The following is a 460,107-nucleotide window of genomic DNA, read 5'->3' as shown; positions in this document are numbered from 1 at the left end:
GGGCTTCGCTTAAGAAGCAAGGAGCCCTCTCCCGCCCTCGCTTCGCTCAGGCACCCTCTCCCGCGGCGCGCAGCTTCGCTGCGCTGGGGGGAGGGGAAGTAAGAGCTAACCGCCCTTGCCACTTTCACCGAGTTCACCGGTCAGCACGTCGCCGAATAGCTTCCAGTTCTCGCCATCGAAACGCATCAGCTGCATCTGCTCGATGGGTGAGAAGTCGGTGGGCGAGGTGTTGACCTTGACGCCAGGCAGCAGCGTCGACTGCTGGACATCCTTGAGGTTCGCCGCCTGCTTCATCACATTGGCGCGGGTGAGATCGTCGCCACACTGCTTGAGCAGGATCGCCATGGTCTCGGCGATGTTGTAGCCGGACATCAGCGACGAATCCGACGGGTTGCCGTCCGGCACGTATTTGGCGAGGAATTCGCGATAGGCCTTGATGCCCGGGTCGTCCTTCCACTGCGGGTCGGTGGCGTCCTTGGAGTAATGCGCGGAGAGCAAGCCCTGTGCGTTCTCGAAACCCGCCGGACGCAGCACCTGACCGATCGAGACGCTGACGCCCGGAACGATCATGGTCGGCTTCCAGCCGAGTTCAGCAATCTTCTTGATCGTCTGCGCGGCGAATTTCGGCGTGGCGAAGATGATGACCACATCGGGATTGAGCGACTTCATCTTGACGATGTGGGAATCCACGGTCGGCTCGGTGAGCTCATAGCTCTCCTCGATGACGATGGACGAGGCCTTGTCGCCGAGGCCGTCCCTGACGCCCTTCAGATAGTCCTTGCCGAAGTCGTCATTCTGATAGAGCACGCCGATCTTGGCGCCGGCCTTTTCCTTCAGCAGGTACTTGGCGTAGATGCGGCCTTCGCTCTGGTAGCTGGGCAGCCAGCCCATGGTCCAGGGGAAGTTCTTCGGGTCGGCCCATTTGGTAGCGCCGGTGGCGAGGAACAGCTGCGGCACCCTCTTGGCGTTGAGATATTTCTGGATCGCCGTATTGGACGGCGTGCCGAGCGCCGAGAACATCAAGAGCACTTCGTCGGACTCGACGAGCTTGCGGGTCTGCTCGACAGCCTTCGGCGGCGAATAGGCATCGTCATAGCTGACGTAGTTGATCTTGCGGCCGTTGATGCCGCCCTGATCGTTGATCATCTTGAAATAGCCTGCCTGCGCCTTGCCCACCGCGCCATAGGCCGAAGCGGGGCCGCTGTAGGGCACGATATTGCCGAGCTTGATTTCGGTGTCGCTGGCGCCGGTGTCGTATTTCTTTTGGGCGAGGACGTGGGTCGAGGAAATGGCGAGCAACATGGTCGCGGCCGAGAGCGACAACAGCCGCGCGGACGTGGCAGACATTTGAGTTCCTTCCCTTGCTTGCAAGGCGAGATTTTCTTGTTCTGCAGGCTCTTTTGCGCCTGCGAGATAGTCATACCGCGATTGCACAATGGCTCAAATGGAAAGCGACCAAAAACGCAACAAGGCCCGCGCTGTTTTTGACGCGGGCCTTAGTATTTTCCGCTATGTGGAATGAAGGCGATCAGCCGCCTACATCAGCGCTAATGACCTCGCCGAACAGCTCCCATTTATCGCCTTTGAAACGCATCAGCTGAAGCTGGCTGATCGGCGCAAAGTCGGTCGCAGATGTGTTGATCTTGATGCCGGGCAGCAGCACCTCGGTTCGGAAGTCCTTCAGGCTGGCCGCCTGCTTCATGACGTTTTCGCGGGTCAGGTTGTCACCGCACTTCTTGAGAACCTCAACCAGCGTCTGGGCGACCCCGTAACCGGTGACGATCAATCCATCGAGCTTGTTGCCTTCCGGAAAATCTTTGTCGAGGAAGGCGAGAAATTCCTTCATGCCGGGGTCGTTGTTCCACTGGGTATCCGCGACGTCCTTCAGATACGCAGCGGAAATAATGTCCTGCGAGTTTTCGAAGCCGGCCGGCTTCATCACGCTGCCGATCGAGTTGGACACGTTGTTGAGGAAGTGCATCGGTTTCCAGCCGATCTCGGCGGCCTTCTTGATAGCCTGCGCCGCAAATTTCGGCGTCGTGATGTTGACGAATACGTCGGCGTTTAACGACTTCAGCTTGACGATGTGATTGTCGATGGTCGGCTCGGAGGTCTCGTAGCTCTCCTCCACTACGATCATCGAGGCGGCCTTTGCGCCAAGGCCGTCCTTCAGACCTTTGAGATAGTCCTTGCCATAGTCATCGTTCTGGTAAAGGACGGCAATCTTCGCGCCGGGCTTTTCCTTCAGAAGATATTTCGCATAGATCTGCGTCTCGCTCTGGTAGTTGGGCTGCCAGCCCATGGTCCAGGGGAAGTCCTTCGGGTCGTTCCACTTCGTGGCGCCGGTGGCCACGAACAGTTGCGGTACCTTCTTGCTGTTCATGTATTTCTGGATCGCCGAGTTCGGCGGTGTGCCGAGCGAGTTGAACACCAGCAGAACTTCGTCCGATTCCACCAGCTTGCGCGCCTGCTCGACGGTTTTTGGCGGCGAATAGGCATCGTCATAACTGATGAAGTTGATCTTGCGGCCGTTGATGCCGCCAGCAGCATTGATCTTCTTGAAGTAGGCTTCCTCGGTCTTGCCGATCACGCCATAGGCGGAGGCGGGTCCGCTATAGGGCATGATGTTGCCGATCTTGATTTCGGTATCTGAGGCGCCGGTGTCATATTTTTTCTGGGCGAGCGCCCCGGTGGCGGACGCGGCGAGCAAAGCCCAGCTAACCAAATAGGCGGCTGAAAACGCGGCTAGGCGCAGACGAGTTGCGGGCATTTCTGATCTCCCTGATCAATTGTGATGTGTCACGTTTCTTGACAAGGAGCTCTGTGGCTCCTGAGAGCATTCAACACCCGCCTGCATTTCGCAGCAAGAAAAAGCCCCCGCGACGATGTCGCGGGGGCGGTATAATTCGTGTTCGCTGATGCAGCAGAACTGCTGCCGCAACTGAGCTATTGCGTCGCGACGTCGGCGCTGAAGATCTCGCCGAAGCGCTCCCACTTGTCGCCCTTGAAGCGCTGCATCTGCAATTGCGAGATAGGCGCGAAATCGGTGGGCGAGGTATTGATGGTGATGCCCGGCAGCAGCGTGTCGGGGGTAAAGTTCTTCAGGCTGGCGGCTTGTTTCATGACATTCGCCCGAGTCAGGTCGTCGCCGCACATCTGCAGCACCTTGACCAGCGTCTGCGCAGCACCATAGCCATAGACCGTGCTCGAATCCGCCTTGTTGGCGTCCGGCATGTATTTGTCGAGGAACGCGTTCCACTTCTTCATGCCCGGATCGTCCCTCCACTGGGAGTCGGTGCCGTCCTTGGTGTAGGAGGCCGACAGCACGCCTTGCGCATTGTCGAAGCCGGCGGGCTGCATCACCGCTCCCACGGAGACGCTGACATTGGCGAGGATCTGCAACGGCTTCCAGCCAAGCTCGGCGGTCTTCTTGATAGTCTGTGCCGCGAATTTTGGCGTCGTGAAGATCATTAGCACGTCGGGGTTCGCAGCTTTCAGCTTCACTACATGAGTGTCAATGGTCGGCTCGGCGATCTCGTAGCTGTCCTCGATGGCGATCATCGATGCTGCCTTGTCGCCGAGGCCGTCCTTGAAGCCCTTCAGATAGTCCTTGCCGAAATCGTCGTTCTGGTAAAGCACGCCGATTTTCGCATTCGGCTTCTCCTTCAGAAGATACTTCGCATAGATCTGCGCTTCGCTCTGATAGGAGGGCTGCCAGCCGATCGTCCACGGGAAGTTCTTCGGATCGTTCCACTTGGTGGCGCCGGTGGCAACGAAAAGCTGCGGCACTTTCTTGCCGTTCAGATATTTCTGGATCGCGGTGTTCGAGGGCGTACCCAGTGGATTGAACACCACCAGCACCTCGTCGGATTCGACCAGCCTTCGCACCTGCTCCACGGCTTTCGGCGGCGAATAGGCGTCGTCGTAACTGATGAAATTGATCTTGCGTCCGTTGATGCCGCCCTGTGCGTTGATCATATTGAAATAGGCGGTCTCGGTTTTGCCGATCGTTCCATAGGCAGATGCGGGGCCGCTGTAAGGAATGATGTTGCCGATCTTGATTTCAGTATCGGTGGCGCCGGTGTCGTATTTCTTTTGCGCGAGCGCGCCGGACACACTGGCGGCCAGAAGCGCCATAGCAGCAGGCAGTGCTGCAAGGCGCATGGATCGTGCGAGCATCATGGATCTCCGTGATCATTTCTTCCCAGGTCTTTGGTGGAGTTCTGCGACTCCTGTCCGCATTGAATACCCCTGATGCGCCGGTCACAAGAATAAGCCCCTGCGACCAAATCGCAGGGGCTCCGTTGTTTTAGTGGTGCAGTGCAAAGTGCTGCGGTACTAGTCCGGCGCAGTCGTGTCGGCATTGATCACCTCGCCGAACAGCTCCCACTTGTCGCCCTTGAAGCGCATCATCCGCAACTGCGCGATCGGCGCATAGTCGGTGGCCGAGGTGGAGATGGTGATGCCCGGCAGCAGCGTGTCTGGCGCGAAGTCCTTCAGGCTTGCGGCCTGCTTCATGACATTCTCGCGGGACAGGTTGTCGCCGCACATCTCCAGCACCTTCACCAGCGTCTGCGCGGCGCCATAACCGTAGACGAGGCTGTTGTCGGTGCGGTCGGCGCCCGGCATGTATTTGTCGATGAAAGCCGACCATTTCTTCATGCCCGGGTCGTCCTTCCACTGGGAGTCGGCGCCGTCCTTGCGGTAGTCGGCCGACAGCACGCCCTGCGCATTGTCGAAGCCGGCGGGCTGCATCACTGCTCCGACGGAAACGCTGACATTGGTCACGAGCTGTAGCGGCTTCCAGCCGAGTTCACCGATCTTCTTGATGCCCTGGGCTGCGAATTTCGGCGTCACGAAATGGACGACGACATCGGGATTGAGCGACTTCACTTTCACGATGTGGGAATCGATGGTCGGCTCGGAAATCTCATAGCTCTCTTCCGTGACCAGCATCGTGGCAGCCTTGGCACCCAGCGCTTCCTTGAACGCCTTCTGGTAGTCCTTGCCGAAATCGTCGTTCTGATAGATCACCGCGATCTTGGCGTCCGGCTTCTCCTTCATCAGATATTTTGCGTAGATTTGTGCTTCGACCGCGTAGCTCGGCTGCCAGCCCATCGTCCACGGGAAATGCTTCGGATCGTTCCACTTGCTGGCGCCGGTAGCGACGAAGAGTTGCGGCACCTTCTTGGCATTCATGTATTTCTGGAACGCGGTATTCGACGGCGTGCCGAGCGAATTGAAGATGAACAGTGCCTCGTCGCTTTCGACCAGCTTGCGGGCCTGCTCGACCGCCTTCGGCGGCGAATAGGCGTCATCGTAGGTTATGAAATTGATCTTGCGGCCGTTGATACCGCCCTGGTCGTTGACCATTTTGAAATAGGCGGTTTCAGTCTTGCCGATCAGTCCGTAGGACGAGGCAGGGCCGCTATACGGCATAATGTTGCCGATCGTGATTTCGGTGTCAGTGGCGCCGGTGTCGTATTTCTTCTGGGCCAGCGCGCTGCCGCTGGCTGCGGCGCTGAGGGCCGCGGCAACCGATAAAGCCAGTGCGCGCGATCGGATCGAAGGCATTTCAGAACTCCCTGATTTTTATTCGTCTTGTTTTGCGGGCCTTTGCGGCTCCGGCCGGATTGAACACCGTTCGCGTGTATGCGGCAACAAAAAGCCCCTCGCGATGACACCGCGAAGGGCTGCTTTATTGGGCAATGGATATGCCGTCCCCCGGCATAATTCAGCGGCTGATTTCGCCCGAGATCACAGGGCCAAATAGCTCCCATTTGTCGCCCTTGAAGCGCATCATCTGCAACTGTTCGATCGGGTAGAAATCAGTCGCGGACGTGTTGAGCTTGATGCCCGGCAGCATCGTGTCCGGCGCGAAGTCCTTCAGGCTGGCGGCTTGCTTCATCACATTGGCACGGGTGAGATCGTCGCCTGCCTGCTTCAGTACCTGAACCATGGTCTGAGCTGCGCCGTAGCCATAGACCACGGAGATGTCGTTGCGGCGGGCGTCCGGCGCGTATTTGGCGAGGAAGGCGTAGAAACGCTGCATGCCGGGGTCATTGTCCCACTGCGGATCCGAGCCGTCCTTGGCATAATAGGCCGACAGGATGCCCTGCGAGATCTCCTGTCCCGCCGGTTTCAGCACCGAACTGATCGATGCGCTGGCATAGCCCTGGATGTAGAGCGGCTTCCAGCCGAGTTCGGAGACCTTGCGGATACTCTGGACCGCCGACTTCGGTGTCGTGACGCTGATGAAGGTATCGGCGCCGGAGGCTTTCAGATTGATGATGTGGCTATCGATGGTCGGCTCGGTGACCTCATAGCTCTCGGCGGCGATCAGCATGCCCCCAGCTTTGTCGCCGAGACCATCTTTCAGGCCCTTCAGCACGTCCTTGCCGAGGTCGTCGTTCTGATAGAGCACCGCGATCTTCGCGTCGGGCTTTTCGTTCAGCAGATATTTCGCATAGATGCGGCCCTCGCTCTCATAGGGCGGCTGCCACGCTATGGTCCACGGGAAAGCCTTGTGATTGCCGAAATAGGTTGCGCCGGCGGCAACGAACAGTTGCGGCACTTTCTTGATGTTGAGATATTTTTGGATCGCCGCATTGGACGGTGTGCCTAGTGGGTTAAACACCACGAGCACCTCGTCCGATTCCACCAGCTTGCGGGCCTGCTCGACGGCCTTGGCCGGATTGTAGGCATCGTCATAGCTGATGAAATTGATCTTGCGGCCGTTGATGCCGCCCTGATCGTTGATCATCCGGAAATAAGCGGCCTCGATGATGCCCGCGATGCCATAGGCCGAAGCCGGCCCGCTATAGGGCATGATGTTCCCGATCTTGATCTCGGTGTCGGATGCGCCGGGATCGTATCGCTTCTGCGCGAGGGCATGGCCGGCGCAGGCGATGCTCAGTGCGGCGGCAAGCGAGATTGTTCGTGGTCGAAAGGCAGGCATCCCGGGTTGGTCCTCGTACAGCAGTCCCGAGGCGTTAATGGCATGTGCATCAACAAAAATCCCCGGCGATGTGAGCGCGAGGGGCACTTTCTGTGTGGCGGAAAGATGGTGGCGGTTCCTTCGCCCCGATTGCGGAAGAAGTCGGCGCGCTGCTGATACACTCATACCAACTCGCACAAAAAAAGCGGCCACCGAAGTGACCGCTTGTCTTGCCTCAATTGTCGGATCGAACTAACCGCCCGATCCGCCGATCACTGCGCGAACGGTATCGTCCGGGCCGAAGTCTTCCGCGCCATCCACATAGAGAAGCGCGCTGAGCTTCGAACGCGCGCGGTTGACGCGGCTCTTGATGGTGCCGACGGCGCAGCCGCAGATCGTGGCCGCGTCCTCATAGGAGAAGCCCGATGCGCCGACGAGAATAAGCGCTTCGCGCTGATCCTGCGGAAGCTTCTCAAGCGCCGCGCGAAACTCCTCAAATTCCAGATGGGCGTTTTGTGCCGGCTGGGTCTTCAGAGTCTTGGCATAGCTACCGTCCGCATCCTCAACTTCCCGTCGCCGCTTGCGATAGTCCGACCGGAACAGGTTGCGCAGAATGGTGAACAACCACGCAGGGAGATTCGAGCCGACCTGGAAGGAGTCGATATTGGCGAGAGCGCGCAACAGCGTTTCCTGAACGAGGTCATCGGCCCGGTCGCCGTTGCCGGAGAGCGAGATCGCGAAGGCGCGCAGGCTAGGCACCGACGCCAGAATGTCGTCGCGGAGTGAGTCTGTGAGAGGCATTATTCCCCTCCTTCATTTTTGCCAGGATCGCCAGCGATCTGGGCTTGAGCCTCAGCCCCGTCCAGCTTGCGGATCAGCTCCGCAAATCGGTCCGGCACGCCCTGTCGCACGACATCGTCGTACATGGCGCGCAACTGATGCCCGATCCGTGACTGGATTTCGGCGTTTAATCCGCCCTTTGGCTTCACATCTTTCATGACCCGTTCCACATTCCCCAGAAGACATGTCCCTGGAATTTGAGAAATTTTCTTGATTTTTGAAGCCTTTGCGGCGTCTGTCGGCGATCTAATGCGGAGCGTGGCCGAAAGTTCCGACCCGATGGAACTTTTGTCTGGCTGGGGCGTAAACAAGCACAACGAGGGAGCCGGATTGTATCCGAATACCCCTTCGACTTTGACGTAGAGTCGTCTTTGACCAGACAGGATGGAGTGGGGATGTCCCGATCACAGCTCGTAGCTGAACACTTGCCGCTGTTGCGGCGCTATGCCCGCGCCCTCACAGGTAACCAGGCCTCAGGCGATGCCTATGTAGGCGCCATGCTGGAAGCGTTGCTGCAGGACCAGTCGTTGCTCGACGAGCAACACGGAGCCCGTGCCGGCTTGTTTCGCCTGTTCACCCAGATTTGGAACTCTGTCGCCTTGAACGACAATCCGGACGTCGCGCCGCTGCAGGCCGCCTCCGAGAAGCGCATTTCCAACATCACCCCGCTGCCACGACAGGCCTTCCTGTTGCTGTCGCTCGAAGGCTTCTCGGAAGAGGAAGTCGCCTTCGTACTCGATGCTGATGTGGCGGAAGTGCGTACGCTGGCCGATACGGCCGGCCGAGAAATGGCCGCCGAAATCGCCACCGACGTTCTCATCATCGAGGACGAGACATTCATCGCGATGGATCTCGAAAGCCTCGTGAAGAATCTCGGTCATAACGTCATCGGCGTTGCACGCACCCATGCAGATGCGGTTGCGCTCGCAAAGAACAAGAAGCCCGGCCTGATCCTCGCCGATATCCAGCTCGCCGATGGCAGCTCGGGTCTCGACGCGGTGAACGAGTTGCTGCGCATCTTCGAAGTGCCGGTAGTCTTCATCACCGCCTATCCGGAGCGTTTCCTGACTGGCGAACGTCCGGAGCCGGCCTTCCTGATCTCGAAGCCGTTCCAACCCGCGATGGTCTCGGCCGTCGCCAGCCAGGCGCTGTTCTTCCAGCGCAACTCAAAGAACAAGACAGCCAAGGCATCCTGATTTCAAGGCGCCCTAACTTCGGGCGTCCTGATCTCGCTGGTATTGATTGACATCGAAGCGGCTAGGCCATGTGCCCGGCCGCTTTCGTTTGGCCAGAAGCCATCCAGAGCGCGCCGGATGATACCTGCTCAATAAGTCCTCTTCGCTTGCGCAAACTATCAGCGGGCAGAAGGAGGGGGCTGACAGTATTGTGTTGATGCAGCGATCAATGCCGATATCATCCCTCGATAGGCGGCAAATTGCCACGTCCCGCAGGGCTCATAGGCTTTGACGGGGTGGCGGGGCTGCGTGACCCTTCTGGTCGAACCGGTGCGCATGAACTCAACTGCCGACGCTGAACCTCATATCTATCAATCCACAGTGACACGCCCCGTTGCGGTCGATGTCAGCAAGGTGTCGCTCACTTTCGATACGGCCGACGGCAAGGTCGAAGCGCTATCCAATGTCGATCTGCAAATCAGTGGTGGGGAGTTCGTCTCCTTCATCGGTCCCTCCGGCTGCGGCAAGACCACGCTGCTGCGTGTGATCGCGGATCTGCAGCAGCCAAGCTCTGGGAGCGTCACTGTCAATGGCATGAGCGCGGAGCAGGCGCGGCTGGGGCGCAATTACGGTTATGTATTTCAGGCGCCGGCGCTGTTTCCCTGGCGCAGCATCGAGGCCAATCTCAAGCTGCCGCTGGAGCTGATGGGCTTTTCGCCGACCGAACAAAAGCAGCGCGCCGCGCGCTACCTCGACCTCGTCAATCTCACCGGCTTCGAACGCAAGTTTCCCTGGCAGCTCTCCGGCGGCATGCAGCAGCGGGTTTCCATCGCACGGGCGCTGTCGTTCGATCCCGAATTACTGCTGATGGACGAGCCGTTCGGAGCACTGGATGAGATCGTGCGCGATCATCTCAACGAACAGCTCCTGCAACTCTGGGCCAAGACCCGCAAGACCGTGTTGTTCGTGACGCATTCGATTCCCGAGGCGGTGTTTCTTTCCACCAAGATCGTGGTGATGTCGCCGCGGCCGGGCCGTATCACTGATGTCATCGACTGCAATTTCCGGCGCGACCGCACGCTGGAAATTCGCGAGACGCCGGAATTCATGGCGATCGCGCAGCGCGTGCGCACCGGGTTGCGCGCCGGACATTCCTATGACGAGTAGCACCGTGGAGACGATGCCGGTCGCGCGTGCGGCATGGCGCACGCATCCGCTGGTCAAGCGTAGCGCGCCGGTGGTGACCATTGTCGCGGTGCTGATCGTCGTCTGGTACATCGGCGCCGTGCTGATGAACCTGTCGCTTGTGCGCGGCGGCTTCGAGCGCGAGGAAGCGCCTTACACGACGATGGAATTGCTGGAAGGCACCATGAGTGCCGAGCGGCCATTGCTGCCGGCGCCGCATCAGGTGGTCGGTGCTTTCATCGACGGCGTGTTCGGCTATGCGCCGACGGCGCCGCGTAGCCTCGTCTATCATTCCATGGTGACGCTGTCGGCGACGCTGCTCGGCTTCGCGCTCGGCGCGCTGCTCGGCATCGTGCTGGCGCTCGCCATCGTGCACAGCCGCGTGCTGGAGCGCAGCCTGATGCCGTGGATCATCTGCTCGCAGATGGTGCCCATATTGGCGCTGGCGCCGATCTTCATTGTGGTGCTCGGTGCCGTCGGCCTGCAGGGCCTGCTGCCGAAATCGATCATCTCGGCTTATTTGAGTTTCTTCCCGATCACGATAGGCATGGTGAAGGGCTTTACCTCGCCCGATCCGATGCAGATGGATCTGATGCGTACATGGTCGGCGACATCTAGACAGGTGCTGTCGAAACTGCGCTGGCCATCGGCGGTGCCGTATCTCTTTGCCAGCCTCAAGGTCGCTATCACTATTTCGCTGATCGGCGCCATCGTCGCGGAATTGCCGACCGGTGCCGAGGCCGGCATCGGCGCGCGCTTGCTGGCCGGCTCTTATTATGGCCAGACTATCCAGATCTGGTCGGCGCTGGTTGCCGCCGCCGTGCTGGCCTCGGGCCTGATTGCGATTGTGAGCTATGCCGAATGCAAGGTCGCGCAGCGGATGGGGGCGCGGGCATGAATCGTCGCCAGATCCGCCTCGGCTTCATCATGTCGGCCGTCTGCGTCCTGATCACGCTGATGCTGCCGCTGCCGCTGGCCGGCACGCCCGTCGCAGCACTGATGGCGCGGCCGCTGACCTTCCTGCTCACCGGCGTGATCGTGCTGGTCTTCGCTTTCGCTGCCGGCTTCCGTGGCCTGCCTGCCATTGTGATCGGCCTTGTCGGGGCAGGTATCACGGCGGACATGACGTTGACGCTGTTGCGCGATCCCTTGATTGCTGGCGATGCCGCGTCAGGCTTCTGGATGGTGGTGATCGGCGTCTGGCTGGCGTCATGGATCTGCGTCGTTGCGCTGGCCGGGCTGAGGCCGCGCAGCAGTGTATTCCGCAAGGCTATCGATCTGGCCATCCCGCTGCTGTTCGGTGCGGCCGTGTTCTATCTCTGGGAAGTTGTGGTGCGCGGGGCCGGCGTGCCGCCGGTGCTGCTGCCGTCGCCGAGCGCTGCCGCTGTGAAATTCATGGCGTCGCTGCCGATATTGGGCGCGGATTTCGTGCAGACCTTCATCCGTGGTGTGCTGATCGGCTATGCCATCGGCTGCGGCGCCGGGCTTCTGGTGGCGATCCTCGCGCATCGCTTTGAATTTCTCGGCCGCGGGCTGCTACCCTTGGGTAACTTCTTCTCGGCACTGCCGCTGGTCGGCGTGGCACCCATTATGGTGATGTGGTTCGGCTTCGACTGGCCATCGAAGGCTGCTGTGGTGGCGCTGGTGACATTCTTCCCGATGCTGGTGAATGCGTTGGCCGGTCTGCAAGCTGCCGGCGATATCGAGCGTGACCTGATGCGCTCCTACGGCGCGAGCTATGCCCAGACTCTCATCAAGTTGTATCTTCCCGCTGCTCTACCTTTCATCTTCAATGCACTGAAGATCAATGCCACACTGGCCCTGATCGGTGCCATCGTCGCGGAATTCTTCGGCACGCCGACGCAAGGCATCGGCTTTCGAATTTCCACCGAAGCCGGGCGGATGGCGCTCGATATGGTGTGGGCGGAGATCGCGCTGGCCGCGATCGCGGGAATGGCATTTTATGGACTTGTTGCGCTCGCCGAGCGCGTGACGACGTTTTGGCATCCATCGATGCGGACCTAGTTCGGCAGGTTCGCCAATTCTGGAGTTGAGCATGAAGAAGATCATGGCATTCGGCGCAGCGATGGCTCTCTCGCTCGGCTCCGCGCAAGCGGCGGACAAGGTCACCATCCAGCTCAAATGGGTCGCACAGGCCCAGTTCGCCGGCTACTTCGTCGCCAAGGAGAAGGGCTTCTACAAGGACGCCGGGCTCGACGTGACGATCAAGCCGGGCGGTCCCGATGTCGCCCCACCGCAAGTGATCGCGGGCGGCGGTGCCGATGTGGTGGTGGACTGGATGCCGTCGGCGCTGGCCTCGCGCGAGAAGGGCGTGCCGCTGGTGAATATTTCGCAGACCTTCAAGAAGTCCGGGCTCGAACTCACCTGCCGCGCCGAGACCGGCATCAAGAAGCCGACCGATCTAAAGGGCAAGGTCACCGGCGTCTGGTATGGCGGCAACGAATATCCGTTCCTCTCCTGGATGTCGAAGCTGGGCTACAAGACCGATGGTTCGCCGGCCGGCGTCAAGATCATCAAGCAGGGCTTCAATGTCGATCCGCTGCTGCAGAAGCAGGCCGATTGTGTATCGACGATGGCCTATAATGAATACTGGCAGGTGATCGATGGCGGCTACAAGCCGAGCCAGCTTACCGTGTTCAAATATGAGGACGAGGGCGTCGCGACGCTGGAGGACGGTCTCTGGGTGCTCGACAAGAATCTCAAGGATTCAGCCTTCGTTGCCAAGATGGCGAAGTTCGTGAAGGCGTCGATGAAGGGCTGGGACTATGCCAAGACCAATCCCGACGAAGCCGTGAAGATCATTCTGGCTGGCGACTCCACGGGCGCCAAGACTGCCAAAGACCAGAAGCGCATGATGACCGAGGTCAGCAAGTTGCTCGGCGATGCCAATGGCAAGCTCGACGTCAAGGACTATGATCGCACGGTTGCGACGCTGATGTCTGGCGGTTCGGATCCCGTGATTACCAAGAAGCCGGAAGGTGCCTACAGCTTCGCAGTCTATGACGCGATGAAGTAATCGCGGGTATCAGCGGCGCGCGAATAACGGCTGCGCGCCGATTGACTTGGCGAGGTGATCGCCAAAGGCTTCACTGATCGGCGGCAGCGTGCGGCCGGCCTTCTTGATGATGGTGATGGCCCGCGAGAAATCCGCGACGTCGATCTGCCGCGAGCGCAGGTCCGGCTCGGCGCCGATCTCGCGTGCGGAGCCCGGCAGGATGGTGATGCCCAGGCCGGCGCGGACCATGGCGATGGCCGTCATCATATAGGTCGCTTCGCAGGTCGGCTGCGCGATGTGTCCCGCGGTCAGGAAGGCGCTGTCGACGACCGCGCGGACGCTGGTCGCGGGATCCATCAGCACCAGCGGATATTTCATCAGATCGTCGATGGTGACCTTGCGGATGCCGCCGATCGGGTGCTTCGCCGGAAACACCACATGCATGCGGTCGCGCACTTCGAGCAGCACTTCCACGTCGTGGCCGGTGACGCTGCCACCCATGATGCCGAGATCGACCTCTTCTGAGCGGACGAGGTCAAGGACGCGGTTGGCGATCACGTCCTTCAGGACGAAAGATGTGCCGGGCTGCAACTCGCGAAACGACTTGATGGCCTCGGGCAGGGCACCCGCGGCGACCGAGGGAAGCGCCGCGATCCGGACGACGCCCCGGCGCTTGGCCGCGATATCGCGAGTATCCACGACGACGGCATCGAGATCGCGGATCATGCGCTGAAACACCGGCAGCAGTTCGCGGCCGACTCGCGTCAGTTCGACGGAGCGGGTGTTGCGATCGAACAGTTTCACCTCGAGGGTTTCTTCGAGGCGCCTGATCTGAACCGTCAGCGTCGGCTGCGCCAGATGCAGCAACTCCGCGGCGCGGGTGAAGCTGCCGGTTTGGGCGACGACGACGAAAGACCGGATCTGCCGGAGATTCACATTCATAGAGAATTTCTATCAATGGGATAGAATTAATTCAATTGAATAGAGGGAAGCTTCTGGCTTCAATCCCCGAAAGCGACATGCGCATGATCGCCTGCTCAGGCCCGTGACATGTCCGTCGAAAGAGATCGGGAGATAGACATGCAGCGATCGCGGTTTTCGCGATGTGACTGCAGGCAAGTCTGATCCAGGGAGAACTACTCGTGCGTATCATCAGGATCGGATCCGGTGCCGGCTATTCGGGGGACCGGATCGAACCGGCGATCGAACTCGCCGAAAGCGGCAACCTCGATTATCTCGTCTTCGAGTGCCTTGCCGAACGCACTATTGCGCTTGCCCAGCAGGACCGCCTGAAAGATCCGCAAGGCGGTTTCGACCCGTTGCTTGCCGACCGCATGAAGGCGGTGCTGTCCATCTGCCGAAAGAACGGCGTCAAGATCGTCACCAATATGGGGGCGGCGAATCCCGTCGCGGCGGCGCAGGCAACGCGTGACATCGCCAAGGTGCTTGGTCTGACCGGATTGAAAGTCGCGGCAGTGACTGGCGACGATGTGCTGGACCAGGCGCGAAATTCCGACGTTGCGCTGGACGACGGCGGTTCCGTCAAAGCTCTCGGTAACCGCGTGATCTCAGCTAATGCCTACACAGGCGCAGCCCCCATCGCCGAGGCGCTGGCCGGCGGTGCGGATGTCGTCATCACAGGGCGTACGGCCGATCCGGCGCTGTTTCTCGGGCCGCTGGTGCATGAATTCGGCTGGGCGATGGATGACTGGGATTTGCTCGGCAAGGGCACCATGGTCGGCCATCTCCTGGAATGTGCTGGCCAGATCACCGGCGGCTATTTCGCCGATCCCGGCGTGAAGGATGTGCAGGGCCTCGGGCGGCTTGGCTTTCCCATCGGCGAGGTGCGTGAGGACGGCGATCTCGTCGTCACCAAGGTCGCGGGCTCGGGCGGCCAGATCACGCGCGCGACGGTGACCGAACAACTGCTCTACGAAATTCATGATCCGACCCGCTATTACCAGCCGGATGTGGTTGCCGATTTCTCGCAGGTGCGTGTCGAGGAGGTTGGTCCGGACCGCATCCATGTCACCGGCGGGAGCGGGGCGCCTAAGACGGGCCTTCTGAAAACATCCGTCGGCTATCTCGACAGCTATATCGGCGAGGGCGAGATCTCCTATGCCGGTGCCAATGCTGTCGCGCGCGGGCGTCTGGCGCTTGAAATTGTGTGCGAACGCCTTGCGATCACCGGCGTGAAGATGACGGAGAGCCGGTTCGACCTGATCGGCGTCAATGCGCTGCATGGTGACGCCCTGGCCGAAGGCCGTGATCCCTATGAAGTCCGCATCCGCGTCGCCGGGCGTACCGACTCGCTCGCAGAGGCCGTGAAGATCGGCAACGAGGTCGAAACGCTCTACACCAATGGACCCGCCGGCGGCGGCGGGGCCTGGAAATCGGCACGCGAAATCGTCGGCGTCGCTTCGGCTTTGCTGCCCGAAACTGTCGTGACGTCATCAGTCACATTCATGGAGGCCTGACCATGAAACTCCGTGAGATCGCGCATTCACGCAGCGGCGACAAGGGTGACACGTCCAACATTTCTGTCATCGCTTTCGATATGGGGGACTTCGCGTTTCTGGCCGAGCATGTGACCGCCGATCGCGTCGCGGACCATTTCGGCGACACCATCACCGGCACCGTCACGCGCTATGAATTGCCGGCGCTCGGCGCGCTGAACTTCGTGCTGACGGGCGCGCTCGGTGGCGGTGTTGTGCGATCGCTCGCGCTGGATACGCACGGGAAATCATTCAGCTCTGCGCTGCTTGAATTCGAGCTGCCGGACAAAGGAGAGTCATCCGGCTCACCATGATCTTCGTCACAATAGGACGACGATACTTTCATACCAAAAAAACCAAAAACGGGAGGACTATTGATGAAGCGACGTACATTCCTAGCTGGCCTCGGTGCAACTGGCGTCAGCGCTGCAGTTTTTTCTCCGGCGATCGTTCGTGCCGCTGCGGATACACCACTGAAGTTCGGTGTGCTGTCCGACATGACGGGTCTGTTCGCTGACAATGGCGGGCAGGGCTCGGTAGCGGCAGCGCAGCTCGCGATCGAGGAATGCGGCGGCAAGGTGCTTGGCAAGGCGATAGAGCTGATCCAGGCCGACCATCTCAACAAGCCCGATGTCGGAGGCAATATTGCGCGCCAGTGGTATGATCAGGAAGGCGTCGACGTCATTCTCGACGTGCCGGTGTCGTCTGTTTGCATCGCCGTGCAGACCTTCGCCAAGGACCGCAACAAGATGTTTATCACGTCGGCGGGCGGTTCGGCGGATCTCAGTGGCAAGTTCTGTTCGCCGAACTTCATTCAGTGGACCTACAATACTTACGCGCTGGCCAATGTCGCCGGCAAGGCGATGCTTCAGCGCGGTGGGGACACATGGTTCTTCGTTGTGGCGGACTATGCCTTTGGTCAGGCGCTCGAGCGTGACGTGACGGAAGTTGCCGTGAAGGGCGGCGGCAAGGCGCTTGGCCGTGCGCCGCATCCGATCAACACGGCGGATTTCTCCTCGCAGCTTCTGACGGCCAAGTCGTCGGGCGCCAAGGTCATCGCCATCGCCAATGCCGGCAGTGACACGCAGAACGCCATCAAGCAGGCAGAAGAGTTCGGTTTGATGGGCGGTGATCAGAAGATGATTGCGCTCTTGATCGACGTGAATGACATCCGCAGCGTCGGATTGAAGAGCGCGCAAGGCCTGCTGGTGACGTCCGGCTTCTACTGGAACATGGACGACCGCACGCGTGCATTCTCCAAGCGCTACGCTGCCAAGATGGGCAAGCCGCCGAGCATGATGCAGGCCGGTGTCTATTCCTCGACGCTGAACTACATCAAGTCGGTGGAGGCCGCGAATACCAAGGATCCTGCCGCTGTGGTCAAGGATCTGCAGGGGCGTACCTTTGACGATGCCTTTCTGCGCAACGGCAAGCTGCGTCCGGACAATCTGATGGTCCACGACATGTATCTCGCCGAGGTCAAGAAGCCTTCCGAGGTCACCGATAGCTATGACGTGTTCAGAATCCTCGCCACGGTGAAGGGCCAAGACGCGTTCTCGCCGCTCTCGGCGAGTGCATGCCCAATGGTGATGAGCAAGAAGTAAGCCGAACGGATAACTCTATGAACCGAGCGTCGCGGGCAGGGAAATACCTTTACCCGCGATTCTTTCGAAGGGTGAGAGAGCCTTACCTATTCCTCAAAAGAATGCGGGGTGCAGCTGGCATCACCACAGCTCCACCCCGCGTCGCCGGTCAATTGGGGCAGGGGACGACCGGCTTCCGGGAAGACGCGCGAGGGTGAAAAGCGTTCCCGCGGGCGTCAAATTATTTAACACACGGTTAAGTGATCGCCGTTCTTGAACCTAGAGCCTTGACGCACGTTCCTATCATGAGCGCTACGCAACGACGCGGCGCAGGGCAGGCGAGGCTCACATGTCAAAGGTATCCAGCTTGGTCTTGGGAATGGTCGCCGGAGCGACCATGTTCGGCGCCATCCAGTATGCTTCCGGCAATGATCTGCGGGGCACGCTGACCGATTCAGACAAGGCTGCGTCCAGCGGCGTCAACCGGGCTGCCAAGGGCGACCGGGCATCACTAATTACCACACAGAACGAGCAGAGCCAGACTCTCTCGTTCCGCGTTCAGGGGCTGTCGGATACGTCCGTCCTTCTGCGGATGGGCGTCGCGCCCGTGGTGGCTCCAACCAAGAATGAAGCCGTCAATATCCGGCCCCTCCCCATGAATGCCAAACCGCAACGTGCGGCGGTGGGCTGCGAACCGCCTGTGAGTGTGCTCAGCGAGATGGCAAAGATGCTGCAGCCGGGTCGCTGTGTGACCTGATCTTCACGTTGACAATTTAAATCAATCGTCGGCGACCTCATCGGGGTCGCCGGTTTCGTTCGTATCATCATCTGCCGCAGCACTGCTGCGATTGGCCATATAGCCAAGTGCGACGCCGGTCAGCGCTAGTAGCGGAATAACCTTCTTGAGGCCGAGCGTGCGCGCGATCTGAATGCCGGTCGCCACCAGCATCGGATCGATCAGCGGCGCATTCGCAGCAGCTCTAGCCGCTGCGCGCGCCGCGGCTGCTGCGCGCTCGCGGGCCTGCTTCTGCTTGGTCGCATAGATCTGTGCGAAGATCGCCGCGATGACCAAAAAGATGCCGGCGATGGTGAGGCAGGCCTCAATGACGCCGTAGCGCTGCGTCACCGCGATGAAAGCCGCAACACACAGGAAGCACAGCGCCACAAAGCCGGCAACACCAGCCAGTGCTATGAGCGAAGTCATGCGCACGCTGTTGCTTGTGCTGTTCTTCAGATCGTCGATGATACTCTTCAGCATGAAAGCCCCCGAACCCGAACTCTAAAATACAAAGAAAACTGACGGCACCATTGGGCACCGCCAGTTCATCACATTCCAATCCTGCGCATATGACTCAGCGGCGCCAGGCCATCCCGATCAGCACGCCGAGGCCGAGCGCCAGGCCGACTGCAGCCAATGGGCGCTGGGTAATGCTGTCTTCCAGCGTTTCCTCCAGTGAATAGGCTGCGTCATGCGCAGCATCGTAGGCCGCGCTGCCGCGCTCCCGCATGTCGGACATCATGTCTTCGGCGTCGGCACGGGCTTGCTTGACGCCGCGGCGGGCTTGTTTAGTAGCCTGGCCGGTAAAGGCATTAAGCGCGTCGGTGATCTGTTCGGTCAGGGCTGCAACATCGTTTTTCACGGCGGTGAGATCCTTCTGAAGGCGGCTATAGGTTGCTTTGTCGGTCAGCTTCTTGAGTTCATCCAGGCCATCGATATCCGCCATGCGAAGCTCCCCTGATACTCAAAATCCAATGCAGAAACGCCCGGTTAGACCGTAGGTTCCATCAGTAGAGCTGGATTAGTCCGGCGGCAACTGCGGCGAATTGATCGGCATCAAATGCTCTTTCAGGATCAGCCCGACGATCAGGATCGGCGCCGCCAGGAAGCCGCCCATCGGGCCCCAAAGCCAGGTCCAGAACGCCAGCCCGATGAACACCGCCAGCGCGTTGAGTTGCAATTTGCGTCCAATGATCGTGGGCGTGATGAAGTGGCCTTCCATGAAGGTGAGGCCGACGAACAGCAGCGGCGCGATCATGCCCGCGGCGATCGTTTCCGACGAAATGATGCCGACCGCGACCAGGATGACGAACATGGCGACGGGGCCGATGATCGGGAAGAAGTTGAGCGTGGCTGCCAGCGCGCCGAGGCCGGCCGGGTTGGGCATGCCGGTGGCCGCGCAGATCACGCCGGTGGCAATGCCGACTCCGAAATTGATCATGGTGACCATCAGCAGATATTCGCCAAGGCTGGTCTCTATGGCATTGAGAATGCGCAGCGTCCGCAGCCGCCATTCGTGATCGGCGAAGTTCATCACCAGCGCGCGGCGCAGGTCTTTCCAGCTTGCGATGAACAGCACCAGCGTGGCGAAGAACAGCAGGAATTCGGTGAAGGTTGGCGACAGGAATTCGACGGTTGGCTGCACCCAGTCGATCTTGGGCAATTCGAACTTTGTTGTCGCAAGCGTTTCGGCGCTGCTGAACATGCTCTGTATCTGGTGCCAGAGCGCCAGCGGTCGGTCAAAGACATGCAGCTTGTTCTTGAGCAGCGAACCTAGTTCGGGGAGCCGCGTCGTCCATTCCATCAGAGGGGATGAAATAAGCCCCACGATGAAGGCGAGCCCGGCGCAGACCAAGATAACGATCAGGACTGCCGAGACGGATCGCGGAATGCGGCGCTTTTCGAGAAAGCTCGCTGCGGGCGACAACATGGTGCCAATGATGAAGGCTGTCACGATTGGCAGGAAGAATGCCTTGGCGACATAGAGCACCGTAATCACGGTGATCACCAGCAGCGATACCAGCGTGAAAGCAACCACTTCGGCACGGCGGAACACCGGCGGCTGCTCGATCTTGCTCTCGGGCACCGGCGTGCCTGCAGGCTGCTTTTCGGGGAGAGCGCGTACTTCACTCATGGGCTGTCCCGACATGCCGCCACTTGTTCGCGCAAACCGCGTTCGCGCGTCAGATCGCCGACATGCGATCGGGCTCTACAACACGACCATACCGCAAAAGTTCCGTCGCGATTTCGTGATGGTTCCTTGGTTGACAAATCATTCGGTGAACGCCCGCAGGGAGGGAACTGTGAGGCTCCGGCGCGGTTGGTTGCGGTCATCACGACGATGACGCGTCGCCAAACGGGGCATCACATGTCACAGGCATCATCTGGAAACCGCAAGCTTTCGCTGCGTCTCACAAACGCGCTCGTTGTTGCAGCCGCTCTGATCGTAGCTCCGCCGTTCATCTCCAGTGCATCGGCGCAGGTGCAGGTAATGAACTATGGACCAGCTGCGTTAAGCGCGTTTCCACCGGACGAGGATGTGATGGCTGCGCCGCGGGTGCGGGAGAACATGGATGCCGCTCTCCCCGAGCGCCTGCGCCGCGCCGAAGTCAACTATATGACCCGCGAAGCGCCGGGCACAGTGATCATCGATACTGGCAATACCCAGCTTTATTATGTGCTCGGCAACAACCGCGCGATCCGCTACGGCGTCGGTGTTGGCCGCGAAGGATTCACCTGGTCCGGCACGCAGACTGTCACGCGCAAGGCGGAATGGCCGGATTGGCATCCGCCGCAGGAAATGATCGCGCGCCAGCCCTATCTGCCGCGCTTCATGGCTGGCGGCCCCGGCAACCCGCTCGGTGCCCGCGCGATGTATCTCGGGTCCAGCGCTTATCGCATCCATGGCACCAATGATCCGTCAACCATCGGCAAGTTCGTGTCGTCGGGTTGTATCCGCCTGACCAATGAAGATGTGCAGGACCTTTTCAGTCGCGTCAGCGTTGGGACCAGGGTTGTGGTGCTGCCGAAGTCGGTTGCCCCACACTATGAGGCGCGCACGGCTCCGGCGCCGCGCAGCGTCACATCGATATCGGTTCGCCCTGCCGGCGTGCAGCAGGCTCCGGGCCGTCAGGCGATGAACCTTTCCGCGTCGTCGCTTTACTGAGAGTCGATCATTCTGCTTTGATGCCGTGTTGGAGGCCCCATGACCCGATTTCCAGGACAACGGATGGCCCTCGGCGCGGTGGCGGCGATTGTCATGCTCGGTGCCGCCCCAGCGCAGGCACAGGATTTCCTCTCGGCATTGTTCGGCGGGATAGCGCGTGGTCGTGGCCCGGATATCTCGCTGCCTTTCGTCAATGAAGGTCCGCCGGTGCAGGAGCAGCGCCCTCGCGCAGCAAGCGGCGGGCGTCAGGCTTTTTGCGTGCGCACGTGCGATGGGCGTTACTTCCCGATATCAGCGACCGACAGTCAGAGCCGTGCGGCGTCGTGCAATAATTTCTGTCCGGCGAGCGATACCAAGGTTGTTTACGGCAGCAGTATCGACACGGCTACGACCGAGAGTGGCAAGCCCTATTCCGAGCTGCCGAATGCATTCAAGTACCGCACCGAACTGGTGGCCGGCTGCACCTGCAATGGCCAAGACCAGATCGGTTTGGCACCGGTGAAGCTCGAGAACGATCCGACCTTGCGCAAAGGCGACATCATCGCCGGTGCCGACGGATTGATGGTCACGGGCCGCGGCGCTGACAAACGCGGCGCATCGCTGAACATGTCGCCGGTGTCGCCGTCGCTGCAGGCAAAGTATGAGCGCATGCCGGTGGTGGCGCGGGAATAATCCGCGCCACGTGATCGATTGCGCTTAAGCCGCGCGGATCTTCCCGAGGAAGTCCGTCACCTGAGTGCCGAGCTGGCGTGTCTGCGTCGCCAGCGTCTCTGATGCCACCTTCACATCCTGAGCGGCTGCACCAGCTGCGTCGGCATCGGCACTGACTCCGCTAATATTGTCCGACACGTTGCGGGTGCCATCGGCCGCCTGCTGGGTGCTGCGGGTAATTTCCTGCGTCGCCGCGCCCTGTTCTTCGACCGCAGCCGCAATCGCGGTGGCGACTTCATTCACTTCGCCGATAATGCCGCCGATCGACTTGATGGCTTCGATGGCCTCATTGGCGACTTTCTGGATATCCGCAATCTGTTCGGAAATATCCTCGGTCGCCTTCGCGGTCTGGCTAGCCAGCGACTTCACTTCCGATGCGACGACAGCGAAGCCGCGGCCGGCTTCGCCGGCGCGCGCCGCTTCGATGGTGGCATTGAGTGCCAGCAGGTTGGTCTGCGAGGCGATGTCGTTGATCAGCCCGACCACTTCGCCAATCCGGTTCGCAGTCTGGGCGAGGCCCTGAACGGTATTGTCGGTCTGCTGTGCCTGGCTGACGGCACGGCTGGCGATGCCGGCCGCATGCGATGCCTGGCGGCTGATGTCGTTGATCGAGGCACTCAGCTCCTCGGCCGCGGCGGCGACATTTTGCACATTCACTGAGGCTTCGCCGGAGGCGCGCGCAGCATCCTGCACGCGGGCATTGGTCTGGCTGGACACAGCGGCCATGCCATCGGATGTCGTGCTCATCTGATCGGAGGCGTCGCCCAGCGTGCCGAGCGTGTCGCGCATCTGGATTTCGAACATGCCGATATATTGCTCGATGGCCTGCTGGCGTTGGCTCGCATTGGCATTGCGATGGCGTTCCTGTGTCTCGATCTCGGCCTTTTCCATCGCTTGCTTCTTGAAGGTCTCCAGCGCACCGGCCAGTCCGCCGATTTCATCCTGGCGATCGGTATAGCCGGCATCGACGGTGAGATCGCCGCCCGCCACTTTCAGCATCGCGTCGCGGATGGTGAGCAGCGGCGTGGTGACACGGCGCGTGATGGTGACCATGGCGCCAACGACCAGCATGATGGCGGCCCCCAGTAGCACCAGTTGCAGGATCAGTGAGCGTTGCGCAGCAGACCACTGCACGAGGCTGTGGTTCTTGGCTTCATCAAGCGCGCGTTCGGCGACGACCACGGCTGTGCTCATCTTGTCCACGGTCAGCGGTGTCCAGGCCGTCGCCGGCATTTCGGGTTTCTCGCCGGTTGCGACGGCCTGAATCAGACGGTCGCGCAGTGCCAGATATTGCGGATCGAAATAGGATGTTTTCGCTGCAGCGAGGGCCGAGACGAGACCCTGCGGCAGTTCAGTTCCCGACGATGCGATTTCCAAGGCATTCCATCCGGTCTCGATGCCGCCCGTCAGCTTCACATAGCTCCGCTGCAGCTCCGGCGAGATCTTGTTGACCGCGAGCGCGTTCGACACGATGACCGAGGCGTCGCCCGATGTGTTGCGCATCAGCCAGGCCATCTGCTTGATCGACAGTAACTGATCGATCACCGGATCGTTGTGGGTTACGGCGGCCGTGAGGGCGGAGGAGACTTTTTCGAGCATGGCCAGAACGGAATCGACATTGTCCTGGAATTCCTTGGCAAGGCCAGCGCGGCGCGAGGCCTTTGGCTTGCTCATCTGGTCCCAGGATTCGGTCTGCAACGCGATCAATGCCTGCATCAGCCGGTTAAATTCGGGCACCAGCGTCGCCTTGCCGGGGAAGTCGGCGGTGACCAGCAATTCTCCTGCTGTTTTCATTGCCGGCATTTCGGCGCCGCGGATACGGCGCAGATAGGCCTCAGTATCGGGCTGAATCACGATATCGGCGTTCAACGTGCGGAACGTCGTGGACCGGTCAGTGCGCAGATTGTGCATCGCCTTGAACACATGGCCGGATGCCTCGGCGATCGTCGACATGCGCCCCGCGACGTTGAGGCGCCCATATGATTCCCACGCGCTGAGAACCAGGAATATGACGACACAGACCGCCATGATGGCGATCACGGACTTGAGCAATGCGGAAACGGTCAATCGATGAAGCACAATGAATCCCCCAAAAAATATTTCGGTATTTAAGGCTGCAATTGGTAAATATTCACGCTCATGCCCGTCTTGATAAATACGTTTCTTGTAAAGCTACTTTAGGTGGAAAATTGTCGTGTCCGGCGACGCTTCAACGAAAAAAGCCCCGACGATGCCGGGGCTTTTGATACTTGTCAGCGCTCAATGACGTGACTGATGAGGCCCTGCCTAGGCAGCCCGGATCTTGCCGAGGAAGTCCGTTACCTGAGTGCCGAGCTGGCGCGTCTGCGTGGCCAGCGTTTCCGAGGCTACCTTCACATCCTGCGCGGCGGCGCCAGCTGCATCCGCATCGGCGCTGACGCCGGCGATGTTGTCCGACACATTGCGGGTGCCATCGGCGGCCTGCTGCGTGCTCCGGGTGATCTCCTGTGTCGCGGCTCCCTGTTCCTCGACGGCCGCGGCGATGGCAGTTGCTACTTCATTGACTTCGCCGATGATGCCGCCGATCGACTTGATTGCCTCGATGGCCTCATTGGCGACCTTCTGGATATCTGCGATCTGCTCGGAAATATCGTCGGTTGCCTTGGCGGTCTGGCTGGCCAGTGACTTCACTTCCGACGCGACGACCGCAAAGCCGCGTCCGGCCTCGCCAGCGCGCGCGGCTTCGATAGTGGCGTTGAGCGCTAACAGGTTGGTCTGCGAGGCGATATCGTTGATCAACCCGACCACCTCGCCGATCCGGTTGGCGGTCTTGGCGAGGCCTTGGACGGTGCCGTCGGTTTCCTGCGCCTGATTGACGGCGCGACTGGCGATTCCCGCGGCGTGCGCGGCCTGCCGGCTGATATCGTTGATCGACGAGCTCAGCTGTTCGGCGGCCGAGGCGACATTCTGCACGTTCAGGGAAGCTTCGCCCGAAGCTTTTGCTGCGACCTGCACGCGGGCATTGGTCTGGCTGGATACGACCGCCATGCCATCCGATGTGGTGTTCATCTGATCGGACGCGTTGCCGAGTGCGTTGAGCGCATCGCGCATCTGGACCTCGAAGGTCCCGATGTGCTGTTCGATGGCCTGCTGCCGCTGGGTCGCGTCGGCGTTGCGATCGCGCTCCTGCTGTTCGATCTGTGCTTTCTCCTTGGCCTGTTGCTTGAAGGTCTCCAGAGCGCCGGCGAGCGCGCCGATTTCGTCCTTCCGTTCGGAATAGCCGGCATCGACGACGAGATCGCCTGCGGCGACTTTCAGCATCGCATCGCGGATGGTGTGCAGCGGGGTGATGACGCGGCGGGTGACGGCAACCATGCTGCCGAATGCTATGCCGAGCGCGGCTGCGAGCAGCGCCAGTTGCAGGATCAACGCGTGCTGCGCGGCAGTCCACTGCGTCAAGGTATGGCTTTTTGCTTCATTCAGCGCTCGTTCGGCGACTGTAACCGCACTGGCCATGCGATCAACGGTGATTGGAGTCCATTCGCTCGCGGTGATTTCGGGCTTTTCGCCGCTCACCAGTGCATTCATGACACGGTCACGAAGGGCCATATATTGCGGGTCGAAATAAGCCACCTTTGCAGCAGCCATGGTTGCAGCCAGGTTGGGCGGCAGCTGCATTCCAGACGCGGACAATTCCAGCGCATTCCAGGCAGCGTCGATGCCGCCAACAAACTTGGTGTAAGCGAGCTTATTCTCTGGTGTGGCGCGCCCGACAGCAAGGCCGTTCGCGACGAGGAGAGATCCTTCGCCGGCGGTGTTGCGCAACAGCCAGGCCGCCTGTTTGATCGACAGCAATTGATCGATCATGGGATCGTTGTGGTTCACCGCGGCGGCGAGCTGGGCCGACACTTTTTCCAGCGTTTCAAGCAGCGCTTGCGTGGTCTCCATATACTCCTTGCCGAGGGCTGCACGGCGCGACGCCTTCGGCTTGCTCATCGCGTCCCAGGATTCGGTTTGCAGAGCGGTCAGCTTGTCGACCAGCTGGACCAGCGTCGGGTGCAGCGTCTTTTGATCGGCGAATTCGATGGTGGCAATGAGGTCAGCCGCTGCTCGCATCGCCGGCATCTCGGAATCGCGAATGGAGCGGAGATATTTTTCTCCGTCCGGCTGAATGACTGTCTCGTTGTTCAGGTTCCGGTTCGTCGATGCACGGTCGGTGCGCAGATTATGCATCGCCTTGAAGGCATTCGCGGAGGCGTCCGCAATTACCGAGATGCGGCTGGCTGAACGTAGCCGCCCGTAGGAGTCCCAGGCTGTCGTTGCCAGAACGGCGACCACACAGAGCGCCATGACCACGATGACAGATTGAAGCAACGCGGAAACGGTCAATCGATTGAACATCATGAATCCCCCAAATATTTGATTTAGTAAGGCTTCAAATGGTAAATATTTCCGATTGCACACGTATCGTGGAGTAGGTTTGAATACAGCTACTTTAGGTGGTTGGTGCGTAAGCGTTCTTGCGGCAGGGCGAAGGACGATGCCCGGCGATTGATCGGTTCTGCTTCTCCGCGCGGGTTCGGCACTCCACTGGCGGCGCGGATTCTACGTGACCGTCGGTGACCTGAGGGCCAGCTTGCGTGCCTAGTTTGGTGAGGTTCTTTTGTTCCGATCCGGGAACCCAATGCTCTCGCCCACGTTGGATCACTGTTGAGCAGCTGCGATGGCCGGGGCTGCTATTCGTTTCCATTGAGTCTGGGGGGATACGCACATGCTCGTCGGCGTCTTGATCACTTTTCTCGTCGTCATTCTCATTCTGTACTTGATCAATCTGTTGCCGATCGACGGCCGCGCGAAGCAGATTTGCCGCGTCGTCGTGATCATTCTCGGTGTGATCTCGCTGCTGAAATACATCGCGGTTTTCTAGCGAGATGGACTAACGAAAAAGCCCCGGCGGTTTGCCGGGGCTTTTTGCTATTGATAGTTCCGCTTGCGATCAAGCCAGCGCCTTCGCCTCGCGGCGGCGCGCCGTGAGGATGTATTCAGTATAGCCGTTCGGCTGTGTGCGTCCCTCGAAGATCAGGTCGCAGGCGGCCTTGAAGGCGACGCCGTCGAACGAGGGCGCCATGTTCTGATACAGCGCGTCGCCCTTGTTCTGCTCGTCCACCACCACAGCCATGCGCTTCAGCGATTCCATCACCTGATCCCTGGTAATGACGCCCTGATGCAGCCAGTTGGCAAGGTGCTGGGCGGAGATGCGCAGCGTGGCCCGATCTTCCATCAGGCCGACGCCATGAATGTCCGGCACCTTGGAACAGCCGACGCCCTGGTCGATCCAGCGTACGACATAGCCGAGGATACCCTGGCAGTTGTTGTCGATCTCCTGCTTCACATCATCCGGCGCCCAGTTCGACTGCGACACCGGAATGGTGAGGATGTCGGTGAGCTTGCCGCGCGGCCCGCCCTTGGCGAGATCCTTCTGGCGCGTGGCGACATCGATCTGATGATAGTGCAACGCGTGCAGCGTCGCGGCGGTGGGCGAGGGCACCCATGCGGTGGTGGCGCCGGCCTGCGGATGGCCGAGCTTCTGCGTGAGCATGTCCGCCATCTTGTCGGGCGCGGCCCACATGCCCTTGCCGATCTGGGCATGGCCCGGCAGGCCATCGATCAGGCCGACATCCACGTTCCACTCTTCATAAGCCTTGATCCACGGCGTCGCCTTCATGTCGTTCTTGCGGATCATCGGACCCGCTTCCATCGACGTGTGGATCTCGTCGCCGGTGCGGTCGAGGAAGCCTGTGTTGATGAACATGATGCGCTTGGATGCATTCTGGATACAGGCCTTGAGGTTCACCGTGGTGCGGCGTTCCTCATCCATGATGCCGACCTTCATGGTGTTCTCGGGCAGCGACAGCAGTTTCTCAACGTGCGCAAAGATTTCGCAGGTCAGCGCCACTTCATCCGGGCCGTGCATCTTCGGCTTGACGATATAGATCGAGCCGGTGCGGCTGTTGCGGATCGGACCCTTGCTCTTGAGGTCGTGGATTGCGATCAGGCCGGCAACGGCGGCATCGAGCAGGCCTTCCGGAATTTCCTCGCCGGCGCTGTCGAGCACCGCATCCGTAAACATGTGATGGCCGACATTGCGCATCAGCATCAGGCTGCGGCCATGCAGGGTCAGGTTCTTGCCGTCGATCGTCTTGTAGACACGGTCTTCATTGAGCGAACGCTTCAGCGTCTTGCCGCCCTTTTCGAAATCGGCCGAGAGCGTGCCGTTCATCAGGCCGAGCGTGTTGCGATAGACCAGCACCTTGTCGTCGGCGTCGACGGTGGCGACGCTGTCTTCCATGTCGAGAATGGTCGAGACGGCCGACTCCATGATCATGTCGGCAACACCAGCGGAGTCGTCCTTGCCAATGGTGTTGGTTCGATCGATCTTCACTTCGATATGCAGGCCGTTATTGACCAGCAGGATCGAGGTCGGGGTGGCGAGCTCGCCGAGATAGCCAGCGAGCTGGGATTCGTTCTTCAGTGCGGTCAGGTTGCCGCTCTTGAGCTTGGCCGAGAGCTGGCCCGCAATGATGCTGTAGGCCGTGACATCGGTGTGGCTGCCGGTGGCGAGCGGCGCGGCCTGATCGAGGAAGGCTTTTGCCTTGGCGATGACTTTGTCGCCGCGTGCCTTGTTGTAGCCTTTGCCACCTTCAGACGGATCATGCGGGATTGCATCGGTGCCGTAGAAGGCATCGTAGAGACTGCCCCAGCGCGCATTTGCGGCATTCAGCGCATAGCGCGCATTGGTGAGCGGCACCACGAGCTGCGGGCCGCAGATCTGGCCGATCTCGATATCGACATTGGCAGTCTCGACCTGCTTGGTCGCAGGTTCCGGGAGGAGGTAGCCGATTTCCTTGAGGAACGCCGTATAGGCGTTCATGTCGAAGGCGCCCTTGTTGGCCATATGCCAGGCATCGATCTTGGCCTGCAGCGTATCGCGCACCTTGAGCAGTTCGCGGTTCTTCGGGCCCAGGTCCTTGATGAGAGCGGCGACGCCGGCCCAGAACGCATCCGGCTGGATGCCGGTCCCGGGGGCGGCTTCCTTGGCGATGAAGTCGAACAGGACGGGGGCGATCTGCAATCCGTGGGCGTCGATGCGTTTCATGGTGTCTTTCTCGCGAGAAGCGGCAATTCTGCTCTAATTTCAGGGAGTATAAGCATAAACGGCGCCAAACCGCGGCGCCCATGGGACCTTTTAACGCCAAACGCTACCCGGTGAGAAGTCCCCTAAAGGGATCAGTGGCCGGGCGGCCGGGCCGGGGCCTGCGCGTGATCCGGCGAGATCCGCTCCAGCGCCACCTTGATCACGATGGTGAGCAGTGCCACGGCCGTCAGCACCGTTGCCGCTGCGAAGGCGCCGGCGACATTGTAGTCCTGATACAGAAGTTCGATCTGCAACGGCAAGGTCGTGGTCTGGCCGCGGATGTTGCCGGAGACGACGGAGACGGCGCCAAATTCGCCCATCACGCGGGCATTGCACAGGATCGCGCCATAGAGCACGGCCCAGCGCACATTCGGTAGTGTGACCCGCATGAAGGTCGCAAAGCCGGAAGCGCCGAGTGTGACGGCGGCCTCTTCCTCATCCGTGCCCTGCACCTGCATGAGCGGGATCAACTCACGCGCCACGAAGGGCGCGGTCACGAACATGCTGGCGAGCACGATCGCCGGCAGTGCGAACATCACCTTGATGCCCATGGCCTCGATCAGCGGGCCGAACAGGCCCTGCGAGCCATAGACGAAGATATAGGCGACGCCAGCGACGATCGGCGAGATAGAATAGGGCAGTTCGATCAGCGAAATGAGGAGCGTGCGGCCTGGGAAGACGAATTTGGTCACTGTCCACGCCGCAGCGAGGCCGAACACGATGTTGATCGGCACAGCGATCAGCGCGGTGGTGACTGTCAACAGAATGGCATGCTGCGTGCCGGGCTCGGTGAGGCTGTTGAAGAATGTGCCGATGCCTTGCGAGAGCGCTGAACTGAAGATCAAAGCCAGCGGTGCGATCAGGAACAGCAATGTGAGGATCGCGACGATGCCAAGTACCACGCGGCGCGTCACCGGGCCGGCACCGACGGGCGTCACCATCCATTCGGTATGGGCGCGTTCACTCGTCGGATGCGACATCACACATCTCCCCGGCCGAGATAACGCAGGTTCCAGGCCTGCACCGCGTTGGTGACAATCAGCATGGCGAAAGCCATCGCCAGCATTACCACGGCAATCGCGGCGGCAGCTTGGTAGTTGTATTCCTCAAGCCGAATATAGGTCAGCAGGGCAACGATCTCGGTCTTCATCGGCTGGTTGCCGGCGATGAAAATCACCGCGCCGAATTCGCCGAGGCTGCGTGCGAAGGACAGCGAGCAGCCGGCGAGGAAGGCCGGAAAGATCGCCGGAAAGATTACGCGCCAGAGAATCTGCAGATCATTGGCGCCGAGCGAGCGGCCGGCTTCCTCGACATCGGAGCCGAGATCCTCGATCACCGGCTGCACTGTGCGCACCACAAAGGGAATGCTGGTAAAGGCCATCGCGATGGCGATGCCGAGCGGTGCGTAGGCGACCTGGATGCCAAGTGCATCGAGCGGTGCGCCGAACCAGCCTTTCTTGGAAAACAGCGCCGTCAGCGCGAGGCCGGCCACGGCGGTCGGCAGCGCGAAGGGCACGTCGACCAGCGCGTCGAGAATGCGCTTGCCGGGAAATTGATAGCGCGCCAGCACCCAGGCGAGCAGCAGGCCGTAGATGGCGTTGAATGCGGTGGCCGCCAGCGCCATCGTCACGGTGATGCGGATGGCCGACAGTGTGCGCGGTGACGACAGGATGTCCCACAATTGCGCAAGCCCGACGTCCGAGGCTTTCAGGATCAGCGCGCAGAGCGGCAACAGCACGATCGCTCCGAGATAAAAGAGCGTAATGCCGAGCGAGAGCCCGAAACCTGGAATGACGCTACGTCGCAAGGGAAGGTCCGTGTGTGAAGCCGTTGGGGCTTCTCTTAGACGATTTGCGCGGAAAGGGAATGCGGCGAGGTCGTCTAATGCAGGCGCCCGTCCTCTCCCATGATCATGGCCGGGCAAAGCGCGAAGCGCCGCTTCGCTAGATGTTCCCGGCCATCCACGTCTTTAGTCCATTTGCAGCCAAGACGTGGATGACCGGGTCAAGCCCGGGCATGACGGAATTTGTGGTTCACTTCCCGCCGAACAGCGTGTCCAGCTTCGCGCCGGGATTGAGGTGTTCGGCATTCAGCTTGTCCCAGCCGCCGAATTCGTCCTCGACGCGGTACAGCTTCACTTCCGGGAATTTGTCTTTGTATTTTGCCATCACGCTCTTGTCGGTGACGCGGTTATAGCCCTTCGCTTCGATGTCCTGGCCTTCCGGCGAATACAGGAATTCAAGATAGGCGGTCGCCAGTGCCTTCGTGCCGTGCTTGTCGGCATATTTGTCGACGACGGTCACCGGGAATTCGGCGAGCACGCTGGTCGGTGGTACCACCACTTCATACTTGTCCTTGCCGCCGGCATCTTTGCCCGCAAGGTCGCGGATCGACGAGGTCTCGGCCTCGAAGGTGATCAGCACATCGCCGGTGCCGCGCTCGACGAAGGTCGTGGTGGCGGCGCGGCCGCCGGTGTCGAACACCGGGACATTGGCGAACAGCTTCTTGATGAAGTCGTCAGCCTTGTCGGCACCATACTTGTTCTTCGCGAAGGCATAGGCGGCCAGATAGGTGTAGCGCGCATTGCCTGAGGTCTTCGGATTCGGGAAAATCACCTGCACGCCCGGCTTCACCAGATCGTCCCAATCCTTGATCCCCTTTGGATTTCCGGCGCGCACGAGGAAGGCCGGCAGCGAGTAATAAGGCGAGGAATTATTCGGCAGCCGCTTGGCCCAATCGGCCGGAATGAGCTTGCCGCGATCATACAGTACCTGCACGTCGGTGACCTGGTTGAAGGTCACCACATCGGCCTCGAGGCCTTCGAGGATCGAGCGCGCCTGGCGCGACGAGCCGTTATGCGACTGGTTGATGGTAACGTCCTGGCCGGTTTTGGCCTTCCACTGCTTGGCGAAAGCAACGTTGATCTCGGCATAGAGCTCGCGCGAGATGTCGTAGGAGACATTGAGCAGCGTGTTCGGCGTCTGCGCCTGGGCGGGTGCAGTCGCGAGAATGCCGAATCCGGCGGCGAGAGCGATAATGAAGCGGTTCACGTGTAGTCCCCTGTGAGTGAGAGCGATCGGATGGCCGGGAGCGGCGGCTGCGGCGTTTTGCCCGGCAAACGGTCCGGAATTTGCTGCGCAACGGGGGGCGGGCACGGGTGCGATTTCGCGCAACTCCTGCATCGGCCGACCGTTATTGAGAAGAAGCATCTACGACGCTTGGTGTTTGAGGACAAAAATTCTATAGTTAGAACGCCTCGAAGAAGATAAAATCTTCTCTTTGCGCCTCGTTATCGAGAGATATATAGAATATAATTCCAGTCAACCCCCGAATTTCGGGGCAGCGGAGTATGTATGCGATTTCTGCCTGTCTTCCTCGATTTGCAGACCGGGCCGATCATTCTTGTCGGCCAGGGCGAACTCGTGCGCGCCAAGCTGAGGCTGCTGCTGGCGGCCGGTGCGCGGATTCGCTGGTACGCAACGGACGGCAATCGTGACACGTCCGGGCTCGATACCGATGGCGTGGCGCGCATTGAACATGTCGAGGGCGATCCGGTGACCGCCGATTTTTCGGGGATCACCGCGGTGCTCTGCGCCGGCGCCGGTGAACTCGGCCATGCGGTGGCTGCGCGCGCCAAAGCGAGCGGCGTGCCCGTCAATGTGATGGATGAGCTCGCGCACTCCACTTTCATCTTTCCGGCCATCGTCGATCGCGGCGATGTGGTCGTCGCCGTCGGAACCGGCGGTGCGTCGCCGGTGGTGGCGCGGCGTGTGCGCGAAAAGATCGAGGCGATGCTGCCTGCGCGGATCGGCGATCTCGCCGGCTTCATCGGGCGCTGGCGCAAACCGATCAACGACAAGATCGCGGAGGCTCCGTTACGTCGCAGGTTCTGGGAGCGCATCGTCGATGGTCCGATCGGCGCGCTGGTGCTGGCGGGGCGCGGTACCGAGGCCGAGAAGGCGCTGACGGAAATCGCCGATCTCTCGATCTATGCGGGTGCAGCGCAGGCCGGCGTTGTCGAAGGTCGCGTCACGCTGGTGGGAGCAGGGCCGGGCGATCCGGATCTCCTGACCATCAAGGCGTTGCGCGCGCTGCAGGACGCCGACGTTGTATTTTACGACGAACTGGTGTCCCCCGAAGTGCTCGACCGCATCCGCCGGGATGCATCGCGCATTCCCGTGGGGCGCCGGGTCGGCAAGCCCGGTATCGGTCAGGATGCGATCCACAAATTGCTGATCGAAGCCGCGAAAGCTGGGCAACGCGCCGTGCGCTTGAAGGGCGGTGATCCCTTCATTTTCGGGCGCGGTGGCGAGGAGATCGAAGCGCTGCGCGAAGCGGGTGTTGCTTACTCCGTTATTCCCGGCATCACCGCAGGTCTTGGCGCTGCGGCTATGTTCGAGGCGCCGCTGACCTATCGCCGCGAAGCGCTGCGCATCACCTTCCTGACGGCGCACAAGGAAAAGGACGCCGACAAGGTCGACTGGTCGACGCTCACCGACGAGAAGATGACCGTCGTTGTTTATATGGGTATGACCGCTGCCCCCACGATCCGCGCTGGATTGCTCGCTGCCGGGCGCTCGCCACAAACGCCGGTTGGCGTGTTTGCGCGCGTGACGCGTCCGGACGCGCAAGCGGCGGTGGGTGTGCTCGACGATCTCCCGGCGCTGGTCGACCAGATCGATGGCGGTCCGGCGGTTCTCATCATTGGCGATGTCGTGGCGCATTCCGCGCCGTGGCGGGCCGCTCAGATCAACAAGCTCGTTTCAGATTTATTGGTGGCTGCCGAATGACCTCTCCGCTGCAACAGAAAATCAAGATCACCGGCCCGTCGGTGGTGACTGCCAACCGTACCTGGGACGGCGTGGTGATTTATCGCGATGCCCATAAAGGGTGGACCACCGACCTCGCGCAGGCTGCCATCGTGCGCACTGCCGATGATGCGCGTGCGCTGCTTGCTGAATCCACAGCCGATGACGTTGGCGCCATCGGTCCCTATATCGCGCCGGTCGCCGTGAACGACAACGGCACCGTCGAGCCGGGCAACCTCCGTGAACAGATTCGCCGCAAGGGCGTCACCATTGACCTTCCGGCTTCGGCTTAAGGCACCTGAATTATGTATGCTTATGATGAAATCGATCGCACGCTGATCAACGAGCGTGTCTCGGAATTCCGCGATCAGGTGAAGCGCCGCCTCGCAGGTGAACTCACCGAAGACGAGTTCAAGATGCTGCGGTTGATGAACGGCGTTTATCTTCAGCTTCACGCCTATATGTTCCGCGTCGCCATTCCCTATGGCACGCTGTCATCGCCGCAACTGCGCAAGATGGCGCATGTGGCGCGACGCTATGACCGCGGCTATGGCCACTTCACCACACGGCAGAACATCCAGTTCAATTGGATCAAGCTCGCCGATCTGCCGGATGCGCTGGAAGATCTCGCTTCGGTCGGCATCCATGCGATGCAGACATCGGGCAATTGCACGCGCAATGTCACCACCGATCAATGGGCAGGTGTCGCGCCGGGCGAGGTCGAGGATCCACGCATCTGGGCGGAATTGCTGCGGCAGTATTCGACCATGCATCCGGAATTCTCGTTCCTGCCACGCAAGTTCAAGATTGCGATCACTGCGTCGGCCCATGATCGCGCGGCGATCAAGGTGCATGACATCGGTCTGCGAATTCACAAGAACGAGGCCGGCGAAACTGGCTTCGAAGTGCTGGTCGGCGGTGGCCTCGGTCGCACGCCATTCATCGGCAAGGTGATCAAGCCGTTCGTGCACGGCCGCGACATTCTGAGCTACGTCGAGTCCATCCTGCGCGTCTACAACCAGTATGGCCGCCGCGACAATATCTACAAGGCGCGCATCAAGATTCTGGTTCATGAGCTGGGCATCGAGAAATTCGCCGCCGAAGTTGAGGATGAGTGGCTGGCGACGCGCGAGAGTGCGCTGACGCTGGACAACGAGGTTGTCGAGGATATCCGCTCGCGCTTCAGCTATCCGCACTATCAGAAGCTCTCCGACACGCCGGACGAGTTGGCGGCCGCGTCGGCCGATCCGCATTTTGCGCGCTGGCTCAAGAACTCGGTCGCGCTGCATCAGCGGACCGGCTACGCCATCGTGACATTGTCGTTGAAGCCGGTGGGCGGCCCGCCCGGCGATGCCACGGCCGACCAGATGGATGCGGTTGCCGATCTTGCCGACAAATACTCGTTCGGCGAAATCCGCGTGGGCCATGAGCAAAATCTAGCGCTGCCGAGCGTGGCCAGGCGTGATCTGCCCGCACTGTGGCGGCAGCTCGACAAGCTCGGCCTCGCCACGCCGAACGTCAATCTGGTCACCGACATCATCGCATGCCCTGGCCTGGACTACTGCTCGCTGGCTAATACGCGTTCGATCCCGATCGCGCAGGAACTAACGCGGCGTTTCGCCAATAACGATCTTGCGGAGCTGATCGGTCGGCTGCATATCAACATCTCCGGCTGCATCAATGCCTGCGGCCATCACCATGTCGGCCATATCGGTATTCTCGGCGTCGAGAAGAACGGCGAGGAATTCTTCCAGATCACAATCGGTGGCCGTGCCGACGAGCATGCCGTGGTCGGCACCCTGATCGGACCGGCGGTGCCTTTTGCCGAGGTAGCCGACGTCATCGAGGATATCGTCGAAGCCTATTTGGCACTGCGTGCCCGGCCGGACGAATTGTTTGTCCAGACTGTCGAACGCCTCGGCGTCGAGCCGTTCAAGGAGCGCGTTTATGCCACTCGTTAAGCAAGGCAAGATCGTTGCCGACGGCTATATTCACGTGGCCGACGATGCGGAGATTCCGGTCGACGGAGCGGCGTTGGTTCCGGCTGCGCGTTTTCTCGCCGATCCGGAGGCGCTGCTGAAGCGCAGCAGCCCGACCGGTGTGATCTGGCCGAATAACCGCGATCCGGAAGAGCTGGTGCCTTATCTCGACAGGCTCGCGGTGGTCGCGCTGGTCTTCCCGTCGTTCCGCGACGGCCGAGCCTACAGCCAGGCGCGCCTGCTGCGTGAACGCTACAAATACAAGGGCGAATTAAGGGCAACCGGCCAAGTGTTACGCGATCAGTTCGTCATCATGCTGCGCGCCGGTTTTGATTCATTCGAAGTGAAGAAGGATGCCGATGCGGAAGCGTTCGCGGCTACGGTGAAACGCTACACGGTGTTCTATCAGCCGACCGGCGATGGTCGCATCACGGCGCTGCATCAGCGCATGCAGTTGCGTCACGCGGAGAACGCGCGCTAATTCGCCGCATGTCGACGGCTTTCGCAGCGTTGGTTGATGACAAATGACCAGCGCGCGATACGGTCTCCATACGAAGGCATATTCATAGCACATTGCTGCCGTCATGCCGCCAACATTGGAATCTGGTTTCGTTGACTTAGCGGTGCTTCTTCAAGATTTTGCCCCCACCTCATGACGATCGTGTTGTGAGGTTGGATGGAGATCAAAATGGTCCGTCGTATTCTTCCCGTCATTGCGGGTCTCTTAATTGCAACATCGGCGCACGCGGCAGACATTTCGCTGCTCAACGTGTCGTATGACCCGACGCGCGAGCTGTATGTCGATTTCAACAAATCGTTCGCTGCTGCGTATCAGAAGGAAACCGGCAAGAGCGTCGAGATCAAGCAGTCGCATGGCGGCTCGGGGGCGCAGGCGCGCTCTGTGATCGATGGTCTGCAAGCCGATGTGGTCACCCTCGCGCTCGCCTACGACATCGACGCAATCGCCAATAAGGGCCTGCTGGCGAAGGACTGGCAGAAGCGCCTGGCGCAGAATTCATCACCCTATACGTCGACCATCGTGTTCCTGGTGCGCAAGGGTAACCCCAAGGCCATCAAGGACTGGGACGATCTGATCAAGAGCGGCGTCAGCGTCATCACGCCGAATCCGAAGACTTCTGGCGGTGCGCGCTGGAACTATCTCGGCGCCTGGGGCTATGCTCTGAAGAAATATGGATCGCAGGACAAGGCAAAGGAATTCGTCGGTAACATCTTCAAGAACGTTCCGGTTCTCGATACCGGCGCGCGTGGCTCGACCATCACCTTCGTCCAGCGCGGCGTCGGCGATGTCTTGCTGGCCTGGGAAAACGAGGCGTATCTGGCAATCCAGGAATTCGGCAAGGACAAGTTCGAGATCGTCGCGCCGTCGCTTTCAATTCTCGCCGAGCCGCCGGTCGCCGTCGTTGATACCGTCACTGATAAAAAGGGTACTAAAGCCGCTGCCGAGGCCTATCTGAAATACTGGTACACCAAGGAGGGTCAGGAGATCGCCGCGCGCAATTTCTATCGTCCGCGTGATGCAGATATTGCCAAAAAGTACGAGGCTTCCTTCGCCAAGGTTGATCTGTTTACGATCGACGACGTGTTCGGAGGTTGGACCAAGGCGCAGAGCGAGCACTTTACCGACGGCGGCGTGTTCGACAAGATCTACAAGAACTGATCGTTCGCAGCGAAACATCCAGACCGGTATGCCGGTCTGGGGCTTTTACCAAAGCAAGGGGACATTGTGAGCGCGGCACCTAAACGAAGTTCGTTGCCGGGGTTCGGCCTGAGCATGGGCCTGACCCTGACATGGCTGTCGCTTTTGATTCTGATCCCGTTGGCCGGGTTGTTCGTCAAGACAGCCGATCTCAGTCTCTCGCAGTTCATCGATACCGTCACCAGCAACCGCACCCTACACGCGCTCAGGATTTCGTTCGGATTGGCCTTCGCGGCTGCGCTGGTCAATCTGGTCGCTGGCCTGATTATCGTCTGGGCCCTGGTGCGTTACCGGTTTCCCGGTCGCCGGCTGTTTGATGCCATCGTCGATATCCCGTTCGCCCTGCCCACTGCAGTGGCAGGCATCGCGCTGACGACGTTGTTTGCGCAGAACGGATGGCTCGGCGCGCCGCTGGCGTCGCTCGGCATCAAGGTGGCGTTTACGCCGCTCGGAATTTTCCTGGCGATGGTCTTCATTGGCATTCCGTTCGTGGTGCGGACGGTGCAGCCGGTGCTGATCGACCTCGATGTCGAGATCGAAGAGGCCGCGGCCTGTCTCGGTGCCTCCCGCTGGCAAACCATCACCCGCGTCATCATTCCCAGCCTCACGCCGGCCATTCTCACCGGCTTCGCGCTGGCGTTCGCCCGCGCCGTTGGCGAATATGGCTCCGTGATCTTCATCGCCGGCAACCTTCCAAATGTGTCGGAGATTGCGCCGCTCTTGATCGTCATCCGGCTGTCGGAATTCCGCTACGCCGATGCGACAGCGATCGCGGTGGTCATGCTGGTCTTCTCATTCCTGATCATCTTCGTGCTCAATCGGCTGCAGCGCTGGGCGCAGACACGCGCGCTGGCCGTGAGTTGACCTGACATGACCATTACAATTATCAATTCGCCAGTCACCGTGGAGCGCGCCCAGTCCGTGGCACGACAGGACCTGCATACTGAGCCATGGCTCGTGCGCGGCATCATTATCGGTGTCGCAGTGATGTTCCTGACAGTGTTCGTGGTCCTGCCGCTGATTTTGGTGTTCTCGGAGGCATTGTCCAAGGGCGTTGGGTTCTATCTGTCGGCCTTGGCAGATTCCGAGGCGCTCTCGGCCATCTGGCTGACGCTGATCACTGCAGTGATCTCGGTCAGCCTCAATCTGGTATTCGGCGTTGCCGCCGCTTGGGCGGTGGCCAAATTCGAATTCAGGGGCAAGACCTTGCTGGTCACCCTGATCGATCTGCCGTTCTCGGTCAGCCCCGTTATCTCCGGTCTGGTATTTGTGCTGCTGTTTGGTGCGCAGGGTTTCTTTGGGCCATGGCTGATGTCGCATGGCATCAACATTCTGTTTGCCGTGCCGGCGATCGTGTTGGCGACCACCTTCGTCACCTTCCCGTTCGTCGCCCGGGAGCTGATACCGCTAATGCAGGAACAGGGGTCGCAGGAGGAAGAGGCTGCGATATCGCTCGGAGCGAGCGGTTGGCGTACCTTCATTGTGGTGACGCTCCCCAACATCAAATGGGGCCTGCTCTACGGCGTACTGTTGTGTAACGCACGGGCGATGGGTGAGTTTGGCGCAGTTTCGGTGGTGTCGGGCCACATTCGCGGCGAGACCAACACCATGCCACTGCTGGTGGAAATCCTGTATAATGAATATCAACTGGTGGCGTCGTTCGCGATCGCGTCATTGCTGGCTCTGCTGGCGCTCTTGACGCTGATCGCAAAGACCATCCTCGAAGGCCAGATTGAAGAAGGACAGCTGCCCCGTGACGATTGAAGTTCGGAATATCGTAAAGCAGTACGGTGCCTTCAAGGCGCTGGATAATGTCGACCTCAGGGTTGCTGATGGCGAGCTGCTCGCGCTGCTCGGACCGTCCGGTTCCGGCAAGACGTCGTTACTGCGAATTATCGCAGGGCTCGATTGGCCGGATTCCGGAGAAGTCTCATTCGATGGTGAAAACGCGCTGGCCCGCGGCGCTGGCGAGCGCCACGTCGGTTTCGTGTTTCAGCACTATGCGTTGTTCCGCCATATGAGCGTGTTCGAGAATGTGGCCTTCGGCCTGCGCGTGCAGCCGCGCGCCGTGCGCAAGAGCGAAGCGCAGATCCGCGCGCGGGTGAAGGAGCTTCTCGATCTCGTGCAGCTCGACTGGCTCGCCAATCGCTATCCCAGCCAGCTCTCCGGCGGCCAGCGGCAGCGTATTGCGCTGGCGCGTGCGCTCGCCATCGAGCCGCGCATTCTGCTGCTCGACGAGCCGTTCGGTGCGCTCGATGCCAAGGTCCGCAAGGAGTTGCGGCAGTGGCTGCGCACGTTGCACGAGGAAATCCACGTCACCTCGATCTTCGTCACGCATGACCAGGAGGAGGCGCTCGAAGTCGCCAATCGCGTCGTGGTGATGGACAAGGGCAAGATCGAACAGATCGGCACGCCTGGCGACGTTTACGATAACCCGGCGACGGCTTTCGTGCACTCATTCATAGGTGAATCGATCGTGCTCCCGGTCGATGTAAGCGACGGCCAGGTGAAGCTCGGCCATCGCCCGCTCAACATCGATGCGGGCAGTGCAAGCGGACCGTCGAAATTGTTTGTTCGTCGTCACGACATGCAGATCGGTCCGCTCGGCGAGGGAGCCCTCGAAGGCACCGTGCGCCGCGTCCGCACCTTCGGCCCGATCCAGCGCGCCGACATCGCGTTGTCCGGCGATGATACGCTGGTGGAGATCGATGCCCCGCGCGACCGTCCGCTCACCACGGGCGATGCGATCAGCCTGCAGCCGCGGCGCTACCGGATCTTTGCCGGGCAGGAGTGACTGGCGCTTTCTAAAAATCCCCTGCGTTCACCTTTCAGCCACGGTTGGTGTGCAACAACGGCCCCTTGATTTGGGGGATTGCCGATGAAGCGGGTGGCTCTGGCCAGTCTGGGATTTCTGTTGCTGGCAGGGTGCGCGGGGACCGTCGATACCGTGCCGGACCAGCCCACCATGTATCTCAGCATGGCCAATGGTGGCGCCAAGCTCGATCCTGTGGCTGCGGCCTCGATGATCTCGCTGTACCGGCAGAACAATGGCCTCGGCCCGGTTGTGGTCGATCCCGCATTAATGGCGTTGGCTGAAGACCAGTCCACCGCCATGGCCAAACGAAACAAGCTCGATCACGATGTGAAGGCACCGCTGGCCAAGCGTCTGAATGCCGGCGGTTATCCGGCGAGCTTGGCCGTCGAGAACGTGTCGGCGGGCTACCATACCATGGCGGAAGCCTTCTCGGGCTGGCGGGACTCGCCACCGCATCGGGCTAATATGCTGAAGTCCGGTGTCACAAAACTGGGCATTGCGGCGATCTATGCTCCCAACACCAAATACAAGGTGTTCTGGACCATGATCCTGGCGTCGACGGATTCCAAATAAGCCTTCCCAGATAGCCGAAGCGTGATGGTGCTCTGCACCATCCCTGATTGACGTCCCCGCAAGGGGGCGCCACGGTATGGTTCCCGTCGCCGACAGGATCGAGTGGTCTCATGGATATGTCCGATCAGCCTCAATCCAGAGCTGCCAGCAAACCCGCCGAAGCCAAGCGCGTCCTGGTGCTGCAAGGGGGCGGCGCGCTTGGCTCCTATCAGGCCGGCGCCTATGAGGCGCTGTGTCATCATGATTTCGAGCCGGAATGGGTGGCTGGCATCTCCATCGGTGCCATCAATGCGGCGATCATCGCGGGCAACGAGCGCGACAAGCGGATCGGCAAGCTCAAGGAATTCTGGGAGATGGCGGCATCGCCGGTCCCCTGGAGCCCGATGCTGACGGATGATCGCGCGCGCTCTTATTTCTACGAGGCAGGCGCCGCTGTCATTGCTACATTCGGCGTGCCAGGCTTTTTCGTGCCGCGGATTCCGCCAGCACCACTGTGGCCGCCCGGCAGTCCGCAGTCGCAGAGCTTTTACGACACCGCGCCGCTGAAGGCGACGCTGGAACGGCTGGTCGACTTTGATCGTCTCAACGATTGCAAGACCCGGCTAAGCGTTGGCGCCGTGAGCGTGACCACCGGCAACTTCACTTATTTCGACAACACGCTCTTCAAGAAAGATCGCAAAAGGATCGAGCCCGAGCACATCATGGCCTCCGGTGCGTTGCCGCCGGGGTTTCCCTCGATCGTGATCGATGGCGAGCATTTCTGGGATGGCGGCATCGCCTCGAACACGCCGCTGGATTTCGTGCTGGATGACGTCACCAGCGATCTGCTGATCTTTCAGGTCGATCTGTTCAGCGCGCGCGGGCCATTGCCGCAGTCGATCCTGGAAGCGCAGGAACGCGAAAAGGACATTCGCTATTCCAGCCGCACCCGCATGAATACCGACAAGAACAAGAAGATCCACAACATCCGCAAGGCGCTGCGTGATCTGATTGGTAAATTGCCGGCAGAACTGAAGCAGGATCCTGGAGTGGCGCTGTTGTCGGAAGCCGCGAAGGAAAATACCGTCACGGTGGTGCATCTGATCTATACGAGCAAGAATTACGAGTCGTCGTCGAAGGACTACAATTTCTCGCGCATCGGGATGGTGGAGCACTGGGGTGCCGGTGAGCGCGATGTGTTCCTCTCGATGCGCCACAAGGACTGGTTCGAGCGGCCGCAATCCGATGAATCGATGGTGACGCATGCGCTCACCGCCGACGATTACAATGACCTCCCGCAGCATTTGACGTCCAACAGGAGCAAGTAATGGCTAATCTCACAGGCAAGACCGCCGTCGTCACCGGTTCGACCAGCGGCATCGGCCTCGCTTATGCGCGCGCTTTCGCAAGCGCTGGCGCCAATATCGTCATCAACGGCATGGGCGCGCCTGCTGACATCGAGAAGGAACGCGCGGCGATCGAGAGCGACTTCAAGGTCAAGGCGATCCATTCGCCGGCAGACATGACCAAGCCGGCCGAAATTGCCGAAATGATCGCGCTCGGCGAGAAGACCTATGGATCGGTGGATATTCTCGTCAACAATGCGGGCATCCAGTTTGTGTCTCCGATCGAGGAATTCCCGATCGAGAAGTGGGATGCGATCATCGCCATCAATCTCTCCTCGGCCTTCCACGGCATCCGCGCCGCCGTGCCCGGCATGAAAAAGCGCGGCTGGGGCCGCATCATCAACACCGCCTCAGCGCATTCGCTGGTCGCCTCGCCATTCAAGTCGGCTTATGTCTCTGCCAAGCACGGCATCGCCGGCCTGACCAAGACCGTGGCGCTGGAAGTGGCCACCCACAAGATCACCTGTAATTGCATTTCGCCTGGCTATGTCTGGACGCCGCTGGTGGAGAAACAGATCCCCGACACCATGAAGGCGCGCGGACTGACCAAAGAGCAGGTCATCAACGACGTCCTGCTGGAAGCGCAGCCGACCAAGGAATTCGTAACGTCCGAGCAGGTTGCGGCATTGGCGCTGTTCCTGTGCGGTGACGATGCGGCGCAGATCACCGGCACCAATCTGTCGATCGATGGCGGTTGGACGGCGGAATAAGTTTGCTTCCTGACCTCCTCCTGCTTTGCAGGGGGAGGTTGTTAGGCGCCTTGCTTTCCGAAGGCGAGCACGTGCAGTCCAAGCCGCTGTCGCACGATCCAGAACAGCAGGATCGTCTCGAATGTAAGCGCGATCGACGTTGCCGCGGCGGCGCCATGGCCGCCGAATTTCGGCACCAACACGAGACACAGCACCAGGTTCATCACGAAAGCCGACGCGTAGGCCACGGCGCAAATATGTTGGTGACCGAGCATGTTGAGCAGCCGCTCCACCGGGCCGATGGCAGCGCGGACCACGAGGCCGATGGCAGCGATGAACATGATGTCGTAGCCGCTGGTGAATTGCGGCCCGAAAAGCCATAGCAGCGGCTTGCCCAGAGCGAGCAGGATCAGCGTCGCCGCGAGCGACGGCCAAAATGTCCATTTGATCGCGTGGGTGACGTAAGCGGCGAGGCGGTCCTTGTCGCCGGCCGCGTGATATTCGGTAAAGCGATGCGCCGTTGTCGCCGACATCGCATAGTGGATGAATGACACCAGCGCCAGGGTCTTCACCACGGCGAAATACACACCGACTTCGTCAGATGAGACAAACTGCTGCAGCACCAGCACGTCGGTGTAGGACAGCAGCAGATAGAAGCTCTCGACCAGCAAGATCGGCAGCGACACTGCGAGCCAGCCGCGATAGTCATAGGCCTTTGGGCCGGGCTCGATATGCGCCGCGAGCCGGCGATTGAGTACGATCATCTGGCCGATCATCGCAACCCACACTGCCGCGACGCTGGCCAGCATCGCGATGGTCGCACCAAGCTTAAAGCCCAGTGCGAAGGCGCCGGCGGTGAAGCCGATGATGAGCGCCTGGCGGATGATGAATTGCGGCATCAGGCCGAGGCGCATCCAGTCATGGGAGCGCGCGATACCATCCTGCGTGTTGGCAACGACGAAGGCCGGCAGTGTCAGGCAGCCGAGATAGAGCGGCACCACCGTGTCGGCGTCGATCCACGGCGAGATGAGCTTGACGAGGCCAGCGAGCAGCAGCGAGATTATCACCGAGACGATACCGGTCATCCAGCGGCTGCCAGAGAGGAAGCCGCGGAGCCGCGCGTGGTCGCCGCTGGCGCGATACTCCGGGATGATCTTCTGGGCTGAAGCGGCGATGCCGAAATCCATCATCGAGCCGAGCAGCAGTACCCATGTCCAGACATAGACATAGATGCCGTAATCCGACGTGCCCATCCAGCGCGCCAGCAGGATCTGGGAGAAGTAAGCGAGGCCGGCCGAGATCACGCGGATGAGGAAGATAGTGCCGGCGAGGCGGCGCGTCAGCGAGGCTTCGCCTGAGCCGGTGAACAGCGCGCGCAGCCTGGCCTTGAGGCCGGTGGGCGCGGTTGCGGGTGCGGAGTTTGCGTCCATCACGGCCACGACAAGGTCCTCAGCCGCAGGCGTGCGGCAGCGGTCTGGCGTAGCAAGCAGTCGTTAACATCCGGTTGGACGGAGATATACAGGTTGCGCGCAACAGGTCACGCGCCAGCGGTATCAGGGCAGGTTGACGTTGAATTCATAGGCGCGGTCGCTGCCGACCAGCGTCAGTTTCAGGGCCGCGCCATCGGTCGTGGCGCCGGGCGGCACGCCGTCGAGTTCGAAGCTGAAGCGCTTTACGCCCGGCGGGCTCTTGGCCTCGAGTTTGGGGATTGGCAGCGCCCATTCCGGCGTCGGGCCCTCGACGAACAGGTTGGGTTCGCTGCCTTCGGGCGCCACGACGTCAACGAACACATTCTTGCCCTCGCGCTTGAGGTCGCGCACCGTCAGCGGACTGGTGTCGCCCATGGTTGCCGGCTTAGGCACGGTATCGAGCGCCGCGGTCAGCGCGCCGTCTTCAGTGCTGGCCACGCTGGTAAAAGCGAGTTCGGCATTGGCGTCGACCGGAATGCAGAGCTTGTCGCAGACCGCGTAATTGATCGCCGCACGGAGAATCACCGGCTTGCCGGGGTCTTTGGCGATCACCCGCATCGGTAGCACCACCTGTTTCACATAGCCGAGCGACAGGCCACCAGCTCCATCCTCGAATTTTTTCGGCGCCGGCCACAGGATGGTGACGGTATCCAGGTTCTCCGATTTGGAGAAATCGAAGCGGGGCGGCACCCCGGAATCACCGGGGTTCCGCCAGTAGGTGTGCCAGCCGGGCTGCAGCTGGATCGCTATACCCCCCAGCATCACAGGACCGCTACGCGAGCCTGCCACAAGCCTGATCTGCGAATGACTGTCTATCTGCCAAGGAGAGGTGTCCTCCGCCTGCGCGCTGCAGGTGAGGAGCAGGCCCGCGGCGCAGACAGCGACAATGTGGTGCGGAACAGATGCGGTCATCGGGCGTCCTTACAGGGTGGGCCTGTCATAAAGCCAAACCTGTCTTAAGCTATTGAACTGCTTGTGATCCGGTTTTCGTATGCGTTGCGGAAGGCTGATTGACAGAACCCAGACCCAATATCAGGATAGGCAACGAAATGAGAGCGGTTTGCTGATGGAACCCACTCGCAAGCGCCCCCGGAAAAGCCGCGCGAAATCCGGCGCCGGCGACACTGGCAACTACCTCGACGGGCAGTTGCTGATCGCCATGCCTGTGATGGAAGACGAGCGCTTCGCCCGTTCGGTGATTTACGTCTGCGCGCATTCGTCGGAAGGTGCCATGGGCATCATCGTCAATCGGCCTGCGGGGAGCATCGATTTTCCCGAATTGCTGGTTCAACTGGACATCATTGAAAAGTCCGACAGCATCAAGCTCCCGGAAAGCGCCGAAAGCATGAAAGTGCTGAAGGGCGGCCCGGTCGAGACCGGCCGAGGTTTCGTGCTGCATTCCAGCGATTTCTTCATCAAGGACGCGACATTGCCGATCGACGATGGCGTCTGCCTCACCGCGACCGTGGATATCCTGCGCGCCATCGCCAATGGCGGTGGACCCAAGCACGCGATTCTCGCGCTGGGCTATGCCGGCTGGGCGCCGGGCCAGCTGGAAGACGAAATCCAGGGCAACGGCTGGCTGCATTGCGCAGCTGATGAGGATCTCATCTTCGGCGGTGACGTTGAGGAGAAGTATCTTCGCGCGCTGCAGAAGATCGGGATCGCCCCGGGGATGTTGTCGGCCGAGGCCGGGCACGCGTGAGCGTCCGCTAGACTTCCAGCTATCAGCGACGGCCCTACTCAGCTCGCCGCTTCCAATCGCTCTTCCGTCAGCATGCGCATCGCCGCATCCGCATCCATCGGCTCGCCGAAGGCAAAGCCCTGGGCGTATTCGCAGCCGAGCTGATACATCTCCACCGCATCCGAATCTGTCTCGACGCCTTCAGCGACGACGTCCATGCCGAGATCGTGGGCCATGGCGATGATGGATTTGAGAATCACCGGGCGGGTGCCGCGCGAGGTGGTGCGAACGAAGGACTGGTCGATCTTCAGCGTGTCGAACGGGAAGCGCTGCAGATAGGATAGCGACGAGTGGCCAGTGCCGAAATCGTCGAGCGAAAGGCCCGTACCGAGTTCGCGGATCCGGTGCAGCATCTGCGCTGCATGTTCCGGATTTTCCATCACCAGCGATTCCGTGAGTTCGAGCTTCAGCGTGCCGCGCGCGACGGACGAGCGTGACAGCACCGTGCGGATGTCATGCAGGAGATCGTGGCGCAGCAGCTGCCGTGAGGACACGTTGACGCTGGCGAAGATCGGTTCGCGCGAGCGCATCGCGCGCTGCCAGATCGCGAGCTGGCGTGCAGTCTGATCCATCACGAACATGCCGAGATCGATGATCAGGCCGATCTCCTCGGCGATGGCAATGAATTCCGACGGCGACATCCGGCCGAGCTTCGGATGATCCCAACGGGCCAGCGCTTCGAAGCCGGCGATGGAGCGATCTTCCAGCCGCACGATGGGCTGATACAGGATGGTGATTTCCTGGCGCTCGATGGCGCGGCGCAGTTCGGATTCGAGCGTCAGGCGATCCGTTTTGCGGGCGCGCATTGCCGGTTTGTAGACGTCGATACGGTCGCCACCGATCCGCTTCGAATGATACATCGCGAGCTCGGCGTCCTTGATGAGCTCGTCGGTCAACGGTACCGCGGGATCAGAGAGCGCTAGGCCGATCGAGGCCGTGAGGAAGATCTCGCGATCGTTGAAGGCAATCGGGGCGCGGATGGTCTTGCGGATGGTCTCGGCGAAGGCGGTGATCTTGGCCGCGTCTTGTTCGGACATCAGGATCAGGCCGAACTGATCGCCGGCGAGGCGGGCCAGCGTGTCCTGCGGCTTGAGGATGCGGGTGAGGCGGCGGGCCAGCGTCAGAAGGATCGAGTCGCCGACGGCGATGCCAACGGAATCGTTGACCTGTTTGAAGCGATCGAGATCGATCACCATGATGGTCGGCCGCATGGTCGGCACAGTCTTGGAGAAATTCGCGACGGCGTTGAGGCGGTCAATGAACAGCTTGCGGTTCGGCAGACCGGTGAGATTGTCGTGCACCGAGTCGTGCAGCATGCGTTCTTCGGCATTCTTCATCTCGGTGACGTCGGTGAGGGTGCCGACCACGCGTGACACTTCGCCGTCGGAGCCGACCACCGGACGCGCCTTCAGCGCAAACCACATGAAGTGACCGTCGGGGGTGCGCAGGCGAAAGTCCTGCACGAGGCGGCCGCGACGCTGGTCGAGCACGCTGTCCAGCGCCGCCCGGAAGCGATCCTGATCGAGCGGGTGGAGCACTTCGAGCCAGCTTGCCGCGGGGCCTTCCAGCGTGCCGCGTTTGAGGCCGAGCAGTGCTTCGGTCTCGGGCGAGGTGAACACTTTGTCGGCGGAGACGTCCCAGTCCCAGATCAGGTCGCCGGAGCCGGTCAGCGCCAGCGCGCGGCGCTCGACGTCCGACACGATGCCATTGGTGGCGCCGCCGCCCGCGAAGGCGTGCTGCATAACCGTGAAGCCGATCAGCATCACGATCAGCACGAGCCCGCCGAGCAGCGCCGGGCCGACGATGTCATTGGTGACACTACCGGCAACGGTCATGCCCGCGGCAACAACCCAGACCACAAGCAGGAACCAGGTCGGGATCAGCAACACCGCGCGGTCGAAGCCATGGGTGGAGAGATAGACGATCAGCGCAAAGCCGGCGAAGGCGATGAGCACCAGCGAGATGCGCGCGATACCTGAGGCGACGGCAGGATCGAACAGCGCCAGACCTACGAGAGAGCCAAGGAAAGCCAGCCAGCCTAGCGTGATGTGCGAGTAGCGGACATGCCATCGACTGAGATTGAGATAAGCAAACAGGAACACCAGCAGCGTCGCCGCCAGGATCGCTTCCCCCGAGGCGCGCCAGACGCGCTCGGCGCCTTGGGACATGTCGAGCACCTTGCCCCAGAAGCCGAAGTCGACACCGATATAGACCAGCACAGCCCAGGCCAGCGCCGCGGCGGCCGGGAACATGATGCTGCCCTTCACGACGAACAGGATCGTCAGCACCAGCGCCAAGAGGCCCGAGATGCCGATGACGATGCCTTGGTACAGCGTGAAGGAGTTGACCTTGTCCTTGTAGGCTTCCGGCTCCCACAGATAGAGCTGCGGTAGCTTGTTGGTGCGCAGTTCGGCGACGAAGGTGATGACAGCGCCGGGGTCGAGGGTGACGCGGAAGATATCGGCGGTGGCGCTATCCTGACGTTCCGGGCGATCCCCGGTTGACGGCGTGATCGTCGCAATGCGCGAGAGGCCAAGATCGGGCCACAAGAGGCCGGACGACACGATGCGATAATGTGGCGCGACGATCAGACGATCGAGCTGATCGTCGGTGTTGTTGGCGAGCGCGAACACCACCCAGTTCTGACCGGCTTCGCGGCCACGCACCTCGATGCGGCGAACGATGCCGTCGGTGCCGGGCGCGGTGGAGACCTGGATGCGGTCGGTGTCGCTATGCTGATATTCGAGGATGCCGGTGAGATCGATCGCAGGCGCGTCACCGCGGACGCTAACAGCGTCAACAGCCTGTGCCGGTGCTGTGGCAACAACAGTCATCAGGCCGAGCGCGAGCGGCGCGAGCCACCTGATCAAACGCAATGTCATTCTCCGCGATCAACAAAACATCGACCCTGCGTCACGCAGAAGCAGGGCCATTTCCCGACGCGCGATAAATGACATGAAAGCGAGATAAATCAAAGGGTTTCCGGCTGTTCTCCAGCCCTAAACGACCAACACAATTTTGCCAATATGTGCGCTGGTTTCCATGCGTTTGTGCGCGTCTGCAGCCTTTTCCAGCGGGAAAGTGCTGTCCATCAGGGGCTTAACCTTGCCGGCCTTGAGTAGCGGCAGGACATTGGCCTCGATCGCCCTGACCATGGCGGCCTTGTCGGCATTGGTGCGGGGCCGCAGAGTCGAGCCGGTATAGTGCAGCCGCTTCACCATGATCTTGGCGGCGTTGATGGTGGCTTTCGGGCCATTCAGCACCGCAATCTGCACGATGCGGCCATCGACGGCGGCGGCATCGAAGTTTTTCTCTACATAGTCCGCGCCCACCATGTCGAGGATCAGCTCGATGCCGGTCTTGGAGATTTCCTTGACGCGTTCAACGAAATCTTCGGTCTTGTAGTTGATGGCGTGATCGGCGCCCAGCTTGAGGCAGGCATCGACCTTGTCCTGCGAGCCGACGGTGACGATCACTTTGGAACCCAGCGCCTTGGCGAGCTGGATCGCCATGGTGCCGATGCCGGAAGAGCCGCCATGGATCAGCACGGTCTCGCCGGGCTGCAATCCGCCACGCTCAAACACGTTATGCCAGACGGTCATCAGGGTTTCGGCGGTGGCGCCGGCCTCGGTCATCGAGAAGCCTTCGGGGACCGTCATCGCCTGCGCATCCTGTGCGATGCAATATTGCGCGTAGCCGCCGCCGGCGACCAGCGACATCACCTTGTCACCGAGCTTGTGTTTGGTGGCGCCTTCGCCGAGGGCGACGACTTCACCTGAGATTTCGAGGCCGGGCAGATCGCTGGCGCCGGGCGGCGGCGGATAGGCGCCAGACCGCTGTGCAACATCCGGACGATTGACGCCGGCAGCTGCGACCTTGACCAGGATTTCGCCGGGACCGGGCTTCGGAACGGGGCGCGTCTCGGGAATCAGCACCTCGGGGCCACCCGGTTTGCTGATACCAACGACGGTCATTTGCGTGGGCAGCTTTTCCATGATTTGTCCTTGCGGCGTACGGGATGTCGGTTGGCCATCTGATTAAACAGCCGGATCAATGCTGGCAACATCCGGTGCATATTCGAATTTGAGACGGGGAGGGCCCCAAATGGCGATCGACGACGACGACAAACCGAAGAAGAAGGTCAGCCATGAGGTCGGGCAGGACCTCTCGCTGCTATCGGTCGAGGAACTCGCCGAGCGGATCGCGCTGCTCAATGGCGAGATCGCGCGGCTGCAATCGAGCATGACCTTGAAGCGCGCGACGCGCGATGCGGCGGATCGCTTTTTCAAATCGTGACGGGCTATTGAATGGCGCTCTCCCGGCTCTCTGCCGTCATTGCGAGGTGAAGGAAAGCTGTCCTGCAGTTTTCCTCTTAGCGAAGCAACGCGGCAATCCAGAAGCCATACGCGAAGAAAACTGGATTGCTTCGCTCTGCTCGCAATGACGGACGAGAGGCCTGTGCAATACCGCCGACGCTTCCTCAATCGCGATCCCGACATTGTCTCATTCCGATACAGTTTGCGAGGCGGCGCATGGCAAACGGATCGTGAAGAAAGCCCGCGTATTTACGCGCAATTAAGCTTTCTCGCATATTACTTAAATTGTCCTTGTTTGGACACCGAGTGGCTCCTGTCCACTCTGTTTGACGCCTCCCTGTTATCAACTTTAAAGCCGCCGGAAACGGCGGCTCTTTTTTTGGTACTCATGTCTTCTTTTGGGGCGTCCGCGATCGTTAAATCGCGTTGGAAACCATAAATACTTCTTTAATTTACGCCGCTGGACTCTCACGCACGCACGCGTAATGATTTGTTCATCATAAGCCCGCCGTTCAGAGCTGGCTGCGAAACCATTTGCGTGAGGCGTTAACTATGTCGGATCGTTTGCACAGCGAACCCGCTCTCGTTCAGTTTAGCGAGCGGCTGACCAATTCTGCTGCCTTCGGCGCCTTGTTTCGCGAGGGGATGGATCTGGTCGAAGAGACCGCGGCCTATCTCGACGGCGTCGGCCGTAGCGAGGCCAAGGCACTGGATCGCTCCGTCAGCCTGACTTACGCCACCGAAAGCATGCGCCTCACCACCCGCCTTATGCAGCTTGCCTCATGGTTGCTGCTGCACCGTGCGGTGAAGGAAGGCGAGATGACGTTGACCCAGGCCAATCGTGAAAAGACCAAGGTCAAGCTCAGCGCCGCCGATCCGAGTCCGGAAGAAATGCTGCTCAAGCTGCCCGAGCAGCTGCAGATCCTGATCACGCGTTCGATGGTGCTGCAGACCAAGGTTCGTCGCCTCGACATCTCGATCCATGCCGCGACCACCACGCATGCGCCGATCGGCAATCCGCTGGTGCCGCAGCTCAATCGCCTGAAGGCTGCGTTCGAACGCTGATCGCGCGTCCCTCACATTCCTGAACGCTGTTCCTCGCTCGCCGCTCATGCGCTAAACATGAGCTAGGCGCAGCGGGGGCATTTGCGATGGCAGACGATATCAGAGCATTGACCGGGGTGCGCGGCGTCGCAGCCGCTGTCATCGTCGTGTATCATTTCGGTGACGTGCAGCTCGCAACCGGTGGCACCGGCTCATTCTTCCGCATTCCCTACGGCTATTTGCTCGTCGACCTGTTCTTCATGCTGTCAGGCTATGTGATGGCGCTGACCTATCGCGACGCTTTCCTGCATCTCACTGGCAAGGCGTTCGCAACCTTCATGCTGAAGCGGGTCGCGCGGCTATACCCCGCCTATTTCATCATTGGCCTGTTCTATGTCGCCAAGATCGCGGCTGGTCTGTCCGGCGAGAAGCTGGAGATGTATTCGGCCTGGGACTGGACCGGCAACCTACTGATGATGACCGGCTGGGGGCTCTATATTTTTCCGATCATCGGCGTGGCCTGGGCGGCGAGCGCCGAGATGGGCTCCTATCTGCTGCTGCCGATCCTGATGGCCTTTACCCAGCGTTGGAGCAAATGGATCGCGGGATTTGCGGTGATCGCGGCGCTGCTCGGCATCTATGCGGTGAGCGTCAGTGGCCGCGGGTCGGGCGGACCGCTCGATGTGGTCAACGGCAATTCGCTTTATCCGCTGCTGCGCGCGGTGGCGGGTTTCACGCTGGGCCTTGCGATCTTCCGCTTTGGTGGCCTCGTCGATCGCCTGTCGGCAACCGTGCAGGATGGTCTAGTCGTCGCGCTTCCGCTCGCCATCATCGCCGTCGGTTTGGCCGATGCGAGCGATCGCTTGATGTATCTGCTGTACATCCCGCTGGTCGCGGTGCTCTCGCGTGATGGCCGGATGGCGCAACTGCTGTTCGGCAACGCGCTGGTCTACCGGCTCGGCATCATCTCGTACTCGATCTATCTGATCCATCCGCTGTTCGTCAGTTTCGCTATCAGGACCTGGCGGCATTTAGGCCAGACTGAGGTTGTCTATATCGCTGCATCGCTGGTCTGTTTCGCCATCATCTGGGCGCTGGCGGAAGTGAGCTATCGCTTCGTCGAAATGCCCGGCCGCAACTGGATCACGCAGCGATTCATCCCGCGGAGAAGCGACGCGCCGGTGAAGGCGTAGGCATCGGGGCTATCAAGTCGGTAGTGCGGCGCGATGCCGCAGACGGCGGCGATCCATTCTTTCAGATATTACTGCCACGCTGCCCGGAAATGTGAGCGATGACGCCGCAGGCATAGCGTCATTTATCGCAAAGCCTTGCCTGAATAGGGTTTCTCGCCAGAGAGCTACACTTCTGATGCCGAGCCAATGCGAGTTTGGAGGAGGCGTCGCGCCAGCTATCTTCGCATTGTTGCGGTGACTCCATGTCGCACGGGAGCAATCGCAACGATGTGGCATTGAAGCGCGGCCACACCGAAATTCCGCGCCGATCCAAGTAGGAATCTGATGTCTTTGTCTCCTCGTCTGTTCGGTCTCATTGGTGTGTTGGCTTGTCCGGCGGTTGCGGTTGCGGCTGATCCGGTGGTGATGCTGCCATCGGTGCCCTTCGTGCCCTCGGCCTCCGGTGGCTGGACCGTGACCGTCGGGATCGGCGGCGAGATGCAGCCATCTTACGAAGGCGCCGGGAGTTCTGAACTTGCGCCAAAGCCGATCATCTCGATTCGCCGTGCCGGCACGCCGGCCCGTTTCAAGAGCATGCGCGACAATGCAAGCTTCGCCCTGATCGACGTGGGCGGCTTTCGCGCCGGTCCCGTCGGCAACTATAAAGCAGCGCGCAAGGCCGCCGATCACAGCGAGCTGCGTGGCCTGAGGGACGTTGATTTCGCGGTCGAACTCGGTGGTTTCGCCGAATACTACGCCTTCGACTGGCTGCGCCTACGCTCCGAACTGCGCCGCGGTCTCGGTGGCCACGAAGGTATCGTCGCGGATTTCTCGGCTGACGTGATTGTGCCGATCAACGAGCGGATGACTTTTGCTGCCGGCCCACGCTACCGGGTGACGGATGCGAAATATGCGGAGACTTACTTCAGCGTCAACAATATCGAGGCGCTTGCGTCAGGTTTGCCAGTTTACGACGCCAAGGGCGGTTCGAGTTCGGTCGGTGCCGGTGCGCAGCTGCGCTACAAGCTCGATCCGCAATGGGAAGTACGCGGCTATGTGGAATACGACAAGCTGCTTGGCAGCATCGCTGACAGTCCGTTGGTGAAATTCCGGGGATCCACCAATCAGGTGACCTACGGCGTCGGCGTGGCCTATTCGTTCGACGTCGGCGTGCGCTAGCACGACGTGCGATAGCACGGCGCGCCTGCGTAGCGTGGGCAAACACCGCGCTTGCTGGCTTGCGCTTCTAGCGCTCCCCGATCAGATAGTACGACAACATCGTATCCAGCTCCTGTTCCAGCTCGCCATTGGCGAATGCGTCCGGACGGAATGCGATCGCCGCATCGAGTGCCGAGCCGACCATTCTCGGAATGAAGAAACTTCCGGCTTCGCGATTGAAGCCAGGGCGTAGCTCGTCGGCATGGCTGTCAAACATGCCACGCAAGAGGCCTTGCCGCTGCGGAAAGCGGTCGAATGGCCACTGAACAGGGGGGCGGCCGGAGGCGGTCTCCATCAAGACCTTCAGCAGCGGCAGCACGCGGGCATGCTGGCTGATCGCGGTGTTCAGACCGGAGCGGACGAATCCACGCAGATCCAGCCCTTCGAATCCTGAAATGGTCTGCCAGATATTTTCTGACATTTGGGCTTCCGTCCGGCCATGGAGGGCCCCGAACAGCGCGTCCCGGTTTGGAAAATACTGATAGAGCGATCCAATGCTGACGCCGGCGCGTTCGGCGATCCTGTTGGTGGTGGCGCGTTCGTAGCCTTCGTCCACCAGCACGAGGGCAGCGGCGTCCAGGAGGATGCCCACGGTCGCAACGGAGCGCGCCTGACGCGGCTTCTTGCGGTGGTGCCCGGTATTGGTCGGCATGGTCTCGTTGCGCCCCCGCGCAAGATGATGTGGCGCACCTTATAGGGAGGGCAACGGAGGCGGTTTTAAGGTACCGCCATGGCCAATCGCGGCCAGCAACGAAAAACGCCCCTGCTGGCTGCAGAGGCGTTTTGAAAGGCAATCGGATAAGCCTGAAAGGCCGATCTTCCTTGTGAAGATCAATCTTCCTTCTTGAGGAAGCCCGAGAACTTCTTCTGGAAGCGCGACACGCGGCCACCGCGGTCGAGAAGCTGGGTGGTGCCACCGGTCCAGGCTGGGTGCGACCTCGGATCGATGTCGAGGTTCAGCTTGTCGCCTTCCTTGCCCCAGGTGGAACGGGTCTGATACTCCGTACCATCGGTCATAACGACCGTAATGTTATGATAATCCGGGTGAATTTCGGCTTTCATGACGGTTCCTTCGGCGCGCCGGCGCCTGAATCTCTGTGATTTCGATGGCGGATTTGGCCGCTCTATATCGCAGGAACGTGCGGGAGACAAGGACTCCCGTCGTGGATCATTGCTCATGCAATTGACCTAGGTCATTTGCCTCGGGGCCCGCTCCGGCCTATCTCAGGGCAACGACAAGAACGGTTATAAATCATGAGTGCAGTCGAACGGCTTGAGATCCCCCGCGCGGCCAAGCCGACGCTTCCGCAGCCCGATCCGGTGCTTTCGGAGCCGTCGCTGGCGGATACCGTTGTGGAGCCCCAGGTACCACCCAGCCGAGCCAAATTGCGGCCGCTCCTGGCGTTGGCGCCCTATGTGGCGCGGTATCGCGGCCGGGCCCTGCTGGCGCTGGTGTCGTTGACCGTTGCGGCTGTGACCACGCTCGTCGTGCCTGTGGCGGCACGGCGGATGATTGACTTCGGCTTCAGCCCCGAAGGCATCGCGATGATCAACAACTATTTCAGCGTCATGATCGCTGTGGTGGTCGTGCTCGCGCTGGCCAGCGCGGCTCGTTACTACCTCGTCATGACCATCGGCGAGCGCATCGTCGCCGATCTGCGCCGCGACGTGTTCCAGCATCTCACCGCACTGTCGCCGTCCTTCTTCGATACGTCACGGTCCGGCGAACTGGTGTCGCGGCTCACGGCCGATACCACGCAGATCAAGTCAGCGGTCGGCGCGTCCGTATCCATCGCGTTGCGCAACCTTGTGCTGTTTCTCGGCGCGGCAGCCATGATGGTCGTTTCTAGCCCGAAGCTCTCCGGCTTCGTGCTCGCGGCGATCCCGCTGATCGTGATCCCGCTGGTGGCCTTCGGGCGCTGGGTGCGGCGTCTGTCGCGCAACGCGCAGGATACGCTGGCGGAAGCCTCGGCCTATGCCGGCGAACTCGTCGGTTCGATTCGTACGGTGCAGGCCTATACCAACGAGCAGCTGGCGAATGCGCGCTTCGGCAAGGAGGTCGAGCAGGCCTATGACGCCGCACGTGGCTCTACGCGCGCGCGCGCCGTGCTGACCGCGATCATCATCTTCATCGTCTTCTCCAGCGTTGTGGGCATTCTGTGGGTCGGCTCGCACGATGTTCTGACGGGCTCGTTGACGCCGGGTCGGCTCGGCCAGTTCGTGCTCTATGCGGCCTTTGCCGCGTCCAGCCTCGGCCAGCTCAGCGAAGTCTGGGGCGAGATTTCGGCGGCGTCGGGCGCGGCGGAACGACTGTTCGAAATCCTCAACGTGAAGTCCGCCGTGGTGGCCCCGGCATCGCCGCGGCCATTGCCGCAGCCCGCACGCGGCGACGTCGTGTTCGACAATGTCTCCTTTGCCTATCCGACGCGTCCGGAGATCCTGTCCGCGGCCGGTGTGTCATTGTCGGTGAAAGCCGGCGAGAAGGTCGCCATCGTTGGCCCGTCCGGCGCCGGCAAGAGCACGCTGTTTCATCTGCTGCTGCGCTTCTACGATCCCAAGGGCGGCGCCATCTCGGTCGATGGCGTGCCGATCCGCGACGCCGATCCGCGCGAGCTCCGCAAGCGTATCGCACTGGTGCCGCAAGACTCCGTTGTGTTCGCTACAACCGCCCGCGAGAACATCCGCTTCGGTCGTCCCGATGCGACGGATGCTGAAGTCGAGCATGCCGCATCGCTGGCGCATGCCACGGAATTCATTCGCCGCCTGCCTGATGGATTCGAGGCGCAACTCGGCGAACGGGGCGTCACGCTCTCGGGCGGCCAGCGTCAGCGCATCGCCATCGCACGCGCCATCCTGCGCGATGCACCGCTGCTGCTGCTCGATGAAGCAACGTCTGCGTTGGATGCCGAATCCGAAACGCTGGTGCAGACTGCTCTGGAAGAGTTGATGAAGCACCGCACCACGCTGGTGATCGCCCATCGCCTCGCCACCGTGCTGTCCTGCGATCGCATCCTCGTCATGGATCATGGCCGCATCGTCGAGCAGGGCACGCACGCCTCGCTGGTCGCGGCGAACGGGCTTTATGCACGATTGGCGCGGCTGCAGTTCGGGGTGTGAGTGTCGACGATGGGAGGCTTGCTACGGCTTCCATTCCATCAGGTCGACGGCACGGCCTGATGTGTTCACCTCGTCGCCGGTTTTGACGAAGCCGTTGCGTACATAAAATTTGATAGCACGGGCATTATCGGCATTGACCTTCAGCGTCACGCCGGTGGGTGATAGTCGTTTGGTTTCATCAACCAGCGCGCGGCTGACATCGGATCCCCATTGAGCGGGGCTGACCACCAACTGGTCGAGATAACCCGTGCCGTCGATGGTGACGAAGCCGACCATCGCACCGTTTTGCTCGGCGACCACGATCTGCGCTACGGGTACCAGTTCGGTGCGCCATCGCTCGCGCCACCAGTCGACGCGGGCGTCGAAATTGATCGAGGGATAGGCCTGTCGCCATGTCTCCAGCCACAAGGTGATGGACGCATCTTCATCGCTCTCGCGATAGGGGCGCAACTCGAATGCCTCGGGCATATCCTCAGCGCTCGGTGAGCTTGAGTTCGATGCGGCGGTTGCGCTTGTAGGCTTCCTCGGTCTGCGCCGTATCCAGCGGCTGGTTTTCGGCGAAGCCGGCGGCGACGAGACGCTGTGCGGGCACGCCGAGCGAGATCAGATATTGCACGACCGAGATCGCACGCGCCGACGACAGTTCCCAGTTCGACTTGAACAGGGGGCTGTTGAGGATCGGCCGCGAGTCGGTATGGCCGTCAACGCGCATCACCCAGGCGATTTCGGCCGGGATTTGCTTGTCGAGTTCGATCAGGGCACTGGCGACCTTGTCCAGTTCGGCGCGGCCTTCGGGAAGCAAAGCCGCTTGGCCGACATCGAAGAATACTTCGGACTGGAACACGAAGCGATCGCCGACAACGCGAATGTCGGGGCGGTTGCCGAGAATGGCGCGCAGCCGTCCGAAGAATTCGGAACGATAGCGCGACAGCTCCTGAACGCGCTGCGCGAGTGCGACGTTGAGGCGCTGGCCAAGATCGACGATGCGGCCCTGCGATTCCTTGTCGCGTTTCTCGGACGCCTCCAGCGCTTCTTCGAGTGCCGCGAGCTGGCGGCGCAGCGCGGAGATCTGCTGGTTCAGCACCTCGACCTGCGCCAGCGCGCGGGCCGAAAGCTGCTTCTCGGAATCCAACGCCTTGTTGAGCTCGGTGTTGCGGCCTGCGGCATCGGAGCCGGCGCCTGCGAGGCCGTCATACAGGCCTTTGATCCGGTCGCGCTCCGTTTCCGCGGCGGACAGCCCGGCGCGCATCTGAGATAGCTGCTCGTCGAGATTGAGCTTGCCGAGCTTCTCCAGCGATAGCAGGTCGTTCAGCTGAGCCAGCTTGGCGGTGAGCTGCTCCAGCGCCTTGTCCTTGCCGGTGACTTCCTGCGACAGATAGAATTGCACGACGAGGAAGATCGACAGCAGGAAGACGATCGCGAGTACCAGCGTCGACAGCGCGTCGACGAAGCCCGGCCAGTAATTGAATTCGGAAGAGCCGCGGCGATTGCGTGCCAATGCCATGGATCAGTTCTTCTCAGGTTGGCGAGCGATGTGTTCCAGCAGCTTCTTGATCTCGCGGCTCTGCTCGCCCTGGCCATCGGCCCATTCGCGGATCATCTCCTGCTCGCTGCGCATATGCGCCACAAGGCTCTGGATCGCATCGGCAAGATTGGCCATGGCGGTCGTGGTGCCACGGTTGTTGTTGCCGTCCTCGATGGAGCGACGCAGGCGCTCGATGGTATCCTGCAACTCGGCCGGGGTGCCGGATGAGGTAACGGGGGCAGTCTCGCCGGAATATTCCTTCACGGTGGAGGCGAGCCAGTCTTCCAGATCCGTATAGAACCGGTTCTGGGCCTGGCTGGATTGCAGGTCGAGGAAGCCGAGGATCAGCGAGCCGGCGAGGCCGAACAGCGATGACGAGAACGAGATGCCCATGCCGGCGAGCGGCGCGGCGAGGCCTTCCTTCAGCGTGTCGAACAGCGAGCCGGCATCGCCGCCGACCTTGAGGCCTTCGATCACCTTGCCGACGGAGCCAACGGTCTCGATCAGGCCCCAGAAGGTGCCGAGCAGCCCGAGAAATACGAGGAGGCCGGTCATATAGCGCGAGATGTCGCGGGATTCGTCGAGGCGCGTCGCGATCGAATCGAGCAGATGCCGCATGGTCTGCTGCGAGATGGTCATACGGCCGGTACGCTCGCCGCCGAGGATCGCAGCCATCGGTGCCAGCAGGGTCGGGCGTCGGTCCAGCGCTAGGCCAGGATCGGAAATCCGAAAGCTGTTGACCCACGAGACTTCCGGATAGAGCCGGATGACCTGCCGGAACGACAGGATAATGCCGATCGCCAATACCGCGCCGATCAGCGCGTTGAGCCCGGGATTGGCAAAGAAAGCGAGAACGATCTGCTTGTAGAGCACGGTCATGATCAGACCGCAGAGCACCAGAAACACCAGCATTCGGACCAGAAAGATCCGGGGCGATGAGAGCTTGGTCAGTTCGATTTCCATCGCGGAGCGGGAGGAGGAGCCAGGCGCCATGTGCTGATCATCTGCATGCGAGGAAAGGTTCGACGCGCAATATGGCACAGCCCCGCGACAAAAAAAGATCGGATACCGCCGGAATCAGCGATGTCACCGGGAACTTCCAGTTGAGCCCCGGCGCGATCTGCCGCGTATTTAGAAAAGACCTTTTTGTTGAGCCGTTTGTGGAGACGGAGTAGCGCTGGAGCGGCACGCGCTACGCACGCATGGCGAATGACTGGCTCGACAATTTCGAGCGCTATCGCCATGAGATCGAACGCATCCTAGGTCTGGTCCATGGACGCAACACCGCATAGGGGATGCGGCGTTGGCTCTGGTTCTTTCTGCGACCGCAGGCTTGTTTGTCTAGGCGGATGGAAGCAAATGGGGGCGTGAGCCACTATCGATGGCCGCTGTTAACTAAACATGTGCCGGTTCCATCCGATTCACGTTCGCGTGAGCCTCGAAAGCCTTTGTGAGTTCAATACGATAGGCCGTGTGGCAATGCGCCGCCTCGATATGTATTGCGCCGCAGCACCGCGGTTTTTATTCTAGGCTATCAAAGAAGTTCGATAAATCCGGCTACGCGCATGAAGACCACAGAGGTCCGGCGTATCCGTTGATGCATGTTCGAATTCGCAACTTGGGATATCAAAGTAAATGACGATGTTGAACGCACGCTCTGCAGGCTTCGCGCTTCTGCTGGCGGGACTAGCGCCCGTGCTCGCAGGATGCAACGAACCCAAGGACGCAGTGGCGTCAGCGCCGCCGCAGGTGAGCGAGCCTGAAGTCAGCATCATTTCCGTCACGCAACAGCGACGTGCGCTGGTTCGCGAATTGCCCGGACGTATTGCGCCGACGCGCGTTGCCGATGTACGCTCGCGTGTGTCGGGCATTATCATCGAGCGCGCGTTTCATCAGGGCACCGAGGTGAAAGCGGGTGACACGCTGTATCGCATCGATCCGAAGCCGTTCGAGGTGGAATTGCAGTCCGCAAAGGCGTCGCTTCACAAGGCGGAAGCTGCCTATGATCTCGCGTCGATGCAGGCCAAGCGCGTGTCGGGTCTTGCACTGCAGAAAGCAGTCTCCGAAGCGGAAGCCGAGAAAGCAGTCGGTGCGCAGCGTCAGGCTGAAGCCGAGATTGCATCCAAGAAAGCCGACGTCGCGCGTGCGCGCCTCAATCTGGACTATGCAACCATCCGCGCGCCGATCGACGGCATTGTCGGAGCCGCTCTGGTGACCGAAGGTGCGCTGCTCGCGCAGAACGACAATACGAATCTCGCCACCATTCAGCAGCTCGATCCGATCTATGCCGATTTCACGCAGTCGGTGTCCGAATTGAATAACTTGCGCCGCTCTTTCGAGACCGGCGATCTCGAGCGGATCGCGCCTGGCGCGGCCAAGGTGAGACTGATGCTTGACGACGGCACGCTCTATTCGCTGCCGGGCAAGCTGCTGTTCTCCGAAGCCAAGGTCGACACCTTCACGGGTCAGGTAACGCTGCGCGGCGAATTTCCGAACCCGAAGCGTGAGCTGTTACCGGGCATGTATGTCCGCGTGCAGATTGAGCAGGGTATCGACACCGACGCCATTGCCGTTCCGCAGCAGGCAGTCCAGCGCAATGGTGGCGGCGGTGCCGAAGTGTTCGTCGTCAAGGATGACGGTCATGTTGCGGTCCAGATGGTACGAACGGGTGCCGTGCAGGACGGTCAGTGGTTCGTGACTGAAGGCCTGAAGGGCGGCGAGCGTGTTGTCGTCGAGGGCTTCCAGAAATTTGCTGCAGGCGACAAGGTCAAGGCGACCGCCTGGACTGATGCGAATGCCACTGCGGGCCTTCCGCCTGAGGGGCAGAAAACCACTCAAGCGCGTCCCTGAGTAAATCGACATGGCTAGTTTTTTCATCGACAGGCCGATTTTTGCCTGGGTCGTCGCGCTTTTCATTTGTCTTTTCGGCGCCATCGCGATTCCGCAGCTGCCGATTGCGCAGTATCCGATCATCGCGCCGCCATCGATTTCGATCTCGACCAGCTATCCGGGCGCGTCGCCAGAGAATCTCTACAACAGCGTGACGCGCCTGATTGAAGAGGAGCTCAACGGCGCGGCGGGCATCCTGAACTTCGAATCGACGAGCGATTCGCTGGGTGCCGTCGAAATCATCGCAAACTTCCAGCCCGGCACCGATACCAGCCAGGCGTCGGTCGAAGTGCAGAACCGCCTGAAGCGCGTGGAAGCGCGTCTGCCGCGTGCCGTGATCCAGCAGGGCATCCTGGTTGAGGAAGCCTCTGCCGCGGTGCTGAACATCATCACGCTGCGCTCCACGGATAACAGCCTCGATGAAGTCGGCCTCGGCGACTTCATGATCCGTAACATCCTCGGTGAAATTCGTCGTATTCCGGGCGTCGGCCGTGCCTCGCTGTATTCCACCGAGCGCTCGCTGCGCGTCTGGGTCGATCCCGCCAAACTCGTTGGCTACAATCTGACCTCCGACGACGTGAACAAGGCCATCACGGCGCAGAACGCCCAGGTTGCCTCCGGCAGCGTCGGTGCCGAGCCGTCGACAGCGACCACCAAGACGTCGTCGTTGGTGCTCGTCAAAGGCCAGCTCTCCACGCCGGAAGAATTCGGTGGCATCGTGCTACGCGCGAATTCCGATGGTTCGACCGTGCGGCTCCGCGACGTCGCCCGTATCGAGATCGGCGGCCTCAGCTACCAATTCACCACGCGCCTGAACGGCCAGCCGACGGCCGGCCTGTCGGTGCTGATGTCCCCGAAAGGCAACGCGCTGGCGACAGCCTCCGCGATCGAAGCCAAGATGAAGGAGCTGTCGAACTTCTTCCCAGCGAACATCGCCTATGACATTCCGTACAATGTCACACCGGTGGTCAAAGCATCGATCATGAAGGTGGTGATGACGCTGATCGAGGCGGTTGTCCTCGTCTTCATCGTGATGTTCATCTTCCTGCAGAATTTCCGCTACACGCTGATCCCGACCATCGTCGTGCCCATCGCGCTGCTCGGCACCTGTACGATGCTGTTGTTGGCCGGCTATTCGATCAACATGCTGACCATGTTCGGCATGGTGCTGGCTGTCGGCATCCTCGTCGACGATGCCATCGTCGTGGTCGAGAACGTCGAGCGCATTATGAGCGAGGAGGGGCTTCCGCCGAAGGAAGCCACCAAGAAGGCGATGGGCCAGATCTCCGGCGCCATCATCGGTGTCACGCTGGTGATGATCGGCGTGTTCGTGCCGATGGCGTTCTTCCCCGGCTCAGTGGGCATCATCTACCGCCAGTTCTCGGTCACCATGGTCGCCTCGATCGCGTTCTCCGCGCTGCTGGCGCTGTCGCTGACGCCGGCGCTTTGCGCAACCTTCCTGAAGCCGATCAAGGAAGGACATGGCCATGCCAAGAAGGGCGTGTTCGGCTGGTTCAACCGCAAGCTCGACGCTACCCGCGACGGCTATTCGAGGACGGTGGGCTGGTCGATTCAGCGCACCGGACGCTTGCTGATCGTCTATGTCGCGCTGCTCGTCGGACTGACCTGGGGCTTCATGCGGATGCCCGGCGGCTTTCTGCCGATCGACGATCAGGGCTTCATCACCACTGACGTGCAGACGCCGTCGGACTCCTCGTTCGCTCGCACCGAGGGCGCCATCGAGAAGGTCGAGGCATATCTGAAGAAGCGTTCCGGCATCGAGAGCGTCGTGTTTCTCACCGGCTTCAGCTTCCTCGGCCAAGGCATGAACACCGCGCAGGCCTTCATTACCCTGAAGGACTGGGCTGAACGCCCGCCCGGCGATTCCGCCGCGGCGCTTGTCAACGATATCAATCGGGAATTGTCGTCGATCCGCGACGCCAAGATCTCCGCTTTGCAGCCGCCGCCGATCGATAACCTCGGCAACTCTTCAGGCTTCAGCTTTCGCCTCCAGGACCGCGGCCAGAAGGGGTTCGTCGCGCTTAATGCTGCATCCGACAAGCTGATTGCTGACGCCAATGCCAGCCCGGTGTTGCAGAAGGTGTTCGTCGAAGGTCTGCCACCAGCGCCATTGGTCAATCTGATGATCGACCGCGAAAAGGCAGGCGCCTTCGGCGTCACCTTCGAGGATATCAACAGCACGATCTCGACCAATCTCGGCTCGAACTACATCAACGACTTCCCGAACCGCGGCCGTATGCAGCGCGTCGTGGTGCAGTCCGAGGCCGCCAACCGGATGAACGCCGCCGACATCCTGAACTACAATGTCAAGAACAGTCGCGGACAGCTGGTGCCGTTCTCGTCCTTTGCCACTGTGGAATGGGCGAAGGGTCCGACCCAGATCGCCGGCTTCAATTTCTATCCGGCGGTGCGAATCTCCGGCGAGGCGCGGCCCGGTTTCACCTCGGGTGATGCGATCAAGGAGATGGAGCGTCTGGCTGGCCTGTTGCCGCGCGGTTTCGGCTTCGAATGGACCGGCCAGTCGCTGCAGGAGAAGCTGTCGGGCTCGCAGGCGCCGTTCCTGCTCGCGCTGTCGGCGCTGGTGGTGTTCCTGGTGCTCGCAGCGCTTTATGAGAGCTGGACGATCCCGGTGGCCGTGCTGATGACGGTGCCGCTCGGCATCGTTGGCGCCGTGCTGGCGGCGAATTTGCGAGGCCTGCCGAATGACGTGTATTTCACGGTCGGTCTGATTACGATCATCGGTCTCGCGGCCAAGAATGCGATTCTGATTATCGAATTCGCCAAGGACTTGCGCGCGCAGGGCAAGTCACTGGTGGATGCCACGATGGAAGCCTGCTTCCTGCGCTTCCGTCCGATCGTGATGACCGGTCTCGCCTTTATCTGCGGTGTGTTGCCGATGGTCGTTGCATCGGGCGCCGGCGGTGCTAGCCAGCAGGCGCTAGGTACGTCGGTCACCGGCGGCATGATCGCGGTGGTGATCCTGGCGCTGCTGATGGTGCCGGTGTTCTTCGTGTCGGTGCAGCGGCTGTTCTCGCCGGACAAGGCGCCGAAGACGGAAGAGGCGAAGCAGGACCAGCCGACCGCATCGCCGTCCGTGTCGCACAGCTAAGGCAATCAAACAAAAAGCCCGGATGGCGCAGCGCCATCCGGGCTTTTTCTATTCGAGCGATCAATCTTACTTCGTCAGCGGCCGCAGGATCTTCGTCAGAGCGCCGTGGACGAACTCGTTGCCGGCAACGACGTTGCCGGTCGTCAGCACATCGCCGCCATCGATATCGCCAACAGTACCGCCGGCTTCCTTGATCAGGATCAGGCCGGCAGCGATGTCCCAAGGCTGCAGGTTGCGCTCCCAATAGCCATCGAGGCGACCGGCTGCGACGAAGGCCAGATCGAGCGAGGCCGCGCCGAAGCGGCGGAGGCCGGCGACCTTCGGCTGCAACGCGGCCATTTCGTTGCGTGACAATTCGAAGTCGCCGCGGCCGATATGCGGCAGGCCGCAGGCGATGACGCATTCGTTGAGCTGCTTGCGGCCGGCGACACGCAGGCGGGTGTCGTTGAGGAACGCGCCCGAGCCCTTCTCGGCCATATAGAGTTCGTCATTGGCCGGATTGTAGATCAGGCCGGCAATCACCTGACCTTCGCGCGCCAGACCGATCGACACCGCGAATTGCGGGATGCCGTGCAGGAAGTTGGTGGTGCCATCGAGCGGATCGACAATCCAGGTATGGCTCTTGTCAGTGCCGTCACGGTTGCCACCCTCCTCACCGAGAAAGCCATAGCCCGGGCGGGCCTTGTTGAGGTCCGTATAGAGCATCTCTTCGGCCCGCTTGTCGGCGAGGCTGACGAAATTTGCGGGGCCCTTCATGGAGACCTGCAGGTTCTCGATCTCGCCGAGGTCGCGCTTCAGGCTACGGCCGGCGCGGCGCGCGGCTTTCACCATCACGTTCATAAGGGCTGAATTGATCATGCGTTCGTCTCACGACGACCTGACGGCAGGTCTGATTGGGGGTTGCTGAGGCGATGGGTGCCCTGCGGGCGGCATCTCGTCAAGGCAAGATCGCTACAGGGGTCATTTCTGGGTCGTGCCCAGCCACTTCTTGGCGGCTTCCTGGGCCTTGGTCTTTTCCTCGGGGGTAGCCTGGGCCAGAAGCTCGTCGAGCATCAGGTCCCCCTTTCCGGCGGTTTTGGCGACGATGTGCCATTTCAGACCTTCCAGCCGGTCGTCTGTATTGGTGCGGAGCGCCAGCACCCGGGCGAGGCGGTTCTGGGCGATCGGGCTGTTCTGTTTGGAGGCCTTACGAAGCAGGGCGATGGCCGCAGCCTCGTTCTTGGGGGTTCCCGTGCCGTTATAGAGCGCAATGGCATATTCGACCTCGGCGTCGACATTGTCGGCCAGGGATGCCGCCTGGAGCAGGCGGACCGCCTTGTCGATGCTTTTCTCGACCCCGGTGCCTTCCTTGTAGAATGTCGCCAGCGCGTATTGCGCTTCGGGGTTACCGGCATCGGCGGCGACGCGGAGCAATTCGGCCGAACGCTTGACGTCCTGCGGCAGCGTCTGTCCATCGAGATAGAGCAGCGCCAGATTATAGGCGGCCTTCGGATTGCCGAGTTTGGCGGAGGACGCCAGCAGCTTCACGGCCTCATCGCGTTTGCCGACATTGCCGCGATCCGACAGTCGCAGCATCGCCAGCGCGAACATGGCCTCGCGGTCGCCGCGCTCCGACGCGCGCTGATACCATTCTGCAGCTTTCGCATAGTCGCGTTTGACGCCCAATGCATTGGCATAGAGTTCACCAAGCATGGTCATCGCCTTCGGATCGTTGTTCTCCTGCGCGCGTTTGCTGGCGAGTTCGAAAGCGGTCTTGTACTGACCGCGTTGATAGGAGCCATAGACCAGGTCAGCATTGGGGTCGGTTGGTGCAGCTTCTGCAGGCTGCGCGGGCTTGTCAGCAGGCGGCGTAGGAGCTTTCTTCGCTACTGTCGGCGCTTTCGCCGGTGCCGGCGCCTTTTTTGGCGCTGCCTTGCTTGCAGCCGGCGGCGGCGTTTGCACGCTCGGCGGCGTCAGCGAAATCTGCGCGGACGCGCAGGCCGCCCAAGCAACGCAGCTGGCAATCACAGTGAGGGAACGCAGAATTTTCATTCCGGCGTTATTCCTGTTCAACCTTGGACTGCCCCGAGACGAGCGTCGCGTATCCCTGCTGGATTGCCTTCTCTGCGTCCATCAACGCTGCAGCAGCGCCGCGCGCGTCGTTCCAGATGACGTCGCCGACCAGAACGAAGTCAGCGCCGGCAGCTGCGAATTCCCTGGCCTCATCGAGCGTTGTGGCAAAGCCTACGCAAGGCGGTTCGAACAATTCGGCCCACCACTGAAGGCGCTCGACAATGGCGTCAGCCGATGGGCGCTGGCCGTTCGGGTCGGGTTCGCCGAACAACACGTAATCGGCGCCGGCCTCGCCCGCTGCCATCGCATTGTGGCGCGTCGACAATCCGCCGCAGCCTGCAATGCGATCAGGCTTCAGCGAGGGGAGTGCATCCTGCAGGGGAGCGAGACCGGGCAGATGCGCGCCATCGGCGCCGCCGCGTGCGACGAGCTCGACATTGCCTTCGACCAGCATCGCGGCGCCGTTGGTCTGGATGACAGGCGCCAGCGCCTTGATGCGCGTGATCATGGTGCGCTGGTCGGTCGTCGCCAGTCGCACCAGGACGGCAGCGACATCTGCTTTCTCAAGAAGAGCAGGCAGGTTCGCGGCCAGCACTGATGGATCCTCGACGACGGGAGTCGCGAGATAGAGGCGCGGCATCGGCGGTGGCGGGACGGGTTTGGAAGCCAAGATTATAGCGCCTTCTGTTCTTGATCAGTCGTCCACTCGCCCTTGCTGGCGAGTGAATTCATGTGTGCACGATGGGTGAAGGCCTGCTGACCGGCGGGCACATTGTTGGCTTTGCCGGACCATGCCTTTTGCGGCGCTGCCTGAAGCGCGCGGCCATAGGAGAATGTCAGTGGCCAGGGCAGGCTGCCGATCCTGTTCATGGCGTCGAGATGCGCGGTCGCATCTTCGTCAGATTGGCCGCCGGAGAGGAATGCGATGCCGGGCACCGATGCGGGCACGCAGTTCTTCAGCATGCGCACGGTCTTCTCGGCCACTTCAGCCACACCAGCCTGCGTCTTCGACTTCTTGCCAGAGACCGCCATGTTCGGCTTAAGGATCATGCCTTCCAGCGCGACCCGTTGGACCCGCAATTCCTGGAACGTCTTGTTGAGTACGCGCTGCGTCACCTCGACGCAGCGGTCGATGTCGTGATCGCCGTCCATCAGCACTTCGGGCTCGACGATCGGGACGATCTGTGCGGCCTGGCATAGCGCTGCATAGCGGGCGAGCGCGTGCGCGTTGACGGAGATTGCGGTCATCGAGGGAATCCCGGCACCGATATCGATCACCGCGCGCCACTTTGCGAAGCGCGCGCCGCGCGCGTAATATTTGGCAAGACGCTCGGCGAGCTTGTCGAGGCCCGCTGTGACGAGCTCACCGGGACAGTTCGGCAAGGCCTGCGTGCCCTCATCGACCTTGATGCCGGGAATGGCGCCGGCTTCCTCGATAAGCCGCACCAGCGGCGTGCCATCCTTGGCGTTTTGCCAGATGGTCTCGTCGTAGAGGATCACGCCGGAAATGTAGCTGCTCATCGCCTCGCGCGAGCGAAACAGCATTTCACGATAATCGCGGCGGCTGTCCTCGGTCGACTCGACGCTGATCGCATCGAAGCGCTTCTTGATCGTGCCTGACGATTCATCTGCGGCAAGCAAGCCCTTGCCCGGCGCGGTCATGGCGCGGGCGATTTTGTTGAGTTCGGCGAGATTCATGGCATGTCCTGAGCGGGCTAGTCCTGCAGGTCAATCTAGACCGTTCTCGGGCAAAATCCGAGCATCTGGCCGGCCAATGAGCCCGTCCGCATCCGATTCCGGCAAAAATTCAGCCTGCCATAGGCAGTATGGCAGGCTGAAACACAGTCAATTGGCAGTTTGGGCTCAGGCGATCTTCGCGTTCAGCTCGCCCGATGCGTAACGCTTGGCCATTTCGGCCGTGGTCAGCACCTTTTTGATCTTGCTGGCCTGGCCGGCGGTATTGAATTCCTGCAGGCGCTGCTTGCAGAGCTTCACCATCGCTTCCATCGCCGGCTTCAGATATTTGCGCGGGTCGAATTCGCTGGGGTTCTCGCTCAGCACCTTGCGGATCTGGCCGGTCATGGCCATCCGGTTGTCGGTGTCGATGTTGATCTTGCGGACGCCGTGCTTGATGCCGCGCTGGATTTCCGACACCGGGACGCCCCAGGTCGGCTTCATCCGGCCGCCGAACTTGTTGATGATGTCCTGCAGATCCTGCGGCACTGAGGACGAGCCGTGCATCACCAGATGGGTGTTCGGCAGCTTGCGGTGGATTTCCTCGATCACGTTCATGGCGAGAATGTCGCCGTCTGGCTTGCGGGTGAACTTGTAGGCGCCATGCGAGGTGCCCATGGCGATCGCCAGGGCGTCGACCTGGGTTTCCTTGACGAACTTCACGGCCTCGTCGGGATTGGTCAGCAACTGGTCATGGCTGAGCTGGCCTTCGGCGCCGTGGCCGTCTTCGGCTTCGCCCATGCCGCTCTCCAGCGAGCCGAGCACGCCGAGCTCGCCTTCCACCGAGATGCCGCCGAGATGCGCCATATCAGTGACGGTCTTGGTTACACCGACATTGTAGTCCCAGTCCGCCGCCGTCTTACCGTCTGCTTTCAGCGAACCGTCCATCATCACCGAGGTGAATCCGGCCTGGATTGCGGTCATGCAGGTTGCAGCTTCGTTGCCGTGATCGAGATGCACGCAGACGGGAATGTGGGGATAGATTTCGGTGACCGCGTCCATCATGTGCTTGAGCATGATGTCGTTGGCGTAGGAGCGGGCGCCGCGCGAGGCCTGGATGATGACCGGTGCATCGACACCCGATGCGGCTTCCATGATCGCCAGCGCCTGCTCCATATTGTTGATATTGAAGGCCGGCACTCCGTAATCGTGTTCTGCCGCGTGATCGAGCAGTTGACGCAACGTAATACGGGCCATGCAGGAAGCTCCTTGTAAATTGGGACAGGCGCAAACGCCGCGCCGAGGGATATATGGCTCTTAGCGCGAGGAGACGGCGAATCCAAGACGCCATCAGTCGCGCATACAGCCAACGTTAATCGCCACGATGGCTCAGCGTTCCAGCTAATGGAATTCCCAACGCGTTAGTATTTCCGAATGTCAGTGCTCGCTGGCGTCTAGCAAAGCGATCTGCTGCTCTACGGCTGCAAGCCGCTCTCGAAATCACCGGCTGCTGAACGCATCATGACCAGCATCGCAGCGCCATCACGGCGTTGTTTGCGCACTAACGTCTCGACGCGCTCCAGTCGGCTATCGACTTGCTCGAAACGTTTATCGGCCGCCCCGCGAAACGCAGCAACATCACCCTGAATTTTCTTGAGGATCTCGAACATTGCTGTTTGCACATTCTCGCTCATAGAAAGAACATACCATAAACATTGCGGCGCCCACAACTATTGCGGGCAAAAATGTACCGATGCTACTTCTTCAGCACTTCCACGCCCGGCAGCGGCTTGCCTTCCATCCATTCGAGGAAAGCGCCGCCGGCGGTCGAGATGTAGGAGAAGTCATCGGCGACGCCGGCGTGATTGAGCGCGGCCACCGTGTCGCCGCCGCCGGCTACTGAAATCAGCTTCTTCGCCTTGGTGCGCGCCGCGGCGTGTTTGGCGCCGGCAACCGTGCCGCGGTCGAACGGTGTCATTTCAAATGCGCCGACCGGGCCATTCCAGACCAGCGTGGCGGCATCGTCGATGGCCGAGTTGATGCGTTCGATCGACTGCGGACCGACATCGAGGATCATGCCCTCATCTGGGATCGCATCGAGGCCGTAGGCGTGAGACGGTGTGTTGGCGGCGAAGTGGAATGCGACGATGGCGTCCACCGGCAGGATGATGGCGCAGCCCGACGCTTCAGCTTTGTCGATGATGCGCAGAGCGGTCGTCGCGAGATCTTTCTCGCACAGCGACTTGCCGACCTTGACACCCTGCGCATGCAGGAAGGTGTTGGCCATGCCGCCACCGATCACGAGCGCATCGACCTTGGTGACGAGATTTTCGAGGAGATCGATCTTCGACGAGACCTTGGCGCCGCCGACGATGGCGATCACCGGCTTGGTCGGTGCGTCCAGCGCATTGCCGAGCGCATCCAACTCGGCCTGCATGGTGCGGCCGGCATAGGCGGGCAGCTTGTGGCCGAGACCTTCGGTGGAGGCGTGGGCGCGATGCGCCGCCGAGAATGCGTCATTGACCCAGATGTCGCCGAGCTTGGCGAGTTCGGCGACGAAAGCCGGATCGTTCTTCTCCTCAGCGGAATGGAAGCGCGTGTTCTCAAGGCAGAGAACGTCGCCGTCCTTCATGGCGCCAACGGCCTTGGCTGCGACGTCGCCGACGCAGTCGTCGGCAAAGGCGACCGGCTTCTTGATTACATCGGCAAGTGCTGCAGCAACGGGCTTCAGTGAGTTCTTGTCGTCGCGGCCCTTGGGGCGGCCGAAATGTGCGAGCAGGATGACCTTGCCGCCCTTGTCGGAAATTTCGGTGATGGTCGGCGCGATGCGTTCAAGCCGCGTTGCGTCGGTAACCTTGCCACCATCCATGGGCACGTTGAGATCGACGCGCACGAGAACGCGTTTGCCCTTCACATCGACGCCGTCGAGGGTGCGGAAAGAATTGGTCATGATGTTGCGTCCCAAACGCAGGTCAGCGCAGAGCGGCGCGCCGCGAAGCGGGGACCGCTATAGTCGTTGGCTCCCGGACGCGGCGTCTTATGCTGCGCCCGGGATAACGGTCGTGTCTTAGAGCAGCTTGCCCATCGCGACGGCGGTATCGGCCATGCGGTTGGAGAAGCCCCACTCGTTGTCGTACCAGGAGAGTACCCGCACCAGCGTGCCGTTCTGCACCTTGGTCTGGTCGAAGGCGAAGGTCGACGAATGCGGATCGTGATTGAAGTCGATCGACACGTTCGGGTGCGAAGTGGTGCCGAGCACGCCCTTCAGCTCGCCGGCCGCAGCCTTCTTGATCGCTTCGTTGATCTCTTCCTTGGTGGTGCTCCTCTTGGCGATGATCTTGAGATCGACCACCGAGACGTTCGGGGTCGGCACGCGGATCGAAACGCCGTCGAGCTTGCCGGCCAGTTCGGGCATCACAAGGCCGATGGCCTTCGCGGCGCCGGTCGAGGTCGGAATCATCGACATCGCAGCGGCGCGGCCGCGATAGAGATCGCTATGCAGCGTGTCCAGCGTCGGCTGGTCGCCGGTGTAAGCGTGGATCGTGGTCATGAAGCCGGTTTCGATACCGACGGTCTCGTTCAGCACCTTGGCGACAGGCGCCAGGCAGTTGGTGGTGCACGAACCGTTGGAAACGACCAGATGCTCCTTGGTCAGGGTCTTGTGGTTGACGCCGTAGACGATCGTGGCATCAGCACCATCGGACGGAGCCGAAACCAGCACGCGCTTGGCGCCTGCGGTCAGATGCGACGTCGCCTTCGCCTTGGCGCTGAAGATGCCGGTGCATTCGAGCGCGATATCGATGCCGAGATCCTTCCACGGCAGCGTGTTCGGATCGCGCACCGCAGTGACTTTGATCTTGTTGCCGTTGCCAAGCTGGATGCTGTCGCCGTCGACGGTGACGTCGCCGGGGAAGCGGCCATGCACGCTGTCGAAGCGCAACAGGTGGGCGTTGGTTTCAACCGGCCCCAGATCGTTGATGGCGACGACTTCGATGTCGGTGCGTTTGGACTCGTAGATCGCCCGCAGGACGTTGCGGCCGATGCGGCCAAAACCGTTGATCGAAACCCGGACTGCCATTCAACTTCTCCCTTTTATTAGGCTCAAACCTCGCGTGAGGGCCTTCATATAGTGACGTGTGACGGGCGTTTCATGCCCTGAATGGAACGCTGGTGCAATGTGTCAAATTTACCAGCGTTCCGATAGAGTTAAGCCGCGTTGTGCTTGCTGGTTGCAGCCTCGACCACGGCCTCGGCCGTGATGCCGAACAGCTTGTAAAGCTCCTTGGCTGGCGCGCTCGAGCCGAAGCCCTTCATGCCGATGAAGGTGCCGTCGTGTCCGATCACGGCATCCCAGCCGAACCGGACCGCGGCTTCAACGGCGATCTTGATCGGCGCGTCGCCAATGATCGCCTTCTGGCGCTCTTCAGGCTGCTCCAGCAGCAGTTCGAGCGAGGGGACCGATACGACCCGCGTCGCGATGCCCTTGTCGGCTAGTTGCTTCTGCGCTGCGACGGCGATCTCCACTTCCGAACCCGATGCGAAGATCGACACGGCGGCTTTGCCCTTGGCCGCGATCAACTCATAGCCGCCGGTGGCGCAGAGATTGTCGTCATGATGCGTGGTGCGTACCGGCGTCAGGTTCTGGCGCGACAGGGCCAGCATGGTTGGGCCGTTGGTCTTCTGCATGGCGAGCTGCCAGCATTCGGCAGTCTCGACCGTGTCCGCGGGGCGGAACACGCGCATGTTCGGCATCGCGCGCATCGCGGCCAGATGCTCCACCGGCTGATGGGTCGGGCCGTCTTCGCCGAGGCCGATCGAGTCGTGGGTCATGATGTAGATGACCGGGATCTGCGCCAGCGCCGAGATGCGCATCGCCGGTCGCGCATAGTCGGTGAAGCACATGAAGGTCGCGCCGGCCGGGATGAAGCCGCCATGCAGCGCGATGCCGTTCATGGCTGCGGCCATGCCCATTTCGCGAATGCCGTAGTGAATGTAGCGCCCCTTGAATTCGCCGGGCTTCACTTCGATGGCGCCCTTGGTGCGGGTGTTGTTCGACGGCGTCAGGTCGGCTGAGCCGATCACCATTTCCGGCACGACCTGGACCAGCGCTTCGAGCGCGAGTTCGCTCGCCTTGCGGGTCGCGACGGTCTGCGGCTCGGCGATCAGCTTCTTCTTCAGCGTGAGGATCGCATCCGCCACGGCTGTCGGTCGAACGTGATCGTTGCGGCGGGTGAATTCGCTGCGCTTGTCGTCCGGAAGGGCATCGAAACGCTTCTGCCAGTCCGCGTGCGCCGATGCGCCCTGCTTGCCGACATTGCGCCAGGCCTGCAGGATATCATCGGGTACCTCGAACGGGCCGTAATTCCAGTCCAGTGCCTTCTTGGCGCCTGCAAGTTCTTCCGCGCCGAGCGGTTCGCCGTGGGCCTTCGAGGTACCGGCGCGGGTTGGTGCGCCAAAGCCAATCTTGGTCTTGCAGGCGATCATCGATGGGCGGTCGGACGCCTGCGCTTGCTTGATCGCAGCGGCGATGGCGACCTGGTCGTGGCCATCGACATGCACGGCATTCCAGCCATGGGCTTTGAAGCGTGCGACCTGATCGACGCTGTCGGCAAGCGACAGCGGACCGTCGATGGAAATGCCGTTGTCGTCATAAAGGAAGATCAGCTTCGACAGCTTGAGATGACCGGCCATGGCCAGAGCTTCGTGGCTGACACCTTCCATCAGGTCACCATCGGAGCACAGCACGTAAGTGTAGTGATCGACGATATCGCCGTATTCGGCGGCCAGCATGCGCTCGGCAAGCGCGAAGCCAACGGAGGTGGCGATGCCCTGACCGAGCGGGCCGGTCGTGGTCTCGACGCCTGAGGTGTGGAAATTCTCGGGATGGCCGGGAGTCTTCGAATGCAGCTGACGGAAGTTCTTCAGCTGGTCGAGCGTCATCTCCTTGTTGCCCGTCAGATAGAGCAGGGCATAGAGGAGCATCGAGCCGTGGCCGGCCGAGAGGATGAAGCGATCGCGATCCGGCCACTTCGGATCGGCTGCGTCAAATTTAAGGAACTGTGTGAACAGCACGGTGGCGACGTCGGCGGCGCCCATCGGCAGCCCAGGGTGACCGGATTTGGCCTTTTCCACGCCGTCCATGGCGAGGGCACGAATCGCGTTGGCCATTTTCGAGTGATCAACCTGCGCCATGTCGGTTTCCGTCTAAATTGAAGGGAATGGAATATTCTGCGTCCGCAAGAGGGGCGGTCTGCAGCGAGATGTTGGGATCGCTTAGGAGAAACTGGTGGATAGCATCTGGGTTCCTGGGAGTCCAAGGTCTCCCGGACAGTTCTGGTCTGTGGATATCTACCGGCGGTTTTTGTCGGCTTTGCGGTGCATAGCTTTTAAGCTTTGTTGCGTCCGGCTCGCTTGCAACCTAAGTTTCAGGGCCTAAAGGCTTGCGGAGCCGTGGTTTTTGAGCTCCGGTCGCATCACACCCAAGGTCCCGCGTAACCCAGTATGATCGAACGACCCGCCCATCTCACAGCCTCCGATCCCGCCAATGGCGGTGCGGCCGATATCGACTCTGCCACGCGGCGGTTGATGGCAGCGCTGGATGCTCTGGAAAGTGCGGTCGAGCGCCGCCGTGAGGCGGATCGCGACGAGGACGAGCTGGCCACCCGCATTCAGGCGCTTGGCGCCGACCGGTCCCGGCTGGCGGATGAGCTTGATGGCACGCTGGTGAAATCGCGCCGGCTGGAGCGCGCCAATCGCGAGATCGCCGACAAGCTCGATACCGCCATCGGCACCATTCGCGCGGTGCTGGCGACTGACAACGCGCATGAGTAAAGCGAGATGAGCCACGTCAACGTTACGATCAATGGCCGGCAATATCGCATGGCCTGCGAGGAGGGGCAGGAGACCCGCCTGCTGCGGCTGGCGGAAAGTCTTGAATCCCGCGTCGAAAACCTGCGTGGCAAATTCGGTGAGATCGGCGATGCGCGGTTGACGGTGATGGCGGCGCTGACCATTGCCGACGAACTGGTCGATGCCAATCAGCAGATCCGTGCCCTGCAGGAAGAACTCGCCGCATTGCGCGATGTGCGCGTTGTCGCCGCAGATCGCGCACGGGCGACGCAGACGGCGGTTGCCGCGGCCCTGAATGCTGCGGCAGAGCGGATCGAGAAGACCACCCAGGTGCTCAACCGCACCATCGGCGGCGGCGTTGCTATTGGATAACGCAGGCTTTGATGCCAAGCGGGCACTGGCGCATCCGTCTCATAACCCCTACATTGCTCAGGCGAGGCTGCGTCGCGCGTCAGGAGCCATATATCCCCGGGGCCTTATCGATCCTTCAGGGAACTGTCCCTGACTAGGTCCGTGGACCTGGTCACATGGTGCCCACCTACTTTCGTAGGTGCTCCGGGATCGAGTGCTTCAACGGCCATCGTGGCTTCGCACTTTTACTTTTTTGATGGCTGTGGCCCTTGCATGGCGTTTGCCGTGCAATCTTAGCCTCGCTCGTCAAAGATGATCACGAAGACCGGTCCTGCGCTTCCGCAGGCTCTGCGGACAGCATATCGTGCGGCATGTCCGACACGCCGCCTACTCCGACAAAGATTGAGCTCCGCATCGCCGCGCTGGCACGCCGCACGGCGCTGAGCGAGGCCGAACGGTCGGCAGCAGCGCAGGCGATCGCAGCGCGGGGTCTGCCTTTCCCGGTCAGGGCCGGTAGCATCGTCGCCGGCTATTCTCCCATCCGCAGTGAGATCGATCCGATCCCGCTGATGCAGCATCTCGCCGCCCAGGGTGCGCGACTGGCGCTGCCGGTGATCATCGCCCGTGATGAGCCCCTGATGTTCCGGCTCTGGAGCCCGAGCGATGCGCTGGTGCGCGGCTCGCTTGGCATTCCGGAACCGGCACTGGAAGCGCCGCCACTGATCCCCGATATCCTGCTGGTACCACTCGCGGCATTCGACCGTGCCGGCCACCGCATTGGCTATGGCGCGGGGCATTACGATCGCACCTTCGCGCAACTGCACGCTATCAAGCCATTTATCGCCGTGGGCGTGGCCTTCGACACCCAGGAAATCGAGGCCATTCCCATGCAACCGCACGACGTGGCGCTAGATTATGTGCTAACCGAGACCCGGACGATCGATTTTCGGAGCATCTGACTTGCGTATTCTCTTCATCGGCGACGTGGTCGGCAAAACCGGCCGCGTGGTGATCCTCGAAAAACTGCCGGGCCTGATCCGCGACTGGAAACTCGATCTTGTCATCATCAATGGCGAGAACGCCGCCGGCGGCTTCGGTATCACCGAGACGATCTATAATGATCTTATCGACGCCGGCGCCGATGCGGTGACCCTCGGCAATCACGCCTGGAATCAGAAAGAGGCACTGGTCTTCATCGAACGCGCGCCGCGTCTGATCCGTCCATTGAACTTCCCGCGCCACACCCCGGGCCGTGGTGCTGCGCTGATCGACACCAAGAACGGTGCGCGTGCGCTGGTGATCAATGCCATGGGCCGCGTCTTCATGGAGCCGCTCAACGATCCGTTCAGCGCTGTCGGCAAGGAGATCGATGCCTGTCCGCTGGTGGAAGCCGCGGACGCCATTGTGGTGGATTTCCATGGCGAAGCCTCGAGCGAAAAGCAGGGCATGGGTTACTTCTGCGATGGCCGCGTGAGCCTCGTCGTCGGCACGCATACGCATGTCCCGACCGCTGATCATCAGATCCTCGCAGGCGGCACCGCCTACATGACCGATGCCGGCATGACCGGCGACTATGATTCCGTGATCGGCATGCAGAAGGAAGAGCCTGTCAGGCGCTTCACGACCGGCATTCCCTCCGGCCGTTTCGAGCCCGCCTTCGGCCCGGCGACCTTGTCGGGCGTTGCGGTCGAAACCGATGACAAGACCGGCCTCGCCTCGCGCATCGCGCCGGTGCGGCTCGGTGGCCGGCTGTCGCAGGCCGTGCCCGAGTTCTGGCTGACCTAGTTCGGCCTACTGCTCCGTCTGTTTGCGCAAATCCGCGACATCGCTTGCCGTGATCTGCGATCCCTTGCTGCCGAAGCGCGCGGTCACGTAATTCGCGACAGCCGCGATCTCCGTATCTGAATGGCTCTTGCCGAAAGCTGGCATCGAGAGTGCGCCTTGCGGCGTATGCCGCTTGGTGCCGGAGATCACGATCTGCGCGACGTTCGTCGCGCCGGGATCGTTAACGGCCCACGCGCCAGTCAGCGTGGCCATGGGCGAGAGTGCGCTCTCGCCTGTCCAGCCATGGCAGCTCACGCAGGCGCCCTGGAAGACCGTCTTGCCAAGCGCGTTCGCTGTCATGCCGTCCCTGTGCAAGGGCGGTGCGGGTGGCGCGAGTTTCGCGGGCAGATCAGGCGAGGGCAGCGCCGGCACTGTGCGCAGGAATGCGACCATCGCCTTGATATCCGTCGGCGCCATCTTGCTGAAACTGTGGTCCACCGCTTCGCCCATCGGCCCCGAAGCGGTGCCGTGACCCTTGGCATGCCCGATCGACAGATAGGAAACGACATCGTCGTCGCTCCAGCTGCCAAGGCCTGTCGTCTTGTCCGAGGTGATATTGAAGGCCCGCCATCCGGCGGTCAGGGCGCCAGCGAATTTCTTACGGTTGTCGAGCGCGAAGCCGAGATTGCGCGGCGTGTGGCATTCGCCGCAATGCGCCAGCGCCTCGACGAGATAGGCGCCCCTGTTCCATTCCGGGCTTTGCGACGTATCGGGTTCGAAGCGCGTATCGGGATTGAACAATGCTGACCAGAACGTCATTGCCCAGCGCTGATTGAACGGAAAGGCAAGCGTATTCTCAGGCGGTGCTGCGCGCACCGGTGCGAGGCTGAAGAGATAGGCCTTGACCGCGAGCGTGTCCGCATCGGTCATGTAAGTGTAGGACGTATAGGGCATCGCCGGATAGAGCCGGGCGCCGTCGTGGCGCTTGCCGCTTCGAACGGCGTCGAGAAACTGCTGATCGGTGTAGTTGCCGATGCCTGTCTCCTTGTCCGGCGTGATGTTGGTCGAATACAGCGTGCCGAACGGCAGTTTGAATGCGAAGCCGCCGGCATATTCCTTGCCGCCGGGCGCAGTGTGGCAGACCATGCAATCCGCCGCACGCGCGAGATATTCGCCGCGCTCGATCAGGCTGGCATTGGCCATGTTGGCGGGAACGCCGGTCGGATTGGGGCCCTTGTAGTCCGCCAGCGCCACTTTCGGCCCACCAGAGAACGCCATCGGTCCGGGACCGCGCACATAGAGCGCGGCGCCGGCTGCAGCCACGACACCGATCACAATGACGCTGCCGAGAATGCGACGTGCGGCGGGCGTCATGACTTCTTCCTCTCGGCGATCGCATCACGGTCGATCGGCATCCTGCGCAACGCAACGCCAGTCGCGGCATAGATCGCATTGCGCAGTGCCGGCGGGCCACCGATCACGCCGCACTCGCCTATGCCGCCGGGCGCTTCGCCGCTCTTGATGAGGTGGACATTGATTTTCGGCATCTGGTCGATCCGAAGCATGCGATAGTCGTGGAAATTGGACTGCTGCACACGTCCCTTCTCGATGGTGATGTCGCCATAGAGCGCGGCGGTGAGGCCGAACACGATGCCGCCTTCGATCTGCGCCACGATGGTGTCGGGATTGACAGCGATGCCGGTGTCGACCGCCACGTTGACCTGACGCAGACGGATCTCGCCCTGAGAATCCACCTCCGCTTCGACCACAGTCGCGATCGAAGTATCGAAGGTGGGCTGGATGCTCACGCCGCGTCCGACGCGCGCTGGCAGCGGCTGACCCCAGTTGGCCTTCTCCGCCGCGAGATTGAGGGCCGCCAGCATCCGCGGCGTCTTGCCGAGCAATTCACGCCGGAACGCGACGGGATCCTTGCCAGCCTTGCGAGCGAGCTCATCCATGAAGCTCTCGATCGCGAACACGTTGTTGTTCGGGCCGACGCCGCGCCAGAAGCCCGTCGGCACCGCCGGCGGTTCGACACGGACATATTCACACTGGAAATGCGGGAAGTCGTAGGGCTGGTCCGCAGCACTATCGATGGCGTCGATGTCGATGCCCTTCTGGAACGCAGGCGGCAGCCAGCGCGCGATCACGGCCGAGCCTGCGATCTTGTACTTGAAGCCGACCACTTTGCCGTTGGATAGTGTCGCTGAAATGTTGTCGCGATAGACGGGGCGATAAATGTCGTGCTGGATGTCCTCTTCGCGGGTCCACACCACCTTGACCGGTCCATTGACCTGTTTGGCGATGCGCACCGCCGCCACGACCATGTCGGGCTCAAGCCTGCGGCCGAAGCCGCCGCCAATCATGTGCTGATTTACTGTGACCTTGTCGATCGGCAGGCCCGCGGCCTTGGCGGCTTCGGATTGCACCCGCGACATGATCTGCGTGCCCGTCCAGACCTCGCAGGAATCTCCCTTGAAGTGCACCGTGCAATTCAAGGGCTCCATGGTCGCATGCGCGAGGAACGGCATCTCGTAGGACGCGTCGATCCGTTCGCCGGTGGCGAGACCCTTGGCGATGTCGCCAACGGATTTGGCGATCACGCCGTCCGTTTCGCTGGCCGTGCGCAAATGCGCCCAGATGTCCTTCGAACTGATCTTGGCGTTGGGCCCTTCGTCCCAGGTGATGTCGAGCGCTTCGAGCCCGGACCTGGCGGCCCACATGTGATCGCCGACCACGGCCACGAGGTCGTCGAGCACCACGATCTGCCGCACGCCCGGAATTTTCTTCGCCGCGCGGTCATCGACCTTGGCAACTTTGCCGCCGAACACAGGGCATTGCGCAAGCGTCGCGAATGTCATGCCCGGCACCATCGCGTCGATGCCGTAGATCGTCTTGCCGTTGACCTTGTCCGGCGTGTCGAAGCGCTTCAGCGGCTTGCCGATCACCGAGAAGTCTTTCGGGTCCTTGAGCGCGACCTCTTTCGGCGGCGTGAGTTTGCCGGCGGCGTCGCACAACTCGCCATAGGACAGTTTGCGCCCGCTGGCCGCATGCATCACTTGCCCGTTTGATGCCGTGCAGCTCGCAGGTTCGACCTGCCACTGTTCAGCTGCGGCTTGCACCAGCATCGCACGCGCGGTTGCACCGGCATTGCGCAGTGGTTTCCAGAATGCGCGCACCGAAGTCGATCCGCCGGTCGCCTGGATGATGAAAATTGGATTGCCGTAGAGCTTGTCGCTGGGCGGCGCATGTTCCAGCGTGATCTGCGCATAGTCGGCGTCGAGCTCTTCGGCGAGGATCATGGCGATGGCGGTATAGATGCCTTGCCCCATCTCGACTTGCGGCATCACCAGTGTCGTCTTGCCGGTAGTGTCGATGCGGATGAAGGCGTTGGGGGCGAATTTGCCCTCCGTCGTATCGGGAGGTTGCGTCGGCTCATTGGCCGCGCGGACCGGAAGCTGGAAGGCGAACATAAAGCCGCCGGCAAAGGCGCCAGCGAGCAGATTGCGCCGTGACAGGCCAGAAGGCTTGTTTGCAGGACTGGCCGCAACAAGCATGTTGTCTGCAAGTTTCATGGCCGACTCTTAGGTTTGCCGTTCGGAGGCAGCATGCTTGATGGCTTCACGCACCCGGACATAGGTGCCGCAGCGACAGATATTTCCGGCCATGGCGGCATCGATGTCAGAATCGTCGGGGGTCGGCGTAGAAGCGAGGAGCGCCGCCGCTGACATGATCTGTCCAGATTGGCAGTAGCCGCATTGAATGACTTCGAGATCGAGCCAGGCTTTCTGCACCTTGGCGCCGACCGGTGTGGTGCCGACACCTTCGATTGTGGTGATGGCGCGTCCGCTCGCCGCACTGACCGGCAGCAGACAGGAGCGCACGGCCTTGCCGTCGATATGCACGGTGCATGCTCCGCATAGCGCAACGCCGCAGCCGAATTTCGTGCCGGTCATGCCGAGAATATCGCGCAGCACCCAGAGCAGAGGCATGTCCTCTGGTGCGTCGAAGGTTTTCTGCTCGCCGTTGATATTGAGATTTGCCACAGTGAGACCCCCGTTTGCTCGACTCGATGATGCAATGGCGAATGGTTCGTCATCGACCAACGACGGTACTATAGGCGTACGGTCATCATTTCAAAAGCAGCAATAAGATGCAGCAGGACTATACATTGGTTTGTATGTCGCGCGAGCGCGTCTGTCGGATAAATCGCGGTAAAATCTGCGCGACGTCATCCGACGCCCTCTTCGTGGGCGTCGGATGACTTTTATTCAAAAGAATATTGCGGTTGCGTTAGGCTCGGCCTGCCCGAAAAACGGCACGTGATCTGCCGACTGTGGGGCTAGTACCGCTCCGGCACATACATTTCGGCTGGCACCGGCGTGCGGTGATAGTCCGGATTGCGCATGCGTGCAGGCAGGACCACAGGCGGATGCTCGACCTCCTGATAGGGAAGCTGTTCGAGCAGATGCGCGATGCAGTTCAGGCGGGCCTTCTTCTTGTCGACGGCCTGCACCACATGCCACGGGGCTTCCGGAATATGCGTATGCTCGAGCATCGCTTCCTTTGCCTTGGTGTATTGCTCCCAGCGGGTGCGCGCCTCGACATCCATCGGGCTGAGCTTCCACTGTTTGAGCGGATCGGCGATGCGCATCGAGAAGCGCAGGTGCTGCGCTTCATCGGTGATCGAGAACCAGTATTTGACCAGGATGATGCCCGAGCGCACCAGCATGCGTTCGAATTCCGGCACCGAGCGGAAGAATTCCTCCACGTCATCTTCGGTGCAGAAACCCATCACGCGCTCGACGCCGGCGCGGTTGTACCAGCTACGATCGAACAGCACGATCTCGCCGCCGGCGGGGAGGTGCGAGACGTAACGCTGGAAGTACCATTGGGTGCGTTCGCGCTCATTCGGCGCGGGGAGTGCGGCAACGCGGCAGACGCGTGGATTGAGCCGCTGGGTGATCCGCTTGATGACGCCACCCTTGCCAGCGGAATCGCGACCCTCGAAGATCACCACGACCTTGAGCTTGTTCTGCTGCACCCAGCTCTGCAACTTCACCAATTCGCCCTGCAGGCGGAACAGTTCCTTGAAATAGAGGCGTCGCTCGATGGTCTCCGCCGGGCTGTGGTCGGACATTTCGTTGGTCAGGGCGTCGAGACGATCGTCATCGATCTCGAGCTCGAGTTCTTCGTCGAAGCCGTCCAGCATCTCCGCACGAATGCGGTCGTGGATTGCTTGCGCGTCGTCGAGGGAATGTTCGGTCATGGCAGCTCCGCTTGTATCGAATGGGTTCACGGTTATGGACCGATGCAAATGTCAGCGGTGTGACACGGCCCCCCAGGCCCGGGGCGAATGGACAAATGGCCCCAATGGGTCTCGCCGCCGCTGTCCATGCAAGACGGGGTACCGCAAGCCGAAATTCAACTACGCGTGATTGGCGCTACCTTGAGAGCCAAGCGTGCGCATCTGAGGTCGCGGGGCTCGTTGACCAAGGAAAATGTGATGAATAAATTCATTCTGTTGGGCGCCGCTTTAATGATCGCCGGCACTGCGAGCTGGACCGCGCAGGCCAAGGACGGGCATAGCGCTGCCAGCAAGCATCGACGGATCATGTCCTCTCACGCGCGGTATGAGGGAAGCGCCCCCGTAACGGTCTATCGCGGATTTGGTGCCGGCCCCGGTTCATATGGATACAGCGCGCCATATGGATATGGCGGCGGTTCATACGGCGGAGATGACAATGCGGAAGGCCGAACGAGCGGCGGCTAGGACGCCTTGGCAGTTTCGGCTGCTAGCCCACTCTCAGACGGAATAGGCGGCGCTGCGCCAGGTCTCAGGTGGCAGCGCAGCGCCGTGTGCAAACTCATCATAACTTGTACGCCGTGCGGAAGCCGCCCCAATGGCGTCCCTGTATGCGCACAGGCACGTCGATCTCGCGCATCATCACGGTCTGACCGTTGCCCATGTCGCGGGCATAACTTTGGATCAGGTAGGAACGTGTATTGCGACCGGCGGCCAATCCAGCCGGATCGTTGAAGATGCGGCGATTGCGGCAGTTGGCCGTGTTCCAGGGGACATCACCCGGGCGCTGCGGCTTGGAATAGATGCTGTTATGCACCGGTAGATAGCCGTTGCGGTCGATCATGGCGCAGAACGCCATGCGGCTGTCCTTGGCGAGAAATGCATCCTGGAATTCGGGGAGTGCGCGGTCGGCCCAGCCGAGAATCTTTGTCCGGTACTGTACCGGATTGGAGCCGGGGATCTCGACGTAGTTGTCGTCGAACATGTCGTCGATGCTGATAGCGCCGGATGCAATACCGTCGGCAAAGATCTTGTTGAGCACGGCGCCGGCATCGATGGCGCGGGTGACGAATTCGGTGTTCTCGTCATGGATCGCCCAAAGCCGGTCTTCGATCCGGCTGATGAGAGCCCCGTCGGGCGCGACGAACAGTGCCTGTGCGCCGGCGGGGGAATGTTCGGCAATGCGCAGGCGGCAGGGGCCGACCTCGCTGAGTTCAGCAGCAACGATGTCGTGCAACGGAAGCCGGTTCGCGTCCGGTCCGCCGATGAGAATGCCGTCCATCGAGATTTCATAGACCGGCGCGCTGATCTGGCCGCCGCGCGCCTGAAAAGCGACATTGAGGTGACATGGCAGCTTTTCGCGCCGTCGCTCGTCTTCGCGCTCGCTCTGTTTGAGCAGCACCGCGCAACGCGACTTCAGCCGTGAGGCAAACATCGTCACAGCCTGGCCAGCCTGCGCGACGTGCTCGCCATGGGCAGCCGCTTCCTTCGCAGCGCTATCGATTTCCGCGGCACTGTTCCCAACCGAGACGATGAATTGCGAGGCGGTGGCGGCGTTATGCGACATCTCGCTGGTCGTTGCGTTCTGCTCGGCGACCGCGCCGTTGACATTGGCAAAGACCGGACGGATCGCGTCGATGGCGGTGGAGATGCGATGCACGGCGTCGACCGAACTCGCAGCGTCGCGCTGCAGGGTGTCGATCTTCTTCCTGATCTCTTCGGTGGCGTTCTGTGTTTGCACCGCGAGCGCCTTGACCTCGGTGGCGACGACCGAGAAGCCGCGGCCTGCAGCGCCTGCGCGTGCCGCCTCGATGGTCGCGTTCAGTGCCAGCATCGTTGTCTGGCGGGCGATCTGCGCGATCAGCTCCAACACATTGCTGATTGCAGCGGAGGAGTCGCGCAGCCGGTCCACATTGGCGCTGGCTTCATGGGCGGCGGCGCCGGCCTCGTCCGCGAGCCGGCTGGCATCGCGCACCTGGGCGCCGATACCCTCGGCCGAGTGGGTGAATTTGTCGGCGGCCTGCGCAAAGGTGGTGGCGGTGGATTGCGCGGCGCTGCTGCGGTCGGCCAGCACATCGGTGCGCGCGCGGATGGCGGAGAGGGTGGTGGCGGTCGATTCGGCGCCGCCGGCCACCGAAGTTGCCGCTCGCTCGAGCTGGCGGATAAGCGCGCCCAGCTCGAGTTCCAGCAACTCAAGGATGTCCCGAGCGGTATCTGGTTCAGGATGCTGCGGTGCCACAGAAGGTGCTGTGTTTTCAGCAATCATCACCACTTCAGCCGCTTCCGGCTGCCGCTTGCGGAATAGTCCAAACGCCATCGGTGACCCCAACGAATACAATCTATGCGGGTAACCTTGCACCTCGGCGTGAAGTGATGGTTAAGGTCGGTCGCGGTATTGCGAAGATCTGCTGGATTCGGCTGCAAATTTTTGATTTTGCCGATTTCGCGGCCTATAACCCCGCGCCGCAGCCCTAACTACCCTGACGCTTCAAGAGAGACCGCATGGCCGGACATTCCCAATTCAAGAACATCATGCACCGCAAGGGCCGGCAGGATGCCCAGAAGTCCAAGCTGTTCAGCAAGCTGGCGCGCGAAATCACCGTCGCTGCCAAGATGGGGACGCCCGACCCGTCGATGAATGCCCGGCTGCGCTCCGCCGTGATCGCCGCGCGGCAGGAGAACATGCCGCGTGACAATATCGAGCGTGCCATCAAGAAGGCGATCGGCAGCGATGGCGAGAACTACGATGAAATCCGCTACGAGGGCTACGGCCCCGGCGGCGTCGCCGTCATCGTCGAGGCGCTGACCGACAACCGCAATCGCGCCGCGTCCGACATCCGTTCCTACTTCACCAAATCGGGCGGCAATCTCGGCGAAACCGGCTCAGTTTCCTTCATGTTCGACCATGTCGGCGTGATCGAATATGACGCCGACAAGGCCTCTGCCGACGACATGCTCGAAGCTGCCATCGAGGCCGGCGCGGATGACGTGGTGTCGGGCGAGGGCGGCCACGAGGTCTACGCGTCGCAGGAGACGTTCCGCGAGGTTGCCAAGGGACTGGAAGCCAAGTTCGGCGAAGCTCGCAAGGCGGCAGTGATCTGGAAGCCGCAGAACACGCTCTCGGTCGATGACGAGACGGGCGAAAAGCTGATCAAGCTGATGGACCTGTTGAACGAGCATGACGACGTGCAGAACGTCTATGCCAACTTCGAGGTGTCCGACGCGCTGATGGCCAAGATGGGCGGCTGAGCAGGGGCTCAGCTTCCCTCTCTTTCCTTTGGGACGGCTTCGCGTTTCTATTTCGTTCCCTGCCGTCCGGCGTTATCCCTGTGGGATGACAAACCCTCCGATTCGCCCTCCTGTCCGTATCATCGGCATCGATCCGGGCCTGCGTCGCACCGGTTGGGGCGTGATCGAGATCGACGGCAACCGGCTGACCTATATCGGCTGCGGTTCGGTGGAACCGCCGGACAATCTGCCGCTGGCGAGCCGGCTGCTCGGCATTCATGAAGGTCTCGCCAAGATCCTCGGCGACTTCCAACCGGCCGAAGCTGCGGTCGAACAGACCTTCGTCAACAAGGATGGCGTCGCGACGCTGAAGCTCGGCCAGGCGCGCGGTATCGCCATGATGACGCCGGCGATGTTTGGCATTGCCGTCGCCGAATACGCGCCCAATCAGGTGAAGAAGACCGTGGTCGGCGCCGGCCACGCCGACAAGAACCAGATCCAGATGATGCTGAAGATCCTGCTGCCGAAGGCTGAGCCGAAATCCGCCGATGCGGCCGACGCGCTGGCCATCGCCATCACCCATGCGCATCACCGTCAGAGCACGGCACTGCGCCTCAAGGTCGTCGGCGCGTGATCGGCAAGCTCAAAGGCCTGATCGACAGCTATGGCGAGGACTATGTGATCCTCGATGTACAGGGCGTCGGTTATCAGGTGCATTGTTCCGCTCGCACGCTGCAGGCACTGCCGCAGGCGGGCGAAGCTGCGGTGCTCTCCATCGAAACCTATGTCCGCGAAGACCAGATCAAGCTGTTCGGATTCCGCAGCGATATGGAGCGCGAATGGTTTCGCCTGCTGCAGACCGTGCAGGGCGTCGGCGCCAAGGTCGCGCTTGCCGTGCTCAGCACGCTGCCGCCGGCCGACCTCGCCAATGCCATCGCGCTGCGCGACAAGACGGCCGTGGCGCGCACGCCGGGCGTCGGTCCTAAAGTGGCCGAACGCATCGTCAGCGAATTGAAGGACAAGGCGCCGGCCTTTGCGTCCGTGGATCCGGTGGTCGCGCAACTCGCCGGCGCGATGGACGACAACCGCGCACCAGGCGCCGTCAGGGATGCGATCTCCGCGCTGGTCAATCTCGGCTATGGCCAGCCACAGGCGGCGGCCGCGGTCGCAGCCGCGTCGCGCAGCGCAGGCGAGGGCGCGGAAACGGCGCAACTGATCAAGCTCGGGCTGAAGGAATTGGCGAAGTGAGCCTTGCCAGAATCGCCCGCGTGATCGGCATTATCGCGATCTTCGGTGTTGTCCGTTCGCTATCGGTGGCTGCACTTGTGTCGTTGCTTGTGGTCGGTCTGGGTGCGTCGATCCTGCAATTGATCTTCTCTGTCGCCGATCTCGATGGTTTCAGATCGCTTGTCTCGATTGCACTTTGGCTGCTGGCATTTGCTACTGCATTGGCGGCGCTGCTGCCGTCGCTCGGTGCCGGCGTCGTCTTCGCGCTGTCGGCCGTCTATGCCGGGCAAAACGCGATCTGGATGGCGTGGCTCGCTGCGGCCGTCGGCATTGCCGGCTTCATCGGTTTTGGAATGTTCGTTCAGCCCTCGGAATCGTCGGCAGTGATTTTGCCCGGCGTTCGATCGCTCACGCAAGCGCTGTCGCTGTCCGCATTGCTCGCGGGCATTGCCGTGATTCCAGCCAGCCTGTGCTGGTGGTTCGCGCGGCCGTTGCACCGTGGTAACGTCGCATCATGAATACGCCACCCGATCGCATGGTTACACCTGAGCGCCGCTCCGACGATGTCGGCGACACCACGCTGCGCCCGCAGTCGCTGGCCGATTTCGTCGGCCAGGCACAGGCGCGCGCGAATTTGCAGATCTTCATCGATGCCGCCCGCAAGCGCGGCGAGGCGCTGGATCACACATTGTTTGTGGGGCCGCCCGGCCTCGGCAAGACCACGCTGGCGCAGATCGTGGCGCGCGAGCTCGGCGTCGGATTTCGCGCGACATCCGGTCCCGTCATCGCCAAGGCCGGCGATCTCGCGGCATTGCTGACCAATCTCGAAGAGCGCGATGTGCTGTTCATCGACGAGATCCACCGTCTCAGCCCTGCAGTAGAGGAAGTGCTCTATCCCGCGATGGAGGATTTCCAGCTCGATCTCATCATCGGCGAAGGCCCTGCGGCACGCTCGGTGAAAATCGAATTGTCGAAATTCACGCTGGTCGGCGCGACCACCCGTGCGGGTCTGCTGACCAATCCGCTGCGCGATCGTTTCGGCATTCCGCTGCGGCTGAATTTCTACACGATCGACGAGCTCGAAAAGATCGTCACCCGCGGTGCCCGCGTGCTGGACATCGGCATGACCCCTGAAGGCTCTAACGAGATTGCGCGCCGCGCCCGCGGCACGCCGCGCATCGCCGGGCGTCTGTTGCGCCGTGTGCGTGACTTTGCCTCCGCTGCGGATGCGTCAGCGATCGATCGCAAAATCGCCGACCACGCGCTGTCCGCATTGGAAGTTGACAGTGCGGGTCTCGATGCGATGGATCGCCGCTATCTCACCACCATCGCCATGAACTATGCTGGTGGCCCCGTTGGTGTCGAGACCATGGCGGCCGCGCTGTCCGAGCCGCGTGATGCCATCGAGGACATCATCGAGCCCTATCTGATCCAGTGCGGCTATCTGCAGCGCACCCCGCGCGGCCGGCTGCTCACCTCGCATGCGTTCAAGCATCTCGGACTGAGTGAGCCGAAACGGGATGAGAGCCAGATCGGATTGTTCGGTTCGGGCGACGAGGAGTAGTTCGCAATGACTGACAAGATCATCGGCGTCGTCGCTGCGCTGATCCGCGATGACGCAGGGCGCATGCTGGTGGTGCGAAAGCGTGGCACCGAGGCCTTCATGCAGCCGGGTGGCAAGCGCGATGCAGGCGAGGACGATCTGGCCGCGCTGGAGCGCGAGATCAGCGAGGAGCTCGGCTGCCGGATGGTGCCGGGCTCGGCGCAGGCGCTCGGCCAGTTCAACAGCGTTGCCGCGAATGAACCGGGATGGCAGGTGCAGGCCAGTGTTTATGCGGTGAAGGTGGATGGAGCGATCGCGCCCCAGGCCGAGATCGCCGAAGCGATTTGGATCAATCCAACTGCGCCTGAGGCTATCGTCCTGGCGCCATTGACGCGTGATCACGTGCTGCCACTCGCAGCTCACGGCCTTTCGTTATGACCGGTTCTACGACCTTCCATCTCGACGGCGCCATCGCCGACGGCCTGCATCGCATGCAGGTGCGGCGCCATGGCCTTTGTGGGGTCTTTTAAGAGCCAAGAGATCGAAGGCGTGCTCGGACGCCGGCTTCGCGAGCGCTTTGATCTCGTCCTTAGCACAAGCTCGGGCGCAATCGTCGCCGCGCGGATCAGCCTTGCCCAACATTGGCGGCCGCTAGGCCTGAACCGTCGATGCGGCGATCTCGTCCAGTACTTCGGTCAATCGGTCTACGGCCCAATCCACCTGTGACTTGTCGATAATCAAGGGGGGCGCAAAGCGTATCGTGTTCCGGTGAGTATCTTTGGTCAGCACTCCTGCCTGAAGCAAGCGGTTGATCACCGTACCGGCACTTGCCATGTTGCGGTGTAACTCGACCCCCGCAAACAAGCCGCGACCGCGTACCTCGCGAATGATCGGATTTTTGATCGCAGAGAGCCGATCGAGGAGATGCGCGCCGACAGTCGCGGCACGTTCAATCAATCGCTCGTCGATCAGTGTGTCGAGGGCGGCTAATCCAACCGCTGATGCAATCGGGTTGCCTCCGAACGTGCTGCCGTGGTCACCGGGAGTGAAAACCTGCATGACCTCGCGACGGGCGAGGAAAAGCGAAACCGGCAACATCCCGCCACCGAGCGCCTTGCCGAGCATCAGACCGTCGGGTGTTACTCCTTCATGCTGACACGCGAGCAGACGTCCGGTGCGTCCCAGACCGCTCTGGATCTCGTCGCACAGCAGCAGCACGTTGTTCGCCTTGCAAATGCGCGCGACCTCAGCGAGATATCCAGGGGGCGGCACATTGATCCCGCCTTCGCCTTGAATTGGTTCGACCAAAAAGGCCGCGGTGTCAGGGGTAATGGCCGCGGCGAGCGCCGGCGCATCGCCGAACGGCACGCATGTGAAGCCAGGCGGGAACGGCCCGAAGCCGTCGCGATATTGGGCTTGCGAAGAAAAGCCGACGATCGAGATGGTGCGGCCGTGGAAATTTCCTTCTGCGACAATGATTTCGGCCCGGTCAGTCGGCACTCCCTTGACCCTGTAGGCCCATTTACGTGCCGCCTTGAGCGCCGTCTCGACGGCTTCCGCGCCGCTGTTCATCGGCAACGCGGCGTCCATGCCGGTAAGTGCACAGGCCTTGGCGAGGAAAGGCCCCAGCCGATCGCTGAAATAAGCGCGTGAGATCGTGTCCAGGCGCTGTGCCTGTTCTGTCAGCGCCTTGACGAGGCGCGGATGGCAATGGCCGAAGCTTGCCGCCGAATACGCTCCCATCATGTCGATGTAGCGTCTGCCAGCCTCGTCCCACACGTAGACTCCAGCCCCGCGGACGATCGTGACCGGCAATGGTGCATAGTTTCCTGCACCAAAACGGGCTTCAAGACCGGCGAAATCGGTCATGACAAGCGCTCTCCCGATTGGGCGCGCCTAAGGCGATGCGCGCCTCAGTTCTGATGTAGGAAGGCCGACGCAGAAAAAACAGGTGCGAGGGCTCACGACAGGCACCGCCACCTCTCCCGTTCTGCTATAATCCGTTCATGACGATCGGGATTACCGGGCCCGAACGGAAGACGCCAGGGCGAAACGCCGTGGTCGGGGTGATTGTGACTGCCATCTTCTCCGGAATTTGCCTGATCCTTCTCGCGATTGTCGGCGACTTCCTGGTCGACTGGATGTGGTTCTCCGCGGTCGGCTATTCGCAGGTTTTCTGGACATCGATCGGCGCGAAAGCCGCAGTCTTTTCCGTCGTCTTTGCGGCAACTGCCGTCATTGCGTGGGCGAATGCCCGGCTGGCACTTTTTCTTGTCCGACGGCGGCGAGGCCGGCTTCCCGTCGACTTCGATTGGAAGCTCGCGGCCACCGCGGTGCCGCCCGATCCGTTCGAATTCATGCGCGATCGGTTGCCATGGCGCCTTGCCATCGCTGGCGGCGCCGGATTCCTCGCTCTGCTTGTTGCATGGGAGGAGGTCGGCAACTGGAGCATCATTCTGCAGTTCCTCTATCAGGTGCCATATGGCGCGAATGATCCGCTGTATGACAAGGATATTGGATTCTATCTGTTCTCTCTGCCCGCCTATATCGGCATCAAGAATTGGGCATTGCTAACGCTGTTCATGAGCGCACTTCTCGCCGCAGTGATCTATTGGCTGCATGGTCAGATCGAATACCAGGTCCAGCGGTGGTCGATATCACCGCCAGCGGTTGCTCACGGCTCGGCGCTGCTCGGCTTGCTCTTTGTGGTGAAGGCATGGTCCTACGGACTCGACCGTTATTTGCTCCTCTACGGAGACAATGGCGTAGTGGTTGGCGCGAGCTACACCGATGTCCACGTTCAGCTACCCGTTCTCTGGTTGCTGATCGGGCTGTCGATCGTTGCGGCATGCGCCGCGTGGGCGAACCTGTGGGCGCGTACCTACTGGCTCCCCACTGCCGCGACGTTGCTCGTCTTCGGGGGCGCTTTCCTGCTGTCCGGCGTGATCCCGATGCTGTTTCAGCGGTTGTACGTGAAACCAAACGAACTGGAACTGGAGCGGCCCTACATCGAACGCAGCATCCGCCTGACCAGGGAAGCCTATAATCTCGACAAGATCGCCGCCAAGCCCTTTCCTGCCGAACAGGACCTTACCTTCGCGACACTCGAGGCCAACAAGGCGACCATCGAGAACATCAGATTGTGGGACGGGCAGCCGCTGGCGGATACCTACGCCCAGCTGCAGGAGATACGCACCTATTACAAATTAAGTGACCTGGATGTCGACCGCTACTGGCTTCGCGGCACCTACCAGAGCGTGATGCTCTCGGCACGCGAGCTCAGATCCTCACTGCTGCCGCCGAACGCCCAGACGTGGGTCAACCTCCACCTGCTGTTCACCCATGGCAATGGAGCGGTGATGAGCCCGGTAATGCACAAGAGCGCTGAAGGGCTCCCGCTGCTTTACCTGCGGGATATTCCTCCCGTTGCGGACGGCGGCCCCGAAATCCGCGAACCGCGCATTTATTATGGACAAGAGGAGAGCAACTACGTAGTCGTCAGGACGACCACGCCGGAATTCGACTATCCGAAGGGGAGTGAAAACGCATACACGGTCTACGACGGTGCCGGTGGCGTACCGCTGACGGGTATGGTGCGAAAAATCATCTTCGCTCACCACTTCAACGACATGAACCTGCTGCTCTCCAGCTACATCACCGACCACAGCCGGATCATGATCCGGCGCAATATCGGGGAACGGCTACGCACGATCGCCCCGTTCCTCAGCCTCGACCACGATCCCTATCTGGTCATCAGCGAGGGGCGGATGTTCTGGATCCAGGACGCCTATACAACCAGTAACTATTTCCCCTCTGCGCAGCCTGCGCCCGGCCGCAATCTGAACTACATCCGCAATTCCGTGAAGGCCGTCGTCGACGCCTATAACGGCAGTGTCGACTTTTATCTGATGGACCAGGCGGACCCGATCGCGGCCACCTACCAGCGAATCTTTCCGGGGCTTTTCAAGTCGTTTGCGGCAATGCCGTCCGATCTGCAAAAGCACATTCGCTATCCCGAGGACCTCTTCCTGATTCAGGCGCAGCTTTACCAGACCTATCACATGGCATCTGCCGACGTTTTCTATAACCGGGAGGATCTTTGGCAGTTTCCGCGCCAGCCGGCCAGCGATGGCGTCGCGCCGATGGTCCCTTACTACATTGTGATGCGGCTGCCCGGAGAAACCCAGGCCGAGTTCTTTATCATGATCCCCATGGTGCCAAGCCGACGCGACAATATGATCGCATGGCTGGCAGCGCGCTGCGACGCTCCTGACTATGGAAAATTGATCGTCTACGAATTTCCCAAGGAGAAGCTCGTCTACGGACCGTTCCAGATCGAGGCGCGCATTCATCAGAACACGGAGATCTCCCAGCAAATATCGTTGTGGAACCAGATGGGTTCACGGGTGATCCGCGGAAACCTGCTGGTGATCCCGATCGAGAATTCGATCCTGTACGTGTCGCCGCTGTACCTGCGCGCGGTCCACGGACACTTGCCGGAACTCAAGCGCGTGATCGCCGCCTACGGCGAGCATGTCGTCATGAAAGAGACGCTTGCCGAGGCCTTGTCCGCGCTCTTCATCGAAACTAACGCGTCGCCGACATCGCTGGGTGCTGCGACGGAAATGCCACGTGCGAGCCCTGCGGAAAATAGGGCGCAGGAGGCGCTTGATCGCTATAACGAGGCAATGAAGCTGTTGAGGTCTGGGGATTGGGCAGGCTTCGGCACGCAGATCGACGCGATGCGCGGTCTTTTGGAGAAAATGAGCCGGGAATCGGCCGGACACTGACCAACGCCGGCTGATTGTCATTCGACAAAGAGGTGCGCGTTCCCGCAACCAAGATTCCAGGTGCATCCCAAGCAAGGTTCAAGCCCAAAGCGATTGTCGCTTGCTGAGGAAGGTGCCTCCGTGCAAGACGATTACTCCCCGGAGTGTGATAAGAGGAATCTCCCTGTGACAGCCTCTCTTGATGGCGAAATTCGCGACGGTCGTCATCATATGCGGGTCCGCGTTTATTTCGAAGATACTGACGCCGGCCAGATTGTTTATCACGCAAACTTTCTGCGTTTCATGGAACGCGGCAGAACGAATTACTTGCGTTTGCTCGGAACGAGTCAACAAGAGCTGCTGAAAGAAGCGCGAGAGGATACGCCCGGCTTTGCCTTCGTTGTTCGTTCGATGAAAATTGATTTTCTAAAACCGGCAGTCCTGGACGATCTGCTTGACGTCGTCACGGTTCCACAAGAGGTGAGGGGCGCCTCGATCATGCTGGGTCAGGAAGTGCGCCGCGGCGATGAGTTGCTGCTTGAGGCCAAGGTCAAGGTGGCCTTTGTCTCCGGCGGCCGCGCCAAGCCGATCCCGAAAGCGCTGCGGATTGCCATGAAGGCCGATCAGATTTAGCAATCGCCCCATAGGTGAAACGGCATCGACTCCGCATGCGGCAGGGCTACAATCCCTGCAACATCGCAAAGCCGAGGGTCCCATGTCGCGTCCACCGTTTCCGCCCTTCACCCGAGAGACCGCCGCCCAGAAGGCCCGCATGGCCGAGGACGCCTGGAATTCACGCGATCCGGTGAAAGTGTCGCTCGCCTATACCGAGGACTCGACCTGGCGCAATCGCGGCGAGTTCTTTCAGGGGCGCCCGGCGATCGTCGAATTCCTCACCCGTAAATGGGCGAAGGAGCACGAATATCGGCTGATCAAGGATTTGTGGGCGTTCGACGGCAATCACATTGCCGTGCGCTTTCAATATGAATGGCACGATGACGCCGGCAACTGGCATCGCTCCTATGGCAATGAGCAATGGGAGTTTGACGAGGCCGGCCTGATGCGCCGCCGCGAGGCGAGCATCAACGATGTGGCCATTGCTGAGAAGGATCGCCGTTTCCTGTGGCCGGCGCCGGGGCCGCGTCCGGCCGATGTGCCGGGTCTCGGCACCGACCCGTTCTAACTAAAGCGAACCGCTATCGACCACGAATTCGACGCGCTCGGCGACGAAGCGCGAATGCGTAGCGCTGAGCGGCGTGCCGTCGGCATCCACATCGATGGAATCGACAATCAAGATCGGACGCCCGAGGGCGACACCAAGCCGTGTCGCATCGGTCGCGTCGATGATCCCCGCGGTGACCTTCGTCGAGGCGCGGCGATAGTCCTTGATGCCGTAATGCGCCAGGGCCTTGGTCATCGAGCGCACGCGCTCATAGACCTTGCCGAAATTGGGAAAGCGTTCGGCCGACAGCCAGTTGGTGCCGACGCAGATCGGCGTCTTGTCCGCCAACCGCAAGGCTTCAATGCGGATCAGCGGAGCGCCGGCTTTGAGGCCAAGCTGCCTTGCGAGATCGCGTGTTGCCACATCGTCCCAGGCTCCGATCAATTGCGCTTGCGGCTCGCGCCCGCCGGCACCGGCAATTTCCGAGAAGCGCGTGCGTGATCGCAGGGGATATGCAAGCTTTGGCGATTCCACATAGGTGCCGCTGCCGCGCTCGGCGCGCACCAGGCCGCGTTCGGCCAGGGTCGCGAGGGCGCGGCGCACGGTGTGGCGATTGACGCGGTAGATGTCAGCCAGTTCAGTCTCGCCGGGCAGCTTTTCGCCAGCACCATAGCGGCCATCTGCAATGCCGCGCTCGATGCCGTCGGCCACATGCCGCCAAAGTGCCACGCCTGTTGGCTTGTCCTGAATGGTCACAAAATCGGTCCCGGAATGATGTCGACCACGCATTAGCGAAAAATCGTGCCGCTGTCACGAAACGGTCATTGCCTCCGCCTATAAAGTTGTCTAGTAAATCATACAACTTGTCGAGCGACGGTGACATGACTTCATCCTCCCTGAACCACCAGCAGGCCCGGCGCCGTGAGGCGATGGGGGTGCTTGGGCACTGCGCCACGGCGGATATCGCCGGTTATCTCGATGCAGTGGCTGTTCCCGCCCATGAACATCTGCGTCAGCCGGAGAACGGCCTGGTGATGCTGCGCGGCCGGATCGGCGGCGATGGCGCGCCATTCAATCTCGGCGAAGCGACCGTGTCGCGTGCCGCTGTACGGCTTGCCAGCGGTGAGGTCGGCTTCGGCTACACACTGGGTCGTGACGGCGCGAAGGCGCACCTGATCGCACTCTGCGATGCACTCATCCAGACCAGTGAATTTTCAGATGCTGTCGAGACCAAGGTGCTCACGCCGCTGCGCGCGCGCGTCGTCGCCGATAGCAAGCGCAAGGCTGCGGAGACCGCGGCGACCAAAGTCGATTTCTACACGCTTGTGCGCGGGGAGGGCTGATCATGACGACAGTTGCGGAAATGCCGGCCGGCTTCGCGGATAAGGTGCTTGCAGCGCAATCGACCTTCCGTTCGGTGATGGATGCGATGGCGCGTCCGGGTACCGTGCAGCGCATTCAGGCTGTTTCGGGCGTGCCTGCGCCGATGATGCGCGGCGCGGCGGCCATCGCGCTGACGCTGTTCGATCAGGATACGCCGGTGTGGCTCGATGCCAAGTTGGCGGCGACGATGGATGTTGCCAAGTGGATCAAGTTTCACACCAGCGCGCCGGTCATCGCCGATCCCGCCGTGTGTGCCTTCGCCGTGGTGGCTGATGCTGCCGCGCTGCCGTCCTTCGAGCACTTCGCCTTCGGCACCGGCGAATATCCGGATCGCTCCACCACGATCGTTCTGCAGGTGGCGAGCCTGACTGAAGGCCCGACCTATGAATTGCGCGGTCCGGGTATCGATGGTGCCACCATCCTGCGTGCTGCGATCGGTGTGCCGGATCTGCTGGATCGTCTCGCGCTGAATGCCTCGCTGTTTCCCCGCGGCATCGATCTCGTGCTGGTCTCCGGCGAATCCATCGTCGCGCTGCCGCGTACCACGCGTCTTGTCGCGAAGGAGGGCTGAGCATGTATGTCGCCGTCAAGGGTGGCGAACGCGCCATCGAGAATGCACATCGTCTGCTGGCTCATGAACGCCGCGGCGATCGCGACGTGCCGGAAATATCGCTGGCGCAGATCTCCAATCAGCTCGGCCTCGCCGTCGATCGCGTGATGACCGAAGGCTCGCTCTATGATCGCGAGCTCGCGGCGCTGGCCATCAAGCAGGCACGCGGCGACATGATCGAGGCGATCTTCCTGCTGCGCGCCTTCCGCGCGACGCTGCCGCGGTTCGGTTCGAGTGAGCCCGTCGATACGTCGCAGATGCAGGTGCGCCGCCGCGTCTCCTCGACCTTCAAGGACATGCCGGGCGGCCAGGTGCTCGGCCCGACCTTCGACTATACGCATCGTCTGCTCGATCCGGTATTGACCGGCGAGTCCTCGCCCGAGCAGCCCGTCATGACCGATGCAGAGCCGGGCGTGATGCCGCGCGTAACGGACATTCTCGGCCGCGATGGCCTGATCGAAACGTCGCCTGCGGAAGATCCCGAGAAGCCGGTCGGCGATCTCACTCGCGATGCGCTGAGCTTCCCGGCAGATCGCGATCTGCGGCTGCAGAATCTGGCGCGGGCCGATGAAGGGTTTCTTCTGTCGCTTGGTTACTCGTCGCAGCGCGGCTATGGCCGCAACCATCCTTTCGCCGGTGAAATCCGCCTCGGCGAGGTCGAGGTTGAATTCATGGCCGAGGATGTTGGCTTCGCGGTGCCGCTGGGGTCGATCACGCTGACCGAGTGCCAGATGGTCAATCAGTTCAAGGGCTCGGATACCGAGGCGCCTTGCTTTACCCGCGGTTACGGTCTCGCCTTCGGCCAGTCTGAGCGCAAGGTGATGTCGATGGCGCTGGTCGATCGCACGCTGCGTGCACGCGAACTCGGCGAGGACATCAAGGCGCCGGCACAGGACGAGGAATTCGTCATGTCGCATTCCGACAATGTGCAGGCGACCGGCTTCGTCGAGCATCTGAAGCTGCCGCATTATGTCGACTTCCAGTCTGAGCTTGGCTTGCTCCGCAAGCTGCGCAAGGAATTCGCCGACGCCAACGAGACGCTCGTTGCTCTTCAGGAGGCCGCGGAATGAACGCGCCGACATATAACTTCGCCTATCTGGACGAGCAGACCAAGCGGATGATCCGCCGCGCCATTCTCAAGGCGATCGCGATCCCCGGCTATCAGGTGCCGTTCGCCAGCAGGGAAATGCCGATGCCCTATGGCTGGGGCACCGGCGGCGTGCAGGTCACGGCGGCGATTCTCGGCCCTGTCGACAAACTCAAGGTGATCGACCAGGGCTCTGACGACACCACCAACGCGATCTCGATCCGTAAATTCTTCGAGAAAACTGCCGGCGTTGCCGTGACCACGAGCACGGGCCATGCGACTGTGATCCAGACACGGCATCGCATTCCCGAAGCGACGCTGCAGGCGCATCAGGTGCTGGTCTATCAGGTGCCGATCCCCGAGCCGCTGCGCTTCCTCGAGCCACGCGAGACAGAGACGCGGCGTATGCATGCGCTCGCCGAATACGGCTTGATGCATGTAAAGCTGTATGAAGACATCGCTCGCTTCGGCCATATCGCCACGTCCTATGCCTATCCGGTCAAGGTCAATGCGCGTTACGTGATGGACCCGTCGCCGACGCCGAAATTCGACAATCCGAAGATGGACAATTGCGCGGCGCTGCAGCTGTTCGGTGCCGGCCGCGAGAAGCGGATCTATGCGATCCCGCCTTACACATCGGTGGTGTCGCTGGATTTCGAGGATCATCCATTCGAGCCCTACAAGCATAAGGCCTGCTGCGCGCTGTGCAACGCCGAGGATTCCTATCTCGACGAGATCGTCACCGATAACAAGGGCAGCCGGATGTTCGTCTGCTCCGACACCGACTATTGCGAAACGCGGCAATCACAAGGGCATCGCGGCAGCGAGAACGCTGCGCCTTATGCGGAGAGCGCAAATGCTTGATGCGACAGTGAATTCAACTGCACCGGGGGCGCGCGCGGCTGCGAGTGACGAGCCGTTGCTCGTTGCGGCAAACCTGGGAAAATCTTATGGCCGTCTTGCGGCATGCCGCGACGTGTCCTTCGAACTCTATTCCGGCGAGGTGCTGGCTATCGTCGGCGAGTCCGGGTCCGGCAAATCGACACTGCTGCAGATCCTCTCCGCCCAGTTAGCGCCGACCACCGGCAGCGTCTCCTACCGGATGCGCGACGGCGTGACCCGCGATCTCGCGGCGATGGGCGAAGCCGAGCGCCGCTTTCTGTTCCGCACCGATTGGGGCTTCGTGCATCAGGATCCGGCGATGGGTTTGCGCATGGCCGTCTCGGCCGGCGCCAATGTCGGCGAGCGGTTGATGGCCGTCGGTCAGAACCACTACGGCAAGATTCGTGATACCGCGACCTCGTGGCTCAAGCGCGTCGAGATTTCGCCCGAGCGTATCGACGATGCGCCGCGGACCTATTCCGGCGGCATGCGGCAGCGGTTGCAGATCGCGCGCAATCTCGTCACTGAACCGCGTCTCGTCTTCATGGACGAACCGACCGGCGGTCTCGACGTATCGGTGCAGGCCCGTTTGCTGGACATGATGCGTACGCTGGTCAGCGAGCTTGGCCTTAGCGCGATCGTTGTAACGCATGATCTCGCAGTGGCGCGGTTGCTGTCACATCGCGTCATGGTGATGCAGGGCGGTCGCGTGATCGAGACGGGGCTCACCGATCAGGTGCTTGACGACCCCCGCGAGCCCTATACGCAACTGCTCGTTTCCTCGATCCTGCCGGCGTGAGGTCAACATGATTCCGATGATCGATATCCGCAACGCCGAAAAGACCTTCGTGATGCATCTGCAGGACGGCATTCGCCTGCCGGTGGTGCGCAACGTCTCGTTCCATGTGGCACCCGGCGAATGCGTCGTGTTGTCCGGTCCGTCGGGGGCCGGCAAGTCGTCGATCCTGAAGATGATCTTCGGCAATTATCGCTGCGATGGCGGCACCATCGGCGTGCGCCACAACGGTGACGTCATCGATATCGCCACCGCCGAGCCGCGCGAGATCCTGGGTGTGCGCCGTGACACCATCGGCTATGTCAGCCAGTTCCTGCGCGCGGTGCCGCGTGTCGCCGCCATCGATGTCGTGGCCGAGCCGCTGCTCGCTGCTGGCATAACGCGCGAGGAGGCGCGTGCGCGTGCCGGTGCATTGCTTAAGCGCCTCAACATTCCGGAGCGGCTGTGGAAGCTGCCGCCCTCGACCTTTTCCGGCGGTGAGCAGCAACGCGTGAATATCGCGCGTGGCTTTATCTCCGATCTGCCGATCCTGTTGCTGGACGAACCGACCGCGTCGCTCGATGCCGCCAACCGAGCCGTGGTCGTTGAACTGGTCGCCGAGAAAAAACGTGCCGGCGTCGCCATGGTTGCCATTGTGCATGACGACGAAGTGCGGCACTTGATCGCCGATCGGCTGGTGGACGTCGCATCCTTCGCCGCTGCTGCTGCCTGAGAAAGAGAACCATGACCGCATCATCGACCGAAACCGTCATCGGCAACGCCAGGATCGTTCTTGCCGACCGCGTCATCGACAAGGGCTGGATCGCCTTCGCTGGTGGACGCATCGCCGAATTCGGCGAGGGTGATGCGCCACGCGGTAGCGACGATGCGCGCGGCGATCTGATTATGCCCGGCCTGATCGAATTGCACACCGATCATCTCGAAGCCCATTTCATGCCGCGGCCAAAGGTGTTCTGGGATCCCATCGCTGCCGTCGTCTCCTATGACGGTCAACTTGCCACGTCCGGCATCACCACGGTGCTCGACTCGGTGCGGGTCGGCTGCGAGGACTCAAGCCAGGGCATCGACAGCTACGCCGGCTTGCTGGTGGATTCGATTGCCTCTGCCGGCGAAGCCAGTCTCCTGCGGGTCGATCACTTCCTGCATCTGCGCTGCGAGATTCCGATGCCGACCGTGGTCGAGGAAGCGAAGGCACTCTTGGCGAAGCCGAACGTCCGGCTGATGTCGCTGATGGATCATACGCCCGGGCAGCGCCAGTTCCGCGACGAAGAAAAGCTGCGCACATACTATCGCGGCAAGGGCGGCAAGTCCGATGCCGAGCTCGATGTGATGTTCGCGCAACGCCTGGCTTGCCAGCAGCAATATGCGGCAGGCAATATGCGGGCGATCGTGGCGCTGGCTCACGGGCGCAATATTCCGCTGGCGAGCCATGACGACACGACGGAAGACAACGTGACCGAAGCCGTTGGAGACAAGGTCTCGGTGGCCGAATTCCCGACGACGCTGGAAGCGGCCCAAGGCCTGCACAAGGCTGGCATCGGCATCCTGATGGGGGCGCCGAATGTCGTCCGCAACGGTTCGCATTCCGGCAATATCGCGGCGATCGATCTCGCCCGCGAAGGCATGCTGGATATTCTGTCGTCGGACTATGTGCCGTCGAGCCTTCTGATGGGAGCCCTGCAGCTCTCGAGCAAGGTACCCTCGATAGATCTGGCGAGCGCGATCCGAACCGTGACCAAGCGGCCCGCGGAAGCCGTCGGGCTCATGGACCGCGGCGAGATTGCGGTCGGCAAGCGCGCCGACGTGATCCGCGTCCATGTGGCGCATGAGGTACCGGTGGTGCGCAATGTCTGGCGCGAAGGACATCGGGTGGCATGACCGACACCGCGGCGATATCCGAAGCGCAAGCAGGCCGGATCGGCCCCGGCCGGTTGGTGCTGGTGGTCGGCCCGTCGGGTGCCGGCAAGGATACGCTGATCGGTCTGGCGCAGGCCGCCTGCGCGGATGACGACAATGTGGTGTTCACGCGCCGCGTGGTGACGCGCGAGGCGTCGGAATTCGAGAATAATGCGCAGGTCACGCCGGAGGCGTTCCGTCAGGCACAGGCCAGCGGCGCCTTCGCCGTCCACTGGGAAGCGCATGGTCTTTCTTATGCACTTCCGCGCTCGATCGATGATGCGCTTCGCGCCGGCCGCAATGTCGTTGCCAATATCTCACGGACGGTGATCCCGGCGCTACGTGCCGCTTATGAAGATGTCGTCGTCGTGTCGATCACGGCGCCGCCGGACGTGCTTGCGGCGCGACTTGCGGCGCGGGGACGCTCAAGCGATGGGCCGATCGGCGATCGGCTCAAGCGCAGCGTCGAGACATCAGGTGCGGACGTCACGATCAATAATGTCGGTGCGGCGGAAGAGCACGCCGGCGATCTGATCCGGATCATCAGAGGCCAATAGTCAGGCGAACGGGAGGGCGGTCATGTCAGTCATAGGAACGATCGAACAGCTCGAACAGATCTACGGTCGTTTCGATGACATTGGCGAAGCCTCCACCGCCAAGGTCGCGGACTGTGTGACGGCGCAATATCGCCGGCTGATCGAAGTGTCGCCCTTCGCGGCGCTGGCGACCACCGGCCCCGAGGGGCTGGATTGCTCGCCGCGCGGCGACCTGCCGGGCTTCGTTCGCATCCATGATGAGAAGACCCTGATGATGCCCGACCGCCGCGGTAACAACCGCGTCGACAGCCTGCGCAACATCGTGCGTGATCCGCGGATCGCGCTGCTGTTCCTGATCCCGGGCTCGGGCACGACGCTGCGCATCAATGGAGAGGCGCATCTGTCGGCGGATCCCGCATTGCTTGAATCCTTTGCGGTGACAGAGAAGGCTCCCCGCACGGTTATCGTGATGACGGTCGGAGAGATCTATTTCCAATGCGCCCGCGCCATCGTGCGGTCCGATCTCTGGAACCCTGATAAACGCGTCGATCCGAAGACCCTGCCGACGCCCGGCGAGATCCTGGCGGAGATGAGCGAGCGCCGGGTCGGCGGTCCGGAATACGATCGGCAATGGCCGGAAAGGGCGCGCCAGACCATGTGGTGAGGGGGCGAATCTGGGGGTGATTTTTGCAGTGCGTTTCTGTCGCCTGCCGCGACTCCGTAGGCCCCTTAATCTAAGTATTTTGCGCTTGCGAGGGTCCTGAAACCCTGCCGTACAAGTCGAATCGGGGTTTGATGGTCAAAAAACATCATTTTTCCCGGCAAAATCTGTGAAAATTTCATTGAGCACGGGTTTTTTCCCGTAATTCCTCATAGTGTCTGTCTCACCGAATCACGGCAAACCAAAAGGTGCAAAATGGCAGACCAAATGACGAAGTCGCAGCTCATCGAGAAAATCGCTGAGACCACTGAGCTCTCGAAGAAGGACGTCAAGGGCGTTATCGAGACCATGGCGACCCTCGGCTATAAAGAGCTGAAGAAGAGCGGCGTGTTCCTCGTTCCCGGCTTCGCCAAGTTCGTCGTCATCAAGAAGCCTGCCACCAAGGCACGCAAGGGCACCAACCCCTTCACCGGCGAAGCCATGACCTTCAAGGCCAAGCCGGCCCGCAAGATCGTGCGCGCCCGCCCGGTCAAGGCTGCGAAGGACGCGGTCTAAGCGGACCCTCGGCGCGGTCGCCCATGAGGTGACCGCAGCCGACCAGAATTGAGGACGGCGCGGCATTCCCTGGGGATGCCGCGCCGTTTTCGTTTGGGGGAGTGCCTTACCTCTCCCCGCTTGCGGGGAGAGGTCGACTGCAACGCGCGAAGCGCGTGGAAGTCGGGTGAGGGGGCTCTCCATTCGCTCCGCGCCTGCGGAGGCTCCCCCTCATCCGTCGTCGCTTCGCGACGCCACCTTCTCCCCGCAGGCGGGGAGAAGGCAGTTAGCGCGGCTCTAATCGTTCACGCGCTTCTTGTAGGCGACCGCGTCCATATCCCTGATATCGACGCTGAGGCTTTTGGTGTGCGGCAGCAGCAAAACCATTGCCGCGCGCAACGCCTCGCTCACGGCGACTTTCTGCTCGGGTGTGCGGCCCTCCAGCATCGAGACCGACAGGTGGCAGAAGCCTTCGGCCCGGCCGGCCATCAGGTGATGCGCATACGGGATCGCGCGCACCTTGATGTCGGCAGCCTTCATTACCCCGGTGGCGGCGCCGGCATTGTGCAACGCCTGCATCAGGCTGGCGATGTCGAACGCGTCGCCATGGCCGTCGGTGGAATGTTCGATGACGATATGGGGCATGAGACGACAATTCCTGGTGCGTGTTCAATCTCGGACCTCATGGTGAGGAGGCGCCACTTGGCGCCGTCTCGAACCATGAGTGTAGGGCTCCTCATCCTTCGAGACGCGGCCAAGTGGCCGCTCCTCAGGATGAGGGGACAGCGTTAAAGAAGCAGCGGCTTCACCGAATCCGCGGCATCGCGCAGCAGCGGCAGGAAGCGGTCGATCATTTCCCCGGTGGAGACGCGGTCCACATGGGCGCCCATATTGATGGCGGCGACGATGGCGCCATCGTAGCGCCGCACGGGCACGGAGATTGAGCGGAAGCCCGGTTCGGCCTCGCGGTCGACCAGCGAATAGCCTTTCTCGCGGTCGGTGATGATGGTGGCCTTCAGCAGTTCCTTGTCGATGACCGTGAACGGCGTCATTGCCACGAGGTCCATGGCATCCAGCGTCGCGGTGAGGTCGTCGTTGGAATACTTGCCCAACATGGCGCGGCCCACCGACGAGCAGAAGGCGGGCAGCCGATAGCCGAGATCGATGCCGGCAGAGAACACGCGCGCCGGGCTGGCGCGCGCGACGAAGATCACCTCGTGGCCCTCGAGCACGGCGAGTGAAGAAATCTCCTGCGCGTCGCTGGAAATGCTGTCGAGCACCGGCTGCAGGATGGTGACGACCTGATTGGACGTCATGTATGAGCCGGCCAGCGCCAGGACGCGCGGTGACAGCGCGAACAGCTTGCCGTCGCTGGTCACATAGCCTTTGCGTTCCAGCGTAAACAGGATGCGGCGCGCAGTGGCACGCGGCAGCTCGGCGGCCTTGGCGACATCGCTCAGTGTCATCGGGCGGGATTGTGTGCCGAACAGTTCGAACACGCGCAAGCCGCGATCGAGGCTCTCGATGAAGTCGGTATTGCCGCGTTCGTCGTCGGGGCGCTTGATCTTGGGCATAAGCCGTGGGTCCGCCCTATTTGCCTGCTTCGAATTTTTTCAGATCGAATGACAGGTCGGCGGCCTGTTCTGGTGTCGGCGACAGTGACGCGGTGATCAGGCGACGCGCGATCATCTGGTCGCCGGGCCGGTTGATACTGTCGACGGCCGTGAGCTTGCCGTCGCGATAATAAAACACCGAGAACTTGCCATCATCCATCGACCCGCGGATCACCGCGCTATCGGTCGGCGCGGAGAGGCCGACGATCTGCAGTTTGGCGTCATATTGATCCGACCAGAAACGCGGCACTGCGTCATAGGCTTCGGGTCTGCCGGCGATCATCGCGCCCACAGCCTTGCCCTGATCGGTGGCGTTCTGCACGGCTTCCAGCCTGACGCGGCGGCCGGCGAAGCCGTTGTGGTGATTGCTGACGTCGCCGGCGGCATAGATGTTCGGCGCGCTGGTCAGGCCATGTTCGTCGACATCGATGCCATTGGTGCAGGTGATATCCGCCTGAGCGGCCAGCTCGTCATTGGCGATGCCGCCAATGCCGGCGACGATCAGGTCGGCGCGCACCCGCAGGCCGCTGGAGCAGACGACCTCATGCACGGCGCTGTTGCCTTCGATGGCAATGACGGATTCGTTGAAGCGGATGTCGAGGCCATGGGAGCGATGGCTATCCAGAAGGAATTGCGAGATCAGCGGCGATACCGCGCGCTCCAGCAGGCGCGACTGCGCCTCGATCAGCGTCACCTTCTTGCCGGCCTTGGCGGCAGTCGATGCCACTTCGAGGCCGATGAAGCCGCCGCCGACGATGACAACATCGTTGGCTGCTTCGAGCCGCGGCTTGAGATGCAGCGCGTCATCGAGGGTGCGCAGATAGACGATGCCGTCGCGCTCATGGCCGGGCACGCTGAGCCGTCGCGCCCGTGAGCCGGTGGCGATGACGAGCTGATCGAACGGCAGGCTGTCGCCGCCGTCCAGTGCGATCCGGCCGGCCGCGCGATCGAGCCCGATGGCGCGATGGCCGAGCACCAGTTCGATGCCCTGGGTCTTGAAATAGTCCTCGCCGCGGAGGAAAAGACTGTTGTGCGCGACGTCGCCGGACAGAAATGCCTTGGACAGCGGCGGTCGCTGATAGGGCAGATGGATTTCATCGGCGACGATGCGGATGGGCGCCTGATAGCCCTTCTCGCGCGCGCTGATGCCGGCCTGGACGCCCGCGTAAGAGGCGCCGATGATCACGAGGCCGCTCACGAGCGCGCTCCCTGGGTCCGATCCGTACGCGAATTCAAAGTCTTCGACATCATCAACTCCCGAATTACGTCCGTATATTGAACAAGTGTTCGCTCCGCGCAAGGTGATGCTTTAGGCGCGAATTGCTGCATTTGCTCAGTGACGCGGCAAATCCTGCTGCAAAATTCTGCTTGCCTGGAATTAGTCTAACGATAATATTCGCACATTCGTTCGTCTATTGAACATTGTTGATGGAGCGGCGAGATGCATCTGGGTGCGAAATGTCTGATTGCAGGAGCCATTGCAATTGGCGCCTCCGTCTTGCCGGCGGTGGCGCAGCAATCTGACCCGAGCGCGCCCCAGGTCGTCCTGACGGGCGGCAAGATCCTCACCCTCGACGGCCAATCGACGATCGCGCAAGCGCTGGCCATCCGCGACGGCAAGATCCTCGCGGTCGGCAGTGACGCCGCAATCAAGCCGCTGGCCGGTCCGCAGACCCGGGTCATCGATCTCGCCGGCAAGTCGGTTGTCCCCGGCCTGATCGACACCCACGCGCATTTCAAGGCGGCCGGGCTCGGCGACTATGTGGTCAATCTCGGCGGCGCCAAGGACGTGGCCGGCGCCCTCGATCTCATTCGGGCGTTCGTTGCGAAGAAGCAGCCCGGCGCGTGGATCACGACCGGCGGCTGGCATCCGCCGTCGCAGCTGGCGGAAAAGCGCTACCTGACCCGCCAGGAACTCGACAGCGTGTCCCCCAACAATCCGGTCTATCTGCGGACCGTCGGTCATTTTTCGATGGCCAATTCGCTGGCGTTGCAGAAGGCGGGCATCGGCAAGAGTACGCCGGATCCAGCCGGCGGCGCGTTCGAGCGGGACGCGAGCGGCGACATCAATGGCGTGCTCGTCGAGACGGCGATCCCGCTGGTCGAGAACATCGTGCCGCCCTACACCGAAGACGAGGAGTTGCGGCAATATCGTCTCGCCGAGGCCGCGCTCAACCGCCTCGGTATCACCAGCGTCGTCGAGGGGGCGACAAGCGCGCGCGACACGCAGATTCTGCAGAAGCTCGCTCTGGCCGGCGATGCGACAGTGCGGGTCGGAACGATGTTTCGACCGGAGCCGCCCGCGGACTCCGCCGGTTGGGACGCCATCATGAGCGGCAACGGCGCCACTTCGGGCTTCGGCGACGATTGGCTGAAGCTCGGCGGCATCAAGATTTTCTACGACGGCGGCATGACCCTGAAGACGGCCATGATGCGCGAGGCCTATCCGGACTCCCATGACGATTATCATGGAATCGCGCAGGTCACGCCCGAGCGGCTGAAGCAGCTGGTGTCGATCGCCAACCTTCGCGGCTGGCGGGTCGGCGTTCACGTCGTTGGCGACCTCGGCGTCGATCAAGTGTTGGATGCGTTCGAAGCCGCCGACAAGGAAAAGTCGATCAAGGATCGCCGCTTCGTTTTGATCCATGCCAGCCTGATCCGCCCCGAACAGATGGAGCGGGCACGCCGCGTCGGGGCGCGGATCGATTTCCAGAACGCCTTCATGTGGGACAAGGCGGCGACGGTCGCGCGTTTCCTCGGCAGGCCGACCGCGGATCGTGCGGTCCCGACGCGCACTTTAATCGAGAAAATGGGACTGGAGAATCTCGGCGCCGGCACCGATTTCCCGGTCAATCCGCTGAACCCGTTCCTCACGATGTATATCATGGTGACGCGGAAGGACCCGGCCGGCCAGGTCTACGGCGCATCCGAAGCGATCGGGCGCGAACAGGCGCTTCGCCTCTATACTAGCGCGGCATCGCGCTACATGTTTGAGGAAACGCGGAAGGGGACGCTGGAGGCCGGCAAGCTGGCCGACCTCGTGGTGCTCTCCGCCGACTTCATGACGGTGCCGGACGAGCAGATCAAGGACATCACCGCCGATATGACGATGGTCGGCGGCAAGATTGTATTTCAGCGATAAGCGGCGCATCGCCAGAGTTATAAAGGACATTTTGCCATGATGAGCCAAGAGCAGAACGATCTGATCACTCGCATCGGGCCCAAGGCGCCGGCGGGCAAGCTGATGCGCCAGTACTGGCAGCCGGCGGCGCTGGTCGATGAGCTCGAAGGGGATCGTCCGATCCGTCCGGTCAAATTGCTCGGCGAAGACTTCGTCCTGTTCCGCGACGAGCAGGGCCGCTATGGCCTGCTCGACCGCGACTGCCCGCATCGCGGCGCCGACCTGGCGTTCGGCCGGCTCGAAGGCGGCGGCGTGCGCTGTGCGTTTCATGGCTGGCTGTTCGACGTCGAGGGCAAGTGCCTGGAGACACCGGCCGAGCCGAAGACCTCCAAGCTCTGCGCCGGCATCAAGCAGCGCGCATATCCCGTGGTCGAGAAGGGCGGCATTCTCTGGGCCTATCTGGGCGAGGGCGAGCCGCCGGCATTCCCGGAAATCGACTGTTTCGCGGCACCCGGTCAGTACACTTTCGCTTTCAAGGGCCTGTTCGAATGCAACTGGCTGCAGGCGCTGGAAGTCGGCATCGATCCTGCGCACGCCTCGTTCCTGCACCGCTTCTTCGAGGACGAGGACGTCAAGGCATCTTACGGCAAGCAGTTCCGCGGCGCATCCGCCGGCACCGAACTGCCGATGACCAAGATCCTACGCGAATATGATCGCCCGATCATCAATGTCGAAAGCACCGAATACGGTCTGCGTCTGATTGCGCTGCGCGAGCTCGACGACGAGCGTACCCATGTGCGCGTCACCAACCAGCTATTCCCGCATGGTTTTGTCATCCCCATGAGCACGGAGATGACGATCACCCAGTGGCACGTGCCGGTGGATGACGAGAACTGCTATTGGTATGCGATCTTCACCAGCTACACGACGCCGGTCGACAAGAAGAAGATGACCGACCAGCGGCTCGAACTTTACGAGCTGCCGAACTACACCTCGCGCAAGAACAAGACCAACGACTACGGCTTCAATCCGCACGAGCAGAAGCACGAGACCTATACCGGCATGGGCGCCGACATCAATGTCCACGACCAGTGGGCAGTGGAATCGATGGGCAAGATCCAGGACCGAACCCGCGAGCATCTCGGCTCCAGCGACAAGGCGATCATCGCCTATCGCAAGCTGCTGCGTGCGGAGATCGAGAAGGTTGCCGGCGGCCAGCGGCCGATGATGTCTCTCGATGCGGACACCGCGCGCAGCATTCAGGGCCCGGGCACCATGGACGGCATCGGGCCGACCAAGGGCTGGGAAACCTACTGGATGGAAGTCGACGTCGCCCGTCGTCGCGGTGCGCCATGGATGGCAGCCGCTCCGGCCGACCAGACCGAGCCGGGGTCCAATGTCATCCATCTGCCGGCGGCAGAGTGAAGATCGATCAGAACAGCCGCGGGAGAGTGCGTTGAGTTTCGTTGAACGTCACGGTTTGTGGTCCGCGGAGCAAAAGGAAGCAGCCGTCCGGCTGCGCAGCATGGTCGAAGAGCACAAGCTCGAAGTGATCCGGCTGTCGTTTCCGGATCAGCACGGCATCCTGCGCGGCAAGACGCTGATCGCCAGCGAGGCATTGCGCTGTCTCGAAAGCGGCTGCTCGATCACCACGACCATGTTCGCCAAGGACACGTCGCACAAGACGGTGTTTCCGGTGTTCACCGCCGGCGGCGGCTTCGGCATTCCCGAAATGCAGGGCGCGGCCGACGTGTTGATGATCCCGGATCCGACCACGTTCCGGATCCTGCCATGGGCGCCGGAAACCGGCTGGGTGCTGTGCGACGTGCATTTCGCCGATGGCCGCCCGGTGCCGTTCGCGACGCGCAATCTCTACAAGAAGGTGCTCGGCGATCTCGGCAGCCGTGGTTACGATTTCGTCGCCGGTCTTGAAGTCGAATTTCATATCTTCAACGTCGAGAACAACCGCATGAAGCCGGAGGATGCCGGCCAGCCCGGCAATCCGCCGGAGGTCAGTCTTCTCTCGCACGGCTACAACTATCTCACCGAACAGCGCTACGACCAGATGGAGCCGGTGCTCGAAATCATCCGGCGTGATGTGATCGCGCTTGGTCTCCCATTACGTTCGGTGGAGGTCGAATACGGCCCGAGCCAGTGCGAATTCACCTTTGCGCCGACGGTGGGACTGACGCCGGCCGACAGCATGGTGCTGTTCCGCAGCGCCGTGAAGCAGATTGCGCATCGCCACGGCTATCACGCCACCTTCATGTGCCGGCCGAAGATTCCGAACGTCGTGTCGTCTGGCTGGCATTTGCATCAGTCGATCGTATCGCGTGCAACCGGCGCAAACGCGTTCATGCCGACCGAGGGCACGCGGCCGCTGTCCTCATTCGGGCAGGGCTATCTCGCGGGGCTTCTTACGCATGCGCGCGCGGCGACCGTATTCACGACACCGACCATCAACGGCTACAAGCGCTATCGCTCCTATTCGCTGGCGCCGGATCGTGCAATCTGGGGCCGCGACAATCGCGGCGCGATGCTGCGCGTCCTCGGCGGTGCCGGCGATTCCGCGACGCGTATCGAAAATCGCGTCGGCGAGCCCGCCGCTAATCCCTATCTCTATATGTCGTCACAGATCCTCTCGGGTCTCGACGGCGTCGATCGCAAGCTCGATCCGGGGCCATCAGCCGACACGCCTTACGAGACCAATGCCGATCTGCTGCCAAAGTCGCTGCGCGAGGCGACCTTCGCGCTCAAGGAAGATCCTTTCTTCCGCGAGAAGATGGGCGCGACGATGGTTGACTATTATACGCATATCAAGAATGCCGAGATCGATCGCTTCCAGGCGGAAGTCTCCGACTGGGAGCAGCGCGAATACTTCGAGATGTTCTGACGCGTCATTTCGGCGCGCTGATGCCGGATCAAACGAGCCATCTCGGCACGTTTATTGAATACAGGTTTGCCGAATAGCTTTCTTAACTTTCCAACGGGGACAACCGCAATGAACAGACGCAGCCAATCCATTCTTGCACTGGCCATTCTCGGCATGATGACCGGCACGGCCTCCGCCGACACCATCAAGGTCGGCGTGATCGGCACCATGTCGGGCCCTTACGCGCTGTTTGGCAAGAACTTCAAGATGGGCATCGACGCCTGGGTCGCCGAGCATGGCACCAAAGCAGGCAAGCATGATGTCGAATTCATCTATCGCGATGAAGAGAGCCCGAATCCCGCCAAGTCAAAGGCGCTGGCGCAGGAGCTGCTGGTCAAGGACAAGGTGCAATACCTCGCTGGCGTCTATTTCACGCCGAACGCGATGGCCATCGCGCCGCTGCTGGAAGAATCCAAGACGCCGCTGATCGTGATGAATGCGGCGACCTCGTCGATCGTCGAGAAGAGCCCCTATATCGTCCGTACCTCGTTCACGATGTGGCAGAACACCGTGCCTGCCGCGAAAATTGCGTTGAAGAACGGCGCCAAGAAGGTGGCCATCGCGGTCAGCGATTACGGTCCGGGTGTCGATGCTGAAGCGGCATTCAAGAAGACGTTCGAAGGTGAGGGCGGCGCGGTAGTCGAAGCGGTTCGCATTCCGCTCGCCACCACCGACTTCAGCCCGATCATGCAGCGCATCAAGGATTCCGGCGCGGATACCATCTTCACCTTCCTGCCATCCGGCCCGCCGACGCTGGGGTTCGTCAAGGCCTATATCGACAACGGGTTGAAAGCCGGCGGTGTCAAGCTGATGTCGACCGGTGACGTCGTCACCGAGCCGGATCTGCCGAATATCGGCGATGCCGGCATCGGTATCCTCTCGACCTATCACTATTCGGTGTCGCACGACTCCAAGGAAAATGCAGCCTTCCTTGCCACCATAAAGAAGGGCGGCGGCAACCTCGACGAAGTCACCATGACATCGGTCGCGGCCTATGACGGCGCGCGCTTGATCTACAAGATGATCGAGGCCACCGACGGCAAGCGCGATGCCGCCAAGGCGGTCGATGCCGTCAAGGACATGAAGTGGGTCTCGCCGCGTGGTCCGGTGTCGATCGATCCCACCACGCGTCACATTCGCCAGAACGTCTATCTGCGCAGTGTGGAGAAGGTGGACGGCAAGCTGATCAACAAGGAGAGCCAGACCTTCGCCGATCAGCCGGACTGGGCGCTGAGCACGAAGTAGGCAATGCCGGGGATTCCGCCTCGTTGCGGAATCCCCCTCTTTCTGCGACATCGTCGCGCGAGATGAGATTTCCTTCGACATGACCAGCCGCGCGCGCTCGCTTCGATTGACCAACGCCCGCATCTATCGTTCTGCCTGGGATGAAACCCCAGCGGACAGCATCGTTGTCTGCGATGGCAAGGTGGTCTGGATTGGTGCAGCAGATGTTGCGCCAGCTGCCGACGAGACGATCGATCTCGCGGGCGCCACCGTCATTCCGGGCCTCACCGACGCGCATATTCATCTGTTCGCCATCGCCCATGCGCGACTGCAGGTGCCGGTGACGCCGCGCGATGCGCCCACGATATCCGATGTGCTTGATTTGCTGGGTGCGCGTGCGCGCGCCATTCCAAGTGATAAATGGGTCTACGGCGCGGGCCTCGATGAGAACGGACTGGCCGAGCATCGGCTGCCGACACGGGCCGAGATCGACGTCGTCATTCCCGATCATCCGGTGCTGATCCGCCGCTTCTGCGGTCATGTCGCCGTCGTCAACAGTGCCGCGCTGCGACTGCTGGGCATCGACGATGCCACTGCCGACCCGGAAGGCGGGACGTTCGGGCGCTCCGAGGATGGCCGACTGGACGGCAGCGCCAAAGAAAGCGCAGCCGAACTGATATTCCGTGCTGCGCCGCCGATGGATCGCAATGAGCTCACCGCAGCTCTGCGCGCGACGATTGCCGATAGCGCCAGGTTAGGTCTTGTTGCTGTCGTAGAAGCCGCGGTCGGATTCACCGTCGGCTTCGATGATGAATTCGCTATCTGGAACGAGATCCGCGCAAATGGCGATGTGCTGCCAATGCGGCTCGGCTTCATGAACCAGCTCGACCCGGCTGAAGCGGCGGCGCGTGGGCTGGCGCCGACGCAAGACGCCGACTGGCAGTCGATGACGCTGAAATATTTCGCCGATGGCATCGTCGGCGCACGAACGTCGGCGGTGAGCGAGGATTTCTTCGATACGCCATCTCGCGGCATGTTCATGCGCGATGAAACCGAACTGCAGCGCGTGATCGCGGAGGCCCATGCGGACGGCTGGCAGGTTGCCGTTCATTGTACCGGCGATCGCGGAATCGACTGCATCATCGAAGCCTATGAGAAGGCGCAGGCCGGGCGTCCCCGTGCGGATGCACGGCATCGCATCGAACATTACTTCGTGCCGCCCGCCGGTGGGCTGGCGCGGATGAAGGCATTGGGCGCGCTCGTCGTCACCCAGCCAAGTTTTCTTACCCGGATGCGGCGCTCGATTACCGGCGCCTTTGGCCCGCGCGCCGATCGTTGCTATCCGGGCCGTTCGGTGATCGACGCGGGGGTAACTTACATCGCCAGCTCCGATGCGCCGACCGGGTCGTGGTCTCCGTGGGATGGCATCGCCGATGCGGTGAGCCGCGCCTCGGACAGCGGTGCGCCGATCGGGCAGGGTGAAGCCATCAGCGTCCGCGAAGCCATTCACAGCTATACGGTCGGTGGCGCCATCGCGATGAAGCAGGAAGACTGGCGCGGCACGCTGATGCCGGGCATGGCGGCCGATCTGATCGCCCTTGATCGCGATCCCTTCGCCGCCGACTGCCTCCCTCTGAAAGAGACGAAGGTGTTACTCACCATGGTGCGCGGAGCTGTCGTCCATGACGCGATGCCGCAGTTTCCGGAATGGCGCTCGGGCGCTGCTTCGGCATAGGATCAATCATGCGTACCGTCTTCAGCATCATGACCGACGCCGTCGCCTACGGGATGGTGCTGTTCATCATTTCCATCGGCCTGTCCATCATGATGGGGCTGATGCGCGTCGTGAACCTCGCCCATGGCGCTTTCGCCATGATTGGCGGCTATCTGGCCTCTTATGCGATCCGCGACCTGCATGTGCATTACAGCGTCGCGATCCTGATGGCGGTAGTCGGCACCATCATCGTGTCGATCCCGTTCGAGATTTTGCTGTATCGCCGGATCTACCGGAAGTCCGATCCGCTGATTCAGGTGCTGATGACCATTGGCATCACGTTCTTCATCATCGGCATCGTCAATTTCATCTTCGGCCCGTCGCTGAAATCGATTCCGCTGCCACAGACCCTCAGTGGTCCGCTCGATATCGGTTTCCGCATGCTGCCGACCCATCGCATCTTTGTCATCGCCTGCGGCGTGGTTACGGCGCTGGCGCTGTGGCTTCTGATCGAGAAGACGGAGTTCGGAATCAAGCTACGCGCCTCGGTCGATCATAGTGGTATGGCGGACGCCTTGGGCATCCGCACCGAAATCATCTATGCAGTGACCTTCGCGCTGGCGATCGGGCTCGGCGCATTCGGTGGCGTGGTCGGCGCGGAGATCCTGCCGATCGAACCATTCTATGCACTGCGTTATATGGTGACGTTCCTCGTCGTGGTCTCTGTCGGCGGCGCAGGCTCGATCCTTGGTGCTCTGTCGGCGTCGCTCCTGCTCGGCCTCGCCGACACCACAGGCAAGTATCTCGCGCCGGAGTTCGGCGACTTCTTCTTCTATCTGTCGGTGATCTTCGTCGTGTTCCTGTTTCCGCATGGCCTATTTGGCAGGTCGCACGCATGAGCGAGATCGTCGCGACCCATGTTCCGCACAAACGCAGCATTCCCTTCGGTCAGGAGGCGGCAGGTGCGCTGAGTATCATCGTGCTCGGTGCCATCGGCTACTTTCTGTATCCGGACGATCTGGCGTTCCTGACGCGGCTGATCGGCATCGCATTCCTGGTGCTGTCGCTCGATCTGGTCACCGGTTATTGCGGCGTCGCCACCCTCGGCCATGCCGCGCAATTCGGCGTCGGCACCTATGCCGCCGGCATTGCTTGCGTGCGTGGCATTACCGATCCCGTCGCTTTGCTGGCGATTGGCGTGTTTGCGGGAACGGTCATGGGGCTGATCTCCGGTGCGCTGATCACGCGGTTTCGCGGGCTCCCACAACTGGTGCTGTCGATTGCCGTGGGGCAATTGGTCGCCGCACTTGCCAACAAGCTGTCGTGGCTGACCGGCGGCAGCGACGGCCTGTCAGGCATCACACCGGGCAAGGTGTTCGGCATCTTCAATTTCGACATGTATAGCCGCACGGCATTTTTGTTCTCGCTGGGCGTGCTGGTCATTGTCTTCGTGCTGCTGCAGCGTTTCGTACGCTCGCCGTTCGGTCTGATGTGCCGCGGCATCAAGGATGACGATCTGCGCGCCAAGATGATCGGCGTCTCGATCTATCCGCGCCTTGTCGTGATGTATGGCGTCGCTGGTGCTGTTGCCGGGATCGGTGGAGCGCTGACGGCGATCAGCACCGGCGTCGTCGGTCTCGATAGCGTCAGCTTCGAACGATCCGCTGAAGTTCTGGTGATGCTGGTGCTTGGCGGTGCCGGGCATCTGTGGGGCGCGCTGGCGGGGACGATCATCTTCATGATCTTCGAGCACATCGTGGCCGCCGCCAATCCGTTCCACTGGATGACGCTGGTCGGCCTGCTGCTGATCCTGATTGTGGTCTTCGCGCCGCGCGGGCTGATCGAACCAGTGCTGTCGCTGGCCTCCCGCTTCAAGCGCAAGGGAGAGGCGGCATGACCAATCTCCTCGAAGCCCGCGGCGTGTCGTGCTCGTTCGGCGGTCTGCATGTGACGCGCGACGTCAATTTCAAATTGACTGCCGGTGACCGCGTCGCGCTGATCGGCCCGAACGGCGCTGGCAAGACCACGCTCGTCAATCTGATCACCGGCGACATCGCGCCGAGCGAAGGTCAGTTCTTCATGGCCGGTGACGAGATCACCGGTCTCAGCATTCCGGATCGCGTGCGTCGCGGTCTGGTGCGCACGTTCCAGACCACGCGGCTGTTTGCCAATCTCACCGTCGCCGACAATGTCGCGTTGGCGATCATGCAGCGCAAGCGGATCACGCGCCGGTTTTTCTCGTCATCGACTGAGCTGCCGGAGGTGCGTGGGGAGTGGAGCGAGATTCTTAGCCATCTAGGTCTCGACAGGCTGGCCTATCGCAGGGTGGTCGAGCTCGCTTACGGACAGCAGCGCCTGATCGAGCTTGCCATCGGCCTTGCGCTGCATCCGAAGGTACTCCTGCTCGACGAGCCCGCCGCCGGCGTGCCGCATGACGAGGCGCCCAAAATCCTTGAGGCGATCAATCGGCTGCCACCTGATATCGCCGTGTTAATGATCGAGCACGACATGGATCTGGTGTTCAAGTTCGCCAGGCGCGTGCTGGTGCTGGCGGCCGGGCGGTTGATCTTCGAGGGATCGCCTGATCAGGTCACCGCCGATCACGAAGTGCGCCGCGCGTATTTGGGGAGCTATGCCGATGCCCGCCGCGCCACTTGATATCCAGAACCTGAGTGCCGGCTACGGCCCGACGCGGATCATTGAGGGCATTTCGTTCTCGGTGAAAGCAGGTGATCGTCTCGCCGTGCTCGGCCGCAACGGTATGGGCAAGACCACGCTGCTGGCGACGCTGATGGGCCTGACGACTCGTCACGGCGGCGAGATCAGGATCGGCGACCAGGACGTCACGGCCAAGCGGACCTCGGCGCGCGCGGATCTCGGGATCGGCTATGTGCCGCAGACCCGCGACATTTTCGCCTCGCTGACGGTGGAGGAGAATCTGCGCACCGGGCTGAAGGGGCGGCCGGCGTCGGCGCTCGATGAAGCCTATGCGATGTTTCCGCGGCTACGCGAACGCCGCGGCAATTACGGCAAGCAGCTGTCAGGCGGTGAGCAGCAGATGCTGTCGATGGCCCGGACACTGCTGGGTAAGCCCTCGATCCTGTTGCTGGACGAGCCGCTGGAAGGCCTCGCGCCCGTGATCTGCGACGAGCTGATGGCATTGCTGACGAAGCTGGCCGCCACCAATGAAGTCACCATCATTCTGGTCGAACAGCAAATCGAGCGTGCGCTGGATTTCGCGAGCAGCGTCATGGTGATGGAGCGGGGCCGTACCAGCTGGAGCGGTACGCCGGATGTGCTGACTGCCGACCGCGCGCTGGTCGATCGGCTGGTCGGCGTCGGCATTCACTAAATTTCGGATTGGCGCGCCGCCCGGCGCGTCAGGCCCGAAAGATCGTGATCCCCAATACCAGCAGCACGATGCAGATCACGAGGAAGATATAAAAAAGTACGCGTGCGACATCCGCCGTGGCGGCGGAAATGCCGGTGAAGCCGAACAGGCCGGCGGCGACGGAAATCAGAAAGAAGATCAGCGCCCATTTCAGAAGGCTCATCGGGGAACTCCGGTTACGGCAGTTCCGGAACGCCCCGCTGCGAGATTTGGTTCCGGCTCGCAACCAAAGCTGCCATTCGTACCTAGCTCGCTAATGCGGCACCGGCCCGGGGGGGGGGGTAACAGCCTACTAATTAGGCAGCGCAAAGGCATTGGTTAGCATTTTAAACCTGCCCTTAACCAAAACATCCCTAATGAATGGATAGTAGACCTGCTCCCCGCAGTGGATTTGTGGTTCGGGGGACAAAGGGTTCAGTATGCGTGTCGCGGTCGGTCATGGGTGGTTGCGCTGGGTGAGCACCGTTACGGCGCAGGGATGTGCGGTGCCAGCGCCCCGTAGTAAAGTCTGACGCGCATGTTCACCAAACGCGCCATCGTTACGAATACGGAAGCCGCCGATGGCGCGGCGGGCGAGAGCCCGCTGCTCAGGGTTTGGCGCAATCGTAGCCTGTTCGGCGCTGTGTTTCTCGGCGTGATGATCCTGACGGTCATTGCGCTGGTCGTGCTGCCCGTGCGCTATCTCGCCACAGGTTCGGTGATCGTCGCCGAGCAGGAGCCCAGCAATAGCAATGCATCGGCCGCATGGGCGCAGAAGATCGGCGACCCCGCCGACGTCGAAAGCCAACTGCTGATTGCGCGCTCGCCGCGGGTGATGCGGCTCGCCATGCAGCAGCCGGGCGTCACGGAAGCCGCGATTGAAGAGTGTCAGAGCAGGAGCAGCAGCTCCACCTGCGAAAAGATGAAGACTGATACGGCGGCGCTGATCGACTATGTGTCGGGAAATTTCGCGATCGGTGCTGTCGGACGTTCGCGCGTCATCAATATCTCCTACACTTCGTCGATCCCCGAAGTCGCGCAGAAGATGGCGAATGCGCTGACCAATGCGTTTCTCGACGAGCAGCGGACATCGGGTGCGAGCAGCCGCGAGGTTGCCGCGTCCTATCTCTGGAAGGAAGCCAAGCAGCTGGATGCAGAGTTGCGCGATGCCGATGCCAAGATCCAGGCATTTCGCCGCAACAAGGGCCTGATGCGCGGATCGCTGGCGCCGATCAGCTCGGAGCGGCTGAGCAGTATCAGCCAGCAGCTGTCGACCGCCGAGACCGCGCGTGCCGATGCGCTCGCCCGCCTGCAGGAAATCAAGACCAATCAGGCGCGCGCTGCCGACTCGCCGTCAGTGCTGTCGAACCGTTCGATCGCCGATCTCAAGCAGCAGCTCACGGTTGTCACTGCGCAGCTCGCCAGCCAGGCCAATGTACTGGGGCCGCGGCACCCGTCGCTGCGTGCGCTGGAGCAGGAGCAGTCCGCGATCAAGGAGCGCATGGCCACGGAAGTGGCGAGCATTGCAGCCAGCGCGCAGAAGGCGTTCGACGCCAATGATGCCCTCGTGAACGCACTCAAAAAGCAGATGGATGCCGTGAAGGCTGAAGTCGGCTCGGCGACATCGGACGAAGCCTCGATCGAGAGCATGGTGCGCAGCACCGAGATCAAGCGCCAGCAATATGCCGATCTCTACAAGCGCGCCAGCGAACTCGAAACCGAGCGGCGCGTGCTCATTGGCAATACACGACTGGTCAGCCTTGCCGAACTTCCGACCAAGCCGTTTTTCCCGAAGAAAATTCCGTTCCTGGCCGCTGGCGGCACGCTCGGCCTGCTGCTCGCATTCGTCGCAGCCTTCTTCGGCGATCGCGTCAATCTTGCGGGTCTGTCCCGGCTGCGGACTGCAACTATTCGCCCGACGCGCGCAGCCGCGCCAGCGCCCACGCCGGAGCCTGTCGCCGTTGTTGCGCCAGTCGCTCCGCCGACACCTGTCCAGGCGACTGCCCCAGTGGCGCCGCGTCCCGGACCACCGCCAGCGGCGGCATTGTCATCGGAGCTGGCCGTCGTCACCGGCGCACCCATTCTGGCACGATTGCCGACCGTCAAGCGCGATCCGTCGGAATCGCCGATCGGTGCGATCCTCACGGCGCAGTCCGGCGCCTCGCTGTCGCGTGCGCTGCCGCTCGCGCTGCAGGATAGGCACTATCAGGATGCACTCCGCGATCTGGCGACGGGCCTGCTGACGTCGAACGACGCCAGGACACGCCGCAAGATTCTGGTCGCGTCGCCGACGACGGCCGAGGGCAAAACGTTTCTGACCCTGACCCTGGCGCAATATCTCGCAACGGCTGGCCGCAGCGTGCTGGTGATCGAATGCGATTTCGGCGCGCCGAAGTTCGAAACAGCCTTGGGCTTGCGCAGCAGCATGGGGCTGCAGGGAATTCTGCGCGGCGACATCACGCCGCGCGAAGCGGTGGTCCGCACCGCGACTCCCAATCTCGACGTCATTCCTGCCGGGCCGTTCTCGGCATCCGCCGAATTGCTGATGCGTAAACCGCTCGGCGATCTCCTGCTCTGGAGCCAGATCTACGACGTTGTCCTGATCGACGCGCCGTCGCCGGGCATCCAGACCGATCTGGGCGTGCTGGCCAGGCAGGTCGATGGCGTGCTGCTCTGCATGCGTTCCGGCCGCTCGTCGATCGGGCAGGCAGTGGCGACATCCAGCGCGATCCGTGTCGCGGGCGGCAGCGTCTTCGGCATTGCCGTCACGATGATGCCGGACGCCAATACGCCGAGCGGCACAGACCGGGTTTCGAATAATGCCTATGCCGGAGCGACGTGATGCCCGCTCCCAGCGTTCTGTTCGTCTGCCATACGGGCTCGATCTCCGGCGCTGAACTCGTGCTGATCGATCTCGTTCAGCCATGGGCGGGCGAGGCGGCCTTCCTGTTCGAGGATGGCCCGCTGCATCAGGCGCTTGCAGCTAAGGGCCTGAAGGTGCGTGTGTCGCGCTGGGGCGAGGGGCTCTCGGATGTCAGGCGCGACAGCTCAATCCTGAAAGCCTTTCCGCTGATTGGTCGGCTCGGGGCCATCATTGCCGAATTGACGCGCGAGGCGCGCCGCCATGACGTCATTTATGCGAACTCGCAGAAAGCCTTTGTGTTATCGGCCGTCGCCGCCACGCTGGCGCGGCGTCCGCTGATCTGGCACCTGCACGATATCATCAGCAGTGAGCATTTCGGCGCCACGCAGCGCCGCGTGCAGGTGGCGCTAGCGAATTATTGTACGGCAAAGGTGATCGTTCCTTCGCAAGCTGCTGCAGATGCCTTCATTGCCCAAGGCGGCCGCAAGCAGCTGGTCGCGATCGTGCCCAACGGTCTTGATGTGCCGCCGGACGCTAGCACGCCGCTTGAGATCAGGCGCGAGTTGAAATTGCCCGAAGGACCGCTCGTCGGCGTCTTCAGCCGCCTCGCGGCCTGGAAGGGGCAGCATATCGTGTTGCAGGCTCTCGCAAAGACGCCGGGCGTTAGCTGTATTATTGCAGGAGCTGCGCTGTTTGGCGAAGAGCCTTATGCCGAGAAGCTCAACCGGATGGTGGCGGATCTCGGTCTTGGCGATCGCGTGCATTTCCTCGGCCAGCGCGGCGACGTGCCGAGGCTGATGCGCGCCGTCGATGCGATGATCCATCCGTCGATTGATCCCGAGCCCTTCGGTCGCACGCTCGTCGAAGCCATGCTCGCCGATGTGCCTGTGATTGCGACGGATGCCGGTGCGGCGTCTGATATTCTCGAAGCCGGCAAGGCCGGGACGCTGGTGCCGCCAGGGGACGCCGATGCGCTGGCCGCCGCTATTACCAAGGTCATGTCGCGCCCGCCTGAACTGGCGAGCCAGTTGCACTATGCCGAAGCGCGGGCGCGCTCGCATTACAGCGTCGATCAGATGCTGCAGACGGTTTCAAACTTGATCGGGCGAGCGGCTGCCGGAGCTCCCGTGTGACCGCGTATCGCCGCTCAGTTTGCAATTTGAGTTCCTGGACGGCCCCTGATCGGGCCGTAGCGGCGCGCTTATGAGCGGCGCCCGGCACTCGACGCGGAAGTTTACGGCGATTCTCATCAGCGGTGCGCTGACCAGCAAGCTGCTGGGTTTCGGCCGTGAGATCTTGATGGCGCAGGTGCTTGGCGCTTCGCTGGTCGCCGACGGTTTTCGTGGTGCGATCACGGCGGTAATGCTGCCGCTGGCCTTTCTGCAGAACGAAACCGTCCCCGCCGTAATGATCCCAATGCACCGGGATGCGCTGAAGGACGGCAACGGACCTCAGCGCCTCGGCGCCATGACGGTGGCGATCACCGGCATTGCCATGATCCTGATGATCGGGCTGCAGGCGCTCGGTGAGCGGGCTGTGGATGCGCTGGTCGGCGGCTTTTCGGCGGAGGGGCGTAGCCTCACTCTCGACTTCATTCGCATCATGGCGCTGGGCATGCCGGCCTCGGCGATGATCAACGTGCTGGCTGCAGGCGAAATCGCGCTCGGTCGGACCCGCTTGACGAATATCCGCGCCAGCATCCTGAACGTCGCCGTGCTGATGGGCATTGCCCTCGTTGCTGTGTCCGGCAACTTTCATACACTGGCCTGGTCGTTCTCGGCTGCCTTCAACGCGCTCGGCGCCTGGGGGCTCTACACGATGTGGCGCGAGGGCGTGCTCAGCTTCAAGGGCCTGTCGCTGTCATCGGTGTTGGCGTCGAGCCGCGAATTCTTCCGTCGACTGCGACCGCTGCTCGCGCTACCGGTCGCCGAACAGGCCAATGTCTGGATCGAACGCCTGCTGGCATCGCGGGTCGGGACCGGTGCAGTGGCCTCGCTGGACTATGCACGCACGCTGACCGAAAGCGCGTTGCTGCTGATCAGCCAGCCGGTCGGGCTGGCGGTGTTGTCCAGCCACCCGCCGAAGGACGTCGGCGCGCAGATCGAAGGGATCGCGCGGCCTATTCTCGCACTGGCGGTGCCGGCGTCGGTCTTTCTTGCGATGTTCGCGCCGGAGATCGTGCGGCTGGTTTTTTTGCGTGGCGCCTTCAACGAGCACGCATTGTTCCTGACCAGTCAGGCCTTGCGCGGCATTGCACTTGGCCTGTGGGCCGCGACGCTTGGCTGGATCCTGATCCGCATTCTCAATGGCGCAGGCCGGAATTTTGCGGCCGCTGCCATCATCGTCACTGCCTATCTGGTTAATATCGTAGTTAACCTTCTCACCTCATACCTGCCCACGGCGCATGAATGGGGCACCTTGTTGCTTGGACTGGGTGAAGCCGCCCGTGGTATCGTTCTTCTGGCTGGCGTCATGATCGTCCTGGGGTCCCGGCGCAAGCTGCTCTACCTGATGTTTCTCGCGTGTTTCCCGGCAGCGCTGATGGCACTCTTCAGCTGGCAAATTCATGAGGTTCTGACGGGCCCGTGGCAGCGGCTTTTCGCCGGTGGCTTCGCCTATCTGGTCTGCCTCGCGCTGTCTGTCGCGATGCTGATGCCGGGCGTCTACATTGCGGCATTTGCGCGCGTCCGGGGGCGCTTGTGATTTTGATATGTGTTTTTGTATTAGAGAGTGCCTTGATCGTCTGAGGACTTTTCGATGAAGCACCTGTTATCCAGCGCCGCCCGACGCATGGCGTCTTCCGAAGCGCTGGTTCGCCCGATCAGCATGGCTGCCGATATGTTCATGGGCACGCGTGGCTGCCTGATGACCTTTCATCGCGGCGCCTCCGCTCGGGCCTGGGAAAAACTGCCGAACCGCGATTTCTATCTCGATACGAATTTTCTCGATCAGTTCCTGTCGCATCTGAAGCAACGCGGCTGGGACGTCGTGACGATGGAAGAGGCGATCCAGCGCTCGAAGGCTGGAAAGTCCAACGATCGCTTCGTCAACTTCTCCGTCGACGATTGCTATCGCGATACCTATGAGGAGATCGTGCCGCTGTTTCGCCGGCACAATGTGCCGGTGACGCTGTTTGTCACGACGGGCATTCCTGACGGTGCCCTTCCGCTATGGGCCGCAGGTCTGGAAGATACATTGCTCAACAACGACCGGGTCATTCTCGAGGATGGTGCGATCGACGTGCCGGCGTCTGACGACAAGCGCGCCGCATTCCATCGGATTGCGGATCGTTGGGATGGTCCGCAGGCGTCAGCCTCTTACAAGAAGTTTTGCGAGCTCAATGGTGTCGACATCGACGCGATGCACTGGAAGCACGCGATCACCTGGGAGATGCTCGAGGAGTTGCGCGACGATCCGTTGGTGGAGATCGGTGGCCACACCGTGACGCATGCCCGTATTTCGTCGTTGTCGCCGGATGGGGCACGCTTCGAACTCAAGGGTAGCCGTGACCGGTTGGTCGAGCGCCTTGGCATTCCCGCCAGGCATTTCGCATTTCCTTATGGACGTTCGGGCGATTGCGGTCCGCGCGATTTCGCGATCGCGCGCGATGCGGGTTATGCGAGTGCAGCGACGACCCGCAAGGGCCTCGTGCGCAATGGCCAGGATGCCTACAACCTGCCACGCTGCACGATCAATGGTTCGGATCGCAGTCTCGCGACTATGGAGCTCCATCTGTCTGGCCTGACGGGTGTGGCCGCGAGGATGACGGGGCGTGTCTAGCAGTCGTCGTCTCAAGGTTCTTTCCATCGCCCATTCCGCTGTCAGCCGCGATGCGGGGCGTCTGCGATACTATCCACTCGTCGGGCGCGATGACGTCGATATGCATCTCGTCGTCCCGGCTAGGTGGTATCAGTTCGGCCGTACGATTATTGCAGATCCGTCCGACGATCCCGGCATGACCGTGCATGTGATGCCGATCCGCCTGCCGCGCGCCGGCCCGATGAGCTGGTATCTGCATTTTTATCCTGGCTTGCGGCGTCTCATCTGTGAGGTCGATCCCGATGTAATCCATCTCTGGGAAGAGCCGTGGAGCGTCGTCGCGATGCAGGCGCGCATCCTCAAGGGCCGGGCCGCGATGGTCCTGGAAGTCGATCAGAACATCCTGAAGCGCTTGCCACCGCCATTCGAGTTCATCCGCAAGGACGTGTTGCGGAACACGGATCATATCCTCTCGCGCAGTCCGGAGGCGACAGCAGTCGTCCGCGCGCGCGGTTATACCGGGCCGACGTCGCCGATTGGCTATGGCGTCGATCTTGCGACCTTCAATCAGACCGGCGAGCGCCAGGCGCCGATTGCGCCCGGGCGGGGACTACGCATTGGCTACGTCGGGCGTCTTGTCGAGGCGAAGGGGCTCGACGACGCACTCGACGCCATGAAGCGCGCCACGGCGGATGTGACATTGGCGGTCATGGGCGAAGGCCCGCATGAGCCTGCGCTGAAGCTGCGCGTCAGCGAACTGGGCCTGACCGATCGTGTCACATTCCGGGGCTGGGGCAAACCGGCCGATGTCGCGTCATTCCTGAGCGGTCTCGATGCAATGATCCTGCTGACGCGCACCACCAGCGCCGTGCGTGAGCAGTTCGGCCGGGTGATCGTCGAGGCGCAGGCTTGCGGTGTACCGGTGATAGGTTCGACGGGCGGTGCTATTCCCGATGTTGTCGGCAAGGGCGGCTGGACCATTCCCGAGCGCGATCCGGATGCGCTGGCGACACTGCTGGATCGGCTTGCTGCCGACCCGCAGCAGTTGCTGGACCGCGGCGCGGCCGCGCGCGACAACGTACTGACGCGCTTCACTTACGAGGTGGTGGCGAATGCGCTGGTGTCGGCCTGCCAGCAGGCCGACGATGCAAAGCGGGGGGCTGATCGGCCGCGCCCTTGAAGCAGGCGCTTGCGATCAGGCGCCGACCGCCATGGCGCCCGGCGCAAATTCGTTCTTCGACGCCTGCACCTGCTCCAGCAGCTCGATGTAGCGCGAACCGACATAGTCCCAGCCGTAATTCAGTGCCGTGGCATGCGCGCCTTCGCACAGCCGGGCCAGTGTCGCCGGATCGGAGAAAGCCATCGCGATCTTCTCGGCGATATCTGCGCCGTCCATCTTGATCTGATAGCCGTTTACGCCATCGACGAGATAATCTTCGATGCCGCCAACCGGCGTTGCAAAAACCGGCGTCGAGCAGGCCATGGCTTCCATGCAGACCAGCGAGAAAGTTTCATAGGCAGTCGGCAGTACAAAGGCGTCGGCCGCAGCGTAGAGGGCCGGCATATCGGTACGCGATCCCGCAAAGACCAGCCGATCGGCGGAGGTTGTCGCCAGCTTGCGGTAGGGCGCGGGATTATCCGAGCCCACCACAAGCATCCAGACATCCGGGCCGAGGCGTTCGAGCGCGCCGATGGCATGTGCCAGACCCTTGCGGCGGAATTCATGGCCGGCGAACAGAAGCAGCTTTGCGTCCACCGGGATGCCGAATTCCTGACGGATCCTGAGACCGGCCGCGGTGTCGCGGGCGAAGCGATTGAGGTCGATGCCGTTGGGGATCACGCGGATGCGCGACGCTGGCACCTTGTAGATCTCTTGCAGTTCAGTTGCGACGCGCGGCGAGACCGCGACATACATGCGATAGCGCAGGCCGCCGATCATCCAGCGATCACGCAGGGCCACCCACAGATGCATGGGATTCAGCATCCATGACCAGGAGCCGGCGTTGCGCTTTTCGGCGAGGCTCTGCGCGTTGACCGCGTGCACGACCAGTACGTCGCCCGTCAGGCTGTCGCCGTGGCTGATGATGACGGCCTTGGGGTGATGATAGGCGGCGCGCGTCGCCAGTAATGTGAAGGTGGGAACGACAAAAGCGCGACCAAGATAGCGCAGGATGCCGCGCGTCTTGATGTGCGAAAGCCAGGCGCCGACGCGCTCGATGCGCGTACCTGGCGTTGCCTTGTCGCCGACGGCGCTGGCGAGAACTGTGTTGGCGATTTTGGCGCGGCTGAAGGCGCATGCGAGTTCGCTGGCCACGCTTTCAACGCCGCCGACCGAACTCAACTCCTGGACGATCTGGACGATCTCGATGGTCATGGGCCGACACTATGAAAACGGGTGAACGCCAATACCGTAGGTGCGCTGATAAGTCGCAATTTCATCAATATCCTGCTTTCGCAGGCTTTTATCACCAGCACAACGTCTAAGATTTTGCCTTCGCGATAAGGCATATCAGCGGAAACACTCGGACACAGTCGAGCAAATGCAGCCCTGCCGCGCCAAGTAGTATTCCGCTCCACCTGGAGTCGGTAATTGGCGCCGTCGCATGCGTCTTATGGGTGCAATCCTACGTCGACGACGATCTCGTAGGCACCTTTCACCAGCGCTTCGGGCCTAATGGTGAACGGCGTCTTGAAGTGACATCTGAAACAGAGCGCGGAAATGGATGTTCTGACCCCGATTCAATATCGAGTCATGCTTAACGCGCGCTGTTCCAAATTGATCACGCAGGTTTCAAAGAGATACAGCACTGATCGAGCGTGGGACAGTTACGGCCAGGCCGCATAGGACGGGCCGTGCTGACTTGGATCAAGCCGCGCGCGACGCCGATAGGCGCCTGGCGACGCATTCTGATACTTGCGGAAGAAGCGATTGAAATAGCCGGGATCGCGGAAGCCGAGGCCATAGCCAATCTGCTCGACTGGCAGATCGAGCTGCCGCAACCGCATGCAGGCTTCGTGGATCAGGCGCTGATGCACGATGGCGCGCGGACTGTAACCTTTCTCGCGCTTGCAATGTGCGTGCAGCTTGTCGTCAGTGACGCCGAGTGCGGCCGCATAGCGTGCGATGGGCCAGCCGTCGCGATAATGCAGTTCGACCATCTGCAGGAAATTGCCGACGAGGCGAGGGCCGTCGCCGCGCTGTGCTGCATCGTCGGGGGCTTCCTCCGAAATCACCGAGCGCCAGAGATGCAGGCACAGCAACAACACATGCGACGATGTCATCGTCGCGCTGCCGCGGCCCGGCGTATTCAATTCACGCACCAGCGTGCTGCAGGATTCCGTGATGGCCGCAAAAGTCGTCGCGAGTTGCGCGCCTTCGCGCAGGACCAGCCGGTCGATGGTTCGCCGCAGATGCAGCGCCTCGGCACTGCCGGCGACGGTGCGGGTGAGGACATCGTCCGACACTGAAATCAGATAGCCTTGTGCGCCGGCTTCGACTTCCAACGTGCCTTCGTGATCGCCGGGAAGCCACAACAGGCCGGGAGACTGAATGGCAACCGTGGTGCCGCGCATCGTGGCGGTGCCGCGTCGGGTTTCGATCACCAGCAGATGCGAGCGCCTGGTAACCGACTGCCGGATGATCCAGCTGCGCGGCGCCAGTCCGGGTGCGAATCTTTCCGCATGCAGCGCCGGAAGCGGCTTCTCCGCAAAGCCGGTGGGGCCCGAAACGATGTGCGCGGTCTCAAGCACTGGGACAATCCGTCGCGTGAAATAGCTCGCCTACACGGATCAATACAATCTTTCCCCGGATGCGTCCAATTCCCAGCCCCAAACGCTGGACTAGTCTCCGGCCATCGAACGCCACAAGGCGTCGGTGAAAGGAATTCGGGGAGGATAACATGGTGTCAGCAGTCAAGCGCCTTGCGGCGGGACTACTCGCGGTTGCCGGTGCGGCGGCCGTCGGATGGGACGGTGCAGCGGAGGCCCAGACGTCGGTCAAGATCGGTTATGCCATCTCGCGCACCGGCCCCGCTGCCGGCGGCGCTGCGGTGACGACAATTCCCAACTACGAGCTGTGGGTGAAGGAAGTGAACGCCGCCGGTGGGCTCAAGCTCGGCGACAAGCGCGTCCCAATTGAGGTCGTCCAGTATGACGACCGGTCGAGCGCAGAAGAAGCCGCCAAGGCGCTGGAGCGGCTGATCACCCAGGACAAGGTCGATTTCATCCTGCCGCCCTGGGGCACCGGCCTGAATCTCGCGGTCGGCCCGATCCTGAACAAGGCCGGCTATCCGCACATTGCATCGACGGCCGTGACCGACCGTGCGCCCGAACTGGCGAAGCGCTGGCCCAACAGTTTCTGGCTGCTCGGCACCAGCGCGGACGCCGCGAAGACCCTGGTCGAGCTGCTGGTGAAGCTGCGCACCGAAGGTAAGATTGGCGATACGGTGGCGATGGCCAGCATCGCCGACGGCTTCGGCATCGATCTCTCTGGTGCCGCCAGACCAGCTCTTACAGCTGCCAAGTTCAAGCTCGCCTATGACAAGACCTATCCGGTCGGCACACAGGATCTCAGCCCGATCATCAACGAGGTGAAGGCGCTGAACCCCGACGTGTTCATCGCCTTCAGCTATCCGCCGGACACGATCGCCATCACCGAACAGTCGCGCATCTCCGGCTTCAATCCGAAGATCTTCTACACCGGCGTCGGCACGGCATTCCCGCTGTTCAAGCAAAAATTCGGCGCCAACGCGGAAGGCGTGATGGGTATCGGCGGCTGGAGCGGTGACAGCCCGGCCATCAAGGACTATCTGGCGCGGCACAAGGCGTCGGCAGCGAATGGCGCGGAGCCGGATCGCTGGGCCAGTGCAGTCACCTATGCCGGCCTGCAGATGCTGCAGCAGGCGATCGAGCGGGTTGGCAAGGTCGATCGCGCTGCGGTCATCAAGGACCTGCAGAGCGGCACCTTCGACACCGTGATCGGCAAGGTGAAGCTCGAGAACAACATGCCGACCAAGTACTGGTGGGTCGGGCAGTGGCAGGACGGCGAGTTCTACGGCGTCGGCCCGTCGGGTAACGAAGGCGCGCGGGCGCCGGTCGTGCCGAAGCCGGCATGGAAGGCGCAGTGATCGCGTCCCTCCTGTATCCGGTCTGACAGAATGACAAACGCGGTTCTCACCGGCCTCGTGCTGGGTGGCATGTACGCGCTGATCGCCATGGGGCTCACCCTGCAATATGGCGTGGCGCGGATCATGAACCTGTCCTATGGCGAGTTCCTGATCGGCGCGGCCTTTGCGTCCTACTGGCTGTTCACCGGCTGGGCGCTCAATCCGCTCGCAGGACTGGCGTTTGTCATTCCGGTCAGTTTCGGCATCAGCTATCTCTTGTATCGCGTGTTGCTTACGCCGCTGGTGCGCCGCGCGCGCACCCGCGACGCCCTTGAGGTCGACAGCATTCTCGCCACCTTCGGCATGATGTTCATCGTGCAAGGCATCATGCTGACCATGTTTGGCGGCGCTTACTTCAGTTACTCGTTCCTCGCTGTGCCGGTGACGATCGTCGGCGAGGTGCTGGCACTGAACCGCCTGATCGCATTCGGGCTTGCGGTCGTGGTCGGCCTTGCGCTCTATCTGACGCTGACCCGCACACGGATCGGGACGTCGATCCGCGCCGTGGCCGTCGATCCCATCGCGGCACAGCTTGTTGCCATCGATGTCACCAGGACATCGGCGCTGGCCTTTGCGCTCGGCGGCGCGCTGGTAGCGTCTGCCGGCGTGCTGATCAGCATGTTTCTGACCTTCAGCGCCACCTCTGGCGTGGTGTTCACCATGAAGGCGCTGATCGTGGTCGTGATGGGCGGCGTCGGCAATCTGCTGGGCTGTCTCGTCGCCGGGCTGGCGCTGGGACTGAGCGAAGCGCTGGTGGCGACCTTTATCGATCCCGGACTGACGCTTGCTGTTAACTTCGCGCTGTTCCTCGGCGTGCTGCTGGTGAAGCCGGCCGGCATTTTCGGGAGGGCGCAGCGATGAGCCGTACCCAAATGACCACCGGTGCGATCTGTCTCGCAGCCGTGGTTGCGCTCGCATTCGTCCCGATGATTGTCGATGCCTATCACCTCGCGCTCGCGATCAGTCTCTTGCAATTCACGGTGTTGGCGACGGCATGGGGCATGTTTTCAGGCCCGACGCGCTATGTGTCGCTGGCGACCACAGCCTTCTTTGGTGTCGGCGCATACACCGTCGCCGTTCTGGGCGAACAATTGCCATGGTCGCTGGTGCTGCTGATCGCCGCCGTGATCGGCGCGGTCATGGCCGTCATCGTCGGCCTGTCGACGCTGCGGCTGAGCGGCGTGCATTTCGTCATCTTCACCTTCGGTCTCGCCGAACTCGTGCGCCAGATCGTGGTCTGGTACGAGGTCAACAAGACCCGTGTGCTCGGGCGTTACGTCTTTGTCGATATCACCCAGAACGACATTTACTGGCAGCTGCTGGCGCTTGCCGTCATTGTGTTCGGTACCGGCTGGCTGATCGCCCGCTCGCGCTTCGGCTTCGCGCTGCGGATCATCGGCGAAGACGAGACTGTGGCGCGGCATTGCGGCATCAACGTCACTATCGCCAAGGTGGCGCTGTTCACCATCACCGCCACCTTCATGACGCTGGTCGGCGCGGTCATGGCGCCGCGCTTCACCTATATCGAGCCGTCGATCGCCTTCAACGCGACCATTTCGTTCGAAGTGGTGATCATGGCACTGCTCGGCGGCGCGCATCGCCTATGGGGCCCGGCGCTCGGCGCCATTCCGCTGACGCTGCTGTTCGACTTTCTGTCCGCGCGCTTTCCCAGCACATCGACCCTGATCATGGGCGTGGTGTTCCTGCTGATCGTCTATGCGCTGCCGTCGGGTGTCGTCGGCCTCTGGGAGAAGCTCAAAGCCTGGCGACCCTCAGCCTCGAACGTGCGGGGAGCACAGGCATGACCGCCAGTGCGATGCCGGTGCTCCGCATCGAAGGTCTGACCCGCGCCTTCGGCGGTCTCGTCGCCGTCAACGGAATCGACCTGACGGTGCATGCCGGCGAGATCGTCGGGCTGCTCGGTCCCAACGGCTCCGGCAAGACCACGGCGCTCAACCTGATCTCCGGCGTGCTGTCGCCGAATGCTGGCGTGATTGCCTTCGCCGGCCACGACATCGCGGGCTGGCCGACCCATCGCATCGCGCGTCTCGGTCTGGCACGCACCTTCCAATTGGTCCGCGTGCTCGACGGCATGACCTGCGGGGAGAATGTGGAGGCCGGCCTGGCCTTTCATCATGCGCCGCTTGCGCGCGACGCGATGGCGGCAGCTGCGGCCGGCCTGCTCGCGCGGGTCGGTCTCGCCGGATTTGGCGGACGGCGCGCATCGGAGCTTACTTATATCGACCGCAAGCGGCTCGAACTGGCACGCGCGCTGGCACTGCAGCCGCGCCTGCTGCTACTCGACGAATGGCTCGCCGGTCTGAACCCGTCCGAATTGCTGATCGGGATCGAGCTAATCAGATCGCTCAAACAGGAGGGGCTGTCGATCCTGCTGGTCGAGCATGTGATGGATGCGATCCGTTCGCTCTGCGATCGCTGCGTGGTCATGAGCAGCGGCCGCAAGATTGCAGAAGGGCCTGTAGCTGCTGTGCTGAGCGACCCCGCGGTGATCGAAGCCTATCTGGGAGTGCCGGCGGATGCTTGAGGTCTCCAACATCAGCGTCACCTATGGCCAGCATCACGCGCTGAGCGATGCGGCGCTCCATGTGGAGCGCGGCGAGATCATCGTCATTCTCGGCGCCAATGGCGCCGGCAAGTCGTCGTTGCTCAAGGCCATTGCCGGTTTGCTGCCGTCACCAGCCAAGATCGTCAAACTCGCCGGTCGTGATCTGTCCCGTCTGCCGCCTCATGAGATCGTGGAAGCCGGACTCGCGCTGGTACCGGAAGGGCGCGGCGTGTTCGGAGAGTTGACCGTGGCCGAAAATCTGTTGCTCGGCGCCAATCCAAGGCGTGCGCGGGCGGTCGAGGCAACGCAGCGTGCCAAGGTGATGACGCTGTTTCCTCGGCTCGGCGAACGCCTGGCGCAGACGGTGCGCACCATGAGCGGCGGCGAGCAGCAGATGGTGGCAATCGGCCGCGCACTGATGTCCAATCCCGACATCCTTCTGCTAGACGAACCGTCCCTTGGCCTCTCGCCACTGCTGGTCCGCGAATTGTTCGCCGCCTTGCGCAAAGTGCGTGAGACGGGTGTCGGGCTGTTGCTGGTCGAGCAGAACGCGCGCGAGAGTCTCGCCATCGCGGATCGCGGCTATCTGATCGAGAACGGCAAGATCACCGGCAGCGGCACCGCTGCAGCCCTTCAATCCGACGACGCCGTGCGCCGCGCCTATCTTGGTGGGCTCGCCAGCGGCGCTGCCTGAGCATTTCAAAAACAGTCAACGGAGGACGTCGCCATGAACCAGATCAATCTGCTGCTCGAGAACCAGGATGTGCAGGCCATCGACGGCGCGACATTCGATCGTCTCAATCCGATGACCGGCGATATCGCCTCGCGCGCCGCTGCCGCGCAGGTCGCCGATGCCAAGCGCGCCGCTGATGCCGCAGCCGCCGCCTTCCCAGCGTGGTCCGCAACAGGCCCCGGTGCACGCCGCGCCATACTGCTGAAGGCCGCGGACATTCTTGCCGGCAAGGCCCCTGACTTTATCGCGCTGATGGCGACGGAAACCGGCGCGACTGCCGGCTGGGCCGGCTTCAATGTTCATCTCGCCTCCAACATGCTGCGCGAAGCGGCGTCGATGACGACGCAGATTTCTGGCGAGGTGATCCCTTCCGATAAGCCTGGCTGCATATCGATGGCGATCCGCCAGCCCGCGGGCGTCGTGCTCAGCATCGCGCCGTGGAATGCGCCGGTCATTCTGGGCGTGCGGGCTGTGGCGTTGCCGCTGGCCTGCGGCAACACGGTCATTCTCAAGGCATCGGAAATCTGTCCGGGCACACATCGGTTGATCGGCGAGTGCCTGCGCGAAGCCGGTCTGCCGCCTGGCGTACTTAATGTGATCACTAACGCGCCGGAAGATGCGCCCGCGCTGATCGATGCGCTGATCTCGCATCCCGCCGTGCGCCGGATCAACTTTACCGGTTCGACCCGCGTCGGCCGCATCATCGCAGAGACCGCCGCCAAATATCTCAAGCCAGTGCTGCTTGAACTCGGCGGCAAGGCGCCGCTGGTGGTGCTCGACGATGCTGATCTCGATGCAGCAGTGGCGGCCGCGGCCTTTGGAGCATTCATGAACCAGGGGCAGATCTGCATGTCCACCGAGCGGCTTGTTGTCGATCAGAAGATCGCCGACACCTTCGTGGCTAAGCTCGCGGCCAAGGCGGGTAGCCTAGTCGCCGGCGATCCGCGCAAGGGCGATACACCGCTCGGTTCACTGATCGGCAAGGATGCTGCGGATCGCATGCAGGCGCTGATCAAGGACGCCGTGGGCAAGGGTGCCCGTGTTGTGGCGGGTGGTAGCGTCGATGGCACGCTGATGTCGGCTACAGTGCTCGATCACGTCACCTCGGCGATGCGGATCTACAATGAGGAGTCATTCGGGCCGATCGTGAGTGTCGTGCGCGTCGATGGCGTGGACGAAGCCGTGCGCGTTGCCAACGATACCGAATACGGACTATCGGCGGCGGTGTTCGGCCGCGATATCGCCCGGGCGCTGGAAGTCGCCAAGCGGATCGAGTCCGGCATTTGCCACATTAACGGCGCGACCGTGGATGACGAGGCGCAGATGCCGTTCGGCGGGGTGAAGGCGTCGGGCTACGGTCGGTTCGGCGGCAAGGCCGGCATTGCCGAATTCACCGAACTGCGCTGGATCACCATCGAGACCGGCCCGCAGCACTATCCGATCTGATCGTGTCCGTTACACGCGGCCGTCAGAAGCTGACGGCAGCGTAGGCCTTGCTGATATCTGCGGCCGCGTGCTGCAGATGCTCGCGCAACCTGATCTGGCTGGCTTTCGGCGTGCGGAATGCCGGCGTCACGAAAGAGATTGCGGCGATCACGCCACCGGAATCGCGGACGGGAACGGAGACGGCATAAACATGCGGTGTGATTTCCGCGCGCGACTCCGACCATCCCTGCTCGCGGATCACGGCGAGCTCGCGCACCAGCAGCCTGCGATGTGGTGCGAAGCCGGGATCGCGCCGAACGGCGTCGTCGAGGATTGTCTCGCATTCAGCTTCGGGCATGTGCGCGAGCAGCATTTTCGGTCCGGCGCCACGGTGCAGCGGCAACGCCGTTCCGACCTCGAAGGTCAGGCGAATGCGTGACGATGACTCGGCGCGCTCGATGCACACGGCGCGATCGGCCGAGCGGCGCAGCAAGATGATGGTTTCTCCGACCTCCTGAGAGACGCGCTTCATGAAGGGGCGCGCAATGGAGGCAAGGTCGGTGCCGGCGCGGGCCGCCTGAGCCAGGCCGATGACGCGTGGCGCGAGCACGAACGAGCCGCGGCCATCTTCGTCGATGAGGTCGGCTTCGCGCAAGATGCCAATGTACCGATAGGTCGACGACAGTGGCACCCCGATCTGTTCAGACAGGCTTTCTGCGGAATGCCGCGGACGATCGGTGGAGAAGGCCAGCAACGCGCGAAGTATCTTTCGCGAACTGCCATCTGCAGCAGCAGGACGGTCCGTCTGGTCGACGCGTTTCGACGCAGTTGCGGCTCTCTTGATGGCCAACGGAACCTCCATTCGGTAATGCTTGCCAATGGAAACGGCAGCATGTGGATATCATTTGCGCACCAACAAACATTGCCGTGCGCGTACCTTCTTATAAGATAAGATAGTGTTCTCAGCAATTGAGAAGTAGCAAATCAGCCCATGAAGCTTCCGCCGCTGGACTATATTTGCCCTGCTACGCTGACCGAGGCGATTGCCGCGCTCGCGGTTCATGGCGGCAATGCCAAGGTGATCGCGGGTGGGCAGAGCCTGATGCCGATGCTTGCTTTCCGGCTGGCGGCGCCAAGCGTGCTGGTCGATATCGGACGGCTGCCAGATCTCAAAAGTATCAGTATTTCCGCTGAGGGCATCGACTTTGGCGCCCTCGTGACCTGGCGGGATATCGAGCGTGATGCGCGGCTCGCACAGGCGCATCCGCTACTGGCGGCTGCCATCGCCCATGTCGCGCATTACCAGGTCCGTAACCGCGGCACCGTCGGGGGGAGCATGGCCCATGCCGATCCGGCGGCCGAAATGCCCGGCATTGCGGTGACCTGCGATGCGATGCTGACGATCGTCGGACCGACCGGGACGCGCATCGTGCGCGCAGATGAATTCATCACCGGCGGCCTCAGCACAGTTCTGGGGGCCGACGAAATCTTGACCAGCATACGCCTGCCGCTCTGGAAGAAGGCGCGGCGCTGGGCCTTCGAGGAATTTGCGCGCCGCCGCGGAGATTTTGCGCTGGCGGGTGTTGCCGCATTCTACGACATCGACGCGCAGGGCCTGGCGTATAACGCGCATATCGGGGTGATCGGCGTTGCCGATCGTCCGATGCGGCTGCCCGGTGTCGAGGCGATCATCGATGGCCGCCGGATCGATGCCGACGTGATTTTGCAGGCTGCGGCTGTCGCACGGGATGCGCTCGATCCCGCCGATGATATCCACGCGGAAGCCGCCTATCGCCGCGATCTTCTCGGCGTGTTGCTGGAGCGGGCGCTGGCGCGCGCAGCCAATATCACTCTGCCGGAGGCCGCATGACGTCGGCCCGTCCCGTCCATTTCACCGTCAACGGTGCCGCGGTGACCGTCACGGTCGAACCTCGCACCACGCTGGCGGATGCGCTGCGCAACGAGCTCCGCCTGACCGGCACGCATCTGGGCTGCGAGCACGGTGTCTGCGGTGCCTGCACGGTCATCGTCGATGGTGCCGCCGTCCGCGGCTGCCTGATGCTGGCGGCGCAGGCAGAAGGGCGAGAGATAACCACCGTCGAGGGTCTTGGCAGCGCCGCGCATCTCAGTGCATTGCAGCTTGCGTTCCGCAAACATCACGCTTTGCAGTGCGGCTTCTGCACCGCCGGCATCCTCACGACTGCCCATGCATTGCTGACCGAAGAGCCGCATGCGGACGAGGACCGCATCCGCGAGGTGATTTCCGGAAACCTGTGTCGCTGCACCGGTTATCTGCCGATCATCGCGGCGATCATGGAAGCCCGTATTGCCTATAGCGATGTGCAATGCGAGGCCGCGCAATGACCGAAGCCGCCAAACTCCTGGTCGGCAGCGCGGTCGAGCGTATGGAGGATGCGCGTTTCCTGTCAGGATCCGGCAATTTTGCAGACGATCTTGCCGTCGAGGGGATGCTGCATGCGGCGATCCTGCGCAGCCCGATCGCCCATGCGCGGATCGTGGCGATCGACGCATCGGCCGCGCTGGCCATGGTGGGCATTCACGCCGTGCTCACGGCGCAGGATATCGGCGACACCATCCCCATCATCCCGCTGCGCCTGGCGCCGCTGCCCGAATTCGAGCCATTCCGCCAGCCCGTCATGGCAAGCGACAAGGTGCGCTATGTCGGTGAGCCCATCGCTGTCGTGGTCGCCGACAGCCGCGCTTTGGCCGAGGACGCGCTGGAGAGGATCGGCATCGAATTTGAAGCGCTGTCTGCAGTCACAGAGCGCGGCGCAAGTGAAACTCCGCTCTTCGACTTCGCCGAAGATAACGTCGCGCTGCGCTACGATGCCGGTTTTGGCGATGCCGATGCGGCCTTCGCGTCCGCGGACTATGTCCGCACCGAGCGCTTCAGCGTGCAGCGCCACACGGCGCTGCCCATGGAAACGCGGGGCCTCCTCGCCGAATGGAATTCATCGGCCGGTCGGCTCATCGTCACAGGCGCGACAAAGGTTACGTTCTATAACCGCCGCGCGTTGGCGCAGATGTTGGGCCTTCGCGAGGATGATATCGATCTGATCGAGATCGATGTCGGCGGCGGCTTCGGTGTACGCGGCGAATTCTATCCCGAGGATTTCCTGATCCCCTTCGCTGCCCGCAAACTGGCATCCCCGGTCAAATGGATCGAGGATCGCCGCGAGCATCTGATGGCGATCAATCACTCCCGCGATGTCGTCTGCGAATTGTCGCTCGCCTGCCGCAGTGACGGATTGATGCTGGGTCTGCGCGGCCGGGTGTTCGCCGATATGGGGGCCTATATCCGCACCAATGGCGGCGTGGTGCCGGCCAAGGCGGCGCAGTTTCTGCCCGGCCCTTACCGTATTCCCCATGTCAGTGTGTCGGTCGAAGCCTTCATGACCAGCAAAACGCCGGTCGGGACCTATCGCGGGCCGGGCCGCTTCGAGGCGAATTTCTTTCGCGAGCGGTTGATCGACATGGCCGCGATCGATCTCGGCATCGACGTCGCCGAATTCCGGCGCAAGAACCTGATCACCGAACAGGAATTGCCTTATCCGATCGATGGGCTCGTGCCCTATGAGGGGCCGACATCCTACGACACCGGCGACTATATCAAGGTGTTCGAGCGTGCCTTGAAGGAGATCGGCTGGCACGAGAAACGTCATCTGCAAGGCAAATTGATAGATGGTGTACGTCATGGCGTCGGGCTCGGCTGTTTCGTCGAAAGCGGCGGTGCCGGCCCGAAGGAAAACGCAGCGCTCACCCTTGAGAAGGACGGCTCGCTGACGGTGGCCGTTGGCTCATCGGTGCTAGGGCAGGGATTGGAGACGGTGCTCGGCCAGATCGCGTCGGATACGCTGTCGATCCCGTTCGATCGCATCCGTGTGCTGCATGGCTCGACCACGCTGCTCGATGAGGGCTTTGGCACCTATCATTCGCGCGCGGTGGTGATGGGCGGTTCGGCCGTGCTCGACGCGGCGACCCGGCTGCGCGAGAAGATCCTGCAGCAGGCGTCCAATCACCTGGGCAGGCCGAACAGCGAGTTGAAGATCATTAGTGCGAACGTCATCGCCGATAACGGCGCGTCGGTGTCGTTTGCGGCGCTCGCAGCCGGGCGCCAATTGCGGGCAGACGGCACATTCGCCAACGATGTGCGCACCTATAGCTACGGCACCCATGCGGCGCATGTCACTGTCGATCCACGCACGGGCGCGGTGAAAGTTCTCGATTATATCGCAGTCGAAGATGTCGGTCGCGCTATCAATCCGGCCATCGTGCACGGACAGGCGATCGGCGCGATCGTGCAGGGACTGGGTGGCGTTTTCCTCGATCATCTGATCTATGACGATCAGGGACAGCTCTTGAACGCCTCTCTGGCCGATTATCTGGTGCCGACCGCGAGCGATTTTCCGGCGCTGCGCGCGGTAACGCTGGAGCTGCGGCCGTCGCCGAGCAATCCGCTGGGTGCCAAGGGGGCGGGCGAGGGCGGTATCGTTGCTGTGGCTGCAGCGACGGCCAATGCGGTGGCGGCAGCGCTGGCGCCGCTCAATGTCGAGATTCATCACTTGCCGCTGACGCCGCCGCGTCTGTGGCGCCTCATCAAGAATGCGCATGCGCGCGCAATCACCGCTGCATAGGGACTGATCGTGCCGATCGATATCCATGCCCATTATGTGCCGCCGCAGCTGCTGTCCGCCATCGAGGGCCGCGGCGCCTATTGCGGCGTGAGGCTGCTGCCAGCCGGGAATGGCAAGCCGCCGGCCCTCGGCTTCGATTATGGTTTCAGGGTTCGGCCGTTCTTCCCTCAACTGGTCGAGCCGGTTGAACAACGCCGTGCCAGCCTCGACCGCCAGGGTCTCGACCGGCAACTGGTTGCCACATGGCCGGACATCTATGGCTACGGTCTGGCGAAAGATGCCTGCGCGCATTGGCACCGCATGCTCAACGACACGCTGGGCGAGTGGTGCCATACAAACAATGACCGCTTTTCGTTCGTCGCATCGGTGCCCTTGGTCGACGCTGCAGATGCTGCGGCCGAACTCGATCGCGCCGTGGATCTCGGGGCGGTCGCGGTGATGGTCCCGGCCAATGTTGAGGGCGTCAATATCGGAGAGAAGCCGCTCGATCCGTTCTGGGCTAAGGCGGAAGCATTGGGACTGCCAGTCATCCTGCATCCCGTGCTGGTGGATGCTGCGCCGCGCGCCGCGAAGTTCGCCCTGACTCAGATCGCCCAATACACGTTCGACACCACGCTCGGCATCGGCTCGATCATCTTCTCGGGTGTGCTCGATCGCTTCCCGGCGCTCTCGATCGTCCTCAGCCATGGCGGCGGCACATTTCCTTATCTGCTGGGCCGCTTCGATGTGATGCATGCGCGGATGGATCGCGCGGGACAGGGCGATGTCGCGCAATGCGACCCGTCGGTCTACGCATCGCGCATCGGCTATGACAGCATCGTGCATGCGCCGAAAGCGTTGCGTTTCCTCGCCGATACCGTGGGCATCGAACGTGTGGCGCTCGGTACTGACGAGTCCTTCCCGCCGGCGGATCGCGATCCCCTCGCTAGCGTCAAGGCTGCGGGCTTTTCCGCTGCCGATATAGAACTGATTACTGAAACCAATCCGAGGCGTCTGTTTCCACGTTTGCCCTGAGCTGCGGTGTGTTCTGCCGTATCATCTTCATGCGAGATAAAGAGGACCGATCATGCTGAAACGTCTGCTTGTTGCCGCCGGTGTTGCGATGTCGATGCTGGGTCTTGCGAACGCCCAAGAGATGAAGACGGTCAAGGTCGGGACGACCAATCTGTCATCGGATATAGGTCTGTTCCTCGCCGAGAAGCGCGGCTACTTCAAGGAAGAGGGGGTCAAGGTTGAACTGATCCCGTTCGATTCCGGCGCCAAGATGGTGGCCCCGCTCGGCGCAGGCGATCTCGACGCATCGGCAGGCGCGGCCTCCGCCGGGCTCTATAATGCCGTCAATCGCGGTCTCAAGCTGAAGATGGTGGCGGACAAGGGCACCAATATCGCGGGCTATAGCTACAAGGCGCTGATGGTGCGCAAGGATCTGATCGAGTCAGGTGCATTCAAGTCGCTTGCGGATCTCAAGGGCAAGAAGGTCGCGATCATCGCCAATGGCGCAGCCGATGAGTCGGTCATCAATCAGGCGCTGAAGAAGGCCGGGCTAAAGGACGAGGACATCGAGAAGCTCTTCCTGCCATTCCCGCAGCATCTCACCGCCTTCGCCAACAAGGCGATCGACGCGGCGATCTCGGCGGAGCCGGGCGTGACGGCGATGGTGCGCAACAATGTCGCTGTGCGCTTTGTCGGCCTCGACGATTTCTATCCGGTGCAGCAGACAGCCATGCTGCTGATCAATGGCAAGTTTGCCGAGGACCGCAAAACAGTGACGGCGTTTCTCAAGGCCTATCTGCGCGGGGTGCGCGCTTATGCTGCGACGCTGAAGGACGGCAAGATCGCGGGGCCCGGCGCCGAGGACATGATCAAGGACATTGCCGAGATGACGGGCATCAAGGACACGGCGCTGCTGCATCAGATCGTGCCGGTGTTCATCGATCCCGACGGCCAGATCAACCTTCCCAGCGTCGAAACCGATCTCGCTTATTTCAAGTCGCGCGGGCTGGTCACCAGCGACATCGAGGCAGCCAAGGTCGTCGACATGTCCTATGTCGATGCACTGAAGCCAGTCCTGGGGCCGTTCGCACGGCCCAAGTGAAACGGTGAAGAGAAGTGTGGCGATGACGGTGCAGATGTCGACAGCAGCAATCGGGAATAGCGGGCCGGTGCCCGTGCCGAAGATCAGCCTGCGCGACGTCACCAAGCGGCACGATACGCAACTGGCGCTGGACCGGATCACGCTCGATATCCCGGCCAGCACCTTCTTCGTGGTGGTCGGTCCAAGCGGCTGCGGCAAGACGACGTTGCTGCGCATGCTTGCCGGACTGGATGCGCCATCGGAAGGCCGGATCGATATCGCCAATCCGCAGCCCGGCCATCCGCAGAACGCCATGGTGTTCCAGGGGGACTCGTTGTTTCCCTGGATGACCGTCTGGGACAACGCCGCCTATGGCCTGACGATGCGCAATGTCCCGAAGGCGCGCATCGACGACGTGGTCGGGCACTATCTGAACAAGACCGGCATGTATGGCGCGCGGACGCTCTATCCGCATCAATTGTCGGGCGGCATGCGCCAGCGCGTCTCCATCGCGCGCGCCTTTGCCAACGATCCCGATATCCTGCTGATGGACGAACCGTTCTCGGCGCTCGACGAGCAGAACAAGACGCTGCTGCATGAAGAGCTGCTGCGGATCTGGGAAGAGACCCGCAAGACCGTCGTCTTCATCACCCACAGTGTCGATGAAGCCGTGACGCTCGGCGATCGCATCATGGTCATGACAGCGGGGCCGGGGCGCATCAAGACCATCGTGCCGGTCGACTTGCCGCGGCCGCGCAATGTCGTCGAACTCCGGCACACGCCGGCTTACGGCGAACTGGTCTATGATATCTGGGCGCAGCTCCGCGAAGAGGTTGATCGCGCGCGCAGCCGCGAGCCGGGGAGCAAGGCATGAGTTCGGTTCGCACCCGTTCACTGTGGAGCGACCGCGCCATCAGCATCCTGTCGCCGCTGGTGCTACTGGGCCTATGGGAAATCTGCGCGCGCACCGGCATCGTTGATGTCAGGTTCTTTCCGGCGCCCTCTAACATCATTGGGCATCTGTTTGAACTCGCTTCCTCCGGCGCGCTGTGGCGTCATGTGGGAGCCAGCCTCTATCGCCTCGCTGCCGGTTTTGTCGTTGGCTGCGTGCCAGCGATCGTGATCGGGCTCGCGATCGGCCTGTATCGACCGATACGTGCAGCCTTCGATCCACTGATCTCGGCGACCTATCCAATTCCGAAGAGCTCCCTGCTGCCGCTGATCCTGCTGATCTTCGGTCTCGGTGAAAGCTCGAAGATCGCCATGGTCGCGATCGGCGTGTTCTATCCGGTGGTGATCAATACCGCCGCTGGCGTGCGCCAGATCGCGCCGATCTTCCTCGATGTTGGCCGCAACTTCGGCGCCAGCCGCTTCAACATGTTTCGCACCGTGGCGCTGCCCGGCGCATTGCCGCTGATCATGACCGGCATCAAGCTCGGCGCGGGCATGGGCCTCGTCCTGATCGCCATCGCCGAAATGGTCGGCGCCAAACAGGGGCTGGGTTACATGATCTGGAATGCGTGGGAGTTGTTCGATGTCCAGACCATGTATGTCGGCCTGTTTGTCATTGCGATTATCGGCTTCGTGATGAATGCCGGCTTCGACGCGCTGGAGCGCGCCATCGTGCCGTGGCGGAAGGGCTAGAGCGTCTTCAACTGCTCGCTCACGGCCAGCAACTGCCGCCGAATATTGGATGCCGCAGTCACTTCCCAGAACGCGCCGCGCGTCGCCGGGCCGATGGCATAGAAGCCGGGCTGAACATGACCGGCGCTGTCGCGCAGTTCGCAGGTTGGGGCGACATCGAGGCCGAGGCCGTTGAAGCCGGTCCGCACTTGCCCGGTTTCGAGCAGCGACTTGATGAGCGGATCGCCCAGGCGATCATAACGCTCTTCCGGGCCGGTACAGTTCAGGATCCAGTTGGTGGCGAGGTTGACCGTCTCGCCGTGTCCGCGCTTGCGGATAGTGACGTCATGTCCTGATGGTGTCGCAACTGCACTGGTGATGCGACCCGCGATCACATCGAGCTGCTTGTCTCGCTGCAACTGCTCCAGCAGTTCGGCGACGTCGGGCGCCAGCCGATGCCGATGCACCATCCAGATCGCGCGCAGATGCCGCGCGAAGCGGGCACGTTCGGTCTCGGAGGCATTCCTGTAGAGTTCACCGATGGACAATCGAAACGTATCGACCATCGTCTGCCATGGAATGCCCGCGGCAACCTTGCGGCGGGTGTCCCTGAGCAATGCCGCCAGAAGCCCACGCGCGGTGGGCACCGGGAATGAGTTCATCGGATCGGGATCGGTCTGCGCCGGCACGTCGATCAGCGGCAGCAACCCGCGCCGCGAGACCATCGTGATGGGCGCGCGCATGCCGCGATGAACGAGATCGATCACCATATCGACGGCAGTGGCGCCGGTGCCGATGACCAGCACGCGATCGTCCTTGCCGATCGGATCGAGCGCGCCCGGCGCCCAGACATTGGTGATCGAGCGCGGCGATGCCTCGATGCCGGGAAATGGCGACGGCGGCTGGTTGCCAAGACAGAGGAACACCAGATCGGCGTCGATGGTCGCGCCCGATGCTGTCGCAACGCGATAGCCATCGCCCTGCCGCGTCACACTCAGAGCCACATCCTGCCGCGGCGTCACGCGTCCGCTGCCCGTCAATTCGTTGAACTTCGTCGAGATGTAGTCGCCATAGACCCGGCGGGGCACGAATGAGGTTGAATAGTCCGGCCAGTTTGCCTGGCCCGTCTCCGTCAACCATTCGACGAAGCCGTTATCTTCGGCGCCGAGTCCGCCCATCTTTGAGGCTGGGACGTTGATGCGGTGCCACTTGGCTTTCGCGGAATAGGCGAGTCCGCGCCCGAAGGCGCCATCGCGATCCAGCACGGTGATCGGCCCGATCTGCGGCAGCTTGGACATGATGATGCCGGTGAACGCGCCGGCCACGCCGCCGCCGATGACGGCGACGCGTAGGGAATGGGGAGAGGCTGATGTCATGCTGCCGGACGATGCGAGGAAAGGAGATCGAGGGATATCAGGTCGGCGGCGCGTAGGCGGCCGGATCGACCGATGTTGGACGGCCATCGAGCGCGAGTCGGCCGATCCGTGCTGGTGTTTCGGCGATCACCTTGCCGCGGCGCACGACCGCGAGCCGTGTCGCCTTCAGCCGGATCGCCTCGATGGGATCGCGCGCCTGTAGCAGCACGAGGTCGCCGTTGCAGCCGACATCGAGGCCGTAGCCATCGAGGCCCATGATCTTTGCCGGATTGGTGGTGACGGTGTCGAAGCAGAAACGCATCGCGTCGCGGCTGGTCATCTGCCCGACATGCAGGCCCATATGCGCGACTTCGAGCATGTCCGCCGAGCCCAGCGAATACCACGGGTCCATGCAGCAGTCCTGGCCGAAGGCCACGTTAATGCCGTAGGGCCGCATCTCTGGCACACGGGTCTGGCCGCGGCGCTTGGGGTAGCTGTCGTGGCGACCCTGCAGCACGATGTTGATCAGCGGGTTGGCGATCGCAGCGACGCCGGCCTCCGCGATCAGCGGCAGCAGCTTCGAGACGTAGTAGTTGTCCATCGAATGCATCGAGGTCAGATGCGAGCCGGCCACGCGACCCTGCAATCCCAGCCGCTGGGTCTCGTAAGCCAGCGTTTCGATGTGGCGCGAGAGCGGATCGTCGCTTTCATCGCAATGCATGTCGACGCGCAGTCCGCGCGTGGCGGCGATCTCGCAGAGTGCTTTCACCGACGCGGCGCCATCGGCCATGGTCCGCTCGAAATGCGGAATGCCGCCGACAATGCTGACGCCCTTGTCGAGGGCACGGGCGAGATTTTGAGCAGCCGTCGGCGAGCGGAAATAGCCGTCCTGCGGGAACGCGACCAGTTCGAGGTCGAGATAGGGCGCGACCTGCTTTTGGACGTCGAGCAGCGCATCAACAGCGAGCAGCCGGTCGTCGCAGATATCCACATGGGTACGCACCGCGAGCAGGCCCTGTGCCACCGCGAGATCGCAATAGCGCAACGCACGCTCGACCAGTGCCTCATAGGTGAGGTGTGGCTTCAACTCGCCCCACAGCGCAATGCCCTCGAGCAGGGTGCCGGACACATTCAGGCGCGGCAGGCCCAGCGATAGCGTTGCATCCATATGGAAGTGGATGTCGACGAATGGCGGCGAGACCAGATGACCGGCGGCATCGATCACACGTCCGGCCTCTCCCGCCAGATTGGGCTGCACCGCGACGATACGGCCCGATTCAATGGCGATATCCTGGCCCGTGCGGCCGTCGGGAAGCGTGGCGTTGCGAATGAGGAGGTCGAACGGCATGAAACCCTTGCTGCTGCAGGTGTGGTCGCCGAATTATCGGCGTTGCGCTGCAGCAATGCAAGACGGTCCCACGCGGGCGGCATCCGCCGGTCCGCGCGGACGATTTGACCTGTATCAGTGAAACGATTGTTGTGCGGCGCGGAGCAGATCGATCGGGCTCCATGGCTTGGCCATGAACAGTGTGCCGTCGGGCAGCCGACGCACGCGAGGCGCACCCGAAGTCACGATCACATGCATATCGGGGAATCGTTGCTTGGCCAGATAAGCGAGCTCGATGCCGTCCATCATGCCCGCGAGTTCCACGTCGGTGAAGACCATCGCAACATTGTCGCCGGATTCCTCCAGCACCAGTACGGCCGCCTCCGCGCTTTCGCATTCGATGACGTTCATCTCGCTCTCTTCGAGCAGCAGGCTGACCAGTGTGCGTTGTGCTTCGTCGTTCTCGACCACCAGCGCTGTCGACCTGTGTGCATAACCCATGGGGGAGCCTCCGTGGTTTGGTTGCGACAGGAGGGCAATGCGTGAGTTCGCCAGGGGTTCAGATAAAAGTGAGTTCCCGTGAGCAACAATGTTACTCATGCATATGCATGCCTGCGCAGGCTGATGCGCTCGGCAGAACTGCAGCTAACCCGCTACGGAAGTTGAAGTCGCAATCTGTTGCATCATCTGCGGCAGCAGATAGGGCGCGCCGTCATCGGTACGTGCAACGACGACATCGATATCGAACACGCGGCGAATGACATCGCTGGTGATTGTTTCCGCAGGCGTTCCTTCGGCTGCAACGGCGCCGCTACGCATCACGATGATGCGGTCAGCAAACCGAACGGCGAGATTGAGATCGTGCAGCACTGCGATCACGGCTGTGCCGTTGCGCGCACGCTGCCGCGAAATTTCGACGAGTTCGATCTGATGGCGCAGATCGAGCGATGATGTGGGCTCGTCGAGCAACAGGATGCCAGGACCATGCACAGCTTCACCGCAGGCGAGCTGTACGAGGATGCGCGCGAAATGCGCGCGCTGTTGCTCGCCGCCTGACAGCGTCGGCAATTCGCGATGACGGAAGTCGCCAAGGCCCACTTCATCGATGGCGGCATCGACCAGCGCTTGCGCTGAAGCCAGCGGCAGGTTGCCCCGCCCCATCTGCACGACTTCCTCGACCGTGAATGGGAAGCTCACACTGACATGTTGCGACAGCATCGCGCGCCGCATCGCCAGTTCGGCGGGCGACCAGGCGTGGAGGTCGCGGCCTTTCAGCGTGATGGCGCCGCGCGACGCACGCAGATCGGCCGAGAGCAGGCGCAGCAGTGTCGACTTGCCGGCGCCGTTGGGGCCGACGATGGCGACCATCTCGCCGCTGGTGATGGCGAGATCGACGTGATTGAGCAGCGTGGCCTGGCCAATGGTTAGCGAGATGCCGGATGCTGTGAGGACGGGTGTATTGGCCATTAACGTCACAGCCCCACCAGCCCGCGCTGGCGCAGCAGGATCAGCAGGAAGATCGGCGCGCCCACGGCGGCGGTCAGGATACCGATGGGCATCTCGGCCGGCGCTACGATGGTGCGGGCCAGCGTATCGGCTCCAACCAGCAGGCTGGCGCCGAGACCGACGGATGCCGGCAGCAGCAGCCGATGACCCGGTCCGATCATCAGCCGCAGTAGGTGCGGCACGACGATGCCGACAAAGCCGATCACGCCGCAGACAGACACTGCCGCGCCGGTCATGACCGACACCAGCACGATGCAGATGCGCTTGAGGCGCTCCACATCGACGCCGGAATGAAAGGCCTCGGACTCGCCGAGGATCAGCACATCGAGGCCGCGGCTGGTGAACAGCATGCCGATCAGGCCCAGCGCCAGCATAGGCGCAATCGTTGCCGCCTTGCTCCAGGTGGCGCCGCTGAGCGAGCCGAGCAGCCAGAAGGTGATGTCGCGCAATTGCCGGTCGTCGGCGATGAAGACCAGCAGCCCGATGCCCGCATTGGCAATCGCGGCGATGGCAATGCCGGCGAGCAGGAACAGCGCGATGGAGGTGCGTCCGCTGCGGCTGGAAATTCGGTAGAGAATGATGGTGGTGAGCAGCGAGCCGATGAAGGCGGCTAATGGCAATAGAAAGGGCTGCAGAAAACTCACATAATGCGCAAAGCGGCTGTCGCTGATGACGATGGCGCCCGCTGCAGCAAACGCCCCGCCGCTGGAGACGCCGACCAGCGCCGGATCGGCGAGGGGATTGCGAAACAGGCCCTGCATGATCGCGCCGGCGGCGCCCAGCATGCCGCCGATCATGGCGGCGATGGCAATGCGCGGAATCCGGATCGACCACAGGATCAGTTGATCGCGCGCGGCAAATTGATTGCCGGGGTCGGCGGCCGCGAGGCCAAGTGCTGCGGGCAGGCGGGACAGTGGGATGCCGGCGGCACCCACGGTGGCGGCAAGCAGCACCGTCAGCAGCAGTGCCACGAGCAGGCCGCACAGTACGATAACGGTGGCAGGGCGACGCACCCGACCGGTCGTTCTGACAAACGCAGTCAGCTTGGCGTCGGCAGCGCTCATCTTATTGGCGGCAGTTGACGGCGAGCGAGACGGGCTTGAACGTTGCAGCCTCGGACGACAGCGCCGGGTCGAGCTTGACGGCGAGGTCGCGTGCGGCGGCGGCCGTGCGCGGACCGAAGCCGAGCAGATAGAGGCCATCCATGGCGACCAGGCTCCTGGTCTTCGCGGCCGGCGTCAGTGCGAATGCCGGGCTGGCAAACACGGTGTCGGCCTGCAGCGTATCCTTGCCGCGCTCCATCGAGAGCACGGTATCCGGCTTGGCTGCGGCGATCGCTTCATCGCTCATGATCTTGTAGCCGTCGAAGCTGTCCGCGACATTCACACCGCCGGCCAGTTTGATGATCTCGTTGGCTGCCGTCTTCTGGCCTGCGACCATGGCGCGGCCATCGAGGAAGGACATCACGAACATCACCCGTGGCGGGGTCTTCACCTTGGCGCGCAATTCACGCAGCGCGGCAAGATCGCCGGCCACGGCATTGGCAAGACATTCGCCGCGTGCCTCGACACCCGCGACCTTGGCGATCAGCCGGATCTTCTCCACCATGCCGGCTTCGGTGAACGTATCCGGCACCATGATGAGTGGGATCTTGGCGGCGTCGATGACGTCGATGGTTTCCTTTGGGCCGGAGCCCGCAATCGCCAGTACCAGTTGCGGATTCAGCCCCAGTACGCCTTCCGCAGAGAGTTGCCGCATGTAACCGACATTGGGTTTGTCGGCCATGGCCTTCGGTGGATACAGGCTGGTCGTATCGACGGCGACGATACGGTCGTCAGCGCCGAGGGCATAAAGGATTTCGGTCACCGCGCCGCCGATTGAGACGATGCGGGTCGGGTGGCCGATGGTGACGTCGCGTCCGCGTGCGTCGCGCACAACGGCGTCTTCCGCCGCGGCCGCGGCTGACAGCGCCAGCGTGCCGGCAAGCACTACACATTGCAGCGCATGTGCGATGCGATGACGTCGAACAGGGAGGCCGGCGGTCATTTGGTGAGGATCAGCTTGTTCTGGAACGTCAGGCGCAGGCGATAAGTCTCGTCGCCATGCGTAATCAGCAACTCACGCTGATCCGCGAACAGCTCCTTGCTGTCCATCCGGTCGCCATTTATGACCACATTGCGTCCGGCTGAGGATTTGGCGTGAGCGGCAGCGCTGCCGTCGTGAGAACCCGTATCCATAGCGCCGATCTATCCCATCCGTAAAAGTCTCTGTCATCGTTATAGGTTTTGTCGCACCTCATCGCCAAGCACTGCAGTCTATAATCAGTATAAACAGGGCGGGGATTGCTTGACCCCCCCGTTAATGAACCGTAATCGAAAATGGCAACTTGGTGGCAGGGGTCCCCGAGTCGCATTCGAGAGCCAGCAAGCTCACTGCCTCGTGCAGCGCCAGCCAGCCACGATCCGTTGAAATTTGTGTTTGGGGATTAGGCTATGGCTCTTGGGGGCATGACTACGCGCGCCTTGTTGTTGGGTGTGTCGATCGTATCAATGGGGGCGTTGGTCTCCGAGACCGCCTTGGCACAGGCCGCCGCGCAGGCAGGCGACGTGCAGCCGCAAAAGCCGAAACCCGCCAAGAAAAAGCGTGCTGCTGCCAAGCCGGCGGCCGTGCCGGCGCAGGTAGCTAACGCCAATGCGCAGGCCAGCCGCAGCGGCCAGTCACTCGATGAAATCACGGTGACGGCTTCGAAGACCCAGGAGCGCGCCATCGATGCGCTGGCGCCCGTCAGCGTCGTGACGCAGGAGCAGATCCAGCTGCAGCAGCCGAGCCGGCTGAGCCAGCTTTTCTACAATGTCCCCGGTGTCTGGATGCAGGATCGTGGCGATGATCCGTCCACGGCGATCAATATCCGCGGTTTGCAGGACTTCGGTCGTGTCGCCGTTGTGGTCGATGGTGCGCGCCAGAACTATCAGCGCTCCGGTCACAATGCGAATGGCTCGTTCTTCCTTGAGCCCGAACTGATCGGCGGCATCGATATCACCCGCGGCCCGACTGCCAATATCTACGGCTCCGGTGCCATCGGCGGCGTCGCCTCGTTCCGTACCAAGGACATCAATGACGTCCTGCGGCCTGGCGAGCGCTGGGGCGTGGATATGAGCGGCTCCTACGGCTCCAACAATGCCCGTGGCATGGGTTCGGTATTCGGCGGCGTGCGTGTCGACCCGACGGTCGACGTGTTTGGCGGCGCGGTTTACAGGACACAAGGCAACTACAAGGACGGCGACGGCACCGAGATTGGCAACACCGGAAATGATATTGCCGCCGGCTTGATGAAGCTGACGGTCCGTCCTGCTGATGGTCACGAGATCAAGTTCGGCGGTATCTTCCAGGACTATCAGTACAGCATCGGTCAGATGAACCGTGGCGGGACTACCACGGCGGCGCCGGCTGCGGCCATCGCCGGCTCGTCCGTCTATGGCTCCACGGCGAAGACCTATACCGGTACGGTGACCTGGAAGTACTCCAAGCCGGATGACATGTTGTTCGACTGGAGCGCCACGCTGTACGGCAACCGAACCGACAACGATCAGGTCAAGACCTACAACAACCGTATCACCGCGGGCTCGGGCACGTGTACGCTTGCTAATCCTGGCAACAATATTTCGGGCTGCGTCGGCGATCGCCGTGGTTATCTGCTCGATACGATCGGTGTGGACGTCAACAACACGTCGCGTTTCGATTTCGGCGGATGGCGCAATGCCGTCACCTACGGTTTCGATGTCTTCAACGACAAGGTCTCGACCTTCGATTCCCGAGGCAACTCCAACATCACCACACCGAGCGGCGACCGGACGGTGGGCGGCGGCTTCATTCAGCTGAAGAACAACTACTCGACCTGGCTCGAAGTCATTAGCGCGTTGCGTTACGATCACTACGAACTGAATTCGTCGGGCACAGGGGTTGCCGGAACAACTTCGTCGAGCGGCGATCGCCTTTCGCCGAAGATCACCGTCGGCGTTACGCCCGTTGCTGGTTTCACGCCTTATGTGAGCTACGCCGAGGGCTATCGCGCGCCGTCGATCACAGAGACACTGATCGCGGGTGGTCACGCCACCGGTGGCGGTCCGACGCTGTTCAACTGTCCTGATGGCACCTCAGGTCTGTTCTGCTTCCGGCCGAACCCGAACCTGCGCGCTGAAGTCGGCAAGAACAAGGAAGTCGGCGTCAATCTGAAGTACAACGGCATCTTCACGGCGGGCGATAGCTTCCGTGCCAAGTTCAACTTCTTCCGCAACGATGTCGACGACTATATCGATCTGGTCGCTTCGACCCCGGTCGCTTCGCCGCTGACCTTCATGGGCTTCCCGATTCCGGGCCTGTTCAGCCAGTTCTACCAGTACCAGAATATCGCCTCGGCAAAGATCGAGGGCTTCGAAGCCGAGACATCGTATGATGCAGGCGACTGGTTCCTGGGTGTCGGCGCCACGCTTCAGCGCGGCAAGAACACCCAGACCAATGTTGGTCTGGCGACGATCCAGCCGCGCAAGGTCACGACCACCGGCGGTGTCCGCTTGCTGGATCGCAAGCTGGTCATCTCGGCTCAGTGGGCCTCAGTCGGTGCCAACACTGATATCCCGGTCGGCTATGTACCATCGACCGCCTATGATCTGGTCAATCTGTACGTGGCCTATCAGCCCACGCCAGATATCACCCTCAACTTCGGCGTCGACAACATCTTGAATCAGTACTATCGCCCCTACGCCATTCCAGGCGCGGGTGCCGATGGCACCACTCAGAACGACGTTCTCTGGACTGCCCCTGGTCCGGGCATCGTTTACAAGGGTGGCATCAAGGTGCATTTCGGCGGCGCATAATCGCCATCTGCATCCACCAGCCTCCAAGGAATCGCGCTCATGTCCGGGCGCGATTTCGGTTATGATAGGTTCTCGACGTCACGAAAGGAAAGACATCCATGTTCATCGCCATGAACCGCTTTCAGGTCAAAACCGGATCCGAAGCCGCTTTCGAGAATATCTGGGCGACCCGCGAATCCTATCTCTCAGAATTGCCGGGCTTCATCGAGTTCAGCCTGCTGAAAGGGCCGGCAGCTGAGGATCACACGCTGTATTCGTCGCATACGGTCTGGGCCAGCAAGGCGGACTTCGAGGGCTGGACCAAGTCCGAGCAGTTCCGCAAGGCGCATGCCCGCGCGGACAACAAGTCGGAAGGCGCCAGCCTCTATCTCGGTCACCCCAAGTTCGAGGGTTTCGAGGTGATCCAGTCCGAGCGCCGCAAGAGCGCTGCGGCCTGATCGCAGGCACTGCGTCTCACACCAATGATCGATCACGGAGCCATCTCATGCTGAACACGGATCTCGCCGCGCTGAAGACCTATATGGCGGAGAATCCCGGTGCCGTGATCGAGACCGTTGCGCGTGAGCGGGGCGTCACGCCGCGTGTCGTGCTGGAAGCGCTGCCCGAAGGGATGGTGACCATCGGCGGCGGCGGCGATGCGTTCGTCACGGCGATGACGGATATCGCCGAATGGGGCGAGGTGACGCTGATCGTGCATACCGAGGACGGCATCTTCGAAACCACCGCACCGCTGTCGCCGGGCGCCATCGGCCACGGCTACTACAATCTGACGCAGCCCAAGGGCCTGCATGGCCATCTGCGTCATGAGCGCTGCGGCGGCGTCGCTTTCGTCGAGCGGCCCTTCATGGGCAAGTCGTCGGCTTTCGTTGCATTCCTCAATGTCGATGGCGGCGTGATGTTCAAGGTCTTCGTGGGCCGCGACGAGACCCGCGCGCTGAAGCAGGATCAGCTTGAGCGGTTCCGCGCGCTGGCTGGAAAGCTCGCTGCTTAAAGCGTCTACCCTTCTTCACTGTCCTTCATCTGCGCCACCAGCATCTCGGCGACCAGTCGCGTTGATGGCGATGCCATGCGCGCGGCCGACTGCACCAGCGTCACCTGTGTTGACTCAAGCCTGCGGTCGCGCGGCGGGATCGCGACCAGTGTGCCGGCGTTGATGGCCGCCGTCGCCGAGACCATCGGCAGGAATGTCGCAAGATCGGTGCGGGCAGCCACGGTCTGGGTGAAGGCCAGCGAGTTGGTCTCGCTGCACATTTCCAGCCGCACACTAGCCTGTGCGCAGGACTTGTCGAGTTCCTGACGAATGCCGAAGGATGGGTCCGGAAGGATCACGCGCAACCCTGCAAGATCCTTCATCGCGTATGAGTTCTGGCCGGCGAGCGGATGCGTGGGCGCGACGATCAGGCAGACCGGTTGCCGCATGCGTCCGAGTTCGATCAGATCGCGTCGCGGCGCACGACCGAAGATCAGGCCGAGATCGACCTCGTTCTGGCTGACCATCTCGACCACATCGCGAGCGCCCACGGCGGTGACAGATAGCGCGATCCCCGGATATTGCTGCGACAGGTCGACGAAAGAGTTGGGCAGGAAGCTCGACAGCATGCCTTCGACGGTGGCGATCTTCACCTGGCCGCGGCGCAGCGATGCGAATTCCTCGACCTGGCTGCGCAGTCCGTCGAGCTGGCTGCGGTTCTCGACTGCATAGCGATAGAGCACGTGGCCGGCATCGGTCAGGTTCATGCCGCGCGCGCCGCGCTCGAACAGCTTGACCGCAAGCTCCTCCTCCAGACCCTGCACCTGCCGGCTAATGGCGGAGGGGGCGATGCGGAGCGCTGCGGCGGCCTGTTTGATCGATCCGGACTCGGTAACCACGCGAAAATAGCGAATGGCGGTGGATTCGATCATGGTCAGTCCCTCGCTGCTGGCTGCCCAGCGCGATGGCAGGACCTGACTAGCGTTCTGATTTTCAGACCTCTCACATCGAAATTCAATGCTTTTATTCGAAATCTAAATTTGACAGAGTTTTGATCAGGTCACGGTCCCGTCATCGATGGAGAATTTGGATGTTTCATCCCCGGCTTGCTGTCTCGGCTTTTTCCGCATCCCTCCTGCTGGCTGCGGCTGGTTTGGGAGCGACCTCCTCAATGGCTTCGGCGCAGGATGTCATCCGCTTCGGCGCGCCGCTGCCGATCACCGGGCCGCTGGCGCCGGAAGCCGTGAAGCAGCAGCAGGGCTATGACCTCTGGGCCGAGCAGGCCAACAAGGCCGGCGGCATCGATGTTGGCGGCAAGAAGTACAAGGTCGAGATTGTCTATTCGGACTATCAGTCCAACACGCCGCGCTCGGTGCAGACCACCGAACAGATGATCACCCAGGACAAGGTGAACTTCATGTTCGGCCCGTTCGGCTCGGGCGCCGCCAAGGCCGCCAGCACGATCGCCGAGAAATACAAGGTGCCGATGCTGGCCGCGACGGCGTCGTCGTCCCAGGTCTATGACCAGAACTACAAATACCTGTTCGGCACCTTCACCCCGAACGACACGCTGACGACGCCGCTGACGCAGCTCGTCAAGGCCAAGGCTGCCGACGTCAAGAAGGTCGCGATTCTTGCACGTAACGATCTGTTTCCGCTGGCCATCGCACAGGAAATGGAAAAGTCCGCCAAGGCCAACGGTCTCGAAGTCGTCTATTTCGAGAAATACGCCATCAACACGCTCGACCACTCGGCAACCCTGTCGCAGATCAAGTCACTGAATCCGCAATGGGTGTTCGTCACCGGCTACACCAACGATCTCTTGCTGATCCGCAAGCAGATGGTCGATCAGCAGATGAAGGCCAATGTCGTGACCATGATCGCCGGTCCGGCCTATCAGGAATTCATCGAATCCGCCGGGCAGAGCGCCGAGAACATCTCCAGCGCGTCGTGGTGGCATCCGGCCGAACAGTACAACGGCAAGGACATTTTCGGCACCACCGCCAACTTCGTGAAGCTGTTCAAGGACAAGTACAAGCTTGAGCCCGACTATGCTCATGCTTCGGCTGCCGTCTGCGGTGCGTTGTTCCAGATGGCCATCGAGAAGGCCGGCTCGCTGGATCGCGACAAGGTGCGTGACGAACTCGCCAAGATGGACGTCGTGACCTTCTGGGGCCCGGTGAAATTCGGCGCCAATGGCCAGATCAACTCGCTCGAACCTCCGGTCTTCCAGATCCAGGCCGGCAAGCCCGTGGTGCTGTTCCCCGATGCGATCAAGCAGGGCGACTTCAAGCTCGGCGTGAACTGAGCATGATCCCGAAAAGTGGATACCGGTTTTCGGACAATGTCATGCTCAAGCAAGTCTGCTAAGACCGGCGGGGAATCCACATGCTGGCCATTCAGGTCCTGATCAATGCACTCGTGCTTGGATGTCTCTATGCCTGTATCGCGATCGGTTTCTCGCTGGTCTGGGGCGTGCTCAACGTCATCAACCTGATCCACGGCTCCTTCATTGTGCTCGGCGCCTATCTGGCCTGGGGGGCCTATAATTCGCTCGGCCTGTCGCCGTGGTATGCGCTGCTGATCGCCGCGCCGGCCTTTTTCGTGTTCGGCTATCTGCTGCAACGGCTGCTGCTCAACCGCGTCATCACCGCGCCGGTGCTGGTGACGCTGACGCTGACCTTCGGGCTCGATCTGATCCTGAACAATGCGATGATCTATTACTTCAAGGCCGACTACCGGAAGCTGATCCTCAATCCGCCCACGGGATCGATCTCGATCTTCGACGTCGTCGTCCCCGTCGACCGTCTGATCGCAACCGCCTCAGCGTTGGCGCTGACATTCCTGCTCTATCTGCTGCTGCGGCGTTCGAAAGTCGGTCGCGCCATCGTTGCGGTCCGGCTCGACCGCGACGCTGCCGTGCTGATGGGCGTCGATGTCAAATCGATCTACGCCATCGCCTTCGGCCTCGGTGCCGCGCTGGCCGGTTGCGCCGGTGTGCTGATGGCGCTGATCTTCCCGATCTCGCCGCTGACCTCATCGGCCTATCTGGGCAAGGCCTTCGTGGTCTGTGTCCTCGGCGGTCTTGGCAGCGTGTCAGGTGCACTGGCAGGTGGCATCTTGCTGGCTTTGGTCGAGGGCGTGGGCTCGGTCTATCTCGGGCCGGCCCATGCGGTGACGCTGTCTTTCGTCCTGCTCATCATCTTCCTTGTCGTCAGGCCGCAGGGCCTGCTCGGCCGAAAGGGTTTTGAATGACCCGGACCAATATCGCGCTTCTCATCCTCATTGCCTGCGTTGCCGCGCTGCCGCTGTTCGGCGACGCCTATGCGCTGCGCTTGGGCACCATGGCCTGCATGTATGCGATCTTCGCGCTGTCATGGAATATCGTCGGTGGCTTCGCCGGCTATCCGTCCTTCGCGACGGCGGCCTTCTTCGGGCTCGGTGCCTACACCACCGGCATTCTCATGAACAAGGGCGTGCCGCTCACCGTGTCGCTGCTTGGTTCGCTTGTGCTGTGTCTGGTGCTGGCTGCGGCGCTCGGCGCCGTGCTGCTCAGGCTGCGTGGCCATTACTTCGCCATCGCCAGCCTGTCGCTGGTCGAGGTGTTTCGCGAACTCGTCAACAACGCCACCGACCTCACCGGCGGCGGCATGGGCCTGAATATCCCGCTGGTGTCTGGCTCCAGTGTCCTCTCCGACGCGACGTTCTTCTTTTACGCGATGTGGGGATTGCTGCTGATCACCGCGATCGTCGTCATCGTGGTGTCGATGTCGAAGCTCGGTTTCGGTCTCAACTGCATCCGGCAGAACGAGACGGCCTCGAACATGGTCGGTCTCAACTCGACGCTCTACAAGGCCGTGGCTTTCGGCCTGTCCGCCTGTTTCGTCGGTGCGGCCGGCGGGCTCTATGCGGCCTGGGTGCATTACATCGATCCGTCCGATGTGTTCGACATCCTCTATTCGGTGAAGCCGATCGTGATGGCGCTGATGGGCGGGCTCGGCTCGCCTCTCGGCGTGGTGTGCGGCGCCTTCGTCTATCTCGGCCTCGAGGAAGTGGTCTGGCGCAATTACATCCAGATCCATTCGGGCGTGCTGGGCGTCCTCATCATCCTGCTGTTGTTGTTCCTGCCGCATGGGCTGATATCCCTCCATGCCGGCAAGATCTGGCGCGGATTGACTGGACGAAAGGCAAAGCATGTCTGAGATCCGTCACGAAATCCTGCATCTCAGCAACGTCTCGCGAAACTTCAGCGGGCTGAAGGCGCTGAGCGATGTCTCGCTGTCGGTTAACAAGGGCGAGGTGGTCGGCCTGATCGGCCCTAACGGCGCCGGCAAGACCACGCTGGTCAACACCATTTGCGGTGTAACGCCGGCTAGCTCGGGCGTTGTGACTTTCGATGGCAAGGACATCACGCGGATCAAGACCTATCAGTCCGCGCGGCTCGGCCTGTCGCGCACCTTCCAGATCGTGCAGCCCTTTGCGGAATTTTCGGCGCTCGACAATGTCGCTGCGGCCGCGTTGTTCTCGCAACCGGGCGAGAGCCTGAAGTCGGCGCGCGAGGCCGCTCGCGCGCATCTCGCATTCGTTGGCCTCGACGCGCAGGCCGACCAGTCCGCGGCGACGCTGACACTGGCCATGCGCAAGCGGCTGGAGCTAGCCAAGGCGCTGGCGATGAAGCCGAAGCTGCTGTTCCTCGACGAGGTCAATGCCGGCCTCAACAGCGCCGAGGTCGAACGCGCTACCAAGCTGATCCATCAGCTCGCCGCCGACGGCATCACCATCGTGATGATCGAACATCTGATGAAGGTCGTGCTCAATGTCTGCACCCGCATCGCGGTGCTGCATAACGGACGGCTGATTGCTGACGGTGCACCGCGCGACATCATCAAGGATCCCGCCGTCGTCGATGCCTATCTGGGCCAGCAATATGCACAACGGAACGCCGCCCGTGGCTGATCATCCGATGCTCGAACTCAATCAGGTCTGCGCCGGCTACGGGGAAATCCAGGTGCTGTGGGGCATCGACATGGCGGTGCGCTCCGGCGAGATCACCGCGCTGATCGGTTCCAATGGCGCCGGCAAGACCACGCTGATGCGCGCACTGTCCGGGCTGATCCCGCTGATATCAGGTAAATATATCTCGGAAGGCGTCGATCTGTCGAAGGCGACAGCTGCACAGATGCTGGCTCATGGCATTGTCCATGTGCCGGAAGGACGCCGGCTGTTCGGCGCCATGAGCATCGAGGACAATCTCCTGATGGGCGCCTATTCGCGCAGTGTCAGCCGCTCCGAGCTCAATCGCGATCTGGATCGCGTTTATACGACCTTCCCGAAACTGCGCGAGCGCCGCAATCAGGCAGCAGCTACGCTCTCCGGCGGCGAACAGCAGATGTGCGCCATCGGCCGCGGGTTGATGAGCTCGCCGCGTCTCTTGATGATCGACGAACTCTCGCTCGGCCTGTCGCCGCTGCTGGTGGAGCAACTGGTCGCCGCGCTCCGGCAGCTCAACAGCGAAGGTATGTCGATCTTGCTGGTCGAGCAGGACGTCACCACGGCGCTCGACCTCTGCCATCACGCCTACATCATGGATATGGGCCGCATCGTGCGCACCGGGCAGGGCGCCGAATTGCTGGCCGATCCCATCATTCGCGACGCCTATCTCGGCGTCCTCGAAGACTGACTTTGATTTCATCGCAAGAGGCAAACATGATCGAGACCGTCGAAGCCCCCAATAGCGGCTACCGTTACATGCCGGGCGTGTTCCAGTATTCCTGCGGCGTCGGCGCGCTGCCCGGCTTCGCGCTGGAGCGCGTGCGCTTCTCCAAAGTCGTTCCGCTGAAGGAAGGCTTCGCCAGGGTTGCCGAGATCATCAAGGCGGCCGGCCGGCCGCTGACCGCTTTTGCGGCCTGCGAGCTGCGCTCGCCGGCACCTTTCACCGAGCAGGGCTTCATCGACTTCAACGAGATCTACATCAAGACCCTCGAAGACTGGGGCGTCATGAAGGATCGCGTGAATCCGATCGCGCGCAGCAATGTGTGTCCGAAGATCGATCCGCCGTCGGAGCCCGGCTTCCACGCCTTTTCGTTCACGACCGTTGCGCCGAATGCGCCGGCGTCCTTCGTCATCGCCGGCAGCGGCGAAGCGGCTGAGGGCAAGGGCGACTATCGCGACAACACGGTGCGCCTTGGCGACATCAGCCCGTCGGGCATGCTGGAAAAAGCCAAGTTCGTGCTCGACGAGATGGAGCGCCGCATGAGCGCATTCTCCGGCACCTGGGATCAGACCACCGGCGCGCAGCTCTACACCGTGCGGGACGTCTATGCGCTGCTCGAAAGCGAGCTCGGTCGCCGCGGCGTGTTCCGCAACGGCCTGACCTGGCACTTCAACCGCCCGCCAGTCGTCGATCTCGAATACGAGATGGATTGCCGCCGCGTGCATGTGGAGCGCGTGGTGGAAGTCTGACGAAGGTCTAGGCCTATCCTTCGTCATTGCGAGCGTAACGAAGCAATCCAGTCTTCCTTGGTAGTAGGTAAAGACTGGATTGCCGCGTCGCTTCGCTCCTCGCAATGACGGATCGATAGACAACGGCGCAGCTCGAGACTCTCGCAGGTATCACACCCCGGCGACGATCGTCTTGCGATACAGCGCGCTGTAGCTGGCGGCAGAAATATTCCAGCTGAACGATTTCGACATGGCGCTGCGGCGCATCGAGTTCAGGCGGTCCTTCGATCCGTAGGTCGCAAACGCCCGCAGGATCCCGCCCAAAAATGACTCGGTGGATGGCTGCGTGAACAGGAAGCCGGTCTCGCCATCGACGATGGTTTCGGCGAGACCGCCGGTCTGGTGGCCGATCGGCAGCGAGCCGAAGCGCTGCGCATACATCTGGCTCAGGCCGCAGGGTTCGAAGCGCGACGGCATCAGCGTGAAGTCGCTGCCGGCGAAAATCCGACGCGCCTCGCGGTCGTTGAAGCCGATGGCGACGCCGATCGCATCCGGACGGCGGCGATGCGCGTCCATCAGCGCATTCTCGAGTTCGGTTTCGCCGCGGCCGGTCACGACGATCTGGCCGCCGGCGGATACGATGGCATCGGCGGCCGACAGTACGAGGTCGACACCCTTCTGATGCACGAGGCGGGCGACCAAACCAAAAATGGGCCCGCGGGAGAGTGCGAGCCCAAATTGTTGACGTACCCCATCGGCATTGGCGCGTTTGGCTTCCCAGTCGCCCGCGCCGAACGGTCTCATGAGCTCCGCGCAGACGCGCGGGTCCCAGCTTTCATCGATGCCGTTCAGAATGCCGGTGAGGCGCGACTCGTTGGAGCGCTTGGTCAGCAGGCCTTCCAGCCCGCAACCGAGTTCCGGCGTGGTGATCTCGCGCGCGTAAGTCTCGCTCACCGTGGTGAGGTGCGATGAGTAGATCAGCCCGCCCTTGAGGAAGGAGAGTTTGTCGTAGAATTCCAGCCCGTCGATATGGAACGACTCCGCCGGTGCACCGATCCGGCGCAGCGAAGACTTCGGAAACAGGCCCTGATAAGCGAGATTGTGGATCGTCAGGATGGTCGGGATCTTCACCCCGCTCCAGGCGAGATAGGCCGGCACCAAGGCCGCCTGCCAGTCATTGGCGTGGACCAGATCGGCCGACCAGTTCTTGTCGAGCTTGCCGGAGGCGAGCAGTGCAGCGGCGGAGGCGAAGCGCGCGAAGCGGATGTCGTTGTCCGGCCAGTCGCGGCCGCAGGCGTCGCCATAGGGATTGCCCGGACGATCGTAGAGCTGCGGGCACAGCAAGATATAGATCGGCAGACCGTCCTTGGTCGCTGCGAGGCCGACCGAGCAAGCCGGCATTTCCGCCAGTGCCGGGCATTCGCCGACGATCTCGATGTCGGGGAACTGCGTGACGACGTCGCGGTACCCGGGAAGGATGATGCGAACGTCGGTCCAGATGCGCAGGGCTCTAGGGAGAGCGGCGGACACGGCTGCAAGGCCGCCCACCCGGATGAAGTCGTCAATCTCTGGAGTGACGAACAGTACCCTCAAGAAATGCCCTCGTGCCCGCCGCGGCTACAAGGATACGAAACTGGTCCAGCGTCTTTGGGTACTTACGGAACCGAAGGGCAATGGAACTCAGTTTTGTTACTTGCGCTGCAAAATATCTGTCTCTGCACTGCAGTATATCACATCACTTAATACGGCATTGCAAAAGAGAAATGTGAGTTCGCTAAATTATCTCTGAAATCAGTGACTGGGTGACGACGGGACGATCAGCCGCAGGAAGCTCATGACGCAGCCGAGCGCGGCAAAGCCGGCGCCGAGCGCCAGCGCCCAGGTCGCGCCGCCATGGCCGAACAGGCCGAAGCAGAAGGCGGCGAGTGCCGCGCCCATGCTCTGCCCGGTGAGCCGGGCGGTGGCCACGATACCGCTGGCGCCGCCGCTGCGGCCGGCCGGCGCGCTCGACATGATCGCCTTCATGTTCGGGGCCTGAAAGAAGCCGAAGCCGGCGCCGCAGATCACCATCCGCCAGACGATATTGGCGACGCTCGGATCGGGCGGCAGGGTGGCCAGCAGCACCATGCCGATGCCGAGCAGGGCCATGCCGATACCGCCAAGAAGCCCGGCGGGATAGTGGTCCGACAACCGGCCGGCGATCGGCGCCATGATGCCGACGACCAGCGGCCAGGGCGTCAGGAAGAAGCCGGTCTCGACTGCCGAACGATGCAGAACTTCTTCGAAATAGAACGGCAGCGACACAAAGGCGAGGCCCTGGACGGAGAAGGAGCAAACCGCCGTGGCCGCCGACAGCGCGAACAATGGGCGGCGAAACAGGTCGATCGGCAGCATCGGTGCAGGGTGATCGGCCTGCCGGCGGAGCAGCAGCCACCCGAACAACAGGCCGGCAACCAGTTCTGCGACGACGATGGATGGCGCCGTGTGATGGGCGGCGCTGTCGATGCCGAGGATCAGCAGGCCGAGGCAGAGCGAGGTCAGCAGGGCACCGAGAAAATCGAAACGATGGGTGGCGCGCGTGGTCTTTGGCAGTGTCTTGAGGCTGATGACAATGGCGGCGAGGCCGAAGGGCAGGTTGATCGCGAACAGCCAGGGCCAGGTTGCAACCGACAGGATGCCCGAGGCGATAGTGGGGCCGAGGGTGAAGGCCGTCGCGACGACGAGGGCGTTATGACCGAGCCCGCGGCCGAAATGGCTTGGGGGATAAACCACACGGACCAGCGCGGCATTGACGCTCATGGCGCCGGCGGCGCCGAGGCCCTGCAGCACCCGCGCGAACAGTAAAGTGTCCAGCGACCACGCGAATGCGCAGGCGACCGACGCGATCGTGAACAGGATCAGTCCGCCGAGATAGATGCGCTGATGGCCGACGATCTCGCCCAGCGCGCCGAACGGCAGCAGCGTGGCGACCATGGCGATCTGGTAGACATTGACGACCCAGATCACGTCCGCTGGCGTGGCATGCAGGTCGCTGGCGATGGAGGGCAACGCGATATTGGCAATGGCGGTATCGAGCGAGGCCATGGCCAGGGCGGTAAAGATGGCAAGCCGCGCCCAACGCTGCTGGCTCGGCGTCAGCCCTTCCGTCGGCTGGGGAGCCTGTGCCACGATACCGTCTGCCATAGCTGGGGATTCCTGGGTGCGGCCGAACTGACCGCCGATCCGCGCTATCTAGGATAGTTCGCTTTGCCCCTACAGGCGTGCAACTGCATGAGGCATATGCACATCTTTATTCCCAGCGGAAAATCCGCTTTCGGCTGATCACATCGCTGTCAGGCGATTACATCGCTGGCGATCACATCGCCGTCAGACCGGCTTGGTCTTGAACCAGGTGCCGGACGCCACCGCCGTGACGATGATGGTGCCGTAGACCACCAAGGCGAATGTCAGGCAGGCAAACAGCCAGGTCAGCGATCCCGTCAGCCGCAGCGCCAGCCAGCCGCCGCCGATCGAGATCAGGAGGCGCAGCACGCCGGCCAGCAGCGGATAGAGCATCTTGCCGGCGCCCTGCGAGGCAAAATACAGCGACAGGCCGAGGCCAAAGAAGCCATAGGCCGGGCCGACGATGCGCAGATAGGCGCTGCCGGTCTCGATCATCTGCGGATCCGACCCGAACAGGCCGAGCCACGCGGCCGGCCAGATCGCCGCCGCCAGGCCGACGGTTTCGGTGATCACGAACACCATGCCGCCGCCGATCAGCGCCGCCCGCAGCGCGCGCTGCTCCTGTCCCGCACCGATATTGGTGCCCACCAGCGCCACCAGCGGTCCGCCAAACCCAAACGCCAATGGCACCATCAGATATTCCAGCCGGACGCCGGTGCCGAAGCCCGCCACGGCGTCGCCGCCGGCGAAGCCGCCGACCAGCGCGGTGGTCAGCAGCACCGTGAAACTCGTCTGCAGCGAAATCACCGCAGCGATGGCGCCGACGCGCAAGATGTCGGCTGAGAGATCCCAGCGCAGCCGCGCCAGTTTGAAATGGACGATGCAGCGGCCGGAGAGAATGTAGCCGGCGAGTACCGCGCCGACGGTGAAGGTGGACAGCACCACAGCCCAGCCGCCGCCGGCAATGCCCAGCGCCGGAATCGGTCCCCAGCCGAAGATCAGCAGCGGCGACAGCGGGATCAGCAGCACGACGCCGATGCAGATCGACAGCGACGGCACCAGCATGTTGCCGGTGCCACGGATGATGCTGGCGAAGCCGTTCATCAACCAGACCAGCACGCTGCCGCCGAACACCACGTTGGAATATTGCATGGCCGCGTCCAGCGCGCCGCCGCTGACGCCCATCGCCGTGTAAATCGCACGGCCCCAGATCAGGAAGATCGCCGAGCCGATCAGGCCGAGCAGGATATTGATAAGGGTCGCGTGCATCACCAGTGCTTCGGCATCGTCGGTGCGCCGCGCGCCGAGCGCACGCGCAATCGCCGAGGAAATACCGCCGCCCATGGCGCCGGCCGACAGCATCTGCATCATCATAAAGCCGGGAAACACCACCGCCATGCCGGTCAGCGCGTCGGAGCCGAGATGCGATACCCACCAGGTCTCGATCAGGCCGGTGGAGGCCTGCGCCAGCATCACCAGCAGATTGGGCCAGGCGAGCTTGACCAGCGTGGAAGCGATCGGCGCCTGCAGCAGCATCCGCGTCCGCGGGTTCATCTCGTGGACGGGCGCGGCCGTAGCGGCGACGATGGCCTGCGGCGTTTCCAGTTTCATGGTGATCCGTCCTTCTGCGGGCGCGGTTTGCTGAGCCGCCGTTGCACGCGTGCGCTGGCGGCAGGGCCGGGCGCATTGGCGTGGGTGGCTTCGGTGATTGGTTTGCCGGTACGGCGGTCGACCAGGATGGGATCGGCGGTCTCGCCGGTCTCCTTGTCGATCAGAACAACGCTTTCACCCTCAGGCGCGAAGTGCCGGTTGCCCCAGCTTTGCAGCGACCACAGCACGGAGCGGAAATCCCGGCCGCGCGGGGTCACGATATATTCGTAGCGCGGTGGCTTTTCGCAATATAGCCGCTTCTCCAGCAGCCCGGCCTCGACCAGGACTGCCAGCCGACGGGTCAGCATGTTCGGCGCGATGTTGAGGTTCTTCTGGAACTGGTCGAACCGCGTCATGCCGTAAATGGCGTCGCGCATGATCAGAATGCTCCACCACTCGCCGACGCGCTCAAGGCTGCGGGCAACCGGGCATTCCAGTTTTTCGAAACTCTTGCGCTCCATGGTGGGAAGATAGGGGAGTAACTATCATCATGCAAGTGACTTGGTGGTGACCCTCCACTGTCATTCCGGGGCGCAGGTCAGCGGCGAAGCCGCTGGCAGGCGAACCCGGAATCCCGAAGTGTTCAGCCATGTCGAGATTCCGGGTTCGCGTGCGCAAGATGCACACGCGCCCCGGAATGACGGCGTTAGTGCTAAGCCCTTACCCCACCATCCGCTCGCGCCCGACCCAGAAGCTCGCGCGCAGCGCCTTCTTGTCGATCTTGCCGACGCCGGTCATCGGCAGCTCCGTCACGAACTTGATGTGCTTCGGCGCATGGGCCGAACCCTTGCGGGTCTTCACCAGATTGATCAGCTCATCCGCATTCGGCTTCGCGCCGCCGCGCGCGACCACGATGGCGGTGACAGCCTCGCCCCATTTGTCGTCGGGCACGCCGACCACGGCGCACATGGCGACATCTGCATGGGTGGTCAACACATCCTCGATCTCGCGCGGAAAGATGTTGAAGCCGCCGGAGACGATCATGTCCTTCTTGCGGTCGAGGATGAACATGTAGCCGCGCTCGTCGGCGCGGGCGATGTCGCCGGTGTGCAGCCAGCCGTTCTTCAGCGTCTCCGCGGTCTGCTCCGGCCGCTTCCAGTATTCCTTCATCACATGCGGCGCGCGCACGCAGATCTCGCCGGCTTCGCCGGGCGAGACCTCCTGATCGTCATCGTCGAGAATGCGCACATCGCAGACTGCGATGGGGAAGCCGCAAGACAGGAATAGTTCGGGCTTCTTCGGATCATGATCCGTCTTGCGCAGCACCGACACTGGATAGCATTCGGTCTGCCCGTAGAGCTGCGAGAACACCGGGCCGATCCGCTCGATGCCTTCCACCAGTCGGCTCGGTGACATCGGCGATGCGCCGTAAAGCACGAGATCGAGCGACGATAGATCGATCTTTGACAACGTCGGATGGTCGAGCAACACATAAATCATGGTCGGCACGAACAGCGTGAAATTGATCCGCTCGCGCTCGATGGTCTTGAGCACCGCCTCGGGATCAAAACCTTTCAGCATGTGCACTGTGCCGCCGCGCATCAGCGTCGGCAGCACCTTGGTGCCGGCGACATGGCTGATCGGCGCAACCGTGAGATAGCTCGGCGTGTCCGGGATCTCGAAGTCGGACAGAATGGCGCTGGCAAAGCCCGACACTTCGCGATGCCGGCGCAGCGCGCCCTTGGATTTTCCGGTGGTGCCGCCGGTGTAGTTCAGCACGGCGATATCATCGACCTGTGCAAAGTCCCGCGCAGTGGCGCTGCCGCCCGAGCCGACGACTTTCAGCAGATCGATGCCGTAGTCTGCACGGCCCAGCGTGAATACGTGTTGCAGGCCCTGTGCGCGCGAGGCGAGCTCGCCGCCGCGTTGCAGGAAATTGTCGGCGTCAATGATCAGGATCGTTGCTTCGGCGTCCTCGATCTGGTCGATCTGGTCCTGCAGGGAGCCGAGCGGATGCAGCCAGGAGATTGCGAAACGCGTCAGTTGCGCGGCGACGCCGGCGCACCAGGTGTCGGCGCGGTTGGCCGTGAGCAGCGCCACTTTCGTGCCGGGCGATGCGCCGAGGTTCATGAACACATTCTGCAGCCGCCCGATCAGGTCCGTGGTGCCGCGATAGGTGATCGAGCCGCCGGGCCAGCTGAAAGCGATGCGATCCGGATAGCGCGCCAGCGCCCGCAAGGTCTGCGCCCCGACCGTCGGAAACGTGTTCAGCACGTCCGTCATGGAAACCTCCCCAAATGTCCTCGGCTTCTGTGGGCCGATGGTTGTGGCAAGGCTAACAATGAATGCCGGGCATGCAAACATAAACCCGTATGGGCATTGCAGCATTCGCGATGAACTTGTGGCGGCTTTCGTCGTTTGCCTGTGCTAGAAGCGGTCGAGCCATTTGAGCCGCGTCACAGGAGAATTTCATGCGCAAGTTTTTAACCGTGCTGGCCGCACTGGCGACCCTCAGCCTGACCAATTGCGGTTACAACGCGATCCAGACCAATGACGAGCAGGTCAAGTCGGCCTGGTCGGAGGTGGTCAACCAGTATCAGCGTCGCGCGGACCTCGTGCCGAATCTCGTGAATTCCGTGAAGGGCTTCGCGCAGCAGGAGAAGGACGTTCTTCTGGGCGTCACAAATGCACGCGCCAAGGTCGGCTCGGTGCAGGCGACGCCTGATGTGGTCAACGATCCTGCCGCGCTGCAGAAATTCCAGGCCGCGCAAGGCGAACTCTCCAGCGCGCTGTCGCGCTTGCTCGTGGTTACCGAGAACTATCCGCAGCTCAAGTCGGACGCGCTGTTCAAGGATCTGATGTCGCAGCTCGAAGGCACCGAGAACCGCATCACTGTGGCGCGCAACCGCTACATCAAGTCGGTGCAGGATTATAATGTCGGCGTGCGCACCTTCCCGAACAATCTGACGGCCATGATGTTCGGCTACAAGGAGAAGGCGAATTTCTCCGTCGCCAATGAGAGCGAAATCTCGGCCGCGCCGAAGGTCGACTTCAACCCGACGCCGGCGCCCGCGAAATAGGCCGGTGCCGATCAGGCCGATCCGATGAAGGCGATCAAAGCCTGTCTCCTGGCATTGCTGCTGTGCTGGAGCGCCGTCGCTCTGGCCGATGTGGCTGTGCCGGCGCTGACGGGGCGCGTGGTCGATCAGACCGCGACGCTGAGCCAGGGCGAACAGGCATCGCTCGACAGCACGCTGCGTGATTTCGAGTCGCGCAAGGGCAGCCAGATCGTGGTGCTGATCGTGCCCACCACGGCGCCGGAAGCCATCGCGCAATACTCCATCCGTGTTGCCGAAGCCTGGAAGATTGGCCGCAAGAAAGTCGATGACGGCGCGATCCTGCTGGTCGCCAAGGACGATCGCAAGCTCCGCATCGAAGTTGGCTACGGCCTCGAAGGCGCGCTGACCGACGTGACCACGAAACGGATCATGGACGAGATCATCACGCCGCGCTTCAAGACCGGCGATTTCGCGGGTGGCATCACAGCCGGCGTCAACCAGATCATCAAGGTGGTCGACGGCGAGCCGCTGCCGGCGCCGGACGAATGGAAGGGCAATTCGAATGCCCTCGATCAGATCGTGGAATATGCGCCGTTCCTGCTGTTCGGCGTTCTGATCTTCGGCAGCATCCTGCGCAACATTTTCGGCCGGCTGTTCGGCTCGCTGGCGACCGGCGGGCTCGTCACCACGGTGGTCTGGTTGGTCGCCGGCAGCCTGCTGTTCGGCGGCATTCTCGGCGCGGTCGCGTTTTTCTTTACGCTGATCAGCGAGGCCCTCATGTCGGGCGGCGGAGGCGGTGGACGCCGCGGTGGTGGTTATATCGGAGGCGGCGGTGGTTCCTGGTCATCAGGGAGTTCATCGAGCAGCGGCGGCTTCAGCGGAGGCGGCGGCAGTTTCGGTGGCGGCGGCGCTTCGGGGAGTTGGTGATGAGCCTGAAACGCATCGGCAACCATCTGCTCGGCAATCGCTCGCGGGTCCGCAAGGCGTTCCCGCCGCAATCGCTGGCGGCGATCGAACAGGCCATCAAGGCCTCCGAAGCCAGCCATGCCGGACAGATCCGCTTCGTGGTCGAGGGCGCGCTCGACGGCGCGCCGCTGTTCCGCAATCAATCCGCGCGCGAACGCGCCATCGATGTGTTCGCGCAACTGCGCGTCTGGGACACCGCGCATAACAACGGCGTGCTGATCTATCTGCTGCTCGCCGATCGCGATGTCGAGATCGTGGTCGACCGCGGCATCGATGCCCGTGTCGGCAAGGCTGGCTGGGAAACGATCTGCCAGATGATGGAAGCGGAATTCCGCGCCGGACATTTCGAGCGCGGCGTGATCAAGGGGATCGATGCGGTGACGCAACATCTTCAGGCGCATTTCCCGCGCGATGCAGCGTCGGCGAACGAACTGCCCGACGCGCCGGTGGTGTTGTAGTCGCTACGCCTTCGCCGACTCCCGCGTGATCACGCGCTCGAACCACGCGGCGATATTCGCGTTCCCGCGATCCCAGGGCTGCTTCACCTTGTCGGCGAAATCGAGCCAGCAGAACAGCACGATATCTGCCATCGTGAACCGCTCACCGCAGATGAAGGTCTTGCCGCCCATCTGGCCGTCGAGCCAGTGCAGCCGGTCGATGGCGATTGTCTTCAGGCCGGGCGCGCCTTCGGGCACGCAGACGATGCGCGTCTCGAAGCGCTTCAATCCCTCGGCGAAGCGATAGCCATTGGCGATGTGCTGGCAGATGTTGAGATCGACGCGCTGCCGCCACATCCGTGCCTCGGCGCGCTGCTCGGGCGTGGTGCCGATCAGCGGCGGCATCGGATGTGTTTCCTCGACATATTCACAGATCGCGACGGTTTCGGACACATAGGCGCCGTCGTCGAGTTCGAGCGTCGGCATCTGCCCATGCGGATTGCGCGCCAGATGCGCGGGTTCGCGGTTCTCGCCAGCAGCAAGATCGACGGTCTGGACGGGGAGGCTGATGCCCTTCTCGGCCAAGAACATGCGCACCACGCGCGGATTCGGTCCGATGGAATCGTAGAGCTTCATGGCATTTCCCCGATTGTTCTGTTTGCTGGTGTTGTGCGGGCGGGGCGCGTGCGCGTCAAGCAACGGTTCCCATCGCCGGACAAGAGGTGAAATTTTCGTAAGCACTGCACCCGGTAAGGATTTGGCAAGCAATGAAAGTTACCAAAGTGTTCATCTATTCCGGAGAATTTGATCGTGAGCGAGCACAAGGCCGATTCCACCCCAGACGTCAGCGGCGATCACGTCGACACCGGCGCGGCGGCGGCGGCCGGTTCCCACGATGCTGACATTCACGTGGATTCGCCGAAGCTCGCACCGGAGCAGGGCGAGGAGCGGCCCGCCCAGATGCCAAAGAGGGAGGCGCCGAAGCTCGGAGCGCCCGGCCGGATCACCATCATGGCTCCCTCCCGCGACAGCGGCCCGCATGAGGGCGCGTCCCGTGAGCATGCGGCGCGCGAGCGCTCCTGGGAAGACTTCGTCAATTCCGAGCCGAAGATTGAGTCGGCAGAGAAGGCTGGCCGCAGCCGGATGATGGCGATTGCCGCGATGATCGCGCTGGGTATCACCGTCGGCGCAGTCGGCGGTTCGGTGGCCATGTCGGGCCTCGGCAAGCTGTTTGCCGCCGACGACACCAAGTCGACCAACCAGGCACTGGAAGAACACATTGCCCGTCTCGACGGCGAACTCTCGGCGCTCAAGGCCGAGGTCGACCGCAACGCCAAGCAGTCCATTGCGGCGCGCGCGAAGTCTGCCGAGCGTCTCGACAAGCTTGAGAAGGGCCAGGCCGAACCGGCCGCGAAACTCGCGAAGCTGAGCGAGACCGTCGAAAAGCTGCGCACCACGCCGCCGCCGGCTGCTGCGCCCGCGCCGGCCCCTGCACCGGTTGCCTCGGCACCGGCCAAGGAAGTGACAGGTTCGATCAACGCCCCGGTGCCGACCCCGACACCGAAGCCCGAAGTTGCGCGCCTGCCCATGGTCGAAGGCTGGCGTATCATCGACATCGCCGGCGGCGGCGCCACCATCGAGGGCCGTGCCGGAATCTTCGAAGTCTATGCCGGCGATCCAGTTCCGGGACTCGGCCGCATCGACGCGATCCGCAAACAGGACGGCCGCTGGACGGTGGTCACCTCCAAGGGCCTGATCGTCGCCCGCTGATCCACCCTTCTAGCGACGAATGCGTTCAGGCCGCTGCTGGTGCAGCGGCCTTTCTTTTGGGCTAGCCTCCCGACGTGACGTCTGGGATAGCGCCGTGCGACTTCGCTTGAGCTTCATTGCCGTGCTGCTCTGCCTCGTGGCTCCCGTCGCGCGGGCGGATGAGGGCAATGGTCTCGCCGTCACCGATCCCGGTGTGTTGCGGGCACTGGAAACGCACAACACCCGCGGTCTCGGCCTCGCGCAGCTGCTCGATCCCGCGCGGACAACGCCGATCCCCAACGACGCGCTGTTTGCTCTGCCTGCGACGACACAAATCCGCGCCGCGCTGGACAATGCCTTCGCGCGCTATCTCGCCGATCACCGCACACACCAGCCGGGCGTGAGCATCGGCGTCGGCCCTGGACACGATGTGCAACTGTTCGACCAGGCAATGCTGACATCGCCGGACGCGCGGTTCGTTCTCGCCGGGATCGTCGATCGTATGGACCGGGCCTATGTCGCGCCGGAGACCTGCGGCGAGATCAGGCTGATCTATCGCCTCACGCGCACGGCCGCTGGCACAACGCCGCCGCGTCTGCCGATGACGCTCAATCTTGTGCTTCGTGCGAAGGACCTGAACGATGCGTCGGTGACATGCGCGGATCTCGCCGGGCGCTGGCTCGACTCTGCGTCATTCACCGAGACTGGCGCAACACGCGCAGATCGCCTGCTGAAACCGGATGGTCCGCTTGCGACAATCACAGCCGCGCATATCGATCGCGTCGAGACCAATCTGCAGATTGCGCATCGACCGAAGTCCGAGACGCAGGAATTCCGCACCGACTATTTGCAGAGGGTGTTTCGCTTCGATGCCACCGTGAAGCAGTTTCGCGAGGCACCCATGGAGAACCAGATCGACCGTGACCGGTTGCTGGCTGATGCGGCGCTCGGTCGCGCGTTTCGCGACTGGCTGCTTGCGCCCGCCAATCTCCTTGCTTTCGATCGCGGTACAGTTTTGATCCCCGAGAAATTCCTTGCGACCACGTCGCTGTCGTCGACACCAGCCGGCTTTGCACCGTCGGCGCTACAGCCGGAGTTCGGGCTGATAGACAGCAAGGGGAAGGGCGTGTTCAGCGAGCGCGACGTCGTCGCCGCGCTGGAGCGGGCAGTGGCGCAGGGCGGCGCCTTGGAGAATATCCGTTCGCCGGCTGGCTTCGCGCGGCGGCTGAACGACATCACCTGCGGTGGTTGCCACCAGATCCGCGGCATCGGCGGCTTCCATTTTCCGGGCGCCGACACGCTGGCAGATCAAGCCACGCAAGGAGCGGTTCCTGCATCGCCGCATTTCATTGGTGACCAGCCCCGCCGTCGCGATATCGTCATGGCGATGCGCGATGGAAAGGCGCCGGATTTTTCGCGCGGCTTTTCGGATCGTCCACAGACGCGCGGTAGCCACGAACTGGTGGGATCGCCTGTACTCGATGGCTGGGGCGCGACATGTTATCGACCGAAGCAGAACGGCGTCGCGGACAAGAGCTTCGCGTCCTGGACCTGTGCCGAAGGTCTCGCCTGTCAGCAGGTTGGCGCGGATGCGTCGTCTGCAATCGGCATGTGTTTCGTGAAATGAAATGAGGACGCGATGAACGAGACCGACAAAGAGATCAAGGAACGGGATATCGCGATCGCCGAGAACGAAAGCAAGCAACAGACAACGAGCAGCATCCGCGTCAGCGTCTGGGCGATCGGTGTGGCGGTTCTGCTCGGGCTCGGCTTCTTCGGATGGCTGCTGGCGCGGTAGTGTTTCCCTCGCCCCGCTGTGCGAAGCATAGCTTCGCTAGGCGGGGGGGGGGAGGGTGGATCGAACGCACGAAGGGCGTTCGAGACGGGTGAGGGGGAGCCAGCGTGTGAAATATTGGCTCCCCCTCACCCGAATTGCTCCGCTCCGCTCGCAATTCGACCTCTCCCCGCAAGCGGGGAGAGGTAAGATCAATCAGCCCGGCATCAGCACAGTGTTAACGACGTGGATCACGCCGTTCGACTGGTTGACGTTCGGGATCGTCACCGTGGAGGTGCCACCCTTGGCATCGACGATCGTGACCTTGCCGCCCGAACGCTTGACGGTGAGCTGTTGGCCTTCGACGGTGGTCAGCTTCTTGCCATCGGTGAGGTCGGCCGCCGAGAGCCGTCCGGGTACCACATGATAGGTGAGGATCTTGGTGAGGGTCATCTTGTTCTCGGGCTGCACCAGCGTATTGACCGTGCCCTTCGGCAGTTTGCCGAATGCGGCATTGGTCGGCGCGAAGACGGTAAACGGGCCGGGGCTGGCCAACGTATCGACGAGGCCGGCAGCTTTCACGGCGGCGACCAGCGTGGTGTGATCCTTCGAATTCACCGCGTTCTCGACGATGTTCTTCGACGGATACATCGCGGCGCCGCCAACCATGACGGTGTTCTCGCCCTTCATCATCTTGGCAGCAGCAGGCTCAAGGAAGCTCGCCGAAATCATCAGCGTGCTGAAGGCGGCAAATGACAGCAGTGCAATGCGCTTCTTGGACATGGTCGTCTCCCGGTTGATAGTGGCGTCGCCGGCGGGGAATCCGCAGACGTCGTGATCTCGTGGCCGCACGACATGGCGAGTGCCTGTTGCGCTAACGAGATCAGTTACGCGTGCTGGGAGAGGCGGTTTCAGATCGGCCTGTGACCACTTCGTGATCACAGGCCGCATCGCAATTTGAAACTCTTTCGCGCGGGCTGCGTAACCCGCGGCTTGCGTGACTATGCTACCGTGCCGGAAGCGCGCAACCGCGCGATATCGGCATCATCGAAGCCGGCAGCGCGCAGGATCTCGTCGCTGTGCTGGCCGATGGACGGCGGCAGATGCGGCTTGCGCTTGGTCTCGCCGCCGACCCAGATCGGGCTGTTGATGGTGAGGATGTCGGTTCCTTCGAACGGGATCAGCACGTCATTGTCCTTCATCTGCTGATCGTTCGGAATATCGTCGAGAATGCCGACAAAGCCGAACACGAGGCCATTGCCGTCGAGCCGCTCGCGCCAGTCGGCGAGTTCGCGGGTCGCGAACACCTCGTCGAGGATCTTGATCAGCTCGACCGAGCGCGCATGGCGATCAGGTTTGGTTGCGAAGCGCGGATCGTCGCGCAGGTCCTCGCGGCCGAGGCATTTGGTGAAAGCCGGCCACTGCCGCTCCTCGGCGAGCAGCGACAGCATGATCCAGCGGCCGTCGCGGCACCTGTAGTGATTGGTGACGGCGTTGAGCGCTTCCTCGCGCGAGCGGCGTTTCTCGAATTTGGCGCCGACCAGCTTGGCCTGCGCCAGCACGCTCGATGACCACACACCATTGGCCATCAGGTTCGATTTCACCTGGCAGCCCTTGCCGGTCTTCTCGCGCTTGTACATCGCGGTGACGATGGCGCCATACAGCGCCATAGCGCAGGGATGGTCGCCCATGCCGGCGATCGAACGCGCGGGTGTCGTGTCCTCGTCCGCCCGCACCAGATCCATCATGCCGGAGCGCGCCCACCACGCCGTCGAGTCGAAACCTGGCTTGTCGGCTTCCGCGCCCTTGTCGCCATAGCCGGTGAAGCAGGCATAGATCAGCCGCTCGTTCAGCGGCGCGATATCCTCATAGGCAATCTTCAGGCGCTTGCGCACCGGCGGCGGGAAATTGGTGATAAAGACGTCGGCTTCGGCGATGAGCTTGTAGAGCACCGCCTGGCCTTCCGGCTTGGCCAGATCGAGCGCGAGGCTCTTCTTGTTCCGGCTCTCCATCATCCACGCATAGTTGTGTTCGCTCTTGGGATAACCGGGCAGGTTGGGCAGGTTGCGATAGGGATCGCCGGCACCCGGCGGTTCGATCTTGATGACGTCGGCGCCGAAGTCGGACAGCACTGTGGCTGCGGCGGGCGCGGCGATGAAACTCGCGCAGTCCAGCACCTTCAGCCCCTTGAACAGACCGTCTTCCATGCGTCACTCCCGTCGCTTTTGTTCTGCGTGTTGTTCTTGCCGTCTGCCGGAATTTAATTCCATCCGGAATCCGGTGGCGCATTTGACCCATCTTCGATGGGTGATGCAACGGGCTCAGCTAACCCTCCCCTGGAGGGGGAGGGTCGCTGCGTGCATAGCGCGCAGCGGAGTGGGGTGAAGCAGCAAGCTCCGTCGTTGTGGCTTCACCCCACCCCGTCTCGCAACACGCGTTGCGTGCTGCTCACCGACCCTCCCTCTCCAGGGGAGGGTAAGAAGGATCAGTGTTGATCTGTCATCAATGCTGCATTGCCACCCGCCGCGGCCGTGTTGATCGTGACCGTCTGTTCAGTGGCGAAGCGGGCGAGGTAATGCGGGCCGCCGGCTTTCGGCCCGGTGCCGGACAGGCCGAAGCCGCCGAAGGGCTGCACGCCGACCACGGCGCCGATCATGTTGCGGTTCACATAGACATTGCCGACCGGCAGGCGGGCTATCACGCGCTCAACCATATCGTCGATCCGCGAATGCACGCCGAGCGTGAGCCCGAAGCCGGTGTCGGCAATGTCCTGCAACACCTTGTTGAAGTCGGCAGCGCGGTAGCGCACCACATGCAGGATCGGACCGAACACTTCCTCGGTGAGCTCACGTGCGTTCGCGAGTTCGAAGATATGCGGCGCGACGAAATTGCCTACAGGTGCCATGCCCGCAAAGTGTACGCGTGCCTCGATGGTCATGCGCGCGATATGCGCATCCAGCTTCTGCTTCGCTTCGGCATCGATCACCGGGCCGATATGGGTGGCGGTATCACGGGGATCGCCCAGCTTGAGTTCCCGGGCTGCGCCCACGATCATCTCGATCATGCGGTCGGCGACATCGTCCTGCACCAATAGCAGCCGCAACGCGGAGCAACGCTGCCCGGCCGACCGGAACGCCGACATCACCACATCGTCGGCGACCTGTTCCGGCAGCGCGGTGGCATCGACGATCATCGCATTGATGCCGCCGGTCTCGGCGATCAGTGGCACGATCGGGCCATCCTTGGCGGCGAGGGTGCGGTTGATGGATCGGGCCACCTCGGTCGAGCCGGTGAACACCACACCGGCGATGGCGGGATGCGCGACGAGCGCCGCCCCGGTGTGGCCGTCGCCCTGGATCAGATGCAATGCTGACGCGGGCACACCCGCTTCATGAAGCAGGCGTACGGCCCGTGCCGCGATGCGTGGCGTTTGTTCGGCCGGCTTGGCGACAACCGTGTTGCCCGCCATCAGTGCGGCGCTGACCTGGCCGAGAAAGATCGCCAGCGGAAAATTCCACGGCGAGATGGCGACGAAGACGCCACGGCCGCGCAGGCTCAACACGTTGCTCTCGCCGGTGGGCCCGGGCATTGTCTGGCCAGTGCCGAATTGCTTGCGGCCCTGCGCGGCGTAATAGCGGCAGAAGTCGATGGCTTCGCGGACCTCCGACAGCGCATCGTCGAGCGTCTTGCCGCCTTCCTGTTGCAGCAATGCGATGAAGGACGCGCGGCGCTGTTCCAACAGATCGGCGGCGTTGTCGAGGATCGCCGCGCGTTCATGTGCTGGGGTGTGGCTCCATAATGCAAAGCCAGTGCGTGCTGCCGTCACTGCAGCACCTGCCTGCTCGGCATTGGCATCGACCACCTTGTCCATGTCAGGCTTGCTGGTCGCAATCTCGGCCAGCAATTTGTTCAACGCAGCGTGTTCGCCAAATTCGATGCCGCGTGAATTGGTGCGCTCCGGTCGATAGAGATCGGCTGGCAGCGGAATCTTCGCGTGTCGCGCGCGATCGGGAGCGCCGATGATCGCGGCCGGTCGCTGCAGCAAGCTTGCGATCGGCACAGCGTCATGCGCGGCGATCGCCACGAAAGATGAGTTCGCGCCGTTCTCCAGCAGGCGCCGTACCAGATAGGCCAGCAGATCGCGATGACTGCCGACCGGCGCATAGGTACGCCAGCGGATCGCGGGATTATCTTGGCCGAGTTGATCGTAAAGCGCGTCGCCCATGCCGTGCAGGCGCTGGAATTCGTAGCCGCCGCTGGTGCCGGCCAGTTCGAGGATGGTCGCAACCGTGAGCGCGTTATGCGTGGCGAATTGCGGAAAGATGCGTGGCCGTAAAGCCAGCAGCTTCTGTGCGCAGGTGATATAGTTGAGATCGGTCATCGCCTTGCGCGTGAACACCGGATAGCCAGCGAGGCCGCGTTCCTGCGCGCGCTTGATCTCGGTGTCCCAATAAGCGCCCTTGACGAGCCGCACCATCATCTTGCGATCGTGACGGCGCGCCAGCGCGTCGATGTGATCGATCACATCCGCGCAGCGCTTCTGATAGGCCTGGATCGCGAGCCCGAAACCGTCCCAACCCGCCAGCGAGGGATCGGCAAAGGCCGCATCGATGACATCGAGCGACAATTCGAGTCGGTCGGCTTCTTCGGCATCGACGGTGAAATTGAGGTCATAGCTCTTCGCTTGCTGCGCCAGCGCGATCAGGCGCGGTACGAGTTCATGCATCACGCGCTGATGGCTCACCGCCTCATAGCGCGGATGCAGCGCCGAGAGTTTGACCGAGATACCCGGCCGGTCGGGCAGCGGGTTGTTGCCCGCGGCGTGGCCGATGGCCGAGATGGCCGAGGCATAGGAGTCGAAATAGCGCTGCGCGTCGTCCTTGGTGCGCGCGCCTTCGCCAAGCATGTCGAAGGAATAGCGCGCCGGGCGCTCGGACGGCGCACGCGCGCGGGCCAGTGCCGCATCGATGGTTTCCCCGAGCACAAAGTGGCTGCCCATCAGCCGCATCGCCTGCCGCGTCGCGGTGCGCACCGCGGGCAGGCCGATCCGCTTCGCCAGCCGGCCGAGCGTGCCCGTCGGCGTCTCGCCCGGCTGGATCGCCCGCTGGGAGATGCCGAGGGCCCACGCCGATGCGTTGACGAGGAAGGCGCTCGACCTGGTCTCGTGATGGATGAAATCGCCCTGGCCGAGCTTGTCCTCGATGAAGGCGTCGGCGGTCCGCGCGTCCGGCACCCGCAAGAGCGCCTCGGCCAGCACCATCAGCGCAAGGCCCTCTTTGGTGGAGAGCGCATATTCCCGCAGCATGTCCTCGACACCGCCAAAGCGGTCGTCCTTGGTGCGGATCGCGTCGATCAGGTGCGTCGCCGTTGCGTCGATCCGCGCGTCCTGGGCGGGCGTCATGGCTGCGTCGGCCAGAAGCCCGGCGGCGATGGCCCCATCATCCGGTGCATAGGGAGCGGTGAAGGGAGGCATGGAATCGGGCGTCATGGGCGTTTCCTCGGATATCCCGCAAGGCTAATCGCGGTCTTACCGTAGTTCGATAGGAGATATCGCGATTTTACCTTAGATAATCCGGAAATAGCCGTGCTATACACCTGATATGAGTGACATCGACAAGATCGACCGGAAAATCCTCGCCGTCCTGCAGGCTGACGGCCGAATCGCCAATGTTGAGCTGGCCGAGAAGGTCGGCCTGTCCCCGACCTCGATCGGCGAGCGGCTGAAGCGGTTGCAACGCGACGGCTATATCGAAGGCTATGGCGCGCGGCTCAATCCGCAGATGCTCGGTCTTGGCCTCCTGGTCTTCGTCGAGGTGCTGCTCGACAAGACCACGCCGGATGTATTCGAACGCTTCGCCCGCGCCGTGCGGCTCGCGCCGGAAGTGCTGGAGTGCCACATGGTGGCGGGCGGTTTCGATTATCTGGTGAAGGCGCGCGTGGCCGACATGAGCGCTTATCGTCGTTTTCTCGGCGAAAGCCTGCTGGCGCTGCCCGGCGTGCGCGAGAGCCGCACTTACGCGGTCATGGAAGAAGTGAAGCGCGACGCACCGCTGCCGGTGGGATAGCGAGCCGGGATAACGCCGCCGTTGCCTTGGCAGTCCGAGAACGCTGCGTTAGGTTTCCGCGCGTTTCTCTCGGAGCAAATCATGCGGGCAGGCTACTTCAATCTTCGTGTCGCCGATTTTCGTATTCTGATGGCGGCAGGTGTCATCGCGCTGACCGGCCTGTTCTCGATGTCGCATGCGCGCGCGATCGAAATGTCCCGCGAGGTCAGCGATCTCTACACGTCGGTGTCGATCTACCCGCCATCCGCCGGTTCCATGACCATCTGCTATGGCTTCGTCTGCCGGCGTCGCCACGCCTTCGATTTCACGCCTGCCGACAGGGCTGCGCTCACCAAGCTTCTCGCCGCGGGCAAGGGGTCGGCCGTGGCGGAACGCGCCGCGGTGCAGAAGGCGGTGGTGTGGTGGGACCGCCGCGTCGGCCCGATGCTCGGCACCGACAAGCGGATCGCCAATGCGGATTTCCGTTATTTCGACGACAAGCACAATTTCGATTGCTGGGACACGACGCGCAACGTCACCAGCCTGCTGTTGATCATCCAGGACTGGGGTTTGCTCAAGCATCACACGGTGGGCAATCCGCGCTATCGCGGCAATGCGCTGGTGCTGCAGACGCCGCACAATACCGCCGTGCTGCTGGACCGCGCGACGGGCACCGAATGGGTGGTCGACATGTGGACGCGCGGCTATGCGCAGCTCCCGGACGTCAAGCCGGCCGATCAGTGGGTCAAGGAAAACTGAAGCAGGGAATGGAGGGCCGTCGCGTCGCTGAGGCGTGCGTCACGTCAACTGGCGGCTCTAAGGAGCGGACCTCGAAAGATCTCAGCTCGGACTTTTGGAGTTAGGCTAGAGCGCACACCGCGGATCGAATTAGCGCAATCCTGCGTGAAACTGATTGCGTTGCAGGAGAGGTGCCCCTTTGGAGGAAACCGCTCGTGCCGAATGCGCTCTACATTGTTGAGGCGTGATCTGGAAAACTTCGGGGAAGCAGCCGGATCACACTGGTATCAAACCAGATGTATCAGACCTTGAGGTTCTCAGCCGAGGTCTTGCCGCGGTTGGCAACTTCCTCGAATTCAACGGTCTGTCCTTCGTTCAGTGTCGAAAGGCCAGCCTTCTCAACTGCCGAAATATGAACGAACACGTCCTTGCCGCCATTCGCCGGCTGGATGAATCCATAACCCTTCGTCGGGTTGAACCACTTCACAGTGCCTTTAGTCATCACGTCGTCTCCGCGGGATCAAAATCGATAACGAACTGCCGGTCCCCGCAAACCGGCATATCCGACATGCGCACGTTACCCGCGGATTGCCAAGCTTGATAGCTCAAACGGCGTGCAGAAATCGTCCAAACCGACCGTTATCTGTCCAATTTGCCGGGATTCGTCGCTATTCAGGATGTTTCCGACGCGGCGGAAGGTCGCAAAAGTAGAGTGTCGGGTTCGGTCGCAATACGACCATGCGTTGTCGCCTGCAGGCTGGTGATATCGCTGCAATGCAAAACCCCGGCCGAGGTGGCCGGGGTTCGCAGCCCTCATGCGAGGATTAGTAGCAGACGTTAACCGTGCGCCAGCGCAGGCCGTAGGGCGTCATCACGCGGCGGCTCACATAGCATCCACCACCGCCACCGACATAGCCAATGCCGAAATTGGGGCCGTAGAAGCCGCCGCCATGGAAGTGGTGGTGATGGCCATGCCAGCCCCAGCCATGGGCCGATGCGGTGGACGGCGTCAGCGCCATCGCGCCGAGGGAAGCTGCAGCAACGAATGCGAGTGCGAGTTTGCGAAACATGGTCATTCTCCTTCAGTGATGCGCGAAGCGCTGGTTGCGGGATCTGTCTGTTCGATCCATCGCAAATTCGTCGCATCGATTTCGGAGCGGGTTCGAAGAAATTCTGTAGGAATTTTCTGAATGCTTGTTCAGGCAGGCAAAGCGCGCGCCCTGCAGGAACAGCGTTAAAGCGCGGAAACCATGTCGCTGGTAACGAGAGACGAAAGCACCTTCGCATCTGCGATCGTGCGTACATTCATCGGCGCGGCACGGCCGCGGATCGCAACGTCCTGTTGTGGCAGCGCGTCACCCGCGAGGCCTGCAGTGGTGCTTACTTCTTCGGAGATGATGACTTCGCAAGCGAGGCTCTTGGTCATGTCCTGCAGGCGTGCAGCGACATTGACCGCATCGCCGAGTGCGGTGAACACCATGTGGTCGCGATAGCCGATATCGCCGACGATGACTTCGCCGCCGTGAATGCCGATGCCGAAACGCAGCGGCTGCGGCAGGTCATGGGCGAGGGCGCGATTGAGTTCCTCGATATTCTCGGCAATGAGCTGTGCAGCCTGCAGGGCCTGACGACATGCGGTCTGCGGATCGCAGGCGAGGCCGAACAGCGCCAGCTCGCCGTCGCCGATGAACTGGTTGGGCTTGCCGCCGCTTGCGATCACAGCTCGCGAGACGGCGTCGAGAAAGCGGTTGACGATGAACACCGTGTCGTAAGGCAGCCGCTTCTCGGCGAGCATGGTGGAGCCGCGCATGTCGACGAACATGCAGACGAGATAACGCTCCTGGCCGATCCGCGCCGGCTGCGACGCATGCGCATTCGCGCTGGTCACCTGCGGTGCGAACAGTTGAACGAAGGCCACATCAGTTGTCGGCCGCAACTGGCAGGCCAGCCGGACCGCGGGATCTGCAGCGCCGCCGATCCTGCTCAGCACGAAGGCTTCGCGCGCGGAAGGTGCCGGCAATGTCTCGACACCGCTGGTGACGCGAATGCGGCAGGTCGAACAGCGCGCGCGTCCGCCGCAGACGCTGGCATGCGGCACGCGATGACGCAGGCTCGCTTCCAGCACGCTGAGGCCGAGAGGGACGCGCAGCTTGCGACCGTCGCTATAGGACAGATTGATCATCCCGGCGCGGCGTTCGACGACCATGCGGATGGCGCGGGCTGCGAGCACGATACCGAGCAGCGCGAGATAGCCGATCAGGAGATCGCCGGTGATGTCGCCCAGTGTCTGCTGCTGTGGAGCGGTGCCCATCCGGTCCGGGCCGAAATTCTCGGCCTGCCATTGCGGCGATGCCAGCTTGGCCTCGACCTCACGCTTGCCCTGGAAGATACCAAGCAGCGCCAGTGTCGGGATCAGCACGGCAGCCGACAGAAGATAGGGCGCGAGGCTCTTGAAATGGGCTTTCAGCCGCAGCCAGAAATACAGCCCGATACACCCGTGTAGCCAGGAGACGACCACCACGAGATACATCGACCACGTCTTCGCGGGCGAGGTGATCCAGCCATAGAACACCTGAGGATAGCTGCGATTGATGTCGTACAGGTTTTCTCCCAGGCGGACGGCGACCACATGGCCGACGATGAGTGCGGGAATGCTGAGCCCGAGTACCAGTTGCAGCGGCTCGACGGCTCGCCAGCGGAACTGCCGGCGTTCGAACAGCGCCCAGATCCCGAGCACGCCATGGATCGTCACCGCCGAATAGAAGGTCACGGCGACTGGAAAGAACTGCCAGAAGCCGGCATGGATGACGACGCCGGTCTGCAACGCGTCGAGCGAGATATTGCCAAGCGCGTGATTCAGAAAATGGCTGAGCAGATAGGTGAACAGCACGAGTCCGCAGACCAGCCTGACCTGGCGCAGCCCGATGCCGCGCCACCATGTGGTGGCGGGGGTGGCCCCGGGAGGCTTGCCGGCTGTCTTGAACGTTGCGTCCATGGCGAAACCCTACGGCGAGACGCGCTCCGATGCCATCCGGAGCGGCCTCCGGACAGACCTTATCCAGCAGTAAAGTCAACAAGTTGACAGCATGGCGAAGTCCGCCGAAAAGCTCGGCGATGACGTCTTTCCCCGACCCTTACCTCGATCGGAATGTCTCCCGCCGCGCCTTTTGGGTGATCGGAGCATTGCTGGTCGCGCTGACAGCGATGCGGCTGGTCTATGCCGGGCTGTTCGATCTGCGCACCGACGAGGCCTATTACTGGACCTGGTCGAAGGAAAACGTGCTGTCGTTCCTCGATCATCCGCCGATGATCTCATGGTTCATCCGTGCAGGCACGCTGATCTTTGGCGACACGAATTTCGGCGCGCGTTTCGCCGGCATCGTGGCGATGGCGGTGACGCAATTGCTGCTCGCCGACATCGTTCGCCGCGTCACGCAGGATCTGCGCGCGGTGCTGCTGGCGGTGCTGATGTCGGAAGCGGCGCTGTATTACGGATTGTTGATGGCCAAGGTCGCGCCGGATGTCGCGTTGATCCCGTTCGCCATGGCGATGCTGTGGTCGCTGGTGCGGCTTGCCGAAAGCCATGACGGGCGCTGGTGGCTCGCGGCCGGCGTCTTCGGCGGTCTCGCGCTGCTGTCGAAGCTGACCGTGGTGATGTTCGTACCGGGCATTCTCGCTTTCATGCTGGTGCCGGAATGGCGCGGGCGCTGGCTGCGCAGCCCGTATCCATGGCTGGCCGTGCTGATCGCACTGGCGATCTCGTCACCGGTCCTGATCTGGAATGCCGGCCACGACTGGGCGTCGTTCAGGTTCCAGTTCATCCGCGCCACCACGAACAACGAGGTGTCGCTGCGCACGCTCGGCGATTTTCTCGGCCTGCAGTTCGGTCAGGTCGGCTTCATCCTGATGCCGGTCATTCTCTCCGCGGTTGTCGTCACGGCATGGCGTGGCTATCGCCGCCGCGAACCGGTCGCGATCCTGCTCGCCACCTGTGTATTGGTGCCGTTCTTTTTCTTTGCATGGAAGTCGCTGACCCTGCGTGTCGGCGATACCTGGCCGATGTTCCTGTGGCCTGCCGGGATCGCCGCGGCGGCGATCAACCTGACGAAACTGCCGGCCGACGGCTGGTCGCCGCGCATGGTGCGTGCCTCCTATGGCTGGAGCATCGCCGCCATCGCCACCGGCATTCCGCTGGTGGTGCTGGTCTTCCTCTACAGCGTGGCCGCGCCGTGGAACCTGATCGGCAAGAACGATCCGCTCGGCGGCGAGGGCGGCTATCAGGTGCTGGCCGACCGCGCACTGGCTGAGATGAAGACCACCGGCGCCACCTGGATCGCGACGACCGACTACCGCACCTATGCGATGCTGCGCTGGCATCTGAAAGACAAGGTGCCGGTGGTGCAGGTCAACGAGCGCGCCAGATTTATCGGTTTTCGCGATCCCGGCATGGACAGAATTAAGGGGCTCACTGGACTCTACATCGCGCAGACCGCGGACAACCAGCGCCCGCTGCTGGCGACGACGAGTGCAGTGCTCACGCCTGTTGCTGAAGTCGATACCATGTGGCGCGGCACGGCGATGAAGCACTATGCGATCGACAAGCTCACCGGCTGGACGCCTGACCTGACGCCTAAGCCTGATACGCCGTTCTATCGCTGGCCGGCGCTGGCCGAAATGTCTGTGCCGTCACGCATTCAGCTTGCAGCGCGCTGAGGACTCTCTCCCGGTTGACGAGGCGGAAGTAGGCCGCGATTGGTGCATGCGACGTCCAGGTCGATGCCAAATATATCTTTCAATTCAACCTTGCCGGCATCCGTTACTTTAAAGGCGCGTGTCGCGCCCGTTCGCGCAACCCATCCGAGTTCCAGAAACCGCCGTTGCAGCTCGGCGCCGACCAATCCACCCACATGATAGCGCCGCTCGCTCCAGTCCAGGCAGGCCCGGCAGAAGATGCGCTTGCTGCGGCGGTCGGTTTCAAGCCTGGCTCCGAAGTCGCAGAGGAAGCGGTGGCCTGCGTCGGTAAGCACTCCGCCGTCTACGCTCAGATGCATGTAGTCTCGTGCGATCAGCGCGTCCGCGACCTCAACGCCCAACCGTCCGGCCATATGATCGTAGCAACTGCGCGCAAGGCACAACGCTTCATCGCGCGCAGAACGCGGTCGATGCCTCGGTGGCATTTCCAGGGCTGCGACGGCGATCATGCTTTCCAGCATCTGGGCCACGAGCGGTGACGTGATCCGATAGTAACGAAACCGCCCGCTCGGTGTTACCGATATCAATCGCGCGTTGAGCAGCCGAACCAAATGTTCGCTCGCGGTGGGGCGGGATATCCGCGCCTGAAACGCCAGCTCGGTTGCTGTGAGCGCCTGACCTCCCATGAGTGCCGCAAGCATGGTCGCGCGCGCAGTGTCACCAACCAGCGCTGCGACTTCGACCATGTTTGCGGAGGCGACCATATCCCAGCGTAGCGGCTCGCCGGATAATTCGCCACTCCCGTCGGTTCGGCCGGCGCCGAACCAATTGGCCCGGCGCCAGCCGTCCCCCGTGCGATGATGCGATCAATAATGGCAGCCGGGAGGGGAAACATGCAGGCACAATTCATTCGCGTCGAACCGTTCTCATCCTATTTCGAGGCACGGAAGGTTCCAGTCGCGCCGGCCGTGCGCTATGGCGATCTCGTCTATGTCTCGCAATTGCCGCCCTATGATCCCGAGACCGGGGAGATCAGGCGCTTCCCGCTGGAGCGGCAGATCGAGATTGTCCTCGATCAGATGGCGCTGTGCCTTACGGCTGCGGGTTCATCGATCGGCAGGGTGATCAAGTGCAATGTCTATTGCACGGGGGCCGATCAGTTCGAAACCATCAATCGGGTTTATGCGCGTTACTTCTCTGCGGATCCGCCGGCGCGCGGCTTTTTCATCGTTGCGGGATGGCATGGCCCGTTCGACGTCGAGGTCGACTGCGTGGCAGCGGTTTAGCAAGATCGTAGGATGGGTAGAGCGTCTTCGCGAAACCCATCACCCCAAACAAGACCGTGATGGGTTTCGCTGCGCTCTACCCATCCTACGATCACTGCGCCAAAATGAACTAATCCTCGCCGTCCCGCTTGCGCAGCAGATCCTTCGCGAGATCGCCAAGCTGCGGGCGTGGGAGCGCCGTGAATGGCAATGGACGTGTCACGTCGATCGCAGCAAGCCCGAGCCTTGCGGTGAGCAGGCCATTGAGCACGCCTTCGCCGAGCCGCTGCGAGAGCTTTGCCGCGATGCCGTGGCCGAGCACCTGCTGGATCATGCTGTCGCTGGCGGCCATACCGCCGGTGATGGCGAGATGGCTGATGGCATGGCGCATCAGCGTGATCATCCCGAGAGTCCCCGGGCGGCCGCCATAGAGTTTTGCGAGCTGCCGGACCAGCCGGATCGCCGCGGCGGCGACGAACAGCACATCGACCACCGCGCGCGGGCTGACGGCGGTCACCACCGAGACGCGCTGCGCGGCGACCGAGACGAGGCGGCGGGCTTCGATGTCGAGCGGGCTCATCAATTCACGTTCGGCCACGCGAATGAGATCGGCACCGTCGATGATATCGTCGGCATGGCCCTGCAGGGCCGTGCGCGCGCGGGCGAGGCGCGGATTGGTATGTGCGAGCTTCAGCAGGTCGGCCAGCACAGCGCGGCTCTCGGCATGGTCGTCGCTGGCGATCACGGCCAGCGCGCGGGCATGCAGCTTCTCGATGGTGGCGAGCCGCATCAGGCTCAGCGCCTCGCGTGTGATGATGGCGATCAGCGCGACGCTGACCAGTGCGGCGAAGCCGAGGCCGAGAAAGCCGAGGCCGTCATTGATCGCAAACAGGTCGCGGACCAGTTGCGTGACGCCGAGACCCGTGCCGAGCAGCACGAGGCCGCCGAGCCCGGTCCAGAACAGCGTGCCCCAGCGGAAGCCTGATAGTACGGGTCGTAGCGGCTCGTCGATGACGACGGGCATCGCCATCGGATCGGCTTCGGGGGTGATGCGGATGGTGCCGCGGGCGAGGCGGCCGGCATCCTCGTCGGCGTCCATGACGGTGACGTGGGGATCGTCGAGCCGGAAGGTGGCCGGGCGGCGCGTACGGTCGGTCATTGCAGCCTGTCTCCGATCAGGAACTGGAGCGCGCGGTCGAGGCGGATGTGAGGCAGCGCCGGCTCCTCGCCGTTCTCGCGCGTGAGCAGCGGCGGGCGGAAGCGCAGGAAGCGATAGTCGGCCTTGTCGGCGGCATCTGTCGAGAGGCCCTTGAAAGAACCGCCGGCGAACAAGCCATCGAGGTCGGTCGGCAGATCGCCGGGGAAGGTCGCGACTTCGGTCTCGCCGTCGAAGGTCTCGCCATTGGCGACCTCGCCGGCGATCGGCGTTCCCAATATCGATGGCAGCTTGTCGCGGCCTCGTTGTACCAGCGCTTCCTTGGTGGCGCGCACCGCAGCGATGGCGACGACATCGACCGATGCACCGGCAAGCTCCGAGCGCGATACCGCCTTGGTCACGGTGCGCCGGAGCACATCCTCCAGCCGGTCGTGGCTGAGGTGATGCAGATGATCGGCCTTGGTCGCCGCAAACAATATACGATCGACGCGCGGCCGAAACAGCGTGCTGAGGATCGTGCTACGGCCGATACGGAAACAATCGAGAATGCCGGCGAGGGCGGCTTCGAGATCGTGCAGTGCTTCGGGTCCCGCGTTGAAGGCGGAGAGCGCATCGACGAGTACGATTTGCCGATCCAGCCTGGAGAAGTGATCGCGGAAGAAAGGGCGGACGACGACGTCCTTGTAGGCCTCATAGCGTCGCTTCATCATCGCCCACAGCGAACCATCCGGTGCACTGCCATCGCTGGCGACGTCGAGCGGCGCAAAGGTGAGCGCCGGCGAGCCCGCGAGATTGCCGGGCATCAGGAACCGGCCCGGTGGCAACAAGCTCATGGCAAAGCGTTCGTCGCGGCAGGCGCGCAGATAATCGGTGAAGAGTTTCGATGCGATCAGCGTCGCCTGCTCGTTTTCCGGTGCATTGGGATCGAGCGTGGCGAGATGCGTGTGAAACGCCGCAGCCAGCGCCCTGCGCGGTCCTTGCCGCGACAGCGCGAGGCTCTCCGCGGACCATTCCTCATAGCTCTTGCCCAGCAGCGGCAGGTCGAGGAGCCATTCGCCGGGATAATCGACGATGTCGAGCGTGAGCTTGCGGTCAGCGCCGCTCGTGCGCTGATAGTCGATGACCAGCCGCAGCTCGCTGATATCGGTGGTGGAGTTCGGCCAGCGGCGGTCGTCGATCAGCGTGCGCAGATGCTCTTCATAGGCGAACCGGGGAACGGCATCGTCGGGCTGCGGCGCGAGACGCGCCTTGGCGATGCGTCCGGTGGCGAGCGACTCGAAGACGGGAAAGCGTCCGCCGCGCGTCAGGCCATGCACCAGCGCGGTAATGAAGACCGTCTTGCCGGCGCGCGACAGGCCTGTGACCCCAAGCCGCACCGTGGGATTGAACAGGCCATCGCCATAATCGAGCAATGCGCGCGCGGACAGCCGTGCTTCTTCGACGAGTTCGGACAGGCTGGGCATCGTGCGGGAAAGCTCATCATGGTGAATGGTGCGCGGGTGTTGGTCTGCCTCTAAAAATGGCGATTGTCTGACTGAAATCAAGTTCGTCACGAAAGCGTCGTTACTTCGTCGTTTGGCTTTCGTTGACGATCTCCAGCCTATGATCTATCGCTGATTTCAGGGGAAGTCACAGGCGGGCTTACGGGGCAAGCTCACCGCATCGCACCGGCCGGGTTGACGCCACCATGACCGTTTTCCGATTCAAAGAACTGACCAGTAATTCCGCTCACATGGTGGCCGGCGCGATCCGCTGGAATTACGACCGTGCCGAACTGATCGCCGACGGCATCGTTCACGGTCTCGGCGTGTTCTCCGGCCTGATCGCCGCCACTGTCCTCATCGTGCTCGCTGCCGTTTTCGCCACCGCCTATGAAGTGGTGACCGTCTCGGTCTATTCCGTGGGCCTGCTGGCCATGTTGGTGCTGTCGGCCATCTATAATATGTGGCCGGTGTCGCCGCGAAAATGGTTCCTGCGCCGCTTCGATCATTCCGCGATCTATCTTCTGATTGCCGCCACCTACACGCCGTTCTTCGCGCAGATCGCCAACACGCGGCTCGCGATCTCGCTGCTCGCCGGCGTGTGGAGCGTCGCCATCGCCGGCATCGTCATCAAGCTGGTTTATCCCGGCCGTTTCGATCGCCTCGCGGTCGTGCTCTATCTCGCCATGGGCTGGAGCGGCCTGATGGCCTATGACGCAGTATTCACACCGCTGCCGCCGCTCACCATGTGGTTCGTCGCTGCCGGCGGCACGCTGTATACGCTGGGCGTCGTATTCCACGCCTGGCAGCGGCTGCGTTTCCAGAACGCGATCTGGCACGCATTTGTCCTGCTCGGCGCCGCATGCCACTATACGGCCGTGCTCGACATGGTGCTGAGCACCTAGAGCATGATCCCGAAAAGTGGGTACCGGTTTTCGGATCAGATCATGCTCTAATAAGAAACAAAAACAAACAAAAAGGGAGTGCGGCATGCGGGTAGACGGCAAGGTCGTCGTCGTGACCGGTGGCGCCAATGGCATTGGCCAGGCGCTATGCGAGACATTTCATCAAGCGGGTGCAGCGAAAGTCGTCGTCGTGGATCTCGACGGTGAGCGCGCGACAGCCGTTGCAGAGTCCATCGGCGGCGCCGCATTCCGATGCGATGTCGGCAAGGAAAAAGACATTCAGCATGTGATCGAACTGACTGAACGGCATTACGGGCCGATCGCTTTGTTCTGTTCCAATGCCGGCATCGGCGGCGGTTTCGATCCCATGAGTCCGAATGCCGGTGGCACGTCGGATGAACCATGGGCGAAGAGCTGGGCGATTCATGTGATGGCGCATGTCTATGCTGCCAGGCATCTGATCCCGCTCTACAAGGCGCGCGGCGGCGGCTACTTCCTCAATACGATCTCGGCCGCGGGGCTCCTCTCGCAAGTCGGCAGCCCGGCCTATTCGACCACCAAACATGCCGCGGTTGGCTTCGCCGAAAATCTCGCGATCTCGCACCGGGCAGATAACATCAAGGTCTCGATCCTGTGTCCGCAGGGTGTCGACACCAACATGCTGAAGAACATCCCGAAGGGCCCGCAATCCAATGACGGCAACCTGTCGCCGGAGCAGGTCGCGCAGGATGCGCTCGCCGGCATCGAGGCGGAGACGTTCCTGATCCTGCCGCACAAGCAGGTCATCGACTACATGCGCAAGAAGACTGAGAACTACGACCGCTGGATCGGCGGCATGGCCAAGATCCAGGCGAAGATGCGGGAGACGTTTGGGAAGTAGGGGAAGCGTAGTTGGAGTAGCCCCAGCGAGCACCGGCTCTTATCCCTCCCCCTTGCGGGGAGGGTGGCCGCGCGAAGCGCGGTCGGGTGGGGGTCCACAAACTCCGACCGAGCCTGGGGCACCCCCACCCCGGCCTATCGGCCGACCCTCCCCGCAAGGGGGAGGGAGACCACGGGCGTCTGCGCATTACAGGTTCAGTTACTGAAGAAACTACTCCGCAGCTTCCAGCTTCGGCGGGCGCGGCCAGATCACCGGGACCGGCGGATCATAGGCCTGAATCGGCGGCAGGTTGCCGGTGAACTTCTCGACATTCACCACCGTGAGCTGACCCGTGCAGCCCTGCGCGAGGCGCGAGGTGCCGGTGTCCCTTGTGAGCACATTCGGATTGCCGTGCACGCAGAGCGGCTTTTCCTCGTTCGGATCCTCGGGATCGTAATAGGCGCCGGTCGGAAGCTGCACAACGCCGGCCATGACGTCTTCGGTGACCACCACCGAGGCGAGACACGAGCCGCGCTGATTGAACAGCTTGATGATGTCGCCGTCCTTGATGCCACGCGCATCGGCGTCGACCGGATGCATGCGCGCGACCTCGCGGCCGCGGCGCTTCTCGGCTGAACTATGCCCACCGAAATCGAGCTGGCTGTGCAGCCGCGACGCCGGCTGATTGGCGACAAGCTGCAGCGGATTGGTCGCATCGACCACGTCCTCCGGCGTGAGCCAGACGGGATGGCCGGGGCAGTCATCGTAACCGAAGCTCGCGATGGTGTCGGAAGTGATCTCGATCTTGCCGCTGGTGGTCGGCAGCGGCGTACCCTCGGGATCCTCGCGGAAGGCGCGCAGCGTGCCGCCGTCCAGCGGCAGTTGCGGCAGCATCACTTCGCCGGCCGCCCAGAAGGCATCGAAGTCCGGTGCGTCGAGGCCCTTAGCTTTGAGGCCGTCGTAAGTCGGCTGATACAGATGCTTCAGCCATTCACGCGGCGTGCGGCCTTCGGTGAAGGCGTCGGCAGCGCCGAGGCGTTCGGACAAGCCGGTGAAGATCGCATAGTCGTCGCGCGCGTCGCCAAACGGCTCGGCCATCTGATGCATCGCCACCATCATCGGATCGGTCTGCGAGCTGCCGATGTCCTCGCGCTCCAGGCTCATGGTGCAGGGGAGCACGAAGTCCGCATGGCGCGCCGATGCGGTCCAGGCAAGGTCATGCACCACCAGCGTGTCGACACGCGCGAAGGCCTTGCGCAGGCGGTTGAGATCCTGATGGTGATGGAACGGATTGCCGCCGGCCCAATAGACCAGCTTGATATCCGGATAGGTCATGTGCGCGCCGTTATATTCGAACGGTGCGCCGGGATTGAGCAGCATGTCGCTGACGCGTGCCACCGGAATGAATTCGCTGACGCCGTTCTTGCCCTGCGGCAGGCCGGCGATCGGCACGGCATTCTGGCGGCGTCCGTAATTGGCGATGGCGCCGAGCGCATAGCCGAAGCCGCCGCCGGGCAGGCCCGATTGTCCGAACATCGCTGACAGCACCGAGGCCATCCACACCGGTTGTTCGCCATGCTTCGCGCGCTGCAGCGAATGCGCGACCACGAACAGCGCGCGCTTGCCGGGCAGGCGCCGCGCCAGCGTGAGGATGGCGTCGGCGGTGAGACCAGTGATCGTAGCGGCCCATGCCGCATCCTTCGGTTGGCCGTCGCTGCGGCCCATCAGATAGTCTTCGAAAGTATCCCAGCCGTGCGTATGGCTGGTGAGGAACGCGCGATCATGCGTGCCGTCCATCACGGCGGTGTGCGCGATGCCGAGCATCAGTGCCACATCGGTGCCGGGACGCGCGGCGACCCAGTCCTGGTTCACTTCATCCGGCAGATCGCTCTTCAGCGGCGAGATCAGCACGAGTTCGCCGCCGCGCTTGCTCAGCGCGATCATGTCGCGATGTTCGGTGTGCTTGCTAATGCCGCCGCCGGCGACGCGCGAGTTCTTGGTGTTCATGCCGCCGAAGGCGAGAATGATATCCGTGTGCTCGACGATCTCATCCCAACCGATATTGCGGCGGGTCATGTCTTCGTAGTTGCCGAGGATGTGCGGAATGAGAACCGTCGATGCGCCGGCCGAGTAGCTGTTGACCGAGCGCACATAGCCGCCGAGCGCGACATTCAGAAAACGATGGATCTGACTCTGCGCATGATGGAAGCGCCCGGCGCTCGACCAGCCATAGGAGCCGCCATAGATCGCCTTGGCACTGTGGGTGTCCTTGACGCGCTTCAGCTCACCGGCGAGCAGGTCGAGCACCTCGTCCCATTCCATCTCGACGAATGCGTCGCGGCCGCGACGGTCATCCGGGCCGGGGCCATTTTCGAGCCAGCCACGACGCACCATCGGCTTGGCAATGCGCGCCTTGTGGCGGAGCGCCTCGGGGAAATTCTGGATGATCGGATTCGGATCGGGATCGATCGGATGCGGCGTGATGACCAGCTTGCCGTCGACCCACTGTCCGGAAAAGGCACCCCAGTGGGAGCTGTGCGATCTCTTGGCGTTGTCGTTCGGCTGCTTGGTCATGCCGGCCCTTCCGTTATGATCCCGTCATATCAATGCTTCTGTCCATAAAGCACGGGAACGGCCGAGTCGACGATGACTTCGACAAGGCTGACGCCCGGATGTTGCAGACTGGCAGTAAATGCACCCGTAAGTTCCGATGATTTGCTGATGCGCACCGCATGCGCGCCCATGCCTTCCGCCAATTTGACGAAATCCAGACCGGGCAGATCCAGCCCGGGAACATTGCGCACCTGCATCACCTGGCTGAAGGAACGCATCGCGCCGTAGCCGGAATTGTTGATAACCACTATGGTTAAAGGCAATTTGCGCTGCGCGGCGGTCCACAGCGCCTGGATCGAATACATCGCCGAGCCATCGCCGATCAGGCACACCGTGCGACGATCCGGATAGCCTAGTGCCATGCCGACAGAGGCGGGGAGGGAGTGGCCGAGGCCGCCCGACGACATGGTGTAGAAACTATTGGCGCCGCGCATCGGAAGATACTTCTGCATCGCCGGGCGATGCGAGGGTGCCTCTTCCACCAGCATCGCATCTGCAGGCATGGCCCGCGACAGCGTGTGCAGCAGAAAATCTATCGGGATCGGGTCAGCACCCGCGGGCGGCGGCGGCAGGATGCGGCCCTTGGCGATGTTTCGTTGTGTATCTGGTAGCAGATCGAGCAGCAGCTTGAGGGCCGGCTTCATGGTCGCGATGATGCTGGTGCCGATCGGTGCCACGGCCGCCGAGTCCGCATCATCCGTGATCTGGAAGATCGTGGTGTCGCCATCGAAGATTGCGGCATGACCTTCGACGTGGAAGGTGAATACCGGCGCGCCGATCACGACGACCAGATCGTGTTCGCGTAGCGCGTCGGAGAGCTGTGCCGGCGAGGCATGCAGGAAGCCGCAAAATTGCGGATGGCGTTCCGGGAAACTGCAGCGCGCCGAAAACGGACTGACCCAGACGGCGGCCTTCGTTTTCTCAGCAACGCTGACCATGAGGTCGACGGCGTTTGCGCGATCGATACCGGGGCCGACGATGAGCGCCGGGTTCTTGCTTGTGCCGAGTGCGGCGACGAGTTCCTGCATCGCCTTGGGATCTGGCCCGAGCTCGCGGCTCACATAACGTGCTTCAAGAGGTTGGGCCTGATGCGTCCAATCGTCGATCGGCACCGACACGAAAGTCGGTCCGCAAGGCGGCTGCATCGCCACATAATAGGCGCGCGCGATCGCGGCGGGCACGTCCTCGGCACGTGCGGGCTCGACGCTGTATTTCACATAGGGCCGCGGAAATTCCGAGGCGCGCTCGGCATAGAGAAACGCCTGCAGCGGCAAAATACTGCGCGCCTGCTGGCCCGCGGTGATGACCATCGGTGTCTGATTGCGATGCGCGGTGTAGATATTGCCCAGCGCATGGCCGACACCGGCGGCGGAATGCAGATTGACGAAAGCGGCATTGCGCGTCGCCTGCGCATAGCCATCGGCCATGCCGATCACGGAAGCTTCCTGCAGGCCGAGCACATAATCGATATCGTCCGGCCAGTCTGACAGAAACGGCAGTTCGGTGGAGCCGGGATTGCCGAAGACTTTGGTGATGCCGAAGCCGCGCAGCAGATTGAGCGTGGCGTCCTTGACGGTCACGGGACTACGGGCGGCGGTTTTGTTGCTGTCGCGGGCCAAGGTCGTTTCCTCACGGGATCGGGCAGTTGTCTGCCGTGTGGTGTTGACTCATCAACAGCAGGAGGGGGCGGGGAGTCAATCGGGGAGGAGGGTGAAACCGCGCCGACCGAGCGGCGCGCGCTGTCGCTCCCTCTCCCCGCTCTTGCGTGGGGAGAGGGGTGGGGTGAGGGGCGGGGCACATAGCCCGCGAAAGGCGGGGGAGATTGCGGATCGAAAAGTCGAGATCCGATAGGTGAGGCCACTGGGTCTCTATAGCGTGCGGCCCCTCACCCGCCGCGAAGTCGCGGCGACCTCTCCCCGCAATGCGGGGAGAGGTTAGGTCGGAGTGTCGCTGCGATTACCAGCTCGCCGTCGCCTTCATGGTCGGCGCGCCCTGATGGTTCGCCGTCCAGACCTCGAGACCGTCCGCCGTCTCGTTCGCATTCACCGAAAAATCCGCGCCGTCAAACAGCGGTGACACGCCGCGATAGCTGAATTTCGCCGGCGCCTTGCCGCCCTTGAGCTTGGCGGCGAATTCCACCAGCAGCGCCGCCTGCAGCGGCCCATGAAACACGAGGCCGGGATAGAACTCGACCTTGGTGACATAGTCGCGGTCGTAATGGATGCGGTGACCGTTGAATGTCAGCGCCGAATAGCGAAACAGCAGCACAGGATCGGCGTAATGCGTCTCCTGATGCTTGGCCGCGGGCACGTCCTTCGGGGCAGGCGCCGGCGGCGCCATGCTGGTCGGCATGTCCCTGTAGACGATGTCCTGCCGCTCGCGGATGGCGAGGCCGCGCTTGGTGGTGATCAGGTGCTCGACATTGACGAAGCACAGCGCGCCGGTGGAGCCGGTCTTGAGATTGACGTCGAGGATTTTTGACGTGCGCGTGACCTCGTCGCCCACAAGCAATGGCTCGATGAACTGCACTTCGCCGCCCGCCCACATGCGGCGTGGCAGCGGCACCGGCGGCAGGAAGCTGCCGCGCGCGGGGTGACCATCGGGGCCGAGCTTGTCCATTGCCGCCACCGGCTGCGCCAGGCACCACTGTGTGGTGAACGGCGCGGCGTCGCCGGGCTTCGGCGTGCCGATGTCGAGAAACAATGTCGCGCGCAGGCCCTTCACGAGCTGCGCAGTCACGACGTCGGAGGCATCGTCGGTGCGACCGATCCACTGTTTGAGATGATCGATGTCGAGCTTGTCGGTCATGATGACCTCCGTCTGATCTTGAAGATTATTTCTGCACTTCGCCGATGCTGGGCACGGCGCCATAGCTGCGCGGTGCATCGACCCAGATCGCGGCCGGCGCCGGATAGGACACTTCGCCATTCGGTGTGTTCACCGTGATGCGGCGCAGATGCGGATGATTGATGAGATCCGCCATGGTGTTCACTTCCGCAAACGCGATGTCGGCATCCGTTAGCCGCTTCAGCAGTTCGTCGCGGCTGAGCGATCCGAAGATGTCGCTGACGGTCTGGTCGGTAAAGGCGCGGTTGCGTACGCGCTCGACGCCGTTGACCAGGCGTGAATCGCTCGCCAGCGCGGCATCGCCGAGCACCTTGGCGCAGAGGATCTTCCATTCGCGCTCGCTCTGGATCGAGATCAGGATGTCCTTGCCGTCCTTGGAGCGAAACACGCCATAGGGCGCGATCGAGGGATGCGCGAGGCCCATGCGCTTCGGCTCGTTGCCAGCCTCGGCATTGAGCAGCGGCACGGTGAGCCAGTCGGCCATTACGTCGAACATGGAGATGCGGATATCGGCGCCTTCGCCCGACACCAAGCGACCGATCAGCGCTTCCAGGATCGCCGCATGAGCGGCCGCGCCGGTGGCGACGTCGACGATGGACACGCCGACGCGCGACGGCCCTTCGGGACCGCCGGTGATCGACGCCAATCCGCTCTCCGCCTGGATCAGCAGGTCATAGGCCTTGCGATGGGCATAGGGGCCGGTGTCGCCATAGCCGGTGATGGTGCAGCAGATCAGCCGCGGATAATCCTTGCGCAGCCGTTCGCGGGTGAAGCCGAGCTTGTCCATCGAGCCGGGCTTGAGATTCTGGATCAGCACGTCGGCGGTGGCGATCAGCTCTTCCATGGCCTTGCGGCCGTCCGCCGTGGCGAGATCAACGACGACGGAATCCTTACCGCGGTTGAGCCAGACGAAGTAGCTGCTCTGGCCCTTCGCCGCGGCGTCATAGCCACGGGCAAAGTCGCCTTCGGGGCGCTCGATCTTGATGACATGCGCGCCGGCGTCCGCGAGCCGCGAACTGCAGAATGGTGCGGCCACCGCCTGTTCAACGGCGATGACGGTCAGTCCCTTGAGCGGCAGCATATGTCTATCTCAATACGAGCGCGGCATGCCGAGCACGTGCTCGGCCACGAAGGACAGGATCAAGTTGGTCGAGATCGGCGCCACCTGATACAGACGGGTCTCGCGGAATTTGCGCTCGACGTCGTATTCCTCGGCAAATCCAAAACCGCCATGAGTCTGGATACAGGCATTGGCCGCTTCGAAGGACGCATCGGCGGCGAGCATCTTGGCCATGTTAGCCTCGGCGCCGCATTCCATGCCGGCTTCGTATTTGCGCAGCGCTTCCTTCACCATCAGCTCGGCCGCGCGCATATTCGCATAGGCCTTGGCGATGGGGAACTGAATGCCCTGGTTCTGGCCGATCGGGCGGCCGAACACCTGACGCTCCTTGGCATAGGCCGACGCCTTGGCGATGAACCACTTGGCATCGCCAACGCATTCGCTGGCGATCAGGATACGCTCGGCATTCATGCCGGAGAGGATGTAGCGGAAGCCCTTGCCCTCTTCGCCGATCAGGTTTTCCGCCGGCACCTTCATGTCGGTGAAGAACACTTCGGTGGTGGCGTGGTTCATCATGGTGCGGATCGGGCGGATCTCGAGGCCGTTCTTTTTGGCCTCTTTCATGTCCACCAGAAACACCGACAGGCCGTCGGTGCGCTTCGCCGCCTGTTCCTTCGGCGTGGTGCGCGCGAGCAGCACCATCAGGTCGGAATATTCGGCGCGGCTGGTCCAGATCTTCTGGCCGTTGACGATGTAGTCGCCGTTGTCGTCCTTCTTCGCCACCGTCTTCAGCGAGGATGTGTCCGTGCCCGAGGTCGGCTCGGTGACGCCGAAGGCCTGCAGGCGAACTTCGCCACTGGCGATCTTCGGCAGCCACTTGGCCTTCTGCTCGTCATTGCCATGACGCAGCACCGTGCCCATCGTATACATCTGCGCGTGGCAGCCGCCGCCATTGCAACCGGCGCGCTGGATCTCTTCCAGGATCGCCGCTGCTGCGGAGAGCTTGAGGCCGGAGCCGCCATATTCCTCGGGGATCAGAACCGACAGGTAGCCGGCTTCCGTCAGTGCATCGACGAAAGCCTTCGGATAGGCCATTTCGCGGTCGAGCTTGCGCCAGTATTCACCGGGGAACTGTGCACACAGTTTGGCAACGGCATCGCGGATATCGTGGAATTCGTCCTGTTCCGCGGGATGGTGTTTCGTCAAGGAATTGAGCTTCTCTTCTTGAGGGGAAAATTATGAATCCTGACCGGCATTACGAAATCCTCCGGTCTTACGTAATTTTAACCGGGAGGGTCTCGTAGCCTTTAACGAAGCTCGAATACACGCGCTTGGGTTCCCCCACAACTTCGATGTTCTCGAACCGTTTCAGTATCTCCTCCCAAACGATCCTCAATTGCAACTCCGCCAGGCGCATGCCCACGCAGCGGTGTATGCCAAAACCGAATGACAGGTGAATCTTCGGCCTAGCGCGGTCGATGATGAACTCGTTCGGCCGCTCGATCACCTCCTCGTCGCGGTTGCCCGAGACGTACCACATCACCACCCGGTCGCCCTTCTTGATGGTCTTGCCGCCGAGTTCAGTATCCTGCATGGCGGTACGGCGCATATGCGCGAGCGGCGTCTGCCAGCGGATCACTTCCGGGACCATGGTCTCGATAAGCGACGGATTGTCGCGCAACTTCTGATACTGGTCGGGGTTCTCGTTCAGCGCCAGCACCGAGCCCGTCATGGTGTTGCGGGTGGTATCGTTGCCGCCGACGATGAGCAGGATGATATTGCCCATCAACGTGTCGGCATCCATGAAGCGCGTGGCGTCGCTATGCGCCATCATGGAAATCAGGTCATTCCGCGGGTCGGAATTCACGCGCTCGTTCCAGAGCTTCTGGAAATAGGCGGCGCATTCGTCCATCTCGCGGCGGCGCTCTTCCTCGGACGAGACGATTCCGCTCTTGGGTAGCGCGGTGGACACGTCCGACCAGCGCGTCAGCTTGCGACGCTCTTCCCACGGGAAGTCGAACAGGGTCGCCAGCATCTGCGTGGTGAGTTCGACCGAGACGCGTTCGACCCAGTCGAAGGTCTCGCCGCGCGGCAATCCGTCGAGCACCTTGCACACGCGCCCACGGATCAGCACCGCCATCTCGTCGAGATGTGTTGGCGTGAACATCGGCGTCACGGTCTTGCGCTGCGCGCTGTGTTTCGGCTCATCCATGGCGATGAAGCTCGGCCAGTCATAGCCTTCCGGCACGTCGCGGATCGCGATGCCGCCATGCTTCACGTCGGACGAGAAGATGCCGTGATTTGTGTCGACATGCATGATGTCGTGATACTTGGTCACCGACCAATAGGGCTCGATCGGTGCATTGGTGCAGTAATGCACCGGCTCTTCCTTGCGCAGCCGTTCGAAGAACGGCCACAGCGTATCGGTCGCGAACAATTTCGGCGCGCCGGGATGGAAGTCCTTCAGCGGTGTCGAATAGGCGATCTCGCGCGCGACGCGCTGGATCTCGGCTTTGTCAGGATTGATCCTGGCTTGGATATTCATGGCGTCTGCTCTCCAAAAAATCGATCCTGAGCTGTTGCGGTCGCTGGTTCAGCCAGCGATCCGCACAGGCAGTGTCTCGTAGCCCTTCACGAAGCTCGAAAAGACGCGGCGCGGCTCGCCGACGACTTCGATCCTGTCGAAGCGCTTGATGATCTCTTCCCACACAATCTTCAATTGAAGTTCGGCAAGTCTGAGGCCGACGCAGCGGTGGATGCCGAAGCCGAATGACAGATGGCGGTTTGGGCGCACACGGTCGATGATGAATTCGTTGGGGTTTTCGATGACCTCGTCATCGCGATTACCCGAGACGTACCACATTACGACCTTGTCACCCTTCCTGATCTGCTTGCCGCCGAGCTCGGTGTCCTGCACCGCCGTGCGCCGCATATGTGCCAGCGGCGTCTGCCAGCGGATGATCTCCGGCACCATGCTCTCGATCAGCGCCGGGTTGGCGCGCAGCTTGTCATATTCGCCGGGGAATTGATTGAGTGCGTAGACGCCGCCGGACATCGAATTGCGCGTGGTGTCGTTGCCGCCGACGATCAGCAGAATGATGTTGCCGAGAAAACTCTCCGGATCGAGATGCCGCGTGGCCTCGCTATGCGCCATCATCGATATCAGGTCGCTCTTCGGCGGCGCATTGAGTCGCTCCTGAAACAACCGCCCGAAATACTCGCCGCATTCGCGCAGTTCTCTCTGCCGCTCCAGCTCGGCCTCGGGCGTGGGTGGCAACATTGTGGCGACATCCGACCAGTGGGTGAGCTTGCGGCGCTCCTCCCAGGGAAAGTCGAACAGGGTTGCCAGCATCTGTGTGGTCAATTCGATCGACACGCGATCGACCCAGTCGAAGGTCTCGTTGCGGGGCAGGGAGTCCAGCACCTCGGCAGTGCGGCTGCGGATCAGGCTGGAGAGCTCGTCCATGTGGTGAGGCGCAAACATCGGCGCCACGGTCTTGCGCTGGGCGCTGTGATGCGGCGGATCTGTCGCAATGAACATCGGCCGGCGAAACTGCACACCGGCATCGCGGATGGTGATGCCGCCGAATGCCGCGGCGGAGGAGTAGGTGGCGTGATTAGTCTCGACCTGCATGATGTCGTTGTATTTGGTCACCGACCAATACGGTCCGAACATGCTGTCCTTGCAGTAGTGGACGGGATCCTCGCGGCGCAGCCGTTCGAAATAGGGCCAGAATGTATCGGTGCGGAACAGTTCGGGGTTGCCGGGATCGAACTCATCGAGCGGCATCCCGTAAGCTTGGGCGTGAGCGGCGGCTTGGGCGGATTCGTTGCTGTCGGAATCCTGGACGCGATCGAGCATCGGTTCTCTCCCCTGGCATGCCTTCCGTGGTTGGTCCCGGAGGGCTTATTTGGATGAATTACAACCCGTTGCGGGGCCAAGAGCAAGGACCACTTTATGCCTCTTCTCAGCCCGTTCGGCCCGTGACATGGTGATTTCAATCAACAAAATCGGTGCGCTTGCGCGCCGTTCTGACCGGAGGCGACCCTGTGATTGCGAACGCTCAACGGATGTTCAATTTTGATCTCGGCGAGACTGCGGACGCGATTCGCGAGACCGTGCGTGACTTCTCCCAGAACGAGATCGCGCCGCGCGCCGAAGCCATCGACAAGACCAACCAGTTTCCGCTCGATCTCTGGCCCAAGATTGGCGCGCTCGGCCTGCACGGTATCACGGTGGAGGAAGAGTTCGGCGGCGCCGGGCTCGGCTATCTCGAACACGTCATCGCGGTAGAAGAGATTTCGCGCGCCTCGGCGTCGGTGGGCCTGTCCTATGGCGCGCATTCGAACCTCTGCGTCAATCAGTTGCGTCGCAATGGCAACGAAGCGCAGAAGCGCAAATATCTGCCGAAGCTGATCTCGGGCGAACATGTGGGATCCCTCGCGATGTCCGAGCCGGGTTCGGGCTCGGACGTGGTGTCGATGAAGACCCGCGCCGACAAGAAGGGCGACCGCTACGTTCTCAACGGCAACAAGATGTGGATCACCAATGGCCCGGTGGCGCAGACGCTGGTGGTCTATGCCAAGACCGATCCGGCTGCCGGCCCGCGCGGTATCACCGCCTTCATCATCGAAAAGGGGATGAAGGGTTTTTCGACGGCGCAGAAGCTCGACAAGCTGGGCATGCGCGGCTCGGATACCTGCGAACTCGTCTTCGAGGATTGCGAGGTGCCCGAGGAGAACGTGCTCGCCGAGGTCGGTCGCGGCGTCAATGTCCTGATGTCCGGCCTCGATTATGAGCGCGCGGTGCTCGCGGCAGGCCCGCTCGGCATCATGCAGGCCTGTCTCGACGTCGCGCAGCCTTATGTGCATGAGCGCAAGCAGTTCGGCGAGCCGATCGGTAACTTCCAGCTCGTGCAGGGCAAGATCGCCGACATGTATGTCGCGCTGAGTTCGGCGCGCGCATATGTCTATGCGGTGGCGAAAGCCTGTGATCGCGGCGAGACCACCCGCGAGGATGCTGCCGGCGCCATCCTCTACGCGTCGGAACGCGCCACGCAATGCGCGCTGGACGCGATCCAGCTGCTCGGCGGCAATGGCTATATCAACGACTATCCCACCGGCCGCCTGCTGCGCGACGCCAAACTCTACGAGATCGGCGCCGGCACCAGCGAGATCAGGCGGATGCTGATCGGGCGGGAGTTGTTCGCGAAGAACGGGTGAGGGGGCGGGCGATTTAATCGATGCGCTGCGTCTTACATTCGTCATTCCGGGGCAGGACGGACTGCGGAGCGGGCCGGACTGAGCCGAGTTTCCACTGTCATTCCGGCGCGCGCGTCGCCGGCGAAGCCGGCAGAGCGCGAATCCGGAATCCCGATGTGTTTTGCGCTGAACATGTCGAGATTCCGGGTTCACGTGCGCGAAGACGCGCCCGCGCCCCGGAATGACAGTGTGGGGCGGGAAGACAGGCCCAAACATTTATTCCTATATCCCGTTGACAATGTTTCCGTCAGGTTTATATTCCCATCCATCCTGCCCCACCGAGAGGGGCGATCGCGATCGTCACGTTCGCGGGGTGGGATGCGGTGGACGCCGGAGATGCGGCGTCACGCGGTTTGGGGGTGACGTCTGTCTTCGGGCAGGACGGATCTGCGCCAGCACTGCCACTGGCAAGGAGACGGCCGACCCTGGGATGGAAAGACTCCCTGGACAGTGTGACGGACGACCAAGTCAAAACGCGTTCGGCTTACTCGCTTGAGGCTCCCTTCCCATCGCCTTGGGACTTTAATTCGCGATCGGAGCGTTCGTCGAGGCAAAGTGCAAGCAACCGAAAAAACACCGCATGCGGAACGCCGGGCAATCGCTCGGCGCCTCCGAAAGTCCTGATGCACTCTAGATTGCGGAAGACCGCATCGCATCAGGCCCAAGGGTGCAACGGGCACCCGGCGTTCCGCACGCCCTCTCACAGGGGGCGGGAATGCAAGCAACGACGGCGCCCCCGCGCCGCAAACAACAGGGGTGATGACGCATGTCTGAAGGGTCGTGGCTGTTTGACAAATTGAATCAAGAGCAACGCAGAAGCGCGGCTGTGTGTCCGCCACTTCAGAGACATTCAAAAGGCATCGCCACTTGATCCACCTCAATCCTGTCACGGCAAAATGCGCAGATGATTGGCTCATCGCGTCGATCGACGCACCGTCGCAAGCAGGAGCAGGATCATGCCGAAAATGAAGGCTGCGATATTTGTCGAACCGGGGCGTATCGTTCTGGATGACAAGCCGATCCCCGACGTCGGCCCGCTCGATGCGCTGATGCGCATCACGACCACCACGATCTGCGGCACCGATGTGCATATCCTCAAGGGTGAATATCCGGTCGCGAAAGGGCTGACCATCGGACACGAGCCGGTTGGTATCATTGAGAAGCTCGGCAGCGCCGTCACCGGCTATCGCGAGGGCCAGCGCGTCATTGCCGGCGCCATCACGCCGAGCGGTCACAGTTATGCATGTCTCTGCGGCTGCTCATCGCAGGATGGCGCTGGAACCAAGCACGGCTTCAAGGCGGCCGGTGGCTGGCGGTTCGGCAATACGATCGATGGTGCGCAGGCCGAGTATGTGTTGGTACCCGATGCCATGGTCAATCTCAGTCCGGTGCCCGACGCGTTGACGGATGAGCAGGTGCTGATGTGTCCGGACATCATGTCGACGGGATTTGCCGGTGCCGAGCGCGGCGGCATCAGGATCGGGGACACGGTGGTGGTGTTCGCTCTAGGGCCGATCGGACTCTGCGCCCTCGCCGGCGCCAAGCTGATGGGCGCGACCACGATCATCGGTGTCGATACGGTACCCGCGCGCATCGAGGTCGCCAAACGGCTCGGCGCCGATATCGTCGTCGACTTCAAGAAGGGTGATCCGGTCAAGCAGATCATGGACCTCACCGACGGCCGCGGCGTCGATGTGGCTATCGAAGCGCTCGGTACGCAAGGCACCTTCGAATCAGCGTTGCGCGCGCTGCGGCCGGGCGGCACGCTGAGCAGCCTTGGCGTCTATTCGACGGATCTGCAGATTCCCCTGAGCGCCTTTTCGGCGGGCCTCGGCGATAACACGATTGTCACCAGCCTGTGCCCCGGTGGGAAGGAGCGGATGCGACGGCTGATGAACGTCGTTGCCTCCGGCCGCGTCGACCTGACGTCGCTGGTCACGCATCATTACCGGCTGGACGATATCGAAAAAGCCTACGATCTGTTCTCGCACCAGCGCGATGGCGTGCTGAAGGTCGCCATTACGCCGTGAGGTGAGGAGGGTAGTGAGGCTTAACCGCAATGGCGCGCTGGCGTCCGCGATATCCCTCCCCCTTGCGGGGAGGGTCGGCCGATAGGCCGGGGTGGGGGTGCCACAAGTGACGCTCTCACGTGGGCGCCCCCACCCGACCGGCCAAGTGGCCGGCCACCCTCCCCACGCAAGAGCGGGGGAGGGAAAAGACAACTTCTCACATGGCCAGGAACGAGCGATTCCAGGTCGGGCTGATCAGCACCTCATTGATACAGACATGCGGTGGCATGCTGGCGATGAAGGCGATGGTCTTGCCGAGATCGTCCGGCTGCAGCATCCGCGCCATCACCTCGTCACTCGGCGGCACCGGACGGTTCTTCATGATGTCAGTGGCGACCTCGCCGGGTGAGAGACAGCAGGCGCGCAAGCCGTTGACGCATTCGTCCATGTTGAAGGAATGGGTCAGCGCCAGCACGGCGTGCTTGGTGGCCGTATAGGCCGGCCCCGTCATTTTCGACACGATGCGCCCGGCCCACGAGGCAACATTGATGATGCAGCCGTCCTTCTGTGCGCGCATCGCGGGCAGCACCGCGCGCATGCAATACATCACGCCATTCAGATTGATGTCGACGATCTGGTCCCAGCCGTCCTGGGTGACGTCTTCCCAGCTCCGCTTCGGCAGGTTGACGCCGGCGCTGTTGACCAGAAGGTCGATACGCCCATGTTTGGCGAGGATGGCCTGCGCCACCTTGTTGACGTCGTCGGCATTGCTGACATCCAGCGCCATTGCCTCCACGGGCTTGCCACCGGCGCCGAGTTCATCGGCGACGCCCTTCAGCACATCGGCGCGGCGCCCGGAAATGACCACCGTCCAGCCGTCCGCCAGCAGCGCCTGCGCGCCCGCCTTGCCGATTCCGGTGCCGCCGCCGGTCACCCATGCGATCCTGGTCTTGCTGCTCACGATTTTCTCCCTGATCGTTTCTTGCTTCGCGATGTCCATCGTTTTCTTGCTTCACGATGGCCAAAGTGTTCAACAATAATCGCGCCGGCGCCAGTGCCGCCAACTCATGAGCCTCATGCCGATGCCGACCGACACCAAATCGCCCATCGATCAGAACCGCCTCTGGGACGACCATATGGCCCTGGCCGCCATCACCGATCCCGACAAGCCATGGACGCGGCGATCGTTCTCGCAGCGTTTTCTCGACGGCCGTGCGTGGCTGCATGAGCAATATATCGCAGCCGGCATGACGGTGCGTATGGATGCCGCCGCCAACGTGATCGCACGGCTGGAAGGCGGCGTTCCGGGCCTGCCGCCGATCATGCTCGGCTCGCATTCCGATACGGTGCCGTCCGGCGGGCGCTTCGACGGCATTTCCGGCATCCTCACGGCGCTGGAGGTCGTGCGTGCGCTGCAGGCGTCCGGCTACAAATCGCGACATCCGATCGAGATCGTGGATTTCCTTGCCGAGGAGCCTAGCGAATACGGCCTGTCATGCGTCGGCAGCCGCGCCATGGTCGGCGAGCTCGATGCCAGGATGCTGACTTACACCAATGCAGCGGGTGAGACGCTGGCCGATGCCATCAAGCGCGTCGGCGGTGATCCCGCCGCCATCGCCGCGATGCAGAAGCCGGAATTCGTTGGCTATCTCGAACTGCACATCGAGCAAGGCGTGGTGCTGGAAAGCAAGAAGCTCGATCTCGGTCTCGTCACCGGGATCGCCGGCATCACCCGCGTCGAGATCGTGCTGAAGGGCGCCGCCGATCACGCCGGCTCGACGCTGATGGAATATCGTAAAGACGCGAGCCTTCCCGCCGCCGAACTCGTGCTGCTGGTCGCTCAGCAGGCCAATGCATTTGCCGCGCGCAAGCAAGGCCACTTCGTCGCTACCACAGGGATCCTCGAGATCAGCCCGAATGCCGCCAATGTCGTGCCCGGCGGCGCACGCATGATCCTCGATATCCGCGCCGAGAAGGCCGCGCTGGTCGATGAATTCGTGGCACTGCTCGATCGTGAGAGCCTCGCCATCGCAGGCCGAGCCAAGGTCGAACGCGCGCGCTTCGCGTTGATCTCGCAGAATCCGCCCGCGCCTTGCGACGATCATCTGCTTGATGTTCTCGGGCGCAGCGCCGCCAAGCTCGGTTATTCCACGACGCGGCTGGCGTCGGGAGCCGGTCACGACGCGGCTTTCATGTCGCATATCGGCCGCAGCGCGATGCTGTTCATTCCGTCAAAGGACGGCAAGAGCCATTGCCCGGAGGAATGGTCGGAGCCCGAGCAACTAGCCGTCGGGGCGGCAACACTGTTCGAGGCGGTGCGGCTACTCGACGGACAGAACGACTAGCTGGCGGTGCGTTCGGCCAGCGCGCCGTGTTGAACAGAGGTCAGATAATCGCCGACCTGCTCGATGCCCATGGGCTTGGCGAAGAAGTAGCCCTGCATGAAACGGCAGTGCTCCTTGCGCAGGAAGTCGACCTGTTCGCTGTTCTCGACGCCTTCGACGATGCAGTCGTGACCGAGGCCGTTGCACAGTCCAAGCATGGTGCGCAGGATCAGGCGCGCGGCAGAATCCGTCTCGATCTTGCTGATGAAGCTGCGATCGATCTTGACCTTGTCCAGCGGCAATTCGCGAATGCAGCTCAGGCTCGAATAGCCGGTGCCGAAATCGTCCAGCGAGATGCGGGCGCCGAGAGCCTTCAGGGCATTCAGCGCTTCGGTCGCCTGTGCGAGATTGCCCATCACGGCCGTCTCGGTAATCTCGAAGTCGATGCGGCTGGCCTTCAGCTTGCTTTGCTGGACGACAGCAATGATCTTGAGGATCGACAGGGGGGAGGCGACGTCGACCGCAGAGAGGTTGAACGAAATCCGGACATGCTCCGGCCATGTCGCTGCACCTTCAAGGGCCTTGCGCAGCAGCAACGGTGTCAACTGGCCGATCATGCCTGAGCGCTCGGCGGCGACAATGAAGCTCATCGGTGGAACATTGCCGAGCTCCGGGCTCTTCCAGCGCGCCAGGGCTTCGAAGCTCGCAGGCTGTTGTGTTTCTGCGTCGATGATCGGCTGGTAGGCGATCCACAATTCCCGTTCGAGGTCGGCACTGGCCAGGGCCCGACTCACAGAGGAGGCTTCGCGGATATCGGCTTCGTGTTCTGCAGAAAACCGAACGGCCTTGCCACGCTTGTGCTGCTTGGCAAAGAACAGCGCGTAATCGGCGCGCTCGAACAAATCCTGCGCGGTCCTGGCTGTGTCCGGAAATTCCGCATATCCGATCGAGCAGCTGATGCTAACTGTAATGTCATCAATCTCGAACGGGATGTCGAACAGGTTCTCGATGCTCTCTTCCGCCTCAACAATTGCATCCGGGTCGAGCAATTGGTCGCTGAACATGACGAATTCGTCGCCGCCCAGTCTGCCCAGAAACACGTGAGGAGCGAGGTGTGCGCGCAGTCTGTCTGCGACTTCGACCAGCAAGCGATCACCCGTGTGGTGCCCATGGATGTCGTTGATCGGCTTGAAGCCATCAAGATCCAGGATGCCGAGCAGCAGGCCGCCGCTACTGTGCTCAGTGTTGACAATGCCGCGCTCAAGCTCGGCAAAGAAGTTCCGGCGATTGGGGAGACCGGTGAGGCTGTCGATATTCGAATTCCGGAAATTCTTGTCGCTCAGCACCTGCAGCTCAGCCTGCTTGATACGCAGCGCCTTCTCCGAGTTCACCCGCTTCTCGAAATCGGAGTAATTGCCGAGCAGCATAAAGAGAACGGCCCCGATGACCACGACGAAGTTGAAGGCGATGGAGACGAAGACGACATTGTCGCTGGAGCCGAAAAAGAACGCGAAAGGCACGACAACCAGCGCCATCACGATCAGCGCTGCCGCGCGCAGATGCATGAGGCAGAAACCGCAGCCGATCGATGTGACGGCCATAAAGAACGCAACGTGGCTTTTGCTATAGGCGTCGCCATAGGGAAACAGGCTGAGGCTCCAGGCAGTGAACGCGACACCGAGAATGCCGGCAAAGATGATCGAGCCGGTGAGCTTCTCGACGGCTTGGTTGAGCGACAGTGTGGTGTTCCGCGCTCTCAACCAGCTCAGTATCCGGATCACACAGATTGCATCGAATGCAGCAGGGAGATAGACGGTAAGCAGATGTGGCGCAGTACCATAAAAGGTGATTGCAAGTGCCGTCGTGTTGACGACCACCAGCGCATACATCATCGGCACCTGACGGGTGAAGGCAGCGAGTTTCGCTTCCACCAGTTCGGGGTTTTCGCGCGGCACGCGGAAGATCGTTCCGATTTGCGATGCCGCCATTTCGAAGTAGTTCAGCATCGTACCGTCCTGGACTCTGCACTGGTAAGTTAGATACCTATCGCAACTTCTTTAAGATTGGCCTGCCTCGGTTGTCTAAAGTTCGAGCGAGTAACCGGTTGTTCTAACTGGTGTATTTTCTTCTGTTTGCGATGGTGCAGGTGCGAAAAGGTCGGGGGTGGTATTAAGAAACCGACCTTGCATCAGCGACATCGCAGCGGCATGAGGTTGAAGAAGGTCCATTCGCCGTGGGTGAGAGGAAGGATTTGACGACAGCGAGCAGGGTGTTCGAATGATCTATGTGAGCTCGCTCGGAGGCCTTGCTGCTGTGGCAGACTCGCTGCCGGCCTTCGATCTGCTGACCCTTCTGTCGCCCACAACGAGTGAGCGCGACTGGAGCGGGTTGGCGCGTGAGCGTCATGTGGAACTGACTTTTCACGATATCGTCGAGGTGACGCCGGACCTGATCGCGCCAGATGCCGACGTCATGGGTGCCATTCTTCAATTCGGCCGCGGCAGCATCGCTGATCGCCCGATGCTCATTCACTGCTGGGCAGGTATCAGCCGTTCCAGCGCTGCGGCTTACGCCATCGCCTGCGATCGCAATCCCGGCTACGAGGGGGCGATTGCAGATGAACTCCGCAAACGCTCTCCTTACGTGACACCAAACAAATTGATGGTGCAGTTGGCCGACGAACAGCTTGGCCGCGACGGCCGCATGGTCGAAGCCATCGCACGCATCGGCCGCGGTGCGGACGCTTTTGAAGGTGAGCCTTATCGATTGCCGTTGAACTGGCCTATTTGATCAGGGCCGCGACACCAAGCAGAAAGCCGATCTCGAATAGTTGCTCCACAGCACCGAGCACGTCGCCGGTGTAACCACCGATCAGACGACGCGACCAGAGTGCGAGCAGTGCGGCGAGCGCTGCGCCGAGCAGAAGACCCGCAAAAAGCGATACGACCGAGATGAGCATCAGCGGGATCGCCGCAAGCACGACCACAACAAGTGCAAACAACGATTCCTCAAATCGCACGGGCGCCTCGGCGTAAGTGACCTTCATCGCGCTGGTATCGCCGCTATAGGGCAGGCGGTTCATCACGAAGGCCGGCATGGCGCGTGCTGCGGCGTGGACGGCGATCAGCGCTGCCGCACCTGCCCACAGTGGTAATATGGCGAGGGCCGCGATACGCAGCGCCGTGCCCAGGCAAAGTGCGAGCGCCCCGTAGGTGCCGATGCGGCTGTCCTTCATGATCGCAAGGCGCTTCTCGACGGTCCAGCCCCCGCCGAAGCTGTCAGCTGTGTCGGCCAGGCCGTCTTCATGCAGCGCGCTGGTCAGAGCGATGCTTGTCGTGATCGCCAGCAGGGCGGAAATCAGCGGTGACCAGAATTCGCCGGCAACGAGAAACACGATTGCGGATGCAGCGCCGATGCCGGCGCCGACCACCGGAAAATACTTCATTGCACGCGCAAGCCAGTCAGGCCCTTGCGCGTCGATAGTTGCCGGTACCGGCAGCACCGTCAGGAAACGGATCGCATTCAAAAGATGCGGATCCGGCCTCATCTAGATCTTTCCGGCCAGCACGTCGTCGAGGCTGGCGACGTCGGTCAGCATGCGCGCCGCAGCACGGACCAACGGCACCGCAAGCAGCGCGCCGGTGCCTTCACCGAGCCGCAAGCCGAGATCGAGTAGCGGCTTGGCATCGAGCGCGTTCAGCACGATGTCATGGCCGCGTTCGGCCGAGCGGTGTGCGAAGACGCAGTAGTCGCGTGCAGCCGGGCACAGGCGAACGGCGAGCAGTGCCGCGGCGCTGGAGATGAAGCCGTCGATGATCACCGGCCGCCGTTGCGAAGCTGCGCCGAGGATCGCTCCGGCCATGCCCGCGATTTCCAGTCCGCCGAATTCGGCAAGCACATCCAGCGGCGCAGTTGCGTCGCTGCGCGCTGCCGCCTTCGTGATCGCCGCGCGCTTGCGCGCCATGCCGGCATCATCCTGCCCGGCGCCAACGCCGATACAATCATCCAGGGGTGCCGGTGCGAGTCGATGAACCACCAGTGCCGAGGAGGCCGTGTTGCCAATTCCCATCTCGCCGAGCGCGATGATGTCTGCGCCGGCCTTGATCTCACCGACAGCGATTCTGAAGCCGCGCGTCAGCGCATCGGCCGCGTGCTCTGCCGTCATCGCTGGCTCGCGCGCGGCATTCGCCGTACCCATGCGAACCTTGGCGTCGATCAGCTTCGGGTGCACCGGCAGCTCGGCGGCGACGCCGATGTCGATCACGCGCACATCGATGTCATTGGCCGCGGCGAAAGCATTGGCCGTGGCGCGGCCGGCCAGATAGGTCGTCACCATCGCGACCGTGACCGCCGACGGATATTGCGACACGCCTTCGGCTACGAGTCCGTGATCCCCCGCGAAGACCAGGAGCACGGCATTGTCGCCGCGGGGCTCGCCCGGATGCCGGATCATGCCGAGCTGCAGCGCCAGGTCCTCGATTCTCCCCAGCGACCCCGGCGGCTTGGCCTTGCCGTCGATGACGGCACGGATGCCTGCCGCGATCTGCGGGTCAACAGGCGCAATGGCGGGCGGTTGCCACAAGGGCTGGGAATGGGCGGACATAGGGTTCCTTTTCGCGGCCTAACTGACGCAAGACGACCTGCAAGGTCAACAGGTCCGGGCGACAGTCCGTCGGCGCGGTTGACCCCGGCGCACCCGGCAGCTAGCGTCTTTTGCGATGGTCCTTCCGCGTGGAAGGTGAATAGGGAAGCCGGTTTGAGGCCGGCGCTGCCCCCGCAACTGTAAGCGACGAGCCCGCGCCGGTGCCACTGGGAATTCTTCAGAATTCTTGGGAAGGCGGCAACAGGCTGTGACTCGCAAGCCAGGAGACCTGCCATCACGAACTGTGCTTTGGAGGCGTCGTCGGGGCGGGGTGCACCGGACGGGAGCGAACCGACGGCCATGCTGTCGGCGCGATCCAACAAAGCTCGTAGGCCCGCGAGGGCATGAACTGAGCACGTAATGGATCACGACAGCGCCGATATCTCTGGCGAACAAATTTCGGTCGAACCGCCGCGCCCCGTGCCGGCTGGTCCCGTTGTCGTGAGTGTGTGCATCAGCTGCAAGGCCGCCGAAACCGGCACGATCGTCGGGCCGGACATGTTCGATGCGGTGAAGGCCGCGCTCGGCGATGGCGATGCCGCCGTGATGGTGCGTCCTGTGCAGTGTCTCAGCGTCTGCAAGCGGCCAGCAACCGTCGCGGTGACGAGCCCTGATGGCTACACGTTCCTGTTCGGCGACCTGCAGACAGATAGCGGCAGCGCGGCGCTGGTGTCTTTCGTGGAGTCCTATCAGAAGGCCGACTACGGCCTGGTGCCATGGCGCGAGCGCGCCGAGGTGCTGCGCAAGGGCATGGTCGCGCGCGTGCCGCCGATGCGTTGGTCGCCTGAAGATGGGCGTGCGCCGAAATGACCGCGACCTCTACCACGTTGGTGCTGGGTGGTGCGCGCTCGGGCAAGTCGTCCTTCGCCGAAAAGCTGGTCGATGGCATCGGCCTGACGAAAATCTATCTGGCCACTGCGACGGCCGGTGACGACGAGATGCATGCCCGCATCGCGCAGCATCGCAAGCAGCGCGGCGAAGGCTGGATCACCGTGGAAGAGCCGCTGGCGCTGGTCGATGCGCTGACGCGTGAGGCCACGGTCGGGCGCGTTGTGCTGGTGGATTGCCTGACACTGTGGCTGTCGAACCTGATGTTTGCCGAGCGCGATCCGGAAATCGAAGCCAAGCGCCTGGTGCGCTTCCTCGATGTCTCGCGCTATCCAATCGTGTTCGTGTCCAACGAGGTCGGCCTCGGTCTCGTGCCGGAGACGCCACTTGGACGCGCTTTTCGCGATGCGCAGGGGCGGCTCAACCAGATCATCGCGGCCGCCGTGCCGAATGTTGCTTTCATCGCAGCCGGACTTCCGCTCTGGCTCAAGCGTTCCCAGGAGAATTGAATGTCCCGCGTTCCCGTCACCGTCCTCACCGGATTTCTCGGCGCCGGCAAGACCACGCTGCTGCGCTCGCTGCTGACCCAGGCCGATGGCCGCCGCATCGCCGTGATCGTCAACGAATTCGGCGATGCCGGTTTCGATGGCGGTCTGGTCGAGGAATGCGCGGCAAGGGCCTGTGCGCCCGGCGATATCGTCGAGCTTACCAATGGCTGCATCTGCTGCACCGTCGCCGACGACTTCGTGCCGACCATGGATAAGCTGCTGTCGCGCGAGCGTCCACTCGATGCCATCGTCATCGAGACCTCCGGCCTCGCGCTGCCGCAGCCGCTGTTGAAGGCCTTTGCCTGGCCAGCGGTGAAGACTCGCGCCACTGTCGATGGCGTCGTCACTGTCGTCGACGCACTGGCGCTCTCTGAAGGCCGTGTCACGCTGGACGAAGACGCTGTTGCCGAACAGCGCGCCAAGGACGAAGGCGTCGAACACGACGACCCCATCGAGGAAGTGTTCGAGGACCAGCTCGCTTGCGCTGATCTGGTGGTTTTGTCGAAAAGCGATCTCGTCGCTCCAGAAAAGCTCGCCGAGATCGAAGCCAAGCTGAAAGCCGTGTTGCGCCCCGGTGTCAGCATCGTGCGCTCCAAGGGCGATCTCGCGCCATCGGTGCTGATCGGCCTCAATGCCGCAGCCGAAGATGACATGGCCGCTCGTGTCGGCCATCACGGCGAGGAAGAAGAACACGACCATGACGACTTCGACAGCATCGTCGTCAAACCCACCGCTGCTGCGAGCATCGACGCGATGCGTGCGCGCATCAGCGACGCGCTTGGCCTCGACGGCGTCCTCCGTGTGAAGGGCCATGCCCGCATCGCCGATAAATCTGCTCCGATCGTCGTGCAGGCCGTGGGTGCCCGCGTTGAACTCGCCTTCGCCCGGCCGGACGTGATGCAGGCCGAGCATCTGGTGGTCATCGGCCTCAAGGGATTCGACGGCGACGCCGTGCGAAAGGCACTCGCCGGGTAACGCAGGTTCACCCGCATGCATCTGAAGCTCGATATCTCCGGCAGCATTGACGATGGCGACGTCGCCCGCGATCTCGGGCAGGACACCGCCGATATCGTCGTGCTGTCGGCGGCTGACAGCGATCTGGCGGCGTTCAATGCTGCGCATGCGACACTGCCGGGCGATTTCCCCAGCGTGCGGTTCACCAACATGCTGGCGCTCGGCCATCCCGCGTCGGTCGATCTCTATGTCGAGCGAACGCTGGCCAGGGCGAAGATCGTGGTGCTGCGCATGCTCGGCGGTATCAGCTATTGGCCCCATGGCGTCGAGAGCCTGCGCAGCGACGCATTGAGCCGCGGCGCCAAGTTTGCTTGCCTGCCCGGCGAGATGGACTGGAATGCCGAACTGGCCGCCCGCGGCACGGTCAGCAGCGACGAAACCCATGCGTTGTGGCGCTATTGCAGCGAGGGCGGCGTCGACAACGCGCAGCTGGCACTGCGCTATGCCGCGCATCTGATCGGTCACGGAGAGGAGCCGCCTGTTGCGCGGCCGATGCCTTCGGCCGGCTTCTGGCCGGGTGAACCCGCGGGGGATAACCGGCCGAATGCGATTGTGATTTTCTACCGCGCGCTGGTGGCCGGCGGCGATACTGCGGCAATCGATGCATTGCGTCGGTCGCTCGACGCGCGCGGCCTCAACGCGGCCTGTCTCTACGTCACGAGCCTGAAGGATGAGCGCTCCGCGGCTTTCCTGCGCGCCGCGCTTGCGGCCTATCCGCCCGATATCATCATTAACGCGACGGCCTTCGCCACTGCGACCGCGCATGACGATGCCGGCGTGTTGTCGGCGTCAGGCTGTCCGATTCTGCAGGTCGCGCAGGCCGGCATCTCGCGCGCCAGCTGGGAAGCCTCTACTCGCGGCCTGACGCCGCGCGATCTGGCGATGCATGTGGTGTTGCCGGAAGTCGATGGCCGCATCTTCGCCAATGCCATCGCCTTCAAGGAACGTGGCGCCAGCGACGGCGGCTTTGCGCCGACAACATTGCAGCCGGTGCAGGATCGGATTGATGCGACCGCTGATCTGGCGCGCGCCTGGGTGCGCTTGCGCCGCGCTGGGGCGTGCGAACGACGCGTCGCGCTGATTCTGGCCAATTATCCCAATCGCGATGGACGCCTTGCCAATGGCGTCGGCCTCGATACGCCGCAGAGCCTGATCGATGTGATCGCCGCGATGCGCGAAGCCGGCTACGGCACTGGTGACGCGCCTGACACGACGGCCGCCATGATGCAGCTATTGCAACAGGGTCCAACGAATGCGCTTGCCGATCGCGCGGAGCGAAGCGGTGGCGTGACGTGGCCGCTGGCTGAGTATCACGCGGCCTTTGCGACGCTGCCGACCAATGTGCGGCTGGCTATTGAGTCACGCTGGGGCAAAGCTGAGAACGATCCGCATGTGGTCGACGGTGCATTCCGTCTCGGCCTGCATCGTTTCGGCAATATCACTGTCGGTGTGCAGCCGGCACGCGGTTACAATATCGATCCCAAGAGCACCTATCACGATCCCGATCTGGTACCGCCGCATCACTATCTCGCCTTTTATCTCTGGCTGCGCCGCGGCTTTGATACCCATGCGGTGGTGCATCTCGGCAAGCACGGCAATCTCGAATGGCTGCCGGGGAAAAGCGCCGGTCTGTCAGCCGATTGTCTGCCCGATGCCGTACTCGGTCCGCTGCCGCATCTTTATCCGTTCATCGTCAATGATCCCGGCGAGGGTATTCAGGCCAAGCGCCGCACCTCCGCCGTGATCATCGATCACCTGACACCACCGATGACGCGGGCCGAATTGCACGACGATCTGGCGCGGCTGGAGAATCTGGTCGACGAATATGCCATGGCGACCGATCTCGATCCCAAGCGCGCTGCCGTGATCGCCGAAGACATCCTGTCGCTCGCCCGCGCGCAGCAGATTGATGCCGACGTCAATGTCACCCGCGACACGCCGACGGGCGAGGCGCTGCGCGCGCTCGATGCGCATCTCTGCGATCTCAAGGAAATGCAGATCCGCGACGGACTGCACATCTTTGGCCGCGTACCCGAGGACGCCCAGCGCAATGATCTCCTGGTGTCCATCGCGCGCCTGCCACGCTCCGATATCAAGCCGCAGGATGCGTCACTGCATCGCGCATTGGCTGCCGATCTCGGGCTTGGTGCGTTCGACCCTCTGACCCGTGATATGGCCGATGACTATCTCGGCCCGCGCCCCGGTGTTCTTGCCGATGTCAGCCATGCGGTGTGGCGCACCGCAGGTGACACCGTCGAACGAATCGAAAGGCTGGCGCTGCAACTTGTCTCCGGCCAGCTGCCCTGCGATCCCACCTGGACGCGCGCCACCGATGTACTTCACTGGATCAATGTGAAACTGCGACCCGCCATCGATGCTTGCGGTGGCGCGGAGACGGCCGCATTCCTCGGAGGACTCGACGGGCAGTTCGTGCGGCCCGGTCCATCTGGCGCGCCAACGCGTGGACGCCCCGATGTGCTGCCGACCGGGCGCAATTTTTTCGCCGTCGACGTTCGCGCCGTGCCAACGCCATCCGCCTGGCGCATCGGGCAACTGGCGGCCGAACGGCTGGTCGAGAGCTATTGGCAGGAGGCCGGCGAATGGCCGCGCGCGATTGCGCTGTCGGCCTGGGGCACGGCCAATATGCGCACCGGCGGTGACGATGTCGCGCAGGCATTGGCGCTGATTGGCGCGCGCCCGCTGTGGGAGGAAACCTCCGGCCGTGTCACCGGCTTTGCCATTACGCCGCTGTCTGAGCTGAAGCGCCCACGCGTGGATGTGACCTTCCGTGTCTCCGGCCTGTTCCGCGATGCGTTCCCGACCCAGATGGACATCATCGGCTCCGCCGTGAGTGCCGTGGCCGAACTTGACGAACCCGACGACGCCAATCCTATTGCCGCCAATGTCCGCGCGCGTGCCCGCACGCTCGAAGCCGGTGGCATGACCTGCGAGATCGCACGGCGACAGGCGACGCGCCGTGTGTTCGGCTCCAAGCCCGGCGCTTATGGTGCGGGCCTGCAGGCGCTGATGGATGAGGGTGGCTGGAGTAATCGTGCCGACATTTCCGAGGTCTATCTCGATTGGGGCGGCTATGCCTATGGCGGTGGAACCGATGGCGAGGACGCGCGAGGCGAATTCGCCGAACGGCTGAGGGGCGTCGATCTCGTCGCGCAGGCGCAGGACAATCGCGAGCACGACATTCTGGATTCCGACGACTATTACCAGTTCATCGGCGGCCTCGCGGCGACGGTGCAGACGCTGCGTGGCTCGGCGCCGCGCATCGCCCATATCGATACGTCGCGCCCCGAAGCGCCGATTGCCCGGCCGCTGGCGCATGAGATTTCGCGCGTGGTGCGCGGCCGCGGCGCCAATCCGAAATGGATCGCCGGCGTGATGCGCCATGGCTACAAAGGTGCGTTCGAGATCGCGGCCACGGTTGATTATCTGTTCGGTTTCGCGGCCTCCACCAATGCGGTCGCCAATCACCATTTCGATCAGTTGTTCGCCTCCTATTTGGAAAATGACGAAGTTCGCGGCTTTATGGCATCTGCCAATCCCGCGGCACTGCGTGAGACGGCGGCGCGCTTTGCCGAAGCCATTCGCCGGGATCTGTGGACACCGCGTTCCAATCGCGCTGCCGATCTGATTGCCGAACTTCTGCCGCAGGTACACAAAGAGATCGCAAAGGAAATCGCATGACCGGGACCGCCCACGACGAAGCCGCCGAGAACGCGCGCCACAAGGAGAAGGCCGCCAAGCACAAGGCGGCCAAGGACAAGATCATGGCGACCAAGGTCGGCGAGAAGGGCCTGTTGATCGTTCATACCGGCACCGGCAAGGGCAAGACTTCTGCAGCGCTCGGCATGGTGTTCCGCCATATCGGTCACGGCTATCCGGTCGGCATCGTGCAATTCACCAAGTCGCCGGAATGGGACACCGGCGAAGCGCGGTTGCTGAAGACCTTCCCGGATCTCGTCACGCTGCACATTATGGGAGAGGGCTTCACCTGGATCACGCAGGACCGCGAACGCGACATTGCTGCCGCGACCGCGGGCTGGGAGCGCGCCAAGGAGATGATCCGCGATGACCGCCATCGTCTGGTGCTGCTCGACGAACTGAACATCGTGCTGCGCTACGACTATCTCGACCTCAATGAAGTCCTGACCTTCCTGCGCGACGAGAAGCCGGCCGACAAGCACGTTGTCATCACCGGCCGGAACGCCAAGCCCGAACTGATCGAGATGGCCGATCTGGTCACCGAGATGACGCTGATCAAGCATCCGTTCCGCGCTGGTATTAAAGGCCAGAAGGGCATCGAATTCTGATGAACCTGAATACGCCTGCGCTGATGATCCAGGCGACCGGCTCCAATGCCGGGAAGTCGACGATCGTCGCTGGGCTGGCGCGGGCACTGGTGCGGCGTGGCTTGAAGGTGGCACCGTTCAAGCCACAGAACATGTCGAACAATGCTGCTGTCGCGGTCGATGGCGGCGAGATCGGTCGTGCGCAGGCGGTGCAGGCGCGGGCCGCCAGGTTGCCGCCAAGTGTCCATATGAATCCGGTGCTGCTGAAGCCGGAGACGGATACCGGCGCCCAGGTGATTGTGCAGGGCAAGCGCTGGGGCGCGTTGCGGGCGAAGAACTATCTGGAGAAGAAAGCTGCACTCCTCCCGGCGGTGCTTGAAAGTTTTTCGCTGCTGGCCGATCAGGCGGACATCGTTCTGGTTGAAGGCGCCGGCAGCCCGGCCGAGATCAATCTGCGCGCCGGCGACATCGCCAATATGGGCTTTGCTGCCGCGGCCAACATTCCGGTGGTGCTCGCCGGTGATATCGATCGCGGCGGCGTCATTGCGAGCCTGGCCGGCACGCATCTGGTGCTTGAGGCGGAGGAGCGTGCGCGCATCCACGGCTTCATCGTCAACAAGTTTCGTGGCGATCCCAGCCTGTTCGACAATGGCCTCACCGCGATCACGCGGCTGACCGGCTGGCCATCCATCGGCGTGTTGCCATGGCTGCCGCAGGCGGCGTTCCTGCCCGCCGAGGATGCCGTCGATCTCGATCGCACCCATGCCTCGTCATCGACCCGTATCATCGCGGTGCCGGTGCTGGCGCGGATCGCCAATTTCGACGATCTCGATCCGCTTGGCATGGAGCCCGGCGCGAAGCTTGTCTTCATCAGGCCGGGCGAAGCCATTCCGGGCAATGCCGACGTGATCATCATTCCCGGCAGTAAATCTACCATCGGCGATCTCGCCTTCCTGCGTGCGCAGGGCTGGGACATCGACATCAAGGCACATGTGCGCCGCGGTGGTCATGTGCTCGGCCTGTGCGGAGGCTACCAGATGCTCGGCCGTACGATCGCCGATCCCGATGGCGTCGATGGTTCACCAGGCACTGTGGAAGGGCTCGGCCTGCTCGATATCGCGACGCTGATGAGCGCGGATAAATCCACGACGCTGGTCACCGGTACGCATTGTGCGACTGGCGCCGCGATTGAAGGCTACGAAATCCATCTCGGTCGCAGCGAGGGTGACGACTGCGCGCGGCCGCTCGTGATGATCGATGGACGACCTGATGGTGCTGCGTCAGTCGATGGACGGGTGCAGGGAACTTATGTCCATGGCCTGTTCACCGGGGATGCGTTCCGCAAGGCATGGCTGGCCAATCTCGGCATAGCTTCGTCGCTGGCCTATGATGCGCAGATTGAAGCCGCGCTCGATGCGCTGGCCGATCATTGCGAAAAGCATCTCGATATCGATCGGCTGATCGAGATTGCCCGCAGCCGTCAGAGCAGCAGCGCCAGCGCCGCATAGATTGTGGCTTGCAAGACGCAAGCCGCGACGAACACGCGAAGTGCCCGCCCGATGTCGTCAGGTTCTGCGGTTCGGCCTTCGGCATTGAGATAGGGATCGTTGACGGCGCCCTCGGCATAGACACGCGGTCCAGCGATCGCGATTCCGAGCGCGCCAGCCATGGCGCTTTCCGGCCAGCCGGCATTGGGCGAACGATGCTTGGAAGCGTCGCGCATCATGATCTTCAATGACGAGATGATTGATCCCCGTGCAACCGGCGCAGCGAGCGCGACCAATATTCCCGACAGGCGCGCCGGGATCAGATTGACGAGATCGTCGAGCCGCGCTGCGGCCCAGCCGAAATTTTGATATCGTGCGCTGCGATGACCGATCATGGAGTCCGCCGTGTTGATGGCCTTGTAGGCGATCAAACCGGGCAATCCCAGCAGCGCCAGCCAGAACACCGGCGCGACAATGCCATCGGAGAAATTTTCGGCGGTGGATTCGATCGCCGCGCGCGCGACGCCGCCTTCATCAAGCCGCTCGGGATCGCGGCCGACGATCATGGCGACGGCCTGGCGTGCTGCGGGCAATCCGCCCTCGGTGAAAGCGCGGTGCACGCGGGCCACATGCTGATACAGGCTGCGTTGCGCAATCAGTGTCGAGGCAATCAGGGCTTCGATTGCAAAGCCGATCCAGTTGTCGTTGAGGAGATCGGCAAGCAGTCCGCCGACAAGTATTGCGACACTGACCAGCGCGATGATGGTGACGATACCGGCCAGCTTGCGTTGCCGACGCGACCAGCTCTCAGGGTTGAGCCGGCGTTCCAGCCAGCCGATGCCGCTGCCGATCCAGACCACGGGATGCGGTGCGCGGCGCCACAGCCAGTCGGGATCGCCGATCACGGCATCGAGCAGCAGCGCGGCGACCACCAGCAGGAGCGCGTCGCCATGCACCAGCATCAGGGCGCCACGCGGCTGATTTCGGCGGCCAATCGGTCGAGTGCTTCCACCATGGTCGGACCGCCGCAGGCGGTGAGGCGTTCGGGCAGAACCAGTCGCTTCGATGCGGGATAGAATTTCTCCAGTGCGGGATGCAGCAGGAAGGCGCGGCCTTCGTCTTCGGCGAAATCGGTATTGTCGGTGACCAGCAGCAGATCTGGCCTCAGCGTGACGATCGCCTCCAAGGAGGCGAAGCCGCCAGCCTTGAGGCCGAGCTCGCCGCCGGCATTGCGCAGCCCGACCGCTGATAGCAACGACGTGGTCAGATTTTCGCCGCCGGACACCCAGCCGCGCCGCGACACCGCCAGCACGCGCAACGGCTTGCGCTGTACGGCGGCATGGGCCTGCGCGATTGCAGTATCCAGTTTCGCTATTTCGGCTTCAGCACGCTCCGGATGCTTGACCAGCGCGCCCATCTGGCGGAGCTGTTTCTTGACGTCGTCGAGCGAGCGGGCGGGATCGAATTCGGTGACCTTCAGTCCCTTGTCCTTCAGGAGTTCACGGGTCGCGCGCTTGGTGAAGCGGCCTGCGACGACGACATCCGGCTTCAGCGCCAGCACGTCCTCGGCCTCGCCGGACAGCAGGCGGAACGCCTTAGCCTTGTCCTTGTCCCACGAACGGAACGGATCGCGCGCATAGGGGCTGAGGCCCAAAATCTGCTCGGGATCGGCGAGGGTGACGAGCAGTTGATCGGTGCAGAGATTGATCGAGGCGATGCGCGGCAGATCGGCCGCACTGGCCTGCAGCGGCGCCCATGCGAGCAGCGCGAGTGTCGCAGCCGCGAGCGGCCAAAGCCTCTCGCGCTTCGCCCGATATGATGGCATGACACAGGCATGAAGCATGGTGGCGATCTCACGCAGGCGATGGCGGAATTCGGCGGCGCGCCGGACCAATGGCTCGATCTCTCGACCGGGATCAATCCATGGTCGTGGCCGATTCCTGCCAACCTGCCGAGCCATCTTTGGGAGCGCCTGCCAACCCGCGCCGACGAACAGTCGCTGCTGTCCGCTGCGCGCAGCGCTTACCACGTGCCGAGTGGCGTGGACGTCGTTGCCGCTGCCGGTACGCAAGCGCTGATCCAGTGGCTGCCGCATCTCGCCGTGCCGGGAGCTGTTTCCATCGTAGGGCCGACCTACAATGAACATGTCGCGGCCTGGCGTGCCGGCGGACATGAGGTTGGCGTGATCGGCAGCCTCAGCGCGCTGCCGGATCATGCCAGGCATGTCGTGATCGTCAATCCCAACAATCCCGACGGGCGTGTCGTCAAGCGCGATGAGCTCGCCGATGTTGCGGCGATCTTGCAACGGCGCGGCGGCTGGCTGGTGATCGATGAAGCCTTCGCCGATGTCGATCCCGCGATCAGTGCCGTCGGCCTGTGCGCGACACTGCCGATTGTTATTCTGCGCTCCTTCGGAAAATTCTACGGTCTCGCGGGCGTACGTCTCGGCTTCGCGCTCGCGGCGCCGCTGATCGCGCAGCGTATCGCGACCGCTATTGGTCCATGGGCTTGTTCCGGTCCCGCACAGGTTATCGGTGCGGCCGCCTTGCGCGACGAGCGCTGGGCCACGCAGACTCGCGTCGCGCTGGTCGCCCAAGGCATCAAGCTCGACAACGTGTTGGCCGATGCCGGTTTCGAGACTGTCGGCGGCACGCCGCTGTACAGGTTGGCGCGACATGCCGACGCTTTGAAATGGCATGCCGCATTGGCCCGGCAGCAGATCTGGTGTCGCCACTTCGACTGGAGCCATGAGCTGCTGCGGTTCGGCCTGCCGCCCGATGCGGCTGCTCTGAGCCGGCTTGCTGCTGCGCTGGCGAAATAGCCGCCACATCGCTCAGACTCCCGCCCAAGGCAGGATAATCGTTTCGTTCCGGTGTTCGGCGCGATAGGCGCTGATGCGGAACACATTGGCGACGATGTCATCGGACAGCGCCTGTCGCGGCGCGCCCTGCGCAGCGAGGCGCCCATCGGACATCACCAGCACCGTATCGGCGAAGCGCGCGGCGAGGCCGAGATCGTGGGTCACCACGATCACCAGTACGCCGCTGTTAGCGACATCGCGCAGATTTGTCATGACGTCGATCTGGTAGCGCGGATCGAGCGATGCGGTCGGCTCATCCGCCAGTACGATCGGGGCCTCGACAGCAAGGACGCGGGCGAGCGCGACGCGGCTGCGCTCGCCGCCGGAGAGTTCGGTCACACGCCGATCGGCAAAGGCGACGACGTCGGTGGCCTGCATGGCGCGTTCGACCGCAGCCTTGTCCGACGATGTCAGCCGCGCCGGATCGGTCGCGCCATGCGGATAGCGGCCAAGGGCGACGACGTCCTTCACGTCGAGCGGCCAATGCACGACATGGCCTTGCGGCAGATAGCCGAAGCGCTTGGCGCGCTCGCGGAGCGACAAGGACGCCAGTGTGTCGCCGGCGACATGGATCGCGCCGGTGGACGATTGCAAGCCTGCCAGCGCGCGCAGCAGCGTCGTCTTGCCGGCGCCGTTCGGGCCAACCAGGGCGACGAGGTGCTGTCGGTGCAGCGAGAGCGAGACATCGTGCAGCACCTCGCGCGCTGAGAGCGTGACGCTCAGATTGCTCGCGGTCAGCAGCGCCTGATCGGTCATGCGACGCCTCCGCCCAGAGCGCGCCGCTCGCGCATGATGAGATAGAGGAAGAATGGCACGCCGATGATCGAGGTCAGGACGCCGACTTTGATGTCTGTGGTCGACGGGATGATGCGCACGGCGATATCCGCGGCCAGCAACAGCGCCGAGCCGGTCAATGCGCTCGGGATCAGCAGGCGCGCGGGATCATGGCCGATGATCGGGCGCATCAGATGCGGCGCGATGAGGCCGATGAAGCCGATCGTGCCGGTGACGGCTACAGCGCCGCCAACGCCGAGCGCGACGCCGAGGATCACCAGCAGGCGCAGGCGGCTCACATGGACACCGAGGCTCTGTGCGGTCTCTTCGCCGAGGCTCAATGCACGAAAGGCCGAGCGCTGGCTCATCAAAATGATTGCACCGGCGATGATGAACGGCAATGCCAGCGTGACGTGACGGAAGCTGCGGTCTTCCAGCGAGCCGAGCAGCCAGAACGCGATCTCAAGTGCGGCGAAAGGATTTGGCGAGAGGTTCATCACCAGCGCCGTCGCAGCACCTGCGAGACTTGAGATCGCAAGCCCCGCGAGGATCAGCAGCAGCAGACCCGCATTGCGGCCGGCGATGCCGAGCAGCACGAAGACTGACAGGAACGCCATCGTGATGCCGGCAACCGGCAGCGCCCATGAGCGGACATCGGCCCAGCCGAGCGAAATCATCAGCACCGCGCCGAAGGCCGCCGATTGTGGCGCGCCGAACAGCGACGGCGAGGCAAGGGGATTGCGCAGCAGGCCCTGCAGCGCGGCACCGGACAGACCGAGGATCGCGCCGATGGCAAGTGCGAGAATCGCGCGCGGCAGGCGGATTTCGCGCACGATGATCTGATGCACATCGCTGCTGCCGCCGAACAGTGCATCGAGCACCGTCAGCGGCGAGAGTTTGACGGGTCCCGTGCCGAGCGAGCCCAGCGCCAGCAGCGTCACAAGACCGACGAGCGCGATGGTCGCGATCGTCCGGCGGCGTACTGCTGGCGCTGCGGTCACCATGTGGCGTTGAAGCCTGCGTAAGCCGCAGGCCCCGTGGTGCCGAAGTTCAGCACTTCCTGATAATGCTCATTCAGGATGTTCTCGCCGCGGGCGAAGACCTTCCAGTTCGCATCGATTTTGTACTCGGTATAGAGATCGACGCGGGTATAGGCATCCACCTGACCGACTTGATTGGCGCTGCTGAAGCGCTTCGACACGGTCGTGACGCGCGGCTCGATCATCCACTTGTCGGTCGGCGTAATCGTGAGCGCGAAGCGGGCGAAGTTCTTCGGGCGCCGTGCCAGCACTGTATCATTGCCGAGATCTTGCGCGTGCAGGTAGGTGTAGGCTGCGTTGAACTTCATCAGGCCCGGAATAACGTCCACATTGGCGCCAACTTCGAGACCATTCGTTTCGGCGCGTGCGACGTTGATGTAGCAGCCTGTGGTTTGGGCAACGGGACACGAACCGGGGCTTCCCGTCGGCGTCACGAAGTTGATCAGATTGCTGTAGTCGTTCGAGAAGCCCGTCAGCGAGACCACCACGCGGCCGTTGAAAAGGCTCTGATCGACGCCGGCGTCGTAGCCGAAGCTTTGCTCCGGGCTGAGCGTCGGCGTGCCGTTTGCCGTTGAATACAGCTGGAACAGTGTCGGTGCCTTGGCGCCGGTACCTGCGCTGGCGTGGAACTTGGTGCTGGTTTCTGTAATCGTATAGGCGGCCGTGGCACGCCATGTCTCGAAGCGCCCGACATCCACGACGTCGTCCACGCGGCCGCCCAATGTGATGTTGAGACGTTCGCCTACGGGGACCGACCACAGCGCGAAGACCGAATTGGTATCTTGGCGTTTCGCCAGCGCGGGTGTGATAGCGGCCGGTATCGGCAGGATGGCGGTCGTGTAGGTCTTTGCTGTCTCGCTCTGCGTCTTGGCGCCGTAGATCAGCGAGCCAAATGCGCCGAGCTTCAGGTTTGCCTGATATTCTGCGCCGAGGCTGTCACCATTGTAGTCGAGAATATTGGTCGTGGTGTTCTGCGGCAGCATGTTGGTGCGATAGGTTACGTCGTAGTTCGAACGCTCGGTATGCGTGTTCGACACGGTGACATTATGCGTGAGAATGCCGCCGAATGAATCCAGTGAGACGCGGCCGTAAACGGTTTGAAGCAGGCGCGTGACATTTGAAGGCGTGTCGGGAAGCTGCACCGCTTTCGACGTCGGACTGAAAGTGCCGTCATAGGCGGCTCGCGTGAAGGATGACACGAAGCCGGATTCCAGCCGGATGCCTTCGCCGGCATCGTAGCCGATCCTGGCCGATCCGCCGACGCGATCAAAGCCGTCGCGTTCGAGATTGGGGTACAGCGCTTCAAACTGAGGGATGCGATAGCCGAAGCGCGAGAAACCGTTCGAATGCTGACCGCCACCTGTGAAAGCGTAGGACCACGGACCGTTGGAGCCGGTCAGCGATCCCTGCGTCATGACAGTGCCATAGCTGCCGGCTTCGGTGCGCACGTTGACTTGCGCAGGGCCCGAGCCCTTCTTGGTAATGATATTGATCACGCCGCCCATGGCGTCTGATCCATAGAGTGCGCTCTGCGGGCCCTTCAGGACTTCGATGCGCTCCATCGCCGAAGGCGTGAACATGGCGAATTCGAAATCGCCGGACGCCGCCGTGGGATCGTTGACGCGGATGCCGTCGATCATCACCAGCGTCTGGCCAGTGTTGCCGCCGCGCAGGCGGACATTGGTGGTGCCGCCAGGGCCGCCGGTTTCGGTGATGTCGAGACCGGGCACGGTGCGCAGCGCATCGACCAGAGAGCCGGGATTGCTGGTCGCAATGGTTTCGCCTGAGACGACGCTGATCGAGCTGCCAGTGCGATTGAGTTGTTCGGGTGCTCTGTCCGCCGTCACCACGATTTCGGAGAGCTGCTCGGCACTGGACTGCGCATGCGCAGCACTGTGAGAGCAGGACAGAACAACAACGGCCGCAGTGCCTGCGGCCAAATTCCGGATAGTCATTTAACCCCTTCCGTCGACCCACCGTCGAACGAGTGTGAAACTCGTTACCGGCCGGTCTCCTGGCTCGCGGTGGTCTCCCGGTCCGCCTTCCCGAATCTGCGATGCAAATTCAGTGGCTTTGTGGACCTGGAATAGCCGCTTACAGTTGCGGGGGCAGCCGCGGCATAGGGGATATTTCCCCGCACCGCATTCCCGTTTCACCTCCTCGCGGAGGCACCGATAACGACAGACAGGAAGCACAGCGCGCAGCGCGGTGCAACAGCCATCACCGCGTTGTGGACTCTATTGCTCGTGCTGTAGCGCGGCGAGCACGTCGTCGGGACGTTCGACCATCATCATGTGGCCCGTACCCGGCAGAATCACCGTGCGGGCGTTTTTCAATGCGGCGGCCAGGGTCTTGCCGGCCTTGGCAGGAGTCATCATGTCCCGTTCGCCGAGGATGAGCGTGACCGGGATTTCAAGCTGGCCCGCAGCGGTCAGCGCATTCTGGTATGTATTGCAGGCGTTGAGATCGGCGAACAGCACGCCCGGCCTTGTGGCCTCGAGCACGCGCTGCGCACCGCTATGCATCCACAACCCCGGCGCGAGGCTGCCGCCGAGTTCGGCGCGAAAGCCGAGCCCCCAGATCGACACCATATCGATAGCGGAATGCTGATTGGCTTCGGCATCCTTCAACAGATCCGGGCCGACGGTCATCGTCCCTGCCGTGCCCATCAGGTCGAGGCGTGTGACTTTACCGGGATGCCGCGCTGCGGTCTCCAGCGCAATCAGCGAGCCCATGGAATGGCCGATCAGCCGTGCAGTCTTTGCGCCCGCAGCCTCGATCAATGCTGCTGTCCAGTCTGCGAGATCGGCGATGGTCGTGAGCGCTTCACCCTTTGAGCGACCATGGCCGGGCAGATCCGGCGCCAGCACGGCGAAGCCATGATGCGCGAACCAGCGCGTATGCAGCGCCCAGGTCGAGTGATCGAAGCCGGCGCCGTGGATCATCGCGACGACCGGGAGCGATGGATCGAAGGTGCGGCCGCCATTCGCGATATAGGTCTCGTGACCGTTGACGGTGAGTTGCATCGCTCAGCCCTTTTGCGAGATGCGCAGCGCCTGCGCGAGGTCATCGATGATGTCATCGGCGGCTTCGATGCCGATGGAGAGACGGATCAGCTCCTCGCCGATGCCGGCGGCCTTGAGCTGCTCCGCATCCATCTGCTGATGCGTGGTGCTGCCGGGATGAATGACCAGTGTCTTGGCGTCGCCGACATTGGCGAGATGGCTGGTCAGCTTCAGCGCTTCGATGAATTTGCGGCCGGCATTGCGGCCGCCCTTGATACCAAACGAGACGATGGAGCCGGCGCCGCGCGGCAGCAGGCGTTTCGCGAGTTCGTAATCCGGATGGTTCTCTAGCGACGGATGCAGCACCCAGTCGACCGCCTTGTTGGCCGTGAGCGCCGCCAGCACCGCATGCGTATTGGCCATATGGCGCTCCATGCGAATGCCCAGCGTCTCGACACCCTGTAGCAGCTGGAATGCATTGGTCGGCGAGAGACACGCGCCGAAATCGCGCAGGCCTTCGGTGCGGGCGCGCATGATGAAGGCGGCATTGCCGAACTGCTCGTCGAAGACGATGCCGTGATAGCCGGCATAGGGTTCGGTCAGCTGCGGGAATTTGCCGGATGCGTGCCAGTCGAAGCGGCCGCCATCGACGATGACGCCGCCGATAGCGATGCCGTGGCCGCCGATCCATTTGGTGGCGGAGTTCATCACGATATCGGCGCCGAGTTCGATCGGCCGCGACAGGAATGGCGTCGCGAAAGTATTGTCGATCAGCAGCGGAATCTTCGCGGCATGGGCGATGTCGGCGACGGCGGGTATGTCGAGCACTTCGAGGCCGGGATTGCCGATGGTCTCGCCGATGACCAGTTTCGTGTTCGGCTTGATCGCCGCCTTGAAGGCGTCGAGATCGCGCGGCTTGACGAAACTCGTGGTGATGCCGAAGCGCGGCAGCGTATGCGCCAGCAAGTTGATGGTGCCGCCATAGAGCGAGGACGACGCCACGATGTGATCGCCGGCATTGAGCAATGTGGCGATGGCGAGGTGCAGTGCCGCCATCCCTGATGCCGTGCACACCGCACCGACGCCGTTTTCGAGTGCGGCGAGGCGCTCTTCCAGCACCGCCGTCGTCGGATTGGAAATGCGCGTATAGATGTGGCCGGCGCGTTCGAGATTGAACAGCGCAGCAGCGTGATCCGAATCCTGAAACACATAGGACGTGGTTTGATAAATCGGCACGGCCCGCGCGCCGGTGATCGCGTCCGGATGCTGGCCGGCATGCAGACTCAGCGTTTCGAAAGCAGGCGGTTTGGGTGCTGGCATGGTGATTTCATCCCTGGACGCAATTTGCGCCATCTATGGCACGAATCGGATGCGAGTGTGAGTCGGCGATATTTCAACTGATGGAACGAAATGCGGGGTGGCGACTTGTACGAGGTCGATCACGCGGGAGAGTTATCATGAAGAAATTGCTGCTGTGCACTGCGGTTGCCGGTCTCGCGTTTTCATCGGTTGCGGCCGAGGCGAAAGGCTGTATCAAAGGCGCGATCATTGGCGGAATCGCCGGCCACTATGCAGGACATGGCAAGGTCGGCGTCGTTGCGGGGTGCGTGATCGGACGCCACGAGGCCAACAAGGCCGATGTGGAACGGGCGCAGAAGGCGCAGCACCCACAGCCGCCGAACGAGAATGGTCGCATCTAGATCGGCGTTGTTCTCAACGCTGGACGATGTTGCTAAAATTTGATGGACTAGACCGGTTCAGTAGAGCCTCACCCTCATCAGGTTGGGGTTCTTTTCGTCTCTGTACGATACCGGACGAGATTGGGCGTAGATGTGGTGCTGCATCGGGATGTGTTTTGGCTCGGCAAACAATGGGCCGTGACCGGTTACGGAATTCAGGCTGTCAGCCAGAAGTACAATATGAAGTTCGATATCGAGGTGTCGCAGATCTGGAACGAGGATCTGGATGCGTTGATGCGCGATGAGCCATGGTTCGATGCGCAGGATTTTGCACAGGCCGTCGATCGCGCGAGGCAGCGTGCGATGGAATCACCGCTGACGTTCAAGCCACCGCTGAGTGATGAACGATAGCGGCAGCGCATCATTGCAGGATTCAAATTTCAAACAGCCACTGTCCTCAAAACATGCACCCGCATTCTCGCGGCGCTTGCGCGTCCGAGCTATGAGCATTCCTACCTCGCCCCCTTCAAGAGGGCGTGCGGAACGCCGGGTGCCCGATGCACCCTTGGGCCTGATGCGAATGCGGTCTTCCGCAAGGGGTAATGCATCAGGACTTTCGGAAGCACGAGCGATTGCCCAGCGTTCCGCCTGCGGTGTTTTTTCGGTTGCTTGCACTTTGCCTCGACGAACGCTCCGATCGCGAATTAAAGTCCCAAGGCGATGGGAAGGGAGCCTCAAGCGAATAGGCCGGGCACGTTTTGACTTGGTCGTCCGTCACACTGTCCAGAGCGTCTTTCCATCCGAAGGCCGGCCGTCTCCTTGCCAGTGGCAGTGCTGGCGCAGATCCGTCCTGCCCGAAGACAGACGTCACCCCCAAACCGCGTGACGCCGCATCTCCGGCGTCCACCGCATCCAGCCCCGCGAACGTGACGATCGCGCTCGCCCCTCTCATCAGGGCCGGACATTGGGGAATATAATCCATATCGGGATATTGTCAATACAAGATAGGAAAATATGTTTGGCGCTGTCTTGCCGCTCCAAACTGTCATTCCCCGGCAAACCAATTGGTTTGCCTGAGGGCGGCTGCGCGCCGTCGCGCAGACGAACCTCAGCCACTCCAATTCGAGTGGCGGGGAATCTCGACCTGTTCAGCGCAAAACTCTCTGAGATTCCGGGTTCGCGTCCGGCAAGTGCCGGCCGCGCCCCGGAATGACGAGAGTGGGTCGGGAGGCCAAGTTCGCACTCTCGGCTGCGCCGAAACCTCGCCCTCCGACACGCCAATTGGCGTGCCCCGGAATGACGGTGTTGGACCGCCAAAAACTGCGGCTTGCTTCTTTCGCCCTCTGCTGCAATCTGGATGGATCACTGTCAGTCACTCCAATTACGAGATTCCACGGATGAGCCAGCTCAAAGTCCATGTCGGCGACTTCACCTTCGACGCGAAATTCGAGGAGAAGGACGCCCCCAAGACCGTCGCCGCCTTCAAGAAGGCGATGCCGTTCGTCAGCCAGGCGATCCATGTGCGCTGGAGCGGCGAGGGCGTCTGGATGCCGCTTGGCGATCTCGATTTCGGCGTGCCCTATGAGAACCACACGTCGTTCCCGGCGCCGGGCCACATCATCCTGTATCCGGGCGGCATCAGCGAGACCGAGATCCTGCTGGCCTATAGCGGCGTACATTTTGCCAGCAAGATGGGCCAACTGGCCGGCAATCATTTCATTACGCTGACCTCGAATCTCGAAAATCTGAAAGAGATGGGTAAGACCGTGCTCTGGAAGGGTGCGCAACCCGTCCGTTTCGAGATGGTCTGATGGCCGGGAGCGACTATCCCCGCGATCTGCGCGGCTACGGCCGCAATCCGCCCGATCCGAAATGGCCGGATGGCGCGCGCGTGGCGGTGCAGTTCGTGGTCAATTTCGAAGAGGGCGGCGAGAACAACATCCTGCATGGCGATCGCGCCTCGGAGGCGTTTCTCTCGGACGTACTGGGTGCGCAGCCCTGGCCGGGCCAGCGCCATGCCAATATCGAATCCATGTTCGAATATGGCTCGCGTGCCGGCTTCTGGCGGCTGTGGCGAATGTTCACCGAGCGCAACATGCCGACAACGGTGTTCGGCGTCGCCACCGCCCTACAGCGCAATCCCGAAATCGTCGCCGCCATGCAGGAGGCGAAATGGGATATCGCCAGCCACAGTCTGAAGTGGATCGAGCACAAGGATATGTCGGAGCCCGAGGAGCGCTTCGAGATTGCCGAGGCGATCCGCGTGCATACCGAGGCGACCGGCGCACGCCCGACCGGCTGGTACACCGGCCGCAGTTCGATCAACACCATTCGCCTGCTGATGGAAGCCGGCGGCTTCAAGTATCTGTGCGATAGCTATGCCGACGATCTGCCGTACTGGATCAAGGGACCCAGCGAACCGCAGCTCATCATCCCCTATACGCTCGATGCCAATGACATGCGTTTCGTCAATCCGCAGGGTTTTGGTGGCGGCGACGAGTTCTTCACCTACCTGAAGGATTCGTTCGATGTACTGTATGCGGAAGGCGCGACGTCGCCGAAGATGATGACCGTGGGCCTGCATTGCCGCGTCGTCGGGCGGCCCGGACGTGCGGCGTCGCTGATGCGGTTCCTCGATTACATCGCGAGCCACGAGCGCGTCTGGGTGCCGACGCGTCTTGATATCGCCGAGCACTGGCACGCCAATCTGAAACATCTCGCCGCCGACGCCCGTGCCATCGGATAGACCAGGATTGGGATAAGCCCTGTCATGACAGAGAAGACGCTCGACGAACTCAACGCCTGCAGCAAAGCGGATTTCGTCGCGGCGCTGGCGAATATCTTCGAATATTCGCCGTGGATCGCGGAGAAGGCGGCGGAGAGCAGGCCCTTCGCGGGCGTGAAGCAGTTGTTCGCCGCGATGCGTAAGGTGGTGGAGGAGGCGGCTGCAGGTCAGCGGCTGGCGCTGATCAAGGCGCATCCGGATCTCGCCGATAAAACGCAACGCGGCGATCTCCTGACGGCGGAATCCAATGCCGAGCAGAACAGCGTCGGGCTCGACCGGCTGTCGGAGGCCGAATATGCGGCTTTCGATCGCGTCAACAATGCCTATCGAGCGAAGTTCGGCTTCCCCTACATCGTCTGTGTCCGTCGTCACACCAAGGATTCCATCCTCGCGGATTTCGAGAAGCGGTTGCCCAACGACCCGGCCGCCGAGGTCACCGCATCGGTCGCCGAAATCTGCAAGATCGCAGCATTGCGCACCGATCTGCTGGTCGACGGGCCGGATCGCCTACAGGTGCATGGCCGGCTCTCGACCCATGTGCTGGATACCCATAGCGGCAGACCTGCGGCGGGGATTTCGGTCGAGCTTGTCGAATTGTCGAAGCTTGGCGTCAGCCGCGTGATTGCGCGCACGCTGACCAATCACGACGGCCGCACCGATGTGCCGCTGATCGGCGGCCGCCCGGTGCCGATCGGACGCTATGAACTGACTTTCAAGGTTGGGAGCTATTTTGCGGAGCGTAATGTGCCGATGTCCGATCCGCCGTTCCTCGACGAGATCCCGTTGCGCTTTTCGGTCTATGAGCCCGAAGGTCATCTCCACGTGCCGCTGCTGGTGACGCCGTGGAGCTATGGGACGTATCGCGGGAGCTGAGGGGGACTCCTCACTCTCCGTCGTCATTGCGAGGAGCGAAGCGACGAAGCAATCCAGAAGGCCACAGAGTAAGACTGGATTGCTTCGCTTCGCTCGCAATGACGGTGGAGAGGTAAGTGCGTTATCCATCCTACATTCGACCCAAATCGGTCGTCTCATAACAAAACAAAAATCAGGGAGAACGTCATGCGTGGCATTAATCGCCTGCTGCTGGTCGCGGCATTCACATCCATCGCCACGGCCAGCGCCTTCGCCTCCGAAGTCCATGTGATGATCTCCGGCGGCTTCACGGCAGCCTATAAGGAACTGGTGCCGCAATTCGAGAAGGCAACAGGCAATACGGTCGTCACAGCCTATGGGCCGTCGATGGGCGAGACGCCGCAGGCGATCCCGATGCGGTTGGCGCGCGGCGAGCCGGCCGATGTGCTGATCATGGTGGGCTATGCGCTGGGCGATCTCGTCAGCAAGGGCAAGGTGGTCGCCGACAGCCGCGTCGATCTCGCGGATTCGCCGATCGGCGTTGCCGTGAAGGAGGGCGCGCCGAAGCCGGACCTGTCCTCGGCGGATACGCTGAAGGTGGCGCTGCTCAAGACCAGAACCGTGGCCTATTCGGACAGCGCCAGCGGCGTGTATGTCAGCAAGGAGATGTTCGAGAAGCTCGGCATTGCCGACGCCATGAAGGACAAGGCGCGCAAGATTCCGGCGACGCCGGTCGGCGAGATCGTCGCGAGGGGCGAGGCCGAGATCGGCTTTCAGCAGATCAGCGAATTGAAGCCGGTCAAGGGCATCGAGATCGTCGGCCAGCTGCCGGCGGAGCTGCAGAAGATCACCGTGTTCTCTGCGGGGCTCGCGAGCAACGCGCCGCAGCCCGATGCCGGCAAGGCGCTGATCGCGTTTCTGTCCTCGAAGCAGGCAGCGCCGGTGATCGTGGCCAGCGGGCTTGAGCCGAAGGTGAAGTGAGGCGGCTGTTTGCCTTCTCCCCGCTTGCGGGGAGAAGGTGGCGTCGCGAAGCGACGACGGATGAGGGGGACTCTCCACGAGCCGTGGCGTTCGCGGAGAGTCCCCCTCACCCGACGCCCACATGCTTCGCATGCGGACGTCGACCTCTCCCCGCAAGCGGGGAGAGGTTAAGAGGCAAACTAATGCGTCGCAGCCGCAGCCACGCCCGCCGCTTCGGCCTTCGCGGTCTCGGCGCTGCTGACCCCGTTGAAGAACGCGTTCAGGATCACGGCCACCAGCGCGCAGAGCAGGATGCCCGACTCCAGCAGCGGATGCAGGTTGTGCGGCAGCGCCTTGAAGAAATTCGGCGACACCAGCGGGATCATGCCGAAACCGACGGAGATGGCGACCACGAACAGGTTGCGCTGGTTGGTCTTGAAGTCCACCGCGGTGAGGATGCGTGCGCCGGTGGCCGCGACCATGCCGAACATCACGAGGCCGGCGCCGCCGAGCACGACCTGCGGCACGGACTCTACCAGCGCGGCCATCTTCGGCAGCAGACCGAGCACCAGCATGATGCCGCCGCCGGCAATGGTGACCCAGCGCGAGCGCACGCCGGTGACGCCGACAAGGCCGACATTCTGCGAGAACGAGGTGTAGGGGAAGGTGTTGAAGATGCCGCCGAGGAACGTGCCGACGCCATCGGCGCGCAGGCCTTTGGTCAGCGCATCGCGGTCGACCTTGCGGTCGGTCATCTCGCCGAGCGCCAGGAACATGCCGAGGGACTCGATCATCACCACGATCATCACGATGCACATGGTGACGACCGGCACGAGATGGAATTGCGGCATGCCGAAATGGAACGGCAGCACGATATCGACCCAGCCGGCAGTGCCGACCTTGTCGAAATGCATCACGCCGAGCACGCTGGCAAGGATCGCGCCCGCGATGATGCCGAGCAGCACCGAGACGTTGGACAGAAAGCCGGTGCCCCATTTGATCAAAGCAAGGATCACGACCAGCACGAACAGCGCGATGCCGAGCCCCTGCAACTGGCCGTAAGCCGGATTGGGGAACGTGTGCGGAACGCCATCGATCATCTTTGTGAACATGGGTAGTCCGCCACCAGCCCAGTTGATACCAACGCGCATCAGGGAGATGCCGATCACCATGATGATGGTGCCGGTGACCACGGGGGGAAACAGCGGCAGCAGCCGGCTGATGAAAGGCGCGACAATGATGCCGAAGATTCCGGCAGCGATGACCGAACCATAGATGCCGAGCAGGCCGATATCCGGAGCGGCGGCCATCGACAGCATCGGGCCGACCGAGGCGAAGGTGACGCCCATCATGACCGGCAGGCGGATGCCGACGCCGGGAAAGCCAATACACTGGACCAGGGTCGCCAGGCCGCAGGCGAACAGGTCTGCGGAGATCAGGAAGGCCACGTCCTGAGGTGGCAGTTTCAGGGCGCGGCCGATAATGAGCGGCACGGCCACCGCGCCGGCATACATGACCAGCACGTGCTGCAGGCCCAGCGCGAGCAGGCGCGGCGTCGGTAGCATCTCGTCGACGGGATGGACGCTCACTGTCATTGATCTAGCCCCTTGCTTAGGTGATGAAATATCGTGGCATTATGATCGTCAGATACAAACCTCGTGCCAGATGCCGCTGAAGGCCGTTTCGCCCCGGTGGTGCGGTGACCGGTGGCACGAAGGTTGCTCGAAAGTGAGCATTGCTCAATATATTGCCCGGCGACCGAAGTTCCGCGGTTGCCACTACAGACTGGAGGTCGTGCGTGCCGCTCATCAAGAACAGATATGGAAAAGGCCGTGTCCGCATCATGCGGATCCATCGCGACGGCGACAAGCAGGATGTCAGCCAGCTCAGCATCAAGGCGATGCTGGAAGGCGATTTTGGCCGGGCCTATACCGACGCCGACAACTCCACCTCGACATCCACCGACACCATCAAGAACATCGTCAACGTGGTGGCGCGCGAGAATACCGCGCTGTCGACGGAGGAGTTCTGCCAGGTGCTGGCGAAGCGCTATCTCGACCTGTATCCGCAGGCGAGTTCCGTCAGCATCACTGCGCATGAGACCAAGTGGGCGCGCCTCGCTGTCGACGGCGAACTACACCCGCACGCATTCCTGCTCGATAGCAACGGCAAGCCGACCGTCGAGATCCATGCCACGCGCGACGGCACGGTCATGAGCTCGGGCCTCGACGGTTTCACCTTCATGAAGTCGACGCAATCCGGCTGGGAGAATTACTACACCGACAAATATTCGACGATCCAGCCGACCAACGACCGCATCTGCGCGACATCGATGCTGGCGTCATGGACATGGTCCGGCAAGCCGGCGAGCTATCCCGCGACCAACAAGACAATTCTGGACACGCTGCTGAAGGAATTCGCGACCACCTATAGTCCGAGCGTGCAGAACAGCCTGTATCGCATGGGCGAGAAGGTGCTGGCCGCCGTGCCGGAAATTTCCGAGATCAGCATGGCCTGTCCGAACATCCACTACATCCTGATGAATCTCTCGGCGTTCGGTCTCGACAACAACAACGACGTGTTCCTGCCAACGGACGAGCCGCACGGGCAGATCGAATGCACGGTGGGGCGGGGGTAGTTCGCGGCGAAGACAAGAGCGCCGAGCGTTCTTAACCTCTCCCCGCCCCCACGCGAAGCGAAGCTTCGCTAGGCGGGGAGAGGTCGGATCGCCCTTGCGATCCGGGTGAGGGGCAAGGCGCGATGCTGCGGCAAACTCACGCTAGCGGATCGGTATAACATTCAATTCGGCTATTGGAGGTCGATGCAGCCGATCGATCTCAGAGGTTGTCGGCAGGTTTAGCCGTATGCCCGGCCCCTCACCCGCCGCGAAGACGCGGCGACCTCTCCCCGCGCAGATGTTCAGTCCGGACAGATCGCTGACAGGTGTTCGGAGACATAGTTGACACATTCAGATTGGCTGGAGTCCTCCTTTTCAGGAGGTTTCCATGCCATGGCGCGAGGTGTCGGCAATGGATCAGCGGCGGGAGTTTGCCCTTTTGGCAATGCAGGAGGGCGTCAATCGGCGAGAACTGTGTCGGCGGTTCGGGATCAGCCCGCAGACCGGCTACAAATGGCTGGCGCGGGTCGAGGCCGGCGATGCGGAACTGGCCGATCGGTCGCGGCGACCGCTTGTCAGCCCACGACGCAGCAATACGGCAATCGAGACGCTGGTGCTTGCGGTGCGCGATGCCCATCCGGCCTGGGGCGCGCGCAAGATTGCGTACTGCCTGCAGCGTGACGGGATGACACCGCCGGCGATCTCCACCGTGCATGAGATCCTGCACCGCAACGGCCGCATTATCCTGCCGCCGGGCGGCGCAACACAGCCGCTGCAGCGCTTCGAGAAGGAGGCGCCCAACCAGCTATGGCAGATGGATTTCAAAGGGCGCATGCCGCTGGCCAACAACGCAGCATGCCATCCGCTCACCGTAATCGACGACCACTCGCGCTATGCACTTTGCATCCAGGCCTGCGCAAACGAACAGAGTGCAACCGTGCAGCAGCGGCTGATACAGACTTTCCGGCGCTATGGTCTGCCGGACGCGTTCTTCGTCGACAACGGCTCGCCTTGGGGCGACAGCGGCGGCTCGCGCTGGACTGCCCTGCGGGTCTGGTTGCTCAAGCTTGGCGTCGACACGATCTATGCAAGGCCGTTCCACCCGCAAAGCCGCGGCAAGAACGAACGCTTCCACCGTTCCCTCAAGGCCGAAGTATTCGCGGCACGCCGGTTCCGCGACTTTGCCGAACTACAGCGCGCTTTCGATACATGGCGCACCGTCTACAATCTGCAACGCCCCCACGAAGCACTCGGCATGGACGTTCCCGCTACCCGTTACAAACCCAGCACGCGGCCGATGCCCGACAAAATCGTCGAGGTCGAATATGCCAGCAATGACATCGTGCGCCGCGTCTCAGTCAATCCGCGCATCGACTTCAAGGGCCGGCGATGGCGCGTACCAAAAGCCTTTCGCGGCGAACGGCTGGCAATCCGCCCCTTGGACAGCGATGGCCACTACGGGATTTTCTTCGGCAGCCGGAAAGTCGCAGAAATCGACTTGACTGGCACAAAAAGTGTCAGTGATGTCTCCGAACAGGTGTCAACCATGTCTCCCGACTGAACAAATGCGCGGGGAGAGGTTAAGATCGGCGTTTTGCTCTCATGCCTTCCCAAACTTCTTCTGCAGCTCCGGAAAAATCCGGTCCGGCTTGAACGGCACCTGTGTAAACCGGATGCCCGTTGCATCAAACAGTGCGTTGCCCATCGCCGCGGCGACGGGATTGTAGGGGCTTTCGCTCATCGATTTCGCACCCAATGGCCCGATCGCATCATAGGTGTCGGCGAAATACACGTCGGTGCGCGGCAGATCGGCGAAGGATGGCAGATGATAGTCGCGGAATTTCGGATTGACGACGCGGCCGCGGTCGTCGATCACCATCTCCTCATAGAGCGTGGCCCCCAGCGACTGCGCAACGCCGCCTTCGATCTGGCCGCGGAGCTGCATCGGATTGGCGACGGCGCCAGCGTCCGCAGCCTGCACGCTCTTGAGAACCTTGATCGCGCCGGTCCCCGTGTTCACCGCCACGCGAAATCCCTGGACGTTGAAGGCGACCGAACGGGGGGTGCCGCCCGAAGTCCCAGTGGCGCTTCGTGCGTTGCTGTCCGCCTTCATCGCCTCCATCAGTTTTTGCGCGGCGTCATGGGTGGCTTTGCCAGCGACGAATGTGCCGGCGCTGCCATAGGCGCCGGTGTCGTGGCCGCCGTTCCGCGTATCGGACTGGCGCAAATGAATCTGCTCGACGCTGCAGCCGAGCGTCGTGGCCGCGATCTGCCGATGCACCGTCGCGGTGCCATTGCCGAATTCGGCGGTGCCGACCGTGAGATCGTAGTCGCCATCGTCACGTTTGGCGATGACGACTTCGGCGATGTGGCCTTGCGGCGGTACGGTGTCGATCATGGTGAGCGCGATGCCGTCGCCGATCAGCCAGTCGTCATCGAGGTCGTGTTTCGTCTCCGCCTGCATCGCCTGCTCGACGAGGTCGAGGCACTGGTCGAGGCCGTAGCTGCCGATTGTCACATCGTCATAATGCGTGCCAGCGGGCGACAGCATGGGATCGCCGGGTTTGATGACGTTGTTCCGGCGGAAATCATACGGGCTGATGCCGAGCTGCGCGGCGAGATCGTCGACGGCGGCTTCCACCGCGAACAGGGTTTGCGGCAGGCCGTAGCCGCGAAACGCGCCCGCAGGCACCGTGTTGGTATAGGCGACGACGGCATCGACCTTCTTGTTGGCGCAGTTATAGACGCCGAGCGATTCACCGCAGGCGTGAAACAGCACCGGGCCCGCATGATTGCCATAGGCGCCGGTGTTGGAGAGCACGTCGAGCTGCAGCGCGGTGAGCTTGCCGTGTTTGTCTGCGCCGGCCTTGACCGTGACGCGCATCGGATGCCGCGTCGATGTGGCGATGAATTGCTCCTCGCGGGTCAGTTCCCATTTCACCGGGCGGCCGGTCTTGAGTGCGGCCAGCGCGAGAATGTCCTCGACGAACATTTCCTGCTTGCCGCCGAACCCGCCGCCGACGCGTTCGCAGAACACGCGGACCTTGTCGGAGGGAAGGTCATAGAGTTGAGCGAGCGCACGCCGCGTCAGGAACGGCGTCTGCGTGCTTGAGCGGATATTGAGGACGCCGTCTGCATCGAGCCAGGCCATGCCGCCATGGGTCTCGAGATGGCCGTGCTGCACGCGTTGCGTGGTGAAGGTGCCCTCATAGGTGACGGCCGACGACGCCAGCGCTGCCGCGACATCGCCGAATTCGCCGTGTGTTTCGGCGATGACGTTGCGTGCCGCATCGCTGACGCGATGGATCGGCGTCTTGTCGGGATGAATGACCGGCGCGCCCGGCGCGATGGCGGCAGCGGGATCGAACACCGCGGGCAGGATGTCATAGACAATGTCGATGCGGCGGCAGGCTTCCTCCGCGATCGCTTCGCTGTCTGCGACCACGGCCGCGACTTTCTGGCCAATGAAACGCACGGTGTCGTCGAGGATCCGTGTATCCTCGGGATCCATTGCATCGATCTCGTGACGCGCGGTCGAGAACAATGTGGCCGGCGCATCGGCATGTGTCAGTACCGCATGCACACCCGGCATCGCCTGCGCCGCTGATGCATCGATCGACACGATGCGGGCATGGGGATGCGGCGAGCGCAGCATCTTGATATGCAGCAAGTCGTCCATGGTGACGTCAAATGTGTAGCGCGCCTTGCCCGTCACCACCTGGGGACCAGCGGGCGCGGGCAGGCTGCGGCCGAAGGCGGTGCCGGGCTCGGCGTCTTCCACATTGGACTTGCCGTCGAGTGCGTCCTCGATCGTGCGATAGCCTGTGCAGCGACACAGATTTCCCTTCAACGACGCTCCGAGATCGGCGCGCTGTGCCTGATTGAGCGACGCGCAGGTCACGATCATACCGGATGTGCAGAAGCCGCACTGGAATCCCTGTGCGTCCAGGAACGCCTGCTGCATTGGATGGATGCCGTCTTCGGACGCGAGACCTTCGATGGTGGTGACCGCATGACCTTCGGCGCGAAAGGCCGGGATGATGCAGCTATGCACCGGCTCGCCATCGAGCAGCACGGTGCAGGCACCGCAGTCGCCGGCATCGCAGCCTTTCTTGACGCCGAAATGGCCGAGCTCGCGCAGGAAGGTGCGCAGGCATTGGCCGGCTTGCGGCTTCTGCGAAAAGCTGTGGCCGTTGATCTCGAAACTCATGGCCTGAAGCCCTGCAGCTCGGCGCGGATCTCTTCTGCGAGCCGCAGCGTCATCTGCTTGCGCCAGGCCGGTTTGCCGTGAACGTCATCGTGATAGAGGTTGTCCGGAATCCGGTCGAGGATTGCTTCTTCGAGCGTATCGGCATCGGGAAGTGTTGGGAGCGCGATACGGACAGGCCGCTTTGTCGATGCCGTGATCGTCAGCCGCAAACCATCCTCGTCAAGGCTTCCTATCAGCAGCGCAGCAGATCGCCCGACCGGCGTCAGCGAGATCTGGCGGAATGCCGAGCGGCGTTTGAAGGAGCCAAGTGGAATGGCAATGCTGCGCAGGAGATCGCCTGAGTGCAGCACATTACTTTGATCGCCGGTGACGAAGTCCACGACGTCGATCGTGTCTACGCTGCCATCCGCCTTCCAGATCGTGCAGACCCCATCGAGCGCGGCGGTGAGCGCGATCATCGGGCCCGCCGGCAGCGACATGCAGAGATTGCCGCCGACCGTTGCGGTCTTCCAGATCTTGAAGGAGGCGAGGAAGGCGCGGCAACATTGATTGATAAGCGGCGACGCGATCCAGTCAGGAGGGCAGGGCAGCGCGTCGAGCTGTGCGACTGTGCAGGTCGCGGCGATCTGCAATTCACTATCGGTGACGGTAAGGGCCGGCCATTTGAGATCGGTGAGGTCGATCAGCCGCGTCAGGTGGCTCTGTGGTTCGGAGAAAAGCCAGGTGCCCCCGGCGAGCCATGCATCCCCGGCACTCCATGTCGGTAGCTGTTCCCGCGTCGTGGGGCGGGCAACGGACGTGACCGTATTCAAATCCATAGGGCGGTTATGCTTTCACTCGGCAATGACCCCTTGAAGTATCATTGCGAACCTTGCAAGACCGACGCCAAGTCGCCGACAATTGCAGAACAAATCGAAGTATTCGTGGCTGGTCCCTGAATTGCAAGGTCGGGTCCAGGACCGAAGGAGATGAGCCATGACAGAAACGCAGGCCACCTGGATCAAGGACCCCCTCGGCATTTTCGCCGAGGGTGCCGAGCGCGGCATTGTCGTCAAGAACGGTCGGATTGTCGAACTGGTGCCGGCCGGCGGCCAGCCGGCCACGGCGGATATCGCGACCTATGATGCCAGCGCCCATGTGGTGCTGCCGGGGCTGATCAATACGCATCACCATTTCTATCAGACGCTCACGCGCGCCTTGCCGGCCGCGCTGGATCGCGAGCTGTTTCCCTGGCTGCAGGCGCTCTATCCGGTCTGGGCGCGGCTGACGCCCGAGAATCTCCATCTCGGCGTCAGCGTGGCGATGTCGGAATTGCTGCTGTCGGGCTGCACCACGACCACCGATCACCACTATGTGTTTCCGGCCGGCCTCGAAGCGTCCGTTGATATCGAAGTGGCGGTGGCGCAGCGGCTCGGCATGCGCGTGCTGCTGACGCGGGGATCGATGAACCGCTCGCAGCGCGACGGCGGTCTGCCGCCGGACACGGTGGTGCAGGACGAGGACACGATCCTTGCCGATAGCGAACGTGTCGTGGCGAAATTCCATCAGCGCGGCGAAGACGCCATGGTGCAGATCGCATTGGCGCCGTGTTCGCCGTTTTCGGTAACGACGTCGCTGATGGCAAGCACCGCGGCACTGGCCGACAAGCTCGACGTCCGGCTGCATACGCATCTCGGCGAGACCGAGGACGAGAACCGCTATTGCGAGGAGATCTATGGCTGCCGTCCGCTGGATTATCTGGAGCAGACCGGCTGGCTGAACAAGCGCACCTGGCTGGCCCATGGCATTCACTTCAACGCGGGCGAAATGCTGCGGCTCGGCAGGGCCGGGACCACCATCAGTCATTGCTCTTGCAGCAATCAGCTGCTTGCCTCCGGCTGCTGTCCGGTCTGCGAGATGGAAGACGCGGGCGTCGGTATCGGCCTCGGCGTCGATGGTTCGGCGTCGAATGACGGATCGAATCTGATGCAGGAAGTGCGCGCGGCGTTTCTGCTGCAGCGGGCGCGTTACGGCGTCGGCCGCGTCAGCCACAAGGACGCGCTGCGCTGGGCGACGAAAGGTTCAGCGGCCTGTGTAGGCCGGCCTGAGCTCGGCGAGATCGCGGTCGGCAAGATGGCGGATCTCGCGTTGTTCAAACTCGACGAGCTGCGCTTCTCCGGCCAAGGCGATCCCCTGGCGGCGCTGGTGCTGTGCGGTGCGCATCGTGCGGACCGCGCGATGGTGGGCGGCGCGTGGCGCGTGATCGACGGCGCAATTCCGGGGCTCGATGTCGCCGATCTGATCCGCCGGCACAGCGCGGCGGCGAAGACGATGCAGGCGGGATAGGGGCTTGCTTACTTCCCCTCTCCCGCCTTCGCTTCGCTCAGGCACCCTCTCCCACCTAGCGAAGCTTCGCTTCGCCGGGGGAGAGGGGACTATAGCGCGTGCCTCACTTCCCCGGAATCTTGTCGTCGATACCCTTCACATAGAAGTTCATGCCGAGCACCTGGCCGGGGTCCAGCGCGTCGCCGCCCTTGCATTCCACTTCCTTGCCGTCCTGTCCCATGATCGGGCATTTGAACGGCTTCAGCGTGCCGGCGATGATGGCGGCTTCGGTGTCCATCGCCATCTTCTTCACGTCGTCCGGCATGTTGGTATAGGGCGCCATCACGACCATCTTCTCTTTCAGGCCGGCCCAGGTGTCTTCCGACTTCCAGGTGCCATCGAGGGCCGCCTTGACGCGTTCCACGTAGTACGGACCCCAGTTGTTGGTGACCGCGGTGAGCTGCGTCTTCGGGCCGAACTTGATCATGTCGGAGTCCTGGCCGAAGGCGAGGGCGCCGCGCTCGGAGGCGACCTGCATCGCGGCCGGCGAATCCGTGTGCTGCATGATCACGTCGGCGCCCTGATCGAGCAGCGCCTTGGCGGCGTCGGCTTCCTTGCCGGGATCGAACCAGGTGTTGACCCAGATGATCTTGATCTTGATATCCGGATTGATCTTCTGCGCGGCCAGCATGGTCGCATTGATGCCCGAGATCACTTCCGGAATCGGGAACGAGCCGATGTAACCCAGCACGCCCTTCTTCGACATCTTGGCGGCGATCAGGCCCTGGATGTAGCGGCCTTCGAAGAACCGGCCGGAATAGCTCGACATGTTCTTGTCGCGCTTGAAGCCGGTGGCGTGTTCGAACATTACCTTGGGATTGCGCTTGGCGACTTTCAGCGTCGGATCCATATAGCCGAACGACGTGGTGAAGATCAGCTGATTGCCGGCCCGCGCGAGCTGTTCGATGGAGCGCTCGGAGTCCGGGCCTTCGCTGACGTTTTCGAGATAGGTGGTCTCGATCTTGTCGCCAAATTCCTTGACGATCATCTGGCGGCCGACTTCGTGCTGATAGGTCCAGCCGAAATCTCCGACCGGGCCGATATAGACGAAGCCGACTTTCAGCTTGTCGGCGGCGACGGCTGCACCCAATCCGAGGCCGGTGGCCAGCAGTAGGGCGGCGGCTGCAAGTGCTTTCCTGTTCATACGCGTCTCCTGTTTGCGAGATAGTCTTGCGAGAATGTCTTTAGCGGTCGGGCACGAATACGGTGCCCAATGCGGCCGGTGCCGTGGAGCCGCCGCTGCGGGTACGTGAGATCAGCACCAGCACGACGACGGTTGCGAGATAGGGCAGTGCGGACATCAGCTGCGAGGGCACGCCGACGCCCCAGCCTTGCGCATGCAGTTGCAAGATCGAGACCGCGCCGAACAGATAAGCGCCGATCACGAGGCGCCCCGGCAGCCAAGAGGCGAATACCACCAGCGCCAGCGCGATCCAGCCACGGCCGGCAGTCATGCCGGGGACGAAGAAGGGCGTATAGGCCAGCGGCAGATAGGCGCCGGCGAGGCCTGCGCAGCCGCCGCCGAACATCACGGCGAACATGCGGATCTTGAGCACAGGATAACCGAGCGCATGGGCGGAGACGTGATTGTCGCCGATGGCGCGGAGGACCAGCCCCGCCCGGGTGCGATAGAGGAACCAGGACATGCCGATGATCAGCGCGAGCGAGACATAGACGAAGGCGTCTTCGCCGAACAGGATCTTGCCGACAAAGGGGAGCGTGGTCAGGCCGGGAATGTACAGCCGTGGCGCAGTGGCGATACGCTCACCGACGAAGCCGGCGCCGATCAGGCCGGAGACGCCGATGCCCAGGATTGTGAGCGCGAGACCCGTGGCGACCTGATTGACGGCGAGGCCGAGCGTCATCAGTGCAAACACCAGCGATAGCGCGACGCCCGCGAGAATTCCGCACAGCGCGCCGATGAACGTCGAGCCGGTGGCCCAGGCGCCAGCAAAGCCGCAGGCCGCGCCGACGATCATCATGCCTTCGACGCCGAGATTGAGCACGCCGGCGCGCTCCACCAGTAGCTCGCCGGAGGCGGCGAGCAGTAGCGGTGTCGACGCCGCGAGTACGGCAAGGATGATGGCTTCAAGCAGCTCCATCGGCGACCTTTCGCTGCGGCATGATGAGCTTGATCCGGTACAGGATCAGGCTGTCGCAGGCGAGCACATAGAACAGCAGGATGCCCTGAAACACCTTGCTGATATCGAGTGGGATCTTCATGGCGATCTGCGCTTGCTCCCCGCCGATAAATGTCAGCGCCAGGAAAAGCCCTGCAATTAGTATTCCAACCGGGTTGAGCCGTCCGAGAAATGCAACGATGATCGCGGTAAAGCCATAGCCGGGCGAGATGCCGGGCTGCAGATGACCGACGGGGCCGGCGACCTCGATGATCCCCGCGAGGCCGGCCAGCGCGCCGGATATCGCGAAAGTCAGCAGCACCAGCTGGTTCGACGAGAAGCCGCCGAAGCGCGCCGCGCGGGGCGCTGCGCCAACCACACGAATTTCAAAACCCTTGATGGTGCGGCCGAGCAGGACGGCAGCGGCAACAACGATCACCAACGCGATGACCGCGCCGAGATGCAGCCGTCCACCCTCGAACAGCAGCGGCACGGTGGCGACCGGATCGAATTCGGCCGTGGTCGGGAAGTTGAACCCTTTGGGATCGCGCCACGGGCCGCGGACGAGATAATCGAGCAGCAGGTCGGCCACATAGACCAGCATCAGACTGACCAGAATTTCGCTGGCGCCGAAGCGCACCTTGCAGAAGGCCGGGATCAACGCATAGAGCGCGCCCGCGATGGCACCGAGCAGCATCATCGCCGGCAACACCCAGACGCCGGCATCGGTGCCGTTGGTCTTCACCGCAAGCCAACTGCCCGCCACGGCACCGACGAGGAACTGTCCCTCCGCGCCGATGTTCCAGACATTGGCGAGGTAACAAAGCGACAGACCGATGGCGATCATCACTAGGGGCGCCGCCTTCACCGCAAGCTCCTGCAGCGAATAGGCGTCGGTCAGCGGCGTGATGAAATAGACGTTGAGCGCGGCGATCGGATTCTTGCCGATGATCATGAACAGGATGCTCATGGTCACGATGGTCAGCCCGATGGCGATAACAGGCGATACCAGCGCGATGATGGTCGATCGCTCCGCGCGCTTCTCAAGCACCAACTGCATCGGGCACGTCCTTTGGCGTGAGTGCACTGCCGCCCATCAACAAGCCCAGCGTTTCCCTGTCGGCATCCGCCGTCATTAACGGCTCGGACAGATGGCCGTGGAACATCACAGCGATGCGGTCGGCGATATCAGCGAGTTCGTCAAGGTCCTGACTGGTGACGAGGATGGCCGCGCCCGCAGCGGCGAGATCGAGCAGCGCCTGACGGATGACGGCGGCAGCGCCGGCATCGACGCCCCAGGTCGGCTGGCTGACCACGAGCACGATGGGATTGCGCAGGATCTCGCGGCCGACGATGAATTTCTGCAGGTTGCCGCCGGAAAGGCTGGCAGCTTCCGGATCGCGCTTGGCCTTGCGGACGTCGAAACTTTCGGTGGCGCGATCGACGGTCGCGAGCGTCGCCGCCGTATTGATGAAACCGTTGTGCACCATGCCTGAAGCAGCATGGCCGGTGAGCAGCGCGTTTTCCGACAATCTCATGCGCGGCGCGGTGCCATGGCCGAGCCGTTCTTCGGGAACGAAGGCCGCGCCAAGCTTGCGGCGTGCGGTGATCGACAGATGTCCGGCGGCGTGACCGTCTATGACGATGGTGCCGGGATCTTTGGCGAGACGCTCGCCGGAGAGCGCCGCGAAGAACTCGTCCTGGCCGTTGCCGGCGACGCCGGCGATCCCCAGAATCTCGCCGCCCTTCAGTTCCAGCGAGATGTTCTTCAGATGCACGCCATGTGGTTCGTCGGGCGCGAGGCTGAGATCGTTGACCACGAGCCGCGGCACAGTGGTTTGCCTGTTGGCGGCGGCTTTCACCTGCTTGATCTCGGTGCCGACCATCATGCGCGCCAGTGATGCCGCAGTTTCTTCGCGCGGCAGGCAGGTCGAGATCTTCTTGCCGCCGCGCAGGATCGTGGCGGTGTCGCAGAGCCGCTTCACCTCGTCGAGCTTGTGGCTGATGTAAAGGATCGCGCGGCCTTCCGACTTCAGGCGCTCCAGCACGACGAAGAGCTGATCGGCCTCCTGCGGCGTCAGCACGGCGGTGGGCTCGTCGAGGATCAGGAATTTCGGATTCTGCATCAGCACGCGCACGATCTCGATGCGCTGACGTTCGCCGACCGAGAGTTGCCAGACCTCGCGCTTCGGATCGAGCGGCAGGCCATATTGCTGCGACACCTGTTCGAGCCGCGCCGACATCGCTTTGAAGGATTCCTTGCCGTCGAGGCCAAGGGCAACGTTCTCGGCGACAGTGAGATTGTCGAACAGCGAGAAATGCTGGAACACCATGCCGATGCCGCGCGCGCGCGCATCATGCGGGCCGGCGAGGACCATCTTCTCGCCCTGCCAGAGCATCTCGCCTTCGCTCGGCTGGATCAGGCCGTAGATGGTTTTGACGAGCGTGGATTTGCCGGCGCCGTTCTCGCCGAGCAGCGCGTGAATCTCCTGCGGACGGATCGCGATGTCGATGGCGTCATTGGCGAGGAAACTGCCATAGCGCTTGGTCAGACCGATGGTCTGCAGAAGCACCGTCCCCGAACGCGCGTGTCCCGATCCCGAATCCAACATTCGCTACTCACGCGTGAAAAGGAGGTTTGCGGCAAGTGTGTGCCGGATTGGAATGCAGCGTAAATCTCGAATAAGCGCCAGCGTCTGCCTTATTTTTGGACTGGATCGCTTTCTTGGGCGATTCCTGTCGACGCAATGGCGTGAGGCTCGGTCTTTTCATTGATTGAATGACGTTTATTCGATTTTCGCATTGTATACTTGGTCTGAAGTGTTGCAGTTCTGGTACATGTGCAACGAATTCGAGATCCGGATTTTCTCGTGTGTTGAGAAGTTGGGCAGTGATTTTCTTGCGGTGCAAACACGGAATCACAGTGTGAATTCACCATCTGAGCTTCGTTCGGAAACCTGCGACAGAACGTCGCAAAATACCAATCTTTACAGTCTCTAAGCGCGTGTCTTACACGCGCTCGCATGGTGTCATTTCACCATCCCGAAAACACGATGCTTCAAGCATAAAATACTGATTTCACTGGGCATCCCTGATGAAATCCGTGGCAACTATTGGAAAAAGTTGAGGCTTCTCACCCGGACTGATTGCAACAACTCTCTCGCGAGAGGCACGCAATCATTGTCAACAGGTGGGGGTAATTCCAATGGCCAATCGTTTCCGCGCAATCGCAGCCGCGACGTTGCTGTCGCTAACAGCCATGGTGCCGACAGGCTCGGCAAGCGCCGCCGACATGGCGGCCATGCCGGTCAAGGCAAAGCCGATCCCAGATCTTCCGTTCTTCCTGTTGATCGATAACCGCTTCACCTATGCCTATCAGTGGGGGGCGGTCGATCCCGGCGTGACCAACAAGACCACCAAGCAGGTCTTCGCCTTCACCCACTTCGATGTCTGGACCTACGGCACCAACTTCTTCAACATCGGCCTCGAGAAGGCGGGCAAGAGCAGCCCGGCTAATCCGTGCGCCGATCCGCTGCGTCCGATCACGGGCTGCGAAGGCGCAACAGAAATCTACGGCCTGATCCGTAGCACGATCGGCTTCAACGAGGTCTTCAACACCAAGGCCTTCTCGATGGGGCCGCTGCGCAACGTGTCGTTCGTCATCGGTGCGGATGGCAGCACTGAAAATCGGTTCTTCTCCGCATCCAAGCGCGACGTCGTGACCGGTCTGCAATTCGCTTTCGACCTGCCTTACAAGGGCTTCTTCAACGTCAATCCGTTGTTCTACTACGAATTCGCCAATCGCAGCACGTTCACGCAGTGCGGCTATGCCGGCGCTCCCGGCCAGATTCCCGGCGTCTCCTGTAACATCGACGGCAACCGCCAGTTCAACCCGACCTGGGCCGTCGAACTCAACTACTACATGGATCTCGGCTTCCTGCCCCCGAGCATGGACTATTTCGCGATCAGCGGCCGGGCCGGCTTCTACGGGCCGAAAGGTTCGGAGAACGGCCAGATCATCGGCACGGCAACCAAGATGGAGATCAACGCCGAACCGATCCGTCTGACCTTCGACGCCAGCAAGGCGATCTGGGGACCGAAATACACTCACAATGTCGACGTGTGGGTGGCCTATCGGCTCTGGCGGAACAAGTTCGGCTTGGATGAGAATGCCAGCCTGCCGTGCACCACGTTTGCGCCCGGATCGTGCCGCGAGGACTCGCTCTATTCCGGCGTCACCGTCAAGTTCTGATCTGAGCTCACTTCCGGGGCTAATTCTCCAAGGCCAATCTCCAGGCTGATGGCGTCGCGATGTCCTCGCGGCGCCTTCAGTTTTTTGCAAGCTCCTGCGCGCGTGCCGCTAGCGCAGCTGCGCCCAGAAATTCTCGTGCTGCGCGGCTGCCTCGTCTTCGAGCAGCGGTCCGACGACCTCGATGCTCTTATGCCCGGCAGCAAAGACATTGCGGCAAGGCAGATCAAGCGTGGGATTCTCCGGATGGTCGCCGGTGATCGCCTTGAGCCTTGCTTCGCCAAGCCCATAAACCAGTCGGCCAATGCCGACCCAATAGATCGCGCCGGCGCACATGGCGCAGGGTTCTGCCGAGGAATACAGCGTGAAGGTCTTCAGCTCGGTCTCGTCATAGGCAATCGAGGCTTCGCTGCACAGCAGCCGCTCTGCATGGGCGGTGCCGTCATGAGAGGGCATGAAGGCGTTACCGGCTTCCATCAGGACCTTGCCGTGTGCATCGACCAGGATCGCGCCGAACGGATGGTTGCCGCGCTCCATGGCTTTGCGTGCAGCGTCGAAAGAAAGCCTGAGAAGGGCCTCATCCCTACTCGACGAGTCTTGCTTTGGCATCAGGGGGCTCCTGTCGTCCGGGCGTCAAAATCTGCTAGCTTCCCGCGAGGCCAAACGCGGATTCGCTTTGGCCCGCTGGCCGCACTAATATTTACGACCTGGATCATTCAAGTCCCAGCCGGGCCTACGGCCTGAACAAAGAAGCATGATTGCGATGGAAGAGAAAGTCGTCGGAGCTTCCGGCCAATCGCTCGGCGGCGAGATCGTCGAACGCATCAACGCGCTGGCTGCTATTTCGGAAGCGCCGGACAACATCACGCGAATATTCCTTACACCGGAACATCGTGCTGCCGCCGAACTGATCATCGGCTGGATGCAGGCAGCCGGCATGCGGGCGCGTATCGATGCGATCGGCAATGTCTGCGGACGCTATGAAGGCGACCGGCCCGGTCTGCCGTGCCTAATGCTGGGCTCCCATTACGACACCGTGCGCGATGCAGGCCGCTGGGACGGACCGCTCGGGATCATCACGGCGATTTCCTGCGTCGGCGACCTCAACCGCCGTGGCGCGCGCCTGCCATTCGCCGTCGAGATCGCCGCCTTTGCCGACGAGGAGGGTGTGCGCTTTGCGTCGACGCTGCTCGGCAGCCGTGCGGTGGCCGGGACTTTTGTCGAGAGTGTGCTCGGCGGCCGCGACAAAGCGGGTATCTCGATGCGCGAGGCGATGATCACCTTCGGCCTCGATCCCGATCACGTCGGCGCCGCAGCGCGCGCGCCCGGCGAATTGCTCGCCTATCTCGAACTGCATATCGAGCAGGGGCCCGTGCTCGAAGCACAGAAGCTTCCGGTGGGTGTCGTGACTGCCATTTCGGGTGCGACGCGTCTCGCTGTCGAATTGCACGGCATTGCCGGTCATGCCGGCACGGTGCCGATGGCGATGCGACGCGATGCATTGGTGGGCGCTGCCGAATGTATCGTTGCGATCGAGGAGTTCTGCCAGTCGGACCGCGGCGGCCTTGTCGGCACCGTGGGTTATATCAATGCGATGCCGGGGGCGACCAATGTCATTCCCGGGCTGGTATCGTTCACCATGGATATCCGATCGCCGAAGGATTCCTATCGCAAGCTCGCCATCACCGACATGGTGCGCGAGATCGAGTCGATCGCCAAAGCGCGCAAGCTCGATCTGCAGATCAATATCACCCATGAGAATCGCACGGTGCCGTGTGCGCCCTGGCTGCAGAAGCAGTTCGCCGATGCAATTACTGCCGAGGGTTATCGCGCGTTCGAGTTGCCGAGCGGGGCCGGCCATGACGGCATGGCGATGACCGATATTGCCGATGTGGCGATGCTGTTCGTGCGCTGCCGCGGCGGGATCAGCCACAATCCTGCCGAGCATGTGGATGATGCGGATGTCGAGGTCGGTGCGCGCGTGTTGTTGCGCGTGATAGAGAATTTCAAGCCGAAGGCCTGATGCGATGGCAGATTTCCACGGCGTGTTTCCCTATCTCGTCTCGCCGGCTGACGACGAGGGGCGTATCCGCACCGATGTGCTGGGCCGCCTGTGCGGGGATCTCATCGGCGCGGGCGTGCATGGTCTGACGCCGCTCGGCTCGACCGGCGAATTCGCCTATCTCAATCGCGAACAGCGCAGGACGGTGGTGCAGGCCACGATCGATGCGGCAGGCGGGCGCGTGCCGGTGGTGGCGGGCGTGGCCTCGACCTCGACGGTGGATGCGGTGGCGCAGGCTAAGTCGTATCAGAAGCTCGGTGCTAACGGCATCCTGGCCATTCTCGAAGCGTATTTCCCGCTCAAGGATGCGCAGATCGAATCCTATTTCCGCGCCATCGCGGATGCCGTCGATATTCCCGTGGTGATCTATACCAATCCGCAATTCCAGCGTTCGGATCTGACGCTCGACGTTGTGGCGCGGCTCGCCGAACATCCGCGCATCCAGTATATCAAGGATGCCTCCACCAATACCGGGCGGTTGCTGTCGATCATCAATCGCTGCGGCGACAGACTGAAAGTGTTTGCCGCCTCGGCGCATATTCCGTCAGCTGTCATGCTGATCGGTGGCGTCGGCTGGATGGCAGGCCCTGCCTGCGTCGTGCCGAAGCAGAGCGTCGAACTCTACAATCTCTGCAAGGCGCATCGCTGGGACGAGGCCATGGTCCTGCAACGGCGGATGTGGCGGCTCAACGAGGCCTTTGCGCGCTATAATCTGGCGGCCTGCATCAAGACGGGCCTCGCGATCCAGGGCTACGAGGTCGGCGACCCCGTGGCGCCGCAGCCGGCTTTGACCGCCGACGAGCGCAAGGTGATCGAAGCCGTTTTGCGGGATGTCGGCTGATCGATATCGTTGCCGCCAGACGCGCAAACGAGCAGCGCTCATGCACATTCTGTCGCTCAGCCTTGTGCGGCTGGCCTGTTGGCTCACGCGGTCTTTCTGGGCTAGAAACCATACAGCCCGCCCGTAAGGCTCGCCATTGAAGGACGTCTGATGAACATTCTGCCCGGCAATCTGCGCTTCGGCGCCGGTCTTTCTCCCAAGCGCCTTGAAGATCAAAGACTTCTCACCGGGCAGGGCAAATTCATCGACGACAAGCCGGAAGACGGCGCGCTGTGGCTGCATCTGCTGCGCTCGCCGCATGCCCATGCGAAGATCACCGCCATCGACGTCACCGCCGCGAAGGCGATGCCCGGTGTCGAGGCGATCTATACCGGCGCGGATCTCGTGGCCGACGATGTCGGCACGCTGCCGACGCTGCCGATCTTCAAGCGTCCCGACGGCTCGGCGGCGACCTTTCCGCCGCGCCGGCTGCTCGCGCATGAAGTCGTGCGGTTCGCTGGCGAAGCGGTGGCGGCGATCGTCGCCACGTCGCGCGCCGCTGCCCAGCTCGCGGCCGAGGCGATCGACATCAGCTATGACGTCCTGCCTGCGGTGGTCGATCCCGTCGAGGCGATGAAGCCCGGTGCGGCGGTGGTCTGGCCGGATGCACCGGACAATATCGTTGCGGCCACCAGCTATGGCGATCCTGCCAAGGTGGAGGCTGCTTTTGCCGCTGCCAAGCATACGGTGTCGCTGGATATCGTGAGTCAGCGTCTCGTGCCATCGGCCATGGAGCCGCGCAGCACCATCGCTGAAGTCGACAAGAAGTCCGGCAAGCTGACCCTGTACGTGCAGTCGCAGACCCCGGCATCGACCCGCGATATCCTTGCCGACGCGGTGCTCAAGCGTCCGAAGGAATCGATCCGCGTGGTGGTGGGCGATATCGGCGGCGGTTTCGGCCAGAAGACGAGCCTGTATCCGGAAGACGGCGTCGTCGCCTATGTAGCCGTGAAGCTGAACAAGACGATCCGCTGGCGCGGCGATCGCACCGACGAATTCGTCGGCGGGACTCATGGTCGCGATCTGACGTCGACGGCAGAACTCGCGCTCGATGCCAAGGGTCGGATCTTGGCCTATCGCGTCCGTTCGATCGGCGGCACCGGTGCCTATATGTCGGCCACCGCTGTCATCATTCCGTTGGTGTTGGGACCGTTCGTGCAGACCGGCGTCTACGATCTGCAGAACGTGCATTACGATATCAAGGCGGTCATCACGAACACCGCGCCGGTGGGCGCCTATCGCGGTGCCGGGCGTCCGGAAGCCGTGTTCATCATCGAGCGTCTGATGGATGCCGCCGCACGGCAGATGGGAATGGATCCGCGCGCCATCCGCAAGGTGAATTACATCAAGCCGACGCAGTTTCCTTACAAGAACGCCGTCGGTCAGACCTATGATAGCGGCGCCTTCGCGCACATGCTCGACCGCGCCACCGAATTGTCGGATTGGGACGGCTTCGCCGCGCGCAAGAAGGCGGCGAAGAAGAAGGGTCTGCTCTACGGCCGCGGGCTCACCAGCTATATCGAATGGACCGGCGGTCCGGGCACCACGGAGAAGGTTCGCCTGCGCGCCACGGCCAATGGCCGCGTCATCCTGCATTCCGGCACCATGGCGATGGGGCAGGGCCTGCAGACCGCCTATTCGCAGCTCGTCTCTGAAGCGCTCGGCATCGGCATCGACAAGATCGATGTGATCCAGGGCGATACCGATGTGATCGTCGGCATGGGCAGTGTCGGTTCACGCTCGTTGTTCGTTGGCGGCACTGCCGCGGTGGTGTCGGCCGCCGACATGATCGCCAAGGCGCGCGAGAAGGCGGCCAACATGCTCGAAGCCTCCGTGGAGGACATCGAGTATTCCGCGGGCTTCCTCACCGTCGTCGGCACCGACAAGCGCGTCGGCCTGTTCGAAATCGCGAAGGCCGAAGACGGCGAACAGCTCAGCGTCGAGTCCACCGGCGTGGCGGACGGCCCGACCTGGCCGAACGGAACGCATATCTGCGAGGTCGAGATCGATCCGGAGACCGGCATCACCAATGTCGTTCGCTACACCACGGTCGACGATGTCGGCGTGGCGGTGAATCCGATGCTGGTGACCGGCCAGATCCACGGCGGCGTGGCGCAGGGCATCGGCCAGGCGCTGTTCGAGAACGTTCATTACGACGAGGATGGCCAGCTCATCACCGCCAGCTATCAGGATTACTGCATTCCGCGCGCGGGTGACCTGCCACCTCTGTCAGTGACATTGGATGGTTCGGCACCCTGCGTCACCAACCCGATCGGCTCGAAGGGCTGCGGAGAATCCGGCGCGATCGGTGGTCCGCCCTGCATCGTCAATGGCGTGCTGGATGCTCTGCAACCACTGGGCATCACGCAGCTCAATACGCCGCTGTCGCCCATCAAGGTATGGGAAGCGATCAGGAGCGCAAGCGCAGCGCATGGCTGAGACCCAGCAGGATGGGTAGAGCGTCGTCGCGAAACCCATCATGATCGGGTTCTATGCGATGGGTTTCGCTTCGCTCGACCCATCCTGCGGATAACAAGAAACTTCAACCGGGAGAGAAAACACAATGAAGAGCTTCAAGGTTCTCGAATTCAACGAGCCGCTCGGCGAGGTCGACGAGCAGACACCGCAGCCGACCGGCACGCAGGTGCTGATCCGCGTGAAGGCTGCCGGCGTCTGCCATAGCGACCTGCACATCTGGGAAGGCGGTTATGAACTCGGCCACGGCCGCAAGAAGCTATCGCTGAAGGATCGCGGCATCACGCTGCCGCGCACCATGGGCCACGAGACCGTCGGCGAAGTCATTGCCTTTGGTCCGGATGCGCAGCAGGAAGCCGGCGGCGTCAAGATTGGCGATATCGCATTGGCCTATCCATGGATCGGCTGCGGCAAATGTGCGGTCTGTCTTGCCGGTGATGAGAATCTCTGCCTCGCGCCGCGCTGCCTCGGCGTACATTGCGACGGTGGTTACTCCGATCACCTTCTAGTGCCGCATCCGCGCTACCTGATCGACCTCAAGGGCATGGATCCGGTCATCGCCGCGCCTTACGCCTGCTCGGGCGTCACCACCTATAGCGCGCTGAAGAAGATCGAGAGCGATCTCGGCAATCCGATCGTGATCTTCGGCGCTGGTGGCCTCGGCCTGATGGCGCTTGAACTGTTGAAGGCGATGGGCGGCAAGGGCGCCATCGTTGTCGATATCGATGCGCGAAAGCGCGAGGCGGCGATCAAGGCCGGCGCTCTGGCGGCCGTGGACGGCAATGCGCCCGACGCGCTTGAGCAGCTTGCCAAGGCCGCCGGTCAGCCGATTCTGTCGGTGATCGATCTGGTCGGCACTCCGTCAACGACGCAGCTCGGCTTCGACGTGCTCTCCAAGGGCGGCAAGCTGATCATGGTCGGCCTGTTCGGTGGCGGCGCCACCTGGGCGCTGCCGCTGATCGCCATGAAGGCGTTGACCATCCAGGGCAGCTATGTCGGCAATCTCCGCGAGACCAAGGAGCTGCTGGAGCTGGTGCGCACCAAGAAGGTGCAGCCGATCCCGACGAGCCCGATGCCGCTCGCAAAAGCCAATGCTGCTCTGAACGACCTGAAAGACGGCAAGCTGGTCGGCCGCGCGATCCTCACGCCGGCGTAAGCTTGAAGCATTCGTTCTGATATCGAGAAGCGGCCTTCGGGCCGCTTCTTTTTTGCCTCGAAGGCAATTAGCCGGCCGTTACATCCACGAGCTCTTCACCATCCAACACACGCTTCGCCTTGGCATGGTCGAGATCGCCTTCCCATGCGCCGACCACGACGGTGGCAACGCAGTTGCCGATCAGGTTTCCGAGCGCGCGGGCCATGCCGATGAACCAGTCTACCGACAGCACCAGCACGAGACCGATGGCGGGAATGCTCGGCACGGCATTCAGCGTCGCGGCAAGGATCACGATTGCTGAGCCCGGTACGCCGTGGGCGCCCTTCGACGTCACCAGCGAGACGCCCAGCACCAGCATGAGGTCGCCGAAGGACAGCGGTGTATTCGTGGCCTGCGCGATGAACACGACGGCCAGCGTCAGATAGATCGAGAATGCATCGAGGTTGAACGAGTATCCGGTCGGGATCACGAGGCCGACCACGTTGTCCTTGACGCCGAGCCGTTCGAGTTTGCGCATGACCTGGGGCAGCACGGCATCCGATGACGCGGTGGCGAGCACGATGGTGAGTTCCTCGCGCAGGTAGTTCAGGAATTTGATGATGTTCAGCCCGGCCAGTGCCATCACGCCGCCAAGCACGCCGAAGACGAAGATCGCGACCGAGACATAGAACAGCACCACCAGCGAGACGAGTTGCTTCAGCGATCCGACACCGTAGCGTCCGACCGTATAGGCGACAGCGCCGAGCACGCCGATCGGGGCGAGGCGAACGATCAATCCCATGGCGCGGAACAGAACGGTCGATACGGCTTCGATGAAGCTCGAAATCCGCTCGCCCTTCTCGCCGCCGACCAGCGCCAGGCTGGTGCCGAAGAGGATGGCGAAGAACAGCACTTGCAGCACGTCGTTGCGCGCCAGAGCGTCGAACGAGGTGGTTGGAATGATGTTGAGCAGGAAACTGCCGATGCCGCCGCCCTGCAGCTTGTGAGCGTTGTCTGCGACCGTCGTGAGTGCCTTGCCGTCGAGCGAGGCCGGATTGATGTTCATGCCATGGCCCGGGCCGAACAAATAGGCCAGCACCAGGCCGACAACGAGCGCCAGCGTGGTCATGGCCTCGAAATAGATCAGCGCCTTGACGCCAACCCTGCCGACCTTCTTGAGGTCGCCGGCACCCGCGATCCCATGGACCACCACACAGAACACGATGGGGGCCACAATCATGGAGATGAGTTTGAGGAACGCGTCGCTGAAGACCTTCAGGCCGACGGCGAAATCCGGCACGGCGATGCCAAGGACGATGCCGAGCAGCAGGGCGACAAGCACCTGCACGAAGAGCGACTGATAGAGAGGCTTGCGGATGGGTTCGACGGCGGTAATCGTAGCTGTAGACATGGTTCGCTCCCCCTGAGGTTCACGAATATTCCAGCAACAACTGTGCCACCGCTAGGTGCAGACCTGCAAAAATCTCGCCGCGGTTACGGCGAGTTCTTTTCGTGTCGAGGGGGGATTGAAATCGAGCCGATCGGCGGCCGGGTCGCTCCGGCGGCCATGCGACGATTACTTCTCTTCGTCGGCAATCGCTTCCATCAGGACGACCATCTGGCGCTGGACCGTCTGGCTCTTGATGCGGCTGTAAGCACGAAGCAAGCGGAGGCTGAAAGCGCTATCGAGGAACAGCAAGCTTTCCACTTCGCGGCTCTTGCCATCGCCATCGTAGAAGAAGGTGACCGGCACATCGAGCGCCGTCGCAATCTGCTGAAGACGCGCAGCGCCAACGCGATTGACACCCTTTTCGTACTTCTGAACCTGCTGGAAGCTGACGCCCAGCTTTTCGCCTAAATCCGCCTGCGAAATTTTCTGCTCAACACGACGCAGACGGATCCTCTTGCCCATCTCAATGTCGGGTTTGCCGGCGCTACGTTGCTTCATTCGTCACCATTCAGTTTGTTTGAATAAGGGAGTTTGGTTATATTTTCTTGGTTAGAGCTTCTTAGCCCGAGAGCCCTTAAAGCTAACTTTCAAAGGCATCTCTGTTATACACATCGTCATGACGATTGGGATGGCTGAAATCGTCGCGATACTCGAATTGATCGACACGTAATCGCGAGGGTCATCCAATCGTACAAAAAACCTTGCGGTATTCTGTTGCTACTTCGCATTGCTTGCAAAACTTCCAACGAATACCGGAACTCAATTTCTATCGATACGGGCCTTGCAGCGGAAGCGAAAGTACAAGTCGGTCATCATGCTATACACATGTGACTTGCCTGACGCACGCAGGATAACTGAGAGTCGGTCGCATTCGTAAGCTGCAAATCTCTGGCATGCAGCATTCCATGCGATTTCCAGCTGTAATTTCGCACTTTACGATCTCCTGTGTAGCACCGACGTAATATCACAATTCCGTGGGTGGTTGTTGCTACGTCCCACGCGCACCGGAAGTTTCATTCCAAATTCTCACTGAGAGAGAATTTCATTTGATTCGTGCTGAACGCGTTACACGCGACCAGTGCCCGGTGGCGCGCACCGACTGAGCAATATTGATCATACCGTTCGTTACTAAACATTGCTGTCGGTAATCGCGGAGTAGATCATGGTACGCAGCTCGCGCCGGATCGGATAGGCGCTCGATGGCAACAGCTGCGTCATAAAGATTGCGATCAGCTGTTCGGCCGGATCTATCCAGAATGCCGTGCTCGCCGCGCCGCCCCATGCATACTCACCGGCGCTGCCGGGGATCATGGTCTTGGCCGGATTCATCGTCACCGAAAATCCGAGTCCGAAGCCAATGCCGGCATAGCTCGCTTCGCTAAACATCGACTTCGACATTTCGGTGAGATCGCGGCCGCCGGGCAGGTGGTTGCTGGTCATCAATGCGATGGTCTTTGGGGACAGCAAGCGCACGTCGCCAAGCGCGCCGCCATTGAGCAGTGCGCGGCAGAAGGTGAGATAGTCAGCGGTCGTCGAACACAGGCCGCCTCCGCCGGAGATCATCGACGGCGGGGACAAGAATGAACTCGTCGCGGGATCGTCCTGCAAAGTGAGGCCGCCCTTGCCATCGGCTGCGTAGCAGGCGGCGAAGCGATGCCCCTTGTCGGAAGGCACAAAGAAGCTGGTATCAGTCATGCAGAGCGGATTGAAGATGCGCTCCTGCAGAAATTGTTCGAACGGTTTCCCGCTGATCTTCTCTATGAGATAGCCGACCACATCGGTCGAGACCGAATAATTCCACGCGTCGCCTGGCGAGAACTCCAGAGGGATTTTGGCGAGATCTGAAATCATTGACGCCAGCGTACCGGATTTCTCGACCTCGCCGATCTTGAGCGCACGATAGGCGGCATCGACATTGGTACGTTGCTGGAATCCGTATGTGAGTCCGGATGTGTGCCGTAGCAGGTCGATGATCTGCATCGGACGGGCCGGTGGCTTCGTCAGGAATGGCGCCGTCACGCCAGCCTGAAATACGCCGAGATTTGCCCATTCGGGAATATATTTATGAACGGGTTCATCGAGCGCGACACGTCCTTCCTCCACAAGCATCATGAAGGCGACTGTCGTGATCGGCTTGGTCATCGAATAGATGCGGAAGATCGTATCGTCCTTGACGGGGGCTTTGCGCTCCACATCGGCAAAGCCCTGCGCCGTGCTGTGCACGATTTCGCCGCGGCGATAGACCAGCAGCCGTGTGCCGGGCAAGCGGCCGGCATCGACATAGCGCTGTTTGAGATGCGCTTCGACGCGGGCCAGCGCCATGGTCGACATGCCGACCTGTTCGGGTGACGCAGACGAAGGGCTCAGGCTTTGGGACGACGGCATTGCAACATCACTCCGATGTGTGGACGCGGCTCGTTTCTATGGATGAAAATCAGCGGTTGTCCATATGGGTTTGTAGCGCGGCGAGCTTACGTGAAGCTCTGTTTGGTGTATCGTTAAAGATGCAATCGCGTCGTGTTGCTCAGGATGGAATTATGACCCAATTCAATGACACTGAACTCACTGCGGCCGTCATCCAGAGTTTCGACAAGACGTCCGATCCGCGCACGAAATTCCTGCTGCAAGAACTCGTGACGTCATTGCACGACTATGTTCGCAGGACCGATCTCACCTTCGGTGAATGGGAAGTGGCGATCGACTTCCTGACCCGCACGGGCCAGAAATGCACGCCGATCCGGCAGGAGTTCATCTTGCTCTCTGACGTGCTGGGCGTCTCGATGCTGGTCGATGCCGTCAACCACAGGGAGCGTGAGGGGGCCACACAGACGACGGTGCTCGGACCGTTCTATGTCGGCGAGCATCCCGTCATGGCGCATGGCGCTGATATCTCTCCGGGCCTCACGGGTGAGCGCATGTTCGTGCAGAGCCGCGTCACCGATCTCGACGGCAAGCCGCTGACGGGCGTGCCGGTTGATATCTGGCATGCCGATGATGACGGTTTCTACGACTCGCAGAAAGCCAGCTATGCCACGCAGGGCCCGTCGTCGCGCGCGCGCTTCATCACCGACAGCGATGGCCGGCTGTTTTTCCGAACCATTCTGCCCTGCAGCTATCCGATCCCGACCGACGGTCCGGCCGGAGATCTTGTGCTAAAAACTGGACGCCATCCGATGCGTCCGGCGCATGTGCATTTCCTGGTCGCCGCGCCCGGTTATGAGCCGCTGATTACCCACGTCTTCATCGAGGGTGACGAATATCTCGACTCCGATGTCGTGTTCGGCGTGAAGGACGATCTGATCGCCACCGTCGAGAACCGTAGCGATGCCTTTATGCCTGATGGTCAGCCTGCCACGGGGCCGTGGCATCTGATGACCTATAATTTCCGGATGAAGCCGGGCGAGGGCACGGTGCCGCAGCCGATGATGCCGGAAAAGGCCGAGGCGTAAGCGATCCCAGCAGTCTTGCGATCTGCGGTCAGGTCGCGCTCCAGTCGCGTTGCGAGAGTTCCTGCAGCGACTCAAGGAAGAACTGATCGAACAGAAACGGTGCGTCGCCGTGTGCGGCCGATGGCGCGATGAGGGTGACCATGCCTAACAGCGCGCGGCCGAGTTCGCCGATGCGCTCGGCAAAGGCCTCGAGCCCGCTGCGATCAGAACTCTCGACGACTGCGTGGAGTGCGCCTTTGGTTTGTGCGATCAGTAGATCGACATCGTCGACGGCGCGATCGAGAGCATCGATATCGACATCCACAGTGTCAGTGTTATCTTTGGTGGGTATCAGCGCGTCTTCAAGGACGTTCTTTCGGAACATATGAAGTTGCCGCGAGACATCCTCGTAATGACCGAATGCTGCCGCCGCGTTCGCTTCGAGATCGCTTTTGCCCTGAGACAGGATCGCGGCCGCAGACACGACGGTCGCTGCCTTCAGGGTGCTGATTACCTTTCGAAGCGACGAGAGGGCAGGTTCGGTGATCACCGGAATGGTCGGCATGAAGCGATCCGTTCGCTAGAAATTGGACCCGGTTGATAGCACCGATCCACGGGTCGGCATGCCGATGAAGTCGGCAAAATAGTACCTCACAATTCGCTGCCTATTCCGCGTGCGTCGCACAATAAATGAGCGTCCCGCAAATTTTCGATGCGCGTGGTTCTCTGCGCTGGTCTTGTTGCCTTTAGGTAAGTGACTGCAATTTATCGAAATTTCCATCAGGCAGCGGTTGGCACGAACTTTGAATAGTTCTTAGCGACGCCATTGTAGCCGTCACAATCAATCACCAGCCAGCATTGCCATCATGGGGCTTCCCCCAGACGCGCCGCTATGTCCGTACGCCTTCGACCCAAGGTGCGCTGTGACGAGGGGCCAATGACGGTGCAGGCGATCCGAGGCGCGAAAGGACGACAGCAGCACATGACGAAGTCAGAGACCAACAAGCCGGGCCGCAAGATCAGCCGCCGTCAGCTTCTGAAAGCCGGCGCGGGAACCGCTGCCTTGCTCGCGGCCGCCCGACTGAACTTCCCCGGCGGCGCTTTCGCGCAGGATGCCGGGCCCGAAGTGAAAGGCGCCAAGCTCGGCTTCATCGCACTAAGCGATGCCGGTCCGCTGTTCGTTGCCAAGGACAAGGGCCTGTTCGCCAAATACGGCATGCCCGATGTGGAAGTGTCGAAGCAGGCCTCCTGGGGCACGCTGCGCGACAACATGGTGCTCGGCTCCGAAGGCAACGGCATCGATGGCGCGCATATCCTGACGCCGATGCCCTATCTGATCTCATCCGGCAAGGTGACGCAGAACAACCAGCCGACACCGATGTACATCCTCGCGCGTCTCAATCTCGATGCGCAGTGCATCTCGGTCGGCAATGAATATGCCGATCTGAAGGTTGGCCTCGATGTCGCGCCGCTGAAAGCGGCGTTCGAGAAGAAGAAGGCTGCAGGCAAGTCGGTGAAGGTCGCGATGACCTTCCCGGGCGGCACCCATGACCTCTGGATCCGCTACTGGCTCGCCGCCGGCGGCATCGATCCCGACAAGGATGTCGAGACCATTACTGTGCCGCCGCCGCAGATGGTGGCGAATATGAAGGTCGGTACCATGGACGCGTTCTGCGTCGGTGAGCCGTGGCCCGGCCAGCTCGTGCACCAGAAGATCGGCTACACCGCGGTGAACACCGGCGAGATCTGGAACAAGCATCCGGAGAAGTCGCTCGGCATGCGCGCGGCCTGGGTCGACAAGAACCCGAAGGCGGCGAAGGCCATCACCATGGCCATCATGGAAGCTCAGCAGTGGGCCGACAAGATGGAGAACAAGGAAGAGCTCGCCACCATCATGGGCAAGCGGCAGTGGATCAACTGCCCGGTCGAGGACATCCTCGATCGCGCCCGTGGCAAGTTCGACTACGGCACCGGCAAGGTGGTCGAGAATTCGCCGCATATCATGAAGTACTGGAAGGACTTCGCGTCCTATCCGTTCCAGAGCCACGACCTCTGGTTCATGACCGAGGACATCCGCTGGGGCAAATACGAGCCCGGCTTCGACTCGAAGGCGCTGATCGCCAAGGTCAACCGCGAGGATATCTGGCGTGACGCAGCGAAGACCATGGGCGTCGCTGCCGCCGAAATCCCGACTTCGACCTCGCGCGGCAAGGAGACCTTCTTCGACGGCAAGGTCTTCGATCCCGAAAATCCGGCAGCCTACCTCAAGTCGCTCGCCATCAAGCGCGTCGAAGCCTGAGACACACGTTTGGGACCGATGCGGACTAGCTGAAATGACGGAGACGGTGCGATGAACATGCAAGCTATCAAGACGGAGCCGGCAACGGCACTGGCGAAGCCGCCGGTGGCGAGCGTCGCACTGTCTCCCAAGCAGCCCGTAAGTTTCGACAGATACGCCAAGATGGCGAAGGAAACAGCGGCGCGGGTCATCCCGCCGCTGATCGTCGTTCTCCTGCTTGGCGTGATGTGGGAGCTCTTGTGCCGGCGCACCGGCTCAACGCTCCCGCCGCCCTCCAAGGTCTACAAGGACACCAAGGAACTGATCTTCGATCCGTTCTTCGACAATGGCGGTCTGGACAAGGGGCTGTTCTGGCATATCTCGGCGAGTCTCCTGCGCGTGGCTTACGGCTACTCGCTCGCTGCCGTGGTCGGCATCGGCCTCGGCACACTGGTTGGCCAGTCGGTCTGGGCGATGCGTGGCCTCGATCCGATCTTCCAGGTGTTGCGTACCATTCCGCCGCTGGCCTGGCTGCCGCTGGCGCTCGCGGCCTTCCGGGACGGTCAGCCGTCGGCGATCTTCGTGATCTTCATCACCTCGATCTGGCCGATCATTATCAACACGGCTGTCGGTATCCGGAATATTCCGCAGGACTATCGCAACGTCGCCGCCGTGGTGCAGCTCAATCCGGTGGAATTTTTCTGGAAGGTCATGCTGCCGGCGGCTGCGCCCTATATTTTCACCGGTCTGCGCATCGGTATCGGCCTGTCATGGCTCGCCATCATCGCGGCTGAAATGCTGATTGGCGGCGTCGGCATCGGCTTCTTCATCTGGGATGCCTGGAATTCCTCGCATATGAGCGAGATCATCCTGGCGCTGTTCTATGTCGGCATCGTCGGCTTCGTGCTCGATCGCCTGATCGCCGCCCTCGGCAAGCTCGTCACCCACGGCACTTCAGTCAGCTAACATTTGGGTCAGCTAAGGGGAGATATCATGAAGGCATATCTGAAGCTCGACCACGTCGACAAGGTGTTCACCCGCGGCAAGGTCTCGTCCGAAGTATTGAAGGACATCAACCTTAGCCTCGGCAAGGGTGAGTATATCTCGATCATCGGCCATTCCGGTTGCGGCAAGTCGACGATGCTCAACATCATCGCCGGCCTGACACGTGCAACGATGGGCGGCGTGATCCTTGAGGATCGCGAAGTCAATTCGCCCGGCCCCGATCGCGCCGTGGTGTTCCAGAACCACAGCCTGCTGCCGTGGCTGACGGTTTATCAGAACGTCCGTCTTGGCGTGGACAAGGTGTTTGCCAAGACCAAGTCCCGCGCTGAGCGCGACGAATGGACAATGCACAATCTCAATCTCGTGCAGATGACGCATGCCAAGGACAAGCGCCCCTCGGAAATCTCCGGCGGCATGAAGCAGCGCGTCGGCATTGCCCGTGCGCTCGCAATGGAGCCCAAGGTGCTGCTGCTCGACGAGCCGTTCGGTGCATTGGACGCGCTGACCCGCGCTCATTTGCAGGACTCGGTAATGGCGCTGCATCAGAAGCTCGGCAACACCATCGTCATGATCACGCATGACGTGGACGAAGCCGTGCTGCTGTCGGACCGCATCGTGATGATGACCAACGGACCATCGGCGACTATCGGCGAAGTGCTCGATGTGCCGCTCGCGCGACCGCGTCAGCGTCTCGAACTGGCGAGTAACCCGGTCTATCTCGACTGCCGCAAGCGCGTGCTCGAATTCCTGTATGAGCGCCACAAGTTCGTCGAAGCCGCGTAAGCATCTTGTTACCTCTTGACTTCCGAGGATAAACCGAATGAATGCGGCTCAGACTTTCCGGATAGCTGCAAATCATGAGTCGTTCGATAGGCCTGACGCGCGAAGAAATCATGCGCGTGCAATCGTCATTCGATCAGATGTGGCCGAACTCCTCGGTCATGGTGGATCTGTTTTATGCGCGGCTGTTCGAGACATTGCCGGAAACGCGCCCGCTGTTTCGCGGCGACATGGCGCAGCTCAAGCACAAGTTCATCGCAACGCTTGCAGTGATCGTCGGCAGTCTCGACAATATCACGGGTCTGTTGTCGGTGATCGGCAAGCTCGCGAAAGACCATGTGCATTATGGCGTGGAGGCCGCGCACTACGAGTCTGTCGGCGAGGCACTGTTCTGGAGTCTGGGGCAGGGGCTTGGCGAGCGCTGGACGCCCGAGGTCGAAGCCTCGTGGCACAAGGTCTACAATTTCCTGGCGGCGCGCATGATTTCTGCGGCCTATCACTAGAACCACATCGCATTTTATCGGGCGCTGAACATTTGCTCACGCGGCGCGACACACAAGCTCACCTTCCACTGCAAGGAGAGTTAGCATGAATGCGTCCGACGTCGCTCTGGTTCAGGATAGTTTCAAGAAAGTCGCGCCGATTTCCGATGTGGCTGCGGAATTGTTCTACGGTCGTCTCTTCGAGGTCGCCCCGCAAGTGAAGCCGATGTTTCGCGGTGACATGAAGGAGCAGGGTCGCAAATTGATGGCGACGCTTGGTGTCGTCGTCACGGGCCTGACGCGGCTCGAAACTGTACTGCCTGCAGCGAGCGCGCTCGCCAAGCAGCACGTGGCCTATGGCGTGAAGGCCGAACATTATCCGATCGTCGGCGGTGCGCTGCTGTGGACCCTGGAGAAGGGCCTCGGCGACGCCTGGACGCCCGAACTCGCGGCAGCGTGGACCGCGGCTTATGGCACGCTGTCCGGCTACATGATTTCTGAAGCCTACGGCACAGCACAGGCGGCCGAGTAAGGATATGACGTGAGCGAGCCGCTGGTCATCATTGGTAACGGAATGGCAGCGGCTCGGCTCGTGGACGAGCTGGCGAAATGTGCGCTCGGTCGATACGCCATAGCCGTCATCGGAGACGAACCGCGGCTCGCCTACAATCGCGTCTTGCTGTCGTCGGTATTGGCCGGTGAGGCGACATCGCAAGAGATTGAGCTGAAGCCCGCTGCCTGGTGGCGCGACCGCGGCGTCACGCTGAAATACGGCGCAACGGCGACTGCCATCGATATGGCCGCGCGCGAGGTTACAACATCGACCGGCAAGCGTGTGCCGTTCTCAAAGCTGGTCATCGCCACCGGTTCATCTGCACTGCGGCTGCCGGTGCCCGGTGGTGATCTCAAGGGCGTGCATGTGTTCCGCGACAGCCGCGACGTGGACCTGCTGCTCGAACTCGCCGCGCAGAAGAAGCGTGTCGTCGTGGTCGGTGGCGGCCTGCTTGGTCTCGAAGCTGCCTATGGTCTCGCCAAGGCGGGCGCTGACGTCACACTGATCCATCTGATGGACCGGCTGATGGAACGTCAGCTGGATGCACCTGCAGCGAACCTCCTGAAGACGCTGGTCGAGCGCAAGGGCGTCAGGATTTTGCTCAATGCCAATACGGCGCGTATTCATGGCAGCGATTGTGTCGAGAGCGTCGAACTGGCCGATGGCCGCACGCTTGATGCTGATGCGGTGATCTTTGCGGCCGGCATTCGGCCCAATACATCGCTTGCCAGGGAAGCGGAAATCCCGGTCAACCGCGGCATTGTCGTCAACGACCAGATGGCAACCGGCACCGACAACGTCTTCGCACTCGGTGAATGCGCCGAGCATCGCGGCACCTGCTATGGCCTCGTCGAACCCGCTTACGAACAGGCCAGGGTTTTGGCGCGCCATCTCGCGGGCAAGGCCGCTGCTTATACGGGCAGTGTGCTCTCTACCAATCTCAAGGTCTCCGGCGTCAGCGTGTTCTCCGCTGGAGATTTCATGGCGGGCGAAGGCAGCGAGACACTGCTGCTCAACGATGTCCGCCGTGGCACCTATAAGAAGCTGGTGATCGCAGATGGCGCGCTCACGGGCGCCGTGCTGGTCGGCGATACGCAGGATGCGTTGTGGTATCTCGAACTGATCCGCAGTGGCGCTGATATTTCCGATATCCGCGCCGAGATGATGTTCGGCCGCGCACTCGCCGTCCGCGCGGAGGCGGCGTGATGAACGCGGTCGATCCGCATTTGCACGCCACGCGCACCACATGCCCTTACTGCGGTGTCGGTTGCGGTGTGCTGGCGACGCCGGACGGCAATGGCGGCGCAGCGATTGCAGGCGATCCCGCGCATCCCGCCAATCTCGGTCGGCTCTGCTCGAAGGGATCGGCGCTCGGCGAAACGCTGAGCCTCGACGAGCGTCTGCTGCATCCGATGATGCGGGGCGACGACGGCGAGATGGTGCAGGTCGCCTGGAGCGATGCGCTGGATCATGTCGCCGAAGGATTTCAGAAGGTCGCCGCTGAACATGGCCCCGGTGCCGTAGCCTTTTATCTCTCCGGCCAGCTGCTGACCGAGGATTACTACGTCGCCAACAAGCTGATGAAGGGCTTTCTCGGCAGCGCCAATGTCGATACCAATTCGCGGCTCTGCATGGCGTCATCAGTCGCTGGCCACAAGCGCGCGTTTGGCGCCGATACGGTGCCGGGGTGCTACGAGGATCTCGACCAGGCCGATCTGCTGGTGCTGGTCGGCTCCAATGCCGCCTGGTGCCATCCGGTGCTGTATCAGCGCATGCTGGCCAACAAGCAGACGCGGGGCGCGCGGATCGTCGTGATCGATCCACGCCGCACCGACACGGTTGGCGATGACGATCTGTTTCTCGGGCTGAAGCCGGGCACTGACACCGCGCTGTTCAGCGGGTTGTTCGCCTATCTTGCCGACAACGGGGCGCTCGATCGCAGCTATATCGATGAGCATACGTCGGGCTTTGACGACGCGCTGGCGCGGGCCAGAGCCATCGCCGGCAGCGTGGCGGCGACAGCAAAGGCGACCGGACTCGACGAGATCGATGTCGCGACCTTCTTCCAGATGTTCAAGGCGACGCCGCGTGTGGTCACGCTGTATTCGCAGGGCGTGAACCAGTCGGCGCAGGGAACTGACAAGGTCAATGCGATCCTCAACTGCCATCTGGCCACCGGCCGCATCGGTAAGCCCGGCGCGTCGCCGTTCTCGCTCACCGGTCAGCCGAATGCCATGGGCGGCCGCGAGGTCGGCGGCCTCGCCAATCAGCTTGCAGCCCATATGGGCTTCACGCCTGTCGATATCGACCGTGTGCGCCGGTTCTGGAAGGCACCGCATATCGCCACCCATGAAGGCCTCAAGGCCGTGCAGATGTTCGAAGCCATCGGCCGCGGCGAGATCAAGGCGTTGTGGGTGATGGGCACCAATCCCGCGGTGTCGCTCCCCGATGCCGATGCCGTGCGGGCGGCGCTGAGCAAGCTCGATCTGTTCGTGGTGTCGGAGAATGTGCGGTCCAACGACACCGTGAATGCCGGTGCGCATGTGCTGCTGCCAGCACTGGCCTGGGGCGAGAAGTCCGGCACGGTGACCAATTCCGAACGCCGCGTGTCGCGGCAGCGCTCGTTCCTGCGGGCGCCTGGCGAGACTCGACCGGACTGGTGGGCGCTGAGCGAAGTCGCCAAGCGCCTGGGTTATGGCGCGTCATTTGCCTACACGTCGGCCGCCGAGATTTTTCGCGAGCACGCGGCCCTTTCGGCCTTCGAGAACAACGGCCATCGCGATTTCGATATCGGCGGATTGATGAAGGTCTCGGACGAGGTCTTCGACACCATGGCCCCGGTGCAATGGCCGGTGCGTCAGGGCACGACGAAGCCGCAGGCGCGGTTCTTCGCCGATGGCCAATTCTACGCCAACGACCGGCGCGCGCGTTTCATCGCGCCGGAGGCGCCGGAGCTGCGCACGCAGGTGTCGATCGAGCGCCCGCTACGTTTGAACACTGGCCGCGTTCGCGATCAGTGGCACACGATGACGCGCACGGGTCTCAGCCCGCGGCTCGGCCAGCATATTCCGGAGCCCTTCGTCGAGATTCATCCGGATGATGCCGCGCAGTTCGCCATCGTCGATGGCGGCCATGCTCGGCTGACCACCGACCATGGCGAATGCGTGCTGAAAGTCATTGTCAGCGAACGCCAGCAGCGCGGCATGCTGTTCGCGCCAATCCACTGGAACGACGAGACCGCGGGTTTCGCGCGTGTCGGCGGACTTGTGGCGCCGATCACCGACCCATTCTCCGGTCAGCCCGAGAACAAGGCCACGCCGGTGGCGATCGCACCTGCGGTGTTTGCGCAGCGTGGCTTCGTGCTGTCGCGTAGTCCGCTGGAGATGCCGTTCGGCGTGCAATGGGCGCGCGTCGCGGTCACGGGCGGCGTCGGTTATCTGCTCTCGGACAATACCGATGTCGAGACCTGGCAGAACTGGCTGAAGCCGTTGCTGGTCGATGATGTCGCTGAATACGAAGACGCGGGCCAAGGTGTGTATCGCGCGGTGTCGTTCAAGGATGACGGGATCGAGACCTGTCTGTTCATCGGCCCGACGGAGGGGGCGCTCTCCTGGGATGCCGTGAAGGAATTGTTCGCCGCCGAGACCGTCAGCGACGACCAGCGCCGTACGCTGCTCTCTGGAAAGTCCGCCGATGGTGCTGCGAGTGCAGGGCCCATCGTCTGTGCCTGTTTCGGCGTCGGCCGCAACACCATCTGCGACGCAATTGTAGCAGGGGCTGGAACCGCGGCGGAAATCGGCACCAGGCTCAAGGCCGGCACCAATTGCGGCTCGTGCATTCCGGAGCTCAAGCGCCTGATTGCCGCGAGCGAAACGGCGCCGGATCAGCAACGCAAGGTGGCGGCTGCGAATTGAGCGTGGGCCTTTCAGCCGTCATTGCGAGGAGCGAAGCGACGCGGCAATCCAGAGGGCCGCAAGCGAAGACTGGATTGCTTCGTCGCAAGGGCTCCTCGGAATGACGTGGAGGGGCCCTTGCGTCACTTCACCGCGCCCGCGGTCAGTCCCGCGACAATCTGCCTTTGTGCAAACATCGTCAGCAGCAGCACCGGCAGTGTCACGATCAGGGCCGCCGCCGCTAGTGGCCCCCAGCTCAACTGATCGAACGAGATCATGTTGTAGACCGCGACCGGCAGTGTCCGCGTTTCCCGTCCCGCCAGCACGATGCCGAACACGAAATTGTTCCAGGAGAAGATCACCGAGAGGATGAAGGCAACGGCGATGCCTGAGCGCGCGATCGGCAGCGCGACGTGGCGGAACACCTGCCAGCGGGTGGCGCCGTCGATGATGGCGGATTCCTCGAGCTCCATCGGTGTCGTCTCGAAATAGCCGATCATGATCCAGATCACGATCGGTACCGTCACCACGAGATGGATGATGATCTGCGGCCACAGCGTGCCGAGCAGGCCAAGCCACTGGAACAGCAGGAATAGCGGGATCAGATAGGACAGGCCGGGCGTGATGCGCGCGATCAGGATCACGATGGCGGATTTGCGCGCGCGCATGCGCGCGATGCCGTAACCGGCAGGCACGCCGATGATGAGAGCAAACAAGGTCGCCGAGCCGGTGACGATCAGCGTGTTGAAGAAGTAGGTCATGAACCGCTTGGATTCGATGACGGCGGCGTAATTGCCCCAATTGATGCGGTCGGGGATGAAGACCGGCGGATAGGAGGCGTTGTCGATCTCGAATTTCAGCGACAGCGACAGCATCCAGAGGAAGAACAGCACCGCCGGCGAGACGATGACGATGAAGGCGAAGGTCAGGCCGAGTTTGTTGAGAAAGTCGCGCATGGTCAGGCACTGCCTCCGGCTTCGTTCCAGTGGGTGCGCTGACGCAGATGCAAGAGCGCGCCCGCGAGGGCGACGATAAGCGCGAAGAATACGACCACGATCGCGGAGGCGTAGCCGACGTCGTAATAGACGAAGGCGACGCTGTAGAGATACAGGTTGATGGTTTCCGAGGCGCTGCCGGGACCGCCTTGCGTGATGGCGAAGATGATGTCGAAGCTCTTCACGGCGTCGATCATGCGGATCATCGCTGCAATGAAGAGGAAGGGCATGATCATCGGCAACGAGATGTAGCGGAAGGTCTGCCACGGGGTCGCGCCGTCGATCTGCGCGCTTTCATAGGGCTCGGTCGGAATGGCGCTGAGGCCGCCGAGCACGATCAGCATGACCAGCGGCGTCCATTGCCACGTTTCCACCAGCACCAGCGACGGGATTGCGGTGGCGGGATGGAACACCCAGAGCGATGGCGGCAGGCCGAACAGCGATAGCAGATAGTTCAGCACGCCGAGCTGCGGGTGGAACATCATCGTCCACACCAGGGCGATAGCGACCGGCGTCGCCATCATCGGCAGGATGAAGAGCCCGCGGAAGAAGCCGCGCAGCGGAAACTTGTTGTTGAATATCACCGCCGCCAATGTGCCGAGGATCAGCGGCAGCGCGACTGATAGCGCCGTATAGACCAGGGTGTGCCCCACGGATTCCACAAAACGCGCATCGCTCGGCAATCTGAGATAATTGGCGAAGCCGACGAAGGTCGGCGCCTGGCCGACCTTCCATTCGTGCAGGCTCATCCAGATCGTATAGACCCACGGGAAGATGATGACCGCCATGACGACGATCATCGCTGGGATCACGAACGGCCAATAGGAAATTGGCCGCCACTCGTTCTTTTGCGCAGTCGCTGTTTCGGCCGTGACCGCCGCGGTCGTTTTGGCGACTGCCTTTCCCGCTGTCAGTTCGCTCACGATTTTTCGCTGCGCTCCAGAATCGGCCGGAACTGTTCGTGGGCCTTCTTCAGCTCGGTAGCCGGATCTGCGCCTGCCAGCGTAGCGGTGACGGCGGCACCGACAAGGTCGCGGAATTCAGCGACAGGAACGATGACCGGCAGGCCGAGCTTGCTGATCTTGGCCGAGGCGATCACCGAATCCAGCCATTCCTGGTTCTTCACGCCCTTGCGCACCGTCTCGTCATTGAGGATCGAGTTGCGGAACGGCACGCCGCCGCCGCTCTGCAACAGCCGGGCGCCCATGGTCTTCGACACCGCCCACTGGCAATAGAGATAGGCGGCTTCCTTCTTGGTCGAGGTCTTGGCGATGCCGATGCCGTCGCCATAGGCGGCGGAGAATTGCCCCTTCGGTCCGGCGGGCACGACGGTGTAACCGATCTTGCCGACCACGCGCGACGCATTGGGATCCTCGATGGGTGGTGCCCAGCCGACGCCGTCGATCCACATGGCCGCGCGGCCCTGCGTCAGCGACGCCATCGACTCCATCCAGTTGAAACCGGCGACGCCGGGAGGTGCCGTCTTGGTGAGGAGGCGCTGATACATCTTGGTCGCTTCGATCGCCTCGGGCCCATCGGTCAGGATATTGCCCTTGGCATCGAGGAATTCGCCGCCATAGTTGAGGAAGAAATTGGTCCACAGCGTCATGTTGGCGTTGCGGAGGCCGCGGCCGGTGAAACCGTAGATGCCGTTGGCGGGATCGTTGAGCTTCTCGGCGGCGGCTGCCATCTCATCCATGGTCTTTGGAACTGCGACGCCCTTCTTGGCGAACATTTCCTTGTTGTAGTACAGGATGAAATAGTCCACCGACCACGGCAGTGAATGCATCTGGCCCTTGTCGTTCTGCGCGAATTGCAGACCGCCGGCGGAGAAGTCTTCAACTTTCAGATCCGGTGCGGTCAGGTTCGGATCTTTCATGAAGCCGGTGAGATCGGCGAGCCAGCCTGCCTTTTCGAACTGGCGCTTCTGGACGTGGTAGCTGACATGCACGACGTCGAAGCTGGGCTTGCCGGAGGTGAGCTCGATCACAGCCTTCTGGCGCTGCTGCTGCTCCGGGATCACTTCGGATTCGACCTTGATGCCGGTCAATTCCGTGAATTCGGAGGCGTATTTCTGCAGCAGCTCGCCGCGCGGGCCCTTGATCAGATTGGCTTCAATCGTGGTGCCTGCGTACTTCTTCCAGGCGGGATCGGCGAAAGCTGGAATGCCGGTAAGGCCAAGCGCACTGGTGGCGAGCGCCCCCTGCACAAAGGCACGACGTGTCGGGCCGTAAAGAGCCATGTGTCATCCTCCCTCGAGCCGCCTTGACCGGCGGTGATTTTATGGTCGCTCCCCGTGGACCGGAGATGCGCCTAAGGGATCGTAACACGATGGACTGGGGCGACAAGGCCACGCGTCGGGTTGTCAGACAACTTTGCACCCGTTGTCCTCCCCGGCTTGACCTGCGTTCCCGGTCGGCACCGACGCGCTGGCTCAAGGCAGGGTGGTGACGAGGCCGGACGTGATACCTCAGTCGTTAGACGAATGCCTGCGGTCCAACGCCAAAACGCTCGGATAGGAGCCTGATCTGACGCACATTCAGGTCACGTTTCCCATTGAGGATTTCTGACACAACGCCCTGGCTTCCAACTTCGGGCAAGTCGCCCTGGCTGAGGCCGTGCTGATCCATCAGAAAACGCAACATGTCGGCTGGCGATATTGTTTTGGGCGAAGAATGCGCGTCTTCATAATCGGCAATCAGTTCGCCGAGGAGGCTAACGAGTGCCGACAGCGGATTGCTCTCATCGGCACCGCCTGCATCGAGGAGTGCATTCATCGCAGCCGTCGCTGTCTTGTAGGCACGCTTTGATCTGATGGTTTGAAGCGGAATGCGCGCTGAAATGGCGCTCAGATGCTCGGCGAGATCATCGACCTCCGCACGGGTCAGCGTCATGGTTTCCATGCGTCGTACTCCTTATGTGTGAACACGTGCCTGACATACAGGCGTGGTTTATCGAAATGGATGGCGGCAACGATACGGAATTTATTGCCCCCGATATCGAAAACGTAATACGGGCCGACACGATCGATGGCGTTGAAAGTCGCCTTCATCTCAGCGAAATTCTTGAATAAGCGCGATTCCACGATCTTGCGCCACGCCTGCAGCGGTATCGATGCCGCGGAATGCGTGGCGGAGAAGCTCACCAATGCGCTGTTTGAGATAACCCGCATGCAGCTCCAAAATATCTCAAATTGAGATATTTTGCAAGGCCGTCTGCTGCGCTGCTCAGTCCTTGACGTCGCGGCCGAGCCGACGCGAGATCGCATTGGTGCAATCGAGCAGGGCGCTGGCGATTGGGCTGTTCCAGTTGACGTCGAAGGTGCCCACCGCGCCCATGGCGGTCACGGCGAGGACCACCGCGCCGCTATGATCGAACACCGGCGCGGAGAAGGCATTGACGCCGCGCAGGGGTTCGCCAACGGCGCGGGCCAGCCCGCGCGTGCGAATGTCGGCGAGGATCTTGTCGATGGCCGGGCCTTTTATCTTCCGGTTCGGATCGTAGCCGATCGAGAGCCGATCGAGATTCTCGGTGAGCGCGGCATTGATGGTCGCAGGTGGCATGAATGCCGCGAAGACGCGTCCCGTCGCAGTTTCGAGCAATGATACCGTGGAGCCCACACGCATAGCGATGTGCACGGGATGACTGGGCTCCTCCATACGCACCACGGTCGGTCCATGGGTACCCCAGATCGCCAGCGAGACGGCGTGGTCGATGGTGCCGGCCAATGCCGTGATGGCCGGTGTCGCGACGCGGACGGCCGACAGGCGACGCAGCGTCACGATGCCGAGTTCAAGGGCGAGTGCACCAAATTCATAGCGACCGGTGGACGGGTCCTGCTCGATCAGGCCGATGCGGGAGAAACTGGCAAGATAGGGATGGGCCTTGGCTGGCGACATTCCGGCCTCGCGGGCCAGATCCCGCAGCATCATCGGTTCCCCATTGCGCACCAGCGCTTGCAGCAATTCACCCCCGACCTCGATCGACTGAATACCGCGACTCTCTTTAGCCATGCTTGCCCCAAACCAGTGCCGCGGACACTACACGGCCAGGAAGCCTCCATCCACTGGCAAGGTCACGCCCGTGACATAGGACGCCATGGGGGAGGCAAGGAAGACCACGGGGCCGATCAGCTCATCAGGCTGGCCAACGCGCCCCATTGGCGTGCGGCCGAGGAAGCCCGCTAGCCGCGCCGGATCGCTGCGCGTCGCTTCGGTCATGGCCGTCTCGATCACGCCCGGCGCAATGGCGTTGACGCGCACGCCGTCCTTGGCGACTTCGCGCGCCAGCGCCTGCGTCAGAAGCTTCACGCCGCCCTTGGACGGCGAATAGCCGAGCGTATCGGCGACCCCGACGAAAGAGGCGATGGAAGCAAGATTGATCACGCTGCCACGCCGGGCGCGCAAGGCCGGCAGGAAGGCATGGGTGACGTTAAACACGCCGTTGAGATTGACGTCGAGCACGCGCCGCCAGTTCTCCACGGCGCGTTCGGAATCGATGCCTTCGCGAATGATGATGCCGGCATTATTGATCAGGATCGAAATGTCGCCGGCACTCGCTTTGACCGTCTGTGCGAGCTGTCGGCAGGCATCCACATCCGTAACGTCGAGATGGTGATGCCACGATCGCCGCCCTGTGGCCGCGATATCGTTCGCGGTGCGCGCAACACCGTCGCGGTCGATGTCGGTGACAACGACGTCGGCGCCATGTGCAGCCAGACCCAGCGCAATCGCACGACCGTTGCCAGCGGCAGCGCCGGTGACAAGCGCCAACTGGCCTTTCAGCAGATCGGGTGCGAAGCTGGCCATCACGCCGCCTTTACCGGTGTGCCGGCGAGGTGGCGGCCGGCGATATAGCCGAAGGTGAGCGCGGGGCCGAGCGTGATGCCGGCGCCGGGATAGTTGCCGCCCATGATGCTCGCCATATCGTTGCCGGCGGCGTAGAGGCCGTTGATGACCTGGCCGCCGGCATCGAGCGCGCGTGCCTGCGCATCGGTCCTGATGCCGGCGTAAGTGCCGAGATCACCGATCACCATCTTGATGGCATAGAATGGCCCTTGTTCGATGGGTGCAACGCAGGGGTTCGGCCCATGGTTGGCATCGCCCTGATAGCGATTATAGGCGCGGGAGCCCTTGCCATAGGCGGGATCGCGGCCTTCGGCGGCGGTGTTGTTGAATTGCGCGACAGTGGTGACGAAGCCGCCAGCGTCGATGCCAGCCTTGGCTGCGAGCTCTTCGAGTGTATCTCCTTTGATGAGATAGCCGGAATTCAGATATTGGCCGATCGGCATCGGGAAGGGCGGCACGGCGCCGAGTCCGTATTGGCGCAAGGCGCGGTGGTCGCAGACGAGCCAGGCCGCGATTTCCTCGCCGGGCTTCGCTGCCTTCATCATCTGCTGAACGAAGGCGTGGTAGGAATTGCCTTCATTGGCGAAGCGGGCACCGTCGCGCATCACGGCAATCACACCCGGTTTGGCGCGGTCAATGAAATGAGGCATCACGCCCTTGCTGCCATCCTTGCGATGAGTGACCGAGACCGGCACCCAGGCAGCGGCATTCGGCAATGAATCTTCGACACGGCCGCCCACGGATTCGGCCAGACGAAGACCGTCGCCGGTATTGCCGGTTGGACCGGGCGAATAGTGCTCTCGGCCGGTCGGTGCATGCGGAAACATTGCCTTGCGCCGTTCGATGTCATGCGGGAAGCCGCCGCATGCGAGCACCACGCCGCGGCGTGCGAAGATGCGGACGCGCTTGCCGTTGCGTTCGATGATGGCGCCGCGGACCGCGCCGTTCTCGATGATCAGTTCACGCACCGGGGACGATAGCCAGAGCGGGATCTTGAGGTCGAAGGCCGACTTGGCGAGCCGGCCGGCGAGTGCGTTGCCGTTGGTCAGTGTCATGCCGCGGCCATAGCGCAGCACATTCATGAAGTGCTTCGACAGCCGCTTGGCCACATAGACCGCCGAGGTCAGCGACTTGGTCGCGCGCATGAAATGGATGATGTCCTTGCCGGAGCCAAGCATGATGCCAAACACCGTCAGTTCGGGCAGGGGCGCGCCGATATCTTTGATATGTTCGCCGAGCTCACGCCCGTCGAACGGCCGCGCCACCATGGAACGGCCGCCCTGCTTGCCGCCGGGCGCCTCCGCATCGTAGTCGGGAAAAGTCAGCGGCATATCGAAGCGCACCGCCGTCTTGCTTGTGAAGAAATCAACCGCTTCGGGCCCTGCGGCGAGAAACGCATCGACGCGTGCGGCGTCGTAACTGTTGCCGGCCTCGTGGCGCAGATAGGTGCGCGCCTCGTCAGGGCCTTCATTGATGCCCCAGGCGCGCGCCAGCGAGGTGCCGGGAATCCACAGCCAGCCGCCGGAGCGTGCGGTCGTGCCACCGAACCGCGGCTCCTTTTCGACGATCAGGACATCGAGCCCGCTATGTTTGGCGGTGATCGCCGCCGACATGCCGGAGCAGCCGGAGCCGGCGACCAGCACGTCGCATTCGTAGAGCTCGATATTCGCTTTGGGATCAACAGCCATGATGATTTACTTCTTCAGCAATGGGCATTTCGATTCAGAGACGGGCCGGAACGCGTCATCGCCCTTCACCGTCTTGACGATGTCGAGATAGTCCCAGGGCTCCTTGGATTCTGACGGCTTCTTGACTCGGGCCAGATACATGTCGCGGATGACGCGGCCGTCCTCGCGCAGCTTGCCGCCATGCACGAAAGTGTCCTCGATGGGCAGTTCGCGCATCTTGGCCATCACCTTGGCCGGATCGTCGGTGCCGGCAGCCTTGATGGCCTGGAGATAGTGTAGCACCGAGCCATAGACGCCGGTCTGGATCATGGTCGGCATCACCTTGGTGCGGTCGAAAAATTTCTTCGACCAGGCGCGCGTCTTGTCGTCCATGTTCCAGTAGGACGCGGTTGTCAGGTATGTGCCCTGAGCCGCTTCCAGCCCGATGGCATGCACGTCCGTGTCGAACATCAACAGGCCGACCAGTTTCTGGCCACCCTTGACGAGGCCGAATTCACCGGATTGCTTGATCGAATTGTCAGTGTCCTGGCCGGCATTGGCGAAGGCGACGACTTCAGCCTTCGAGTTCTGCGCCTGCAGCGCGAAGGACGAGAAATCGGCGGTATTGGTCGGATGGCGAACGCCGCCCAGCACGGTGCCGCCACTGGCCTTGATGAAGCGCGTCGCGTCCTGTTCAAGCTGATTGCCGAAGGCGTAGTCGGCCGTGATGAAGAACCATGACTTTCCACCGCCGGCGACCACCGCAGAGGCCGTCACCTTCGCAAGCGCGTAGGTGTCGTAGGTGAAGTGGACCGTGTTGGGGCTGCACAGCTCATCCGTGAGCGTGCTTGCGCCGGGGCCGGACAGGAGTGCGATTTTGTTGCGGTCCTTCGCCAGATTATGAACCGCGATGGCGATGGCAGAATTCGGAATATCGACAACGGCGTCGACCTTGCCGGCATCAAACCAGTTGCGAGCAATCTGAATGCCGACGTCCGACTTCATCTGGTGATCGGCGCTGATGATCTCGATCGGTTTGCCGAGCACTGTCGGGCCGAATTCCTCGAGCGCCATCTTCGCGGCTTCGACCGAGCCGGGGCCGCTGTTGTCGCGCCCCCAGCTTGAGAGATCGGTCAGAACGCCGATGCGAACGACGTCGTCGGAGACCTGAGCGGAAGCGGTGGATGTCCAAAGCGTGAGCGCGGCTGCGCACACCAGGAACTGGCGTGTCATCTGTTTCTCTCCCCAATGCGGCCTCGTGTCGGGCCAGTCATTCTCTGTTTTTCGACAAATTAGATATTGGCGAAAAGGTTTGTCAATAGCGAATTCGCGCGTGGAAAGGTGTGAGCACGCGCCGCGATGCCGTGCGTGCGGTGCGGTATCAGACTGATTGGAGCAGCGGTCGAACTACGCGACGGTCACGTCGTGGCTATTGCCGCCTGTGGCTCGCATTCACCGCAATTGCCGCAGCCGCAGTACGGTTCTCGACGCCAAGTTTGGCGTAGATCTGCTCAAGATGCTTGTCGACGGTGCGCGGTGAGAGGCCGAGGATCTGCGCGATATCGCGGTTGCTCTTGCCCTTGCTGAGCCAGGATAGCACTTCGCCCTCGCGGCCCGTGAGGCCAAGCTCCTTGCTGAATTCGGCGGGAGCGGTTGGTGCGTTCTCCTTGGCGAGACGCAGCAAGAATTCGTCGGAGCCGACTTTCCCCATATATTGCAGACGCAGCAGCTCGTTGCTCGGAAAGCCCGATGACGGTGCCGGCTTGGCGCCCGACCGCTGCATCTGTTCGAGCCACTGCATCATGACTGGTGGCAGCAGCAATTCATCATTGGGGGCGGCGCTCAGGTGATCGCTGAGCAATTTCTGCGCCTGCGGCGTGGCCCAGAGGATATTGCCCTTGTTGCTCACGGCAAGGAGGAAGCGTCCGGAGACATCGAGCGCGGTGCGCGCACTCTGCGTCAGCCGCGCATTGGCGAGATGCACGCGGATCCGCGCCAGCATTTCCTCGATGATGATCGGCTTGGTGACGTAATCGACGCCGCCGGCCTCGAGGCCGCGCACGATGTGTTCGGTCTCGGACAGCCCGGTCATGAAAATCACGGGCACGTCGCCGAGGCCCGCGTCGCGCTTCAGCCGGCGACAGGTTTCGAAGCCGTCGATTCCCGGCATGACGGCATCCAGCAGGATGATGTCCGGCGTGATCTGTTCGACGATCCGCATGGCCGCAGCGCCGTCCATGGCCACCATCACGGTCATGCCGGCGCCATCGAGCGCGTCGGTCAATAGCCGCAATGTTTCCGGTGAGTCGTCGACCACCAGCGCGACGTCGCGTTTTTTCGATTCAGTGGTCATAGGTGTACAGCGTCTTCAAGGTGGCCATGTATTGATCGAGGTCGAAGCGGTCGATCAGCGAACGCATTTGGGCGACGAAGTCGGCATGTTCGGGGTGCTCATTGCCGATCTCGTCGAGCTTCAACTGGATGGCGCGAATGTGCCCCATCTGCCCGAGGCTAATGAGTTCCTCTACATGATGCACGGGCGGCCGTGTGCCGCTATTGGGCGTCCATTGCGGTAGCGGTGCCACTTCGTCGCGTTCGTATTGCCATTCGATCTTCAGGAGTTGTCCGATCTGTTCGAGCAGGCGCGGCAGTTCGATGGGCTTCATCAGATAGCCGTCATGGAATGGCTGGGCGAGCGGCGCGCCATGGGCTTCCAGCGCGCTGGCCGAGACCATCAGGATACGCGCTTGATGGTGGCCCGACGACCGTAGCTTCTCCGCCACCGTCCAACCGTCCATACCGGCCATGGAAATATCCAGCAGGAACAGGTCCGGGCGGCAATGCTGGGCGAGGCTGAGACAGGCCTGGCCATCCGGCGCGCTGAGCAAGATGAAGCCCAGTGGTGTCAGCACCTGACGCAAGAGGTCGCGCTGGGTGGGATCGTCGTCGGTCACGAGAATGGTCTTTCTGATACCGTGATAGCCGTAGATCGGCGCGTCCACCGGCGCGATGCGCGTGGGGTTCGTTACTTCGGAGAGCAGCATCTTGACGCGGAAGGTGCTGCCGGTGCCAACCTCGCTGCTAACGCGGATGTCGCCGCCCATCACGCCGGCGAGCAGTTTGGAAATCGTGAGACCCAAACCTGTGCCCGTATGGGGCTGCGCAGCGCCAAGCGCGCCGCGTTCGAAGGGCGCGAAGATGCGTTCGAGATCGTCGGGACGAATGCCGGGTCCGGTATCGATGATCTCGAATTCGGCGACCGGGCTGCGATAATGGATCACGAACTGGACGCTGCCGGCCTGCGTGAACTTGATGGCGTTGGAGAGCAGGTTGATCAGGATCTGCCGCAACCGCTTCTCATCGGCATAAACCACGGTCGGCAGGATGTTCGGCCGCCGGAACACGAAGTCGATGCCCTTGGCGGCGGCCTGCAGGCGGAACATGCCGACGAGCTGATCGAGGAAGTCGGTGAGGCGGACTTCGTCACGCGAAAGATAAAGGCGCCCCGCCTCGATCTTGGAAATATCCAGAATGCCGTCGATCAATCCGGAGAGATGATCGGCACTGCGCTTGACGACGCGCACCTGATCGCGCGGGCGGGTCTGCAGGCTCTCATCCTGCTCCAGCAATTGTGCGTAGCCGCTGATCGCATTGAGCGGCGAGCGAAGCTCATGGCTGAGGCCGACGACGTAACGACTCTTGGCGAGGTTGGCGGATTCTGCGACCTCCTTGGCGCGCTGCAGCTCGGCATCGGTGCGCTTGTGGGCGTCGATTTCCTGCATCAACAGGGTGGTCTGCCGCTTGGTCTCGGCTTCGGCGGCGCGACGGCTTTGCTTGGCCAGCACGAATAGCCATGCCACCACGCCGATGATGATCGCCAGCGCGAAGAACACTTTCCACAGCACTTCCGAGACCTGCGCACTGTCTCCCGGCGATGCGGCGGAGGTCTGCAGATAGATCAGTCCCAGCGTCAGGCCGACAAGGCCGGCAGCGATCATGAACACGCCAAGGTAATGGCCGAGCTGCGAATTGAGCCGGGCCAGGATCGGCTCCGGCAGCAATTTGCCGAACGTCGCCGACATCTGTGCGTCGATCCGCGCATGAGGCTTGCAGAGATCGTGGCAACGCGCATCGAGCGAGCAGCACAGTGAGCAGATCGGGCCGGCATAGGCCGGGCAGTGGGCCATGTCCTCGGGCTCGAACGAATGTTCGCAGATACAGCACTGGATCGCTGCCATGTTCTGCCAGGCGCGCTTCGGCTTGCGGGCGATGTAATATTTTCCGCCAGTCGCGAAGGCGATGATGGGGGCGGTCACAAGCGCGGTAAGCAAGGCTACGAACGGCGACAGTGCCTTGGCTGTGGGGCCGAACAGGCCGTAGAAGGCGCTGACCGACATCACGGTGGCGGCCAGCATGGCGCCGACGCCGACCGGGTTGATGTCGTAGAGATGTGCGCGCTTGAATTCCATCTGCTGCGGACGCAGCCCGAGCGGCTTGTTGATGACGAGATCGGCGACCAGCGCGCCGACCCATGCAATCGCAACGTTCGAGTACAGCGCCAGCGTCTGCTCCAGCGCCTTGTAGACGCCGATTTCCATCAGCAGCAGCGCGACCAGCACATTGAACACCAGCCAGACGACGCGGCCGGGATGGCTGTGGGTGAGGCGAGAGAAGAAGTTCGACCAGGCGATCGAGCCGGCATAGGCGTTGGTGACGTTGATCTTGAGCTGCGACAGGATCACGAAGGTGCCGGTCAGTGCCAGCGCCAGATCAGGCTGCGACAGCACATAGCGAAACGCTTCGAGATACATATGCGCGGGCTCGGCGGCGTGCTCGGCCGAAACGCCGTGGGTCAGTGCGAAATAGGCGAGGAACGAACCGGCCAGCAGCTTGATTGCGCCGACAATGATCCAGCCTGGGCCCGCGCACAGTAGCGCCACCCACCAGCTCGCACGCGAGCTGCGGCGGTCGCGCGGCAGGAAGCGCAGGAAGTCGACCTGTTCGCCGATCTGCGCGACCAGCGAGAATACGACCGAAGCGGCCGTGCCAAACAGCAGGAGATCGAGATGACCGGCGGCGCTGCCGTGGTCGCCCGGAAATTTGGTCCAGGCCACGAAGGAGTCGCGGCTGGCATAGGCGATGGCCGCGAAAGGCAGCAGGTTGAGCACCAGCCAGATCGGCTGGGTCCAGAGCTGAAAACGGCTGATTAGCGTGATGCCATGGGTCACCAAGGGGATGATGACCACGGCCGATATCAGGTAGCCAATGGGGCGCGGAATATCGAAACACATCTCCAGTGCCGAGGCGAGAATGACCGCCTCGATGGCGAAGAAGATGAAGGTGAAAGACGCATAAATCAGCGAGGTAACAGTCGAGCCGATATAGCCGAAACCGGCACCGCGGGTGAGGAGATCGATATCAATGCCGCATTTTGCGGCATAATACGCGATCGGCAATCCGCAGCAGAAGATGATGACGCTGACCACCAGGATCGCTGCCGTGGCGTTGGTCATGCCGTAATTGATGGTGATGGTGCCGCCGATGGCCTCGAGGGCGAGAAACGAAATGGCGCCTAATGCCGTGTTGGCGACCCGCGCGGCGGACCAGCGCCTGGCGCTCTTCGCCGTAAAGCGGAGTGCGTAATCCTCCAGGGTCTGGTTGGCGACCCATTGATTGTACTGGCGTCTCACGCGGTCGATACGCTGCCGCCCTGCCACTACTTCGCTCCTGACCCTGTCAAACTACGCATGTTTGCGTGATGCAAAAACCTACGTCGGCATTTTGCGGTGCAGTATACGCGATCTCGCGTATCCGTGCACCGCACAAGTTCAGCAATGCTTGCCTCACCAATAGGCGTACTCGAACCAGTGGGGTTGAAATGTCAGACGAGAAGAAACCGGGCTTGCACTCGCCATTGCGGCGTAAACTGCTGATGGGCATGGCGGCTTTGCCGGCAATGTCGCTGCTTCCGCGCACATCTTTTGCGCAGGCGCCGGCCACCTCGGCCATCAACACCACGGGCCTTGCGGTTACCGATACGGAAGTCACAGTCGGCATCCTGCATTCGGTCACCGGCACCATGGCGATCTCGGAAACCGGCTCGGTGCAGGCTGAAAAGCTTGCCATCGACCAGATCAACGCCATGGGCGGCGTGCTCGGCCGCAAGATCAAGTTCATCCAGGAAGACGGCGCCTCGGACTGGCCGACCTTCGCCGAAAAGGCCAAGAAACTGCTCGTCAACGACAAGGTCGCCGCCATCATGGGCTGCTGGACCTCGGCCTCCCGCAAGGCGGTGCTGCCGGTCATGGAACAATATAACGGCATGCTCTACTACCCGACCTTCTATGAAGGTCTCGAGCAGTCGAAGAACGTGATCTATACCGGTCAGGAAGCTACCCAGCAGATCCTCGCCGGCCTCGACTGGGTCTCCAAGACCAAGAACGGCAAGAGCTTCTATCTGATCGGCTCGGACTATATCTGGCCGCGCACGTCGATGAAGATCGCCCGCAAGCACATCGAGGGCAAGCTTGGCGGCAAGGTGTCGGGCGAAGAATACTTCCCGCTCGGCCACACCCAGTTCAACTCGGTGATCAACAAGATCAAGCTGACCAAGCCGGACGTGATCTATGCCGCGGTGGTCGGCGGCTCCAACGTCGCCTTCTACAAGCAGCTCAAGGCGGCCGGTATCGACCTGTCGAAGCAGACCCTGCTGACCATCTCGGTCACCGAGGACGAGATCGACGGTATCGGCGGCGAGAACATCGCGGGCGCCTATGCCTGTATGAAGTACTTCCAGTCGCTCGATAATCCGAACAACAAGGAATTCGTCGCCGCCTTCAAGAAGATGTGGGGCGAAAAGACCGTGATCGGCGACGTGACGCAGGCGGCCTATCTCGGGCCGTGGCTGTGGAAAATGACGGTCGAGAAAGCCGGCTCCTTCGATATCGACAAGATCGCACCCGCGTCTGCCGGCATTGAATTCACCAAAGCACCGGAAGGCTACGTCAAGATCCATCCGAACCATCATCTGTGGTCCAAGGCTCGCGTCGGCCAGGCGCAGCTCGATGGCCAGTTCAAGGTGGTCTACGAGACGCCCGAACTGATCGAGCCGGATCCGTTCCCGAAGGGCTACCAATAAGTCTTGCTCGTCAAGTGCGGAGCGTAGCTCCGCGCTCCTTCTCCCTGGCGCGGACGACCTATCCGCGCACGACAACCCCGCGTCGCGTCTCATCGCGCGGCGCGGGACCCTTTCCCTGACGGAGGACGGATCGATGTTCGGCGACTATTCGATTGGCGACCTTGGCGCCATCTTTGCAATGCAGGGCTTTGCCGGCCTGATCCTGTTCTCGGTCTATGTGCTGATGGCACTCGGCCTCGCAATCATCTTCGGGCAGATGGGCGTCATCAACATGGCGCATGGCGAATTCATGATCCTCGGCGCGTACGTTACCTGGCTGACGTCGAGCTTCTTCCAGTCGCACCTGCCGTCACTGTTTTCCGGTTACTTCTTCGTCGCCATGATCCTCGCTTTCATCGCCTCCGGTGCGCTGGGGATGTTGGTCGAATGGGGGCTGATACGGCATCTCTACAAGCGCCCACTCGATACGCTGCTGGCGACCTGGGGCCTCAGCCTGATCTTGCAGCAGGCCTATCGCTCGGTGTTCGGTGCGCGCGAAGTCGGTGTCGAACTGCCGCAATGGATGATGGGCTCCAAGCAGGTCACCGATACGATCGAAGTGCCGATCAACGGCATCTTCGTGATGGTGTTGACGCTGGGGATCACCATGGTGGTCGCCTACATCATGTACAAGTCGCGTTGGGGTCGTCAGGTTCGCGCCGTGGTGCAGAACCGCGTGATGGCGGGCGCCGTCGGCATCAATACCGAGAAGGTTGACCGCTACACCTTCGGCCTCGGCTGCGGCATCGCCGGGATCGCTGGCTCCGCCTTCACCATGATCGGTTCGACCGGCCCGACCTCCGGCCAGCTCTACATCGTCGACACGTTCCTCGTCGTGGTGTTCGGCGGTGCGGCCAGTCTGTTCGGCACCATCGCCTCGGCCTTCACCATCTCTCAGGCGCAGTCGACCATGGAGTTCTTCATGTCCGGTTCTATGGCCAAGGTGCTGACGCTGCTCACCATCGTCGCGATCCTGATGATCCGGCCGCAGGGCCTGTTCGCCCTCAAGGTCCGCAAGTAAGCGCGTGCAGTACAGACAGAGCAGGGCAATCATCACATGATCAATTCACGCTTCTTCAACCGCTCGGAGCTTCTTGGTTTCCTGTCGCTGCTGCTGCTGCTCGCAGTCATTCTGCCGCTGTTTCTGGATGTGTTTCGTCTCAACCTTGTCGCCAAATATCTGACCTATGCCTTCGTCGCCTTGGGCCTTGTGATGTGCTGGGGCTATGGCGGCATCCTCAGCCTCGGGCAGGGCGTGTTCTTCGGCCTTGGCGGCTACTGCATGGCGATGTTCCTGAAGCTGGAAGCCTCCAGCGTCGCCAACACTAAGATCCAGTCGACCCCCGGCATTCCGGATTTCATGGATTGGAACCAGATCACGGCGCTGCCGATGTTCTGGAAGCCGTTTCACTCGCTGACGCTGACCATCATCGCCATCCTCGTGGTGCCGACGCTGCTGGCCTTCATCATCGGCGCGGCGATGTTCAAGCGCCGTGTCGGCGGCGTCTATTTCGCCATTATCACCCAGGCCATCGCGGCGATTGCGACGATCCTGATCATCGGCCAGCAGGGCTATACTGGCGGTATCAACGGCATGACCGACCTGCGGACGCTGAACGGCTGGGACATCCGCACCGACCACGCCAAGGTCATTCTCTACTTCTTCGAAGTCTTCGTGCTGTTCGCCTGTATTATCGCCGCACAGTTCGTCCGGCTGACCAAGCTCGGCCGCATCCTAGTGGCGATGCGCGAACAGGAGGACCGCGTCCGCTTCTCCGGTTACAGCGTCGCCAACTTCAAGATATTCGCCTTCTGTGCCGCGGCAATGTTCGCCGCGATCGGTGGCGCCATGTTCACGCTGCAGATCGGCTTCATGTCGCCGTCCTTCGTCGGCATCGTGCCGTCGATCGAAATGGTGATCTACACGGCCGTGGGTGGCCGCATGTCCATCTTCGGCGCGGTCTACGGCACGCTGCTGGTAAACTACGCCAAGACGATGCTGTCGGAATCCTTCCCCGAGCTCTGGCTGTTCGGCCTCGGCGGCTTGTTCATCGCCGTGGTGCTGTTCTTCCCCAATGGCCTGTCCGGCATCTGGCGCGATCACGTGGCGCGCCACATCGATCGCCTGATCGCCATGCGCTCGTCTAAATCCAAGAAGGCTTGGGCCATCAAATCCGCCGCCGACGGCGCGCCGGCCGAGTAAGGGGACATCATGCTCATCGGACATCAGCCCAAGGAATTTTTGCTCGCGGTCGAAGGGCTCACCGTTTCCTTCGACGGCTTCAAGGCGGTCAACGATCTCTCCTTCTACGTCGAGGAGAACGAGATCCGCGTCATTATCGGCCCCAACGGCGCCGGCAAGACCACCGTCCTCGATCTGATCTGCGGCAAGACCAAAGCCACCTCGGGGTCGGTGCAGTTTCGCGGAACGGAACTGACCAAGCTGAAGGAAAACCAGATCGTGCAGGCCGGCGTCGGCCGCAAATTCCAGACGCCGTCTGTTTATGACGATCTCACTGTTTTCGAGAATCTGGAGATCTCCTATCCGCGCGGTCGTTCCGTGTTCGGCTCGCTGATGTTCAAGCGCGACGCCGCAGTGCGCGAGCGCGTCGAGGAAGTTGCCGAGATGATCTTCCTCAAGGATCGTCTCAACATGTATGCCGATGTGCTCTCGCATGGCCAGAAGCAGTGGCTCGAGATCGGCATGCTGCTGATCCAGGATCCAGACCTGCTGATGCTCGACGAGCCCGTCGCCGGCATGAGCGTGAGCGAGCGCGTCAAGACGGCGGAGCTGCTCAATACGATCATCAAGAACCGCTCGGTGCTGGTGATCGAGCACGACATGAAATTCGTCGAGGACATCGCCCACAAGGTGACCGTGCTGCATCAGGGACAGATCCTGTCCGAAGGCACCATGGAGAAGGTCCAGAACGATCCCAAGGTCATCGAAGTCTATCTGGGTCATTGAGGAGATCATCATGCTCGCGATCAACGATCTCCACGTCGCTTACGGCCAGAGCGAAGTTCTGCATGGCCTCAATGTGTCGGTGCAGCCCAACGAAATCGTGGCCATCATGGGCCGCAACGGCATGGGCAAGACCACGCTGATGAAATCCCTGATGGGTATCGTGCCGACCAAGTCAGGCTCGGTGACCATGGAAGGCAAGGAGCTCGGTGCGCTGAAGAGCTATGAGCGCGTCGCGCGCGGCCTCGCTTACGTGCCGCAGGGCCGGATGATCTTCTCGCATATGACGGTGAAGGAGAATATCGAGACCGGCCTTGTCGCCTCCGGCGAGAAGGAAGTGCCTGGCGATCTCTATGAGCTGTTCCCGGTGCTGCTCGAAATGAAAGGCCGCCGCGGCGGCAACCTCTCCGGCGGCCAGCAGCAGCAGCTCGCCATCGCCCGCGCACTCGCCACCAAGCCGAAGGTGCTGCTGCTCGATGAGCCGACCGAAGGTATCCAGCCATCGATCATCAAGGACATGGCCCGCACGCTGAAGCACATCCGCGACACCAAGGGCCTGTCGATCATCGTCTCCGAACAGGTGCTGAGCTTCGCGCTCGATGTCGCCGACCGTGTCCTCGTCATCGAGAATGGTGAGATCGTTCGCGACGAAGCGCGCGAAGGCATCGATGCCGCGCAGATCGCCAAGTACCTGTCCGTCTAATTCACCACGCGTCCAACCACCAAGACCAGTAACCGAAGGGGAGCATTGAATGCCAGATACACTGATCAAGGTCGACCTTACGCAATCGGCCTACGACAACGACATGATTCACAACCGCTGGCATTCGGACATTCCCATGGTCGCATGGGTCAATCCCGGCGATGACTTTATCGTCGAGACCTATGACTGGACCGGCGGCTTCATCAAGAACAACGACAGCGCCGACGACGTGCGCGACATCGACCTGTCGATCGTGCACTTCCTGTCCGGCCCGATCGGCGTCAAGGGCGCGGAGCCCGGCGATCTTCTGGTTGTCGATCTGCTCGATGTCGGCCCGATGAAAGATTCGCTGTGGGGCTTCAACGGCTTCTTCTCCAAGCAGAATGGCGGCGGCTTTCTCACTGATCACTTCCCGGAAGCGCAGAAGTCGATCTGGGACTTCAAGGGCATGTACACCTCGTCGCGTCACATCCCGGGCGTGAATTTCGCCGGCCTGATCCATCCCGGCCTGATCGGCTGTCTGCCCGATCCGAAACTGCTTGCCACCTGGAACGAGCGCGAGACCGCACTGATCGCGACGAACCCGACCCGCGTGCCCGGCCTTGCCAATCCGCCGTTCGGCCCGACTGCCCATATGGGTCGGCTGAAGGGTGAGGCGAAGGAGAAGGCTGCGGCCGAAGGCGCGCGCACCGTGCCGCCGCGCGAACATGGCGGCAATTGCGACATCAAGGATCTGTCGCGCGGCTCGAAGGTCTATTTCCCGGTCTATGTCCCCGGTGGCGGTCTCTCCATGGGCGACCTGCACTTCTCGCAGGGCGACGGCGAAATCACCTTCTGCGGCGCCATCGAGATGGCCGGCTGGCTGCACATCAAGGTCGATGTCATCAAGGACGGCGTGTCGAAATACGGCATCAAGAACCCGGTGTTCAAGCCGTCGCCGATGACGCCGAACTACAACGACTTCCTGATCTTCGAAGGCATCTCTGTCGACGAGCAGGGCAAGCAGCATTATCTCGACGTGCATATCGCCTATCGTCAGGCCTGTCTGAACGCTATCGAATATCTGAAGAAGTTCGGCTATTCCGGCGCGCAGGCCTATTCGATCCTCGGCACCGCGCCGGTGCAGGGCCACATCTCCGGCGTCGTCGACGTGCCCAACGCCTGCGCCACGCTGTGGCTGCCGACGCAGATTTTCGACTTCGATATCAATCCGTCGTCGGCGGGCCCGATCAAGCACATCAAGGGCGACATCCAGATGCCGCTCTCGCCGGACAAGTAACGCGGTCAACTTGGCTGCGGGGCTCTAGTCACGACCCCGCGGCCCTTTTTCTTTCGTCATTGCGAGCGGAGCGAAGCAATCCAGTTCTTCCTTCGTTTGTGGTTTTCTGGATTGCCGCGTCGCTTCGCTCCTCGCAATGACGTGGAGAGGCCAGCGGTTCAACGACGGATATCCGCCATGCCGGTCTATGAATATCTGTGCGACGATTGCGGTCCCTTCACCGACATGCGGCCGATGGCCGAATGCGATGATCCGCAGGATTGCCCGCATTGCGCGACGCAGGCGCCACGCGTAATCCTGACCGCACCGGCGTTCTTCTGCATGCCCTCCGACAAGCGCAAGGCCCACGCCACCAACGAGCGCAGCCGCAATGCGCCGAAGACATCGGCGGAGTACAAGGCGTCGCATGGGGCCGGTTGCGGCTGCTGTTCCGGCAAGAAGCCGTCGCGGCTGGTGAAGCAGACCCGCTCGGGCGCCAAGAGCTTCCCGACAGCGCGGCCGTGGATGATCAGCCACTGACTCCTCTGAATTGATGCGCTAAAGTCCACTCCCGTGTGCCTCATTGCCGCGGGAGGCGGAGGCGCACCATGCGACACAATCCATTCGGCCAAACCAAGCGCGACGTCTCAGTCATCGGGCAGGGCACCTGGTATATCGACCACAGTGACCGCGCTGCGGCGGTCAGGGCGCTGCAGGCCGGCCTCGATGCCGGCATGAGCCATATCGACACGGCCGAAATGTATGGCGATGCCGAGCTCGTGATTGCAGAGGCCATCGCCCGCCGTCGCGACGAGGTGTTCCTGGTCTCCAAGGTGCTGCCGAGCAACGCGTCGCGGAAGGGCACCATTGCCGCCTGCGAGCGCTCGCTGAAGCGGCTGGGGACCGATCGGCTCGATTGCTACCTGCTGCACTGGCGCGGTCAGGTTCCGCTTGCCGAGACTGTCGCCGCCTTCGGAGAGTTGAAGGCGGCCGGCAAGATTGCCTCCTGGGGCGTCAGCAACTTCGATGTCGACGATCTCAACGAGCTGTCGAAACTCGCAGGCAAGGGCGCCATCGCCTGCAATCAGGTGCTCTATCATTTACAGGAGCGCGCCATCGAACACCGCGTGATCCCGTGGTGCGAGAGCCATGGCGTCGCCGTCGTGGCCTATTCGCCGTTCGGGCATAATGATTTCCCGTCGACGCGCTCGCCGGGCGGCAAAATCCTGCAGCAGATCGCCGATGCCCATCTGGCCACGCCGCGGCAGGTGGCGCTCGCTTTCCTGATCCGTCAGCCAACGGTCTTCGCAATTCCGAAAGCGTCTTCGGCCGCCCATGCGGCGGACAACGCGGCGGCGAGTGCATTGACGCTCAGGGCGGCCGAACTGGCTGATATTGGAAAGGCGTTCCCGCTCGGCCGGGAGCCTTCCAGTCTGCCGATGCTGTAGGGGATACGGTAAAATCGGTGCTGCGCTGCACGCTGGCCGCTGATGCATCGGCCGGCATAGGCTTTTTTGCCTGCTGCATATCCGTGTCCTGATATCGGCAGTTGTCCCGGCCTCGTGATCGTCGTTTTGTGAGCCCTATTCGATTCGGCTCGCATGCACCGACGAGCCCGCGCATATTGGTCCCCGCTCGTGACAAGCCATGTTCCGCCGCCGAAGACTGCTGCCCCTGTATCGGCGCATCGCCATACCGACCGGCCGCTGCGCGGCATTCTGATGATCATTTGTTCGACGGCGTTTCTGGCGTCATCGGACGCGATGGCGAAATATCTGTCGCGCACGGGCATGCCATCGGTGGAGATCGCCTGGATCCGCTTTCTGGTGTTCGTCGTGATCCTGCTGCCGATCGTGTTGGCGCCGGCCTCGGGCAATCCGATGCGCTCGACGCGGCCGCTGCTGCAGGTATTTCGCGGGCTGGGCCTGTTGTGTTCGTCGATCTTCTTCATCATGGCGCTCGGTTATCTGCCGATCGCGGAAGCGACTGCGACTGGCTTCATCTCGCCGCTATTCGTCACCGGGCTATCGGTTCTCTTCCTTGGTGAAAAGGTCGGTCTGCGCCGCTGGACCGCCACCATCGCAGGGCTTCTGGGCGTATTGATCATCGTGCGGCCGGGCACCGCGGCGTTTCAGCCCGGTACGATCTTTCCGATCATTTCGGCGTTGGGCTGGGCGACCGCATTGGTGTTGACGCGCAAAATAAGCGGTGCAGATCGCGCCATCACCACGATGGCGTTCTCGGCGATCACCGGCTTTCTCGTGCTCAGTGTCATCGTGCCGTTCTACTGGATCGTACCGAGCTGGACGCAGATCGCGCTCGGTGTTGGTATTGGCGTCGCCGCTACTGTCGGCCACTGGATTGTCGTATTGGCCTTCCGCTATGCGGATGCATCGGTACTGGCGCCGTTCTCCTATGTGCAGCTGGTGTGGGTGACGCTGATCGGCTTCTTCCTGTTTGGCGAAGTGCCCGATGCTGTCACTTTCGCCGGTGCTGCAATCATCATCGCCAGCGGTGTCTACACCGCACATCGCGAACGCGTGCGCCGCGCGCAGGTCACCGCACCGGCGGAACCTTATCCGAGCGCCTAATGATGAGCTGTTGATCGAGACAGGTCGTCCCCATAGCTCGATTTCCCCTGAGCCATGGCGCTTGCGGTGGGTACATCCGAATGTGTTGCATATTTTTCCGCAAACATGGACGATGATACCCGGCATATTTCGGGCTTTATCGCGGCTTAAGAATAACAGCTCTTCTGTGCAATTTTTCCGTGAGTTTTAAACATTCCGAACGTTGCACGCGCTATGCTTCGGTATCTCGTCATATGTTGGTATCTTTATGCTACGAGTCTGGAATTGCATCGAGTTGCAGCATGACTGGCGGCAGATCCTGCTGGCGGCAGCGGTGTGTTTTCTCTCCAGCCTTGCTGCCGTCAACCTGTTCACGCGTGCGCGCACCGCATTGCCCGACACGCGCCTTGCGTGGTTGATTACCGCAGGCGCGGTCACCGGCTTCGGCACGTGGGCGACGCATTTCATCGCGATGCTCGCATACACGCCTGGTTTCGAACTCCACTACGACCTCCTCATCACCGCCTGTTCGCTCGTCGCCTCTGCAGTGATGACCACGGCCGGATTCGCCATCGCGCTGTTTAATCGAACCAAACGGAACGCGCTGGCCGGCGGCGCGGTGATCGGCCTCGGCATCGCCTGCATGCACTATATGGGCATGGCGTCGCTGCGCATCCCCGCCATCATCCAGTGGATGCCGGACCTCGTGACGGTGTCGGTCGTCGGCGGCATGGTGATTGCCGCCTTGGCGATTCTCGTCGCCCAGACCGCCGACCGGTCCGGCAAGCTGCTCGTTGCGGCACTGCTTCTGACGCTCGCGATCTGTGTACATCACTTCGTCGCCATGGGCGCGATCGATCTGACCTACAATGCCGCAGCCGCTGAGAACCAAAGTCTGCTGTCCCCGATCGAACTGTCGCTGGCCATTGCGGCCTTTACCGCCGCCGTGGTGATCGCGGGCCTCGTCGTTGCCGTAACAGATCAGCGCACCCGCCGCAGCATGAGCAAGCGCAATCTCCAGCTCGATGCGGCGCTCAACAATATGGAGCAGGGCCTATGTATGTATAGCGCCGATGGCCTGCTCGAATTGTGGAACGAAAGCTACATGCGCATGTACAATATCCCGCCGGCGAAAATGTTCGCCGGCGCGACCGAGGATCAGGTGCTGGCAATTCGCGCGGCGGCTGGCACGCTGTTCGTCGATATGGATAGTTATGAGATGAAGATGCGGACGGCGCTCGCGGATCGCGTGCCGAGCAGCCAGACCGCCGAGCTGCCGGATGGACGCGCCATCAATGTGCGCTACCGGCCGATGAAGAATGGCGGCTGGGTCGCGACCCACGCCGACATCACCGACCGCAAACTCAGCGAAGCGCGGATCGTGCATCTCGCGCGGCACGATCCGATCACCGATCTGCCCAATCGTGTTGCCTTCAACGAACATCTGGCCCGCGTCTTCAAAGAGGCCTCGGCGGGACACGGCTCGTTTGCGATCGCGCGGATCGATATCGACCGCTTCAGAGAGACAAATGATGTATACGGCCAGGCCACCGGAGACGCCGTACTGGCCGAACTGGCGAAGCGGCTGGCGCAAGCCTGCAACGGCGCATTTCTGGCACGGCCGAGTGGCGATATCTTCTCGATCGTGTCTCATCTCGGCGCGGAGCCGCAAACAGCGGAAGATCTCTGTGCGCGGTTGTCGAGCATTCTCGATAATACGTTTCAGATCGACGGCCAGCACGTCAATGTTCGCTGTAGCATCGGCATCTCCGTCTATCCGCAGGACGGCCAGGATATCGAAGCTCTCATTGCGCATGCGGATCTGGCGCTCGACCGCGCCAAGGCCGAGGAACGCGGCACCATCCGCTTCTTCGAGGCTGCGATGGATCAGCACATCCGCGAGAAGCGACTGCTGCAGCGTGATCTCGTGGTGGCGGTCGAGAACAAGCAATTCCAACTCTATTTTCAGCCGCAGGCGACCACCGAGGGCGCTGTCGTCGCCTTCGAGGTTCTGCTGCGCTGGCGGCATCCCGAGCGCGGCATCATCTCGCCGACGGTGTTCATTCCGCTGGCGGAGGAGAGCGGTCTGATAGGCGCCATCGACGAGTGGGTGGCGCGCGAGGCCTGTCGCGAGGCGGCAACCTGGGTCAATCCGCTGTCGATCGCCATTAACCTGTCGCCGGTCAATTTTCAGCGCGGCGATGTGCCCGGGATGCTCGCCGCCGTTCTGGCGGAAACCGGTCTCTGCCCAAAGCGTGTCGAGATCGAGATCACCGAAGGCGTGCTGATTGACGATTTTGCTGGTGCCATCGCGATCCTGCACGCCGTCAAGGAACTGGGCGTTCGCGTCGCTATGGACGATTTCGGCACGGGTTATTCGAGCCTGAGCTATTTGCAGGCTTTCCCCTTCGACAAGATCAAGATCGACCAGACCTTCGTGGCCAATCTCGAGGACAATCCGCAGTCCGCGGCTATTGTTCACGCCATCATCGGGCTCGGCCGCTCGTTGAAGCTCCCGGTGATCGCCGAGGGCGTCGAGACCGTCGCCCAAATGTCGTTTCTTGCGAGCGAAGGCTGTGCGGAGATCCAAGGCTTCCTGATCGGCCGCCCGCAGCCGATTGCGCATTATCAAAGCGTCGTCAGCGCCCCGGGTGGTACCGCCGCCGCGGTGAAGCGAGCCAGCTAGCTCTGGGCCCTCACACCGGCAGTGCGATCGAATACTTCACCTGGCTGAGGGCGAAGCTGGATTCGATCGAGGCGATGCCGTCGAGCCGCGTCAGCTTGTTCTTCAGGAATGCCTCATAGGATGACAGATCCGCCGCGACGACGCGCAAGAGATAGTCGCGGTTGCCGGTCATCAGATAGCATTCCAGCACCTCCTCCCATTTCGAGATCGCTTTCGCGAAACGGTTGAGGTCTTCCTCTTTCTGCCTGACAAGCTTGATGGAGATGAAGACGCTGACTGGCAGCCCGATCGATTTCTGATCGACCAGCGCCATGTAGCGGGTGATGACGCCGCGTTCTTCCAGCAATTTCACCCTGCGATGGCACGGCGAGATCGATAGCCCGACCTTCTCGGCGAGCTCCTGCATGGTGATGCGACTGTCGATCTGCAGTGCGGCGAGAATCTTGCGGTCGATTGCGTCGAGGGCTGACATTGGGAAAATTCCATGAAATGGGAGCTGGAACCATTCATTTATACCAATATGACCGTGGTTGTCGCGATGAATTGAGAAAATCACTTTCGAGCGCCTGCTAGAATGGCGACCTCATCACGAACCAGCGCAGCTGGCCGACGCGGGAGCCCACCATGCCGATCGATCATCATCGCCTGCAGACCCTGACCGCATTGGCGCGCAAGGTGCTCTGGCTCTCGTCATGGACCATCCATAACGCCAACCACATCCGCCCCAATACCGACGGCCTCAAGGTTGGCGGCCATCAGGCGTCATCCGCCTCGCTGGCGACGATCATGTCGGCGCTGTATTTCGCCGTGCTGAAGCCGGAAGACCGCGTCGCGGTGAAGCCGCATGCGAGTCCGGTGTTCCACGCCATCCAGTATCTGTTAGGCAACCAGACGCGCGAGAAGCTCGAGAACTTCCGCGGCTTCAAGGGGGCGCAAAGCTATCCGTCGCGCACCAAGGATATCGACGATGTCGATTTCTCCACCGGCTCGGTCGGCCTCGGCGTCGCGCAGACGCTGTTCTCGTCGCTGGTGCAGGACTACGTCTCGGCTCACGGCTGGATGAAGGACCGCCGCGAAGGCCGCATGATCGCGCTGGTCGGCGATGCCGAGATGGACGAGGGCAATATCTTCGAAGCTTTGCTTGAAGGCTGGAAGCACGGGCTGCGCAACACCTGGTGGATCGTCGACTACAACCGCCAGAGCCTCGACGCCGTTGTGCGCGAGGGTCTGTGGGAGAAGTTCGAATCCATGTTCCGCAACTTTGGCTGGGACGTGGTGATCGTGAAGTATGGCCGGCTAATGCAGACGGCTTTCGCCGAGCCCGGCGGAGCTGCATTGAAGACCTGGATCGACAACTGTCCGAACCAGATCTATTCGGCTTTGTGTTTCCAGGGCGGCGCAGCGTTCCGCAAGCGGCTCAACGACGAGATCGGCGATCAGGGTCCGGTGTCGCGCTTGATCGAAGCGCGCAGCGACGAGGAACTGCTGGCGCTGATGTCCAATCTCGGCGGCCACGATATGGCCAGCATGGTCGAGGCTTTCGAGGCGATCGATCACGATCGTCCGGTCTGCTTCATCGCCTACACCATCAAGGGCGTCGGCCTCCCGTTCCAGGGTCACAAGGACAACCACGCCGGCCTGATGACGCTGACGCAGATGGAGACCTGGCGCGCGGCGCAGAACATCCGGCCCGGCCATGAATGGGACAGATATGAGGGCCTGACGCAGGACGCTTTGATGCTCGATGCGTTCCTCAAGGACGTGCCCTTCGTGCAGCAGGGCACGCGGCGCCTCAGCGCCGACGTGATCGATGTTCCCGCGCATCTGTCGTTCAAGCCGTCGCCGGAAATGTCGACGCAGCAGGGTTTCGGCCTCGTCCTGCATGAGCTGGCACGCGGCGATACCGAACTGGCGTCGCGCATCGTGACCGCGTCGCCCGATGTCACCGTGTCGACGAACCTCGGAGCATGGGTCAATCGGCGTGGGCTGTTCGCACGCGCCGAGAAGGCCGATCACTTCCGCAGCGAGAAGATCCCCTCCACCTTCAACTGGGACTTTTCGCCGAAGGGCCAGCATCTCGAACTCGGCATCGCCGAGGCGAACCTGTTCATCCTGATGTCAGCCTTGGGCCTGTCGAGCAGCATCAACGGCGTCCGCCTGCTGCCGGTCGCGACGCTGTACGATCCCTTCATCGAGCGTGGTCTCGATCAGCTCAACTATGCCTGCTATCAGGATGCCCGCTTCATGGTGGCGGCGACGCCGTCGGGCATCACGCTGGCGCCGGAAGGCGGTGCTCATCAGTCGATCGCGACGCCGCTGATCGGCATGGCGCAGGACGGTCTTGCATCGTTCGAGCCGGCTTTCGTCGATGAGCTCGCCGTCATCATGGGTTGGGGCTTCCAGCACATGCAGCGCGACGCGGGCACTGATGACAGCGGCCAGCGTGCCGGCGGCTCGGTCTATCTGCGGCTCTCCACGCGCACCATCGAGCAGCCGCAGCGCATGATGACGCCGGAGCTGCAGCAGGGCATCACTGATGGCGCCTATTGGCTGCGCAAGCCCGGCGCCAATTGCGATCTGGTAATCGCCTATACCGGCACGCTGGCGCCGGAGGCGATCGAGGCAACGGGATTGCTCGGCGACAGCCATCGCGACATCGGCCTGCTGGCGATCACGTCAGCCGACCGTCTCCATGCCGGCTGGACATCGGCGCGAAAGATCCGCCGCGACAGGCGCAACCCGCAGCATCTCAGCCATATCGAGAAGCTGCTGCAGCCGCTGCCGCGCGACTGCGGCATCGTCACCGTGCTCGATGGCCATCCGGCTACTTTGGGCTGGATCGGCAGCGTGTGCGGTCATCGCATGGAAGCGCTGGGCGTCGAACAATTCGGCCAGACCGGCACCATCGGCGATCTCTATCGCCACCACGGCATCGACGCGAATGCGATCGTCGACGCGGCGGAGGAGCTGAGCGGCGTGCCCGTGCTGCATCGGAAGATGGCGGTGTAGGTCTCTTAACCTCTCCCCGCTTGCGGGGAGAGGTCGCCGCGTCTTCGCGGCGGGTGAGGGGCATGGCACGCACTCACCACATACGCATTATTTTCGGATCGGATTCGGTGCGACTTGTGAGGTGGCAAATGGACGTGACCGTGTGCCTCGCCCCTCACCCCAACCCTCTCCCCGCGCAGAGCGGGGAGAGGGAGCGCGTCTACGGCGCTCCGCCTCAAAACGCCTTGAACGTGATGATCGTATGCGTGTCCTGGATGCCCGGGATGGTCTGCACCTTCTCGTTCACGAAATGGCCGATGTCGGTGGCGTTATCGACATAGAACTTCACCAGCAGGTCGTAATGCCCAGCGGTGGAATAGATCTCCGAGGCGATTTCGGCTTCGGCCAGGGCGTTGGCGACGGCGTAGGACTGGCCAAGCTTGCACTTGAACTGGACAAAGAAGGGGACCATCGGGATTCTCCGGAAACGGGCGATTTTAGAGATCATCAAGCCCAAAACAGGGGGCGGCGCAAGCCGCCAGCATGTCGCCGGGTTGCTGGTTCATGGCTGGCGGGGTAGGACTGGTATGGCTGCTTATCCCTTGATCTCGTGCGAGTTTTTCCGATGCCCACACCCGTTGCGCTGACCATTGCCGGTTCGGATTCCTCGGGCGGCGCCGGCATCCAGGCCGACCTCAAGACCTTCGCGGCGCTGGGCGTCTACGGCGCCTCGGTGATCGCCGCGCTGACCGCGCAGAACACCAAGGGCGTCACCGGCATCCATCAGGTGCCTGCAGAGTTCGTGAGCGAGCAGATCAATGCCGTGTTCGTCGATCTCGCGGTCGGCGCGGTGAAGATCGGCATGGTCGCTCAGCGTGATGTGATCGAGGCCATCGCTGCGGGCCTCGCGACATGGCAGCCGAAACATGTGGTGCTCGATCCCGTGATGGTGGCGACCTCAGGCGATCGCCTGCTGGCGCCGGAGGCCATCGAAGCGCTGCGTAGCACGTTGATCCCGTTGGCCCAGATTATCACGCCGAACCTGCCAGAGGCCGCCGCGCTGCTCGACGAGCCGATGGCAGAGGGCGATGCGGCTATCGAGGCGCAGGGCAAGCGTCTGCTCAAGCTCGGCTGCAAGGCTGTGCTGATCAAGGGCGGCCATGGGACCGGCCCGGAGAGCACCGACTATTTTATCACCGCAGACCGCGCCATCGCATTGCCTGCGCCGCGCGTGGCGACGAAGAACACGCACGGTACAGGCTGCACGCTATCGTCAGCGATCGCCGCAGGGCTTGCCAAAGGCGAGACGCTGGAAGCCGCGGTGCGTTCAGCGAAAGCCTATGTCACAGCGGCGATCGGCGCCGCTGATCGGTTTACGGTCGGGCACGGCCACGGCCCGGTGCACCACTTCCACGCGTTCTATTAGGCGTATCAAGATCGGCTCAAACCAACCTCGGCGCGTTCCAATCGCCTGAGCGTCGGTGCGCGCACGAGCCCGTTGCATCTTATGGCCTATGACGAAGGAATGTCGTGTGCCGCTTACGAGCCGTCGCGGCAGACGCTCACCATGTAGATTGTGAGCTCATTCGTGCCGATGAGGCTGTAGGGATCCTCGACCCCCTGTTCGCGTAGCCATGTCATCTGAAGGTCATAGGCTTGGCGTTCGTGGGCCGCCACACACGGAGCTTCGACGTTGTTGGCCCGTTGCACGTGATGCACGAGTTCGTGCAGCAGCGCGCTCTTCTGCCGCAAATTGACCGGTTGCCATTCGTGGGGCAGGTAGATCGCGCCCTGTTCGCGGCTGTAGAGCGCTTGAAATTCGAGCCCGCTATTTTCCGGCGTACCACTTAGCACAGCCATTTCTGCTGACGTCGCGAAATGGATTGGCGGGTGAGCCGGAGGGGCGAAGCCCGTTTGGGCGATGATCCATGCGATATAGGTGGCGATCAGAGCGTTCACGTAGCGACCTCATGCGGATATGGCCTGCGGGGAATTGGACGCTTCAGTTGCGTATTCGTGGCGAGGATCAGAAAAGGCCCGAGCTCAAATCCAGGCCGTAAGTGAGCGAGAGTACGAACACCAGAATTCCGGCTCCGCAGAAAAACAGAAAATGCTTGAGCACATCGGCTCCGGTGATCGAACGAAGAGCGCGGGACATCGCGCTCGCGATTGCAGTCATGTCAGCCTCATGATTGTTGCCGCCCATTGATGGTTGATGCCGTGCCAGCCGCAGTCAGTCGCCCCAGGCCGCTATATTCACGGGGCGACTGTGCTCGGGCGCCGCCCGTGCCAGCAGGACGCCGCCAATCACATGCACAATGCCGAAGCCGATAAGGATCAGGATGATCAGGTGTGTTTCGCTCAGTCGCCTCACGTTTCTTTTCCCTTCACTGTTCTGAATCTGACGACCGCGCATTTTCGCGTCTGGCGATGGAATGGGCTTGCCAGGATTGGCTTCGATGCGGTCGGAGATAAGATGCTGGTAGCGATGAATGACGTTGATTGCCTGCCGGCGACGGGATTCATGAAGTGCGCTGACAATCATCGAAGCCCCCACAGGTGCTGGAGATGGCGCCGGAAAGTCGGTCTTCATCACTCTTTTCCTGATACTTCACGGGATGATACAGGTGAGCTTGCTGACCGCTCGGCCCGCCTGACACCCTTGAAATTGCATTGAACCTTCGTTGCGCTTGCTGGCATTGGCAGCGATGCTACCGCGGCGTTGGCTTTGTTCGCCTACGGTAGCGGCAAGCTCGACATGTGGTATGTGACGAAATCATCGGAAGCGAGGTCAGGCTGATCGGCTTGGGGCCTTTGGCCCGTTGCAGCCAATGCAGTCAACAAAATCGATCCGTAGAACGCGATCACTCCAGTTCTCCATCTCGCGACGACTCGTCGTTCGTCTTCGGTTGAGAGAAAGGCATACGATCGCGCTCGTAGTTGCGCGGTATTGGTCAATGCGACCTCCTGCTTGATGGCTACTTCGAAATCGAACTGAGATCAGTCGCCTCCGAAAAGGAGGGGTGAGACGGGAGGCGTGGCGTGCGAAGCCGCCTTGGCTTTCGGAGCAGCCAGGGAAGTCAGCGCCACATCAACTCCGGCGAGGATCACGGTCAGGGTAGCGACGACTGCAATGATGTGACGCGTGCGCATGACGGCTTCCGGGTGAAGTTGCTCTGCGCCGAATGCCATTCGCATCTCGTCGCATTTTGACTTGAACCCGCTGCCGTCTCACCGGCGTTAGTCAGCCGTCATCGCTGCGTTAATACTGCTCGCAAAGTTGCCAATCTGAGTTAAATGTATATTCAGAGGACGCATTTGTTCAAAACTTGGAAGTAGCCGACAGTGTGCCCAAAATTTAATCTTTCGCTTTTGGGACGCGTCGTGCTCACCGGGCCGAACGGCGCGGTCGGCTTGCCAAACAAGAAGCTCTCGGGATTGCTTGCTTATCTGGCTTGCACGGCACCGGAGCCTCAGCCGCGCGAAAAACTGTCGACCCTGTTCTGGGGGTCTTATTTCGACGCGCAAGCAAGGCAGAACCTCCGTCAGTCACTGTTCAAGCTACGTCAAATTCTGGGGCGAGATGCTCTCAAGAGCGATGGCGAGTTCGTATCGCTGAATACGACGGTGATCCTGTGTGATGTCAGCCGGTTCGAGGCCTTGGTGCGGGAGGGCGGCCGCGATGCGCTGGGTGAGGCAGCGGATCTCTATCGAGGGCGCTTCGTCGATGACATCGGTGTTACCGAAGAAGGCTGGAGCGATTGGTTGGCTGGTGAACGCCAGCGATTTCAGGAGCTGGCTTTGACTGCGATGGTCGGGCTCGGCGAAAAAGAACTGGTCGCCGGTCGTGCCGATTACGCATTGAAGGCCGGGCACCGTGCCAGCGCATTGAACAACATGCGTGAGGATGCGCACCGGCTGATCATGCAAGCTCTGTCTGCAACCGGGCGTAAAGCTGAAGCGCTCAAATACTATCAAGAGGTCGTTGGGCTTCTGAAGCGAGAGCTCAATACAGAGCCGGACGAAGCAACCAGAGCGCTCGTTGCTGAACTACGCAGAGCCCAGACACTGATCGAATCGGTGGCTGTCAGCGAGATCGAGATATCGACTCCACTTGCGCCTGCTCTGATGATGGTCATGGATCAACCATCCATCGTGGTTCTGCCGTTTCGGAACATGAGCGACGACCCGGAGCAGGAATACTTCGCTGATGGCGTCACCGAGGACATCATCACCGCTTTGTCGCGCTTTCGCGAATTCGTGGTCATCGCACGCGGATCGAGCTTCGCCTTCAAGGATAGAAGGCTGACCAGCCGGCAAATCGCGCAACAACTCGGTGTTCAATACGTCCTGAGCGGCAACATCCGCAAAGCGGGCAACCGCATTCGTGTATCGGCCGAACTGACCCATGCCCGCGATGAGGTTCAGGTCTGGTCGGATCGCTACGATCGCGCCATCGTCGATGTTTTCGATCTGCAGGATGACATCAGCGCGAGCGTCGCTGCAGTGATTGATCCGGCCGTGCGGAGCGCCGAGGTCGAGCGCGCAAGGCGCAAGCCGCTCTCTGATCTTTCGGCTTACGACATCTACCTGCGAGCGCTTCCCCATCTATGGAACGGAACCCGTGACGGGATCACGAGGGCGATCGTATTGTTGCGACAGTCTCTCAACCGCGATCAGCTGCGCCCAGCCACGCTGGCGTCCCTTGCTTGGGCACTTGTCATGGCGTCGCCTCTGGGGGCGGCGGCGTTGCCGGAAACGTTGGTCGAAGCCCTCGTCTTGGCGCGCCGCGCCGTCGAGCAAGATGGCGCAGATGCTTTCGCCCATGCGGTCTATGGCTTCACATTGTTTGGTCCGGTCGGCAACAACGATCAGGGGCGCATCCACTGCAAGGAAGCTGTGCGCCTCAATCCAAGCTCCGCCTTCGCCTGGGGCATTCTTGGAATGATCGACAGCATGGGGGGCGACTATGAGCATGCTGTCACATGCCTTCACCGGTCGATCGCCCTCAGCCCCTACGACAATATGCTCCATTTTTGGATGACGGGCCTGGCTGCATCATGCTTTGCGCTCGGGCGCCCTGAGGATGGTGTCTTGTGGGCGCGCAACTCGATCCAGCAAAATCCGGCCAACGGTACGGGCCATCGCATGCTGGTAGCCAATCTTGTAGCCGCCAGGCGATTGGAAGAGGCCCGCGACGTGACGCGCCAGCGCGATGCCGTGCAAAAGACAACTATAACAGAGCTTCGTGCCATGCGCTTTTTCAAGCAGGACGACGATCTTGAACGTTACCTATCGGCTCAGCGCGAAGCCGGCGTTACGGCTTGAACTTCACGCGCCGACTGCAGATATCAACGTCCGGACGGTCATGAAGATCAGGATGAGCGAGCCCACAGTCCAGAAGGTCGCGCGTATCTCATGAATCTGTCCGGTGAGATAGGCGATGAAGTGAAGCAGACGTGAGGCGACGTAACCGTATAGCAGCCATTGGGCGAGCAGCAGGGACGGTTGCGTGAGAATGTAGAGCAAACCCGCGACCAGGAAGTAGGGCAGGCTCTCGAGGTCGTTCATTTGGATACGGCGAATCCGCTCGACGCGCTCGTTGGGCAAGAGTTGCGCCGGGTCGGGCGCGGGGTTCATCGGCGTCTTCTTGATATCCTCGGGCGAACGGTAGCCGCCTTTGACGTCGACCATACGGACTACAGTCAGCCACGACATCGCCACAGCCTTGAGGATCGTCAGACTCGCAGCAATGACGTAGGTAGCGAATAGCGGATCGTTCAGAGTGAGTTTGTCCAATGTGCCGTCCCCCATAGGCCATAGATCGTATCTATGGCCCAGCGCGTTTCCCAGCGAAATACAATGTCTGTGTCTGTTTACGCGGGATTTGGCCCCCCGTACGAGTGCTGATCGGGGGCTGTCGCCTCTTGGTCATCAGTTTTGCGGGAGGAGACGACTGAAGGAAGGTAGTTTGAGGCAAAGCTTGACGATGAGAGGGAGCGCGAGGACAGGGATGACGCACGCAGCGACATAACCCTCCGCGAGAGATGGCAGACCAAAGCTGGCCGCTGCCCACACGAGAGTGACATTACGGTTTCCGCTCACGAGGCCTATCGTTCCAGCGGTCTGTAACCCCATTCTCGCGAATGTCAAAGTTGCGAGCACGCACAGTCCAAAGTTGGAGACGACCGCCGCGGCGAGCATGACATCGAAACGTAGCGGATTGCTGATCCAGTGGGTCCGTATGCCCTGTGAGGTTGCCAGTCCGACGATGATGAGTCCGATAACGGCGACCCCGGTGGCAGCGTGTTGGTCGGGCAGAACGGGCATCAGATTCCGGCGAAACCGTATTGCCAGAAAGGCAACCAAGCCTGCAGCGCCGATGATGCTGAACAATCGGATAGCCAGCGCGCCCATGTCGAATTCAATTCCAAGTCCGAGCACTGTGGCAAAACACGGAATTGAAATCGGCGTGAGGAGGGTGAGTGCGATGGATACGAGTAAAGCGAGACGTGTTCGCAGACCAAGCATCCCAGCGATCGCGGCCGCGCTTCCGACCGGCGGCGCCAGGAGAGAAAGCAGAACACCGGCCCGCATCGCAGGATCAAGCGGAAAGAAGGACAGTAGAGCGGCAGCGGCAAGAGGAAGCGCCAGGCCGACCCAGGCAACCGCCAGGGCCATCAGAGGCAGACGAATCCTGGCTTCGGATGGCGCGAGACCGGCTGTGAGAAACGAGCCTAGTGTCAGGAGCAATGCCGAGAACGGCAAAAGATCGTAGCCGAAATGAGCGAGAGGTTGGATCAACAGCCCTGCACAAAGCGAGATCACCAAAAGCGCTGGTCCTTGTCCGCCAAGTGCGGACAATAGCCTGCCAACCATCTGCATGCGCACCCCTTGCCTGGTTACGTATTTGCCCTGGCGGGCCTCTCAAGTGCTCCGCGGAATGCGAAGCAATCGCGATCGCAATTATTGGAATTGCATCGGTCCGAAATCGGTAGCTATCTGGTAAAGACCCTTGCGATCCGAATGTGCGGCCGCAGGACTCGCGTGACACCCATTGAAGCCTGTCGACGTCATCGCCGGCGTTAGTTGGGCGCTACAGAAGCGTTGTTGAGAGATCGGCGCAGTATGAGCGTTACATCGTCCGATCAAACGTTGTTGGAAAAGACGAATGTTATGCTCTTGGCCGAGCGCAGGTCCGCCGCAGCAACGTATGATTTTGGACTAGCGGCGCTTCAGTAGCCAAGGCTCCCAGAAAAACCGTGACGCTTCGGCATGCGCTTCGTACAGGCCGATGCCGATATCGTGGAGAAAATCGGGCCTGTCTCTGATATCCGCGCGCAACTCTGCCCTGAAACGGGCTCGCTGCCGCCACGTGGCAGGCAGGCTGAAGATCGCACCGAGACGCAGATGATCGTCGCCTGATACAAACTGTGCGTAAGCGCGCATGGTGGTGCTCCGATTTTTGCGACCGGATATCCCGGCATATCGCTGCGTGACAACGATTGAAGCCTGTCGACGTCGTCGCCGACGTCAGTCAGGCGTCAGAGCAGCGTTATTTTCGCTTAAGGCGCCGCGAAAAGGCGGCCAGGCGTGTCGAACGCGGTCAGGAAGGGCTTCGTCTTGAACATTCTGCGCGTCAGCACCGGATTCGCGATCCACGCGCTGCAGCCGCTCTGTGGGTATATATCAGTTACGGCGGTACTTCTCCTGCGACACTCTGTCGTCGATCTGTCATCCCGGCTTGATATCAGCCGAACAGCAAGTTGGTTGTCCGATTCTTTCGGACACGCTGGACGGAACCTCTGATGACGACGCTGGATCTCGAAAAATCCATTGTTGAAACGGCCTATGCGCGCTGGGCTCCGATCTATGATGCGGTGTGCGGTCCGGTGATGCTGAAGGGGCGCCGTGCGGCTGCGGAAGCAGCGCGCGCTGTGGGCGGCAAGGTGCTTGAAGTCGGCGTCGGCACCGGCCTGTCATTCGATGACTATGATGCGACAACCGAGATCACCGGTATCGATCTGAGCGCGCCCATGCTCGCCAAGGCGCGCGCCAAGATGGCAACCGGCCGCTATCCATGGGTCAAGGACATCAGGGAGATGGACGCCCATGCCATGACATTTTCTGACGCGACCTTCGACTGTGTCGTCGCACAGTTCGTGATTACGCTGGTCGAGAATCCCGAGCAGGTATTGTCCGAGTGCCACCGCGTGGTGAAGCCGGGCGGCCGCATCATTCTCGTCAATCATCTGTATTCGGAGACTGGTCTGGCAGCCGCCGTCGAGCGCTGGGCCGCCGTGAAGACCCGTTCCCTCGGTCTGCGCCCGGAATTCCCGTTCGCGCGGCTGCAGGCGTGGTCGCAGGCGAATGCTGAATCGATCCTCGTCGAACGCCGCAAGGTGGCGCCGTTCGGCATCTACACATTGGTTACTTTTGAGCGAACCGCGGCGGCGCTGGCGGCGTAAATCGTCATCGCCGTGTCATGCAAATCAGTTAGCTGCTCGACATGGAAAGAGACGTGATGAGTGAAGGCAACGAAAAGCGCTTTCGCACCTTGTTTATCTCCGACGTCCACCTTGGCGCCCGCGGATCGCAGGCTGACCGGCTGCTGGACTTCCTCCGTACCCATGATGCCGATACCATCTATCTCGTCGGCGACATCGTCGATGGCTGGGCGCTGAAATCCGGCTGGCACTGGCCGCAGTCCCATAACGACTTCGTCCAGAAGATGCTGCGCAAGGTGCGCAAGGGCGCCAAGGTCGTTTATATTCCCGGCAATCACGACGAGTTTCTGCGCAGTTATTACGGCACGCATTTCGGCGGTATCGAGGTCGTCGAGACTGCGACGCATGAAGGCGCTGACGGCAAAAAATATCTCGTCATCCATGGCGACATTTTCGACCTTGTGGTGCAGAACGCGCGCTGGCTCGCCCATCTCGGCGACAAGGCCTATGACTTCGCGATCCAGATGAATCGTCTGGTCAATGCGCTGCGCAAATTGTTCGGCTTCCCTTACTGGTCGCTGTCGAAATGGGCCAAGATGAAGGTGAAGAACGCCGTCAACTATATCGGCGCGTTCGAAGAGACGCTGGCCGGTGAAGCGCGACGCCACGGCGCTGACGGTGTGATCTGCGGTCATATCCACTACGCGACGATCCGTGACGAGCACGGCATCCGCTACATGAATTGCGGCGACTGGGTCGAAAGCTGTACGGCGCTGGTCGAACACGAGGATGGCCGCTTCGAGATCATTACCTGGACCGATCCGGTCCGCCGCGGCATGCCGGTGCAGGCGCTCGCACCGGCCAAGGCGGCGTGAAGGATGGCGGCCTGATGCGCATTCTCGTCGCTACCGACGCCTGGCATCCCCAAGTCAACGGTGTCGTGCGCACGCTGACAATGATGGCGGAGGCGGCCAAGGGCTTTGGTGTCGATGTGAGTTTTCTCACGCCGGAATCGTTTCGTACGGTCGGGCTGCCGAGCTACGCTGATTTGCGCGTTGCGATCCCGAGCCGCCGCAAGATTGCGCAACTGATCGACGAGGCGAAGCCCGACAACATCCACATCGCGACCGAAGGCCCGATCGGATTTTCGGTGCGTGCCTATTGCCGCCGCCGGAGCATTCCCTTCACCACCAGTTTCCACACGCGCTTTCCCGAATACATCTCGGCACGTTTTCCGATTCCGGAATCCTGGGTCTGGGCCGGCCTGCGCCGTTTTCATGGCGCGAGCTCCGCGGTGATGGCGGCTACGCCGGCGCTGGCGACCGAGTTACGTGACCGCGGCTTCCGCAATGTCGTGCTGTGGCCGCGCGGCGTCGACGCCAATCTGTTTCATCCGCGCCAGGTCGATCTCGGCAAGCCGAAGCCCATTTTCCTCTCGGTCGGCCGCGTCGCCGTCGAGAAAAATCTCGAAGCCTTCCTCGATCTCGATCTGCCGGGTACCAAGGTTGTGGTCGGCGATGGTCCGGCGCGTACCGCGCTCGAAGCGAAATATCCCGAGGCGCTGTTCACGGGCGCGTTGCAGGGTGAGGCTCTGGCCGTTGCCTATGCCTCAGCCGATGTCTTCGTGTTTCCGAGTAAGACTGACACCTATGGCCTCGTCCTGCTCGAGGCGTTGGCGAGCGGCGTGCCGGTGGCTGCCTTCCCGGTAACGGGTCCGAAGGACGTGATCGGCGCGTCGCCGGTCGGCGTCTTGTCGGATGACTTGCGGCAGGCCTGTCTCAAGGCGCTCGAAATCTCGCCGCGAGATTGTCTCAGCTTTGCCGCAGGCCACACCTGGGAGGCGTCGGCACGCGCTTTCGTCAACAATATCAGCCATGTGCGGGCCGAAATCGCCGCCCGTGCACCGTCCGCAGCGAAGCATCCGCGTTTCGCTGCCTGACATGCTCTTTGCATAGCTTGCCCGCCGGTTGTGCCGCGCGATAAAATGCGCGCATGACAAACACCCCATTGCCGATCACATGCGCCGATATTGATGCCGCCGCGCGCGTCATCGCCCCTTATGCAACGCGTACGCCGTTGCTCCGGTCGCCTGCGCTCGATGCGCTGACCGGCGCGAAAGTGTTCCTGAAGCCGGAAGTGCTGCAGCGAACCGGCTCGTTCAAGTTTCGCGGCGCCTTCAACAAGATTTCCTCGATCCCCGAGGGTGAGCGCGGCAGGGGCGTCGTCGCATTCTCCTCCGGCAATCATGCGCAGGGCGTAGCCGCCGCAGCGCAGATCCTCGGCATGAAGGCGACCATCGTGATGCCGTCTGATGCGCCGGTGTCGAAAGTCGAGCGCACCAGGGGTTATGGCGCCGAAGTCGTGCTCTATGATCGCGACAAGGAAGACCGCGAAGCCATCGCCCGCGACATCGCCGGCAAGAGCGGCGCGACGGTCGTGCCGCCCTATGACGATCCGTTCGTGATGGCCGGGCAGGGCACTGTCGGCCGCGAGATCGCCGAAGACATGGCCGCCTTGGGCATCGTGCCGGACATCGTGTCTGCGCAGGCATCCGGTGGCGGCCTGATCGGCGGCATCGCGACCGCCGTGAAGGCGCGATTCCCCGAGACCTCGATCATCGTCGCAGAGCCCGCGGGCTTTGACGATCACGGCCTCTCATTGCGCGCCGGCAAACGTGTCGCCCATAGCAATGCGGGCCGCACGATCTGCGACGCGCTGATGGCCCTGACGCCCGGCGAAATCACCTTTGCGGTCAACCAGCATCTGCTGTCGGAGGCCGTCACCGCCACTGACGAGGAAGTCGGCAAGGCGATGGCTTTTGCGTTCCGCGAATTGAAGCTGGTGGTCGAGCCCGGCGGGGCCGTGGCGCTGGCTGCGCTGATGCACGGGCGTTTCGACGCGCGCGGCAAGACGGTGGTGATCGTTTTGTCCGGCGGCAATGTCGATGCGGATCTCTACGCCAGGATCATCAACGCCTGATCTGGCGAGAGGCGCTTACGAGAAGAACGCGATCTTCTCAGCCTGCGTCATCTTGCGGATCGGCGCCAGCGGGTCCGATGCCGGCGCGTTCGGATCCGCGATCACGCCGCCAGCGATCAGCGCTGCGCCAAGGGACGGCGCGGCAGCTTCCACCTTAGGCACCAGATCCGGCTGCGGCGGCTCGGGTGCCAGCGCAACCTCTGCAATCTGCGCCAGCGTCATCAGATCGGGATTGAGGGCTTCGGGCTCTGCTGGCTGAACAGCGACAGCTTCAACCTGCATCACCTCAGGCTCAACGTATTGAGGCTCGGCAAGCTGAGGCTCAATAACCTCCGGCTCGCTCAGATCGAGCGCGCCCATCTCTGCGGCGACCATATCGAGGACGGCGAGGTCATGTTCGTCCTCAGCAATCCCTGCCGTTTCAGGCGCCTCCGGGACATCGTCCGCAGCGATAGCCGCGGAGGCCTCGGCCATCGTGGCGGCAAGCTCCGCGGTGGCTTCTGCGACAGGCGCGGCCGTTTCAGCGACGGTCTCTACGACCACCGTCTCTGCAACGGGCGGCTGTACGGAGGCGCGCGGCGGTTCGACGCTTGAGATCGTGACCGTCTCAGCCAGCACTTCGCTCGCCTGCGACTTGAACAACGGCGTCACGGATGCTTCGCGCGCTTCGGCGGCAACGGGCTCGACCTTTTCGGCAGCCGGAGTCGGTTCGGCCTGCGCAACCGTCGCCGCGCTGCCATCGACCATCTGCTCGACCCGCTGCATCAGCAAGTCGTAGCTCGCCAGCACATCCTCACGGCCGTTGCCATTGAGAGCCTGCTGCCCGGCCTCGATAGCCTTGACCTGCGTGTCGAGCAGATCGCAGATCCGCGTGTCGGCGCCGCATTCACGCAGCGTCCAGGCGATCTCGCGAATGATGCGGGTGCCGTTACGGGCGCCGGTCAAAACCTCGTCGGCGTCGACGCGCGGCATCGCCTCTATGGCGCTGGCCTTGGCCTGACGGACGGCAGAACGGATCGCGCCGAGCGCGGCGATCAGGCTGAGCGCCGGCGCCTGCTTTTGGGCGGCGAGATTGGCTTCCAGCCGCGTGACGGCTTCGAGCACCAGGCTGGTATCGGCCGTGCGGTTGCGCTTGGCATATTCGGCGAGAAACCAGCGGCCGCGCGCGGTCTCCATGAAGGCTTCGCGGATCGCGTCATAGTCTGCCTCGCCCGGCAGGGTGGGGCGGGCAGAGATCGGCGACAGGGCAAATGCTTCTTCGGCCATCATGATAACTCGTGGCGCGCACAGGGATGCGCGGTATGTAACCATCTCCACGATCCCGTGGCGAATCGCAGTTCACCTCATGATAGCCGAATCTGCCACCCATAGCGCCCCGCAAATCCGCCGCAAATTCGCGCAGCGGCTGGCGATGTTCTACGGCACGGTGTTCGGCTCCAGCGGCTTCTATCTGCCGTTCTTCCCGGTCTGGCTGAAGGCGATCGGTATCGATCCGACCTGGATCGGCGCCATCCTTGCTGTGCCGTCCATGACGCGCTTCACTACGCTGCCGTTCATCACCGCTTTCGCAGAGCGCCGTCATGCCCTGCGCGAGACGATGATTGTCTGTGCCTTTCTCACCATGATCGGCTTTGCGACAGTAGGCACGCTACGCGAACCGCTCGCTGTGCTCCTGGTGTTCGCGCTGACGGCAGTGGTCTGGACGCCGCTCACGGCGCTGACCGATGGTTATGCGCTAAAAGGTGTGGTGCGCTTCGGCTTCAGTTACGGTCCGCTACGGCTGTGGGGCTCGGCCGCCTTCGTGGTTGGTGCGCTTGCCTGCGGTCTGGTGGTCAACTGGCTCGACGGTGAGCATCTGATCTGGGTGATTGTTGCAGCGATGGTGCTGTCGGCTGTCGTCAGCCTTGGTCTGCAGCCATTGGGCGCGCCGACAGGCGACGGCACGGTGCTCTCGAAGGCAAGCGCATTGCTGCGCGATCCCGGCTTCCTCGCGATCGCGATCTCCGCAGCACTGATCCAGGGCAGCCATGCCGGCTACTACACCTTTGCGTCGATCACCTGGCAGGCGGCTGGGCTCGACGGCCTCACCATCGCTGGTCTATGGACGCTCGGCGTGCTCGCCGAAATCATCCTGTTCGCGGTGTCGCCACGCCTGACATTGGCACCTGCGACCATGGTCATCCTCGGTGGCCTCGGTGCATTGTTGCGCTGGACGCTGACCGCGCAAACGCTTCCGCTCCCGATTCTCGTGGTTGTGCAATTGCTGCACGGCGCGACCTACGGTCTGACGCAACTCGGCACAATGGGCCTGTTGCTGCATCACGTGCCGCCGCACGTCATGGCGCGGGCGCAGGGTTATGTCACCGCCTGCACAGGCCTTGTGATGAGCAGCATGGCGGTTCTGTCAGGCGCGATCTATGCACGTTACGGCGAGGGCGTTTACTACGTGATGGCCGTGCTTGGCCTTGCCGGCGCGACCGTCATATGGTTCGGCCGGCATCGCGCCGGGCAGCCGCCGGACGTTGCGGGCGATCAGCCCCAGAGCGCCGCGTCGGGCGGATAGACCGTGCTTTCGTCATAGCGCAGACCGCCGTCGCGATCTCCGGCGAGCAATAGCGGGCCATCAAGATCGACGAAGCGTGCATATTGCGCAATCAGCATCGCGGGCGCCATCGCCAGCGACGTCGCCACCATGCAGCCGACCATGATGTCGAGATTCATGGCGCGCGCGGCATCGGCCATCGCCAGCGCTTCGGTCAGGCCACCGGCCTTGTCGAGCTTAATATTGATCGCATCATAGCGCCCGCGCAGCGCCTCGAGCGAAGCGAGGCCATGCACGCTCTCGTCGGCGCAGACCATGATCGGCCGATGCACATGCATCAGCGCATCATCCTTGCCTGCCGGCAGCGGCTGCTCAATTAGCGTGACGCCGGCGTTATGGCAGGCATCGAGATTGGCTTTCAGGTTGTCCGGCGTCCACGCCTCATTGGCATCGACGATCAACTCGGATTCCGGTGCGGCCTGGCGCACGGCCTTGATGCGGCTGATGTCGTCGTCACTGCCGAGCTTGATCTTCAGCAGCGGCCGGTAGGCGGCCTTTGCGGTGGCGGAGGCCATCGCCTCGGGTGTACCAAGCGAGATCGTATAGGCGGTGGTGCAGGCGCGCGGTGCCGGCCGCTGCAGCATGTCCCAGACGCGCTGGCCCTGGCTCTTGGCTTCGAGGTCTAGCAGAGCGCAATCCACCGCGTTGCGGGCGGCACCGGCGGGCATGGCCGATTGCAAGGCGTCACGGCCGAGGCCTGCGGCAAATCGGTCCTGCATCGCCAGAATGGCGGCCAGCGTAGCCTCCGGGGTCTCGCCATAGCGCGCATAGGGCACGCATTCGCCGCGGCCAGTTACGCCGCCGCGGCTGATCTCGGCGACCACGACGACGGCCTCGGTCTTGGCGCCGCGGCTGATGGTGAAGGCGCCAGCGATCGGCCATTGCTCGATCCGGGCGGTCATTAGGGCGGGGGCAGCGTCGGATGCGGACAATGCGGCGTCTTTCGGGCTGTGCCGGCAACGGCGGGTAATGACGTGTCTATAAGTTTACGTGATCGCCGTGAACTTGTTTGCGACGCAATGCCGGTGTCTGACAGGGCGGATTAAGGCTATATTAACCATAGCAACGTGTTGGCTTCACTTGGCTTCTCAGAAACGTATTTGGGCGTGTTAATACTTTGTTCATGCACAGACTGAACGCCCGCGGGAGCCTGTTTTGAGCGGCCCGACCTTGGAACAGATCGCGAAAGGCGACGGCTTGGCGCTGTGCGCGGCTGGGTCGTGGACGGCGCGTTTTGCCCCCGCGCTTGAAAAACTCGTCGGCGAGGCCGAAAAGCTGACCGGTAGCCGCCCCAACATCTTCATCGACGTGTCGCAGGTCTCCAAGCTGGATACATTCGGCGCGTGGCTGATCGAGAGGTTGCGTCGGGCGCTGACCAATGGCGGCCACGAGGCGCAGATCGCGGGCCTTTCGGCGAATTACGCGACCCTGGTCGACGAAGTCCGCCGCGTGAAGCCTGCGGTCCCGTTACCGGCAAGCGGTAGCACTCTGACTGCCGTGCTCGATGGCATCGGCCGCAATATCTATGGCATCGGGGAAACCCTCGTCGCGCTGGTCGATATGATTGGCGCCGTGATCGCGGCCTGGTTCCGCGTCTGGCGGCATCCGTCGAAATTCCGGCTCACCTCGGTGGTGCATCACCTGGAGCAGGTGTGCTGGAACGCAGTACCGATCGTGGTCCTGATTACCTTCCTGATCGGCTGCATCGTTGCCCAGCAGGGCCTGTTCCATTTCCGCCGCTTTGGCGCCGACGTCTTCGTGGTCGACATGCTCGGCGTGCTGGTGCTGCGCGAGCTCGGCGTGCTCTTGGTGGCGATCATGGTCGCCGGGCGCTCCGGCAGCGCCTATACCGCCGAGCTTGGTTCCATGAAGATGCGCGAGGAGATCGATGCGCTTCGCACCATGGGCTTCGATGCCATCGAAGTTCTGATCTTGCCGCGCATGGTGGCGCTGGTGCTGGCGCTGCCTATTCTCGCATTTCTCGGTGCGATGGCTGCGCTCTATGGCGGCGGTCTGGTCGCCTGGCTCTATGGGGGCGTCGATCCATCGTCATTCCTGTCGCGGCTGCGCGAGGCGATTTCGATCAACCACTTCATCGTCGGCATGGTGAAAGCGCCTGTGATGGCCATGGTGATCGGCATCGTGGCCTGCGTCGAAGGCCTTGCCGTGCAGGGCAGCGCGGAGTCGCTGGGGCAGCACACAACATCGTCCGTGGTGAAGGGGATCTTCTTTGTGATCGTGATGGATGGCGTGTTCGCGATCTTCTTCGCAACGATCGGGATCTGACGGCCATGACCTCGACGACTGCGACGCCCATTACTGAGACGCCGACGGCTGCCGCCTCCACCTCTGCCGATGCGATCATCAGCGTGCGCGATCTTACCGTGGCATTCGGCAGCCGTCGGGTGCTCGACGGCCTCAACCTGAACGTGGCGCGCGGCGAAATCCTCGGTTTCGTCGGCGCGTCCGGCGCCGGCAAGTCCGTGCTGATGCGCACGATCATTGGCCTCGTGCCGAAAGTTTCCGGCACGATCGAAGTGTTCGGCACCGATCTCGACAAAGGTGACAAGGAACGTCGCGATGTCGAGCGGCGCTGGGGTATCCTGTTTCAGCACGGGGCGCTGTTCTCGTCGCTCAACGTGCGGCAGAACATCCAGTTTCCGGTGCGCGAATATCTCAAGGTCTCGGAACGTCTGCTCGACGAGATCACCATGGCCAAGCTTACCATGGTCGGTCTCAAGCCGGAGGTCGCCGATCGCTATCCGTCGGAACTCTCGGGCGGCATGATCAAGCGCGTGGCGCTGGCGCGGGCGCTCGCGCTCGATCCGGAGATCGTGTTCCTGGACGAGCCAACATCGGGTCTCGATCCGATCGGCGCTGGCGATTTCGACGAATTGGTGCGCACACTGCAGCGAACTTTGGGGCTGACCGTTTTCATGGTAACTCATGATCTCGACAGCCTGCATACAGCCTGCGACCGGATCGCCGTTCTCGGTAATGGCAAGATCATCGCGCAGGGAACGATGGCCGACATGCTGGCCTCGCAGCATCCCTGGCTTCGGGAATATTTCCACGGCAAGCGCGCACGCGCTGTTATCGGCTAGTTGTACTGGAGTTGGTTTGATGGAAACGCGGGCGAACTTCGTCCTGATCGGAATTTTCACGCTGGCGGTGATCGCCGCAGCGTTCGGCTTCGTGTTGTGGTTCCAGAATCTGCATTCGACCACGCAGCGCACGCCGCTGCGCATCATTTTCGAAGGCGCGGCGTCGGGCCTGCGCAACGGCGGCAATGTCAACTTCAATGGTATCAGGGTCGGCGAGGTCGTCTCTGTGAAGCTCGACAATCCCAAGCGCGTCGTTGCGCTGGCGATGGTCGAGAACATCGCGCCCATTCGCAAGGACACGCAGGTCGGTCTGGAATTTCAGGGGCTCACGGGTGTAGCGGCGGTCGCGCTGAAGGGCGGCGATGAAGCTGCGCCCGCGGTCCCGCTGGACACCGACGGCGTGCCGGTCCTGACGGCCGATCCGGAGCTGTTGCGGGATATCTCTGAATCGATCCGGGCAACGCTGAACAACGTCAATCGTCTGGTCGCCGACAATCAGGATACTCTCAAGGGCGCCATGAAGAATGTCGAAACCTTCACGGCGACGCTGGCGAAAAATTCGGAAGTAATCGACGGCATCATGCTGAAGATCGACAGCGTGATGGGCAAAGCCGATGGTGTCATGGGCAAGGCCGACAGCGTTGTTGCGCGAACCGACAATATCCTGCTCGGCCTTGATGCGCTCGCGGGGGGCAAGGACGGCGGTGAGCTGACTGCGGCCGTGAAGTCGTTCCATGAGCTGACCGAGAACCTCGACAAGCGTTCCGGCGCATTGATGCTCGATGGTCGCCGTACCCTCGCTGATATCAGCCGCGCGGTGAACAATCTTGACCGCAACCCAACGCGCCTGTTGTTTGGCGCCAGCAGCGGCACACCCGCGGCTGCGCCTGCACCGGCGGCGCCTCCGGCATCTGTCGCTCCGCCGCGTCGTCGCCAGCAGGCTCAATAGACACCAGTCCCGATATACATGGAGAGCGCTGATGGAGACCCAAGATAGCTTCACCATCAGCAATGGCCGCGTCACGGCGACGATCAAGGCCGCTGGTGCCGAACTCTGCTCATTGAAGGATGCGCATGGGCATGAAGTGCTCTGGCAGGCCGGTGAGGAATGGCCTCGCCACGCGCCGCTGCTGTTTCCGATCGTCGGCAAGCTAAAGGACGATGTGCTGCGCCATCGTGGCCAGGTCTATGCAATGACCCAACACGGTTTTGCGCGCGACCAGCGCTTCAGCTGGACCGGGCAGGGACCTGCGTCCTGCGCGCTGTCGCTGGCAGACAATGACGCCAGCCGGGCGAAATATCCGTTCGCGTTCCGGCTTGACGTCACCTATGTGATCGAGGGCGATGAACTGGTGATCGGTTATGCCGTCACCAATACTGGCGACGAGATGCTGCCGGCCTCGATCGGTGCGCATCCGGCATTTCACTGGCCGCTGACGGATGGCGCCGACAAGCGCGCGCATACGATCATCTTCTCCGATGCTGAACCGGCGCCGATCAGACGGCTCGAGGGTGGACTGTTGCTGAGGGAGCCGGAACCGTCGCCGGTACAGGGCGGCGCACTGGCGTTGTCGGAATCGCTGTTCGTTAAGGATGCGATGATCTTCGATCATCTCGCCAGCAGGTCGCTGAGTTATAGCGCGCCTGGCGGACCGACGATCACCTTCGCCTGGGAAGGCTTTCGCGAACTTGGCATCTGGTCGAAACCATCCGGGGCTGCATTCCTCTGCATCGAACCGTGGTACGGCTATGCCAGCCCGGTGGATTTTGACGGCGAGTTCGCCGACAAGCCGGGCGTAATGCATATCGCGGTGGGCGAGACGCGCAGCTTCACCCAACGCATCGGGTTCGCATGAGGTAACTGTCGCGGCCCGTGATCCAGCAGACCGCTGCATCGAGGAGGTCCGTCATGTCGAGAACTGCGTCCTGTTCGTGCGGTCAGCTGTCCATCGTGCTCGAAGGCGAGCCGAGGGGCGTCGGTATATGCCACTGTTTCGCCTGCCAGCGCCGGACCGGCAGCGTCTTTGCAGCGCTCGCGGGGTTCGGGCCAAGTTACAATGTGAGCGGCATCGCGACTGAATATGTCCGCACAGGAGATCAGGGAGCGCGCTTCCGATTCCGGTTCTGCCCGGTCTGCGGCACCAATCTCTTCCACACCGAAGAAGGATATGAAGCGCGTTCCGTAGCTGTGGCGGTCGGCTGCTTTGCTGATCCGGATTTTCCGCCTCCGGAGATCTCCGTCTATCATTGCCGGCGGCATGCCTGGGTGTCCTTGCCGTTCGGCGTCAACATTCACGACAAGGATCCCGCGTGATGACGGCACCGGCCTGGCCCCGCGTATAGCGCTCCGGCACAACAGCAGGCTCAACAAAAAAGCGGAGGCATCGCTGCCTCCGCTTTTCGCATTCGTATTTAATCTTGCTTAGCCCAGCCGACCCGCTGCATGCGCGAGCAGGGTGTAGACCAGACCCGTTTCCGAGGTCAGATGGCTGCGCAGCGCTGCCGGGCCGCGTTCATCGCGGGCGACTTCGTCGAGGAGGCGTTCGAACTCGGTGATGTAGCGATCCACCGTACCCTTGAAGTTGCGGTCCGACCGATACTTGCGGGCGACCTCATCGAAAGCCTTCTGGCCGGCCGGCGTATAGAGCCGCTTGCTGAAGGCCTTGCTCTCGCCGCGCTGATAGCGATCCCACATTTCGGCAGCCAGTGTCCGATCCATCAGGCGGCCGATATCGAGCGACAGTGACTCCAGCGGATTGGCCGAGGCTGCAGGCTGCTGCGGAGTCGGCGCGCGGCGCGGCGGCGTGCGATCTTCCTCGACGTGATCGGCGCGGCCGAGCAGATCCGACAGCCAGCCGTCACGACCCTGGTCGGAGTTGGCCGGAGCGACCGACGGCGCTTCGGTGCGACGCGGCGCAGGGCCACCGATATCGGGCATCGGCAAGTTCGTTGCGCTACGGGCAGGCGGCTCCTCGCGGCGTGGGGCCGGACGCGGAGCCTCGTGGCGCGCTTCGCTACGGCTGCTGGCGATCGCCATCGCCGGCTCCTCGTCACGCTGCACGCTGGTGGTGCGGCTGGTCGAGACCACGTCGAGGCCGCGGCCGTGGCGGGCAACGATGCGGTTCAGCTCGGCGAGCGCCTCGATCTGGTCGACGATCACCTTGCGCATCTGCGCAGTACTCTCGGCGGCTTCCTGCGGCATGTCGAGAACGCCACGGCGCAGTTCGGTGCGGGTGCTCTCGAGCTCATTGTGCATTTCGGCAGCCATCTGCTTCATGCTGGCGACCATCGACGAGAACTTGTCGGCCGACTGCTTGAACATGGCATCGGCTTCCTGCGTGCCCTGCTGGTAGATCTCGCTCATGGCTTGCGTTGTCGCGCGGCGTTCTTCTTCCGCGGCGGTGCGGACGGCTTCGAACTGCCGGCTGATCGCAGCCGAGCCCTGACCGGCGGTCTCTGCGACGACGCGGGCGATGTCGCGGGCACGCTCTTCAGCGGCTGCCAGCGATTCATCGAGCAGGCCGGTGAAGCGGGTGAGGCGCTGATCGAGATCGGTGGTGCGCAGATCGATGGTGGTGACCAGCGATTCCAGCGCCGCCTTGCGTTCGCCGACCGACGACATCGTGGTGCGGTTGCTCTGTTCGACCAGAGCCGCGGCATCCACGAGGGCATGGCCATGGGTTTCGAACTGGCCCGAGAGTGAGCCGAGATCTTCCAGGGCCTTGGAGGTCTTGGAGGTGAACACGGTGAGCTGTTCTTCCAGCGTCTGGGTAGCCAGGCCGTTGCGCGACGTCACGTCGTTCATGGTGGACACGAAGTCCGCCACGCGGGTGACCAGAGCGCGCTCCAGCGAGTTGAGATTGTCGTGGGCGCCGGTGAGGACTTCCTGCAGCAGGATGTTGCCTTCACGCAGGCGTTCGAACAGCGCCACGGTATCGGTGCGCAGGATCTTGCTGGTTTCCTGCATCTCCGTGACCGCAGTGATCGAGACCTGACGCGACTGCTCGATGGCGGTGCGCGAGCTCTGCTCGAGATCCTTCAGCGACTTGTTGACCGCACCGGTGGCGAGTTCGCCAGCCGTGGTGATGGCGCGAGCCACGTCCGTGCTGTTGGTGACCATGGTCTGCGAGAAGGTCTGGCCGCGGCTCTCGATCGCCTTGAGCGCGTCGGCGGTGACGCGATCGATATCGACCGTGAGCTGATTGGCCTTGGCGCCCAGGGCATCGACCAGCGAACCGCGCTTGGCATCGACCATCTGCGACAGACGGTCGGTCTGCTGCTGCACATAGGTGACGATTTCGTCGGTCTTGCCGGTCATCGTGGTGCCGAAGCTGCCCGAAGCGGCGAACACCGACCGCTCGATCTCCGACGAGGTGATCTTGATCTTGGTGGTGATCTCGTTCGAGGCGGCGACCAGCGAGTTGTGCGCATTCTGCGCACTGGTCTGGATGTTGTCGGTGGTGTTGGCAGTGACGTTCGAGAGCGAACGCTCGATGTCGGCGGAGATCACCTTGATCTGGTTCGCGGCATCCGCCGAGGAGGTTGCCAGCGAGGTCTGCACTTCGCGAGCACTCGAGAGAATCGCAGCCGCCGTGTCGGCGCCGACCGCGGTGAGTGTGCGCTGCACGTCGATGGAGAGCGACTTCACGTGGCTTGATGCCTCGGAAGACGCTGTGACCAGCGTGCTCTGGGCTTCGCGGGCGCCGGCGACGATCGACTCAGCAGTTGCGGTGCCGGCGGTGGTCAGGCTGCGCTCCATGTCGGCCGCGAGGTTGCGGACATGGTTCGATGCTTCGGTCGAGGCGTCGATCAGCGAGGACTGGACGTTGCGCGTGCTGGCCAGGATCGAGTCCGCGCTGGCGGTGCCGGCGGCGATCAGTGTGCGCTCCACATCGGCCGCAAGGGTGCGGACCTGCTGCGAGGCGTCGGTCGATGCGGCGACCAGCGTGCTCTGCGCGGCGCGGGCGCCGGACAGGACCGAGTCGGCCGTCGCCGTGCCGGCGGCAGTGAGCGTGCGTTCGATATCGGCCGAGAGCGACTGGATCTGGCTGGCGACTTCCGAAGAGGTGGCGACCAGGGTCGACTGGGCGTCGCGGGCACCTGAGAGCATCGAGGCCGCCGTGGCGGAGCCGGCGGCGGTGAGGGTGCGTTCGACATCGGCCGACAGTGACTTCACCTGCAGCGAGGCTTCCGAAGACGCATTGACCAGCGTGGCCTGCGCATCGCGGGCACTGTTGACGATGGCCGTGGCGGCAGTGGTGCCGACAGCGGTCAGCGAGCTCTCGATATCGGACGCCGTCAGCTTCAGCTGCGCGCCGACATCGGTCGAGACCGACACGAGGGATTCCTGTGCGGCGCGGGCGCCGGCCTGAATGGTCTCGCTGGTATTGACCATGAGATGCGTGAGCGAACGCTCGGCGTCCTCGACATTGGTCTTGATGCCGATCGAGAGTTCTTCGGCGCGGGCCATGAGCGAGTCGCTGGCCGTGCGGCCGGAGGTTTCGATACGACCGGCAACGGCTTCGATGCGCGAGCCGAGCAGTTCCTCGAACTGTTCGACGCGGGATTCGATCCCGCCGGCAACAATGCCGATACGACCTTCCATGCCTTCGTGGATCGTCTGGAAGCGCGCAGTGATAGTATCCGCGAACAGCGTGCTGCGGCTGTCGATGGCATCGGTGACGTTGTTGATGCGGCTGTCGATGGCCGTGATCGCCTGCGTCGTGCCTTCGGTGAGCGAGCTCGTGAAGTAGGAAAGGCGGTCGTCGATCGAGTGGATCGCCTGCACGGCGCCTTCCGTGAGCGCGGTGGTCAGGTGGGTCAGGCGGTCGTCGACCGAGCTGACTGCGAGGTTCGCGCCTTCGGTCAGGGCGGTGGTCAGATGCGTCAGGCGCGAATCGACCGACTGGACGGCTTGGTTGGCACCTTCCGAGAGCGTCGATGCGAGGTTTTCAAGACGCGTATCGATGGTCGCGGTGACCGACTGCGCCCGAGCGTCAAACGTTTCTTCAAGGCTCTTGAGACGTCCATCGACGGTCTCGTCGAACGACTTGATCCTGCTGTCGAGCGACGCATCGAGATTGACGACGCGGCCTTCGAATTTGGTCTCGAATTCTGCGAGGCGGGTGTCGAGCGACGACGTGATGCCGCCGACATTGGACGCGACGCGGGTGTCGAAATTATCGACATAGGTCTTCAGCGTTTCCGAGATGTCCTGCGTGCGCTGACCCAGGCGATCGACGACTTCGCCGCCGAAGGTCTTCACGGTGCGGTCGAATTCCGAGATGTGCTTGGTGATCAGTGCGCCCAGCGTGCCGCTGTCGCGCGAGAAGCGCTCGGCCAGCTCGCTGCCCTGTTCCTTCACCAGTTCGTCGAAGGCGTTCATCTGCAGGCTGAGGGTGTCGTGCGCGGTTTCGGTCTGGCTCGCGACCTTGGCGACCAGTGCGTTGACGGTGGCGTCGAGGGACTCGCCCGCCTTGTCGCCTGACGTGAGGATCTGGTTGGCCAAGCGGTTGCCGGCATCGTCGATCTTGCTGACGAGGTCGCCGCTACGCAGCTCAAGCTCGAGCAGCAGACTATCGCTGGAATTCTTCAGCGAGTCGTGGACCTGCTCGGTGCGGTCCGACACGCGGTCGACAATCGTGGACGAACGCTGTTCGAATTCGCTGGTGATGCGGTCGATACGCTCGTTGAGCATTTCGTGGACGCGGTCGGCGAGATCGACGAATTCGTCGTGCACGTGGCCGGTCTTGAAGTTGAGGCTCGTCGTCAGACGCTCGCTGGCGTCGAGCACCGCGCGGGTGGTCTCGGCACTGGCCTCTTCGAGGCGGTCGAGCAGGTCGCCGCCACGCTCGCCGAGCGCGAGGATCATGTTGTCGCCCGCATTGCCGAGCGCACGAGTGATGTGTTCACCGCGCTCTTCGAGGGCGCCGGTGATGCTCTTGGCGACTTCGTCGACGCGCGATGCGATGGCGTCCGAAATCAGCGCGATGTCGTGGCGGAGATCGATCTGCACGCCTGAAATGGCGGAGCGAACCTGCTCGGCCTGACCGACCAGGTTGTCGCGCTGATGCGCGATGTCCTGCAGCAGTGCGCGGATGCGGACTTCGTTGTCAGAGTAAGCGCGCTCGAGCGCGGAAACTTCGTTGGCGACGAGGGTTTCGAGTTCGCCGGCACGCGCAATCGCGCGCTCGACGCCGTCGCCCATCGCGGCGACTTCGCGGCGGATCGCCTGGCCGACCGTGACCATCGAGTCGCTGGCGGTGCTTTCGGGCTCGGAGAAGCGGATCGCAACCTGTGCCATCGACTGGGCGATCAGGCGCATTTCCTGGCCGCGCCAGGCAAGACTGGCGAGGAAGTAAAACAGCAAAATCGGGGCGAACAGCAGCGCAGCAAGGCCAGCCAGCGCCAGCGTGCCGCCGGAGCCCTGACCGATCAGGGCCTGCAGCGACGGCAGGAACGCAACAGTCAACAGGCCTGCGCCGACGATCCACAAGCCGGCGAACAGGGTGGCGAGCGTATAGACGTTGCGGGCGGGGCGGTTCTTCTGCAGCGCCTGCAGGATCTGGCCGATGGTTTCGCGGTCATCGTTCGCGGGACGGCGCGCAAAGCGCTGATCGTCCTGCGGCTCGAAGCTCGGGCGATCATTGGCGATGCGTGCGTCGAAGGCGTTGTCGTCGAGGTCGACGGGGGAAGATGGATTGGTGGGAGCGTTGTCGGCACGGATCGCGGGTTGATCGCGATCGACATGCGCGGGGTCACTGATGTTGAGTGCTTCCTGGATGGCAGAGAGCGCGACTTCGGTCGGATCCTTGGCCTTTTTGGTGTTGTTTGCCATGCTCGTTCCACGCCCCCTGATTACGCAACTGACAGAAGTCCCCACGATTCGTTCCCGCCTGCAGCATGGCGACTGGCCATGTGCACCCCGCGGGACGAATTTCGGACTGCCGGTCGCTCGGCTTGTCCGCTACTTCCGCAAACATCCTATTGGCTTGGTCGCGCGAATGAAATGGTTCTGGTTAAGACATTCTTAATGATAGTTAACGGCTTCCCCCGGTAACTTCTTGTAGCGCCTCAAATAAACGGAATGGCCCCTCAATCGTGGCGAGTTTGCGTCAAAACTGCGTCAACCCGGCGGATTGTACCTAGAACGTTCCGTTAACCAATTCCGTGTTTGGCTGCAAAAAATCGCAGCCGGATCGTTCGGTTGGCGGGAATTTGGGCCATCATCAATGCCGCTTCACCTCGAACGGGTTCAATGGATGCCGTCACCGCCGCTGGTTCCCGATGACGGACCGATCGATTTCCCCCACCTTCAACGTATGACGATGGGCGATAGCAGCCTGGAACGTGAAGTTCTGGCGATGTTCGCGGCCCAGTCGAGCGAGTTGATCGAGAAGATCGTCAAAATGCCGGCGGATGCGGCTGAACTCACGCACAAGCTGAAGGGCTCCGCGCAGGCGGTCGGCGCGTTCCGCATCACGGAAGCCGCCGAATGGCTGGAAACGACGCTGCGCGACAGCAGCGATACCGCGGAGGCCCTGATGACGCTCACCGACGCCGTTCTCGAGGCGCGGGCGGAGATCGACGTCCTTCTGAAACGGTCCTGATCCCCAAGGGATCAGCTTTGATCCCAAAGGGACCGTTTTTAATCCCCCAAAGGGGTCATGCTTGGCCCTGCTTTTCTAGATGACGGTTTTGCTGCGGAGCGCTGGCGCGATCCGGATCGACCCGTTATAGGACAGCCGGTATCTTCCTTTCGGCAGCGCGAGCATCATGGCCAAGATAAACTTTGTCGATCACTCCGGTGAGACCCGCAGCATTGACGCCGAGATCGGCTCCACGGTGATGGAGGCGGCCATTCGCAATGCCATCCCGGGTATCGAAGCCGAATGTGGCGGCGCCTGCGCCTGCGCCACCTGCCACGTCTATGTCGACGAAGCCTGGCAGGAGCGCGTCGGTGCGCCGACGCCGATGGAAGAGGACATGCTGGACTTCGGTTACGACATCAAGCCGAACTCCCGGCTGTCGTGCCAGATCAAGATCACCGATGCACTCGATGGGCTTGTCGTGATCACGCCGGAACGCCAGGCCTGAGCTTCCCAAGACTTGTTATTTACTGCGCGTTCAAGCCGTGCAGCATCCATGGCTGAAACCGTTCGATGACCTCGGGCGGGATCGGCGTCGGCTGGCGGTTGGTGAGGCCGACCATCACGGTCGTTGCAATCGCCGAGGCCATGCACTTGCCTTCCGAAAACACCACCTGCGAATAGGTCACCGAGGTCCGGCCGATCTTGGTGACGCCGAGCCCGAGTTCGATCTTGCCGGGCCAGTGCAATTCGGCGCGAAAGTGAATATCGAGCCGCGCTAGCACCCAGCTTTGCCCCGGCGCGATCAGCCCGCATGCCGGGTCCCGCATCAGCAACACGCGGCTGGTTTCGAAATAGCTCGAATACACCGCGTTGTTGACGTGGTTGTTCGGATCGAGATCCGCAAAGCGCACATTGTCCGACAGGCGATAGGGATAGTCGTCGAGGACGGGCGCCGGGGCGCGGGCAGGAACGTTCACGAAATTGATCTCCAGCAATGCTTGGCAGCTTTGCGCCTGTTACAGCGCAGTTGCACAGCCCAGGCAAGGGCGGGACACATGCTGATTTCAGGCCGAGCCGCTGTGGCTTTCCCCGTGTGGCGCCGCTAGGCTGGACGCAATTGCCGGATGGCGCCGGGCTCTGCGATCTCGCAGGGCTGGTTCAACCGAGAAAAAACACTATGGGCGAAACGATCAAGACGGACGTGCTGATCATCGGCGCCGGCCCCTGCGGACTGTTCGCCGTTTTTGAACTTGGTCTGCTCGATATGAAGGTCCACCTCGTCGATATCTTGGACAAGATCGGTGGCCAATGCGCCGAGCTCTATCCAGAAAAACCGATCTACGACATTCCTGCGATTCCGCTGGTCACCGGTCAGGGGCTGACCGAAGCACTGCTGGAGCAGATCAAGCCGTTCCATCCGACCTTTCATCTGAATGAAATGATCGAGACCATCGAGAAGATCGGCGATCCCTTGTTTCGTGTCACGACGGATGCCGGCCAGGTGTTCGAAACCAAGGTGGTGGTGATCTCCGCCGGTGGGGGCTCGTTCCAGCCCAAGCGTCCGCCGGTGCCGGGCATCGAGGCCTATGAAGGCACGTCGGTGTTCTACGCGGTGCGCAAGATGGAGCAATTCCGCGACAAGGATCTGCTGATTGTCGGCGGCGGCGATAGTGCACTGGACTGGACGCTCAACCTGCATTCGGTCGCGCGGCGCGTCACGCTCTTGCATCGGCGCGATGATTTTCGTGCTGCGCCTCACAGTGTCGAGCAGATGCGCAAGCTCGTGGCAGCCGGTCAGATGGACCTGCAGATCGGTCAGGTCACAGCGCTCGAAGGCGAGGGAGGCCATCTCACTGGGGCTGTCATCAAGGGCAATGACAACGAAAGTGTCCGGATCGACTGCAATACGATCCTGCCGTTCTTCGGCCTGACCATGAAGCTCGGTCCGGTCGCCAATTGGGGCGTCACGCTGGAGAACAACCTGATCCCGGTGGAGACGGCGTCGTTCGAGACCAATGTGCCCGGCATCTTCGCCATTGGAGATATCAATACGTATCCCGGCAAGCTGAAGCTCATCCTGTCCGGCTTCCACGAGGGCGCGCTGATGGCGCAGAAGGCGTATCACTACGTCTATCCGGACAAGCGGCTGGTGTTTCAATACACGACGTCCTCCTCCAGCCTGCAGAAGAAGCTCGGCGTTAACTAACTTCGGGTAGTTTTTGGAATCATCTTGTATGACGAAGATGCAAAGGCGGTTCGGATCGCCGGTAACCGCGTCGGGTTCGGTGGGGCAGCTTGTGGCAAAGCTGTGGCCGCTGACACAATCGGACATCCGGCGCGCGATCGGCAATCTTGCAAAAGCCATCAACCGCAGTCACTCTCTCGTCGCGGAAGATTGATAGTCTATGCAATCGGATCGAGTGCGGATACTCGGCGGATGCCTGGACGACGAATTGCACTGGGGAAGGCGATGGCACAACTTCGATCCCGACGTCTGGCGCTCACAGTCGCTTCAGGTCTGGCCGCATGCGCGATGTTTGCCGGCCCTCTACACGCCGCTGAGCCGACTGCTGCCGGGCTTTGGCAGAAGGTTGAGAATAACAAGCCTGTCGTCTGGGTTCTGGTGGTTGACCATGGCGGCGGCGTATTCGAAGGCGCGATCGCCAAGACGTTTCCGAGCCCCGATGACAAGCCGGGCGACGACTTCTGCGGCAAGTGCGTCGATGACCGGAAGGGCCAGCCAGTGCTGGGCATCTCCTTCATCCGCAACATGCAGCAGCAGGGACTGAAATACGAGAACGGCAACATTCTCGATCCGCGCGACGGCAAGGTCTACAAGGCCAAGATGAGCGTCAGTGCCGATGGTCGGGCGCTCACCGTGCGTGGCTATTGGGGCATTGCGCTGCTCGGCAAGGACGAGACTTGGTACCGTCTGCCCGATACCGAAATGGCTTCGCTCGATCCAACCGTGATCGCGAAATATGTGCCGACCCTCGCGGCAGCAGCCGTGAAGCCGCCAACCGTCGGTAATGCCGCCGCGAAGGCCCCCGTCGCGCCGATGAAGAAGGCCAGCAACGTGACCCCGGGTAGCAACGTCGCGCGCTGATCGCCGCCAACTTGCTTGTGGCTCCCCCACAAGCGAAGACTGTCCAACACCCCGCATTCTGGAAGCCGACGCCATGGCGCGTCGGCCATTTCGCTGCCAATTCAATCGTGGCGCGCCAGCTTCCAACGTTGCTTATCGGCTCTCTCCGGACGTCGTTCATTTGAATACCGGATCATAGAAATATGATTCCACGTCTGTTCTTCGCGGCCCGTCGATCGATATCGTGCATCGATTCAATGACAATGGCTGCTGAAGGAGCCCATCACGATGATCGTTGCGCATTACGAGCATCGCTTGCCCGCCGACTATGATCTCGGCTTGATCCGCTCACGCGCACAGGAGCGTGGGCCGCTCTGGGATGCAAAGCCGGAGCTTTATTTCAAGGGATTTCTCTTGCGAGAGAGCGGGCGCTTCGGTGCAACGACGTCTAGCTATTCCTCGCTTTATCTGTGGGGGCACGACGAGGCGTTTCGCGATTTTCTCGTGAGCGGCGGTTACAAGCTCGTCGTCGATATGTTCGGTCGGGCGCGGATCGAAACACGCGTTGCCCTCGATGCCCGCAAGGGGCGTAGCCGGAAAGCTCGCTTCGCCTATCGGCAAGATATCGCCATACCGCCCGACGCCGATCTTGAAACAACGATAAGAGGGGAGATCGAGCGCAACGCGGATCTCTCGGTTCGCGCCGGAATTGTTGCAGCCGTGATCGGATTGGATGCCGAGAAGTGGGTCTTCACCCGCGTCCTGCTCTCGGAGAATGAATGCACCGATACTGGCGCTTGCTACCAGATCCTGCATCTGGCGCAGCCGCTGCTGGATCGCCTTCCATACGCTACCTAGCTCGTATGCGCGCGGTGTTCGCGGAACGCAGCCGCGAGGGTTCGCAGCGCTTGGCGAGACTGCATATCCGACAGTGTCGAGAGAAGTACGATTTCCGACGACGCCAGCGGTGGCAGGCCAAACTTCTGGCTGACTTCGATGGTGCCGGCCGGTGCAAGCCGGCAGGAGAAAACCGCCGTGGCGAGGCCGGCCGAGACAGCGTCCGACACGACTGAAGAGCCGCCACCGAGAAACACCTCCGTCCATGCGATGCCGGCCGCGTCCAGCGCATGAATGGCAACGTCGTGCACGCCACATACTGGCGTTAGCGCCGCCAGTCGCAATGCCTCGCCCGGCCGGTGCACAAAGCCTGGTGCTGCGAACCAGCCGAAATGCTCGGGTGCAAGCACTTCGCCGTCGCGTCGGTCATCCTCACGCCGGACGATGGCCGCATCGATTTCGCCGCGGTCGAATGCGTCCAGCAAATTGCGTGAATTATCGAGGCGAACCTCGATCGTGAGCGTGGGGTCATGGGCATTCAGGCGAGCCAGCAGCGTCGGAACCTCCGGCCCGGCCACATGGGCCGCAATGCCGAGTGCGAAACGGCGACGGGTCGCAGACAACGCTGCGACAGCGCGATCATGCGCGGCCAGGAAGTCGCGGGCTGAATCGACGAATAGCGCGCCTTGCGCCGAGAGGCGCACCATTCGCGGGGTTCGTTCGATCAATTTATGGCCGAGGCGGTCTTCCAGCCGCTTCAGCTTCACGCTGATCGCGCCTTGCGTCGTGCCGAGCGCTTCCGCCGCGCGGGTGAAGCTCTGAAGATTGGCGATGGTCACGAATGCCTGCACGGCATCCACGTCCAGGGCGCTCATTTGAATTATCCAGATTTGTTGTCTCTGAAATAATCAATCATCCAATTCTGAAATGGTCAACCTCTGCCTATGTTGCGTTCATCACAACGCGGACCGGGTGGACCTCGTCCTCTGTCGTCGGGCTTCACTGTGGCGCGTTATTATCCCGAAAGGCTCCCATGCTCTCCGAATCGACACGACAAAGCACATTGGCTTTGGCGGCTGCCTGTCTCACCTCCCTGATGTTCGGTCTGGAGATTTCCAGCATTCCCGCGGTCCTGCCAACACTGGAGCGGGTGCTTCATGCCGATTTCAAACAGCTCCAATGGGTCATGAATGCATATACGATCGCGGTGACGACGGTGCTGATGGCAACCGGCACGCTCGCGGATCGCTATGGGCGCAAGTGCGTCTATCTGATTGCGATCGTCGCGTTTGCCGCTGCATCGCTGCTTTGCGGCCTGACCGAAAATATATTGGTGCTGATCGTTGCCAGATTTCTCCAGGGCATGAGCGGCGGGGCGATGCTGATCTGCCAGGTCGCGGTGCTATCCCATCAATTTCCGGAAGGGCGGCAACGCGCCGTTGCATTCGGCTGGTGGGGGATCATCTTTGGCATCGGTCTGGGCTTCGGCCCGATCATCGGTGGTGCGATCGTGGCTTTGTCGAGCTGGGAATGGGCCTTCCTCATCCATGTCCCGCTTGCCGTGATCGCCCTGATCCTCGCCGGGAGCGGAGTTCGCGAGTCGCGCGATCCGGAGGCCAGCAGCCTTGATCTTGCAGGGATCATCACGCTCTCGCTTGCAGTCTTCTGCCTCGCATTCTTCATTACGCAAGGCCCGGATATCGGCTTCGACAGCAGGACGGCGTTTGCGGTCGTCGGCGTGTTCGCTGCAAGCCTGATCGGCTTTGTCTTCGCCGAGCGTTTCAGCCCGAGGCCGATGTTCGACTTCACCGTCTTTCGGATCCGTAATTTTTCCGGCGCGCTGGTCGGCTCGATGGCCATGAACTTCAGCTTCTGGCCGTTCATGATCTATCTGCCGATCTATTTCCAGGCAGGGTTAGGTTATAGCAGCGTCGGCGCCGGACTGTCGCTTCTGGCCTATACGTTGCCGACGCTGGTCGTGCCGCCGGTGGCCGAACGGCTCGTGCTACGTTTCCATCCGGGTCTGGTCATCCCGCTCGGCCTGTTCACGATCGGAGCGGGGTTCTTCGCCATGAAGATCGGCAGCTCGGTCGCGCATGCGAGCTGGCTGACGATGCTGCCGGGATGCGTCCTTGCCGGCATCGGATTGGGGCTGACCAATACGCCCGTGACCAACACGACGACCGGATCAGTGCCGCAGGAACGCGCGGGCATGGCGTCAGGCATCGATATGAGCGCCCGCATGATTGCGCTTGCCATCAACATCGCGCTCATGGGCCTCATTCTCGTCGAGGGAGTTCGTGCGTCTTTGAAGGCCGCGCTACCAAGCGGTACCAGTGTCGAGCTCTTACGCTCGCTGGCAGAGAGCGTCGCCGCCGGCACGGCGCTCGCGTCCGAATACAATCCCGGCGGAGCCGTCATTCAAGACGCCCTGACCCAAGGGTTCGGCTGGGTCATGCTCTATGGCGGAATGAGCGTGTGGATTCTCGCGGGCATCAGCTTTGTTGTCTTCGGCCATGGACTGCCGAGACGCGCGCCACATGGTCAAAGCTGTGTCGAAGGCGACGGTCGGGCGTAGTCCGGACCGCTTCGCTTCTGCCGGGACCGCGATGGATAGCTGAGCTGATCGTCCTATCGGGCGGCTGGCTGCAGCACCATCGGTGCCAGCGGCTCCTGCGTGACATCAGCTTCCGCGCCCAGCCGCAATACGCTCGCCGCTGCCGGCACGACGGCATCGGCCATTGCTGCATGACCTTCGCCGGTGGGATGGATCGCGCCGCCATAAACGGCCGAGAGAATGCCCCAGGTCGCATCGTGGATATCGGCCGGCTGGATCGCCGCCGAATAGCCCTGCGGATAGGTCATCGCCGCGAAGTAGCTGTCATTGGCGTCGCGGATCCAGCGGCCACGCGGCAAATAGGGGCGGAATTCGCTGGCGCCGCGACCGCACACCATCGGCTGCGCCGCCGCTTCGACGAGACTGCTCTCGAAGCTGTCGCCCTTGGGCGAGAAGCAGGCGCGATCGAATTCGGGATCGGATGCGGAGCGTGCGCAGAAGCCGTGATTGGCGAAACTCGCCTGATGTTGATCGACGAAGGTCATGCGGTCGGCTTCGGGATTGCGGCACAGTACGCCGCCCTGGCACAGCGCGATGGACTTCAGTTGCGGCAGGAATTCGGACTCGACGAAATTCGCGACATTGGCCAGCCGCTGCGGATCGGCTGAGAATGACGGATGCACGTCGAAGCCGGCCGGGCCGCCGGGGCAGGGTGCGCCATTGGCGAAAGTCGGGTTGGCGTAAGCGGCAAACACCACGCGCGACATGTCTCCGCCGAGCAGCGGCTTCAGGGCTTCCCGCACCTTGCCGAAGCTGGAGGGCAGTTCGCGGACCAGCGCGCTGCGGGAGTCCTCGACCGAGCCAAGAATGCCGCCGCGCTTGAACAGCGCACGTTCGGTGGCGTTCTCGACGATGACGTCGGCAACGAGCCCGGAGAAGTTGATGTCGTTGGCGCCGATCGACAGCAGCACGAGATCGAGCCGGCGTGCCGGCTGACGGCGCTTGGCGGCAGTGATGGCTTCGCGCAGTTCGGCGATCTGCGCGTTGACGCTGCCCGCACAGGTGCTCGCATTCTTCGTGGTGAGGCACTCACGCGCGCGCTGTCCACCCAGCAATCCGTCGGCGATGGTCGCGCCCGAACAGGCCAGCGGCAGATAGGTGACGGCGACGTGCGGATACTGCACGGCAAGCGCCAGCGCGGCGCGGGTCTGGTAGCTATAGAGCGAACGGTGGCACGCGGCGTTGAACCACTGCGCGCCCGCGCGCTGCCAGGCCTGCAGCGACTCATAGGAGTCGCAGGAACGGCCACCTTTGAAGCCGGCACGGCTCGGCCGATAGAACTGCCCGCTGGGGCCGCCGAGATAAGAGCGGAAGCAGAAACCGTCATCGGACAGCGCAACCGGACGATCCGGATTGCCTTCACCCGACGCAATGGAATCGCCGAGGCCCGCAATCAGGATGTCGCGCACGGCGATGTCGGCGCTGACCCGCACAGGAGCCTCGGCGCCGCTGGTAACCTCCACAGTCGCGACCGTGCGGCGACCATAGATGGCGCGGAAATTGATCGACTCGGCGCAGTCGAGGGTGGATTGACGCGGGCCTTCGCCGTCCTCGAAGGTCCAGGCGCAGATCGCACCGACCGGCACTTCGCCGGTAAGGCGGACGGTGATCGGATGTTCGGTCGGCGTCAGGTAGCTTTCCTTGACGGTGTCGCGGGTGCAGGGCTCGCTGACCTTTCCGGCCAGATCGATGCACAGCCGGTTGACGGTGTTGCGCGCCCAACCGCGGCCATCGCTCTGCACGCCCAAAGCCTGTTCGGCGGCCAGCACGCTGCGGTTGCGCATGGCGTCGACATGGAGCTGGAAGTCACGTTCTTCGCGGAACAGCCGGAAGCGGTTGCGCACTTCCCAGGAAATCTGGATCGAACTGTTGGCCACGCCCTGCGCGGCGGCCAGTTCAACCGGCAGCGCGCCCAGCATGCCGAGCAGCACGGCGAGGTTGATCAATGAACGTCTGAAATAGATGGGGGCCATGGCGGTGTTGAACGTCACGTATGGGGCGGAAGTAAGAAATCGATTGGCCGGACGCGTGATGTGGCACGCCCGGGACTGATTCAACCCTGTGACTGACGCTTCAATGGCTGCTCATGCACCACGACCGGGGCGGGCTCGATCTCGCGACGTTCATTGCGGTCATCCAGGCGGCGCCTGTGCCATGGCTGGATGACACTGAGCCAGATTTCGCGGGTGCCCATGATGCAGATCGAGATGGCGAACGGGATCATGAAATACAGGATCCGGAACATGACCACGGTGGCGACCAGCTCCTCCTGGCGGAACTGCGGCAGCGCCACCAGCAAAGCGGCGTCGAATACGCCAAGGCTGCCCGGGGCATGGCTGGCGAAGCCCAGCAGGGTGGCGAGGATGAACACCACAGCCAGCGAGACGAAATCGATATAGGGCTGATCGGGCATCAGCAGATACATGGCCAGCGCGCAGAAGCCGAGATCGACAACGCCGATGGCGATCTGCAGCAGCGTCAACTGGGCGGAAGGCAGGACGACCTTCCAGCCGTTCTGACCGAGCTCGCGGCGTTGCTTGCCGACCGACAGCCAGACCAGATAGCCGATGATGCCGGCCAGACAGCCGAACCCGATCAGCCGATTGATGGCATTGGGCAGGAGATCGATGGCCGAAGCGGCCTGCGGATGCCAGACCATGCCGATGCCTAGCACGAACAGATTGCCGAGCCAGAAGGTCAGTCCGGAGATGAAGCAGATCTTGGCGACGTCAATGGCATTCAATCCGTAGTCCGAATAGATGCGGAAGCGGATGGCGCCGCCAGTGAACACGGTGGCCCCGATATTGTGGCCGATGGTGTAGCTGGTGAAGCCCGAGAGTGCCGCGATCCGATACGGCACATGCTTCTTGCCGATCGTTCTGAGCGCGAAGTAATCGTAGAAGGTGAGAGTGCAGAAGGCGCCGATCACGCACAGCGTCGCCATGGCGATTTGCATCGTCGATTTTGCGGCCATCGCCGCCAGGATCTTGGCGGTATCGAGGCCCTTCAGCGTATGCACCAGATGGGAGATGGCGAGGGCGATGACGATCAGGCTTGCGACAACACCCAGCCGTTTCCAGCCGACGTGTTGCTTGAAGCCGCGCCCGAGCGCGGTCAGCAATCGTTGCATTCGTCCTCCCGGCGGAGCGCGAACAGGTGGAAAGCCGATCGGGGTAACAGGCGGCAAGCGGCGACCAATTCACTCATACGCGAAGTTCACTCATCAAGCCCAAACCCTTACGGCAAAAACGTTTCGTTGTGCAGTCCTTGACAGCGCCAGCGTTAATACCGCGCCGCAAGGTCGCCACATACCCGCGCCGGCTGCAAAGCCCTGACCCTGCACGACAATCGCACAGACAATTCCGAGCCATTCGTCCCGCATTTCATATAGGCGGGCAAGTCGAATGTTCCATGCGGCAAATCAAGACGGTCCCGGAACACGTCCCAATATCGATGGTTACCGGCCTATCGCAACCGAGCGGGACAATGCGCCGCAGCGGCCACCCCGTTCCAGAACACCGGGATTGAAACGATGGGACTGTTCACCAAGGACATCAAGACGATGGATGACCTGTTTGTGCACCAGCTGCAGGACATTTATTACGCGGAGAAGCAGCTTCTGAAGGCGCTGCCGAAAATGGCTGACAAGGCTGCAGAACCACTGTTGAAGCAGGCTTTCAAGACGCATTTGCAAGAAACCGAAGTGCATGTGCAGCGGCTTGAGCAGGTCTTCGCCATGCACGGCGCCGAGGTGAAGGCGGTTACCTGCCCGGCAATCGACGGTATCATCAAGGAAGCCGACGAGACCGCCGGGGAAGTCGAGGACAAGAAGGTACTCGACGCCGCGCTGATCAATGCGGCTCAGGCCGCCGAGCACTACGAGATCGCGCGTTACGGCAGCCTGATCGCGTGGGCGCGCCAGCTTGGCCGCAACGATTGCGCGGCCGTGCTGCAGAAGACGCTCGATGAGGAAAAGACCACCGACAAGAAGCTGACGTCATTGGCCGAAGGCAAGGTCAATATGCGCGCCGCAAGCTGATCGCGGTACCAGCGATCACACGGCACAGAACAATCGCGCGGGCGAAAGCCTGCGCGATTTTTTTTGGGCTTCGCCTATGCCTTTCGCAGCGCAAAATGGGCGCCGCAGAACGCCATGACGCCGCCGAGGCCGAGGGCGGCAAGACTGGCCAGAACACCCGATGCCGTCGGTATAGCGTTGGGCGCCGAGGCCGCCTGACCGGCGCCGGCCAGAAATAGCACGCCGATGGTGATCAAAAATTGCCGCATGCGCTGCGGGATGCGACCGGATGCTGCGCTGTGCAGCAGGTTAGCGGTCACATAGCCGCCGACAAAGGCCATCGCCGCTATCAGCCACCAGGCGAAGGCCGATCCGATCGGCATGAAATTGTCGGGATCGTTGCGCCAGAGGCCACCGAGGTCGAGGCCGAATCGCTGGCCGAGCATGTGTACGGCCAGCGCCAGCAGCAATCCTGAAATCATCGCGCCGGCCAGAATCAGGCGGCGCGGAAAAGTGGTCGTCTCGGCCATGGCAAGCTTGTAAGGGACATGCAGGCGATCGCGCAAGCAAGCGAGATCGAACAGTGCAGGGGACTTCTGTTTGCTCAAGACCCTCTTCAGGCGCAGGGACGCATCGTCTGCCGCAGAAGCGGCAGGGTCGGGGCACACCTATGCTTACAAGGCCTCCCTGATTGGCGCCGCGCATCGTTATGAATTGACCGATGAAGGTTTGTTATGGCGCACAGGTCGTCGCTCTGGTGTCTGGGCCTATGCGGATGTCGCGGCGATCCGGTTGTCCTATCGGCCGATGGGGATGCAGCACCGCCGCTTTCGCGCCGATATCGATCATGCCGACGGTCGTCACATCACGATCTTCTCGACGTCGAAACAAACCGTCGCGCTGATGGAGCCGCAGTCGGGCTACAGCGCGTTTATCCTGGAGCTACATCGACGCCTCGCTGCGGCAGGTAGTCTAGCCAGGCTGAGCTCCGGCCTGCGACCAGGCATCTACACAATGATTGTCGCGGCACTGGCTTTTGTCGGTCTCGCAATGACAGCGCTGCTCCTGCGTGCGCTGCTCACCGGCGAGTTTGCCGGCGTGGTCTTCATCATTGGCTTCTCAGTATTCTTCGGCTGGCAGATCAGCGGCTTCATCCGCCGCAACAAACCGCGCAACTACACATTCAGCAGTGTACCCGCCGAGCTGTTGTCGTAGAAATGGTTCCTCTGCAAGAAGCGCGCATCGCGCGCGCTTTTCCGCGGGAGTATGCATCGAAATTCTTGTTGCATTTAATCTGGCTGTAGCGCATTTATGATTATACTTTAGGTTGTATTTTCTTGTTGATCGTTGTTTTGAACTGGCCGGGGGGGCAAAATGATAGTTCAAAAAATGGGACTTTTCGTGTGCTTTATATCAATCGGAGCCATGCTGGGGTGCACAGATTTCCGCGGAAGAATTGCTCCTCATTTCTCTATGGAGCAAGTCGTCGACAATGTGGAATGCGAGTTGCAGGAAGCCTTATCTAAGTACAAGGCAGATTATCCTTGGCTCCATCATTGGGCTGCAAGCTTCACCATTACGTTGAAGAGAGAAGATCGAGGCAGTTTCGGTCCGAAGGTTGATTATCTCAACCCTGATGTCTTCGGAATTGGTGCTTCCGGCGAATTTGTCATTGATGGAATCAAAACACTCACAACAAAGCGAACGCTGCTGTTAAGAGATCTGCCGCGGTACGTTTGCAAGAAGGAAGCGTTCGGCTCGATTATGACAGGCCGACTCGGACTAATTGAATCGCTTGGTGATTCGTTGCGGGAACGAGGATCGGACGATGTTATCGGGGTGGAGCCGGATGACCTCGGATATAGAATTGATTTTTCCATAAAGGCTGGAGGCGGCATTTCCCCATCGTGGATACTGACGCGCATTCCAGGTGCAGGCTTCAATATGGGGGCTTCAAGCGAGACGACCCATATACTCGATATTGCTTTTTCCGATGCAACTCCCAAGAGGCCTATGCTAGTCGAGGTGACAAATTTTCCTCGCGGTGGAGTAAGTGCACCCGCTTCGGACTATGTGCCGAAAGTACGTCAAGGACGTTCCGGTTCACCACCAGCAATCACTTACCGCGGCGGTGTTTCGCTCGACACCCGACAGAGACTAGACTCGACGTTGCAGCGTCTTCAATTGGAAACGCTATTGCCAAGACGGTGACATGTCGAGCAACTGAGTTTGCTTTTGACGGCACGACCAAAAGTGGTGAAAGAGAGGGTTGTCCTAAGGCCGTACCACCAGTACCGAACATTTCGCATAGCGCACCACATGGCCGGCATTGGAGCCGAGGAAGTAAGTGCGCATCGCCGGGCGGTGCGAGGTCATCACAATGAGATCGGCCTTGATCGCCGAGGCTTCTTCGAGAATCTCGTGATAGATGCCGCCCTGTCGCACCACGCTGGAGACGCGGCTACTGTCGATGCCGCAATCGCGTGCCACCGCCGCAAGAGCGGTCTGCGACGATTCCAGTTGCTGAGTATCGAAATCCGCCGGGACATATTCGGCCAGCATCACCGGCGTCATCGGCATTATGTTGAGCAGCCGGACGGTGGCACCGAAGGTTTGCGACAGCGTCGCGGCCTGGGCAATCGCGGGTTTGGCCACATCGGTTTCGGCCAGATCGATCGGGACCAGAATGGATTTGTACATGTGCACCTCCATCGTCGTCCGGAGAAGGATAGCACAAACCGGTTCCGATGGGCGCAGCTTATTCGCCCGCGGCGCCCTTCAGCAGTTTCGGACTGACGAATTGCACGAGTTTTCCATCGCGGAAGGCAACGTCGTTCCAGTCCTCGATGGGAAAGTCGATCACCACGATGCTGCCGGTTGGCAGATTGTCGGCGACGGCTTTCCTGCCTGCGGCATCGCCGCCGCCAATCAGGCTGAGCGCCATTTCATGCAGGCCGGGATTGTGGCCGACCAGCATCAGCTGCTCTGGATCTTCCACGGCTGCGCCGCGGATCACCGCCAGCAATTCGGAGAGGCCGGCGCCATAGAGTTCATCCAGGCTGGCGACTGTCGGTTTCGCCGCTGGCATTGCCGCGGCCACGAGGCTCCAGGTCTGCTGCGCGCGTACCGCCGTGGAGACGCAGACCAGATCGGGCAGGGGCGGATTTCTGCTGAGCCAGGCGCCCATGAGAGCCGCATCCAGCCGGCCGCGGTCATCCAGCCTGCGATCGAAATCCTTGCCGCTCGGCGCGTCCGTTTCAGTCTTGGCGTGACGCAGCAGCAGTAAACGGCGCATGGCGCGATCTCGATTCGGCAAGAGGTAGTAGCGAGGCGGGCGGCGCGGTCGCGCCAGACGTCAGGTCTGCGGATTAATGGACATGAACCGTGAGGACAAGGTGACAAGCGCCCCACCTGTCCGTAAGAAAACGTTATGACCGCCCCTTCCGCAAGCGTGACATTTGGACCTGAGGTCGCCGACGCCGACCGCGCGCGGCTGACCTTCAGCCTCGATGTCGATGTCTGCGTGGTCGGGGCCGGGCTCGCCGGGCTCAGCATTGCGCTGGAAGCGGCGCGTCTGGGTGCGAGCGTCGCGGTGCTCGAAGGGCGCCATGTCGGCTGGAACGCGTCCGGCAACCAGCTGGGAACCGTGATGCCGGGCTTTGGCCTGCCGCTCGCCGATCTGATTGCGCGTGTTGGCCTGGAGGACGCTCGTGAGTTGTGGGCGCTGTCGAAGCAGGGCGCAGAGTATGTCCGGACCCAGGCATCAGACGACCTGATCCCCGGTCTCGGCCTGTCCGAGGGGGCGCTGGAAGTCTCCAATGTCGATGTCGGCGATCGCCTGATCGCCCGCCTGCAGATGCTCGGCGAAGATTTCGATACTGAAGTGGACGGCTGGCAGATCGACCGCGTCCGCGATGTGCTGAAAACCAAACGCTACTTTCACGGCGTGCACTATCCGAAGGCGTTCCAGATCGATGGCCGCAAATATCTGCTGGGTCTCGCAGCGCTGGCAAAACAGGCTGGTGTGCGGATCTTCGAGGACACGCCGGTGGTCAGCATCGATGCCGGCGGCATCCGCAAACGCATCGTGACGCCGTCGGCGCGGATGCGGGCCACGCACATCGTGCTGGCCGGCAACATCCATCTCGGTGCGCCTGCGCAAAAGCTGTCGGACACGCTGTTGCCGGTGTGGCGCTATGCCGGCATCACCGAACCGCTCGGTGAGCGTCTCGCCGAGGCGGTGACATTTCAGGGCTCGGTGAGTGATAGCGACGGCGTCGACCATTTTCGTATTGTCGATGGTGATCGGCTGATGTGGTCGAGCCCGGAAACAACATGGGCCGGGCAGCCGGAGCGCTATGCCGGCGCCATCGCGCGTCGCATCCGCACCGTGTTTCCGGCGCTGGGCAAGGTTGCCATGGCCGAGACCTTCGGCGGCGCGCTCGGCCAGACCGTGCACGGCATGCCGCAGATCGGGCAACTCCGTCAGGGATTGTGGGTCGCCAGCGGCTTCAGCCATCGGGGCCTGAACACGACGGCCATGGCCGGACAACTGATCGCCCGTGGCATGTATGCCTATGACGACCGCTTCAAGCTGTTCGCGCCGTTCGAACTGGTCTGGGCTGGTGGCACGACCGGGCGGGCCGTCGGCTACGCGGTCGGGCTATGGGAGCGGCAGGGCTCGGCGCTGGCCGGCACGCTGGCGCGGTATCGCGAACGGGCCCGGGCGCGGGAGCGGATCCGTGAGGCCCGGCTGGCCGAGGCCAATCTGCGCGCGGGAACGCGGGGCCCGCGGCCGGGCTAGGCCGATCCACCCGGTTGGGGCGCGCAACAAAACGTGAGTAATATTTCGGAACCGGCGTGTAACTTCCGGCTCGTCCGCCCGTATTTCAAGCGAACGAGATGATTGTCTCGATTGTCAGGGAGACCAACCATGATCGACCGCCGCTTTCTGTTGACGACCGCTGCTGGCCTGGGAGGATTGCTGTCGCTGAAATGGCTGACGGCTTCGCCGGCGCGGGCTGCCTCGGACGAGAAGTTCGAAGTCATGAAGACCGATGAGGAATGGCGCAAGCAACTGACGCCGCAGCAATACGAGATCCTGCGCAAGGAAGGCACCGAGCGGCCGTATTCGAGCCCGCTGAACAAGGAAAAGCGCAAGGGCACCTTCGCCTGCGCCGGCTGCGACAATCCGCTGTTCTCGTCGGAGACCAAGTTCGAGAGCGGCACCGGCTGGCCGAGCTTCTGGCAGCCACTGCAGAATGCCGTGGGCGAGCGCAAGGATTCGACGCTCGGCATGGTTCGCACCGAGATCCATTGCCGTCGCTGCGGTGGCCATCTCGGTCACGTCTTCGATGACGGCCCGAAGCCGACCGGCCTGCGCTACTGCATGGACGGCTTCGCGATGATCTTCAAACCGGCCGCGCCGTCGGCGACCTGAGCAGCTACGCAGAACCCGGCGAAATCAGGCGCCGATCCGGCAATTATTTCCCCGCTAGGCAATTGTGCCCCGGTCCATGGACCGGGGTTCTTTGTTTAGTGCGTTGAATTCGTTGAATTTATCCCCTTGGCACGGGGCTTGCGACATCTCCTCCGACAGCGGCTGTGAATTTGGCACCGTCCGGCGGGCCGCCCGGATCGAAGTTGGAGACGATGTAATGGGTATCTTCGGCGCTCTCACCACGTCCGTTGCGGGCCTGCGGGCGAACTCCTATGCGCTGGAAAACATTTCCGGCAACATCGCGAACTCGCAAACCACCGCCTTCAAGCGGATCGACACCAGCTTCCTCGACCTCATTCCCGATGCCGGCACATCCGCCCAGGTGGCCGGCAGCGTGACGGCGCAATCGCGCAGCACCAACACCATCGCGGGTTCGGTGCAGTCGTCTTCGGTGGCGACTTACATGGCCATCAACGGCGACGGTTTCTTTGCGGTACAGAAGCCGGGCAACGTCTCCGACAGCACGCCGGTGTTTGACGGCGTCAACAAATACACCCGTCGCGGCGACTTCTCGCTCGACAAGAACGGCTATCTCGTCAACGGCGCCGGCTACTATCTTCAGGGCGTCAAGATTGATCCCACGACCGGCAACCCGGCCGGCAGCTCGCCGGAAGTGCTGCGCTTCCAGAATGACTTCCTGCCGTCGCAGGCCACCACCAAGATTGACTACCGCGCCAACCTCGCCAGCTATCCGCTGACCACCAAGCATCAGACATCGGTGCCCGGTTCCGAATTGCTGCGATCGGCCGACTTCGTGTCAAACCCGCGCGTGTTGGGCACTGCGGCAACGCCCTTCGGGAATACTGCTGTTCCCGGAAACGCGCGCAATAATTTCGCGACGACGCCGGCGCCGATCTCGGCGAATACCAAACTTGCGCCCGTATCCGGCAGCGATACGCTGCCGGTCGGCTTCGCAAACGGCGATACGCTCGTGCTGAAGACCACCAGTGCCGGTGTCACCACGACCAAGACGCTTTCGTTCTACACGGGCGCCGTTGCTCCCGCGGCCGTGCCGGGCACGACCTTCATCCCTATCGATACGGCCGATGTCGGCGACGTGCTCACCGCCATCGATGCCGCGACCGGCAACACCTCGCCGCTATCGAGCGTGTCCGCCACCGGCGTGATCACGTTGAACTCCGGTACGGCAAACGATTTTACGCTGGCCGCAGGTTCGACGACCACGGCGGTTGCCGCATTCCAGGCCCTGGGCTTCACCGGCACTGTCACCGGCCTTCGTTCGGGCGGCGGCACGGCAGGCACCGGCATCGTGATCGGCAGTGACGCTCAGACCTTTCTCGATGAATCGATCAGCGGTGGCGCCAAAACCGTCTATGACGGCAACGGTGCACCGGTCAGCCTGCAATTCAGGTGGGCGAAGGTCGAGTCCGCCACGCAGGGCGGAACGGATACCTGGAACCTGTTCTACCAGACCGACCCCGCGGCCACGGGCGCGACCGCTGCCTGGCAGAATGTCGGCACCGACTTCAAGTTCGGACCGAACGGCCAGATGCAGCCGGTCGTCGGTCAGATCACGCTGACCGGCCTGACCGTCTCGGGCAAGGCACTCGGCAACGTGACCATGGCGTTCGGCACCGGTGGCCTGACCCAGTTCGCCGACACCAACGGCAACGTTCAGGTCAATCAGCTCGAACAGGACGGCTATGCTGCGGGTCAGCTGCAGAGCGTATCGGTCAGCAACGAAGGACGCGTGGTCGGCAGCTACTCCAACGGCCGCAACATCGATCTTGCTGAAGTCAGTATCGCCACCTTCAACGGCGCCAACTTCCTCAAGCGCATCGACGGCGGTGCGTTCGAGACCACCAACGAATCCGGCGAGGCGCTGTACGGCAAGGGTGGCAGCATTTCCGGCTCGTCGCTGGAGTCGTCGAACACCGACATCGCCGACGAATTCACCAAGCTCATCGTCACCCAGCAGGCCTATTCGGCAAATACCAAGGTGATCACGACCGCCAACACTATGGTTCAGGATCTGCTGAACGTGATGCGTTAATCGCAAGGCCGCATCCGCGGCCTTCTTCCCGCGTGAACCTTGAGAGCGACAGTTAGTTATGAGTCTGAACGACGCACTCTCCATCGCCATGTCCGGCCTGCGCGCCAATCAGGCCGCGATGTCGCTGGTTTCCTCGAATGTGGCCAATGCGGAAACGCCTGGCTACATTCGCAAGTCGACGGATCAGGTCGCAGTCAATTCCGGTAACGGCAGTAGCGTCCGCACCGTTGGCGTCAATCGCGAACTCGATCAGTATATCCAGGCGCAGCTCCGCACCGAAACGTCGGGCGCGGGCTATGCCTCGCTCCGTTCGAGCTTCCTGCAGCAGATGCAGAGTCTCTATGGCGATCCTGGTTCAGTCGGCTCGCTCGAATATTCCTTCAATGCCCTGACGACAGCAGTGCAGGCGCTGTCCACGAGCGCGGACAGTCAGTCGGCACGGATCGGCGTGCTCAACGCCGCGCAAACACTCGCGCAACAATTGAATTCGATGACGCAGGGCATTCAGAGCCTGCGCAGCGCGGCGGAAAGTGGCATCAAGGATTCGGTGACGACCGCCAACACTCTGATGAAGCAGATTGCCAAGATCAACAATCAGTTGACGGCCAATCCGCAAGGCGGAACATCGACGGATTCCAACACCGCCGCGCTGCTCGATCAGCGCGATCAATATGTCACGCAGCTATCGCAGCTGATGGATATCCGCGTCACCACCAATGGCGCCAATCAGGTCACCATCTTCACCGGTTCCGGTGTGCAGCTGGTGGGTAATGAAGCGGCGACACTTGCGTTTAATGCCCAAGGCACAGTATCGGCCGACACGACGTGGAGCGCGGATCCCAGCAAGAGCAACCTCGGCTCGGTGGTGATCGAATTTCCGAACGGCGGATCGATCGACCTGACTGCTGCCGGCGCTATCAAGTCGGGCACGATCGCCGCATATACTGAACTTCGCGACAAGACGCTTGTCGAGGCGCAGAATCAGCTCGATCAGTTCGCAGCATCGATCTCGAGCGCGCTCTCGGACAAGACGACGGCGGGAAGCGTGTTCCCGGCACTGACGGTGCCGCCGACGACGCTGCCGCCGGGAACGCCGACCGGCTTCACGCTCGACGTATCGCAAATGAAGCCGGGCAATGTCATTCACTTCACGTATACGGATACGGCGACCAACACGCAGCGCGAAATTTCGTTCATGCGGGTCGATGACCCCAGCGTGCTGCCGCTGCCGAACACGGCAACAACCAATCCGAATGATACCGTCATCGGCCTCGATTTTTCTTCGGGCTTCGGCTCGGTTCTGAATCAGTTGAACGCGGCGCTTGGCGGCCAGGCTACGTTCTCCGGCACGGCTGGCGCGCTCACCGTCGTCAACAATCCCGCGTTCGCCAACATCAACGCGGCGTCGGTGACGGTTACGCAAGGTCCCACTGATCTAAGCAACGGCAGCCCGGAGCTGGCGTTGTTCACTGACAACGGCGCCGCCTATAGCGGTGGCATCAGCAAGAACGGTTCGCAGATGACCGGTCTCGCCGGCCGGCTGACGATCAACAATGCGATCGTCGCCGACCCCTCCAAGCTGGTGGTTTATAGCGGGTCGACGGCAGCGGGCGACACGACGCGGTCGGCCCTCCTGCTCAACCAGTTGAACAATGCCAGTTTCACTTATTCGCCGGCGACGGGAACGGGCAGTGATACGGCACCGTTCAAGGGGACGCTGTCGAGCTATATGCGCCAGTTCGTCGGGCAACAGGGCGCTGCGGCGGATTCCGCCAAGCAACTCGCGGATGGCCAGAACGTCGTTCTCAACACACTCGACAAGAAGATGGCAGACGCGTCCGGCGTGAATATGGATGACGAGATGGCGCATTTGCTGTCGTTGCAGAACGCCTATTCGGCCAATGCGCGCGTGATGTCGACGGTCAACGAATTGTACAAAACCCTGATGCAGGCATTCTGAGGTAATCATGACGATCAGCGGTGTCGGCTCACGCACATCCTATATCGGATCCGGAATTACCAATCTGCGCGATCAGCTCGACGCGTTGACGCAGCAGCTGTCAAGCGGCAAGATCTCCAATACCTATGCAGGGCAGGGCAGCGGTCGCAGTCTCGCGATCGCGCTGCGCGCGCAGATCAGCAATGTTGCGGCCTATGCCGATACTGCCGTCAATCTGAACACGCGCATCGGCGTGGCAAATCTGTCGTTGCAGCGGCTGGTGGCGATCGGATCCGATGTGAAAGGCGCCGCGGTCAGCGCTGGCGGCAATTTCGACAATACCGGTCAGACGCCAGGGCAGAAGACGGCTTCGCTCGGCTTCTTCGATTCCGTCGATATGCTGAATGCGCGGTCGGGCGACCGCTACCTGTTCTCCGGCCGCGCCACCGATACGGCGCCGGTCGCGCCGGCCGACCAGATCATGAATGGCAATGGTGCGCTCGTCGCCGGCCTCAAGCAGGTGATCGCCGAGCGCAAGACGGCCGATCTCGGTGTCAACGCAAACGGACGCGTCGGCAGCGCGATCGGAACCCCGGTGACCTCGGTGGTGATCTCCGAGGAGGACGCGACGCCGGCCCCGCCGCTGGAAGCTCAGCCCTTCGGTATGAAGGTCACTGGCGTGTCTACCACGATCGCCGGTGCCACCGTCACCCAGCCGGTCGATCTGCCAGCGACCATCCCGCCTGCGCTGCCGGCGACGCCCGTGGCGAAATCGATGTCGGTCGATCTCGGGGCGACCAACCCGAATGTCGGCGATCAGGTGAAGTTCACTTTCACGATGCCTGACGGGACCACGGAAGACATCGTCCTGACGGCGTCGGACCAGACGCCGTTGCCGGCGGGCAGTTTTGCGATTGGCGCCGACAGCACCGCGACGGCGGCAAATCTCAACACCGCGCTGGGCAGCGCGATGAAGGATCTCGCCAACGGGCCGATGGTGGCGGCATCCGCGATCGAGGCCGGCGACAACTTCTTCGACCAGCCGCCGCTGCGCGTCGGCTCGACGCCGCTCGGCTCAGCGACCACGCTCGTTGCCGGCACGGCCGACAATACCGTGATCTGGTATCAGGGCGAGCAGAACACGGCCGCCAACGGCTCGGCCCGCGGATCGGCAGTCTCCCAGGTCGATACATCGATCAAGGTGCAATATGGCGCGCGCGCCGACGAGCAGGCCTTGCGCGCGCAACTGCAGACAGTCGCCGTGTTCGCGGCCGTGGCCGTCGATCCGGCACAACTCAGCAATGCGACCTATGCAAAGAGCGCCAATGCGCAGATCGCGGCGCTGAACCAGCGCGTGGCGCAGAACCTGGCGAATGTCCCCGGCCAGCAGACGATTCAGGACATCCAGGCCGACTTCGCCGGCGCGCAGGCATCGATCAAGTCGACCACGGATCGTCAGGTCCAGACCAAGGCGATGGCCCAGACGATGCTCGACTCCATCGAGGGCATCAATGACGACGAGGTCGCGACCAAAATTCTGGCGCTGCAGACCGCTTTGCAGGCCTCGTATCAGACAACGTCAAATCTTTATCAGATGAGCTTGGTTAAGTTTCTTTAACGGGTAGCTTCCTGTTTACAACTTCACCGGGTTTTGGCCACCTCGCCAAAGTCCGGGAAGCCAACCTCCCAGCTACACAAAAAGCACTGATAACAAATGACAAAGCCCGACTTTCACGAGTTGGGCTTTGTCATTTTCAGGACGGGTGCAGGTAATTAAATACACGCATAAGGAGCGTCGAATCCGCGCAGTTCCCTTTACGCAATTTTAGAACCTCGGCGTCATCTTCCCGATACCGACCAAGAAGGTCGTTCGTTGTGTCTACCAGGAAGGTAACCAAACATGTCCGGCATTACACTCTCGGCTTCCGTTCGTCAGAACCTGCTCTCGCTGCAGTCCACTGCGGACCTCCTCTCCACCACCCAGAACCGCCTCGCGACCGGCAACAAGGTCAACTCGGCGCTCGACAATCCCACCAACTTCTTCACCGCGCAGGGCCTGAACAACCGCGCTGGCGACATCAACAACCTGCTCGATGGTATCGGCAACGGCGTGCAGATCCTGCAGGCTGCCAATACCGGCATCACCTCGCTGCAGAAGCTCGTTGACTCCGCCAAGTCGATTGCCAACCAGGCGCTGCAGGCCACTTCGGGCTATTCGACCAAGTCGCAGTTCTCCTCGACGATCGCTGGCGCCACGGCTACCAACCTGCTCGGCACGCCGGACACTGAAGCAACGCTGACCGGTACGGCTGTCACGGGTCTCGTCGCTGGCGGTGCCTTGAACGCAGCAGCTGGCGGCAGCTTCGTTGCCGGCGATACACTCAGCGTCAATGGCAAGACGATCACCTTTGCAACGGGCGCTGGCGGCGGTACCGCTGCTTCGGTCACCGATGCAAACACCGGCAATGTCACCATCAACCTGCTTTCCGGCGCGGGTGCCGGCACTGCGACTACGGAAGCAACGCTGCAGGCGGCCGTCGAAGGTATCCTCGGCACGGGTTCGTCGTTCGCGATTGCCTCCAACCAGGTCACGCTCACCGCAGCGACCGGCGACATGTCGAGCATCGTGCTCGGCGGTTCTGCAGTGTCGAAGCTTGGTCTGACCGCTAGCACCACCGAAGCCACCAGCACGATGGCTGGCCAGACGCTGACCATCGGTGCGATCGACGGCAGCCCGGCACAGACGATCAGCTTCGGCAAGTCGGCTGGTCAGGTCAACACGCTCGACGACCTGAACAAGAAGCTAGCCACCAGCAACCTGCAGGCCTCGATCGACAAGGACGGTAAGCTGACCGTTCAGACCACCAACGACGAAGCATCTTTCGACCTGACGAAGGGTTCGATCTTCGGTGGCACGGCGACCGGCGCAGGCAAGCTGCTCGGCGTGCTGAACACCTCTGGTCCGGTGGCTGACGTCAACGCCCAGAACACCCGTGCAGGCCTGGTTGCCCAGTACAACACGGTGATCGACCAGATCAAGACAACTGCGGCTGACGCATCCTTCAACGGCGTCAACCTGCTCAACGGCGACACGCTGGCCCTGACCTTCAACGAAACGGGCAAGTCGAAGCTGAGCATCACGGGCGTCACCTTCGATCCGGCTGGCCTCGGCCTCGAGTCGCTGACCAAGGGCGACGACTTCCTTGACAATGCTGCCACCAACAAGCTGCTGACCGGTTTGAACAACGCCAGCTCGACGCTGCGTTCGCAGGCTTCGGCCTTCGGTTCGAACCTGTCGGTCGTGCAGATGCGTCAGGACTTCTCGAAGCAGATGATCAACGTGCTGCAGACCGGTGCGTCGAGCCTCACGCTCGCCGACACCAACGAGGAAGCCGCCAACAGCCAGGCGCTGTCGACCCGTCAGTCGATCGCCGTCTCCGCGCTGTCGCTGGCCAACCAGTCGCAGCAGGGCGTTCTCCAGCTGCTCCGCTAAACTCAGCGGACTAGTTGAAACAGAAGGCGGCGGGGCAGAAAGCCCCGCCGTTTTTCGTTGTCCGATCGTCGCAAAGGCCCGGAAAGCTCAAGCTTTCCGGGCCTTTGCCGTTTTGGGACAGTTTTACGAAAGCCTTAATCCGCTGTTAACCATATCTTAAATGGTCGTCGGTCATATTCGGCCTGAGTAGGAAGAAGGTAGGCCGAGAATCGGCCGCGTTAATCCGGGCATTGCCGCAAGGCGGACCGAGATTCCTCTTCCAGAAGGGCGTCAAATTCAACCGACAGCATCGCGGCGAGACGGGTCTCGTCAGATGCACCATGCGCTTGCGCGACCTGAAGGTCGACTGCGCGGGGAACAGGAAGGTTTCCATATGTCAGGCATCGTTCTATCGGCTTCGGTTCGCCAGAACCTGCTGTCGTTGCAGTCGACCGCGGACCTCTTGTCCACGACGCAGAACCGTCTTGCGACGGGCAAGAAGGTCAACACTGCCCTCGACAACCCCACGAATTTCTTCACGGCAGCAGGGCTCGACAGCCGCGCCGGTGACATCAACAGCCTGCTCGACGGCATCGGCAACGGCGTGCAGGTGCTGCAGGCGGCCAATACCGGCATCACCTCCTTGCAGAAGCTCGTCGATACCGCGAAGTCGATCGCCAACCAGGCGCTGCAGATTCCGGTCGGCTATAACGCCAAGTCGTCGTTCACGACGCCGATCAATCCGGGTGCGACCGCCGACAACCTGTTGGGCACATCCACGAAGACCGACAACACCTATGTCGGCACTGTCGCGAATAACAAGAATGCGGCTGCCATCACCGGCGCCACGCTGCTGTCGGGTGCTGCCGCCACCGACTCGATTGCTACCAGCTTCGCGGCGAACGACACGATCACCGTCAATGGTCAGAGCCTGACTTTCAGGGCGTCGGGCGCGTCGGGCGCCAACGAAATCAACATCACGGACACCGTCGCTACGCTGCTGGGCAAGATCGATGCGCTGTCGGGTGGTGCCGGCTCTGCAGTCAACGTGGCAGCGCCCATCGGGGCGATCACGCTGCACACGGGTGCGGCTTCCGATCTGTCGATCACGAGCTCGAACACCGCCGCGCTCGCCGGGCTCGGCCTGGGTACGTCGGTGACCCAGGCGCGGACCTCAGGTCCGACCGCCCTGGGCGGCCCGCCGGCGCTGACGCTGACGATCGCCGCAACCAACCCGTCGAGCACCGCGACGAACATCACCTTCGGTACCGCGAGCGGCCAGGTCTCTACCCTGGCGCAGCTCAACGCCGCGCTGGCGCCGAACAACCTGCAAGCCGTCATCGATCCCGCCGGCTTCATGACCATCCAGACGTCCAACGATGCGGCCTCGTCGACCATCGGCGCTATTGGCGGCACAGCCGCGGCCGTGGGCAAGCTGTTCAATGGCCTGGTGCCGAGCACTCCGGTTCAGGACTTCGCGTCGCAGACCTCGCGCGCCAATCTCGTTGCGCAGTACAACAACATCATCGATCAGATCACGACCACGTCGCAGGATGCCTCGTTCAACGGCATCAACCTGCTCGGTGGCGATCAGCTTAAGCTGGTGTTCAACGAGACCGGCAAGTCGACGCTCAATATCGCCGGCACGACCCTGACGCCGGCAGGTTTGGGTCTCAGCAAGCTCGCCAAGGGCGCGGACTTCCTCGACAATACCTCGGCGAACAACACGCTGGCAGCGCTCAACATCTCCAGCTCGGTTCTCCGCGCGCAGGCCTCGGCGCTCGGCTCCAACCTTTCGATCGTGCAGATCCGTCAGGAATTCGCCAAGAACCTGATCAACGTGCTGCAGACCGGTTCGTCCAACCTGACGCTGGCCGACACCAACGAGGAAGCTGCGAACAGCCAGGCACTGTCGACCCGGCAGTCGATCGCGGTGTCCGCGCTGGCGCTGGCCAACCAGTCGCAGCAGAGCGTACTCAAGCTGCTCCAGTAAGTCTGGCGGTCGCACCAAGATTATCGAACGGCGGGAGAAATCCCGCCGTTTTTCGTTGGTCGGGGTAGTCAGCGGCGCGCCGCCCGGCATCCTGGCTTTCCCCAGACTGAAGACGCCGGTCGCTGAACGCTGGTATTATTCGAATCGCAGGCGTATTTTCAGGGTTCCTGGATAGTCATGCCCGCCCGAAACGTGGCACCAGATACCATTGGCTTTGCATGTGGCCTCACGGCCGCTGCGGGGAAGGAGAGCTGAATGCCTTTGCGAGTCGAACTGAAGCCGGGTGAGCGAATCATCATCGGTCAGAGCGTGATCACCAATTCCGATACGCGCACGGCGTTCCTGATTGATGGCGATGCACCGATCATGCGTGAAAAGGACATCCTCACGGCGGAGACTGCAACGACGCCGGTCAAACGCGTCTATCTCTGCGTACAGATGATGTATCTGGAAAACGATATCCCAGCCTATCAGGAGCTATATCTCGGTTTCATCAAGGAATTGATTGAAGCGGTTCCGAGTTTTCGTGAAACGATCGAGGACGTCAGTAAGCTTATTTTAAGCGGCGCGCTTTACAAAGCACTCAAGGAATTGCGTCCGCTAATCAAGCGGGAAGAAGAGTTTTTGAGGTAGCGAATGTCGATCGGTGCTCAAGCTTACGCGCGTACTGCGCAGACCACGGCGACACCGAGAGACATCGAAGCCCAGGCCCTTCTGAAAGCAGCGCGCAAGCTGCAGGACGTCGTGGAAAATTGGGACCATACCGATGCTGGTCTCGACGACGCTCTTCTGTTCAATCGCAAGCTCTGGTCCATCTTCGTCGGCGATGCCATCAATGATCAGAATCCGGAATCGATCGAGATCCGGCAGAATATCGCCAATATCGGCATTTTTGTTCTGACGCAGTGCACCGCGCTTCAGCAGGTCCGCCAGGTGGAACATCTGCAAGCGCTCATCGACATCAACCGCAATATTGCGGCGGGACTGTCCGGTCGCCCGTGAGCCTGTCGACACTGTAACTTTAGCTTAATGGTTGGCGCGGCCTAATGGTCCCTGACAGGCGCGGCGATTCGAAGCCGCGTGCGACGAGGCACGATGGCAGACGCACTCAGCATTCTTGCAACGGCTTACAAGACCACCACGCCGGTCACGGCAGGCAAGTATGTGGCGGTGGATGCCGACGCCTACAAAGGCAGTTGGCAGGGCACCTACGCTAATGGAAAGAAGTTCGAGGTCGCGATTTCGCAGGTCGAAGGCTTCCGCGCGCAGGTGAAGTATCAGAGCGAGGGGACCGTGAAGTATCAGCAGGTCCTGATCAAGGATAACTCGTTTCGCGTGGGCGACACCAAGTTCCAAATGACGGCCAACAATAAGGCGACGATCAAGAACGTCGTGACCGATGCCGCCACCGGCAGCACCTATCTCGATACAGCCTTTGCAACGCGCAACGTCTGATCAGCGCATTAGATCCTGCGATCCGTCTCCATACGTCGATTCTGCAGCTTTGCGTCCTGGTTGAGCGTGTCCATGGCGCGCAGATAGGCGCGGGAGCGCAGTCGCGATTCCTCGGGATACTGATCGATCACCTGGTTGGACTTCTTGTCCACAGATACGAAGACGATCTCGCCTGCGCCCTTGTCGATGATGACTTCCTTGGAGATGCGTTCGCTGTCCATCTGCTGGTAGTTCGCCGCAGAAATGTTCGGCTGCAGTACGCGGGGCGCTGCTGACACGGTCTTGTCCGGGGGGAGTTGCGTAGGCACGGCTTCGCGCACCGCTTCTGGTGCGGGTCGTATCACTGGCGTGGCAACCGGTGCCCCCACCGGTTTGATATTGAAGTCGGCACCCATGGCAGCCCTCCTGGCTCCATTCGATAAATCCCGACCCGTTCCCAAACGACATTATGCACCGAACGGCTGAATCCGGTGCTTACTTGCGCGCTGCAATTTAAGTCAAAAGATAGCAATGCCGCGGCGCATCACACGCGCCCGCGGCCGTATGATCGGTTATACGATCAAAGTGACCGACTGACGACAATGGGCGTCATGTTGACCCGGCCCGGCTGAGCCTGCCGACCGGCCGCCGTATAGGTCTGCGGGATATTACGCTTCTGAACCTCTGCATTAACGCCGCGGACGATGCCTTCCGAAACCGCATGCGCGGTGGCGAGCACGGTCAGATTGACCTGCAGCATCGCACGGAACACGTCATGGTGCTTGCGCAAGGCCGAGAGCAGGTCGGGCGTCGTCTGCGCGAGATATGTCTGGCTGATCTTGAGCAGCGAGATCATCGCAATGTAGCGACGCGAAATATCCGCCTTCGGAGCTTCGAGCTTGATGGCCTCGCGGATATGGCCGTTGCGGACCAGCGCGGTCTCCTGTTCGATGACGGCGAGCAACTCGTTCATCACCTTCATGAGTTCGTCGGCGAGCTGACGGGCTTCCATCAGTGTCGCGACCGAACGCGGTGCGGCGATCGGGGCGGCTTGCTGGCGTTGCGCATTGTTCATGGCGGTGTCCTCTGCGATCAGCTGGCGCGATTGGCTTGCTGGATGATGAGTGAACGAAAGACTTCGTTGGAGATGCCGACGCCGCCGGCCTTGGCGAAGGACTTCGAATATTCGTCGGTCAGCATCGAGCGCCATGCACCGGTACCGGTGGTGTCGCCGAACGGGCCTTCGCCCTTGATGCCTGATGTCATCTGAGAAAACATCGTGTTGATGAACATCGCCTCGAAATCTTCGGACTGCTTGCGCGTCTTGGCCTGAGCTTGCGGCGATACTTTCTGCAGCGCATCGATCAGGTTCTGATCGGGGCGGCCGTTGATGGTCGGGTGCTTGGCCTGATAGGCGGCGACGGCGGTGTTGACGTTCATCACATCACCTCGATGTCGGCCTGGATGGCGCCTGCGGCCTTGATGGCCTGCAGGATGCCGATCAGGTCGCGCGGGCCGATGCCGAGGCCATTGAGACCGTCGACGAGCTGCTGCAACGAAACGCCGTCCTTCACCAGAGCGAATTTCTTGCCGTCCTCGGTGACGCCGACACGCGTGCTTGGCGTGACGACAGTGCGGCCGTTGGAGAATGCATTGGGCTGGCTGACATTGGCGCTCTCCGAAATCGTCACGGTGAGATTGCCTTGCGCCACGGCGACAGTGGCGACGCGGACGTCGCGGCCCATCACGATGATCCCGGAGCGTTCGTCGATGATGATCTTGGCGGCCAGATCCGGTTCGACCTGCAACTGCTCGATCTCCGTGAGCAGGGCAACAACGTTGCCCTTGAACTCCGGCGGGATCGACAACTGCACGGTGGAGGGATCGATCGGCTCGGCGGTCTTGGATCCCAGGAAATCGTTGACGGCGGCGGCAATGCGCTTGGCTGTGGTGAAGTCGGGGTTGCGCAAAGCGAGGCGTACATTGGGCAGGCGGTTCAGCGCGAATTCGATCTCGCGCTCGATGATGGCGCCATTGGCGATGCGGCCGACGGTGGGTACGCCGCGGGTGATGCTGGCGGCAGCGCCTTCGGCGGCAAAGCCGTTGATGGCGAGGGAACCCTGGGCGACGGCGTAGACATTGCCGTCAGCGCCGAGCAGGGGGGTGACCAGCAGGGTACCGCCGGTCAGATTCTTGGCATCGCCGAGCGCCGAGACGGTAACGTCCATGCGGGTGCCCTGGGTGCCGAAGGCGGGCAGGTTGCCGGTGACCATGACGGCGGCGACATTGCCGGTACGCAGCGTCTGGCCGCGGATGTTCACGCCCATGCGCTCCAGCATCGCCTGCAGCGACTGGCGGGTGAACGGGATGTTGTTGAGGGTGTCGCCGGTGCCGTTGAGGCCGACCACGAGGCCGTAGCCGATCAGCTGGTTCTGCCGGACGCCTTCGATATTGGCGAGATCCTTGATCCGCGACGTCGCATGTGCCGACACCGCCTGCACGAGCAGCACGAGCAGCACCGCACAGGCCGTCTGACAGAATCGGATCGAAGGTAGGCTCGGCATCCTCTGCTCCCCGCTGAGGTCTTCACTGGACCGCTCGCCACTCCCATGACGACGATCCAGCCTTCACTATGCGAGTGCCGTGCCAGCGTTCTAAATCGGTATAAGACGTTGATTTATAATGTGAATGATAAAGGCTCTGGGGCTGGACAAGCGGCTTGCGCTCCGGCGAAAGTGCCGCCTGCGGCAGATTTTGCCGGGCCGTTTACGATTGATTAACCATAAAAGACGACCTTTCCGGATGGAGGTCCGTTTACGCTCGCGATGGTACTGAGCGAACGGCAAGCCGCCGTGGGCCGGGATCGGCCATTACCCTTGCTGGACACGCCGATGCGCATTTACGGACCGAACGGCACTACATTCGGAGCCCCGTCGTCAGGAGCGAAGAAAACCAGTTCGACCGGGTTTTCGTTGCCTGATGCGACACCGACCTCCGAGACCAAACCGACCGTAGCGCCTCGGGCGGCCAACAGCATCGATGCGCTTCTGGCCATGCAGAGCGTCGAAGATCCCATGGAGCGTCGCAAGCGCTCGGTGAAGCGCGGCCGTGGCGCGCTCGATGTCCTCGATGAACTCAAGATCGGCCTGCTCACGGGCTCGATCAATCCGGCCATGGTGGCGCGGTTGCGCAGTGCGGCAGCCAACCTCAAGGAATCATCCGGCGAACCCGGTCTGGACGCCGTGCTCTCCGAGATCGAGCTCCGGGTCGAAGTTGAGCTGGCCAAGGCCGGCCAGGTCTAAGTCGGCGAAGCCGGCCCCAAGCGCGGCTGAAACCCGCATAAGCCGTGTTTATGGCTGCTCGAATGGCTCTTGGACCAATGGACCGCGCCGGGGCTGCGGTGCGCTGCAGCAGCACGGTTCCGGCCCTGAAACCCGGCGGTGGATGGCCGTTCTGGAGGTATCCTGACGTTATTGTCTGTCACATGACCTAGCTATATAAGCTGCGGCGCGGCCGGTCATTTCCGGCGCCTTGCACGCATAGATGGATTGGCCTTGGACAAGTTGAAAAGCTATCGCCCCTCCGAAAAAGAGCCTTTCATGAACGACCGGCAGCGCGACTATTTCCGCGCAAAATTGCTGGCCTGGAAGGAAGAAATCCTCCGTGAATCGAAACTCACCCTGCAGGCTTTGCAGGAGGAGAACGTCAATCACCCCGACCTCGCCGACCGGGCATCGTCGGAAACCGACCGCGCGATCGAACTGCGCGCGCGCGACCGGCAGCGCAAGCTGATCTCCAAGATCGACGCCGCGCTGCTGCGCATCGAGGATAATACCTACGGCTATTGCGAGGAGACCGGCGAGCCGATTTCGCTCAAGCGGCTAGAAGCCCGCCCGATCGCAACACTCTCCGTGGAAGCTCAGGAGCGCCACGAGAAGCGCGAAAAGGTTTATCGCGACGAATAGTCTTTCCGATACCAAACGGCCGCCCCATCGGGCGGCCGTTTTTCGTTTCGGAGTTCCGGAAGGCAATCACGCATGCTGTGCGATGCAGTGATCTGCGATGACTGCACTGCAGCACGGCGACATTCTTAAACACGGGAATATGAACGTCATCATTCGCCGATAGGACGTAGGCTGGATCCACAAAAAAACGGGAGGATGAACAATGGCTGCGCCTGCCTCTTATGATCCCGATACGATCGCGCTGATGCGGAATGTTCTTCAAAAGGTAGTCGCAAGGGTGCCGGAGCAGCACCGCACCTCCTGCAATCAGGCCGCGATCGCCTCGCGCATCCTTGCGACTGCTGCGCAGGGCCGGCGTTCTGAAGATGTCCTGACTACGGAGGCTCTGGCCGAGGTGAAGGAGATCTTCACCGGGCCTGCGGGGATGCGTCGGCTTCATGAAGACCTGACCAGGGTCTTCGGCTGAATTCCAGGATCCAGGAGTTGCAGTGGCGCGAGCGTCGGTTCGCGCCACTGCTGCGCACCGTTGCCAAGCAGGATGGTGGTCGCTACCCGTTAGTCATATTTCGGCATGAGCCGTGTGACGAGCGAAGGGACCGCCGATGGAAAAGTATCTCGCGATCGCCGAAATCCTGGCTTACGTCCGCCATAACCGCACGCCGCTCGCCGTGTTGCCGCCAGACGTGGTCCCGCATGACGAAGCTGATGGCTATCGCGTGCAGGACGCGCTTCACAATTTGCTGTCGCCCGATTTCGGCTTGCAGGTCGGTTACAAGATCGGCTGCACAAGCGCGGTGATGCAGCAATATCTCGGTATTTCGCACCCTTGCGCCGGCGGACTCTATATGAGTGGTGTTCATGCCGCCGGAACGTCGCTGCGCTACAACGATTATGTACATGTCGGCGTGGAGTGTGAAATTGCGGTCCAGCTCGCGAGCGATCTGATGCCGTCGGGCGAGCCGTTCACGGCTGATGATGTAGCAACAGCGATCGATGCCTACCATCCAGCCATCGAGATCGTCGATGATCGTTATGCGGACTGGCGCAGTATGGATGCGCCGACACTGATCGCAGATGATTTCTTTGCGGCGGGATGTGTTCTGGGTGCGCCTGTTGCTCGTGGCAAGGCGCCTGATCTTCTGTCGGTGATTGGACGTGCCGTCGTTAACGGCATGGAAGTGGGGCGCGGCAACGGCGCCGATGTTCTTGGTCATCCACATCATGCACTGGCCTGGCTCGCCAACCATCTCGCGGCCCGAGACAAGATATTGCGCGCCGGAGAATTCGTCCTCACTGGCAGCCTCGTGCAGACGGCGTGGCTCAATGCCGGAGATCACGTCCGAATGGAATTGCTCGGACTGGGCAGCGTCGAGGTGGATTTCAAGAGCTGACGTTCAGCGCTTCGCCTGGCCGCATTTGGAGTCTGCCAGAACGACGACGGCCTTCCGCCAGGGGAGCTGACGGAAGGCCGCGCGTGAACATCTCATCGCGTGGGAGCACGATGAGATGTGGGAGTTCGTAACGTTAGAAGGGCAGCAGCACGTCCATCACTTGCTGGCCGTAGCGCGGCTGCTGGACATCCGAAATCTGACCGCGACCGCCATAAGCGATGCGGGCCTGCGCGATCTTGGCGCTGTCGATGGTGTTGTCGCTCTGAATGTCTTCCGGACGCACGATGCCGGCGACGATCAGTTCGCGGATCTCGTAGTTGACGCGGATTTCCTGCTTGCCCTCGACTACGAGGTTGCCGTTCGGCAGCAATTGCGTGACCACAGCGGCGACGCTGGTTTGCAACGCTTCCTGCCGCGCCACCGATCCTTTGCCGTCGCTCGACGACGATCCATCAGCCGTCAGCAGACGGCCGGGCAGGACCGAGGCGGCCGAACCTGTCAGCAGCTTGCTGCCCGCAAAGTCGGTGATGCCCGAGTTTTCGGTATTGGTGCGGCTGCGCTGGGTCTCGTTGGCGATATTGGCCTTGTCGGTGAAGTTCACGGTGACCGTCAGGATGTCGCCGATCTGGCGCGCGCGCTGATCCTTGAAGAACGCGCGCGATCCGCTGCGCCACAGGGAGTTGGCGTTGTAGGATGCGACCTCCGGCTTCGGCATCGGCATCTGCACCGGCTTGTAGCCAGGCTGTGTCGTCGGGTTTTCGATCGCCGTGAGCGCCGGTTTCTCGCCGATGGACGCGAGACGGTCGATCGATGAACAGCCGCTGGCAGCAAGGCCGACCGTCAGAAGCGCAGCGCCGGTGGCGAAGGGACGATGGAACTGGAACATCAACTTTACTCAGCTTTTCGAGAAACAGGCACGTGGTCGTTGGCAGCAAGTGCGACGGGAGAGGCGGCAGCGGGAGAGGCGGCCAGGGGAGGTCTGGCCTGGGAGATTTTTTCGGACGGGAGAGACTCGCGGGTTGGGGCAGGCGTTGGCGCGGGAGCTTCGACTTGCGCGGGGAGACGCGGCGACGGAGCGGAAACGGCGACCTGGCCGCGACCGACCACGACGCCGGAGACTGTGCGCTTGGACTGCAGATTGATGACGTTGACCACGTCGCCTTCAGTGCCACCTTCGATGGCCTTGCCGCGGAGCGTGAGATAAAGCCCTGCGGTTTCGTAGATCAGCGTCACTGCCTGATCGCGAGTGACCAGGTCTGGCTTGGCGAGGTCGGCATTGCGGATTGCCTGACCGGCGCGCAATTGGCGGCGGCTCTGCATCCCCACGGCGCGGTCGCGCGTTACGCCATCGTTGCCGACTTCGGCTTTCGGGCGACGCTCGACGACGACGTCAGAGGACTTCAGCACCTCGTTGCGTTCGACGCCGCGGACCAGCACCGCCGCTTCCACGGTCTCAACGGCACTGCCGGTGAAGCGCAGCTTGGTGGCAGACACGTTGGCGTCGTTGCCGATCGCAAAGGTGACGTCGAAACGGCCGCTACGTGCGTCGAAGCGGACCGCGACAGGCTGCAACGCGCCGGTATTGCTGGCGTCAAGCTGCAGGCCCTGGACTTCGCGATCGAAGGTCAGGCTCAGATTGGCGGCGGCACCAAGGCCGTGGCGGTTCTCCAGCGACTGCGCGACCTGGTTCTCTATATCCTTGCTCTCGATGCTGCGCGACAGCCGTGTCACGGTAATGGACTTGAGCTCACGCGTATCGACGCCAATCACCTGGTGCTGCCGCAACGCCGCGATGACCTGCGCGGTCGATAGCGTGCCGACGGTGCCGAGATCGGGCGCCCGATAGATTGCGATCTGCGCGGTGGGGCCGGCATTGTCGATGACATCGCCAATCCGCACCACGTCGCTGGACACGGTGACGTTGGCGCGCAGCGTTGGCGATGCGATGACCTCGTCCCGCTGCGCCTGGCCGAGCGCAGCGGTGGCCGCTGCAGCGAGCAGGGCGGTGGCGAGGAGAAGCGAACGCATGGCTGATGTCATGATCATTCTCCTCAGCGGAACATGCCGGCGGTGGATTGCAGCATCTGGTCGGCAGCGCTGATGACCTTGGCGTTCATCTCATAGGCGCGCTGCGCGGCGATCAGGTCCGAGATTTCGGTGACCACTTCGACATTGGCCATTTCGAGGTTGCGCTGCTGCATGTCGCCGAAGCCGTCGGCATTGGCGACACCGTCCTGCGGTGGGCCGGAGGCAGGTGTTTCGGTGAACAGGTTGTCACCGATCGAATTGAGACCGGCCTTGTTGATGAAGCGGGTGAGGCTGATCTGGCCGAGGACGGTCGGGGTCGTCGAGCCCGGTACGATGACCGAGACCTGGCCCTGGGCATTGATCGAGAGTTGCGACGATGCCTGGGGAATCGAGATCGTTGGCTGCAGCAGGTTGCCCTGCGGGTTGACGATGCGGCCCTGCTGGTCAGTGGAAAACGTACCATCGCGGGTATAGGCGAAGGTGCCATCGGTGAGCTGGATCTTGAAGAAGCCTTCGCCGCGGACGGCGATATCGAGATCGCCGCCGGTTGCCGACAGCGTGCCCTGGGTCATCATGCGCGGAGTGCCGACGGTCTTCACACCGCCGCCGATGTCGACGCCGACAGGAATGACCGTGCCCTGATCCGATGCTTGCGCACCGACGCGGCGGACGTGATCGTAGATGAGGTCCTGGAATGCGGCACGCTGCTTCTTGAAGCCGGTCGTGCGCATATTGGCGATATTGTTCGAGATGACCTGGACGTTGAGTTCCTGGGCCGCCATCCCGGTCGCGGCAGTGTAAAGAGCGCGCATGGGTCAGATTCCTTAAGCCGGAACGTCGGCAAGTTTTTCGATGGCGGAGCGCCGCGCGTCGCCTTGCGACTGCAGCATGTTGGACAGCTCGGTATAGGCGCGGGTGACGTCGATCATCCGGGTCATTTCGACGACCGAGCTGACGTTCGACTTTTCGATGAAGCCCTGGTTGAGCTTCGACGTGGTGGACGGCTGCGGATTGGCGCCGGGACCGGCCGAGAACAGGTTGGAGCCTTCCTTCACCAGCCGCTGGGGCTGCGCGAAGTTGACCATGCGAATCTTGCCGCGCACGGAGTCGATGCGGTTGATGCCTTCGAGCACCGTGACCGTGCCGTCCTGCGAGATGTTGATGTCGTGGTCGGTCTGCTGGAACACGATCGGGCCGTTGGCGCCGAGCACCGGTGCGCCCGACGCTGTCACGAGCTGGCCCTGCGAATTGATCTGCATGCCGCCGTCGCGGGTATAGCGCTCACCGTTCGGGGTCTGCACCGCGAGGAAGGCGTTGCCGTCGATGGCGACATCCAGCGGATTCTTGGTTTGCTCGGTCGCGCCGCCGGTGAAATCATGCATCGTGGCGCGGTCCTGCACGAAGGACACGCGGCGGTCGCGGCCGACGAAGTTGTCTTCGCGGGCGGCCGGGCTCAGATATTCCTCGAAAATCGTCCGCTCGGCCTTGAAGCCGCTCGTGTTGATATTCGCAATGTTGTTCGCCACGACGTCCATCTGACGCCGAAGCGTCATCTGCCGCGACAGTCCGACGAGAAGCATATTCTCCATCGGTGGTTCTCCCCTAAGTTCGCGCGGGTCGCTCTCCCAAGCTCGCCGCGGATCCCGTAAACCGCACAGCTCTCCCAAGCCGCGGTTCGCAGACTACTTAGCGAAAGCCGTGCCAAGTCAAAAAGCTGATATTTTTCAATTTGTTGGTGGTTTTCAGGGCGCGAAAGCAGGCGGCAGAAAGGTCTTGTTGACCATATTTGCCGGCAGAATTTTCCTAGTTGAGCGTCAAAAGAAAGATTCCGTTAACCATTGCGACCTAGCGTCACGATCACACAGGGCCTTGGGCGCTGGCAGCATTTTGTATCGCGTCTTTATTGCCTGCTTTGCAGCATCGAGCTCATCCCAACCCCGGACGGGCAGGCGATGGCGGATACGGAAACTTCAGAAAGCACCCCGACCGGGGACGAGGCGGCAGCTCCCAAGAGCAAATTCAAGCTGATCGCAATCGTCGTGGGCGTGCTGGTGCTTGCAGCGGGCGGTGGCGGCTGGTTCTTCCTGAAGGGACATCCCAAGGAAGAGAAGAAAGAGGCCGCGCCGGCTGCGAAGCCGCTCGCCTTCATCGATGTGCCGGAAATCCTGGTGAACCTTGCCGGCCAGCCCGGCGAGCGCGTGCAATATCTCAAGGCCAAGATTGTGCTCGAGGTGAAGGAAGCGCCGTTGGTGGCGCAGATCACGCCGTCGATGCCGCGCATCACCGACATGTTCCAGGTTTACCTGCGCGAACTGCGCACCACCGATCTGAACGGCTCCGTTGGCATGTTCCGGCTGAAGGAAGAGCTGACGCGGCGCGTCAATGCCGCGATCTCTCCTCATCACGTGAACGCTGTGCTGTTCAAGGAAATCCTCATTCAGTGAGGAATTGGATTTAGGCTGATGTCTACCGAACAGGTCGATCAGGACGCAATTGCCGCCGAATGGGAAGCTTCTCTGGATTCAGAGGATCCCGTTGAGGCGGCGAAAGCTGCTGCCGAAAACGAACTCACCGGCACCATGGCGGAGCAATGGGCCGCCATGGTCGAGGATGGCGGTCGCGATATCGGCGGCGGCAAGAACGGCGGCGAGCGCGTTCTCTCGCAGGAGGAGATCGACAACCTCCTCGGCTTCAGTGTCAACGAGGTCCATCTCGACGAAAATTCCGGCATTCGCGCCATCATCGATTCCTCGATGGTGTCGTATGAGCGTCTGCCGATGCTCGAAATCGTGTTCGACCGTCTGGTGCGGTTGATGACCACGAGCCTGCGCAATTTCACCTCCGACAACGTCGAAGTCTCGCTCGATCGCATCACTTCGGTGCGTTTCGGCGACTATATGAATTCGATTCCGCTGCCTGCCGTACTGTGCGTGTTCAAGGCAGAGGAATGGGAGAATTTTGGCCTCGCCACCGTCGATTCCAGCCTGATCTATTCGATGATCGACGTGCTGCTCGGTGGACGTCGTGGTCAGGCCTCGCTGCGCATCGAGGGCCGTCCCTATACCACCATCGAAACCAATCTGGTGAAGCGCCTGATCGAAGTCGTGTTGGCCGATGCCGAGCAGGCGTTCCGGCCACTGTCGCCGGTGGCCTTCACCATCGACCGGCTTGAAACCAATCCGCGCTTCGCCGCCATCAGCCGTCCAGCCAATGCCGCCATCCTGGTGCGCCTGCACATCGACATGGAAGACCGCGGCGGCAATATCGAATTGCTGCTGCCCTATGCGACGATCGAGCCGATCCGCGCCGTGCTCATGCAGATGTTCATGGGCGAAAAATTCGGCCGTGATCCGATCTGGGAAAGCCATCTCGCCACTGAAATTGCTCAGGCCGAGATCGCCGTCGACGCCGTGCTGTATGAGGCGGAGATCCCGTTGAAGCAGCTGATGCTTCTCAAAGTGGGCGATACGCTGCCGCTGGAAATGCGGGCGGATGCCCTTGTTGCCGTGCGTTGCGGAGCCGTGACCTTGACTGAAGGTCGCATGGGCCGTGTCGGCGACCGCGTTGCCATTCGAGTCACGAAACAATTACGCAAGCCTAACACAACCTTCGCCATGTTTGAGAAGGCTGATGAGCAAACTAAATTGATGGAGGCACAATGAGTCATTCATTAGGAATTGTGATCGAGAGCCTGGTTGCGGTGCTTCTGATCCTGACCATCGCCTATTGCATGTTGCTCAATAAGCGCCTGAAGCGCCTCAAGGCGGACGAGCAATCGTTGAAGGCCACGATCGGCGAGCTCATCACCGTGACCGAGATCGCCGAGCGTGCGATCGGCGGACTCAAGCTTACCGTGCGCGACGTCAACGAGAATCTCGGCAGCCAGATTTCGGCGGCAACGGCGCTGGCCGATCAACTGAAAGCCCAGCTCGCCGAGAGCGATGCCGTCGTGCGCCGGCTGTCGAAGATCGCGGTGGCGGCACGACCGCTCACCGAAACCGACCCTGATGCGCCGCGGGTATCCGCAGCGCGGGCCAATGCCGCGGCAGCGCAGGCGTTTGCCGAACGGAGGAGGCCTGACGGCATCGCTGCATGAAAGCTTTTCGGGACGTTCGTATTCTTCCTGTCGTCTTGGTGGCGGTTTTCGGGCTGGCGATTCTCAAGATCGCCGGCCTGGTGATCGATGGCGGCTACGTGTTCAACTACGATCCGCAGCCGCAGCCTACGAAAGGATCGTGGGCGCAGGAGATGTTCAACTTCCCGGGCGGCAAGCCAGTGGACGGCGATATTACCGGCTCGGTGTCAGCCAAGAAGGAAGAGCCGAAGCCCGCGGTAGCGGCGCCTGCAGCGATCGAACCGACCAGCAACCCGCCTGTCGAACTGTCTCCTCAAATCTCGCCGGCCGAACGGGCGATCCTCGAACGGCTGCAAGCGCGCCGTCAGGAGCTGGAAGCGCGTGCACGCGAGATCGACATTCGCGAGAGCCTGCTGAAAGCCGCCGAGAAGCGCATCGAAACCCGCGTCGATGAATTGAAGGGCGTCGAAGCCGGTATCAAGACGGCGAACGACCAGAAGAGCGAAGTCGATGCCGCCCGCTTCAAGGGTATCGTCACCATGTATGAAAGCATGAAGCCGAAGGACGCCGCGAAGATCTTCGACCGGCTGGAAATGCCGGTGCTGTTCGAGATCGCCTCGCAGATCGCGCCTCGGAAGATGTCCGACATTCTCGGTCTGATGCAGCCGGAGGCCGCTGAACGCCTCACCGTGGAACTGGCGCGTCGCGCCTCGGGCGGCGAACGATCAGCCGCGGCGGTGGAACTGCCCAAGATCGAAGGCAGGCCGATCCAGCAGGGCCGGAATTAAAGAAATTAATTAACAAATCCTTAGAGCGCGGAATCTAGATTCGACACAGGGCGGGCGAGTGGTCGTCCTTCGAGCATCGGGCTGAGAGACACTTCTGAATGGCACGGACGGCTGCCGTTGCATGTTGGACGCAAGCTCGCGCATGGACGCGGGCCGTTCGACGTTGTGCGGTCCTCGCGGGCATTGTCTGTCTTGCCCTGTCGTTCCAGGATGCCGCATCTGCGCAAGCGGTGAGGGGCATCGCCAGCATGGGCACGTCGGGCGGCTATGGCCGCATCGTGCTGAAGCTTGCCGAGGACGTGGAGTCCGAGGTGACGCAAGCCGGCACCATTCTCGTCATTCGCTTCAAGCGGCCGGTCGATATTCCTGTCGAGATTCTCGGCGACGCCGCCCCCGACTATATCGGCTCCGCGCGCCGTGATCCCGATGGCACGGCGATCCGTCTCGCTTTGTCACGCAGGGTGACCGTCAATTCGATGACGGCGGGCGAGCGCATCTTCATCGATCTATTGCCCGACACCTGGAAGGGCATGCCGCCCGGTTTGCCGCAGGATGTGGTCAAGGAATTGTCGGAGCGTGCACGCGCGGCAGAGCGCGCCTTGCGCCAGCAACGCGCTGCCGCGGAAAGCCAGAAGAAGCCGCCGATCCGCGTGCGCGCATCCGTGCAGCCGACCTTCGTGCGCTTCGTGTTCGAGACCGGTGGCGTCGGTGTGTCGTCGGTGCTGAACGAGAAGACGCTGACGCTGACCTTCAACGCCGGTCTGGTGTTCGATCTCGCCGATGCCAAACTGTCTGCACCCGCCAATGTCGCATCGATCGGTCAGGCGATGGACGGCAACCGGACCGCCGTCGAGATCGGCTTGATCGGCGACGTCGATGTGAAGTCGTTCCGCGAGGACAAGAGTTACGTCGTCGACATCGGCTTCCAGCAGAATGAAAAGCCGTCGCCGCTGGCCAAGCTGCCGGTGGCCGCTCCTGCGGACGAGAAACCGCCAGTCGCGGTGAAGCCTCCTGAGGTCGAAAAGCCCGCCAGCGTCCCGGCACAGCGCTCCGGCGAGATCGTACCGCCGACCTCCGAAGTGATCGCGAAAGAGATCGTTCCGGAGAAGAAAGTCGAGGTTGCGACGGCTGCCCCGGCAGCGCCCGTCGCGGCAGCGAAGCCGGAAGAGCCGAAGCCAGAGGCGGCTAAGGTCGCTGAGTCACCCAAGCCTGCGCCGGCAGCTGAGCCTGTTGTCGTCGTTCCTGCGAAAGAAACACCGCCGCCTGCGCCTGTCATTGCGGCGGCCCCTGCTGCTGCACCCGTTGCTGCTGCGTCGACCGAACCGGCGGGCATGCCGGTTGAGGTCAAGCGCAGCAGCGACGGCGTGCGCATAGCCTTTGCCTTTCCATCGCAAACGCCGGTCGCTTTGTTTCGCCGCGGCGATATCCTGTGGCTGGTGGCAGATTCGACGCGGCCCATCGACACCGCGCCGATCCGCCGCGATAGCGGATCGATTATTGCCGATGTGAGCACGATCCCGCTGGAGAAGGGGCAGGCGATCCGCATCCGCCTTAACCGCCCGCAATTGGCTTCTCTCACGACCGACGATCCCGCCGGCGCAGGACAGGCCTGGTCGCTGATGCTCGCCGACACCCGGCAGACACCGTCGCAGCCGCTGTCGGCCGTGCGCAATATTGCCGATCCCTCGCGCGCCAGCGTGCAGGTGCCATTGGCCAAGCCCGGTCTCAAGCATCGCCTGGTCGATCCGGATGCCGGCGATACGCTCAATATCATCACCGCGCTGCCACCATCGCGCGGCTTCATCCGTCGCCAGGACTTCGTTGAATTCTCGTTGCTGGAATCGATTCACGGCGTGGTGGTTCAGGTGAACTCCGACGACGTGTCCGTTGAAGCCAGTATCGACAAGGTGATGCTCACCAAGCCCGGCGGCCTGACGCTGTCTGCCGCCGATGCGGCGCCGCAGCGCGCCTCGACGGTCGCCCGGCCGATCTTCGATGTCGGCCAGTGGCGCAAGGATCAGGAAGGCCCGTTCAACGCGCGCTTCGACGAGTTGATCGACGCGATGTCATCGGCTGAAGCTAGTTCGCTGCCGCAGGCGCGGATGGATCTGGCCAAATTCTACATGGCGCGCGGCATGTATCACGAGGCCAAGGGCGTCGCCGATCTCGCGATCGCGGACACCAAGGTCGGCGAGGAAAGCCCTGTCGCGCTGATCGTTCATGCGGTGGCCAGCGCAATGATGGGGCGTCCCGAACAGACCCTGAAGGATATCGCCAATCCGGTGCTCGGGCCGGGTTACGATGGTGAATTGTGGAAGGCGCTCGCCTACGCCAAGCAGGAAAAATGGGTCGAGGCGCGCGAGCGTTTCAAGAATGCCGAGTTCACGCTCGCCGCGCTGCCGGCCGATCTGCAGCGTGCGGCCCTGATGCTCGCGCTGCGGGCCTCGCTCGAGGTCAAGGACTATGCCGGCGCGTCGTCGCGCGGCAGTGAGCTCGAAACGGTCGGCATCTCGCCGGAGATCAAGCCCGCGGCCATGCTGCTCAGCGGCTGGCTCGATGAGGCGCTCGGCCGCGAGAAGGATGCGCTGTCGAAGTATCAGGACGTCACCGGGTCGGTGGATCGTCAATCCGCAGCGGAAGCCAAGTTGCGCGAAATCAATTTGCGCCAGAAGCGCAACGAGATCAGCAGCGAGGACGCGCTGCATGATCTCGAAGTGCTGGCGGTGACATGGCGCGGCGATGGCACGGAAGTGCAGGTGCTGCAGATCCTGTCGCGCATGTATGCCGAACTCGGGCGCTACAATGACTCGCTGCTGGCCGCCCGCACGGCCACCGAGCGCCAGGCCAACAGCGAAGCCGCGCGCCAGGTGCAGGACGAAGCCCAGGCGTTGTTCTCGCAGATCTATCTATCGCCAAAGGGCGACAGCCTGCCGCCGGTCGATGCGCTGGCGATGTTTTACGAGTTTCGCGAGCTGACGCCGATCGGCCGCCGCGGCGACGAAATGATCCGCCGTCTTGCAGATCGTCTCGTGGCCGTCGATCTGCTCGATCAGGCCGCGGAGCTTCTGCAGTATCAGGTCGATCACCGTCTCGAGGGCGCTGCACGCTCGCAGGTCGCTGCGCGTCTGGCGATGGTCTATCTGATGAGCCGCAAGCCCGACCGCGCCATCGCCGCGCTGCGCACTACGCGGATCGCCGATCTCAATGGCGAGCTGCGTCAACAGCGGCTGCTGCTCGAGGCGCGGGCGCAGAGTGACATCGGCCGCCGTGAGCTGGCTCTCGACATCATCTCTCATGTCACCGGGCGCGAAGCGATCCGGCTCCGCTCGGATATCTACTGGTCGTCGCGGCGCTGGCGCGAGGCCTCCGAGCAGATCGAACTCTATTATGGCGACCGCTGGCGGGATTTCTCGCCGCTGACGCCAAGCGAAAAGAGCGACATCATCCGTGCTGTCGTGGGTTATGCGCTGGCGGAAGACGCCCTCGGTCTCGCGCGCTTCCGCGAAAAGTATGCGCCGCTGATGAATGTCGGTGCCGACAAGATCGCCTTCGACACCGCGAGCAAGCCGACCTCGACCAACTCTTCGGAATTCGCCGCCATTGCCAAGATGGCCGCGTCCGTCGATACGCTCGACGGCTTCCTGCGCGAGATGAAGACGCGTTTCCCCGAAAGCAGCGCCAAGGTGATCCTGCCCGGCGCCAGTGCCGATCCGATGCCGACCGGCTCGCTGAATCCGCAGCCGGTGGTCAATGTCCGCAAGATCGAGATGACGCGGTAGGGGCGAGCTTCGCTACTGCCCGTAACTCTGCACCAGACTGCCGGCCACCAGCGACCAGCCATCCACCAGCACGAAGAAGATCAGCTTGAACGGCAGTGACACCACCGCCGGTGGCAGCATCATCATGCCCATCGCCATCAAGACCGAGGCGACCACGAGATCGATGATCAGGAAGGGCAGGAACAGCAGGAAGCCGATCTCGAAAGCGCGCTTCAGCTCGGAGATCATGAAGGCCGGCACAAGGATGCGGAGCGACAGGTCGTCAGGCGTCGCTGGAATTGGCTCGCCCGACAAGTCCATGAACAGCTTGAGATCCTTCTCGCGCACGTTCTTCTGCATGAAGCCGCGCAGCGGAATGGATGCGCGCACCAGGGCTTGTTCGACGGTGATGTCGTTGGAGATCAGCGGCTTGATACCGTCGTCATAGGAACGTTGTAGCACCGGTCCCATCACGAAAGCCGTAAGGAACATCGCCAGCGCGATGATCACCGAGTTCGGCGGAGCCGTCGCTGTACCCAATGCGGTGCGCAGCAGCGACAGCACGACCACGATGCGTGTGAATGACGTCATCATGATCAGGATCGACGGTGCGATCGACAGCACCGTCAACAACGCAATCATCTGCACCGCACGTTCGGTGACGCCGCCGCCACCGCCGCCGAGATTGATGCTGATGTCCTGCGCCATCGCGGGACCTGCGAAGGTCCCGGCGGCGATCAGAACAGAAAGGAAAAATACTCTACGCGGGAGGTTCGCCGAACTCACGAACTGGACTTTGGCCGTCCCAGCAGGGAGGCCATCTCGTCTTCGAGATTTTCAAAACCCGATTTGACCGGCGGGACGACGGGCGGCGCCTCCGCACGGGCAGGGCTGGCGATCGAGACTTCCGGCGACCGCGAAGCCGGACGGATCGATGGTGCCTCAGGCGCCACCGACGGAGCGCCGACCCTGGGCTCAGGCGCATCCTGGCGGATTTCGCCGGCAGGACGGCGCAAGGCTGCTTCGAGGCGCTGCGCCATATCGGCGAGGTTCTGATCGGCAGACGACACGGGGGCTGCCGGAGCGGGCGCAGGGGCTGGCGTCGGTGCGGGTGGCGCGACGATCGGGGCGGGCGCCGGGGCAGCAACAACCGGAGCAGGCGGGGTCGGCGCTGCTGCGACGGGACGGTCCGGCGTGCGGGGCTGCGGCGTGGTGCGGATCGGCGGATCGGCACGCATCGGGCGCGGCATCATCGGCTCGCTACGTGGCATCTCGGCACGTGGCATTTCACTTCGCGGAATCGGCCGCTGCGGAAAAAGGTCATTGCGTGGCGCCGGTTCAGGGCGCGGCGCAGGTTCCGGCGCGAGGCTGGCGACCGGATCGGGCCGACGCTCCGGCAAAGGCGCGGCCGGGCGGCGTGGCTCTTCGATAAAGGAGGGGCGCGCGGGACGCGGCGCTGGCTCCGGCACATGCGGTTCGGAATCGAAGCCGGAGTCGTCGCTCTCTGCCCAGCTCGGGGCTTCAGGCAGCGACGGGCCACGGCTTGCCGCATCGGCGGCGAGGCCGCCGCGCTGGGGGGCCTGCTCACGGCCGGGTATGGCGCGGACGATATTGGGCTCGACGACGATGTCCGACGGCCCACCGATCATCAGCAAATGTTCGACATTGTCGCGGCGGACCAGCACCAGGCGGCGGCGGCCGTCCACGGCGGCGGCGTCGATCACCGCGAGCCGCGGCAAGCGCCCGCGGCTGGTGTTGTTGCCCAGCCGGTTGCCAGCGAATCGGCGCACCAGCCAGGCGGTAAGCCCGATCAGCGCCAGCACGACAACGAAGGCCAAGATAAATTGCACCGATGATTGCATCATAAAGTCCCCAGCCAGACAGGGTGGCTGCAACGTCCACGTCCAGAGCTGGAGGTGTCATACCCCCGCACGCCCCGCACGCAGCGTGAATCACGCCCCATCTGTTAACGCCCCACGGCAGAACCTGCCGTTGGTTAATAATAAACTATGAATCGCTGCAGCCAAAACGACTTCTGCCGCCCCGTCGTATGGCCGATGGGGATGGTTAATCGGCCAATTCAGGCAAAAAAGCGTTGGCAGTTGCGAAAAACGTCAATTTTGCAGCATTCATTTACGGTTCGGTAACAAGTACCGCCGGAAATTAACTTCGTATTAACCATGCAGGCGGCAAATTCTGCCTAGCTCAGGACGTTCCGTCCGGGCGGGCGGAGAAGGCCGATGGCGATCAGCGACATGCCGATGTTGTCGGCGCTGCGCACCAAGATGCAGTGGCATCAGGAGCGCCAGCGTGTGCTGGCCGAAAATATCTCCAATTCGGACACTCCGAACTTCCGCCCCCGCGATCTCGTGGAACCGAAATTCGACAAGGCCGGGAACACGTCCGTCACCGCCGGCGGCATGGGCTCGCTGCCGATGATGCGCGCCGCCGGCACCAACATCCTGCCGACCGGAGGCTCGGCCTCTTTCAACCAGAACAGCCGGGTCGGCTACGAGACCCGCCCCGCCGGCAATGCCGTCAATCTGGAAGACGAGATGCTCAAGGTCTCGGCCAACCAGATGGACTATGCCGCCGCAACCTCGCTCTACACCCGCAGCCTCGGTCTGTTGAAGACCGCTATCGGCAAGCGCTGACGCCGCCGCGCGCATAAAGGGAGCTCATCATGGCAGACGATATCAGCGATTTCTCGCGTTCCATGGGCATCGCGACCTCCGGTCTGCGCGCCCAGGCGGGCCGCATGCGGGTGATTTCGGAAAACATCGCGAATGCGCAGTCCACAGCGCAGACTTCGGGCGGTGACCCCTATCGCCGCAAGGTGCCGACCTTCAAATCCGAGCTGGACCGCTCGCTGGATGCCCGCATCGTCGGTCTCGGCCGCATCAGGCCCGACCAGTCTGCGTTTCCCACGCGCTATGAGCCCGGCAATCCCGCGGCGGATGCCGCCGGTAACGTCAAGTACCCCAACGTGAACTCGCTGGTGGAAATGACGGACATGAAGGAAGCGCAGCGCTCCTACGAAGCCAATCTCAATATCATCAGCGCCACGCGCCGGATGATCCAACGCACGCTCGACATCCTCAAGGCCTGAACAGGACAGCTGAACTATGGCAACTCCCTCTGTCGCCGCCAATGCTTACTCGGCCCTCTCGCGCATCATGGACGCCGGCGGCGGCGTCGGTGGCGGTCTCAACAAGGCGGCGGACGCCGGTGGTGGTCAGTCGTTCGGTGCGGTCCTCAAGGACGCGCTGGGCAGCGTGCTCGATTCCGGTCGCAAGTCGGATGCGCAGACCATCGCAATGGCAAACGGCAAGGCCAATGTGATGGACGTGGTCACGGCAGTTGCGGAAACCGACGTCGCCGTTTCGACGCTGGTCTCGGTGCGCGATCGCGTCATCCAGTCCTACGAAGACATCATGAAGATGCCGATCTGATCCTCCTCATCACGAACACCGCGTAACACAAGGATTACTGCAATGACCGGCCCCGAAACTCTCGACGTTGCCCGCGATGCGATCTGGACCATTGTGATCGTGTCCGGTCCGCTGATGGTCGTGGGCCTCCTGGTCGGCGTCGTGGTGTCGCTGGTGCAGGCGCTGACCCAGATCCAGGAACAGTCGCTGGTCTTCGTGCCGAAGATTCTCGCGGTCTTTGCCACCATGATGCTGACGCTCCCGTTCATGGGGGACGCATTGTCGAGCTACATGTTGCGGATATCGTCGCGAATCATCGGGGGGTGATGCACAATCCCGTATGCGCATCGATGTCTCGCTTCTGCCCGCTCTCGCCGCTGCCTTCATGCTGGCCTTCGCCCGCATCGGTACGATGGTGATGTTGATGCCGGGCTTTGGCGAAACCAACATTCCCGCACGGGCCAAGCTGTCGATCGCATTGGGACTGACCCTTCTCATGCTGCCGGCACATCGCGGCGCCTATAACGTCGATATGGGATCGATCGTGCCGATGCTGGTGATGCTGGTGCATGAGATCATCATCGGTGTCGTGCTGGGCGCCACCGCGCGCGTTACGCTGTCGGCGCTGCAGGTCGCCGGATCAATCATCGCGCAGCAACTCGGTCTCGGCTTCGTCACCTCGGTGGATCCGACCCAGGGTCAGCAGGGCGTGCTGATCGGCAATTTTCTCACGATGCTCGGCATCACGATGCTGTTCGCCACCGATACGCATCACCTTGTGATCGCCGCCATTAATGACAGCTACAAGATTTTCGCGCCCGGCGAGATCATGTCGACGGGCGATGTAGCGAAGCTCGCGACCAATGCCTTCGCGGCGGCGTTCAAGATCGGGACGCAGCTTTCTGCGCCTTTCCTGGTGTTCGGCCTCGTCTTCAACATGGGGCTTGGCGTGCTGGCACGGCTGATGCCGCAGATGCAGGTCTATTTCGTCGGTGTACCGCTTTCGATCATGATCGGCTTCCTGATCTTCGCCGTCGTGCTCGCGACCATGATGGGGACCTACCTCGAATACGTCACCGGCGTCATGCAACAAATGATGCCGCGGATATAGGGGCGCGCGGATGGCCGACGACGATTCCGAGAAGACACATGACCCCACGCAAAAAAAGCTCGACGATGCTCACGAACGCGGTGACGTAGCCAAAAGCCAGGAGGTCAATACCTGGTTCCTGCTGGCGGGCGCGACGCTGGTCTTGTCGACCTTCAACGGCTCGGTCGGCGGCGGGCTGCAAACGCCGCTTAAAAACCTTCTGCAAAATTCCTGGATGATACGGACCGACGGGCCTGGACTACTGCTGCTGGCCAAGAGCCTCTGCGTGTCCATCTTGTCCACCATGGGCATGCCGATCCTGTTTCTCGTGATCGCCGCGCTCGCGGGCAATCTGATCCAGCACCGGCTGGTGTTCTCCACCGAAGGTCTGGTGCCCAAGTTCAGCAAGCTGTCGCCGATGGAAGGTGCCAAGCGCGTCTTCGGCAAGCAGGCGCTGGCCAATTTCCTGAAGGGGCTGTTCAAGCTCGTCCTGCTCGGCGCCGTGATGTGCGCGGTGCTGTGGCCCGAGCGGTTTCGTCTGGATGCGCTGATCCATATCGATCCGTCGGCGATCCTCGGCATCACCACATCACTGACACTGCAGCTGATGGGTTCGGTGGTTGCGATGCTTGCCTTCGTCGCCATTGCCGACTTCTTCTTCCAGTACCGCACCTGGTACGAGAAGTTGAAGATGTCGTTGCAGGAAGTGAAGGAAGAATACAAGCAGTCCGAGGGCGACCCCCACATCAAGGGCAAGATCAAGCAGCTGCGTCAGCAGAACATGAAGAAGCGCATGATGGCAGCGGTGCCGAAGGCGTCGGTGATCATTACCAACCCGACGCACTACGCCGTGGCGCTGTCTTATGAGCGCGGCATGACCGCGCCGATCTGCGTTGCCAAAGGCGTCGACAACATCGCGCTGAAGATTAGGGAAGTTGCCGGCAAGCACGATATTCCGATCGTCGAGAACGTGCCGCTGGCGCGCGCGCTTTACGCCACCGTCGAGATCGACGAGGAAATTCCGGGCGAACACTACCATGCGGTGGCCGAAGTCATTGGCTACGTCATGGGCCTGAAGCGCGGCCTGTCCGGGCGCCCGTCATGATTCGGGGAAGGGCCGGGCAAGGGGCCGGGAACGTGTTGCGAATCGGCGGATTGGAAGCGAATAGGCCGACGCGGCGCTTGCGTAAGGCCAGCCGATTGATGCACTCAGGAGGCGCGCAAACCCGCGCTGCCGCAACTGCCAACAGGCGACGAACCGTCCGATGACTGCCGAGACCGACCACGATCGCCAATCGATGACGGCGCAGAATCCGGTTCTGCACGAGCCGGCCCGGCGCAGCGGCAGCATCGTGCTGGTGCTGCTGATTGCCGCCGCGATCATCGCCTGCGCCGTGGCATTCATGACTCTCGGCCGCGCCCAGGCGCAGCCTTATATTCTGGGCCTGCTGGCGCTGCTGGCGATGGTCGGCCTGTTCGTGTTGTTCGCCTTTGCCGCCGGTATTGTCCGCTTTGCTGATCGCACATCCGACGATCCGATCATGCGCACCGTGGCCGATCACGCCTTTGACGGTATCGCGGTCACCGATGCGCGGGGCCATGTGGTCTATGCCAATGCTGCCTATCTCACATTGACCGGCGCGGCCTCCGCGCAGGATGCGCGGCCGGTCGAGCGCGTTTTCATCGGCAATCCCGACGTCTCCGAAGCCGTCTTCCGCCTGCTCAAGGCTGCCCGCGAGGGCAAGCGCCAGCAGGAGGAAGTCCGTGTCGCAGCGCCCGACGGCAGCCATGGCCGCTGGCTGCGGATGCGCGTGCGTCCACTGGGTGAAGGCAAGCGCGAAGCCAAATCCACGGTGTGGTCGGTGGCCGATATCTCCCGCGATCGCCAGCGTCAGGAAGACGTGTTCCAGGAATTGCAGCACGCCATCGAATATCTCGATCACGCGCCGTGCGGCTTCTTCTCGGTCAATCCAAAGGGCGAGCTGGTCTATGTCAACGCCACACTGGCGAACTGGCTCGATCACGATCTTGCCGAGATCGGCTCCGGCGGTCTGAAGCTCACGGACATCGTCTCTGGCGACGGCGCCTCGTTGCTGACGTCGATCGTGCCGATGCCCGGCGAGGTCAAAACCGAAGTCTTCGACATCGACCTGCGCATGCGCAACGGCAAGACCATGCCGGTGCGGCTCTATCATAAGCTCGCTTTCGGCGCCGATGGGGTGCCGGGTGCATCGCGCACCCTCGTGATCTCGCGCGCGCGCGACGAGCGCTCGGATCCGCAACGCGCCGCCGAAGTGCGCTTCATGCGCTTCTTCGACCATACGCCGATGGCGATTGCGACGGTGGACCGCGACGGCACCGTGGTGCGCGGCAATGCCCGCTTCGCCAAGCTGGCGCAAAGCCTGAACACGTCCGGCGCCGTCAACAAGTCGATCCTGGCCGCCGTCAGCGACCGCGACCGCAACCAGCTCGTCGCGGCCATCGGCCACGCCGCGCAGGGGCAGGGCGATATCCCGCCGGTGGAAGCGCTGCTGGAAGGTGCCAAGGAGCGCTGGGGACAGTTCTTCGTCACCGCTGTGGAGGAGAACGAGCGCGAGACCGAAGCGGCCATCGTCTACATGCTGGAGACCACCGAGCGCCGCACGCTCGAGAACCAGGTCAACCAGGCGCAGAAGATGGACACCATCGGCCAGCTGGCCGGCGGCATCGCGCACGATTTCAACAACGTGCTTTCCGCCATCATGATGGCCAACGACTTCCTGCTGAACGCGCACAAGCCGACCGATCCGTCGTTCCAGGACATCATGCAGATCAAGCAGAACGCGACGCGCGCGGCGACGCTGGTGCGCCAGCTGCTCGCATTCTCGCGCCGCCAGACGCTGCGCCCGACGGTGCTCAATCTTGGCGATGCGCTGTCCGATATCGATCTGCTGCTGAAGCGCCTGATCGGCGAGAAGGTCAAACTCGAAGTCGTGCACGGCCGCGATCTGTGGCCGGTGAAGGTCGACATCTCGCAATTTGAGCAGGTGATCGTGAATCTCGCGGTCAATGCGCGCGATGCGATGCCGGATGGCGGCGCGCTGACTGTGCGCACCGTCAATGTCTCGGCCGAGGAAGCTGGGCGTTTGTCCTACAAGGGCATGCCGCCGTCGGATTATGTGCGCATCGATGTCAGCGATACCGGCACTGGTATTCCCGCCGATATCGTGGAGAAGATCTTCGAGCCGTTCTTCTCCACCAAGGATGTCGGCAAGGGCACCGGCCTCGGCCTCTCCACGGTCTACGGCATCGTCAAGCAGACCGGCGGTTTCGTTTATGTCGACTCCGAGCCGGGCAAAGGCACCACGTTCCGCATCTTCCTGCCGCGCCATCATCAGGAAAAGGAAGTCGCTCCCGATCCGGCGATTGCGGCCGCCGTCGCCGCCAAGGAAGCCGCTGCCGACGCCAAGCCACGTGCGGATCTGACCGGGCAGGGCACCATCCTGCTGGTCGAGGACGAAGAGGGCCTGCGCGCGCTGAATGCCCGCGGTCTGCGCTCGCGCGGTTACACGGTGGTCGAAGCCGGCAACGGCGTCGAAGCGATGGAGCTGTTCGACGAGCAGAACGGCGCCATCGATCTCGTGGTCTCCGACGTGGTGATGCCGGAGATGGATGGACCGACGCTGCTGAAGGAGATGCGCGCCCGCAATGCGGATATTCGCATCATCTTCGTGTCAGGTTACGCCGAGGAAGCCTTCGAAAAGAGCCTGCCGGAAAACCAGCAATTCGCCTTCCTGGCCAAGCCGTTCGCCCTGAGCGCGCTGATCGCCAAAGTCAAGGAAACCATGGCGCCGAATTAACGGAGCGCCGCTGGCAATACCATCCTGCCTTCTAATGCGCATTCACCCCGCAATGCAGCATAAGTGTTTGAAAGCAAGATGACTCTTGCGCCAAAGGTTCAATGACGAGCCGCGACCGAGGGCCGCAGCGTTTACCCTCGAACGGTGCTTCCCTTTTAGGCTGGGGTAGCCATGTTAAGGGTGTTTTCCCCCTGCCGGGGATTGAGGGAATGACCATGACTTTCACGTTCAGCATGCGCGGCGTCGTCAAGACGATGGCCGTCGTCCTTTCGCTGGCGATGCCGCTCACAATTGCAATCTCCTCTGCCGACGCCCGCGTTGGCGGTGGCAGCAGCTCGGGCTCGCGCGGCAACCGCACGTTCTCGGCCCCGCCGAGCACGTCGACGGCGCCCAACGCGGCTCAGCCGTTCAACCGCACCATGCAACAGCCAGGTTCGCCCGGCATGAACAGCGCGACCACTGGCGCAGCCAGCAAGGGCGGTTTCTTCAACCGTCCGGGCATGGGCATGCTCGGCGGCCTCGCTGCCGGCTTCCTCGGTGCAGGCCTGCTCGGCATGCTGTTCGGCGGCGGTCTGTTCAGCGGCCTCGGCGGCATCTCCTCGATCATCGGCCTGCTGCTGCAGGTCGGCCTGATCATCATCGTCGTCCGCCTCGCGATGTCCTGGTGGCAGCGTCGCAACCAGACGGCGTCGGCCTATGCCGGTCCGGCCAACTCGGCCTATACCGGCCCGGCCAATGGTCCCGACCAGAACCAGGCACACATGAACCAGGCGCAGCAGGGTTATGGCGCACAGCCGACCCAGCGCAGTGGTCTCGGTGGCTTCGGTTTCGGCGGCTCGAACAATGACAAGCCGATCGAGATCGCACCGCAGGATTATGAAGCTTTCGAGAAGCTGCTCAGCGATGTGCAGGCTGCCTGGTCGAACGAAGATGTCGAGAAGCTCGGCAAGCTGTCGACGCCGGAAATGGTGTCGTACTTCGCCAAGGACCTCGCCGAGAACAAGGCTCGCAACGACATCAACAAGGTGTCGGATGTGAAGTTGCTGCAGGGCGACCTCGCGGAAGCCTGGCGCGAAGGCGACACCGACTATGCGAGCGTCGCGATGCGCTTCTCGCTGGTCGACAAGACGCTGGAGCGTGGCACCAATCGCTTGGTGGCTGGTAGCGAAACGCCGATCGAAGCGACCGAGATCTGGACGTTCGTGCGCCCGCGCGGCGCCCAGTGGGAACTGTCGGCGATCCAGCAGGCGTAAGCCTTGCGTCATCGAAATCGGACAAGCGCCGCGGATCATTCCGCGGCGCTTTTTGTTGGCCTCATGCGTGTGCATTACCAGGCGATGATCTCAATAAGAGAGCGGGAATAATCCGCCGGATGACGTGTTGGTCAGTTGCGTCCCATCGCGACTGGCGTTGCGTGGCTACAAAAACAAATTGGAGGAATCGATGCCCACTCTTCTCTCGACCATGACCCGTCTCGGCCTATGCGCCGGTGCTGTCGCCGTCTCGCTTGCAGCAACGTCGCCATCGTTCGCGCAGGGCGCGGACACCAGCTTCTTCGTCACCAGCAATGGCATCGGCAATGGCGGCAATCTCGGTGGCCTCGCCGGTGCTGACAATCATTGCCAGACGCTGGCGCAGGCTGCAGGCGCGGGCGCCAAGACCTGGCGCGCTTATCTCTCGACGCAGGCCGCCGACGGCAAGCCCGCAATCAATGCCAAGGACCGGATCGGCAACGGCCCATGGAAGAATGCCAAGGGCGTCGTCGTCGCCAAGGATGTCGCTGATCTGCATGGCGCCAGCAACAACCTCTCCAAGCAGACCTCACTCAGCGAAAAGGGCGAGGTGATCAATGGCCGCGGCGATACGCCGAATCGCCATGACGTGCTGACCGGCTCACAAGTCGATGGCACCGCCTTCGCCGCCGGCGAGGATCGCACCTGCAAGAACTGGACGAGCAGCACCCAGGGGGCCGCCATGGTCGGTCATATCGATCGTACGGGGCTGAACGAAGAACCGCCGTCCAAGTCATGGAACACCTCGCATCCGTCGCGCGGCCCCGATGGCGGCTGCTCGCAGAACGACCTGAAGAGCACCGGCGGCGACGGTCTGCTGTACTGCTTCGCCTCGAATTGAGTTCTGTTGCGGCAGACGAGCTGTAATACACTCCGCCATGGCCGGGCCTGTCCCGGCCATGGCGCGTTTTGCGGCGATAGCTGGACGACGGCGCGGAGTTCTCGCCGGACCGGCGCGGCGAACGAATTCCGCGGTGAGCAGTTACCCTGGCACCCCTGACGCGACATTTGGCGAGGTTCCGCATGCGATATGAGCTGTATTACTGGCCGACGATCCAGGGCCGCGGCGAATTCGTGCGCCTGGCGCTCGAAGATGCCGGCGGGGACTACCGAGATATGGCGCGCGGCAAGGGCGGCATGGCCGCAATGACGAGGATGCTCGACAGCAAGAAAGGCATTCCGCCATTCGCGCCGCCGTTCCTCAAGGCGGGCACTATGGTGATCGGCCAGACTGCCAACATCTTGTTCTACCTCGGCCCACGTCACGGTCTGGCGCCGAAGTTGGAAGCGGCGCGCCTGCAACTGCATGAACTGCAGCTTACGATTACCGATTTCATCGCCGAAGTGCACGACACCCATCACCCGATCGGCGTGTCGCTCTATTACGAGGACCAGAAAGGCCCGGCCAAAAAGCGCAGCGCTGAATTCCTGAAAGAGCGCGTGCCGAAATATCTCGGCTATTTCGAGCGGATATTAAAAGCCAGCGAAGGCGCCTATGTCACCGGCCGCAAGGCGACCTATGTCGATCTGTCCCTGTTCCAGATTGTTGAAGGATTGCGCTACGCATTTCCGAAACGCATGAAAAAATTCGAGCGGGAGATTCCAGGCCTGATCGATTTGCATAACCGCGTGGCGGTTCGACCGAACATCAAGGCCTATCTCGACAGCGACCGCCGCATTGCCTTCAACAAGGACGGCATCTTCCGGCACTACAAGGCGCTGGACAAATAGCGCCGTGCGGCTCGCGCGACGGGGTTACCAGAGTCCCGGACACAGACGATAGCGGACTCGCGTCGCATAGTCGGTGTAACCGGGGAGACCGTCCCGTAAGGTACGCTCTTCGGCCGTCGTGCGCCATGCGAACAGCACGGCCATGATCAGCGTCAGTGCGGCACTCCACCACGAGCCAAGCCAGAGGGATGTGCCGAGGAAAAACAGGATGGCGCCGCTATACATGGGATGACGCACGAGATGATACGGACCGGTATCGATGACGTGCTGGCCGCGGTCGCGTTGAAGCTTGATGACCGGTGCGGCGAAACTGTTTTCGCGCAGGACCCAGAATGAGATTGCCATTCCCGTGATTGCGAGTGCCGTACCCGCGACCTGGACGCCAACGGTCATTTGCGAAAGACCGAAGCGCTGATCCAGCCCCGCAACGATCAGCCAGACCAGTGCCACGGTAAAGAACGCCACCATGAAGACGCGGTCCGCTGTGGGCTGCCCCTGCTGTACGACGGGGCGCATGCGTTCTTCAAACAGCGCGGGATCGATCTGGATCAGCCACAGGCCGCCGCCAAGGCCGAGCAGGATCATGAAGAGCAGAAATGACCACGCCGCCGGCCATTGCCAGGTCCCGGCGGCGGTGAACAAAACGGCGCCGATCACGCCGAACCAGACCAGCGTACGTATCACGAGGCGAGCGATCATGTCGGGCCTCCTTCGGCCCGCATCCGATACCAGATTCGCGGCAGTGATGGGGCAGGCCTCGCGTCAACGCGACCGGCGGCTGGTCTCTGTCCGACGGTGCCGAGTTAAGCGAGCTGATCGATCCGGGTGCCCTGGCCGGGCGGCAGCGCTGCGCGCGGCGGGGGCGGCGCGGTGCGGCTGTCGTTGTCGTCGTTCTTCTTCGGCTCTGGCGGCTTCGCTTCGACTGGTGTCACCTGCGTGACCGGCGGTGCGCTGCTGACGCTTGAAACGCTCATTTCAAATTCCCTGTTTCCAACACTTGCAGTCGAACCATGGCGCATGCGCCAACAAGGACTTGGTAAATCAGGCGCTGCAATTTGCGGCAATCGGTGTGGATCGGAAACGGTGGTAAACGTGCCGTCCAGGACTTCACTACAATTGAAACGAAATACTCACTCGTCCTTGCCGCGGGAGATCGTGATGTTCGCCGATGTTTTGTTGCGGGTGCAGCGCAGGTCGAGCCGGCGATAGCGCAGCTTGACGTCGTCGCCGCGGAAAATCCCCATGCGGCCGAGACATCGCGTGGTGCCCTTCACCGTATCCGGTTTGGGGATCGTGAAGATGACGGCTGCCGCACTGGCGACGAGGTCCGTGAACGCCGGCGCTGGCTTGCGGGTCGCGGAGGCCGCATAGAGCTCGTTGCTGAAATTGCGACTAGCGCAGCCAAGCCGCAATTGCTTTGCCGCCGGATGCGACAGGTAGATCACATTGGCTGCGGTGCGCCCGACGCTGAGCCCGTCGATCTGGCTCTTGAGCTGCCGCGCGAGATCATCGCAGCGGTCGGCGCGGGCAGGCGAAGCGGCAAGGGTTATGGTGGCGAGCAGTACCACAGCCGAAAAAATGCCGCGCAGGCGGTGGATGGACATTCCAGATTCTCCTCAATCCCCGGTCGCACTGAAACGCGGGACGCCACTTTATGCAAGGCGCGGCGGGCGCAGCCGGTTACTGCTGGAACAGGGGGATTATCCCCGCGATTGCGGGCCTGTCCCCCTGTTTTGAACCCTTCAAAACTGTCCGGAAACCGCCTACAAGGGCCTCAAATCCCCTCCCTTTTTGAGGCCCCGCCATGAACGCTCCCGCCGCTTTCCCTGATCCGAAGCCCGTGCCGCCCTACAAGCACACCCCGCTGTTTCCGCTGGGCGCGGACACCACCCCCTACAAGAAGGTCACCACCGAGGGCGTGCGGGTCGAGAAAGTGCTGGGCAGGGACATGCTGGTGGTATCGCGGGATGCGCTGAAGGCGCTCTCGGAGGCCGCGTTCGGCGACATCAACCACTATCTGCGCCCCGGCCATCTGCAGCAGCTGCGCAACATCCTGGACGACAGCGAAGCCAGCCCGAATGACAAATTCGTGGCCTTCGACTTCCTCAAGAATGCGAACATCGCCGCCGGCGGCGTGCTGCCGATGTGCCAGGACACCGGCACCGCAATCATCATGGGCAAGAAGGGCTGCAACGTCATCACCGATGGCGACGATGAGGCGGCACTCAGCGAAGGCGCCCGCGATGCCTATCTGCGCCGCAACTTGCGCTACTCGCAGGTCGCCCCGCTGACCATGTATGAAGAGAAGAACACCGCCAACAACATGCCGGCACAGTGCGAGATCTATGCCGAGGGCGACGACGCCTACAAGTTCATGTTCATGGCCAAGGGCGGCGGCTCCGCCAACAAGAGTTTTCTGTTCCAGGCCACACCGTCGGTGCTGACCAAGGATCGTCTGCTCGCTTTCCTCAAAGAGAAGATCATGACGCTGGGCACCGCCGCGTGCCCGCCATATCACCTCGCCATCGTCATCGGCGGCACCTCCGCTGAGCTCTGCATGAAGACCGTGAAGCTCGCTTCCGCGCGTTACCTCGACGCGCTGCCGACCCAAGGCTCGCCGGACGGCAACGCCTTCCGCGATCTGGAGATGGAGCAGGAAATCCTCAAGATGACGCAGTCGTCCGGCGTCGGCGCGCAGTTCGGCGGCAAGTATTTCTGCCACGACGTTCGCGTCATCCGCCTGCCGCGCCACGGCGCGTCGCTGCCCATCGGGCTCGGCGTGTCGTGCTCGGCGGATCGCCAGGTGCTCGGCAAGATCACCAAAGACGGCGTCTATCTCGAAGAGCTCGAACATAACCCGGCGCAGTATCTGCCGCAGGTGGAGCAGGCGCTCGGCGGCGAGGTTGTGAAGATCGATCTCAATCAGCCGATGAAGGACATTCTGGCGACGCTGTCGAACTACCCAACCAAGACGCGCCTGTCGCTGACCGGCACCATGATCGTCGCGCGCGACTCGGCGCATGCCAAGCTGCGCGATCGCCTGGAGAAGGGCGAGCCGCTGCCGGATTACTTCAAGAACCACCCGGTCTATTACGCCGGCCCCGCCAAGACGCCCGAAGGCTATGCCTCCGGCGCCTTCGGCCCGACCACGGCCGGCCGCATGGATTCCTTCGTCGATCAGTTCCAGGCCGCCGGCGGCTCCATGGTGATGGTTGCCAAGGGCAACCGCGCCGTCGCCGTGCGCGAAGCCTGCAAGAAGCATGGCGGCTTCTATCTCGGCTCGATCGGCGGCTCGGCGGCCAACCTCGCCGAACACTGCATCAAGAAGGTCGAGGTGGTCGAATATCCCGAACTTGGCATGGAAGCGATCTGGCGCATCGACGTCGTGGATTTCCCGGCCTTCATCATTATCGATGACAAGGGCAACGACTTCTTCAAGGAATTGAACCTCGGTTGATGCTGCGACCTCTTGGCGTCATTGCGAGCGCAGCGAAGCAATCCAGAAAGCTACAAGCGAAGACTGGATTGCTTCGTCGCAAGATGCTCCTCGCAATGACGGCTGAGAGGATGTCGTGACCTTCATTGGCCTCGATGGTTTCAATCAGGGCTGGGTCGCCGTCACACTCGACGGCGACCGGCGCTCCATCTATTTTATCAGCGATATCTCCTGGCTTGCGACGCAGCGCTTTGCCCGTGCGGCGATCGATATTCCCATCGGCCTTGGCGATGACGGCGTGCGGAGCTGCGATCAGCTCGCCCGCAAGAAGCTCAGCCCCCACGGTTCGCGCGTATTCTCCGGCGGACGTCGCTGGCTGTGGCAGGACTTCACCGATCCCGACCTCGCCAACGCGCAGGCCGAGAGGCGCGGGCAGAAGAAAGTCTCGCGCCAGCTCTGGCATCTCGGACCGAAGATCATGGAGGTCGACGGCTTCGTGCGGGAACAGCGCGATCTCGATATCCGCGAAGCCCATCCCGAACTTGTCTTTCTCCGCCTGAACGACAATCAACCGCTGCCGTCCAAACACACTGAGGAGGGGCTGGCGCTCCGCCGTCATCTGTTGCTGGCGAATGGCTTCAGCGACCTTGACGACTGGCTCACTGCCAGGCGCACGCGCACCGGCGCAAAGCGGGATGATGTGCTCGATGCGTGCGCGGTGGCGCTGGCCGCGCGCGATTGCGTGGGCTGTCTGCCGGAAGGCAATGCACCGCGCGATGCGCTGGGCGTGCCACAGCAAATCTGGTTCTAGCTCAACTGCAATTCGTCACCTGGCTCGAGCATAGCCGTCGCCACCAGCCGCGGACGCCGTCGTGGCTTTCCACCAGCGCCCAGAAGCCGCTGCAGGCGAGAACGCGCTTGGGGCCGCCATCGGCACTGATCTCGCTGCCACCTTCGCCTTTGGCCGCTGTCCATTGCGCGTCCACATGCGGCGCCTGGAACAGTCCGCCCATCCGCGTGTCGCCATTCGCATATTGCGCGCCGACCTTGCTGGCCGCGACCCAGCCGCGGCCGCCATAGGGCTTTGGATGATTGCGCGGATAGCTGCTCTCGTCCTCATATCCCTTGCCGGGCGGCGTTGCGCCTTCGATCAGGAACCAGCCATCCTTGAAGCCGATGATCGAAAATTCCGTCAGCCACCCACCATCGGGGACATTCTCGCCTTTGCTCTTGAATTTGTAGGGCGGCGGCAGCGTGCCAAGCACCTTGGCCTTCGTCGATGGCCCGGCGCGCACGTTCAATCCGTTGGGATCGCGGTCGGTCGACCAGCCATGGACATCGCAGGGAACGGCGCCATCCGGCAGCGTGCCGCGCGTCTTCAGCAATTCAGTGTGGAGTTCGCGATATTCGCCATCGTCACGTGCGGCGCTCAGTACACGCGGGATGTTGCTGTTCAGCGTGACGTCACGCGGGCGCAGCTCGGCTGACAGGGCGGTCAGCTTGCCGTCGCTGCGCGCGAGTTTTGCGATCAGCATCTCACCGGCATCGAATGCGCTTGCCGCTGTCTTGGGATCGTTAGCACCGGCTGGATAGGTCGCGACATATCCGACCGGCGCTTGCGGATCGGACATGTCGACATGAAACGCCTGACCGGCCACGCGGTCCGGCGGCACGAAGGCACGGGCGCTCGCAAACCACTCCGGTGTCTCCTGCGATAGCAGCTCCGGCGGCGGCGTCACGGGTTGCGCAAAGGCGGTGCCGGAGGTGATGAGGCCGGCGATCAGGATGGCGATTCGGGTCATGGTTTTGTGTCGCGGCGCCAGCGATTTGGTTCGACAAAACGCGACTCAGGCTTGCAGCGACCCCGCTGAATTTCGGTCTGCGCGCGGGACTCGATTCTCCGGTGACTCGCAAGGATGCGGAGGAAAAAGAAAAGCGGTGACGACTCAGGCGGCGCTGTTCCAATAGCGATCAGACTGCAGACGAATTTGAGGCCGCGCCATGTTGGATGCTCTGAAGCTGAATGCGACGGTGGTGACGTTGTTGGCCGCGGCCAGCGCGGTCAACGGAATCATGTTTTATCAGTATCTGTGACGAATTGTTCACATCGGCATGCGGCCTCTCCGCATCCGGTTTTTTGTGTTTGAACCTTTTCGCCGGCCACGCGCCTCATCCCAGGGGTGGCAAACCGGAGTGTAACAGGTGAACAATTTTCATCTGGTCGTCGTCACTGCAGTTATGCTCGCAAGTTCGGCCGCGGCCCGCGCCCAATCCATCATTCACTCCGAACTGACCCGGACCACTTTGGTGGCATCCATCGATGTGGCCGGTCGCACGACACTGACGGCGTCCGTGACCAGTGAACGCGGTGGGGGCGTCCCGGGCGGCATCGTCCGCTTTGTCGATGAGACGACGCTCATGGTGCTTGGCTGGGTCGATGTGGCTCATCCGTCGCTGGTGGTCCAGCGACTGCCGCCGGGTCCGCATCGCTTCCGTGCGGATTATATGGGGACGTCCAACTATCTGCCTGTCGTGGTGCAGCCGAGCCAATCCGCGGTGGTGGAGGAAACCATACGCGTCACGCCGGCGGTGGCGCTGTCGTCGTCCGAGAATCCTTGTCCGTCTGGAGCGGTGGTCACGTTGACGGCCGCGATTGCCGGCGGTGTTGGCATTCCGAAAGGTGCCGTCACCTTTCGCGATGGCGAGCAGGTTCTTGCGACCCATGTCGGCCTCGATCGCGCCGGCACGGCGTCGTTCACCACCTCGGCGCTGGCGGATGGCACGCGCTGGATCACGGCTGAATATGAGGGCGACACGGTTCATGCGCCCGCGGCATCGCCGCCGCTGACGGTGGATGTCGGAGTAGCCCGTTTGCGAAGCTCGCTGTTGCGTACGAGCGACTAGGCGCCCATCTGCGGCGCCGTCGCTGCAGCTGCGCGAAGCTTGCGGCCGACGATCACCCGGAACACGACATACTGGATCGCGAAGGCCAGCACCTTGGCGCCAATGGCCACGACCGACACATAGAACGCCCACAGTTTCATATCGCCGGTCATGGCCACAGCGACGACACCGGCGCCAAGCGCGAACATCAGCGCAGCCCAGGCATAGCCCGCAACGGTCACATATTCAGGGATCGTCTCGCTGACGATGGGTGGCAGGTAGCGCAGCATCCAGCCCTTGCGCAGCATGATCGCGCCGATGGCGAAATGTCCAATGCTGGGCTTGGCCAGCACGAAGCGCGGATCCTTGGTCAGCAGCGTCGCGCCGCCGAGGACGACAACCAGCGCGAGACTGGCATAGGTCATTACGTCGAGCCTCGAGCCCTTGACGCGGGCATAGACGAACTGTGCGACGGCACCCGCAATCGCCACGCAGGTTGCCAGCAGGACGTCACCGGTGACGAGGTAGAGCACCAGGAAGACGATGGTGGAGAAGAAATCCTGGCCAAGTTTGGCGAATACGTCCTTCATCGCAGTGCTCCCAATGCAGTCGAGATGGTCAGGCGTCGATTTGCAGGCGAAGTGGATCAGGGCTTCAGCGGTTCAGCCGGTTTCACTGCACCATATTTCGCGCGACGATACTGTGGGTACCATTTGGTGAAGGCAACGGCAGAGTTGCGAGCGGCAAAAGCCACCGCAAAGCCGATCCATAGCGGCAGCGAGGGCATGTAAATGATCAACATATCCGCCACCAGCATCAGCACAAATGCGCCGGCCCAGGCCCAGGTGAGGATGTAGTTCGCCTTCATGAAGCCGGGCAGCTTCGAGGTTTCGGCGTCGACCATCTCGCGAGCATATTGCAGCGTGAAGGGCAGCCGGATCGCCAGCGACAGCAGCACGATTGAGAGCAGGCCGACATCGACGGCGAGGCGGACGGCCACCGCGCTCCAATTGCCGTCGACCAGCGTGATGTAGCAGCCGAGCGCGCTGAAAATCAGCACCGAGCCTGCTGCAAGCATCTTCAGCGAGCCGCCGCGGATCACGTCCCAGACCACGATGCCGAGCGACAGCGCGGCTGCGGCGAAGAGGCTGATCGCGACCGATGACACCATCATCAGGATGGCGAAAGCACCGAACGGGGCGATGATGAGAAAGGAAGCCATGGCGTTTCCAGTTCGGGCTATCTTGACGTTGTGAAGATGAGTTGCAGGCTCGCCTACGAGGTCGTCGTGTAGCTGCTCATTATCCTGCGATCATATGTCTTGTTGTGAGAGCGGGCAGACATTGCCGACCGGCGTGAAAACGTCATGAGAGGCCGAGGCGGCCGCGCCGGATGGTTCGATACCGACGAGCGTGGTCCCGGTCACAACCAGCACGAGGGCCAGGCTGCCCCAGCTTGCTGTCCGGGTCATCATGTCCGGCCTGCGATATGCGGTTCGTGCGAGAACGAACTGCGTAGCAGCGCTTGCGATGGCGACGGCAGTCGCGATCAGCACGTCTCCTGCGACCGCAAAGGTCGTGAAAAAGGCGATGGTGGAAAGGAAGCCGATGGCCAGCTTGGCGAGGACGTTGATCATGGCGTGGTTCCGCGCGCTTGTTGTCGAATGAGTACTTTGTCGTTGTGCTTCAGGAGGCGATGGCAGCCGCGCCGATCATGAGAAAGGACGCCACGCTGTTTTCCTGTCGCTCCATCTTTACGTTGTCAAGATTTCTTCTAGGCCTTGCCCGCGGGCTCGTCAACAAAAATCTTTACACTGTCAAAATTATGTGAGGCGAGATCTTTAACTGTCATTGGATCAATGGTTTAGAAGGAATTAACCCAGTTGCCGTGAAAGCCTGCTGGTACCCGGTGACCGAGCTGGACGAGAGCGATCGGCCCCGCGGCGACATCGGTGGCATTGAACACTGCCAGATCGCTGCGGTTCTGCCGGGCGCGCCACACCACCGCAAGCAGCCAACCATCGCCTTCGGCTGCATCCTTGCCGCGCGCGACGAAGACCGGCTCCGAAATGCTGTCGCCGAGCGGCAGCATGTATTGCGCCAGCCGCGCGCCTCCGCGTCCAACATGCACGAGGCCTGAAAATGCGCTGCTGGCTCCCGGCGCCGGATTATCGCAGGCGTACCAGCCTTGCGTACTCACAAGGCCCGAACGCCGTTCGTCGATGCGCGGGAATTCGCCGGTGACGTCGTCGAGATAGGTGCGGGTGAAGCGATCAGTATTGGCTGCCAGATCGAAGGTCCAGCGACACAGCCGGGCATTGGATTTCGCAGGATCTGTCGGCCAGCCGTCGGGATGCGTGAACAGCGGCGCTTCCTCGGACTGCATGACGTCGGCGATGATGCGGTCGCCTTCCTCCCACGCATTCATCACATGGAAGACGTAGCAGGCTTCGGCGCGAAACCACTTGATATCATCCGCACTGCCGCCGCGCTTCATCACGCCGACATAAGAGCCCTTGTCCGGCTCCCACGCATAGGGCGGACGACCAGACCGGGCGCGATCCATGCTGCCGGTGATGGGCAGGATCGGAAACAGCAGGTGGTTCTCGGTGACGATGAAGTCATGCACCATGCTGGCATAGGGCGCATCGAAACGTTCGAAGCGCGTGACGATGCCCGATGAATCGATTGCGCCGAACGAGATCGTCGGACTAAAGATTCCCCGGGCATTGTAGCCGAAGAAGGTCATCTCTCCGGTAACGGGATCGATCTTCGGATGCGCGGTGAACGGCCCGCCAATGCGCCCGCTATAGTTCTGATAGCCGAGCGTCTTCAGCGTGCCCGGTTCGATCTCGGTTGGCGCATGGCCTTCCTCCAGCGCGAGCAGGCGGCCGGCATGAAAGACGATGTTGGTATTGGCCGCGCCTGAGTCATTGCCAAGTGAAGCGGGGGCATCCGGCATTTTCTGGCCGAAGCCGCGATAGAGCGCGCGGCCGGCATCGTGCTCAGCGAGAAATTTCGGCGTGTGGATCCAGCGATTGCGATAGCTCGCGCGGCCGTTCTCGATGTGAAAGGCATGCAGCATGCCGTCACCGACAAACCAGTGCGAGCCCTTGGTTTCGAATTGAGGATTGGGGCCATTACGGTAGAGCGTGCCATTGAGCTCACGTGGCAGTTCGCCGACGACTGTCAGGAATGGCGCGTCGCACTCCATCGGGATCGGCGCAAGATTGTCATGAGCAGCCTCGATCGGGTCCAGCAGCGCCATCGTCGTCTCCCATGCTGTTATCTTTACGTTGTCTAGATTGCTAGATGTGAGCGGTCAGCCCGTCAAGCAAAATCTTTACAGTGTAAAAATGACGACCTATAACATGACCATGACGAAGCAGACCAAGATCGCGAAACCGCGCGCCGTTCCGCAAGACCGCCGCAAGAAGGTCGCAGGAATTTCGCAAGCCAAGGGCGCGCCCAAAAAAACCGCCGGCGCCGAATCTCCCTATCATCACGGGGACTTGCACGGCGCGCTGCTGAAAGCCGCGGAGATCGTGCTGGAGCGCGATGGACTATCTGGCCTGACGCTGCGCGCCGTCGCCCGCGAAGCCGGCGTATCGCATGCGGCTCCGACGCATCACTTCGGCGATCTCACTGGCCTCGTCAGCGAACTCGCTGCTATCGGCTTTCGCAACTTCAACGCCGCAATGACTGCGGCCGGTGCGAGCGGCACGACGCCGCTCGAAAGCGCGCTCGCCCGTGCCAAGGCTTATCTCGCTTATGCACGTGCGCAGCCCGGCATGTATCAACTGATGTTCCGCACCGAGCGGCTCGACATGACCCGGCCGAATCTGCGCGAGGCAGCCAATGCATCCTTCGCCGGTCTTGCCAGCGTGGTCGGCGCACATCATCCGGGCAACGTCGCCACCGATGCGCTGACCATCGAGCAAGCCGCGCAGATCGCACGGACATGGTCGCTGGTGCATGGTTTCACCATGCTGACCCTCGATGGCCGGCTCACTGATATCCTGCGCCGCTTGCCTGATGGCACCGACGCAGAGAAGCTGTTCGTCGAGATGCTGAAGATCACCGTCGCCAGGGCGATGGAGACGCCGAAGTAGCGAAACTCTTCGCCCACGGCCAGCCGATGCGGTAGCGCTATCGCAAAATCAACAAGACCGCCTAGCGCGATGTCATCGCCAGTGCCGTGGCGCGGCCGTCGGTGCCGATCACGCTGACCTTGTCCGTCTTGCAATCGAAGCCGCGGGCGAGTTCGTCAGCGGCTTTGCGGGCCAGCTCGTTGGCCTCCGGATTGGCCGTCACGTCGATATAGGCGACATGGCACACGGCGCCCGGCGGCAACCGCGTGACCACCAGCATCTGTTTGGATTTTGGCCGGCCATTTTTCTCGGGATCGTCGTTGTCGGCGATGTGCCAGCGCTGGATCATCGCGAATGGTTTGCCGCCAATGACGCGCCATTCGATCGTGTTGGTGGTGGAGTTGAACGGACCGAAGCCTTGCGATGCCGCCGGCTCCTTGTCAGCGGCGCTGGCGCTGCGTCCGACCGTGATGGTCTCGCGCAGGTCGTCCTCGTTCTTCACCACGACGAGACCAGCTGGGCCGCGGCAAGTCCGTTCCGCGGCGTAGTCATCGCCATCGATTTTGAGGTTGGACGCTTTGCGGCAGTCGTTGTCGGTCGTCGACGTGTAGACGCTGCCGATAGTGTTGGCCGCGGCGAGCGAGGGCGCGCCGAGCAGGATCGTCAGTGTGGCGACAGCGAGGGCGGGCAGGCGGGGCATTTCAGGGCATCCAGCACGGGAAAGGTGCTGCTTTGACGTTCACAAGCTGGGGAAGGTTCAACCGAAGCAGCTGACAGGGCTGGTTGAATCGCGCTAGACAGCTTGGTCAGCCTTCATTTTGTCTCCAGCAGCGTCAGTTCCTCATCCCATGCCCGCCTCGACTTCCGCTAAGCCATATCGCATCGGCCGTTCCAAAACCGGTCTCGGTCTTTTCGCCACCCAGCCGATCAAGAAGGGCGTCAAGATCGTCCAATACTTCGGGCCCCTGCTGGATTCGAAGAACGAGAAGCACGACGCGATCGAGAACAAGTATCTGTTCCAGATCAGCAAGCGCTGGACCGTCGATGGTTCGATCCGCAAGAACATCGCGCGCTATATCAACCACGCCTGCAAGCCGAACGCTGAGTCCGACGTCAATGCGGCGAAGAAGAAGATCATCATCCGCTCGATCAAGAAGATCGAGCCGGGCGAAGAGATCAACTACGATTACGGCACGGAGTATTTCAAGGAATACCTGAAGCCGATCGGCTGCAAGTGCGATTCCTGCGAGAAGAAGCGCAAGAAGAAGCGCGCCGAGGCACGTGCCGAGAAGCTCAAGGCCAAGGAGAAGGCCGAGCGCAAGGCGCTGAAGAAGGAAGAAAAGGCGAAGGCCAAGAGGGCCAAAGATAAGGCCAAGAAGGCCAAGTCTTCGGGCAAAGCGGCTTCGGGCAAAGCCGAAACGACCAAGGCCGCCGCGGAGAAGACCTCCGCAGCGACCAAGGCCAAGTCTGTTAAGGCCAAGTCGGCTAAATCCAGGTCGGCCAAGGCTAGCAAGGCAAAGGCCGGCAAGGTCAGGAGCAAGGCGGCTTAAGCTGCCTGTACCGCTGCGCTCCGGCGCAGCCCGATATATTGCAGCTCCGCAAACACACCGACTGCGATCGCCTGCGCGGCCACGAAGATCTGGCCGAGCAGGTTCGGCGTCACCGCGCCCGAAAACAGCAGGCCGATGCTGCCCAGAGTCCACAGCGCATTGCCGATGATGATCACCAGCACCAGCAGCTTCGGCATGGTCGCGCGGGTGCCGAGCCAGCCGACCAGCGCCGCATAGGCGATCAGAAACAGGCCGGATTCCAGCAGCAGTGCTTCAGGCAGATGCAGTAGGGGCGCCAGCAGGCCCGTGGCAAAGGTCAGCAGCAGCGCCGTGGCGCCGCTAACGATGGCGTCGATCTGGATGGCGCGGCGGAGCAGGAGAGAGGGATTGATCATGGTCGTTGTCCTTCGGTTGGTCGTTGTGGATGTCCCGACCATGACGGCGCGGCGGAGCCAAATCGATTACCTGTGAGGTCATGGAAGCTGCGAAATTCGCGTGTTAGCTTTTTGCCATGAACACACAGCTTGCAGCGTCCTCCGCAACATCCCGGCCCGCCGGGATCGGCCATCATTTGCGCGAATGGCGGCAGCGCCGCCGCCTGAGCCAGCTGGATCTGGCCGGCGATGCCGAGATTTCCACGCGTCATCTGAGTTTCCTGGAGACCGGCCGCGCCTCGCCCTCGCGCGAGATGGTGTTGCGGCTGGCCGAGCGGCTCGACGTGCCGCTGCGCGAGCGCAATGTCTTGCTGGTGGCTGCTGGCTTCGCACCGGCCTTTCCGCAGCGGGCGCTGGACGATCCCGCGCTGAATTCAGCGCGACAGGCCATTGACCTCGTGCTGAAGGCCCATGAGCCCAATCCGGCGCTGGCGGTCGATCGGCACTGGAATCTGGTCGCGGCCAACCGAATGGTGATGCCGCTGCTGGAAGGCATCGCGCCGCGCTTGCTCGGGCAGCCCTTCAACGTGCTGCGGCTGAGCTTTCATCCGGAGGCGTTGGCCTCGCGCACTGTCAATCTCGGCGAATGGTGCGCGCATCTGCTGGAACGTCTGCATCGACAATGCGAGGCGACCGCCGATCCGGAACTGATCAAATTGTATCAGGAATTAAAGACCTATCCGGTGCCGGCGCGGTCGGCGCCGATCGTGGCTGACAGCGTCGTGGTGCCATTCCGCATGAAGCTCGGCGACGATGTGCTGAGCTTCATGTCGACGACCATGACCTTCGGTACGCCGCTGGATATCACCCTGTCGGAAATCGCCATCGAGACGTTCTTTCCGGCGGATGACGTCACGGCGAACAGGCTCCGGGAGATCGCTTCAAACGGGAACTAACGGCCTTGTCCGCGATGTCCACGACGCCTATTTGTGGGCGGAACAAATACAGGGAGCCCGCCCATGAGCACCATCAAGCCGCTTCAGATCGATATCGTCTCCGACGTCGTGTGCCCGTGGTGCTATATCGGCAAGCGCCGCATCGAGAATGCGCTGGCGTTGGTCCCCGACGTGCCGGTGCATGTCAATTGGCGGCCGTTCTTCCTTAATCCGTGGATCCCGCGCGAGGGCATCGATCGCTCGACCTATCTGGAGACCAAATTCGGTTCGGTCGAAGCCTACAAAGGCATTGCCGGCCGTGTCGTCGATGCGGCCGAGCAGGAGGGCCTGACCTACCGGCCGGACAGCGTGAAGCGCCAGCCGAACACCATCGATTGCCACCGGCTGATCCATTGGGCCGAAGCCTCCGGCAAGTCGGCCGAGGTCAAGCAGCGTCTGATGGAATTGTATTTCCGCGACGGCGGCGACCTCACCCAAAGCGAGACGCTGGTCCAGGCGGCGGCCGATGTCGGACTCGATGCGGACGATATCCGCAAGCGCCTTGCCACCGACGAGGATGTCGAACTGATTTCCGGCAACGCCAAGGAAGCCGCGGACAAAGGCATCTCCGGCGTGCCGACTTTCGTGTTCGCCGGAAAATATGCGGTGTCCGGTGCGCAGGATGCCGAAAAACTTGCGCGTGCGATCCGTCAGGTCTCGGCGGAAGTGAACGCCGAGGCGGCGGAGTAGGGCGCGCCTTACGCGCCCTTCAAATAATAATTCGCCTTCTTGCCGAGCGCGATGCGGCGCAGCAGTTTGCGCATGGCCAGTGAGCTACGCAGCGGTTTGATCGCCGTGGTCACCGTCCGGTAGAAGGCGAGCTTCAACGTGTCCAGCATCGGCTGCTGTCCCGGCGGCTTCTGCGGGAAGCCAAGGCCGCGCAGCATCGAGTTGAAGAAGTGCAGGTCGTTGACGCGGCGCACTTCCTTGGTCTTCCAGGTGATCGCCATCGAGATCGAGAACGAGCCGGCGGTGCGCACCCAGTGTGGCCACTGATAGGGCACGTAGCAGCCATCGCCATCGAACATGTGAAACTCGACGGCGCGCGGTGCGAAACTGTCGTCGAATTTGAGATTGCGATGCTTGGTCATCGAGCGTTCGATCTCGTCGTCGGAAACGATGGCGCGGTCGCTGTTGTCATAGATCGTGAAAAACTTTTCGCCATGGATCTGGACGAAGAAATTATCCTCGCTGTCGAGATGGAACGGCGTGGTCGAATTCGGCGACGACACGAACAGGAAGCCTTCGAGCTGTTCGAAACCGGCATCGAGCAGGCTGTTGAAGCCGCGGGCGCGCGCCACCGACAGCAACGTGTCTTCGAGCAGTTGGCGATACTCCGGCGAGTTCTCGATCCGCTTCAGCACCATCCAGGCACCGGCAGTTTCGATACGATTGACCACCTCAACGGGATCGAGATCCACCGACGGGATCGCGTCGGGATCCTGGCTGATCGCGACCTTTCCCGAATTGTATTCGATGAGATCGCGCGGCAGTTCGGATGCGAGCTGTGCGATACGCTGCAGCGTCAGCAGCGGATGTCCGGCGAGCTTGTGCTTGATGGCGAACGGCTTCAGCGGAAAATCGTTCTTGAGCGATTGATTGGCGGCCGAGATCACCGGCGCGACGTCAGTAGCTGCGTTCATGGTTGAACCCCTGATATCTAGCGGAGGCGGTTGCGGAGGGAGCGGGCCACGCGTCGCAGTGGCTCGCGGATGGAGCGACGCAAGGTCAATGCGCCGTGGATCAGCGATACCAGCGGATCGTGCTTGCGCAGCGGAATCAGCACGTCGCCGATGGCAAGGCGGCCGCGCCAGATCGGGTCGATCATCGGGTGACCGGCATTGGCCGTGGAGTCGGCACTTGCAATCACGGGATCGGCGCAGAGATGCCGCGTCACGTCGAGCGTGAGCTGCACACCAGGGGACAGTTTGGCGAAGCGCTCGTCGACGCCGAGCTTGAAGTAGAAGGCACGATCGAGATGCCTGAGCAGCACGCCGGAAGCGACCGGTGTGTCGCCGGCGCGCAGCGTGACGATCTCGCATTGGCCGTGTTCGGCGAGCGCCTTGGTGGCGCTGCGGATGAAGGCATTGTCGCCGGCATCCTGCATCAGGGCGGTGCCGCGCTTGCCTTTCCAGCCGCTCGCTTCCAGCGTCAGGAATGTGTCGATGGTCGCAGCGATCTCCGCCGGCGTGCGCGCAATGTGGAACGTCACCGCGCCATGCTCGGCGAGACGATTGCGCTGGCGGCGCAGTTCTTTCAGCTTCTTCGCGCCGAGCGCATCGCGCAGTAGGTCATCGGCATCGCGCGTGGCATCGAGGCAGGCGCGGGCGTGCGATTGCAGGATACGCGGCGCCAGGTCCTGCATGGCGAGCGACTTGCGGATCGTCTGCATTGCGGCGCCGTCGAGCGAGACGTTCTCGAGGATCAGCGCATGCGCGCCAGCCTTGCGGGCCTGTTCCAGCAGGCGCGTGACGGCGTCCGGCGCCATGTCGCGATCGAGTAGCGGCGTCGAGAGGGTGCCATAGGGATCGGCACTCACCAGTGCCGGGAGCGGAATGCGATAGGCGCGCCGCGCGGTGATCACCGGCAGCAGCCCGATCAAGCGGGGCGTTCCGGTGTCGCTCGCCCAGGCGCTGAGCGCGGCGACATCGGTGCGGCCGCGCGCGGATGCATTGACGGCCAGTTCCCAGTCAGCGAGGTAATAGCCGTTCGGCTCGACGGCCTGCTGCGCGAGCGCGCGCCATGGCTCGGGCGCGATTGCTGCGAGCGGCGCAAGCGCATCGGGCGCAGACGCTGGGCGGTTCGCCGCGGTCATCCCGGCGCCCGTTGCTCTGCTGCCATGCATGCCGGCTGGGTTTGCAATGTCGACCACGTCCCCGATCCCCGTCGCAAGGAAGGCGGCGCAGGCCGCTTCTCCATTGCTGTCTGCGGAGACTAGGCGAAACATTCCAAGATCCAGTTTTTCCGGACACGAAATTTGACGGGAATGTGCAACCGATCGTTCACCAAACGGTCGCTGAAAAGCCTGTGTTTTCAGCGGATATGGGTCGGCCGGGGTGGCGGGTGCCGGAGTATTCGCTCGTTTCCAAGGACGGGCGGACCTGCGGTCGATGGTCGCGGCCTCGCCATGTTGGGGCTGGAAAATGGCCTGCACGTCAGGCTATCAAGGCGCCGGAGGGACGCATGATGAGAGCATTGGTATTGGCGATCGCGGCAGTGGCGCTTCTGGCTGCGCCGGCGACAGCGCAGATGGGCGGCAAGCGCGGCGGCGCCGATCATGCGCCTGGGCCCGAAAAGCCGAAGATCGACGAGAAGGCGTACAAGGCCGCCTTGGAGCGCGTTCCGACTCCCAAGGAAAAATACGATCCATGGGGCGGCGTCGCTCCTGCTCCCGCGCCTACAACGGCAGCGAAGAAAAAGTAATCTTCGACTGCATATGTCGCACGCGGTTCCCGTGAACCGCGCTTGCGTTGACAGCGACCAAATTGGGCAGCGGCAGGCCGTCGCATTGTTGGCGTGCGGCCATCCTGATTTCAGTTGAATCAGGCGGGGAATTATCCGTCGCGCGAGCTGGCCCAGGCCGGGGAGACTGTTCGATGGTTCGTCCTGTCATTCGCAGCGCGATCGTTGCAGCCACGGTAATGCTCGGCTCGCAAGCCGCATGGGCGGAGAGTCGTCTGGCGCTGGTGATCGGGCAGTCCTCCTATCGGTCCATCGCGCCGCTCCCCAATCCGGTCAATGACGCCAAGGCCATGGCGCAGATGCTCGGCGATGCCGGCTTCGAGGTGCAGTCGGCCACGGACCTGTCGCAGACCGATCTGCGCGCCAGGATCGCCGGCTTCGCCGCCAATGTGTCCGCCAAGGGGCCTGACACGGTGGCGCTGGTGTTCTATGCCGGCCACGGTTTGCAGATCGACGGCGAGAACTATCTGGTGCCGGTCGATATCGATCCGAAGCGCGAAGCCGATATTCCACTGCAGGCGGTGCGCCTCAATGACATCCTGAACACGCTGACATCCGTGCCGAGCAAGAGCCGCATCATCCTGCTCGATGCCTGCCGCAACAATCCGTTTCCGGCTATCAGCAAGACCACCGGCCGCGGGCTCGCCCAGGTCGACGTGAAATTCGGCACGCCCGGCACGTTGCTGTCCTTCTCGACGTCGCCCGGCGCCGAAGCCGAAGACGGCAAGGACGGCAACAGCCCCTATACGACGGCGCTGCTGAAGGCGGGGCGCGAGCCGGGCCTGCCGATCGAGGATGCGTTCAAGCGCGTGCGACTGTCGGTCAATCAGGCCACCGAAGGTCGTCAGACGCCGTGGGAGAGCTCATCGCTGGTCAATGACTTTCGCTTCTTTGGCACTGATGCCGGCGCCAAGCCCGCCGTGACCAAGAAGACCGTCGATCAATGGCGCAAGGAGCTGCAGGGCAAGCCGGTGCAGGACGCCAACAATCTGATCGTCTCGGATGGGTCGGTGGAAGCCTATGAGGCCTTTGTCGGCCTCTATGCCGAGCCGCCGCTCGGCCCGCAGGCGAAAGAATGGCTCAACCGTCACTACAAGATGGTGGCGTGGAACAACGCCGTCATCACCAACACCGCGCCGTCCTATCGCGACTTCCTGGCGAAATATCCCGACAGCGATCTGACATCGACCGCGCAGAAGCTTGAGGAGCGCACGCGCAACAGGCCGGTGCCGGATGCGGCAGCGAACGCGCCGACCAATGTCGCATTGGCCGGACCGGGCCCGACATGCCCGTGCGGCACGCCGCCCGCAGCAGCGCCTGCATCGAAGAAAGCGGAGAAAACCACCGAGCCCACGAAGAAGCGCGCCGACAAGCCATCGCCACCGCCGCGGCGCAGCCGTGAGATCGTCGAGGAAGAGGTCATCATCCGCCGTGCGCCGCCGGTCTATTACGAGCCGGTACCGCGCGTCTATTACGGCGGTGGAGGCTATGGCGGTTACGGCGGCGGCAACTATGGCGGCCGCGGGCGCTACTGACGGGCGCCTACTCGAACGCCACGCCAAGCTGGTGGTCGTTATTCCAGACCGGACGGCAGCGGCGGATGAAGTGATCCGCCTCGATCACCAGCATGAAATTCGAGGGCAAGCCGAGCGGGCTCGCGATATCGACACGCGCGCCAGAGGCCGAGAGGTTGCGGACGGTGCAATCGATACCGCCGCCGCCAAAGGCCAGCGTGCCGCGCTTCAGAACCCGGTGTCGTGGAGCCGTTCGTTTCTCGATCATGGTTGTCGTCCGCATCGTCTGCATGCGCCACGTCTAGCACCGCGATCTTGCCGGCCGATAAAGCCGATCGCAGAAATCCGGACCCGCCTGTTCATCCTTCGTGAAGTTCTGGAGGATCAGAATATTTCATAAAAATATCAAATCAAGGAAGTGGGCTCCATGATACCGTCGGGCTGAGAACGCTCGGGCCAGCCATCGGCCGGCGTCATTTTTTGGGGGAAGGGGATCATGATGAAATTCGCCTGCGCGTTTCTGACTGCCGCTGCCATGTCTGCCGCGCCGGCCCAGGCTGTCGTGCTCGATCTGTCCACCATGTCCTGCAAGCAATTCGTCGAATCCGGTCCCGACGAGATCAAGATGGTGCTGACCTGGATGGACGGCTGGTACAAGGGCGACTCGGACGATGCGATCATCGACACCGAGGTGTTCGTCGAGAACGCCAAGAAGTTCGGCACCTATTGCGCGGCGCACCCGACCATCAGCATCGTGACGGCCGCGGAGAAAGTGCTAGGCGACTAGGCTCCAATCCCGAGCCAGCGCCCGGGTTTCTCGGTTTCCGAAGGTTTCAACCTGCGTGAGGCACGACGGGGTGCCCTGCGCCAGGTGCTTGGCGTGCCCGAATGGCCAGTGGTATAACCCCTCCGAAATTCACGGAGCTTTGGTGCCATGAAACGATCCAGCAAACTATTCAGCGTCGTCGCAGCGCTCGCGCTTCTGACCGGACCGGCCGCCGCGCAGATGATGAACCTGATGCCGGAGGTGAAGTCCAAGTCGGCGGAGGAGAAGGAGCAGGACGCGATCACCGAGAAGGCGTATCGCGAGTCGCTGCGCAAGATTCCCGACACCAAGGCCGCGGCCGATCCATGGGGCAATGTGCGCAGCGATGCGCCGAAGGCGGCTGCACCCGCTAAACAGCCACGCACCAAGACCGGCAGCGCTGCGAATTGATCAGGCGATGACGTGGCATCGGCGGCTCGTGCCGCCGGGCGCGCAAATTGACTGAAGCCTGCGCGCGGCCACTGACATATGCGCCTGTGTCAGTTGCTCCAGGACAGCGGCACTTCGAACAATCCGCCGCTGTCTTCATTCTCGACGACGATCGCGCCCCTCACGACGCCGAGGCTGCGCACCATCTCCGATGCGAGCTGACGTGCGTGCAGCATCGCTTCCTGATCGTCCTTGAAGCTCGTCCCTTCTTCGTCGAGGAACGTGTTTTCGGCGATAATATGAAAGAAATATCGAGGCACGGGAAACGACCACAGCTGGCGCGCGTGTAAATGGCTTGCAGCACCTGAGGTTGCTGTAAGACAATGATACCGCTAAACTAACTTGTTCCGTGCGTCGATAGAAATGTGCAAAATTTGCGGCAAATAAACGGTTTTTTTTGGCAGGCAGTTCTCGTGCAGGGATCTGCTTTCGGAACCGTGGTGCATCTCTGGGTTGCCATTGAACGCGGCCGTGGTATCGGGCGCCATAGATCGTTGCGGTATGATTAGGTGAGATGCAGGCGCCATCCGGCCGCGGTTTCAGATATGGGGCCATCATGTCGTCGGCCGATATCGTCTTTGCATGTGCTCTGGTCGTGATGATCGGGTGCAACCTCTATGGCGAGCCGCGGATCGCAGGTGAGCGCGTTGCCATGCAGTGGGGCTTCGACGGCAAGCCGACATGGGATGCGCCGAAGCGGATTGCACTGTGGGGCATGGTCGTTTTTATGCTGACGGTGCGCCTGATCATCTGGACGGCGACAACCTTCGCACCGGAGAAGGTTCATGGCGCCAATCTCGGACTCATGCTGGCGTCGGTGATCATCGCAGCGTCGCACATTTTCATTGTGCTGAAAGCAATGAGGCGGACCTGAGTTGCGGCACGACGTCTCGCTGCGGCGGCTGGCCTTGTCGTTCGAGACGGGCTAGGGAGCGTCGGGGCGGAGAACGAAGCCGCCGTCATAGGCGAGGGGCATGTGTCACGCGATCGGTTCTGGTTCTTTCACCCGTTTCGGGTGCGCTATTCCGAGGTCGACGGCCAGGGCGTCGTGTTCAACGCGCACTATCTCACTTACTTCGACACGACCATCACCGAATATTTTCGTGCGCTCGGCTATGACCAGTTTGCCGATGCCAAGGCGAGCGGCGTCGACTTTCACGTCGTCAAATCGGTGATCGAATACAAGGCGCCGATCCTGTTCGATCAGGAGCTCGATGTTGCCGCGCGCGTGGCGCGAATCGGCAATTCCAGTCTGGTGTTCGAACTCGGCATCTTCGCGCGCGCAGCCGACGATCTGTTTGCCACCGGCGAGATCGTCTGGGTCAATACCGATCAGAAGACCCATCGCCCGGTGCCGATCGCGCAACCGATCCGCGACCTGATCGCCACGCGCGAAACGCATCTCGCGGGATAAGGCACAGGTCACATGGGCCCGGTGCGCGGACGCCGGGCGACTCTAGGCTGGCTCGTCCAGATCGTAGAAATGGGCGAGGCCCCGGCAGATCTCCATCAACCGGTCGCGAAAAGGGGTCTGGGCCGGATCCGAGTAGCTGACGATGACGCGCCAGCTGTCATCCAGCGAATAGATGATCACGCTCATGTTCTTGGGCCATGGCCCGGCGATTGCGGCGGCTTCTCGAATGATCTTCTGAAGTTCGGCGGCGGTTTTCTTTGGCTTGGGCATCCACGCTCCCTGGCTAGAAGCGTTCTAAAGTGGTCGCAGGGAACTGTCCAGAGTGTGCCGGGCTCGCAGTTTGTGTGACCCGACTTGCCTGTCTTGGGTGACCCCGGCGGCCGGACCGTTCAAACCGCCGCACTGACCAAAAGAGGCCGCGCCCCGAGGCGGCCTTACCTTGGCAACGTTCCCAGGTCGCCCGATGAAGGCCTGCCCAGGGCAACGAATGCTGCGACCGCCAGAAGGCAGATGGGCGCAATCAGACCGAGCAGGTATCCGGCAAGACCGTGCCGAATGTAGATGCCCCAATAGTTGACGAGGCCGGGGTAACTGGGGTCGGTGTTCGTATAGAAGACGACAAATTTTGCGGCGTTGGATATGTGCCCGTGTGACCACACGAGAAATGTAAATGCCAGCACGGTTGCGATCACGCAGAGTGCTGTTGCCACGACCATGCGCTGATTTCTGTTCATCGGATATCTCTCGCTGACTTCACCCCTGTTGTGCAGGAAAGCTGCAAGAAGGTTCAATGAAGGGTGATCCGCCTCATGCACCGCTACGGGGTGCTTCGCTGCGCTTCAAGAACCAGCCTGGGATCTGCAGCGTGATCCATGATCCGAGCACCGTGAGGATCGCCATGCCTGCGAGCGAGATATAGAGCAGAGGATGTTGTGAGGACGCGAGCGACCCGTTGAGGTGCAGGTGCGGGCGGATCATGTCCATGACCATACCGACCAGGCTCGCCGCCACGAAGCCGCCGATGACCGAAGCGACAATGCTCGCGATCCATCCAAGCGTGCCGCGCTTCTTTGTCCAGGCGTCGTGAATTCCCACCGCCAGCATGGCGAGAAACATGATCAGCATGATGGTCAGCGGGCCGCCCACGCTCGACCTGGGCATCGCGCCGCTGAGTTCGACGAGCAACAGGGCAGCGGCGGAGAGCAGTGCGATCGTCTTCACGGCGTGTGACCTTCCCATGTCGGATTGAACGCATGAGCGATGCGGACATCCTGTTGTGCGGGAAACGTGCAGGAAGGTTCAAAAGTGGCTCGATTAGTCCAAATCGGGTGGCTGTCGTTTTTGAACTAGGGCACTGAAGTCGGAAACAGGCCAGTACCAATTCTCGGCAGTGTCTCGGTTTGAAAATAATCCGGCTTGACGCCGGGTCGTGCCCGCCCTGTCGCCGCGGCAATCGGGTCAAAAAGTTTCTGTTTTGGGCGCGGACGGGCAATACCATCCGCTCATTTTGGTGCGGGTGGAGCGCGAGGTAGCTTATTGTTGCTCAGAGCATCAGTATGAGGAAGCCATAATGCACCCCGATGCGTGCATTCAGGTTGGCTTTCCACTGCGAGATGTCAAAACGAAAGAGGCCGCCCACTGAGGCGACCTTCGCGAAGAGAGGATGCCGATCGTGCGACTACCTCAAGACCGTTTCTACGATTGGCTGCGTCTGAAATACCCGTGGATGTTCGGATGGAAGACCATCCTCGCTAGTTTGGTGTTTAGCGTCTTGGTTATTGTGTTCGGCTTGTGGATCAATCCGCCCTCTAAAGTGCGGCAAGAGTTTTATCGAGCGCACCCTGAACTTGCGCCGCAATCAAAGTAGGCCACTGCCGTTTTCAAACTAGGCCACTGAGGCCGGAAACAGGCCAGTACCCAAATTCGGTAGTGACTTGGACCGCGCTGGATGCTGACACCAAGCTGATCTGCACATGGGCGGTTGGCGGACGCGACGCAGAGAGCGCCCGCAACATCATGGAAGACCTGCAGAGCCGGGTTAAGACCCGCATGCAGATCACCACGGACGGCCTGCGGCTGTATCTGGACGCAGTGCAGGAAGCATTCGGTGACGACGGCGCGGACTTCGCCCAGCTCATCAAGATTTTCGGTGCGCCGGAAGGTAAGGGCAGCGAGCGCCGCTATAGTCCGGCTGAATGCGTTGGCACCAAGAAGATTGCCGTCGATGGCAACCCGGACGTGAAGCACGTTTCCACCAGCTACGTGGAACGCCAGAACCTCAACATGCGTATGGGAATGCGCCGCTTCACCCGCCTGACCAATGCGTTCTCAAAGAAGCTGGAAAACCACTGCCACGCGCTGGCGCTTTACTTCATGTTCTACAACTTCGCTCGCATCCATAAGACGCTGAAAGTTTCCCCGGCCATGGCCGCTGGCGTCACCGACAAGCTGTGGAACATGGAAGACATAGTTGCGCTGATCGACGCCCGTGATGAACGCAAGGCGAAGAGGGCTTAGTCCCGCCGTAATTATATGGAACTTTGCAGTTCTGGTGAGGTGAAGGGATGTTGGATCAGGCCAACTACCGTAAACTCATCTGCTCCTGATGGTTGCTGCAGCGTCCATCGAAGGCGATAGGTCGGAGAGTTTTGGGAGGCTCCTCGCAGCGGAATTCGCCAGCCGCTTCATAATAGAATTCCACTCCGATGGAGGCGCGCATGAATGCGCTCGATCCTTCGGTGATCCGCGATATAGCGGTGCTAATAGCTGCCATTGCTGCTCTTGTTAGGGCGATTTGGCCGAAAGGCATGGTCCGAAAGGACTAGTCATCAGGGGCTCCGGCTAATCGCCGGGGCCTTTGTTGATTCAAGGCCTAAGCAAAAAGTTCAGTATTCAAACTGAGACACTACCCCAAATTCCGGTACTGGCCGAATTAGGCCACTCTAAAATTGAAATCAGGCCACTTGGCAGCGACTACCGCACCAGCCGTCGACCGCCCGGATAGCACTTGTAGTCCGGCCCATGCTCTTGTTTGCATGAGGTGTGCATATCGGCCACGAAGAAGGCTGCCATCAGAACCACGAGAATTAAACACGCTATGGCTATTCGGGGATTCGTCATCGCCACTCGCAGACTTAAAGTACGCCACTCAATACGGGGCGCTTATCACTTTAATAATCACCCCGTATTCGATTTCTATTCGAGTAGAAACAATCAAAGAAAAACCCGCCGGTTAGGGCGGGGTCATCTCAACGGCGTTACCTTTTGGCGGTGGTGACTTACCGACCTCTGAGCCTTTTCTGAAGCTCGGGAGAAATTGAATGACCGGCAATGGTTCAGAACCCAAATTCGCGGACCAGTCGAGCTGCGCATACAAGGCGCGAAAGTATGCATAAGTAGCAACGCGTCCCACATTCTCCAGAAAAATCGTTACGCCGTCGGCAGTGCAATCCTTCACCCCGTCATAGCTGATAATGTAGGACGCACTACATTTTACGACAGTTTTATTCTTCAGCTTGAACCCAACGTCCCATGTGACGCTTGCCATACAAGTGCCATCGTCCAAGCCTGTCGACATGATCTTTGTCTTCGGTGCCAAGTGCCGCTTCAGGGTGGTTTTGTCTGCGCTCAGCGCCTCCGGAAGAATTTTGAAGTCAACTTTCTCAAGAATGAGGGCGATCAGGTGAGCACTTGCGACAAGCTTATTATATTCGTCGCGCCTTGCCTCGAAGATTTCTTGATGATTAAGGCCAGCCGCAGCAGTCCCCTGAGCGGCTTGCTCAGGGGGGCTTGCATTAGCGCCTTGGTGATTCTCAGGCATATTTAGGCAGCTTTCACGCTAGACTCGTCCTTGATGACCCAGACGTTCCTGTGAAAATTATCATTCAGGGAGCGCTTAACTACTGCCACCATTTTGGTATCGTGGCGCTCGTCCGGCTGCCCCAGTTCTTCAAAGCACTGCCACTGCGTATTTCTCTCGTGCCGGGCGCCAATGACTGCCCGCGGGCGCGCAACGGACACTTCGATTTTTTCGCCCAGCGCATGCACGACTCTAGCCAAAGTTTTGGCGGTCGGGTTGGCGTAAGGGCTCATGATTTGCGAAAGGCGGGCGACCGACAGTCCAGTTTTCTCGGCGAGCTGAGCGCGGGTCACTCCCTTCGCGGTCATCAATTCCTGAATCAGAAACTGGTAATCAATCAGAAGATTTTCTTCCGCCTCGACCACGTTCGCATTGAAAACTTTGCTCATTGTCAACTCCATCGCTTATTTCGAACCATATTCAGCTAGGGCTCCGATTATTTTCGCGGAGGCCTTTAGCATCTCTTGGTCGGCCCGGTTCTGCTTTTTCACTGGGTCTATTTTCACGCCTACGAAACATCTCCTTCCGGCAACCGTCAGGATCGCCCCATATAGTCTCCACTGGAAAGCTTTAAACGTCCAAATCGTTGCCTTACCACCCTTCCCATCTTTAAATTTTCCTTCATTCTTAAATTGTTGGTCGTTCACACGGCGCCCGGGTTCGGTACTTTCACAAAATTCCGTGAAATATCGGCTCAATTGGGCGCGGCGCTTTGACGGTAAATCATCATCCCCTTCAATGGCTTGTCGGAAATCTGTAGCTTCCTTACCTGTCATGCGAATGTCAGCACTGGAACCCGTCCAGACGATTTCGAGATCCTTAGCTGTTGGCGAAGCACCTGACATCAATATTCCAGCGAATTTCTATATATAACTTAAATTCCGGCAACCAATTAGCCACCGATTGGTTCGTGGTCAATCATTTGAGAACAACGTGGTGCTTATGCGCAACACATTTCCGCCCCAATTACTCGAATCGGAGGTTCAATCTATCAGGCACATACCTATAAGATGCAACCAACCCACAATTGGCTCTGCACCCCGGCGCGGAATGGCTGGGATGCTCGACCATAGCCAGCGGCCAAAGTTGTTACGATCAGTCCAAGCCGCCCCGAATTACCGTAAGCTTCCGGCGCCGATCCGGCGGCGTCTCGGTCGGCAGTGCAGGCGCCACGTTCAAGGCAGCATCCACCAACTGCGCAATGCTCCAAGCCCGATCCGCAACGCCTATGGCCTTCGCTGGCGTCGTGCGCAGCGCCTCATGAGTGCGGCAGAGGTTGTAGTGCGCGACATACAGCGCGACCGCCGCAATGTGGTTGTCCAGCTTCTTTGAGAAGCCATTGGTCAGGCGGGTGAAGCGGCGCGACCCCATGCGGAGCGAGAGGTTCTGACGCTCAACGTAGCTGGTCGACACGTACTGCTCGGGGTCGCCCGACATTACCTCACGGCTTACAGCTACTACGGCAGCGGGCGAGTACCGGGTGACGGCGTCCTTGGCTAGATGCGTTACGCTATAGGTCTTTACGATCACGCCATGCGATGCGCCATCGCCGAACGCATCGCGGATCGCCGCACGATAGGGGTGAAAGCCATCGGTGCTGATCTCGGGCTGGCCAATCACACGGCCGCGCAGATCGTGCAGGAAGTCCATGGTGCTGTCAGTGTTACGCTTGCCGACGCCCCAGCTAACGATGGCCTTCTGGTTGCCGGCCATGCCGATGAAAACGTACTGGTCGCCCTTGGCGTGGATTTCGTTCTTTTTGACGTTCTTCTGTTTCTTGCCAACGAAGGACCATGCTTCGTCCAATTCCAGGCGCTCGGTGCGGATGCCGACCATCAGGCGGTCGTGCAGTTCCATGCAGCCAAGGCCGACGCGCAGCGCCAAGTTGCCAACGGTGCCACGATTGACGCCGGTCAGACGGGAGGCGGTACGGATGCCGACGCCTTCGCAAAGGGCGGCAATGACTTCAATCTGCTTTTCGCGGGAGAGAACGTTCATGAGGGCGCAATCCTTCATTATGTGAAGGGATTGCCCGTCAGCGACTCTAGAAAATACGCTCGCCAAAGCGTATATTCAGGTTGGTTATCGCTTCGGGGCGCAATCCCGGGGTTGGTAACTCGGGATCGGCAGCGCGCCAACGCGGTCGGTCCCACTCGATTGATGGTTCAGGGAGCCGGACTCGGACCGACATCTCCACACTTGTAGGGGCGGGTGTCCTACCATTAGACGATCCCTGAGAACTTGAAGCCGATTGCAAGGCCGCCTTTCCCTGATTGAACCCCGGGAGGGCGGCCTTTCCTTTTTCCGTGCCCTCCGACGCTCGGCCAGCGCGGCGGGGGCTCAAACTGTTGTCATGACGTCACCTCAGCGTTAATCCATTTCTGGCAGACAAATTGGATAGCGTCAAGGTCCGTCTGCCAATTTTGGATAAAGAGTTGACGTTGTGGATAGGAACCCTTATGGTGTGTTTCAGCGGAGTTCTCGCGACCGGATAGGGAGAAGCCACATGTCAGGAGACAACGTAACCAGTGTAGTGGATGCGGCGCAGGACGACGCCGACGCGCGCCAGCGTTCCACCATCGGTTTTCCGTACAACAATCTAGGTGACGCTCTTGAGGTTGCGCAGGCTATCCATTCGCATGCGGGGACGAGCGACTGCGACGACTCGCAATTGTCCGCGTGGATGAACGTGAGCCCCAAGAGCAGCGGCTTTCGCATGCAGCTCTCAGCCGCGCGCATGTTTGGAGTGATCGAAACGACGTCCGGACATCACAAGCTTTCGCCCCTCGGGCGCATGATGGTCGATCCCCAGCGCGAGCGAGAGGCGCGGGCGCGAGCCTTTCAGAATGTCCCGCTCTACAAGGCCATCTTCGAAAACTATAAGAATGGCGTTCTCCCGCCTGCTGCAGCGCTTGAGCGCGACATGATCGGGTTGGGTGTCGCCGAAAAACAAACGGGTCGCGCCCGACAAGTTTTTGAACGGTCGGCCGAACAGGCTGGGTACTTCGAGCATGGCAAAACGCGTTTGGTGATGCCTGCTTTTGCCTCCAAAGCTGATGACCCGCCGCCGCCACCACCACCCTCTGATGAGGGCGACAAGGGAGGCAAAGGTAATGGCGATGGCGATCCGCCTGATCTGCACCCATTCATTCAGGGGCTTCTAAAAGAACTCCCCGCATCAGGAACTGCTTGGCCAGAACCGCAGCGCAAGTTATGGCTCGATACTGCCGCCAGCATCTTCAAGATGATCTATAAGGACGCCACGCCTCAAATTCCGCCGCCTCCCGGCTATGCGTCGGGCCAAAATATGCCGTGGACTGGAAACGAAGGTACAAAATGAAAGAGGCCGCCCACTGAGGCGGCCTTTTCTTATGCTCTACGCACTGTCCAACGCTCTTGGGGCTCATCGGCCCATGTGGTGCCCAAGGCCAGCAGCGTGATCCAGGTTTCAGCAAGCTTGCCGTCCTCAATCCGGTAGCTCTGCATGCCGGCGCGGCTACGTTGTTCACCAGTGGCAGGGTCAGGCCATACAAATGCGAATCGAAACCATGCGCGGTCATCCGTAAAGGAGTGATCGTAGACCACTACGCGGGTCCCGGGCCGATCTTTGTGCACCGTCTTCAATTCGGCTGCATAGGCGTCCCGAGTAACGGTCCGGTCGCCTTTCTCGTCATGCCGGATGTAGTGCGATCCCACGCAGCTTGGAATTATGTCGTATTGGGCTTCATGCCAAACCTTCTCCCAACGGTCGAATAGATCGCGCACAATATCGGACATCGAACACTCCAAGAATCAAATCAGGCCACTGTTGATTTCAAACTAGGCCACTGAGGTCGGAAACAGGCCAGTACCCAAATTCCCAAAAGAACATATTGCGAACATAGAACAGATAGGGTACATTGTTTTCAACCCGAACAGCGCCGCCATCCTTTGGCGCTTGCCGTTTGTCCTGTCGCGAATCCCTTCATAAGGAGCTAGATCAATGGCTACCACTCCGACTGCCCTGCGTATCGTTGAAGGATCCTCCATGGACAAGACCAAGGCCCTGTCGGCCGCGCTCTCCCAGATCGAGCGCCAGTTCGGCAAGGGCTCGGTGATGAAGCTCGGCAAGAACGACCGGTCGATGGATATCGAGGTGATTTCGTCGGGCTCGCTCGGCCTCGATATCGCGCTCGGCGTCGGCGGCCTGCCGAAGGGCCGCGTGATCGAGATTTACGGACCGGAATCCTCGGGCAAGACGACTTTGGCGCTGCATTGCGCCGCGGAAGCCCAGAAGAAGGGCGGCATCTGCGCCTTCATCGACGCCGAACACGCGCTCGACCCGGTCTATGCCCGCAAGCTGGGCGTCAATGTCGATGAGCTCCTGATCTCGCAGCCGGATCACGGCGAACAGGCGCTGGAAATCGCCGACACGCTGGTGCGCTCCGGCGCGGTGGACGTCCTGATCATCGACTCCGTGGCTGCGCTGGTGCCGCGCGCCGAACTCGAAGGCGAAATGGGCGACGCGCTGCCCGGCCTGCAGGCTCGTCTGATGAGCCAGGCGCTGCGCAAGCTGACCGCCTCGATCAACAAATCCAATACGATGGTGATCTTCATCAACCAGATCCGCATGAAGATCGGTGTGATGTATGGCTCGCCGGAAACCACCACCGGCGGTAATGCGCTGAAATTCTACGCCTCGGTCCGTCTCGACATCCGCCGCATCGGCGCGATCAAGGAGCGCGACGAGGTCGTTGGTAACTCGACCCGCGTCAAGGTCGTGAAGAACAAGCTGGCACCGCCCTTCAAGCAGGTCGAATTCGACATCATGTATGGCGAAGGCGTCTCCAAGATGGGCGAGATCCTCGATCTCGGCGTAAAAGCGGGAATCGTCGAGAAGTCCGGCGCCTGGTTCTCCTATGACAGCCAGCGCCTCGGCCAGGGGCGCGAGAATTCCAAGGCCTTCCTGAAAGCCAATCCGGACATGACCGCCAAGATCGAAGCCTCGATCCGGCAGAATTCCGGCCTGATCGCCGAGCAGATTCTCGCCGGTCCCATCGAGCGCGACGAAGATGGCGGTGACGGCGAGGAGCCGGCAGAAGATTGATCGGATCGGGTCCGGAGACGCACTGACGTTCATGCGCAGTGATCTTGCCGGACCGATCTTGCAGCCGACAGTGTCGGCTGAATGATTTCGCGGTGGGTGCTGTGGGGGTCTGTTGCCGATACCCTGCGGTGCCTGCCGCGTTGTCGTTTCAGGACACCCTGATCTGAGTGCACGCTGATCGCAATTATCGCCGCGCGGCGGGGACAGCCTCGCTTGGCGGCGCGATCAGTTTGTTGACCGCATGACAGGCGACGCCGTCGACCAGATCCGGCACCACCTTGCGACAGAGATCGAACACTTCCGGGCAGCGCGGATGAAACGTGCAGCCGGAGGGCGGATCGATCGGATTGGGAATCTCGCCGGAGACTGCGATGCGTGCGCGGCCTGACATGGCCAGATCCGGCACGGCGCCCAGCAGCATGCGCGTATAGGGCATGCGCGGCGCGCGGAAGAGTTCGCGCCCTTCCGCAATCTCCACGATGCGGCCGAGATACATCACGCCGATCCGGTCAGCCATGTGCCTGACCACAGCAAGGTTGTGGCTGATGAACAGATAGGTCAGGCCGAATTTGTCCTGCAGCTCGCGCATCAGGTTGAGAATCTGCGCCTGCACCGAGACATCCAGCGCCGAGGTCGGCTCGTCGCAGACGATGAACTCGGCCTCCGAGGCGAGTGCGCGGGCAATCGCGATACGCTGGCGCTGGCCGCCGGAGAACTGATGCGGATATTTCTGCCCGTCGTCGGGATGCAGGCCCACCAGCGTCAGCAATTCGCCAACGCGGGCGCGAATGTCGCGCTCGCCCTGAATGAGATCGAAGGCGCGGATCGGCTCGGCGATGATCGCATCGACCCGCAGCCGCGGATTGAGGCTCGCATAGGGATCCTGGAAGATCATCTGGATCCGCTTGCGCAGCAGTCTTCGCGCGCCCGCCTGGCCGGGATCGCTCATCGAGACGCCGTCGATGATGACGTCTCCGGATGTTGGCGGCAGCAGCCCGACCACCATCCGCGCCACCGTGCTCTTGCCCGAGCCGGATTCGCCGACCAGCGCAAAGGTTTCGCCGCGCCTGATCTCGAACGACACGCCGTCGACCGCTTTCAAAAACTCCATCGGGCTGCGCTCGATGACGCGGTTGAGCCAGGGCTTCGAGACATCGAAGGCGCGTTTGAGATTGCGGGCCTGCACCAGCACCGTCATGCCGCGCTCTCCGCATGGGCATGATCATAGAGATGACAGGCGACCTGCTGGGCGCCGACAGCGATCGGCTCCGGCCGCTCGATACGACAGCGGTCGAACGCAAAACTGCAGCGCGGATTAAACGCACAGCCCTGCGGAATGGCCGACAGCCGCGGCATCGAGCCTGGAATCTGCACCAGCCGCTGCGAGGCATCGCCGGTCAGTGTCGGGATCGCGCCCATCAATCCCTTGGCATAGGGATGCAGCGGGTTTTGCACCACGTCGCGCACAGGTCCGATCTCGGCGATGCGTCCGGAATACATCACGGCCACCCGGTCGGAGGTCTCGGCGATCACACCCATGTCGTGGGTGACCAGCATCACCGCCGTGCCATGGTCGCGGCCGAGCCGCTTGATCAGCGCGATGATCTGCGCCTGCACGGAGACATCGAGCGCGGTGGTCGGCTCGTCGGCGATGATCAGTTCGGGTTCGGCCGCGATCGCCAGCGCAATCACCACGCGCTGCCGCATACCGCCGGAGAATTCATGCGGATAGGCATCGACGCGCTTGTCAGGGGCGGGAATGCCTACCTCGGCGAGCAGATCCACTGCGCGCTTGCGCGCCTGCGTCTCGTTCATGTTCAGATGGGTGCGGATTGTCTCCACCAGCTGGTCGCCGATCCGATACAGCGGATTGAGACTGGTCAGCGGATCCTGAAAGATCATGGCGATGCGCTTGCCGCGAATCCGGCGCATCGCCTCCGCCGGCAGGTTGTCGATGCGCAGGCCGGACAGCAGGATCTCGCCGCCGGCGATGCGCCCGGGCGGATCGATCAGGCCGATGGCCGCAAGTCCCGTCACCGATTTGCCGGCGCCGGATTCGCCGACCACGCCCAGCACCTCGCCTTTGGCGATATCGAAGGACACGCCGTCGATCGCGCGCAGCGCGCCGCGCCTACTGGCGAATTCGACGCGCAGGTTGCGCACGGAGAGGACGGGCACGCTCATGTCGGGCACTGTGTGAGGTGAGGCATCATTGCAGCTTCGGGTTCAGCGCATCGCGCAGCCAGTCGCCGAGCAGGTTGATCGACAGGATCAGCGAGGCCAGCGCGAGGCCGGGAAAGGCGATGACCCACCATTCGCCGGAGAACAGATAGTTGTTGCCGATGCGGATCAGCGTGCCCAGCGACGGCATCGTGTCGGGCATGCCGGAGCCGAGAAACGACAGCGTCGCCTCGGTAATGATGGCGAGCGCGAGATTGATGGTGGCGATCACCAGGATCGGCCCCATCGTGTTGGGCAGCACATGGCGGACCATGATCACCCGCGCGGGCAGGCCGATCAGCTGCGCTGCGGCGACATAGTCCTTGTTCTTCTCCACCATCACCGAGCCGCGCACGGTGCGGGCATATTGCACCCAGAAACTGAGCCCGATGGCCACCACCAGCACGATCAGCGTGGTCGAGGCATCGAGATGATTGCCGAGCGCCGACTTCACCACGCCGTCGATCAAGAGCGCGATCAGGATGGCTGGAAAGGTGAGCTGCACATCGGCGATGCGCATGATCAGGCTGTCCACGGCGCCGCCGACATAGCCAGCGATCAGGCCGAGCCCGATGCCGAGCACCGCCGCAAAACTGACGCCGAGCACGCCGACCACCAGCGAGATCCGCATGCCGTAGAGGATTGCCGAATAGATATCGCGACCCTGTTCGTCGGTGCCGAGCAGGAACGGCCTCTGGCCCTCCGCCGTCCAGAGCGGCGCGATGCGGGAGTTGATCAGTTCGAGCTGCGCCGGATCGAACGGATTCTGCACCACCAGAACAGGCGCAAACAGCGCCATCATCAGCAGCACGAACACGACCGCAGCCGCGACCATTGTGAGCCTGGAGCGGCGGAACGAATAGAAGATGTCGCTGTCGATGGCGCGGGCGAGGAGGGATGGTGTGCGGGGGATGGGCAAGTCGGTCATGTCACACCCTCATGCCGGCCGGTTGATCGTCGCGCGCAGGCGCGGATCGACGATGGTGTAGAGGATGTCCACAATCAGGTTGATGGTGACGAAGATCAGCGACACCACGAGGAGATAGGCGGCCATGATCGGGATATCGACATTCTGCACGGCCTGTACGAACAGAAGCCCCATGCCCGGCCACTGGAACACCGTCTCGGTGATGATCGCAAAGGCGATGACCGAGCCGAATTGCAACCCGGCCACGGTGATGACCGGCACCAGCGTATTCTTCAGCGCATGGCCGAAATGGATCGCGCGCGTCGTCAGCCCGCGGGCCCGCGCGAAGCGGATATAGTCGGTGCGCAGCACCTCCAGCATCTCGGCCCGGACAAGGCGCATGATCAGCGTCATCTGGAACAGGCCGAGCGTCACCGACGGCATGATCAGCGCCTTCAGGCCGGAGAGTGTCAGCAGGCCGGTGGTCCACCAGCCGAATTTCACGACATCGCCGCGCCCGAAGGAGGGCAGCCAGCCGAGTGTCACCGCGAACAGATAGATCAGGAGAATGCCGATCAGGAAGGTCGGCAGCGAGATGCCGATCAGCGACACCGCCTGCAGCACCTTGGCGAAGAACGAATCCTTCCGCAGCGCCGAATAGATGCCCATCAGGATGCCGAACACCATGGCGATCACGGTGGCGCAGGTGGCGAGCTCCAGCGTCGCCGGCATGCGCTCCTTCAGTAGCGCCGAGACCGGCTGACGAAACTGGTAGGAGACGCCGAACTTGAACTGCACGGCATTGATGAAGTAGCGCGCGAATTGCACCGGGACGGGGTCGTCGAGGCCAAGCGACGCGCGCACCTCGGCGCGCTGCGCTGGCGTGGTGTCGATGGCCACCATCTGGTTCACCGGATCGCCGGCAAAGCGGAACATGGTGAAGGCGATGATGCCGACGGCGATCATCACACCAATGGACTGCAATGCGCGGCGCAGGATGAAAGCGAGCATGGGCTATTTCGCTTTCTGTTATTGAAACATCTGGGACCTCATGGTGAGGAGGCGCTTCTTCAGCGCCGTCTCGAACCATGAGATAATGCAGGCCACCATCCTTCGAGACGCGGCGAAGGCGCCGCTCCTCAGGATGAGGACTGAGATCGGGGCGACCTGGCCTTCCACGCGGATGCCAAACCTAGTCCTGCTTCACCGCCCAGTATGGCAGCACCTGATTGTCCGGGCGCTGCACGATCTTCACCTTCTTGGAGACGCCCCAGGCCAGTGCCTGCTGATGCAGCGGGATATAGGCCCAGTCCTTGGCGGCGATCTCATAGGCCTGTTTGATGAGCTGGTCGCGCTTGGCGGTGTCGGTCTCCTGCAGCACCTGATCCGTGAGGGCGTCGAACTGCTTGTTGCAATAGCCGCCGAGATTGGTGGCGCCGCGCGGGCTCGCGGGATCGTCGCGGCAGCCCATGATGTCATGCATCACATTGTGCGAATCCTGCGTGCCCGGTGTCCAGCCGAGCAGATAGAATGAGGTGTTGAAGCCGCCGGTCTTGAACACTTTGGCGAAATACAGCGCCTTGGGCTGCGCGTTCAGGATCACCTTCACCCCGATGCGTGCGAGCATGCCGACCACGGCCTGGCAGATCGCGGCGTCGTTGACATAGCGATCATTCGGGCAATCCATGCCGACTTCGAATCCGTCGGGATAACCGGCATCGGCCAGCAACTTCTTGGCGCCGTCGGCGTCGTATTTCGGCCGCGTGAAGTCGCCGGAGAGCTTGAACAGCGGCGGCGCGATCATCAAGGCGGATGGTGTCGACAGTCCGCGCATGACGCGGCTCTTGATCAGCTCGATGTCGATGGCCTTGTAGAAGGCCTCGCGGACGCGAATGTCCTTGAACGGGTTCTTGCCCTTGATGTTCGAGAACAGCAGCTCGTCGCGGATCTGGTCCATGCCGAGGAAGATGGTGCGCAGCTCCGGCCCGGCCATCACGGCGGCGTTGGCTGAGCCATTGACGCGGGCGATGTCCTGCACCGGCACCGGCTCGATGATGTCGACTTCGCCGGACAGCAGCGCCGCGACGCGGGTGGCGTCGGAGGCGATCGGCGTAAAGATGATCTCCTTGAGATTATGCTCGGGCTTGCCCCACCAGTTCGGGTTGACCTTGAAGACGGTCTTCACGCCCGGCTGATGGCTCTCGATGGTGAAAGGGCCCGTGCCGTTCGCATTCAACGACGCGAAGCTTGGCGACGTCGCCGCGGCAGGCGTCGGCGCGTTGGCATTGTTCGCCTCCGCCCATTTCTTGTCCATGATGTACCAGACGTCCCATTGCGACGTCAGGATAGGATTGGGCTTGGTCAGCACGAAATCGACGGTGTAGTCGTCGATCTTGAGCACCTTGGCGTCGGCCGGAATGACCGTCGTGAAGTCGGAGCCCTTGGCGCGCACGCGGTCGGCGGAGAACACGACATCATCGGCCGTGAAGGGATCGCCATTGTGGAATTTGACACCCTTGCGCAGATGGAAGCGCCAGCGCGTCGGCTCCGGTGTTTCCCAGCTCTCGGCAAGCGCCGGGATGATCTGCAGATCCTTGCCGCGCCCGACAAGGCCTTCATAGACCTGGCCGTGATGGGCGATCGTCGTGGTCTCGCGCAGCGTATAGGGATCGAGCGATTTCAGGTCGCCCTGATTGGCATAGCGCAGCGTTTGTGCGGAGGCGGACAGTACGGAGGCAGAAACTGTGGCAAAGGCGATCAGCGATGCAGCGGCGGCAATGAACGTCTGACGGATCGACATACTGAGCTTCTCCATTGCATTGCCGCGATTGCATCACCGCGCGGCCGCCCGACAGTTGAGCGAGTGTCACATTGTTGGCGGAGATTGCACGCCGCGCAAGCAGCATTTGTCAGCTATGCGCTGCACAATGAGGCGGCTGGCGCAATCCTTGCTAGGATCGGGCATAAGCAATTCCACGCATTGCGTGCGTGCATCATTCGGTCACGACACAGCGCTAATAGGACCGCCAGAACGGCAAGATTTCGGAGCAGGAATGGCGGAACTCAAGGCTGATGTGCTTGTGCTTGGCGCAGGTATGGTCGGTGTGTCGGCGGCGCTGCATCTGCAGGCGCGCGGCCGCAATGTGGTGCTGGTCGACCGGCATGAGAAGGCCGGCGAGGAAACCAGCTATGGCAATGCCGGGCTGATCCAGTGCTGTTCGGTTTTCCCTTATATGCTGCCGCGCGATCTCACCAAGCTCTTTAAATATGCGCTGAACCGCGCGCCCGAGGTGCACTATCATCTCAACGCGCTGCCCGGCATGCTGCCATGGATCGTCAGATATTTCCTGAACTCGTCGCCTGAGGGAGCGCTCCGCAGTGCGATGGCGGCGCTGCCGCTGATCCAGCGTAGCCTGACCGAGCACGAGGCCCTGATCGCGGAGGCCGGCGTGCCGGAGCTTCTGCGCCGGATGGGATGGATCAACGCGTTTCGCTCCGAGGCTACGCTGGCGAAAGGCATCGCAGATCTCGAACGCCATCGCGCCTATGGCGTGCCGGGCGACGTTCTGGACGCCGCCGCCATTGCGGAGCAGGAGCCGAACCTGTCCACCGATTTTGCCGGTGCCATACATTGGACGTCGCCGGGCTTCGTGCCCGATCCGGGCGGCCTCGCAAAAGCCTATGCCGCGCTGTTCATCCGCAAGGGAGGTCGCTTCATCGCCGCCGACGCCCGGACGCTGGAGCAGAGCGACGGCAAATGGCGCGTGGCCGGGCCGAACGGCGCTCTGGTCGCGCGCGATGTCGTGGTCGCGCTCGGGCCATGGTCGGATCAGGTGTTTCGGCCGCTCGGCTACAACATCCCGCTCAAGAGCAAGCGCGGCTATCACATCCATCTGGCGCCATCCGGCAATGCGGTGCTGCGCCATCCGGTTCTCGATGCCGATCGCGGCTATCTGCTGGCGCCGATGAATCGCGGCATCCGGCTGACCACCGGCGCCGAATTCGCGCTCCGCGATGCGCCGCCGACGCCGGCGCAGATCGAACGGGCGCTGCCGATCGCACGGCAGACCTTCCCGCTCGGCAATCCCGTCGAGGCGAAGCCCTGGATGGGCGCGCGGCCATGCCTGCCGGACATGCTGCCGGTGATCGGCAAGGCGCCACGCCACAAGGGCCTGTGGTTCGATTTCGGCCACCAGCATCATGGCTTCACGCTCGGGCCGGTGACCGGCCGTCTGATTGCGGACATGGTGACGGGCGTCACGCCCTTCACCGATCCCAAGGCCTTCGCGGCCGAACGCTTCGGCTGACATCTCGCAACTGCAATGTAAATGTCACATCGCTTGCATCGGGCAGGCGTCAGCGGCGATACTGCCGCTGCACCGCCATGTTCGCGTGAGCGGCCGGTTTGCCTCAGGAGCTGATAATGAAAGTGATCGTCACCGTGGACTGCACGCCGCTCGAGGCGCGCGAATTCCTGGGGCTGCCTGATGTGCAGCCGATGCAGTCGGCGATGATGGATCAGATGCAGAAGAAGATGATGGACAACATCGACAAGTTCTCGCCGGAGTCGATCATGCAGAGCTGGTTCTCGTTCGATCCGAAGATGGGCGAGCGCTTCCAGGAGATGTTCGCCAACATGGCCGGCCTCGGTGTGAAGCCGAAGGACAAGAAGTAGACGCGGGCTCAGCCCGCGCGGCGCGCGTTGACCTGCAGCGGCTGCTGCAGCTTCGCGCCATGCGCATGCCGCGAGATGGCGTCGATCACCAGGGACCACATCGAGATCGGCAGAGCGTGGCCCATCCGGTCGACCATCATCAGCTTTGCGCCGGGAATCGACGCCGCCGTGTCGCGGCCGGCGGCCGGATGCACCAGGGGATCGATCTTGCCGTGGATCACCAGCGTCGGCGCGGTGACCGTTGCGAGCCTCTCTTTACGGCTGCCCGACGCGAGGATGGCGCGGAGTTGCCGGCCGACGCCGGCCGGGCTCAGGCCGCGGGCATAGGTCCGCTCGGCGCGGTCGAGATCCCTGGCTTCGTCGTCGGGGAAGCTGCCAACGCGCAGGAACAGCCAGGTCTGCTTGAAGCGTTCGAGGAACGCATCATAGCCGGTCGGCTGTGGCTTCAGCAGCAACAGTGACACCGCGCGGCTCGGCTGCGGCAGGCGCGGATTGCCGGTGGTCGACATGATCGAGGTCAGCGAGCGCAGGCGCTCCGGATAAGTGATCGCCATCTCCTGCGCGATCATGCCGCCCATCGATGCGCCGACCACATGCGCGGAGCGGATGCGCAGCACGTCGAGCAGGGCCACGACGTCGGTCGCCATGTCGCTCAGCTTGTAGGGGGCGGAGACGGGCGTACCGAGAAAACGCAGCTTGGCCAGTTCGTACAGAGTGAACGGCTTGCCGCCGGCCATCTTGGAGGACAGGCCGATGTCGCGGTTGTCGAAGCGGATCACCCGAAAGCCATTGCTGGCCAATTCGCGGCAGAAGTCGTCGTCCCAGTGAATCATCTGGGCGCCGAGGCCCATGATCATCACCATCGGTTCCGCGTCCGAATAGCCGAAGATGTCGTAACAGATATCGATCCCGTTCGCGCGCGCCAGCTGTGGCGGCTCGTACGGGACATCAGTCGGTTCGGGGGATCGGGCGGAACGTGGGCTCATGTCAAACATATGACACGGAAAGTCCCTGCGAAAAAGTGACAACCGCGTCATGCGCCAAACAAATCGTCGCAGCGATTAATGAGAGATTGCGCGTATGGCAATTATGACAGCGCGCGCGGGCTTTTGTGACACCGATTGTGACAATGGAACTGGTATCAGCCTCTCGCTAACTCCCGGCCCAGACGTCGAGCACGTAGCGATTGCGTGTGCCGAGATCGTCGATCCAGGTCAGCGCCGCAGCGTCATCGCCGCCGCTGCGTTCGCGCTGGATTGCCATCAGCGCCGCTTTCACGTCCGGCTCCATCTTGCCGCCGTCGCCGCAGACATAAGTAATGGCGCCTTGCTTAATCAGATCCCAGACGCGGTTCTTCTGCTGGGTGATGAGGTGCTGCACATAGGTCTTCGGTACATCACCGCGCGAGAAGGCGGTGTGTAGTTCACAGATACCATCGGCGGCGAAACCCTTCAGCTCCTCGGCATAGAGAAAGTCCTGATCGGGATGGCGGCAGCCGAAGAACAGCAGCGCGGGACCGAGCACGGCGCCTTGCGCCTTGCGTGCGGCGCGTTCCTGCAGGAAGCCGCGGAACGGCGCGAGACCTGTTCCCGGTCCGATCATGATCAGCGGCACAAGGGGATCGGCGGGCAGGCGGAAACCGGCCTTGGTCTCGCGCACGATGGCATGCACGGTATCGCCGGCGCGGCGGCCGCTGAGATAGTTGGAGCAGACGCCCTTATAGATGCCGCGGCCGGAATGCGCGGGGCCTTGAACGACGGCTGTGGTGACGCTGCAGCGTGACGTCTCGCCTTGCGGTGACGACGAGATCGAGTAATAGCGTGGCGCCAACAGTGACAGCATTTCCAGATAGGTGTGGAACGGCAATTCGCAGGCCGGATGTTCTTCGAGGAGGTCGAACACCGATTTGCGTTTGGCGAGGATGTCACTGCGATAGCGCTCGCTTGCCGCGGGATCGTCGCCGACATAACCGAGCAGTTTCGGCTTGGTCATCGGGCATCGGGTGTTCTCTGCCATGATCTGGATCTGCTTGCGGGTGGCGACCTGTTGCAGCTCGACGAACTCCGTCAGCAGTCGGCCAACCGAGACCACGTCGCCGACCGGCAGTTGCGCGCGGCGGCCTTCCGCGACCTGCAGCCGGATCTGGTCATCCGGCAGGAAGCCGAAGCGGCGCGCGACGGCGTCGACCAACGCGGGATCGTTGCGCGGCACCACGCTGAGATGATCGCCGACCCGGTAGCAGGTCCCCGCGGGTAATTCGATCTCGATATGACGTGTCGAGCGATCCGACGCGCCGTTCTGCAATTCCCTGTTGCCCAGCACCTTCATCGGGACCACGCCGCCGAGGGCGACGACGGTGTTCACCGCGCTCGGCGCGACAGGTTCGATCTGATAGAGCGGCGCATCGTCGGCGCTGCGCTCGAAGCCGGTGTCGAGGCCGAATTCCTTCACCGCGAGCGGACGCAGTTTCGCGAACCAGTCCTCGAACTGGCCGTCGAGATCGTCGCGCGCATCGCCTTCACCGCGCACATAGGCGTTGGTCGCGCCATGTTCGCGCAGCTTGTCGTCGATATATCTAGGGATTGATTGATAGGTCGCGAGCCAGTCACTGTTGCCGCAGCCGAACACGGCATAGCGCACCTTGGCAAAGGCGCCCTTGGGCAGGTCGGTGCCGAGCCAGTTGACGAATTGCGTCGCATTGTCCGGTGCCGCGCCGTTGTAGGACGCGCAGAAGATCAGCACGCCGCCATCGGTCGGCAGCTTGCCGACGAAATCGTCGAGCGGCGCCAGCTTGGTGGTGAAGCCGTTGACTTCGGCGAGATCGGCGACGCGTGTCGCCAGTTCCTCGGCGGTGCCGAGATTGGAGCCATAGAGCACCAGCAGCGGTGTGTTGTGGCTGGGCCGCGCACGGCCCGTGGCCACGGGCGCGAGCGGTGCAGCAGCCGAGGTGGCCGCGCTTGTGCGGCCCGCATAGGCGCCGCGCTCGTGATCGTGGCGCGGGCGCACTTTGATCTTGAAACCGTCGGGCTTGATGGTCAGCGTTTCCTTCAGCACCATCTGGTAGCGTTTGTGGTCGGTCATCTTGAAGCGCTGCAGGATCATGCCGAGCGCTAGCGCCGCTTCATGCATGGCGAAGCCGCGGCCGATACAGGCGCGCTGGCCATTGCCGAACGGCTTCCAGGCGTTGATCGGCCGTGCGGCCTCGGCTTCCTTCGAGAAATTTTCGGGATCGAAGGCGTCGGGATTGGGTCCCCAGACCGAGGGATCGCGATGCAGCGCCAGCACCAGGATGGTAACGAAAGTGCCCTTGCGCAGCTTGTACTTGCCGCCGCCGATGGTTTCGTCCTGCACCGGCGCGATGCCATAGGCCGGCGCCGGCGGCCACAGCCGCAGCGACTCCTTCAGGATCTGCGTGACGTAATGCAGCTGCGTGACCTGCTGATAGGTCGGCTTGGCATTCACATCGGGGCCGAAGACACGGTCGACTTCCTCATAGGCCTTCTTCAGCACCTCCGGATGTTTCAGCATCGCGTAGATCGCGCATGACAGCAGACCCGACGTGGTCTCGTGGCCGGCGATCAGGAAGGTGTTGATCTGGTAGCGAATGTTGACATCGTCGAGCTGTTCGCCAGTCGCGCGGTCGACGCCGGTCATCATGGCGCCGAGCATGTCCTGCTTGGCCTCGGTCGCCTCGGCATTCTTGCGGCGCTCGGCGATGATCTCGTCGACCATGGAGTTCATGAAAGCGACGTCGCCGGCGAGATCGCGGCGGCGCTTCTGCATCCACAGACTTTCCAGCGGCAGGCCGCGGGTCATCATGATGGTCTCGAGCGAGCGCACCAGCGATTCCACGAACGGGTGATAGTCGCTGCGGTAGAACGAGTTGAAGCGATAGTCGAAACCGCACAGGCCGATGGTATCCAGCGTCAGCGCCGTCATGTCATGGACGACGTCGATTTCCTCGTCGGTGTTGAGACGTTCCCATTTCTTCACCAGCTGCTCGGCGATATCCACCATGCTCGGGTGATAGGATTGCATCGCGCGGTTGCCGAACGGCTGCAGCAGGATGTTGTGGGCCTTGGTCCAGTTCGGCTCCTTGGTATCCGCCGTAAACAGTCCGTCGCCGCCGACCGCGCGGACCCGGCGCAGCGCGCCGCGCACCGCCTTGTCGAAGCGCTTCTCGTCGCTGAGCTCGTCCACGAGATCGTGGCCGCCGACGATCACGATGGGCGATCCCATCATGTCCAGCCAGAAGATCGGCCCGAGCTCCTTGGCTAGCCGCGCCAGATCCTGCACCGGCGCATTGGCGTCCAGCGACAGCATGTTGCCCACCACCGGCTTCTTGGGCGGATGCGGGATCGGGGCGAGTTTGTTGGTGGAGGACATTCTCAAGCGTTTCCTGTTGCGTAGGATGGGTAGAGCGTCTTCGCGAAACCCATCAAAATCCTGCACCCGGCCGTGATGGGTTTCGCAAGAGCTCTACCCATCCTACGGATCATCCAAACCGTCTTCGCCGCCAGTCGATCAGCACCTGGCTGACCTCGTCGGGCTTTTCCTGCTGGGTCCAGTGACCGCTGTCTTTCACCAGATATTTCTCCAGATCTGGAATGATGTTTTCCATGCCATCCGCGGAGGAGGGCGGCAGCACCGCGTCGTTCTCCGCCATGATCATCAGCGAGGGCACGCGCACGGTGTGATCGAGCCCTTCGGCGCGCGCCCAGTTGGCGCTCATATTGCGATACCAGTTGATGCCGCCGGTGAAGCCGGATTCCTTGAAGGCATCGACGAAGATCTTCTTTTCCTCGTCGGAGAGAATCTTCTGGCGCGGGTCCTTCCCGGGATCGTAAGCAGCGACCATCTGCGGAAATGCCAGATTGGTCTTCGACGACGCGCCGATGCCGCCGACCGGCGCTTCGCCAACGTTGGCGTGCTTGCGTGGCATCGGCTTGCGCATGAAGAAGTCGAACGCCTTGTCGACATTCTCGCCGAAGACGCGATCCGGCTCGCGCGCGGGATCCTGGAACTGGACGATATACATCGTCTCGCCGAAGCGCTTCTTGTAGATCTGCAGGGGATCGACCGGTGCGCGATCGGTGTGCGGCGTATTCACGCCGACCACGCCGGCGACGCGATCGCGATGCCGCAGCGGCATCTGCCAGACGATGAAGCCGCCCCAGTCGTGGCCGACGAAGATCGCCTTGTCGATCTTGAGATGATCGAGCAATGCGACGAGATCGCCGGTGAGATGTTCGATACTGTAGTCCTCGACCGCATCAGGCCGCGACGTCGCGCCGTAGCCGCGCTGATCCGGTGCGATGACGCGGATGCCGGCGGCGGCCAGTGCCTTGATCTGGTGCCGCCAGGAGAATGCCATTTCCGGCCAGCCATGGCACAGCACCACAGGCGGTGTGTCGCTCATGGGGCCGGCGTCGTAATATCCCATGCGAATGCCGTTCAGCTTGGCGAACTGCAACGGGGGCATTTCAATCATGGTTATTCCCTAGCTGGCGGTCTTGAGAACGTCGGGCGGCGCAAACGCCGCCTGCAGCAGCGCGAATTCGTCCGGCATCATGTCGGCGAGCACCTGCACATGCGGGATGATGTTGGCGCCGGCGATGAAGCCGAAATCGAGCTGGTCGCGATAACTCTGCACGGTGATATTCAGCGCCAGCCCATGGGTGGCGATGGATACCGGGAAGATGTGCAACAGCTCGGCGCCGGCCGCGTAGAGCGTTTGCCGCGGCCCGGGCACATTGGAGACCGTGATGTTGGCCGCCGGCGGCAACACGTCGGAGAGGTTGGTCCGGCTGTAAAGCAGCGCCAGGATCTGCACCATGATCGGTGCGCCCAGCATGGAGATGTTGGAGACCTGCGGCATCAATGCGCGCAGCGGATGCGACATCTCCTTGGACTTCGTCGATTGCGCGATGATCGCTTCCAGCCGCTCCTTCGGATCCTCGATATTGCTGGCGATCGAGCAGATCATGCCAAACACCTGATTGTTGGAATCGGTGTTGCCTTCCTCACGCAGCGAGATCGGCACTGCGGCAGTCAGCGACTTGGCGGGTAGGGCGCCTTTTTCCTTGAGGTAGCGCCGGACCACGCCTGATGAGAGCGCCAGCACAACGTCGTTGAGCTTGCCGCCAGCCTGCTTCGCCACGGCCTTGGCCGCCGATAGCGGCACCGACACGCCGGCAAAGCTGCGCTCCGAGGAGATGGTTTTGTTGAGCAGCGTCGGCGGCGACAGCATGCTGTTGAGACTGTCGCGCGATTTCGGATCGGCGATTTTGGCCATCACGTCGGACGCGCTCTTCACCATGGTCGGGATCGAGCCGGCGAATTTCACCGCACTCTCGATCTGGAACATGGCGTTGTCGAACAGGATCGAGCCGATATCGCTCTTTCCGGAGCGGGGCAGTTCGATGCCTTTTCCGGAATTCTCCAGCGGCTGACGCCAGAGCTGCTGGTAGGAGTCAATGAAGCTCGCTGCGATATCGCGCGGCTCCTGACGCTGCTTGGCGCGCACTTCCGGCTTTTCGATTTCGCGCGGGATCGGTGTCACGTCATAGATCATGCTGGTGAGGGCCGCGCCGGCGCCGCCGTCGATGCAGGCATGGTGCATCTTCGAATACAGGCCGATCTCGTTGTCCTTCATGCCCTCGAAAACATAGAACTCCCACAGCGGCCGGGCGCGGTTCAGCAGCTTGGCATGCATCCAGCCGACGATGCGCTCCAGCGTGGGACGGTCATGGGGCGCGGGCAGGCTGCCGCGAAAAATATGACGGTCGATGTCGAACTGGTCGTCCTCGACCCAGGAGGGGTGATCGATATCCAGCGGGGCCTTTTCCAGCCGGGCCTTGAGGATCGGCGCTACATGGAGGCGCGAGGCGATCATCGCCTTGAAGTCCTCGAAGAAGTCGCCCTTGTAATCCTCGGGCAGGCGAAAGATCGCCATGCTGCCGACATGCATCGGCATCTCCGGCGTTTCCAGATACAGAAACGACGCGTCCATTGAGGACAGCTTCCTGCTGGCTTCCGCCATGATACGTCCCTCCCTCGCATGGTCACCGACGCCTTTGCGGCGCTCTACCGATGAGTGTGCCTGCGCGCGGGGCGAATATGCAATGGCAAAGGCGAGGCCGGAGACCGGCCAGGCCCACGACTTAAGGCTGGGGTCGTCGAGGCGTTGGGAGGTCGGTTTGCCGACTTAAAGGGCAGGTGCCATTTGCCTTGCCCAGTTGGATATCCGAAGAATCCGCGGCTCGAAATGCTAAATTATAAAGCTAAATCAACACGTCGGTTACTCTCCTGTTTCAGATCTCTGGCGGTAGCCCGTTAATGCATCAGGCGCCGCCTGATTACCGGGCATATCACGGGTTTGTGATGTTGCGATGCACCATCGATGTTGCAGTGCATTATTTACTATGTCATAGAAGTTGCACCCCGGGCCCACAACGGCGGGACGGGGTGAGCCGAGCCTGAGTGCAAGCATGAGCTTTGCAGAGGCGGCCCAACCCGAGGATGGAGACGAACATGACGATCGAAACCGAAACCAATTCCGTGCTGAACAACGTCAAGCAGGCTTTCGCGCCCGTCACCGAGGCGTTCACCAAGCTGCAGAACATGGAAGTGCCCGAAGCGACCCGTGACTTCGTCAAGCGCGCTGCCGGCACTGCCAAGGACAAGGCCGCCGACTTCCAGGCCAATTCCGAGAAGGTGACCTCGGCCATCGAAACCGCTGTGTCGAACTCGGTCTCTGAGGCGACCAAGATCAGCCGCAACGTTCAGGACGCGTTCTATGCCGACGTCCAGTCGTTCTTCGCTGGTATCGACAAGCTCGCTTCGGCGAAATCGCTGACCGAAGCCTTCCAGGTGCAGACCGATCTCGTGCGTGCCCATGGCGAAGTTTTGAGCTCGCGCGCCAAGGCGTCGACCGAATATCTCGGCAAGCTCGTGTCGGAAGGCGCCAAGAGCGCGCAGGACAACTTCTCGAAGGCGACGTCGTTCGCCAAGACCGCCTGATCCACACGCGATCAAGCGACATGAATTCGAAAGGCCCGCGCAAGCGGGCCTTTTTTGTTCTGGCAGAGCAGGCCGCACGTCCCGGCGTCGGAAGCACGCTCACTTGATTGTCACGGTGATCTTGTTCGAGACGATGGGCGGGTTGAAGGGATAGTGAGCGCCGTCTCCCAGCACGAGCTGGAGCGTATGTTTGCCGGGGGGCAATTCGATGCGTGCTTCGGTCTGGCCGGCTCCGAAATGGAGATGCGACTTGTCCTGCGGGATCGGCTCCTTCGGATCGAGCGGGTCATTCACATCGATCAGCAAATGATGATGGCCGCTGTTCTGGAAATTATCGCCTGCATGAGTGACGCCCATGTTGCGCAAACCGAAACGACACCAGAACCCACCCTTGATCACCGCTTTGTCCTGTGGCCACACGAAATAGAGGACCGCATCCTTCGGTGCGGACTTTCCTTGCGCATGGACTGCAAGGGGCGCCGTTGACAGCATGGCGGACAACACGATGAGCCCGGTGATCCTCATGACGCAGCCTTTCCTTCGGGGGCGGTCTCAGGACGAAATGGCAATCCGGAAGCCGTGGGTCGGATATCGCACATTGGTGTCGTAGCCATCGCGGCTTGCGGGTCGGACGTAACGCGCATCGTTTTTCCAGGAGCCCGATCGAATGACGTGTGAGACGCAGTCGTTCTCGACCCATGGCGCGCCATTCTGCGGGGCACCCTGATAGTTCTTATGCCAGCAATCCTCTGTCCATTGATTGACGCCGCCACCCATATCGTAGAGCCCGAATGGATTTGGCTTCAGGCTGCCGAGCTTGAGCGGCTGTTCGGCGGCGGCGTCCGTGCAGTTCTTGCAATTGGCCATGCCGGGCTGGAGCTGATCGCCCCACCAGTATTTCATTTGCGTGCCGCCACGCGCGGCATACTCCCATTCAGCCTCGCTCGGGAGCCGGAAGGCTTTTTGCGTTTCCTTCGCGAGCCATGCGACAAACTGCTTGGCATCGGTCCAGCTCACATCCGTGACCGGAATGTCGTCCCGCCCTGTCACTAGAAACGCGCATGCATTCGCAGCAGCGCACGCGTTCCATTCCCGAACCGAGACCGGATACTTGCTGATCGCGAAAGGCTTGATCGTGACCTGGTGGACCGGCTTTTCCGATATGTCGTCATTGCTGCCCATGGCGAAGGTCCCGCCAGGGAGCGGGACCATGACGGGCTCTATGACCGGCTTTGGTGGTGCTGGCGGCGGGGGCGGGGCAGGCGTTACCGCCGGCGCAGGTTCAGGCCGGGCTTGTTTGGCGACGGGCGCGGGCGCTGATCGGGTGCTTGCATTTCCTGTCTCTTGCGGAGGCGCCGCGGGAGCTGACGCCTGATTGCCGATTTCACCGCGCGGGTAAGCCCTCATGTACCAGACGCCGGCGCCTGCGAGAGCCAGCAGGATGGCGCAAAACGAAATGATCAGAACATGTTCACGCCGCTTCCGCGCCTTGTTGAATGCCGCGGGATCAGGAAGCACCCGGTAAACGCGCACAGGATCGGTAATGTTCTTGATCTTGCGGTCTCCAAGCGACTCGTAGCCGCAGACGAGCTTGTGCTTGATCTGCTCGTAGATGCCACCCGAGATGTACACTTGGCCGGGGTCGGCGATCCCCTCGAGGCGCGCGGCGATATTGACGCCATCGCCGAAGACATCATTGGGCTCGATGATCACGTCTCCCAGATTGACGCCAATGCGATATTCGATCCAGGAACTCTTTGGCAGCGCAGCGTTGCGCCCGATCATGCTTTGCTGGATGACGATGCCGCACCGAACGGCTTCGACCGGACTATCGAATATCGCAATGAACCCATCGCCAGTCCTTTTGACGAGCTTGCCGTCGTGCTCGGTAATGCTCGGCTCGATGAGGTCACGCTCGATGCGCTTGACGCGCGCATGCGTTTCTTCCTCGTCGAGTTCCATGAGGCGGCTATATCCGCAGATGTCCCCCACAACGATCGCCGCAAGGCGACGCGGCGTTCCGACGCGCGGGGTGGCGGGGTCCTTACCCCTGCCTGAACTGATGTCACGAATCTCGCCGCGCATGACTTCGCGCCTCTACAACGGACACACGAGGTTCACTAGCCGTTCGGCCGACCGTCATGACGCTACGCTCAACGTCTCCGTCAGACAATTAGCTGAAAGCGCTATCGGATGATCCCGGAGGTGCCGCGCGGTAGCGAGATGACGAAGTTCCTCACATTCGCTGTATCGATATACCCGGCGCCGATAGAATAAGGCGGCAGCTATACAAGTTCTCAGTTCACCTGCCGCTCTTTCCCGACCCAATAAGGATCGCGCAACTGTCGTCGCAGGATCTTGCCCGACGCATTCCGCGGCAGCGCTGCAATGAAGTCGATGGTCTTCGGCGCCTTGAATCCCGCGATGCGCTCGCGCGTGAACTTCATCAGGTCGGTTGCGCCGAGCTCCTTGCCGGGCTTCAGCACCACCACGGCCTTCACCGCTTCGCCCCATGTATCGTCGGGAATACCGATGACGGCGACCTCCGCCACATCCGGATGATCGCAGATCGCGCTCTCCACTTCGGCGGGATAGATGTTCTCGCCGCCGGAGATGATCATGTCCTTGATGCGGTCGTGGATGTAGAGGAAGCCGTCTTTGTCGAGATAGCCGGCGTCGCCGGTGCGCAGCCAGTTGTCGCGGCCGAGCGTGCGCGCGGTGGCGTCCGGCAGATTCCAGTAGCCCACCATATTGGACGCCGAGCGCGTCGCGATCTCGCCGACCTCGCCCACATCAAGCGGCTTGCCGTTCACATCGAGAATGGCGATCTCGATCCCCGGTAGCGCCTTGCCGGCGGAACGCATGCAGTCGCGGCCCTCGACGTGATCTTCCGGGGCCAGCACCACGATGGTACCGGTGGTCTCGGTCATCCCGTACATCTGCACGAAGCCGCAGCCGAATACGCTGATGCATTCCTTGAGCAGGGCGGCGGGGATCGGCGATGCGCCATACATGATGTAGCGCAACTTGCTGAAATCCATCTCCCGCGCACGCGGCTGCCGCACGATGAACTGCATCGCTGCCGGCACCAGGAACAGTTTGCTGATGCCGTAGTCCCGGAAGAAATCGAGCACCTTGTTGGGATCGAACTCCCTGGCGATCACGCTCTTGGCGCCGTGATAGAGGCCGAACACCGCCCAGCCGACGCCGCCGATATGAAATACCGGCATCGCCACCAGCGAGACGTCGTCGGCGGTCCAGACGTTCCAGTCGGGGTTCTCGTCGGTGCCGCCGATGCGCAGCAGTGAGAGGAAATTCTGATGCGACAGCATCGCGCCTTTTGGTTTTCCTGTGGTGCCCGACGTGTAGAGCTGGATCGCGACATCGTCCTTGGCCATTGTGAGGTTAGGATCGCGCTCGCTCTGCGCGTCGCGCCAGGCCGTAAAGTCCTGCCACTCGGTTGCGCCGCCTTCCATGGTCATGACGATACGCACGCCCGGCATTTGTGGCTTGAGGCTGCGCACGAGATCGACGAATTCGGGACCGACGAACAGGACGCTTGCCTTGGCGTCGTCGACAATGAAGGCGATCTCCGGTCCGGCGAGCCGCCAGTTCACCGGCGCCGTCACCACCTTGGCCTTCACGGTGCCGGCAAGAAGCTCGATGAAGAGGTCGCTGTTCTTGCCGAGATAGGCGATGCTCTCGTTCGGCTTGACGCCGAGCGCGATCAGCCCGTTGGCGACGCGGTTGGCATTGCGGTCGAGTGATCTGTAGCTGGTCTCGCGGCCCTCGAACACCAGCGCAATTGAATCGCCGCGCGTTTGTGCTTGCACGCGAATGACATCGGCCAGCGTGGCCGCTTCCGCAACGGACATGTGTCTCCCTCCCTCCGATTATTTTTAGTTGCGGAGAGTGTGAGGGTGTCCGGGAGGGCTGACAAGATGAGAAAGGTGCTGCGGTGCGGTGAGATATGCGCGGACTTCACTCACCCGGCGTCGCGCGTCCTGCGCTGTTTTGCAAAATAGCGCGCGGGCGGCTCGCCAAACGCCCGTCGAAACATCGCGATGAAGTTGCTGGACGTGGCATAGCCGAGCGCTTCGGCGACATCCGCGACGGGTTCATTGGTGGCCAGCCGTTCCAACGCCAGCGTGAGACGCGCCTGCTGCCGCCACTGCGTGAAGCCCATGCCGGTCTCCGTCATGAAGATGCGACGTGCCGTTCGTTCCGACAGGCCAGCCCATTCGCCAAGCTCATGCAGCGTGCGCGCGTCATGCGGCCGCCGGATCAGCGCATTGGCGATACGCAAAGCGCGGATATCCGTCGGCATCGGCAGATGCAGCGGCTCCTGCGGCGCACCGCGGATTTCGTCGAGCAGCACGGCCACGACGCGCGTCTGCGCCGGCGTGAGCCGATCCGCATTCGTCCAACCCGCAGCGCGCCTGACGAGCGCGCGCAGCAGATCGCTGACACCCATGACGCAGGGCTGCGACGGCAATGTCCGGCTCGCGGCCGGCGTCAGGAGCACGCCCCATCCGCTCAGTACACCGCTCAGGGTCACCTTGTGATGGAGCCCGGGCGGCAGCCAGCCGATGCGCTGCGGCGGCAGTAGCCACGAGCCCTGTTTCGTGTGCAGGCGGATCAATCCGCTTTCGATACAGAACAACTGGCCGCGGCGGTGATGATGCCAGTCGAGTTCGCGGGTGCCGAGCCGAAATGCATCACCGGGCTCATCGCTGCCCCAGATAGCGATTGCGGATGGTCCGTCGAGGCGCTCGGTGAGCGAGGTCATGACACCATGCCTTTTCAGAACCGCTCCAGCATGGCCGGTTCTCATTATTTTGCGTCCGAATGTCGTTAACGGGTTTGAGCGACCGGGTCTATCTCCGCATGCAGATCAACGAACAGTCAGGAGACGACGATGAGCCTCGATAACGGTGCCTTTCTCATTCACGATGTTGCGGCGTTCCCGATCGTGTGGGTCCGGCATGATGAGCTTCAGCCGGGAAGTGCGGCGCAGTGGGAGGTCGAGATGGACGATCTCATCGGCCGCAAGCAGCCTTTCGTCATGATCATGGTCAGTCATCATCACGATGAGGCGCATGAAGATCGCAAGGCGAGGGGGCTTTGGCTCAAGCGCAACAAAGCGACGCTCGCGCTGCTTTGCCGTGCCATTATTGCCGTCGAGCCGAATGCCGTCACACGCGTTCTCGTGGAGGCCCAGTCGGCACTTGCGACGAAGGCGTTCGGCATCAGTTCCGCGGTGGTCGCATCCGAAGACGAGGCCATGAGGGTTGCGCGCGAGCGGTTGCAGGTTGCGCGTTGATCAAAAAACAAAGCGAGGCCTCCCGCATGGGAGAGCCTCGCTGCCGGTCGAATTACTTTGCGGCCCTTACCCCCGCTGCGCCTTGTCCTTTTCGTTCTGCGCTTTGATGCTGTCGCGTGCCTGGATCCATTCGGCATCGGACCAGTCGCGCAGCTGATAGAAGTTGCCGCCCATGGCGAGAGCCTGCGCGCCGTCCATGGCGATGGTCTCGCCTGATATCCAGTCGCAGCCGCCGGAGATCAGGAACACCGCGAGGTTCTGCAGCTCTTCCATCTTGCCGACGCGGCCCATCGGGTTTTGCGCGCGGGTGCGCGCGCCGGCCTCGTCGCCGGGCTTGATGCGCTTGCTCATGCCTTCGGTGGGGATTTCGCCGGGCGCGATGGTGTTGAGGCGGATGCCGTAGCGGCCCCATTCGGTGGCCAGCGACATGGTCATGGCATGGATCGCCGATTTGCTCATGGCGGAGGGCACCACGTAGGGGCTGCCGTTGCGTACCCAGGTCACGGTGATCGAGACCACGTTGCCCGGCACCTTGTCGGCGATCCAGCGCCGGCCGACTGCATGGGTCATGTAGAACGTGCCGTGCATCACGGTATTGGCGACCGCGTCGAAGCCGCGCGCCGACAGGTCCTGCGTCCGCGAGATGAAATTTCCGGCGGCGTTGTTGATCAGGTCGGTGAGGGGACCATCGGCCCAGATGCCTTCGATCATCGCATCGACCGCCGCGGCGTCGCGGATGTCGACGCCGTGGCTGGAGACCTTGCCGCCAAATTCCGCCATCAGCTCGGTTGCGGTCTCGTCGCATACAGCCTTGCGGCGACCGCAGATATGCACTTCGGCGCCGAGTTCGAGGAATTTCGCCGCCATCGATTTGCCGAGACCGGTGCCACCGCCGGTGACGAGGATTTTTCGGCCTGCGAGGAGCTGCTGATTGAACATGGGAGGGTCCTGCTTTAAGAGGATGCGGACGGGTTAATTAGTTGATTGACTAAACCCGATACCGCTTGCGTGTAAAGCGGGAAGAAAAACAAGTCTAGGAAGGAAACCACCCATGGAAGACCGCATCTCTGTGTCCATGACGGATGGCGTTGCCGATGTTCGGCTGGTCCGCGCGGACAAGATGAATGCGCTGGATGCGGCGATGTTTGCGGCATTGGTCGATACCGCCGAGCGCCTGAGCCACGAGAAGGGCCTGCGCGCGGTGGTGCTGTCCGGCGAGGGCCGGGCGTTCTGCGCCGGCCTCGACATGGGACGATTCGCCGCGATGAATGAGGGCGGCGGCGACGGTATTGGCGGCGCGCAGAAGCGCGACCTGTCACTGCGCACACACGGTCTTTGCAATCATTCCCAGCAGGCCGTGTGGGGCTGGCGTCAATTGCCGGTGCCGGTGATCGCGGCGGTTCATGGCGTCGCCTTTGGCGGCGGATTCCAGGTCGCACTCGGCGCCGATATGCGGTTTCTCGCGCCGGACACGCGAATGTCAGTCATGGAAATCAAATGGGGTCTCGTGCCCGACATGGCGGGCACGCCGATCCTCGCCAGCCTCGTGCGCGACGACATCCTGCGCGACCTCACTTACACCGGCCGCATCTTCTCGGCACAGGAAGCCCTGAGTTACGGCCTCGCCACGCGCATCTGCGACGATCCGCGTGCCGCGGCACTTGAGACGGCGCGCGAGATCGCCGGCAAGAGTCCGGATGCGATCCGCGCCGCCAAGCGCATGCTTAACAATCTCGCGGTCGATCCCGGCCCGGCGCTGCTCGCCGAATCCGTTGAGCAGATGAAGCTGATGGGTGGACCGAACCAAACCGAAGCCGTGCGTGCGAATATCGAGAAGCGTGCGCCGAAATTTGTGGATTAGCCCGCGACGTTCTCAGCCGTCATTGCGAGCCCTGAGAAAGTTGGACTTCCAACTTTCTTTGGGCGAAGCAATCCAGAAAGTCACAAACGAAGACTGGATTGCTTCGTCGCAAGGGCTCCTCGCAATGACGGCGAAGAGTTCATCAAAAATCAAAAACAAAAATCCGGAAACGTATCCATGTCGACAAACTCCCTCTTCCAAGGCGTCATCTCAGGTGATCGCCGCCGCGGCTTTGCCGAACTGACCGAACGTGCGAGCCGCATTGCCGGCGGGTTGTCGCGGCTTGGCGTCAAGCAGGGTGACAGCGTCAGCATCCTGATGCGCAACGACATCGCGTTTCTTGAAGCGGCCTACGCGGTGGCGCAGCTCGGCGCGTACGGCGTACCGGTGAACTGGCACTTCAAGCCGGAAGAGATCACTTATGTGATCAAGGATTCCGGCAGCAATATCCTGATCGCTCATGCCGATATGCTGCATCAGCTGCGCGAGGCAATTCCGCAGGGCATCGTGTCGCTGAGCGTGCCGACGCCGCCGGAGATCATTGCCAATTACAAGGTCGATCCCGCACGACTCGGCACCCCGGACGGCGCCATCGATCTGGAATCCTGGCTCAAGGAGCAGGCGCCCTATGACGGCCCCGCGCTGCCGCAGCCGCACAACATGATCTACACATCGGGCACCACGGGTCATCCCAAGGGCGTGCGCCGTTTCGCGCCGACACCGGAGCAGGCGGCTTCCGCCGACCAGATGCGTGCACGCGTCTATGGCCTCAAGCCTGGCGCGCGCGCATTGCTGCCCGGACCGCTCTATCACTCGGCCCCCAATGCCTTCGCGCTGCGCGCCGGGCGCCTCGGTGGCGCGCTGGTGATGATGCCGCGCTTCGATCCCGAAGAATTCCTGCGCGTGGTGCAGGACGAGAAGATCGACACCATCTTCATGGTGCCGACCATGTTCATCCGGCTGATGAAGCTGCCGGAAGACGTCCGCAAGAAATACGACATGTCGTCGCTGCGCCACATCATCCATGCCGCCGCGCCGTGCCCGGCCGACGTCAAGACCGCGATGATCGACTGGTGGGGCCCGGTGATCTACGAATTCTACGGCTCCACCGAATCCGGCGCGGTGACCTTCGCGAATTCCGAAGACGCGTTGAAGAAGCCGGGTACTGTCGGCAAGATCGCGCCCGGCGCGGAATTGCGCTTCCTCGGCGACGACGGCCAGATCCTGCCGCAAGGCGAGATCGGCGAAATCTATTCGCGCATATCAGGCAATCCGGATTTCACCTATCACAACAAACCGGAAAAGCGCGCCGAGATCGACCGCGACGGCTTCATCACCTCCGGCGATGTCGGCTATCTCGATGCCGACGGCTATGTCTTCATCTGCGATCGCAAGCGCGACATGGTGATCTCCGGCGGCGTCAATATCTATCCCGCGGAAATCGAATCCGCGCTGCATGCGCTGCCCGGCGTCCATGACTGTGCCGTGTTCGGCATTCCCGACGAGGAGTTCGGCGAGTCGCTGATGGCGGTGATCGAGCCGCAGCCCGGCGTGGTGCTCGACCTGGCGACTGTGCGCGCGGACCTCAAGAAAGCGCTGGCCGACTACAAGGTGCCGAAGCAGATGGAGATCCAGTCGAACTTGCCGCGAGAAGACTCCGGCAAGATCTTCAAGCGGAGGCTGCGGGATCCCTATTGGGCCAAGGCTGGGCGGACGATCTAGGAGGGTGATGATGCGCGTGGCAATGATTGGAAACAAACTTGCCGCGCAGATCGCGGCGATCGCTCTCCTGGTGGCAGCGTTTGTCGGTCCTGCAGTCGCCGTCGATCTCGAGCCGAAGCAGATCCTCGCACCATCAGGCAAGCTGCGTGTCGGGCTCTATCCGGGAACACCGACGTCTATTCTCGTATCGCAAACCGAAGGCCCGCGTGGTGTCGGTTACGATCTCGGCAAGGAGCTCGCGCGGCAATTGGGCGTGCCCTATGAGCCGGTGGTGTTCTCCAGGAATGCCGAGGTTCTCGAAGCGGTGAAGACAGGCGCCGTCGATGCCGCCTTCACCAATGCGTCGGCCGCGCGTGCGAACGACATGGATTTCGGCCCGTCTTATCTGGAAAGTGATCTTGGCTATCTCGTCGCGAAAGAGTCCAGGGTTGCGGGGGCTGATGATGTCGATGTCAAAGGCGTTCATGTCGGCATCACCGCGGGCAGTTCATCCGATGCGGTTCTGTCGCGCGATTTGAAGAATGCCGAGGTCGTTCGCGTGCCGGCCATCAGGCTTGCGCCCGGCCTGCTGATGGCCGGCAGCATCGATGTGTTCGCCACCAACAAGGCGACGCTGTTTGAACTCGCCGAACAGGCGCCGGGGGCGAAGGTGCTGGAGGGACGCTGGGGCGTCGAGCGGCATGCCATCGCGATCCCCAAGGGGCGCGATGAGGGGATGGCATTTGTCCGCAAATTCACCGAGGATGTGAAGGCGCAGGGACTGGTCGATGCGGCCATCGCACGATCCGGACTGCGCGCTGCGACCACAGCCAAGTAGCACTATCAAGTAGCAACGACACGAGATTGTTGCGCGATATTACAAGAGGGACGACAACCCATGCCCGTGTCTTTGCCTGCGCCCATGAAACTGGCCATCGCCGCGGCGGCTGCGCTGCTGTCTTTCACCAGCCCGTCGCTGCACGCCCAGACGTTTCCCAGCAAGCAGGTGACAATCCTGGTGCCCTATGCAGCAGGCGGCGCGGTCGACGTGCTGGCGCGGACCTTTGCGCAGTCGCTGTCGAAGACCTGGGGGCAGCAGCCGGTGGTGGACAACCGTCCGGGCGCCGGTGGCATCATCGCCTCGCAGGCCCTCGCGAAGTCGCCGCCCGATGGCTATACGCTGATCCTCGTCGCATCGGGCCATCCGCTCAATCAGTTCTTCTATCCGAAGCTGCCCTACGACACGTTCAAGGATTTCACCGCGATCAGCGAAGTCGCCTATTCGCCGCTGGCCATCGTGGTGTCGAAGGACAATCCAGCCAAGAATTTGCAGGAGTTGCTGGCGCAGGCGAAAGCCAAGCCGGACTCGCTGTCCTACGGCATGTCCGGCAATGGCACCTCGGCGCATCTCGCCGGTGAATTGCTGAACCATATGGCCGGCACCAAGATCGTCTCGATCCCCTATAAGGGCGGTGCGCCAGCGCTCACCGCGGTGATTGCCGGCGACATTCCCATGAGCATCAATCCGCTGCCCGAGATCGTCGGCCAGCTCGAAGGCGGCGCGGTGCGTGCCATGGCCGTGACGACGGCGACGCGCTCGGCGGCGCTGCCCAATGTGCCGACGGTCGCCGAATCCGGCGTCGCCGGTTATGATACGGCGGTGTGGTGGGGATTCCTCGGACCTGCCGGCATGCCGGCCGATGTCGTGGCGAAGATCCATGCGGATCTGGTGACGGCGTTGAAGGATCCGGTGGTGCTAGCGGCGTTGAAGAAGATCGATGCCACGCCGGTCGGTTCCTCGCCCGCCGACTTCGACAAGTTCATGCATGCCGAAGCGGACAAATGGGGGCCGGTGCTGAAGGCGGCAAACATCAAGGTCCAGTAAGCAATATGACTGAACGTTCGAACCAGTGGCACGTCGGCCTGATCGGCTATGGCGAAGTCGGGCGCATTCTCGCCGAAGACCTGCGCAAGCAGGAGATGTCAGTCAGCGCCTATGATCTCAAACTCGACGGCGCAGATGCCGGGCCGTTGAGGGACCATGCGGAGACCCATGGCGTCACGCTCGCATCCTCGCATGCCGATCTCGCCTCGCGCGCGGACTTCATCGTCTGCGCTGTCACCGCGAGCCAGACGGTGCCGGCGGCGCAGGCCTGCGTGCGCGGTCTGAAGCCGCAGGCGTGGTTTCTCGATTTCAACTCGGCATCGCCCGGCGCCAAGCAGCGTGCGGCTGCACTGATCGACGGCGCAGGTGGCCGCTATGTCGAGGGCGCGGTCATGACCTCCATCCCGCCATACCGCATCAGGGTGCCGCTGCTGCTCGGCGGCACCGGCGCGCGCGATCTCGCGCCGCTGCTCAACGCCATCGGCTTCGATGCGCAAGTCGCCAGCGACAAGCTTGGCGTCGCCTCGGCCACCAAAATGTGCCGCAGCATCATGATCAAGGGCCTCGAGGCCATGGTGATCGAGAGCTTTACGACCGCGCGCGCCTATGGCGTCGAGGACGCGGTGATCGCCTCGCTGGTCGAGACGTTTCCGAGCATCGACTGGGAGAAGCAGGGCGCCTATTTCTTTCAGCGCGTCATCGAACATGGCCGCCGCCGCAGCGAGGAAGTCCGTGAGGTCGCCGAGACCGTGCGTGAGATCGGCCTCACGCCATGGTCGGCGGAGGGGACGGCCGAGCGGCAGGGCTGGGTCGCGGATCTCGCCGATGACGGGCTGTTCGGCACCAAGGGCGAGGCGGGTTTCGCGCGCAGCGCGGACTGGCGCACCGAGGCGGATCGGATCTTAGGTAAGGTAAAGCCACGAAGCTGAGTTCCGGGACACTGCTGGGCGCTGCAACTTCGTCTTGCGTCGCAGCATGACTTGCGACCAAATGGGGCGCCGGCAACTTCCTGGAGCGTCCTTGTGTCCCTGACCCTGTCCACCGAAGAACCCGCATCCCAGCGCGGTGACGATCCTGCTCACCAGGAGGCCGATGCCCGGCTGCGCGAGGACATCCGGCTGCTCGGCCGTATCCTCGGCGACACCGTGCGGGATCAGGAAGGCGAGGCGGTATTCGCCCTGGTCGAGAATATCCGGCAGACCTCGGTCCGTTTTCACCGCGACGAGGACAAGCTGGCGCGGCGTGAACTCGAAGCCATTCTCGACGGCATGTCGATCGCCGAGACCGTGCGCATCGTTCGCGCCTACAGCTATTTCTCCCATCTCGCCAATATCGCCGAGGACCAGAACAACATCCGCCGGATGCGGGCGCAGCGCGCGAATGCGGCCAATGCATCGGGTACGCTGGCCCATGCGGTGAAGCGCGCGCGCGAGGCCGGCATCGATGCGGCGCTGCTCAGCAAGTTCTTCGGACAGGCGCTGATCAGTCCGGTGCTGACCGCGCATCCCACCGAAGTGCGCCGCAAGAGCACCATCGACCGCGAAATGGAAATCGCGGCATTGCTGGACCGGCGCGAGCGCATGCAGCTCACCGCCGATGAGATCGAGGCGTCCGAGGAACAGCTGCGCCGCGCCGTCGTGACGCTGTGGCAGACCAATCTGTTGCGCCGGAGCAAGCTGACGGTGCTCGATGAGGTCGCCAACGGATTGTCGTTCTACGATTATACGTTTTTGCGTGAAGTGCCGCGGCTGCATTGTGTGCTGGAAGACAGCCTGCGCGCGCAGGGCGGCGCTGCCGAACTCGGCTCGTTCCTGCGCATGGGCAGCTGGATCGGGGGCGACCGCGATGGCAATCCGTTCGTCACGGCAGATGTGATGCGCGGCACCATGATGCTGCAGAGCAGGCGCGCCTTCAGCTTCTATCTCGACGAACTTCACGCGCTGGGCGCGGAGCTGTCGATGGCGGCGCATCTCGCCGATGTCTCCGATGAGCTGCGCGCATTGGCCGAACGCTCCCCTGATCCATCGCCGCACCGCGCCGGCGAGCCCTATCGTCTGGCGATCTCCGGCGTCTATGCCCGCATGGCGGCAACGGCCCATGCGCTCGAATTGCCGAACCGCCGCGCGGCCGTGGGCGATGCCCCGGCTTACGCATCGGCGCAGGAGTTCAAGGCCGATCTCGACGTGCTCGATCGTTCGCTGATCGCTGATAATTCCGCTGTCATCGCCCGCGGCCGGTTGCGCCAATTGCGCCGCGCGGTGGATTGCTTCGGTTTCTATCTTGCCAGTCTCGACATCCGGCAGAATTCCGCTGTGCATGAGCGCACCGTCGCCGAACTGATCGATGCCGCGATGCCCGGCACGTCCTATCTCGCGCTCGGCGAGGAAGCGCGCATTGCGCTGCTGACGAACGAATTGAAGAACGCGCGGCCGCTCGGCTCGCTGTTCGTCAAATACAGCGAGGAAACGCTGGGCGAACTGGCGCTATTCCGCATGGCGGCGCAGGTTCATGCGAAATTCGGCGCGGCGGCAATCCCCCAATGCATCATCTCCATGTGCAAGGGCGTCTCCGACATGCTCGAAGTCGCAGTGCTGCTGAAGGAGGTCGGGCTCGTCGATTGCTCCGGCCGCAGCGGCATCAACATCGTGCCGTTGTTCGAAACCATCGAGGATCTGCAGGCCTCTGCAGCCATCATGGACCGCATGTTCTCGCTGCACGACTATCGCAAGCTGGTCGACAGCCGCGGCGCGGTGCAGGAAGTCATGCTCGGCTATTCCGACAGCAACAAGGATGGCGGCTTCGTCACCTCCGGCTGGGAACTGTACAAGGCCGAGATCGAGCTCATCGAAGTGTTCGAGCGGCATCACATCCGGCTGCGGCTGTTCCACGGCCGCGGCGGCTCTGTGGGCCGCGGCGGCGGCCCGAGCCACGATGCGATCCTGGCGCAGCCCGGCGGCGCGGTGGATGGGCAGATCCGCATCACTGAACAGGGGGAAATCATCTCCAGCAAATATTCCAACGCCGAGGTCGGCCGCAACAATCTGGAAATCCTCGCCGCTGCAACGCTGGAAGCAAGCCTGCTGGCGCCAAAGCACAGCGCGCCGCGCCGCGAATATCTCGAAGCCATGGAGGAGATTTCCGAACTGGCCTTCAAGGCCTATCGCGGGCTGGTCTATGAGACCGAAGGCTTTGTCGATTACTTCTGGGAATCCACCGTCATCAACGAGATCTCGACGCTGAACATCGGCAGCCGTCCGGCCTCGCGCAAGAAGACCCGCGCCATCGAGGATCTCCGCGCCATCCCCTGGGTGTTCTCCTGGGCGCAATGCCGGTTGATGCTGCCGGGCTGGTACGGTTTCGGCAGCGCCATCGATGCCTGGCTCGCCAATCATCCCGACAAGGGCATGGCGTTCCTGCAGGAGATGCACCGCGAATGGCCGTTCTTCCGCACGCTGTTGTCCAACATGGACATGGTGCTGGCCAAGAGCTCCATCGCCATCGCCTCGCGCTATGCTGAGCTTGTCGCCGACCAAAAGCTGCGCGAGACCATCTTTGGCCGCATCCGCGGCGAATGGCATCTGTGCATCGAGACGCTGCTGGATATTATGGAGCAGGAGCGCTTGCTGCAAAACAACCCGCTGCTCGATCGCTCGATCCGCAACCGTTTCCCGTATCTCGATCCGCTCAACCATGTGCAGGTCGAGCTGCTGAAAGAGCACCGTGCGAATAATCCGGACGAGCAGGTGCTGCGCGGGATTCAGCTGACGATCAATGGCATCTCGGCGGGGCTGCGGAATAGCGGGTAGTCGTCGAGACGCTACGTCCTATCCCTACGTCATGGCCGGGCTTGACCCGGCCATCCATCTTCTCCGTTGCTTGCCAGCAAAGCTGGATGCCCGGGTCAAGCCCGGGCATGACGTGGAGAGAGTCGCGCGAAGCCGCTGGCTGCGACGTGGGTCCCTCAACAGAAATGCGCGCCCTGCGTTTCCACATAGACCGCATAGAGTGACTGGCTCGCCGTCATGAACAGCCGGTTGCGCTTCTTGCCGCCGAAACACACGTTCGCGCAGGTCTCCGGCAGCTTGATTTGGCCGATGCGCTGGCCGTCCGGCGCGAAGATCTGCACGCCGTCATAGCCCTCGCCAACCCAGCCGGCGCCGACCCAGATATTGCCCTCGGTATCGACGCGCAGCCCGTCAGGGAAGCCGGACTTGCCATCCAGCGTCATGTCGATCAGCGGCTTGCCATTCGAGAGCTTGCCGCCGTCCACGTCGTATTGCCACACCGCATTCTTGGCATTGGGATAATGCGTGATGCCGGTGTCGCAGACATAGAGCTTCTTGTAGTCCGGACTGAACGCGAGGCCGTTCGGCTTGAACGGATCGTCGGCGACCTTGTTCACCTGGCCGCTCGTGGGATCGATGCGGTACACCGCTTCCTTCTGGTGCGGCTGCGTGACGCCCGCCGCTGCGCGTTGCCCCTCATAGAGATTGATGGCGCCGTAGCCGGGATCGGTGAACCAGATCGCCTTGTCGACGGGATTGACCACCATGTCGTTCGGCCCGTTCAGCGGCTTGCCGTTGGCCTGTTCGGCGAGCGTCGTGACGCTGCCATTGTGCTCGAAGCGGACGAGGCGCGTGCGCTGCGCGGAAAGCTGGCGGCCCTCGGTGTCGAACGAATTGCCGTTACTCTCCTCGGATGGATAGCGGAAGCGCTCGGAGATGTGGCCGTCATCGTCGAGATAACGCAACTGGCGATTGGCAGGGATATCGCTCCAGATCAGATACTGACCCTGTGCATTCCACGCCGGTCCCTCCGCCCACAGGCAGCCCGTATAGAGCCGCTTGATGACGGTGTTGCCGACTCTCGCCTTGAAGCGATTGGCGTCGATGACGACGATATCGGGATCGGGATAGCGCTGCGGTTCCGCGCCGCGGTTGAAATTTCGCGCCAGCGCATCGGGTGCGATCAGCGTCGTCGCTGCCAATGCAGCGGCGCTGCCTAGGATATTTCTGCGACTGAGTGAGTTGGATATTGCGGCGGGGTGAGCAGAGTCTTGCGTGAGCTGAGTTGGCATCGTCGTCCTCCCGGCTTTTCTGGTTTTCTCCAGCCGTTGCCGGGAGTTTAAATACCGTTGCGACGGGGATGCTACACAATTCGATGCTGCCGCGCGGTCATGGCGGTGCACAAGCGCGCATCGCAGCGCAGTGAACGTTTTGATAGTTCCGCGCGACCAAGACCAAAGCCCTCATTTGATGCGCGGTTCCATGTCATCGTTTCGCTGTCACATATGTGTTGCAGTCGCTTCTGCAGCATTGCTGTTCGCCACATCATTGTCAGCGCACGCGGATAATGGATGTCGCCCGCCGATGGATCAGCGGATGATCGCAGGCTGTAGCGATATCATCGATCGTCCCGGCGCAACGGATGCCGAGCGCTCCGAAGCGCTTCGCCTTCGCGCCATCGGGAACTTCGAACTCGGCCATATGGAGGCGGCGCGCGCGGATTTTACTGCGTTCATCGCACTCAATCCTGATTTTGCGAAAGGCTATGGCGCGCGCGCTATGGTCCACAACCGCCTCGACGAATTCGATCTGGCTATCGCGGATGCTAACAAGGCGATCGCCCTCGATTCCACTTACGCCTCGGGCTTCGGCTCGCGGGCGAGCGCCTATGAATCCAAGGGCGATTTCGTGCGGGCGCGCGCCGATTATGACAAGGCGATTCGCCTGCAGCCGGGCAATTCGTCCTACCATCGTGGACGCGGAATGTTGCGCAAGAGATTGGCCGACATCGATGGCGCGATCGCAGATTTCTCGGAAGCCATCCGCGTCGATCCGAAAGACTATGCGGCGTTCGCATTGCGCGGTAACAGCCGTGCCGCCAAGAAAGACTTTAGCAAGGCGCTGGCCGATTACGACGCTGCGCTGCAGATCAAGCCCGGCGACACCTATGCCCACCGTGGTCGCGCTGACGTCAGGATTCGACGGGGCGACAATGACGGCGCGATCGCGGATTTCGACGTCGTTCTGGCCGGCGATCCGAACGACGTCGGCGCCCATGTTGACCGCGGCATCGCCTTTGCGCGCAAGGGCGATTTTGCCGGCGCGATCCCGGACCTGGACGCGGCGCTAAAGCTGAGGCCGGACGATCCCGACACCCGTAACCGGCGATCGCATATGAACTTCATCGAGGGACATTTCGCCGAGGCTGCCGCCGACTTCGGCGATGTGGTCGAGAAGACGCCGCAATACGAACTGGGCAAGCTGCTGCGCTACATCGCGCGGGCGCGTAGCGGCGATTACGATATTGGCGAGCTGAAGCGCAACACCGACACGCTCGATCGGAAGGGCTGGCCGTGGCCGATGGTGGCGCTCTATCTCGGCCAGATGACCCGCGACGAGATGCTCGCCAAAATGAAGAACATGCCGCTCGACGACGACTTCGGCCCTTGCGGCGTGTCGTTCTATCTCGGTCAGTATCTGATGGTGAAGCGCAAGCCGCAGGAGGCGCTGCCCTATCTGAAACAGGCCGCCGAGGTGTGCCGGGGCGACGGCGAATTCGAGCGCGACGCCGCCCGCAACGAACTCAAGCGGCAGCAGGCGTCGAACTGACAAACAAAAGGGGCAGCGCCAGCGCTGCCCCTTTGAGATCGTCATGCGAGCGCGCTCAAACCTCGTGCTTGTCTGACACGAAGATCGCGATGAGTGTGATCACCGCGGCGGCAAGCACGTAATAGCCGATGTAAGCGAGCCCGTAATTCGCCTGCAGCCAGGTGGCGATATAAGGCGCCAGCGAGGCACCGAAGATGCTCGCCAGATTGAACGTCATCGACGCGCCGGTATAGCGCACGGTGGTCGGGAACGGTGCCGCGAGTGCGGCGCCGATCAGGCCGTAATTGATGCCGAAGATCGCCAGACCGATCAGCGCGAAGGCATAGATGCCCGCCACGCCGCCTGACAGCAGCGGCGCCAGGAAGAACGAGAACACGATCACCATCAGGCAATTGGCGATCAGCAGCGTGCGGCGACCGATCTTGTCGGCGAGCAGGCCGGCCAGGATGTTGGTGGTGCCGAAGGCGACGGCGCCGGCGATCTGCACCTTGAGCGCATCGAGCAGCGACATCTTCGCGATCCCGACGTTGTAGGACAGCAGATAGGCCGTGCAGACATAGAAGAACACGAAGGTCATCAGACCGACCAGCGTGCCGAGCACGAGGCTGCGCTTGTGCTTGCGCAGCAGCTCCATGCTGGGGACGGCAACGCGCTCGGCCTTCTCGATGGCCTTCTGGAATTCCGGCGTCTCGGTGATCGACAGGCGCACCCACAATCCGATGGCGATCAGCACGATGGAGGCGAGGAACGGCACGCGCCACGCCCAGCTCAGGAACGTTTCCGGCGAGACGAAATGCAGCAGGATGAAGAACGTGCCCGACGACAGGAACAGCCCGAGCGGCGCACCGAGTTGCGGGAACATGGCGTACCAGTTGCGCTTGCCCTCCGGCGCGTTCTCGGTGGCGAGCAGCACCGCGCCGCCCCATTCACCGCCGAGACCAAAGCCCTGGCCGAAACGGCACAGCACCAGCAGAAGCGGTGCTGCGAGGCCGATCTGCGCGTGAGTCGGCAGCAGGCCGATCAGCACGGTCGAAATGCCCATGGTCAGCAAGGCTGCGACCAGCGTGGTCTTGCGGCCGACGCGATCGCCGAAATGGCCGAACACGACGGCGCCGAACGGACGCGCAAAGAACGCGATCGAGAACACCGCGAAGGACGCGAGCAGCGCGGCGGTGTCGTTGCCGGCCGGGAAGAACAGTTTTGGAAACACCAGCACCGCGGCGGTGGCATAGACGTAGAAGTCGAAGAATTCGATCGTGGTGCCGATCAGGCTCGCCAGCAGAACGCGGGCGGGGGAATTCAGCGGCTTGGAATGCGGCATGGCCGCGGAGGGCATCGCGCCCGCGTGATCTGTCATGATGTTCGTCCAGCAAATGCGGTTTCGTCCGCACATGCGTGACGTCAAACCCGTTGATTGCTGGTGACATAGCCGGTCTTGGCCGGCGTTTGAATTCTTTATGACGAAATTAGCGCGATCTCGGGTCAGATAAGACCGCTATGCATAGCTATTTGAGTAATATTGTTTCGTTTTAAATTCTGGGTTGTAGAAATCGGCTCGCGGGACTGATGCTCCCGCGAGCCGATTAGACGCTTAGACCGGATCCCAGCTGAAAATGTCAGCCGAACGGTCGAGCTTGTAGAACGACGACTTCAGCGCCGGCATGCCGTGCTCGGCAAGGGTCTGCGGGGTCCAGCCTTCGGCGCGGTGGATGGAGCGTAGCGGGCGCGACTGGCCCATCAGGAAGATCTCGTTCATGCGGGCGGCAAAGATCTGTCCGGAGATTTCCTTGGCGTCGTCGGAGAGCAGATGCGCCACCAGCGGTGCAATCTTTTCCGGACCCATGCGCTGCATGCGCTCGACGCGGGCCTTCTCGGCTTCGGTCTCGGTGGGGATGCTGCCGATCATGCGGCTCCAGGCGAAGGGCGAGACGCAGTTCGAATTGACGCCGAAGCGTCCCATGTCGAGCGCGATGGACTTCGACAGGCCGACGATGCCCAGCTTGGCGGCCGAGTAGTTGGCCTGGCCGAAATTGCCGATCAGGCCGGAGGTCGAGGTGAAGTGCACGAACGAGCCGGAGTTCTGCTCGCGGAAGTAACGTGCGGCGGCGTGCGAGGTGTAGAACGAGCCCATCAGATGGACCTTGATCACCATCTCGAAGGCATCGATGGACATCTTGTGGAAGATCGCGTCGCGCAGAATGCCGGCATTGTTCACCACGCCGTCGATCTTGCCGTAGGTGTCCACGGCCTGCTTGATGATCTTGCTGGCCGGGATCGCTTCGGCGACCGACTCGAAGTTGGCAACGGCGGTGCCACCGGCTGCTTTGATTTCCTCGACGACCTGTTCGGCCGGTGCCGCGCCGTCGCCGCCCGAACCGTCGGTGCCGACGCCGGGATCGTTGACGACGACCTTGGCGCCTTCAGCGGCGCAGAGCAGCGCGATGCCCCGGCCAATGCCGCGACCCGCGCCGGTGACGACGATGACCTTGCCGTCGAGTGATTTGGTAGATGCCATGTGGGTTTTCCTTTGGTGGTGTGATTGATGTTTTCTAACCTCTCCCCGCTTGCGGGGAGAGGTCGTCCCGGCGAAGCCGGGGCGGGTGAGGGGGACTATCCGCTTGCTCCGTGCTTGCGGATAGTCCCCCTCATCCGTCTCGAACGCGCTTCGCGCATTCGAGCCACCTTCTCCCCGCAAGTGGGGAGAAGGCACCGCGTTTACTTCTCGTTCGTAAAAATCACCGTGCCCGACGCGGCGAACATGCCGCCGACGCCGTGACAGACTGAAATCTTCGCGCCCGGCACCTGCGCCGGTGCGATGCCGCGCATTTGTCGCACGCTCTCCTGCAGCGCATACATGCCGTACATGCCGGAATGCATATAGCTGAGGCCGCCGCCATTGGTGTTCATCGGCAGCTTGCCGCCGGGGCGGGTGTTGCCGTCGGCGATGAACTTGCCGGTTTCCTCATGCGGCATGAAGCCGAGATCGCCGAGACCATACAGCGGCAGATGCGCGAAGGCATCGTAGATCATCAGATGATCGACGTCCTTGTGCGCGATCCCCGCCTCACGGAACGCGGTTGGTCCGGCCACGGTAAAGGCGCGCGATGAATCGAACGTCTTCATCTGGCTGACCATGGGCGTTTCCACGCTCTCGCCGGTGCCGAGAATATAGACCGGCTTGTTCGGGAAATCCTTGGCGCGATCGGCCGAGGTCAGGATCAGCGCACCGCCGCCATCGGTGACGAGGCAGCATTGCAGGATGCGGAACGGATAGGCGATCATCTTCGAGTTCAGCACGTCCTCGACCGTGATCGGCGCCTTCATCATCGCACGCGGATTCTTCGCGGCCCATTCGCGCTGGAACACCGCGACCGAGGCAATCTGCTCGTGGGTGATGCCGTGCGTCTTCATGTAGCGCAGCACGGGGATCGGGAACATGCTTGGCGGACCGTAGACGCCATAAGGCGCCTCGAACTGGCCCTGCAGGCTGTCGGCCGGAATCGAGCGCGGCAATTTGCCGATCATCGACTTGCCGGACTCGGCATGTGTGATCAGCACGGTCTTGCACAGGCCGGCTTCGATCGCGGCGGCCGCATGGCGAACATGCAGCATGAAGGAGCAACCGCCCACGGATGTACCGTCGACCCAGGTCGGCGTGATGCCGAGATAATGCGCGATCTGCTGCGGTGTCTCGACGGCTGTGGCGATGCCGTCGATGTCGGACAGTTTCAGCCCGGCATCCTTGATGGCGTTGAGCGCCGCATCCGCGTGAAGCTGGAGCTGCGACATGTTCGGGATGACGCCGAGCTCGGTGGTCTCGGCTGCGCCGACAACGGCGACTGCGTTTCTGCGCATGATCTCAGCCCTTCGCCGGACGGAATACGGGGAGGGTGATGGCGTCGTCGAGCTTCTCGAAGGCGACCTCGAGCTTCATGTCGAGTTCGAGCGCTTCGGGCGTCTGCGGGCAATCGATGATGTTGCTCATCAGCCGCGGACCTTCCTCAAGCTCGACCACGGCAATCGCGTAAGGCGGCGTGAAGCCCGGCGCAGCGGGGCGATGATTGATGACGTAGCTGTAGAGGAAACCCTTGCCCGAGGCCTTGAACACCGACACCTTGCGCGAGGCGCAGCCGGGGCAGAACGGTCGCGGCGGAAAATACACATTGCTGCAATCGTCGCAGCGCTGCAGGCGGAGTTCGCCGGCTTTGGCGCCGTCCCAATAATGCTGGGTTTCCGGTGTCGGTTTCGGCCGCGCGCGGGCTGGTTCAGCCATGTGTCGTGTTCTCTCCCTTGGACGGGGATTTGGCCCCGTTCGTTGTCCTCTGGATGGACATTCCACATTCCACCGGGGGCGGTCCAGCGCGCGTGCTGCATGGCCGTATCTGCTCACTGCGGGACGACGTGGAATTCCGGTTGAAATACGTGCGAGGCTTGTCCCGCTGCAACCAGGCAGGGTAGGTTGGTACGGATGGTTCAGGGAGTATGACGTGAAGCTGCGCGAGATCGCCCATTCCCGCACAGGTGACAAAGGCAACATTTCCAACATCTCGGTAATTGCCTTTGACGCAAAGCTATATCCGTTGATAGTATCCCAGGTGACCGCCGCGCGCGTGAAGGCCCTGTTTGCGGGCATCGTCGCGGGCGAGGTGGTCCGCTACGAGCTGCCCAATCTCGCAGCGTTGAACTTCGTGATGGATCAGGCGCTTGGCGGCGGGGTGACGCGATCGCTCGCGCTCGATGCGCATGGCAAATCGCTCAGCTCCGCGCTGCTCGATCTGGAAATCGAGGACACTTTCGGCGATACCGACCGGGCGCCGTGACCACCTGCGGGTCCGGCAAGACACACAGGATGCCGCGACCATGAGCAACGACTTCCACCAGACCGCACCGACCCTCGCCAGCCTGGCCGACGACCTCGCCGCCGGCCGCACCACCTCGCGCAAACTGGTCGAAGCCTGTCTGGCCAAAATCGCCGATCCGAACGGCGAGGGTGAGCGCACCTTCATCCATGTCGACAAGGATGCGGCTCTGGCCGCCGCCGATGCCATGGACGCGCTGCGCAAGGCCAATGCCGCGCCGTCGCGCTTCGCCGGCATTCCGGTCTCCATCAAGGACCTGTTCGACATCAAGGGTCAGGCGACCCGCGCCGGTTCGCGCGCGCTGGACGATTCCGCGCCGGCCGATGCCGACGCGCCCACCGTCGCGCGTCTGCGCCGCGCCGGCTTCGTGGTGATCGGCCGCACCAACATGGTCGAATTCGCCTATTCGGGCATCGGCACCAATCCGCATTACGGCACGCCCAAAGGCGCGTGGAAGCGCGAGGTCGGCCATGTGCCGGGTGGCTCGTCCTCCGGCGCCGCCGTTTCCGTGCTCGATGCCATGGCGCATGCGGCGTTGGGTACCGACACCGGCGGTTCCTGCCGTATTCCGGCAGCCTTCAACGGCATCGTTGGCTACAAGCCGACGCAGCGCCGCGTGCCGCTCGATGGCGCCGTGCCGCTGTCCTTTACGCTCGACAGCATCGGCCCGCTCGCACGCTCGGTCGCCTGCTGCGCGGTGATGGATGCTGTGCTGGCCGGCGAACCGGAATTTGAGCTCACGCCGCGCCCGATCAAGGGCATGCGCCTTGCTGTACCGACCACCATGGCGATGGACGATCTCGATCCTGTTGTCGCAGCAGCGTTCGAGCGTGCGCTGAAGAAGCTCGCCGAGAAGGGCGCGATCATCGAGCGCATCGAAGTGCCTGAGTTCAACGACATCGCGCCGATGAGCACCAAGGGCGGCTTTACGGCGGCTGAGAGCTACGCCTGGCATCGCTATCTCCTGGCCAGCAAGGGTGACGTCTATGATCCCAGAGTCGCGCTGCGCATCCAGCGCGGCGAGACCCAGAACGCCGCCGACTATCTCGATCTCCTGCCGATGCGCCGTTCTTTGATCGCGCGCACCGAAAAGCGCATCGCTCCTTACGATGCGCTGGTGCTGCCGACCTGCGCGATCACGCCGCCGTCGATTGCCGACATGGCCGACGACAAGGTGTTCTCGAAGCAGAACCTGATGGCGCTGCGCAACTGCACGCTGATCAACATGATCGACGGCTGCGCCATCTCGCTGCCGATCTCGGCCCCGGACGAAGCGCCTGTCGGCCTGATGCTGGCAGCCGCCGGCGGCTCCGACCGTCGCATCTTCGAACTCGCCGCGGGGATGGAGACGCTCGTTCGTGGCTGATGTTTTCTAACCTCTCCCCGCAGGCGGGGAGAGGGAGCGCGACGCCGGAGCTCACTTTCAATTGCAAGCAAGGAAGAACCATATGACCACCGAGATCGCGTTCACGCTGGACGCAAAAGGCACCAAGTCGCCGCTGACGCTCAAGATCACCCAGGGCGTCATCGCCGGCTGGACCGGCCGCGATCCCGTCGCGCGCGATCATCACATCAAGGAACTCGAAGCGCTCGGTATCGCGCCTCCGGCCTCGACGCCGATCTATTACCGCTGCTCGGCGCGCCGCTTCACCACCGACGGCATGATCGAATGCACCGACGAGAATTCGTCGGGCGAAGTCGAATTCTGCCTGATCGCGTCAGGCGGCAAGACCTATGTCGGCGTCGGCTCCGACCATACCGACCGCAAGGTCGAGACCTACAACATCACCGTGTCGAAGCAGATGTGCGACAAGCCGATCGCACCTGTCGTGTGGGAGCTCTCCGAACTGCTTCCGCACTGGGACCAGATCATTCTGCGCTCCTGGGCCACCATCAAGGGCGAGAAGGTGCTGTATCAGGAGGGCCTGCTGAGCGGCATGCTGCCGGTGGCCGAACTGATCAAGAAAGGTTTCGACAGCGACAAGCTGCCAGACGGCACCGCCATGTTCGGCGGCACCTTCGCCGCCAAGGGCGGCATCCGTCCGGCCGATCGTTTCGACTACGAGATTGAGGACCCCGTGCTGAAGCGCAAGATCAGCCATGGGTATGATGTGAAGACATTGCCGGTGGTGGGCTGAGGTTCTTAACCTCTCCCCGCATTGCGGGGAGAGGTCGATCCGGCGAAGCGCAGCGCAGCCGGAGCGGGTGAGGGGCGGTCACCGTTGTCACCACGCGCGCGCGCTCTCGGGTCTCCCGTCCTTCGATCCGATGGTTCTGCGCCTGTCTTTTCTCTCCTGCCTCGCCCCTCACCCGGCCGGCTTCGCCGTCCGACCTCTCCCCGCAAAGATGTTCAGTCCGGACAGATCGCTGACAGGTGTTCGGAGACATAGTTGACACATTCAGATTGGCTGGAGTCCTCCTTTTCAGGAGGTTTCCATGCCATGGCGCGAGGTGTCGGCAATGGATCAGCGGCGGGAGTTTGCCCTTTTGGCAATGCAGGAGGGCGTCAATCGGCGAGAACTGTGTCGGCGGTTCGGGATCAGCCCGCAGACCGGCTACAAATGGCTGGCGCGGGTCGAGGCCGGCGATGCGGAACTGGCCGATCGGTCGCGGCGACCGCTTGTCAGCCCACGACGCAGCAATACGGCAATCGAGACGCTGGTGCTTGCGGTGCGCGATGCCCATCCGGCCTGGGGCGCGCGCAAGATTGCGTACTGCCTGCAGCGTGACGGGATGACACCGCCGGCGATCTCCACCGTGCATGAGATCCTGCACCGCAACGGCCGCATTATCCTGCCGCCGGGCGGCGCAACACAGCCGCTGCAGCGCTTCGAGAAGGAGGCGCCCAACCAGCTATGGCAGATGGATTTCAAAGGGCGCATGCCGCTGGCCAACAACGCAGCATGCCATCCGCTCACCGTAATCGACGACCACTCGCGCTATGCACTTTGCATCCAGGCCTGCGCAAACGAACAGAGTGCAACCGTGCAGCAGCGGCTGATACAGACTTTCCGGCGCTATGGTCTGCCGGACGCGTTCTTCGTCGACAACGGCTCGCCTTGGGGCGACAGCGGCGGCTCGCGCTGGACTGCCCTGCGGGTCTGGTTGCTCAAGCTTGGCGTCGACACGATCTATGCAAGGCCGTTCCACCCGCAAAGCCGCGGCAAGAACGAACGCTTCCACCGTTCCCTCAAGGCCGAAGTATTCGCGGCACGCCGGTTCCGCGACTTTGCCGAACTACAGCGCGCTTTCGATACATGGCGCACCGTCTACAATCTGCAACGCCCCCACGAAGCACTCGGCATGGACGTTCCCGCTACCCGTTACAAACCCAGCACGCGGCCGATGCCCGACAAAATCGTCGAGGTCGAATATGCCAGCAATGACATCGTGCGCCGCGTCTCAGTCAATCCGCGCATCGACTTCAAGGGCCGGCGATGGCGCGTACCAAAAGCCTTTCGCGGCGAACGGCTGGCAATCCGCCCCTTGGACAGCGATGGCCACTACGGGATTTTCTTCGGCAGCCGGAAAGTCGCAGAAATCGACTTGACTGGCACAAAAAGTGTCAGTGATGTCTCCGAACAGGTGTCAACCATGTCTCCCGACTGAACAAAAGAGCGGGGAGAGGTTAGGGGCCGGAAATCGGGTGGCTTCACCCGCCCATCTCCCCAAAATGGCCAACAGGCCATGACACCCTGATCGCGGCCGGATGACGGAGGCGATGACATGGTTTCACTGGCGAAGAAGCGCCCAGAAAACAGTGACGCCGCGCCGCAGGCGCGCATCGACGCCATCGACTGGCAGCGCATCTCTGCCGATCTCGACGCGCAGGGCTGCGCCGTGTTCGAGAAACTGCTCACCGCCGATGAGTGCCGTCACCTCGCTTCGCTCTATTCCGACGACGCCCGTTTCCGCAGCCGCATCGTCATGGGCCGTCACGGCTTCGGCCGTGGCGAATACAAGTATTTCAATTATCCGCTGCCAGATCCGATCGCCGGTCTGCGCCCCGCGCTCTACGGACCATTGAGCGCGATTGCCAATCGCTGGAACGAGGCGATGGGGATCGACGTGCGCTTTCCCACCGATCACGCTGCGTTCCTCAAGCGCTGCCATGAGGCGGGCCAGACACGGCCGACGCCACTGTTGCTGCAGTATGAGGCCGGCGACTACAATTGCCTGCATCAGGATCTCTATGGCGAGCACGTGTTTCCGCTGCAGGTCGCGATCCTGCTGTCGGAACCATCGGAGGATTTCACCGGCGGAGAATTCGTGTTGACGGAGCAGCGGCCGCGCATGCAGTCGCGCGCCGAAGTGGTAGACTTGCGGCAGGGCGATGCGGTGGTGTTCGCCGTGCATCATCGCCCGGTTGCCGGCACGCGCGGCAGCTATCGCGTCAATCTGCGCCATGGCGTCAGCCGGGTGAAGTCCGGCCGGCGCCATACGCTCGGGGTGATCTTTCACGATGCGAAGTGACGGGACGACTGAACAACCGCGATGACCGATCTGTTCGCTGATATTAGGGATGACCAGCCCGCGTGTGAAGAGCTCGCCGAGGGCGCGGTGCTGCTGCGCAATTTTTTCGCCACCGAACAGCCGGATGTGATCGCGGCGCTGCGCCTTATGGTGAAGGCGGCGCCGTTCCGCCATCTGGTCACGCCGGGCGGTCACACTATGTCGGTCGCCATGACCAATTGCGGCCGTGTCGGATGGGTGTCTGACGCACGCGGTTATCGCTACGACACCGTCGATCCCGATAGCGGCAAGCCATGGCCCGAAATGCCGGCGCCGTTTCACGATCTCGCCGCACGCGCGGCGGTTCGTGCCGGCTTCGAGGCCTTCGTGCCCGATGCCTGCCTGATCAACCGCTACAAGCCCGGTGCCAAACTTTCGCTGCACCAGGACAAGGACGAGCTCGATCTCGACGCCCCCATCGTTTCGGTCTCGCTCGGCCTGCCGGCGACCTTCCTGTTCGGCGGTCTCACACGGAGCGCGCCGCAGAAGCGCTATCGTCTGACCCATGGCGACGTCGTGGTCTGGGGCGGCCCGGCGCGGCTGGCCTATCACGGCGTCGCGCCGCTGCCGGACGGCGAGCATCCGGTGATGGGCGGCCAGCGGATCAATCTGACCTTCCGCAAGACGCAGTGACGCGCTGATTTTCCCCTCTCCCCCACGCACAGCGAAGCTGTGCAGGGTGGGAGAGGGTGGCTTCGCGCAGCGAAGACGGGAGAGGGGTAGCAGCGGAGCTCCAGCATTACCCCTCATCCGGCACGGCCTTCGGCCGCGCCACTTTCTCCCGCAAGGGGAGAAGGGAAGGAAGAGAAGCGTTGAACGCTTTCCTTGGCTGCCGCGACCATTCTATGGTCGGGCGGCGCGAGGGGACCATGAGCGAGCAGGAACGAACCGGCACACAGGCCGCCACCAGCAATGCTGCGGGCGTCTATCTCGCCGTGCTGCAACTGGTCTTCACGCTCGGCTGGGTCACCTATGTGATCTATCTGCCGAAGCTCGCCGCCGATGTAGGCATTGCGCCGACCGTCGTGATCTTCATCTTGATGCTCGATCAGGCGATCTTCACCGTCACCGATACGGCGATGGGCCTGGTCGCTGACAGGATCGCGCGCGTGGTCGGGCGGCTCGGTCTCATTGTGGGCATCCTGACCGCAGTGTCCTGCGCAGCCTTCGTCGCGCTGCCTTTCGTTGCCGGGCAAGGGCCGAAGGCGCAAGTCGCGCTGATCGCATTGATCGTGATCTGGTCGGCGACATCCTCCGCCTTGCGCGCGCCGCCGCTGACATTGCTCGGCAAATATGCGGCACGCCCGTCGCGGCCGTTTCTCGCGGCATTGGCCATGCTCGGCTATGGCGTCGCGGGTGCGCTCGCGCCCTATCTCGGCGCGACATTGCGCGGCGTCGATCCGCGGCTGCCTTTCGTTGTTGCCGGCGTGGTTTTGCTGATCGTGACGCTGGCGCTGTCGCGCGTCGAGCGTGGCCTCGTGCAGGTCAGCGCCCGTGAGGCAAAGGCTTCGCCGGCGCAAGGCAAGGCGCTCGGCCGCATGCCCATGCTGTTCATCGCTGCCATGGTCATTCTCGCGCTTGGTTTCCAATTGCATTTCAGCATCAACAGCGCGCCGATGTTCCTGCGCTTCGCCAAGCCGGCCGATCTGGAATGGCTGATGCCGATATTCTGGATCGGCTTCAACATTGCGATGTTTCCGGCCAGCGCGGTGGTCAAGCGTCAGGGCGGAATCCTCGTCATCGGGGTAGCCGGATTGCTCGGCGCGCTTGCGGTGATCGGTGCCGAGTTCGCGCTTAATCTGAACATGCTGATCGCGGAGCAATTCATCGCCGGCGCGGCATGGGGCTGCATGATGATGAGCGCGGTGTCGGCGGCGATGGCGATCGGCGAGACCGGCGCGGAAGGCAAGGTCATCGGTCTCGTCTTCTCGGCGCTCGCGCTCGCAACCTTCGCACGCATGGCCGCGGTCGCCGGCGGATTGCAGAAGCTGCCGGACTACGCGCCGTTCCTGCACTGGGCGCCCGTCGCATGCTGGGCGGTCGCCGGTGCTGGACTACTGGCGCTCGCTGCGGTTCGGTGGCAGCGCGTGCCACACACTCGTCATTCCGGGGCGGGACCGACGCCGTAGGCGACGGGACCGAACCCGGAATCCCATTATGTTCATCACCTTCCGCGGCCCGGAATTGAGGAGCGATGAACACATCGGGATTCCCCGCCACTCCAGTTGGAGTGGCTGAGGTTCGCGCAAGTGCGCGCCCCGGAATGACAGTGTGAGGAGACGATTTAATCGATCGATTAAATTTCGCTGGCCAAGGCATTCAGCCGCCATTACGCTTTCCTCAATAAAAACCAGAACGAGGAAACGACAATGACCCGAATGGGCATATTGGCTGCCATTGCTGTTGCTTGCCTGAACGGTTCGGCGCTTGCCGAACCCATCACCAAACCTCTCACCATCGCCGTGCTGAACGATAAGAGTTCGGTATTCTCCGATGCCGGCGGCACCGGCAGCGTGGTTGCGGCGCAGCTTGCGATCGACGATGTCGGCGGCAAGGTGCGTGGCCTGCCGGTGAAACTGCTCGGCCCCGATCATCAGAACAAGACCGATATCGGCGTATCGCTGGCGCGCGATCTCTACGATCAGCAGGGCGTCGATGCGATCTTCGATATCGGCAATTCCGCGATCTCGCTGGCGGTGCAGAACATGGCGCGCGAGCGCGGCAAGGTGCTGGTGCATGTTGGTTCGGCCACGGCCGACGTGTTCGGCAAGCAATGCGCGCCGACCGCCGCGATGTGGCTCTACGACACCTATTCGCTGGCGCAGGGCATCGCCAAGGCCGTGGTCAAGCAGGGCGGCGATACCTGGTATTTCATCACGGCGGATTATGCATTCGGCATCGCCATGCAGGCGGAAGTCTCGAAAGTGGTGGAAGCTGCCGGCGGCAAGGTCCTCGGTGCGGTGAAGCATCCGGTCGGCACGATGGATTTCTCGTCGTTCCTGCTGCAGGCGCAATCCTCTGGCGCCAAGGTGATCGCGCTCGCCAATGCGTCCGGCGACACCGTCACCAATATCAAGCAGGCGCGCGAATTCCAGATCGGCGAGGGCAAGCAGAAGCTCGCCGTGCTGATCTTCTATCTCACCTCGGTGAAGGCGCTAGGCTCGGAGGCCACGCAAGGCGTGCAGTATCTCGAAGGCTATTACTGGGACAATGACGACAAGAGCCGCGAATTCGGCAAGCGCTTCATGGCCAAGCACGGCAAGATGCCGACCCATGCGCAGGCTGGCGTCTATAGCGCGGTGAAGCATTATCTGCGCGCTGCGGAAGCCGCCAACGAGAATGACGGTCTGAAGGTGATGCGTCAGATGAAGGCGATGCCGGTGGATGATTTCTTCGCGCCCGGCGCCCGCGTACGCGAGGACGGCCGGCTGATGAACGACATGCTGCTGGCGGAAGTGAAGAAGCCGTCGGAGGTCAAAGGCGAGTGGGACCTGCTCACCATCAAGGGCAAGGTGAAGGCCGAAGACATCATGCGGCCGATCGCGGATGGCGGCTGCATGCTGCTGGATCCGCCGGTGAAGCAGTAACGCGCTAACCTCTCCCCGCATTTGCGGGGAGAGGTCGACGCGCCTTTCGATGCGCAGCATCGAGGGGCGCGGCGGGTGAGGGGCATCCACTGCAGTCGCTGCGAACTATTCCTCTCGGATCGCACATCTTCGACCCGACAGGTTGAGCATGTGTCCTCTTTCTTGCCTCGCCCCTCACCCGACCGTCTTCGCTACGCTACGCCGGTCGACCTCTCCCCGCGCAGAGCGGGGAGAGGTTAAGAAGGCTTCTTCGGATGAATGAACGCCCACGGACTGACTTCCGAATCGCGCGGGACGTCGATCGCGATCAGATACGGCCCGCCATCGGCCAGTGCCTTTTCCAGCGCCGGCTTGAACTCCGCCGGTGACGTCACCCTGATAGCACCGATGCCGAAGGATTCCGCGAGCTTGACGAAATCCGGATTGACCAGATCGGCGGCGACGACGCGGCCGTCGAACACCTGCAACTGGTCGCGCCGCACATTGCCATAGGCATTGTTGTTGAACACCAGCGTCACCACGCCGATCTTGAATTGCACAGCCGTCGCCAGTTCCTGCACCGCGAACATGAAGCCGCCGTCGCCGGTGATCGCCACCACCGGCCGGTCGGGATGCGCGACCTTGGCGCCGAGCGCTGTGGGAAAACCCGAGCCGAGCGTGCCCTGATAGCCCGAGGTGATGAAGGTGCGCGGCTGGTAGACCGGAAAGCCGAACCATGAGGTGAAGCCGACCTGCGACAGCTCGTCGGTGACGATGGCGTTGTCCGGCAGCACATCGCGCAGGATGTCGAGATAGGCCATCTGCGGCTGGATCGCCTTGATATCTTTCTGCGCTTTCGCCGAGGCTGCGCGGATGATCTCGCGGCGGCCTGAGGTCTTCGTGTATCCGGCCTTGCTTACGGCGGCGACCAGCGCGCGCGTTCCTTCTGTCGCATCGGCAACGATCGGCGCATCGACCGTGAGCCGTCTGAATTCGACGGGATCGATATCGATACGAATAGACTTCAGCCCCTCCGGCCGGAACGGCCAGCGGAACGTGGTCGGCAATTCCATCCGCGAGCCGATGCCGATCATCAGATCGGTCTGCGGCCACAGATTATAGGCGGCGGCCATGGTGAGGCCGAGCTCATGGGCATTGCTGACAATGCCGCGGCCGGAGCGGAACGCGACCACGGGCGCGTCGATCATCTCGGCGAGTGCGAGGATGTCGTCGCCTGCGTCCATCGCGCCCGCGCCGACGAAGATCATCGGCGATTTGCTCCCCTTGATCAGAGCGGCTGCGGCCTTGATGCGATCAGGATCGGGCTGCGGCGCGGCGAACGGTTCAAACGTCGTCGCTGCAGCGGTTTCCGCGCGCTGCGTGAACACATCCCATGGCATTTCCAGCGCCACGGGACCGCGGCGGCCGGACATCATCTCCTGAAATCCGCGCGCCACTTTTGTCGGCGCGTCCGCAGGATAGTCGATGCGCTCTGCCCACTTGACGAAGCTTCTGAGCGTCGCGAGCTGGTCGGGCATCTCATGCAGATGACCGCGGCCCTTGCCGAGATAATCCGTTGGCACCTGACCGGTGAGGCACATCACCGGCTCATTGCAGCCGAAGGCGGTCAGCATCGCCGCGCTGGCATTGAGAATGCCCGGGCCGGGCACCACGCTGAACACGCCGGGCTTGCCGGAGGCGCGGGCATAGCCGAACGCCATGTAGCCGCAGGCCTGTTCGTGGCGTGCGCCGATGACGTTCAGCTTCGCCTGATGAAAGGCGTCGAACAGGCCATAGACCTGCGCGCCCGGCAGGCCGAAGATCGTGTCGATGCCGTGCGCCTTGAGCCCGCTGACGATGGCTTCGCCACCGGTGAGAACAGTCATGCGTATTCCAATCCGTTAGTGTTCGTCGACGACGCCATTGCGCAGCGTCCCGATGCCATCCGCTTTGATCTCGATCACATCGCCAGGGACAAGATAGCGTGGCGGATCGAAGCGCGCACCGGCGCCGGTCGGCGTGCCGGTGACGATCACGTCGCCGGGCACGAGTGTCGTGAAGGTCGAGATATAGCTTAGGAGATAGCGGAAGCCGAACATCAGCCGCGAGGTGCGATCATCCTGCCGCAGCTCGCCGTTGACATGCGTGGTGAGGCGGATGTCAGCGATCTGGCTTTCGTCGGTATAGGGCACGATCCATGGCCCGAGACTGCCGGTGGAGTCGAAATTCTTGCCTTGGGTGACGTTGAACTTGGCGTGCCGCACCCAGTCGCGGATGGTGCCTTCGTTGCAGAGCGTCAGCGCAGCGATGTGGTCCAGCGCATCGCCCTCGGCGATGTGGCGCCCGGCCTTGCCGATCACCAGCACCACTTCGCCTTCATAGTCTAGCTGCCTGGATACGCGCGGCCGCACCAGTGGCGCCTCATGCCCGACGAAGGAGCTTGGCGTGCGCATGAACATCGAGGGATATTTCGGCGCGTCCTGACCGTCCTTGTATTCGGCGTTGCGGTCCGGATAGTTGACGCCGATGCAGATGATCTTTTCCGGGGCGGGGATCGGCGGCTGCCAGGTGATGCTCTCCAATGCAAAATCGGCAGGCTGGTTGGCAGCGGCATCTGCGAGCCGGTGCAAGGCCCCATGGGTGATGGCCTCGCGCAGCGTCGGATAATCCCCGCCGTAGCGCGCGGACAGATCGACGATCCCATCGTCGGCGACGGCGCCGTATTTCAGGGCTCCGTTGACGGTGAAGGTGGCGAGGCGGGAGTGGGTCATCGCGCGTGTTCCTCACACTCTATTGTCATCAATCCGCAATCGTCACATCCGCCACGAAAGCCGGCTCACGCACGGCCTGCCCATTGAACGGCGAGCCTTGTTCAAACCACGAGCGCGGGGCAGGCGCGCCCCAAAGAGTCTGCCGGCGTGGGTCCTTCAGCGACCAGCGCAGCGGCTCGTGGTCGGTGTCCATGGTCTGGTAGTCTGACGTGTAGAGCTCGAGGCGATGGCCGTCGGGATCGCGCACATAGAGGAAGAACGCATTGGAGATGCCGTGGCGGCCGGGGCCACGTTCGAGGTTCTTCAGATAGCCCGATGACGCCATCACGTCGCAGAGATGCAGGATGTTCATCGCGGTCGGCACCCAATAGGCGAAGTGGTGCAGCCGCGGCCCCTTGCCATTGGTGATGGCGAAGTCGTGCACATTGCCCTTGCGATGCATCCAGGCAGCGGCGATGCGGCCGCCTTCGCCGTCCTCCTCGCCATATTCGGTCAGCCGGAAGCCGAGCCGCGCATAGAAGTCGACGGTGTCCTGCACCTCGGCGGCGAAGACGTTGAAATGATCGAGCCGCTGCGGATGGCAACCCTTGTAAAGATCGAAGCGGCGGAGCAGATGCGGGCGCTTCTCCATGGTCGCATAGAGTTCGATCTGGAAGCCGAACGGATCGGTGACATGCATCGTGCGGCCCTGAAACGGGCGCTCGACGAAGGAATAGGTGACGCCGTTGGCGGCGAACCAGGCGGCGGCCTTGTCGAGATCGTTCTCGCTGGCGACGCGGAAGCCGAGCCGGTGACAGGCGGCCGTAGCCGCCTTGCGCAGCACCAGCGAGTGATGCTGGTGCTCCTCGACGGCGCGCAGATACACCGTCTCGCTGTCGGCGTCCTCGACATGCAGACCGACCGCGTTCTCATAGAATGCGCGGCTGGCCTTGAGATCAGTGACATCCAGCACGACGTGGCTGGAGCGCAGGATGTTGAAGGGCGGATCGAACACGTGGGTCGGCACGGGCATGGGCGTTTCCTGCGTTTTTATCTCGTCATTCCGGGGCGCGTGCGCACTAGCGCACGTGAACCCGGAATCCCGATATGTTCATCACTTCTCGATGCCGGGCGGTTCAGAGGGGGATGAACCGCACGAGATTCCGGGTTCACGTGCGTAAGGGCGCACGTGCCCCGGAATGACAGTCTAGATACCGAGGCGCTGTATCTTATGCGTCCCGCGCGCGAGCGAGACGTGTTTGGTTTCCATGTAGAACTCGAACGAATAGTCGCCGCCGTCGCGGCCGATGCCGGAGGCTTTCATGCCGCCGAATGGCGTCGGCAGGTGGCGGACATTTTCTGAATTGAGCCAGATCATGCCGGCCTCCAGCGCGTCGGCCACGCGCAGCGCGCGGCCCACGTCATTGGTCCAGACATAGCCGGTGAGGCCGTATTGCACGGCGTTGGCGATCTCAATGGCTTCAGCTTCGTTGCTGAACGGGATCACCGTGAGGAACGGGCCGAACACTTCCTCCTGTGCCACGCGCATGTCCTTGTGCGCGCCAGTCACCAGCGTCGGCTGCACGTAATGACCGCCGCCGGGGCCGTCATGCGGCTTGCCGCCGACGGCGATGGTCGCGCCGTCCTGCCGTGCGATGTCGAAATAGCTGCACACCTTGGCGTGATGCCGCTCATGGATCAGCGGACCGACTTCGGTCCGGGGATCGAGCGGATGCCCGACCTTTAGCGCCTGCACGCGGGCCGTGAGCTTCTCGATGAATGTATCGGCAATGCTCGCCTGCACCAGCAACCGGCTGGACGATGTACACCGCTCGCCATTCAGCGAATAGATCATGAACACCACGGCATCAAGCGCGCGGTCGAGGTCCGCATCGTCGAACACGATCACGGGATTCTTGCCGCCGAGTTCGAAATGCACGCGCTTCAGCGTCGGCGCGCCCTGCGCCATGATCGCGGAGCCGGTGGCGCTCTCGCCGACGAATGCGATGGCCTTGATGGCCGGGTGTTCGGTCAGCGCCTTGCCGGACTCTTCGCCGAAGCCGTGCACGGTGTTCAGCACGCCGTCGGGAAGTCCGGCCTGCTTGGCGAGCTTTGCGAGGAGATCCGCCGTGACCGGCGACCATTCGGCCGGCTTGTGCACCACCGTGCAACCGGCGGCCAGCGCCGGCGCGATCTTCCAGGTCGATAGCATGAACGGCGTGTTCCACGGCGTGATGACACCGACCGGGCCGATCGGCACGCGAGTCGAGACATTCCAGTGCTCATCCGCCGGCATGTTCTGGCCGTCGCGCGCCTCCAGGCATTTGTCGGCATAGAAGCGGAAATTCTCGGCGCCGCGGATCGCGGCCTTGGCCATGAAGCGATGCGCCTGGCCGGTGTCGATACATTCCAGCACAGCGATGTCGTCGGCATTGTCCTCGATGGCATCGGCGACGCGGTGCAGCAGCTTCTTGCGCGTGGTCGGCGCCATGTCGCGCCATTCTCTGAAGGCGCGATGGGCGGCCTTGGCGGCACTGTCGATATCCGCTGCCGTGCCGCGCGCGACCTGTGCCAGCACGGTGCCATCGATCGGCGATGTCGTCTCGAACACCTCCCCCGACGATGACGGCACGATCCGGCCATCGATAATATTGCCGATGCCGTCGGCCTTGAGTGTCTTCAGCAGCGGCGCGGCGCGCTCGGTGTTGGCCTGAAGGACAGCGGCGGGATCGGTAGGAGTCTTAGCCATTGTTGGCCTCGGCTTTCAGCAGGTCGTGAATGGGATTGCGCTTCCAGCTGGTCGCGCTGTCGTTGATCTGCATGTCGAAGGACAGCGCAAATCGGCCGCCGGCGAAAACATTGTCGAGATGGGTCGAGACCACATCGAAGATATGCGCACCTGCCGTCTGGCGAGCCTCGAGCGAGCGGCCTTCGCCGATCCGCAGCAGGATATCGAGAAAGCTGAGGCCGGCGCGGCCGTCGGCGATGGCATAATGCTCGCAGCGGATCGCGCGGACGCGGATGCCGCCGAGCGGGAAGATGCCGGTCTGCACCGCAGCATTGCGGATGACCTCGCAGAGCGCGCTGATATCGATCGCGCCGTCGAGATTGGCCGAATATTCGATGGTGAAATGCGGCATTGTGCGTGATCCCTGTTCAGCCGAAGTAGCAGCTCACGGTGCCCCATGGGCCATAGTCCGCCTGGATCGTGTCGCCTTTGCGGGTCTCGATGGGGCGAATGAACGAGCCGGCGAGAACGACCTGACCGGGTTCCAGCGCTAGCCCATGCGGCGCGATCTTGTTGGCCAGCCAGGCGACGCTGGTGGCGGGATGATTCAGCACACCAGCGGCCAGGCCGGTTTCTTCGAGCTGGCCGTTGCGATGGCACATGGCGCCGACCCAGCGCAGATCGGTCTCCAGCGGACGCATCGGTCGGCCGCCCAGCACGATCCCGGCATTCGCCGCATTGTCGGCGATGGTGTCGAAAATCTTTCGCGTGGCTTTCGTCGCCGCATCGACGCGCTCGACGCGGGTATCGAGAATTTCCAGCGCTGGGACCACGAAGTCGGTGGCATTGAGCACGTCGAACATCGTGCAATCCGGGCCTGTGAGCCGCGTCTTCATCACGAAAGCCAGCTCGGCCTCGACCCGGGTTGCGATGAAGCGATCGGTGGGAACGATGCCGCCATCGGCGAAGAACATGTCATCGAGCAGCACACCGGAATCCGGTTCGTCGATATTCAGCGCGCTCTGCATCGCCTTGGAGGTGAGGCCGATCTTGTGGCCGCGCACGACGCGGCCTTCACCGGTCTTGATTGCAATCCAGGCTTTCTGGATCGCATAGGAATCGTCGATGGTGATGCCGGGATGATCCAGCGACAGTTGCCGGATCTGCGTCCGCGTCTTCTCGGCGTGATGCAGGCGCTCTGCCGCGCTTGATATGTCTGAAGAGGTGAGTGCCATCGGGTCGTCATCCCGCGCAGAAAAGCCGCGCGACAAAGTGATTAACATGTTAAGTTGTTGCGATCAAACCCCGGCCGTGACAATTCGATTGTGCGTTGCACACTGCGGTGCGCCAGAATCATCCTATAGAGGCGATCATGACAACAGCATCAAAGCCACGGACCGCCGCCAAGGTCGCTGCGAAAATCCCGATGCGCGACTTCTCACAGTCGCTGCCGATGTCGCTGCTGCGAACGCGGGAATCGGTGATGCGACATTTTCGCCCATCGCTGCGGGCGCATGATCTCACCGAACAGCAATGGCGCATCCTGCGCGCGCTGGCGGCGTCGGGCGAGATCGAGGTGACGGAACTCGCGCGCGTCGCCTTCCTGCTGGGGCCGAGCCTGTCGCGCATCCTGCGCGATCTCGAAGGGCGCAAGCTGATCGAGCGGCGCTTGCTGAAGGCCGATTTGCGCCGCAGCATTGTCTCGATCACGTCAAAGGGATTGAAATTGATCGAAGCTGTCGCGCCCACATCGGAGGCAATCTATGCCGAGATGACGAAGCGCTTCGGTGCGCGCAAATTGTCGGATCTGCAGGCCTTGTTGCATGAGCTGGAAGCCGCGCTGCTGGCCATGCCTGCAGCCGACGGCGCGGATGGCGATGACACGGGTGAATAACTGATCTGCATATTTTTGCGGCAAGGCCGTCGCACGTCACGCGAGCGTTAATTCGTCGTACGAATTTCGCTGGGCTGTAGACAGGAGAAGAATTTTTCGCTCAACTCCCGCCATCAAAAGAAGGCTGGCGCTCAAGTCCGGCCTCTTAGGGAGAGAACGATGACGCTCACGAGACGTGGATTCACGGCAGGATTGGCCGCTGGTCTGACCGCCCCCTACATCATTGGCAGCGCGCGCGCCCAGGGCGGCGGAACGATCAAGATCGGCATGTGCGCGCCGATTACGGGACCGGCGGCGGAAGCGGGCAAATATGCGACCGGCGGCGCCAAACTCGCAGTCGAGGCCATCAACAAGGCGGGCGGCATCCTCGGCAAACAGATCGAACTGATCATCGAGGACGACCAGACCACCAATCCCGGCATCGTGCTGGCCTTCTCCAAGCTTGCTGCCAATCCCGACATCGTCGGTTTCCTCGGTTCGATCCGCTCGACTCAGGTGCATGCGATGGCGCCTGACGTGCTCAAGCTCGGCAAGCCTGTAATGTTCGGCGGTACCGATCCGAACCTCACCAAGCTCGGCAATCCCTGGCTGTTCCGTTTTCGTCCGAATGACAGCTATTCCGGCCGCGTCATCGCCGAATATGGCGTCAAGAATCTCGACAAGAAGAAGTGGGCTGTGCTGCATTCGACCGATGCCTTCGGCACCGCGGGAGGCAAAGCGCTGACCGAAGCGCTCGGGCCGCTGGGTGCAACCGTCGCGCTCGATCAGGGCTATGCCAATCAGAGCCAGGATTTCACGCCGGTCGTGCTCGCGATCAAGCAGTCCGGCGCCGACATTCTCGGCTCATACTTCACCTTCGAAAACGATCTCGGCATTTTTGCCCGTCAGCTGCGTCAGCTCGGCGTCAACATTCCGTGGGTCGGCTCACCCTCGATCGTCAACGTCACCGCATTGAAGCTCGCCGGTCCCGCGCTGTACGGCACCTATGGCGTCGCCGATTACGCGGAAGATTCCTCCGAGGCGTCGAAGGCCTTCGGCAAGGCTTACCGCGATGCCTACAAGGTCGCGCCGGATAACCAGAGCTCGTGGCCGTATGATGCGATCAACGTTCTGGCCATGGCCATCAAGAATGCCGGTTCGACCGATCCGCAGAAGATCCGCGAGGCCATCGTCGCCATCAAGAAATATCCGGGCGCCGAAGGCGAATACAACTTCGACAAGAACGGCGACGGTCTGCACGGCTACAACATCGTGAAGAACGAGAAGGGCAACATCGTTTTCGACAAGCACATCGAATTCGATAACTGACGGTGAGGGCCGTCGACCGATGGCCTAAATCGTCATCCCGGGGCACGCGCGTCTTCCGCGCGTGAACCCGCCACACCGTTGTCATTCCGGGGCGCGAGCGCCGTCAGGCGGTCGCGCCCCGGAATCCCGAAATGTTCAGCGCCTGTTGCCGCGCTCACCATGTCGAGATTCCGGGTCTGCGCCGAAGCGGGCGCATCCCGGAATGACGAGTTCTTGGCAAAATCACCTCCCACCGAGCGCGCCTGATGGATCTGGTACTGCAGTTACTGTTTACGGGAGTCGGCATCGGAGCCGTCTATGCGCTGGTCGCGCTGGGCTTCGTGCTGATCTTCCGCGCCACCAACGTCGTCAATTTCGCGCAGGGCGAGTTCTCGATGGTCGCCGCCTATCTCATGGTGGTCTGCGCCGTCGATCTGGAACTGCCTTACTGGCTGTCCTTCATCATTGCGCTCGCCGGCATGGCGATCA

The 460,107-nt window shown here is 62.1% G+C and carries 424 protein-coding genes, 1 other RNA gene, 1 pseudogene and 2 riboswitches (1 of these 428 cut by a window edge); of the genes and pseudogenes, 238 read left to right on the top strand and 188 right to left on the bottom strand.

What is annotated here, in order from left to right:
* Window positions 1–105: 105 nt before the first annotated feature.
* The 7 genes from AB7783_RS15865 to AB7783_RS15835 all read right to left on the bottom strand — a co-directional run bounded on the left by AB7783_RS15865 (window position 106) and on the right by AB7783_RS15835 (window position 7,935).
* Window positions 106–1,347, bottom strand: coding sequence for an ABC transporter substrate-binding protein (locus AB7783_RS15865; RefSeq protein ID WP_441278171.1), 1,242 nt, complete (start codon window positions 1,345–1,347; stop codon window positions 106–108).
* 181 nt (window positions 1,348–1,528) lie between these two features.
* A complete protein-coding gene (locus AB7783_RS15860; RefSeq protein WP_441278170.1) occupies window positions 1,529–2,770 on the bottom strand; it encodes an ABC transporter substrate-binding protein in 1,242 nt (413 codons plus the stop codon).
* Window positions 2,771–2,946: 176 nt separating this feature from the next.
* A complete protein-coding gene (locus AB7783_RS15855; RefSeq protein WP_441278169.1) occupies window positions 2,947–4,182 on the bottom strand; it encodes an ABC transporter substrate-binding protein in 1,236 nt (411 codons plus the stop codon).
* Window positions 4,183–4,338: 156 nt separating this feature from the next.
* Window positions 4,339–5,574 (bottom strand): ABC transporter substrate-binding protein, encoded by a 1,236-nt coding sequence (locus AB7783_RS15850; RefSeq protein WP_441278168.1) that lies wholly within the window; start codon window positions 5,572–5,574, stop codon window positions 4,339–4,341.
* A gap of 160 nt (window positions 5,575–5,734) precedes the next feature.
* A complete protein-coding gene (locus tag AB7783_RS15845; RefSeq protein WP_441278167.1) occupies window positions 5,735–6,958 on the bottom strand; it encodes an ABC transporter substrate-binding protein in 1,224 nt (407 codons plus the stop codon).
* Window positions 6,959–7,189: 231 nt separating this feature from the next.
* Entirely contained in the window at window positions 7,190–7,738 is a 549-nt protein-coding gene (locus AB7783_RS15840) for a sigma-70 family RNA polymerase sigma factor (RefSeq protein ID WP_068735058.1), read from the bottom strand.
* On the bottom strand, window positions 7,738–7,935 hold the full coding sequence (locus AB7783_RS15835; protein WP_068735402.1) for a NepR family anti-sigma factor: 198 nt from the start codon (window positions 7,933–7,935) through the stop codon (window positions 7,738–7,740). Before AB7783_RS15835 ends, AB7783_RS15840 begins: the two co-directional genes overlap by 1 nt.
* 237 nt (window positions 7,936–8,172) lie before the next feature.
* Between AB7783_RS15835 and AB7783_RS15830 the strand changes: the two genes are divergently transcribed.
* From AB7783_RS15830 to AB7783_RS15810, 5 genes are all read left to right on the top strand, one after another.
* Complete coding sequence (locus tag AB7783_RS15830) at window positions 8,173–8,973, top strand: response regulator (protein ID WP_068735059.1); 801 nt, start codon at window positions 8,173–8,175, stop codon at window positions 8,971–8,973.
* 315 nt (window positions 8,974–9,288) lie between these two features.
* Window positions 9,289–10,119, top strand: coding sequence for an ABC transporter ATP-binding protein (locus AB7783_RS15825; RefSeq protein ID WP_441279706.1), 831 nt, complete (start codon window positions 9,289–9,291; stop codon window positions 10,117–10,119).
* A gap of 13 nt (window positions 10,120–10,132) precedes the next feature.
* Window positions 10,133–11,035 carry an ABC transporter permease gene (locus AB7783_RS15820; RefSeq protein ID WP_441279705.1) on the top strand — a complete coding sequence of 301 codons (903 nt, stop codon included), beginning with the start codon at window positions 10,133–10,135 and terminating at the stop codon, window positions 11,033–11,035.
* On the top strand, window positions 11,032–12,162 hold the full coding sequence (locus AB7783_RS15815) for an ABC transporter permease (RefSeq protein WP_441278166.1): 1,131 nt from the start codon (window positions 11,032–11,034) through the stop codon (window positions 12,160–12,162). Before AB7783_RS15820 ends, AB7783_RS15815 begins: the two co-directional genes overlap by 4 nt.
* Before the next feature lie 31 nt (window positions 12,163–12,193).
* Window positions 12,194–13,174: an ABC transporter substrate-binding protein gene (locus tag AB7783_RS15810; protein WP_441278165.1), complete on the top strand. Its 981-nt coding sequence runs from the start codon at window positions 12,194–12,196 to the stop codon at window positions 13,172–13,174.
* 9 nt (window positions 13,175–13,183) lie between these two features.
* Here AB7783_RS15810 and AB7783_RS15805 read toward each other — a convergent pair whose 3' ends face one another.
* Window positions 13,184–14,095, bottom strand: a complete 912-nt coding sequence (locus AB7783_RS15805; RefSeq protein ID WP_441278164.1) for a LysR family transcriptional regulator — start codon at window positions 14,093–14,095, stop codon at window positions 13,184–13,186.
* A gap of 200 nt (window positions 14,096–14,295) precedes the next feature.
* Between AB7783_RS15805 and AB7783_RS15800 the strand changes: the two genes are divergently transcribed.
* From AB7783_RS15800 to AB7783_RS15785, 4 genes are all read left to right on the top strand, one after another.
* Window positions 14,296–15,630: an acyclic terpene utilization AtuA family protein gene (locus AB7783_RS15800; RefSeq protein WP_441278163.1), complete on the top strand. Its 1,335-nt coding sequence runs from the start codon at window positions 14,296–14,298 to the stop codon at window positions 15,628–15,630.
* A gap of 2 nt (window positions 15,631–15,632) precedes the next feature.
* Window positions 15,633–15,962: an AtuA-related protein gene (locus tag AB7783_RS15795; protein ID WP_441278162.1), complete on the top strand. Its 330-nt coding sequence runs from the start codon at window positions 15,633–15,635 to the stop codon at window positions 15,960–15,962.
* A 63-nt stretch (window positions 15,963–16,025) separates the two neighbouring features.
* The gene (locus AB7783_RS15790; protein WP_441278161.1) at window positions 16,026–17,252 is read left to right on the top strand and encodes an ABC transporter substrate-binding protein; all 1,227 of its coding nucleotides are present in this window, start codon (window positions 16,026–16,028) and stop codon (window positions 17,250–17,252) included.
* A gap of 376 nt (window positions 17,253–17,628) precedes the next feature.
* Entirely contained in the window at window positions 17,629–17,988 is a 360-nt protein-coding gene (locus tag AB7783_RS15785) for a hypothetical protein (protein WP_244527934.1), read from the top strand.
* A gap of 21 nt (window positions 17,989–18,009) precedes the next feature.
* Here AB7783_RS15785 and AB7783_RS15780 read toward each other — a convergent pair whose 3' ends face one another.
* The 3 genes from AB7783_RS15780 to AB7783_RS15770 all read right to left on the bottom strand — a co-directional run bounded on the left by AB7783_RS15780 (window position 18,010) and on the right by AB7783_RS15770 (window position 20,143).
* Window positions 18,010–18,489 (bottom strand): phage holin family protein, encoded by a 480-nt coding sequence (locus AB7783_RS15780; protein ID WP_441278160.1) that lies wholly within the window; start codon window positions 18,487–18,489, stop codon window positions 18,010–18,012.
* 94 nt (window positions 18,490–18,583) lie between these two features.
* Window positions 18,584–18,955, bottom strand: coding sequence for a DUF883 family protein (locus AB7783_RS15775; protein WP_175368300.1), 372 nt, complete (start codon window positions 18,953–18,955; stop codon window positions 18,584–18,586).
* Between the two features lie 75 nt (window positions 18,956–19,030).
* Window positions 19,031–20,143: an AI-2E family transporter gene (locus tag AB7783_RS15770; protein WP_441230405.1), complete on the bottom strand. Its 1,113-nt coding sequence runs from the start codon at window positions 20,141–20,143 to the stop codon at window positions 19,031–19,033.
* Window positions 20,144–20,377: 234 nt separating this feature from the next.
* Between AB7783_RS15770 and AB7783_RS15765 the strand changes: the two genes are divergently transcribed.
* Window positions 20,378–21,175, top strand: coding sequence for a L,D-transpeptidase family protein (locus AB7783_RS15765; RefSeq protein WP_441230404.1), 798 nt, complete (start codon window positions 20,378–20,380; stop codon window positions 21,173–21,175).
* Between the two features lie 39 nt (window positions 21,176–21,214).
* Window positions 21,215–21,847 (top strand): DUF2865 domain-containing protein, encoded by a 633-nt coding sequence (locus AB7783_RS15760; RefSeq protein WP_441278159.1) that lies wholly within the window; start codon window positions 21,215–21,217, stop codon window positions 21,845–21,847.
* A 24-nt stretch (window positions 21,848–21,871) separates the two neighbouring features.
* Here AB7783_RS15760 and AB7783_RS15755 read toward each other — a convergent pair whose 3' ends face one another.
* Window positions 21,872–23,965 (bottom strand): methyl-accepting chemotaxis protein, encoded by a 2,094-nt coding sequence (locus AB7783_RS15755; protein ID WP_441278158.1) that lies wholly within the window; start codon window positions 23,963–23,965, stop codon window positions 21,872–21,874.
* Window positions 23,966–24,172: 207 nt separating this feature from the next.
* Complete coding sequence (locus AB7783_RS15750) at window positions 24,173–26,266, bottom strand: methyl-accepting chemotaxis protein (protein ID WP_441278157.1); 2,094 nt, start codon at window positions 26,264–26,266, stop codon at window positions 24,173–24,175.
* Window positions 26,267–26,636: 370 nt separating this feature from the next.
* Between AB7783_RS15750 and AB7783_RS15745 the strand changes: the two genes are divergently transcribed.
* Window positions 26,637–26,792: a Thivi_2564 family membrane protein gene (locus AB7783_RS15745; protein ID WP_086937086.1), complete on the top strand. Its 156-nt coding sequence runs from the start codon at window positions 26,637–26,639 to the stop codon at window positions 26,790–26,792.
* A gap of 69 nt (window positions 26,793–26,861) precedes the next feature.
* Here the strand turns inward: AB7783_RS15745 and AB7783_RS15740 are convergent, their stop codons facing one another.
* From AB7783_RS15740 to cysP, 4 genes are all read right to left on the bottom strand, one after another.
* Window positions 26,862–29,021 carry a malate synthase G gene (locus AB7783_RS15740; RefSeq protein ID WP_441278156.1) on the bottom strand — a complete coding sequence of 720 codons (2,160 nt, stop codon included), beginning with the start codon at window positions 29,019–29,021 and terminating at the stop codon, window positions 26,862–26,864.
* A 131-nt stretch (window positions 29,022–29,152) separates the two neighbouring features.
* Complete coding sequence (cysW, locus tag AB7783_RS15735; protein ID WP_093756819.1) at window positions 29,153–30,040, bottom strand: sulfate ABC transporter permease subunit CysW; 888 nt, start codon at window positions 30,038–30,040, stop codon at window positions 29,153–29,155.
* Window positions 30,040–30,867 carry a sulfate ABC transporter permease subunit CysT gene (gene cysT, locus AB7783_RS15730; protein WP_441278155.1) on the bottom strand — a complete coding sequence of 276 codons (828 nt, stop codon included), beginning with the start codon at window positions 30,865–30,867 and terminating at the stop codon, window positions 30,040–30,042. The genes cysW (AB7783_RS15735) and cysT (AB7783_RS15730) overlap by 1 nt, the downstream gene beginning before the upstream one ends.
* Before the next feature lie 226 nt (window positions 30,868–31,093).
* Window positions 31,094–32,110, bottom strand: coding sequence for a thiosulfate ABC transporter substrate-binding protein CysP (gene cysP / locus AB7783_RS15725; protein ID WP_441278154.1), 1,017 nt, complete (start codon window positions 32,108–32,110; stop codon window positions 31,094–31,096).
* 303 nt (window positions 32,111–32,413) lie between these two features.
* On the opposite strand from cysP, the gene cysG reads away from it, so the two are divergent.
* The 11 genes from cysG (at window position 32,414) to AB7783_RS15670 (ending at window position 43,047) form a co-directional block, all read left to right on the top strand.
* Complete coding sequence (cysG, locus tag AB7783_RS15720; RefSeq protein WP_120291741.1) at window positions 32,414–33,850, top strand: siroheme synthase CysG; 1,437 nt, start codon at window positions 32,414–32,416, stop codon at window positions 33,848–33,850.
* Entirely contained in the window at window positions 33,847–34,161 is a 315-nt protein-coding gene (locus tag AB7783_RS15715; RefSeq protein WP_068735099.1) for a DUF2849 domain-containing protein, read from the top strand. The genes cysG and AB7783_RS15715 overlap by 4 nt, the downstream gene beginning before the upstream one ends.
* Window positions 34,162–34,173: 12 nt before the next feature.
* Window positions 34,174–35,829 carry a nitrite/sulfite reductase gene (locus AB7783_RS15710; protein ID WP_441278153.1) on the top strand — a complete coding sequence of 552 codons (1,656 nt, stop codon included), beginning with the start codon at window positions 34,174–34,176 and terminating at the stop codon, window positions 35,827–35,829.
* Entirely contained in the window at window positions 35,816–36,328 is a 513-nt protein-coding gene (locus AB7783_RS15705) for a DUF934 domain-containing protein (RefSeq protein WP_120291737.1), read from the top strand. Before AB7783_RS15710 ends, AB7783_RS15705 begins: the two co-directional genes overlap by 14 nt.
* 207 nt (window positions 36,329–36,535) lie before the next feature.
* Complete coding sequence (locus AB7783_RS15700) at window positions 36,536–37,525, top strand: sulfate ABC transporter substrate-binding protein (protein WP_089265721.1); 990 nt, start codon at window positions 36,536–36,538, stop codon at window positions 37,523–37,525.
* 66 nt (window positions 37,526–37,591) lie between these two features.
* Window positions 37,592–38,428 carry a sulfate ABC transporter permease subunit CysT gene (cysT, locus tag AB7783_RS15695; protein ID WP_089265418.1) on the top strand — a complete coding sequence of 279 codons (837 nt, stop codon included), beginning with the start codon at window positions 37,592–37,594 and terminating at the stop codon, window positions 38,426–38,428.
* 6 nt (window positions 38,429–38,434) lie between these two features.
* Entirely contained in the window at window positions 38,435–39,328 is an 894-nt protein-coding gene (cysW, locus tag AB7783_RS15690; protein ID WP_089265417.1) for a sulfate ABC transporter permease subunit CysW, read from the top strand.
* Entirely contained in the window at window positions 39,318–40,358 is a 1,041-nt protein-coding gene (locus AB7783_RS15685; protein ID WP_089265416.1) for a sulfate/molybdate ABC transporter ATP-binding protein, read from the top strand. Before cysW (AB7783_RS15690) ends, AB7783_RS15685 begins: the two co-directional genes overlap by 11 nt.
* 84 nt (window positions 40,359–40,442) lie before the next feature.
* Complete coding sequence (locus AB7783_RS15680; RefSeq protein WP_093756814.1) at window positions 40,443–40,952, top strand: CAP domain-containing protein; 510 nt, start codon at window positions 40,443–40,445, stop codon at window positions 40,950–40,952.
* Window positions 40,953–41,062: 110 nt separating this feature from the next.
* Window positions 41,063–42,259: a DUF3734 domain-containing protein gene (locus tag AB7783_RS15675; protein WP_441278152.1), complete on the top strand. Its 1,197-nt coding sequence runs from the start codon at window positions 41,063–41,065 to the stop codon at window positions 42,257–42,259.
* Window positions 42,259–43,047: a 3-hydroxybutyrate dehydrogenase gene (locus AB7783_RS15670; RefSeq protein ID WP_089265413.1), complete on the top strand. Its 789-nt coding sequence runs from the start codon at window positions 42,259–42,261 to the stop codon at window positions 43,045–43,047. The genes AB7783_RS15675 and AB7783_RS15670 overlap by 1 nt, the downstream gene beginning before the upstream one ends.
* A gap of 41 nt (window positions 43,048–43,088) precedes the next feature.
* Here the strand turns inward: AB7783_RS15670 and AB7783_RS15665 are convergent, their stop codons facing one another.
* The gene (locus tag AB7783_RS15665) at window positions 43,089–44,465 is read right to left on the bottom strand and encodes a flippase (protein WP_441278151.1); all 1,377 of its coding nucleotides are present in this window, start codon (window positions 44,463–44,465) and stop codon (window positions 43,089–43,091) included.
* A gap of 114 nt (window positions 44,466–44,579) precedes the next feature.
* Window positions 44,580–45,407 carry a protein-disulfide reductase DsbD domain-containing protein gene (locus tag AB7783_RS15660; RefSeq protein WP_089265411.1) on the bottom strand — a complete coding sequence of 276 codons (828 nt, stop codon included), beginning with the start codon at window positions 45,405–45,407 and terminating at the stop codon, window positions 44,580–44,582.
* Between the two features lie 154 nt (window positions 45,408–45,561).
* On the opposite strand from AB7783_RS15660, the gene AB7783_RS15655 reads away from it, so the two are divergent.
* Complete coding sequence (locus AB7783_RS15655) at window positions 45,562–46,200, top strand: YqgE/AlgH family protein (RefSeq protein WP_089265410.1); 639 nt, start codon at window positions 45,562–45,564, stop codon at window positions 46,198–46,200.
* A 38-nt stretch (window positions 46,201–46,238) separates the two neighbouring features.
* Here the strand turns inward: AB7783_RS15655 and AB7783_RS15650 are convergent, their stop codons facing one another.
* Entirely contained in the window at window positions 46,239–49,115 is a 2,877-nt protein-coding gene (locus AB7783_RS15650) for an EAL domain-containing protein (protein WP_176454615.1), read from the bottom strand.
* 123 nt (window positions 49,116–49,238) lie between these two features.
* Window positions 49,239–50,234 (bottom strand): NAD(P)H-quinone oxidoreductase, encoded by a 996-nt coding sequence (locus AB7783_RS15645; protein ID WP_441278150.1) that lies wholly within the window; start codon window positions 50,232–50,234, stop codon window positions 49,239–49,241.
* 109 nt (window positions 50,235–50,343) lie between these two features.
* Here AB7783_RS15645 and AB7783_RS15640 point away from each other — a divergent pair, with 109 nt between their 5' ends.
* From AB7783_RS15640 to AB7783_RS15625, 4 genes are all read left to right on the top strand, one after another.
* Entirely contained in the window at window positions 50,344–50,535 is a 192-nt protein-coding gene (locus tag AB7783_RS15640; RefSeq protein ID WP_089265408.1) for a DUF1192 domain-containing protein, read from the top strand.
* Window positions 50,536–51,107: 572 nt separating this feature from the next.
* Complete coding sequence (gene rcdA / locus AB7783_RS15635; protein WP_089265407.1) at window positions 51,108–51,620, top strand: protease adaptor protein RcdA; 513 nt, start codon at window positions 51,108–51,110, stop codon at window positions 51,618–51,620.
* A gap of 86 nt (window positions 51,621–51,706) precedes the next feature.
* Entirely contained in the window at window positions 51,707–52,792 is a 1,086-nt protein-coding gene (locus AB7783_RS15630) for an acyltransferase family protein (RefSeq protein WP_439078010.1), read from the top strand.
* A gap of 324 nt (window positions 52,793–53,116) precedes the next feature.
* Window positions 53,117–53,950: a MipA/OmpV family protein gene (locus tag AB7783_RS15625; protein ID WP_089265405.1), complete on the top strand. Its 834-nt coding sequence runs from the start codon at window positions 53,117–53,119 to the stop codon at window positions 53,948–53,950.
* A 67-nt stretch (window positions 53,951–54,017) separates the two neighbouring features.
* On the opposite strand, the gene AB7783_RS15620 is transcribed toward AB7783_RS15625, so the two are convergent.
* Both AB7783_RS15620 and rpmE read right to left on the bottom strand, forming a co-directional pair.
* The gene (locus AB7783_RS15620; protein ID WP_089265404.1) at window positions 54,018–54,641 is read right to left on the bottom strand and encodes a TetR/AcrR family transcriptional regulator; all 624 of its coding nucleotides are present in this window, start codon (window positions 54,639–54,641) and stop codon (window positions 54,018–54,020) included.
* Window positions 54,642–54,820: 179 nt separating this feature from the next.
* Complete coding sequence (gene rpmE, locus AB7783_RS15615; protein ID WP_089265403.1) at window positions 54,821–55,051, bottom strand: 50S ribosomal protein L31; 231 nt, start codon at window positions 55,049–55,051, stop codon at window positions 54,821–54,823.
* A 192-nt stretch (window positions 55,052–55,243) separates the two neighbouring features.
* Between rpmE and AB7783_RS15610 the strand changes: the two genes are divergently transcribed.
* Window positions 55,244–57,106 carry an ABC transporter ATP-binding protein/permease gene (locus AB7783_RS15610; protein WP_441278149.1) on the top strand — a complete coding sequence of 621 codons (1,863 nt, stop codon included), beginning with the start codon at window positions 55,244–55,246 and terminating at the stop codon, window positions 57,104–57,106.
* A gap of 21 nt (window positions 57,107–57,127) precedes the next feature.
* Here AB7783_RS15610 and AB7783_RS15605 read toward each other — a convergent pair whose 3' ends face one another.
* Genes AB7783_RS15605 through AB7783_RS15595 form a run of 3 tightly spaced genes read right to left on the bottom strand, consistent with a single transcriptional unit; the run spans window position 57,128 to window position 59,624 of the window.
* Window positions 57,128–57,574, bottom strand: a complete 447-nt coding sequence (locus tag AB7783_RS15605; RefSeq protein ID WP_441278148.1) for a GNAT family N-acetyltransferase — start codon at window positions 57,572–57,574, stop codon at window positions 57,128–57,130.
* A 4-nt stretch (window positions 57,575–57,578) separates the two neighbouring features.
* Window positions 57,579–58,610 carry a peptidoglycan -binding protein gene (locus tag AB7783_RS15600; RefSeq protein WP_441278147.1) on the bottom strand — a complete coding sequence of 344 codons (1,032 nt, stop codon included), beginning with the start codon at window positions 58,608–58,610 and terminating at the stop codon, window positions 57,579–57,581.
* Between the two features lie 3 nt (window positions 58,611–58,613).
* Entirely contained in the window at window positions 58,614–59,624 is a 1,011-nt protein-coding gene (locus AB7783_RS15595; protein WP_441278146.1) for a flagellar motor protein MotA, read from the bottom strand.
* Window positions 59,625–60,266: 642 nt separating this feature from the next.
* Between AB7783_RS15595 and AB7783_RS15590 the strand changes: the two genes are divergently transcribed.
* Window positions 60,267–61,481 carry an efflux RND transporter periplasmic adaptor subunit gene (locus tag AB7783_RS15590; protein ID WP_089265398.1) on the top strand — a complete coding sequence of 405 codons (1,215 nt, stop codon included), beginning with the start codon at window positions 60,267–60,269 and terminating at the stop codon, window positions 61,479–61,481.
* Between the two features lie 10 nt (window positions 61,482–61,491).
* Entirely contained in the window at window positions 61,492–64,650 is a 3,159-nt protein-coding gene (locus AB7783_RS15585) for a multidrug efflux RND transporter permease subunit (RefSeq protein ID WP_441278145.1), read from the top strand.
* Window positions 64,651–64,716: 66 nt separating this feature from the next.
* Here AB7783_RS15585 and AB7783_RS15580 read toward each other — a convergent pair whose 3' ends face one another.
* The 9 genes from AB7783_RS15580 to tkt all read right to left on the bottom strand — a co-directional run bounded on the left by AB7783_RS15580 (window position 64,717) and on the right by tkt (window position 74,568).
* Entirely contained in the window at window positions 64,717–65,508 is a 792-nt protein-coding gene (locus tag AB7783_RS15580) for an inositol monophosphatase family protein (protein ID WP_441278144.1), read from the bottom strand.
* Between the two features lie 102 nt (window positions 65,509–65,610).
* A complete protein-coding gene (locus AB7783_RS15575) occupies window positions 65,611–66,681 on the bottom strand; it encodes a tetratricopeptide repeat protein (RefSeq protein ID WP_441278143.1) in 1,071 nt (356 codons plus the stop codon).
* Window positions 66,682–66,688: 7 nt separating this feature from the next.
* Window positions 66,689–67,372 (bottom strand): thiamine phosphate synthase, encoded by a 684-nt coding sequence (locus tag AB7783_RS15570; RefSeq protein WP_441278142.1) that lies wholly within the window; start codon window positions 67,370–67,372, stop codon window positions 66,689–66,691.
* Between the two features lie 2 nt (window positions 67,373–67,374).
* The gene (locus AB7783_RS15565; protein ID WP_089265393.1) at window positions 67,375–68,400 is read right to left on the bottom strand and encodes a class I fructose-bisphosphate aldolase; all 1,026 of its coding nucleotides are present in this window, start codon (window positions 68,398–68,400) and stop codon (window positions 67,375–67,377) included.
* A gap of 165 nt (window positions 68,401–68,565) precedes the next feature.
* Window positions 68,566–69,633, bottom strand: coding sequence for a class II fructose-bisphosphate aldolase (gene fba / locus AB7783_RS15560; protein ID WP_441278141.1), 1,068 nt, complete (start codon window positions 69,631–69,633; stop codon window positions 68,566–68,568).
* 218 nt (window positions 69,634–69,851) lie between these two features.
* Window positions 69,852–70,070 carry a hypothetical protein gene (locus tag AB7783_RS15555; RefSeq protein ID WP_441278140.1) on the bottom strand — a complete coding sequence of 73 codons (219 nt, stop codon included), beginning with the start codon at window positions 70,068–70,070 and terminating at the stop codon, window positions 69,852–69,854.
* A gap of 62 nt (window positions 70,071–70,132) precedes the next feature.
* Complete coding sequence (locus AB7783_RS15550; protein WP_441278139.1) at window positions 70,133–71,326, bottom strand: phosphoglycerate kinase; 1,194 nt, start codon at window positions 71,324–71,326, stop codon at window positions 70,133–70,135.
* A 117-nt stretch (window positions 71,327–71,443) separates the two neighbouring features.
* Window positions 71,444–72,454 (bottom strand): type I glyceraldehyde-3-phosphate dehydrogenase, encoded by a 1,011-nt coding sequence (gene gap / locus AB7783_RS15545; RefSeq protein WP_092144873.1) that lies wholly within the window; start codon window positions 72,452–72,454, stop codon window positions 71,444–71,446.
* 128 nt (window positions 72,455–72,582) lie between these two features.
* The gene (gene tkt, locus AB7783_RS15540) at window positions 72,583–74,568 is read right to left on the bottom strand and encodes a transketolase (protein WP_441278138.1); all 1,986 of its coding nucleotides are present in this window, start codon (window positions 74,566–74,568) and stop codon (window positions 72,583–72,585) included.
* Between the two features lie 309 nt (window positions 74,569–74,877).
* Between tkt and AB7783_RS15535 the strand changes: the two genes are divergently transcribed.
* From AB7783_RS15535 to AB7783_RS15515, 5 genes are all read left to right on the top strand, one after another.
* Window positions 74,878–75,207: a DUF4164 domain-containing protein gene (locus tag AB7783_RS15535; RefSeq protein ID WP_441278137.1), complete on the top strand. Its 330-nt coding sequence runs from the start codon at window positions 74,878–74,880 to the stop codon at window positions 75,205–75,207.
* 6 nt (window positions 75,208–75,213) lie between these two features.
* Window positions 75,214–75,597 carry a cell division protein ZapA gene (locus AB7783_RS15530; RefSeq protein WP_068735170.1) on the top strand — a complete coding sequence of 128 codons (384 nt, stop codon included), beginning with the start codon at window positions 75,214–75,216 and terminating at the stop codon, window positions 75,595–75,597.
* A gap of 61 nt (window positions 75,598–75,658) precedes the next feature.
* Window positions 75,659–75,818, top strand: a non-coding RNA gene (gene ssrS, locus AB7783_RS15525) — 6S RNA.
* Between the two features lie 129 nt (window positions 75,819–75,947).
* Window positions 75,948–76,535, top strand: a complete 588-nt coding sequence (locus AB7783_RS15520; RefSeq protein WP_320445187.1) for a 5-formyltetrahydrofolate cyclo-ligase — start codon at window positions 75,948–75,950, stop codon at window positions 76,533–76,535.
* A gap of 1 nt (window position 76,536) precedes the next feature.
* Window positions 76,537–77,361: a TIGR00282 family metallophosphoesterase gene (locus tag AB7783_RS15515; RefSeq protein ID WP_441278136.1), complete on the top strand. Its 825-nt coding sequence runs from the start codon at window positions 76,537–76,539 to the stop codon at window positions 77,359–77,361.
* A gap of 6 nt (window positions 77,362–77,367) precedes the next feature.
* On the opposite strand, the gene AB7783_RS15510 is transcribed toward AB7783_RS15515, so the two are convergent.
* The 5 genes from AB7783_RS15510 to AB7783_RS15490 all read right to left on the bottom strand — a co-directional run bounded on the left by AB7783_RS15510 (window position 77,368) and on the right by AB7783_RS15490 (window position 84,911).
* The gene (locus AB7783_RS15510; RefSeq protein ID WP_441278135.1) at window positions 77,368–78,714 is read right to left on the bottom strand and encodes a c-type cytochrome; all 1,347 of its coding nucleotides are present in this window, start codon (window positions 78,712–78,714) and stop codon (window positions 77,368–77,370) included.
* A complete protein-coding gene (locus tag AB7783_RS15505) occupies window positions 78,711–80,915 on the bottom strand; it encodes a molybdopterin cofactor-binding domain-containing protein (RefSeq protein WP_441278134.1) in 2,205 nt (734 codons plus the stop codon). Before AB7783_RS15505 ends, AB7783_RS15510 begins: the two co-directional genes overlap by 4 nt.
* Window positions 80,916–80,924: 9 nt before the next feature.
* Window positions 80,925–81,386 carry a (2Fe-2S)-binding protein gene (locus AB7783_RS15500; RefSeq protein WP_441278133.1) on the bottom strand — a complete coding sequence of 154 codons (462 nt, stop codon included), beginning with the start codon at window positions 81,384–81,386 and terminating at the stop codon, window positions 80,925–80,927.
* A 296-nt stretch (window positions 81,387–81,682) separates the two neighbouring features.
* On the bottom strand, window positions 81,683–82,609 hold the full coding sequence (gene ppk2, locus AB7783_RS15495; RefSeq protein WP_441278132.1) for a polyphosphate kinase 2: 927 nt from the start codon (window positions 82,607–82,609) through the stop codon (window positions 81,683–81,685).
* A 601-nt stretch (window positions 82,610–83,210) separates the two neighbouring features.
* Window positions 83,211–84,911 carry a methyl-accepting chemotaxis protein gene (locus tag AB7783_RS15490; RefSeq protein WP_441279704.1) on the bottom strand — a complete coding sequence of 567 codons (1,701 nt, stop codon included), beginning with the start codon at window positions 84,909–84,911 and terminating at the stop codon, window positions 83,211–83,213.
* A gap of 236 nt (window positions 84,912–85,147) precedes the next feature.
* On the opposite strand from AB7783_RS15490, the gene AB7783_RS15485 reads away from it, so the two are divergent.
* The 6 genes from AB7783_RS15485 (at window position 85,148) to AB7783_RS15460 (ending at window position 89,081) form a co-directional block, all read left to right on the top strand.
* On the top strand, window positions 85,148–85,894 hold the full coding sequence (locus tag AB7783_RS15485) for a YebC/PmpR family DNA-binding transcriptional regulator (RefSeq protein ID WP_089265380.1): 747 nt from the start codon (window positions 85,148–85,150) through the stop codon (window positions 85,892–85,894).
* An 85-nt stretch (window positions 85,895–85,979) separates the two neighbouring features.
* Window positions 85,980–86,507 (top strand): crossover junction endodeoxyribonuclease RuvC, encoded by a 528-nt coding sequence (gene ruvC, locus AB7783_RS15480; protein WP_093756789.1) that lies wholly within the window; start codon window positions 85,980–85,982, stop codon window positions 86,505–86,507.
* Entirely contained in the window at window positions 86,504–87,121 is a 618-nt protein-coding gene (gene ruvA / locus AB7783_RS15475; protein ID WP_439072655.1) for a Holliday junction branch migration protein RuvA, read from the top strand. The genes ruvC and ruvA overlap by 4 nt, the downstream gene beginning before the upstream one ends.
* On the top strand, window positions 87,118–87,618 hold the full coding sequence (locus AB7783_RS15470) for a hypothetical protein (protein ID WP_441278131.1): 501 nt from the start codon (window positions 87,118–87,120) through the stop codon (window positions 87,616–87,618). The genes ruvA and AB7783_RS15470 overlap by 4 nt, the downstream gene beginning before the upstream one ends.
* Window positions 87,615–88,664, top strand: coding sequence for a Holliday junction branch migration DNA helicase RuvB (ruvB, locus tag AB7783_RS15465; RefSeq protein WP_093756787.1), 1,050 nt, complete (start codon window positions 87,615–87,617; stop codon window positions 88,662–88,664). Before AB7783_RS15470 ends, ruvB begins: the two co-directional genes overlap by 4 nt.
* Window positions 88,665–88,670: 6 nt before the next feature.
* On the top strand, window positions 88,671–89,081 hold the full coding sequence (locus AB7783_RS15460) for an NUDIX hydrolase (protein WP_441278130.1): 411 nt from the start codon (window positions 88,671–88,673) through the stop codon (window positions 89,079–89,081).
* A 213-nt stretch (window positions 89,082–89,294) separates the two neighbouring features.
* Here the strand turns inward: AB7783_RS15460 and rocD are convergent, their stop codons facing one another.
* Window positions 89,295–90,512 carry an ornithine--oxo-acid transaminase gene (gene rocD / locus AB7783_RS15455; protein WP_441278129.1) on the bottom strand — a complete coding sequence of 406 codons (1,218 nt, stop codon included), beginning with the start codon at window positions 90,510–90,512 and terminating at the stop codon, window positions 89,295–89,297.
* A 137-nt stretch (window positions 90,513–90,649) separates the two neighbouring features.
* On the opposite strand from rocD, the gene AB7783_RS15450 reads away from it, so the two are divergent.
* From AB7783_RS15450 to AB7783_RS15440, 3 genes are all read left to right on the top strand, one after another.
* The gene (locus tag AB7783_RS15450; protein ID WP_441278128.1) at window positions 90,650–93,433 is read left to right on the top strand and encodes a UPF0182 family membrane protein; all 2,784 of its coding nucleotides are present in this window, start codon (window positions 90,650–90,652) and stop codon (window positions 93,431–93,433) included.
* Window positions 93,434–93,598: 165 nt separating this feature from the next.
* The gene (ybgC, locus tag AB7783_RS15445; protein WP_231079739.1) at window positions 93,599–94,045 is read left to right on the top strand and encodes a tol-pal system-associated acyl-CoA thioesterase; all 447 of its coding nucleotides are present in this window, start codon (window positions 93,599–93,601) and stop codon (window positions 94,043–94,045) included.
* 82 nt (window positions 94,046–94,127) lie between these two features.
* Window positions 94,128–94,595: a nuclear transport factor 2 family protein gene (locus tag AB7783_RS15440; RefSeq protein WP_315843247.1), complete on the top strand. Its 468-nt coding sequence runs from the start codon at window positions 94,128–94,130 to the stop codon at window positions 94,593–94,595.
* Here the strand turns inward: AB7783_RS15440 and phnF are convergent, their stop codons facing one another.
* The gene (gene phnF / locus AB7783_RS15435) at window positions 94,596–95,330 is read right to left on the bottom strand and encodes a phosphonate metabolism transcriptional regulator PhnF (RefSeq protein ID WP_441278127.1); all 735 of its coding nucleotides are present in this window, start codon (window positions 95,328–95,330) and stop codon (window positions 94,596–94,598) included.
* Between the two features lie 125 nt (window positions 95,331–95,455).
* Between phnF and phnG the strand changes: the two genes are divergently transcribed.
* The 10 genes from phnG to AB7783_RS15385 all read left to right on the top strand — a co-directional run bounded on the left by phnG (window position 95,456) and on the right by AB7783_RS15385 (window position 102,980).
* Entirely contained in the window at window positions 95,456–95,917 is a 462-nt protein-coding gene (phnG, locus tag AB7783_RS15430) for a phosphonate C-P lyase system protein PhnG (protein WP_439077982.1), read from the top strand.
* 2 nt (window positions 95,918–95,919) lie between these two features.
* Window positions 95,920–96,528 (top strand): phosphonate C-P lyase system protein PhnH, encoded by a 609-nt coding sequence (phnH, locus tag AB7783_RS15425; RefSeq protein WP_441230373.1) that lies wholly within the window; start codon window positions 95,920–95,922, stop codon window positions 96,526–96,528.
* Window positions 96,529–96,530: 2 nt separating this feature from the next.
* On the top strand, window positions 96,531–97,637 hold the full coding sequence (locus AB7783_RS15420; protein ID WP_441278126.1) for a carbon-phosphorus lyase complex subunit PhnI: 1,107 nt from the start codon (window positions 96,531–96,533) through the stop codon (window positions 97,635–97,637).
* The gene (locus AB7783_RS15415) at window positions 97,634–98,518 is read left to right on the top strand and encodes an alpha-D-ribose 1-methylphosphonate 5-phosphate C-P-lyase PhnJ (RefSeq protein ID WP_441278125.1); all 885 of its coding nucleotides are present in this window, start codon (window positions 97,634–97,636) and stop codon (window positions 98,516–98,518) included. Before AB7783_RS15420 ends, AB7783_RS15415 begins: the two co-directional genes overlap by 4 nt.
* Window positions 98,511–99,335: a phosphonate C-P lyase system protein PhnK gene (gene phnK / locus AB7783_RS15410; protein WP_441278124.1), complete on the top strand. Its 825-nt coding sequence runs from the start codon at window positions 98,511–98,513 to the stop codon at window positions 99,333–99,335. The genes AB7783_RS15415 and phnK overlap by 8 nt, the downstream gene beginning before the upstream one ends.
* 7 nt (window positions 99,336–99,342) lie before the next feature.
* Window positions 99,343–100,044, top strand: coding sequence for a phosphonate C-P lyase system protein PhnL (gene phnL, locus AB7783_RS15405; RefSeq protein ID WP_441278123.1), 702 nt, complete (start codon window positions 99,343–99,345; stop codon window positions 100,042–100,044).
* A gap of 11 nt (window positions 100,045–100,055) precedes the next feature.
* Entirely contained in the window at window positions 100,056–101,210 is a 1,155-nt protein-coding gene (locus tag AB7783_RS15400; RefSeq protein WP_093756775.1) for an alpha-D-ribose 1-methylphosphonate 5-triphosphate diphosphatase, read from the top strand.
* Window positions 101,207–101,785 carry a phosphonate metabolism protein/1,5-bisphosphokinase (PRPP-forming) PhnN gene (gene phnN, locus AB7783_RS15395; protein ID WP_441278122.1) on the top strand — a complete coding sequence of 193 codons (579 nt, stop codon included), beginning with the start codon at window positions 101,207–101,209 and terminating at the stop codon, window positions 101,783–101,785. Before AB7783_RS15400 ends, phnN begins: the two co-directional genes overlap by 4 nt.
* A gap of 22 nt (window positions 101,786–101,807) precedes the next feature.
* Entirely contained in the window at window positions 101,808–102,428 is a 621-nt protein-coding gene (locus AB7783_RS15390) for a pyridoxamine 5'-phosphate oxidase family protein (protein ID WP_068735219.1), read from the top strand.
* 252 nt (window positions 102,429–102,680) lie between these two features.
* A complete protein-coding gene (locus AB7783_RS15385) occupies window positions 102,681–102,980 on the top strand; it encodes an HU family DNA-binding protein (protein ID WP_068735221.1) in 300 nt (99 codons plus the stop codon).
* 276 nt (window positions 102,981–103,256) lie between these two features.
* Here AB7783_RS15385 and AB7783_RS15380 read toward each other — a convergent pair whose 3' ends face one another.
* From AB7783_RS15380 to AB7783_RS15370, 3 genes are all read right to left on the bottom strand, one after another.
* Window positions 103,257–103,604 (bottom strand): 5-carboxymethyl-2-hydroxymuconate Delta-isomerase, encoded by a 348-nt coding sequence (locus AB7783_RS15380; protein ID WP_231079748.1) that lies wholly within the window; start codon window positions 103,602–103,604, stop codon window positions 103,257–103,259.
* Window positions 103,605–103,747: 143 nt separating this feature from the next.
* Window positions 103,748–104,533 carry an IclR family transcriptional regulator domain-containing protein gene (locus AB7783_RS15375; RefSeq protein ID WP_439062816.1) on the bottom strand — a complete coding sequence of 262 codons (786 nt, stop codon included), beginning with the start codon at window positions 104,531–104,533 and terminating at the stop codon, window positions 103,748–103,750.
* 16 nt (window positions 104,534–104,549) lie between these two features.
* On the bottom strand, window positions 104,550–105,770 hold the full coding sequence (locus AB7783_RS15370) for an NAD(P)/FAD-dependent oxidoreductase (RefSeq protein ID WP_093756771.1): 1,221 nt from the start codon (window positions 105,768–105,770) through the stop codon (window positions 104,550–104,552).
* 243 nt (window positions 105,771–106,013) lie between these two features.
* On the opposite strand from AB7783_RS15370, the gene AB7783_RS15365 reads away from it, so the two are divergent.
* From AB7783_RS15365 to AB7783_RS15325, 9 genes are all read left to right on the top strand, one after another.
* Window positions 106,014–107,714 carry an amidohydrolase gene (locus tag AB7783_RS15365; RefSeq protein ID WP_441278121.1) on the top strand — a complete coding sequence of 567 codons (1,701 nt, stop codon included), beginning with the start codon at window positions 106,014–106,016 and terminating at the stop codon, window positions 107,712–107,714.
* Between the two features lie 36 nt (window positions 107,715–107,750).
* Window positions 107,751–109,118, top strand: a complete 1,368-nt coding sequence (locus AB7783_RS15360; protein WP_068735228.1) for an aromatic ring-hydroxylating dioxygenase subunit alpha — start codon at window positions 107,751–107,753, stop codon at window positions 109,116–109,118.
* A gap of 31 nt (window positions 109,119–109,149) precedes the next feature.
* The gene (locus AB7783_RS15355) at window positions 109,150–110,586 is read left to right on the top strand and encodes a glutamine synthetase family protein (protein ID WP_441278120.1); all 1,437 of its coding nucleotides are present in this window, start codon (window positions 109,150–109,152) and stop codon (window positions 110,584–110,586) included.
* A gap of 108 nt (window positions 110,587–110,694) precedes the next feature.
* Entirely contained in the window at window positions 110,695–111,870 is a 1,176-nt protein-coding gene (locus tag AB7783_RS15350; RefSeq protein WP_441278119.1) for an ABC transporter substrate-binding protein, read from the top strand.
* A 79-nt stretch (window positions 111,871–111,949) separates the two neighbouring features.
* Window positions 111,950–113,584 carry an amidohydrolase gene (locus tag AB7783_RS15345; protein ID WP_441278118.1) on the top strand — a complete coding sequence of 545 codons (1,635 nt, stop codon included), beginning with the start codon at window positions 111,950–111,952 and terminating at the stop codon, window positions 113,582–113,584.
* 8 nt (window positions 113,585–113,592) lie between these two features.
* Window positions 113,593–114,462, top strand: a complete 870-nt coding sequence (locus AB7783_RS15340; RefSeq protein WP_184519134.1) for a branched-chain amino acid ABC transporter permease — start codon at window positions 113,593–113,595, stop codon at window positions 114,460–114,462.
* Window positions 114,459–115,460, top strand: coding sequence for a branched-chain amino acid ABC transporter permease (locus AB7783_RS15335; RefSeq protein ID WP_441278117.1), 1,002 nt, complete (start codon window positions 114,459–114,461; stop codon window positions 115,458–115,460). Before AB7783_RS15340 ends, AB7783_RS15335 begins: the two co-directional genes overlap by 4 nt.
* Complete coding sequence (locus tag AB7783_RS15330) at window positions 115,457–116,221, top strand: ABC transporter ATP-binding protein (protein WP_441278116.1); 765 nt, start codon at window positions 115,457–115,459, stop codon at window positions 116,219–116,221. The genes AB7783_RS15335 and AB7783_RS15330 overlap by 4 nt, the downstream gene beginning before the upstream one ends.
* On the top strand, window positions 116,202–116,915 hold the full coding sequence (locus AB7783_RS15325) for an ABC transporter ATP-binding protein (RefSeq protein WP_441278115.1): 714 nt from the start codon (window positions 116,202–116,204) through the stop codon (window positions 116,913–116,915). Before AB7783_RS15330 ends, AB7783_RS15325 begins: the two co-directional genes overlap by 20 nt.
* Before the next feature lie 28 nt (window positions 116,916–116,943).
* Here AB7783_RS15325 and AB7783_RS15320 read toward each other — a convergent pair whose 3' ends face one another.
* Window positions 116,944–117,117 (bottom strand): DUF1328 domain-containing protein, encoded by a 174-nt coding sequence (locus AB7783_RS15320; protein WP_089265352.1) that lies wholly within the window; start codon window positions 117,115–117,117, stop codon window positions 116,944–116,946.
* A 354-nt stretch (window positions 117,118–117,471) separates the two neighbouring features.
* On the opposite strand from AB7783_RS15320, the gene AB7783_RS15315 reads away from it, so the two are divergent.
* From AB7783_RS15315 to AB7783_RS15295, 5 genes are all read left to right on the top strand, one after another.
* Window positions 117,472–119,775, top strand: coding sequence for a GumC family protein (locus AB7783_RS15315; protein ID WP_441278114.1), 2,304 nt, complete (start codon window positions 117,472–117,474; stop codon window positions 119,773–119,775).
* Window positions 119,775–120,929 carry a glycosyltransferase family 4 protein gene (locus AB7783_RS15310; RefSeq protein ID WP_439059483.1) on the top strand — a complete coding sequence of 385 codons (1,155 nt, stop codon included), beginning with the start codon at window positions 119,775–119,777 and terminating at the stop codon, window positions 120,927–120,929. The genes AB7783_RS15315 and AB7783_RS15310 overlap by 1 nt, the downstream gene beginning before the upstream one ends.
* A 70-nt stretch (window positions 120,930–120,999) precedes the next feature.
* On the top strand, window positions 121,000–122,499 hold the full coding sequence (locus AB7783_RS15305; protein ID WP_441278113.1) for a lipid II flippase MurJ: 1,500 nt from the start codon (window positions 121,000–121,002) through the stop codon (window positions 122,497–122,499).
* Window positions 122,500–122,553: 54 nt separating this feature from the next.
* Window positions 122,554–123,576: a polysaccharide deacetylase family protein gene (locus AB7783_RS15300; protein ID WP_441278112.1), complete on the top strand. Its 1,023-nt coding sequence runs from the start codon at window positions 122,554–122,556 to the stop codon at window positions 123,574–123,576.
* Window positions 123,569–124,735 carry a glycosyltransferase family 4 protein gene (locus tag AB7783_RS15295; protein WP_441278111.1) on the top strand — a complete coding sequence of 389 codons (1,167 nt, stop codon included), beginning with the start codon at window positions 123,569–123,571 and terminating at the stop codon, window positions 124,733–124,735. Before AB7783_RS15300 ends, AB7783_RS15295 begins: the two co-directional genes overlap by 8 nt.
* Before the next feature lie 15 nt (window positions 124,736–124,750).
* Here the strand turns inward: AB7783_RS15295 and AB7783_RS15290 are convergent, their stop codons facing one another.
* Both AB7783_RS15290 and AB7783_RS15285 read right to left on the bottom strand, forming a co-directional pair.
* Window positions 124,751–125,929 (bottom strand): glycosyltransferase family 4 protein, encoded by a 1,179-nt coding sequence (locus tag AB7783_RS15290; protein ID WP_441278110.1) that lies wholly within the window; start codon window positions 125,927–125,929, stop codon window positions 124,751–124,753.
* A gap of 452 nt (window positions 125,930–126,381) precedes the next feature.
* Window positions 126,382–127,305, bottom strand: coding sequence for a helix-turn-helix transcriptional regulator (locus AB7783_RS15285; RefSeq protein ID WP_441278109.1), 924 nt, complete (start codon window positions 127,303–127,305; stop codon window positions 126,382–126,384).
* A 149-nt stretch (window positions 127,306–127,454) separates the two neighbouring features.
* On the opposite strand from AB7783_RS15285, the gene AB7783_RS15280 reads away from it, so the two are divergent.
* From AB7783_RS15280 to AB7783_RS15255, 6 genes are read left to right on the top strand one after another with little or no spacing between them, the layout of a single operon-like run.
* Entirely contained in the window at window positions 127,455–128,681 is a 1,227-nt protein-coding gene (locus AB7783_RS15280) for an amino acid ABC transporter substrate-binding protein (protein ID WP_441278108.1), read from the top strand.
* A gap of 30 nt (window positions 128,682–128,711) precedes the next feature.
* Complete coding sequence (locus tag AB7783_RS15275; protein ID WP_068735257.1) at window positions 128,712–129,581, top strand: branched-chain amino acid ABC transporter permease; 870 nt, start codon at window positions 128,712–128,714, stop codon at window positions 129,579–129,581.
* A complete protein-coding gene (locus AB7783_RS15270) occupies window positions 129,578–130,525 on the top strand; it encodes a branched-chain amino acid ABC transporter permease (RefSeq protein ID WP_441278107.1) in 948 nt (315 codons plus the stop codon). Before AB7783_RS15275 ends, AB7783_RS15270 begins: the two co-directional genes overlap by 4 nt.
* Window positions 130,522–131,265, top strand: coding sequence for an ABC transporter ATP-binding protein (locus tag AB7783_RS15265; RefSeq protein WP_441278106.1), 744 nt, complete (start codon window positions 130,522–130,524; stop codon window positions 131,263–131,265). The genes AB7783_RS15270 and AB7783_RS15265 overlap by 4 nt, the downstream gene beginning before the upstream one ends.
* Window positions 131,258–131,980, top strand: coding sequence for an ABC transporter ATP-binding protein (locus tag AB7783_RS15260; RefSeq protein WP_320445145.1), 723 nt, complete (start codon window positions 131,258–131,260; stop codon window positions 131,978–131,980). The genes AB7783_RS15265 and AB7783_RS15260 overlap by 8 nt, the downstream gene beginning before the upstream one ends.
* Before the next feature lie 33 nt (window positions 131,981–132,013).
* Window positions 132,014–133,465, top strand: a complete 1,452-nt coding sequence (locus AB7783_RS15255; protein WP_441278105.1) for an aldehyde dehydrogenase — start codon at window positions 132,014–132,016, stop codon at window positions 133,463–133,465.
* 22 nt (window positions 133,466–133,487) lie between these two features.
* Here the strand turns inward: AB7783_RS15255 and AB7783_RS15250 are convergent, their stop codons facing one another.
* Window positions 133,488–134,294: an IclR family transcriptional regulator gene (locus AB7783_RS15250; RefSeq protein WP_170849559.1), complete on the bottom strand. Its 807-nt coding sequence runs from the start codon at window positions 134,292–134,294 to the stop codon at window positions 133,488–133,490.
* Between the two features lie 141 nt (window positions 134,295–134,435).
* Between AB7783_RS15250 and AB7783_RS15245 the strand changes: the two genes are divergently transcribed.
* From AB7783_RS15245 to AB7783_RS15215, 7 genes are read left to right on the top strand one after another with little or no spacing between them, the layout of a single operon-like run.
* Window positions 134,436–135,314 carry an FAD binding domain-containing protein gene (locus AB7783_RS15245; RefSeq protein ID WP_441278104.1) on the top strand — a complete coding sequence of 293 codons (879 nt, stop codon included), beginning with the start codon at window positions 134,436–134,438 and terminating at the stop codon, window positions 135,312–135,314.
* Window positions 135,311–135,808, top strand: coding sequence for a (2Fe-2S)-binding protein (locus AB7783_RS15240; protein ID WP_441278103.1), 498 nt, complete (start codon window positions 135,311–135,313; stop codon window positions 135,806–135,808). Before AB7783_RS15245 ends, AB7783_RS15240 begins: the two co-directional genes overlap by 4 nt.
* Window positions 135,805–138,099, top strand: coding sequence for a xanthine dehydrogenase family protein molybdopterin-binding subunit (locus tag AB7783_RS15235; protein WP_441278102.1), 2,295 nt, complete (start codon window positions 135,805–135,807; stop codon window positions 138,097–138,099). The genes AB7783_RS15240 and AB7783_RS15235 overlap by 4 nt, the downstream gene beginning before the upstream one ends.
* Window positions 138,100–138,108: 9 nt before the next feature.
* Window positions 138,109–139,113 (top strand): amidohydrolase family protein, encoded by a 1,005-nt coding sequence (locus AB7783_RS15230; RefSeq protein ID WP_441278101.1) that lies wholly within the window; start codon window positions 138,109–138,111, stop codon window positions 139,111–139,113.
* Between the two features lie 52 nt (window positions 139,114–139,165).
* Window positions 139,166–140,194 carry an ABC transporter substrate-binding protein gene (locus tag AB7783_RS15225; RefSeq protein ID WP_441278100.1) on the top strand — a complete coding sequence of 343 codons (1,029 nt, stop codon included), beginning with the start codon at window positions 139,166–139,168 and terminating at the stop codon, window positions 140,192–140,194.
* Window positions 140,195–140,228: 34 nt separating this feature from the next.
* Window positions 140,229–141,047 carry an ABC transporter ATP-binding protein gene (locus tag AB7783_RS15220; protein WP_441278099.1) on the top strand — a complete coding sequence of 273 codons (819 nt, stop codon included), beginning with the start codon at window positions 140,229–140,231 and terminating at the stop codon, window positions 141,045–141,047.
* A complete protein-coding gene (locus AB7783_RS15215) occupies window positions 141,044–141,817 on the top strand; it encodes an ABC transporter permease (RefSeq protein ID WP_175368370.1) in 774 nt (257 codons plus the stop codon). The genes AB7783_RS15220 and AB7783_RS15215 overlap by 4 nt, the downstream gene beginning before the upstream one ends.
* Here the strand turns inward: AB7783_RS15215 and AB7783_RS15210 are convergent.
* The 7 genes from AB7783_RS15210 to hemP form a co-directional block, all read right to left on the bottom strand.
* Window positions 141,814–143,172, bottom strand: a complete 1,359-nt coding sequence (locus AB7783_RS15210; RefSeq protein WP_441278098.1) for an FAD/NAD(P)-binding protein — start codon at window positions 143,170–143,172, stop codon at window positions 141,814–141,816. The genes AB7783_RS15215 and AB7783_RS15210 overlap by 4 nt on opposite strands.
* A 37-nt stretch (window positions 143,173–143,209) precedes the next feature.
* A complete protein-coding gene (locus tag AB7783_RS15205) occupies window positions 143,210–144,499 on the bottom strand; it encodes an amidohydrolase family protein (protein ID WP_441278097.1) in 1,290 nt (429 codons plus the stop codon).
* A 114-nt stretch (window positions 144,500–144,613) separates the two neighbouring features.
* Entirely contained in the window at window positions 144,614–144,979 is a 366-nt protein-coding gene (locus AB7783_RS15200; RefSeq protein WP_068735283.1) for a response regulator, read from the bottom strand.
* Window positions 144,980–145,123: 144 nt separating this feature from the next.
* Window positions 145,124–145,945, bottom strand: a complete 822-nt coding sequence (locus AB7783_RS15195; protein ID WP_441278096.1) for a heme ABC transporter ATP-binding protein — start codon at window positions 145,943–145,945, stop codon at window positions 145,124–145,126.
* Window positions 145,946–145,950: 5 nt separating this feature from the next.
* Window positions 145,951–147,048, bottom strand: a complete 1,098-nt coding sequence (locus tag AB7783_RS15190) for a FecCD family ABC transporter permease (RefSeq protein WP_441278095.1) — start codon at window positions 147,046–147,048, stop codon at window positions 145,951–145,953.
* A gap of 1 nt (window position 147,049) precedes the next feature.
* Window positions 147,050–148,030 (bottom strand): heme/hemin ABC transporter substrate-binding protein, encoded by a 981-nt coding sequence (locus tag AB7783_RS15185; protein WP_441278094.1) that lies wholly within the window; start codon window positions 148,028–148,030, stop codon window positions 147,050–147,052.
* Window positions 148,027–148,221 carry a hemin uptake protein HemP gene (hemP, locus tag AB7783_RS15180; RefSeq protein WP_068735289.1) on the bottom strand — a complete coding sequence of 65 codons (195 nt, stop codon included), beginning with the start codon at window positions 148,219–148,221 and terminating at the stop codon, window positions 148,027–148,029. Before hemP ends, AB7783_RS15185 begins: the two co-directional genes overlap by 4 nt.
* A gap of 270 nt (window positions 148,222–148,491) precedes the next feature.
* Here hemP and AB7783_RS15175 point away from each other — a divergent pair, with 270 nt between their 5' ends.
* From AB7783_RS15175 to hutX, 3 genes are all read left to right on the top strand, one after another.
* On the top strand, window positions 148,492–150,858 hold the full coding sequence (locus AB7783_RS15175; protein ID WP_441278093.1) for a TonB-dependent hemoglobin/transferrin/lactoferrin family receptor: 2,367 nt from the start codon (window positions 148,492–148,494) through the stop codon (window positions 150,856–150,858).
* 98 nt (window positions 150,859–150,956) lie between these two features.
* Window positions 150,957–151,295: an antibiotic biosynthesis monooxygenase family protein gene (locus AB7783_RS15170; protein ID WP_089265326.1), complete on the top strand. Its 339-nt coding sequence runs from the start codon at window positions 150,957–150,959 to the stop codon at window positions 151,293–151,295.
* A 47-nt stretch (window positions 151,296–151,342) separates the two neighbouring features.
* Window positions 151,343–151,849 carry a heme utilization cystosolic carrier protein HutX gene (gene hutX / locus AB7783_RS15165; protein WP_441278092.1) on the top strand — a complete coding sequence of 169 codons (507 nt, stop codon included), beginning with the start codon at window positions 151,343–151,345 and terminating at the stop codon, window positions 151,847–151,849.
* A 5-nt stretch (window positions 151,850–151,854) separates the two neighbouring features.
* On the opposite strand, the gene AB7783_RS15160 is transcribed toward hutX, so the two are convergent.
* Entirely contained in the window at window positions 151,855–152,760 is a 906-nt protein-coding gene (locus tag AB7783_RS15160) for a LysR family transcriptional regulator (RefSeq protein WP_175368379.1), read from the bottom strand.
* Between the two features lie 239 nt (window positions 152,761–152,999).
* Here AB7783_RS15160 and AB7783_RS15155 point away from each other — a divergent pair, with 239 nt between their 5' ends.
* The 6 genes from AB7783_RS15155 (at window position 153,000) to cnbZ (ending at window position 158,290) form a co-directional block, all read left to right on the top strand.
* Window positions 153,000–154,136 carry an amino acid ABC transporter substrate-binding protein gene (locus AB7783_RS15155; RefSeq protein WP_246297833.1) on the top strand — a complete coding sequence of 379 codons (1,137 nt, stop codon included), beginning with the start codon at window positions 153,000–153,002 and terminating at the stop codon, window positions 154,134–154,136.
* 80 nt (window positions 154,137–154,216) lie between these two features.
* Complete coding sequence (locus tag AB7783_RS15150; protein ID WP_068735300.1) at window positions 154,217–155,083, top strand: branched-chain amino acid ABC transporter permease; 867 nt, start codon at window positions 154,217–154,219, stop codon at window positions 155,081–155,083.
* Entirely contained in the window at window positions 155,080–156,030 is a 951-nt protein-coding gene (locus AB7783_RS15145) for a branched-chain amino acid ABC transporter permease (RefSeq protein ID WP_441278091.1), read from the top strand. The genes AB7783_RS15150 and AB7783_RS15145 overlap by 4 nt, the downstream gene beginning before the upstream one ends.
* Window positions 156,023–156,784 (top strand): ABC transporter ATP-binding protein, encoded by a 762-nt coding sequence (locus AB7783_RS15140; protein WP_089265320.1) that lies wholly within the window; start codon window positions 156,023–156,025, stop codon window positions 156,782–156,784. The genes AB7783_RS15145 and AB7783_RS15140 overlap by 8 nt, the downstream gene beginning before the upstream one ends.
* Before the next feature lie 7 nt (window positions 156,785–156,791).
* Window positions 156,792–157,508 carry an ABC transporter ATP-binding protein gene (locus AB7783_RS15135; RefSeq protein WP_441279703.1) on the top strand — a complete coding sequence of 239 codons (717 nt, stop codon included), beginning with the start codon at window positions 156,792–156,794 and terminating at the stop codon, window positions 157,506–157,508.
* Window positions 157,509–157,534: 26 nt separating this feature from the next.
* Entirely contained in the window at window positions 157,535–158,290 is a 756-nt protein-coding gene (gene cnbZ / locus AB7783_RS15130) for a 2-amino-5-chloromuconate deaminase CnbZ (protein ID WP_441278090.1), read from the top strand.
* Window positions 158,291–158,440: 150 nt separating this feature from the next.
* Here cnbZ and glgA read toward each other — a convergent pair whose 3' ends face one another.
* From glgA to AB7783_RS15105, 5 genes are all read right to left on the bottom strand, one after another.
* Entirely contained in the window at window positions 158,441–159,862 is a 1,422-nt protein-coding gene (glgA, locus tag AB7783_RS15125; protein ID WP_089265318.1) for a glycogen synthase GlgA, read from the bottom strand.
* Window positions 159,863–160,060: 198 nt separating this feature from the next.
* Window positions 160,061–161,452, bottom strand: coding sequence for an MFS transporter (locus tag AB7783_RS15120; RefSeq protein WP_441278089.1), 1,392 nt, complete (start codon window positions 161,450–161,452; stop codon window positions 160,061–160,063).
* Window positions 161,453–161,635: 183 nt separating this feature from the next.
* Window positions 161,636–163,042: an MATE family efflux transporter gene (locus tag AB7783_RS15115; RefSeq protein WP_231079783.1), complete on the bottom strand. Its 1,407-nt coding sequence runs from the start codon at window positions 163,040–163,042 to the stop codon at window positions 161,636–161,638.
* A complete protein-coding gene (locus tag AB7783_RS15110; protein WP_175368385.1) occupies window positions 163,039–163,542 on the bottom strand; it encodes a helix-turn-helix transcriptional regulator in 504 nt (167 codons plus the stop codon). The genes AB7783_RS15115 and AB7783_RS15110 overlap by 4 nt, the downstream gene beginning before the upstream one ends.
* A gap of 199 nt (window positions 163,543–163,741) precedes the next feature.
* Window positions 163,742–165,304: an AMP-binding protein gene (locus tag AB7783_RS15105; protein ID WP_441278088.1), complete on the bottom strand. Its 1,563-nt coding sequence runs from the start codon at window positions 165,302–165,304 to the stop codon at window positions 163,742–163,744.
* Between the two features lie 188 nt (window positions 165,305–165,492).
* Between AB7783_RS15105 and AB7783_RS15100 the strand changes: the two genes are divergently transcribed.
* Genes AB7783_RS15100 through AB7783_RS15090 form a run of 3 tightly spaced genes read left to right on the top strand, consistent with a single transcriptional unit; the run spans window position 165,493 to window position 167,504 of the window.
* On the top strand, window positions 165,493–166,101 hold the full coding sequence (locus AB7783_RS15100) for a LemA family protein (protein ID WP_441278087.1): 609 nt from the start codon (window positions 165,493–165,495) through the stop codon (window positions 166,099–166,101).
* Window positions 166,102–166,125: 24 nt separating this feature from the next.
* Window positions 166,126–167,007, top strand: a complete 882-nt coding sequence (locus AB7783_RS15095; protein ID WP_441278086.1) for a TPM domain-containing protein — start codon at window positions 166,126–166,128, stop codon at window positions 167,005–167,007.
* Window positions 167,007–167,504, top strand: a complete 498-nt coding sequence (locus tag AB7783_RS15090; protein ID WP_441278085.1) for a TPM domain-containing protein — start codon at window positions 167,007–167,009, stop codon at window positions 167,502–167,504. The genes AB7783_RS15095 and AB7783_RS15090 overlap by 1 nt, the downstream gene beginning before the upstream one ends.
* A gap of 3 nt (window positions 167,505–167,507) precedes the next feature.
* Here AB7783_RS15090 and AB7783_RS15085 read toward each other — a convergent pair whose 3' ends face one another.
* Entirely contained in the window at window positions 167,508–168,119 is a 612-nt protein-coding gene (locus tag AB7783_RS15085; protein ID WP_441278084.1) for a glutathione S-transferase family protein, read from the bottom strand.
* A gap of 174 nt (window positions 168,120–168,293) precedes the next feature.
* Here AB7783_RS15085 and AB7783_RS15080 point away from each other — a divergent pair, with 174 nt between their 5' ends.
* The 3 genes from AB7783_RS15080 to AB7783_RS15070 all read left to right on the top strand — a co-directional run bounded on the left by AB7783_RS15080 (window position 168,294) and on the right by AB7783_RS15070 (window position 171,030).
* A complete protein-coding gene (locus AB7783_RS15080) occupies window positions 168,294–169,253 on the top strand; it encodes a hypothetical protein (RefSeq protein WP_441278083.1) in 960 nt (319 codons plus the stop codon).
* Window positions 169,254–169,347: 94 nt separating this feature from the next.
* Complete coding sequence (locus AB7783_RS15075) at window positions 169,348–170,859, top strand: hypothetical protein (protein WP_441278082.1); 1,512 nt, start codon at window positions 169,348–169,350, stop codon at window positions 170,857–170,859.
* Window positions 170,860–170,871: 12 nt separating this feature from the next.
* The gene (locus AB7783_RS15070; RefSeq protein ID WP_176454609.1) at window positions 170,872–171,030 is read left to right on the top strand and encodes a hypothetical protein; all 159 of its coding nucleotides are present in this window, start codon (window positions 170,872–170,874) and stop codon (window positions 171,028–171,030) included.
* A gap of 192 nt (window positions 171,031–171,222) precedes the next feature.
* Here the strand turns inward: AB7783_RS15070 and AB7783_RS15065 are convergent, their stop codons facing one another.
* The 3 genes from AB7783_RS15065 to putA form a co-directional block, all read right to left on the bottom strand.
* Complete coding sequence (locus AB7783_RS15065; protein ID WP_441278081.1) at window positions 171,223–171,789, bottom strand: fasciclin domain-containing protein; 567 nt, start codon at window positions 171,787–171,789, stop codon at window positions 171,223–171,225.
* 218 nt (window positions 171,790–172,007) lie between these two features.
* Window positions 172,008–173,213 (bottom strand): CaiB/BaiF CoA transferase family protein, encoded by a 1,206-nt coding sequence (locus AB7783_RS15060; RefSeq protein WP_441278080.1) that lies wholly within the window; start codon window positions 173,211–173,213, stop codon window positions 172,008–172,010.
* A 278-nt stretch (window positions 173,214–173,491) separates the two neighbouring features.
* Window positions 173,492–176,494: a bifunctional proline dehydrogenase/L-glutamate gamma-semialdehyde dehydrogenase PutA gene (gene putA, locus AB7783_RS15055; RefSeq protein WP_441278079.1), complete on the bottom strand. Its 3,003-nt coding sequence runs from the start codon at window positions 176,492–176,494 to the stop codon at window positions 173,492–173,494.
* Window positions 176,495–176,606: 112 nt separating this feature from the next.
* Here putA and AB7783_RS15050 point away from each other — a divergent pair, with 112 nt between their 5' ends.
* Window positions 176,607–177,071, top strand: a complete 465-nt coding sequence (locus AB7783_RS15050; RefSeq protein WP_068734214.1) for an Lrp/AsnC ligand binding domain-containing protein — start codon at window positions 176,607–176,609, stop codon at window positions 177,069–177,071.
* Between the two features lie 168 nt (window positions 177,072–177,239).
* Complete coding sequence (locus tag AB7783_RS15045; RefSeq protein ID WP_441279702.1) at window positions 177,240–177,809, top strand: hypothetical protein; 570 nt, start codon at window positions 177,240–177,242, stop codon at window positions 177,807–177,809.
* Between the two features lie 280 nt (window positions 177,810–178,089).
* Here the strand turns inward: AB7783_RS15045 and AB7783_RS15040 are convergent, their stop codons facing one another.
* From AB7783_RS15040 to AB7783_RS15030, 3 genes are all read right to left on the bottom strand, one after another.
* Window positions 178,090–178,290 (bottom strand): cold-shock protein, encoded by a 201-nt coding sequence (locus tag AB7783_RS15040; protein ID WP_068734210.1) that lies wholly within the window; start codon window positions 178,288–178,290, stop codon window positions 178,090–178,092.
* Window positions 178,291–178,612: 322 nt separating this feature from the next.
* Window positions 178,613–178,858 carry a hypothetical protein gene (locus AB7783_RS15035; RefSeq protein ID WP_441278078.1) on the bottom strand — a complete coding sequence of 82 codons (246 nt, stop codon included), beginning with the start codon at window positions 178,856–178,858 and terminating at the stop codon, window positions 178,613–178,615.
* 164 nt (window positions 178,859–179,022) lie between these two features.
* Complete coding sequence (locus tag AB7783_RS15030; protein ID WP_441278077.1) at window positions 179,023–180,783, bottom strand: adenylate/guanylate cyclase domain-containing protein; 1,761 nt, start codon at window positions 180,781–180,783, stop codon at window positions 179,023–179,025.
* Between the two features lie 119 nt (window positions 180,784–180,902).
* Between AB7783_RS15030 and AB7783_RS15025 the strand changes: the two genes are divergently transcribed.
* Entirely contained in the window at window positions 180,903–182,501 is a 1,599-nt protein-coding gene (locus AB7783_RS15025) for a glycosyltransferase family 39 protein (protein ID WP_441278076.1), read from the top strand.
* Here the strand turns inward: AB7783_RS15025 and AB7783_RS15020 are convergent.
* Window positions 182,483–183,226, bottom strand: a complete 744-nt coding sequence (locus AB7783_RS15020; protein WP_441278075.1) for an ArsR/SmtB family transcription factor — start codon at window positions 183,224–183,226, stop codon at window positions 182,483–182,485. The genes AB7783_RS15025 and AB7783_RS15020 overlap by 19 nt on opposite strands.
* A gap of 147 nt (window positions 183,227–183,373) precedes the next feature.
* On the opposite strand from AB7783_RS15020, the gene AB7783_RS15015 reads away from it, so the two are divergent.
* A complete protein-coding gene (locus AB7783_RS15015; protein ID WP_441278074.1) occupies window positions 183,374–183,766 on the top strand; it encodes a RidA family protein in 393 nt (130 codons plus the stop codon).
* 109 nt (window positions 183,767–183,875) lie between these two features.
* On the opposite strand, the gene AB7783_RS15010 is transcribed toward AB7783_RS15015, so the two are convergent.
* Together AB7783_RS15010 and AB7783_RS15005 are read right to left on the bottom strand one after the other, a co-directional pair.
* A complete protein-coding gene (locus tag AB7783_RS15010; protein ID WP_441278073.1) occupies window positions 183,876–184,904 on the bottom strand; it encodes a YcjF family protein in 1,029 nt (342 codons plus the stop codon).
* Window positions 184,901–186,364 carry a YcjX family protein gene (locus AB7783_RS15005; protein ID WP_441278072.1) on the bottom strand — a complete coding sequence of 488 codons (1,464 nt, stop codon included), beginning with the start codon at window positions 186,362–186,364 and terminating at the stop codon, window positions 184,901–184,903. Before AB7783_RS15005 ends, AB7783_RS15010 begins: the two co-directional genes overlap by 4 nt.
* A gap of 224 nt (window positions 186,365–186,588) precedes the next feature.
* On the opposite strand from AB7783_RS15005, the gene trhA reads away from it, so the two are divergent.
* Both trhA and AB7783_RS14995 read left to right on the top strand, forming a co-directional pair.
* The gene (gene trhA / locus AB7783_RS15000; RefSeq protein ID WP_441278071.1) at window positions 186,589–187,287 is read left to right on the top strand and encodes a PAQR family membrane homeostasis protein TrhA; all 699 of its coding nucleotides are present in this window, start codon (window positions 186,589–186,591) and stop codon (window positions 187,285–187,287) included.
* Window positions 187,288–187,372: 85 nt separating this feature from the next.
* Complete coding sequence (locus tag AB7783_RS14995) at window positions 187,373–188,167, top strand: SDR family oxidoreductase (protein ID WP_441278070.1); 795 nt, start codon at window positions 187,373–187,375, stop codon at window positions 188,165–188,167.
* Window positions 188,168–188,377: 210 nt separating this feature from the next.
* Here the strand turns inward: AB7783_RS14995 and AB7783_RS14990 are convergent, their stop codons facing one another.
* From AB7783_RS14990 to AB7783_RS14960, 7 genes are all read right to left on the bottom strand, one after another.
* A complete protein-coding gene (locus AB7783_RS14990) occupies window positions 188,378–190,720 on the bottom strand; it encodes a molybdopterin guanine dinucleotide-containing S/N-oxide reductase (protein WP_441278069.1) in 2,343 nt (780 codons plus the stop codon).
* Window positions 190,721–190,749: 29 nt separating this feature from the next.
* Entirely contained in the window at window positions 190,750–192,378 is a 1,629-nt protein-coding gene (mdlC, locus tag AB7783_RS14985) for a benzoylformate decarboxylase (protein ID WP_441278068.1), read from the bottom strand.
* 337 nt (window positions 192,379–192,715) lie between these two features.
* Complete coding sequence (locus tag AB7783_RS14980) at window positions 192,716–193,567, bottom strand: FAS1-like dehydratase domain-containing protein (RefSeq protein ID WP_441278067.1); 852 nt, start codon at window positions 193,565–193,567, stop codon at window positions 192,716–192,718.
* Between the two features lie 25 nt (window positions 193,568–193,592).
* Window positions 193,593–194,687 (bottom strand): CaiB/BaiF CoA transferase family protein, encoded by a 1,095-nt coding sequence (locus AB7783_RS14975; RefSeq protein WP_441278066.1) that lies wholly within the window; start codon window positions 194,685–194,687, stop codon window positions 193,593–193,595.
* A 9-nt stretch (window positions 194,688–194,696) separates the two neighbouring features.
* Complete coding sequence (locus AB7783_RS14970; protein WP_089265293.1) at window positions 194,697–195,872, bottom strand: acyl-CoA dehydrogenase family protein; 1,176 nt, start codon at window positions 195,870–195,872, stop codon at window positions 194,697–194,699.
* Between the two features lie 67 nt (window positions 195,873–195,939).
* Window positions 195,940–197,211: a cytochrome P450 gene (locus tag AB7783_RS14965; RefSeq protein WP_441278065.1), complete on the bottom strand. Its 1,272-nt coding sequence runs from the start codon at window positions 197,209–197,211 to the stop codon at window positions 195,940–195,942.
* A gap of 48 nt (window positions 197,212–197,259) precedes the next feature.
* Window positions 197,260–198,456: a cytochrome P450 gene (locus AB7783_RS14960; protein WP_309948669.1), complete on the bottom strand. Its 1,197-nt coding sequence runs from the start codon at window positions 198,454–198,456 to the stop codon at window positions 197,260–197,262.
* A 260-nt stretch (window positions 198,457–198,716) separates the two neighbouring features.
* Between AB7783_RS14960 and AB7783_RS14955 the strand changes: the two genes are divergently transcribed.
* Both AB7783_RS14955 and AB7783_RS14950 read left to right on the top strand, forming a co-directional pair.
* Window positions 198,717–199,889, top strand: coding sequence for an isovaleryl-CoA dehydrogenase (locus AB7783_RS14955; protein WP_089265707.1), 1,173 nt, complete (start codon window positions 198,717–198,719; stop codon window positions 199,887–199,889).
* A gap of 995 nt (window positions 199,890–200,884) precedes the next feature.
* Window positions 200,885–201,958: an NAD(P)-dependent alcohol dehydrogenase gene (locus tag AB7783_RS14950; RefSeq protein WP_089265289.1), complete on the top strand. Its 1,074-nt coding sequence runs from the start codon at window positions 200,885–200,887 to the stop codon at window positions 201,956–201,958.
* A gap of 196 nt (window positions 201,959–202,154) precedes the next feature.
* Here the strand turns inward: AB7783_RS14950 and AB7783_RS14945 are convergent, their stop codons facing one another.
* Complete coding sequence (locus AB7783_RS14945) at window positions 202,155–202,898, bottom strand: SDR family oxidoreductase (protein ID WP_414716982.1); 744 nt, start codon at window positions 202,896–202,898, stop codon at window positions 202,155–202,157.
* A 115-nt stretch (window positions 202,899–203,013) separates the two neighbouring features.
* Between AB7783_RS14945 and AB7783_RS14940 the strand changes: the two genes are divergently transcribed.
* Entirely contained in the window at window positions 203,014–204,282 is a 1,269-nt protein-coding gene (locus tag AB7783_RS14940) for a Zn-dependent hydrolase (protein WP_441278064.1), read from the top strand.
* Here the strand turns inward: AB7783_RS14940 and AB7783_RS14935 are convergent.
* Window positions 204,279–206,267, bottom strand: coding sequence for a putative bifunctional diguanylate cyclase/phosphodiesterase (locus AB7783_RS14935; protein WP_441278063.1), 1,989 nt, complete (start codon window positions 206,265–206,267; stop codon window positions 204,279–204,281). The two genes, AB7783_RS14940 and AB7783_RS14935, sit on opposite strands and share 4 nt — an antisense overlap.
* Window positions 206,268–206,538: 271 nt before the next feature.
* On the opposite strand from AB7783_RS14935, the gene AB7783_RS14930 reads away from it, so the two are divergent.
* Window positions 206,539–207,051 carry a tyrosine phosphatase family protein gene (locus AB7783_RS14930; RefSeq protein WP_441278062.1) on the top strand — a complete coding sequence of 171 codons (513 nt, stop codon included), beginning with the start codon at window positions 206,539–206,541 and terminating at the stop codon, window positions 207,049–207,051.
* Here AB7783_RS14930 and cobS read toward each other — a convergent pair.
* Together cobS and cobT are read right to left on the bottom strand one after the other, a co-directional pair.
* Window positions 207,044–207,808, bottom strand: a complete 765-nt coding sequence (cobS, locus tag AB7783_RS14925) for an adenosylcobinamide-GDP ribazoletransferase (protein WP_439062759.1) — start codon at window positions 207,806–207,808, stop codon at window positions 207,044–207,046. The genes AB7783_RS14930 and cobS overlap by 8 nt on opposite strands.
* On the bottom strand, window positions 207,809–208,864 hold the full coding sequence (cobT, locus tag AB7783_RS14920; RefSeq protein ID WP_441278061.1) for a nicotinate-nucleotide--dimethylbenzimidazole phosphoribosyltransferase: 1,056 nt from the start codon (window positions 208,862–208,864) through the stop codon (window positions 207,809–207,811).
* 99 nt (window positions 208,865–208,963) lie between these two features.
* A riboswitch (cobalamin riboswitch) is annotated at window positions 208,964–209,154 on the top strand.
* A gap of 109 nt (window positions 209,155–209,263) precedes the next feature.
* Between cobT and AB7783_RS14915 the strand changes: the two genes are divergently transcribed.
* The 6 genes from AB7783_RS14915 to AB7783_RS14890 are packed head-to-tail and all read left to right on the top strand — an operon-like array spanning window position 209,264 to window position 217,105.
* Complete coding sequence (locus AB7783_RS14915) at window positions 209,264–209,713, top strand: DUF1636 family protein (protein ID WP_089265284.1); 450 nt, start codon at window positions 209,264–209,266, stop codon at window positions 209,711–209,713.
* Window positions 209,710–210,240 carry a bifunctional adenosylcobinamide kinase/adenosylcobinamide-phosphate guanylyltransferase gene (gene cobU, locus AB7783_RS14910; protein ID WP_439072557.1) on the top strand — a complete coding sequence of 177 codons (531 nt, stop codon included), beginning with the start codon at window positions 209,710–209,712 and terminating at the stop codon, window positions 210,238–210,240. The genes AB7783_RS14915 and cobU overlap by 4 nt, the downstream gene beginning before the upstream one ends.
* On the top strand, window positions 210,241–211,254 hold the full coding sequence (gene cobW, locus AB7783_RS14905; protein WP_441278060.1) for a cobalamin biosynthesis protein CobW: 1,014 nt from the start codon (window positions 210,241–210,243) through the stop codon (window positions 211,252–211,254).
* A gap of 15 nt (window positions 211,255–211,269) precedes the next feature.
* Window positions 211,270–214,992: a cobaltochelatase subunit CobN gene (gene cobN / locus AB7783_RS14900; RefSeq protein WP_441278059.1), complete on the top strand. Its 3,723-nt coding sequence runs from the start codon at window positions 211,270–211,272 to the stop codon at window positions 214,990–214,992.
* Window positions 214,989–215,618, top strand: coding sequence for a cob(I)yrinic acid a,c-diamide adenosyltransferase (gene cobO, locus AB7783_RS14895; protein WP_320445086.1), 630 nt, complete (start codon window positions 214,989–214,991; stop codon window positions 215,616–215,618). Before cobN ends, cobO begins: the two co-directional genes overlap by 4 nt.
* Window positions 215,618–217,105, top strand: coding sequence for a cobyric acid synthase (locus tag AB7783_RS14890; protein ID WP_441278058.1), 1,488 nt, complete (start codon window positions 215,618–215,620; stop codon window positions 217,103–217,105). The genes cobO and AB7783_RS14890 overlap by 1 nt, the downstream gene beginning before the upstream one ends.
* Here the strand turns inward: AB7783_RS14890 and cbiB are convergent.
* Entirely contained in the window at window positions 217,078–218,046 is a 969-nt protein-coding gene (gene cbiB / locus AB7783_RS14885; protein WP_441278057.1) for an adenosylcobinamide-phosphate synthase CbiB, read from the bottom strand. The genes AB7783_RS14890 and cbiB overlap by 28 nt on opposite strands.
* The gene (locus AB7783_RS14880) at window positions 218,046–218,909 is read right to left on the bottom strand and encodes an ABC transporter substrate-binding protein (protein WP_441278056.1); all 864 of its coding nucleotides are present in this window, start codon (window positions 218,907–218,909) and stop codon (window positions 218,046–218,048) included. The genes cbiB and AB7783_RS14880 overlap by 1 nt, the downstream gene beginning before the upstream one ends.
* 9 nt (window positions 218,910–218,918) lie before the next feature.
* Between AB7783_RS14880 and cobD the strand changes: the two genes are divergently transcribed.
* Window positions 218,919–219,905, top strand: coding sequence for a threonine-phosphate decarboxylase CobD (gene cobD, locus AB7783_RS14875; protein WP_441278055.1), 987 nt, complete (start codon window positions 218,919–218,921; stop codon window positions 219,903–219,905).
* A gap of 12 nt (window positions 219,906–219,917) precedes the next feature.
* Here the strand turns inward: cobD and AB7783_RS14870 are convergent, their stop codons facing one another.
* From AB7783_RS14870 to AB7783_RS14850, 5 genes are all read right to left on the bottom strand, one after another.
* Window positions 219,918–220,700, bottom strand: coding sequence for an ABC transporter ATP-binding protein (locus AB7783_RS14870; RefSeq protein WP_441278054.1), 783 nt, complete (start codon window positions 220,698–220,700; stop codon window positions 219,918–219,920).
* Window positions 220,697–221,722 carry a FecCD family ABC transporter permease gene (locus AB7783_RS14865; RefSeq protein ID WP_441278053.1) on the bottom strand — a complete coding sequence of 342 codons (1,026 nt, stop codon included), beginning with the start codon at window positions 221,720–221,722 and terminating at the stop codon, window positions 220,697–220,699. The genes AB7783_RS14870 and AB7783_RS14865 overlap by 4 nt, the downstream gene beginning before the upstream one ends.
* Entirely contained in the window at window positions 221,716–223,713 is a 1,998-nt protein-coding gene (locus AB7783_RS14860; protein WP_309948298.1) for a TonB-dependent receptor plug domain-containing protein, read from the bottom strand. Before AB7783_RS14860 ends, AB7783_RS14865 begins: the two co-directional genes overlap by 7 nt.
* A gap of 32 nt (window positions 223,714–223,745) precedes the next feature.
* A riboswitch (cobalamin riboswitch) is annotated at window positions 223,746–223,949 on the bottom strand.
* Window positions 223,950–223,995: 46 nt separating this feature from the next.
* Window positions 223,996–224,784 (bottom strand): alpha/beta fold hydrolase, encoded by a 789-nt coding sequence (locus tag AB7783_RS14855; RefSeq protein ID WP_441278052.1) that lies wholly within the window; start codon window positions 224,782–224,784, stop codon window positions 223,996–223,998.
* Between the two features lie 3 nt (window positions 224,785–224,787).
* Window positions 224,788–226,083 carry an O-acetylhomoserine aminocarboxypropyltransferase gene (locus AB7783_RS14850; RefSeq protein ID WP_441278051.1) on the bottom strand — a complete coding sequence of 432 codons (1,296 nt, stop codon included), beginning with the start codon at window positions 226,081–226,083 and terminating at the stop codon, window positions 224,788–224,790.
* A gap of 137 nt (window positions 226,084–226,220) precedes the next feature.
* On the opposite strand from AB7783_RS14850, the gene AB7783_RS14845 reads away from it, so the two are divergent.
* From AB7783_RS14845 to AB7783_RS14820, 6 genes are all read left to right on the top strand, one after another.
* Window positions 226,221–226,463 carry a hypothetical protein gene (locus tag AB7783_RS14845; RefSeq protein WP_441278050.1) on the top strand — a complete coding sequence of 81 codons (243 nt, stop codon included), beginning with the start codon at window positions 226,221–226,223 and terminating at the stop codon, window positions 226,461–226,463.
* A gap of 135 nt (window positions 226,464–226,598) precedes the next feature.
* Entirely contained in the window at window positions 226,599–226,853 is a 255-nt protein-coding gene (locus tag AB7783_RS14840; RefSeq protein WP_309948294.1) for a hypothetical protein, read from the top strand.
* A gap of 986 nt (window positions 226,854–227,839) precedes the next feature.
* The gene (locus AB7783_RS14835; RefSeq protein WP_068735441.1) at window positions 227,840–228,253 is read left to right on the top strand and encodes a DUF3830 family protein; all 414 of its coding nucleotides are present in this window, start codon (window positions 227,840–227,842) and stop codon (window positions 228,251–228,253) included.
* Entirely contained in the window at window positions 228,253–229,188 is a 936-nt protein-coding gene (gene puuE / locus AB7783_RS14830; protein WP_093756689.1) for an allantoinase PuuE, read from the top strand. The genes AB7783_RS14835 and puuE overlap by 1 nt, the downstream gene beginning before the upstream one ends.
* Before the next feature lie 24 nt (window positions 229,189–229,212).
* Window positions 229,213–230,100 (top strand): 2-oxo-4-hydroxy-4-carboxy-5-ureidoimidazoline decarboxylase, encoded by an 888-nt coding sequence (gene uraD, locus AB7783_RS14825; protein WP_441278049.1) that lies wholly within the window; start codon window positions 229,213–229,215, stop codon window positions 230,098–230,100.
* Between the two features lie 186 nt (window positions 230,101–230,286).
* The gene (locus AB7783_RS14820; protein ID WP_441278048.1) at window positions 230,287–231,060 is read left to right on the top strand and encodes a substrate-binding domain-containing protein; all 774 of its coding nucleotides are present in this window, start codon (window positions 230,287–230,289) and stop codon (window positions 231,058–231,060) included.
* Between the two features lie 179 nt (window positions 231,061–231,239).
* Here the strand turns inward: AB7783_RS14820 and AB7783_RS14815 are convergent, their stop codons facing one another.
* Complete coding sequence (locus tag AB7783_RS14815; RefSeq protein WP_441278047.1) at window positions 231,240–232,634, bottom strand: nucleobase:cation symporter-2 family protein; 1,395 nt, start codon at window positions 232,632–232,634, stop codon at window positions 231,240–231,242.
* A 203-nt stretch (window positions 232,635–232,837) separates the two neighbouring features.
* Between AB7783_RS14815 and pucL the strand changes: the two genes are divergently transcribed.
* Together pucL and AB7783_RS14805 are read left to right on the top strand one after the other, a co-directional pair.
* The gene (gene pucL / locus AB7783_RS14810; protein ID WP_441278046.1) at window positions 232,838–233,677 is read left to right on the top strand and encodes a factor-independent urate hydroxylase; all 840 of its coding nucleotides are present in this window, start codon (window positions 232,838–232,840) and stop codon (window positions 233,675–233,677) included.
* Window positions 233,678–234,044: 367 nt separating this feature from the next.
* On the top strand, window positions 234,045–235,217 hold the full coding sequence (locus AB7783_RS14805) for an IS481 family transposase (protein WP_441276790.1): 1,173 nt from the start codon (window positions 234,045–234,047) through the stop codon (window positions 235,215–235,217).
* Between the two features lie 39 nt (window positions 235,218–235,256).
* Here AB7783_RS14805 and AB7783_RS14800 read toward each other — a convergent pair whose 3' ends face one another.
* Entirely contained in the window at window positions 235,257–237,866 is a 2,610-nt protein-coding gene (locus AB7783_RS14800; protein ID WP_441278045.1) for a molybdopterin-dependent oxidoreductase, read from the bottom strand.
* On the bottom strand, window positions 237,863–238,684 hold the full coding sequence (locus tag AB7783_RS14795; RefSeq protein ID WP_441278044.1) for an FAD binding domain-containing protein: 822 nt from the start codon (window positions 238,682–238,684) through the stop codon (window positions 237,863–237,865). Before AB7783_RS14795 ends, AB7783_RS14800 begins: the two co-directional genes overlap by 4 nt.
* Before the next feature lie 157 nt (window positions 238,685–238,841).
* Between AB7783_RS14795 and AB7783_RS14790 the strand changes: the two genes are divergently transcribed.
* Window positions 238,842–240,191, top strand: a complete 1,350-nt coding sequence (locus AB7783_RS14790; RefSeq protein WP_441278043.1) for an 8-oxoguanine deaminase — start codon at window positions 238,842–238,844, stop codon at window positions 240,189–240,191.
* A 103-nt stretch (window positions 240,192–240,294) separates the two neighbouring features.
* Here the strand turns inward: AB7783_RS14790 and AB7783_RS14785 are convergent, their stop codons facing one another.
* The 4 genes from AB7783_RS14785 to AB7783_RS14770 are packed head-to-tail and all read right to left on the bottom strand — an operon-like array spanning window position 240,295 to window position 244,962.
* Window positions 240,295–241,374 carry a BMP family ABC transporter substrate-binding protein gene (locus AB7783_RS14785; protein WP_120291483.1) on the bottom strand — a complete coding sequence of 360 codons (1,080 nt, stop codon included), beginning with the start codon at window positions 241,372–241,374 and terminating at the stop codon, window positions 240,295–240,297.
* 40 nt (window positions 241,375–241,414) lie between these two features.
* Complete coding sequence (locus AB7783_RS14780; protein WP_175366616.1) at window positions 241,415–242,332, bottom strand: ABC transporter permease; 918 nt, start codon at window positions 242,330–242,332, stop codon at window positions 241,415–241,417.
* The gene (locus AB7783_RS14775; protein ID WP_441278042.1) at window positions 242,319–243,410 is read right to left on the bottom strand and encodes an ABC transporter permease; all 1,092 of its coding nucleotides are present in this window, start codon (window positions 243,408–243,410) and stop codon (window positions 242,319–242,321) included. Before AB7783_RS14775 ends, AB7783_RS14780 begins: the two co-directional genes overlap by 14 nt.
* On the bottom strand, window positions 243,394–244,962 hold the full coding sequence (locus AB7783_RS14770; protein ID WP_441278041.1) for an ABC transporter ATP-binding protein: 1,569 nt from the start codon (window positions 244,960–244,962) through the stop codon (window positions 243,394–243,396). Before AB7783_RS14770 ends, AB7783_RS14775 begins: the two co-directional genes overlap by 17 nt.
* A gap of 593 nt (window positions 244,963–245,555) precedes the next feature.
* On the opposite strand from AB7783_RS14770, the gene AB7783_RS14765 reads away from it, so the two are divergent.
* On the top strand, window positions 245,556–246,602 hold the full coding sequence (locus AB7783_RS14765) for a hypothetical protein (RefSeq protein ID WP_175366613.1): 1,047 nt from the start codon (window positions 245,556–245,558) through the stop codon (window positions 246,600–246,602).
* Window positions 246,603–246,710: 108 nt separating this feature from the next.
* Here the strand turns inward: AB7783_RS14765 and AB7783_RS14760 are convergent, their stop codons facing one another.
* Window positions 246,711–247,208, bottom strand: a complete 498-nt coding sequence (locus tag AB7783_RS14760; RefSeq protein WP_441278040.1) for a nucleoside deaminase — start codon at window positions 247,206–247,208, stop codon at window positions 246,711–246,713.
* Between the two features lie 154 nt (window positions 247,209–247,362).
* Between AB7783_RS14760 and AB7783_RS14755 the strand changes: the two genes are divergently transcribed.
* The 4 genes from AB7783_RS14755 to AB7783_RS14740 all read left to right on the top strand — a co-directional run bounded on the left by AB7783_RS14755 (window position 247,363) and on the right by AB7783_RS14740 (window position 253,172).
* A complete protein-coding gene (locus tag AB7783_RS14755) occupies window positions 247,363–248,622 on the top strand; it encodes an allantoate amidohydrolase (RefSeq protein ID WP_441278039.1) in 1,260 nt (419 codons plus the stop codon).
* Window positions 248,623–248,626: 4 nt separating this feature from the next.
* Window positions 248,627–249,502 carry a dihydrodipicolinate synthase family protein gene (locus AB7783_RS14750; protein WP_093756675.1) on the top strand — a complete coding sequence of 292 codons (876 nt, stop codon included), beginning with the start codon at window positions 248,627–248,629 and terminating at the stop codon, window positions 249,500–249,502.
* 150 nt (window positions 249,503–249,652) lie between these two features.
* A complete protein-coding gene (locus AB7783_RS14745) occupies window positions 249,653–251,980 on the top strand; it encodes a xanthine dehydrogenase family protein molybdopterin-binding subunit (RefSeq protein ID WP_441278038.1) in 2,328 nt (775 codons plus the stop codon).
* 124 nt (window positions 251,981–252,104) lie between these two features.
* Window positions 252,105–253,172 carry an alcohol dehydrogenase gene (locus AB7783_RS14740; RefSeq protein WP_093756673.1) on the top strand — a complete coding sequence of 356 codons (1,068 nt, stop codon included), beginning with the start codon at window positions 252,105–252,107 and terminating at the stop codon, window positions 253,170–253,172.
* 67 nt (window positions 253,173–253,239) lie between these two features.
* Here AB7783_RS14740 and AB7783_RS14735 read toward each other — a convergent pair whose 3' ends face one another.
* The 3 genes from AB7783_RS14735 to AB7783_RS14725 all read right to left on the bottom strand — a co-directional run bounded on the left by AB7783_RS14735 (window position 253,240) and on the right by AB7783_RS14725 (window position 256,986).
* Window positions 253,240–254,562: a dicarboxylate/amino acid:cation symporter gene (locus tag AB7783_RS14735; RefSeq protein ID WP_089265252.1), complete on the bottom strand. Its 1,323-nt coding sequence runs from the start codon at window positions 254,560–254,562 to the stop codon at window positions 253,240–253,242.
* A 165-nt stretch (window positions 254,563–254,727) separates the two neighbouring features.
* Window positions 254,728–255,099: a helix-turn-helix domain-containing protein gene (locus tag AB7783_RS14730; protein WP_089265251.1), complete on the bottom strand. Its 372-nt coding sequence runs from the start codon at window positions 255,097–255,099 to the stop codon at window positions 254,728–254,730.
* A 630-nt stretch (window positions 255,100–255,729) separates the two neighbouring features.
* Window positions 255,730–256,986: a serine hydrolase domain-containing protein gene (locus AB7783_RS14725; RefSeq protein WP_441278037.1), complete on the bottom strand. Its 1,257-nt coding sequence runs from the start codon at window positions 256,984–256,986 to the stop codon at window positions 255,730–255,732.
* 152 nt (window positions 256,987–257,138) lie between these two features.
* Between AB7783_RS14725 and AB7783_RS14720 the strand changes: the two genes are divergently transcribed.
* Entirely contained in the window at window positions 257,139–258,050 is a 912-nt protein-coding gene (locus AB7783_RS14720) for an intradiol ring-cleavage dioxygenase (protein ID WP_441278036.1), read from the top strand.
* A 28-nt stretch (window positions 258,051–258,078) separates the two neighbouring features.
* Here AB7783_RS14720 and AB7783_RS14715 read toward each other — a convergent pair whose 3' ends face one another.
* Window positions 258,079–258,594, bottom strand: a complete 516-nt coding sequence (locus AB7783_RS14715; protein WP_441278035.1) for a hypothetical protein — start codon at window positions 258,592–258,594, stop codon at window positions 258,079–258,081.
* 417 nt (window positions 258,595–259,011) lie between these two features.
* On the opposite strand from AB7783_RS14715, the gene AB7783_RS14710 reads away from it, so the two are divergent.
* The 7 genes from AB7783_RS14710 (at window position 259,012) to AB7783_RS14680 (ending at window position 267,041) form a co-directional block, all read left to right on the top strand.
* Window positions 259,012–260,328, top strand: coding sequence for a CmpA/NrtA family ABC transporter substrate-binding protein (locus tag AB7783_RS14710; RefSeq protein ID WP_089265247.1), 1,317 nt, complete (start codon window positions 259,012–259,014; stop codon window positions 260,326–260,328).
* A gap of 51 nt (window positions 260,329–260,379) precedes the next feature.
* A complete protein-coding gene (gene ntrB / locus AB7783_RS14705) occupies window positions 260,380–261,273 on the top strand; it encodes a nitrate ABC transporter permease (protein ID WP_089265246.1) in 894 nt (297 codons plus the stop codon).
* Between the two features lie 27 nt (window positions 261,274–261,300).
* Complete coding sequence (locus tag AB7783_RS14700) at window positions 261,301–262,095, top strand: ABC transporter ATP-binding protein (protein ID WP_089265245.1); 795 nt, start codon at window positions 261,301–261,303, stop codon at window positions 262,093–262,095.
* Between the two features lie 74 nt (window positions 262,096–262,169).
* Entirely contained in the window at window positions 262,170–262,595 is a 426-nt protein-coding gene (locus AB7783_RS14695) for a globin family protein (RefSeq protein ID WP_089265244.1), read from the top strand.
* 85 nt (window positions 262,596–262,680) lie between these two features.
* A complete protein-coding gene (locus AB7783_RS14690) occupies window positions 262,681–263,106 on the top strand; it encodes a globin family protein (protein WP_120291455.1) in 426 nt (141 codons plus the stop codon).
* A gap of 9 nt (window positions 263,107–263,115) precedes the next feature.
* Window positions 263,116–264,333, top strand: coding sequence for an NAD(P)/FAD-dependent oxidoreductase (locus tag AB7783_RS14685; RefSeq protein WP_441278034.1), 1,218 nt, complete (start codon window positions 263,116–263,118; stop codon window positions 264,331–264,333).
* Window positions 264,333–267,041: a molybdopterin-dependent oxidoreductase gene (locus tag AB7783_RS14680; RefSeq protein ID WP_441278033.1), complete on the top strand. Its 2,709-nt coding sequence runs from the start codon at window positions 264,333–264,335 to the stop codon at window positions 267,039–267,041. Before AB7783_RS14685 ends, AB7783_RS14680 begins: the two co-directional genes overlap by 1 nt.
* A gap of 122 nt (window positions 267,042–267,163) precedes the next feature.
* On the opposite strand, the gene AB7783_RS14675 is transcribed toward AB7783_RS14680, so the two are convergent.
* The 5 genes from AB7783_RS14675 to AB7783_RS14655 form a co-directional block, all read right to left on the bottom strand.
* Window positions 267,164–267,976, bottom strand: coding sequence for a carbohydrate ABC transporter permease (locus AB7783_RS14675; RefSeq protein ID WP_172980293.1), 813 nt, complete (start codon window positions 267,974–267,976; stop codon window positions 267,164–267,166).
* 2 nt (window positions 267,977–267,978) lie between these two features.
* Window positions 267,979–268,938: a carbohydrate ABC transporter permease gene (locus AB7783_RS14670; protein WP_441278032.1), complete on the bottom strand. Its 960-nt coding sequence runs from the start codon at window positions 268,936–268,938 to the stop codon at window positions 267,979–267,981.
* Window positions 268,935–270,257, bottom strand: a complete 1,323-nt coding sequence (locus AB7783_RS14665) for an ABC transporter substrate-binding protein (RefSeq protein WP_309948252.1) — start codon at window positions 270,255–270,257, stop codon at window positions 268,935–268,937. Before AB7783_RS14665 ends, AB7783_RS14670 begins: the two co-directional genes overlap by 4 nt.
* A gap of 235 nt (window positions 270,258–270,492) precedes the next feature.
* Entirely contained in the window at window positions 270,493–270,918 is a 426-nt protein-coding gene (locus AB7783_RS14660) for a helix-turn-helix domain-containing protein (protein ID WP_441278031.1), read from the bottom strand.
* On the bottom strand, window positions 270,906–271,067 hold the full coding sequence (locus tag AB7783_RS14655) for a type II toxin-antitoxin system HigB family toxin (RefSeq protein ID WP_441279701.1): 162 nt from the start codon (window positions 271,065–271,067) through the stop codon (window positions 270,906–270,908). Before AB7783_RS14655 ends, AB7783_RS14660 begins: the two co-directional genes overlap by 13 nt.
* Here AB7783_RS14655 and AB7783_RS14650 point away from each other — a divergent pair.
* Complete coding sequence (locus AB7783_RS14650) at window positions 271,045–271,212, top strand: hypothetical protein (protein ID WP_441279784.1); 168 nt, start codon at window positions 271,045–271,047, stop codon at window positions 271,210–271,212. The two genes, AB7783_RS14655 and AB7783_RS14650, sit on opposite strands and share 23 nt — an antisense overlap.
* Window positions 271,213–271,242: 30 nt before the next feature.
* Here the strand turns inward: AB7783_RS14650 and AB7783_RS14645 are convergent, their stop codons facing one another.
* From AB7783_RS14645 to AB7783_RS14620, 6 genes are all read right to left on the bottom strand, one after another.
* A complete protein-coding gene (locus AB7783_RS14645) occupies window positions 271,243–272,028 on the bottom strand; it encodes an IclR family transcriptional regulator (protein WP_441278030.1) in 786 nt (261 codons plus the stop codon).
* A gap of 27 nt (window positions 272,029–272,055) precedes the next feature.
* The gene (locus AB7783_RS14640; protein WP_441278029.1) at window positions 272,056–272,823 is read right to left on the bottom strand and encodes an SDR family NAD(P)-dependent oxidoreductase; all 768 of its coding nucleotides are present in this window, start codon (window positions 272,821–272,823) and stop codon (window positions 272,056–272,058) included.
* Window positions 272,823–274,550 (bottom strand): FAD-dependent oxidoreductase, encoded by a 1,728-nt coding sequence (locus AB7783_RS14635; protein ID WP_441278028.1) that lies wholly within the window; start codon window positions 274,548–274,550, stop codon window positions 272,823–272,825. The genes AB7783_RS14640 and AB7783_RS14635 overlap by 1 nt, the downstream gene beginning before the upstream one ends.
* A gap of 6 nt (window positions 274,551–274,556) precedes the next feature.
* Window positions 274,557–275,762 (bottom strand): ABC transporter substrate-binding protein, encoded by a 1,206-nt coding sequence (locus AB7783_RS14630; protein WP_089265237.1) that lies wholly within the window; start codon window positions 275,760–275,762, stop codon window positions 274,557–274,559.
* 196 nt (window positions 275,763–275,958) lie between these two features.
* A complete protein-coding gene (locus AB7783_RS14625; RefSeq protein WP_441278027.1) occupies window positions 275,959–276,882 on the bottom strand; it encodes a response regulator in 924 nt (307 codons plus the stop codon).
* Window positions 276,872–280,246 carry a hybrid sensor histidine kinase/response regulator gene (locus AB7783_RS14620; protein WP_441278026.1) on the bottom strand — a complete coding sequence of 1,125 codons (3,375 nt, stop codon included), beginning with the start codon at window positions 280,244–280,246 and terminating at the stop codon, window positions 276,872–276,874. The genes AB7783_RS14625 and AB7783_RS14620 overlap by 11 nt, the downstream gene beginning before the upstream one ends.
* A 161-nt stretch (window positions 280,247–280,407) precedes the next feature.
* Between AB7783_RS14620 and urtA the strand changes: the two genes are divergently transcribed.
* The 10 genes from urtA to AB7783_RS14570 all read left to right on the top strand — a co-directional run bounded on the left by urtA (window position 280,408) and on the right by AB7783_RS14570 (window position 291,888).
* The gene (urtA, locus tag AB7783_RS14615; protein WP_441278025.1) at window positions 280,408–281,667 is read left to right on the top strand and encodes an urea ABC transporter substrate-binding protein; all 1,260 of its coding nucleotides are present in this window, start codon (window positions 280,408–280,410) and stop codon (window positions 281,665–281,667) included.
* A gap of 133 nt (window positions 281,668–281,800) precedes the next feature.
* Window positions 281,801–282,727, top strand: a complete 927-nt coding sequence (urtB, locus tag AB7783_RS14610; RefSeq protein ID WP_089265233.1) for an urea ABC transporter permease subunit UrtB — start codon at window positions 281,801–281,803, stop codon at window positions 282,725–282,727.
* A 36-nt stretch (window positions 282,728–282,763) separates the two neighbouring features.
* Window positions 282,764–283,909, top strand: a complete 1,146-nt coding sequence (gene urtC, locus AB7783_RS14605) for an urea ABC transporter permease subunit UrtC (RefSeq protein WP_441278024.1) — start codon at window positions 282,764–282,766, stop codon at window positions 283,907–283,909.
* 9 nt (window positions 283,910–283,918) lie between these two features.
* Window positions 283,919–284,674, top strand: coding sequence for an urea ABC transporter ATP-binding protein UrtD (gene urtD / locus AB7783_RS14600; protein ID WP_068735525.1), 756 nt, complete (start codon window positions 283,919–283,921; stop codon window positions 284,672–284,674).
* 10 nt (window positions 284,675–284,684) lie between these two features.
* Entirely contained in the window at window positions 284,685–285,374 is a 690-nt protein-coding gene (gene urtE, locus AB7783_RS14595; protein ID WP_068735526.1) for an urea ABC transporter ATP-binding subunit UrtE, read from the top strand.
* A gap of 49 nt (window positions 285,375–285,423) precedes the next feature.
* Window positions 285,424–286,653 (top strand): formamidase, encoded by a 1,230-nt coding sequence (gene fmdA, locus AB7783_RS14590; RefSeq protein ID WP_093756657.1) that lies wholly within the window; start codon window positions 285,424–285,426, stop codon window positions 286,651–286,653.
* A gap of 177 nt (window positions 286,654–286,830) precedes the next feature.
* Complete coding sequence (locus tag AB7783_RS14585; protein WP_068735531.1) at window positions 286,831–287,172, top strand: FmdB family zinc ribbon protein; 342 nt, start codon at window positions 286,831–286,833, stop codon at window positions 287,170–287,172.
* A 68-nt stretch (window positions 287,173–287,240) separates the two neighbouring features.
* A complete protein-coding gene (locus AB7783_RS14580; RefSeq protein WP_439064523.1) occupies window positions 287,241–288,080 on the top strand; it encodes an aldo/keto reductase in 840 nt (279 codons plus the stop codon).
* Between the two features lie 189 nt (window positions 288,081–288,269).
* Window positions 288,270–289,223, top strand: coding sequence for a DMT family transporter (locus AB7783_RS14575; RefSeq protein WP_374725716.1), 954 nt, complete (start codon window positions 288,270–288,272; stop codon window positions 289,221–289,223).
* Between the two features lie 247 nt (window positions 289,224–289,470).
* Complete coding sequence (locus tag AB7783_RS14570; protein ID WP_441278023.1) at window positions 289,471–291,888, top strand: bifunctional diguanylate cyclase/phosphodiesterase; 2,418 nt, start codon at window positions 289,471–289,473, stop codon at window positions 291,886–291,888.
* Window positions 291,889–291,898: 10 nt separating this feature from the next.
* On the opposite strand, the gene AB7783_RS14565 is transcribed toward AB7783_RS14570, so the two are convergent.
* A complete protein-coding gene (locus tag AB7783_RS14565; protein WP_175366591.1) occupies window positions 291,899–292,360 on the bottom strand; it encodes an Lrp/AsnC family transcriptional regulator in 462 nt (153 codons plus the stop codon).
* A 152-nt stretch (window positions 292,361–292,512) separates the two neighbouring features.
* On the opposite strand from AB7783_RS14565, the gene AB7783_RS14560 reads away from it, so the two are divergent.
* A complete protein-coding gene (locus AB7783_RS14560) occupies window positions 292,513–294,897 on the top strand; it encodes a transketolase (protein WP_441278022.1) in 2,385 nt (794 codons plus the stop codon).
* Window positions 294,898–295,111: 214 nt separating this feature from the next.
* Here AB7783_RS14560 and AB7783_RS14555 read toward each other — a convergent pair whose 3' ends face one another.
* Window positions 295,112–295,348, bottom strand: a complete 237-nt coding sequence (locus AB7783_RS14555) for an Lrp/AsnC ligand binding domain-containing protein (protein ID WP_068735543.1) — start codon at window positions 295,346–295,348, stop codon at window positions 295,112–295,114.
* A 153-nt stretch (window positions 295,349–295,501) separates the two neighbouring features.
* Here AB7783_RS14555 and thiD point away from each other — a divergent pair, with 153 nt between their 5' ends.
* Window positions 295,502–296,302: a bifunctional hydroxymethylpyrimidine kinase/phosphomethylpyrimidine kinase gene (thiD, locus tag AB7783_RS14550; RefSeq protein ID WP_441278021.1), complete on the top strand. Its 801-nt coding sequence runs from the start codon at window positions 295,502–295,504 to the stop codon at window positions 296,300–296,302.
* A gap of 113 nt (window positions 296,303–296,415) precedes the next feature.
* On the opposite strand, the gene AB7783_RS14545 is transcribed toward thiD, so the two are convergent.
* The 4 genes from AB7783_RS14545 to AB7783_RS14530 form a co-directional block, all read right to left on the bottom strand.
* Window positions 296,416–296,835: a DUF6647 family protein gene (locus AB7783_RS14545; RefSeq protein WP_441278020.1), complete on the bottom strand. Its 420-nt coding sequence runs from the start codon at window positions 296,833–296,835 to the stop codon at window positions 296,416–296,418.
* A gap of 67 nt (window positions 296,836–296,902) precedes the next feature.
* Window positions 296,903–297,055 (bottom strand): hypothetical protein, encoded by a 153-nt coding sequence (locus AB7783_RS14540; RefSeq protein WP_441278019.1) that lies wholly within the window; start codon window positions 297,053–297,055, stop codon window positions 296,903–296,905.
* 54 nt (window positions 297,056–297,109) lie between these two features.
* Entirely contained in the window at window positions 297,110–297,469 is a 360-nt protein-coding gene (locus AB7783_RS14535) for a hypothetical protein (RefSeq protein WP_441278018.1), read from the bottom strand.
* A 407-nt stretch (window positions 297,470–297,876) separates the two neighbouring features.
* Window positions 297,877–298,068, bottom strand: a complete 192-nt coding sequence (locus tag AB7783_RS14530; RefSeq protein WP_089265222.1) for a hypothetical protein — start codon at window positions 298,066–298,068, stop codon at window positions 297,877–297,879.
* Window positions 298,069–298,260: 192 nt separating this feature from the next.
* Here AB7783_RS14530 and AB7783_RS14525 point away from each other — a divergent pair, with 192 nt between their 5' ends.
* On the top strand, window positions 298,261–300,204 hold the full coding sequence (locus AB7783_RS14525; protein ID WP_441278017.1) for a BTAD domain-containing putative transcriptional regulator: 1,944 nt from the start codon (window positions 298,261–298,263) through the stop codon (window positions 300,202–300,204).
* A 3-nt stretch (window positions 300,205–300,207) separates the two neighbouring features.
* On the opposite strand, the gene AB7783_RS14520 is transcribed toward AB7783_RS14525, so the two are convergent.
* Both AB7783_RS14520 and AB7783_RS14515 read right to left on the bottom strand, forming a co-directional pair.
* A complete protein-coding gene (locus AB7783_RS14520) occupies window positions 300,208–300,675 on the bottom strand; it encodes an MAPEG family protein (protein WP_184518843.1) in 468 nt (155 codons plus the stop codon).
* Between the two features lie 135 nt (window positions 300,676–300,810).
* Complete coding sequence (locus AB7783_RS14515) at window positions 300,811–301,761, bottom strand: hypothetical protein (RefSeq protein WP_441278016.1); 951 nt, start codon at window positions 301,759–301,761, stop codon at window positions 300,811–300,813.
* Window positions 301,762–302,151: 390 nt separating this feature from the next.
* Here AB7783_RS14515 and AB7783_RS14510 point away from each other — a divergent pair, with 390 nt between their 5' ends.
* The 5 genes from AB7783_RS14510 (at window position 302,152) to AB7783_RS14490 (ending at window position 306,302) form a co-directional block, all read left to right on the top strand.
* The gene (locus AB7783_RS14510; RefSeq protein WP_441278015.1) at window positions 302,152–302,301 is read left to right on the top strand and encodes a hypothetical protein; all 150 of its coding nucleotides are present in this window, start codon (window positions 302,152–302,154) and stop codon (window positions 302,299–302,301) included.
* 383 nt (window positions 302,302–302,684) lie between these two features.
* Window positions 302,685–303,344 carry a class I SAM-dependent methyltransferase gene (locus AB7783_RS14505; RefSeq protein WP_093756645.1) on the top strand — a complete coding sequence of 220 codons (660 nt, stop codon included), beginning with the start codon at window positions 302,685–302,687 and terminating at the stop codon, window positions 303,342–303,344.
* Between the two features lie 56 nt (window positions 303,345–303,400).
* On the top strand, window positions 303,401–304,198 hold the full coding sequence (locus AB7783_RS14500; protein WP_374725715.1) for a UDP-2,3-diacylglucosamine diphosphatase: 798 nt from the start codon (window positions 303,401–303,403) through the stop codon (window positions 304,196–304,198).
* Window positions 304,199–304,212: 14 nt separating this feature from the next.
* Complete coding sequence (locus tag AB7783_RS14495) at window positions 304,213–305,262, top strand: glycosyltransferase family 4 protein (protein WP_441278014.1); 1,050 nt, start codon at window positions 304,213–304,215, stop codon at window positions 305,260–305,262.
* A gap of 53 nt (window positions 305,263–305,315) precedes the next feature.
* Window positions 305,316–306,302, top strand: coding sequence for a threonine ammonia-lyase (locus AB7783_RS14490; protein ID WP_441278013.1), 987 nt, complete (start codon window positions 305,316–305,318; stop codon window positions 306,300–306,302).
* Window positions 306,303–306,317: 15 nt separating this feature from the next.
* Here the strand turns inward: AB7783_RS14490 and AB7783_RS14485 are convergent, their stop codons facing one another.
* Window positions 306,318–307,571 (bottom strand): hypothetical protein, encoded by a 1,254-nt coding sequence (locus AB7783_RS14485; RefSeq protein WP_441278012.1) that lies wholly within the window; start codon window positions 307,569–307,571, stop codon window positions 306,318–306,320.
* Window positions 307,572–307,647: 76 nt separating this feature from the next.
* Between AB7783_RS14485 and AB7783_RS14480 the strand changes: the two genes are divergently transcribed.
* On the top strand, window positions 307,648–308,865 hold the full coding sequence (locus tag AB7783_RS14480) for an MFS transporter (protein WP_441278011.1): 1,218 nt from the start codon (window positions 307,648–307,650) through the stop codon (window positions 308,863–308,865).
* Here AB7783_RS14480 and dgcA read toward each other — a convergent pair.
* Window positions 308,835–309,806 (bottom strand): N-acetyl-D-Glu racemase DgcA, encoded by a 972-nt coding sequence (gene dgcA, locus AB7783_RS14475; RefSeq protein WP_439073060.1) that lies wholly within the window; start codon window positions 309,804–309,806, stop codon window positions 308,835–308,837. The two genes, AB7783_RS14480 and dgcA, sit on opposite strands and share 31 nt — an antisense overlap.
* A gap of 253 nt (window positions 309,807–310,059) precedes the next feature.
* Between dgcA and AB7783_RS14470 the strand changes: the two genes are divergently transcribed.
* The 5 genes from AB7783_RS14470 to AB7783_RS14450 are packed head-to-tail and all read left to right on the top strand — an operon-like array spanning window position 310,060 to window position 314,322.
* Window positions 310,060–311,190, top strand: coding sequence for an MlaE family lipid ABC transporter permease subunit (locus AB7783_RS14470; protein ID WP_441278010.1), 1,131 nt, complete (start codon window positions 310,060–310,062; stop codon window positions 311,188–311,190).
* A 5-nt stretch (window positions 311,191–311,195) separates the two neighbouring features.
* Window positions 311,196–312,008 (top strand): ABC transporter ATP-binding protein, encoded by an 813-nt coding sequence (locus AB7783_RS14465; RefSeq protein ID WP_309948210.1) that lies wholly within the window; start codon window positions 311,196–311,198, stop codon window positions 312,006–312,008.
* 19 nt (window positions 312,009–312,027) lie between these two features.
* Window positions 312,028–312,957, top strand: a complete 930-nt coding sequence (locus tag AB7783_RS14460) for an MlaD family protein (RefSeq protein ID WP_441278009.1) — start codon at window positions 312,028–312,030, stop codon at window positions 312,955–312,957.
* Between the two features lie 31 nt (window positions 312,958–312,988).
* Window positions 312,989–313,864, top strand: coding sequence for an aldose 1-epimerase family protein (locus AB7783_RS14455; protein WP_439072496.1), 876 nt, complete (start codon window positions 312,989–312,991; stop codon window positions 313,862–313,864).
* A 53-nt stretch (window positions 313,865–313,917) separates the two neighbouring features.
* Window positions 313,918–314,322, top strand: a complete 405-nt coding sequence (locus tag AB7783_RS14450; RefSeq protein WP_093756638.1) for a GFA family protein — start codon at window positions 313,918–313,920, stop codon at window positions 314,320–314,322.
* A 108-nt stretch (window positions 314,323–314,430) separates the two neighbouring features.
* Here the strand turns inward: AB7783_RS14450 and AB7783_RS14445 are convergent, their stop codons facing one another.
* On the bottom strand, window positions 314,431–319,845 hold the full coding sequence (locus tag AB7783_RS14445) for a hypothetical protein (protein ID WP_441278008.1): 5,415 nt from the start codon (window positions 319,843–319,845) through the stop codon (window positions 314,431–314,433).
* Window positions 319,846–320,146: 301 nt separating this feature from the next.
* On the opposite strand from AB7783_RS14445, the gene AB7783_RS14440 reads away from it, so the two are divergent.
* A complete protein-coding gene (locus AB7783_RS14440; RefSeq protein ID WP_349633085.1) occupies window positions 320,147–320,617 on the top strand; it encodes an Hpt domain-containing protein in 471 nt (156 codons plus the stop codon).
* A 166-nt stretch (window positions 320,618–320,783) separates the two neighbouring features.
* Complete coding sequence (locus AB7783_RS14435; protein WP_089265206.1) at window positions 320,784–321,104, top strand: 2Fe-2S iron-sulfur cluster-binding protein; 321 nt, start codon at window positions 320,784–320,786, stop codon at window positions 321,102–321,104.
* Window positions 321,105–321,123: 19 nt separating this feature from the next.
* Here AB7783_RS14435 and AB7783_RS14430 read toward each other — a convergent pair whose 3' ends face one another.
* Window positions 321,124–321,576, bottom strand: coding sequence for an acyl-CoA thioesterase (locus AB7783_RS14430; RefSeq protein ID WP_441278007.1), 453 nt, complete (start codon window positions 321,574–321,576; stop codon window positions 321,124–321,126).
* A gap of 200 nt (window positions 321,577–321,776) precedes the next feature.
* Here AB7783_RS14430 and AB7783_RS14425 point away from each other — a divergent pair, with 200 nt between their 5' ends.
* The 4 genes from AB7783_RS14425 (at window position 321,777) to AB7783_RS14410 (ending at window position 324,542) form a co-directional block, all read left to right on the top strand.
* Window positions 321,777–322,805 carry an NAD(P)/FAD-dependent oxidoreductase gene (locus AB7783_RS14425; RefSeq protein WP_441278006.1) on the top strand — a complete coding sequence of 343 codons (1,029 nt, stop codon included), beginning with the start codon at window positions 321,777–321,779 and terminating at the stop codon, window positions 322,803–322,805.
* Between the two features lie 28 nt (window positions 322,806–322,833).
* Entirely contained in the window at window positions 322,834–322,998 is a 165-nt protein-coding gene (locus AB7783_RS14420; protein ID WP_441278005.1) for a hypothetical protein, read from the top strand.
* A gap of 71 nt (window positions 322,999–323,069) precedes the next feature.
* Window positions 323,070–323,705, top strand: coding sequence for a DUF2147 domain-containing protein (locus AB7783_RS14415; protein ID WP_120291400.1), 636 nt, complete (start codon window positions 323,070–323,072; stop codon window positions 323,703–323,705).
* Window positions 323,706–323,972: 267 nt separating this feature from the next.
* Window positions 323,973–324,542, top strand: coding sequence for a DUF4865 family protein (locus tag AB7783_RS14410; RefSeq protein WP_441278004.1), 570 nt, complete (start codon window positions 323,973–323,975; stop codon window positions 324,540–324,542).
* Here the strand turns inward: AB7783_RS14410 and AB7783_RS14405 are convergent.
* Entirely contained in the window at window positions 324,539–325,396 is an 858-nt protein-coding gene (locus AB7783_RS14405) for a LysR family transcriptional regulator (RefSeq protein ID WP_068735591.1), read from the bottom strand. The two genes, AB7783_RS14410 and AB7783_RS14405, sit on opposite strands and share 4 nt — an antisense overlap.
* Window positions 325,397–325,554: 158 nt before the next feature.
* Here AB7783_RS14405 and AB7783_RS14400 point away from each other — a divergent pair, with 158 nt between their 5' ends.
* Entirely contained in the window at window positions 325,555–327,099 is a 1,545-nt protein-coding gene (locus tag AB7783_RS14400; protein WP_441278003.1) for an MFS transporter, read from the top strand.
* Window positions 327,100–327,152: 53 nt separating this feature from the next.
* On the opposite strand, the gene AB7783_RS14395 is transcribed toward AB7783_RS14400, so the two are convergent.
* Both AB7783_RS14395 and AB7783_RS14390 read right to left on the bottom strand, forming a co-directional pair.
* A complete protein-coding gene (locus AB7783_RS14395) occupies window positions 327,153–329,111 on the bottom strand; it encodes a hypothetical protein (protein WP_441278002.1) in 1,959 nt (652 codons plus the stop codon).
* An 80-nt stretch (window positions 329,112–329,191) separates the two neighbouring features.
* The gene (locus tag AB7783_RS14390) at window positions 329,192–330,268 is read right to left on the bottom strand and encodes a lysylphosphatidylglycerol synthase transmembrane domain-containing protein (protein WP_184518800.1); all 1,077 of its coding nucleotides are present in this window, start codon (window positions 330,266–330,268) and stop codon (window positions 329,192–329,194) included.
* Between the two features lie 402 nt (window positions 330,269–330,670).
* On the opposite strand from AB7783_RS14390, the gene AB7783_RS14385 reads away from it, so the two are divergent.
* Entirely contained in the window at window positions 330,671–331,177 is a 507-nt protein-coding gene (locus AB7783_RS14385) for a YciE/YciF ferroxidase family protein (protein ID WP_068735594.1), read from the top strand.
* Between the two features lie 74 nt (window positions 331,178–331,251).
* On the opposite strand, the gene AB7783_RS14380 is transcribed toward AB7783_RS14385, so the two are convergent.
* Entirely contained in the window at window positions 331,252–331,686 is a 435-nt protein-coding gene (locus AB7783_RS14380) for a hypothetical protein (protein WP_089265199.1), read from the bottom strand.
* A 70-nt stretch (window positions 331,687–331,756) separates the two neighbouring features.
* Between AB7783_RS14380 and AB7783_RS14375 the strand changes: the two genes are divergently transcribed.
* Together AB7783_RS14375 and AB7783_RS14370 are read left to right on the top strand one after the other, a co-directional pair.
* Window positions 331,757–332,371 (top strand): hypothetical protein, encoded by a 615-nt coding sequence (locus tag AB7783_RS14375; RefSeq protein ID WP_441278001.1) that lies wholly within the window; start codon window positions 331,757–331,759, stop codon window positions 332,369–332,371.
* 159 nt (window positions 332,372–332,530) lie between these two features.
* Window positions 332,531–333,367, top strand: coding sequence for a hypothetical protein (locus tag AB7783_RS14370; RefSeq protein WP_441278000.1), 837 nt, complete (start codon window positions 332,531–332,533; stop codon window positions 333,365–333,367).
* Between the two features lie 63 nt (window positions 333,368–333,430).
* Here AB7783_RS14370 and AB7783_RS14365 read toward each other — a convergent pair whose 3' ends face one another.
* On the bottom strand, window positions 333,431–333,856 hold the full coding sequence (locus AB7783_RS14365) for a universal stress protein (protein ID WP_441277999.1): 426 nt from the start codon (window positions 333,854–333,856) through the stop codon (window positions 333,431–333,433).
* A 58-nt stretch (window positions 333,857–333,914) separates the two neighbouring features.
* Window positions 333,915–334,451 carry a SixA phosphatase family protein gene (locus AB7783_RS14360; protein ID WP_184518791.1) on the bottom strand — a complete coding sequence of 179 codons (537 nt, stop codon included), beginning with the start codon at window positions 334,449–334,451 and terminating at the stop codon, window positions 333,915–333,917.
* A gap of 135 nt (window positions 334,452–334,586) precedes the next feature.
* Here AB7783_RS14360 and AB7783_RS14355 point away from each other — a divergent pair, with 135 nt between their 5' ends.
* The 10 genes from AB7783_RS14355 to AB7783_RS14310 all read left to right on the top strand — a co-directional run bounded on the left by AB7783_RS14355 (window position 334,587) and on the right by AB7783_RS14310 (window position 347,529).
* Entirely contained in the window at window positions 334,587–335,960 is a 1,374-nt protein-coding gene (locus tag AB7783_RS14355) for an NAD(P)/FAD-dependent oxidoreductase (protein WP_441277998.1), read from the top strand.
* Window positions 335,961–336,089: 129 nt separating this feature from the next.
* On the top strand, window positions 336,090–336,596 hold the full coding sequence (gene msrB, locus AB7783_RS14350; RefSeq protein WP_120291386.1) for a peptide-methionine (R)-S-oxide reductase MsrB: 507 nt from the start codon (window positions 336,090–336,092) through the stop codon (window positions 336,594–336,596).
* A gap of 217 nt (window positions 336,597–336,813) precedes the next feature.
* Complete coding sequence (locus AB7783_RS14345) at window positions 336,814–338,670, top strand: flagellar hook-basal body complex protein (RefSeq protein ID WP_309948188.1); 1,857 nt, start codon at window positions 336,814–336,816, stop codon at window positions 338,668–338,670.
* A gap of 58 nt (window positions 338,671–338,728) precedes the next feature.
* Window positions 338,729–340,630 carry a flagellar hook-associated protein FlgK gene (gene flgK / locus AB7783_RS14340; protein WP_441277997.1) on the top strand — a complete coding sequence of 634 codons (1,902 nt, stop codon included), beginning with the start codon at window positions 338,729–338,731 and terminating at the stop codon, window positions 340,628–340,630.
* Window positions 340,631–340,637: 7 nt separating this feature from the next.
* Window positions 340,638–342,227, top strand: coding sequence for a flagellar biosynthesis protein FlgL (locus AB7783_RS14335; protein ID WP_441277996.1), 1,590 nt, complete (start codon window positions 340,638–340,640; stop codon window positions 342,225–342,227).
* Between the two features lie 282 nt (window positions 342,228–342,509).
* Window positions 342,510–344,102 carry a flagellin N-terminal helical domain-containing protein gene (locus AB7783_RS14330; RefSeq protein ID WP_441277995.1) on the top strand — a complete coding sequence of 531 codons (1,593 nt, stop codon included), beginning with the start codon at window positions 342,510–342,512 and terminating at the stop codon, window positions 344,100–344,102.
* A 373-nt stretch (window positions 344,103–344,475) separates the two neighbouring features.
* Window positions 344,476–346,074 (top strand): flagellin N-terminal helical domain-containing protein, encoded by a 1,599-nt coding sequence (locus AB7783_RS14325; protein ID WP_441277994.1) that lies wholly within the window; start codon window positions 344,476–344,478, stop codon window positions 346,072–346,074.
* A gap of 255 nt (window positions 346,075–346,329) precedes the next feature.
* The gene (gene flbT / locus AB7783_RS14320; protein WP_089265190.1) at window positions 346,330–346,707 is read left to right on the top strand and encodes a flagellar biosynthesis repressor FlbT; all 378 of its coding nucleotides are present in this window, start codon (window positions 346,330–346,332) and stop codon (window positions 346,705–346,707) included.
* A gap of 3 nt (window positions 346,708–346,710) precedes the next feature.
* Entirely contained in the window at window positions 346,711–347,076 is a 366-nt protein-coding gene (gene flaF / locus AB7783_RS14315) for a flagellar biosynthesis regulator FlaF (protein ID WP_441277993.1), read from the top strand.
* 93 nt (window positions 347,077–347,169) lie between these two features.
* Window positions 347,170–347,529 (top strand): hypothetical protein, encoded by a 360-nt coding sequence (locus tag AB7783_RS14310; protein WP_068735624.1) that lies wholly within the window; start codon window positions 347,170–347,172, stop codon window positions 347,527–347,529.
* Window positions 347,530–347,537: 8 nt separating this feature from the next.
* Here the strand turns inward: AB7783_RS14310 and AB7783_RS14305 are convergent, their stop codons facing one another.
* From AB7783_RS14305 to AB7783_RS14290, 4 genes are all read right to left on the bottom strand, one after another.
* On the bottom strand, window positions 347,538–347,924 hold the full coding sequence (locus AB7783_RS14305; protein ID WP_175366561.1) for a hypothetical protein: 387 nt from the start codon (window positions 347,922–347,924) through the stop codon (window positions 347,538–347,540).
* 164 nt (window positions 347,925–348,088) lie between these two features.
* Window positions 348,089–348,583, bottom strand: coding sequence for a hypothetical protein (locus AB7783_RS14300; RefSeq protein WP_441277992.1), 495 nt, complete (start codon window positions 348,581–348,583; stop codon window positions 348,089–348,091).
* A 17-nt stretch (window positions 348,584–348,600) separates the two neighbouring features.
* Window positions 348,601–348,948, bottom strand: coding sequence for a flagellar assembly peptidoglycan hydrolase FlgJ (gene flgJ, locus AB7783_RS14295; RefSeq protein WP_089265185.1), 348 nt, complete (start codon window positions 348,946–348,948; stop codon window positions 348,601–348,603).
* Window positions 348,948–350,072 (bottom strand): flagellar basal body P-ring protein FlgI, encoded by a 1,125-nt coding sequence (locus tag AB7783_RS14290; protein ID WP_089265184.1) that lies wholly within the window; start codon window positions 350,070–350,072, stop codon window positions 348,948–348,950. Before AB7783_RS14290 ends, flgJ begins: the two co-directional genes overlap by 1 nt.
* A 327-nt stretch (window positions 350,073–350,399) precedes the next feature.
* Here AB7783_RS14290 and AB7783_RS14285 point away from each other — a divergent pair, with 327 nt between their 5' ends.
* The 4 genes from AB7783_RS14285 (at window position 350,400) to AB7783_RS14270 (ending at window position 352,864) form a co-directional block, all read left to right on the top strand.
* On the top strand, window positions 350,400–350,810 hold the full coding sequence (locus AB7783_RS14285) for a flagellar assembly protein FliX (RefSeq protein ID WP_089265694.1): 411 nt from the start codon (window positions 350,400–350,402) through the stop codon (window positions 350,808–350,810).
* Window positions 350,811–351,062: 252 nt separating this feature from the next.
* Window positions 351,063–351,473, top strand: coding sequence for an RNA polymerase-binding protein DksA (dksA, locus tag AB7783_RS14280; protein ID WP_068735634.1), 411 nt, complete (start codon window positions 351,063–351,065; stop codon window positions 351,471–351,473).
* A 202-nt stretch (window positions 351,474–351,675) separates the two neighbouring features.
* Entirely contained in the window at window positions 351,676–351,939 is a 264-nt protein-coding gene (locus AB7783_RS14275) for a hypothetical protein (protein WP_120291376.1), read from the top strand.
* 136 nt (window positions 351,940–352,075) lie between these two features.
* Entirely contained in the window at window positions 352,076–352,864 is a 789-nt protein-coding gene (locus AB7783_RS14270; protein WP_441277991.1) for a 2-keto-4-pentenoate hydratase, read from the top strand.
* A gap of 133 nt (window positions 352,865–352,997) precedes the next feature.
* On the opposite strand, the gene flgH is transcribed toward AB7783_RS14270, so the two are convergent.
* The 4 genes from flgH to flgF are packed head-to-tail and all read right to left on the bottom strand — an operon-like array spanning window position 352,998 to window position 356,481.
* Window positions 352,998–353,750: a flagellar basal body L-ring protein FlgH gene (flgH, locus tag AB7783_RS14265; protein ID WP_068736258.1), complete on the bottom strand. Its 753-nt coding sequence runs from the start codon at window positions 353,748–353,750 to the stop codon at window positions 352,998–353,000.
* A 5-nt stretch (window positions 353,751–353,755) separates the two neighbouring features.
* Complete coding sequence (gene flgA / locus AB7783_RS14260; RefSeq protein ID WP_441277990.1) at window positions 353,756–354,904, bottom strand: flagellar basal body P-ring formation chaperone FlgA; 1,149 nt, start codon at window positions 354,902–354,904, stop codon at window positions 353,756–353,758.
* Between the two features lie 11 nt (window positions 354,905–354,915).
* The gene (gene flgG / locus AB7783_RS14255; RefSeq protein WP_089265180.1) at window positions 354,916–355,704 is read right to left on the bottom strand and encodes a flagellar basal-body rod protein FlgG; all 789 of its coding nucleotides are present in this window, start codon (window positions 355,702–355,704) and stop codon (window positions 354,916–354,918) included.
* Window positions 355,705–355,716: 12 nt separating this feature from the next.
* Window positions 355,717–356,481 carry a flagellar basal-body rod protein FlgF gene (gene flgF / locus AB7783_RS14250; RefSeq protein WP_089265179.1) on the bottom strand — a complete coding sequence of 255 codons (765 nt, stop codon included), beginning with the start codon at window positions 356,479–356,481 and terminating at the stop codon, window positions 355,717–355,719.
* A gap of 363 nt (window positions 356,482–356,844) precedes the next feature.
* Here flgF and fliL point away from each other — a divergent pair, with 363 nt between their 5' ends.
* The 5 genes from fliL to AB7783_RS14225 all read left to right on the top strand — a co-directional run bounded on the left by fliL (window position 356,845) and on the right by AB7783_RS14225 (window position 363,534).
* Window positions 356,845–357,336: a flagellar basal body-associated protein FliL gene (gene fliL, locus AB7783_RS14245; RefSeq protein ID WP_175366556.1), complete on the top strand. Its 492-nt coding sequence runs from the start codon at window positions 356,845–356,847 to the stop codon at window positions 357,334–357,336.
* 18 nt (window positions 357,337–357,354) lie between these two features.
* Window positions 357,355–358,554: a flagellar motor switch protein FliM gene (gene fliM / locus AB7783_RS14240; RefSeq protein WP_410001823.1), complete on the top strand. Its 1,200-nt coding sequence runs from the start codon at window positions 357,355–357,357 to the stop codon at window positions 358,552–358,554.
* Entirely contained in the window at window positions 358,551–358,988 is a 438-nt protein-coding gene (locus tag AB7783_RS14235) for a DUF6468 domain-containing protein (RefSeq protein ID WP_089265176.1), read from the top strand. Before fliM ends, AB7783_RS14235 begins: the two co-directional genes overlap by 4 nt.
* On the top strand, window positions 358,985–359,755 hold the full coding sequence (locus AB7783_RS14230; RefSeq protein ID WP_089265175.1) for a MotE family protein: 771 nt from the start codon (window positions 358,985–358,987) through the stop codon (window positions 359,753–359,755). The genes AB7783_RS14235 and AB7783_RS14230 overlap by 4 nt, the downstream gene beginning before the upstream one ends.
* A 248-nt stretch (window positions 359,756–360,003) precedes the next feature.
* Window positions 360,004–363,534: a tetratricopeptide repeat protein gene (locus AB7783_RS14225; RefSeq protein ID WP_441277989.1), complete on the top strand. Its 3,531-nt coding sequence runs from the start codon at window positions 360,004–360,006 to the stop codon at window positions 363,532–363,534.
* Between the two features lie 12 nt (window positions 363,535–363,546).
* On the opposite strand, the gene fliP is transcribed toward AB7783_RS14225, so the two are convergent.
* Together fliP and AB7783_RS14215 are read right to left on the bottom strand one after the other, a co-directional pair.
* Entirely contained in the window at window positions 363,547–364,299 is a 753-nt protein-coding gene (gene fliP, locus AB7783_RS14220; RefSeq protein ID WP_092146430.1) for a flagellar type III secretion system pore protein FliP, read from the bottom strand.
* Complete coding sequence (locus AB7783_RS14215; RefSeq protein WP_441277988.1) at window positions 364,296–365,378, bottom strand: flagellar biosynthetic protein FliO; 1,083 nt, start codon at window positions 365,376–365,378, stop codon at window positions 364,296–364,298. Before AB7783_RS14215 ends, fliP begins: the two co-directional genes overlap by 4 nt.
* 375 nt (window positions 365,379–365,753) lie before the next feature.
* On the opposite strand from AB7783_RS14215, the gene flgB reads away from it, so the two are divergent.
* The 10 genes from flgB to AB7783_RS14165 all read left to right on the top strand — a co-directional run bounded on the left by flgB (window position 365,754) and on the right by AB7783_RS14165 (window position 374,896).
* The gene (gene flgB / locus AB7783_RS14210; RefSeq protein ID WP_093756616.1) at window positions 365,754–366,167 is read left to right on the top strand and encodes a flagellar basal body rod protein FlgB; all 414 of its coding nucleotides are present in this window, start codon (window positions 365,754–365,756) and stop codon (window positions 366,165–366,167) included.
* 29 nt (window positions 366,168–366,196) lie between these two features.
* Window positions 366,197–366,622 (top strand): flagellar basal body rod protein FlgC, encoded by a 426-nt coding sequence (gene flgC / locus AB7783_RS14205; protein ID WP_089265171.1) that lies wholly within the window; start codon window positions 366,197–366,199, stop codon window positions 366,620–366,622.
* Between the two features lie 16 nt (window positions 366,623–366,638).
* Window positions 366,639–366,965 (top strand): flagellar hook-basal body complex protein FliE, encoded by a 327-nt coding sequence (gene fliE / locus AB7783_RS14200; RefSeq protein ID WP_068735666.1) that lies wholly within the window; start codon window positions 366,639–366,641, stop codon window positions 366,963–366,965.
* Between the two features lie 42 nt (window positions 366,966–367,007).
* Window positions 367,008–367,271, top strand: coding sequence for a flagellar biosynthesis protein FliQ (gene fliQ / locus AB7783_RS14195; protein ID WP_068735669.1), 264 nt, complete (start codon window positions 367,008–367,010; stop codon window positions 367,269–367,271).
* A 13-nt stretch (window positions 367,272–367,284) separates the two neighbouring features.
* A complete protein-coding gene (fliR, locus tag AB7783_RS14190) occupies window positions 367,285–368,055 on the top strand; it encodes a flagellar biosynthetic protein FliR (protein ID WP_441277987.1) in 771 nt (256 codons plus the stop codon).
* Between the two features lie 10 nt (window positions 368,056–368,065).
* A complete protein-coding gene (gene flhB / locus AB7783_RS14185) occupies window positions 368,066–369,139 on the top strand; it encodes a flagellar biosynthesis protein FlhB (RefSeq protein WP_441277986.1) in 1,074 nt (357 codons plus the stop codon).
* Between the two features lie 160 nt (window positions 369,140–369,299).
* A complete protein-coding gene (gene cckA, locus AB7783_RS14180; RefSeq protein ID WP_093756614.1) occupies window positions 369,300–371,873 on the top strand; it encodes a cell cycle histidine kinase CckA in 2,574 nt (857 codons plus the stop codon).
* A gap of 215 nt (window positions 371,874–372,088) precedes the next feature.
* Complete coding sequence (locus tag AB7783_RS14175; protein WP_439060525.1) at window positions 372,089–373,126, top strand: Tim44 domain-containing protein; 1,038 nt, start codon at window positions 372,089–372,091, stop codon at window positions 373,124–373,126.
* Window positions 373,127–373,337: 211 nt separating this feature from the next.
* Window positions 373,338–374,006 (top strand): lectin, encoded by a 669-nt coding sequence (locus AB7783_RS14170; protein WP_441279700.1) that lies wholly within the window; start codon window positions 373,338–373,340, stop codon window positions 374,004–374,006.
* A 182-nt stretch (window positions 374,007–374,188) separates the two neighbouring features.
* Window positions 374,189–374,896 carry a glutathione S-transferase gene (locus AB7783_RS14165; RefSeq protein WP_441277985.1) on the top strand — a complete coding sequence of 236 codons (708 nt, stop codon included), beginning with the start codon at window positions 374,189–374,191 and terminating at the stop codon, window positions 374,894–374,896.
* Between the two features lie 24 nt (window positions 374,897–374,920).
* Here the strand turns inward: AB7783_RS14165 and AB7783_RS14160 are convergent, their stop codons facing one another.
* The 3 genes from AB7783_RS14160 to AB7783_RS14150 all read right to left on the bottom strand — a co-directional run bounded on the left by AB7783_RS14160 (window position 374,921) and on the right by AB7783_RS14150 (window position 376,500).
* Window positions 374,921–375,595, bottom strand: a complete 675-nt coding sequence (locus AB7783_RS14160) for a methyltransferase family protein (protein ID WP_441277984.1) — start codon at window positions 375,593–375,595, stop codon at window positions 374,921–374,923.
* A 104-nt stretch (window positions 375,596–375,699) separates the two neighbouring features.
* Window positions 375,700–375,870 (bottom strand): hypothetical protein, encoded by a 171-nt coding sequence (locus tag AB7783_RS14155; protein ID WP_165826873.1) that lies wholly within the window; start codon window positions 375,868–375,870, stop codon window positions 375,700–375,702.
* Window positions 375,871–376,026: 156 nt separating this feature from the next.
* Window positions 376,027–376,500 carry a hypothetical protein gene (locus tag AB7783_RS14150; protein ID WP_441277983.1) on the bottom strand — a complete coding sequence of 158 codons (474 nt, stop codon included), beginning with the start codon at window positions 376,498–376,500 and terminating at the stop codon, window positions 376,027–376,029.
* A gap of 200 nt (window positions 376,501–376,700) precedes the next feature.
* Here AB7783_RS14150 and AB7783_RS14145 point away from each other — a divergent pair, with 200 nt between their 5' ends.
* Both AB7783_RS14145 and AB7783_RS14140 read left to right on the top strand, forming a co-directional pair.
* Complete coding sequence (locus AB7783_RS14145) at window positions 376,701–378,353, top strand: fumarate hydratase (protein WP_441277982.1); 1,653 nt, start codon at window positions 376,701–376,703, stop codon at window positions 378,351–378,353.
* Window positions 378,354–378,468: 115 nt separating this feature from the next.
* Window positions 378,469–379,143 carry a DUF429 domain-containing protein gene (locus AB7783_RS14140; protein WP_439064479.1) on the top strand — a complete coding sequence of 225 codons (675 nt, stop codon included), beginning with the start codon at window positions 378,469–378,471 and terminating at the stop codon, window positions 379,141–379,143.
* 1 nt (window position 379,144) lies between these two features.
* On the opposite strand, the gene AB7783_RS14135 is transcribed toward AB7783_RS14140, so the two are convergent.
* A complete protein-coding gene (locus AB7783_RS14135) occupies window positions 379,145–380,134 on the bottom strand; it encodes an SH3 domain-containing protein (RefSeq protein ID WP_441277981.1) in 990 nt (329 codons plus the stop codon).
* Window positions 380,135–380,534: 400 nt separating this feature from the next.
* Between AB7783_RS14135 and AB7783_RS14130 the strand changes: the two genes are divergently transcribed.
* Window positions 380,535–381,236, top strand: coding sequence for an Ig-like domain-containing protein (locus AB7783_RS14130; RefSeq protein ID WP_441277980.1), 702 nt, complete (start codon window positions 380,535–380,537; stop codon window positions 381,234–381,236).
* Here the strand turns inward: AB7783_RS14130 and AB7783_RS14125 are convergent.
* The 4 genes from AB7783_RS14125 to AB7783_RS14110 form a co-directional block, all read right to left on the bottom strand.
* Window positions 381,233–381,805 (bottom strand): inner membrane-spanning protein YciB, encoded by a 573-nt coding sequence (locus tag AB7783_RS14125; protein WP_439059315.1) that lies wholly within the window; start codon window positions 381,803–381,805, stop codon window positions 381,233–381,235. The two genes, AB7783_RS14130 and AB7783_RS14125, sit on opposite strands and share 4 nt — an antisense overlap.
* Before the next feature lie 56 nt (window positions 381,806–381,861).
* Window positions 381,862–382,437 carry a hypothetical protein gene (locus AB7783_RS14120; RefSeq protein WP_093756607.1) on the bottom strand — a complete coding sequence of 192 codons (576 nt, stop codon included), beginning with the start codon at window positions 382,435–382,437 and terminating at the stop codon, window positions 381,862–381,864.
* 90 nt (window positions 382,438–382,527) lie between these two features.
* Window positions 382,528–382,851: a hypothetical protein gene (locus AB7783_RS14115; RefSeq protein ID WP_115029860.1), complete on the bottom strand. Its 324-nt coding sequence runs from the start codon at window positions 382,849–382,851 to the stop codon at window positions 382,528–382,530.
* A 227-nt stretch (window positions 382,852–383,078) separates the two neighbouring features.
* Complete coding sequence (locus tag AB7783_RS14110; protein WP_441277979.1) at window positions 383,079–384,482, bottom strand: carotenoid oxygenase family protein; 1,404 nt, start codon at window positions 384,480–384,482, stop codon at window positions 383,079–383,081.
* A 109-nt stretch (window positions 384,483–384,591) separates the two neighbouring features.
* On the opposite strand from AB7783_RS14110, the gene AB7783_RS14105 reads away from it, so the two are divergent.
* Complete coding sequence (locus AB7783_RS14105) at window positions 384,592–385,326, top strand: TetR/AcrR family transcriptional regulator (protein ID WP_441279699.1); 735 nt, start codon at window positions 384,592–384,594, stop codon at window positions 385,324–385,326.
* A 61-nt stretch (window positions 385,327–385,387) separates the two neighbouring features.
* Here AB7783_RS14105 and AB7783_RS14100 read toward each other — a convergent pair whose 3' ends face one another.
* Window positions 385,388–386,005 (bottom strand): hypothetical protein, encoded by a 618-nt coding sequence (locus tag AB7783_RS14100; RefSeq protein ID WP_441277978.1) that lies wholly within the window; start codon window positions 386,003–386,005, stop codon window positions 385,388–385,390.
* A 148-nt stretch (window positions 386,006–386,153) separates the two neighbouring features.
* Here AB7783_RS14100 and AB7783_RS14095 point away from each other — a divergent pair, with 148 nt between their 5' ends.
* Window positions 386,154–386,855 carry an SET domain-containing protein gene (locus AB7783_RS14095; RefSeq protein WP_441277977.1) on the top strand — a complete coding sequence of 234 codons (702 nt, stop codon included), beginning with the start codon at window positions 386,154–386,156 and terminating at the stop codon, window positions 386,853–386,855.
* Here AB7783_RS14095 and AB7783_RS14090 read toward each other — a convergent pair.
* Window positions 386,852–387,250: a hypothetical protein gene (locus AB7783_RS14090; protein ID WP_441277976.1), complete on the bottom strand. Its 399-nt coding sequence runs from the start codon at window positions 387,248–387,250 to the stop codon at window positions 386,852–386,854. The genes AB7783_RS14095 and AB7783_RS14090 overlap by 4 nt on opposite strands.
* Window positions 387,251–387,366: 116 nt before the next feature.
* Between AB7783_RS14090 and AB7783_RS14085 the strand changes: the two genes are divergently transcribed.
* Together AB7783_RS14085 and AB7783_RS14080 are read left to right on the top strand one after the other, a co-directional pair.
* Window positions 387,367–388,185: a helix-turn-helix domain-containing protein gene (locus tag AB7783_RS14085; RefSeq protein WP_441277975.1), complete on the top strand. Its 819-nt coding sequence runs from the start codon at window positions 387,367–387,369 to the stop codon at window positions 388,183–388,185.
* 63 nt (window positions 388,186–388,248) lie between these two features.
* Window positions 388,249–388,914 (top strand): DsbA family oxidoreductase, encoded by a 666-nt coding sequence (locus AB7783_RS14080; protein ID WP_175366536.1) that lies wholly within the window; start codon window positions 388,249–388,251, stop codon window positions 388,912–388,914.
* Window positions 388,915–388,922: 8 nt separating this feature from the next.
* Here AB7783_RS14080 and AB7783_RS14075 read toward each other — a convergent pair whose 3' ends face one another.
* Together AB7783_RS14075 and AB7783_RS14070 are read right to left on the bottom strand one after the other, a co-directional pair.
* Complete coding sequence (locus AB7783_RS14075) at window positions 388,923–389,867, bottom strand: JmjC domain-containing protein (protein ID WP_441277974.1); 945 nt, start codon at window positions 389,865–389,867, stop codon at window positions 388,923–388,925.
* A 17-nt stretch (window positions 389,868–389,884) separates the two neighbouring features.
* The gene (locus AB7783_RS14070; RefSeq protein WP_441279698.1) at window positions 389,885–391,096 is read right to left on the bottom strand and encodes a GNAT family N-acetyltransferase; all 1,212 of its coding nucleotides are present in this window, start codon (window positions 391,094–391,096) and stop codon (window positions 389,885–389,887) included.
* Window positions 391,097–391,410: 314 nt separating this feature from the next.
* Between AB7783_RS14070 and AB7783_RS14065 the strand changes: the two genes are divergently transcribed.
* Both AB7783_RS14065 and AB7783_RS14060 read left to right on the top strand, forming a co-directional pair.
* On the top strand, window positions 391,411–391,647 hold the full coding sequence (locus tag AB7783_RS14065; RefSeq protein ID WP_320447847.1) for a hypothetical protein: 237 nt from the start codon (window positions 391,411–391,413) through the stop codon (window positions 391,645–391,647).
* Between the two features lie 173 nt (window positions 391,648–391,820).
* Window positions 391,821–393,221: a caspase family protein gene (locus AB7783_RS14060; RefSeq protein WP_441277973.1), complete on the top strand. Its 1,401-nt coding sequence runs from the start codon at window positions 391,821–391,823 to the stop codon at window positions 393,219–393,221.
* Between the two features lie 7 nt (window positions 393,222–393,228).
* Here the strand turns inward: AB7783_RS14060 and AB7783_RS14055 are convergent, their stop codons facing one another.
* Window positions 393,229–393,468 carry a PilZ domain-containing protein gene (locus AB7783_RS14055; RefSeq protein ID WP_441277972.1) on the bottom strand — a complete coding sequence of 80 codons (240 nt, stop codon included), beginning with the start codon at window positions 393,466–393,468 and terminating at the stop codon, window positions 393,229–393,231.
* Between the two features lie 231 nt (window positions 393,469–393,699).
* Between AB7783_RS14055 and AB7783_RS14050 the strand changes: the two genes are divergently transcribed.
* Window positions 393,700–393,987 (top strand): HdeA/HdeB family chaperone, encoded by a 288-nt coding sequence (locus AB7783_RS14050; RefSeq protein WP_320447846.1) that lies wholly within the window; start codon window positions 393,700–393,702, stop codon window positions 393,985–393,987.
* Between the two features lie 147 nt (window positions 393,988–394,134).
* Window positions 394,135–394,416 carry a hypothetical protein gene (locus AB7783_RS14045; RefSeq protein WP_089265144.1) on the top strand — a complete coding sequence of 94 codons (282 nt, stop codon included), beginning with the start codon at window positions 394,135–394,137 and terminating at the stop codon, window positions 394,414–394,416.
* Window positions 394,417–394,505: 89 nt separating this feature from the next.
* Here AB7783_RS14045 and AB7783_RS14040 read toward each other — a convergent pair whose 3' ends face one another.
* Window positions 394,506–394,715, bottom strand: coding sequence for a DUF6894 family protein (locus AB7783_RS14040; RefSeq protein WP_089265143.1), 210 nt, complete (start codon window positions 394,713–394,715; stop codon window positions 394,506–394,508).
* Window positions 394,716–395,011: 296 nt separating this feature from the next.
* Here AB7783_RS14040 and AB7783_RS14035 point away from each other — a divergent pair, with 296 nt between their 5' ends.
* The gene (locus AB7783_RS14035; RefSeq protein WP_441277971.1) at window positions 395,012–395,329 is read left to right on the top strand and encodes a hypothetical protein; all 318 of its coding nucleotides are present in this window, start codon (window positions 395,012–395,014) and stop codon (window positions 395,327–395,329) included.
* A 102-nt stretch (window positions 395,330–395,431) separates the two neighbouring features.
* Window positions 395,432–395,869 (top strand): acyl-CoA thioesterase, encoded by a 438-nt coding sequence (locus AB7783_RS14030; protein WP_441277970.1) that lies wholly within the window; start codon window positions 395,432–395,434, stop codon window positions 395,867–395,869.
* A gap of 42 nt (window positions 395,870–395,911) precedes the next feature.
* Here AB7783_RS14030 and AB7783_RS14025 read toward each other — a convergent pair whose 3' ends face one another.
* The 3 genes from AB7783_RS14025 to AB7783_RS14015 all read right to left on the bottom strand — a co-directional run bounded on the left by AB7783_RS14025 (window position 395,912) and on the right by AB7783_RS14015 (window position 397,090).
* On the bottom strand, window positions 395,912–396,139 hold the full coding sequence (locus AB7783_RS14025; RefSeq protein WP_068735728.1) for a hypothetical protein: 228 nt from the start codon (window positions 396,137–396,139) through the stop codon (window positions 395,912–395,914).
* Between the two features lie 164 nt (window positions 396,140–396,303).
* Window positions 396,304–396,603 (bottom strand): hypothetical protein, encoded by a 300-nt coding sequence (locus AB7783_RS14020; RefSeq protein WP_441277969.1) that lies wholly within the window; start codon window positions 396,601–396,603, stop codon window positions 396,304–396,306.
* Window positions 396,604–396,676: 73 nt separating this feature from the next.
* A complete protein-coding gene (locus tag AB7783_RS14015) occupies window positions 396,677–397,090 on the bottom strand; it encodes a hypothetical protein (protein WP_441277968.1) in 414 nt (137 codons plus the stop codon).
* 711 nt (window positions 397,091–397,801) lie between these two features.
* Here AB7783_RS14015 and AB7783_RS14010 point away from each other — a divergent pair.
* Window positions 397,802–398,386 (top strand): annotated as a pseudogene (locus AB7783_RS14010) (IS1 family transposase); the annotation flags it as partial.
* A gap of 715 nt (window positions 398,387–399,101) precedes the next feature.
* On the opposite strand, the gene AB7783_RS14005 reads toward AB7783_RS14010, so the two are convergent.
* The 4 genes from AB7783_RS14005 to AB7783_RS13990 form a co-directional block, all read right to left on the bottom strand.
* Window positions 399,102–399,689 (bottom strand): hypothetical protein, encoded by a 588-nt coding sequence (locus AB7783_RS14005; RefSeq protein ID WP_441277967.1) that lies wholly within the window; start codon window positions 399,687–399,689, stop codon window positions 399,102–399,104.
* A gap of 2 nt (window positions 399,690–399,691) precedes the next feature.
* Entirely contained in the window at window positions 399,692–400,117 is a 426-nt protein-coding gene (locus tag AB7783_RS14000) for a helix-turn-helix domain-containing protein (protein WP_441277966.1), read from the bottom strand.
* 15 nt (window positions 400,118–400,132) lie between these two features.
* Window positions 400,133–400,573 carry a hypothetical protein gene (locus tag AB7783_RS13995; RefSeq protein WP_441277965.1) on the bottom strand — a complete coding sequence of 147 codons (441 nt, stop codon included), beginning with the start codon at window positions 400,571–400,573 and terminating at the stop codon, window positions 400,133–400,135.
* Between the two features lie 250 nt (window positions 400,574–400,823).
* Window positions 400,824–401,726, bottom strand: coding sequence for an IS1 family transposase (locus tag AB7783_RS13990; protein WP_441277964.1), 903 nt, complete (start codon window positions 401,724–401,726; stop codon window positions 400,824–400,826).
* A gap of 508 nt (window positions 401,727–402,234) precedes the next feature.
* Here AB7783_RS13990 and AB7783_RS13985 point away from each other — a divergent pair.
* Window positions 402,235–403,068 carry a hypothetical protein gene (locus AB7783_RS13985; protein WP_441277963.1) on the top strand — a complete coding sequence of 278 codons (834 nt, stop codon included), beginning with the start codon at window positions 402,235–402,237 and terminating at the stop codon, window positions 403,066–403,068.
* A gap of 29 nt (window positions 403,069–403,097) precedes the next feature.
* Here AB7783_RS13985 and AB7783_RS13980 read toward each other — a convergent pair whose 3' ends face one another.
* A complete protein-coding gene (locus AB7783_RS13980) occupies window positions 403,098–403,505 on the bottom strand; it encodes a nuclear transport factor 2 family protein (RefSeq protein ID WP_441277962.1) in 408 nt (135 codons plus the stop codon).
* 205 nt (window positions 403,506–403,710) lie between these two features.
* On the opposite strand from AB7783_RS13980, the gene recA reads away from it, so the two are divergent.
* Window positions 403,711–404,814, top strand: a complete 1,104-nt coding sequence (gene recA, locus AB7783_RS13975; RefSeq protein WP_089265133.1) for a recombinase RecA — start codon at window positions 403,711–403,713, stop codon at window positions 404,812–404,814.
* Window positions 404,815–404,998: 184 nt separating this feature from the next.
* Here the strand turns inward: recA and AB7783_RS13970 are convergent, their stop codons facing one another.
* From AB7783_RS13970 to AB7783_RS13950, 5 genes are all read right to left on the bottom strand, one after another.
* Window positions 404,999–406,012 (bottom strand): ABC transporter ATP-binding protein, encoded by a 1,014-nt coding sequence (locus AB7783_RS13970; RefSeq protein WP_441277961.1) that lies wholly within the window; start codon window positions 406,010–406,012, stop codon window positions 404,999–405,001.
* A complete protein-coding gene (locus AB7783_RS13965) occupies window positions 406,009–406,998 on the bottom strand; it encodes an ABC transporter ATP-binding protein (protein WP_439089138.1) in 990 nt (329 codons plus the stop codon). Before AB7783_RS13965 ends, AB7783_RS13970 begins: the two co-directional genes overlap by 4 nt.
* A gap of 25 nt (window positions 406,999–407,023) precedes the next feature.
* Entirely contained in the window at window positions 407,024–407,962 is a 939-nt protein-coding gene (locus AB7783_RS13960) for an ABC transporter permease (protein ID WP_441277960.1), read from the bottom strand.
* A 9-nt stretch (window positions 407,963–407,971) separates the two neighbouring features.
* Entirely contained in the window at window positions 407,972–408,952 is a 981-nt protein-coding gene (locus tag AB7783_RS13955; RefSeq protein ID WP_439083102.1) for an ABC transporter permease, read from the bottom strand.
* Between the two features lie 181 nt (window positions 408,953–409,133).
* A complete protein-coding gene (locus AB7783_RS13950; RefSeq protein WP_441277959.1) occupies window positions 409,134–410,741 on the bottom strand; it encodes an ABC transporter substrate-binding protein in 1,608 nt (535 codons plus the stop codon).
* 253 nt (window positions 410,742–410,994) lie between these two features.
* On the opposite strand from AB7783_RS13950, the gene AB7783_RS13945 reads away from it, so the two are divergent.
* Both AB7783_RS13945 and AB7783_RS13940 read left to right on the top strand, forming a co-directional pair.
* Entirely contained in the window at window positions 410,995–412,248 is a 1,254-nt protein-coding gene (locus AB7783_RS13945; protein ID WP_120291299.1) for an FAD-dependent oxidoreductase, read from the top strand.
* A gap of 116 nt (window positions 412,249–412,364) precedes the next feature.
* Window positions 412,365–412,616, top strand: a complete 252-nt coding sequence (locus AB7783_RS13940; protein ID WP_068735746.1) for a DUF6489 family protein — start codon at window positions 412,365–412,367, stop codon at window positions 412,614–412,616.
* An 8-nt stretch (window positions 412,617–412,624) separates the two neighbouring features.
* Here the strand turns inward: AB7783_RS13940 and AB7783_RS13935 are convergent, their stop codons facing one another.
* From AB7783_RS13935 to AB7783_RS13920, 4 genes are all read right to left on the bottom strand, one after another.
* Window positions 412,625–413,602 carry an alpha/beta fold hydrolase gene (locus tag AB7783_RS13935; protein WP_441277958.1) on the bottom strand — a complete coding sequence of 326 codons (978 nt, stop codon included), beginning with the start codon at window positions 413,600–413,602 and terminating at the stop codon, window positions 412,625–412,627.
* Between the two features lie 166 nt (window positions 413,603–413,768).
* A complete protein-coding gene (locus tag AB7783_RS13930) occupies window positions 413,769–417,002 on the bottom strand; it encodes a bifunctional cytochrome P450/NADPH--P450 reductase (RefSeq protein ID WP_441277957.1) in 3,234 nt (1,077 codons plus the stop codon).
* A gap of 109 nt (window positions 417,003–417,111) precedes the next feature.
* On the bottom strand, window positions 417,112–418,107 hold the full coding sequence (locus AB7783_RS13925; protein ID WP_441277956.1) for an alpha/beta fold hydrolase: 996 nt from the start codon (window positions 418,105–418,107) through the stop codon (window positions 417,112–417,114).
* Window positions 418,108–418,116: 9 nt separating this feature from the next.
* Entirely contained in the window at window positions 418,117–419,658 is a 1,542-nt protein-coding gene (locus AB7783_RS13920) for a WS/DGAT/MGAT family O-acyltransferase (RefSeq protein WP_068735749.1), read from the bottom strand.
* Between the two features lie 491 nt (window positions 419,659–420,149).
* Between AB7783_RS13920 and AB7783_RS13915 the strand changes: the two genes are divergently transcribed.
* Complete coding sequence (locus tag AB7783_RS13915; RefSeq protein WP_244527903.1) at window positions 420,150–420,638, top strand: phasin family protein; 489 nt, start codon at window positions 420,150–420,152, stop codon at window positions 420,636–420,638.
* A gap of 99 nt (window positions 420,639–420,737) precedes the next feature.
* Here the strand turns inward: AB7783_RS13915 and AB7783_RS13910 are convergent, their stop codons facing one another.
* The 4 genes from AB7783_RS13910 to AB7783_RS13895 all read right to left on the bottom strand — a co-directional run bounded on the left by AB7783_RS13910 (window position 420,738) and on the right by AB7783_RS13895 (window position 425,427).
* Entirely contained in the window at window positions 420,738–421,163 is a 426-nt protein-coding gene (locus tag AB7783_RS13910; protein WP_089265122.1) for a DUF4399 domain-containing protein, read from the bottom strand.
* Between the two features lie 27 nt (window positions 421,164–421,190).
* A complete protein-coding gene (locus AB7783_RS13905; protein WP_441277955.1) occupies window positions 421,191–422,723 on the bottom strand; it encodes an SUMF1/EgtB/PvdO family nonheme iron enzyme in 1,533 nt (510 codons plus the stop codon).
* A gap of 212 nt (window positions 422,724–422,935) precedes the next feature.
* Window positions 422,936–424,513 carry a fatty acid--CoA ligase gene (locus AB7783_RS13900; protein WP_441277954.1) on the bottom strand — a complete coding sequence of 526 codons (1,578 nt, stop codon included), beginning with the start codon at window positions 424,511–424,513 and terminating at the stop codon, window positions 422,936–422,938.
* Between the two features lie 110 nt (window positions 424,514–424,623).
* Window positions 424,624–425,427: an AraC family transcriptional regulator gene (locus AB7783_RS13895; protein ID WP_441277953.1), complete on the bottom strand. Its 804-nt coding sequence runs from the start codon at window positions 425,425–425,427 to the stop codon at window positions 424,624–424,626.
* 129 nt (window positions 425,428–425,556) lie between these two features.
* Between AB7783_RS13895 and AB7783_RS13890 the strand changes: the two genes are divergently transcribed.
* On the top strand, window positions 425,557–425,961 hold the full coding sequence (locus tag AB7783_RS13890) for a hypothetical protein (RefSeq protein ID WP_441277952.1): 405 nt from the start codon (window positions 425,557–425,559) through the stop codon (window positions 425,959–425,961).
* A gap of 66 nt (window positions 425,962–426,027) precedes the next feature.
* On the opposite strand, the gene AB7783_RS13885 is transcribed toward AB7783_RS13890, so the two are convergent.
* A complete protein-coding gene (locus tag AB7783_RS13885; protein WP_089265117.1) occupies window positions 426,028–426,900 on the bottom strand; it encodes an SDR family oxidoreductase in 873 nt (290 codons plus the stop codon).
* A gap of 112 nt (window positions 426,901–427,012) precedes the next feature.
* On the opposite strand from AB7783_RS13885, the gene AB7783_RS13880 reads away from it, so the two are divergent.
* The 6 genes from AB7783_RS13880 (at window position 427,013) to ppc (ending at window position 435,214) form a co-directional block, all read left to right on the top strand.
* Window positions 427,013–427,822 (top strand): crotonase/enoyl-CoA hydratase family protein, encoded by an 810-nt coding sequence (locus AB7783_RS13880; RefSeq protein WP_089265116.1) that lies wholly within the window; start codon window positions 427,013–427,015, stop codon window positions 427,820–427,822.
* Between the two features lie 177 nt (window positions 427,823–427,999).
* A complete protein-coding gene (locus AB7783_RS13875) occupies window positions 428,000–429,544 on the top strand; it encodes an acyl-CoA synthetase (RefSeq protein WP_441277951.1) in 1,545 nt (514 codons plus the stop codon).
* Window positions 429,545–429,554: 10 nt separating this feature from the next.
* Window positions 429,555–430,361 carry a transporter substrate-binding domain-containing protein gene (locus AB7783_RS13870; RefSeq protein ID WP_441277950.1) on the top strand — a complete coding sequence of 269 codons (807 nt, stop codon included), beginning with the start codon at window positions 429,555–429,557 and terminating at the stop codon, window positions 430,359–430,361.
* Window positions 430,362–430,421: 60 nt separating this feature from the next.
* Window positions 430,422–431,408 (top strand): tripartite tricarboxylate transporter substrate binding protein, encoded by a 987-nt coding sequence (locus AB7783_RS13865; RefSeq protein ID WP_441277949.1) that lies wholly within the window; start codon window positions 430,422–430,424, stop codon window positions 431,406–431,408.
* Window positions 431,409–431,413: 5 nt separating this feature from the next.
* Window positions 431,414–432,337 (top strand): DUF1932 domain-containing protein, encoded by a 924-nt coding sequence (locus tag AB7783_RS13860; protein ID WP_439083109.1) that lies wholly within the window; start codon window positions 431,414–431,416, stop codon window positions 432,335–432,337.
* A gap of 99 nt (window positions 432,338–432,436) precedes the next feature.
* A complete protein-coding gene (gene ppc / locus AB7783_RS13855; protein WP_439084216.1) occupies window positions 432,437–435,214 on the top strand; it encodes a phosphoenolpyruvate carboxylase in 2,778 nt (925 codons plus the stop codon).
* Window positions 435,215–435,369: 155 nt separating this feature from the next.
* Here ppc and AB7783_RS13850 read toward each other — a convergent pair whose 3' ends face one another.
* Window positions 435,370–436,485 carry an SMP-30/gluconolactonase/LRE family protein gene (locus AB7783_RS13850; protein WP_439083110.1) on the bottom strand — a complete coding sequence of 372 codons (1,116 nt, stop codon included), beginning with the start codon at window positions 436,483–436,485 and terminating at the stop codon, window positions 435,370–435,372.
* 304 nt (window positions 436,486–436,789) lie between these two features.
* Here AB7783_RS13850 and AB7783_RS13845 point away from each other — a divergent pair, with 304 nt between their 5' ends.
* Window positions 436,790–438,022, top strand: a complete 1,233-nt coding sequence (locus AB7783_RS13845) for a tetratricopeptide repeat protein (RefSeq protein ID WP_441277948.1) — start codon at window positions 436,790–436,792, stop codon at window positions 438,020–438,022.
* Between the two features lie 55 nt (window positions 438,023–438,077).
* On the opposite strand, the gene AB7783_RS13840 is transcribed toward AB7783_RS13845, so the two are convergent.
* From AB7783_RS13840 to AB7783_RS13825, 4 genes are all read right to left on the bottom strand, one after another.
* A complete protein-coding gene (locus tag AB7783_RS13840) occupies window positions 438,078–439,379 on the bottom strand; it encodes an MFS transporter (protein ID WP_175366507.1) in 1,302 nt (433 codons plus the stop codon).
* A gap of 234 nt (window positions 439,380–439,613) precedes the next feature.
* A complete protein-coding gene (locus tag AB7783_RS13835; RefSeq protein WP_093756564.1) occupies window positions 439,614–440,537 on the bottom strand; it encodes an SDR family NAD(P)-dependent oxidoreductase in 924 nt (307 codons plus the stop codon).
* A 200-nt stretch (window positions 440,538–440,737) separates the two neighbouring features.
* Complete coding sequence (locus tag AB7783_RS13830) at window positions 440,738–441,877, bottom strand: thiolase C-terminal domain-containing protein (RefSeq protein ID WP_439059239.1); 1,140 nt, start codon at window positions 441,875–441,877, stop codon at window positions 440,738–440,740.
* Between the two features lie 4 nt (window positions 441,878–441,881).
* Window positions 441,882–442,295, bottom strand: coding sequence for a Zn-ribbon domain-containing OB-fold protein (locus AB7783_RS13825; RefSeq protein ID WP_120291263.1), 414 nt, complete (start codon window positions 442,293–442,295; stop codon window positions 441,882–441,884).
* Window positions 442,296–442,509: 214 nt separating this feature from the next.
* On the opposite strand from AB7783_RS13825, the gene AB7783_RS13820 reads away from it, so the two are divergent.
* From AB7783_RS13820 to AB7783_RS13785, 8 genes are all read left to right on the top strand, one after another.
* A complete protein-coding gene (locus tag AB7783_RS13820; RefSeq protein ID WP_068735784.1) occupies window positions 442,510–442,842 on the top strand; it encodes an AtuA-related protein in 333 nt (110 codons plus the stop codon).
* 40 nt (window positions 442,843–442,882) lie between these two features.
* A complete protein-coding gene (locus AB7783_RS13815) occupies window positions 442,883–444,247 on the top strand; it encodes an amidase (RefSeq protein ID WP_439083112.1) in 1,365 nt (454 codons plus the stop codon).
* 82 nt (window positions 444,248–444,329) lie between these two features.
* Window positions 444,330–445,019, top strand: coding sequence for a DUF2848 domain-containing protein (locus AB7783_RS13810; protein WP_439064438.1), 690 nt, complete (start codon window positions 444,330–444,332; stop codon window positions 445,017–445,019).
* A gap of 298 nt (window positions 445,020–445,317) precedes the next feature.
* A complete protein-coding gene (locus tag AB7783_RS13805; protein ID WP_441276790.1) occupies window positions 445,318–446,490 on the top strand; it encodes an IS481 family transposase in 1,173 nt (390 codons plus the stop codon).
* Window positions 446,491–446,607: 117 nt separating this feature from the next.
* On the top strand, window positions 446,608–447,354 hold the full coding sequence (locus AB7783_RS13800) for a 2OG-Fe(II) oxygenase (protein WP_441277947.1): 747 nt from the start codon (window positions 446,608–446,610) through the stop codon (window positions 447,352–447,354).
* 21 nt (window positions 447,355–447,375) lie between these two features.
* A complete protein-coding gene (alkB, locus tag AB7783_RS13795; RefSeq protein ID WP_441277946.1) occupies window positions 447,376–448,026 on the top strand; it encodes a DNA oxidative demethylase AlkB in 651 nt (216 codons plus the stop codon).
* Between the two features lie 236 nt (window positions 448,027–448,262).
* The gene (locus tag AB7783_RS13790; RefSeq protein ID WP_441277945.1) at window positions 448,263–449,522 is read left to right on the top strand and encodes an MFS transporter; all 1,260 of its coding nucleotides are present in this window, start codon (window positions 448,263–448,265) and stop codon (window positions 449,520–449,522) included.
* Window positions 449,523–449,762: 240 nt separating this feature from the next.
* Entirely contained in the window at window positions 449,763–450,980 is a 1,218-nt protein-coding gene (locus AB7783_RS13785; protein WP_231079972.1) for an ABC transporter substrate-binding protein, read from the top strand.
* A gap of 236 nt (window positions 450,981–451,216) precedes the next feature.
* Here AB7783_RS13785 and AB7783_RS13780 read toward each other — a convergent pair whose 3' ends face one another.
* The 6 genes from AB7783_RS13780 to hpaH form a co-directional block, all read right to left on the bottom strand.
* On the bottom strand, window positions 451,217–452,845 hold the full coding sequence (locus tag AB7783_RS13780) for a thiamine pyrophosphate-dependent enzyme (RefSeq protein ID WP_441277944.1): 1,629 nt from the start codon (window positions 452,843–452,845) through the stop codon (window positions 451,217–451,219).
* 15 nt (window positions 452,846–452,860) lie between these two features.
* A complete protein-coding gene (locus AB7783_RS13775) occupies window positions 452,861–453,730 on the bottom strand; it encodes a fumarylacetoacetate hydrolase family protein (RefSeq protein ID WP_441277943.1) in 870 nt (289 codons plus the stop codon).
* Between the two features lie 28 nt (window positions 453,731–453,758).
* On the bottom strand, window positions 453,759–454,742 hold the full coding sequence (gene hpaD / locus AB7783_RS13770) for a 3,4-dihydroxyphenylacetate 2,3-dioxygenase (protein WP_441277942.1): 984 nt from the start codon (window positions 454,740–454,742) through the stop codon (window positions 453,759–453,761).
* 174 nt (window positions 454,743–454,916) lie between these two features.
* The gene (gene hpaE / locus AB7783_RS13765) at window positions 454,917–456,458 is read right to left on the bottom strand and encodes a 5-carboxymethyl-2-hydroxymuconate semialdehyde dehydrogenase (protein WP_441277941.1); all 1,542 of its coding nucleotides are present in this window, start codon (window positions 456,456–456,458) and stop codon (window positions 454,917–454,919) included.
* Window positions 456,451–456,849, bottom strand: a complete 399-nt coding sequence (locus AB7783_RS13760) for a 5-carboxymethyl-2-hydroxymuconate Delta-isomerase (RefSeq protein ID WP_093756551.1) — start codon at window positions 456,847–456,849, stop codon at window positions 456,451–456,453. Before AB7783_RS13760 ends, hpaE begins: the two co-directional genes overlap by 8 nt.
* 16 nt (window positions 456,850–456,865) lie before the next feature.
* Entirely contained in the window at window positions 456,866–457,672 is an 807-nt protein-coding gene (gene hpaH, locus AB7783_RS13755) for a 2-oxo-hept-4-ene-1,7-dioate hydratase (RefSeq protein WP_441277940.1), read from the bottom strand.
* 137 nt (window positions 457,673–457,809) lie between these two features.
* Between hpaH and hpaR the strand changes: the two genes are divergently transcribed.
* The 3 genes from hpaR to AB7783_RS13740 form a co-directional block, all read left to right on the top strand.
* Window positions 457,810–458,331 (top strand): homoprotocatechuate degradation operon regulator HpaR, encoded by a 522-nt coding sequence (gene hpaR / locus AB7783_RS13750; RefSeq protein WP_441277939.1) that lies wholly within the window; start codon window positions 457,810–457,812, stop codon window positions 458,329–458,331.
* Between the two features lie 159 nt (window positions 458,332–458,490).
* Window positions 458,491–459,639: an ABC transporter substrate-binding protein gene (locus AB7783_RS13745; protein ID WP_115029792.1), complete on the top strand. Its 1,149-nt coding sequence runs from the start codon at window positions 458,491–458,493 to the stop codon at window positions 459,637–459,639.
* Between the two features lie 245 nt (window positions 459,640–459,884).
* Window positions 459,885–460,107, top strand: partial view of a branched-chain amino acid ABC transporter permease gene (locus tag AB7783_RS13740; protein WP_439077774.1) — the start only. Its footprint extends 653 nt past the window's final position; 223 of the gene's 876 nt are visible here — the first part of the coding sequence; its start codon is at window positions 459,885–459,887; its stop codon lies off the right edge, out of view.

It is taken from the genome of Tardiphaga sp. 172_B4_N1_3, assembly GCF_052076035.1.
In the GTDB taxonomy this organism is placed as follows: domain Bacteria; phylum Pseudomonadota; class Alphaproteobacteria; order Rhizobiales; family Xanthobacteraceae; genus Tardiphaga; species Tardiphaga robiniae.
The sequence above is the reverse complement of the archived record's forward strand: the minus strand, read 5'-3'. Positions and strand labels throughout refer to the sequence as shown.

Coding starts and splice junctions, on each gene's coding strand:
- AB7783_RS14935 (WP_441278063.1), bottom strand. CDS start 206,267: ATGCTGAACTACTTCGAAATGGCGGCATCGCAAATCGGAACGATCTTC.
- AB7783_RS15100 (WP_441278087.1), top strand. CDS start 165,493: ATGCGCAAGTTTTTAACCGTGCTGGCCGCACTGGCGACCCTCAGCCTG.
- AB7783_RS13985 (WP_441277963.1), top strand. CDS start 402,235: ATGTCAGGAGACAACGTAACCAGTGTAGTGGATGCGGCGCAGGACGAC.
- AB7783_RS14965 (WP_441278065.1), bottom strand. CDS start 197,211: ATGAATATCCAAGCCAGGATCAATCCTGACAAAGCCGAGATCCAGCGC.
- AB7783_RS15740 (WP_441278156.1), bottom strand. CDS start 29,021: ATGAAACGCATCGACGCCCACGGATTGCAGATCGCCCCCGTCCTGTTC.
- flgF (WP_089265179.1), bottom strand. CDS start 356,481: ATGGAGAATATGCTTCTCGTCGGACTGTCGCGGCAGATGACGCTTCGG.
- AB7783_RS14020 (WP_441277969.1), bottom strand. CDS start 396,603: ATGAACAGAAATCAGCGCATGGTCGTGGCAACAGCACTCTGCGTGATC.
- ntrB (WP_089265246.1), top strand. CDS start 260,380: ATGAACATGCAAGCTATCAAGACGGAGCCGGCAACGGCACTGGCGAAG.
- AB7783_RS14105 (WP_441279699.1), top strand. CDS start 384,592: ATGACGAAGCAGACCAAGATCGCGAAACCGCGCGCCGTTCCGCAAGAC.
- AB7783_RS13745 (WP_115029792.1), top strand. CDS start 458,491: ATGACGCTCACGAGACGTGGATTCACGGCAGGATTGGCCGCTGGTCTG.
- AB7783_RS13785 (WP_231079972.1), top strand. CDS start 449,763: ATGACCCGAATGGGCATATTGGCTGCCATTGCTGTTGCTTGCCTGAAC.
- AB7783_RS13930 (WP_441277957.1), bottom strand. CDS start 417,002: ATGTCCTCCACCAACAAACTCGCCCCGATCCCGCATCCGCCCAAGAAG.
- AB7783_RS14460 (WP_441278009.1), top strand. CDS start 312,028: ATGGAAACGCGGGCGAACTTCGTCCTGATCGGAATTTTCACGCTGGCG.
- trhA (WP_441278071.1), top strand. CDS start 186,589: ATGACCGTTTTCCGATTCAAAGAACTGACCAGTAATTCCGCTCACATG.
- AB7783_RS14410 (WP_441278004.1), top strand. CDS start 323,973: ATGATCGTTGCGCATTACGAGCATCGCTTGCCCGCCGACTATGATCTC.
- hutX (WP_441278092.1), top strand. CDS start 151,343: ATGCTGAACACGGATCTCGCCGCGCTGAAGACCTATATGGCGGAGAAT.
- urtA (WP_441278025.1), top strand. CDS start 280,408: ATGTCAGACGAGAAGAAACCGGGCTTGCACTCGCCATTGCGGCGTAAA.
- AB7783_RS15390 (WP_068735219.1), top strand. CDS start 101,808: ATGTCAGTCATAGGAACGATCGAACAGCTCGAACAGATCTACGGTCGT.
- flhB (WP_441277986.1), top strand. CDS start 368,066: ATGGCCGACGACGATTCCGAGAAGACACATGACCCCACGCAAAAAAAG.
- AB7783_RS13830 (WP_439059239.1), bottom strand. CDS start 441,877: ATGCGCAGAAACGCAGTCGCCGTTGTCGGCGCAGCCGAGACCACCGAG.
- flgH (WP_068736258.1), bottom strand. CDS start 353,750: ATGTTCCAGTTCCATCGTCCCTTCGCCACCGGCGCTGCGCTTCTGACG.
- AB7783_RS15815 (WP_441278166.1), top strand. CDS start 11,032: ATGAATCGTCGCCAGATCCGCCTCGGCTTCATCATGTCGGCCGTCTGC.
- AB7783_RS15600 (WP_441278147.1), bottom strand. CDS start 58,610: ATGGCATTGGCACGCAATCGCCGCGGCTCTTCCGAATTCAATTACTGG.
- AB7783_RS13960 (WP_441277960.1), bottom strand. CDS start 407,962: ATGACCGACTTGCCCATCCCCCGCACACCATCCCTCCTCGCCCGCGCC.
- AB7783_RS15005 (WP_441278072.1), bottom strand. CDS start 186,364: ATGCCCAGCCTGTCCGAACTCGTCGAAGAAGCACGGCTGTCCGCGCGC.
- AB7783_RS14655 (WP_441279701.1), bottom strand. CDS start 271,067: ATGAAGGCGACTTTCAACGCCATCGATCGTGTCGGCCCGTATTACGTT.
- AB7783_RS15850 (WP_441278168.1), bottom strand. CDS start 5,574: ATGCCTTCGATCCGATCGCGCGCACTGGCTTTATCGGTTGCCGCGGCC.
- AB7783_RS14660 (WP_441278031.1), bottom strand. CDS start 270,918: ATGGAAACCATGACGCTGACCCGTGCGGAGGTCGATGATCTCGCCGAG.
- AB7783_RS14625 (WP_441278027.1), bottom strand. CDS start 276,882: ATGACCACTGAATCGAAAAAACGCGACGTCGCGCTGGTGGTCGACGAC.
- AB7783_RS15640 (WP_089265408.1), top strand. CDS start 50,344: ATGGCGATCGACGACGACGACAAACCGAAGAAGAAGGTCAGCCATGAG.
- hpaE (WP_441277941.1), bottom strand. CDS start 456,458: ATGGCTAAGACTCCTACCGATCCCGCCGCTGTCCTTCAGGCCAACACC.
- AB7783_RS15675 (WP_441278152.1), top strand. CDS start 41,063: ATGGATATGTCCGATCAGCCTCAATCCAGAGCTGCCAGCAAACCCGCC.
- AB7783_RS15140 (WP_089265320.1), top strand. CDS start 156,023: ATGTCTGAGATCCGTCACGAAATCCTGCATCTCAGCAACGTCTCGCGA.
- AB7783_RS13860 (WP_439083109.1), top strand. CDS start 431,414: ATGACTGAACGTTCGAACCAGTGGCACGTCGGCCTGATCGGCTATGGC.
- AB7783_RS15830 (WP_068735059.1), top strand. CDS start 8,173: ATGTCCCGATCACAGCTCGTAGCTGAACACTTGCCGCTGTTGCGGCGC.
- AB7783_RS15575 (WP_441278143.1), bottom strand. CDS start 66,681: ATGAAAATTCTGCGTTCCCTCACTGTGATTGCCAGCTGCGTTGCTTGG.
- AB7783_RS15365 (WP_441278121.1), top strand. CDS start 106,014: ATGCATCTGGGTGCGAAATGTCTGATTGCAGGAGCCATTGCAATTGGC.
- AB7783_RS14930 (WP_441278062.1), top strand. CDS start 206,539: ATGATCTATGTGAGCTCGCTCGGAGGCCTTGCTGCTGTGGCAGACTCG.
- AB7783_RS15220 (WP_441278099.1), top strand. CDS start 140,229: ATGTCGACAGCAGCAATCGGGAATAGCGGGCCGGTGCCCGTGCCGAAG.
- AB7783_RS13910 (WP_089265122.1), bottom strand. CDS start 421,163: ATGAGGATCACCGGGCTCATCGTGTTGTCCGCCATGCTGTCAACGGCG.
- urtD (WP_068735525.1), top strand. CDS start 283,919: ATGCTCATCGGACATCAGCCCAAGGAATTTTTGCTCGCGGTCGAAGGG.
- AB7783_RS14405 (WP_068735591.1), bottom strand. CDS start 325,396: ATGAGCGCCCTGGACGTGGATGCCGTGCAGGCATTCGTGACCATCGCC.
- AB7783_RS14555 (WP_068735543.1), bottom strand. CDS start 295,348: ATGGTCCCCTTCTTTGTCCAGTTCAAGTGCAAGCTTGGCCAGTCCTAC.
- AB7783_RS14370 (WP_441278000.1), top strand. CDS start 332,531: ATGATAGTTCAAAAAATGGGACTTTTCGTGTGCTTTATATCAATCGGA.
- AB7783_RS15385 (WP_068735221.1), top strand. CDS start 102,681: ATGGCAGACCAAATGACGAAGTCGCAGCTCATCGAGAAAATCGCTGAG.
- AB7783_RS15520 (WP_320445187.1), top strand. CDS start 75,948: ATGTCCGACACGCCGCCTACTCCGACAAAGATTGAGCTCCGCATCGCC.
- AB7783_RS14990 (WP_441278069.1), bottom strand. CDS start 190,720: ATGACCAAGCAGCCGAACGACAACGCCAAGAGATCGCACAGCTCCCAC.
- AB7783_RS14815 (WP_441278047.1), bottom strand. CDS start 232,634: ATGACAGTGAGCGTCCATCCCGTCGACGAGATGCTACCGACGCCGCGC.
- AB7783_RS13990 (WP_441277964.1), bottom strand. CDS start 401,726: ATGAACGTTCTCTCCCGCGAAAAGCAGATTGAAGTCATTGCCGCCCTT.
- AB7783_RS15040 (WP_068734210.1), bottom strand. CDS start 178,290: ATGACTAAAGGCACTGTGAAGTGGTTCAACCCGACGAAGGGTTATGGA.
- flgA (WP_441277990.1), bottom strand. CDS start 354,904: ATGACATCAGCCATGCGTTCGCTTCTCCTCGCCACCGCCCTGCTCGCT.
- AB7783_RS14025 (WP_068735728.1), bottom strand. CDS start 396,139: ATGCCCAAGCCAAAGAAAACCGCCGCCGAACTTCAGAAGATCATTCGA.
- AB7783_RS15510 (WP_441278135.1), bottom strand. CDS start 78,714: ATGACGCCCGCCGCACGTCGCATTCTCGGCAGCGTCATTGTGATCGGT.
- ppk2 (WP_441278132.1), bottom strand. CDS start 82,609: ATGACCGAACATTCCCTCGACGACGCGCAAGCAATCCACGACCGCATT.
- cysW (WP_089265417.1), top strand. CDS start 38,435: ATGACCATTACAATTATCAATTCGCCAGTCACCGTGGAGCGCGCCCAG.
- AB7783_RS13775 (WP_441277943.1), bottom strand. CDS start 453,730: ATGACCCACTCCCGCCTCGCCACCTTCACCGTCAACGGAGCCCTGAAA.
- AB7783_RS14465 (WP_309948210.1), top strand. CDS start 311,196: ATGACCTCGACGACTGCGACGCCCATTACTGAGACGCCGACGGCTGCC.
- AB7783_RS14270 (WP_441277991.1), top strand. CDS start 352,076: ATGGAAAAGTATCTCGCGATCGCCGAAATCCTGGCTTACGTCCGCCAT.
- AB7783_RS15160 (WP_175368379.1), bottom strand. CDS start 152,760: ATGATCGAATCCACCGCCATTCGCTATTTTCGCGTGGTTACCGAGTCC.
- AB7783_RS14215 (WP_441277988.1), bottom strand. CDS start 365,378: ATGATGCAATCATCGGTGCAATTTATCTTGGCCTTCGTTGTCGTGCTG.
- AB7783_RS13875 (WP_441277951.1), top strand. CDS start 428,000: ATGTCGACAAACTCCCTCTTCCAAGGCGTCATCTCAGGTGATCGCCGC.
- AB7783_RS14770 (WP_441278041.1), bottom strand. CDS start 244,962: ATGTTGGATTCGGGATCGGGACACGCGCGTTCGGGGACGGTGCTTCTG.
- AB7783_RS15420 (WP_441278126.1), top strand. CDS start 96,531: ATGTATGTCGCCGTCAAGGGTGGCGAACGCGCCATCGAGAATGCACAT.
- AB7783_RS13890 (WP_441277952.1), top strand. CDS start 425,557: ATGAGCCTCGATAACGGTGCCTTTCTCATTCACGATGTTGCGGCGTTC.
- AB7783_RS15225 (WP_441278100.1), top strand. CDS start 139,166: ATGCTGAAACGTCTGCTTGTTGCCGCCGGTGTTGCGATGTCGATGCTG.
- AB7783_RS13995 (WP_441277965.1), bottom strand. CDS start 400,573: ATGTCAGGTGCTTCGCCAACAGCTAAGGATCTCGAAATCGTCTGGACG.
- flgC (WP_089265171.1), top strand. CDS start 366,197: ATGGCAGACGATATCAGCGATTTCTCGCGTTCCATGGGCATCGCGACC.
- AB7783_RS15330 (WP_441278116.1), top strand. CDS start 115,457: ATGACCAATCTCCTCGAAGCCCGCGGCGTGTCGTGCTCGTTCGGCGGT.
- AB7783_RS15200 (WP_068735283.1), bottom strand. CDS start 144,979: ATGGGTTATGCACACAGGTCGACAGCGCTGGTGGTCGAGAACGACGAA.
- AB7783_RS15845 (WP_441278167.1), bottom strand. CDS start 6,958: ATGCCTGCCTTTCGACCACGAACAATCTCGCTTGCCGCCGCACTGAGC.
- cobW (WP_441278060.1), top strand. CDS start 210,241: ATGTCCCGCGTTCCCGTCACCGTCCTCACCGGATTTCTCGGCGCCGGC.
- AB7783_RS14365 (WP_441277999.1), bottom strand. CDS start 333,856: ATGTACAAATCCATTCTGGTCCCGATCGATCTGGCCGAAACCGATGTG.
- AB7783_RS15325 (WP_441278115.1), top strand. CDS start 116,202: ATGCCCGCCGCGCCACTTGATATCCAGAACCTGAGTGCCGGCTACGGC.
- AB7783_RS13980 (WP_441277962.1), bottom strand. CDS start 403,505: ATGTCCGATATTGTGCGCGATCTATTCGACCGTTGGGAGAAGGTTTGG.
- AB7783_RS14415 (WP_120291400.1), top strand. CDS start 323,070: ATGGCACAACTTCGATCCCGACGTCTGGCGCTCACAGTCGCTTCAGGT.
- AB7783_RS14640 (WP_441278029.1), bottom strand. CDS start 272,823: ATGGCCAGCTTCGCACCCGATCTGCTGAAAGGCCAGTTGGCGCTTGTC.
- AB7783_RS14175 (WP_439060525.1), top strand. CDS start 372,089: ATGACTTTCACGTTCAGCATGCGCGGCGTCGTCAAGACGATGGCCGTC.
- AB7783_RS15260 (WP_320445145.1), top strand. CDS start 131,258: ATGCTTGAGGTCTCCAACATCAGCGTCACCTATGGCCAGCATCACGCG.
- AB7783_RS14095 (WP_441277977.1), top strand. CDS start 386,154: ATGCCCGCCTCGACTTCCGCTAAGCCATATCGCATCGGCCGTTCCAAA.
- rpmE (WP_089265403.1), bottom strand. CDS start 55,051: ATGAAAGCCGAAATTCACCCGGATTATCATAACATTACGGTCGTTATG.
- fliL (WP_175366556.1), top strand. CDS start 356,845: ATGGCGGATACGGAAACTTCAGAAAGCACCCCGACCGGGGACGAGGCG.
- flgB (WP_093756616.1), top strand. CDS start 365,754: ATGGCGATCAGCGACATGCCGATGTTGTCGGCGCTGCGCACCAAGATG.
- AB7783_RS14710 (WP_089265247.1), top strand. CDS start 259,012: ATGACGAAGTCAGAGACCAACAAGCCGGGCCGCAAGATCAGCCGCCGT.
- AB7783_RS14645 (WP_441278030.1), bottom strand. CDS start 272,028: ATGGCTAAAGAGAGTCGCGGTATTCAGTCGATCGAGGTCGGGGGTGAA.
- AB7783_RS15645 (WP_441278150.1), bottom strand. CDS start 50,234: ATGGAAAAGCTGCCCACGCAAATGACCGTCGTTGGTATCAGCAAACCG.
- cobD (WP_441278055.1), top strand. CDS start 218,919: ATGAAGCATGGTGGCGATCTCACGCAGGCGATGGCGGAATTCGGCGGC.
- AB7783_RS15710 (WP_441278153.1), top strand. CDS start 34,174: ATGTATGCTTATGATGAAATCGATCGCACGCTGATCAACGAGCGTGTC.
- AB7783_RS14135 (WP_441277981.1), bottom strand. CDS start 380,134: ATGACCCGAATCGCCATCCTGATCGCCGGCCTCATCACCTCCGGCACC.
- flaF (WP_441277993.1), top strand. CDS start 346,711: ATGTCGATCGGTGCTCAAGCTTACGCGCGTACTGCGCAGACCACGGCG.
- AB7783_RS13920 (WP_068735749.1), bottom strand. CDS start 419,658: ATGGCGGAAGCCAGCAGGAAGCTGTCCTCAATGGACGCGTCGTTTCTG.
- AB7783_RS13865 (WP_441277949.1), top strand. CDS start 430,422: ATGCCCGTGTCTTTGCCTGCGCCCATGAAACTGGCCATCGCCGCGGCG.
- AB7783_RS14170 (WP_441279700.1), top strand. CDS start 373,338: ATGACCCGTCTCGGCCTATGCGCCGGTGCTGTCGCCGTCTCGCTTGCA.
- AB7783_RS14980 (WP_441278067.1), bottom strand. CDS start 193,567: ATGACCGACAAGCTCGACATCGATCATCTCAAACAGTGGATCGGTCGC.
- AB7783_RS15825 (WP_441279706.1), top strand. CDS start 9,289: ATGAACTCAACTGCCGACGCTGAACCTCATATCTATCAATCCACAGTG.
- AB7783_RS14480 (WP_441278011.1), top strand. CDS start 307,648: ATGATAGCCGAATCTGCCACCCATAGCGCCCCGCAAATCCGCCGCAAA.
- AB7783_RS14950 (WP_089265289.1), top strand. CDS start 200,885: ATGCCGAAAATGAAGGCTGCGATATTTGTCGAACCGGGGCGTATCGTT.
- AB7783_RS15590 (WP_089265398.1), top strand. CDS start 60,267: ATGACGATGTTGAACGCACGCTCTGCAGGCTTCGCGCTTCTGCTGGCG.
- AB7783_RS13935 (WP_441277958.1), bottom strand. CDS start 413,602: ATGAGCCCACGTTCCGCCCGATCCCCCGAACCGACTGATGTCCCGTAC.
- AB7783_RS14675 (WP_172980293.1), bottom strand. CDS start 267,976: ATGCGCGACTTTCTCAACAAACTCGGCCTGACCTTCGCCTTCATCGTC.
- AB7783_RS14120 (WP_093756607.1), bottom strand. CDS start 382,437: ATGGCTTCCTTTCTCATCATCGCCCCGTTCGGTGCTTTCGCCATCCTG.
- AB7783_RS15775 (WP_175368300.1), bottom strand. CDS start 18,955: ATGGCGGATATCGATGGCCTGGATGAACTCAAGAAGCTGACCGACAAA.
- AB7783_RS15505 (WP_441278134.1), bottom strand. CDS start 80,915: ATGAAACTTGCAGACAACATGCTTGTTGCGGCCAGTCCTGCAAACAAG.
- AB7783_RS15240 (WP_441278103.1), top strand. CDS start 135,311: ATGACGTCGGCCCGTCCCGTCCATTTCACCGTCAACGGTGCCGCGGTG.
- phnL (WP_441278123.1), top strand. CDS start 99,343: ATGATTCCGATGATCGATATCCGCAACGCCGAAAAGACCTTCGTGATG.
- AB7783_RS13970 (WP_441277961.1), bottom strand. CDS start 406,012: ATGACGGTGCTGGTGCAGGCCCGCAATCTCAAACGCGCCTTCGATGTC.
- AB7783_RS15375 (WP_439062816.1), bottom strand. CDS start 104,533: ATGCCCAAGATCAAGCGCCCCGACGACGAACGCGGCAATACCGACTTC.
- AB7783_RS14805 (WP_441276790.1), top strand. CDS start 234,045: ATGCCATGGCGCGAGGTGTCGGCAATGGATCAGCGGCGGGAGTTTGCC.
- AB7783_RS14385 (WP_068735594.1), top strand. CDS start 330,671: ATGGGACTGTTCACCAAGGACATCAAGACGATGGATGACCTGTTTGTG.
- AB7783_RS14000 (WP_441277966.1), bottom strand. CDS start 400,117: ATGAGCAAAGTTTTCAATGCGAACGTGGTCGAGGCGGAAGAAAATCTT.
- AB7783_RS15400 (WP_093756775.1), top strand. CDS start 100,056: ATGACCGCATCATCGACCGAAACCGTCATCGGCAACGCCAGGATCGTT.
- AB7783_RS13895 (WP_441277953.1), bottom strand. CDS start 425,427: ATGACCTCGCTCACCGAGCGCCTCGACGGACCATCCGCAATCGCTATC.
- AB7783_RS15585 (WP_441278145.1), top strand. CDS start 61,492: ATGGCTAGTTTTTTCATCGACAGGCCGATTTTTGCCTGGGTCGTCGCG.
- AB7783_RS14045 (WP_089265144.1), top strand. CDS start 394,135: ATGAAACGATCCAGCAAACTATTCAGCGTCGTCGCAGCGCTCGCGCTT.
- AB7783_RS14285 (WP_089265694.1), top strand. CDS start 350,400: ATGCGCATTTACGGACCGAACGGCACTACATTCGGAGCCCCGTCGTCA.
- AB7783_RS14455 (WP_439072496.1), top strand. CDS start 312,989: ATGGAGACCCAAGATAGCTTCACCATCAGCAATGGCCGCGTCACGGCG.
- AB7783_RS15565 (WP_089265393.1), bottom strand. CDS start 68,400: ATGAATCTCGCCGAACTCAACAAAATCGCCCGCGCCATGACCGCGCCG.
- AB7783_RS14890 (WP_441278058.1), top strand. CDS start 215,618: ATGAACCTGAATACGCCTGCGCTGATGATCCAGGCGACCGGCTCCAAT.
- AB7783_RS14665 (WP_309948252.1), bottom strand. CDS start 270,257: ATGGCTCTTTACGGCCCGACACGTCGTGCCTTTGTGCAGGGGGCGCTC.
- AB7783_RS14395 (WP_441278002.1), bottom strand. CDS start 329,111: ATGGCCCCCATCTATTTCAGACGTTCATTGATCAACCTCGCCGTGCTG.
- AB7783_RS15835 (WP_068735402.1), bottom strand. CDS start 7,935: ATGAAAGATGTGAAGCCAAAGGGCGGATTAAACGCCGAAATCCAGTCA.
- AB7783_RS15750 (WP_441278157.1), bottom strand. CDS start 26,266: ATGTTCAATCGATTGACCGTTTCCGCGTTGCTTCAATCTGTCATCGTG.
- AB7783_RS14080 (WP_175366536.1), top strand. CDS start 388,249: ATGAGCACCATCAAGCCGCTTCAGATCGATATCGTCTCCGACGTCGTG.
- AB7783_RS14750 (WP_093756675.1), top strand. CDS start 248,627: ATGGCAGATTTCCACGGCGTGTTTCCCTATCTCGTCTCGCCGGCTGAC.
- AB7783_RS13825 (WP_120291263.1), bottom strand. CDS start 442,295: ATGGCTGAACCAGCCCGCGCGCGGCCGAAACCGACACCGGAAACCCAG.
- AB7783_RS14125 (WP_439059315.1), bottom strand. CDS start 381,805: ATGAAGGACGTATTCGCCAAACTTGGCCAGGATTTCTTCTCCACCATC.
- phnN (WP_441278122.1), top strand. CDS start 101,207: ATGACCGACACCGCGGCGATATCCGAAGCGCAAGCAGGCCGGATCGGC.
- AB7783_RS15860 (WP_441278170.1), bottom strand. CDS start 2,770: ATGCCCGCAACTCGTCTGCGCCTAGCCGCGTTTTCAGCCGCCTATTTG.
- AB7783_RS15145 (WP_441278091.1), top strand. CDS start 155,080: ATGACCCGGACCAATATCGCGCTTCTCATCCTCATTGCCTGCGTTGCC.
- AB7783_RS15360 (WP_068735228.1), top strand. CDS start 107,751: ATGATGAGCCAAGAGCAGAACGATCTGATCACTCGCATCGGGCCCAAG.
- AB7783_RS15745 (WP_086937086.1), top strand. CDS start 26,637: ATGCTCGTCGGCGTCTTGATCACTTTTCTCGTCGTCATTCTCATTCTG.
- AB7783_RS14720 (WP_441278036.1), top strand. CDS start 257,139: ATGACCCAATTCAATGACACTGAACTCACTGCGGCCGTCATCCAGAGT.
- AB7783_RS15820 (WP_441279705.1), top strand. CDS start 10,133: ATGCCGGTCGCGCGTGCGGCATGGCGCACGCATCCGCTGGTCAAGCGT.
- AB7783_RS14110 (WP_441277979.1), bottom strand. CDS start 384,482: ATGGCGCTGCTGGACCCGATCGAGGCTGCTCATGACAATCTTGCGCCG.
- AB7783_RS15175 (WP_441278093.1), top strand. CDS start 148,492: ATGACTACGCGCGCCTTGTTGTTGGGTGTGTCGATCGTATCAATGGGG.
- fliR (WP_441277987.1), top strand. CDS start 367,285: ATGCGCATCGATGTCTCGCTTCTGCCCGCTCTCGCCGCTGCCTTCATG.
- hpaD (WP_441277942.1), bottom strand. CDS start 454,742: ATGCCCGTGCCGACCCACGTGTTCGATCCGCCCTTCAACATCCTGCGC.
- AB7783_RS14540 (WP_441278019.1), bottom strand. CDS start 297,055: ATGACTGCAATCGCGAGCGCGATGTCCCGCGCTCTTCGTTCGATCACC.
- AB7783_RS15155 (WP_246297833.1), top strand. CDS start 153,000: ATGGCTTCGGCGCAGGATGTCATCCGCTTCGGCGCGCCGCTGCCGATC.
- AB7783_RS15320 (WP_089265352.1), bottom strand. CDS start 117,117: ATGAGCCTTCTGAAATGGGCGCTGATCTTCTTTCTGATTTCCGTCGCC.
- AB7783_RS14845 (WP_441278050.1), top strand. CDS start 226,221: ATGAAGAAATTGCTGCTGTGCACTGCGGTTGCCGGTCTCGCGTTTTCA.
- AB7783_RS15205 (WP_441278097.1), bottom strand. CDS start 144,499: ATGCCGTTCGACCTCCTCATTCGCAACGCCACGCTTCCCGACGGCCGC.
- AB7783_RS14050 (WP_320447846.1), top strand. CDS start 393,700: ATGAAATTCGCCTGCGCGTTTCTGACTGCCGCTGCCATGTCTGCCGCG.
- AB7783_RS13800 (WP_441277947.1), top strand. CDS start 446,608: ATGGTTTCACTGGCGAAGAAGCGCCCAGAAAACAGTGACGCCGCGCCG.
- AB7783_RS13965 (WP_439089138.1), bottom strand. CDS start 406,998: ATGAGCGTGCCCGTCCTCTCCGTGCGCAACCTGCGCGTCGAATTCGCC.
- AB7783_RS14445 (WP_441278008.1), bottom strand. CDS start 319,845: ATGGCAAACAACACCAAAAAGGCCAAGGATCCGACCGAAGTCGCGCTC.
- AB7783_RS14800 (WP_441278045.1), bottom strand. CDS start 237,866: ATGAGTTTCGAGATCAACGGCCACAGCTTTTCGCAGAAGCCGCAAGCC.
- AB7783_RS14400 (WP_441278003.1), top strand. CDS start 325,555: ATGCTCTCCGAATCGACACGACAAAGCACATTGGCTTTGGCGGCTGCC.
- AB7783_RS13950 (WP_441277959.1), bottom strand. CDS start 410,741: ATGTCGATCCGTCAGACGTTCATTGCCGCCGCTGCATCGCTGATCGCC.
- AB7783_RS14795 (WP_441278044.1), bottom strand. CDS start 238,684: ATGGATTTGAATACGGTCACGTCCGTTGCCCGCCCCACGACGCGGGAA.
- AB7783_RS15605 (WP_441278148.1), bottom strand. CDS start 57,574: ATGCCCGAGGCATTCGAGTTGCGCCCCTATCGCGAGAGCGATGAAGAT.
- AB7783_RS14820 (WP_441278048.1), top strand. CDS start 230,287: ATGCGTGGCATTAATCGCCTGCTGCTGGTCGCGGCATTCACATCCATC.
- AB7783_RS14085 (WP_441277975.1), top strand. CDS start 387,367: ATGAACACACAGCTTGCAGCGTCCTCCGCAACATCCCGGCCCGCCGGG.
- AB7783_RS15770 (WP_441230405.1), bottom strand. CDS start 20,143: ATGAGTGAAGTACGCGCTCTCCCCGAAAAGCAGCCTGCAGGCACGCCG.
- AB7783_RS15300 (WP_441278112.1), top strand. CDS start 122,554: ATGAAGCACCTGTTATCCAGCGCCGCCCGACGCATGGCGTCTTCCGAA.
- AB7783_RS14325 (WP_441277994.1), top strand. CDS start 344,476: ATGTCAGGCATCGTTCTATCGGCTTCGGTTCGCCAGAACCTGCTGTCG.
- AB7783_RS15115 (WP_231079783.1), bottom strand. CDS start 163,042: ATGAAACTGGAAACGCCGCAGGCCATCGTCGCCGCTACGGCCGCGCCC.
- AB7783_RS14420 (WP_441278005.1), top strand. CDS start 322,834: ATGACGAAGATGCAAAGGCGGTTCGGATCGCCGGTAACCGCGTCGGGT.
- AB7783_RS15595 (WP_441278146.1), bottom strand. CDS start 59,624: ATGGCGCCTGGCTCCTCCTCCCGCTCCGCGATGGAAATCGAACTGACC.
- AB7783_RS15120 (WP_441278089.1), bottom strand. CDS start 161,452: ATGGCAGACGGTATCGTGGCACAGGCTCCCCAGCCGACGGAAGGGCTG.
- uraD (WP_441278049.1), top strand. CDS start 229,213: ATGACAGAGAAGACGCTCGACGAACTCAACGCCTGCAGCAAAGCGGAT.
- AB7783_RS14330 (WP_441277995.1), top strand. CDS start 342,510: ATGTCCGGCATTACACTCTCGGCTTCCGTTCGTCAGAACCTGCTCTCG.
- AB7783_RS15280 (WP_441278108.1), top strand. CDS start 127,455: ATGGTGTCAGCAGTCAAGCGCCTTGCGGCGGGACTACTCGCGGTTGCC.
- AB7783_RS15380 (WP_231079748.1), bottom strand. CDS start 103,604: ATGCCCCATATCGTCATCGAACATTCCACCGACGGCCATGGCGACGCG.
- AB7783_RS15655 (WP_089265410.1), top strand. CDS start 45,562: ATGGAACCCACTCGCAAGCGCCCCCGGAAAAGCCGCGCGAAATCCGGC.
- AB7783_RS15215 (WP_175368370.1), top strand. CDS start 141,044: ATGAGTTCGGTTCGCACCCGTTCACTGTGGAGCGACCGCGCCATCAGC.
- AB7783_RS13810 (WP_439064438.1), top strand. CDS start 444,330: ATGACCACCGAGATCGCGTTCACGCTGGACGCAAAAGGCACCAAGTCG.
- AB7783_RS14505 (WP_093756645.1), top strand. CDS start 302,685: ATGACGACGCTGGATCTCGAAAAATCCATTGTTGAAACGGCCTATGCG.
- gap (WP_092144873.1), bottom strand. CDS start 72,454: ATGGCAGTCCGGGTTTCGATCAACGGTTTTGGCCGCATCGGCCGCAAC.
- AB7783_RS15705 (WP_120291737.1), top strand. CDS start 35,816: ATGCCACTCGTTAAGCAAGGCAAGATCGTTGCCGACGGCTATATTCAC.
- AB7783_RS14760 (WP_441278040.1), bottom strand. CDS start 247,208: ATGCCAAAGCAAGACTCGTCGAGTAGGGATGAGGCCCTTCTCAGGCTT.
- AB7783_RS14360 (WP_184518791.1), bottom strand. CDS start 334,451: ATGCGCCGTTTACTGCTGCTGCGTCACGCCAAGACTGAAACGGACGCG.
- AB7783_RS15045 (WP_441279702.1), top strand. CDS start 177,240: ATGTCGCATGCGCGCGCGATCGAAATGTCCCGCGAGGTCAGCGATCTC.
- cysW (WP_093756819.1), bottom strand. CDS start 30,040: ATGTCGCATCCGACGAGTGAACGCGCCCATACCGAATGGATGGTGACG.
- AB7783_RS14490 (WP_441278013.1), top strand. CDS start 305,316: ATGACAAACACCCCATTGCCGATCACATGCGCCGATATTGATGCCGCC.
- AB7783_RS14915 (WP_089265284.1), top strand. CDS start 209,264: ATGGATCACGACAGCGCCGATATCTCTGGCGAACAAATTTCGGTCGAA.
- AB7783_RS15630 (WP_439078010.1), top strand. CDS start 51,707: ATGGCAGACGATATCAGAGCATTGACCGGGGTGCGCGGCGTCGCAGCC.
- AB7783_RS14570 (WP_441278023.1), top strand. CDS start 289,471: ATGCTACGAGTCTGGAATTGCATCGAGTTGCAGCATGACTGGCGGCAG.
- AB7783_RS14390 (WP_184518800.1), bottom strand. CDS start 330,268: ATGCAACGATTGCTGACCGCGCTCGGGCGCGGCTTCAAGCAACACGTC.
- AB7783_RS15680 (WP_093756814.1), top strand. CDS start 40,443: ATGAAGCGGGTGGCTCTGGCCAGTCTGGGATTTCTGTTGCTGGCAGGG.
- AB7783_RS15485 (WP_089265380.1), top strand. CDS start 85,148: ATGGCCGGACATTCCCAATTCAAGAACATCATGCACCGCAAGGGCCGG.
- AB7783_RS14380 (WP_089265199.1), bottom strand. CDS start 331,686: ATGGCCGAGACGACCACTTTTCCGCGCCGCCTGATTCTGGCCGGCGCG.
- AB7783_RS15670 (WP_089265413.1), top strand. CDS start 42,259: ATGGCTAATCTCACAGGCAAGACCGCCGTCGTCACCGGTTCGACCAGC.
- AB7783_RS15135 (WP_441279703.1), top strand. CDS start 156,792: ATGCTCGAACTCAATCAGGTCTGCGCCGGCTACGGGGAAATCCAGGTG.
- puuE (WP_093756689.1), top strand. CDS start 228,253: ATGGCCGGGAGCGACTATCCCCGCGATCTGCGCGGCTACGGCCGCAAT.
- AB7783_RS14335 (WP_441277996.1), top strand. CDS start 340,638: ATGACGATCAGCGGTGTCGGCTCACGCACATCCTATATCGGATCCGGA.
- AB7783_RS15550 (WP_441278139.1), bottom strand. CDS start 71,326: ATGACCAATTCTTTCCGCACCCTCGACGGCGTCGATGTGAAGGGCAAA.
- AB7783_RS14225 (WP_441277989.1), top strand. CDS start 360,004: ATGGGCACGTCGGGCGGCTATGGCCGCATCGTGCTGAAGCTTGCCGAG.
- AB7783_RS15805 (WP_441278164.1), bottom strand. CDS start 14,095: ATGAATGTGAATCTCCGGCAGATCCGGTCTTTCGTCGTCGTCGCCCAA.
- AB7783_RS15035 (WP_441278078.1), bottom strand. CDS start 178,858: ATGTTTCGCAAACTCGCACTCGCATTCGTTGCTGCAGCTTCCCTCGGC.
- hemP (WP_068735289.1), bottom strand. CDS start 148,221: ATGGATACGGGTTCTCACGACGGCAGCGCTGCCGCTCACGCCAAATCC.
- hpaH (WP_441277940.1), bottom strand. CDS start 457,672: ATGGCACTCACCTCTTCAGACATATCAAGCGCGGCAGAGCGCCTGCAT.
- AB7783_RS13780 (WP_441277944.1), bottom strand. CDS start 452,845: ATGACTGTTCTCACCGGTGGCGAAGCCATCGTCAGCGGGCTCAAGGCG.
- AB7783_RS15620 (WP_089265404.1), bottom strand. CDS start 54,641: ATGCCGACCAATACCGGGCACCACCGCAAGAAGCCGCGTCAGGCGCGC.
- AB7783_RS15290 (WP_441278110.1), bottom strand. CDS start 125,929: ATGACCATCGAGATCGTCCAGATCGTCCAGGAGTTGAGTTCGGTCGGC.
- AB7783_RS14790 (WP_441278043.1), top strand. CDS start 238,842: ATGACAGAAACGCAGGCCACCTGGATCAAGGACCCCCTCGGCATTTTC.
- AB7783_RS14310 (WP_068735624.1), top strand. CDS start 347,170: ATGGCAGACGCACTCAGCATTCTTGCAACGGCTTACAAGACCACCACG.
- AB7783_RS14700 (WP_089265245.1), top strand. CDS start 261,301: ATGAAGGCATATCTGAAGCTCGACCACGTCGACAAGGTGTTCACCCGC.
- AB7783_RS15270 (WP_441278107.1), top strand. CDS start 129,578: ATGAGCCGTACCCAAATGACCACCGGTGCGATCTGTCTCGCAGCCGTG.
- AB7783_RS15785 (WP_244527934.1), top strand. CDS start 17,629: ATGTTCGGCGCCATCCAGTATGCTTCCGGCAATGATCTGCGGGGCACG.
- AB7783_RS13790 (WP_441277945.1), top strand. CDS start 448,263: ATGAGCGAGCAGGAACGAACCGGCACACAGGCCGCCACCAGCAATGCT.
- AB7783_RS15840 (WP_068735058.1), bottom strand. CDS start 7,738: ATGCCTCTCACAGACTCACTCCGCGACGACATTCTGGCGTCGGTGCCT.
- AB7783_RS15780 (WP_441278160.1), bottom strand. CDS start 18,489: ATGCTGAAGAGTATCATCGACGATCTGAAGAACAGCACAAGCAACAGC.
- AB7783_RS15020 (WP_441278075.1), bottom strand. CDS start 183,226: ATGGTCGAAGTCGCAGCGCTGGTTGGTGACACTGCGCGCGCGACCATG.
- AB7783_RS14500 (WP_374725715.1), top strand. CDS start 303,401: ATGAGTGAAGGCAACGAAAAGCGCTTTCGCACCTTGTTTATCTCCGAC.
- AB7783_RS15795 (WP_441278162.1), top strand. CDS start 15,633: ATGAAACTCCGTGAGATCGCGCATTCACGCAGCGGCGACAAGGGTGAC.
- AB7783_RS14150 (WP_441277983.1), bottom strand. CDS start 376,500: ATGTCCATCCACCGCCTGCGCGGCATTTTTTCGGCTGTGGTACTGCTC.
- AB7783_RS14510 (WP_441278015.1), top strand. CDS start 302,152: ATGCGCTTCGTACAGGCCGATGCCGATATCGTGGAGAAAATCGGGCCT.
- AB7783_RS14495 (WP_441278014.1), top strand. CDS start 304,213: ATGCGCATTCTCGTCGCTACCGACGCCTGGCATCCCCAAGTCAACGGT.
- AB7783_RS14560 (WP_441278022.1), top strand. CDS start 292,513: ATGCCGATCGATCATCATCGCCTGCAGACCCTGACCGCATTGGCGCGC.
- AB7783_RS14435 (WP_089265206.1), top strand. CDS start 320,784: ATGGCCAAGATAAACTTTGTCGATCACTCCGGTGAGACCCGCAGCATT.
- AB7783_RS14635 (WP_441278028.1), bottom strand. CDS start 274,550: ATGGCTGTTGATCCCAAAGCGAATATCGAGCTCTACGAATGCGACGTG.
- AB7783_RS15070 (WP_176454609.1), top strand. CDS start 170,872: ATGAACGAGACCGACAAAGAGATCAAGGAACGGGATATCGCGATCGCC.
- AB7783_RS14035 (WP_441277971.1), top strand. CDS start 395,012: ATGTCGTCGGCCGATATCGTCTTTGCATGTGCTCTGGTCGTGATGATC.
- AB7783_RS14725 (WP_441278037.1), bottom strand. CDS start 256,986: ATGCCGTCGTCCCAAAGCCTGAGCCCTTCGTCTGCGTCACCCGAACAG.
- fmdA (WP_093756657.1), top strand. CDS start 285,424: ATGCCAGATACACTGATCAAGGTCGACCTTACGCAATCGGCCTACGAC.
- AB7783_RS14940 (WP_441278064.1), top strand. CDS start 203,014: ATGCCGATGCCGACCGACACCAAATCGCCCATCGATCAGAACCGCCTC.
- AB7783_RS15440 (WP_315843247.1), top strand. CDS start 94,128: ATGTCGCGTCCACCGTTTCCGCCCTTCACCCGAGAGACCGCCGCCCAG.
- AB7783_RS14975 (WP_441278066.1), bottom strand. CDS start 194,687: ATGCTGCCGCTCAAGGGACTGACCGTCATCGCCGTTGAACAGGCGGTG.
- AB7783_RS14075 (WP_441277974.1), bottom strand. CDS start 389,867: ATGAACGCAGCTACTGACGTCGCGCCGGTGATCTCGGCCGCCAATCAA.
- AB7783_RS14880 (WP_441278056.1), bottom strand. CDS start 218,909: ATGCCATCATATCGGGCGAAGCGCGAGAGGCTTTGGCCGCTCGCGGCT.
- AB7783_RS13940 (WP_068735746.1), top strand. CDS start 412,365: ATGAAAGTGATCGTCACCGTGGACTGCACGCCGCTCGAGGCGCGCGAA.
- AB7783_RS15195 (WP_441278096.1), bottom strand. CDS start 145,945: ATGGCCAATACACCCGTCCTCACAGCATCCGGCATCTCGCTAACCATT.
- AB7783_RS13925 (WP_441277956.1), bottom strand. CDS start 418,107: ATGATTGAAATGCCCCCGTTGCAGTTCGCCAAGCTGAACGGCATTCGC.
- AB7783_RS13815 (WP_439083112.1), top strand. CDS start 442,883: ATGAGCAACGACTTCCACCAGACCGCACCGACCCTCGCCAGCCTGGCC.
- AB7783_RS14450 (WP_093756638.1), top strand. CDS start 313,918: ATGTCGAGAACTGCGTCCTGTTCGTGCGGTCAGCTGTCCATCGTGCTC.
- cckA (WP_093756614.1), top strand. CDS start 369,300: ATGACTGCCGAGACCGACCACGATCGCCAATCGATGACGGCGCAGAAT.
- AB7783_RS14155 (WP_165826873.1), bottom strand. CDS start 375,870: ATGAGCGTTTCAAGCGTCAGCAGCGCACCGCCGGTCACGCAGGTGACA.
- AB7783_RS14865 (WP_441278053.1), bottom strand. CDS start 221,722: ATGGTGACCGCAGCGCCAGCAGTACGCCGCCGGACGATCGCGACCATC.
- AB7783_RS15715 (WP_068735099.1), top strand. CDS start 33,847: ATGACCTCTCCGCTGCAACAGAAAATCAAGATCACCGGCCCGTCGGTG.
- AB7783_RS14485 (WP_441278012.1), bottom strand. CDS start 307,571: ATGATGGCCGAAGAAGCATTTGCCCTGTCGCCGATCTCTGCCCGCCCC.
- AB7783_RS14850 (WP_441278051.1), bottom strand. CDS start 226,083: ATGCCAGCACCCAAACCGCCTGCTTTCGAAACGCTGAGTCTGCATGCC.
- AB7783_RS15625 (WP_089265405.1), top strand. CDS start 53,117: ATGTCTTTGTCTCCTCGTCTGTTCGGTCTCATTGGTGTGTTGGCTTGT.
- AB7783_RS14005 (WP_441277967.1), bottom strand. CDS start 399,689: ATGCCTGAGAATCACCAAGGCGCTAATGCAAGCCCCCCTGAGCAAGCC.
- fba (WP_441278141.1), bottom strand. CDS start 69,633: ATGGCCCGTATTACGTTGCGTCAACTGCTCGATCACGCGGCAGAACAC.
- AB7783_RS14690 (WP_120291455.1), top strand. CDS start 262,681: ATGAATGCGTCCGACGTCGCTCTGGTTCAGGATAGTTTCAAGAAAGTC.
- AB7783_RS15760 (WP_441278159.1), top strand. CDS start 21,215: ATGACCCGATTTCCAGGACAACGGATGGCCCTCGGCGCGGTGGCGGCG.
- AB7783_RS15660 (WP_089265411.1), bottom strand. CDS start 45,407: ATGACCGCATCTGTTCCGCACCACATTGTCGCTGTCTGCGCCGCGGGC.
- AB7783_RS14065 (WP_320447847.1), top strand. CDS start 391,411: ATGAGAGCATTGGTATTGGCGATCGCGGCAGTGGCGCTTCTGGCTGCG.
- cobO (WP_320445086.1), top strand. CDS start 214,989: ATGACCGGGACCGCCCACGACGAAGCCGCCGAGAACGCGCGCCACAAG.
- AB7783_RS15765 (WP_441230404.1), top strand. CDS start 20,378: ATGTCACAGGCATCATCTGGAAACCGCAAGCTTTCGCTGCGTCTCACA.
- AB7783_RS15865 (WP_441278171.1), bottom strand. CDS start 1,347: ATGTCTGCCACGTCCGCGCGGCTGTTGTCGCTCTCGGCCGCGACCATG.
- AB7783_RS14585 (WP_068735531.1), top strand. CDS start 286,831: ATGCCGGTCTATGAATATCTGTGCGACGATTGCGGTCCCTTCACCGAC.
- flgG (WP_089265180.1), bottom strand. CDS start 355,704: ATGCGCGCTCTTTACACTGCCGCGACCGGGATGGCGGCCCAGGAACTC.
- AB7783_RS14530 (WP_089265222.1), bottom strand. CDS start 298,068: ATGGCATTCGGCGCAGAGCAACTTCACCCGGAAGCCGTCATGCGCACG.
- AB7783_RS14300 (WP_441277992.1), bottom strand. CDS start 348,583: ATGAACAATGCGCAACGCCAGCAAGCCGCCCCGATCGCCGCACCGCGT.
- AB7783_RS15610 (WP_441278149.1), top strand. CDS start 55,244: ATGAGTGCAGTCGAACGGCTTGAGATCCCCCGCGCGGCCAAGCCGACG.
- hpaR (WP_441277939.1), top strand. CDS start 457,810: ATGACAACAGCATCAAAGCCACGGACCGCCGCCAAGGTCGCTGCGAAA.
- AB7783_RS14090 (WP_441277976.1), bottom strand. CDS start 387,250: ATGATCAATCCCTCTCTCCTGCTCCGCCGCGCCATCCAGATCGACGCC.
- AB7783_RS15095 (WP_441278086.1), top strand. CDS start 166,126: ATGAAGGCGATCAAAGCCTGTCTCCTGGCATTGCTGCTGTGCTGGAGC.
- AB7783_RS15150 (WP_068735300.1), top strand. CDS start 154,217: ATGCTGGCCATTCAGGTCCTGATCAATGCACTCGTGCTTGGATGTCTC.
- AB7783_RS15310 (WP_439059483.1), top strand. CDS start 119,775: ATGCCCGCTCCCAGCGTTCTGTTCGTCTGCCATACGGGCTCGATCTCC.
- AB7783_RS15415 (WP_441278125.1), top strand. CDS start 97,634: ATGAACGCGCCGACATATAACTTCGCCTATCTGGACGAGCAGACCAAG.
- AB7783_RS15185 (WP_441278094.1), bottom strand. CDS start 148,030: ATGACCGCCGGCCTCCCTGTTCGACGTCATCGCATCGCACATGCGCTG.
- AB7783_RS14695 (WP_089265244.1), top strand. CDS start 262,170: ATGAGTCGTTCGATAGGCCTGACGCGCGAAGAAATCATGCGCGTGCAA.
- AB7783_RS14115 (WP_115029860.1), bottom strand. CDS start 382,851: ATGATCAACGTCCTCGCCAAGCTGGCCATCGGCTTCCTTTCCACCATC.
- flgJ (WP_089265185.1), bottom strand. CDS start 348,948: ATGAACGTCAACACCGCCGTCGCCGCCTATCAGGCCAAGCACCCGACC.
- AB7783_RS15090 (WP_441278085.1), top strand. CDS start 167,007: ATGAGCCTGAAACGCATCGGCAACCATCTGCTCGGCAATCGCTCGCGG.
- AB7783_RS15340 (WP_184519134.1), top strand. CDS start 113,593: ATGCGTACCGTCTTCAGCATCATGACCGACGCCGTCGCCTACGGGATG.
- msrB (WP_120291386.1), top strand. CDS start 336,090: ATGATCGACCGCCGCTTTCTGTTGACGACCGCTGCTGGCCTGGGAGGA.
- AB7783_RS14275 (WP_120291376.1), top strand. CDS start 351,676: ATGGCTGCGCCTGCCTCTTATGATCCCGATACGATCGCGCTGATGCGG.
- cysG (WP_120291741.1), top strand. CDS start 32,414: ATGCGATTTCTGCCTGTCTTCCTCGATTTGCAGACCGGGCCGATCATT.
- AB7783_RS14775 (WP_441278042.1), bottom strand. CDS start 243,410: ATGCAGTTGGTGCTTGAGAAGCGCGCGGAGCGATCGACCATCATCGCG.
- rcdA (WP_089265407.1), top strand. CDS start 51,108: ATGTCGGATCGTTTGCACAGCGAACCCGCTCTCGTTCAGTTTAGCGAG.
- AB7783_RS15530 (WP_068735170.1), top strand. CDS start 75,214: ATGAGCCACGTCAACGTTACGATCAATGGCCGGCAATATCGCATGGCC.
- cobS (WP_439062759.1), bottom strand. CDS start 207,808: ATGAGGCCGGATCCGCATCTTTTGAATGCGATCCGTTTCCTGACGGTG.
- flbT (WP_089265190.1), top strand. CDS start 346,330: ATGCCTTTGCGAGTCGAACTGAAGCCGGGTGAGCGAATCATCATCGGT.
- AB7783_RS14565 (WP_175366591.1), bottom strand. CDS start 292,360: ATGTCAGCCCTCGACGCAATCGACCGCAAGATTCTCGCCGCACTGCAG.
- AB7783_RS14730 (WP_089265251.1), bottom strand. CDS start 255,099: ATGAAGCAACGTAGCGCCGGCAAACCCGACATTGAGATGGGCAAGAGG.
- AB7783_RS13945 (WP_120291299.1), top strand. CDS start 410,995: ATGGCGGAACTCAAGGCTGATGTGCTTGTGCTTGGCGCAGGTATGGTC.
- cobT (WP_441278061.1), bottom strand. CDS start 208,864: ATGTCCGCCCATTCCCAGCCCTTGTGGCAACCGCCCGCCATTGCGCCT.
- AB7783_RS14535 (WP_441278018.1), bottom strand. CDS start 297,469: ATGAAGACCGACTTTCCGGCGCCATCTCCAGCACCTGTGGGGGCTTCG.
- AB7783_RS14630 (WP_089265237.1), bottom strand. CDS start 275,762: ATGACACGCCAGTTCCTGGTGTGCGCAGCCGCGCTCACGCTTTGGACA.
- AB7783_RS15555 (WP_441278140.1), bottom strand. CDS start 70,070: ATGAGCGAGAATGTGCAAACAGCAATGTTCGAGATCCTCAAGAAAATT.
- AB7783_RS14650 (WP_441279784.1), top strand. CDS start 271,045: ATGGCGTTGAAAGTCGCCTTCATCTCAGCGAAATTCTTGAATAAGCGC.
- AB7783_RS14835 (WP_068735441.1), top strand. CDS start 227,840: ATGAGCCAGCTCAAAGTCCATGTCGGCGACTTCACCTTCGACGCGAAA.
- AB7783_RS14870 (WP_441278054.1), bottom strand. CDS start 220,700: ATGACCGATCAGGCGCTGCTGACCGCGAGCAATCTGAGCGTCACGCTC.
- AB7783_RS15345 (WP_441278118.1), top strand. CDS start 111,950: ATGACCAGCCGCGCGCGCTCGCTTCGATTGACCAACGCCCGCATCTAT.
- AB7783_RS15350 (WP_441278119.1), top strand. CDS start 110,695: ATGAACAGACGCAGCCAATCCATTCTTGCACTGGCCATTCTCGGCATG.
- AB7783_RS15060 (WP_441278080.1), bottom strand. CDS start 173,213: ATGGAAGACGGTCTGTTCAAGGGGCTGAAGGTGCTGGACTGCGCGAGT.
- cbiB (WP_441278057.1), bottom strand. CDS start 218,046: ATGCTGGTGCATGGCGACGCGCTCCTGCTGGTGGTCGCCGCGCTGCTG.
- AB7783_RS15490 (WP_441279704.1), bottom strand. CDS start 84,911: ATGATTGCTGAAAACACAGCACCTTCTGTGGCACCGCAGCATCCTGAA.
- AB7783_RS15580 (WP_441278144.1), bottom strand. CDS start 65,508: ATGATCAATTCAGCCCTTATGAACGTGATGGTGAAAGCCGCGCGCCGC.
- AB7783_RS14755 (WP_441278039.1), top strand. CDS start 247,363: ATGGAAGAGAAAGTCGTCGGAGCTTCCGGCCAATCGCTCGGCGGCGAG.
- AB7783_RS13845 (WP_441277948.1), top strand. CDS start 436,790: ATGATCGCAGGCTGTAGCGATATCATCGATCGTCCCGGCGCAACGGAT.
- AB7783_RS13805 (WP_441276790.1), top strand. CDS start 445,318: ATGCCATGGCGCGAGGTGTCGGCAATGGATCAGCGGCGGGAGTTTGCC.
- AB7783_RS13840 (WP_175366507.1), bottom strand. CDS start 439,379: ATGACAGATCACGCGGGCGCGATGCCCTCCGCGGCCATGCCGCATTCC.
- AB7783_RS14100 (WP_441277978.1), bottom strand. CDS start 386,005: ATGCCCCGCCTGCCCGCCCTCGCTGTCGCCACACTGACGATCCTGCTC.
- rocD (WP_441278129.1), bottom strand. CDS start 90,512: ATGACCGATTTCGCCGGTCTTGAAGCCCGTTTTGGTGCAGGAAACTAT.
- AB7783_RS15700 (WP_089265721.1), top strand. CDS start 36,536: ATGGTCCGTCGTATTCTTCCCGTCATTGCGGGTCTCTTAATTGCAACA.
- AB7783_RS13885 (WP_089265117.1), bottom strand. CDS start 426,900: ATGTTCAATCAGCAGCTCCTCGCAGGCCGAAAAATCCTCGTCACCGGC.
- AB7783_RS13900 (WP_441277954.1), bottom strand. CDS start 424,513: ATGTCCGTTGCGGAAGCGGCCACGCTGGCCGATGTCATTCGCGTGCAA.
- AB7783_RS15210 (WP_441278098.1), bottom strand. CDS start 143,172: ATGACATCAGCCTCTCCCCATTCCCTACGCGTCGCCGTCATCGGCGGC.
- AB7783_RS15265 (WP_441278106.1), top strand. CDS start 130,522: ATGACCGCCAGTGCGATGCCGGTGCTCCGCATCGAAGGTCTGACCCGC.
- fliM (WP_410001823.1), top strand. CDS start 357,355: ATGTCTACCGAACAGGTCGATCAGGACGCAATTGCCGCCGAATGGGAA.
- AB7783_RS15050 (WP_068734214.1), top strand. CDS start 176,607: ATGAGTGACATCGACAAGATCGACCGGAAAATCCTCGCCGTCCTGCAG.
- AB7783_RS14780 (WP_175366616.1), bottom strand. CDS start 242,332: ATGGAGCTGCTTGAAGCCATCATCCTTGCCGTACTCGCGGCGTCGACA.
- AB7783_RS15790 (WP_441278161.1), top strand. CDS start 16,026: ATGAAGCGACGTACATTCCTAGCTGGCCTCGGTGCAACTGGCGTCAGC.
- AB7783_RS14165 (WP_441277985.1), top strand. CDS start 374,189: ATGCGATATGAGCTGTATTACTGGCCGACGATCCAGGGCCGCGGCGAA.
- AB7783_RS14230 (WP_089265175.1), top strand. CDS start 358,985: ATGAAAGCTTTTCGGGACGTTCGTATTCTTCCTGTCGTCTTGGTGGCG.
- AB7783_RS14715 (WP_441278035.1), bottom strand. CDS start 258,594: ATGCCGACCATTCCGGTGATCACCGAACCTGCCCTCTCGTCGCTTCGA.
- AB7783_RS13835 (WP_093756564.1), bottom strand. CDS start 440,537: ATGGCATCTACCAAATCACTCGACGGCAAGGTCATCGTCGTCACCGGC.
- urtB (WP_089265233.1), top strand. CDS start 281,801: ATGTTCGGCGACTATTCGATTGGCGACCTTGGCGCCATCTTTGCAATG.
- AB7783_RS14740 (WP_093756673.1), top strand. CDS start 252,105: ATGAAGAGCTTCAAGGTTCTCGAATTCAACGAGCCGCTCGGCGAGGTC.
- ruvB (WP_093756787.1), top strand. CDS start 87,615: ATGAATACGCCACCCGATCGCATGGTTACACCTGAGCGCCGCTCCGAC.
- AB7783_RS15105 (WP_441278088.1), bottom strand. CDS start 165,304: ATGACGGACGTGCTGAACACGTTTCCGACGGTCGGGGCGCAGACCTTG.
- cobN (WP_441278059.1), top strand. CDS start 211,270: ATGCATCTGAAGCTCGATATCTCCGGCAGCATTGACGATGGCGACGTC.
- AB7783_RS14425 (WP_441278006.1), top strand. CDS start 321,777: ATGGGCGAAACGATCAAGACGGACGTGCTGATCATCGGCGCCGGCCCC.
- AB7783_RS13880 (WP_089265116.1), top strand. CDS start 427,013: ATGGAAGACCGCATCTCTGTGTCCATGACGGATGGCGTTGCCGATGTT.
- AB7783_RS14160 (WP_441277984.1), bottom strand. CDS start 375,595: ATGATCGCTCGCCTCGTGATACGTACGCTGGTCTGGTTCGGCGTGATC.
- AB7783_RS15085 (WP_441278084.1), bottom strand. CDS start 168,119: ATGAAGCTCTACGATTCCATCGGACCGAATCCGCGCGTGGTGCGCATG.
- AB7783_RS14515 (WP_441278016.1), bottom strand. CDS start 301,761: ATGCAGATGGTTGGCAGGCTATTGTCCGCACTTGGCGGACAAGGACCA.
- AB7783_RS15010 (WP_441278073.1), bottom strand. CDS start 184,904: ATGACCGACCGTACGCGCCGCCCGGCCACCTTCCGGCTCGACGATCCC.
- fliE (WP_068735666.1), top strand. CDS start 366,639: ATGGCAACTCCCTCTGTCGCCGCCAATGCTTACTCGGCCCTCTCGCGC.
- AB7783_RS15450 (WP_441278128.1), top strand. CDS start 90,650: ATGACGATCGGGATTACCGGGCCCGAACGGAAGACGCCAGGGCGAAAC.
- AB7783_RS15460 (WP_441278130.1), top strand. CDS start 88,671: ATGACTGACAAGATCATCGGCGTCGTCGCTGCGCTGATCCGCGATGAC.
- AB7783_RS15810 (WP_441278165.1), top strand. CDS start 12,194: ATGAAGAAGATCATGGCATTCGGCGCAGCGATGGCTCTCTCGCTCGGC.
- phnG (WP_439077982.1), top strand. CDS start 95,456: ATGACTTCATCCTCCCTGAACCACCAGCAGGCCCGGCGCCGTGAGGCG.
- AB7783_RS15170 (WP_089265326.1), top strand. CDS start 150,957: ATGTTCATCGCCATGAACCGCTTTCAGGTCAAAACCGGATCCGAAGCC.
- AB7783_RS14765 (WP_175366613.1), top strand. CDS start 245,556: ATGGCCAATCGTTTCCGCGCAATCGCAGCCGCGACGTTGCTGTCGCTA.
- cobU (WP_439072557.1), top strand. CDS start 209,710: ATGACCGCGACCTCTACCACGTTGGTGCTGGGTGGTGCGCGCTCGGGC.
- AB7783_RS15025 (WP_441278076.1), top strand. CDS start 180,903: ATGACGTCTTTCCCCGACCCTTACCTCGATCGGAATGTCTCCCGCCGC.
- tkt (WP_441278138.1), bottom strand. CDS start 74,568: ATGGCGCAGGTTGATCACTCGAAAATGGCCAACGCGATTCGTGCCCTC.
- AB7783_RS14355 (WP_441277998.1), top strand. CDS start 334,587: ATGACCGCCCCTTCCGCAAGCGTGACATTTGGACCTGAGGTCGCCGAC.
- AB7783_RS15275 (WP_068735257.1), top strand. CDS start 128,712: ATGACAAACGCGGTTCTCACCGGCCTCGTGCTGGGTGGCATGTACGCG.
- phnH (WP_441230373.1), top strand. CDS start 95,920: ATGACGACAGTTGCGGAAATGCCGGCCGGCTTCGCGGATAAGGTGCTT.
- AB7783_RS14860 (WP_309948298.1), bottom strand. CDS start 223,713: ATGACTATCCGGAATTTGGCCGCAGGCACTGCGGCCGTTGTTGTTCTG.
- AB7783_RS15255 (WP_441278105.1), top strand. CDS start 132,014: ATGAACCAGATCAATCTGCTGCTCGAGAACCAGGATGTGCAGGCCATC.
- alkB (WP_441277946.1), top strand. CDS start 447,376: ATGACCGATCTGTTCGCTGATATTAGGGATGACCAGCCCGCGTGTGAA.
- AB7783_RS15855 (WP_441278169.1), bottom strand. CDS start 4,182: ATGATGCTCGCACGATCCATGCGCCTTGCAGCACTGCCTGCTGCTATG.
- cnbZ (WP_441278090.1), top strand. CDS start 157,535: ATGATCGAGACCGTCGAAGCCCCCAATAGCGGCTACCGTTACATGCCG.
- AB7783_RS14060 (WP_441277973.1), top strand. CDS start 391,821: ATGGTTCGTCCTGTCATTCGCAGCGCGATCGTTGCAGCCACGGTAATG.
- AB7783_RS15110 (WP_175368385.1), bottom strand. CDS start 163,542: ATGGAGCGCAAGAGTTTCGAAAAACTGGAATGCCCGGTTGCCCGCAGC.
- AB7783_RS15305 (WP_441278113.1), top strand. CDS start 121,000: ATGAGCGGCGCCCGGCACTCGACGCGGAAGTTTACGGCGATTCTCATC.
- AB7783_RS14995 (WP_441278070.1), top strand. CDS start 187,373: ATGCGGGTAGACGGCAAGGTCGTCGTCGTGACCGGTGGCGCCAATGGC.
- urtE (WP_068735526.1), top strand. CDS start 284,685: ATGCTCGCGATCAACGATCTCCACGTCGCTTACGGCCAGAGCGAAGTT.
- flgK (WP_441277997.1), top strand. CDS start 338,729: ATGAGTCTGAACGACGCACTCTCCATCGCCATGTCCGGCCTGCGCGCC.
- AB7783_RS14145 (WP_441277982.1), top strand. CDS start 376,701: ATGAACGCTCCCGCCGCTTTCCCTGATCCGAAGCCCGTGCCGCCCTAC.
- AB7783_RS15015 (WP_441278074.1), top strand. CDS start 183,374: ATGCAGGCACAATTCATTCGCGTCGAACCGTTCTCATCCTATTTCGAG.
- AB7783_RS14680 (WP_441278033.1), top strand. CDS start 264,333: ATGAACGCGGTCGATCCGCATTTGCACGCCACGCGCACCACATGCCCT.
- phnK (WP_441278124.1), top strand. CDS start 98,511: ATGCTTGATGCGACAGTGAATTCAACTGCACCGGGGGCGCGCGCGGCT.
- AB7783_RS15335 (WP_441278117.1), top strand. CDS start 114,459: ATGAGCGAGATCGTCGCGACCCATGTTCCGCACAAACGCAGCATTCCC.
- AB7783_RS15315 (WP_441278114.1), top strand. CDS start 117,472: ATGTTCACCAAACGCGCCATCGTTACGAATACGGAAGCCGCCGATGGC.
- AB7783_RS15065 (WP_441278081.1), bottom strand. CDS start 171,789: ATGTCCAAGAAGCGCATTGCACTGCTGTCATTTGCCGCCTTCAGCACG.
- AB7783_RS14055 (WP_441277972.1), bottom strand. CDS start 393,468: ATGATCGAGAAACGAACGGCTCCACGACACCGGGTTCTGAAGCGCGGC.
- dgcA (WP_439073060.1), bottom strand. CDS start 309,806: ATGACCGCCCGGATCGAGCAATGGCCGATCGCTGGCGCCTTCACCATC.
- putA (WP_441278079.1), bottom strand. CDS start 176,494: ATGACGCCCGATTCCATGCCTCCCTTCACCGCTCCCTATGCACCGGAT.
- AB7783_RS15235 (WP_441278102.1), top strand. CDS start 135,805: ATGACCGAAGCCGCCAAACTCCTGGTCGGCAGCGCGGTCGAGCGTATG.
- AB7783_RS14305 (WP_175366561.1), bottom strand. CDS start 347,924: ATGGGTGCCGACTTCAATATCAAACCGGTGGGGGCACCGGTTGCCACG.
- ruvC (WP_093756789.1), top strand. CDS start 85,980: ATGACAAACCCTCCGATTCGCCCTCCTGTCCGTATCATCGGCATCGAT.
- AB7783_RS13760 (WP_093756551.1), bottom strand. CDS start 456,849: ATGCCGCATTTCACCATCGAATATTCGGCCAATCTCGACGGCGCGATC.
- AB7783_RS14960 (WP_309948669.1), bottom strand. CDS start 198,456: ATGCCGCTCGATGAGTTCGATCCCGGCAACCCCGAACTGTTCCGCACC.
- AB7783_RS14235 (WP_089265176.1), top strand. CDS start 358,551: ATGAGTCATTCATTAGGAATTGTGATCGAGAGCCTGGTTGCGGTGCTT.
- recA (WP_089265133.1), top strand. CDS start 403,711: ATGGCTACCACTCCGACTGCCCTGCGTATCGTTGAAGGATCCTCCATG.
- AB7783_RS14745 (WP_441278038.1), top strand. CDS start 249,653: ATGAACATTCTGCCCGGCAATCTGCGCTTCGGCGCCGGTCTTTCTCCC.
- AB7783_RS13955 (WP_439083102.1), bottom strand. CDS start 408,952: ATGCTCGCTTTCATCCTGCGCCGCGCATTGCAGTCCATTGGTGTGATG.
- AB7783_RS14580 (WP_439064523.1), top strand. CDS start 287,241: ATGCGACACAATCCATTCGGCCAAACCAAGCGCGACGTCTCAGTCATC.
- AB7783_RS14785 (WP_120291483.1), bottom strand. CDS start 241,374: ATGAACAGGAAAGCACTTGCAGCCGCCGCCCTACTGCTGGCCACCGGC.
- AB7783_RS14345 (WP_309948188.1), top strand. CDS start 336,814: ATGGGTATCTTCGGCGCTCTCACCACGTCCGTTGCGGGCCTGCGGGCG.
- AB7783_RS15190 (WP_441278095.1), bottom strand. CDS start 147,048: ATGAGCGCTGCCGACGCCAAGCTGACTGCGTTTGTCAGAACGACCGGT.
- AB7783_RS13905 (WP_441277955.1), bottom strand. CDS start 422,723: ATGCGCGGCGAGATTCGTGACATCAGTTCAGGCAGGGGTAAGGACCCC.
- thiD (WP_441278021.1), top strand. CDS start 295,502: ATGCCCACACCCGTTGCGCTGACCATTGCCGGTTCGGATTCCTCGGGC.
- AB7783_RS15245 (WP_441278104.1), top strand. CDS start 134,436: ATGAAGCTTCCGCCGCTGGACTATATTTGCCCTGCTACGCTGACCGAG.
- AB7783_RS15030 (WP_441278077.1), bottom strand. CDS start 180,783: ATGGACGCAACGTTCAAGACAGCCGGCAAGCCTCCCGGGGCCACCCCC.
- fliQ (WP_068735669.1), top strand. CDS start 367,008: ATGACCGGCCCCGAAACTCTCGACGTTGCCCGCGATGCGATCTGGACC.
- AB7783_RS14855 (WP_441278052.1), bottom strand. CDS start 224,784: ATGCAACTCACCGTCAACGGTCACGAGACCTATATCGCGAATGGCGGC.
- AB7783_RS15535 (WP_441278137.1), top strand. CDS start 74,878: ATGATCGAACGACCCGCCCATCTCACAGCCTCCGATCCCGCCAATGGC.
- AB7783_RS13850 (WP_439083110.1), bottom strand. CDS start 436,485: ATGCCAACTCAGCTCACGCAAGACTCTGCTCACCCCGCCGCAATATCC.
- AB7783_RS13915 (WP_244527903.1), top strand. CDS start 420,150: ATGACGATCGAAACCGAAACCAATTCCGTGCTGAACAACGTCAAGCAG.
- AB7783_RS14290 (WP_089265184.1), bottom strand. CDS start 350,072: ATGCCGAGCCTACCTTCGATCCGATTCTGTCAGACGGCCTGTGCGGTG.
- AB7783_RS13870 (WP_441277950.1), top strand. CDS start 429,555: ATGCGCGTGGCAATGATTGGAAACAAACTTGCCGCGCAGATCGCGGCG.
- AB7783_RS14735 (WP_089265252.1), bottom strand. CDS start 254,562: ATGTCTACAGCTACGATTACCGCCGTCGAACCCATCCGCAAGCCTCTC.
- urtC (WP_441278024.1), top strand. CDS start 282,764: ATGATCAATTCACGCTTCTTCAACCGCTCGGAGCTTCTTGGTTTCCTG.